The organism is Saccharophagus degradans 2-40 (assembly GCF_000013665.1).
Lineage (GTDB): Bacteria > Pseudomonadota > Gammaproteobacteria > Pseudomonadales > Cellvibrionaceae > Saccharophagus > Saccharophagus degradans.
In genome coordinates, this window is record NC_007912.1 from 2,854,288 (window position 1) to 3,212,500 (window position 358,213).

Below are 358,213 nucleotides of genomic sequence, written 5' to 3' on the forward strand. Positions count from 1 at the left end.
TGAATAAACCTGTCGGCTAGAGTGGATTTACCATGATCAATATGGGCAATGATGGAAAAGTTTCGAATATGACTTAAATCTGTCACTTAAACGCGCAACTCTTTGAAAAATAAGGTTAAAAATGCACTGTTTAGAAAAACACGCATCGGTTAGTGGCGCAAGTCTACAGTATTTGGAAGGCGCACGCTATGCGCGCCCTCCAGAGGTGATAAGCAAGTGTTATTCAGCTATTTTGATTGTTCTAAATACGGGGCGGCCATCGCTAAAGAATCGAATGGGCAACAACTTACCTTTGGGTAACTCTTTGGCGACTTTTTGAAGAGATTTTACACTTTTAACCTCGATGAAATTCACTTCAGAAATTACATCGCCAGCCTTAATGCCCGCGTTGCTTGCTGGGCTATTTGGCGCTACAGCCTGCACAAGCACGCCGCCATCCAGCTTCAACTGCTCCAGTAAATCCTTAGGTGCATCAGTTACTTGCACACCAAGCACCCCGCCTTTAGCCGCCCCAGGTCCTCCACCTAGCGTGGCAACAGCATCAGCCCCAGGCAGAGCGCCAACTTCCACTTTTAGCTTTTTGGTTTTGCCTTTGCGCACAACCTCAACATCTACTTTGGACTCGGGCTGAGTTGCTCCAACAAGGTGAGGTAAATCACTAGAAGTGAGAATTTCACCACCATCGAAAGACACAATGACATCACCGGGCTGCAAACCGCCTTTTTCTGCGGGCGAATCTTCCAACACTTCGCTCACTAAAGCACCGCGCGGTCTATCTAAACCGAAAGATGCGGCCAAGTCTCCGTCTACCTCTTGAATAACCACACCTAACCAACCGCGTGAAACTGTGCCTTTTTCTTTCAACTGCTTAACAACGTTATTAACTACACTTGATGGGATGGCGAACGACAAACCGATAGAGCCGCCGGACTGGGAATAGATTTGCGAGTTAACGCCGACAACCTCCCCTTTAAGGTTAAACAGTGGGCCACCCGAATTGCCGGGGTTTATAGCTACATCCGTTTGCACAAAGGGCACGTAATCTTCACCAGACTGATTGCGTATGCTACGCCCTATTGCACTTACAATACCGGCACTCGCCGAAAACTTAAGCCCAAATGGCGAACCAATGGCCACTACCCACTCACCCACTTTTAAGGGCGAACCTTCAGCAACCTTCAGGAATGGAAGATTGTCTTCGTCTATTTTTAATAACGCCAAATCGGACCGTGGGTCCACCCCAACGACGGTGGCTGGGTATTCTCTTCGATCGACAAGCTCAACGGTTATTTCATCGGCATTATCAATAACGTGGTGATTGGTAATTACATAACCATCGGCAGAAATAAAAAAACCGGACCCCATCGATTGAACACGTTGGTTTGGCCTAATTCCTTGCCGCCCTGGGTCTAAGAAGTGTTTAAACCACTCTGGCACTTGCTGCCCTTGTGGCAACTGTAATCGCCCCTGAGCCACATTTGCAGACGTATTAATTTTTACTACAGCGGGTGACGACCGCTCTATTAGATCACTAAAATCTGGCAGATTAGCGTTGGCCACGCCCGTGAAAGTAAGCACACAAAAAACCAACAGCCAAGATGAGATGCGAACCATTATTTAACCTCTAACATTATCAATTAAGTAAAAGCTTCGAAGAAAAAAACAGTAAAAAGTTCAGATAAAAATAGACTTAATAGCATGAGCGGCAAATATGGCCGTCAACAGATAGGTGGGGATAAAACCAAAAAAAATCAAGAGAAAAATTAATCTAGCGACGCCGCTTTTGCCATAACAACAGCTTGGTAACACGACTCGCCGCCGCTATTTATAGTGCTTAATTGGCGCTTGCCGTGAAGGTGCACAATTAAACCACCTAGCAACACCCCTGCCAGCGCCACCAAGGCGAGAACTGGATCGGACAAACCAACAAAAGAGCCTGCCACAACAGCTGCAACCATAAATAGTAGCGGTAATACATAGGCCATAAACGCGCCGTTAATTAACGCGCGCTCTTCAATACCTATAACAACGTTATCGCCCACAGTCCAAATTTCGGAAGGTGAGGCAGCATTAAAAATTGCCTTAACTAACGTAGCGTTAGATGGGCCACCCGCAAGCAACTTTTGACCGCAACCATTTTTAGCTCGGCATTGGTTACACGCAGATTGCTGATGGGTTTCCACCCAAAGCCCATCGGACTCTACAGCAACAACTTTTGCGGTTTCTGATAACATTTTATTTAGCTACTTATTTAACTGCTTGGTTAACTGCTTGGTTAACTATTTATTTAACTTTACTTAACTCTGCTTAACTCTATTTAACTACAGGCACGCGCAACGACTGCGTAACGCGGTGCGCGGTAACCGCAGGCACCTCACCCACAACAGTAATTGTTACGAATTGGTTATCGCTGGGCACACTGGTTAATAAGCTAACTGTTGCCCCATTTCGAACAACTGCCTGAGAAGGCTTATCGGTAACACGACCAATAAAGATAGAAAATACTGAAAGGCCGTCGGTATAGGTTTCCATATGCCCGTCTTCATCAGAATAAGAGTAGTCGGACAACACAAAACCATTGGGCACCCATGCAGGTTGGAGCGGTGCTTTAGATGCTGCGGGCTGACGGCAATCTTGATCAGCGTCATTCGCCGGCGGCTCTGCACTAGCACTCGCTTCGCTCGAATTATCAATCATACTTCCTTCTGGGGAAGCCGGTACTTCGGTGGTCACGGAGCCATCTACCACGGAGCCGTCCACCATGGAGGACTCAACCAAAGGCGCCAAACTGGATTTGCCCGTAGCGAGGTCAGGGTAAATAGCTTCTATCCCCATATCGTCGTCTAAGCTCAACGAAACAAACTGAATACGCTCCCATACCTTTTTCTGCCCCTCGGTAATAACGGCCTTGGTCAACAAGCCCGTTTGCTTATCTACACCTAGTACCATGCCGTATCGATAAGGGTCTTTGGGGAGCAATTGCAGTATTAACGCCTCTCGACCTGCAATACGCTCTTCGCCTCGCATATGGAATTGATAGTTCTGATCAATACTCACCATACGCCCGCTGGATAACGTAAGCCTTCGACCGCGTAAAAGATGATTACCTGCCGTAACACAGTCAATACTCTGCCCTTCACGCATAAAGGACTTTTCTGGCCCATTAAGGTGGTAAATACGCTCGTACTCAACGCCATCAATTACAGCGTGTACAACACGCAACATATCGATGGTGCCATCGTGTTCGTACGTGAATTCACCGCGGTAATTTTGGGATTTGGTGGAATTGCCGAGCTGATTGAGAATTTCGGCTACAGAGGAGGTTTTGTCTAGAGCACTGACTGCAGGGGACACCCCCACTACAGCCAGCACAATCGCTAGCGATAAAGCGATTTTCATTACAGGATTATTCCCCTTCTACGGAAGACGCTCGGGCTAAGGGCACCATTTTAATACCATTTTCAGCCGCTGCTTTTTGGGCGTGCTTCTCTAACATTCTGTTTAAGTACGCTTCCAGCTCTGGATCACTAGACAAGCGCGAGATATTTACAGATGGTAACTCAGAGCCACGAGGATAAGAAGCATAAGCTGCGGGCGCGGAATGAGTTTCCCCTGCTCCACTTACTGTGCGAGCACTTAAAGGCTGACTTTGAAACCAATCTGGCACATTAGCATTAACCGCTGCAGGTACTGCTGCATCGCTACCCGCCATAAGCTCTTCGCCTGTTTGCTCACTGGGCAACTGTTGCACACCAACAAGCACCCCCACCGCAACGGCGGCAGCAATACTCGCTTTACCCATTCCCTCGAGCCAAGTTTTAACTTTACTAGTGCTAGCCACACTGGGGGCTGGCTCATCAGCGATAGCTGCCATTACACCGGCAGAAATATCAATGGAAGGCGCAACATCTTTATCGTTACGCATTACCGCACCTATTAACTGGTAGCGACGCCAAGTTTCTCTTAACTCATCGTCGGCTGCGCTTTGCTTTAGCACTCTACGCAAATCCAACTCATTGCTTTCGCCATCAACTAATGCTGATAGGGACTCGTTGAGGCTATGTTTTTGGCTTTCAGTCATACACTCGCTACCTGTATAAGCGCTGTGCTAATAGTTTAGCTGTAATTATGTTTTCAGAGACTACCAAGCACGAATAAGTATTTGTGCTTTTGGCAATGCCTGCCTGCTAAGTAAGACAACCCAGTTCACACTGTAGTTCCCTAGAAGTGACAATTTTCACAAAAAAATCACATTTCGCCGCCAGCGACACAATACAAGCGTCACAGCAATGGTGCAATTTCTTTATCAATGGCTTCCCGAGCGCGAAAAATACGCGACCGAACCGTACCCACAGGGCAACTCATTACTTCGGCAATTTCTTCGTAACTTAGCCCTTCCATCTCCCTCAGAGTCACTGCAGTACGCAAATCCTCTGGCAGAGCTTTGATAGCATTATTTACTACTGTCTCCAGCTGATCGCGCATTGCATGGTTTTCTGGAGTATCCACATCTTTAAGGCTGTCGCTGCCCGAATAAAACTCGGCATCTTCTACATCTACATCACTCGATGGCGGCCTCCGCCCGCGAGATACTAAATAGTTTTTTGCTGTATTAATAGCAATGCGGTAGATCCACGTATAAAACGCGCTATCGCCACGGAAATTGCCAATAGCACGATAAGCCTTAATAAAAGCTTCCTGTGCAACATCGTGGATCTCAGCGTTATCTTTAATGTAACGGCTAATAATCGATAAAATCTTGTGCTGATATTTAATAACAAGCATGTCAAAAGCGCGTTTATCGCCCTTCTGCACACGCAACACAAGTTGATGATCTGAATCCTGCGCAGTTTGCGCTGTCATTTACTACTCCCCAATTATTCGCCAATTTATGGCGACAATAGCGATACGGCGAATAGCCCAATATCGTTTTACCCTATTCTCACAGCCCATGCCCTATAGCTGTGAGATATTTGTATTAGTACTCATTGCAAAAGTTAGTTTGGCGTATTGTGCCTTTACATTAATGGCCACACTGGGCGCAGTTTAATTAGCTGCTTAAAAAAGTGCAGTAATGTACCCGTTTTCTGTTATTTGTAACACAAAAGACTCGGCATGGCGCAAAAAGTTCAATCTAAAAGCGCGTATAGTATACCCAATTACTTGCTCCAGACGCCGCAAAATCAACAACTTAGCGCGGGTACCTACGACGCGATATAAGGAATTACTTTAATAAGTATCATTATTTGTTCATAATTCCGGCAAACGCCCTAACCACATGAAGTATCAGGACCGTAAGTGAAAAAAGCCAAACCCTCTCGCAAAACGCTCGCCCACCCCTCCCAAACACACAATGTCGATGTACTTGTTATAGGTAGCGGTGCTGCAGGCTTAACCCTTGCACTCAATCTTGCTGGGCATTGTAAAGTTGCCGTACTCAGTAAAGGCAACCTGCGTGCAGGCTCAACCTGGTACGCACAAGGCGGTATTGCTGCAGTTTTAGATAATAACGACAGTGTTGAATCTCATGTTAAAGACACACTCGTTGCGGGCGCAGGCCTTTGTCATGAAGACGCCGTAGACTTTACCGTTAGAAACAGCAAAAGCGCGATTGAATGGCTAATCAACCTCGGCGTTAACTTTACCCGTAATGAAGATTCCGAAAACTACCACCTAACCCGTGAGGGTGGCCACAGCCACAGACGAATCATTCACAGTGCTGATGCAACAGGTAAAGCCGTGCACACTACCCTGCTCGAGTCTGCGCAGGTTGCCAAAGGTGTGGAGCTATTTGAAAACTACATTGCACTGGACCTCATTCGACAACCAGACCCAAACAGCAAACGCTTGCGCTGCACGGGGGCCTATGTATTTAACCGCCACCAAGACCGAGTGGAACTGTTTAATGCAAAAGCCGTGGTCTTGGCCACAGGTGGTGCAAGTAAGGTGTACCTCTATACCAGTAACCCAGACAGCGCTACCGGCGACGGAATAGCCATGGCGTGGCGTGCAGGCTGCCGAGTGGCCAATATGGAATTTAATCAGTTCCACCCCACTTGCCTTTACCACCCCAAGGCCAAAACCTTCCTTATTACCGAAGCATTGCGCGGCGAAGGGGCTAAATTGAGATTGCCCGACGGGTCGCAGTTTATGCACAACTTCCATTCGCTGGGCGAATTAGCACCTAGGGATGTCGTAGCTCGCGCAATTGACCATGAGATGAAACGCCTAGGTAGCGATTGCCTGTATTTGGATATTAGCCATCGCACACCAGAGTTTATCGAATCTCACTTCCCTACCGTGCGAGAAAAGTGCTTAGAATTTGGGATAGATATCACCAAGGAGCCAATACCTGTTGTACCAGCCGCGCACTATACCTGCGGTGGCGTTGTGGTGAACAACAAAGGCCAAACCGATTTACTTAACCTTTACGCAATAGGTGAAACCTCATTCACAGGCCTGCACGGCGCTAATCGCATGGCGAGCAATTCGCTACTAGAGTGCATTGTATACGCCCGCTCTGCATCCGAATCGATACTCGCCACTTTAAATAACATTGCCCCACCGCAGGCTTCACCACAATGGGATGAATCGCGGGTAACCAACTCCGATGAAGACGTTGTGATTTCGCACAACTGGGATGAATTGCGCCGCTTTATGTGGGATTACGTGGGCATTGTTCGCACCCACAAACGCTTAGAGCGCGCAACTCATCGCATTAAGCTTTTGCAAAAAGAAATTAACGATTACTACTCTAACTACAAAGTAAGTAACGATTTAATCGAACTGCGCAACCTCGCCGTCGCTGCCGAGCTGATTATTCGCTCAGCCATTCAACGCAGAGAAAGCCGAGGACTACATTATTCCTTGGATTACCCCGAACTATCCCCCATCGCTCAAGATACCATCCTCGTACCCATGAACTACGCGGCACAAAACATTATTGTTCACGCCCCTACACAATAAACAGGTAACCCTAGTATTCGCTCAACTGGAAGTAATTTTTTTACTCGGTTGGGCGATGCACTTCTGCAAGCGCCCTGTTGTTATAGCTACAAATAATGGTCGCAATGGTGACTCGCCTGCCATTTTATTAGCAACAATCGAATCGGGTAATACAATGAGATGTAGCTTCTCTGCCCATAAGCTACCTAAGCCAGAACGTGTGTTTGAAAGCGTACAACTAAGAATAACCAGCCAGCGCGACACATAAGCAATTTCAAGAGAATCGACACCCTCTTTACCTGCGCCACGCCAAACCCAGAAACCTGTCAAGTCTAAACGTAATTGCTGCACTTGTGATAACCGCTTTAAGCGCACACATACAACAAACACGCTATAAGCGAACAAACCGCCCACAAGGCAGCTGAGCGTTAGGGGTAAATCAACAGAAACCCACAAAATAAGCAGGGTTAAACCGCAAAACAAATAAGCAATAAGGAGGATGCGAGAGAGGCGTAAGGGCAAGTCAAAATAGACTGATATTTTCATTATCGTCCCTGATAATGCTATTGGTTTACCGAACTAACTTATGATTGATTAGTCCTGCAAGCCCGTATTATTTAGAATAATCGATACAATTCGTTTTAAGTCTGGCGCTTCTGGTTCGCTTTTACGCATAAACCATTGGAATAAATCTTGATCTTGCTCTTCAAGCAATTTGTGAAATAGCGCCTGATCATCGGCCCCAAGTGTAGAATAAACATTATCCAAAAAAGGGTTTAACACTAAATCTAGCTCTAACATGCCTCTGCGTGAAGCCCAACGTAATTTGTTAATATCCATTCTGTACTCTTAAACAGCGAAATAACAGTTTAGTAAATAGCAGCCAGTGCTAAGCGCTATTAACCTTAGCCAACAATATTGGGCGCAGTATAACTTACGCGCGCCAGTAGCCAAAGAAGAAGTACACGCTGCTAGCGCCCATTGATTTATGACTAAATAGCCGCATATAGGTAAACATGCCATGCAACATACCGCTTTTTCAACCATAAACATGGAACGCTTTAATGTTTGATTGGACCCAATTAAATACTGCCGCAACCACCACGCCAACCTCTGCTAAAAGCTGGCAGTGCGCCATTCCACTCCTCGACCACGTGCTAATAGAAGTGAAAGGCCCAGATGCGGAAAAATTTCTTCAAGGCCAATGCACGTGTGATTTTAAGAGCATTGCCAACGGTAAGTTTTCGCTCGGCGCCCACTGCAACGTTAAGGGGCGCATGGTAAGCAGCTTTACAGCCGCAAAACTGGGGCCAGAGCACTTTGGCTTACGCACCCATAAAAGCAATGCCGAAAAAGCACTAGCCACACTTAAAAAGTATGCGGTATTTTCTAAGGTTAGCCTCGAAATATCTTCATCACTGGCTGCGGTAGCAGTGTTTAATACTCAGGCAAATGAAGTACCGTTTTTTAATGCTACAGCCGAAGTGGGCTGTAGCACAGCGTTAGAGCAAGGTGCGTGTTTAGCCCATACCAACAGTATGCAAGAGCTATGGCTAGCGCGCGAAAACATACAACAATTACTTGAACAATTACCAGTAGCTGCACCGCACTATTGGACGGCCTACAACATTGCTCAAGGCGTTGCCGAAGTAACTGCCGACTCGACTGAGCAATTAATCCCCCAAGAAATCAACTTACAATTGCTTGGCGGCGTCTCGTTTAATAAAGGGTGCTATACCGGCCAAGAAATTGTCGCGCGCATGCACTACAAAGCCACCCTCAAAAAACACATGTATCGCGCCCAACTCGCGCCGTCAACTAGCGCCCCAGCCACTGGCACAGCGCTTATAAACGAAGAAGGGAAAAACGTGGGGCAAGTTGTACAAAGTGTAACCACTGATGCTGGAGCGCAAATTTTAGCCCTAACGCTAGATACCGCTGCACATAGCAAAAATGTGCACTGTGAGGCAAACCCGCAACAAAAACTTCAATGGCTGGCGCTACCATATGCTATACCTTTAACTGAGAATTAAATAATTACCAGTTAAGCAAGGGGCATAGCCTATGGACGCGCTCACCGCCAAAGTTGAGCAAGAAATCATCAAGGCGATTGACCAAGATCGCCTCGTATTACCCACATTGCCAGAAATAGCACTAAAAGTACGCGAAGTTGCCGACGACCCAGATGCCAGCATCCAAACGCTTACCGCGGTTATTTCTAACGACGCAGCACTTACAGCACGCATAATTAAAGTTGCCAATAGCCCCATATTTCGCGCACCGCGAGAAATAGAAGATTTAAATATGGCACTAAGCAGGCTGGGTATGCAGTACACCTGCAACTTGGCTACAGGCTTGGCCATGGAGCAAATGTTCCAAGCCACATCAGACTTAGTGGATAAACGCTTAAGAGAGGTATGGTCGCGCTCGAGTGAGATTGCAGGTATTTGCCATGTATTGTGCAAACACTTCACCAAGCTAAGGCCCGACCAAGCCGCGCTCGCAGGCCTAGTTCATCAAATAGGTATATTACCTATTCTGTCGTTTGCCGAAGAGCACACAGCGCTATTGCGCGACAGCATGACACTAGACAAGATAATTGCCGACATTCACCCGAACTTGGGTATTAAAATACTCGAAGCGTGGGAGTTTCCAACGGAGCTAAGGGTTATTCCGCGCGACCATTTAGACTTTAGCCGTCAGGTACCCCAAGCAGACTACGCCGACTTGGTAACCGTAGCCATGCTACAAAGCTATGCTGGCAGCGATAAAAACCTAGCTAAAGTGGACTACACAACCGTAACAGCCTTCGAGCGACTCGGTTTAGACCCCAACATTGAATCTGCAGAGGCAGAGGATTTAAGCGCAGATATGGAAGCGGCAATGGCCATGCTGCAATAGACTATACATCGCAAGGTGCTACTCAAAAGCGACTCAGGTGCTATCCAATTTGCACCTTGCGATTTAATCTAACCTTTAAGTTTTATTATAAATAAGCGTTACTACAAACCGCCCATCAACATATATTTAGTTTCTAGGTAATCATCCAGCCCCATCTGCGAACCTTCGCGCCCAAAACCAGATTCTTTTACGCCGCCAAATGGTGCCATTTCGTTGGATATGGCTGTATCGTTCACACCTACCATACCCACCTCAAGCGCACTTGCTACACGCCATACTCGGCCTATATCTCTACTGTAAAAATACCCTGCTAAACCAAATGGGGTGTTGTTTGCTAAAGCTATAGCTTCTTCTTCGCTACTAAAGCTATATACAACCGCTACAGGTCCAAATATTTCTTCGTTAAATACATCCATTTGCGTGGTCGCTTCGGTTACCACTGTGGGCGGATAAAACAATGCGCCGTTAAGATGGGTGTGGCCTTCTGCCACAATTGCTTTCGCCCCCTTATTACACGCATCTATAACTAGCTCCGATACTTTTTTAAATGCGGCAGCATTAATTAGCGGGCCAATAGCAACGCCCTCTTCTATACCGTCACCTACTTTTAATTTAGCAACTGCTTCAACTAGCTTTTTGGTGAAAGCCGCTTTAACTTTGTCGTGCACAAATATGCGGTTTACACATACGCAGGTTTGGCCCGCATTCCTAAATTTTGCCGCAATACACCCCGCTACTGCCGCGTCTATATCTGCATCGTCAAACACAATAAACGGCGCATTGCCGCCCAGCTCCATGGAGCATTTTTTAATTGTGGCTGCAGATTGCTCCAACAATGTTTTACCTACTGCAGTAGAGCCAGTGAAGGTTAATTTTTTAACTGATGGGTGCTGAGTAAATACCCCACCTATTGCAGAAGAGTCTTGCCCTGTAACTAGGTTGATTACACCCGGCGGTATCCCCGCCTCTTGCGCCAAATAAGCCATCGCCAGTGCAGATAAGGGCGTTTCTTTTGCGGGCTTTGCAACGACAGTGCAGCCGGCTGCAAGCGCTGGGGCAATTTTTCTGGCAAGCATAGCCATAGGGAAATTCCACGGTGTAATTGCTGCCACAACCCCCACCGGCTGCTTTACGGTTACTATGCGCTGATTGCTCGCCGGCGCGGGAATTACTGCACCCTCTATACGTTTCGCTTGCTCGGCAAACCACTCTATATAGCTTGCACCGTATAAAATTTCAGCTTTTGCCTCCGCTAAGGGCTTACCTTGCTCGGTGGTAAGCAGTACAGCTAAATCATTTGCATTGCTTACCACTAGTTCATACCACGCCTTTAATAAGGTGCTGCGTTTTTTGGCGCTAAACTCTCGCCACTGCACACCCGCGCGTTCGGCCGCTAGCACCGCCGCTTCGGCCTCTGCTGCACCTGCATTTGCAACAGTTGCTACAACCTGCCCAGTTGCGGGGTTTTCTACAACGAATTCATCGCTAGACTGCAACCAAGCACCATCAATTACGCTGCCTTGTCGCTGAAGCTTTGAGTTAGTCAAAGTGAGGCTCATAGCTGCTCCTTGCAGAAAACTAAAAATTTAAGGCGCTAAGCGGTTAATCGCCCAGCTATTGCCTTCTCGCTCATACACAAAGCGATCGTGCAAACGCGCGCCGCCGCCTTGCCAAAATTCCATTCGCTGTGGCACAACGCGATAACCACCCCAAAAATCGGGCAGCGGCACTTCGCCGTTGGCGAACTTGGTTTTAATGGCATTAAATTGCTGTAAGAGTAATTGGCGCGAGCTAATAGGCTTGCTCTGTGCAGAGGCCCACGCGGCAATTTGGCTATCTTTGGGTCGACTTACAAAATATTTTAGCGTTTCCGCATAGGATATTTTACTTGCCACACCGCCAACACTCACCTGCCGCTCCATCATGTGCCACGGAAAATGCAAACTCACGTGCGACTGCTCCGCAATTTCTTGCGCCTTACGACTGCCGTAATTAGTAAAAAAAACAAAACCTTGTTCGTCTAACTTTTTAAGTAACACAATACGCTGTGATGGAAACCCGTCTTTATTAGCCGTGGCTAACACCATAGCTGTCGGGTCTGGTATTTGGCTCTCTATAGCCTGCGCCATCCAAGTCTCAAATTGAGCTATTGGGCTCGCATCCAGCTGGTCTAGGTCCAATCCGCCTAACAAATAATCGCGACGAATGTCTTCTAGTGATATCAAGGTGCATCTCCATCGATGTAAAGGGGTAGTATAATTACAATATTTCGGTGCATTATCGCACAGCCATTGCAATGCGTAATTAAGGTTAAGCCATGCCAGATAATCCAGTGCCCCACCAGCCAATCCTAGCCATTATTGCAGGCGGTGAAGGCAGGCGTATGGGCGGTACAACTAAATGTTTGCTTAAACTGGGCAATACCACCATTTTAGAGCGCAATATAAAACGACTATCTCCTCAGGCCGGCGGCATCATTATTAACAGTAATAACCACAGCGAAGAGCTTTGCCTGCTAAGCGAGCAATGGCAGGCACGGCTGATTAGCGATTCGGCTAAATATTCCCACTGCGGCCCTCTCGCCGGCTTAGCATCGGCGTTAAGCACCCTTGCTAAACAGCAGCAAGCCGGTGCGCAAATACCAACAGGGTTAGTTACTGTGCCAAGCGATTGCCCTTTTTTACCAGAGGACTTAATTAATAGGTTGGGCACTATTGCCAATAAACAACCCCATAAAGTTGTTTGCGCGAGCAGCCTTGGCCAAACACACTATATGACAGCCTATTGGCCCTTAAGTGTATACCCGCAATTAGAGGCATTTTTGCAACGCGGAGAAAGAGCGGTAAGGTTTTTTCTTAAGCAAGCCGAATATGAAACAGTGGATTTCGCAGCCCAGCGTGTAAATGGCATAGAGTACGATCCCTTTTTCAATATAAACACCCCCGAAGATTACACCTTGGCCCAATCAATAATAGACGTGAGCTAAGCAAGCAATAACAGTAATTCCACCACAATAACAAAAGGCAAACAAATGAAGCATCGCGCAATATTCAAACACGCCCTGCACCCTGCGCTTTACTTGCTTGGCGCTGGCTGCGGCGTTGCTTTTAGCTGTACTGCCATGGCTTGTGAAGTAAAGGACAAAACAGAACTAGAAGAAATTTATTGCACGCTTAAATCTAAAAACAGGGTAAGCACCCTGCCAGATTTCAATCAATTTAGAAAAAATTCAGACGATGTGCAGTGGTTGCTATTAAAAGGGCCAGCAAGAAAAGCAGGTATTACGCTGCCACCCAAAAGCTCACTCAAACCGAAAACAAATACCGCTCCATTGGCCGACAGGAAAACTGACAATAAGGCCGCCGACAATCAAGTAAATACATCTGCGCAGTCTAACCCATTAGCTACGCAAACTACGCGTACCGCTACCTCAAGCAACTCCAGCCTTGCTAACTGCAGCTTAAAGCCTACACAAATACAGTGCAGCTACGCCACTTTCACGCTGCAATACAATTTGCCTAACAGCAAGCTGGCACCAGCTGCACTAAAAGCGAGTAATCAACTCACGCTCCCTGCATACAATAGTAAATTTCACGCGAGCGAGCGGGATTACTTAGCAAGATGCTACCCGGTGTACGTAAATAAAATATTAGAGCTGGGTTTAGCAGAGGCGGTAATGTCTTACACCAAATTTGTAAGCCAATACGAAGAGGTTGTTCAACACGGTGGTAATTTTGCCAACAGAATGCAAAAAATGTATGAGATTTTAAAGCAAGAAAAAAGAAGCCGCCCTATTCAGGCGAGCTACCAGCACACACGGCCACAATCGATTGAGCAATGCATGCTGGTAAGCAATAGTGTAATTGTGTGCGATAACATCGCACACACCTGGGTATTTACTCTACCTCAACCAAAGTCAAACGCTGATTAGTTGTAAAGATAGCTGGGCAAGCCACCACATAAGAGTCTACCTCTAAGCTGACTGTGCCAGAGGTAATAGCAAAACCAGTATTCTCTTTGTTTAGCAAGTAAAGGTTATTCGCGCGGAAACTTGGCAACCAACGCTGTAAAAAGCCTTCAGTAGTCACACCACCATACACAAAGCTATCCACAGCTGTGCTGCAACGGCTAGTAAAGCCCCTCACAGGTCGAGCAAACAACTCGGGCATGCCCACGTTTTGAATACGCACAAACCCTTCAGCATCCCTTACAAAGTTCCAACGCTGGGTGGCACTGCTATCGCAGGCAAGTATTTTCACGTACTGAACGGTTTCGAACTCTTCGAAACCTAAACACTGGTCTGCCACATCTGCAGTGCGAATTTCAAATACTGGGCTTGCAAGGCTTGAGGTATTGATTGCATCACCTACATAAGCCACGGGTAATTCACCGTCGCGAGTGTTGTTTGCAACAAATACTGTAATTTCTGCACCTGCAGTTACTGCAGGAACATCCAAACCATTTAGCAACAGAATATTATCGTTTACCTTAGTATTCACACCCCAGCTGTCGGTATGCCAATCGGCGCTTGCATCCTGCACTTCTATTACTGATGCCAAGTTGGCATCTGCGGTATGGGTGAAGGTATTAAACCGCACAACTGAGTCGTTACCTTGCACAAGCACCAAGCTATCGGCACTGGCTTCACCACTCAAACTGCCCGAATTAAAGAAGTTATATTCAATCAACGTGCCTTCAGCACCTTCGTTCACTTCTACAGATTCAGCCGCAACAGTAGAAGAAAAGGTGTTGCTGCGAATAGTATTGTTTAAATCCGCTTCGCTATACACACCCGCACCACCAGGTGCCGACAGCCACTGCTCGCTATCCGAGCCAACCACAATGGCTTCACCGCCAGTAGTAGCAAAACGCGAACTCTGAATAAAGTTATTGGAGCTACCATTGCGCAACACTACGCCCTGCCCGCCAATGGCTTTAACATCCAAACCAAACAGCTCGTTATTGGAAGCTGCATCCAAAACAATACCGGTCTGGGCGTTAGTGATAGCAATGTTAGATACAAACCAATAATCGCCTTCGAGCTGTAGCACACTGTTTAACGCAGTATCTGCCCCCGACAAAATAGAGCCTGAACCTTGCCCTACCAAGCGGATAAGATTGTCTGCTGTGCCCGATTGAGCAGAATAGAAATGTGCGCTTAAGTTACCGCTGGCCGCCTCAGACACCACACCGGTGTATGTGCCAGCCGCCACGCGAATCTCATCGCGCGGAGCTGCATTTTTTAATGCTTCTTGTAACTCTTCAGCAGTACTTACATTCACTATATTACGGCTAATACGATTAATACTTAGGTTGTACTCAACTGTTTCGGTACCGTCGGTCGACGTTGTTTCTAAAACGTAGCTATTAATCCCCTCTTCTAGGGTCAACTCAATTGGGCTATTAAGTGGCTGATCATCGCCATCTGGGGTAGTGCCATCTTCGGCCACCTTGGCTAACGTCATGGTAATGCCATCTATTTCTGGCACTGCAGTAAGCGTAACAACTTGATTGTCATAGCTCACCACAGCCCCATAGGAAAAAGTGCCACACTCAAAATTGATGGTTGAGTCAGATAGCTGCAGGTCGATTAAGCGCGCGTTAGCAGCCCTTGTTTCGTCACTCATTGTTGCCCGAGTAAAGGTAAAGCTGTAGTTCTCTGTGTTGGCGCCATCTTCGGAAGTAACTGCAATTTCTACAGTGTTATCGCCTTCTACAATAGCAAAGTCACGCGATTCTAAATGTCCAATAGCTTCGCCATTAATAGTGGCAGTAGAAAGACGCTGATTGGTAAGTAATCGAGTACGCAACGAACACGCAGTTGAATTAACACTCGCAGTATATTCTTTAGTGGCACTATTAAAGGTAGGGGTATAGGGCTGTATAAAACTAGTAGTAGAGAGAGAGGCATCGAACTTATTATAAAAAACAATACCATTTAGCTTCGCTTCGCTACTCACGCGGTGAAAAGTAACAGTGTAAGTTACCGCAACGGTCGTCTCACTAGAACGAACACGAATGGAGAGGACATTGTCGCCCTCATCTAAATTAATTGTAGTGGCCTCGCCCGAAACAAGTTCGGTACCGGCAAAAGTGCCAGTAGGATTCGCTACCGATCGCAATGTATAGGTTAAGGTAGCACCCTCTTGGGCTGTAGCGGTGAACACTGCGGTTTCTACTGGTTGATCTACGTTTACCGTGTAACCTGCGCGTTTATCCGACTCAAAAGCAATATCGTGCCCTTCTATAGTTAAAGCCGTTAGCTTCAAATCTGGCACTGTTGTTTCGCCAGTTGCATTACTGCCACCACCACAAGCACTTAAAATACATGCAGATAATAAGGCTAGACAGATAAGAACAAGGCTCCTGCCTTGAATTGACTTTATTCGGGACATTATATTTTTATACCTAACGTAAGATTCACGATTAATTGCAGGTTAAGGCCAACAAGCCTTAGCCACAGCAGAGCATTTTTTGACCACTTCCAGAGCCATTTTCAGCCCCCGCCATCGGGCGACCAAGGTACTAGCATTCGCGGGTGTAGTAAAGGGAAAAGCCCTCGTTATAGGCCGCCATACACGGGCAAAAGTACACGTTAAAACGCCATTTTTAGCCAACATCTATGGTAACGGTAAACTGCGTGCAGCATTACAAACACCCTCTGAATGCCCAGCGTCTGAATAGGCAGTATTAGCACTACAGAGCACTTCCTCTACCAATACACTATAAACGCATACAACCACACAGAGTAACACCAACGTAAAGCGCTAGCTGTAATCCAGACACCAGTCTTTTTCTTTATTAAATTCAATAACTTACAGCTGCCACATTTCGCCACAATTGGGCACTATTGATCACCGCTAAAGCGTGATCCACGTCGCCCGTCCCTACCCCCGCATTGATACAGTAATTACACGTAACGCAATTCACGGCTAAGTATTAGCCCGCTGCGTAACTAAAAGACGCCTACGACAAGTATCAGCTAACAGCATCAACCGGCAATAACCAAGGCGTCGCTTTACTACAAACTTTTACACTTAGGGTGATAAATATGAACAGCTTCGCCAACTTAGTTAGCTCCCTCTCACCACTCACCTTATTCATTGTGGTGATAGGCGCTATTGTTGTACTTTTTCTCGCACGCGAAAGCGCCCACGCTGCTATTAACAGCCTTTTTCGGGCTGTGTACCGCTCACTTAGGCTGGCGGCAACAAGTCTTCGACAAGCAGCCAATCAATTACGTTCCCGCAACCGCGATGTTTTGTTACACCATGGTCGGCTGCAAGTGGAGCACGACCTAGCCAAAGAGTTTGCTGAAATATCCAGTTTTGTGCAGCGCGATCTTGGCGGGTACCCGCACATACAAAATCAAATTCAACAGCAAATCACGTTAATACAAGACGACTACGAACGCAGCGGACAGGTGGCTGCCCCCCTACCAGAGTGGGTAGAAGCCGTAGAGGCCGTTGCAAAATTACGTAAACAGGGCACCACCACTAACATCAACACATCCATTTTGGAACAAATACACAATGCCGCCGAGCTCCAGCATAAGGAAAACTTAAAGCAGGTAAGAGAACTCTCTACTGAACGCCACAAAATTTTACGTGGCATGACAGCATCTTGGCGCAAGCTAGTGGGCAGCGTAGATAGCACTGGGGCGAGCCTCAAAGAAATTGTACGCAGAAGTGAACGAATCGATTCACACATGCAACGCTTTAACGCCATAGTGGATGCCACCCCCGCTGCCGAACGCGCTTTATTCAACTCGGCACTATGCCAATTTGCCATTGCCGCACTGGTAACCGCTATCGCAATTGGCGGTGCGTTTTTTAACTTTCACCTTATAGCCTTGCCCATGTCAGAAATGGTGGGTTCGCTTCACCGTGTAGCGGGTATACGCGTAGCCGACATAGCAGCATTGGTGATTATTTGCCTTGAAGTAACAGCCGGTATCTTTCTATTAGAAAGCCTGCGCATAACTCGCCTCTTTCCCCTTATTGGGTCGATGGACAACCGCATGCGCCGACTCATTATGGCTGGCGCCGCCGCCACACTAATTATTCTTGCGGGTACCGAGGCGGCGCTGGCATTTATGCGAGATCAAATAGCGGGCGATATGGCCTCGTTACGCGCTTCGCTAGCTGGAGGAGAAACCTTAGCCGCACAAGAAGGTATAAACAGTTGGATACCCCTCGGCGCAAATATGATATTGGGCTTTATATTACCCTTGGCGCTCACCATGGCTGCAATCCCGCTGGAGTACTTATTACAAACTGGGCGCAGTGTGTTTGGTTCGCTTTTAGAGTGGGGTTTACGCTCGCTGGCTACGGTTATACGTATGCTTGCAGGAATAAGCATGCAAATAAGCAAACTGATTACTGCGCTTTACGACCTCGTTATAGCACTACCTATATGGATAGAAGCCAACATTAAAAAAATGCATTTCTCTCCCAAACAAAACACGGATGCCGAATGGCACACGCACGATACAACACCAGCCAATCCACTAAGCGCAAAGGAGTAACACCATGAAAACGCTATTAATCCCCCTGTTATTTTGCCTTAGCTTGTTAGGCTGTAGCCAAGAAACGCCCCAAAACTATAGCAAAGGAGTTTACCTGCTATTGGATACATCGGGCACCTATACGCAAGAGCTTCAAAAGGCTCGCCAATTAATTAACATCATTTTGGCAGACTTAGAACCCGGCGACACCTTTGCAGTAGCAAGAATAGACAGCGGAAGTTTTAGCGAAAAAGACATAGTAGCTAAAATAGTCGTAGATGGGCGCCCTTCTATGGCCACCAAACAAAAACGTGAGTTTGCCAAAAACATAGAGACATTTGTAAACACCATTACTAGCAGCGCCTACACCGATATTTCTGGCGGCTTATTGCAAGCGGTGGAATATTTAAATGAGGCCAATGTAGGTAAAAAAACCATCATGATCTATTCCGATTTAAAAGAAGAGCTACCCAAGGGCTTTGTGCGCAATTTTGATATTCAAATGGACGGCTTTAACGTAATTGCTCTCAACGTGACTAAGCTGCGTGCAGATAACCAAAACCCACAGGAGTATCTAGACCGGTTAGCCACATGGAACGATAAAATAGCCGGTGGCGGCGGTCATTGGGCTGTAGTGAACGACTTAGACAAACCTGAAGCCATATCACTATAACTCACCCTTTAATTAACTCTCCTAGCGGCAGGCTTACCCTACCTGCCGTTGCCCTGTTCCTGTCATCCTCCCATCCGCTGCCGATTGCTTTCCCATCACCTACTTATCGCCCCCGTCCACCAACTTAATAAAACCAAAGCCGCTCAACTACGCGCACCAATAAAACGCTTTTAAATATTTATGGGGGTTAAATAGGCGCATACAAATTTCAATAATAAAACAAAAACACGCGAAGTAATTTTTTGGTGCACCAAATGATATTAATAGTGCACCAAAGCTATACACCAAAATGGATCAAATTTGCATCCTATTACACCCCACTTTAGCTCATCACTCCCTAGATGAGTGCACGGCGCATTTTTCCACTCCACCCCAGCAAGGCGCCAAATACCGCTGCAACCACCTGATTTATATGGGTTTTATTTTATTTATTACTTATTTTCAAAAACTGGCAAGCCTTTTGCGATACCCATAGCAACACTAATCGTGTCTCGCTGCGCAGCGAAATAAAAACTTTTTACCATCACCATTTTGGAGCGAACTTATGTTTAAAACTTTGCAACACGCAAGTCGAAAATTAAGCCCCACATTTTCGAGCGTAAAAAAACTAGCTGCGCCATTTGCACTACTTATGGCATCCAGTGCCTACGCAGAAATGTTAGACGTAGAAAAAGATGAATTAACATTTGGCTTTATTAAACTAACCGATATGGCACCACTGGCCATTGCAGCGGAAAAAGGCTTTTTTGAAGACGAAGGCTTATTCGTTAAATTAGAAGCGCAAGCAAACTGGAAAGTATTATTAGACGGCGTTATTGACGGCAAACTCGATGGCGCGCACATGCTAGCAGGACAACCACTAGGTGCAACTATCGGCTACGGTACCTCAGCACATATCGTTACCGCCTTTAGTATGGATTTAAATGGCAATGGCATTACAGTTTCCAACGAAATTTGGGAACAAATGAAAGGCAATATCCCTCACGAAAACGGCAAACCTGTTCACCCAATTAGCGCGAGTGCATTAAAACCCGTTATCGAAAAATATCGCAACGAAGGCAAACCCTTCAACATGGGCATGGTGTTTCCTGTATCTACCCATAACTACGAATTGCGCTACTGGCTAGCAGCAGGCGGCATAAACCCGGGCTACTACGGCCCAGGTGCATCAGGTAATGTTGGTCAAATTGCAGGCGACACGCTGCTTTCTGTAACTCCTCCACCGCAAATGCCAGCCACAATGGAAGCCGGCACCATTTATGGCTACTGCGTAGGCGAACCTTGGAACCAACAGGCTGTATTTAAAGGTATTGGCGTACCGGTAATTACCGATTACGAAATTTGGAAAAACAATCCAGAAAAAGTATTTGGGGTTAACTCAAAATGGGCAGAAGAAAATCCACAAACTCACCTAGCTGTTGTTAAAGCACTTATTCGCGCAGCGATTTGGTTGGATGAGAACAACAACGCCAACCGCAAAGAAGCCGTAAAAATTCTTTCTAACCCTAACTACGTAGGTGCAGACTACGAAGTTATTGCCAACTCTATGACCGGTACTTTCGAGTACGAAAAAGGCGATAAACGCGAAGTGCCAGACTTCAACGTATTCTTCCGCTACTTCGCAAACTACCCCTACTACTCAGATGCTATTTGGTACCTCACTCAAATGCGTCGCTGGGGCCAAATTGCTGAAGATAAACCAGATTCTTGGTACCACGAAACCGCCAAAAAAGTATACAAGCCAGACGTATACCTAGAAGCAGCCAAACTTTTAGTTGCTGAAGGTAAAGCCAAAAAAGAGGACTTCCCTTTCGATACCGACGGCTACCGCGCACCACAAGCTGAATTTATCGACAACATTACCTTCGACGGTCGCGAGCCAAATGCTTACTTAGCCAAACTACCCATTGGCTTAAAAGCAGGCGAAAAAGTAACAAGCGCTGGTGTAACCAAATAAATCATTACCGCTAATTAACGGGCAAGGTTCCCCCTTGCCCTTAACCAAACCTTTTTAACGAATATTGATACATTTTTCCAAATAGGACAAAGCAATGAACAAAGTAATCAATTTTCTACAGCTATCTGGATTAACCTGGTTCGTGCCCATGGTTCGTATTGCAGCTGGAGAAAACCCAAAAACACAAGCCAAAGAATTATGGATGGTAATGGGTATACCTATTGTTGCCTTTGTCATCTTTTTATTACTGTGGGGCCAATTATCTAGCAAAGTTGTTACTAGCCTTGGCACCGTGCCCGGCCCATCACAAGTTTACACTCAAGCGGTTGCCCTGTGGGATGACCACAAAGCACAACGTGAAAAAGCAGCGGCTTTTTACGAGCGCCAAGAAAAGCGCAATGCAAAATTAGTAGAAGCGGGTAAACAAGACCGTGTTAAATGGCGCGATTACACTGGTGCCCCCACCTACTTAGATCAAATTGTTACCAGTATTAAAACCGTATTTATGGGTTTCTTGTTGGCAACCATTGTCGCGGTACCCCTCGGTATTTTCTGCGGCCTAAGCCCAACCGTTAGCTCTGCATTTAACCCAATTATTCAGCTATTTAAGCCGGTATCACCGCTTGCTTGGCTCCCCATTGTTACCATGATTGTAAGTGCTACTTATGTTACTTCCGACGATTCATGGTTTACCAAATCATTTTTAAACTCGGCTATTACCGTAACCCTATGCTCACTCTGGCCAACGCTTATTAACACTGCGTTAGGTGTGGCGTCTATCGACAAAGACCTAATGAACGTGGGTAAAGTACTGCAACTTGGCTGGTTTACTAAAATCACCAAACTCGTTCTACCCTCTTCGCTACCACTTATATTTACCGGTTTGCGCTTGTCTCTTGGTGTGGGCTGGATGGTACTCATCGCCGCAGAAATGCTTTCGCAAAACCCAGGCTTAGGAAAGTTTGTGTGGGATGAATTCCAAAACGGTTCTTCTAACTCACTTAGCAAAATTATGGTGGCGGTACTTACCATTGGCGTAATTGGCTTCTTATTAGACCGCGTTATGTTCACCTTACAAAACCTATTTACCTTTGGCGAAAAGCGCTAAGTAAAGGACGGAATTAATCATGGCTTTCTGCGAAATAAAAAATCTGTGTAAAAGCTACGGTGAAGGTAGCAACAAGACTGCTGTTCTAAACGACATAAACCTTTCGATAGAAGAAGGCGAGTTTGTTGCCATTGTAGGGTTTTCGGGCAGCGGTAAAACCACCTTGGTCTCAGCCTTAGCAGGGCTACTCGAAGGCGATAGCGGCGAAATACTCTTTAAAGGCAAGCCCGTAACAGGCCCCTCGCCAGAGCGTGGCATTGTATTTCAAAGCTACTCGCTTATGCCTTGGCTTACCGTATTCGACAACATTGCACTTGCAGTGGATCAAGTGTTTTGTTCTTGGCCTAAATCAAAGCGCAAGGCCCATGTGCAGAAGTATATTGACATGGTGAGCTTGTCGCACGCTACAGATCGCCGCCCAGCAGAGCTATCTGGCGGCATGCGTCAAAGGGTATCGGTTGCTCGCGCGCTAGCCATGCAACCAGAAATGCTCCTGCTCGATGAACCGCTTTCTGCACTAGACGCCCTAACCCGCGCCAACCTGCAAGATGAGCTAAATATTATTTCGCAGAAAGAAAAGAAAACGATTTTGCTAATTACCAACGATGTGGACGAAGCGATTCTTCTTGCGGACAGGGTTATACCTTTAAACCCCGGCCCCAAAGCATCGCTTGGCCCAGAGTTTGTAATTAACATACCACGCCCGCGCGATCGCACAGCGATGAACCACGATGAAGAATTTAAGTTCCTCCGCAAAGAAATCACCTCCTACCTAATGAAAGTAGGCATGGAGGCAGCAGGCAACGACGACTCGAAAACCCTGCCAGACTTACAACCCAATACGTCGTTTCCACCTAATGATGCAGCTAAACAAGCGGCGCTCGCTACATCGCCGGCGTTAAATAAATACGTGGAATTTTCGCAAGTTACAAAAATTTACCCTACTCCCAAAGGGCCATTAACAGTAGTCGATGAGTTCGACCTGAAAATGAAAAAAGGCGAGTTTATATCCCTAATTGATCACTCTGGCTGCGGTAAGTCCACGGTACTTTCTATGGTTGCCGGCCTTAATGATATTAGCGGCGGCGGTATCATTTTAGATGGCAAGGAAGTTACTGGCGCTGGCCCCGATCGCGGCGTTGTGTTCCAAGCCCCGAGTTTATTCCCTTGGCTAACGGCAAAAGAAAACGTAAAACTTGGTGTAGAGCGTGTTTATCCGCACGGCACCAAAAAAGAACGCGACGAAATAGTTGAATATTACTTATCCCGCGTAGGGCTTGCAGACTCTATGGATAAGAAAGCCGCCGAGCTTTCTAACGGTATGAAGCAACGCGTAGGTATTGCCCGCGCATTTGCGCTCTCGCCCAAGCTCCTACTGCTTGACGAACCCTTCGGTATGCTAGATTCACTCACGCGTTGGGAGCTACAAGAAGTGTTAATGGAGGTATGGAAACGCACTCAAGTTACCGCAATATGCGTAACTCACGATGTCGACGAAGCCATACTGCTAGCTGACCGAGTAGTAATGATGACTAACGGGCCAAACGCAAAAGTGGGCAAAATTTTAGAGGTAGATTTACCTCGCCCACGCACCCGTAAGCAGTTGCTAGAACACCCTGATTACTATCGATTACGCGAAGAACTATTAACTTTCTTAGCCGATTGCGACAAAGAACACGACGATTCAGATACACCAGAACCACAGGAGAAGGAAATTTCACAAGAAACAGATTCCGCACCTACAGCACAGAGCCAAGAAGACCGCCTTGCTGTAAACGCATAACGATTTAGCTTTTACTTTAATTCTATTTTTTATTTTACAACTTAATTAATTTTATTATTTCCATTAGGGGAACCAGTATGAAAAACCAATACAAAAACCTACTCGCTGTTGCTGTAAGCTCTTCTGTTTTAGCTACACCTGTTTTTGCAGAAGAAAGCAAATCTTTTGTAGACGCCATGAAAGACGGCAAAACAACACTGGATTTTCGCTTTCGTATAGAAGATGTATCAGAAGATAGCAAGGACAGCGCTACAGCTACCACTTTACGTACTCGTCTAAATCACGCTACCGGCAGCTACAATGGCTTTAGTGGGTTTGTAGAGTTCGACCAAGTATCCGAACTTCTAGAAGTAGATTACAACACCGGCCCAGGTGGAACACCAGTACCAAACGCGGTAGTCATTGCCGACCCTGAAGGGACCGACCTTAACCAAGCCTATATTCAGTACAAAACTGAAAGCACCACATACAAATACGGTCGTCAGCGCATACTACTAGACAACCAACGCTTTGTAGGCGGTGTAGGCTGGAGACAAAACGAACAGACTTACGACGGTTTCTCTGTAACCAATAGCTCTATCGAAAACGTAAAACTCTTCGGTGCTTACGTAAGTAATGTGAACCGTATATTTGGTGATGATCGCTCGCCTGCCGGTGATAACGCGGGTACAAACTTTTTATTTAATGCCAATGTTAAACTAGCCGATATAGGCACAGTGTCTGGTTACGCCTACCTACTAGATAACGAAACGCTAACCAAGTTTTCTACCAATACTTACGGTTTACGTTTAGCTGGCGCAAATTCAGGCTTTGGTTACAGTGCAGAATACGCTATGCAGTCTGACGCTGCCGATAACGCCGCAGATTACTCTGCAAGCTTCACCGCACTTGAAGGCTCATACAGTTTTGACCCTGTAAAAGTAACACTTGGCTACGAAGTATTGGGAGCAGATGGCGCTGATGGCTACTTTATTACACCACTTGCAACCCTTCACGCTTTCCAAGGCTGGTCCGATATATTCTTAAACGGCGGCGCAGGTAACATTGCCGGCGGTATCGAAGATTTCTACGGCTCTATTGGTGGTAAAGTTGGCCCAGTAGCACTGTCTGCGGTTTACCACAGCTACTCATCTAACGATGTAGATGCAAGCACCCTTGCTTCTGAAGATTTGGGTACAGAGTTTGGACTTGTAGCGAAAGGCAAAGCAGGCCCTGTTGGTTTATTGTTTAAATATTCCGACTACAGCGCCGACGCCTTTGGCAACGACACCAAGAAAATTTGGCTAATGGCTAACATTACTTTCTAATAATATTGGTTAACCAACATTCACATCTACTACTGTAAATACTCATCGCTACTTTTGGCCTCCCATTAGTAGCGCATCTCTCGGGAGGACGCCAGTCCTCTCGTTTCTAATTGCCTTTCCATACCCCCTGTTTGCACAGCATCTGCAATTAAGGAAACAATCGTCAATACATTGTATGTAAACCACTTAGGTTTAGAATATGCTGCTCTTACGATTAAACTTACCGCAAACACTCTCCTATTAAAGCTCTACGCTAGTTAGGTAACATTGCAAATGGAGTTATGGTTTTGAACGATAAACCCCTCATTATTAAACTGCTTCCCCTTATTGGTCTTCTCGGTGTTATTGCAATAGTCATTGCCGCGTTACTGCTAACCAGACCGAAAGCTGACCGGTCCTTCACCCCGCCCGAAACACAGGTGGCTATTGCAGTTAATACACTCGAGGCCAAACCTTATACCGTTCAAATCCAGTCTTACGGGTTGGTGCAACCTCGCATTCAAACCCAGCTCACAGCCCAAGTGGGCGGTAAAGTAGATTTTGTGGCCGAATCGTTTCGCGACGGGGGATTTTTTGAAGCCGGCGAAACACTCATCGCTATAGAACAAGCCGATTATTTGATAGCGGTAACTGCGGCCGAGGCCAGCTATCTGGAAGCCGAGCAAGCATTAATAGAAGAGCAAGCCCGCGCAGAACAAGCGCGTTTAGACTGGTCGCGCTCTGGCAGCAACCACAATCCTGCGCCCTTAGTGCTAAGAGAACCTCAAGTCGCAGCAGCCAAAGCGCGCTTAAAAGCTGCAGAAGCAAACTTGGCAGGCGCAAAGCTCGATTTAGCGCGCACAAAAATTAAAGCCCCCTATAGCGGCAGAGTACTTACCAAACACGTAGATATTGGCAACGTTATAAGCACTAACAGTGCACTGGCAGACATTTACGCTACCGATGCAGTCGAGGTTAAACTCCCCATTAGGAACAACGAAATTAACCTGCTGCAACTGCCAGAAACCTATCGCGTAGCCACTCAAGCACCCTCGCAATTACCGCGCGTTACGCTTGTCTCTGACCTCGTCGAAAAAAGCGAATGGGAAGGCTCAATTGTGCGTACATCTGGCGCGATAGAAACCGACAGCAGACAAATCTATGTGGTCGCTCGAGTAGAAGACCCCTTCGGCGAAAAAGCGTTAAACAAAACACCGTTAAAAATTCGCCAATACGTAACGGCCAATATTGAAGGCAAAACCCTCCCCAATGCGATTGTTATTCCTAACAAAACCATCTACCAAGGCTCGTATGTATATTTATACCGCGATGGGCAAGTGCATAGGCAACCTATAAAAGTACTATGGCAAAATGAAACGGATGCAATTATTGCAGAAGGCTTAACCAACGGTGATCAACTAGTTGTTACCCCGCTTGGGCAAGTAGCATCTGGCACGCGAGTAAAAATAAGCGGCGCACCAAGCAGTAATGGTGGAGAAAAACGCAAAGGCGAATGGAAGAAAGACGGCCCACGCGAAAATAGAAAGCAACGTGAAGAAGGAGCCGCTAAATGATCGAGTGGTTTTGTAAAAATCATGTAGCTGCAAACCTATTACTGCTTGCGGTGGTGCTTGCGGGTTTATTTTCGCTAACTAGCCGCATCCCGTTAGAGATTTTCCCTACCGTCGAATCCAACGTTGTGCAGGTAAACATTACCCTGCGAGGCGCCACACCTGAAGACGCTGAGCTGGCTATTGCTACACGTATAGAAGAAGCGGTACAAGATTTAGAAGGCATAGAAGAAATTGTTAGTCGCTCTACCGAAGGTGGTGCAAGCATTGCGATAGAGGTGGAATCGAGCTACGACCCTCGCATTTTACTCGACGAAGTGAAAAGCAGAGTGGATTCCATTAACACCCTACCCAGTGACGCCGAACGCCCCATTATTTCCCTCGCGGTGCGAAAGCGCGACGTAATGATGGTGACGGTATCTGGTGACGTAAGTGAACGAGAAATTCGCGAGCAAGTAGAGCAAGTACGCAACGAGCTTTTGCTACTACCCAATGTGAGCCAGGTAGACCTTAATGGCGTGCGCGACTACGAAATAGCCATAGAATTAAGCCAAGATAGCTTGCGCGAATATGGCTTAACCTTAAGCCAAGTATCGAATGCCATTACTCAAAGCTCGCTAGATTTATCTGCCGGTAACATTCGTACCGACGGTGGCGATATCCTTATTCGCTCGAAGGGCCAAGCCTACAACAAGCACGAATTCGACCAAATAGTTTTAAAAACCCATAGAGACGGCACCCTTCTTAAGCTTGGCGATATAGCCACCGTAACAGACGGCTTTGAGGAAACAGCCATACGCACTCGCTTTAACGGCAAACTCGCTGCAGGCTTGCGCGTATATCGAATTGGCAAACAAAGCGCCATTCAAGTCGCCAAGGAAGTGCGCGAATACATTGAGCAAAAACAAACCACCATGCCCGAAGGCATGGAAATAAGCTACTGGGATGACGATTCCCAAATTGTAAAAAGCCGCATCAAAACACTCACTACCAACGCTGTTCAGGGCGGTATTTTAGTTTTATTGCTGCTTAGCTTGTTCTTGCGTCCGGCGGTGGCTTTTTGGGTGTTTATTGGTATTCCTGTAAGTTTTCTGGGCGCCTTTTTTGTTATGCCCTTTATTGGCGTAACCCTAAACCTTATTAGCCTGTTCGCATTTATTGTGGTGCTGGGGATTGTGGTCGACGATGCAATTGTAACCGGTGAAAATATATACACCCACTTGCGATCCTCCGAGTCGGGCCTTGCAGCCGCCATAAATGGCACCAAAGAAGTCGCGGTGCCCGTTACCTTTGGTGTGCTCACCACCGTAGCGGCGTTTGTGCCATTATTTTTTATGGGCGGCGACCGCGGCCCGGTGTTTGCGCAAATTCCGGCAATTGTGATTCCTGTATTATTGTTTTCGCTTATTGAATCGAAGCTGGTTTTACCGGCGCATTTAAAATACCTAAAAATCAAAAAAGACCATCAACCCAACAAACTTGAAAGAATTCAGCAGAATATTGCCAACGGCTTTGAGCGAGCCATCTTAAAATACTACCAACCAGCCCTTAAGGTTTGTACAAATAACAGGCTAATCACCGTAACCTGCTTTGTAGGCATTCTAGCGTGTATCAGTACTGCAGTTTACGTTGGACACTCCAAATTTACTTTCTTCCCTCGTATACCCAGCGAGACAGTGCGCGTTAACCTCACCCTGCCCACAGGCACGCCTTTTGAGGTTACCGACCAGTATGTACAAACAATCACGGGCCATGCCCGCAGCCTTAAAGAGAAGTACGTTGACGAAAACGGTCAAAGTATCATTCTTAACATTCTATCTATGACAGGTGGACGCGGTGGCGCCTCCCACCAAGGTGAGGTGCGATTTGAGATTTCACCACCAGAAAGCAGAAAGTCCACCATTACCAGCCGAGAGCTTTCGCGAGAGTGGCGAGAGCTAATAGGTGAGATTCCAGGCGCAGAAGCCCTTACCTTCCGCGCAGAAATTGGCCGCACCAGCGACCCCATCGATATACAGCTGCGATCCAACAACTTTCAAGAGCTAGAAATCGTATCTGACAAAATCAAAGAAAGGCTCACCACCTACGCCCCAGTGTTTGATATCAACGACAGTTTGGCAGACGGTAAAGAAGAACTGCGTATAGAGCTAAAACCAGAGGCTTATTTACTTGGAGTAAACAGAGCCGAAGTTGTACAGCAGGTGCGGCAAGCATTCTTTGGTGTGCAAGCGCAACGCATCCAACGTGGGCGTGATGATGTACGAGTGATGGTGCGCTTCCCTCGAGAAGAGCGCGAGTCGATTGCACACTTAAACAACATGCTAATTCGCACACCTAGCGGCCAACAGGTGCCCTTTAGCCATATTGCTGAATACACGCCATCGCAAAGCCCTACCGCTATTTATCGCATAGACGGCTACAGAACTGTCAACGTGCGGGCTGATGTAGATAAACAAGCCGCTAATATGACTGTTTTACAGTCAGACTTAGAAAAGTACGTTGCCAGTCTCGTGGCTCAATACCCAGGCATGAGCTACAAAATGGGCGGCGAAAGCGAAGAGCAGCGCGAATCATTCACCTCGCTCTACTGGGGTATAGGTGCCGTAATATTGGTTATCTATGCCCTACTCGCCATTCCATTTGGCTCGTACTCTCAGCCGCTTATCGTTATGTCCATCATCCCTTTCGGCCTTATAGGGGCTATCGTGGGCCACTGGATAATGCGTATGGATTTAACCATTATGAGCATGCTCGGTATGCTTGCGCTTATTGGCATAATCGTGAACGACTCATTAGTACTGGTAGATTACATTAATAAGATGCGTGCACGGGGCATGGCACTACGTGAAGCCGTGCTTACGGCTGGCGCTGCTCGCTTTAGGCCCGTAATGCTTACATCGCTCACAACCTTTATTGGGTTAATGCCATTACTGTTTGAAAAAGCAACACAAGCACAGTTCTTGATCCCCATGGCTGTATCGCTAGGCTTCGGTATTATATTCGCTACGTTTATTACCTTGATTCTCGTACCCGTGAATTATTTACTTATGGAGAGTGCCGGACGCTATTTCGCATGGCTAAAAGAGACGCTGCGCTCAAAATTAGCACTAAAGAGGTAATAGTCGAGCATTCAGCTCAACACAAAGAAGAGATAGGCGCCACTCGCGCCTAGTACAAAATCATTAATTAGCGTGATATACAAAAAGTGTGCACAAGCAAACAGTTTTTGGCGCGTAAAATCGACAAAAAAATGATAAATCGCGACGAAAGGGAGAATTCGATGCTTTAAATTACCAAACATTCATCTTTTTTGTGATATTATTCCTACCGTAAGCCGCTCAGAAATGAAGTTTCCTCATTGACGGGTGTCTTCGCAAACATGATTTTGGGGGAGCTATGCTCCCCTTTTTTATGCCTGAACAAAAATCACCCGCTCCGCTACCCTCTTCCTCGCAATATTTACTCTGATTTAAAGATCAAATACACGCATTTTTGTACCCCATAAGTACGAACTTAGGCTATTCATTGTCATAGTTAAAGCCAAAACTGTCGCATGAAATTTTTTAGAATATAAATTAGTCTTTTTACTTCTTTTTGAAATATAAATATCGTTTTTTTAACTACCCCTAAATGATGCACGCTACCATTTAAGTTAATCTGGTATATTTCAAAACAGAAATAAATACACAAACATCTGATTTTATTGGATTTTAAAGCACAGGCCATACGATGTTAGCACAAACATTATCATTTTGACGCCACATAAAACACAACGTAATAGGAGCCACAAAATGGTAATTTTACGGGTACTCAAACGTACAAATACACGCAGTTACTACTGAAAGGACGAAATTAAACCTAAGATTAAACTATTCTAACCATCCGCTAACGAAAAACAGTTTGCGGGCTCGCTGTAATATCTTTATCTATAGCGACACACAAGATTTAAGAGCGGTTTAGCTGCCAGTGGCAATCTAAATATTTGGTAAATTTAAATCTTGGACAGGAACACCGAATACGTTTAGATACCTTTTTGGCGTATTACGAAGTGTTACCAATAAAAATAATAATTAAATTCAGTTCGGCGTAACCCGGCCCACTGAAACATGATGCGAGGATACCCAATGATAAACATATACAGACTCCCCTACCGTTAGCTGAATAGTGATAAAAGCGTTTAAAGTTTTTAACACATTAAGCGCAATGCTCTTTAGAACCTTCATGCAGACTGCATATTACTTGTTAAAGAGTGATTTACTTAACAAATAACGCACCGGCGTATGCATATAACAAAATATGTGGATGCATTAACAGATCCAAACAAACGGATAGTTAATAATATTTAACATATTTATGAAGTCAGAATTCTTAATAAAGCGCCCCTAAAAATAAAAGCGCTAAGAATAAATGGAAATTACCCGTACTAAATGGATTTCATGGAAGAAAAACAACAAAACGGATAATAAAAAATATAGAAATCATGTTTGCAAGACACAGCACGCGGGCCCAATAGGGCCCGCGCATGCTATATGGAGTACACAACTAGCAAGTGCTAGCTGTTAATCACCGAACTTAATGAAGGAATGCATTGGGGTTTCAAGGTAACAGTACCGTTGCCGCACAATGACAATATAAACCACGTAAAAAACCTATCGCGACTCCCCTTCGCACTCTCAGTTTGAATTGTACGTTGCCTTTGCCTCCTTCCGCCCAGCGCACTAGGAAACTCAGTGCATACGATACGATTGGCAAACAAACGGAAAACTATGAGCATGCGCCCCCAGCACAACACTAAGTATTCTTTTACACACCTCACTGTTACTACACTAGGTTACTGCACAATTTTTTTTATAGCAGTGCTGCTGCTCGACGCTGCGCGCAAAGAACCTGCGAATCATGGCGCCAATAGCAGTGCGCCAGCCACCATAATTCACCCACAAAATAGCATTTCGACGCTGAAAGCATTAAAGTTTGTCTGGATTACTCGTCAACAATAATAAATCCAAACTACAACTAGAAGCAGTGAGACAGCAATGGCTTTAAACAATAAGAATACGGCTACAAATGATGTGATAGCCACAGCCACAAAGGGAGATAAATGGGTAACAGATTACGCATGGATTAGCGGCTTAGCGGGGGCTTTAACAGTAGTAGCACTAGCCGCTTGGTACAATGCAGGTCATATTTTGAGCAAAGGCGTTTCGGTGGCCGGCTGGCAATTAACCCACACCCGCTTAGACAGCATTTTATTTGCCCTAGGCGTTATTACCTTTGTTATGCTCACAATTGAGCTTGTACGCATCTATTTATGGGATGACCGATTCAAATTTACTGTTGCCCCCAAAGTAAAACAGGGGCACTACTTTTCATTTCTGATTGAATCGGTAATCAATTACCTATTTTATCTTGCTCTGCTCTCTTTAGTATTGTGGTTTTACCATAGTGCCGGTGAGTATGGTTACCTAAGAAACAACGCCTACTATCAAAGCTGGTTTCGCTTTTTAGATATTGTGTGGAACGGTTATTTATGGGTGGGCCTGCCCTATGTATTAATTACTCGTGCAATTAAACACAGTGCAGAAGCAGACGCACGCGACTACGGCTACTACTTCCAGCGCGTAGTCGCCTATCCCTTTTCATTTATTAACCTAGGTGATAAGCAAAAGCAAAATACACCGTACTTTTCTGATATAGACAAAAAAATCACCCGCGGACTATTAGTGAAATTATTTTTCACGCCACTAATGACGGTGTTCTTTGTCGATCAGTTCCCACACTTAGTGGGGAATATCGGTTATATTTTTGACGGCTTACCAAAAGCCCTTTCAAGCGGATCATTTACCCACCGCAGCCTAAATAACGACTTTTTCAATATTTCGATCTCGTTTATTTTTTCTATCGACGTGGCTTTGGCGTGGGTAGGCTATGTTATTTCTTCGCGCTGGGTAGATAACCAAACCAGCAGCGCAGAGCCTACGATGCTTGGCTGGGTGGTGTGCTTAGCATGTTATCCACCCTTCCAGTTCGTACTAGGCTTGTATTACGGCGCGCCGGGAGAGAGAGATTCGATTAACCTTTACGACAACCAAACGCTAGTTACCATTTTTATGACCATGATGCTGGCTAGCTACTTTGTTTATATGTCTGCCACACTTTGGTTTGGTACTCGATTCTCAAACCTTACTAACCGCGGCATTATTCGTAGGGGGCCTTTCGCTTATATTCGCCACCCTGCCTACGCTTCAAAAAATTTCGCCTGGTGGTGCATTATGTTTCCGGCCGTAATTTATAACGCAACGCATAGTGGTGTTGAGCTGGCAATTATCCAAATTATCGGGTTAGTACTGCTTACCTACGTATACTACTGCAGAGCTATTACAGAAGAGCGGCACCTTAGCGCAGACCCTTGCTACCGAGAATATTGCGAACAAGTTAAGTATCGATTTATACCTAAAGTATTTTAATTAAAAAAATAATAGCGCCACCCCTATGAGGGCGGCGCACACTAATTGCTAGTTTTATTCATTGAATAAGCTGCAATAGCCTAGGCGCCATACATAACCACAACAGGCACTGGGCGAAACGGACGCTAATCTAAAGTTAACGTCCAATCATGTATGTGAAACACCCAACTGCCAATTTCACTTTTATTACTAAAGGTGACTTTGGTTAATTCAATCCAGAGGAAAAAATCATGTTGGCTTCTAATAAAAATAGTAAGCTGGCAAACTCTGAGCAACACCGCCCTTATAAAACCCGCACAGCGCGCTGGTTAACCGGGTCTGGGGTTATTGCTTCAAGTTTGCTTTTTTCTGCGCAGAGTTTTGCGGCGCAATGTGAATACATCATTAGCAATGAATGGAACAGCGGCTTTACTGGCGCAGTTCGCATTACTAATAATGGCACTACTCCCATCAATGGCTGGGATGTTAGCTGGCAGTATGCCGGCGATGCAGTCACCAGCAGCTGGAACGCGAATGTTTCTGGCTCGAACCCCGTTTCTGCTACACCATTAAGCTGGAATGCCAACATTCAACCCGGTCAAAGCGTTGAGTTTGGTTTTCAGGGCAGCAAAGCCGGCTCCAATGCAGAAATTCCAACCGTTACCGGCGCGGTATGTGATAGCGGCTCTAGCTCTTCCAGCTCCAGCTCATCATCTAGTTCATCAAGCTCTTCTAGTAGCTCAAGCAGCACTAGCAGCTCCTCGTCCAGCTCTTCAAGCACCTCTTCGTCTAGCTCATCATCTGGCTCCAGTGGCACAGGTGGTATTGCGTGTACTGTAGGCAATGCGAATATTTGGGGCTCGGGCTACCAGCTGGACATGCAAGTTGTTAACAACGGCACCGCTGCAGTAAGCAGTTGGGACGTAACCATGGCATTCGGCGAGGCACCACAGCGCACCGGTGGCTGGAACGCAAACTTTGTAGAGTCAGGCAATACCATTGTTGCGAGCAACATTAGCTGGAACGGCAACCTCGCACCGGGGCAATCAGCTTCGTTTGGTATTCAAGGGAACCACGACGGCTCTTTTGGCGGCGTAACCTGTAACGGCGCTTCAAGCTCTGGCTCGTCTAGTTCTGGCTCTAGCACCAGCTCATCAAGTAGCTCATCCAGTTCGTCTGGCTCTAGCACTTCTAGCTCTAGCTCAAGCTCCTCTACTGGTTCTACCTCTAGCTCTAGTAGCTCTTCAACTTCTAGCACTTCTTCAAGTTCTAGCTCTAGCACCAGCTCCACGAGTTCTAGCTCCAGTTCTAGCTCGAGTACATCGTCTAGTTCCAGCTCATCTTCCTCAAGCTCTAGCTCTTCTACTTCAGGCAGTGGCGCAGGTTTTGACAACCCGTTCATTGGCGGCAAGTGGTATGTAGACCCAGTATGGTCAGCAAAAGCTGCAGCAGAGCCAAACGGTTCACTTATTGCCAACTACAACACGGCAGTTTGGATGGATCGCATTGGTGCGATTGAAGGCCCAGAAGATGGCGATGGTATGGGCTTAGAAGAACACTTAGATGAAGCTTTAGCACAAGGTGCAGACATCTTTATGTTCGTGGTATACGACCTACCAAACCGCGACTGTGCAGCTTTGGCCTCAAGTGGCGAACTACTCATTGCCGAGAACGGTTTTGAGCGCTATCAAAATGAGTACATTGGCCCAATCGTAGATATACTCAGCAAGCCCGCGTATTCTAGCTTGCGTATTATCGCGATTATTGAAGTGGATTCTCTACCCAACCTCGTTACCAACCTCAACATTCAAAAATGTGTTGAAGCGAATGGCCCGGGTGGGTACGTAGACGGTATCCAACATGCACTTAACGAGCTAAACACGCTTGATAATGTGTACCCATACGTCGATATTGCTCACTCAGGCTGGCTAGGCTGGAGCGACAACTTCGCCGGCGCCACCAAGCTTATTGGTGATGCAATTAAAGGCACAAACAAAGGTGTAAACAGTATTGCAGGCTTTGTAAGTAACTCTTCTAACTACACACCTGTGACTGAACCATACCTACCTAACCCTACCTTGCAAATTGGTAGCAACCAAGTTCGATCTGCGGATTTCTACGAGTGGACCATGTACTTCGAAGAACTTAGCTTTGTACAAGATTGGCGCCAAGCCATGATTCAGCAAGGCTTCCCAGAATCAATTGGTATGCTTATTGATACCGCACGTAATGGCTGGGGTGGACCTGACCGTCCAACTGGTGAGTCTACATCTACCGACCTCAACACCTATGTGAATGAATCGCGTATAGACCGCCGTCAGCATCGCGGAAACTGGTGTAACCAGCCCGGTGGTGTTGGCTTCCGTCCGCAAGCGGCACCAGAACCAGGTGTAGACGCTTACGTTTGGGTTAAGCCACAAGGTGAGTCGGATGGTATTAGTGATCCTAACTTCCCTATCGACCCTAACGACCCAGCTAAACAGCACGACCCAATGTGTGATCCAAACGCACCTAACCGCGATAACAATGCGGTTGGCACAGGCGCGCTAGATAACGCTCCACATGCTGGTCGCTGGTTCCCAGAAGCATTCCAAATACTTATAGAAAACGCCTACCCACCGCTATAGGTTAGTAGGTAGCTACGCCACAGAGCCATCGCTTTGTGGCGTACTTTATTTCCCATTTTAAGCGGGGTACTAGATAAACAATCTACTACCCCGCTTCTAGTTAATCGATCAAGAGTGTGAAATATGCTTAGTACTCGACACCTTTTTCACAACATTAAAAAAACACTCCATATACGACAGCTAGGCGTTATGGCAGGTTTTACGAGCTGTTTATTTCTGAGTACCCACGGGTATGCAGATATCTACTTCTCTGCAAAAACAGTGGGGCCTTCAAGCAGTATTTATAGTAAAAGCTCTGAAACTAGCGCACCCATAAAGCAGATAACAAACGATAACCGCTGGCGAGATTTAGCCTTTGATGTAGGAAAAAATAAAATTGTTTTTATGTCTAACAGGCATACAAATACAGGGATAGATTTACGTAAGCAGTCGGAGCAATTTAATATTTACCTTACCTCCACGGCTGGGGGCGAACCCCAAGTACTCGCCAACACCAATCTGGATGAAACTTACCCCAAATTAAACTCTAGCGAAACTATTGTTGCTTATACGCTTAAAGAACAACCCCAAGAACAATTGGTATTGCTAGATATAGAAACCCGAAAACCAATCACTACAATTAATGCAGCGGCTATTATTGACTATTCTTGGCACCCACAAAATAATCAAATTGCAATTATTACCGATAACGCAGACAACACCAATATAGCCATATACGATGTAAAAAAACAAAAAAGCAGCCAAATATTTAGCCTGAGTAAAAAAGACAACTCTACACTTTCCTATATTAGCTGGGCACCCAATGGTAAGAACCTAGCTTTTATTGTTAACCCCGGTAAGCCAACAGCAAAACGACAACTCAAGTTGTTAAATTTAGCTACCAATAAAGTAAGCCCAATATCCCAACCCGATCAAGAAGTACAATCTCCAGTAAGCTGGGCGCCAGACAGCAAGAGCCTCACCTATTCCGCGCTGCTTAACTATAAATACTATTTCGACGAAACCACCTATAAAAAAGTATACGAAGGCGAAATGCATATTTTTGTAGCCGATACGGAAGGAGCCTTACGACAAGTAACCACAGGCAAGCATTTGCATAACAAACCTGAGTTTTCACCAGATGGCAAACAAATAGCATTTCTATTCGCAGAAGATTTAAGTCAACACACAGCTGCGTTGCGAATAGTGGACCTAAATGGAAAAGTGCTAAACGAGCTTTTCAAGCCCGTTCACGGCAATTCAGAAATAGTGTGGAAATAAAAAACTATAGACGAACTACGCAGGTTCTTTTGCCTGCGTATTTTTTTTGCGGTATTCGCGCGGTGTCATACCCTCGTGCTTCTTAAAAAAGCTATTAAATGTCGCCTTACTGTTAAAGCCCACCTCATACATTATATCGAGCATTGTCGCCCCGCTTCTGGCTGGGTCAACCATGCGCTTTTTAGCGTCTTCTATTCGAAAATCGTTAATAAACTCGAAGAAGTTACAGCCGTAATGCCTATTTATAACCGTTGATAACGTGCGCGGTGAAATAGATAACTTACCAGCCAGCACCTCTAAGGTAAGCGACGATTCCAAATAGAGTTTATCTTCATGCATAAGCTTTTCTAGCTGCTCAACATACTCTAAATTAATAGTAACGCCTGCATGCTGCTTGGGCGGACTTGAGCTCACAGGCTCTAAGTTTTCGACTACTCGCGCCTTGCGCCCTACCACTACCACTAAACCACATAGAATACCGCAGGTAACGTAGTTGGCCATTATTCCCATAGTGCCCACAGGTAAATGCCAAAAAAACTGAACGTTGCAAATCAGCATGGCCACTACCAGTACACTCCACCCCCAAACCCCGAGAAAGCCGTATACCACTATACGCAGCCAGAGCACATCACTGGTGTCGGCAACAATGTGCTTTTGCGAGGTAACTTTTAAATAATTTTTTAATTCGAGCAAACACAGTACCCCAAAATACACGCGCAATAGTTCGCGCATTAGGGTTATGTAGTAAATAGAAAACGATTCGGTATGCAATTTAAAGCTTTGCTGAATAGATATTTTTTCGTCGGTAGAAAGAATATGGTAGCCAATTACTTGATGCAGCAGAAAGAGCACGAACGGCACAAAATAAAAGGCATCGCTCAGTGGTACGCGAATAGTTTTATACAATACAGAGCGAAGATACCAAAGCAAGAAAGGCCCTTGCAGCCAGTAGCCGAATTCGAACACAAAAAACCAATTAGGTAGGTGATCAATTGCCCAAGGCCTAAAGGCGGTGCCAAAATGTATTAGTAACTCGAAGGGAATAACAGCATTAGACAACAAGAATGCGAGAAGAAACACATTACTAACTGCACGTTCTTTTTGTGGTTTATACAAAATAAACGCTAAAACAATGCATTGTAAAAACGTGAATAGAAGAACTACGTCATGTGTATTAAATAATACAACATCCACAGACAATCACCTTGCTTCACCGTATATATAACGACTGATGTATATTACGGTGTTGTTATATTTTATTATTAGAGACTAAGTGAATCTCATGCTTATCAGCACTGCATTCTATCTCTTATTACAGGTAATCTGCCATTTTTTTTGGGGTTTTCTCTATTTTTTTTGACCCAGTAGCCACCACATCTGCCCGCTTCAACCAAAGGCCCATAATATAGTGCTAAACCAGCAATTGGCTGCTCTAGTACTTTATTTATAGTTTCTCTAAAGCCCGCTCCACATCCACGCCCATCACCAGCAAACCAATAAACACACCTGCTTCATCCAGAATTGGGGCGCTTATTTGGGTTTGGAATTTCTGCGTAGAGGCATCGTATTGCATTGGCCCAAAATAGGTTTTATAGCCAGAATTCACAACTGAGCGAAACTTAATTTCATCCCCTTGCCAATAATCAGTAGTGGGCTGACTTACCGCCACATTTGCACCAAACCTATCTGTAACAATTAGCTCTGAAATACTACCGCACTGCAGCTCTACTTCTTGGCGAAGTAGTAGCGATAAAGGGCTTTCTACTACCTGTTTTATTAAATTGTAGTCACCACTCTTTAGCTCCGCACGCCAGCGATCATCGAGGTCTGCTAACACCTCACTAGCCGGTTGACTAGCCGCCGCTTGCAAAGCCCCTTTCAAAACCGAATTACTGCCCAAGTTAACACGCACAGGCTCAAAGATAGTTGTTTTGATAAGCTCTACTTCAACATCGCTAAGCGCCACCCATTCTGGGCTACATTTTTCTATTTCGCGGTTAAACCTGCGCATAAAGTCAGGAAACCGCTTAAGCGATTGCTCAGCCACATAGAGCCCCAAAGCAGCATAGCGCTCAAAGTGAAACTTAATACTCCCACTGGCACCAAATTGTTCACCATAGGCGTCTAGTGCCCACTGCAACTCAAAAAAGACAGCATCTACACGACCTAAATCAAGCAGCCGGCTAAGCTGACTGGTCGATTCCACCTCCATCACATTAATGTAACCATTGCGCGCTAGCCACAACGCATGATTACTGCCTCGCAAGGTAGCTATAGCAAGGGATTTGTCGCGCACAAGGGTGGTAATAGGCGTGTCACTTTTGCTAAACCAATACCATTTTTCCAGCCCGAATGGCGCTGAACGCTTGGCCACCTCCTCCAATTGGGGCTGATTAATCATGGGGAGAATACCGTCGGCTCGCCCCGTAACCAACTGCATATGCGCCCGCAGCCAAGGGAGCTGAGTAAGCTCGTAGCTCACCCCAAGGTTGTTGAATATACAATCTGCCACCACAGAGGTAGCCGACCCTACAACAGAAGAAGAAGGTGGAGCAGTAGAATAGCTTGTAACAAGGCGAAATGGCTCACTAGGCGCATCAGCCTTAGAGGCGTGTACGCCGCTGCAACTCAATGCACACAATAGAGTGGCTAACAATTTCATTGGCACACCCCCTCCCGTCATTCGAGCGCAGTTCAGAATTTAATCACTGCGATTAGATTTAAGCTTTGCACTGTAGCTATTTAACGCAACTGCAGTACCGGTAAAAATAAATACTATTAATATAGTCCATGCTAGCCCTATCCAACCAAATAAATGAGGCGCAAACATCATGGTAGACATGAGGGAGTCTTGATAATAGAAGAACCATTGGTGATCGTCAGGGAATACCCATATATGCAATTGATTAAAGACTCGCTCTGGCCCTACTATCAATAACGCCGCACCAATGACTCCTATCAAACCAGCCAAAGTAAGCACCTGGCCTTTAAGCTTGGGCACCCAGCCGCGCTTAATGGCGAGCATTGCTAACGGCGGCCACGCTAGAAGCACATACACTAAAGGGTAAAAGAAAAAATCGATAAGATTAGCCACATCTTGTAGATGCACCACTTCTGGTTCACGTAATAATCTCTGCGGACCGCCGCTTGTGGCAGTTTCATAATAAATATCTTCTAACCCTTCACCACCATTATGAATAGCGAGATTAATTTGGCTAAACATGGCTAGGCGCTGTTCTTTTGTTGTTTGCTCAAAGCCTTTTTTGTAGTGATTTTGGGGAGCGTATTTAGCAATAGCTTCTTTTATACCCGTGTGATCGTGCCAAACGCCATAGCCAAACTGCACACTCGCCAATAAGCACCAGCCAAGAGCAATAGCAAAAAGCAAAGAATGAACCGCAAATATAACGGCAAAAACCGATTTAAAATTTAGATTACCCACGCCTGACTCTCATTTAGAACTTGATTCTATTCTGCCAGATTGCAGTGTACCTAGCCAAAGTAGTTTACGCCTTCATTTGGTTCACCTATTAGCTTAACGCCATATTGTTAAGCAGCACTTAAATTCACTCGCTATAAACGCAGGCACCATAAAAGCCCAAAGCAATCCAATTCAGCATCAAGATAATGCGCGAAACAAGCTTCGCCCTCTCCAAACACGCACAAAAAACCTATTTAAGCGCTTTTTAATGAACATTTTTAGTGCTGGCACACTAGTTGCTAAACCTAGGTATCTATAAATTTTTATTGAATTTTAAATTTTCATTTCCCTTAAAGGATGACAGTAATGAGCTCCGGTAAATTAAATCTTTTAGATTTTACGAAAGAGAACATAAGAACACTCCACCTTACGTGGTTTGCGTTCTTTTTAACTTTTGTTGTGTGGTTTTCGCACGCACCACTTAAGCCACTTATTATGCAAGCGTTTGATATGTCGCTTGCACAATGGAAAGCGCTACTTATATTAAACGTGGCACTCACCATTCCCGCCCGTATTGTTATTGGTATTTTGGTTGATAAATTTGGGCCTCGAATTGTATACAGCGCGCTGCTCGTCACGTCTGGCTTTTTGTGTGTTGCGTTTGCCTCTTCACAATCATACGAACAACTAGCACTACTGCGTTTTGCCATGGGTTTTGTTGGCGCAGGCTTTGTAATTGGTATTCGCATGGTTGGTGAATGGTTCCCTGCCCGCCAAGTAGGCTTAGCAGAGGGCGTTTACGGCGGCTGGGGCAACTTTGGTTCTGCAGCAGCAGCCTTTACCCTACCTACTCTCGCGCTTATATTTGGTGGCGATGACGGCTGGAGATACGCTATAGGCATTACCGGTGTAATAGCAGGCTTCTACGGTATTTTCTTCTACTGGCGTGCACGCAATACACCTAAAGGCTCTACTTACTTCAAACCTAAAAAGTCTGGCGGCTTAGAAGTAACAAGCAAGCGCGATTTCTGGTTCTACATCGCAATGAATGTACCTATGTACTTAATTCTTGCTGTACTAGCTTGGAAACTATCGCCTTCAGGTGTAAACCTACTAACCCAAACAGCCGTTAACGTTTTGTACGTTGGCTTGGTTGCTCTGTTTATTTTCCAGTTCACGCAAATCTACAAAGTGAACAAAGATATGCTTAAAAACGGCGCACCAGAGCACGACAAATACCCATTTAAACAGGTTGCCGTATTAGATTGGGCTTACTTTGTAACCTTCGGCTCTGAGTTGGCTGTAGTTTCTATGCTACCTGCCTTCTTCTTAGAAACCTTCACCGACCTTTCCTTAGCTCAAGCGGGTATGCTCGGCGCGGCATTTGCCTTTATGAATCTTATCGCCCGCCCAGGTGGTGGCTACATCAGCGACAGATTTGGTCGCCGTAAATCACTATCTATATTCATTGCCGGTTTAGCAGTGGGTTACTTTGTACTGTCTCAAGTAGGTGCAAGCTGGCCTGTAGCGGCTGCAGTATTGGCTGTAATGTGCTGCTCTTTCTTTGTGCAAGCGGGTGAAGGTGCTGTATTTGCCATGGTACCGCTCATTAAGCGTCGTATGACTGGCCAAATAGCCGGTATGGCGGGCGCCTACGGTAACGTGGGAGCGGTAACCTTCCTAACCGTATATAGCTTTGTAGATGCGAGCACCTTCTTTATGATTATTGGTGCCTCTGCAGCTGTAGTGTTCGGTATTGTACAATTTATCGAGGAACCACAAGGTCACACCACCGAAGTAATGGAAGACGGTACCGTACAAAAGATTGAAGTAAGTTAATATGCGCGGGGGGCGATTAAGGTCGCCCTTCTCTTCTCTTCTCTTCTCTGCCCCACAGAGCCAGAAGCCCCACAAAACCAGAAACTAAGAGCGCACACACCAAATTAGATCCACAACAGGGCACCCCTTTAAATTTTTGCCTTTTTGTAGCGCACCTCAACTCAGCCATCACGCACAATATTTCACCAAAATCTTATCTATCCCCACAAATAGCGCACCAACTTAGTACTGGCTCGCTTATTGCATCTGTGCCTTTCTCGCGCCGCACTGTATTGAATCATTAGAGTGCATTTGCCCGTTTAACACAGAGAGTAGCCATGAGCACCGCCAATTTTAACGTTTTACATTTTAGCGACCCCAAAGTGCGCACCTTGCATTTGGCTTGGATTGCCTTTTTCATCACCTTCTTTATGTGGTTTTGCCATGTACCCTTAATGCCACTTATTAAGGATACCTTTGGCTTGAGCATGGCAGAGGCAAAAGCACTGCTATTTCTAAACGTTGCCCTTACTATTCCTGCCCGCACCATTGTGGGCTCGCTGGTAGATAAATACGGCCCACGGGTAATGTACTCTGCGCTACTCGCTATTTCTGGCTGTATTTGCTTTATGTTTGCTTGGGCGCAAGATTACACCCAACTAGCCGCTGCCCGCTTTTTGCTCGGTTTTGCTGGTGCCGGCTTTGTAATTGGCATTCGTTTGGTTACCGACTGGTTCCCAGCTAAAACCGCTGGTGCGGCACAAGGCATATACGGTGGCTGGGGTAATTTTGGGGCAGCTATCGCTAACTGGGCACTCCCTGCCATGTCATCGATTCTAATTGGTTATGTTGGCGTGGCCTATAGCTGGCGCGTAGCGATTACTATCGCGGGCGTAGTTGCCATAGGTTACTCATTTATTTTTTACATTATGGTGCGCAACACCCCTAAAGGCGCCACCTATTTCGCCCCCAAAAAAGTGGGCGCTATGGAAGTATCCAACAAAGCCGACTTTGTGCTGTATATGATAATGCTCTCGCCCATATTCTTGGCTATGGGCGTAATATGCTGGCGCTTATCACCGGCGCAGGTTGGCCTACTTTCCGAATTCGTTACCTACGCTATTTGGGCCGGGCTATTGCTTTGGTTTTGCTGGCAAGCCTTCGGGGCCTACAAACTAAATGCTGAAGCTATCCACGAAGGTGTTGTTGGCATTCACAAATACAAATTCAAGCAAGTTGCCCTTTTGGATCTTTCCTACGCCGTTACTTTCGGCTCTGAAGTAGCAGTGGTATCTATGATGCCGTTGATGTTCTCTAACGAAGACACCTATGCATTTAGCTTGGCCAAAGCCTCGGTTATGGCTGGCTGCTTTATGGCAATGAACCTTATTGCCCGCCCAGGCGGTGGTTGGTTAAGCGATAAGCTAGGCCGCAAAAAAACCTTAATGTTAACGGTAGCTGGCTCTGCAATTGGTTATGCGGGGCTATCTATGATGACGCCAGATTGGTCGCTACTCGCCATTGGTGCTGTAGTTGTTTTCTGTTCTTTCTTTGTACAGGCTGGCGCCGGTGCCACCTTTGGCGTTGTGCCCACCATTAAACGCCGCCTAACTGGCCAAATAGCCGGCATGACCGGTGCCTACGGCAACGTAGGTGCAGCATTGTTTTTACTTGTAAATTCATTTTACGCACCTAATGTTTTCTTTGGTGTGATTACAGGGGCCTGTATTGTTGTATTGGGCTTACTGTTTTTATTTATGGAAGAGCCCAAAGGCCAAATTGCCGAAGTACTTCCAGATGGCACCGTTGAAATGATTGATGTAGGCTAACTGCAGTATTACGAAGGTGCCCTAGCGGCACCTTCTTTTTTTACTATCGCCAAAACTAAAAACAATACCCCTAACAACGGTAGTAACTTATTAAGCGAACACTATGAACCATTTAAGCTCCAGCCTTAGCATCCGCTTCGCCCAACACAGCGACCAAGGCAGAAAACCAGAAAACCAAGACACCGTAGGAGCAATGATTCCCGAGGGTTCGCAGCTAAGCCTAAAGGGAATTGCTATAGCCATAGCCGATGGCGTAAGCAGCAGCGACTCGGCAAAACAGGCAAGCCAATCCGCTATTTGCGGGTTTTTAACAGATTACTACGCCACGCCCGATACATGGCGCACACAGCAATCAGCCATTCGTGTTATTCAATCGCTAAACCGCTACTTGTGGGGCCAAAGCCAAAACAGCGTAATGGGCGAAGGTTACCTCACCACATTTACCTCCCTTATTTTTAAAGGCGATAAATACTTTATTTTTCATGTTGGAGACACGCGTGTATACCGCATGCGCGACAACGTACTCGAACTGTTAACACGCGATCATACCCAAAAAATAGACAGCAAAACCACCTACCTTAGCCGTGCACTCGGCGCCGACTCCGCGTTAGAAATAGATATGCACTCCGAAGAGCTGCGAGTAGATGACGTATTTATATTAACTACCGACGGTATTCACGACTCGCTGAACGCCCACGATTTTGAATGCACCGTTCGCAAACATTTAAACGACCCAGAAGCGCTAATAAAAGCGTTGGAAGCAGAAGCACTCGATGCCGGCAGTAAAGATAACATCAGCGTACAGGTAGCCGTTATCGACAGTCTTGGCACGCCTTCGCAAGCCGATGCCATAACCGTACTCTCGCAATTGCCGTTTCCCCCTATTCTATCTGTTGGCAATAAATTAGATGGCCTGCAGGTCGAAAAAATATTGCACGAATCTGAGCGCAGCCAGGTTTACTTAGTAAAAGATGAAAACGGAACGCCCTATGTAATGAAAACGCCGTCGATAAATTACGACGACGACCCCGCCTACATAGAGCGCTTTGTCATGGAAAGCTGGATAGGCACGCGCATTCAAAACCAACACGTGGTTAGAATTGCAACACCGCCGGAATCGCGCTCTACGCTTTACTACCTAACAGAACATATTGCTGGCCCCACGCTTGGGCAACTAATACGCGAACGCGCGCCCATGGATATAACCGATGCGGTAGAACTAGTAGAGCAACTCGCCAAGGGCGTGCGAGCTTTTCATCGCCGCGATACACTGCACCAAGATATTAAGCCAGACAACGTTATTGTTGGCCGCAACGGTGCAGTAATTATCGATTTTGGTTCGTGTTATGTGGCAGGCGTACACGAAGTGGCTTCATCGTTTGAACGCGATAAAATATTAGGCACCCTCACCTACTCCGCACCAGAGTATCGCTGCGGAGGTAACGTGGGCATGCACTCAGATCAATACTCTATTGCCGTTATTCTTTATGAAATGCTTACGGGTAAATTGCCATTTGGTGAAGCCTACAGCGAAGCCAGCTCACTTAAAGACTTTCAAAAGCTTAAATACCACCCAGCACGTATTCACAACCCATTAGTACCGGTATGGCTAGATAAAGCCCTCGAAAAAGCCTTAAGCCTGCAAACCAGCGCTCGCTACCCCGCGTTATCTGAATGGCTAAAAGACATAAAACGCCCAAATCCACTGTGGCGCACTCAACAGGAAATCCCCCTTGCAGAGCGCAACCCACTACTCATGTGGAAAAGCATCGCTGCGGTGGGCTGGCTAACAGTACTTGGGCTTTTATTACTTAACTTCCGCGGCTAGCTTGCTCTAGTCTCTCTACGCTTTCGACACCCTCAACACTTTCTAGCCCATCTTTCGGCAGGGGCAATCCCCTGCCATCCCTCATTAAATCTCACTTATCGCACCTTTGCGTTGAATTTACCCTGCTGTGGTAATGTATACGCAACTGTTAACCAATTATGTAGTCTGTATAGTGTTATAACGTGAAGCTCACGAGCAATTAACTACACTTAGCATTCCATAACCAATAAGACCGATAGATGCTTACACTCAAAGACATTCATAAATCCTATGGCGCGGGCAGCCAAAAGCTACATGTTTTAAAAGGCATAGATCTACACATAGGCGCCGGTGAGATGGTCTCAATTATGGGCTCATCTGGCTCGGGTAAATCCACATTACTTAACATAATGGGCATTCTAGATTCCCATGACCAAGGGCAATACACCCTAGCCGATTGTGCAATTGGCCATCACCTAAGCGAGCGGCAAGCAGCGTTTTTACGCAACCAACACCTTGGCTTTGTATTCCAGTCTTTTAACTTATTGCCCTTTAAAAATGCCCTAGAAAACATTGCACTACCGCTTTACTACCGCGGCATTAACCGTAAAAAACGCAACAAACTCGCTGAGGAATATATAGAACGCGTAGGCCTTGCCGACCGTAAACTGCATATGCCAGGCGAACTCTCGGGCGGGCAAAAACAGCGTATCGCCATCGCTCGTGCGCTCATCTCAAACCCGCAAGTAATATTAGCCGATGAGCCCACCGGTGCATTGGATAGCCAAACCACCGAAGAGGTTATGCAAATATTTAAAGAAGTAAATGCCGAAGGCAAAACCATTGTTATAGTTACCCACGAAAACGACATAGCCCAACAAACCCAAAGGCAAATTGTTTTTAAAGATGGCAATATCTTAAGCGATAGCGCGCCAGCCACCCCTGCGGCGACAGCGAGCTAACCCAATGTTCGATTTCGATAAATGGCAGGAAATATATTTCTCGGTTAAGCAAAACAAAATGCGCACTATACTTACCGCGTTTGGTGTTTTTTGGGGAATATTAATGCTTATGCTGCTGCTGGGTGCCGGTAAAGGTTTACAAAATGGCTCTAATCGCAACTTTGGCTCAGACGATCGCAGCAGTATTTGGATATGGACCAGCACCACATCGGTATCGCATGCGGGCATACCTAAAGGGCGTTACATACAGTTTTCTGAAGACGATATGCACGCAATCCGGCAAGCCATACCCGACACCAAGCATATTTCCGCAGAAATTATGGCTGGCCAGCGCTGGCGTAGAACTATAAATGTTACCCATCAAAATCGCACCGGCGCCTTTAGCGTTTATGGCGTAGGCGACGAATACTTTAAAATAAAAGTGTTTATCGATTTACGCGCTGGTCGCACCTTAAGCGCACTGGATGAACAAGAGTCGCGCAAGGTTGTAATGATAGGCACACGCGTTGCCGAAAAACTATTCCCCAACGGCGAATCAGCCATAGACAAATACGTTTACTTCCACGGCATTGCTTTAAAAGTTGTTGGTGTATTTCACGACGACGCCCAACAAGGCAGAATGTCTGAACGCATTTATATGCCGCTTAGCACCTTCCAATTAACCTTCGGCCAAGCTAAAAGAATAAATGAAATTGTAGTTACACCCAAGCAAGGGGTAGACCCGTTTTTATTCGAATCGCAGGTGCTTGGCTTTTTAAAAACGCGTCACAAAGTGGCAATGGAAGATAACCAAGCCATTAACGCCTATAACTACGCTCGCCAAGCACAATCGGTTAACCAACTATTTACTGCCATTAATTTTTTTGTGTGGTTTGTAGGTTTGGGCACACTTGCAGCGGGCATAGTGGGCGTTAGCAACATAATGATAATTACTGTGAAAGATCGCACCCGCGAAATAGGTGTACGTAAAGCGTTGGGCGCAACCCCAGGCTCTATAGTTAGCATGATATTGTCGGAATCTGTACTTATAACCGCCTTGGCCGGCTATATAGGCTTGGTGTTGGGCATTGCCCTACTCGAAGGTGCCAACGCGCTAATTGTAGCCACAGGCAGTAACCTTGCGTACTTTGATCGACCAGAAGTCGATTTAAACACAGCCTTTATTGCCCTAGGCATTTTAGTGGGTGCTGGCGCGCTCGCGGGGTTAGCACCAGCTCTGCACGCTTCGCGCATAATGCCCATTGAAGCCATGCGAGAAGAATAAAATGCTGCAATTATTTGATACCGACGTTTGGCAAGAAATTTTCGACGTACTCAAACGCCATAAACTGCGCACCGCCCTCACCGCTTTTGGTGTGTTTTGGGGTATTTTTATGCTGGTGGTTTTAATGGGCGCAGGCAATGGTTTACAAAACGGAGCAGAAAGTAATTTTACTGGCGCTAAAAACTCTGTGTTTATCTGGTCTGGCCGCCCCACTAGCATTCCTTACAAAGGCTTATCGCGCGGACGCTATATTCGCCTTAACGATACCGACATGGAAGCGCTGTACAGCCGCATTCCAGAAATACAACATATAGCGCCCAGCAACGGCATGGGCGACAGGCCCGTAAATCATGCAGACAAAACCGAAACCTACAGCTTATCGGGTATTCAGCCCATCGAAATTACTGCGCAAGGTTATCGCTTAGAGCAAGGGCGATTTTTAAACGAGCTAGATATAGAGCAAAAAAGAAAAGTGGTGGTGATTGGCACCCACGTACGCGACGTTTTATTTAACGGTGAAAATCCTGTTGGCAAAACCATAAAAACACTGGGCGTACGTTTTCTAGTTGTAGGGGTTATTGCACCTGCTTCTCTCGCCGACTGGGCACAACGCGACACACGCCGCGTTTATTTCCCCAACACCACATTGCGCAGCACGTTTAACCAGCGCGATGTCATTCACCGTATGCTTATTGCACCCAAAGACGGTGTAGATGCAGCCTGGCTGGAGCAGCAAGTACAAACCGTACTCAAAGAGCGCCACAAAATACACCCCGATGACCACGGCGTAATAGGTAGCTATAACGCCCAAAAAGATTACACTCGCGTGCAATCGCTGTTTACCGGCATACGCCTATTTAGTTGGTTTGTTGCAATAGGCACCATAATTGCCGGCGTTGTGGGCGTGGGCAATATTATGCTTATTTCAGTTAAAGAGCGAACCAAAGAAATAGGCATTCGCAAAGCCTTGGGGGCAACCCCACGCGCAATTATTGCCACCATATTGCAAGAATCGATTGTGCTTACTTTTATTTCGGGTTACTTCGGCTTAGTCGCAGGGGTGTTTGTTATTGAGCTCGCAAGTAAATTAATGCCCCCAGCTACAACCGGCAGCAACTTTTTTAGCAACCCAGAAATAGATTTCACCACCGCACTCACAGCCATATCGGTATTGTTAATTGCAGGCGCTATTGCATCGGTTATGCCTGCTCAACGAGCCGCTGGCGTTAACCCTGTGGTGGCACTGCAAGATGAATAGCACCGACGAATAAGCACTACCCCTGTTAGAAAAAATTCATTTAATACATTAATAAAGCGCGTTACCAAAAGAGCCAAACTATGAAAAAAGCATTTCTTATTTCGCTAGGCCTACTATTCTTAGTTGCATTTGTAGGTACAGGTGTATTTCTATATAAAAAATCGCAGCAAAAGCCAGTAATTTTTAAAACCGCGCAAGCTGAAACGCGAGATATTATTAGAAAAACAATCGCCACCGGTAAAATTGTGCCGCGCAAAGAAGTGGAGATTAAATCTCAGGTTTCAGGGGTGGTAGATCAAGTATATGTAGAAGCTGGCGAGTATATTGAAAAAAATGCGCTTATCGCCAAAATACAAATAATACCGAATGTTGAACGGCTAAACGCAGCAGAATCACGCTTGCAATCTGCCACCATTAGCTTTGAAGACGCAGCCCGCGAACTGCAACGTCAAAAACAACTGTTCGAAGACCAGCTTATATCCGAAGCGGAATACCGAAAATACCTACTTGAATTTAATTTAAAGCAAGAAGCGGTGTCGTCTGCAGAAAGTAACCTCGCCATTATTCGTGAAGGCGCATCTAAAAAAGCTGGGCAAGTCTCTAACCTTGTGCACGCTACGCTATCGGGCACCATACTCGATATACCCGTAAAAGAAGGTCATTTTATAACGGAAACTAACACTTTTAACGCCGGCACCACTATTGCCACCATTGCCAATATGCAGGATCTAATTTTCGAAGGTACTGTGGACGAATCGGAAGTGGGTAAAATCGCTGAAGGTATGGAGCTGGTATTGAACATTGGCGCCTTAGAAACAGAACAATTTACCGCCGAACTTGAGTATATATCCCCTAAAGGCGTGGATGACCAAGGCACCATTAAATTTGAAATACGCGCTGCAGTAAAATTAAAAGACGATAGATTTTTACGTGCAGGCTACAGCGCAAATGCCGATATAGTGCTAGACCGTCGCGAGCAGGTACTGGCCCTAAACGAACGCTTCTTACAATTCGACGATAAAACACCCTATGTCGAAGTAGAAACCGCCCCACAAACCTTCGAGAGGCGCGACATAGAAACAGGCTTATCGGACGGTATATTTATAGAAATACTATCGGGGCTAAGCCTAACAGACAAAATAAAAGAACCCATTATCGGGCAATAAAATTCAGCGGCTAATTGCTAATCGCTAGCAGCTAGCAGCTAGCAGCTAGTAATTAGCGGCTAGCAATTAGCAAACTGACCTATTTTCTGCGCTCGGCTAATTCTGCGTGTACTTCGTCCATCACATTTTCGGTTAGCTTATACTGCAACATAAAACCCGCAGACATGGCCGCGCCAATTGCGGGGAATACACTAACCATTAAGCGCAAGCCCTGTTTAGTTTCTTCGCTTTGTAATTGGTTAGCTTCGTAACCGTAAAATGCAAGTAACCAACCGGTAACGGCACCACCAAACGTCCACCCCATTTTTTGCGCAAAAGAAGACGACGAGAAAATTAACCCTGTCGCACGGCGCCCGGATGAGTGCTCGGCAAAGTCGGCAATATCTGCATACATAGACCACATAAGTGGGAAAATAATACCTGCACAGGCGCTGATACAACACTGCAATATAATAATATTAAGCAACTGACTTTCGTCTAAGAAATAAAATAAGCCACTTAATACAGTAGCTAATAACATTGCGCAAATAAACGTAGACCGCTTGCCAATACGATCTGAAATGGGCTGAGCCAACATAACACCCACAATATTGGCCACCTGCCCCGCTACCAAATAGGTGGTAATAAGGCTTAGCGACATACCGAATAACGCTATATCTTGATTTTCAAAGGTGTACTTAAAATAAAACACAGCAGCGCCATCGCGCAGGCTGTTAAACACTAAGGTACATAACGCTGCACCCAACAACACAAACCAAGGTACATTTTTTAGCAAACTTTTTGCATCTTCGCCCAGGTTATCTTCTTGATTTTTAGGTGGCGCAATTCGCTCTTTGGTCCAAGCGAAGGTCATATAAAACAAGACTGCTGCAATAACGCCATATACGGCTATGGTTAACGTCCAGCCTACTTTGGCATTTTCTTCGCCGCCCATATTGCTGAATATATCGAGCAATGGCTCAATTAAAATAAACGCAAAAATACTGCCCGCAAACGCAAATACCATACGGTATGAAGCCAATGCGGTACGATCTGAGCTGTTACTAGACATTACTCCAAGCAGTGAAGCGTAAGGCACGTTAACCGCCGTATAGGCCATCATCATCATGGTATAAGTTACATACGCATAAATAAGCTTATTGCTTTGCGAAATATCTGGTGTGGTAAAAGTGAGAATACCGATAAGCGCGAAAGGTATTGCCCCCCACATAAGGTAAGGCCTAAATTTCCCCCACTTGGTTTCGGTGCGGTCGGCAATAATACCCATAATAGGGTCGTTAACAGAGTCCCACAGACGAGTAACCACAAACATGGTGCCCACTGCAGCGGCAGAAATACCGAATACATCGGTATAAAAAATCATTAAATAAACGCTAAAAAGCTTCCAGAACATGGATGATGCAAAGTCACCAAACCCATACCCTATTTTTTCTTTTACGCTAACTTGACTGTTTGGAGAGACCATAAACACATCTTTTATTGTTGTTGATTGTTAGTTTGCACCACATTGCAGGTGACATTTTTACAGTTTAGAACATGGCAACACCCAATGTAAACGGTTACACTTGCATTTAGCATATCATGCTCGCGCCGACACACGCACCAGCTTTAACTACCTATATTCTATATAGCATGGGGTATTTACTGGGTACTAGCTCGGTATTAGCTCGATATTAACTTTGAAAAAAGCGAAAAATAGCGTGAAAAACACTAAAAATAACGCTTTTTACTGCTAAATAGGCGTAATTGAGTAAAAAAGATAACTAACAATCAGTTTAAGCAATAACAGGAACTAGTCTATGCCCTACTTTCAAGTGCCAAAGCCTTCACTACCACTAGCTTGCGTTTTGCTGGTTATGCTCGTTAGCCTCGGCGCCTGCTCTGGCGCTATACAAAGCAACCACGGTGCAGAAGCAGCCCTTAAAACACCACAAGGGCATGTAGTGATTAAGGGTAAACCCGTATATTTAAGCGGCTTTAACGTGGCTTGGTTCGATTTTGCCCGCGACTTTGGCAAAGGCGTAGACGAAAAGGCACTGCGCAAGGCGTTACAGCAAGTAAAAGATTCTGGTGGTAACTCTCTGCGCTGGTGGATGCACACAGACGGCTCACAAACCCCTGAATGGCGCACTGTGAAGGGTGTACGCTTGGTTGCGGGCCCAGGCGGGTCGCTTATACAAGACTTAAAAACCGCGTTAGATATTGCCGCAGAATACGATGTGTACATTGTGCCCTCTATCTGGTCGTTCGATATGCTTAAAGACAACGACTACCGCAAACCGCCCACGCAAGATAACTACCGCTTACTCACCGAAGATAAAGTGCTAAACAGCTATATAAACAATGCCTTAGTACCCATGGTGCAAGCACTCAATTACCACCCGCAATTAGCCGCGTGGGAGTTATTCAACGAACCCGAAAACATGACCGAAAGCTGGTTTCCGCAGCAACAAGGCTTTTACGGCGGCAAAGTGCCTAGCCTAAAACAATTGCAAAAAGTGCAAGCACTTATGACCGCAGCTATCCACCAAGCAGCTTTAGATATTAACCAAGTTGCACTGGTTACTACTGGCTCAAAATCGATGGGCAAATACAATTCAGATATTGCAGGGGGCATTAACCTTTATCGCGACGACCGTATGATTGCAGCCGCGGGCGGCAACCCTCTAGCCACTCTCGATTTTTACGCCCCCCACTATTACAACAACGAATCAAAACACGGTGCTTGGTCGCCCTTTCATCACCATGTTGATTACTGGCAAGTAACTAAACCTGTGGTAATTGGTGAGTTCCACGCAAACGAAACGCTGGACGTATTAAACGACCCAGTAAAAGCTGAAGACTTGTGTAGTAGGTTAATTGATAACGGCTATGCAGGTGGCTGGTCTTGGCAATGGAACGAGCATGTGGAGCATTTAATGCACTGCCAAGAGCGGGCTGCTATTCGCTGATATAAAAAAGCCGCTCAATATTTTTGAGCGGCTATTTTATTCCGGTTAACGTTTTTATTTGCACTCTTCTGCAACGAAAATGAAATGTGTCGAAGGCGTTTACACCTTAAAACAAGTTCACCGCAACACTAAACCCTTTTGTCGAATCTGTATTGTCTCTTAGTGTACCTAAACGTAGTGTCCGCTGGTTGAAAATAAACCACCACGCAACCCACAAGGACACGCCATGCGAAATCTTTTAAAACAAGCAGGATCAAAAATAATTGCATCAACAGCCATACTAGGACTATCACTCTCTGCACACGCAGGGTTGTTTGAGTATTCCTACAGTTTTGGGAATGGCAATAGCGTAAGCGGCACACTTACAGGCGATGTTAACGGCGCCTATGTTCAAAACGTAGAAGCCGTAACACTTACTATTAATACCCAGGAATTAAATCAAACGTTTTACGATGTAGGCTTAACGAATGGCAGCTGGAGTGGCGACGCGATAGTTTCATTTGATGCAAGCCTAAATAACTTTTTGTTTAGCGATGTAAATTACCCATCGCAAACAAATTACTCGGTGTTTTTCCAAATGATAAACTACGGGTCTACGCACAACGCTAAAATATACAACAAAAACCCAAGCGTATACTCTTCCGACCGCCCCATTAACGCGAGCGCATGGTCGCTTACCGAAGTAGCAAGCGTACCCGAACCCGCATCGCTAATACTTTTTGGGCTAGGCCTTATAGGCGTTGCAGCTAGTCGCCGCAAAAATATGAAAATTAGTAACTAATTAAAAATCGCTAATCGCTAGTAACTAAATATTAGCGATTAGCTACTAGCTTTTAACAATCAATTTACAAATAACTAAACCCAACAGAAATACGATTATTTTTCGCGGCAATGGCATTCCACTGCCCAGCTGTTACTGTTTCTATAGGCTCAGGGTAAGCCATTTTAGGTTGCGCTAAACCGCTCACACCTAAACTAACACTAATTCTACCCTCTTTAATTGGCTGAGCATTTTGCTCATACCCCAAAAACGGCATACTTAAATAATCGCCTACTTGGTATTCTCTGTTTAAATCCGACACTAATACGCAGTTTTGAACCAACGTTTCGGGCGCGGCTAACACCCAATCGCCTGCGCTATTCATTTGTACACAAAAGTTACCAAAGTGAATATCTAGCTCTACCAACCCGGTAAAACCTGCCGCAGCTAATTGGTACGTTAGGGCATTAAGTTTAACAATTTGCTCTTCACCTAAAGGCTGTGCGCCGTAGTCAAAGTGCATATTATTCTCTAACGCCCAACTCACTACATCCATTACGGCTGGGTCTACGCCATCTAAACCGTGCTCGGTTTCCTGTGCAGAAAGGTATTCCGTTAAGCTGGATATTAAAGCTTGATTATCGGTATTCAGCTTCATTAATTGCGAATACTGCTGCTTGATAAATTGATTATCGCGCTTACTGTCGTATAGCTCCCACGCGATTAACCCTAAGCCAATAAAAATTAAAAACAGCAACGAGCTAGATATAAACTGCCCGCGCCTATTTTCTGCAGTTAATTCGGCATTTAACACAGAAACCGGCACATCATCGATGGTAGGTTCCGTTTTCTGGTTTTTTTCAAGCTCACCACTTAACCTGCGAACAATAAAACGCGAATTATCGGCAATTTGCTGGCGCACATCGGCAATGTGCATTTCAAATAGTTTGGCAACTTGCGTTTGCACCTTCACTAACACGGGGTCTTCATCGTTAGCTGGTGGCAAATCTACATGGGTTTTTTCGGCGGGCATACTTACGGGGTCTATAACCGTATTCACCGGTTTAGTTGCTACCGCAGCATCTTCGGCTTCGCCTTTAGGTACAATATGCAGGCACGCTAACACCCGCTCTAAACTCGAGGGCTTAATGATTTCTTTAGAAAGAATATCTAATGCGCCTAACGCACGCGCCTGACCAACGTACACATCCCCTTTTTGCGATGTGTACATAATGACCGGAATAGTGGCAGTATTGGGGTTGGCTTTAATAATTTTTAACGCTTCAAAACCATCCATACCCTCCATGTGGTGATCCATAAACACCACGGCAGGCATACGGTAACTTAAATACCCTAACGCCTCTTCTGCACTTGATACTATATCTACCGCTAAATCGTAGCGGGATAACATTTTACGCAGTCTAACCTGAGCGGTTTTGGAGTCGTCTACTATCAACGCCCTTTGCATACCCACTCTCTCCTTAACATCTTATTGTTATTTGAACACCGCCGACAATTTAACCAATCAAATTGATATAAAACCAGTTAAAAAACAACGTTCTGTGAGGCATATGTGGTTTTTACGGCACAAGTTTTGTGTTTTGAGGCCACCTACACATATTCGGGGCCCTTACCCAACCACGCAGCCTATTAATCGCCCAATAAAACCCCCTTCGGCATACCAAATATCAATTAGCGCCACAATGAGGCCTCTAACGCTATTGATTGTATTAATGTATTACAATACTATTTAACTGCTCACCAAGAGTTACTTACAACAATAATCAAAGCCCTACAGCGCAACACCCCACCCAATAAGGGGCGCTTAGATTTTTAACAGGAGAGAAGCTTAATGTATAAACGCTCAGCACTAAGCAGCAGCATTGCAATTGCCGTTGCCCTAACTAGCCAATACAGCCTTGCACAAAACGAGGCCGACGCTAGCTTAGAAGAAGTGATAGTTACTGGTATTCGCGGCAGCTTAACCAAAGCACTGGATATGAAACGCGAAAACACCCAAATAGTGGATTCTATTGTTGCGGAAGATATTGGTAAGTTTCCAGACAATAACGTTGTAGAAGCCTTGCAGCGCGTATCCGGCGTACAAGTTACAGATCGCGGCGCAGGTGAAGTAAACACGGTGTCTATTCGCGGTTTAACAGACGTAACCACCACCGTAAATGGCCGTCAAATATTCACCTCTACCGGCCGCTCTGTAGCGCTTGCAGACATCCCTGCCAGCTTGGTTGCGGGTGTAGATGTGTACAAAACACGCTCAGCCTCGCAAATTGAAAGTGGTATTGCAGGCCAAGTCGATATAAAAACACAGCGCCCATTCAATTTTGATGGCAGCAAAGTGGTAATAGCCGCTCGCGGTACCTACCAAGAGCAAGCAGAAAAAACCGACCCCAATTTAAGTGCGCTATTCAGCAACCGCTGGGAAACCTCCGCCGGTGAGTTTGGTGCACTGCTAAACGTATCGTTTGCGCAAACAAATTACCGTGACCAAAGCGTTACGCCCGGTGCGCAAGTGCCCTTTATGACCGCCAATGCAGCTGATGGCTGGGTGCCTTTTGAACGCATCTTTCCTACAGACGGCCGAGTAACAGAAAGCCCCATTTGGGAAGGCGGCCTAGAAGAAGGCTTACCCGCTACCGAAGGCTCTACCTTGACCATGAATGGCGAAGAAATAGAGTACCTACTTTCACGCGATGCCATTTTCGCCAGCGACTTTACCGGTAAGCGCGAGCGCCCCGCTTATAACGTAGCGTTCCAATTTGCACCCAACGAAACATCCGAGTACCTATTTGAAGCCTTCTACAACGGCTACCGCAACGAGTCATTTAACTCTTTGTTATTTTCCTTTGCCGATTGGTGGGGCTCTTTAGACCCAGCCGATGAAGTAGTCACCTACCCGGGCACAAACATTGTTAAAGAACGCACTGTTTACAATCCCTACGGCTTTAACAGCGGTGATTTAACTGTAAGCCAAACAGATAGTTATGTGTACGCTTTAGGCGGCAACTGGGATATCGGCGATAACCTAACATTAGAATCTGAAATAGTTCACCAAACCAGCGAATACTCATCGGACTTCTTCGCGATGCGAACCGATAGAGTGGCACACGGTATAGATGTCGATTTCAATTCATCTGGCGGTTTACCTGCTTGGGCATTTATCGATAATCCCGAAACGGCAGACGTTAACGAAGCAGACCTCACCGATTCAGCCCAATGGAATGTGGCCGAACTATACGACAATGGTGTAGAAGACAAAGGTACATCCACCACCTTCACTGTTGACGGTTCATACTCGTTATTTAATAGCTTTTTTACCAATATAGATTTTGGTGCTAGCTACGATGTGCGTACAGCACAAAGCGCTAACCGAGATATAAATGGCTTTTTAGGTCAGCCTCTTTCTTCGTTAGATGCGGGTGCTTCCTACGTTACTGAAGATTTCTATGATGGACGTGCAGATATTCCAACCACGTGGGTAGTGCCCAATGGCCATTATATTTATAGCCACCGCGACGAGTTCCGCGATTTATACGGGTTTACCTCTGAAGAAAACATCGAGAAGTTATCGTTAAAAACTAATTTTGATATCGAAGAAACCACAACCGCGGTTTACGTTCAAACCGATTTCGAAACAGAACTAGGCAATGGTACATTGGGTGGCCAGTTTGGTGTGCGCTATGTGGGTTCAAGTGCGGATATGAGCTTCTTCGACAACGAAGACTCAAGTACAGCAGACCGCAGCGACTCGGCCTTATTACCAAGCCTTGTTTTAAAATACGAATTTGCTAACGACTTTATGGCGCGTTTTGCTTACACAGAAACATTGCGTCGCCCTGCATTTGGCCAGTTAAACTCGTTTATTTACTATAACGAGTCTGTTACCAATACTGACGGCACTGCCACCGGTGGTAACCCAGACCTTAAACCCGTTGAATCGGTTAACTTGGATTTATCGCTAGAGTGGTATTTTGCCGAGGGCAGCGCCCTATACGGCACCTTGTTCCAACGCAATATAGAAGGCTTTGTATTCGATTCTCGCCAACGTGTAAGTTACCAAGGGCCAGACGATACCGAAGCATCTGATTACATTTTAAGCCTGCCAGATAACGCATCTAACGGTGAGCTAAACGGGTTAGAATTGGGCTTGGTTTATTTCCCCGATAATTTACCCAATGCATTAGATGGCTTAGGCGTACAAGCAAGTTACACCATGCTAGATTCCTCGCAAGATGTACCCGTGTTTGGCGCAGATGGCGAGCTAGAAAAATACTTAACTCGCTCTATGTTTGGTGTTTCAGATAATTCTTATAGTGTTGTGGTTGCGTACGAAAAAGAGAAATTTAGCGCGCGCTTATCGTTTCTTGCCCGCGATAATTTCTTAAATAATTACGAAGCCGCCGTATTCGCCAACCCACTAGGCGTATACCGCAAGCCAGAAAAGAGCATGGATTTGCAGTTGAGTTACGACGTAACCGACGATTTAATGCTAACGTTTGATGCAACCAACTTAACCGATGAGGTTTTCCAAAGCTATTACGAAAACCCACAAACCAACAACTTAGGCAACGCTATCTACAGCCGCACCTTCTCGTTGGGCTTGCGCTACACCTACTAAGCATTAATTAGTTAAATATAAAAAAGCGAACCTAGAAATAGGTTCGCTTTTTATTGTGCTTCAAAAACTAGCTGCTAGTTATTTACCAATTAGCAACTCTGTGTACCGCCCCACTAAAAACGGTAATTAATACCCGCTGAGTAAAAGCCGCCATTAAAACCAAACGGCGCACTTCTGCGTGAATAGCGGAATACCGTATCGCTTGCCATGTCTTCTGCACCCGGCGCAGATTCAAACAAACCTCCGCGCGTGCCAGTGTTGGTGGTTTCCTCTGGCGTTACATCAAATAAATTATTGGCCATAAAATAAATGTCCATATTATCTGAAATAGCATAGCCAATGCGTACATCGGTTAACCATTCCGAACCATAAGTTTGCGAGGTAGTATCTAGCACGGTGTATTCGCCGTAGCGATTAAAGGCAAGGTTTACCGAGATATCGCCAATCATATAATCACCGCTTAAAATGATTCTATCTTTTGGCTGCCACTCTTCAACTATAGATATATCTTGCGCACTAAACACTACACTTGGGTTTACTGCAGCCAGTGCACCGGAGCTAGGCACATAAATACTGGTTACTTCCGTTTCGGTAAAGTTGGCTGCAAAGGTTATATCTAGGTTACCGCTTAAAAAGTCGATTCCGCTATATGTAGATACAATATCCACACCCGTCGTTTCTGTATTAGCCCCGTTTAAAAAGAATTGTGCCGCTGCCGCACCGGATTCTTCTAACGCTGCAGTCAGTGCGCCGTCACCAGGGTCGTTTTCTGCAGAAAGCTGGTTACTTATAGCAATTCGGTCGTCGATTTTAATCGAGTAGAAATCTGCCGTAATATTCCACTCGGGTGTAATACTGGCAATAAAGCCAATACTCATATTGGTGGACTCCTCCTCTTTTAGTTCTGGTACACCTAGGGCGCGCACCGCAGGGCTATCATTGCGGAAGGTACCAACGGTTACGGCGCCTGCGTCACGTATTTGGGTGCTAATGTTGTTAAAGTACAACTGCTGCATGGAGGGGGCCCTAAAGCCAGTGCTTAACGAACCGCGTACGGTAAAGCTATCGGTTAAAGTGTATTTACTTGCAAGCTTGTAGTTTATGGTATTGCCGAAGCCATCGTACTCATCAAAACGCATGGCGGCACTTACTATCCAGTCGTCAGTCGCCTCGTATTCACCATCTACATACAGTGACATAACATTGCGCGACTCACTCACCTCAGATTCGGGCGAAATACCGTTAAAACCTTGAATACTGCCACCGGCATCTTGCGCATATAACGCATCACCGGTATCTGGGTCTGTATCGTAATCGCGGTAAGAATACTCGTCACCGGCTTTAATTTTAAATTCGTCTGTGCGCACCTCTGCCCCTGCGGCAAGGTTAAAACGCGAAAATTGTTTGGTAAAGTTAAGGTTTATAGTTTCTAGCGAAAGCTCCAAACCATAAGCGTACGCTTCTCTTGGTATTTGCGAGCGAATTTCCGAATCGGATAAGCCTTCATCAAACTGCAAGTAATTTGCATATGAGTAGTTAGCACTGTTTTTGGTTGTGTAATCTATTTGGTTTGCACCGCGCGTGTAAGATAAATCTAGCGATGCATCGTTATCAAACTCTAGCGTATAACCTATATTGAACGAAAGGTCGCCAATTTCAGAATAAATAAGTGGTAAAAAACCGTCGGTATCGGCAGGGTTTAAACCATCGGTTAAGAGTGCGTTATCTACACCATTTGAACCGGTGGGGTTTCGATAAAAAGCACCAGATTCATTCTCCCTTTGCGAGTAAGTAATAAAACCATAAAGCTCACCGGCTCCTAGCTCCATACCCGCATTTAACACCAACGCGACCTGCTGAGAATCTGCATCGCCAATACGAAAGCCATTACGTGCTGGCCCACTTACCTCCAGCGCTTCGTTACCAGGTGCAGGCTCTAAATAACCGTTATCGTCGGTATCTTCACAGCCGCCATACAAACACCCTGCTTGAGGCGCCGCGCGGTTTGTGTTGCCTCTATCGCGAAAATTACCCGTTATATTTAAATAACCAGTATCACCCAAATTAAACCCTTTGTTAGCATTTAAATTTAGTGTTTGCCCATCACCTTCGTAATATTGGCCATAGGACGCCGACACAGAACCCGCCTCATTATCGTCTTTAAGCACTATATTAATAATGCCCGCAATGGCATCTGAACCGTACTGAGCAGCGGCACCATCGCGCAGCACTTCAATACGCTGAATAGATGCCGCAGGAATAGCATTTAAGTCGGTACCTGCCGTACCGCGACCAACAGAGGTATTAATATGAATAAGCGATGCTTGGTGGCGACGCTTGCCGTTAATGAGCACAAGGGTTTGATCTGGCCCTAAACCACGCAAGGTGGCTGGGCGCAATGCATCGGTGCCATCACTCACAGAAGAGCTAGAAAAATTAAACGAAGGGGCTGTCATTTGTAGCATGCGCCCTACTTCCGTCTGACCTGTTTTTTCTAGGCTATCTGCACTTAGTACGTCTACGGGCACCGGCAAATCCTCTGCGGTGCGGCCCAGCGCGCGACTGCCTACAATGTAAACTTCTTCTATTGGCCCTGCAGGCTTTTCTTGCGCGGCAGCTATATCGCTAACTAACAGCGAGCCACACACTAGCCCAACAATAGTAGATATTTTTTTGCGATGAAAACTTTTTAGGCGAGGTGTTTTTTGATTATTCAACGTCTTCATAACTTTCTCCTTGTACCCTTTGAACGACGAATAGCTGCAGCTGTACGATTTAAGTAACGGCTTCAGCCATCAATGCATACGTGCGCAATCAACGTACCTAGCAGCGCAAAGTGTGTCAAGTTTACTACTGTGCTTTCGTGAATTTTCACAGATTATTGTGGCCCGCAAGCAAAAACATCAGCCTCATAAATGATTACGGCGCCACACAACTATTTTTAAATCTATTTCTGAAAAAATTAATCACAAAAAAAGCCGATAAATTTCTTTATCGGCTTTCAATAAGGTACTAACAACACTAAGTAGTAATAACGTTAAGGAACCTCTGATTAACCCCAATGGCTTTTTGCGAGAACCAAAACGATCAGCCGCAAGGCGTTCTTCCCAGCTAATGGCCTTAGCCCTTAGTCCTTAGTCCTTAGCAACAAGAACAACGAAGCGATTGGGGTTATTCAGAGGTTTCTTAAGTTTTAGCAGGCCGTTTAACATTCGTAAGCCACATAAATACGATTAACCCTGCAAACGCCCCCACCCCATAACCAACGGCAGGCCAACTTGTTTGGCCGTTACCATTTGCGCTGGGTTTTAATATATTCAATACCTTTTGCGAGTAGCCAGCTTCTTGCATTACGGCACCTATTTCTAGCAACAAGCCATTTGCTTTTGTCATCGCGAAGTAAAATTCGCGAAAGCTAATTAAGTAAAAAGCTAATAACGCTAGCCCCATTAATGCCGAAGCAGAGCTAAACTGAAAACCAAGCCACACTCTTTTTTTGCCTATATCGCGCAAAGGCATAGCAGCAGCAAAGCCAAAAGAAGCAAACAGCACGGTTAGAAACATATTAAATATTTCTGTTGCTTGCCCTGCGTAAGCTTCAGTTAACGTGATAAGAATATTTACATCCATAAAGTATTTTCACCGTATTAAACATAATTAAAGGCATTAAGCAGGTTAACTACATATCAACTAAACCTCACCCACACCTCAATTAAACATCAACCCAAGTGCCCGTTTCAGCCGCTTTAAACACTGCATCAATAACTTTAATGTTGCCTAACGCATCGCTTAAGGGGGTGGGTGCTGGCAAGCTCTCATTAATTGCTGTGCAAAAAGCATCTACTTGCTGCACATAATGGTTGTAATGCCCAACTACAATTTCTTTATCGGTATCGCCATTGCGCAACAATAACCGTGATGGCATATCGCGGCGATAGAATGGGTTTTCTACGATTAAACTACCCTTCTCACCCGATATTTTTACCCACTGCGACGAATCACTTTGTGTAGAGCAGTAAAACGTTGCCATGCCCGGGCCAAAATCAAGCAAACCTGTTGCATGCCGGTCTACACCAAACTGCGGGTCTATATCTAACATGCCTGTTACACGTTTTGGCTCGCGCCCAAATATAAAACGCGCAGCGGAAATACAGTAACAGCCTATATCTAACAAGCCTCCGCCACCTATGCCCGGCTTATTGCGCACATTATTTTCATCGCGATTAAAATAAGTAAAATCGGCTTCTACGGCGTTTATTTGCCCTAAGTCACCACGTTCTATTATTTCCCGCACTTTTACCCATTGCGGGTGAAAACGGTACATAAAGGCTTCCATAACCACTAACTGCGGGTTGGCAGCGGCAAGCTCTAGTAGCGGCTGTATGTTGGCTGCATCCATACCAAGCGGCTTTTCGCACAACACGTGCTTACCCGCCTTTATAGCTTGCATACTCACCGGTACATGCTGGTCGTTTGGTAAGGGGTTATAAATAGCATCCACATTTGGGTCTGCTAATAGTGATTCGTAGCTACCGTAAGCTTTAGGAATACCCGCTTTTTCGGCAAAGGCCTCTGCCTTGGCTAAATCGCGCGAAGCCACTGCTACCACCTCGGCGTGCTGCGAAGCATGTAGCGCGGGTATTAACCATTCGCGGGCAATTTTAGCAGTACTTACTATGCCCCAACGTATTTTCTTCATATTGCTCCTCACAAGTATTGGTATGTGGCCACAGTATACCTGCCACATGCTAAACCATACGTGAGTAATATGCCTTAAAACCATTACTGCTTAATTTTATATAACCACAAAAACTAGTTTAGCACTTGCTAATTTAGAACTCACTAATATATAGTGACCACATAGACAGAGGAAGCCGCTAATGAAGCAAATAGAGCAACTTGCCGAGCACGCAGCCAATGCCGCAAAGCTACTTAAAGAATTAGCAAATGAAAACCGGCTAATGATTTGTTGCTGTTTAGGCGATCAAGAGCTAAGCGTAAGCGAATTAAATGCACAAATACCCTTAAGCCAATCGGCATTATCACAACACTTAGCGCGATTGCGATCGGCCGATATTGTAGCTACACGCAAAGAAGGTCTAACCGTGTTTTATAAATTAAACGGTGATAACGCACTTAAGATTATTCTTACTCTTAAGTCTATTTATTGCCCAGAGTAATTACATTAGAGGTACACCATGAAAAACGTAACACGTATTAGTGCAGCAGATTTTGTTAATAAATTTAACAACAATAGCAACCTTACCATTGTAGATGTGCGCACCCACGCAGAGATAGAAAGCGAGAAATTACAACCTTGTCACCCACTGCCCTTACAAGAATTAAACGGCAGCAGTTTCGACGCATTGTTAAATACACTTAATCAAAACAATCAGCCCTGCGACCACATTTACTTAATGTGCCAAAGCGGCAAGCGCGCAGAAATGGCTGTAGAAAAATTAGCAGATACGGCCAACTGCCAGTTCGTTATTATTGAAGGCGGAATGAACGCTGTTAAAAGTGCCGGCGCAAAAGTGCATAGAGGCTCACGCAATGTTATTTCACTCGAGCGGCAAGTACGGATTGCCGCCGGCATACTTGTAATGACCGGCGTGGCACTGGGTAGCTTAGTTAACGCCTACTTTTATTATTTGTCGGGTTTTGTAGGAGCTGGGCTAACTTTTGCAGGCGTAACAGATACCTGCGGTATGGCAATGATTCTTGCACGCTTACCGTGGAATAAAGCCAGCAGCTGCTCGAGCGCGGCGTAAGCATGATAGAAGTAGTTGTTGGCTTAATCATTGGCTTAGTTTTAGGTTTAACAGGGGCTGGCGGGTCTATATTTGCCGTACCACTTTTGCTCTTAGCCACACCAATGAACCCAAGCGATGCTATGGGCATGGCACTTGGCGCCGTTGCTGTAACAGCGTTGTATGCCACAGCCTCGCAAAGTATTAACCGCAAAAATAGCGGCATCCTGTGGACACCCGCGATTATATTGGCCGCGTCGGGTGCGTTAACCGCGCCGCTTGGCAAATGGGCTTCTACGCTATTTACGCCGCACGTTTTACTAGCAGGCTTTACTTGTGTTGCAGTGCTTATTGCCGTACGCATGTGGATACAAGCCAACCGTCGCCCAGAAGAAACAACAAGCGTAAGGGCCAACGATGGTGATAGCGATTTAACAACCCCGGCGACTATGGCTTGCAAATTAAGCCCTACCGGCCAGTTTCTATTGCGGCCTAAATGTATTTCTGGGTTAGGGGTTGGTGGTTTAGCTATAGGCTTTGCTTCAGGTTTGTTTGGCGTGGGTGGTGGTTTTTTAATTATCCCTCTACTGCTGTTTTTAAGCCAAATAGCAATGCGTAATGCGGTGGCCACTTCGTTAGCAATAATTGCCGCGGTAAGCTCTAGCGGTTTTGCAAGCCATTTAGTGTTGGAATACAGCAACAATCAAACATTTGACTGGCTTAATTTTATAAAACTAAGTGGTGCAAGTTTAACCGCTATGTTTATTAGCCAACGTATTAGTCGCGCCATTGCAGGCCCGCTTTTACAAAAAATATTTTCGGTAGCTTTAGTGCTTGTTTCGGTTATTTCAATACTAAAGTAACCCCTATTACATTTATTACTGTGGGAGTCTTATTATGATTTTTCGCCAGCTTTTTGACAAAGAATCGTCCACTTACACCTATTTAATAGCCGACTCAAAAACAGGCGAAGCGGCTATTATCGACCCAGTACTTGAAAACACCGATGCCTACCTACAACTTATAAACGAGCTTGGGCTTACGCTTAAATTAGCACTGGATACCCATACCCACGCAGACCACATAACTGCACTAGGTAAATTGCGAGAGCAAACCCAATGCCACACGATGCTTGGCGAACAATCTCACTCAGAATGCGCATCAAGCCGTTTTAGCGATAAACAAATTTTACGCGTAGGCGAAATAGCAATAGAAGCGCTCTACACACCAGGCCACACAGATGACTCCTACAGTTTTTTGGTAGATCACGACGGCCATAAAATGCTATTTACAGGCGACACACTATTGATTCGCGGCACAGGCAGAACAGATTTTCAGAACGGCAATGCCAAAGAGCAATTTAATAGCTTGAATAGACTGCTAGCATTGGGCGACAACACTTACGTTTACCCCGGGCACGATTACAAAGGCTGGACAATTTCTACCATAAACGAAGAGAAATTATTTAACCCACGCTTAAAACCCCAAACAGCCGAAGCCTACGCAGAACTTATGGCAAAACTTAATTTGCCCGATCCAAAACTTATGGATATAGCCGTACCGGCTAACCAAGCCTGCGGCAATATTGCCACTAAATAGCAGCCAACCCCCGCTCTATCCCTCTTAGCGCCCCCTCTATTAGGGGGTTTTCTCGCATGTAAAATACGCTAAACTAAAGGCAAATAACGTAAACACAAAGTCAACAGTGTCAGCGCCGCTGATATATACTGTCTGCCCATTATTTAGCCCGTAAACTATGATGCTAATTCTGCTTGTTGAAGATAACCGAGACCTCGCCGCAACAGTACTCGACTACTTAGAGCTGCAAGGCTTTGACTGCGATTACGCGCACCGTGGCGACCATGCCTTTCAGTTACTGCAAGACAATACCTACGACGCAATGGTGTTGGATATTATGATGCCAGGTTTAGACGGTATTACCCTTTGCGAAAAAATTCGCGCACAGGGCAACAACGCCCCCATTATTATGCTCACTGCCCGCGACACCCTAGAAGACAAGCTCTCGGGCTTTGAAGCAGGCGCAGATGATTACCTTGTTAAACCTTTCGATTTGCCCGAACTTGCTGCCCGCCTAAAGGCGTTAAGCAAACGCAAATCGCATAGCAGTACAACGCTTACTGTTGCAGATTTAGAAGCCCACTTAGAAAACCATCAGGTTTGCCGCGCGGGCCAACAAATAGACCTCTCCCCCGCTTGCTGGAAACTACTCATCGCGCTTATGCAAGCTAGCCCACGGGTTATGTCTCGCCAAGAGCTAGAAAACGTATTGTGGAAAGATAGCCCACCCGATTCTGAAGCACTCAAGTCGCATATGTATACATTGCGTAAATTAGTAGACAAACCATTTGATAAAGCGCTCATTCATACGTTGCGTGGAGTAGGTGTAGCACTGCGCGATGAATAGTCTGGGTGAGCAGTCGTTAAAGGTTCGCGTAGGCAAAATTATCGCAATCTTTTCCATTCTAATGGTGTCCTTTTATACATCACTACTGGCCGAGCTTTATCGGTCTGGGCTTACCGAAGCTACGCACTCTATTCTTAGACAAGAATCGAGTAACTTCGTAAAAGCCCACGCAGAAAACCCTAACACCCCTGTACCCCGCTCCCACTCGCTAAATGGTTACGTGGGCGCAGAAAACGTGCCCGAAGAAGTTAAAAATGTATTTCCGGAAGATAAATGGGATATATGGCCGCGCTCTTCCGACAATATTATGTATCGCTACATGAAACACACCGATACAGAGTCGCATTACCATTTAATTATTGAAGACTTAGTAAATACCGACCAAAAACTGTACATGACCTACACCATTACGGTGTCTGATGAGCAGGCAGGCGGCGTATGGCGACGCTTAACCATTCTTTCTATAGTAGGCGGTGTAGGCGTAATTGTACTGCTGCTATTCTTTAGGCAAATTATGCTGCACGCTATTTCGCCACTAAGCAGCCTGTCTAACTGGATTGAAAAGCTAGATCAAGACCAACCCCCTAGCGACTTACCCACCGATTTACGCGAAGACGAAATTGGCCAAGTAGCGCAAAGCCTGTACGACGCCTTGCAACGTATTCATGAGCACAACAAACGTGAATCGCAATTTCTGCGCAACGCGAGCCACGAATTGCGTACCCCCATTGCCATTATTCGCAATGCGATGGATGTAATTGAATACAAACGCAAAATAAACGACAACAAACTAGACCCCCTGCTACAACGCATTCGCCGCGCAGGCGATAGCATGAAGTCCGTCACAGAGGCTATTCTTTGGCTAGCGGTTGATCGCTACACAGCGCCCGAAAAGGCACCAACGGATATAAACAAATTAATAAAAGAATTAATTGCCGATAACAAAAGTATTATCACTTCAAAAAATATAGATGTGCAGCTAGAACTTAAACCCAGCGAGCCCATTACCATTGAAACCGTACTTGTGCACATTTCGCTCGACAATATTATTCGCAACGCATTCCAACACTGCGACGACGGTAAAATTAAAATAGCTACCAACGATAACTGTATAGAAATAACCAATCACAACCCCGCCTTCGGCCACGGCTCCGAAAACGGCAACATTAGAAACACAATGCAAACCGGCGGCTTCGGCCTAGGCCTCGCCCTAGTAGACCGAATTGCAAACAAACAAGGCTGGATGTTCGAATTCGAACTAGCAGGCGAAAACGCCATCTCCCGCCTAACCCTACACACCTGCGGCATAAACGCCAGAAGCGAACTGATCTAAAATTGCCGCTGTTGGAACACTCAAATTCCATCAGCGGCTCGTACTTACACTAGTAGTTAGCTCCTAGCGATTAGCAACTCACAATTAGCTAGCTCGATTTACCCCCCCCACCATCGCCCTAACCGCCGCAACAACAATATTCTTATGACGCCCAACCCCAAACACTGGCCGCCCATTACCCACCTTTAACTCCACATAACACACTGCTTCACCATCGGCCCCCTCCCTAACTGCATGCTCGTGATAATCCACAACGCTCACTCCAGCAGGTACAACTTTATTTATAGCCGTTACTGCGGCATCAATAGGGCCGCTGCCTTCACCTACAACCGTAAACGCTTCACCTTGTTTAACTAACTCCACCTCAACCTGCATGCCTTCTGCAATAGTTTTGCTGTCTGATACGTGGCACGCAACATATTCAAACCCTTGCGTAGCTCCAAAATATTCTTGCTGAAACACATCCACAATTTGCGCGGCGGTCATTTCTTTACCGGTTTCATCATTAATTTTTTGCACTATGCCACTAAATTCTATTTGTAAGCGGCGCGGCAATTCCAAACCAGCCTTTTGTTGAAGTAAAAAGCTCACGCCACCTTTACCAGACTGGCTGTTTACACGCACCACGGCATCATAATCGCGATTTAAATCTTTAGGGTCTATTGGCAAGTAAGGTACTTCCCAAATTTCGCCGTCTTTTCGTTGCGCAAACCCTTTCTTAATCGCATCTTGATGCGAACCAGAAAACGCCGTAAATACAAGTTCACCGGCGTATGGGTGGCGCGGATGCACAGGTATTTGGTTACAGGTTTCTACAAGTTTGCGCACTTTATCTATATCAGAAAAATCTAACCCTGGGTGCACACCCTGCGTATAAAGGTTAAGCGCAAGGGTAACCAAATCCACATTACCGGTGCGCTCGCCATTACCAAACAAACACCCCTCTACCCTATCTGCGCCCGCCATTACCGCTAATTCGGCAGCCGCAACGGCTGTACCCCTATCGTTATGCGGGTGAACACTTAACACTATAGAATCGCGCCGCTCTATATAACGGTGCATCCACTCAATTTGATCCGCGTAGGTATTGGGCGTACCCATTTCTACGGTTGCGGGTAAATTAATAATCATTTTATTTTCTGGCGTTGGTTGCCATGTTGCACTTACAGCATCCACCACTTCTTTGGAAAATTCTATTTCTGTGCCAGAAAAAACCTCTGGCGAATATTGGTATACCCACTCCACCTCAGGCGCCTTGGCTGTGGCTTCCATCACCCACTTGGTGCCTTGCACCGCAATATTTTTAACACCGGCTTTATCGGTTTTATACACAATAGAGCGAAAGCTAGGCGCAGTGGGGTTGTACATATGAATAATCACCCGCTTTGCACCGCGCACACTTTCTACGGTGCGCTCTATTAATTCTTTACGCGCTTGTACAAGCACCTCTATGGTCACATCTTCAGGAATGTGCCCTTCGTCAATAAGCCTGCGCGTAAACTGAAAATCGGTATCGGATGCAGAAGGAAACCCAATTTCGATCTCCTTAAAATTCATAGCGACAATTTCTTTAAAAAACGTAAGCTTGGTTTCCACCGACATGGGGTCGATAAGCGCCTGATTACCATCACGCAAATCCGTGCTCATCCAAATGGGCGGTTTTTCTATAGTGCGGTTTGGCCATTGACGATCGGCTAACTGTGCACCTTTAAATGGACGGTATTTTTGCGCTGGCTGAGCAAGCATGGGAAAGGCTCCAAATAAGAATTAACTAACTACAAAGTAAGGATGCAAAGCGGTGGCACAATCACAGGCTCTGTTTAAGCCTTAAATTTGCTTGCCCTTGTGAGGCGAGTGCTTGTGTAGCGTGCTTGCTACTAAGGGATGGGTAACCCCTGTGTTGCAGCCCCTTGTAAGGGCTTAAGTAGGTAGGCTTTCACCTCACCTTGGTTTGCAACACCGCGTGCATCAACATGGAATTAGTATACGTAAGAAGGCGCAGCAGATTATTGCCAAAAAACCACAAATACATTTATTTGTGCTATTTTATGCCCAATATAGAACTATTATTGAAATATTATTGCCATTAGGTGCCATATGACCACAGAACTCGATAAGTACGACCGAATGATACTCGACATACTGCAAAAAGATGGCAGGCTATCCAATCAAGAATTAGCCGATAGAATTAACCTCTCCCCATCCCCCTGTTTACGCCGTGTACGCCACTTAGAGGAGCTAGGCCTAATAGCAGGCTACCGAGCCCACCTAAACGCGCGCAAACTCGGCCTAACGCTTATTGCGTTTATTCAGGTAGGTATGGATAAACACACCCCCGAGCGGTTTGAAAACTTCGAACGCAAAATAGCCCTGCACCCAGAAGTATTGGAATGCCACCTGATAGCGGGCCAATCTGCGGATTATTTAATGAAGGTAATAGTGAAAGATATGGATGCCTACCAGCATTTTTTACTGCATACACTCACAACCATCGAAGGCGTTAGCGGAGTGCACTCATCGTTTGTATTAAAAACCCCCGTGAATACAGGGGTGCTGCCCATAGGGTAATTGGGGCTATTAAGCTGAGGGCACCTCTTCGCTGTGGTGCTTATATAAACCTAAAATTGTGCGAACAAAACCTACCCCCAATAACTTAGCTATTACCGTTTTGCAGCCATCAAATCATATAAAAATTCGTGCATATCTTATGCAACATACCCCAACACGCTAAGGCCTAGCCCAAGGTATAAGCCTCTGATAAGCTGCAGCGCACTTTGTAAATACTATATGAGCCTAGCGGCATAACAGGAAGGGCCAGCTAATGAAGCAAATTTTTATACTTACGGCACTAAGCCTATTAACGGCATGCAGTCATATGTCTACACCAAGCCACAATACTTTTAGCTCGATTGAAGAAACAAAGGTTTCGTGTTACGACTTTCCATTCTCCAAAGACCCAGCCCCTACCGACCCGAATAAGCTAACAAAGCTAACCAAAATACAAGCTAAGTTTGAATGCCAATGGTTTACCTACAATGTAGACGGGCACGCCGTGCGTGGAGTGTACCTTTACAGTAAAACGGCAGACACAACCAAACGGCCAGTCATTATTGTAAACCGTGGCGGTAATGCCTTAAGTGGTGTGGTGCCCTTTAAATTTATCGTATCGCAGTTTTTACCTCTAGCAAATGCAGGCTATATTGTAATTGCATCGCAGTACCGTGGCGCACGAGAAGGTAAAAAGCCACAAGAAAATTATTTAGCAGATGAGTTTGGAGGGAAGGATGTTAACGACGTATTAGCCTTGCTGCCTATTATCGACTCCATGCCACAAGCCGATAGTAGCCGCATAGGCATGCTAGGCGGTAGCCGCGGCGCCATGATGGGTTACTTGGCAGCCACACACACAAATCGCATCCGCGCATTGGTTACAATTGGCGGCCCAACCGACTTATTCAAAGAAATCCCCTATCGCCCAATTATGGAGGACAATGTACTTTCTAGGTGGATACCCAACTACTATCAAAATCGCGAAGCAGAACTCACTCACAGATCAGCTCAAAAATGGCCAGAGAAATTGCCTAAGCATATGGCTGTTTTACTCATGCACGGCGAAGAGGATAACAAGGTACAGCCAGAGAACTCTATCAATATGGCAGAAAAATTGAAGCAGGAAGGCATTCCCCATAAACTTATGCTCTTCCCCAATGCGGGCCACAGCATAAAAAATAAAGAGAACAAGAAAGAATTTCATCAAGCAATATTACAGTGGTTCGATCAACACGTTAAAAACGGCTCGAACTAAGAAGTAAAATCACTGGCTGGTTGTTCGTACCGCCAGTGATTCAATAACACAGAGAAGCCTGTAACGTGCGAACTGCTTCTACATCTTTAAAATATACGACTAAAAAATGAACTACCTTTTTATTAATGCTCTTTTGCATTAATAGGTAATCTTAACAACCACATCATCCCACCAATGAGATTTGGCTGGCCGCTCTTGCATGCGATAACTATCAGAACTTTCTAGCGCATCAATGTCATCTACTAAGCCAACTGTTCCCAATCCTGCTACGTAGGTTAATTCTTGCTGATTTAATTCGAAATTTTCCATGATTAACTCCTTTAAATATCTAGTTGGAATGCCGACCAGATTTGCCTAGTCGGCGTATTCAGGCTTATAAACCGTACTGATTGCGAAGCTCTGCCGCCCACGTATGATCCGCCATATTTGGCCAGTTATCTTTATCGAAACCTTTTGCGTTTTTTAAACGTTCTTTCGGAATGTTAAGCACCATACATTTCTCTGCCAAATTCACTTCCATTGCACTCCAAGGAATCGCAAAGTACTTATCCCCCAAGCCTAAAAAACCACCGAAAGAAAGCACAGCGTATTCAATACGACCGGTGTCAACATCGAACATAAGCTCTTCAATTTTACCTAGATCATCACCATTTACATTCATCACTTTGTCACCAACAAGACTGCCAGCAGAAAGAACGGGTTGATAGCTTTTGTTTAAAATTGTCATATTACAATCCTCAATAAATATTTAGTGAACGGCAATTGTTATTTAGCAACGGCTGTGCCAACTTAAAAACAGGGAGAAACACGACAATTAGTGTAAAAAATGCGCTAAAACATAGGTGCAGCGCACAAAATTACCGAATTATTTACAAAGTTCTTTGTAAATTTCACACAGAACGTTATTGAAGACAAAGCGGACGGTTAAACATGTCGAGAAAGGAAGTGCCAACACTTAGAAACCACTTCTAGTCAGGAGTAGACAGCAGTAGTTTCGACAAGCAGTGTACGCGCTTTACAAGCGCCTAAATTTACCGCGCGGTAATTGATTTTTTTGGAGGCCTAGCGGTAGATTACTTTTATGTGAACTTATAACGGCATAGCATAAGTTTACCCACCAACAGAAAAAGGTAATAGTTCGACCGGTCGAATAGAAATTGAGATTACTTACCCCAAACATCCTGCCGATGCATTTTAATAAATACTAAAGCGTCTTGAATACTAGCCAGCACATCTTCGGGCTTATTTTCGTCGAACTTTCCAGCACCAAATATTTCTAAACTACCATCAGGAGCTTTCATAGATTGCGAAAGCGTTAGGTTATAGCGGGAGGTATTGGGCACCATGAAAGGTAAAATAAAAATATTAAAGCCTTCTAGCTCAATATCGTAGTTAGCCAACATGTCACTTGGCCAATTAATATGATCTATAAATATAGGCTCTATAGCTTGATTTGGGACAAAAGCGGCAGCCGCGCCATTAAATACTTCATCTAGCAGCTCAGGTTGTTTCATAGTAACTAGGGCATACATTGCTAACCAAGGTGTAGTACCTTTCTGATTAAGCATATATTTAGGGTTGATAAGTGCACCAGTACTCACTGATGCTGTAGCGCCCACCATTCCTATTAACGCTTGTACCATATTTTGATTTAACCCTACCTCACTTAACGGAGATTTAGTTAAACCATAAAAATAAAGATGATCCCAACTTGTTGCAGAGAGCTGTGTAGTTACATCATTCATTAGACTTACCCGCCCTACCTAACATCAAATACTTGGCGATTTACCTTTCCCCAGTATGTATCGTCATATTCACACTCAGAATATAAAATCCCTTCAGAAGTAAGGGCGCTGCGCCAAAAGTTTACCGCATAATCTGCGCCTTGTATTTGTTTTACTTCCCAGCTGCCAGGATGAGACTTCCAAATACTGGCTATAAATTTCGAGCCTAGCTTTCTTTTTCTTGCAGCAGGAACAACGTAAAACTCGCATATTTCGTATGTATTTTCACTTTGGTATATATTCGCGAAAGCTATAGGGTTATCACCTTCAAACGCCAAATACCCGATATGAACCTCATCTAAAAGCGTATCAAGGGAGTACGCCCCATCCTTACCTGGTAGCTTGCCAGTAAGTAATGAGAATTCTGCTTCGTAGGCTTGCGCCAAATTCATGTATGTTTTTACTAAATCACCAACAACTTGATGAAGCTCCACGCCCTACCCCTCTGATATAGAATATCTTTTATACCAAATTTGCCACTATCCAGTTTCAACAAAACTATACAAATTTTAGATCTGCCTTTAAAGGTAAAAGCGCTCGTGCCTCAAAAACCGCGCTTCAATATATTTCGAACTCTAGCCTTAACCGATGCGGCTTCATCCTTCATCGCCATGTCTAAAAACTTTTTCACTTCGGTTTTATACGCTGGGTATTGAAGTGCAAGCTCATAAAAACCGTTATACGCCCAAGCTCGGACAAACTTATTATCGCTAATTAGGCAGTTTCGTAAAAACACTTCAACCCCCTGCTTCTCCTTCTCACCAACAGGCATGTAAGCCATACTTTGCAATATGTGCAGCTTTGCCTCCCAGCCATTTAAATTAGAAACTAGTTGGTAAATAGTCGCTATTTGAGCCGTACTTAAGCGATGATTTCGTTCAAGATGTTTTTTCAATAGCCAGGTAGCGCCCTTCTGTAAATCTTTAGGTTTACAAAAATCTACGAGAGTTATAGTAAAATCACTATCGCAACTGTAGTGGCTGTAAATTTCGCTTATGTCAGCCGAAGATTTACCATCCCAATTGAGTATTTCCTGTTCAAGACTCATAACTTACATTACACCTATCAGAAGTTGTGGGCACCTAATCCGCTCGGCGCTGCTTAGCCTCAATTAACATACCGTATAGCCGATGCATTTCCGAACGAAAAGCACCCACATCTGTATGTATAAAATACACCACATTCCCATCCCGAAAGGCTTTTCGAATATCACACATCTTGGATTGTTTCGAGTTTCTATTTTTGGGGTTATTGATTGCCATTACACGCCGCTCGGCATCAGTAACTGTGGCAAACACCTCTCTACCGAGCGTATACCTATAATAAGCATCCCCTATTTCTACACTCGTGTTCTTTGAGCGGATACTTTGGTATCGCCAGTCAACAGGCTCTTTAGACCCTATACAGTAACTGTCCAAGTAATTGGTATTATGAACTGTTTCATACCCCCAACTGTCTACCAATTGCGTTGATAAAACCTGCGAGGACGCCGAAGCTGATATAAAGAGAAAAATAAGCAGAATAATCTTAATCATTTAACTAACCCCTATGCGGTAAGTAAAAAGCCTCTATAAAAATTATTGCAATCGACAATAAAGGACACTATTCCACAAAAACTTAAAGCGTAATTGCGAGTAAAACAAACCCAATATAAGGCCCTATTTCAAACACAAAATTTCCATAATCCGTACACTCTCAGTAGCACAATGGTCCGTTTCTAGCCTTGCATGTAAGAGCATCTATTTATTACATCATGCCACTACACAGGTTTGGTATTTTTCTCAATAACTCAGTATCAAACTGCAACATACCATCCCCCTGCGTAGAGCCTGCTTCAGCGGTTTCTTTGTTATTGACGTTATGTATTGGGTAGCCTCCAACCTCGCTCTGGCTATCAATAATTCGTCCTTCGCCAGCCAAAAGTTGTGTTTTTATTCTAATATCAATCGGGTCGGGGTCCCACGGGCGGGCACCTGCGTTGCTTAGGGTTTGGCAAAAGTCGTTTTGTGTACCTGTATCGGTTAAATTTATGCCTACTTGCTGTAGCGGCGGCGCAGTCAATGAAATACTTTTACCATCAGTTATCGGCCTGCTCTCCCCCTGCACCAAGTTTCCACTCGAATAAATTTTTCCATAGTTGCTTATCAAACTAAGGTTGGGGGAAGTATTAGCTGCTGGAATAAACAAATTCCCTGTAATTGACAGTGTTGGCAGGCTAGCATCAGCACGGCCCGAAGACATATGAATAGCACGTTTCCCTGGGTTATAAATTATATTGCCAATTACAATTCCCGTTGTACCCGCCTTAAAATAAGGGTTTCTTCGCCTATTGTGAGCCAACAAATTGTTAACCAAGCTTACATGCTGCACATTGTTGTGTATGAGTATGCCCTTAGAATGCTCCCCCTCTGGGTGGGATGCATTGCTTAGCGCTTCGGCAATAATTGAATTGCGAATAAGAACCTTACCCGCGGTAGCCTCTGCCCCCTTATCTGCTGGGCCAGATACTGCGATATTTTCGTCGACAGCCCATGTAACCGAGCAATGATCAATAACAACATGCCTCGCTTTGCTGCCATATATAGTTATGCCGTCGGGTTTCCAACCTTGACCTTTGGAGTACCCTGCGTCACCAGGCCTAATCATAAGGTGCGAAACTTTGACATTGTGGGTTTCTATTCTTAGTCCGCCCTTGATAAGGGTGATACCCGGTGATGGGGCCGTCTCTCCAGCGATTGTCACATGGGCTTCACGAATCTTGAGCGATTTTTCTTCTAGATCTATCACCCCCCCTACATCGAAAATTATTTTTCTAGCACCTGTCTGCGCCAACGCCCAGCGCAAAGAGCCAACCCCCTGATTATTTAAATTCACAACGCGTAGCAGGCGACCATCATCTCCGCCCCGCTCATTAATCTCGTAGAATTCAGTCTCTACTTGCTGCGTAGCTCTCTTGCTGCAGGCTGCTAAGCTAACCACTACGCCAGCCACCAAGGCCACAACATATAGCGCATACTTAAACATTTTTTACTCCATACATAGTTATAAACCAAGCCAAATAATCCTTATTTTGCTCGTTAACAAAAGTGCTTAGGTGCTAACTAAATTAAATAAAATTAATACAACTAAACCAATGCATCACTTGCTCTCGTACCTTTTCTAAACTTCTCGAATTTTTTGGTTATTGGCTAAAAACATTAGTTTTAAAAAACCACTTTCCATTCCTTTAGAAAATTATTTTTAGTAACTTGTTTTTAGCAGATTATTTTTAATAACTTACTTTTAATAACCACATGCAGTATGAGCTTATAAACCAATCTAGTTACACTCTCCCTCTGGTTGAAAAAGTCGCTAGTTGAATACTTAAGGAATAAAACGAAATTTTCAAATATATTAGCTAGTCTAAACCGCTGCCAATATTCGCCCCTAGAATATTGCGCGAAAATAAGATGCAGGCTATACAAGCTATGTAACACCAAACTAGATGCCCCCTTTCGCGAGCAACAATTTTTTGGCGCCTCTAATTCCCACTAATTCAGTTTCATTATATGGCTTTCAAATTATTTGGCAGTGTGGTTGCCGCACAAGTTGTTAGAGTCATACCTGCCGCCAATTTTCATCCCATCAAATTCCTGGGGACTACGCACTAACCAATATAAGCTCGCTCGTCCTGTAACACCTTATGAAATAATCAGGCAACCAACCCTACTCTATTATAATAATACAATAAGTGAGATCTCCCGCCACACTTGCTCGACTCCCACACAAGAAGGTTTTTTCGCAATCGAATTTAGCTAAACATAGGTGCTCCAGCATATAGATTACTAGCAAGTAAGAAAAAATATTAACCGTAAATTACCGCTCTATTTTCACGCTCACGCCAGCCTAACCGCACAAAAGATCACCTGCACGGTGAACTACTCTACTTCTTGAAACTTTAATAGCGATAATCGACAAAAATAACAAAAAGGTATAACCAATACCTTGAAGTGATTTGCCACAAATCCAATAATCTGCCTGTCCAATCTTTAGCTTAACAACGGTTATTGATCATTACTTTGGTCATACCCATTTTGCGAGAATTGACACCTTACTACAACTACACAAATAACATATAGGTAAATATCATGTTGCGAATCCCCAAGGCTTGGCTGGCACTTCCACTTGTACTGGGAAGTACCAATCTATACGCTCAAGTAACTTGCAGTATCTCTAACACCAATGTTTGGAATAACGGATACACCGTTAATGTTAATGTAACCAACACAGGCTCTTCACAGGTTGGTTCTTGGCAGGTTCCTATTAATTTTTCTGAGCCACCTCAAGTAAGCAGCGGCTGGAATGCAATATTAAGCACAAACGGAAACACCGTAACTGCCGGCAATATTGGTTGGAATGGTAATTTAAATCCCGGCCAAAGCGCCTCCTTTGGTTTTCAAGGTGGCCACGATGGCAGCTTTGTGGAGCCCACCTGCTCGGGCGGAGGCTCTAGCACTAGCTCAAGCAGCTCTAGTAGTTCTAGCTCAACAAGTTCTACCAGTTCTTCATCCACAAGTTCAAGTAGCTCTTCTAGCTCCGGCGGCTCTGAACTTTTAATCCAAGAAAATGCATCCGGCTTCTGCCGTGTGGACGGATCGATAGATAACAATAACTCAGGCTATACCGGTAGTGGCTTTGCCAACACCGAGAACCAAAACGGTTCCGCAGTTGAATACGCACTTAACGTTCCCTCTAATGGGAATTATCTCCTCGACGCTCGATATGCAAGCGCTACTACACGATCGGCTAGCGTGGTAGTTAATGGATCTTCAGTAGGCAGCTTTAGTTTTCCATCTACGGGTTCGTGGACAAGCTGGACAGTTGACTCCGCCAACGTTCCGTTAAAAGGCGGGAATAATATTGTTCGAATTGTTGCAACTAACAGCAGCGGATTACCTAATATTGATTCATTAAAGGTAATAGGCACCAACCCGTCAGCCGGCAGTTGTTCAAGCAACTCGTCATCCACTAGTTCATCGTCTAGCTCAAGTTCATCAAGCAGTAACTCCGGTGGCAAAGGCTCTAGCTGCCGTTCTACAGGCAGTCAATCTGTTTCCTCTACTATTAAAGTTACTAGCGGGACTTTCGATGGGAACTGTAAAACGTATAACCCTACAAGTGCCCTTGGCGATGGCAGTCAATCAGAAAGCCAGAAACCGGCATTCCGAGTGGAGAACGGCGCAACACTCAAAAACGTGATTCTAGGCAACAATGGCGTAGACGGTATTCATGTTTATAACGGCGGCACCTTGGATAACATCCGCTGGACCAATGTGGGTGAAGATGCAATGACCGTTAAATCTGAAGGAAACGTTACCGTTTCAAATATTGAGGGTTATGACGGTTCAGATAAATTTATACAAGTAAACGCAGTTACCAACCTAAAGGTTTCTAATTGCATTGTAGATAAAATGGGTAAATTTTTACGTCAGAATGGCGGTAAAACTTTCGCTATGTCTGTAACCGTAGATAATTGTGATATCTCAAATATGGGTGAAGGTGTTTTCCGCTCAGACAGCCCAAATGCAACAGCGAGAATCACAAATAGCCGATTAAAAAATGCAGGCGACATTTGTATTGGTAAGTGGAAAAGCTGCACATCTTCCAACATTACCAGCTTCTAAGTACTGTTTTTATTACACAAGAGGCCGGCGGTTGCCGGTCTCGTTTTAACCTTTAAAGTAACAAGCTAGCTGTTTTTAGTATTGCCAGGTGGATGCTCTTCAAACCATGAAACGATTTTTGGCATATTCGATTCGAAGCTCCCTGGAACAGAAAAATTAAGTATTCCCGCACGAGTATCTCCCCTATTTTCAAAGTCATGAGTAATACCGCCGGGCACCAACACGAAGCTACCTTTTTGCGCTTCTTTCCAGAGATCATCAATTAAAAAGTGCACAACCCCTTCTATAACAAAGAAGATGTCGTCTTCATTATGACTATGGGCACCAGGCCCCTTAGAGTAAGGTTCTAACCACCACTCAGATATTGAATAGTTACCCCCTGTTTCTTCACCGTCCGCCTTAAACAACGCAGAAATAGAGCCCATAGCATAGGGTCGGCCTTCACTTGGTTGTAAAAATATCGGTTTCCTATGTTTGTTTTTCATAGTTTGCTCCACTTCGTAATTTAAATTTAGTCGAATGTTACAAGTCTGGTTTTTCCAACTAACTAGGAAACTGGTCCCGCACCAAGCCAAGCTCTACGCCGTGTTCTAGCCAAGCTTTTAACCCCGCAAGCACCATTGTATACCCTCCCTTCGTATCCACTGCTTGAAGCAATAATTCCTCACTGTTGCCAGAAAAACCCCAAGTAGAAATTGTAATTAACGTCGCGCTCCCGTTCCAGTCTTCAAAACACCATTCTACAAATATGGCGTCACTCTCCCATTCGATGAGTATGCGTTTATTTTCTTTTAACTCCGTAACGGTAAGAAAGTCACCCACCCCAAACATCTCCCAATCCCAGCGTACTTTTTTGCCCTCTTCAAGCCGACCACTACTTTTAGTAAACCAAAATTTAGTAGTAACTTCAGGGTTAACGAATGCCTCACAACATTCTGCCACCGGCCGATGGATTTGCATTTGAGATTTAATAATTAGGTTACTAGGGTTCATTTTTACACTCTATCTTGAAATTTTTATACTAAGCGAATGTATCGCATGCCTTGAAAAGCAAAAACAGTTAACTACCTGTTAAAAATACCGCCCCACTATTTTCTACACTTGCCATAATTGATACAGCGGTTGCTATTATTCTTATGGATAACTAAAACCCACTTTCCACACCCACGCAAACTAAGTGCGTCTATTAGATTTTAATGTCGCCCATAACAACTGCGCCAGAAATTTGTATTATTTTAAGAACATTAAGAAATTTAAATACTGTGACGTAATCAATGAAAAACCCAAAGATATATTCCATTTGACTTAAAGATGCCTGATACAATTAGTTCACCAGTAAAACACCAATTCTTATAGCCTCTTTAACCCTTAAGAGAATTGGGTATTAAAAATCTCGTATTCTCTGTCGTAGCTACTCTCATCATTTATTAAACATGTTTATCTTTTTAATCACAGGCTAGCCCTGTAATCAAATGAGATATGTCGTGGGTGGGCAACAGCATTGAGATAGGCTTTTTTTTCACTGTGTATTCTAGTTATTAAATAGATTTGCTTTTTTATAACTTGAAGCAGGAGAAGTAACAAATGGACATGATCCAAGCAGTTACTAAAAATCTTACATAATGAGAGATATCACGATGAAGAATAATAAATTCAGGTCGTCTTTTACATTAAAAAAACTCACACCGTTTTTTGTTGCGGGCACCATGCTTGGCGGTTCCAACGCCTGGGCTGGCTGCGACTATACGGTCACTAATCAGTGGGGCTCAGGCTTTACTGGCAACGTTCGTATAACTAATAGCGGTAACACGCCAACAAATGGTTGGGCTGTTAACTGGCAGTACGCTGGCGATAATCGTATTAGTAATAGCTGGGGAGCACAGCTTTCAGGGTCGAACCCATACTCTGCCACGGCAGAAAGCTGGAATGCTGTTATTCAGCCTAGTCAGTCCATAGAAATTGGGTTTCAAGGTACCGGCGACGGAAATGAAATACCAACTATAAATGGCGATGTTTGCCAGACTAGCAGCGGAAGTACTTCATCCAGCTCATCTTCAAGTACGTCTTCTAGCAGCTCTTCAAGCTCGTCCACTAGCAGCTCTTCAAACAGCTCTTCTAGCTCTAGCTCGTCCAGCTCGTCTAGCTCCTCCTCTGGCTCTACAACTGGATATATTCATATAGAAGAGAATGAACTTGGTTTTTGTTATGTACAAGGTTCCATTGACTCCAACAACGGTGGCTTTACCGGCACAGGCTTTGCCAATACCGATAACGTTAATGGCTCACAGATTAACTGGAAAGTAAATGTCGACTTTGATGGATATTATGCGCTCGAATGGCGCTATGCGAATGGCTCCGGCACCGCGCGCACTGCAAGCGTTAGCGCTAATGGAGCACAAAGCGAAATTTCCTTCCCTACAACAGGTTCGTGGGATAGCTGGTTATTAGACAGCACTACCCTATTTTTAAAAGCTGGCGTAAACGACGTAATATTGAGCGCAAATACAAGCAGTGGCCTAGCGAACATAGATTCACTTACAGTGCACGGTGATGGCGTAGCTGCGGCAGACTGTAATACTGATGGAAGCTCAAGCAGCAGCTCTAGTTCAAGCTCTAGTTCCAGCTCAACTTCTAGTAGCTCCTCAAGTTCCAGCTCGTCTAGCACGTCCAGCTCTTCTGGTGGCCCGCAAATATTAAAAGCATTCCCCACCGCAGAAGGCTACGGAAAAATAACCGCAGGTGGTCGTGGTGGCGATGTCTATATAGTTACAAACCTGAATGACTCAGGCGCGGGTAGTTTGCGTCAGGCCGTAGAGGCATCTGGCCCTAGAACCGTTGTGTTCGAAGTGTCTGGAACCATCACTCTAAATAAACCACTCACAATCAAAAATAATAACATCACAATAGCAGGACAAACTGCACCAGGCGATGGCATTACACTTAGAAAGCACAACTTTTCTATCCAAGCTGATGATGTCATCGTACGTTACATACGTGTTCGCTTTGGTGATGAAACCCTAACCGATTCTGATGCGATTTCCATGAGGTACCAAAAAAATATTATTTTGGATCATGTGAGTGCTAGCTGGGGAGATGATGAAACCTTATCTCTTTATCACGGCGAAAATATCACTGTGCAATGGAGCATGATTACAGAGACCCTCAATCGTGGCGGCGAACATGCATTCGCAGCTATATGGGGTTCGCCTTTTAGTACCTTCCACCACAATTTAATTGCTCACAATGTTGCGAGAAACGTTCGCTTTGCGTCGGGTTCCGGTTATACGGATTATCGTAACAATGTCGTATATAACTGGGGCTATAGCAGCACACACGGAGGCGAAGCTCAACAAGTTGGCAACGCTAATTTTAATTTCACCACCGTCAATATGGTCGGCAACTATTACAAACCTGGGCCGAGAACTGAATCTGGCGTTCGTAGTCGACTACTTACACCTAACACGCGTAACGGCGATGCGGACTTAGGTAGTTTTTACGTTTCTGGTAACCACATGGTTGGCAGCCCAAATGTAACTGCAGACAACTCGATTGGCGTATCGAATAAAAATGCCTTAATAAGTAGCCCTTGGAATTCAATGAAAATAGAAGGCGAACAAACAGCTGAGCAAGCATATGAGTCAGTTCTTGCTTACGCAGGTGCATCTAAAGTACGCGACTCGGTAGATACTCGTATTATTGAAGAAGTACGTACAGGCACAGCTACTTATGGTGGAAACGGCATAATTGAATCGCAGAATGAAGTGGGTGGTTGGCCACAACTTAGAAGTGAAACGCCCCCGCAAGACAGTGATCGCGACGGAATGCCAGATGACTGGGAACGCGCGAACAACCTAAATCCATTCAACGCAGCCGATAGAAACACTAAAGACAGTATTGGCTACACAATGTTAGAGCGATATATTAACGGGCTTGTTGATTAAAATATAAAAGGCAAGGCAGAGATTTTTCTGCCTTGCCTTATTTGTATTATTAGCTATTAACTAATAGCTAATAGCACTAGCAATATTTATTTTTTACCAAAAATATAATGGTAAATTATCAAGCATCTAAATAGGACAGGCGTCGGCTTATTTTTGTATTTATGGAAATACTTTGTGTAAGGTGAGCATCTACCCCCCCTGCTCTAACGCGAAGCCTAAGTTAGATAGATAACAACCCGTTGGGGAAAAATCTACTTAGTTATACACCGAATTTAAAAACAGGTAAGAGCAAAGGCTACAAACCATTTATTAACCGTTGACAGAACAAACAAAACTCAAACCGTTAAGGTTAATAGAGTTCGATCCTGACGAAAATTCATTTCCTTCGTAATTTAAAACACCATTATCACATTGCACCAAACCTGGGGTTAACCCAAATAGATCCGCATCAGCTTGAGTCAAATTACACGAGCCACCGTGAGCCAAATTAATAGTACTCATCATAATTTGGCACTCTTGAATAGAGACACTTCCCTCCTCGCTATCCGAGCCACTGCTTGACTTTTGTCCACCGCCTCCGCCGCAAGACATTAAAGTACCCGACAATGCTAACAATACTACAACTCCTAGTTTCATGATTTCCTCAATTTGTTTCATTGTGTACAAAATTTTAACCGACGGTTAACCGCTGTGCCATACAGAACCAACAAAGGGTAGACCTACAAGGCGCTCACGCCCCTAGGGCATCTTTATTGGCTTACCGATATAAGGCGAATTGAAATAAAGAAACCCTTCACATAGTGGCTCCTAGTCTATAGGGCCGGCAGACCAAATAAGAATAGACCTGAAAAGGGAAGGTGCCAATAACCGTAGGCACCTAAACCATAACCACCGAACGAGATTCGAGCGGGAATTTAGCAAGTATAAGAGTTAATGGCAAACCTTAAACGGCCTAACACTTAAATTAATATAAGAACAGATTTAAACGAGAATTTTCTTGACGTTTATATCTATTAAAAGAGTGTTCCTTCTTAACCAGTAACGACCTAAGAAAGTAAATCGCCTAAAAATCAGACGACCATTAAACGTAAAGTGGTATGCGTTCTACCACCACTCCATTCAGGTATTACACCAATACAGATAGCTTCAAAAAGTAGATTAATGCTTATTTAGGCATGAACACTAATAATCCACCTATTTTTCACACTCAGATGAGTGTATTTAAACTAATAATTTCTTTAAATTTTAAATTAAATTCACAAAATATTTTTTTCTTAAAGTATTTTCATCTAAATCATTTTCACGGTTTAAGTTAGTAAGTCATTCCCTATTATGCACACTCCAATACCAATCTATTTTTGGTTTTATAAACTCATAAAGAGGAATCGCCGTGAACAAAATGTCATATTTCGTTAAGGTTTTTATGTTGCTTGGTTTACTAGTTAACTCTAATTTAAGTTGGAGTAGCTCAAACACTAAATTAGACAACGCTGGCTTTGGTAGCGTTGTAATTTTTAGCGGCGTATTTGGAGACACCGGAAACTACGCTTCTTTGCATGGCGATTTGCCACCTGTATTTTGGCAAAACAGATTTGCTAATGGGCCGGTAGTGGCAGATTATTTTGCAGAGAATTTAGGGTTTGATGCAGAGCCGTCTTTACACTGGACAGGCGAGGAAGGTGGCTACAATTACTCCACCCGAAATTCATGGGCTGCACTGGGCGGTGAAAACGGTGTAAACGAAATGGTAAGTGCGTATCTAACTCGAGTTGATAATGCGATACCGCCAGATGCACTTATCTTTTTTTGGTCTGGTGGTCACGATGTAATCGAAGCGATTTCTACCCCAGGTGAAGTGCCCTACTACATGATTGATGATGCCGTAGACGGCTTAGAGTTACAGTTACGTCGGCTAATTGAAGCCGGTGCACAACATATATTTGCACCAACCTATGCCGACACAAGCTTTTCACCCGCATACCAACGCAGAGGAATTGCCAATCGCGTTAGCCACGTAACCAGCGTATACAACTACAAATTCCGCAGAATGCTGAACAAAGTAGAACGTCAAACAGGGCAAAGAATTTATCGCTTCGACTTTGATAAATATGTGGATACACTTATTCAAACTCACAAATATTATGGGCTAGCCAATACTGTAGACCCATGCTGGGAGAAGCAAGCAGAAGGCGCATGTAACCCAGATACCTTTATGTTTTTAAGTGAAGTATTAATCACCAGTAAAACACATCAATTAATTGCCGATGCATTCTCACAAGATTTACTTCAACAAATTAATAGCTGCGACAAAGGTAATTGGCACCCACGCGCCAAACGCTCGGTATGTGGCTTACACCGCAAACATGATGACAAACACGATAGAGACGATCACGATTTTGATTGGTTTCACTGGTTTAATTAGTTACCAACTTCTATAAAGTTAGCTAAAGCAGTTACAACAGCCACCGCCACCTTGCTATATAGGTAGGCGTGTGGCGACCAAGTTACCCAGCGACCCTCCTTGGCTCGCACGCTTTCCGCATTGCATTAATTTAAACCGAATTAAAAAAATAAAAAGACAAAAAAGTGGAAAATAAAAGGCAGACAGGAAAAAAGACAGCCACCCGCCCTACTCCTAGCACTTACTTACATCCGACGCTCTCGAACCAACTACATCGCCAAAGGCCACGCAAACAAATACAATAAAGGAAAGAACAATGGCGCACTACCTGCTTTAATGTGAGTGCATAGCTAATGCTTAACCAGCTGATAAACACCGATAGGCGTTTCAACACTCAACACATCTTGTTGCTGTGAAAGTATTGACCAAACAACCTTATCGGCTCCAGAAGTAAGAACAAGGACATTATCTTCCCTACTATAGCTATAACGCCTTTTTCCATACCCCTTAATGGACTCCATAATATCGGTACTGGTGAATTCCACCCTATTACCGCTCTCCATCTGTCGAAATTCACCATCCGAATAGGTTATCGCTTTCAAACGCCACTCACCTATAAGGGCTGCGCTATCTGTCGGTACTTTTTGCGTGCAGCCCAATAATATAAGCGCAAAAAAAAATGGAAAAATAATTAATTACCTTATACATAAATGCAACTCGGATTCTCATAAGGTGCGCTGGGAATAACTCGAAAGAAAGGCTGACGCTCAACCTTTCTAAATAAACACCTAAGGCTTTCTGGCATCAGGCTTAGCTGAATTAACCAGCTCATCAATGGGCACACGAGTAACTACAATATTTTCTTTGCTTTCGGCATAGGCTACATATATGGCGTTGTTCCACACAATGCTTTTAGGGTAGCTATAACCCACGCGTTTGTAACGCCCTTCAAACGCTACCGCAGGCATATCTTCGTCGCCGGCACGCAGTAACCAAGCTTCATCAAACCATTTACCATCATTACTCACACTTAAAACCAATGGGAAACGGGCCTTTACTCCACTTGGGTTATTCACAATATAGGCGCGGCCATCCGGTAAATTACCCGCACTTTGCTTGGCGCGTGAATCGGGCATATTAGTTTCCATGGGCAAGCTCCAACTCTCGCCCCTATCGCGACTAACCGAGGCTAACACTTTGTAACTGCCACCCTGATCGCGAAAAGTCATCACAGCCTCGCCCTGAGCGTTTAAAAACCAGCTGGGTTCCAGCTCTCGGCTTATACCGGGTTTGTGCGGCAAATTAGTCATATGGCCTTCACGCCAGCCGCTTATAGCCAACGGGTCATCGGTAAAATAAGGTTTAGCAATTAAGCCAGGCTGGGTATGCACGGCGGTAAGCACACGGCCGCTGGGCAAGGCTTTTAAGTCCTGCTCCATTACACCATTCACATATCCACCACCCTGCATTTTCACGCGCTTTGGTTGACTCCAGTGGCGACCATCTGTGCTGGTTATGTAGCTTACATAGCCAGCTTTAGGGTCCAGGTGCTTAGGCCAAATATTTAGATAAGCTACCAGCGTTTCACCGTCTGTCCACCAACCGCCGTTGGTAATAAGTTCGCCGGCAGTGGATTTGGCCAGCGTTTGAGGCTCGCTCCAGTTTAAGTGGTTACTGGTTTTACTGAACCTTACTTCAGTATCATCCGCGTCTTCGTCGCGCGCTGAGCTTTGCCACTGCACATACAACTCACCTTTAAACGGCAACAACACAGCGCCGTGGTTATACGTATTACTTCCTGCTCGCGCAGTAAACACAGTTGAAGTGTAAGCGCCCGATACAGACTGCAAACCCAAGGTGGCAGGCTGGGCCGAGTCGAACACATTGGGCGCCAGCGCAAATGGCGGCTGGACTAGGTGCACACAGCCGCCACATACCAAAATAGCGGCTAGTAACATCATTTTCATCAATTGTGCTCCTTTAGTGCTTGGAACTCGTGTAGTCGCCTTAATTACAAGTCAAGCTTATTTTTCACACAGAATCAGGGTTATTGTAAATCCAACAGGTAAATCACTACTTACATTACTCTTTATTTGTTATTGGTATTGCAGCATGGGAGGTATCTCATTGTTTTTATTGTATAAAATATCAAACTCAAGTCTCCATTCTTGGCTAAACCATTTAACAGCTTTCGCACTACTGCTAACCCTAAAAAAGGAAATAAACGCCAAATCGCTGTAAATATTTGCATATTATGCTACAAATTAATAACACAAAAACTATAACCTAGAGTGAGTGTGGCGACAAAGTTTCGCACCTACCTTTAATTCAGGCGGCAATTCATGATGTTATTTCGACGTGTAAGCATTAAAGTGAGACTGTGGCTGTTATTGGCCTTAGTATTGGTAGGGCTTATAGCCTTAGTTACAACCACCATGGGGCAGCTACGGTCGTCGTTACATTCACTTAAATCCAATGATACTCGCTTAATAGTGGAGCTTGCTCACAGCACACTCGACTACTATTACCAAAAGCAAATAACTGGGGAGCTCCCGAAGGTTGAAGCACAAGCTCAAGCAATAGCCGCCCTAAAAAGCCTTCGCTACGACAACGATAACTATTTTTGGGTGCATGACAGCCACCCCAACATGATTATGCACGCCCTGAAACCATCGCTGGATGGTACTGATGTTTCCCATGTAAAAGACCCTAATGGCAGAAGCCTGTTTGTAGAAATGGCGAAAGTGGCAAAGACCAAGGGAGAAGGTGAAGTAGCTTATATGTGGCCACTACCTGGGCAGACAGAACCAACGAACAAACTTTCTTATGTGAAAAGCTTTAAACCCTGGGGATGGATTGTAGGTTCCGGCGTGTATCTAGTGGATGTGCAAGCTACGTTTCTAAGTGCCTCGGTGCTGCCCACCACCATAAGCCTTATCGTTTTAATTCTTGTCGGCGTACTTACATATTTAATTGCTCGGTCAATTATTCAACCGCTAGCCGAAACCAATTCAGCAATGAATGATATTGCCGCAGGGGACGGCGACCTTACTCAAAGACTGTATGTAGACTCAAGACATCAAGATGAAATATCGGTTATGTCGGGCAGTTTTAACGTTTTTGTAAGCAAAATAGAGCAAATCATTTTACAGGTAAGCCAAGCCACCGAGCGCTTGACTGTAGCATCCGGCCAGTTGCGCGAAATTACGCAAAATAATGCACGTTCGATGGACCAGCAACAGGCGGAATCCCATGCCGTTGCTTCAGCTATTACCGAGATGGCTTGCACAGCAACAGAAATAGCCAAAAATTCAGAAGGTGCTGCAAGTTCAGCCACTCAGGCAAATGACGAAGCCAGCAGTGGCCAGAACATCGTAACAGAAGCAATTAATTCGGTTAAGGCGCTTGCAGAAGAAGTGAAGCAAGCCTCCGCTGCCATAGATACCGTAAACACAGACAGCCAAGCCATATCGAGCGTTCTCGACGTAATTCGCAGCATCGCCGAACAAACTAATCTACTGGCCTTGAATGCAGCCATTGAAGCAGCACGCGCAGGCGAGCAAGGACGTGGATTTGCAGTTGTAGCTGATGAAGTTCGAACACTAGCAGCGCGCACACAAGCATCCACAGAAGAAATACGCGGAATGATAGAATCGTTGCAACAAGGCACCGCGAAAGCAGTCCAAACAATGAAAAGCGGCGATAAAGCCACGGAACTTACGGTTTCAAAAGCGGAAGAAGCAGGACATTCACTCGAAAATATTGTTACAGCAATTAATTCCATTACCGACATGAATATACAAATTGCGAGCTCCGCCGAAGAGCAATCTGCCGTGGCCCAAGAAATAGACCAAAGCATTAATCGCATGGCTCAGCTTTTATCACAATCACACACTGAAATAGAAAAAACCACACAATTTAGCAGTGAGCTCGAAGAGCTAAGTAACTCGCTCTCCGATTTAGTGGGCCACTTCAAAACTCACAAATAATTCCGTAACGTGAATACTCGTACAGCAAAACGAGGTGAGTTCCATTTAGGAACCTTGACTAACTTCAAACGCTTTTGGAGTTAGTCAAAAAATCTTGAATAATAGCAAAAATTACGTCAAAGCGTAAATTACTACCGGTCTCACTTTGTACTACCCGCCTTACTTTTTTACTATTGATAAAAACCCTATGAATATCTTCTGACATTTCAAATATGTCCCCATCAAATCGATCCCCCGCAATAAAATAATAAATATTCGAAGATAGGCGGCTCCGTGCATCAGCACTAAATATTCGTACATACTGAATCGATTTATCTTGCGTAGAAAGCTTTCCTAGCATTTCCAACTTAAATATAGCTGCTGCAGTAAACTACTTGGCAATTGAACCAACATTAGTCATTGTTTTACTGGAAAAAGATACTCCTCTATCAACATCGGCCTTCCCCACGCCAATATTAGAAACAACCTCGCCATCAATCGCAACCAATACCACGCCGGAACAGTTGACATATTCAGCCTTACTTAAAATTATTTTTATACTATCTTCTATTGGTGGAATTGAACTCATATTTTGCGCAAGGCAAACTGGCGCAAATATGACAAGCACAGAAACAATATATTTTCTAAATTGAATAATTAAATTACTGCCTGCCAACCCGGCTGTTAATGTTTGCAACCACTACACATTCGAACTTGTCTCCCTTTCAACAGTATTTAAGAAGACATCTTTAATTGATAGCGCCGCCCACGAGGGCCCTAGTGGAGGTGTTTATTATTCGCTAGCTTAGCGACAATCGCAAAGCAGTGGCCCAACCCGTTTGCGGACGAACCTGAGGGGCTTGTTATATTTTATAGCCAACCTCACAGTATGAAACATGAAAAGCAGCCTCTTTATACTGCGTACGATATAAAGTGACGAGTTCTAAAGATTCCGTGCGTTTTGCATTTACCGTAAAATAGATGCTCGGCCTAACGGAGAGTAATTCATCTTTAATTGGAACTCTAAGTACCTCTTCACCTTCGGTACTATACACCAAATACGTAAAATGAAACGGCAGGCCTTCAAAAGCCTCAGGGAACGAAACCTCAACCCCAATAGTTCCACCACTCTGGCTTGATTTACTAATAGATATTTCAGAAATCAGCTTTTCCCTCATATTTTTATTGGCGCAGCGGTTATTATTTTCAATTGAAAAGGAATAACTGGAAACAAGTAGCAGTAAAACGATGAGTTTATTCATAGGTAAAAACATAAAGCCTTTGTTTAATTGCGAAGCGATTCACCCTGCCAGCTGAAAAGATTTGTTATGTGGATTTCTTAATATTCCACGGTAACCTAACCCATTTTAATTTTTTATCGGTAGAAGCTGAATACTTAGGGTTAGCTATAGGATTATCTAAAAAACAGCCTGCTGCTATGCCAACCATACCAGCTTGAGTTGAAACTTCCCAATACACGGTTGTGCCACAGCGACAACAAAAAACCGCTTTTGATGAGAAACATCTGCTGGATTAGTAAGCTCGTAGCAAAAGGAATTACCTTCTATGTTCAGGATAGAGCTTCGCTTAAAGTAAGCCCACATTCCAAAGGAACTACCCGTACGTTTTTTACAATTTTTACAATTTTTACAGTAGCAGATACCGTTTAAAGCCGGCTCACCAGAAACCTCAACCTTAAAGTCGCCGCATGCACATGTTGCAACCTTACTCAAAACTTAAATTCCAACAAGTCACATAACACCGGCCATAAGCGGGGAGCAACTTATTACAATCCCCTACTGCGTTCGCAGCAGCTTGGCTTGATGGCTTCATTAGCATCATGGAATTAGCTCCATTGGTTGAAAGGATACGCCATCTTTAGCTCCTAGAGGCCCAGACTCGGTAAATCCAAACGTCTTATAAACAGGCACAGCGTAAATAGAGGACCTTAACGTGAAAAAGTCATATTCTACGCTTTGCTGAACATGCTCCCATAGGGTTCTGGCAATACCATTGCCTTGAAACTGCTCAGATACGAACAAATGATAAAGGTGATTTGGCTCTTTAAGAGATATGTACCCAACAATGCGGCCACTTATCTCATAAATATAGTTTAAAAAGCCTCCCTCACTTATTCTTTTTAAAAATGCCTTTTCCGTTAAAGTTTCAGCCAACCAATCAGGAAGTTCTTTTTTGGGGTCATCTAGGTAAAAATGAGCCAGAGACTTAACCATACTTGATATCGCCAGTGTGTCACTTGCCCTTGCTATCCGAATGCTCATATTTTTCTTTCCATACTAACGGATGTTATGTGCTCCACCACCCAAACGGCATCGCAGAGTGCCAAAGCGAAGTACGCCAACAAACTCTTAACAGCAGCAGGAGTCGAGATAAATATTACATTACTGAGTATTGATTTGGCGAAAGCCCATTTCAGTGTTTAGGTATAAACCAAGCGGAGAAAATCGTACTACGTACAACGGTTAATCGCGACAAGCCTCTTGCTTTCATTACCAAATGCCCTCGCTGCCTGATTGGTATGAAAGCCGGAAGTGGCGCCCATTATTAGCACCGAGAACGCCGGAATCTCGGCCAGGCATTATCGCCGCCAAATTCGCTGCCCCCTATCGCAAAGAGGGCACTAAGGCAGGCAGACACCTTACTCCGCCTGTCGCCTTACCAATAAATCTTAAACCAAGTGAGGGAGAACTAAAAAATAGGCAATCGCACAAATTTTTAGTTAATGTCTCGATTCACCGTGAAAACAGGGTGTAGATTTTACCTGTGATGTAAATCAAATAACCAATGTCAACCAAGAGAACCTAACGTTTCAAGTTTTATAAAACCATACACCAAAGCCCGTCTTGAATTACACTTTGAATTACAATTTGATTTACATTACACCACTTAACTTTTGCAGGAGCAAAAAAGTGTCAGATACCAACATCGAACTTACTTCAACTATTAGCGAAGACAACAAACTGGAACTGGCCCTGCGCGAGATCGAGATCCCGCAGCCAGGCGAAAACCAAGTCGTCATCCGCATCGAAGCTGCCCCTATCAACCCGTCTGACCTGGGCGTGATGTTCAGCGCGGCCGATATGACGACTGCCAGCCAATCCGGTAGCGCCGATCGCCCAGTCATCAGTGCCGATGTCCCAGCCAAGTACATGAGCGCTGTTAAAAAGCGGGTTGGCAAGCCAATACCCGTCGGCAACGAAGGCGCCGGTACAGTCGTTGCTGCAGGCTCATCAGCCGCTGCGCAAAGCCTGTTGGGCAAAACCGTTGCGGTCATTGGCGGTGGTAGCTACCGCAAATATCTCTGTACCAATGTTCAAAGCTGTCTCGAACTGGAGCCGGGTACGACTGCGGCCGAAGGCGCTTCAAGCTTTGTTAATCCACTGACTGCATTAACCATGGTAGAAACCATGCGAGCTGAAGGTCACAAAGCTATCGTTCACGCTGCCGCCGCCTCCAACCTCGGACAAATGCTGAACCGCATTTGTATCGCAGACGGCATCGACCTAGTCAATATCGTCCGTAAGCCGGAACAAGAAACTTTGCTGCGCGATATGGGTGCCAAATACGTGGTCAACTCCAGTAGCGACAGCTTTATGGCAGACCTGACCGAAGCCCTTATTGAAACCGGCGCTACCATCGCCTTCGACCCTATCGGTGGCGGTAAATTGACTAGCGATATTCTCACCTGCATGGAAGTCGCGGTCTCTCGCAACATGACTGAATACAGCGTGTATGGATCTGACATCTATAAGCAGGTGTATATCTATGGCGGCCTTGATCGTGGCCCAATCACACTGAACCGCAATTTTGGTTTTGCCTGGGGTGTGAACGGCTTTTTATTGTTTAATGCATTAGGAAAACTGGGCAAGGAAACCAGCAACGCCATGCGCAAACGTATAGCCGCCGAAATAAAGACCACGTTCGCCAGTCACTACAATCACGAAGTATCCCTAGTCGGTGCATTACAATTGGATGCAATCTCGGTTTACGGTAAACAGGCGACCGGAAAGAAGTTCCTGATTAAACCACAGAGCTAACGCTTGAAATATGGCTGCAGGGCCACTCTAGGGACTTGGAGTCAGGTAGGTTCTTCTCGATAAAGGCAAGAATCATTGCCGATTTTTCGCGAAGAACCGCTGCGCCGTTGTTATGCCCCATACACCACCGGTACAGCGTCGCCGGGTGATTCGCCATATATAGCCTTGCTATGTTTTAGCATGAAATAATTTACACGCATCCACGAAAACTTTATCAACCACTGTATACTCAACAGGAGGTTAAATATGCCCAAGCCCAAAAAAATGCAGGTTTCTTTAGACGCCACGCCATAATATCACTGCACCTCACGCTGCGTGCGCCGTGCATTTCGTGTGGTTACGATGCCCTCACAAAAGCAGATCTCGCTCGCCTTAAATTTGATAAAAAACAAAAATGCCATTATTTTTGGATATTGAACACTTCACTTTTCAACAAAAATAAAACTAATAGGAGTAAAAAAACAGGCAGTAGTGGACATTTCTTTAACTATCGCCTGTCTTGAATTTGCCCCTTCAGTGTAACCGCCTGCTTAAATATAAGTGGCTTACTAGTGATGCCTAATATAAATAAGTAGCTCTAATCGATAAGTAGCTGGTCAAGTATTGCTTGACGAAACGGGAGCGTTCATCTGTGTCTCGACTTGATCTTTATTCGCACTCCTCGGCTCTAAGCGTCAGCACCTCGTAGCCATCAGAGGTAACGGCAATTGTATGCTCCCACTGAGCAGATAATTTCTTATCACTAGTGACAACGGTCCACCCATCTTTCTTCAACTTAACCTTAGCCTTTCCCTGATTAATCATAGGCTCGATGGTAAACACCATACCCTCTTGAAGAACCAACCCCTTACCAGCCTGTCCATAATGAAGCACCTGTGGCTCCTCATGCATTTCTCGCCCTATTCCATGCCCACAATATTCGCGAACAACAGAATAGCCATGTTTCTGCGCATGGCTCTGTATGGCATGACCTATATCCCCAAGGGACGCACCCGGTCTCACTTTCCGTATCCCTTCCCACATGGCCTCATAAGTTTTATTCACTAAACACCTAGCCGCGGGCGTCACATCACCAACCATGTACATTTTACTGGAGTCAGCGATAAACCCACCCTGCTCCAGCGTGATATCAATATTGACAATATCACCTGACTTCAACTTCTGAGTGTCTGAAGGTACTCCGTGGCATACAACACGATTTAAGGAACTATTCAGAGCATACTGATACCCATACTGGCCTTTACTGGCTGGGCGAGCATGCAACTTGTCAGTGATATACTTTTCCGCTAAGTCATTGATCTCCATGGTTGAAACCCCAACCTCGATGAAGCCATCAAGGTAATCAAAAACAGTAGCCAGAAGCCGACCAGACTCCCGCATTACACTTAGCTCTTCGGCATTTTTCAGCGATAACCTAGCCACTTACAACCTTCCTAATATCAACTTCGGCCAGCGCCATTTGGTCGCGCATGATGTCAGAAAAAGACATTCCAGGGTTCGCTTCTGCGAGCATTCCCACCTTTATCCAATACTCCGCTTGAGCATTTATAGAGCGAACCATAACAGAGCTCGCCTTTCTAATTTCCCCGTGTAGTTCGTCATCAATCTTAACAATTCCCATAACAAGCCCTCGATATACAATTTATATACAAATCATATATTACCAGCTGCAAACTAACAATACACTCAGTAAGAGATGTAGCACTCGCAACAACAGCGTCCATATACATCGCAATTGCTGAACTACGGACGTTGCTGGCTGTCCTTTTGTTATATGCATTTCAATTGCTCTTCAATTCCCCTTGGTTATTCGTCTGGGTTCATATACTTTTCACGAAATAACGAGGATTGCCCTGCTGGCCCTTCCTATATGAAAATCTGCCTCTAGAAGAATAATATTCAATTAGCTTAGAATTGCTCGCATTCATAATTCTAAGCTTCCCGTCAGCCTCATACGCAAGAAACGACAAAACAAGCGCATATACTTTCTTCTTAGTTGAACTATTCAACAAGGCGCTCTTTAATTATTGGCACCCCGCAGAAACCAAATAATCTGGACCTAGATTCTCAACGGCGCAAGCCCCGTTTTCGAAACCTTTCGCTACACTTTTCATCATTTCACGCTGATAGCTTTTTATCTGCGCTTCTTCATCTGGTGAGCGCCATCCAGCCTCAGTCATTACCAGTGTTCGCTGCACATGTTCACTTACCTTCTCTTCAGCGGACCCTGTTTTTAATTTGATAACTTCACGCACTAATAGCGCGCCGCCTTGGCCGCTATAATAGATAACACCCTCTAGATCAAAACTGCAATTGAATTGGCGACCGCCGCCGTGGCATACAACATTAGAGATATCATCAATGCGAGACACTATATGGCCACCAAAATACGGGCTAGCATACCGACTTGCTCCGTACTGTATGTCTGCATTGAAATTAAAGGCCACTTCGCGTAACAGCATCATTAAAATGTCGCCTTCCTTGGGCGGCTGTAGATTGTCAGGCAATGCTATCTTGCCGTTATCCTGCATAAGACTGGCTTCATAGGCGCTATATTTCTCCATATAATTGCTGCGGCTCCAGTACGCCTTTATATCAGTTGCACTGGTCTCGGTAACTGTATAGTACGCTGGTGAACGAAATTCGTTATCTTCTAAATACACAGATTGGAGTTGCTTAGACGGCACCTTTTCTGGCAACCAGCTGCCAGATTGGTTGACGAATATAGTTTGCCCAATACGCCAATCCATATTCGATATAGCCCCAAACTAAGACCAAAGCCCCAAACTAAGACAGCCACCGAAATAATTGACACGCATCCAGCACACTTGCATAAACCACTGTATATCCAACAGGAGGTTAGATATGCCCAAGCCCAGAAAAATGCAGGTTTCTTTAGATGCCACACCATATTATCACTGCACTTCACGCTGCGTGCGCCGTGCATTTTTATGTGGTTACGACGCCTTCACAAACACAGATTACGAACACCGCCGCCAATGGGTGGAAGATAGAATTCACCTACTAGCGAAAGTCTTTTGTATAGATGTTTGTGCCTATGCGGTAATGTCTAATCACTTGCACCTTGTACTTCATATCAACCAACAAAAAGCGCTAGCACTTACCGCTAAAGAAGTATGCGCCAGATGGCACCGCATATATAAAGGCACACTACTTACCCAAAAGTACGAAAGAAATGAAAATTTAACTGACGTAGAGCTAGACGCAGTAGCCATAAAAACTGAGCTGTGGCGCGAACAGCTATTTGATATTAGCTGGTTTATGCGCGCCCTAAATGAACCCATTGCCCGCATGGCAAACGCAGAAGATAATTGCACTGGCAGTTTTTGGGAATCACGCTTTAGCTCGCAAGCACTGTTAGATGAAAAAGCACTTGCCGCGTGCATGGCATACGTAGACTTAAATCCAGTGCGAGCCAAAATGGCCGATACGCCAGAAAAGTCCATACACACTTCATTAAACTTCGAGTAGACCAATTAGGTTCGAACCAAAACCAACCCAAAACCCTCTACCCCTTTGTGGGCAACCCACGCCAACCAATGCCAGACGGCCTACCTTTTAAACTAGACGATTATTTAGAACTAGTAGATTGGACTGGGCGTGCGGTACGCTCGGATAAACGCGGTAGCATTAGCCGGCACCTACCGCCGATACTTACACGGCTAGGTATAGCGCCTGCTGAATGGTTAATTTTAACTACGCAATTTGAAAAACGGGTTTCGACTTTTGCAGGTTCTGAGAATGCTATTCGGTTAGCTGCTGAAAACCTTGGCTATAAAAAGCCACCGGGGATCAGCTTAGCTAGAAGCTTGTTTTTATAATCCAACCCTAACACTACAGCAACACTTCAAGAGTTTCGCTCGCCTTAAATTTGTGAAAACGATATAAAATGCCAATATTTAGGCGTATTGGACATTTCATTTTCCAACAAAAATAAAAATCAAACTAATAGGAATAAAAAATAAGGCAGTAGTTAAGATTTCTTTAATTACTGCCTGTCTTGATTATTTCCAGATCCTCATAGGTTGAACTAACGAACACTTGATACTTTTTTTCCATAAATATGAACCTGACCTTTAATGGCTAACGCCGCCCACAGGGGCCGCAGTGGAGGTGAATGTTTTGCGGTAGCGTAGCGTAAACCGCAAAACAAGCACCGCAACGGAGGTCCAAGCCGCTACGCGGCTGAGCCTGGTGGGCCTTGTTATGAGTTTTTCTCAAGTTCTGCAATGAACTTTTTAGCATTATCTCCTGCCTTAGATAGTACTTCTTTATGCGTGCCTTTATTCATACAATGCTCAACACCCACAATTGGATAAATAGGCTTACCAACCAAATTAGGGTGGACTTCTTGAAAAGGAATTTTCCACTTCGGTTCGCTGTAGTCGTTGAACCAGTGAGCTAGCTCGTACATTTTTGGTTTTGGTGTAGTTCGTTCAATCTTAGCCGATGGCGCATTGCAAACCAATTTATATAGCTCATGAGTAAACACCAAACCCTCAAAATCTCTTCCTTTAAATAGGACTTCGCCATCGGCCCATTCTCCGTCTGAAGACTGAACACGTATATTAGTCTCGGGTTTACCAAAAACGTAGAGAGACAATGCGTTGAAGGCAATAAACCCTACACTCAAAAGTCCCAAGATACCGTAAACTACTCGTTTCATGGCTTACTCATAACGCCGCCAGAAGCGGCGAGCAATTTATTGCGAGTCCGGCTTGCTGGCATTGTTATAACTTTGCATGCCTGCTGACGATGTAACTAGTGTATTGATAAGAGCGTTTGCTTGAGCTTCGTTAATAGACTTGTTCGCAGCGATTTGGCAAATGTAGAACATACCAATATTTAAAAAAGCAGTGCGCTCGGTGGTTGTAGTAAGCATGCTCGCAGCTTCTTGAATCGTTGTGGTTACCTTAGCGAGATCTCCTGCACTTGCGGGGGCTTGACCATCTGTTGCAGCTTGAGCTGCGATACTTGAAGCGGTTTCTGATAAATTTAGGATTGCATCTGACAGCTTTGCTTCAGCCTGTATATTTGCAGTTTTAATGGCTAGAGCTGTTTGCATACAAGCTTCGCCGTCTTCAAATAACACTGCAGCAGATGCATCGGCCTCCCATACAAAGAGCGTTCCCACAGTTTTATCATTGGCGTCTTTAATGGACACGTATGATCTTTTGAATCTTGTACCCCCAAGCTGCGTACAAGCTGAAATCGTGAACAGAACTATAAGAATAATGATAAGTTTGGTTTTCATAAATCTGACTCCTTGATGGATTGATAGCTATAACGCCTTTGTAACAGGCATTTTTTGTGTAGTGGAGTTTTGCGGTAAAGTGGCGAAGCCACAGCAAAACGGAGCGTAGCAAAAAATGTCCTGTTGACAAACTTGTTATAGCTCATTCAAATTAGCTAAATAATTTAGACAACAGCCCTTTTTTATTTTTTCCTAACTTAGCCTCTAGTTCGGCACAACGCTCTGAAAGCAATTTATTCTGATCGATAATGTCGAATATTGATGTAATTGCTGATTCATGACGGCAACGCATAAATTCATTGCCATTTAATGTGACGATATAGTAGATGCGTGTTTCCTCGTTCTCCGGTGCATACTCGGAGGTAACATGGAAGTCGCCGTGAGACCACTGATACTCTTTAAACAAGCTTTTGGTGCTTTCATCCATCTCCGCGCCATTAAGCTCAAAGTGCGCCTGTGCGTAATCGGCAGGTGAAAACATTCCTTCATCGTTCTCAGTCATGTCTAATTCTCCTGATGGTATTTTCTGAGAGCCCGGCAGAGCTATAACGCCTAAAGCAGCGGCGCCGCTTGCGGCGTCCTGCTGGCTTTTTTTGTTAGGCTGTGAGCCTGCAAAAACCGTAGAACTACGATACTAACGATCTGTGGGCTAACCACAACCAAGGATAAAGCGATAAGCTCAAGATCTATTGGTCTTATAAAGCTTAGCACTTGATCAGTTTCTGTTGAAAAGAACGAATAAGTATACAAAACGAGATAATTGCATAAATTATTAGCGCTCTGAAGCCAGATATACGACCCAACCGTGCCACAAGCGAACCAAAATAAGTAAGGGTAACGAGAAGGTGCGATTAACACTAACAAGGCATAAATAATTGTGACGCTGGGAATAACAACACCAAATACTAGACCGGCTTTAGTGTGTGTTAAAAGCATTGCCAGCATGCAGCATAGAAGTAAGATCCCTCTATTTTTTAGTTTCAATTTGTAACATGCTACAAATAGGCACCCAAGGATTATTGCCCCAATACCATACATTTGCACGTACCATCGGGGCACCCCTCCCCAGACTAGTAGAAATAGAAACGGTGCGTAGACTAAATTTATAATTATTAAAATTATTGGCAATGTCTTCTGTACCATAGTGAAGCCTAACGCATAGCTAAACGGCGCACAAAGTGGAGCTGCTTTTGTGCGAAAATTTGCGAAGCAAATGCACAAAAGAAGCGGAGCTTTGGGCGTCCAGTGGAGGCCACAGGCCGGAACGGTGTTTTAGCGTTTTGTTATGAGAGACCACGAACCATACCTACAACACCTTAAATATTTTATTACCAACTAAATTGATTAGTAACCCATACATGCTTTTGATTTTACTTATAGCCGCGTTGCCTTTACACCAAAGCAGTAGCACCAACCTTCTGCGCTTTAAGTAGGAATTGCAAAAAAGCGAAGAAAATACTCGCTAAAATTGCGTTTAGCCTAGTACTTTTTCAGATGGAATGGAAGTGAAAAACCGAGGAAAAAGCCATCCCATAGCGCATACAAATTAACCTAAATTTAAACCTTAAAACCGACCTTGGCGATACCTAGCTGGTAGCTCATAACGCCGTTCCTCAGCGGCAAAAGCATGGTGGCGTGACTTTTGCGCAAGCAAAAGACATGACGCTATGATTTTGTCCGGCTGTAGGACTTTGTTAGGCGATCTCACTTAATCTCAATCCCCGCCGAGCGTGCAAACGCGACAAAATCAAGAGCCGTATTCTGGTCATGCACGATGCGCCAATTACCGTCCTCCAACTGAAAAACGTAGAGAAGCCAAGTGCTGAATGGCTCGTCCTCTGCCTTTGCGCGGTACTGGTACTTAATTAGTGCAATGGCCATATCTTCGCCGACGACTTTATGAGCAACTTCTCCTTCCCATATCCAGTTTGGATCTTTAAACCATTGCTCATGAATGTCTATCAGCTCAGTTGGTGTTGTGAATGCATGCCCGTTTTGAACAATCGTATACAGCGTGTCGTTGCGGGTCAGATTTGCCTTGAAGGCGTCAATATCTCGATTAGTAATGCTATCTAAATGGGCTTGAACAGCCTTATCAAAGTCTGGCTTCATAGTTGCTCCTTGGTTACAGGAAGTAAGTAAAAAAGGCAAAAAAATCAAGAGGGAAACTACACTGGCCATTTTACTCAGAGCAACTCGTTGGCTCCCTCTTGGTGTGTAGTCCTTATTCGTTCTGTATCTATACATAAAAACTTCCTCAGCTTACGTCGTGTCAGGAGCCAAAATGGCTCACTTGTAGTCGATTGAGAACTTCTTAAATCGACATGCAAAATCTGAATTCGACGATTCGACGATTCGACGATTCGACGCCTAACGCATAGCTAAACGGCGCACAAAGTGGAGCTGGTTTGTGCAACAATTTGCGAAGCAAATGCACAAACAAGCGGAGCTTTGGGCGTCCAGTGGAGGCCGCAGGCCGAAACGGTGTTTTAGCGTATTGTTAGGCATTTTATTTACCCCGCCGAACAGTTATTACAGCCCAAGCATGAGGTATTAATAACGCGATTATAAATGTAATACCAACACCTACTGCCAATATTGCAAACCGTTGACCAATACCAAAGTATAAAACTGAACTAGTAATGATAAGCACGAGTGGTGCTAGATGTAATTGCCGATAAGTTCTAAAAATTAGACCAAGCGCTATTGATGGAATAACTGCTCCAAATACCCAAAACGTAACCGCTAGCCATAGATAGCGAACAATATCAAAATGATAATATGCATTACAGAGATATGAGCCTAAAACTCCAAGGAATGCAGCAATGCATGAAATGATATAAAACTGTTTACTTGGACTCATATTCTTGTGCTGCCTAACGCCAAGTTAACCTGCCGAAGCGGAGTTGATTGTTTTTACGGTAGCGTAGCGTGAAACCGTAAAAACAAGCGACGCAGCGGAGGTCAGGTTGAACTTTTTGTTATGCGTTTTTATTTTTGACACTTAAAATTAACCTGCCATGAGCCGCCCTGATCTAGGCATGAATCTATGTGAATTTGCTCACGGGCCTTTGGGTAGACAACGCAAACAACAATAATTGCCACTGGCGCCCAATATAACTTTTGCCGTTTAAAATCACTTAACCTAATACCGACGAGAGCAATAGCGCTAAAACATGCTATCGCAAAGCTTAGTCTAGTGACCCCAATATGCTCAAAGTATTCTGGCGTATCTGTTGGCGGACCAGACGCTGCCCAAAACCCAAAAACAGCACCGTTTAGCAAGTATAAACCAAATAGTATTAAAACCACTCTCGCAAATATTTTCAGAATTTTAATTTCGTCAATTCCCTGTAAACGCATAACGCCTAGCTCACCTGCAACCTTTGCGGAGAGCATTTTGTGTAAAATGGAGCTACGCGACATACACAAAATGAGCGTAGCAAAGGTTGTCAGCGTGCAGCTACTTGTTAGGCATTTTCTTGCAGCTCTAAAAGGAGCGTATTTAGATACTCTTGCTCGACCTCAAATGAACCAGTGAACCCAAATTCACTATTGGTTGTACCGCAATATGCACTGCCTATGTTATACGTTAATATTACCGGACTACCGACACACTTAAACTCTAGATAAGAATCATAGGTTCCTTCTAGCTTTGGCACCAATGTTCTATCCAAAATAAAACGATCAAATTTACTGATGAATTCCGGCAAATTCAATAGATGTACATCATTGTTTTTTGCCTCAAATTTACTATGACCGAGATCTGCATAGCCATAAATTGAAAATGCACTATAACCGTACTCATCCTCAACCTTTACCAATTCAACCCAAAACTTATTATCGCTAGATACTATCTTCATGCCGATGCCTAACGCCTTTATAACGGGCCGGAGCAGCGCAGCTGCGGAGGTCCGGCGCGCTTTTCAGCGCCTTTCGTTGATAAACTTGTTAGATTTTAATGCCACTTTTTACCGCACCTTTTACACATAAACGTATCATTTCTAAGCCAAACATTTTCAGATTTGCACTTTATACAGTTTTTTGCGCCTTGTTTTACTGCGCCACATTTTTTACAGCTACCATGGTGTTTGTAAGTGTTATTCACCCACTGTTTAGGTATATGGTCTAGGCAAAAAACACACCTATTAGCAATCGAAAACCTTTTAAATACCTTTCGCTTTTTATGCTTGGAGTCGCATCCATCAATATCTAAACTCCGGAGTCGTGAATTACCCAACTGCTTAAGATATGGTCTTGGGTGCTTTCCCCATTCTCCTGAAGAGTTTCTTTTATGCTTATTCGTAATTCGATTCATGCGTAAATCTAACGCCGTTGTAAATTGCAGTTTTGTAGGAGCCCGTTTGTGCTATCAAGCACAAAAAGGAGCGACGGAAAAACTGTCAATTTGACAACTTTGTTAGATTCCCATGAATTCAATTGCAAACTCCCCTTGTTTACGGCTTGCTCTATAAAATTCGATTTGTTCATTTGAGAAGATATTTTTTACTGTTTTGATACTGTCATCGCTAGAGCGAAGACCAAAGTATATGGCTGTAATTGGTGCTGGTAGAGGTAGGGTAGTATTTCCTTGTTTAGTCACAAGCCTCCATTCAGATTCGTACTTCCAGCCGTCAGCTTTAGTAAATAAATTAACATCCAGTAAATCTATGATCCGATGTAGGTTCGGATACTCAACAGTATATTCAACCTTTCTACACATAAAATGGCTTAGAAAATTACTCTTAACATCCTTTCTCTCAAATTCGATACAAAAGCCAGTATGATTGTTCGCATAGTGCGACCACATAAGTATGTCATCATTTTTTTCACTTAACGAGAATACGCCCGATTCTCTCGCCTCAAGCATATGTTTTTCGATGGATTTATCTTCCACTTCCTCGACGGGTTTAAGATGATTCCTCTCAACAATCTCTCTAATTTGCTTCTCGGCTTCTTCAGGCTCATAAAGCTCTCTAATAAGATTACTCAACTGATGCAGTTGATCAGCAGTGGTCTTCGGATTTCCAGGGGTTAAGGCGCAATCAAAAGGGTCATTGAAGCTTGCTGGTTTCGCAACCCACATTTCTCGATTTACAAGCATTCTCAATGAGAATTCGTTGAACGCACGATACTTATAAAGTTTCTTAACTTCGGGATGTTCCATAAAAATCTAACGCCGCCAACAGCGGCCGAGCGTAGCGAGGTCCAGCCCCGAAGGGGCGATGCTGCTTGGCCTTGTTAAATTTATTGCTTGGCACTGCCTTTGACATTGAAGTTTTGTGTTAGCTTACGCTCATTTGGGATATTGAGATTCTCTGCATAATAATTTTGATCAATAGTTAGAACCCAAACTTCACCACCAAGATTAACCGTTGCCTCTAATGGGAAGGTAGCTGAAAACCGTGTAAGGATAGCCTTAGACTCATCACCATTTTGTGGCAATGCACCCGTTAATAATTCGGGCTCGCCTATACATTGTAACTTCAATAGTTGCGACCCAGGCTGCTGTTTATATAGCTCGCCTTCAACATCAGAAACCACAAATTTACGGTAATCTTTACCAAGACCTAGCCATTCGATCATGTGCACACTTTTTTCGGCACAATCAAAGCCCGATATTTCAATGGATTTTCCTTTGCTTATTGACTCCATTGACTCGGCCATAGCCTGAACTCCTGATAGCAAAATTATTATTGATGTAAGAATTCGTGGCACGATATTTCCAAGAATTTAACGCCTTGCTCTGCTGCATTTTTGGAGTGGATACTTTTGTGCTATTAAGCACAAAAGGAGCAACGGAAAAAATGTCAGCAGAAGCAACTTGTTAAGTGATTTACCCGACATTTGCTGCATCCTTTATACATGAGAATACAACGTCTTTAGATGTTTCTGAGCATGTAATTTTATACTTAGAAATATAGCCAATTTGATGAATACTGGTTTTACCATTACTTTTGATGCTGTACGTCACTTTATTCGCTGCCAATAGATTATCCAGTAATTTTAAGCATTTCTCAGTATCCGCACTCCAATACTCGAGAGTTAAAACTACAGTAGGCTCCTCAACCTCATATTCCTCCACTGCACTCTTGACGAAACTACGCCATTTAGAACCCTTAGTACTCACCGGAATTTTTCTCTCGATTTTTGACTCTATTTGCACTGTACACGATTTGGAGCTTCACTTAACGCCGCCATAAACGGCGCGAGCTTGCGAGCGTCCGGCGACCGTAGGGAGCGAATTTGATGGCCTTGTTATGCGCTTTTTAAAAAACATCGTGGTGCTCGAAAACCCAAGATCTAAAGTCGTGAGTTTTTGTTACGCTATTTAGCACACCGGAGTCGATTATCTGGCGATAAGCCTCCTCTCCTGCGCTTTGAAATAGTGCACTAAACTCCTCCTGTGCTGCATCCCACTCCGAATCAGTGAGGTTACGCATATGCTCTTTGTATTTATTGAGCTTCTCTAGCGTAGATTTCCATTTTTCTTGCCAAATCATGCAGTCGTAATTTAGATCAAAATACTGCCACTCTTGGTTATTCCAGCGAATACCTTCTCCCATTATCTCCTCCATTGATTCTCCGGACTTAGAATATGAATCAATAGTTGATTGGAAGGATTCCTCGGAGCTAGCACCTACATGAAAGTAGCCTTCCTCCGCAAGTATCTCTACCGCGAGACCAAAGAACCTTTCGCCAGCATGTTCCTTGAAAAAGTTTTCAACACTTGGAATTGCAGCACTTACTAGTGCTTCTACCAATTCATCCTTTTTAATTGGTTCCATGTTATTTTCTACTCCTAGGGCGCATAACGCCGTGCTAATTTGCCGGAACGTAGGTGATTGTTTTGCGGTAGCGTAGCGTAAAACCGCAAAACAAGCGCCGCAGTGGAGGTCAAATTGAGCACCTTGTTAGCTGCTGGTCTCGGCAACAGCTACGGATTTACATATTACAAAGCAAGTGTCAAACACCAATGCCTTGCACCCTCCCTCAGGATTATACGAGGGAACATAGTTAGTTTTAATGTGGCTACCTATCGCATTTTGATAGAGCTCCATGAGAGGCTTAGGCCCCTGAGCTAGTTGCCCATTGGAACCTATACAGAACTCTATGAACTGCCCCGCGTGATATGTATTGGCAAAATCAGTAAGGGGACGCCAACCACCAAATAACTTTTCATGAGCTTCCCAAACACGACCCAATATTTCGTATCTATTTTCTGGCTCAGAGGAATAATAAAGATACCCATGAGGTTCATTGTGATTCCATAGTAATTGGTGAGACTCAGTAAACTCAACTTCACCCGATACTGACGGCTGCACATCACTTTCTTTTACTCCGTGACACGTAATCTTAAAAAATCGGGTAGTGTCATAGTCCTGCCAGTCATCACACTGAAAATCGATTACCAAATCATCCGAAAAATCAACGGCAGTGATTCGACCATTTAGATCTTCGTATAACTTTTCTGATAATTCTTCGATGTTCATATTTACGTACAGCTAACGCCGCGCACAAGGGCCGGAACGTAGTTGGTTGTTTTGTGGTAGCGTAAGCGTTAAACCACAAAACAAGCGACGTAGTGGAGGTCCAGCCACGAAGGGGCGTGCTTGATGCGCCTTGTTATGTTTTTGGACCATTTTGGACACCAACCCTTACTTCTGATTCTTGCTCTTCACCCGATCCCATTTCTCTTGCACTTCCTTTTCCCTTTTTTCACGAAGCGTTTTTTGTATCTCCGCCAACCGACTATCATGGGCTTTGGTTGACTTTATCATCTGCCTGATGAATATGTATAACGGTACGGCAAAGACAAGCAAAATAATCCAAGTTAACATCGTTCACCACCAACCTAGCCAATAGCGCAATTTTTCGTATGCCTCATCACCTTTGTAGACAGCGAAGAATGCAAATAAGACACCGAGAATTAAGCAAAAAGTAAAATGTACAACTTCATAGCCTAAGAATATAAAAAATGAAATAACCGAACTCACAGCAAACATTACCAGCAAGCCGAAGACGAATCTTAATTTTTTCTCTAAACTATCGGGTTCGCTCATGATCACACATAACGCCTTTGTCAGTTGCGTTTTGGTTGTAGTGGATTTTTGTGCAATAATTTGCGAAGCAAATGCACAAAAAGGAGCGTAGACCAAAACGTCAACTGGACAAACTTGTTAGGCATTTTTGTACTCATTAACCATATCGAAAAATCTAGTTACAGACGCTTTATGCTGTAGTTCAGTAGCCCCATCTGCATACCCAACCCATTTAATGTTTTTCGGTGAGTACTCCATTTCGATTGCCAAAATCATATTTTGCCAACCAGCTGTAGATTCGTAGAACCCTAGTCTTTTTGCTACCCAATCATGAAAGCCGGGAAAATCAGAAAGAAATTCTAAGGATTCTGCCTTATTTTTTATGCTAAATGTATACCCGTCAATAAATGATCGAATATTGGAGAGTTTGTGCTCTCCAGTATACATTGCAGTTCTTGTGCTTATGGTTTCTATTAAGTCATAAATATTATTCATGGCCATCGATCCAAATGGTGCCTAACGCAGAGCTAAACGGCGCACAAAGTGGAGCTGGTTTGTGCAACAATTTGCGAAGAAAATGCACAAACAAGCGGAGCTTTGGGCGTCCAGTGGAGGCCGAAGGCCGGAACGGTGTTTTAGCGTTTTGTTATGAGAGACCACCAATAACACCTGCTTTACCTTAAATATTTATTACCAACCAAATAGATTAGTAACCCATACATGCTTTTGATTTTACTTATAGCCGCGTTGCATTAAAGCCACAGCTGTAGCACCAACCTTCTGCGCTTTAAGTATAAATTACAAAACAGCTAAGCCACTACTCGCCAAAATTGCGCTTAGCCTAGTACTTTTATAAATGGAATGGAAGTGAAAAAAAACAGAGGAAAATAGCCATTCCATAGCAAATACAAACATACAAAATTTAGGCCTTAAAGTTAACCTTGGCGATACCTAACTGGTAGCTCATAACGCCTTGCTAACCGGCAGACAAAGTGACGAAGCTTTTGTGCAACAATGAGCGTAGCGAATGCACAAAAGAAGCGGCGCTTTGGCTGTCCAGCGGAGCCGTAGGCGGAGCGACGGTTGAGCAACTTGTTAGTACTATTTAGCACAAGGTTTTTTACCTAATAAAGACATCTGCCATTTTTCATAATTGGTTTTACCCCAAAGGCTTCGATCTTCCTTAATTTCATGATTTGGATTAGTTATAAGATTTTCAACTAACTCTTCATACTCTGGCTTAGACACAGAAAAAGGTTTCCATCTCGCTCCGCCGTCCATTCCCGCATCATCACATCCCGACTCTAAGACTTCATTCAGAACATGAAGAGGAGGAATAATTCCAAAATACTTTAATGCGTAAACAAACCCGAGGGTAGACAATATAAACTCATCCAAGGGAGCGCATTCCCATGGACCTTCACCAGCCCCCATAGCAGGCATTCTTTTAAATCGCACGTCATTCATTTAGAGTACTAACGCCTGTAGCACCTGCACGAATTGCGGAGTGCCTTTTTGTGTAAAATTGAGCGTAGCGAAACACAAAAAGGCGCGTAGCAATTTGTGTCAGGTGACTACACTTGTTAGGTGACTTTAATTAACCGGCACATCTGATGAGATTAGTTTAGTGATTTTACCACTGCCGACTAAGTTGCCACCCTCTTGAATTCGCCAAATGAGGCCTGGAAACAAGTCTACTACATACCCGTCAGGCATTATAAAATGGATTTTCACTGGCTTAGATTCTCCAGGCGTAATCCACTCATTGTTTTGCACTGTGATCTGGCCCATTCTCATTTCGACATTCTCCGGCCCTCCAAAGTTATGATTGGGTCGGTAGCCTGATGTAATTCCATTTACTCGACCAGATTCGCTAGCTGGCAACAATGAAACTATAGCTTCAACTTTTATCGAATACCATTTATCTTCCACTGGCATTACGCGCACCTAACGCAGAGCTAAACGGCGCACAAAGTGGAGCTAATTTTGTGCAACAATTTGCGAAGCAAATGCACAAAAGAAGCGGAGCTTTGGGCGTCCAGTGGAGGCCAACGGCCGGAACGGTGTTTTAGCGTTTTGTTAGGCTTATGGCAGTGACTTTGATAGAAACACACGATCACATCCGACACAAACTGACTTTATTGAATACCTATAGTTTACAAAAAGGCTGATGTATTTAGCTACATGCCGCCCAGCAAATACGAAGATCCCAAAAAACACCACTGTCATTACGAGAGTACGAAGTGGTCCAGCCATCGAGTCTAGGCTTGAATCAGTTGAAACAAGGACGATAGATGCTATCCAAGAAACAAATGCCACGGGGAGTGCTGTAACAAGGAGTAGGAATGACGCCCCGACCGCATCAACTAGATTAATATTAATTTCTTGAGTGAGCTTGCTCCGCTTTCCACAATTATCACAGATATGTAGCATTCTATTCCTCGAAAAGCCTAACGCAGAGCTAAACGGCGCACAAAGTGGAGCTGCTTTTGTGCAATAATTTGCGAAGCAAATGCACAAAAGAAGCGGAGCTTTGGGCGTCCAGTGGAGGCCAAAGGCCGGAACGGTGTTTTAGCGTTTTGTTATATTTTTCCATGCGCTTTGCATACAAAATCTAGGAACTCTTCACCGTTTCTAAAAACAGTAGTTTTACGATCGTTTTATGGATCCCACCCTTGCGACAGCGCAAACCGTATAAACTTTTCCGCAACGTTAGGTTCGTACGCATTAGTAGTGCCCTCAAAATGTATGTACACGCCAATTATTCTTGGATTTTGAGCTCCATTGAACTCCACTACGAATGGCGAAGTTTTAAATCCATCCAAATAACCACGAAAGGATACTAGTTCGTTTCGCGCTTCATGATCAAAACCCTTCTTTATCCCGTAAAGATAAGCTTGATCATCAATTTTAATTTTTCTCAGTTTACTCATCGGTTAGCTATGAAATATAACGCCCAATTCAAGCGCCGCCGAAGGCGGTCGGTTGGAATTGATTGTTATGAGCTTTTACTCTCGATAGCTAGTACGCGCTTTTCTAACTTTTTTATTTCTGCGAAATTTACCTTCATTTGCTCTACATCCTGATTGTCTTCGCTGCTTTCAGGACTGTAAAAATCGACTTCGCCACCTTTTTCTACAAACTCTATTAGATTTTTAACTGATTTCTCTAGAACTTTGAATTTTTCACCATCACCGTTTTGATTAATGTTCAAATTTACTGAAATTTCTTTCGTAATAGATTCAAGTCCTTCCTTTTTTTCCTTATCAGCTTCCTTTGATAATTCGGCTTCTAATTTCTGATTTCCGAGTTTAAGCGCCTTGATTTCTTCGGCTTTCTTTCTGATAGTTAGCACTCTGTCAGCTACTTTAAGTGCCGAGAGTATGATCGTGCTTGTTGTTGTGGCAATTGCTGCAATTACAGCAAGTTCAATAATGATTGATCCTTTTTGAGCACCAACAACCTTAACATCTTCAGGCGCATATCCATGAGCCATGGCGATTCCACGGCCAATTTCCCACCAAGTATTACCCATTTTTTTAAAATCAGTAAGATTATTAAGAGAAACATCATTCTGAAAATGGACACGCATAACAACCTGCTCATCTTCATCAGAATCTTCGTCATCGACATCGATTAGTGAGGCGAGATTAGATTTTAATTGATCAGACTTCTGAATTGCTTGAGTGAGCTTGCCGTGGATCGAATTTACTTCGGCTGTCGCAGTTGCGATATCTAATGAGTTCCTAAAAAGCAGATCTTCTAAATTCGTAACACCCTCTGAACCAATGTAATGAGATATTTCTAGTTTCGAGAGCATTCTCTCTTGCTCATTAGTAAGACCTGAAAGCGATATCTTCTCGATAGCATCGATTAAAGCATCTTTTTGAGTTTCGAAAGGCTGCATTGGTTGATTGTTACGAGCATTAACATTCTGCTGCATAGCTTTATGAAGCTGCTGATATTTTTGGACTACTTGCAATTTCTTTACATTTTCATCAATCCAATAAGAAAGACTTAACAGTTCTTTAATTTGCACAATTCCTCCTTCAGCTCATAACGCAGAGCTAAACGGCGCACAAAGTGGAGCTGCTTTTGTGCGAAAATTTGCGAAGCAAATGCACAAAAGAAGCGGAGCTTTGGGCGTCCAGTGGAGGCCGCAGGCCGGAACGGTGTTTTAGCGTTTTGTTATGAGAGACCACTAACCATACCTACAACACCTTAAATATTTTATTACCAACTAAATTGATTAGTAACCCATACATGCTTTTGATTTTACTTATAGCCGCGTTGCCTTTACGCCAAAGCAGTAGCACCAACTTTCTGCGCTTTAAGTAGGAATTGCAAAAAAGCGAAGAAAATACTCGCTAAAATTGCGTTTAGCCTAGTACTTTTTCAGATGGAATGGAAGTAAAAAACCGAGGAAAAAGCCATTCCATAGCGCATACAAATTAACCTAAATTAAAACCTTAAAACCGACCTTGGCGATACCTAGCTGGTAGCTCATAACGCATAGCTAAACGGCGCACAAAGTGGAGCTGGTTTGTGCAATAATTTGCGAAGCAAATGCACAAACGAGCGGAGCTTTGGGCGTCCAGTGGAGGCCAAAGGCCGGAACGATGTTTGAGCGAATTGTTAGAATTTCACTCTTCGACTGCATATTTTTCTATAACCGTATATATACAATTATTGGCATTTACTTTATTGCCACACTCTACGCTAACATCGTATACCATTTCTCTTTCGAGGCCGAATAAGCTGCAACAACAAGATTCTTACCACTTTCACTCTTTAATTCCATTTCACTGCGTTCAAAGGTCTCCATGGAAACATAGAAGTCTTTTTGTGTATTTCCAAAACTCAATACAGCCATTACAGCTCTTCTAGCATCAATAGCTTCAACTCCTTCTGCTCTCTCTATTTCCACAGAAAACCTGAGAATTGAATTGTTACTGCATGCGCTTAGTATAAAACCAGCAAAAATTAGTACAATTCGCATTTATTTACTCGTTGAATTCTAACGCCCAGCTAAGCCGCCGGAACGGAGTTGATTGTTTTGTGCGAGCGTAGCGGAAAAGCACAAAACGAGCAACGCAGTGGAGGTCGGCTTGAGCTGTTTGTTAACTGTAATACGGACCGGACCATACGTAGCCTTGTTTTTTTGTTTTAAAGCCATCTTCGATTAGTTGAGTGCCACCACCTTTCATTGAGCTACCCCACATAAATATTTTGTCGCTGAACATATCTTTAAGGTATTCAGAGACTTCTGTGACTATTTCTTTGACCTCATCGGGACTGTCAGTTTTTTCATTGAAATAGCCACAATGCCAATGAGTGAAATTGCCAACAAAAACTGTTAGCTCATCATAGTCATCTTGTATATCGATGCTACCGACTTCATTACAAACTGGAGGAATAGAAATAAGCTTTTTCTCATCATCGGTGCTAAATTGCAGCGACGGAAATTGCGACTCTATTTCCTTTTTCATTGCTTCGTAGAGCATGACCCCTCTTTTACAGTTAACGCCTTTGTAACAGGCATTTTTTGTGTAGTGGAGTTTTGCGGTAAAATGGCGAAGCCACCGCAAAACGGAGCGTAGCAAAAAATGTCCTGTTGACAAACTTGTTATGTGCCTTTGATTCTACACCGTTTACTTAAAGTACTACCATCCATCAGAACAACAATATTTTCGTTGAAATCTGGATCAGGTTCACCACCACGGAATTTTACGAAACTAATATTATAAAGCCACTGATTAGTTTTAAAGCCTTCAGCACGATACGAGCTTAAACTATAACGAACAATTTCTTCTGACACCTTCCCTTGATATTCGTTCGCAACCCAATCACTTACTATCTTTTTGGCTTCACTAATTTTTATTGGTGGGTCACCATTGCCATCCCAATGTGTACTCAACCGAAGCTCATGTGACGAATCAAAAGTTATTGAGCACTCAAGCCCATTACTCATAGTCCAGCGCTCTACATAAGATTCATTCGCTAACAAATCAACCGAGGAGAATATAACCAGAATAAAAAATATAATTTTCATTTTTAACGTGAACTCTTTAGGCACATAACGCCTTGCTAAGGGGCGTTTCTGGAGTTGATTGTTTTGTGCTACTAAAGCACAAAACAAGCGACGGAAGAAACGTCCCTCTTGAGCAACTTGTTAGCTATAGCACTAGGAACCGCTATACAGCTCTCCCAGATGCTCTTTTGTTTTAGCAATGCACATTGCATCCAATTTTCCAAAATAGAATTTCCTTCCATCTTTGAAAGAAACTTGTAGCACTGAATTATTTCCGATATAAAATGACTTTGCTTCATCAAGTTTCGATGCCCATTTCATATCCTTCCCCGTAGTACCCTTAAAGGTCATTAAATTTGCTGATGGATTCAATGAAACTCTTCTCTTGACATCATCACTGGAAAATTGAATAAGTAACACGCCATTATCTAGACTTTCGCAACGAGTCTGCTTGAATTCGGTGCCAGCAATACATTTAAGGTTGACGGAAAGTACCACAAATACTAGATATTTTTTCATATTCCCCGATATAGCTTTACAGCTAACGCCGGCAGCAAAGGCTGCCGAAGGCAGTCCAGTGGAGCATAGCGGAACGATTTTGCCTGCCCTTGTTATAACGCGAGGCGGTTATCCAATAGCTCATATTCATCCAATGCTCCGCGCAATATTTGGAAAAGCTCTACTATTTTCCCATCAATTTCAATGTAATACATCTCTCGTGATTTGTTTTGATTAAGCGTGATACGACCAAAATAATCTGTTTGCTTTGCATTGGATCGAGGCTTGTAATCTAACCCGCCATGTTTGATGGAATTAGCTAGGTCGGCGATTACCTTTAGGTGCTTTGATTGATTAATAAACTCCTCTATTTCCTTTCCTCTACCCGGATAACGCTTTTTCATCCAGTCTTTTTCGTTCCATAGACTTGTAATAAGTGGCTTAAGATATTGCTTTAATTGATGATTAGACAACTCATAATGGCTCCAATTAGCTACTTTATTCCAGTGAGCCAGCACTGTGAACCAATTTTCTCTTGAGTTTTCAGGGTTAACGATTTTCATGATTTAGAGTGTTATAACGCCCAAAGCAGCGGCGCGCGTTAGCGCGTCCAGCCCGTAGGGCGATGCTGCCTTTGATTGTTAGGTGATGCCTGCTTAGTACGCATTTTCTTTCTCAATGGTAAACTTAGTCAAGCTCAGTAAGTAAAGGCATATATCTACATAAGTATCGGCTGCTTCCTCGCCACTAGGACTCCAAAGATTCCACGACTGGTAGCTATTGCCGTTGGCTTTTTCAAAGATCCATTGAGCGCCATCCATGCCGATGGTTTCCTCATCAGGCTTATATTCCCATTTGTCGATCTGCTCGGCGAGGAACCTTAGTTTATTTGATTCCTCGCTCGTTAATTCTCGCTCATCTTTTATTTGAATATGGCCCGGAGAATAACCACCTGCTCCTGATAATTGCTTAGCGTTTAAAGTACACCTTGCTTCACAATCAACTCTCACGACTATTGGAGCATGAAAGCTTCGTAGCCAAGTAAACCTATACACTTCGCTGTACAATGGTAGTTTTATTGGCTTTTCGCGAGCTGCACGCAAATGCGCAGAAAACCATTCTCTTTCAAAGGAGTCTAACTCCTTCCACTCTGGAAAGTAGTCTGTCTTTATTGCTGCACATGCAACAAGAAAAAAACTTATAAAAACTACTATGCTCGACTTCACGCATTCACCTAACGCCGCCATAAATTGCCGCTTGAAGCGCAGCGTAAAGCGGTCAATTTGATGGCCTTGTTATGAGCCATTTGCTAATTGATGGCACAGAGTACCGGATACTTTTTAACACTTTTGTACCTTTACATAAGTAGTCAATAAACACACCCATTTCATGCGATTTATTAGTGTAGTAACCGATAGCTTCTGGCTTTGAATTGGACACTGGCAACTCGGTTATATATACAAATAATTCCTCACCATTTGAGCCAAGAAGGAATGACCCGCTTCTTTTGGCAGGACAACCAGATGGGCTTTCCAGTGGCCCCTGCATTTCGATCATGGTTGCAACGCCTTCAGGATTTACCTTAATAGCAAACCCCAAAGTCTCTGCCAACTCAGGAGTTAATGTTACTTCTTTAGGCCCACCACTCGCGAACGAAAAAGAAGAAAACATAATTAGTATTATTCCAATGAATCTCATCGCTAGTAGCTCATAACGCCGTTGTAAATTGCAGTTTTGGAGGAGCCCGTTTGTGCTATTTAGCACAAAAAGGAGCGACGGAAAAACTGTCAATTTGACAACCTTGATACTTATGATGACCTCCTCCTCCGGAGACCAATGGAAACCTTCTAAACTTAAATCACCACAACAAAAGTTAATTAAAGAAGGAGATCATCATATGAGATTTTATACCATTTCCCACAAACATTACTGTGGAATAGATTTGCATACCAAAATGATGTACGTCTGCATACTTGATTCTGATGCTAACATACTGATTCATAAGAATATACCTACTAATGGTAAGGCGTTTTTAAAGCTCATAGCCCCCTATCGCGAAGACATTGTCGTAGGCGTTGAGTGCATGTTTTCTTGGTATTGGCTGGCTGATTTGTGCGCCAAAGAAGGCATCGAATTTATCTTAGGCCATGCACTTTACATGAGGTGTATTCACGGCGGAAAGGCCAAAAACGATAGAGTTGACTCGGAAAAAATCGCACGCATTATGAGAGGCGGCGATTTCCCTCTCGCCTATGCCTATCCTGCCGAGCTTCGGCCTGTTCGCGACCTCATGCGTAGACGAAGCCATTTGGTTCGCATTAAGAGTGAGATTCAAAGCCATATTAGTATTACCAACTACCAATATAATCTTGAGCCGTTCGACAAAAACATCGTTCACAAAGGTAATCGCGAAGGTATAGCAGATCACTTCGATAACGCTTCTGTACGACTTAATGTTGAAACCGATATTGCCGTTATGGACAGCCTTCACGATCAGATACGGAACCTCGAAAACTACATTATCAGGCATGCGAAAGACTACGATGGCCGAATGTTGTACCGATTAAAAACAGTTCCTGGGATTGGCGATATTTTGGCTTTAACAATCATGTATGAAATTCTATCGATCGATCGCTTTCCAACGGTTCAAAAGTTTTGTTCATACTCCCGTTTAGTTAAATGTGCGAATGAGTCGGCTGGCAAAAAAATGGGGACATCAGGCTCAAAAATAGGTAACGCTCATCTAAAATGGGCCTTTTCTGAAGCGGCTATTCTATTCATACGTGGAAATGATAAAGCTCAGAAATATGTTACTAAATTAAGCAAGAAGTTTGGCAAAGGTAAAGCGCTGTCCATACTATCCCACAAATTGGGACGCGCTATTTATTTTATGATGAAAAGGAACGATGTCTTTGATATGAATTACTTTTTTCGAAATAGTTAAATGTTTAGGGTAGCGTGTTTGAGCTAGCAGGTATAACTAGGGTGCCGAGCATAAAGATCCTAAGCTGAGTTATCCGTTTAAGCTTCGAGCTTACTCTTAGCCTGATGAAAAAATGCCAACTCTCTCGCTTTGAATAGACAGAACACGCTACCCGCCCTACGCTTTTTTGACGTGTGACTGCCCCTTGACTGAGTGATCTATAACTGGATACAAAACACCGTAAGCCCGATTCTTTGAAGCGCCAGATCCAAGGGTAACCGATAAATTTCTAGTAGCGCCTTAGTAAAGCTAAGGCATCCAGATTACTTCAGCGAATGAAAGCGTCGAACGTTAATTTGGACTGACTCTCAATAGGTGTTTGGTACAGTTACCACTAAGCCTTCCATGAAATTATCGTCAGTAGAAACATTCAAAATTGCTTTTTTATTAACTCTAGGCATTAAACCAAGGGTTTTGGTGAGTTATTGTTCTTTGACAGGTCCGGTCATATAGGTGTTATACGATTTTGAGTGCTTCATTTTGAACCGTAAGTTTGCAACCGACCTCTGTAGGTAAGATATTTGATTTGTCCGGCCAAAACATGACCATCATACGGAAAGGCTTATTATAAAAACTTGTGGCTATTCCCGCGTACTCTGGTAAAAACTCTTCATTTACTGACTTAAAAATGACTTCAAATTCCCCGGACAAGACATTACCAGTTCTGACGCCCTCTTCAAATTTGCGACCTTCCTTTATGTCAGAGGCAATACCGGAAAGAATTGAGTGCATCGTTTCGCGTTTTAGCCCAAAAATCATGATTTCTGGATGATCAAATGATTCTTCAAAACCGATACTATATGAAAAATCCTCTTTTTCCCCATTAGCATCGAATACGTACTGACATTGCCATCCGTGCTTCTTAATATTCTCTATTAGTGATTCGTTGCTCATCTATACCTTCGTATAACGCTGAGCTAAACGGCGCACAAAGTGGAGCTGGTTTGTGCAATTATTTGCGAAGCAAATGCACAAACAAGCGGAGCTTTGGGCGTCCAGTGGAGGCCGCAGGCCGGAACGGTGTTTTAGCGTTTTGTTATGAGAGACCACGAACCGCACCTGCAACACCTTTAAATTTATATTACCAACCAAATAGACTAGTAACCCATACATGCCTTTGATTTTACTTATAGCCGCGTTGCCTTAAAGCCAAAGCAGCAGTACCAACCTTCTGCGCTTTAAGTAGGAATTGCAAAAAAAGACAAGAAAATACTCGCTAAAATTGCGTTTAGCCTAGTACTTTTTCAAATGGAATGGAAGTGAAAAACCGAGGAAAAAGCCATTCCATAGCACATTCAAATTAACCTAAACTTAAACCTTAAAACCGACCTTGGCGATACCTAGCTGGTAGCTCATAACGCATAGCTAAACGGCGCACAAAGTGGAGCTGCTTTTGTGCGATAATTTGCGAAGCAAATGCACAAAAGAAGCGGAGCTTTGGGCGTCCAGTGGAGGCCGAAGGCCGGAACGGTATTTTAGCGTTTTGTTATGAGAGACCACTAACCCCACCTGCAACACCTTATTTTTTAATACCAACCAAATAGATTAGTAACCCAAATATGCTTTTGACCTTACTTATACAGCGTTGCCCAAAAGCCAATAAAATAATACGAACCTGAAGACTATTTACCAAACAGGCACAAGCTTGATGACTAGCACCAACGAGGTTTAGCTAATTTGTGTGTTTTTACAATTTAGTTAAACCGGATTAAAACTGCCAACCAAAGGCTACGAAAGCACGTTGTAATTGGCTTTAGCCTATTACTTTTACAAATGGAATGGAAGTGAAAATCAAAGGAAGATAGCCATTCCATAGCACATTCAAATTAACCTATATTTAAACTTTAAAACCGACCTTGGCGATACCTAGCTGGTAGCTCATAACGCCGCCCACAGGGGCCGCAGTGGAGGTGATTGTTTTGTGCAAGCGTAGCGAAAAGCACAAAACAAGCGCCGGAACGAAGGTCCAAGCCGCGATGCGGCTGAGCCTGGTGGGCCTTGTTAGAGTTTTTGGCCATTAATTAAATACCGCCCCAAAGCAGCACCAAGAATTAGTGATATAGGCAATACAAATACAGCACCCATTAAACCACCGATTGTACCGGCCATAATCGCTTCTAAAATTGGTATAGAGCCTGAACTAATTGCCATTGCGCCCATATATAGTAACCCTGATGTGAGCGCTGACGGAAAACTTATAATTACCGTTGCAACATAGGGCTCGTATTGAAAGCGCTCGCCAGGAATAAGCTTATACCATCCCGAGAAAAACCAGCCAAATATAGATGCCGTTATAAACGCGATACCGGTAAGAACAACCATTGCATTCTCTAAGTTTTCAAGAATCGTAAAAGAAAGAGATAGAACACCAACAGCTGCTAGTAAAGCGTTTAAAACTGAACTCTTTACCTTTAAATTGAAATCGCTCATGACTATGATGCTCGCAACTCTAACGCCGCGCACAAGGGCCGGAACGTAGTTGATTGTTTTGTGGTAGCGTTAGCGTTAAGCCACAAAACAAGCGACGCAGTGGAGGTCCAGCCACGAAGTGGCGAGCTTGGTGCGCCTTGTTATGTGCCCGTTGCACTATATTTGTTAACTTAGGTACCATCTATAACCCTAGTTAAAAATTCGATGCCGCCCACCTTATTTTTTTGAATCACATCTATAACAACATCACCTTCTGGAGTATCTTCAATTGTAATACTTTCTTGAAACTGCCATTCAGAGCCGGGCTTGTTCGGTTTTTTTTCGTTCACGAAATAGATGTAATAATCACTTCTTATTTTTGCTCTATTACATGCTATCAGTGCATCACGAAGCCAGGTATATTCTGAAAATCGATACTCCGCGGACTTGACTAGCCAAGTGGGATCGTATTCTTTCCATCGACTAAATATCATTTATCTCTCTAAGCACATAACGCAGAGCTAAACGGCGCACAAAGTGGAGCTACTTTTGTGCGAAAATTTGCGAAGCAAATGCACAAAAGAAGCGGAGCTTTGGGCGTCCAGTGGAGGCCATAGGCCGGAACGGTGTTTTAGCGTTTTGTTATGGTTTTTGTGCTTAGAAGCCAATAGTTTACCCGCCCAATATGCTGATCATTGTAATGGCTAATACAGACAAAAAAACCGACAGATAAAACAATTTTGCTATTGATAAATCATCAGATTGATCTTTAAAGAATATGTAACTAATTGCATGCTTGGCTCTCGAAGTAGATTGCCTAGTAGAAAACAGAAATACTCCATATCTGATTGCAGCCGCTAACAATAGGACAATGGCGAATACAAAACCTATCAATGCCATAAATGAAATCGCTAACCCTACCAACATCGTCAATCGTCCATTTTCCTACAAACCATAACGCCTTGCTCACCGGCACATACTGCGGAGAGCGTTTTTGTGTAAAATGGAGCGCAGCGACACACAAAAACGAGCGTAGCAGTATGTGTCCGCGTGCAGCAACTTGTTAGCTTTTTTTGGCATTCACAAACTCCATTAGCTCGCTATACCCATTAAGCATGTTTGAGCACCAGATTCTACCAATACCGTCAACGACGATATAATCAGCCTGAACTAGCCATGAATATCCAACTTTGGAAAGCTTGCTCCATTGTACAGTTCGATTACCGCATAGCGGACTTCGGTAGTAAATGCACTCGTTATCGTACTTAAACGAAACCAAAAATGCTTGATATGGGAAAAATATTGAGGCGGCTAAAAATCCGCCTCCAACAAGCCCCGCAGCCACTTCCTGCCCCTCATAAGACTGACTCATTGCGTAAAGGATAAATACAGTAAATGGAATTAACGCAGCCGAGAATATTTTGAATGGCATAGAATACGCTACAGTTCTTACCTCACCCGCTACTTCTGCGGAAGGTTTAGTATATCTGACAATAAAATAGACGGCTAAGCCACCAATTAGACCACTTAGCAACGGCCTTGCCCAATTTAATATTTCTTCCATAACTCCTCGAGAAAGCTAACGCCAAGCTCACCTGCAGTTTTTGCGGAGAGCAATTGTGTAAAATGGAGCTACGCGACATACACAATTGAGCGTAGCAAAAAATGTCAGGTGCAGCTTTTTGTTAGGTGAATTAACCAGCATTAAACAAGGGCCCATCTGAAGTTATTAAATAGTAGATTAAAGACCAAATAGATACAATATGGAAACTTACACACAAAATACTGGCTATAAATGGGACTCTATAAATCCTATTTGCTTTTATTCCGTCATATGAGTTGACCGCTATCAACACCATCAGTATGGGCGCGATGAACATACAGAAAAGAAGATACAATCCAAAAGTAGGACCAGTTAAAAGTTCCGATCCGAATCCGAATCCGTAACCAAAAATTACGTATAGACCTAAGTATGGACATAACGTAAAAATGGTATAGAAAACTAATTTAAACTTCTCTCTCGGAACCAAGACTCTCACCTAACAGCTAAGTATGTGTCCCAAGAACACATATTTCAAAATAGAACACCGTAAGACTGGTATGTAAAGCAGCACTCACAATATCCATCCATTCAATTTTAGCCACAAAATTGGCCAATTAACGCTAACAACGGCCGCTCGCCCTAAAACCACAAAATTAAAGCACACTAAACAAATAATATATACCGTACATTTACAACTATTTTTTCTCACAGTACCAACCAAAGGCTTTACAAGCTATTGATTTAAAAGAGGAAACCTTAGAGACAAAAAAAACACATAAATAGTGCGTCGGGTAGCCGGTATGTTACTACCCTCTATTCTTGATAAATTTCGCAGGGTTTCCACCCACCACCACGCCAGCAGCCACATCCTTGGTTACTACACTTTGCATGCCTACAATCGCACCTTTATGGATTGTTACACCATCCACAATACCCACATGCGCCCCTAGCCATACATCGTCTTGCAGCACTATGCCTTTGGATGTAACTGGCTGTTCGTAAACATTTCGCTCGGCGGCTATGCCGTGGTTAAACGCGTAGAAGTGACAATATGCAGCTATGCGGCAGTTGTTGCCTATGGTGATGCCTTTACTGCCCCCATCCATTGTTACGTGGTGATTTATGCCTACGTTTTTACCAATGGTAATTGGGCCGTGCAGTACTGCATGAGCACCTATAAAACTACCCTGCTCGATAATTATTGGCCTGCCGCGCTCGGCAAATAGTTTGGCATCTGGCGATATAAAACAGTCGCCTTTTACCTCTATTGTTTCCATTTGCTGCAGGTAATGTTGCCATTGCTGTTGCCATGCTTGCGCCCACTCTCGCTGCTTGGGCTTAAGTGTCCAATACAACCAAGGCATGTAACTTAAACGCTGTTTGTGTTGCTCGCGGTATTTTAGGGTTGGGTCTGTCATAGGGTTGCTTGTGTTAACGGTGCTCTATAGTAATTGCTTATTTTGGCTGGCGTTTGCTGCGGGCGAAAAAGCATTAAGTTTGCAGGTAACAATAACAGCAAGCAAGCCCACCCAGCTAGCACGGCCGCCTTACTGCCCCACCGCCAATTCCCCGCGTAATAGCTGCATACACATGGTAGCAATTTGCCCTCCGGCCCTTTAAACTCGGCCACACCAATATATATTATAATACGACCTTAGATGTAGGAGAAAACCATGAAACCTCTGCTAGCCATTGCCCTGCTTGCACTTACCACCACTGCTTGGGCTTCGAACACACGCCTGCCCGCAAACTCCCCTTTGCATCACATAAAAGCAAAATTCTTCGATGAGGTTGCCGCTACGCCAAAATGGAGCCCAAAAGGTAAATCGCTATATATTCAAGTTGCAGGTGTGCACTTTAATGAATATTGGCGCGAAGACGTAAGCAAAGATTTAGCCCCAGGCTTTGAACAAGCCATTGAGAATAATTTTTCTATTATTTTTAAACGGGTACTTACCGAGCAGTACACCAAAGCAGGCTATCAAATTGAAAACAGTGCCATAAATGCGGACGTTATTTTATTAGCCAGCGTAGAGGATTTACGCGTGTATGTTACTCAAGCTAAACATTTTGTGGAAAGCAAAACCGCAAATACAGGCTCGGCAAATTTACTGATTGAGTTTATTGAGAAAGGCGAATTAAAGATGTTTTTTTCTAACGCGAAAGAAACACGCCAAAGAGGCAATGAACTACGCAACAGTGTAGAGAAAGATTTTGAGCGAATGATGAAAGCCTTTACCAAAGAAAGCTTAAAAGTGATTAAAAAACGCTAGCTAGCAAACGCTAATTGCTAGTAGATAAAAGCTAGTGACTAGTTTTAGTGTTGCACCCAACTATTAAACACAAAAACACACAAAATAAACCAAAAAAAGGCGGCCATATGGCCGCCAAACTGGTGCAAATTGGAGGAGACGCAAAATGAATTGCGACTTCATTAATCCGTTAAAAATCTGTACGCACTAAACTCAACATTCAATACGCCAAATCAACGGGGCTTCCCTGCCCCGCCCTTGCCTGGCAAACCAAGCAAATAAGTTCAATCGGTAATTACTAGTACCTAGCCGCTAGTAGCAAGACTTGAACAAACCACTACCGGTTCGCTGTCCACAGCTAGCCGTACCCTCTAGTGAGTATGCATCGCCACACCTACCGCAGGGTTGGCCGCTAGGCCTATTTCGCGGGCGTGATCTTCGAAGCCTTTGTTCTTCCAGAAGAAGGCGCCAGGCATAGTGGTTGGCACTACTAGTACATAGAACAGTGCGCGGCCAATTAATGCGCTTACAACTAGCGATAGCGCCAAACCAGACCACAGCATTAAACCTAACCAACCATCTAAGCCCGATACCGCAAGGGCAACCGCTGCCAATGCGTTTAGAGGTATTAAACAGTTACGCAAAATATACGACTTACCAAAGGTGGTGCATTGTATATAGTGCGATACAGTGCCTTCGTGCTCTGCGTCGGTCATGCCTTTGGCGTGGCCTATTAAGCCTATGCCTTCTAATACCAAGCCCGCTACCAATGCTGGCGCAAGTGCCTGTAGCACTGCTACGTAATCGCCACCGGTAATGGCAAAGTAAGGTACGGTTAAGACTGCCGCGACTAAGCTACCAAGGGTTAATGCCATACCTACAAAGCTTGTGCCGGTTTGCCAGTGGTTCCAGTACGGACGCGCTTTAATGCGGTAGCAACGGTACATGTAATACAAGCCGCCCAAACTACCCACTACGCCCAATACGCCCGTTACTTTGGCAAAGGTTGCCAAGCCGGGTATGGCTAGCTCACCAATAATGGATTGCACAATGGCGTTTTCTGGCATTTTGGCAAGCATGTGTAAACCTGCAAAGGTCATAAACACCACTACACCTAACCCTTCGCGGCTAACAGGCGAATGACGCCAGTTGTTAAACCCACGATAAAAACGCAACGGTTTGCCCAAGTGGGTGGTAGACATAAACAAGCCTAGCGCAGCCAAACCTAAGGCCACTATTACCAACGGCACATACATTACCGAGTTGGCAATATTGGTGAAGGCTTCTATACCAAACAAACTACCTAAGAAATTAACACCAAACAAACCTATTGCCGCTTGGGTAACCAAGGTAAAAATAACCAGTGGATTTTCGCGCGACGACAAGCGACCAACGTTCCACGATTTTTCTACGCCGTTTTTCTGATCCACAATAGGTTTGTACTTACCGTCCACGTTGCTCTTGTGATATTTCACTGGCATGGAGTCGGTACGGGTAACTTCGCGCGGCATTGTTTTCACTTGCTGGAAGCGAATATTGGGGCGCGTAATAGATGGATCTGGAAAGCCCGGTATTTGTGTTTCTATTTGTTCGCGATTTTCTGGGGTGTTTTCTACCACACCAAAGTTAAGCGCGTTACCCACACATGCAGATACGCACGCTGGCTTCAAGCCAACTTCTAGGCGGTCTACACACATGTTACATTTTTCTACTTGCCCTGCTACTGGGTCTAATTGCGGGGCGTTGTATGGGCATACCCAAGTACAATAGCCACAACCAAAGCATATATCTGGGTCTTGAATTACTGCACCGTATTCTGGGTGCTTGGTGTAGGCGCGCGTTGGGCAGCCTTTTAAACACACCGGCTCTTCACAGTGGTTACACGCCATAGATATATTCATGCGCGTAAAGTTGGGGTAACTCCCCCCTTCTACATAACCTACCGAGCGGAAGCTTAAATGCGGTGGCAAATCGTTTTTCTCGCTACATGCTGCTTCACATGCGTGACAACCAATACAGTTATCTGCAGTAAAGTGAAACGCGTGTTGCTTGGTGCGGTTAGGGTTGTCGCCAATGCCGCAATCGCCATTTACTCGTAAACTTACGCCGTTATCGCCAACGGGCGTAAGTTTAATTGGCGTACCGTAACGGCTTGTTTCGGCCGTTACTGGGTCTTTTAATTTTGCGTATTCGGGTTCGTCAGCTCTTGTTGGAATCATTTTTCTCTCTTCCCGTTAGAATGCACGCATTTCTACGTTTAGTTTGGCCGCTTCTTTTTGGTCTACATGCTCAATGCGAACAGTGCACTGCTTAAACGCTGGCTGACGCGAGTATGGGTCTAGCAAGCCAAGAGACAAACGGTTTACACAATCGTGGAAGTGGAATGGAATAAACACTGCGTTGAATGCTACGCGATGAGTTAATTGCACCATTACCACGGCATCACCACGACGCGATACCAAACGCACATAACTCATATGCTTTATGCCCAACTCTTCGGCAGCATCTGGGTTCATTTCCATATATGGGGTTGGGCTAAATTTATTACAGTTGCCCACCTTGCCCGTTTTAGTTCGGGTATGGAAATGCTCAACCACGCGACCACTGTTCATCCAAAATGGATAATCTTCGTCGGGTACTTCGTTGTTATCCACCCAAGGCATGGCCATTAATTTTGCTTTGCCGTCTGGGTAACAGAATTTGCCGTCGGCGTATAAGCGCTGTGTACCTTCGCTATCGCCTTCGCGCATTGGCCATTGAATACCGCGCTTTTGCTCGATTAGTTCGTGGCTCATACCAGATATATCCAATATGCGATGATCACCCTTGGATAACTGTTTCATTTCATCAAACACATCGGCAGTGTCTAGCGGGAAGCTCATTTTCGCGCCCTGCTCCCAACGTTTTGCCATTTGCGAGAATATCCACACATCTGGCTTGGAGTTACCGTACGGCGCCATTACCGGTGTAGTAATGTTTACGCGGCGCTCGGTGTTAGTAAAACAGCCTTTTTTCTCTGCCCATACCGAGCCGGGTAAATACACGTGCGCGTATTGCGCGGTTTCTACGTCTTCGTAGGAATCTTGCACTACGCAAAACTCTAGTTTCTCCATGGTTTTACGAATACGCGCAGAGTTAGGCATAGAGGTCATTGGGTTTGTTGCAACCACCCATAACGCTTTAATTTGACCGGTTTCGATAGCGGGAAAAATATCCGTTTGGAACAAGCCGCGCTTTTTAGGGAAGAACTCTGGGTCTACGCCCCAAAACTTGCCTATTTCTTCGCGGTGCTCGGCATTTTCTAGCGCGCGGTAACCAGGCAAGCCAGAGCACGAAGACCACTCACGCGTGCCCATCGCGTTACACTGACCAGTAATAGATAAACTAGTACCGCCGGGCTTGCCTATATTGCCGGTAATTAAGTTAAGGTTATTAATACCGCACACACCGTCGGAACCGTGGGTAGATTGGTTGATACCCATTGTCCATATAGACATAGCCGCGCCAGCTTTTGCATATAAGCGCGCAACGTGACGAATGGTGTCTTCATCAATACCACAAATTTTTGCGGCCGATGTTGGATCAAACTTTTCTACTTCTGCAGCAAAGTCTTCGTAACCGCTACAGCAACGCTCTATATATTCTTGGTCTGCTAGGCCCTCTTTTAATATTACATGTGCCAAGCTGTTTAATAGCACCAAGTCTGTACCTGGTGTAATTGGCAAATGAATATCGGCAAATTGCGCAAACATGGTTACGCGCGGGTCGACAACAATTACTGGGAATTTACGTTTTTCTAGCGCTTCTTTTAAACGCCAGTAAATAATGGGGTGCTGCTCACACAGGTTCGAACCAAACGCTAACAAGCAATCGGTGTGCTCGAAATCTTCGTAACAACCTGGAGGGCCGTCGGACCCAAATGAACGCTTGTAGCCCGATACCGCAGACGCCATACACAATGTGGTGTTGCCATCGTAATTGTTGGTACCAATAACACCACGCACTAATTTACCTAGAGTGTAAAACTCTTCGGTCATTATTTGGCCGGTAGAAATAACAGCTACAGAATCGCGCCCGTATTTTTCTTGGATACGTTTGAATTCTGCTGCGGTTTTATCCAGCGCTGTATCCCAATCGGTTATTTGCCAATCTTCGAATGTTTTATTTCGAATTTTTGGCTCTGCCCCACGGCCAGCCGCTTGGAATATTTGCGCTTCGGTAAGCCCTTTAATGCAGAGCTTACCTCGGTTTACATCTGCCCCACCCACACCGCGGGTAGTAACAGGTGTACCCTCTTTATTTACGCCAATTTCTATAGAGCAACCTACAGAGCAGTAACCGCAAGTGGCATATTTCCACTCGGTTACGCCCTTATCTCTAATGACGATTGGATTCTTTTTTCTACGACCAAATAGCATGACGCCCCCAGTATCCTTGTGACTTATTTCAACGCTAGTTGAATTTTTCCGTCATTTTCACGGATTGCGTACGTTTTAATGCTTACTGTTTCGTCTTCTAAGCAGCTACCGGTTTCTAAATTAAAGTGCTGCTTTAGCAGTGGCGAGGCCACGACTATTTGATTTTTTAGCGAACCAACAATACCGCGCGCTAGCACTGCCGCATTGGTAAAGGGGTCGATAGCGTTTACCGCAAACAACTTGTCTTTAATACGAAACATTGCAACTTGATCTTTACCTAGCAATGCGCGCGCACCAATTTCTGGCAGCAGGTCACTGGCATCACAAACTGTTTCCCAATTTAAATCTGACATTTTTATTCTCCAAAATTCTCTTAAGCTATTTCAGCCACTTCTTCGGCATTTACAAAACGTACGCGCTCTTCTTCTGTTGCCGGGCGAATTTGCTCGCGCTCTTCAACAAATACAACGGTGTTATCTTTCTCATCGCTGTTAACAAAGGTACGGAAACGCTTAAGTTTCTCTGGGTCTTCAATTGTTGTTTTCCACTCACACTGGTAGGTATCTATTACCAATGCCATTTCGCTTTCTAGCTCTGCGTTTACATTTAACTTATCGTCAATAACTACAGATTTTAGGTAGTCTAAACCGCCTTCTAGGTTATCCATCCATACAGACGTACGTTGCAAGCGGTCTGCGGTGCGCACGTAAAACATCAAGAAGCGATCGATATATTTAATTAAGGTTTCGTCGTCTAGGCCGGTTGCAAACAAGTCTGCGTGGCGAGGCTTCATACCGCCGTTACCGCACAGGTATAGGCTCCAACCGGTTTCGGTAGCAATTACACCCACATCTTTACTTTGCGCTTCGGCACACTCACGGGTGCAACCAGAAACAGCAAATTTAATTTTGTGTGGTGAACGCAAACCTTTGTAGCGGTCTTCCAAACGTATAGCCATGCCAACGCTATCTAGCATGCCGTAACGACACCAAGTAGAACCAACACACGATTTAACCGTACGTAAAGATTTACCGTAAGCGTGGCCCGTTTCAAAACCTGCATCTACTAACTCTTTCCAAATTAATGGCAGCTCGTGCTGTTGCGCGCCGAACAAGTCGATACGCTGACCGCCAGTAATTTTGGTATACAACTTATATTTTTGAGCAACTTGACCTAACACAATCAATTTTTCTGGGGTAATTTCACCACCCGCTACACGCGGCACAATGGAGTAAGTACCGTTCTTTTGCATGTTTGCCATAAAGTGATCGTTAGTGTCTTGCAAACCTGCGTGCTGGTTTTCTAATACATATTCGTTCCAAACACTTGCAAAAATAGAGGCCGCAGTAGGCTTACATATGTCACAACCTAAACCTGTACCGTGCTTTTCAATAAGCTCGCCAAAGGTTTTAATTTTTTCTACGCGCACAATGTGGTGTAGCTCTTGGCGAGTGTGGGCAAAGTGCTCACACAAGTCAGTAATTACTTCTACACCAAGCTTGGTTAATTCAGAGTTCATTACTTGGGTAGCCAAGGCCACACAACCACCACAGCTAGTACCCGCTTTGGTGTTAGCTTTTATATCGCCAATAGTTACAGAGCCATCTTGTACTGCGCAGCAAATCTGGCCTTTAGTAACATCATTACAGCTACAAATAATGGCGCCTTCGGGTAATGCATCTACCCCCATGCCCGCAGAAGCAGCGCTGCCATCAATAGACGGCAGAATCATGGCCTCGGGCATTTCTGGCAAATCCATTTCGTTTACGTACATTTGCTGCAATGTACCGTAGGCTTCTACATCGCCTACCAATACCGCGCCCAACAGGCGGGTTTTTTCTGCGTTTACAATAATGCGCTTGTATACGTCGGCTACACCATCTTGGTATACATAGCTTAAGCAACCTGGCGTGCGACCTTGTGCATCACCTACGCTCGCCACATCTACGCCAAGCAACTTAAGTTTGGTGCTCATATCTGCGCCGGTGAACTGATCTTCGCCGCCAGTGATGTGCGAAATAGCCACTTTAGACATTTGGTAACCAGGCGCCACAAGACCGAATATTTTTCCGTCCCACAATGCACATTCACCAATGGCATAAATGTTTTCAATGTTTGTTTGGCAGTTGTTGTTAATCACAATACCGCCGCGCTCACCAATTTCTAACACGTCGTTATTGCGAGCAAGTTCATCTTGCGGGCGAATACCCGCAGAGAACAAAATCATATCGGTTTCTAGGTGCGAGCCATCCGCAAAGTTCATACGGTAGCGACAGGTTTCACCGGCTACAATTTCTTGAGTATTTTTTTCGGTGTGTACATTTACACCCAATGCTTCAATCTTTTTACGCAGTAAGTTACCGCCGCCTTCGTCTAACTGCACAGCCATTAAGCGTGGCGCGAATTCAACAACGTGAACTTCTAAACCAAGGTTTTGCAGGGCATTACCGGCTTCTAAACCTAGCAAACCACCACCTACTACTACACCAACCTTACTTTCTTTTGCAGATGCAGTAATGGCTTCCAAATCTTCAATGGTGCGATACACCAAGCAGTGCGGCTGATCTTTACCAGGAATAGGTGGAACAAACGGGAAAGAACCAGTAGCAAGTATTAATTTGTCGTAAGCGATTTCTTTACCGCTTGCTACTACAACTTTGTTTTCGTCGTGCTTAACAGCGGTTACTTTTTCGTTTAAAACGTAGTTAACGCCATTTTCTTTGTAGAAATCTTCCGATGTAAGCATTAAATCTTCGGCGGTAGAGCCAGAGAAGTATTTGCTTAGCTGTACGCGGTCGTAGGCTAGACGTGGCTCTTCAGAAAACGCAACAATTTCATAATCGTCTGCTTTTTCGTGTGCCAAAAGGTTTTCAATAAATTTGTGACCTACCATGCCGTTGCCAACAACGACTATTCTTTGCTTACTCATATCAAATCCTCTATTCAGCCTTAGGCCACGTGTTGATTCAGTGTTTCGGCTGACACAGCAGCTCTTAATTCGGGGTTTAAATCATTTGCAAGAGAAACAACCTCACCTACTACAATGAGAGCAGGCGATTGAACGTTGTTGTTTGCTACCAGCGATACCAAATCTTTTATTTGGCCGATTACTTCGCGCTGGTTTTCACGACAGCCATTTTCGATAATGGCCACTGGCGTTGCGGCACTTAAGCCGGCTTTTAATAGGTTGCTGGCGATCATTTCTGCGCGACTCACACCCATGTAAAAAACAAGCGTATGATTAATTTGCGCTAGCGCGTTCCAGTCTACGGATAACTCTGTTTCTGCATGTGCTGTTACAAAAGTGCAGCCTTGCGCCAAACCGCGATGAGTAAGCGGTATACCTGCAGCGGTTGTGCAACCAGAAGCAGATGTAATACCAGGTACAACCTCGGCATCTACTCCGGCTTTAATAAGGGTAAGTAACTCTTCGCCGCCACGACCAAACACGAAGGGGTCGCCGCCTTTAATGCGCACAACATTCAAACCCTTGGCCGCTTTTTTAACGAGCAAGCTGTTTAAATCTTTTTGTGCGATGCTGTGATTATCTTTGCACTTACCTACATAAAAGGCCGGCACAGATTTAGGGAATAAAGCTCGAATTTCTTGGCTTACGAGGTTATCGAATAACACAAGGTCTGCATTCTGTATAACTCGAAGCGCTTTTACAGTTAGTAAATCTGGGTCACCGGGGCCGGCGCCTACTAACCATACTTTGCCAGGTTTTGAATTAGACATCTTATTACTACCAATTTTGTTTGCACCAAACTAGCGAGCCAGCTTCTATGGCCAGCTTCACTTTCTCTCACTTGATTTAGCAAATTGGGTGCCAAACATCTAACAAAACCAAACAAAAAATATTTTATTGTTACTAATCAATAAGTTAAATAACATTCTCACATTTTTGGCGCTTAAAGCGCCCCAAATTAAAACAGACTGAAAATAAACAAATGCACTACACAAGAACATTTACGCACCACATAGAACCACTTTTGCATTGCAAACAACTTTTGATAATGATATTCAGTTGCATTAACTGTTATTTTTGCACTGTTTTAGTGCTGCGCACTTTTTTATTTTTCTACTGCCCTTTAATTGCGCAGCCACTTCAGCTGTAAAATTGGATGCTTTTTAAACACAGAATTACTTAAAATTGGCCCTCCGCGAATTTAATTTCAAATTTTGTACTCCAATTGACTTAGGACAATAGCGCTACACCAGCGAATTAATGATAATGGCCCTATGCAAAATTCAACTCTTATAGATTCATTTGGCCGGCAGGTAACATACGTTCGCCTTTCGGTAACCGATCGCTGTGATTTCCGCTGCATTTATTGCATGGCAGAAGACATGACTTTTTTGCCGCGCAAAGATGTGCTCAGCCTTGAGGAATTTGCACTATTGGGGCGCGCTTTCGCTGAGCTTGGCGTGACCAAAATACGCGTATCCGGTGGTGAGCCATTAATTAGAAAAGACGTGATTCAATTATTTGAATCTTTGGGTGCCATAAATAGCATTAACGATTTATGCCTAACCTCTAATGGCTCGAAACTTACAGAGCTTGCCAAACCACTTGTTGACGCTGGCGTTCACCGTATAAATGTAAGCCTAGATACCCTTAACGAGCAGCGCTTTAAAGAACTTACCCGCTTTGGCGATTTAAACACCGTACTTAAAGGCATAGATGCAGCCCTTAACGCCGGCTTTAAAAAAATTAAACTCAACAGTGTTGTAATGAAAAACTACAACCTGCAAGAGGCCGCCGACTTAGCCACCTACGCGCTAGAGCGCGGCATGGATATAAGCTTTATTGAAGAAATGCCGCTGGGCGAAATTCATAGCCATTCTCGCGATGTGGAATTTATTAGCAGTGACGAATTGCGCAACCAGTTAAGCAACTCATTCGAGCTTACCGCCACCAACGAACATACCGGCGGCCCCTCTCGCTATTGGAAAGCTAGGGACTATAACGCCAAAATTGGCTTTATATCCCCGCATAGCCACAACTTTTGCGATACCTGTAATCGCGTGCGCGTAACCGCTTCGGGTAGGCTGTTACTTTGTTTAGGCAATGAACACAGCGTAGACCTACGCGCAATTTTGCGGGCACACCCAGGTGAAATTGAGCCTATAAAAGAAGCGCTAATTAACGCCATGGCCATAAAGCCAGAAAAGCACGAATTTAATTTGGAAGAAGAACCGCAAATATTGCGCTTTATGAATATGACCGGCGGGTAATCAAGCGTTAAGCATAGATGGCTATTCGCTAATAAACGTTAATTTTCAACTGTAGTAAATTGTGAGTAACGGCATGTCTCAAAAGATTAAAGAATTTGTACCGCTAAATATATGCGTATTAACCGTATCGGACACGCGCAACGAAGAGCAAGATACCTCAGGCCAAAAACTCGTTGAACTGTTGCAAGCAGACGGCCATAAACTCTACGAAAAAACGCTTATAAAAGACGACGTTTACCATATACGCGCCGTTGTTTCGCAGTGGATATTCGATAGCAATGTGCAGGCCATAGTAATAACAGGCGGCACCGGTTTTGCGGGGCGTGATAATACACCGCAAGCGGTTGTACCTTTATTCGATCATTCTGTAGATGGTTTTGGTGAGCTTTTCCGTCAACTTTCATACGAAGAAATAGGCACTTCCACTATTCAATCACGCGCTGTTGCAGGGCTTGCTAACAAAACCGTTATTTTTTGCTTGCCCGGCTCTACGGGTGCTTGCGTAACCGGCTGGCAAGGTATTATTGGCTCACAGCTAAACGCCACTCATCGCCCCTGCAATTTTGTTGGGCAACTTGTATAAATAGCTTTTGCACCCCCCTTAGTATTTAAGGAAAGCCCGTGAAAACCATTAGCGAAGCGCGCGCCGACATATTGGCCCGTGCAACCCCTCTAGCCAAAACAGAACACGTTAACCTTTTTGATGGCGTAGGCAGAATACTAGCCGAAGATTGTATTGCAGCTATAGACGTGCCGCCGCAAGCAAACAGTGCAATGGACGGCTTTGCGTTAGAGCTCGCCTCTGTAGAGAGCGAACAGCTAGCAGGCAAAACAGACATAAAACTTAACGTTAGCCAGCGCATCCCTGCTGGCACTGCCCCGCAACCATTACATGCTGGCACCGCCGCAAGAATATTCACCGGTGCGGTTGTACCTTCGAATAGTAATTTGGTTGTTATGCAAGAAAACTGCACCTACAACCAACAAGCGCAAACAGTCACTATTCACTTAGATAAATTTACCCCATCGTTAAATGCCAATATTCGCCCGCAAGGGCAAGATATTGCCAAAGGTAAAGTACTCTACAACAAAGGGCATATTTTACGCCCACAGGATTTAGGTATTCTCGCCTCAGTGGGCGTTGGCAAAGTAAACGTGGTAGCCAAGCCCAAAGTTGCATTAATTAGCACCGGCGACGAACTAGTAGACCCAGCCTCTGGCACCCCTCTGCAAGCGGGGCAAATATACAATTCCAACAAACCTATGCTGCAAGCGCTGCTTAACCAATTAGGTTGCGAGGTTGTAGATTTAGGCACAATAGAAGACACACCAGAAGATGTAGCACGGGCATTAAGCCAAGCGGCCGATGTAGCCGACTTTATTGTGAGTACAGGTGGCGTATCTGTTGGCGAAGAAGACCACATAAAAGGTGTTGTGGAAGCCTTAGGTGAACTACAGCTTTGGAAGATTAAAATAAAACCCGGCAAGCCCCTCGCCTTTGGCCATGTAAAAAACACTCTGTTTATGGGGCTGCCTGGCAACCCAGTTTCGGCATTTGTTACATTTTTATTATTTGGCGCACCTTTAATTCGCAAGCAACTGGGGGTAGCCCAGCTATTCCCTTCTGCGGCGTATATACCCGCCAATTTCACAATCGATAAGCCCCGCCAGCGACCGGAATTTGCGCGCGCTAAAGTTATTAATGGCAAAGTTGAGCTATACCAAAATCAAAGCTCTGGCGTACTGGCATCGGTAGCCTGGGCCGATACCTTAGTGAAAATACCGGAAGACACAACCATTAGCGTAGGTACCCCCCTAGAAGCCTACTCTATTGCTGCGCTAACCCAGCTATAGCATTGACGCTACTGCGGCTAATCACATACGCCAAACACTTCACCTTGGCCCGCGCCACCCTGCGGCCGCTCGCAGTGCATGCAAAGAAAGCTCGCAAACCTATTAACTACACACCACACTTAAGGCTGCCTACATTTGCCTTACAAAGTGAGGGAAAGGTGAATCAATACGCACCTATATTGATATAGTATTTATATTACTTTTATAGTTAGGTAGCTAATATAATGCACAATAACAGCCAGCAAATACCCCAAAGAACCGCCCATTTACCACCCGTAACGCCCAAATGGCGTAGCGCGCTCCGCTTACCAGTTATTGCGCTCGCCCTCTGCAGCCTTAGCACTATTAGCGCCAACGCACTGGCGAAAACATTCGAGCTAACCTCGCCAAACGAACAGCTTAAAATAGAAGTACACACAGGTAAGCAAACAACGTTTGAAGTACACCTAAACAACAAGCAGGTATTAGCACCAAGTAGTATTGACTTAATGTTAATGTCTGGCGAAAAGCTTGCCTCTAACATTACCGTCAAACAAGAAAAGCGCTACGCCGTTAGCAATACACTCACCCCCGCGGTTAGTCATAAATCCAGTAAAATTGCAGAAAATTACAACGCATTAAACTTAGCATTTAGCAACAATTTCGGTATAGATTTTCGCGCCTATAACGATGGCTTTGCCTACCGCTTTACCGGTGAACGCGCTGGCGAAATTATTATTAAAAATGAACATTTAGCGCTTAACTTTACCCAAAATGCAACCACCCTCTTCCCCGAAGAAGAAACGTTTATTTCGCATTTTGAGCGGTTATACCTGCCCGAAACCGTGGCAAACATTTCGCCCAAACGCTTCGCTTCTTTACCCACTTATATAAAAAGCAACGACGTTAACGTGGTTGTGACAGAGGCAGACCTATACGACTACCCAGGCCTGTTTTTATTCGGCACCAATAAAAATGGCTTTACGGCTGGGTTCCCTAACGCGGTTGCCAAAACCACCCCCAAAGCGGGGTCGGAAGACCGCAACCAAGAATTTGAATACGAGAACTACATTGCCAAAACATCTGGCACACGGACCTTCCCGTGGCGAGTGGCAATAATAACGAAAGAGGACACAGATTTAGTTGCCAGCCAACTCGTATACCTACTTTCTAGTGAAAACAAAATTGGCGATACCAGCTGGATTAAACCAGGCCGCATTGCTTGGGATTGGTACAACGCCAACAACCTATTCGATGTAGATTTTAAAGCGGGGCTAAACACCCAAACCTACAAATACTATATAGATTTTGCAGAAAAATACGGCTTGGAATATGTGATTTTGGATGAAGGCTGGACTAAAACCACCACCAACACCAAAGAATCCAACCCCGATATTGATGTAAAAGAACTTATTGCCTACGGCAAAAAGAAAAATGTAGCCATTATTTTATGGACCCTATGGGAACCACTCGATAAAGATTACGAAAACATTTTGGCTCTTTATGCTCAATGGGGCGCGGCGGGCATTAAAGTAGACTTTATGCAACGCGCCGACCAATACATGGTGAATTATTACGAAAAAATTGCCAAAGCAGCGGCAAAAAATAAATTACTTGTAGATTACCACGGCGGCTTTAAACCCGCTGGCTTACGCCGCGCTTACCCCAACGTAATGACCTACGAAGGCGTAAAAGGCAACGAAAATAATAAGTGGAGCGCAGACATAACCCCAGAGCACAACGTAACCCTACCCTACATTCGCATGGTTGCAGGGCCTATGGATTACACCCCAGGCGCGCTGCGCAATAAACAATTAGCCAACCATAACGTTAATCATTTTAGGCCCGAGGCCATTGGCACCCGTGCACACCAATTAGCAATGTACGCCGTATTCGAAAGCGCTTTACAAATGCTATGTGAGTCGCCATCGACCTATTTGCGCGAACCACTTATTACTGAATATATTGCGAAGTTCCCTTCGGTGTGGGATGAAACACGAGTACTCAAAGGTGAGGTAGCAAACTACATTTTACTCGCCCGCCGCAAAGGCGACACATGGTACATAGGCGCTATGACAGATATGACAGCGCGTACCCTTACTTTAAACCTTAGCTTTTTAGACGGTGGAAAATACTCCCTACACGGCGTTGCAGATGGGCTTAACGTAGAGCAATATGCAGAGGATTATCAATTTATACATCAAACCGTTACAGCAAAAGATTCATTGCAACTTAATTTGGCAGCCGGCGGCGGCTGGTCTGCGGTTATCACCCCAGCTAAGTAATAACCGATGCTAAGCGCTGTACAACCCTAGCTATTTGGTAGGGTTGTACAGTTTTGCTAAACCTAACTCATATTCATTTTACAAGTGCTCGCTTAACTCGGCCCACTAACAGCTTAACCATACGGCACAAACATTTTATGCACGCCAAAAGCCTTACATACCCTGTGGCTTTAAGCTGCGAACCTGTGCCCCCCCTAAACCACACTAACCATTAGTAATCAATTAACGGCAAAGCCTGCCTAACAGTTATAACAACTGTGTATAGATGAACTAAACTTAAGTTAAATACCATAAATTCAACTGGCCTGCTGCGGCGCCCAGGTATGTATGCGTAATACGAGAACACTAACATTACTCCCGCTTTTACTGGCACTGTGCATTTGCGGCGGAGCTATGGCGGCAGAGTTAAAAGTAAACAAAGTGAATGGCGCCAAAGAAGAGCTTATCTACTCTATTCTTGAGCTTGCCTTAGCTAAGGTAGACCCCGAAACGAAACCTAAGCAATTAAAAGATGAACTCCCCCTTGGCAGGCTCGCCAAAGCGGTGGAAAACAACACTATAGATATAATGTGGGCCGGCTCTTCGGCAGATTACGATAACCGGCTACTCGCCATTCGCATCCCCCTACTAAAAGGCTTACTCGGCCACCGAGTGTTTATTATAAAGCCCGAAAACCAACCTAAGTTTGATTCCGTTAAAACACTAGAAGACCTCGCCAAACTACAAGCAGGCCTAAACTCGCGCTGGGGCTCTACACGGGTACTTAAAAACGCAGGGTTAGATGTGGTTGAATCGACTAGCTATGAGAATTTATTTCATATGCTTGATAGCGGCAGGTTCGACTTTTACCCACGCGCGGTGCACGAGCCCTGGGTAGAACTACAGGATCGCCCAGAGCTAAATTTAGCCATAGAAAAAAACATTCTTATTATTTACCCCTACGCTATGCACTTTTACGTTAAAAAGAACAATAGGCCCCTTAAAGACTTTATTGAAAAAGGCCTAGAAATGGCCATTGCAGATGGCAGTTTTGACGAACTATTTTTTAACAACCCAATGATAAAAAAAGCCATTGAAGATACTGGCTTTCAGCGTAGAACTATTATTCGCATCCCCAACCCTTTTCTGCACCCAGATACACCGCTCCAACGAAAAGAACTTTGGCTAGATGTAGAAAAGCTGTAACACGCCACAAATATTGCCCCGCTGATTAAACGATGCCCGCGCCACAATAAACCACTCGTAAAACACACAATAGCACGGCAAAATAAGCGCACACTCTTAGCCTGTAGAACATATTATGACTGCCAAATTAGTCATACCAGCTCCGCCTTTAGAAATTCAACTAAAGCTCGACACCTACCCCGCTGCAGCTCGCAAAATGCTGCTTGCGCTACGTGCTCAAATATTTACATGCGCACACAACTTAACCATTACAGATTTAGTAGAAAGCCAAAAATGGGGCGAAGCGGCGTATAGCTGTAAAAGTGGCAGTACCTTGCGCATTGACTACAAAGCCTCAAACCCCGATTATTGCGCCGTATATTTTCACTGCCAAAGCAAATTAGTAGCAACGTTTAAAGCCCTTTACGGCGATACGTTTAAATATGAAGGTAAACGAGCCATTCTTTTACCCATAGCCCACGCTATACCAGAGCAGTTAAACCACTGCATTCGCTTGGCTTTACAGTATCACCAAGTAAAACACTTGCCCCTACTAGGCGCATAAGGACCCACTATGTCAGACACTAAAACAGAAATAGAAGCCGCAACGTTTCGTCGATTATTAGCCCATTTAGACAACAATAAAGACGTACAAAATATAGACCTTATGATATTGGCTAATTTTTGTCGCAACTGTCTGGCAAAATGGTACAGCGCAGAAGCTAGCGAGCGCGGTGAACAAGTGGATTACGAACAGGCACGCGAAATAATCTACGGTATGCCCTACAGCGAATGGAAAGAAAAATACCAATTAGAAGCCACACCAGAGCAAATGGAAAAATTTAACGCCCGTAACAAATAAGGATAAAGCATGACTAAGCTCACGGTTGCTGCACTGATACATTACCCGGTTAAATCCCTTGCCGGTATTGCACTTACAAGCGCAGAAATAACCAGCAAAGGCATAAAAGGTGATAGAGAATGGATGGTGGTAAAGCAAAACGGCAAAATGCTTACCCAGCGCCAAGCGCCTAAAATGGTAACCATTCAACCAAAGCTAAGTGACCGTGGCTTAGAACTGCATGCCAATGGGCTAGACCCCATATTGGTAGAAGAACCCACCCATGAGGATGCACTTAGCGTAAGCATTCACGGCGACAAATGTGAGGGCTACCCAGCAAGCGCCGCAGTAAATGAGTGGTTAACCCAAGCCATTGGCTGGGAGACGCCACTAACCCTGGTGAAATACACTAAACAAACTGCGCGTACACCCGGCTCGCCAGAGCGCTTTGGTCACGATGCCACCTACTTTGCCGACGCAGCCCCCTTTCTAATTGCCAATACTGCCTCTTTGGCGGCCTTAAATAGCTCGCTGAGTGAGCAACAATTACCCAATGTAGATATGCGCCACTTTAGGCCCAACATTGTGCTGCAAGGCTTACCCGCGTTTGCAGAGCACGAACTACCTGCGCTAAGCATTGGCGACAAAACCTTTAAACTGGTGGACCACTGCCAACGCTGTGTGATGATTACCGTAAACCCAGATACGGGTGAAAACCTCGCCAAAGCCATACCGTTTAAGCAGCTAGCAGAGCTAAACCCCATGCCCAATAACGCTAAAGCGCCCGCTTTCGGGGTAAATGCCATACTTCACAGCGAAATTTCTGCATTTACAATTCAAGTAGGCGACATTGTAGCCGTATAAACAGCTAATCATCCGTTATGCGCCTGTTTGTGGGGCTATTCACAAACAGGCTTTTGTCGCTGTATTCTTCCACTTGTTATCTGTACCCTTCACTAACCCGAACGAAAACAGTTTTTGGTAAACAACACGTATTCATAAAAACAAAGCGAGCCACAGTGTCTGCCATTATTCGTTTATTCAAATCTAAGCCCAGCGCCAAAGATCGCTTTCAGGCTTTATTGCGCCCCCACATCGAACTGATGTATCGCATGGCGTACCGCCTCACCCAGTCGCAATCGGAAGCAGAAGACCTAGTACAAGATGTACTTACCCGACTAGCAAAACGCGTAGATGAAATGGAACAGGTGGAATCACTGCGCCCTTGGGTACTGCGCATACTCCAAAACAGATTTGTCGACCTATACCGCCGCGAGCAAAACTCCCCAGTGGACTACCAAAGCGCGCAAGAAGACGACAGCGGTGAAGACGACCGCTCTGGCGCCAATGTACTTACCACCGCCAGCGATAGCACCAACGATATAAAACGCCTAGAACTGCAGCAAGTATTACAAGTTGCCCTAAACAAACTGGACGACGTCCACAGAGACGTTGTGATGCTGCACGATATGGAAGGCTACACCGCATTAGAGGTGGCAGACATATTAGGCATAAACGTTGGCACAGTTAAATCGCGCTTACATAGGGCCAGAGACAAGTTAAAAAAATGGCTAGAAGACTCATAGGCAACAAAAAACAAAAGCATAACCTATTGATATATAAAGACTTTTAAATAAACCGCAAAAAATATTAACTTTTTTGAAAATAATTGGAACCTTTTGTTTGTCCCAATCGTGTTAGAGGGCAAAGGAGACAAAATCATGAACTGTAGCGAAGTCCAACAACGGCTAAACACCGCCCAAGCAAGTGACAAGCTCGCCGAAGATAAAGCGATGCTTAACCACTTACAGGGTTGTGAAAGCTGTAAAGACTACGCAGAGGAGCTAAGGCTAACTCGCTTACTAGCAAGCATGCCAGTGCCCCCCGCCAGTGAAGGTTTTGCCGACCGCGCCCTAGCGCAAGCATGGGAAACCGCCCACGGTAAAGAACAACGCAAACAGCCAAACCGCATGCCCGCATGGGCTGGTTTAGCCGCAAGCGCACTGCTCGCCGCCGTACTGGTTACCCAGTGGATGAGCCCTACAAACACCAATGGCCCTGCCAATACCGGCAATGCCGGTTTCGAGCAAACCTTGGTTCAAGTAGCGCCCAACACCACACGCCCTGTGCAAGTTCGCATGGTCAGCAAGGAAGCGCTGCCTAATGCCACCATAACCGTACGTTTAAGCGGCGATGTGCAATTAGACGGCTACCCAGGCCAGCAAAGCTTAACCTGGCAAGCGCCCATAGAAGTTGGCAACAACCAAATGGCCCTGCCAGTAAGACTAAACAGCAACAACAGCGGCACCATTGTTATTGAAGTAAGCGCCGGCGGCGCCAAAAAACAAATGCAGTTGTCTGTTCAGTCTGAAATAGCCGCGCAAGAGTCTGGGTATAGAACAACCATCTAACCTAAAACTTTTGGAGAAACACCATGAACAACGCTACTTCTAACAAACTACGTACCGCAATTGCAGCTTTAATTTTATCTTCTACTTCTGGCCTAGCTATGGCAGCAGACGTTAACGTAGAAGCAAACAGCAACATCTCTGTAACCGCGCAAACTCGCAGCTACTCAGAGTCACAAACACAAACGTCTTCAACGACTGAAGCCAACCAAGAGCAACAAGCAGAAGCTAACTCTACGGCTAGCTCTAGCAGCAATACAGAAACAAACAGCCAAGCCAGCAACCAAACATCTGGCAGCGCTAGCGCATCAACTAACGAGCAAGCAGCTGTAGAAAACGGCCAACAAAATACTGAGAACAGCGCACAGGCAAGCAGCACTTTTTTAGAAGAAGGCAGCGCACGTATTGGCCAATCTGGTGAGGCAATTGTTAATTCTGCTAACAGCATCACGGCCAGTGCAGATGTTGAGGGCAATATGGACTTTGCGGTAGAAACAATCGACGGCATAGTAATAGATATGACTGCCGACGCAGCACAAAATGTAGAAACGTCCATTACCGGTACTGTTGAATCTGGTTTGGATGAATCTTTAGACCTTGCCGGCTCGCTCAGCGGCTCGGCAGAAGGCACTGTTGGCACTATTTTGGATAACACATTATCTACCTCTGAAGGTGCTGCAGACGCTGCTACTTTCGATGCAGATGCAACCAGCCAAACAGATGCAATGACATCCACCGCTAATGACGCAAGCTTCGAAGCACCAGAGGCCAACGACATGGGCGGCGATTACAGCAGCGACATGGAATCTAGCATCACCCAAAACAACGCAGGCAGCCTAAGCGGAGGCCTACTATAATCACCTCCAGCTTAACCCCAGCCCCGTGCGCAGTAGCACAATTACTGCGCGCTGCGGGCCTGAAGGAGAAACACCATGAACTATAAAAGTATTACTACCGCTACATTACTTTGCGCCGCTATATCTAGCGGTGCAGTTGCGCAAGAATCTGCGCAAGCAACAGCAAACCATAGCAGTGAAGCAGAATTAGATTTACTTATGATGGTAGTAGACGAAAGCGATACACCAACAACGGTTGTAAATCGTATTCCACTGCCCCCCGCTATAGTTGAAGAAATTGCATTGCCAGACGTAGAGCTAGAAGAACCCGCGCTAGACAATGTACAAGAAACCGTAGACAGCATAGCGAGTGAAACCACCACTGCAGTAACAGAAGCAGTAAACGATATTATTTCGTCTGGCAGTTTAGGTAGCCTGCCCGATGACATAACCGACGCAATACCCGCAGAAGACATTGGCGATGCAGTAGGCGAAGCCATCGAGGGTATTGAAGATGTTATCGATTTAGACGAATCAGTTAACATCGACACAGAAATAAACAGTGCTATCGACGATTTAGAGTCATCACTTGACGCCGCCGAACTAGACAGCGCAATAGATAACCTAGAAAACGACGTTACCCTAGAAAGTTTAGAGGGCAGCATTGAAACTGAACTAGAAAGCGATTTAGAAACAGAATTAAACACTGAAACCGACGAGTCCAATACCGTTCTTGATGGCGTAGACCTTGGGCTGTAATGCAGCCCAACCAAGAACCCATTGCAGGGAGACAAACGTGAAAGCCACAACAAAAAAATGGGCGGCTACCCTACTACTCGCGGCAGCAGCCAATACAGCCTTCGCAGCTAGCGGCCATTTCGAACAAGGTCGCGAAGCCTTTAAAGCCGGCGACTACGAACTTGCACTAAAAAACTTTAACTTAGCTTGGGGTGAAGGTAACAACACCGCCACCTTGGCTTACAATCGCGCGGTAACCTACTACAAACTTGGCCAGTTAGAGCCGGCGAAAACGGCTTTTTCTTCTCTACTGGTAAATACCCAGTGGGTACATTTGGCACGCTACAACCTTGGCCGCATTGCCGAACAAGAAGGCAACATGCAAAAAGCCTACTTGTGGTATATAAAAGTTGATGAGCGAGCCAACAACACGCGCTTACAACGCTTGGCGCAATCCCGCGCAGACGCACTAAAAGATTACGCACCGGCATCGTCTAAACCCGCGCCCCCCGCCCCAAAAACCAGTGCAGTTTTATTGAGCTTGGGTTACGCACTAGACGATAACGCAACGAGCCTTGCAGAGGAGTTATCGTCACAGGCAAGCGATGCCAGCGACACCTACTTTCGCATGTTTGGTTACGGCCACCACTATTTAACCGGCGAAAAAAATAACGGCGTTAAACTGTATGCCCTAGCGCAAATGCGCCGTTTTCAAACGTTTAATAGTTACGACACAACCGTACTTGGCGTAGGCGCCACTTACGAAACTAAAGCCGACGATGTGGATTTAGATTTTGGCACCCGCTTAACTAACATAGCCACCTCTGCAGGCCCCCTAGCCAACCAAATTAGCTTTATAACCAACGCAGCAAAACCAATAGGCCCTGGCCGTTTACAAGCAGACTACCAAGCAAGCTATTACTCCACCGATGAAGGCTACGCACACTTGGATGGCTGGCAGCACCAAGCAAAGCTCACTTGGCAGCAAAAATTTGGCCGTGTAGTTGTGGCCCCTGGTTTTCGTTGGGAAACAAACTTCCGCGCAAATAAGCAGCTAGAAGCCACCGACGACCGCGGTGAAAGGTTTTACAGCTATTCGCCCACAAGCGTAGGCCTGTATGCAAATATTCGCTGGGAGCTAAACGCAAAATGGCGCCTGTACTCCAAATTTAATTGGGCGAACATTACCCATTCGGAAGAAAACATACACAAAGATATAGGCGGCGAAGAAAAACAACAAACCCGCGAAACAACCCGCACAGATTACCTACTAGGCGCACGCTACAAACTGCGTGACAACTGGGCAGTAAAAACCGAATACAGCCACACAGGCGCAAGCGATGTATTCGATTTATACAGCTACGATAAAAACGTATTCGCACTAAAACTTGAATACAGCTGGGAGTAGGTGAATCGCTAATTGCTAGGCGCTAATTTCTAGTTAAACCGCTAGAGGTTAGCGCCTTTCTCTAAGTGTTTAAAAACTAGCGATTAGCGATTCCTGCCTACCATTTCATTTTTTTCTTAATAAATTTAGTTAACTTATCTGCATTCGCATTGTGTTGCGCTACGCGCGGGTGTTGGCCGTAGCCGATGTATTCAAAGAAAATAGTATCGATTTTATTATCGCCATTATCTTGCATATTTTTTACAGCTTCGCGCACGTAGTTTGGCCATTTTTCGTTTGCGGTTGCATCCATACTGCCCAGTGCGCATATTATTTGCGCCTTGGGGTATTCGGCACGAATGCTTTGCACAAACGCTTGATAATGGGCTATGCGTTGTGCATCTGCAGGAATTGGCGTAAGGCGCTTTTCTCTATCTATTAGCCAGCTATCGTTTTGCATTAGGTTTATTACAACTACATGGGGCGTCCATTGTTTAAAGTCCCATATGGAATCATTATTACCAACAGCACTTAGCTGGTTGTAAAACTGCGGCATAATAAACGGAAACCAACTTACCATTACCCCAATACCGCTTTGCGAAATGGTATGTAGCTCGGCGTTTAAATTGCGTGCGGTAATAGCCCCATAGGCAAGGTAATTATTTTTTTCGGAGCCCAAATGGTCGGCGCCGTTATCTGCGCCTTCGTTACCCATACCGCTTGTAATTGAGTCACCATAAATTTCTATTCTGCGTTTTGGGCGTTTAGGGGGTTTTAATAAATAACTATCATCGGCTAACCAAAGCCCTTTAAATAGCGTTGCGCCCTCTTCGCCTTCTGTACGTTTATAAATTTCTACGCTGTGCTTGCCCTTGCTTAGCGCAGAAGAAATTAAATATCGATGCTCACCTTGTTTAGCTTCTAGCACATAAGGAAATCGATCGTTACCGTCGATAATCACATTAAAAAAATTCTTACCGTTTTGATCGTCTAACACTACCTCTAAATGTTCGCCGGTAAAGTTGGCTTTTATACTTGTGCCGGGCCAGCTTAGCGAGGGTGCTTTTATATCGCTAAAATCTATACGGCCGGTATAAAGGTATTGGTCGTTATCTGCGGGTACGTAGGTTTCACTATGGGCAGTAGTTGCGCAAATACACAACCAAACAAACACCCAGCACCGGTTTATTTTTAGGCACATACTCTTACTTCCCCTTTTTAATTGTTAAGCCCATGTGTACACATTAGTGTAACGCTGCAAATCACAATTGTAATACTATTTGAGGTAAAGCTCGGTCATTACCGCCAATCAAATAGACTAGTTACTCGCCAGCAACCCTTTTACACACTAGGTAAATCTGTTTACTGCAGCCCAGCAATGGTAAAATGCTGGCCACTTTTCCTACTGGCGACGCGGTTAATACGATTTATTCGCAACAACACCGCATTTCAACCCCTAAGGCAGCCTAGTTACCGTGTCTATGATCCCTAATTTGCAGCATACATCTCCGGTTCAAGCCCACTACTTGGACTTTTTAAACACCCTATCGCGCCGCGGTTTTAAGGGTGATATAAGCCCGGATTACGCCAACCGCACGGTTTTGGCTACAGATAACTCCATTTACCAAGTTCTGCCACAGGGCGTTGTTTACCCTAAGCACACAGGCGACCTAATTCTTATTACCCAGCTTGCCAACGAAGCGTTGTACCGCGATATAGTGCTTTCACCTCGCGGTGGCGGTACGGGTACTAATGGTCAATCGTTAACCGATGGCGTAGTGGTGGATATATCCCGCCATATGAACCAAATACTAGAAATAAACGTTGAAGAGCGCTGGGTAAAGGTGCAAACAGGTGTAGTTAAAGATCAGCTGAATGCCTTTTTAAAGCCACACGGCCTATTTTTTGCCCCCGAGCTTTCTACCAGCAACCGCGCCACTATTGGCGGTATGATTAATACCGATGCCTCGGGCCAAGGGTCTTGCTTGTACGGTAAAACCCGCAATCACGTGCTAGAGCTGCAAACGGTTTTACTCGATGGCTCTGTGTTAAACAGCCAAACTTTGGATGCACAAGCCTACGAGGCGCTTGCCGAACAGCAGGATCGCACTGGGCTAATCCACCGTGTGGTAGATAGTATTTACAAAGAGCACAAAACCAAAATCGACGAAGTGTTCCCCCCGCTAAACCGCTGCCTTACCGGTTACGATTTAGCTCACATTCGCGACGAAAACGGCCAGTTTAACCTCAACAACATTTTGTGCGGCAGCGAAGGTACTCTAGGTTTTATTACCGAGGCCAAGCTCAACCTGTTAACTATTCCCAAACATTCTGCTCTTGTGGTTGTTAAGTACGGCGATTTTGAGAAATCGCTACGCGACGCAACCGAGCTAATGAAAGCCAAACCAACATCAATAGAAACCATCGACTCTAAAGTACTTAATTTAGCGATGAACGATTTTGTGTGGCATCAGGTGGAAGAGTTTTTCCCCGACGATACCGCCGAGCCGGTGCAAGGTATTAACTTTGTAGAATACACCGCCGACGATGAAGCCGAGCTAGACCAAAAAGTTCAAACGCTATTAGATAACTTAAAAGCTTCGGTGGCCGACCCTAACAGCCCGCGCATAGGTTACGCCTTGGCAAAAGGCAGCGCTGCGGTTAACCGCATATGGGGCATGCGCAAACGCGCAGTGGGATTACTAGGCAACAAAGAAGGTGAAGCTCGCCCAGTACCCTTTGTGGAAGATACGGCCGTGCCACCCGAGCACCTAGCCGATTTTATTATGGAGTTCCGAGAAATACTGGATGCCTACAGATTAGAATACGGAATGTTTGGCCACGTAGATGCAGGCGTTTTGCACGTGCGCCCCGCCCTAGATATGAAAGACCCAGAACAAGCCAAAATCGCTTGGGAAATATCCGACCGTGTGGCCGACCTTACCCATCAATACCACGGTTTATTGTGGGGCGAGCACGGTAAAGGCGTGCGCTCTGAATATGCGCCCCAATTTTTTGGCGAGCTGTACCCGCAACTCCAACGTATTAAAGCGACTTTCGACCCATACAATCAATTAAACCCGGGCAAAATTGCTACCCCTTCGGATGAGCACAACTTACTAAAAATTAATGAAGTAACTACCCGTGGCGAGTTAGATCGCGTAATTAGCAAACAAAGCTGGACCCAGTTTGAAGAAGCGGTTTACTGCAACGGCAACGGCGCTTGCTTTAACTGGAACACGGCCGACCAGATGTGCCCTTCCTATAAGGTAACCCGCCAACGGGTAAATTCACCGAAGGGTCGCGCATCACTTGTTCGTGAATGGTTAAAATTATTATCGGAAAACAATTTCGATACAGTGGCAGCTGCCAAGCGCAAAAGTGCGCTAACAGCGATAGCAGGTTTGCCCAAACGCCTATTTAGCAGCTTGCGTAAAAAGTTAGGTGTTTACGACTTTTCGCACGAGGTGTACGACTCGATGGCTGCCTGTTTGGCATGTAAATCGTGTACAGGCCAATGCCCCATTAAAGTGGATGTACCAGAATTTAGAAGTAAATTTTTATCCCTGTACCACACCCGCTATATGCGCCCACTAAAAGATTACCTCGTAGGCGCGCTGGAATTTATGCTACCGGTATGCGCTAAATTCCCGAGTGTATACAACTTTTTCATGAAGCTACGCTTTGTGCAATTGCTGCTAGAAAAATGGGTAGGCTTTGTGGATGGCCCACTGCTTACCGGTACGCGTTTAGCCGGTTACAAACTTACGGTGGATGCAAACGGCACACAGGCAGAAATAGAGCTGGCATCGCCCGATAAACTTGCAAATTTAACCCAAGAGCAACGCGAGAAAACCGTTGTAATAGTACAGGATGCGTTTACCAGTTACTTTGAAACCCAGCTGGTAATCGATACGATTCAATTGCTTAAACAGCTAGGCTTTAACGCCCTACTGGCCCCATACAAGGCCAATGGTAAACCGCTACACGTACACGGCTTTTTAGGCAGCTTTGCCGATACCGCAGAAAAGAACGCAAAAATGCTTAACAGTATTAGCGCTTGCGGTGTTGCACTAGTAGGTATCGACCCCTCCATGACCTTAACCTACCGCAGCGAATATAAAAAATATTTAAGTAAGCAAGCAATGCCCAAGGTAGAGTTACTGCAGGAATTTTTAGATGCGCGCCTCTTGGCAGCAGATACGAATGCAGAACAAAGCATAGAATTTAAGCTTATGCCCCACTGCACAGAAACATCAAATGCTGTGGGCACCATTAAAATGTGGCAATCGGTGTTTACAAAACTTGGCCACAGCTTAACTATTTTGAACGCGGGTTGTTGCGGCATGTCTGGTACTTACGGCCACGAGGCGCGCAACAAGGAGTCGTCTCAAGCCCTTTACCAAATGAGCTGGCAAAAACCTGTAGAGCAACACGCACCAAGTGGTACGCTGCTTGCCACGGGTTATTCCTGTCGCAGCCAAGTTAAGCGCGAAGCGGGCGAAACTATTCTGCACCCTGTACAAGCGCTGCTGGCTAATATAACCGTAAGCTAATCACAATTCCCCTGTAAGCGCAGCATAGGCGCTTACAGGGCATACCACATTATTCAACTTTCATACCGGCCAAAACGTCTTTTAACGCAGCCACTAAATAGTGAATATCTTCTACTGGCCTTGCCGCTATACGAAAGTATTGTTTTGACGCCCCCAACTTGTTACCGCAGTTACGAATTAAACAAGCATGGTCTTGTAGCATTCTATTGCGCAGTTCTTCACCATCAAACTCATCGCTTAACTTTACGAAAATAAAGTTAGAATGCGTTGGAAATACTGTAAACTCACGAATTTGCTCTACGCATTCAGAAAGGTAAATAGCATCGTTAATATTCTTTAGCCTACTTTCGTCGTAGGCTTTTTGCTCGGTTTTAATTAACGATAGCAGCATTTCTGTTATGCCATTTACATTCCAGTACGGCAAATGCTTTTTCATGCGTTGAATATTTGCCTCACAACTAATTGCATACCCCATGCGCACACCGTGCAAGCCTAGGTTTTTGCCCAAGCTTTTTAACACCCACACGTTATTAAAGTTGGCCACGTCGTTTTTTACCGATGGCGGGTTCTCCGCAGAAAAATCAATAAACGACTCATCAATAATGATGTTATCTAAGTGTGTAAGTCGCTCGAGTATCCACAGTATTTCTTCGCGAGAAAACAAGGTGCCCGTTGGATTGTTGGGGTTACAAATAACTGCATTTCTAGCCTTACTGGCCAGCACTTCTGCCACGTAAGATTCCGCGGTGATTTTTTGCAGCATGTCGTCGCTATGCGGCATGGTTTTAACGTCCACACCTAGCCCCATGGGCTCTTCTACCCAGCGCCCAAATGAAGGCACAGGCACAAAAATACTCTCTTTTATAAAAATCGAGTTCAGCCAAGATATAATTTCGGTAGAGCCATTACCCGCCACTATCCAATTTGGGTTAGTTACCCCAGAAAAAAGCGCGATATTATCGGCGATAGATTCATTAGAACTTGGGTAGTATTTCAATGCATATGGTAAGCGCCTAAATAGCTCATCCATAATATGTGCAGGCGGAAAATACGAATTTACCGGAATACAGTAATCTTTTAGGCCATTGGTAGTGCGAAAATGATTAGTCAAACTGGCAAACGACGGGTTATGGGTGGTTTTTTCAAATAGTTTTATATCAAACGATTTTTCTTCAGTTTCTGCAAACATGCTATTCACTCGGATTAGTTAATTATTTTTATTGGCATCACCGGCTTAGCTTTCTAGATTGCCTAGACGTTCTAGACTTTGATAAAAACGCGCAACCGCATATTGAGAACATAACGTAAAAAAGTGAAAAACTATATATCGCTAAACACTCAGCGGCATAGCGTAGCACGCCGTAAAAATACATTGCGGTAAAACAGAACGCAAAGCAGGCTTAAGCAAAGCCCGCTTGTAATGACAGTAAAGGTTATTGTTATTGATTTTGTTATTTAAGCGCGCAAGGCGCTGAAACACCTTCTATATTGGATGACACCGCGCAGGATTATAGGCACGGCAAGGTAGAATTAAAGTTAGAGACTTCACAATCAACCAGTCGAATATGCCAAGTAGTTCAAAACCCTGCACTAAAACTAGCATTTCACCAACATTGTGCAACGCGAGGCAAAGCCACCAATTTAACAGGTTAAGCGCTGCAATAAGGCGCCTGCTGAATGCTAACTACCCTTTTAGCTACCCTTTTTAGTTACCTGCCTCAACGCCAGCAAACATGCACTACCAAGTACCAGTAACACATGCGTACTCGCCACAAACTTAGATTCCAATGCTAATTGGGAGCTTGTATCTACAAACATAAACGCCAACAGGCCCGCAATAACAAACAAAATTAAGGGGAAAAAAGAAACGCCTACACTGGGTAGGCGAGAATATAAAGCGCGATAAAGATTGACCATTGCATTACCTCGTAGCCCTGATCTAGAACTTTGCGATGCCATTTATACGTGCCAAATATTAAATCTATGTGTCAGCCCCACTATTTTTTTCGCGTGCTTAGCTACCATTTGGTAATTTGCTTAAATAACGCCGCCAGACCAAGGCCCGCCAATATCTGGAGCACCCACTAAGCGTGCAATATCACCAAATAATTGGTGACTGCCCCACACCCTGTGACCATCGTTATTGCCATCACCACAGTAAATAACGCGCCCCATTTCTAAATCGCCGGCAGCACCGCCAGCAAGGGTTACCGAACCTGCAGCCCCACCGTGCTTAGCACCTTCGCCAACTTCCGAAAACAACACTACAAGGGTATCGTCTAATAAACCGCGAGCCTGCAGCTGCTGCAGGGTATAGGCCAACAATGAGTGATACCAACGCACTTGCGCCGTGTGTGGCACAGCCCCCGGCCTATGGGATGCGCTGTGGCTGGCGTGCTCGTTGTACCAGCGGGTCATTTCGCTTACAGGGCCAGAGTTTGCATCGGGTTTAATACCTTGTGCTACTGCATCCTGGGCCATTTGCCAGCATTCATCGAAAGAGTAATTCACTAAGTTGCCGTTCTCATCGCCTTTGGAAAGCTGCAAGGTGGCTACCTTATGCAAACCGCAAGCGAAGGCGCCAACAATATTATCTACCTGCGCCCTAGCCAAGTGCGGGAACATTTGCCACTCGGTAGAGGTTAAGCTTTGGGTTGTTTCATAATAGGGGTCGGTCATCACGTTACTATTAAAACCACACTCCCCCACTTTAGTACCGGCTTGATCGCGCAGGCGAATTAACGCATTGCTATGAAAATCTAATTTGGTTTGCCGCGTATTAGTTAGGGTTGCATCGGCTAGGTCATCAAAGTCTGACAATATAGCTTCGTACATAGCCTTTTTGTTATCGGATAAACCGTCTGATGGACCAATACGCAGCGCCAATTTACTTGCGACATCGCGCGGGTCGTTATTCGGTATTGGGCGGCTATCGGTTTTATAACCGCGCGGTTTAGAGATCATAATGTCTTTTTTAGGCCCAGTACGCACACCCAAACTTAATACGCCCTCGTCGCCCAAGCGCTCTGCAATTAAGTGATCGATACTCGCGCCGTCGACGCCTATTTGGTTATCGCCGGTTAAAATACCGCGCATATCGTTGTAGTGCGCCCCAGCACCTTGGCCTACGTCTAGGTTTAAATTTTTAAACACAATCATTTTATTGTGCCAATCTTTTAACGGCCCCAAACCAAAGCTTAGCTCGTTGGTAGTGGTAATAGCGCCACTATCTTGCTGCGGCCGCCAGTTATAGGGCACAACGCCATTAGGGTAATACATAAATAAAACCCGCTGCGCACCAGTACCTGCAGCCAATGCTTTTTGCCCTAACATTTGCCCTGCAAACGGTAGCAGCATGCCAGTTTTAGCTAACCCCATGAGGAACTTACGTCGAGATGGTTGTGATAATTTGCTCATTTTTATTTCCCCGTGCAATTAGTGGCGAGCGCCAAACGCTGCTGAAGTTGTTAGATCGATTAACATGTCGAACATGCCACCACCATTGCGCAAGTCTGCGCTGTATTCGCGAATAAATATTTCGTCGCCTTCACTCTCTTCGTTTCTACCCACGGTATAACGATAAAACTGACGAGAGAAACACGCTTCCCCTTGCCCGCTTTCGGCAATTAACCCTGCAAGCTCAGGCACAGAAAAATACGCAACGCTTTCGCTATCTGGGTCGAGCACTGTTTCTGGTGAGGTCAAACTTTTAATCGAGCCGGAATCGTCAATTTCTTGAATAACGCCATTGCCGAGTGTTTCCAGTGCACGGTACAAACCGTCGCTGCCAAATCGCTCGAAACCAAACCCCACACCGTCGATATATTGGTGACAGGTTGCACAAGCAGCATCCGACGTATGTCGCGAAGTTGCATCGCGGTTGCTGTCTGAAGGTTCAAACGATATATCGAAGTTTGCCGCTGCGGGGGGTGGAAACTCTTGACACATAATGGCTTCGCGCACATATACCCCACGTTTAATAGGCGCTGGGTTAACTGTACTGGTGCGTGATGCCAAGAAGCTGCCGTGCCCAAGTAAACCTGCGCCCGCACGCGGGTCGTCTGCAGGGAAAAACATTTTCGCCCAATTGCTTGTAGCCCCTAACCCGTAATGCTGAGCCAGCTCGTTATTGGCATAGGTATAATTTGCCGTTAATAAACTGTTAAATGGCGCATTGCTGCGAATACCTTCCATAACTAGGTGAATAGTTTCTTCTTTAAACGCATCCACTAAGCTTGCGCTGTTTATAGCAGGGAATGGGTACTGACTATTGATAAGCCAACCGGAAGCAAAACGACGCAACCCCCGCTCTGCTCGCGCATCGGTAAGCAAGCGTTCGGCCTGCTCTTCTACGTTTAAAGTACCGGCATCTGCTGCTGCCAGCAGTGCTTCATCGGGTGTGGTTACCCAAAAGGTGTAGGCCAATAAGGTTGCCAACTCGTGATCGGTTAATTCGTACAGGCCTGTTTGCGCATTTAGCACACCCATTTCTGAGCGATACATAAAGTGCGGCGACATGAGTAAGCCCTGCACAAGCGTTAAACCGTCTTCGCTCGCATCGTATAACGCTAGGTAGCGTTGTACTTCGTCCGCTGCTAATGGACGGCGGAATAGCTTTCTACCCAATTGCTCAACAACACATTGGCTATTACTACAACCGCTAGCCAAGCCATTAAAAGTGAACGTATTAATTGCAGTGGTTGCTACTTCTTCCGCGACCATTTGAAAACCTAAGGTGCGATCGGTATCTGCCACCAAAGACGAAGCAGTAGTAAAGTTTCTGAAGGTGCCGTCTGCAGGCACCGAAGCCATAATGCTTTCGTCAAATTGAATACCGAAAATATCACGCACACTGTTTAAGTATTCCTGTTTCGTTAGCAGGCGTAAATTACGTGCATCTAAACTGTTGCCATCGCATTCTGGCCCATCGCACGCCAACCACTTATTGTTCAAAATCATTTTTGCAATATCGTATGCGCAGTCGCCAGGGTTTGTGCCCGAGCATGAACTCGTATTACCAGATGGCATAAACTCAGCAATATAATTGCTTAAAGTTGCTTGCGTATAACGATTAGATTCATGCAACTGATTTAACGCAACAGCAATACCACCACTGCCACCATCGCCATGACACCCCGCACAACCACCGTCAAATAGCACACGTGCGGTTTCATAATCGGTAGCGTCTTCTCCAAATTTAGCTTGTAACGCAATACCGTGGTTAGGAATAAGTACCTGCACGGTTGGCAAGGTTGGGTCGCTAATAATATAAGCCACACCATCGCCACTCCAACCACTAAACTCTGTGCCTACGGTTGCCGTATTTGCCGTTACGGTAATAACGGTTCCTATTTCAAAATCCATTGCTTGGTTAGGCGTTGCACCAGCAATAACGGAAATTCGAGATACACCGGCAGAAGGTGTTAGCGGTGTCCAAATACCGTTGTTATACAGCGAGGCTTGTGCAACATCTAATTGATTAGGCGTTTGAGCACCATTGTTATTATTGTTAAATATAACATTGGTTTTACCATCGACTAGATTCGCTGGGTTGACAGTATATTGCCATATACCATTTTCGTCTGGCCCTGCCATGCGTACACCTGGCCACGGCGCTACTTCTACTGCTTGCCCTTCTGGCCCTGTCCATAAATACACATATACCTCAGCCCAATTACTGGTGGTATTGTTGTATTGCAGCACAAAGTCTTGCTGGGCATTGGTTATCTGTGAAGCTGCAATTAAGTCGGCGTAACTGGCCGTTACGGTTGCCTCACCTTCTGCCGCGCGCGTTAATAAACCCGTGCTATCCACAGCTACATTACTTGCACCGGCACTTACCGACCAGGTAACTTCGCCATACAAATTCACACGCGAGCCATCGGCACGTAAACCATAGGCAACTAATTGCTGGCTTTGTGCTAACGCTATGTCGGCCGGGAATATTTCTAAGCCAACAATTGAGGCATCGGAATCTGTGACGGTAATTGAAATCTGATCAGAATAAGCGCCAGCTTGCACGGTTACGGTTGCGGTGCCCACAGTGTTTAATGCAAGCGTTTGGGTATTTTCGTCGGTGTTTGCCACACTAACAACGGCATTATTACTGCTACCCCATATAACTGGGTCGAGGTTGTCGAGCGGAAATTCGTTATCGTAAAGTGCTTTTACATCTAACCGTACACTATCTCCCACCGCAAAGCGTGTACCGCTGCTAAACAGTTCAACGCCTACTTGAGTAGCATCCTCTGCGTTAATCCATTGCTCAAATACGGTCTGCGCCAATGGATTGGTATAGCGTGAGCCTTTTGGCATTCGGTTGCCATCGGAGGTTTGATAAATGTATACCAAGCTGTTGGCGTGATCGAAAGGACGCAAACGCACTTTGTCGCTAGTGGTTTGCACATCAAGTAAACGCGTTTCCATTAAAGGCGTGTCAAACTGCAAATCCATAAAACTGCTGGAATGACAGTGTGAACAGTTGGTATCCATATAGGATCGTGCACGCAAAGATGTAGATGAAGTTTCGTCATCTATTGCGGCAAATACATTGTAATCACTGCCGCTATTGATGGTTTGATCGAACAAGCCCACATAATTAAAGGCATCGAGCTGGTTATCTAGCACGCCGCTGTAATCAAATACTTTATTTAATTGGCGCGTGTGCAAGGCGAGCGGATCTTTACTGCCACTACCCGTGTGACACGAACCACAGTCCCCCGCGGATTGCACCGCGCGCGTACGAGGCTCTATTCCATTATCTGTAACATTAATGGTTTGTGTAACCAGGGTGGCTTCGGTGCCAGCTTCATTCCAATGGTAGTTCGCCGCCTGCCAGTTACCACTTTGCTGTTTAAACAATACCGATGTAGTAAAAGGTATTTGGCTATTATTTTCGCCCATTACACTTAAGTGTTTTACCAGCACCGCCCCTACAGGTAATTGCCAGTTTTCTACAGAGTTAAACGCAATAGTTGTATCGTTGGGTATAGAAATAAAATGCCGCGCAATGGCGCCATCAAACCAGCCATCGGTATTTACATCGTATTCAATTACACCAGAAACAGGCGTAAGCGTGGTTAAATCGGCAAATAAGCCAGTAGCAGAAAGTGTTTGTGGAATTACGGCGGCTTCTGCGTCGTCATCTACAACTTTGTAAATGGTGGAGTTACCGCCGTACTCTACCCCATAGGTAGATACGAATAATTCCTCACCACTTAGATCGGTACCAAACGATACAATATTTTCTGGAAATGCATCGCTAACCAATTGCTTAGCGTCGCCATCCACTATCGACCAAATTTTCTTAGTAACGTAATCGCCAAATATAAAGTGACCTGTAAGATTGGGCAATTTATTACCGCGATACACTATGCCGCCAATAATCGAAAAGCCTTCTGGCTGAAAATAACCTTCGCGTGGCGGTTCGAAATCTGTTGCACAACTTTTACTGGCATCACCACCTAAGGCGCCGCGATTAGTTAAGCCTTCACAAATAGGCCAACCGTAATTTTTACCCTTTTGAATTAGGTTTACTTCTTCGAAGCCCGCTTGGCCTACTTCGGTTTGCCAAATGGTGTAAGGCGCTTCTGTGTCGAATGCCCAACGCCATGGGTTGCGATGGCCGTAGCTCCATATTTCTGGGCGGTAGTTGCCCATGCCTACAAACGGGTTATCGCTGGGTACCGCATAGTATTTGCCATCGACTGGAAACTCTAGCGGTTGAATTCGAATCATACTCCCGCGCAAGTTGGTAGTATCTTGCGCGCTGTTATTTGTGCGCGGGTCTTCAGGGAAGGATTCAATCGCACTGTGGCCATAGGCGCCGTCGCCAATACTTAAATACAAATAGCCCTCTTCCGCATGAAACTGCATCATGCCGCCTTTGTGATCTGGCCCCGGCTGTGGTACACGAAGTACCTCCACGTTAGACCCAGCCACTACCGATGTAGGGTTTAGTGGGTCATTAATGGTGTAGCGTTCAAGTATTGCATCGCCATATTGGCCATCTGGCGCTCGTTCGTTGTCGTCTTCGCCATGAATATAATAAATATAAATAAACCCATTCGACGCGTAGTTCGGGTCGAATGCCATGCTCAGCAAACCCTGCTCGTGGTAGTTGCGTACGCTATTTTTTATATCCAGTATTTCATGTACTTGATTAGGGGCAACATTTTCATCGTTAGGGAAAACAAAGATTGACCCGGGCTTATCTACTACAAAAATTAAATCGTTAATACCATCGGGTAAAATCATTACCGGCGATAAAAACTGACCCTCTAAATTAGGGAAAGCCTTTTCGAAACGGTAGGCACCGGCAGATACATTGCCAGAAACAGGAAACGCCAGTGGCTCACTCAGCAGGGGGCGTTCGGTCATGCCGTGGGTTGTTGGCCTTGCGGTTACCGTTAGGGTGAAGGTGTCTTGCGCGGTGGTTTCACCATTGGCAATCGTTAAGGTTACTGTGTGCTCGCCCACTACCGCTAAATTAGGTGTAACCGCTGGTGAACCATTTATTTCCCCTGCCCAAGCGCTACTTTGCCATACAGCCGTTTCAAACTGGCCCTGAGAGCCGGCGGCAGAAAGTACAGTATTGGAACCTGCTTGTACGGTTTGATTTTCACCCGCTTCGGCAATCAGTACAGGTTTGGGTTCAAAACCGCACGCTGCCATGCTTTGCCATGTACTGGCGGCGTAGCACGCATTGCCATCGAACAATAAATCTTCAGTTTGATTATTGCCGCTATTGCTAAATATTACATTTAACGCACTGGGCATTGCAGCGCCGCTAACTATTATGTCGGTGAAGTCATAGCAAACATAATTACCCACTACCGCCATGGCATGGCCTGGCCAATTGGGTAGCGCATTTAACGAACCAGCCGGCGTTGCATTCCAAAAATAAATTGTAGGCTGTGCGAAATTTTGAATGTTATCAAAACAAATATTATTACTAGTATTAACTTCAGGCTTTGCTGTAACAGTAAGGGTAAACGAATCGCTGCTGGTTAAGGCTTGTCCCTCTAACGTTAAAGTTACAGTGTATACACCAGGTTCATTTAATAACGGCGTGGTTACCTCTGCACCTGTTAACGAGCCCTGCCATGCATCGCTCTGCCAAATAGCATTGGTGTAATTGCCTTCAGATGCCGCCGCACTTAGCGTTAATGTATTACCTTCTTCTATTTCTCTATCGTTACCGGCATTGGCTATTAGTAGTTCTTCTACCGGAACAATCTCTATTCCGCAGGCGGTTAAGCTCTGCCACATATTATTTTTAAAGCAATAGCCGTTATCAGTGAATAAATCGTTGGTTTGATTCGCCCCAGCGTTGCTAAAAATAACACTTAGCGAATTCGGCATTGTTTGGCCAGTTAAGTAGTCCGTCAAGGTATAGCAATAATATGCACCCGCCTCGTATTGTACCGCTGCCATTGTTTCGCCCGGCCAGGCTGGCGCCCCTGTTAAGCTGTTAGCCGGCGCCGCGTTCCAAAAATATACGTTCGGTGTAGCAAAATTTGAGGTGTTAGCAAAGCAAATGGAATTCTCACTTATTGGCGCAGAATAAGTTACTACCTTAGTCGCGGTAATGGCTTTGGTTGCATCGTTGAATAAAATATCGTAATCGCCAGCGCCGTGTGTAATTAAAAAGTCGTTCGCAGGGTAAGACTCATCCCAATTATTATTTTTAGTTATTTTAAAACGGGGGTTGTCTGCACCAAATGTTTGCCTTGTGTACCAAGCGCCCTTCTCTGCATTAAAGGTCATAGCGCTAGCATTCCAATCGTTTGGTGTACCCCTAAAATAGGCACTCTCCCACAGATTAGATTGCCCGCAGCTAGCTTGCGGCAATGCAGCCGCAATAAAAACTAACATCCAACTTATTCGCCGCCCAAGCGGGCAACGCATTGCACACATCAACTTGGTAACAACACTTACAAACGAAACAAACATGGCGTTTTCCTTTTTTGAAAAACACTCGGGCAGGCAAGCACACTCGCAGCGCTCTACGCCAGAGAAACTAGAATTTAATTAGAAGATAAAACTAACGCTTACCGTGCTTAGCTAAGTTTTAAGTGAGAGATAATCTTTGGCTGAATTTTTCATAGTATGTTCTTTATTCTTTATAGTTATTAGCCGCGAATACATACTACTAACACCCTTCCCAAAGCATTAATGTAAAACACAAACTTATTCGGCATTAAAGGACAGAATCGCACAGCGATTATTGGAGTGAAGCCAGCAAGCAAATAAAACCATACCGTTATTTTTATAATAGGTAATTACTTTTACTTGTTTAATCACTCTGCGAAAAATCGATCCAATTGGATCAAATTTTTAATACGCACAATTGAGGTTAAAATATGGACGAATTGTGTCACTGCTGCAATATGAATACGTATTCAACAAAAACTCAATTACAGTAAAAATAACAACTTGACATGAAAAAACTGAAACACCACAGATATGAGCGCCATACAAATCGTTAGTTATATGCGCGAAAGAGACATCTAGAAAAAAGAAAGTAGCTAGCGATACAAACTAAAACTAAAACTAAAACTAAAACTAAAAGCGCAGACCAAACTACGCTTTTAGCTTTTAGCTGTGAACTGTGAACTGTGAACTGTGAACTGTGAACTGTGATCTGTGATCTGTGATCTGTGATCTGTGATCTGTGAACTATCCCTTACCTTAACGATTAAACACAACCGTCTTCTTGCCATTGAGTAACACTCGCCGCTCCGCATGCCAACGCACTGCGCGTTGCAGTACCACCGCTTCGCTATCTCGCCCTATTTCAACCAATTCCTCTGGGGTATTGGCGTGGCTTACGCGCTCTACGGCTTGCTCAATAATTGGGCCTTCATCTAGTTCGGCCGTAACGTAGTGGGCGGTTGCACCTATAAGCTTTACACCGCGCTCGTAAGCTTGGTGATACGGCCTGGCACCTTTGAACCCAGGCAAAAACGAGTGGTGAATATTAATTGCGCGGCCTTCTAATTTTTTACATAGGTCATCACTAAGAATTTGCATATAGCGAGCCAGTACTAAAAGATCGGCTTCGGAGCTATCCATTACATCTAAAATTTGCTGCTCTTGCTGTGGTTTGGTGTCTGCCGTTACGGGTAAGTAATGAAAAGGTACGCCGTACCACTCGCACAAAGGCTTCATTACTTCGTGGTTGGATACCACACCTACTATATCCACCGGCAAGTAACCGCGCTTCCAGCCATTGAGTAGGTTATCTAAGCAGTGGCCCCATTGTGATACTGCGATAAGTACTTTGGTTTTTTCGGCTGCGTCGGTTAGCTCCCACGTCATTTTGTAGCGGTCTGCCACAGATTGGAAAGCAGACATCACATCGGCAAGGCTTTTAGGGCCTTCTACCGACTCAAGTAACGTACGCATAAAAAAGCGACGTGTACTTACATCTTCAAACTGCGAAGATTCGCGAATGTTAAAACCTTGGAGGGAAAACAGACTAGCGACAGAGGCCACAATACCGGGCTGATCATCACAACTGAACTTTAGAATTAACTCACTAACCTTATTAGAACTTGAACCCGCCGACATGCCGTACTCCGTAGAAATTTTCGAACTGGGGCTATTCTACACAATCAAACCAATGTGCATAGCCGATAAACACTAACATGGGGCCTAAAGCAAGGGGAAAACGGGTAGAAGCAGCCAATTGCATGGCTTTTAGCTAGTCAGGGTAAGCGGCAGGCTGCTAACCCACCGCGCATACCACCCGTTTTTTGGTATTTACGCCAATATTAGGCGTGAAATGAGGCACGACCACACAATAGCGGCGCAACCATACAGGCGTACTATTGCCAAGCTATTACATGTTTTTAAGCTGTTTGAGCATTTGCACCAACGTTTGGCTAAGGCCAGATGCGCCCGCCAGCGACCAACCGCCATCAACAGGAATAATTGCGCCACTCACATAGGCGGCCTGCTCCGACGCCAAATACATGCACATATTGCCTATATCTTCTGGTTTACCTAGGCGCTGTAAAGGCACAGATTGTTTTGCTAGCTCCATAAGCTCGGGCGTTGGCGCCAGGCGTTTCATGCCTTCTGTGCCTTCAATAGGGCCGGGCACTAGCGAGTTAACGCGAATACCGTGCTCCCCCCACTCCAAGGCCAAGCAGCGGGTAACCATATCTACACCCGCTTTGGCCGCACATACGTGAGTTTGCGCCTGCATGGGTAAAAATGCCTGCGGGGCGGAAATATTCACAATAGACGCCCCTGGCTTGGTTAGGTGTGGGAAAGCCGCCTTCATTACATGAAAGGTGCCAAGCAGATCTATATCGATTACCGATTTAAAACCATTTGCAGATAAATCTTCTGCCAGCGCAGGGAAATTACCCGCAGCACCAGACACCAGTACATCAATGCTACCCATTACAGTGGCGATGCCTTGTAAACCTGCGGCAATTGCATCTACGTCGCGCACATCAGCTGCAAACCCCATAGCTTGCTCTGCACCGGCTTGCTGCAAGGCTGCAACGGTTTCGTCCACCTTTTCTTGGCTGCGGCTGGCTACAGCTACCTTTGCACCTGCGCGGGCAAAGCATTCTGCAACGCCGCGATTAATACCACTTGTACCGCCCACTACAACAACGGTGCGACCACTAAAATCAAATACTTGGCTCATTTTGGGTTCCCTTTTTAATTATTCAAAGTGAGAGAAATCGGGTTTGCGTTTCTCAAAGAAGGCCCCAACCGCTTCTGCAAATTCGGGTTGGCTTAACGCCTTAGCAAATAGTGCAATTTCGGTATCGATTACCCGTTGCACGTTATCGGAGGTAGTTTGTTTAAGTAGGGCTTTAGATTGTCTAACGGCGGCTGGCGGCAACAACGCAAGCTTATCGCACGCCGCGCGGGCTTTAGCGAGGGGTGCAGCCTCTACGCTATTAATTAAATTGCCTTCTTTCGCCTCTTGCGCACTAAACTCTTCGCCTAACAGCAGCCATTCGCTGGCTTTGGCAGCCCCAGCAATACGGGGTATAAGGTAAGAAGATGCATACTCTGGGCACAGGCCTAATTTTACAAACGGCAATGCGAAACGCGCATCTGTGTGGCCATAGGCAAGATCACAATGTAGCAGTAGCGTAGTACCAATACCCACAGCCACGCCCTCTACCGCAACCACCACAGGCTTTGGAAAGCTAAGCAACGCCTGCATAAAGATAACAATGGGGTTATTCTCATCTTGCAGGTTAGAGGCGTTGGCAAAATCGTTAAGGTCGTTGCCAGAGGTAAAAATGCCTCCCTGCCCGTAAATAAGTACACTGCGAGTGGTCGCATCTTGCTTCGCTCGCAATAACGCGGCCGTTAAACTGCGGTACATAGCTAAATTAATGGCGTTTTTACGATCTGGGCGGTTAAAACTTACCTCTAGCGTGGCGCCACGCTGCTCCACCAATACTTCTGGGCTAGGCTCCATTAATGTCACTCCTTTCAAAAGTTATACGTGCAGGTTATTTTGTTCTCATCAGAGTTTAGCAGCCACAGCAGCAGCAACCAGAGCGAGACTATTCATAATCGCTAACCTTTTCGCTCATATGCCTAAAAGTTGCCCTTACAAGCCCTTCACACCTTGCATCTACCCCTGCAGCCGCTACAATCCCGCATCACATATTTTAGCTGCCTGCCCTACCTCGCAGGCCCATTAGATAAGCCCAAAGCGCCCGGTTGAAACCCATGAATATACGTAACCTACTAAACGATCGCGTTAAAAGCGCCATGAACGATGCGGGTATACCCGCCGACTACAGCCCCCACTTGGCGGTAAGCAAAAAAGCGGGCTTTGGCGACTACCAAGCCAACGGCGCCATGGGTGCGGCCAAAGCGCTAAAAACCAACCCGCGCGAAGTGGCGCAAAAGATTATTGATAACTTGGATTTAAACGGCATAGCCAGCAAAGTTGAAATTGCCGGCCCCGGCTTTATTAATATCCACTTAGACCCAAAGTGGTTGGCGCAACAAACTGTTGCTGTAACCAATAGCACCAACTTGGGTATTCTCCCTAAAAACAACCCAGAAACGGTTGTTATAGATTACTCCTCACCCAACCTCGCTAAAGAAATGCACGTTGGCCATTTGCGCTCTACCATTATTGGTGATGCCATTGCGCGCGTTTTGGAATTTACGGGCGACAAAGTTATTCGCCAAAACCACGTGGGCGACTGGGGCACCCAATTCGGTATGCTAATTGCCGAATTAGAAGATCAACTTGGCAGCGGCGAGCGCCCCGAGTTAGCACTACAAGATTTAGAAGGCTTCTATCAACAAGCCAAAAAACACTTTGATGACGACCCAGCTTTTGCCGATCGCGCCCGCGACTACGTAGTAAAGCTGCAATCTGGCGACGCTCAAGTAAATAAACTATGGCAAGAGTTTCGCCGAGTTTCACTACTACACGCAGAAGAAATTTACCGCAAACTTAACGTAACCCTAGGCGAAGCCGATGTACGCGGCGAAAGCGCTTATAACGACGACCTTGCACCGGTAGTAGCAGAGCTAGAAGCACAGGGCTTAGCAGTAGAAGACCAAGGTGCAAAAGTGGTATTTTTACACGAATTAGCCGATAAAAATGGCGACCCCAGCGTTGCGATTATTCAGAAAAAAGATGGTGGCTATTTGTACTCCACATCCGATCTCGCTGCACTGCGTTACCGTGTAGGCACACTTAAAGCTAACCGCATTTTATATTTTATTGATGCGCGCCAATCGCTGCACATGCAGCAGGTATTTACCCTTGCCCGCAAAGCAGGCTTCGCCGATGAATGGCTTTCTACCGAGCACCACGCCTTTGGCACCATGCTAGGCAGCGACGGTAAACCCTTTAAAACACGCAGTGGCGGCACAGTAAAACTCGCCCAATTGTTAGACGAGGCCGTAGAGCGTGCAGCAAAAGAAGTGCGCACCAAAAACCCAGACCTTACCGAAGAAGAAATGGCCGAGGTAGCTAGCAAAGTGGGCATTGGTGCAGTTAAGTACGCAGACTTATGTAAAACACGCACCAACGACTACGTGTTTAACTGGGAAAGCATGCTCGCATTTGAAGGCAACACAGGCCCTTACATGCAATATGCTTATACCCGAATTCGCAGCATATTCCGCCGCGCAAACGAAAACATGGATACCTTCGAAAGCGAAGTTAACCTAACCGAGCCGCAAGAAGTGCAGTTGGCAATTAAGCTTTTACAGCTCCCAGAAATTGTTGAGCAAATAGCCGCCGACGCTTACCCACACGTAATGTGTAATTACCTTTACGATTTGGCCAGCTTGTTTATGACATTCTACGAAGCCTGCCCTATTCTTAAAGAAGGCGTCGAGCCCGCAGTAAAAACCAGCCGCCTGCAATTAAGCAAAGGCGTTGCACGCACCTTAGCGCAAGGGTTGGATTTACTGGGTATTGAAGTGATGGAAAAAATGTAAGTTATTACATTCTGTATATTTGTAAAAAGTAATACGGGAGCCTAAGCTCCCGTTTTTTATAATAACTCCCGTCTACCCCTAACACTTCACCAGCAGCAAGCCTGAATCAAAAAACTTAATTAGAAATTAGTGCGTCTATTTGCTCTAGCGTGTGAACAATTTCTGCTCGTGCATTGACACCAGTAAATACGTCACCGTCGCTTACCATTGGCGCCACATTGCACAGCAAAGGTAGTGGCTGGCCGGTTTCTGCTAAAACGCGTAAACGGGGAATAAACACAAACTGCAACCACTGCTGAAACTCTAGCGTATCCACACAGAATGGCTGGGTGCTAGCAAGTGCTGCCTGCGAAGGTAATTGTGCCTGCCATAAGCTTGCCGAGCGCAAATGCATTTCCAAATCCATCAGTAAACTCAGCAGCTGGTTAGCGCGTAAATCCATTAGCCCAGCTCGCGCTTAAATGGTGGCAAAGAGTTTAATAGCGCTTGCCCGTAGCGCTTGGTTATTAGGCGCTTATCCATAATGGTTACTACGCCCTTGTCCGACTCTGTACGCAACAGCCGACCACAAGCCTGAACTAAACGCATGGCTGCATCGGGTACGGTTATTTGCATAAACGAGTTGCCGCCTCTGCTTTCTACCCATTCGGCAAGTGACGCTTCCAACGGGTCATCGGGCACAGCAAAAGGAATTTTGGCAATAATCACATGGGTGCAATATTTACCGGGTAAATCCACACCTTCGGCAAAACTGGCTAAACCAAAAATAATACTGCCACTGCCCTCGTCGATACGTTTTTTATGATCGCTCACCAACACCTGCTTGGACTGGCTACCCTGCATTAAAATTAGCATTCTAAAATCGGCAGGTAACTGATCAAACACTTCCAGCATTTGCTTTCTAGATGAAAACAACACCAGTGTGCCCGCTTTTTTATCGATAATTTCAGGCAAGTACTCAATCATGCTATCGGTATGGTCCGCTGCAAAATTTGCTTCAACGGCGAACGACGGTATACGCAAAACTGCGCGATTGGGGTAATCGAATGGGCTGGGCACTACCGAGTAATGGGAATCGTCGTAGGTGCCAGACCGGATTTTAAATCGATCAAATGAATTTAACGCGGTGAGTGTAGCCGAGGTAACAACCGCGCCACAGCAGCGCGACCACAAATCTTTTTCTAACGCTTTTGAGGCTAAAATGGGGCTGGATACTATTTCGTAATCCATTACGTCGTTAAATGTCGTTACGGTTATCCAGCGCGCTATAGGCCAGTTTTCTATCACTTTGGTGTCTGCGTAACTCTTCCATAGGCTTAGGTTACCATCTGCGCGTGCAAGCCATGTACCAACGGCACCGTGTACGGTTTCTATATCTACCCTCGGCACCAGTGGGTAATCATCTTCTATCAGTGTTTCTAATTCTTTATGAAGCTTACCTAAGTGCATACTTAAATCTAAAAAGGCATCCACTAATTCGCGAGCGAGATACTCCATAGCTGCGGGCACTACACCTTGTTCAAAGCGTAATTGCCTGCTGCTTTCCTGCCTGTCATCCCTGCGAAAACGATCGTTATCTTTTTCGTTACTCGCTTCTAGCGCATACACCCACTCTTGCATGTGCGGCAGATGCGCCTCCATTAACGAGCGAACATTTTTGAAAACTGCTTCTGTGGGGGCCGCAATTTGGGTGAAGTACGAGGCATCTGTTAGTGGTTCAATTAAATTAGACCACTGCCCTTCGCTTTGGCCAAGCCAGCGAATAGTGCTTTTATAACGGGTGTGACTGGCGAAATGATTAAGGGCTTTATCGGGTAAGTGGTGGCCCTCATCGAAAATATAAATAGTTTCTTCTGGTGCGGGTAAAATAGCACCTCCACCTAGCGCTAGATCCGCCAGTACTAAATCGTGGTTGGCGACGATGCAATCTGCCTCATCGAGTAGTTCTCGCGCATTAAAAAACGCACACTGGCGAACAAACTTACAGTTTCTACCAGTGCATTGGCGATGATCCGTGGTTACGCGCTGCCACACGGGTTGATCAATTTCATCATGCCAATTATCTCTATCGCCATCCCATTTACCTTCGCCTAGTTTCTCCATCATAGAGGTATAAAGCTTGGTATCGAATTCACTTATTTCGCTGTGCTCGTCTTCGTAAAGCGGGATAAACTGGGTATCGTCCGACGAGGTTAATATTTTGTCTAACTTGCTTAGGCACATGTAACGGCCACGTCCCTTGGCTAAGCAAAAGTTAAACTTTAAATCGGCGTAGCGAATAAGGTCGGGTAAATCTTTTAAAACCACCTGCTCTTGCAAGGCCACGGTAGCCGTTGCGAGCACAACTTTTTTGCCTAACGCTTTGGCCACAGGTAAAGCAGCCAATAAATACGATACGGTTTTACCGGTACCCGTGCCGGCCTCTATTACACAAAGGTGCCCTTCTGTTTGGCGTTCACCATCTGCATTAAGCTGAATGCTGCCTAGCGTTTTCGCAATTTCGGCAATCATCAATTTTTGGCCATAGCGCGGTTTTAGCTCCCGCGCTTCTAAGAATTTACTGTAGGCCTGTTGAATTTCTTTTTTTACATCTTTATTCAGCATTCGCGGTCAAGCTCAATTTGCGGTAGACCGGATTTGCATAGCCTTTTAGCAGTGTATTTAGGTATTGCGGATCGCAGGTTGCAATACGATCGGCAAATATTTTGCGCTCGGCTTGCCAATCGGCAGTATCGAACGCAATTTGCTTTTCACCCACCAATACTTTGGGGCTGCGTTTTTCTAGCATTTCGTACGCAATACAGTTACTGGGGTGCAACACATAATTAGAAATAATTTCTTTATCTAAATGCAGCTTTACCTGCTCTGCATTTTCAAAGTTTTGGGTGAGTGGCTCACCAAAATGTACATGTACACACCCTTTAAACCCGGTAATACCAGTGGCGATACTTTTTACATCTTCGTGCTCGCCTTTTTTATAGGTACCCTCTGTTTCCTTTTGATAAATTTCTTTCGCTTTAGCGGTATCGCACGGGTCGTATTCGTAAGATAGCGTCACCGGCACAATGCGTGCCTCGCGTATAAACTCTTCAAAAGGCTGCGTTTTGGGTTTGCTTAGTGCAAACATACTAATAATTGCTTGGTTACTTACGTCTATGCCATCTTTAGCGCGGCCTTCGCGCTGAGCGATCCATACGTTTTCGTTATCTGTAAGTACCGAGTGGTGAATATATTTAGACAACAATTTCGCCGCTTTTAGTTTTTCACGCGGAGCGGTTGCCGAGCGGTTAACAATAAAGCTTTTATTTAACCGCATTAAATCGGATGCGAATGGCTTGGTAAGTAAGTTATCCCCAATGGCTATGCGCAAGGTGGTAAACCCATTTTTATATAGCGACCAGTTAACAAGTGCAGGGTCCATAACTATATCGCGATGATTACTAACGAATAAGCTGGCCTTAGCGCGGTCGAAATTATCAAGGCCGGATATAGACAAATGGGTAATAGTGCGATTTATCTCGCGGCCTAAGTAAAACTCTATCTTCGCTTGTAAATCGGCAACGGTTTGAATGCTGGCTGTTTCTTTTTGCAGGCGGCCTCGAATTAACCCGCGCACTAGCGGAGCAATATATTTACCCGCTCTTGGCAAGCCAAGCTTGGCGACCGTATCGAGAAACTCCTTGTCCTCCAGCAAACGCTGTAACGTGGGCACGACTTCACTGTCGTTATAGGGACGAATTTCATCAAACTCAGACATTAACACTCTCTCTTGCGTTGGGCACGCCAGCACGACTTGGCGCACTGGAAATTTCTGCAGTTAGCATCCATTCACAAAGGATTCTCACCTTTGAGAAGCTTGTACTAAACTTATTATTCAGTTCGCTTATAGTAACCAGCATAGTCACCTAAGCAGCGGTTGCACTTTTGTATGCGTAAGGAATCACTTTTGAGGGTTACCCCGTGAACGTTTTTTGCACAAAAGCGCGATTTATTTGTGATTTAACAACCGTTAAGCCGCGCATTATACCGTTTAGCGACTGGTGCTGCGACGTGGATTTCACGCAGTTTGATTATGGTACACTCAGCACCAATATTGCGGTTAAGTACATATAAGAATGAAAATATTGCTTGTTGAAGATAGCGCCACCCTGCGACACGCCATGAGCCATTTTGTGCGCACAGCTGGGCACGAGCCTGTTATTGCCAAAAGTGGTGAAGAAGCACTGCAAATTATTGAACAAACCGCGGTGGACCTCATCATTATGGATGTGGAGATGCCAGGGCTAGATGGCTTCGAAACAACTCGCCTTATTCGCGAATGGCTTGGCGATCACTGGATACCGATCATTTTCGTGACCGGCATGAGCGAAGATGAAAGCCTTGAAGAAGGCATAGATGCCGGTGGTGATGACTACCTTGTAAAACCTGTAAGCCAAATGATTATATCGGCAAAAATACGGGCCATGGAGCGCATAACCGATATGCGCAACCAACTAGCAACCCTTAATCGCGAGCTTAAGGTGCTCAGTCAGCGAGATGGGCTTACCCACCTTTATAATCGCCGCACATTTGAAGAGCTAGCCGAAAAGCAGTGGAAAATAGCCACCCGCAACAAGGCCCCACTGGCCGTATTGCTATTAGATATCGACCATTTTAAGCAATATAACGATTACTACGGCCACCAACAGGGTGATCGCTGCATTCAAACTATTTCTAGCGTATTGGCCAAATGCGTCACCCGTCCCGACGATTTAATCGGTCGCTATGGCGGTGAAGAATTCATTATTTTATTACCCAACACCCCAGAAAACGGTGCACACTATATAGCAGAGCAAATTCGCAAGTCGGTTGAGCGCTTGCAAATTAAACATCGCGCTTCGCCGTCCAATACCTACGTTACCGTTAGCATTGGTGGAGCCGCCCTTAATTACACTACTGGCACTACCTGGGCACACCAAGTGGGGCTTGCAGATAAGGCCCTTTATACCGCTAAAGCCAGCGGCAGAAATACCAGCACAATTCAATCCGCCGACCCCAACGGCTTAATACTTGTTGTAGATGACGATGACGCAAGTTTGTCTCTTATTAGCGACATATTAAAAGGCCATTGCTCCATCATTACAGCCAAAACTAGTGAAGAATGCATGGAGCTGGCCCAAGAGCTTCAACCAGACCTTATTTTGATGGATGCCTACCTACCCGGTGTAAACGGCTACGAAACCTGCAAGAGCTTAACCTCGAACATCGATACCGAAGAGATACCTATTATTCTTACCTGCCAAGCAGATAGCCTAAGCGAGGTGGAAGAGTTTGCGGCAAAAGCGGGAGCGAAAACAGCCCTACTTAAACCGCTAGATAAGCACAAGCTTATAGATAAGATCGGCCGCTTTATTAGCCCCAACAGCCTCTCTTTGCCGTAACTAATTCTCTAACAATCGCCCATAAAAAAGCCCCGCAAATGCAGGGCTTTTTTATGCTTAATAATTTTCGCTTCGTATCTATTTAATGGAAGACCTAACACAAAACCAAAGCAAGCAACTGGTATCGTCTTCAGCTTTTACTGGCGCAGGTTTTTCTTTTGCAGCCTTCACCTTAGACATGTCTATTTCTGATGTGGTGATATTGCCATCACCATTTTGATCAAAGCGGTCGAAACTGCCTAAGTAAGAGCAGTACTCGCTGGAGCTCAGTTTGCCATCTTGATCTAAGTCTAATTTATTAAAGCGCGCTTTTAACAGCATTTGGCGCTTTACACCGTCGACATATTCATATTCACCAAACGTTACACCACCGTCGGCATCTAAATCCATCGCCGCGTATAGCTTTTGACGTTTTTCACTAATTTCGTCAACAGAGATAACGTTATCACCGTTAACATCGTATTTTGCGAGCAACCATTGCTCATTTTTACTCGTTCCCTCGTCTGCGAATACGCTGGCAGCGGTTACGCTTACCAACATGCACAGTAGCTGTGCAACGCGAATAGACATTGGGTAAACCTCGTAGTTAATTGGCGAAATGCCTTATTTCGTTCTTATAAAGTCTAGCCCTTAGAATGTACCACTAATTAGAATCACTTCACAATTTCTGGCACACATATATACCAAATCGGTTTAAGTTTTACACACTCGATAAGTAATAGCTATAACAGTATGGAACTACGCGGTTTTTCATTCAGAAGAAAAGGGTATAAAAGTAACAATTGAGCTATAACCACACATATTGGCTATAGCTCAAAACTCAGAATGGGTGTTTTTTATACAGATCTAGAATGGGCGACTAAAATGTGCGGCTGTGGTACCAGTTTACTGGTCGCGAGAATTTATCTACTTGATCAGCAACATCCAAAATTAATGCAAACAGCGCCATTCGCACCAAAATACCGTTATCGGTTTGGCGGAAAATTGCCAGGTTGGGGTTTTGGTTTAAGTCGTTATCTAACTCATTCGCATCGGAGCGAGAATCGCGTGGCAGCGGGTGCATAATTACCGTGTTTGGCTCGCAAAACTGGGTGTAAATAGCTTGGTTTAAGCGGAATCGACCACGGTACAAGTCGGCCTCCTCTTTCGAGCCGAAGCGCTCCTCTTGGATACGAGTAGAATACACAATATCAACATGGCCAATACTGTTGGCCAAATCGGACGATACATCCACTCTGTGCCCCAAGCCGCGCAGCAATTCTACGTACTCTTCTGGCATGGCGAGCTCTTCTGGGCTAACTAACACTACCTGCAAATTTGCAAACAACCCCAATAAGCGCATTAAAGAGTGAACGGTACGACCGTGCTTCAAGTCGCCAATCATGGCGATACGCAAACCATCTAAACTGCGGCCTTTATCGCGCAGCTCTTTTTGAATGGTGTATAGGTCGAGCAGCGCTTGGCTTGGGTGCTCATTGGCACCATCGCCACCGTTAATTACAGGCACCCTACTCGCTTGGGCAAATTCAGCTACAGACCCTTCTTGCGGGTGACGCATGCAAATTACATCGGAGTAACCAGACAGTACACGCGCGGTATCGTAAAGCGACTCGCCTTTTGCTATGGCAGAACTTTTAAAACCTGTGGTCTCTCTTACCTCCCCGCCCAACAGGTTGAAAGCACAACCAAAACTTACCCGGGTACGCGTAGAGGGCTCGAAAAACATATTGCCCAAAATGGCACCCTCTAACACGCGGGTAACCTTTTGACGCAGGGCATAAGGCTCCATGGAATCAGCAACGGCAAAAATACGCTCTATATCTGCGCGTTCGAATTGCTCTACCGATAAGATGTGAGAACCAGAAAATTTCATAACAGCGCCCCATATATTTGCCTGTGGTGAACCCAAATTTTGGCGCTATTCTACTCTGGGAAAAGCAAATAACAACTGCTTTGTTAAAGCTATTTTGGCACTGGCATCGCGCGCTGCCGCTATAGCGGCTAGGGTGTAACTTTTAGCGTAAAACCTTAGGATAGCAGCCCCAATGATTACTCCCCCTTCCAAAGAGTATCTGTGACGAACCAAAGCTCCTTGCGAGCTAAAGGTGTTTGCGGGGTAAGATTTGGATTGGTTAAATATATGTGCTTACGGCCCTCCAGTATAGCTGGGTCGAGTTTAAATTCTGCGTGTAGGTGATGGGTAAAATAACGGTCGAATGAGCCGCTCGCCAACGATTTCTCCAACCCCAACTCAACCAATTTGGCCAGTACAAGATTGTCCTTTTTTACAAAGAAATAAAATGGCATGGGGTAAACCAATACAAGGCTATCTTCTACCTTTAGGCTGGGTAAATCTCTTGCGGCCAGTTCCCCCCAAGGCTCCATAATACCGCGAGGGAATGCATCAAAACGGCGGGCTACTAACATATCGAATAAGCTAGGGTAATTGCTCGATGTGACCACCTCAAAACCATTGGCTTTTAATACGCCTGTGTCTGCCCAATCCAGCGCTTGCCCCATACTGAACGCTTTTAAATCATCTAATGTAGCCACTTCATTAAAACGCTGCTGATCTCCTGCATGAATGATTAACACCCTGTAGCCAAGCAACCCTTTTAGCATGGGAATACGAATTGGCAGCATATCGGCCTCATCTACTGGGGTAGAGGCAGCCCACATAATGTCATACTTACCCTTCATTACCTCTAGTTTTAAGCGCCCTTGCGTGGCCGAACGCTTAGCTATATTCAGTTCGATAGGCATGTCAATTTCAGAAAATGCTAGCTCCATCAGCCCCACTGCATATTCATCCAAAGGGTGCCCCCCAAAAGATATACGCACAGCTTCTGTTGCCGCCACCCCAGCAGGCACATAGCCGCCAAGCACCAACCCTATTACCGCCGCAACCTTCAATAAGTGTTTACATGCCATAAGCACAACTAATTAGCCCCATTTATTAATTTAAGGATAGACCAGCAAATAAAAAGCGGCGCCAGTTTTTGCTGTACACCACAAAACAAATAGCTGCGCTAAATAGTTATGCAAAATATTTATGAAATACTAGGCGCGCAAAAAATGAGTTACGCAAAATAGACTGGAGATTAAGGGCTGGCAGGTCGCAGCAATGATACAAGCAGATTGGTACGCGCTAGAGTTGCGTGTAATTCGGGCACAACCACAGTAGTCGCCGTAATCCAATAGCTCGACTTAGAAGCATCTAACAAATAATAAATCTGTATTTTCCGAGTGCCAGCTTGCGTGTAATCCACAACTTTATACTCAATATCAAAAACATGCTCCGAGGCAACAGTGCCCTCTCGCAACAAGGTGTAGCGTTTTTGATCGCTATTGCGCTTAAGCTCTGCACTCAAACGCTGCCACAACACATTTTTACGCGCAGACTGATCAATAGGTACCGCAGAAACAAAATAAGCCAATCGGCCGTCTACTCGGCCCACAAGCGTCTCCAATCCACCAAAGGTATCCACTTTTTCCATTTTAATAGTGAGCTTATGCTTCTGGGCTACTTCTGCGTCCAGCATTAAACCATCAGCCAGAGCGATTGGCTCCCCCCAACACAGTGGAGAGAAAGCGATAAAAATGCATAATCCAAGTAAACGCAACATAGCGGGTTTCAGCGATCCAATCGTCTAATTATTATCGGCTCATTCTATGGCTTACGGCGCCAAAAACAAACGTTTAGTTAAAAATACCTATTTTTAACTGGCGGATTTTTAGAGGCTGGTCGTCTGTAGTAATTAGCGAATAATAATTATACAGTAGCCCGACACTATGACCGATGAATCAAACGTGCAGTCTATCTATTTGTCTATACAAAAAGCGCTATCACGAGCGGTATCCCGCATAGTACCGCCGCACGACGTGGAAGATATAGTCCAAGAGACTTATGTACGCGTATGTCAAGTTAAGCAACCGAGCACCATTACGCACCCGCGCTCTTTTATGCTGAAAACCGCGCGCAACCTCGCGCTAGATTATATAAAGCGGGCAGACAACAAACTAACAGACAGTTTAGATGAAGACACACAAGATAATTTAGCAAGCTACAAAGACGACCCATACCGCCGCGCGGCAGGCGAGCAAGACTTTGCCCTATTTTGCGAAGCTGTGAGGCAGCTACCGGTGCAATGTAGAAAGGTATTTGTACTTAAAAAGGTTTACGGTTACTCGCAACAAGAAATAGCCAAAGAACTGGGTATTAGCCAAAGCACCGTAGAAAAACACATAGCGCAAGGCCTAAAACGCTGCGCCAATTTTTTAGATAACAAACAAGATAAATCGACAATGCAAGTAGTTAGATCATCCCATTCCAAAGGGGCAAGTTTATGAGCAAAATATACAAACTCGCCCCAGCGGACGAAATAAACGACCAAGCCTGCCTTTGGATAGCTCGCCTAGATAGAGGCTTAAGCACGGATGAGCAGCAAGCTCTTAAAAAATGGGTTAACGAATCTCACGCTCACGCGAGTGCCCTTTATCGCGCCGCAGAGCTATGGGATAAAATGGATGACCTTTCTCGCTTGGCAGACCTGTTTGAAGCGCCAAAAGAAACGCGCTTCCCCTACGGCATAGCGGCATCGTTAATTGCTGGCTTGGTCGCCTTAGGCTTATTTTTTAGTACCGCTCCATTTACCACCCCACAAACGGATACACTCATAGCCAACCACCAAGCAAGTGCCATATACGAAACGGCAATTGGTGAGCAATCGGTTGTTACGCTTTCAGATAGCAGCGAGCTAACCCTCAACACCAATACCAAGGTTGCGGTCAATTACACTGAACAAGCCCGCATACTTACCTTGCTGCGCGGTGAATTACACATTAAAGTTGCTCACAATAAAAGCCGCCCCCTCAGCGTTGTAGCCCAGGATAAACTCGTTCAGGCAGTAGGCACGGCTTTTAATGTGCAAATAATGGATACGCAAGAAGTTGAATTGATCGTTACCGACGGCAAAGTACTTATTGCTGAGAACGTGAAAGACATCTCGGTTGCGCAAAAGCCCCTCTCAACGCAAAACGCGTCAATAGCTAAAGGGCAAAAAGTTATACTGGGTGCGCCCAATGCCAATGTAACTGCCCTTGATGAAAATGAGATTTCTGCAAAGCTTTCTTGGCAGCATGGCAATATAATATTTAAAGGCGAAACCCTTGCACAGGCGCTAATAGAAATAGAGCGCTACACCTCAACACGATTCGAAATAGAAGATAAAAGCATTGCTAACATTCGCATTGCAGGCATGTTTAAAGCTGGCGATATAGATGGGCTAACACTTGCTTTAAAACAAAATTTTAATATAGATGCAGCTGGCACCAATGGAGAAAAAATTATTCTTACGCGCGGCGCAACATTATAAACAACACAACTGTGCCGCCGCGCCACCTGCTGTATTTATTTTCCACGCATTCATTAACACCTTAACAGAAAAATCTACACGCCCCGTGATACTTGCAACACCTATTCACGCACAACAAAATTAGCGCCTAGAAAACGCAAATAATAACGACAAAGCACCAACCAGTAGAGAAAAATAAAAATATGTCGCACCCCAACTGGCGGAAAAATAATGTTCGGTCGTCTATACAACAAGCCTGTATACCGCAGGCTGCTGAGAGAAACGGACGGACAATAATTACTGCAGTAACCTTGGGTGCTCTCATTTCTTTTTCTGCTTTGGCGCAAGCCGAAACAGACACCCTAGAAAAAGTCGTACGTTTCGATATTCCTCAGCAACGAGCAGACATATCGCTTACTGAATTTGCTAAGCAAGCTAACATTACTCTCATCTTTCCATTCGATGACGTAAAACAATTGCAAACAAATTCTTTACAAGGCGAATACTCCATAACTGATGCTGTAGCACTTTTACTGAGAGATACTCAGCTATTTGTGAATATTGGTGCGGATGGTCAGCTCACCATTCTTATGGAACATGACCTAGGGGAAATCGACTCCATGCATAAAAAGAAATTGTTATCTAGCGCGGTTATCGCCGCATTATCTTCACTCACCGGTGCAAATGCTATTGCACAACAAACCTCCGCACCCGCTGGCCAAGTTGAGGAAGTTTTGGTTACAGGTATTCGCGCAAGCTTACAGCGCGCGATGGATGTAAAACGCGAAAGCGGCGGCGTAGTTGATGCTATTTCATCAGAAGACATTGGTAAATTCCCAGACACCAACCTTGCAGAATCGCTGCAACGTATTACGGGTGTATCCATTGACCGCTCAGGCGGTGAAGGTCAACAAATTACTGTTCGCGGTTTTGGTCCACAATTTAATACTGTACTTGTTAATGGTCGCCAAATAGCCTCAGAAGATACATCGCGCGCCTTTAACTTTGACACGGTTGCTTCAGAATTAGTTAAACGTTTAGATGTTTATAAAACATCCTCGGCTACTCTCCAGTCTGGCGGTATTGGCTCAACGGTTAACATTACAACTGCGCGCCCATTAGATATTGGCGAGTTTAAAGTTGCTGGTAGTGCCAAAGCACTTATGGATGGCAACAGCGAAGAAACCTCACCACAAATATCTGGCATGATTAGCAACACCTTTGCCGACGATACTTTTGGTGTGCTATTTGCGCTTTCACATCAAGAGCGCAGCACCCGCTTAAACCAAGCGCAAATGGATGGCTGGTTAGAAAACGTTGGCGTGCCCAACCCCATGACAGAAAGCGGTGCCGACTGGGATGGCAACGTATTCTCGCCACGTAACTACGACCATAAAGTCACGTTTGAAGATCGCAAACGCACTAATGCAAATTTAGTATTGCAATACGCGCCCTCCGACGATTTAACTATTACCGGTGATTTGCTTTATACCGATTTCGACATAAACACAGATACCACATCGTACGGCCACTGGTTTACCGCGCCAAACATTCAAGGCGTAGGTGACGACGGCTCATTGTTCGATACCGACGGCGAGCGCCGCCGCCCAATCGTTGACGAGAACGGCACGCTTATCGATTTATACCAAGAAGTAGGTTTAGCAACCGACATGCACGCTAAAACCTTCGACCGCTTAACCGAAACAACCGCTATTGGTTTAAACGCAGAATGGCAAGCTAACGATAACCTACAGTTAGTGTTCGATCTTTCGCACTCTACTTCTGAGCGCGAAGCGAACAATGGTGGCGGCGACCAACTCTCACTTATTGGCTACGCCAACCGAGTACGCTTTCAGGTAGATAACAATATACTGCCGCTGGCCTCTATGTTTGCCGAAGCAAACCCCAATATTTATAGCGGCCAACAGGAAATAGACGGCGCAATTATTGATGATAGCGATGGATTTGCCGGTTACGACCCAGCCATTACCCCTGCTGGCGTTAACGACCACCTAAACAAAGACAATAGCCGAGCTCACGTTATGTTGCGCCGAGGTTGGGCGGTGGAAGATGCCGTTACCCAATTTCGCATGGACGGCCTGTGGGATGAAGGTAACGACACTGGTTTAACCAAAGCAAAATTTGGCTTTCAGCACTCTACCGAAACCAAAGCACTTGAGCGCTGGGATAACGAAGGCGTTGGTATTCACTGCACCTACTGCGGCTACCCAGATGCCCCAACAATACCCGCCGATGCGCAATATATTTTTGATGCAGGCAGCGACTTTTTAGGCGATGTAAGTGGCAGCGGACGTATGCCAACCCAATGGCTAGCGCACGACGGCGAAGCCAACTTTGCATTCCTAGAAAGTTATTACGCAAGTACCAATACAGATACAATTAGTTTTGACGCAGTAAAACGCAACAATTCTTATGAAATAACAGAGGCAACTACCGCCGCATATTTAGAATTAGAATTTGCTGGCGAAATTGCTGATATGCGTATAGAAATGACTTCTGGTGTACGCTTAGAAGAAACCACTACAGATGTAGACGGCACTACTGCGCCAGTTTCTGGGCTAACCATTTTAGATGAAACCGAGATGTTGGCACAGTACGGCGCCGCGGATAGCATTAGCTTAAGCACAGACTACTCTTCTATATTACCTAACATGAGCATCAAGTTAGATATTTCAGATAACTTAGTCGCCCGCGCCGCCGCGTCCAAAACCATCACTCGACCAACCCTAAACAGTATGTCGCCGGTCACAGTTATCACCACAACACGTCAAGGTGGCGATTTAACATCTGCAAGTGGTAACCCAGCACTAGAACCCTTTGAATCCGACAACTTGGATTTAAGTTTAGAGTGGTACTACGACGACACGAGTTATGTGTCTGCCGGTTACTTCAAAAAAGACGTAGCCAACTTTATCGTAAATGCGCAAGAAAGCAGAACCTTTACACTCCCTGATGGTTCGTTACTCACCGATCCGTCAACCGGTTCCGATTCTGGTGCAGCAGATGCAGGCGATGACGTTGCTGTATTCACAAACACGTTACCCAATAACGGTGAAAACGCTACAGTGGATGGCGTAGAGCTAGCGTTGCAACATGCGTTTGGCGAAACAGGCTTCGGTATTATTGCCAACGCGACCATAGTAACAAGCGATGCGGAGCTAGACCCAGACGATTTAAGCCAAGTATTTGCGCTGCCAGGCTTAAGTGACTCGTTTAACTTAGTTGGCTACTACGAACAAGGCCCCTTCCAAGCACGACTCGCGTGGAACTGGCGTGACGAGTTTTTACAATCGCTTACCCAAGGCCAAGGGGACGGCCCAACTATTGTTGAGGCGTATCAACAATGGGACCTAAGTGGTAGCTTCGATATTAACGATAACGTGAGCATATTCGTAGAAGGTATTAACCTAACCGAAGAATACGTACACAAACGTGGCCGCTACGCCAACCAACTGCTTCTAATTGAGGACAGTGGACGTCGCTTGGCACTGGGTGTGCGCGCAAGCTTCTAAAAAGCCTCTCCTAAACCATAGGCTTTGACCCTTGACCGCCGTACTGCGGCGGTCTTTTTTAAGCCAAATATAAACGCATTGCGAAGAGACAACACCATGCAAACAAGACCAGCCGATCAAACTGCTCCGCTAAAAAATATTGTTATAGTGGGTGGCGGTACCGCAGGCTGGCTAACCGCAGGGCGACTGGCAGCACAATTTAATACAGGCGCAGATGCAGTTAAAAATACGAACAATATTCGCGTTACACTTATTGAATCGCCCAACATACCTACCGTTGGTGTAGGTGAAGGTACTTGGCCCACAATGCGATCAACCTTAATTAAAATGGGCATTCGCGAAACAGATTTTTTAACCCAATGCGACGCAACCTTTAAACAAGGCGCAAAATTTGCGCGCTGGACAACAGGCAAGCAAGACGATTTTTACTACCACCCGCTTATGCTGCCGCAAGGTTTTGGCAAAACAGACCTCGCACAACACTGGCAAACCGTTAAACAAGTAACCGGCCAATCTTTTTCAGAAGCAGTTTGCATTCAACAAGCTATTTGTGAAAAGGGACTCGCCCCCAAAACCATTCGCGCCCCCGAATTTAACGGTGCGGCCAATTACGCCTACCACCTCAACGCGGGTAAATTTGCCACCTTTTTACAAAAACACTGCACACAAAACTTAGGCGTTAATCATATTCTGGATGACGTAAGCGGTGTTAACATCGCAGACAACGGCGATATAGCCAGTGTAATAACCAAAGCAAACGGCAATATTGAAGGCGATTTATTTGTAGACTGCACTGGTTTTAACGCGCTGCTAGTAGGCAAGCACTACCAAGTACCGTTTAAAGACTGTAGCGATGTACTTTTCATAGACAGTGCTTTAGCCGTACAACTCCCCTACTCCAAAGCAGACTCCCCCATTGCCTCGCACACTATTTCTACCGCACAAGATGCCGGCTGGATATGGGATATAGGTCTTACCCACAGACGCGGTATTGGCCACGTGTATTCAAGCAGGCACACTAGCGAAAGCGATGCGCTACAAGCGCTGGCAACTTACACTCAAACAGATTGCGACAAGCTAGATGTAAGAAAAATACCCATTAAATCGGGCCACCGCGAAAAGTTCTGGGTAAATAATTGCGTTGCAGTGGGCTTAGCTGCGGGGTTTCTCGAGCCACTAGAAGCCTCTGCACTTGTGCTGGTTGAGCTTTCAGCACAAATGATAGCCGAGCAACTACCGGCTAACAGAGCAACCATGAATATAGTGGCAAAACGTTTTAACGAAACCTTTCTTTACCGCTGGGATAAAATTATCGACTTTTTAAAATTGCACTATTGCATTAGCCAGCGCACAGACACCGCCTTTTGGCGCGACAACTGCGACCCAGCAACCATTCCACAAAGCTTGCAAGATTTACTAGCGCTTTGGCAACATCGCGCCCCAAGCGACCTAGACTTTACCAGTAACAACGAAGTATTCCCTGCTGCTAGCTACCAATATGTCCTGTACGGCATGGGGTTTAATACCCAATTTAGCAATACAGGCTTATATAACGCAGCAGTGGCAGACGCGCACTTTATGCGCAAGCAATTGAACGAGGACGAAGCCCTTAAGGCATTGCCAAGCAACCGAGAACTATTAGAAAAAATTGCCCAATTCGGCTTACAGCCGGTATAAAAAACACGAACAACATCGACACACTAAAAATAATAAAGCGATACAAGCAGGAGAAAACACAATGCACACAACTAAGTTTGTTACCTTAAGCCAAACCGAACACAAGCATTTAAAAATACAGCCCAGCAAAGTTGAAGCATTAGGTGCGCAACAAACCATGGTACCGGTAGTAATAAACGAGTTTAAAAAGCTGTGCGTGCAATACCCAATTGTATTAACTAAAAATGGTGATACGGGTCAATTTATTTGCGTGGCGCTACTCGGTTTTGAGAAAGGCGAAAATTTGTTTTGGCAAGATGAGCAATGGCAAGGTATTTACACCCCCATCAATATTAGCCGGCAACCGTTTTTTATCGGCCAAGAAAGCTCAGATGCGCAACCCCTGCTATGCATAGACACCAACAGCCCATGCCTAAGTGAAAATACTGGCGAACCACTCTTTAACGAGCAAGGCGAAGCAACTGCATTTTTAAATAACATAAAAACTCTGCTTTCACAGCTAATTGCTGGGCAAACTCACACGCAAAATTTTATTGATGCGCTTATCAAACACAGCTTAATTTCGCCGCTTACCCTTGATATCACCCTTGCAAACAAGCAGAATCAAAAGGTAAATGGCTTATACTCCATAGATGAAGCCAAGCTCGATGCGCTAAGTAACGAAGCGCTTATTGAGCTTAAGCAAAGCGGGCATTTACACGCCATTTACACCATGATGGACACTCTCGGCCATATTTATGGTTTAATTCAGCGTAAAAATGAAAGGTTAAAAAAGCTAAGTGACTAGGCAAACTCAGCAGACAACACAAGCACCACAGCCAAGCCAACAGCCGCACGCAACTAAACAGCACCCCACTGCTGGCTCGCCCTCACCGCACATTGAGGTAATTGAGTACGGCAATGAAAAAAATCGTATTTTAATAATCGACAATGCATTTGCCCATTGCGACCAACTTCGCAATGCAGGGCTTTCCAAATACTTCGTTGGTGACGACACCAACTTTTATCCAGGTATACGCGCGCCCGCGCCAGAAGATTATAAAAAGCAACTTAATGCACTGCTGCACCAACCAATAATAGACACCTTTAGCCTGTCCTCTGCTACTGAGCTAGAACTCGGGGTAAGCGCCTATTCACTGCCCGCACAACCACAGGAAACCCTCAGACCCATTCAGTGTATCCCACATATCGATGCACCAGATGCCAATCAATTTGCAGTGGTGCATTACATCGCAACGCAACCTTTTGGTGGCACTGGGTTTTATCGGCATATAGAATCTGGCTTAGAGAGCATCAACCCAACCAACGTGAAACAATATTTCGCCGAGGTTAAGCAACAGGCAATACAGGAAGGGAAAAAACTCATTCGCTATATGAATGGCAGCAACACGCTATTTGAGCGCATTGCCAGCATAGAATTTAAATTTAACAGGCTAGTTGTTTATCGCGGCAATTACTTACACGCGGGTAATTTAGATGCACGCCGCGATATTAACGCCAACCCAGAAATGGGCCGCCTTACTTTAAACAGCCTTATTAAAGCTAAAGGCTAACCCCTACCTTATTATTAATTGGCTTTGTTTACTTACGTATTGCTCCAGCGCTTTAATAATATCTAATTTTTTAGCTATTTGCTCTGGGCTTTGGTCTTGCTGCTGCTCTAGCTCTGCTCGTATATTTACAAGCTTGTCGTTTAGCTCGCTTAACGATAACACCCCATCGCCACCGTCTTTTAACCGCTGGCTTACAAACTCTCGCCACTCGGCCCGCTCGCTATCGGTTAAATCGTCAGGAAAATTACGCGCCTTATAACGCAGCAACATATCGTTTAACCGCTTATCACTAAATACAAAATTGTGTTTCGATAGTTCCGCGCCATTCGCCTTGCGCACATCTGCCATTACGTATTTATCTGTGTCACCCACAAAGCCGTCGTACAGCATACGCTCTGGGTCTAAGCTACCTTCAAACTCGTTTGTGGCAAATACCTGCTGCAGCTTTTCTGTTATATCCATACGCTGCAACTGCGACCAATGCTTTTCGCACTGTGCCTTATCTATACCCAATCGCGCCTGCGCCTGTTCGTCTAGTATTTTAGGCGTTAGAAGTATGGGGCATTTATTTAAATGAATTAACTTAACCGGCAAGCGTTCTACGCCTTCGGGTAAATCTTTGGTTGCGGTAAATATACGCGCTCTAATCTCATCTGCAGACAAATCAAAAAGTGGTTTCGGGTCGGCATTTAAATTAATAACTATTACTGCATTTTTGTTAACGGGATGATAAGCCAAAGGCGCTATCAAACCGGCACAGCCATTTTCGGATGAAAACTTTGATGAGATATGTAGCATTGGCTTTTTACTTGCCACATCCAACAACTTAGTTGCCTCACGCTTACCGCGATTATTGACAACATGCTCATACAAAGCAGGCTGCTTTTCACGAACCAAACGCGCCAGTTTAATGGTAGCCTCAACATCGGAATACGCATCGTGCGCCGACGCATGCACAATGCCATTTACTTTAGTTAAGTTTTCTAATCTAAAACTTGGCTTGCCGTCCACAACCGGCCATTCTATGCCTTCTGGCCGCAATGCATAGCATAGGCGCACCATATCAATAATATCCCAGCGCGAATTACCGTTGCGCCACTCGCGCTCGTAGGGGTCAAAATAATTGCGGTACAACGTATAACGGGTAACTTCATCATCAAAACGAATAGAATTATAGCCCACACCACAGGTGCCCGGTTTGGCCAATTCGCGATGTATTTGTTTAATAAATTCGCGCTCAGTTACGCCTTTAGCGAGGGTTTCTTGCGGTGTAAGCCCTGTCACTAAACAGGCTTCGGGGTTAGGCCAAATATCCTCTGGTGGCTTGCAATATATTACCAGTGGCTCGCCAATAATATTTAGATCCATATCGGTGCGCACGCCAGCAAATTGGCTAGGCCGATCTACAGCAGGGTTTGCGCCCCATGTTTCGTAGTCGTGCCAATAAAATGTTTTTTGCATGCTCCGCTTCCTGTTTTTTTTGCGTTATACTTGCGCGCCAGTACGACAATGCAATGGCGAACCGCGCACCGTTGGTGTGCATAATAGAGTTGAGGCACTATGAACGATTTAGATAATCTTTTCCAGAGCAACAAAGATTGGGCAGAAGCAATTAAGGCCGAAGACCCGCACTTTTTCGAAAAACTTTCTGCACAACAGTTCCCTGAGTACTTGTGGATTGGCTGCTCTGATAGCCGCGTACCCGCCAACCAAATTGTTGGCTTAATGCCAGGTGAAATGTTTGTACATCGCAACATTGCTAACTGTGTGGTACACACCGACCTAAACTGCCTTTCTGTAATTCACTATGCGGTATCGGTTCTTAAAGTTAAGCACATTATTGTAACTGGCCACTACGGCTGTGGCGGTGTGGCAGCCGCGCTCACCAATCAACAATTTGGCTTGGTAGACCACTGGATTCGCAATATCCGCGATGTGTACCAAAAACAAAAAGCCGAGCTAGAAAACATTACCGACGAGAAAGAGCGCTTGAACCGGTTATGTGAGCTAAACGTTAAGCAACAGGCGCTAAATGTAACTGCGCTACCCGCTGTGCAAAACGCATGGAAAGAAGGCCGAGAGCTTACTGTACACGGCTGGATTTACTCACTTGAAGATGGCCTACTGAAGAAGCTTACCGACAGTATCGGCAGCATTGAGCAGGTTGCAGAGCAGTTCCGCGTTATCTAAGCTGCGTCGCAAAAACAAACGCCCTCTTCTACCTGTAGAAACAGAGCACACAAAAAAGCCCGCAAATTTAGCGGGCTTTTTATATTAGGCTTACTTTAGCAGTGTCTACATTGGTGCGAAGCGAATTAGATCGCTGCTAGATGTTATGTACTAGGTGCGTGGCAATGTCACCCCGCGCTGACCTTGATATTTGCCACCGCGATCACCGTAGGATGTTTCACACACTTCATCACTCTCAAAAAACAACATTTGAGCAACACCTTCATTCGCATAAATTTTTGCAGGCAGAGGTGTAGTGTTAGAAAACTCAAGTGTTACGTGACCTTCCCACTCTGGCTCTAGCGGCGTTACGTTTACAATAATACCGCAGCGCGCATAGGTAGACTTACCCAAACACACAGTAAGCACGCTTCGTGGAATACGGAAATATTCTACTGTTCGCGCCAATGCAAATGAATTGGGAGGGATAATACACACATCGCTCTTCACATCTACAAAGCTGTCATCCGAAAAGTTTTTCGGATCTACAATAGCAGAGTGCACATTGGTAAATATCTTAAACTCATCCGCACAGCGCACATCATAGCCATAGCTAGAGGTACCATACGAAATCAAACGCTGCTCATCAGCGTTATAACGAACCTGGCCCGGCTCAAAAGGATCGATCATCCCTTCGTTTTCTGCCATACGGCGAATCCACTTATCGGATTTAATACTCATAATTTCCCCCGAGAGAATATAGCGGGCGATAGTATATGAAGCGCCCCCTAAGGGGCAAGCTGTAAGAGTTCATATAACCGAATGGTTTTAATCGTCAGAAAAGCTAATTTCTGGTGCAGCGGGGGCCGCCAAGCCTTGGCGCCATAGATTTACCGTCATTTGGGTTGCAATCTCACGGTATATCAAGCTCACATCAGATTCGGGGTTGGTTGCCACCGGCGGCTTGCCTTGGTCGGTCTGCTCGCGAATATCCAGCTGTAAAGGCAAGCGACCAAGTACATTCACATCGTATTGCTTAGCGAGCTTATTACCGCCCTCTTCGCCAAATATTGCTTCTTGGTGGCCGCAATTGCTGCAGGTGTGAACCGACATATTCTCAACTACGCCCAATACAGGAATATTCACCTTGCGGAACATTTCTATGCCTTTAACAGCATCTAGCAAGGCAATATCCTGCGGCGTGGTAACAATAACCGAACCAGATACCGGTACAGCCTGCGAAAGCGTAAGCTGAATATCACCTGTGCCGGGCGGCATATCAATGATCAAATAATCGACATCTACCCAGTGTGTATTTTGCAGCAACTGCTGTAAAGCACCACTCACCATGGGGCCGCGCCAAATCATGGGGGTATCTTCGGTTACCAAGTTACCCATAGAAATTAAGCTTAAGCCGTGGGCTTTAATAGGCTCAATCATATTGGGGCCATACATTTCTGGGCGCTTACCCGCTACACCTAGCATTTGGTGTTGGCTAGGGCCGTAAATATCCGCGTCGAGCAGCCCCACTTTGGCCCCCATATGCGCTAAAGCCAACGCGATATTCACAGAAGTTGTGGATTTACCCACGCCACCTTTACCCGAGCCAATAGCAATAATATTTTTAACGCCACCAATGCTACTGCTTGTATTCTTAGGCACGATAGCTGGAATATCTTGCACTACCTCAACGCCGCCTACCTGTATACCATTGCTGGCTAATGTGCTTTCAACGTTGCTCGCCAACGCCTGCTTAATTCCCTCACACGGAAACCCAAGGCTAATGCGAACCAAAACTTTGTCGCCCTCCACGGCCATTTCTGCTACATCGGCACAGCTAAAACCGGCCACATGGGGAATAGAAATTGATTCAAGTAAAGCAGATACCTGCTGGCGCAATGCGTCAGACATAGAAAACTCCAAAGTAGTAAAAATAGTGGGCAAAGCCCGCGCTAGCCTTCAATTTGAGGGCATATAAGCCGATTACAAGCGAAAACTGGGCCATTGCGACCTAACAACCTGATTTTAAGAGAAAAACCCTAGTAAAAATGCTATAGTTGCGCGCCGAAAATGGGGGTACAGCCACTATTTTGAGCATTTTTGGAGCAAAATCACATCAAAAATGCCAATGGCCAGCAAAAAATGCTCAAGAAACTGCGCGGCAACGCAACAAACCGTGGCACAAAATGCCACTTGCGCACCATCTTGCAGCACAAACTACATCTTTATTCGAAAAACCGATATTGAAGAGCTGAAATTTCACTATGACCAATAAGCGCCAGATCCTCGTAACCAGCGCCCTCCCATATGCTAATGGTGCCATCCACCTTGGCCATATGGTAGAAACCATCCAAACCGATATTTGGGTGCGTTTCCAAAAAATGCAGGGCCACGACTGTACCTACGTTTGTGCCGATGATGCACACGGTACTGCGATCATGTTACGTGCAGAGCAACTTGGCGTTACCGCAGAAGAACAAATTGCCAAAGTGAAAGCCGACCACGAAGCGGATTTTAAAGATTTTCTAATCGGCTTTGACAACTACCACTCTACCCATTCAGAAGAGAACAAAGCGCTTTCGCATTTAATTTACGAGCGTGTAAAAGCCAACGGCCACATAGCCGAGCGCTCCATTACGCAAGCGTTTGACCCAGAGAAAAACCTGTTCTTAGCAGACCGCTACATTAAGGGCACCTGCCCCAAGTGCGGTGCAGAAGACCAATACGGTGATAACTGCGAAAACTGCAGTGCCACCTACAGCCCTATGGAGCTGAAAAACCCACGCTCTGTAATCTCTGGCGCGACACCCGTAGCCAAAGAATCCGTTCACTACTTCTTCACGTTGCCAGAGTTCACGGGCTATCTAAAAGAGTGGACACGTGCCGGCCACCTGCAAGACGAAGTTGCCAACAAGCTTGCGGAATGGCTAGATGCCGGCCTACAAGAGTGGGATATATCACGAGACGCACCCTACTTTGGCTTTGAGATACCAGGCGCGCCTGGCAAATACTTCTATGTATGGCTAGACGCTCCTATTGGCTACATGGCCAGCTTTAAGCAACTGTGTGATCGCACCGGTAAAGATTTCGATGAGTACTGGAAAGCCGACTCCAACTGCGAGCTTTATCATTTTATCGGCAAAGATATTGTTAACTTCCATGCGCTATTCTGGCCAGCCCTACTTAGCGACGCAGGCTTTCGCACACCGACAAAAGTATGTGTGCATGGCTTTTTAACCGTAGACGGCAAAAAAATGTCTAAGTCGCGCGGCACATTTATTAATGCCCGCACTTACTTAGATCACTTGCAGCCAGAATATCTGCGCTACTACTACGCCGCCAAACTAACTGGTAGCGTGGACGATATAGATTTAAACCTAGAAGACTTTGTACAACGGGTTAACTCCGACCTTGTAGGTAAAGTAGTAAATATTGCCAGCCGCACCGCTAAGTTTGTGCAAAAAGCAGGCGGCGCGCTTTCTGCAAACATTATTAATGAAGAGCTGTGGCAATCTTTCGTCAAAGCTGGCGATGTAATTGCGGCCCATTACGAGAACCGCGATTACAGCAAAGCCATGCGCGAAATTATGGCGCTGGCTGATTTAGCCAACGAGTTTATTGCAGAGCAAGCGCCGTGGGCCTTAGCCAAGCAAGAAGGCAACGAGCAAAAGGTATTGGACGTGTGCAGTTTAGGTATAAACTGCTTCCGCGCCATTATGACTTACCTAAAACCTGTACTACCTCAAACCGCTGTTGCCGCAGAAGAATTTTTGGGCACCGAATTAACCTGGACTGGCCCACTTAGCTTTTTGGGCGAGCACACCATAAACAAGTTCAAGCCATTAATGACCCGCATTGAAGGCGAAAAAATAGAAGCCATGATTAACGACTCGAAAGAAGCGACCGCCGCTATGGCAAAAACTATTGCCGAACCAGCAGCCGATAGCCCACTCGCTAAAGAACCTATTGCAGATGAAATAGAATTTGCCGATTTCGCTAAAGTGGATCTACGCGTTGCATTAATCGCCAATGCAGAACATGTTGAAGGTGCAGACAAACTACTGCGCTTGACACTCGACCTAGGTGGCGAAACCCGCAACGTATTTGCCGGTATAAAAAGCGCATACCTACCTGAAGATTTAATTGGCAAGCACACCATTATGGTTGCCAACCTAAAGCCGCGAAAAATGAAATTTGGCATGTCTGAAGGCATGGTATTAGCAGCGGGCCCTGGCGGCAAAGAGCTATATATACTCGAGCCACACGAAGGCGCCCTACCCGGCATGCGTGTAATGTAATTACCCGCTTTATTAAAGTGTCGCCACACCTTTACGTGCGGCGACTAAAACACATTTAAAAGTACTAACCCGAGCAACCTAATAATGACCGAATTTGCCGTCATATTATTAAGCACTGTATTGGTAAACAACTTCGTGCTTGTGCAATTTCTTGGCCTGTGCCCATTTATGGGGGTTTCCAACAAACTGGAAACAGCCATAGGCATGAGCACGGCCACCACCTTCGTGTTAACTCTGGCGTCTATTTGTAGCTTTATGGTTCACAGTTGGGTGCTAGAGCCGCTCGGGCTTACCTACTTAAAAACCATTTCGTTTATTTTGGTTATTGCCGCTGTAGTGCAATTTGCCAAAATGTTTATTGAAAAAACCAGCCCTCTACTCAATCGAGTGCTGGGCGTGTTTCTACCCCTTATTACCACCAACTGTGCGGTACTCGGCGTAGCATTACAAAACACCAATCGCGCCCACAACTTTTTAGAATCCACACTCTATGGGTTTGGTGCCGCACTGGGTTTCTCACTTGTTCTTATTCTATTTTCAGCCATGCGCGAACGCCTTGCCGTTGCCGATGTGCCCACCCCATTTAAAGGGGCAGCAATCGGAATGATAACCGCTGGGTTAATGTCACTCGCATTTATGGGCTTCGCAGGACTCGTTTAATACGCCATGTTTGAATTCATATCTTTGTACCCAATTATTAGTGCCCTGCTTGCACTTGGCCTATTAGCTGCCGCCTTTGGTGCGGTACTTGGTTTCGCTGCCATTAAATTTAAAGTTGAAGGCGACCCACTAGTAGAACAAATTGATGAGCTATTACCACAAACACAGTGTGGCCAATGTGGCCACCCCGGCTGCCGCCCCTACGCGCAAGCCATTGCAGACGGCGAAGCCATTAACAAATGCCCCCCTGGTGGCCAAAGCACCATCAATAACCTTGCTGATTTACTTGGCATGGAAGCGCCCACGCTCGATGAAGAACACGGCGAAGAATCTGAAGTACCCAAAGTAGCCTACATTCGCGAAGACGAATGTATTGGCTGTACTAAGTGTATTCAAGCTTGCCCTGTAGACGCCATTTTGGGTGCGGCCAAGCAAATGCACACAGTAATTGTTTCTGAGTGCACGGGCTGCGACTTGTGCGTTGAGCCATGCCCAGTAGATTGTATAGACATGCTGCCAGTAGGCACTGGTATTAGCGGTTGGAAATGGGAATTACCCAAACCGGAACTAGCAACCAACATTATTGCCAGTGACCGCGACACCGCCGAGCAGGAGAACGCAGCATGAGAAAAATTTGGGACATTCACGGCGGTATTCACCCCGAAGAAAACAAACACCAGTCCACTGGTACAGCCATTGGCTCTATTCCGCTACCGCCAGAAATAATTCTGCCGTTAAACCAACATATTGGTGCGCCGGCAGAAGCTTGCGTAAGTGTTGGCGACAAAGTACTTAAAGGGCAATTAGTGGCAAAAGCGCAAGGCCTATTTAGCGCCGGTATTCACGCCTCTACATCTGGTGAAGTCATTGCCATTGAAGACCGCGTAGTAACCCACCCTTCGGGCATGAGCGCGCAGTGCATAATTATTAAACCCGACGGCGAAGACCGCTGGACCCAACTTGATGCCTGTGAAGACTACGCCCAACTCGATCACGACCGTCTCGTACAAAAAATACGCGCAGCGGGTATTGTAGGTATGGGGGGCGCCGGCTTTCCAACGGCTATCAAAGTAAACCCTAAATCGAATAAGCACGTTAAAACACTTATATTTAACGGCACAGAATGTGAACCCTATATAACCGCCGACGACATGCTAATGCGCGAGCGCGCAGACGATATAGTAAAAGGCGTGCAACTTATTGCTCGCTTTATGGGAGAAGTAGAAGAAACCCTTATCGGCATAGAAGACAATAAACCTGAAGCCATTGCAGCAATGCAAAAAGCCGCTGAAGGTACAGATATAGAAGTGGTTGTATTCCCCACTAAATATCCATCGGGCGGCGAAAAACAACTCATTCAAATACTTACTGGTAAAGAAGTGCCCTCTGGCGGCTTACCCGCAGATATTGGTATTGTGGTGCAAAACGTTGGTACAGCCTTAGCTGCGTATCGCGCTGTGCGTTTTGGCGAGCCATTAATTAGCCGTGTAACCACGGTGGTGGGTGAAACCCTCACAACCCAACGCAACATCGACGTGCTAATAGGCACCCCACTCTCTTTTGTACTAGAGCAGCACGGGTTTAAAGCAGAAAAGAAACAGCGCCTTATTATTGGTGGCCCAATGATGGGGTTTGCGGCTAACGATTTTGATGTGCCGGTAGTAAAAACCACTAACTGTATTCTTGCCCCAACACAAAAAGAGCTCCCCCTGGCGCCACCGGCGCAAGCGTGTATTCGCTGCGGTATGTGTGCAGAGGCCTGCCCCGCAAGTTTGCTTCCGCAACAGTTATTTTGGTATTCGCAAGCGGAAGATCACGACCGCTTAAAAGCGCACAACTTATTTGACTGCATTGAGTGCGGCGCATGCTCTTATGTATGCCCTTCTAATATTCCACTTGTACAATATTACCGTGCCTCTAAGGGCGCTATAAAAATTGCCAATGCCGAAAGAGAAAAATCCGATAAGGCGCGCGTGCGCTTCGAATTCCGCCAAGAGCGTATAGCCAAAGCAGAAGCCGAAAAAGAAGCCAAACGCTTAGCACGTAAAAAAGCCGCCGAAGAAGCCAAAAAACTACTGGCAGAAAAAGCAGATTCCCCCGCAGCAGCGAATGAAAAAACAACAAGCAAACCTGGTGCCGCTGCAGCTAAGCCACAAGCGGCAGACCCTGCAACACAAAAGGCAAAATTAGAGCGAGCGCTCTCGAGCGCGCAAAGCCGCGTAGAACGAGCACAAAAAGCACTGAATGATGAGCAGGAAGAAGCAGATGAAGCGCGCTTAGATTCACTAAGAGCACGCTTAAAACAAGCAGAACTAAAAGCATCTGAAGCGCAAGCTAAGCTTGATGAATTTGGCAAAGCCCCCGAAGTCACTGTGGGTGGCGAACAAGCCATTAAAGATAAAATGGCCATGTCGCCCCGCGACAAATTAGAAAAGAATTTAGCATCCTTAAACAAACGTCTAAGTACGGCGCAAGAGCGACTAGCCGAAGCACAAGCAAATGGCGCAGCCACGGTTGATGCACTGAAAATGGGCGTAGAGAAACTGCAGCAAAAAGTTAACGACGCCGAGCAAGAACTTGCCCAACTAGGCCCAGACTCAGCCGCACAAGGTGCAGCCGAAACGGCACCTGCCCTAAGCGCTGCAGAGCAAGCAATAGAAAAAGCCAAAGCAAAAGCGGCCGCGCAGGCTAGTATGAGCGAAGAAGAAAAAGCGGCGGCTAAACTGGAAGCCCTTAAAGCGCGCTTAGAAAAAGCCCGCGCACGCCTTACAAAGGCCGAAGAAGAGCAAGACGAGAATATCGACGCCTTCCGCGCTGGGGTAGAGAAACTGGAACAAAAATTGACAGAACTTTCAAACTAGAGACCCAATTAACCACTCAGGTAAATAGCCTAGTAAACAAAAGTTGTAACACCACAATCACGTTCAGCACCAACAATAGCGAAACTGCACTCAAGCATTACGGCTTGGGGCAATTTTCATTCCACATGTCGAGGAAGACAATATGAAAGATAAAATTATCGCTTTTTTTGAAAGCGGCGACTGGCTTACCACCCTTGAGCCTATTGCCATCAATTTTGCCGTTGCCTTAGCCATATTTATCATTGGTGGCTGGGTAGTAAGCCAGATAATGCGCGTTATCGATAAGATGATGAACCTGCGCAAAATCGACGAAGCCCTGCAAGGCTTTTTACAGGCGATAATTCGCACTGTATTTAAGTTTGTTGTACTGCTTATTGCCGTTGAGCAATTAGGTATAGACACCACCTCACTACTCGCTTTACTCGGTGCGGCAGGTCTAGCTGTTGGCTTGGCTCTTAAAGATTCGCTCTCGAGCTTTGCTGCCGGCGTAATGCTTATTATGTTTAAGCCTTTCACCATTGGTAACTTTGTAGAAGCTGGCGGTGTTGCGGGTGTTGTAGAGCGCATAACCGTGTTTAACACTATTTTCCGTACTGGCGACAACAAAGAAATTATTGTGCCTAACGCCCAAATATACGGTGGCACAATTATTAATTATTCCGCTAAACCAACCCGCCGCATTGATTTAATAATGGGTATTGGTTATGGCGACGACATGAAGAAAGCCCGCGAAGTTATTCTGCAAGTAATTGCCAACGAAGAGCGCGTATTAAAAGACCCAGAACCAGTAGTAGCTGTACACGAGTTGGGCGAAAGCAGCGTGAACTTTGTGGTGCGCCCCTGGGTTAACACGGCAGATTACTGGCCTGTGTACTGGGCACTCACCGAAAACATTAAAGCTGCATTCGACGAAAACAATATCTCTATTCCGTTCCCGCAACGCGATGTGCATATTTTCCAAGAAAGTGTTCAAGAGAAGTAATTACAGCTCGGGGTGCCAGCCACCCCGCTTTACCACCCAATTTTAATTTGCAACGATAAAACCCATGGCACTATTTAAAATAACCTCTCCACACGCAACCAAAGCTGGCGACACTGGCACTGTAATGCGTTGCGTTTTATTGGCTACCCTGCCAGGGCTAGTTGCATTAACCGCATTCTTTGGTATTGGCTCTATTATTAACGTAATACTTGCCTGTACCTTTGCCGTTGCCTTTGAAAGCGCCGCGCTGGCACTGCGCAATCGCCCCATTGCATTTTACCTTAAAGATTTTAGTGCAATTGTAACCGCTGTACTGCTAGCGCTTGCACTTCCACCCTACGCGCCGTGGTGGCTGGTAGCGGTTGGCGTATTCTTCGCAATTGTTGTAGCTAAACATTTATACGGTGGCTTGGGTTATAACCCGTTCAACCCCGCTATGGTTGGCTATGTTGTACTGCTTATCTCGTTCCCCTTAGAAATGACCATGTGGGCAGCCCCCGTTTCTGCGCTAGGCGACGGCGGTCATTTACCTTCGCTGGGTGACGCGCTTGCAAAAGTATTTATGGGCGTTGAATTTGTTAGCGGTGAGCTAGATGGCTATACCGCCGCCACCCCGTTAGATGTTCTGCGCCAAAACAGCAGTTTATTACTGCCCGATTTATACACGCAAAGCCCGGCCTTTGCCCAAGCCAAGTGGGCTGGTGCCGGCTGGGAATGGGTAAACCTAATGTTTTTAGCCGGCGGCGCTTACTTGCTGTACATGCGTGTTTTTACATGGCACGCACCGGTAAGCATGTTGGCTACCCTAGGCATATTAGCGGCTCTTTTCTACGATGGCGGCAGCTCTGCAAGCTTGGGTTCCCCGCTTTTTCACTGGTTATCTGGCGCCACTATGCTGGGTGCGTTTTTTATTGTTACCGATCCGGTAACGTCTGCGGTAAGTACACGTGGCCGAATTATTTACGGTGCACTTATTGGTTTAGTTGTGTTTGTGATTCGCAGCTGGGGCAACTACCCCGATGGCGTAGCCTTCGCAGTACTACTTATGAATTTTGCCGCGCCCTTTATTGATTACTACACTCAACCCCGCACCTATGGCCATAAGAAGCCAACGGTTGCCACTAAAAAAGCCGAGTAAGCCGTGTTAGGAAAGTCTATAACTAAAAACAGTGTGATTTTAGGCGGGTTCGCCTTGGTTACCGCAGCGATTTTGGCCTTTACCTTCCAAGCAACTGCAGAAAAAATTGCAGAGCAAGAGAAGCGAGCAGCAGAAAAAGCCCTACTACAAATAGTGCCGCGCGAGCGTCACGATAACGATATGCTGTCAGATACATTAACCTTCTCGGCTGAGCAATCTGCTGTATTAGGTGTAAAAGGCCCTGTGGATGTCCACCTTGCTAAACTCGATGGCGAATTGGTTGCTGCAATCATTCCAGCGATCGCGCCAGATGGTTACAGTGGAGAAATTAAACTTATTGTTGGTGTAAATGCCGATGGGTCGGTTGCCGGTGTACGCGTACTCGCCCACAAAGAAACCCCTGGGCTAGGCGACAAAGTAGACCTAAACAAAAGCGACTGGGTATTAAGCTTTACCGGTAAATCACTACTTAACCCAACAGCCAACAAGTGGAAAGTAAAGAAAGATGGCGGTGAATTTGATCAATTTACCGGCGCAACCATTACACCGCGCGCAGTAGTAAAACGCGTTCAACACGTTTTGGAATTTTTCGAAGCCAACAAAGCTGCTCTCACCCAAAACACACCCGCTGCACCTGCAGCTATAAACTAAATAGCGTTAATTGATTATGGCAACTTACAGCGAAATCACCTCTAACGGCTTGTGGAAAAACAACCCCGCGCTGGTACAACTTTTGGGTTTATGCCCACTTCTAGCGGTAACTGGCTCGGTAGTAAATGCTCTTGGTTTAGGCTTGGCAACCCTGCTTGTACTCATTGGGTCTAACGTTGCGGTTTCGTTAATTCGCAATGCAGTTAGCGATGCTGTGCGCTTACCGGCCTTTGTGATGATTATTGCTGCCTTTACCACCTGCACCGAATTAGTGATGCAGGCATTTACTTTCGAGCTTTATCAAATACTAGGTATTTTTATTCCGCTTATTGTTACCAACTGCTCTATTCTCGGCCGCGCCGATGCCTTTGCCAGTAAAAACAAAGTACTGCCTTCAGCAGTAGACGGTTTTATGATGGGTATGGGCTTTTTACTAGTGTTACTGGTAATTGGCGCAGTACGCGAAATTATTGGCAACGGCACACTTTTCGAAAACATGCATTTGTTGTTTGGTGAAGCGGCGCGCAACTGGCGACTGGATTTATTTGGTGAAGGCTATAAAGGCTTTTTGGTGGCGGTATTACCACCCGGCGCATTCTTAGTTACAGGCCTATTAATTGCCGTTAAAAATATGGTGGATGCAGAATTAAAACGCCGCGAAGATGCGCGTAAAGCCAAACCGGTAAAAGGCTCTAAACGCGTGCGTACTACAGGCCAAATCGCTTAAGCATCATCTTTTGGCACTGCTTTCTTATAGGCCCCCGCTTTCTTTTGTGCCCCACTTTTTAAGGCCCTAGCTAACTAGGGCCTTACTTCTACCAGCTACAATTACCTACTAGTAATAAATAACTAAATAATATCTAACATTTTTGCAGCCCATAAAACGGCGCCCACGCACAATGCCGCTGCGTATAGCACTGCCCCCGTCACTAAGCTGGCAACATCAACTTGATAAACCCACGCCATCACATTATGTGCAATATCCAACATTGGCATTTGTGCGATCAATACACACATCACTACAGCAATTAGCGCATATAACACCAAGAATGGCGATTTAAACCGACGAGGTTTGCTTACTTTCAACCCAGCAGTGACCGAATCGGTAAAGCCGTCGTCAGGTATATAAGGGCTCGCCCCTCGCAATTGCCGAGCAAGCATTTTTTCAAAATCATCACTCTCGTTCATAATTACCTACCCAGGTTCTCAATCAAACCTTTTGCAATCACTAATTTCTAACATGCTAGCTGCTAACTGTAAGCTGTCCACTATTCGCTAAACCACCCTATCCCTGCTCCCAACTCGCCAACGATACTTTAAGCTTAGCTTTAGCCCGATTAACATGGGTCTTTAAGGTCCCCAAAGGTACGCCCATAACTTGCGCGGCTTCGTCGTGGGAAAAGCCCTCTTCAAAACACAGCTGCACGGCTATGCGCTGCGGCTCAGTTAATACCTGCATTGCGCGCGTTATATCTTCGCTAGCAGCAAATTGATGCAACTCGCACGCCTCGGCGGCGATGTCGGGTTGCTCATCTATATTGCACCAATCTAGTTTTTTCTTTCGCCATTTAGACGCAGCCACATTAAACACAATGCGATACAGCCACACAGAAAATTTAGCATCACCGCGAAATGCGGCAAGTGCCATATAGGCTTTGATAAACGCCTCTTGAGCAAGGTCGTCGGCTAAGTGTTCGTCGCCGTTACACAATCTCCGCGCCCAACTGCGCACCTGCGACTGATGCTTTCTCACAAGTTGCGAGAAAGCATGCTGGTCGCCATTGGCTTGCACTCGGGCAATGAGGGTTTGATCGGAGATTGTCACAGCTCGGTTACCCTTGCTTGGCCGATAATTTCCAAATAGCTAGCTGAGCTAAACCAATACCTATAGGAATAAAACCTATTGTGGCTACACTGAAACCCGCAATAAACAGCAAAAATAACCCAAGCCCAAAGCCCAAGCCTACATTTTTAAAGCCGCGGCGCATATATCGTACGGGGTCGGCCTCTTCGCCTTGAAACAACTCTAGCGGCACTTCTTGGCCCGCTTCCACCACCTTAGCAATAGCCTCGCGCTGGATAGATGCCACACGCACCTTGGCTCGGTAATGGCAAATAATAAGTACCACCAGCAATACCAACGGGCTGAGTATACCCAGCACCACAGCAACCAAGCCTATGGTTAAACCAAACCGCTCTGCAGCACCTAAGTTTTCTTGATTTGCGTGATCCCAAGGAGCGCGAAAATCCATGCTGGGTGCGCTAGGTGCAGCGGGAATATTCTCCCCTTCGGTTAAGTAATGGCTTAAATCTTTCGTGTCTGACGACTGGGAGCCATATACTAGCTGCGCTTTAGGGGCTTGCGCAGGCGCAGGAGGCTCTTCGCCCTGCTGCGCTTGTACTGGCACCCATATTAAGCAACAGCCTACCAGCGCCGCCATAAGCGGCTTTAACACGATACGTTTAACACGTTGTAGTATTGCATCTTTCATTTCAAACCCTCGTAGTAACTGAACTCACCTACTAAGATGCTGCTCGCAGCGATATTAGATTCAACTTTTATAATTATTTTGCACCTACGCCTTAGGGCATTATCGAAACAAATTAGCTATGCAGGTTTTAACCATGCGAAGTAGAGCTAAAGAGTAGAGAAAGGCCAGTGTAGCAGCCGAAGCGCTATGGCTAAGTAATGCCACTTGCGTATTCACTAGGAGTAACACCAACCATGGTTTTAAACACGCGATTAAAATGTGCCTGATCGTAATAGCCCATGCGATTGGCCAAGTGAACAAGCTGCTCCTGCGGTTGTTTATCTAGCTCTGCCAGCACTTCAAACAAGCGATACCGACAAATCGTCCACTTAGCGCTAACCCCTATATAGTCGGCAAATAACCGCTGTAATTTTCTAACAGAAATAGAAAACTGCTCAGCCAGCTGCTCCACTTGCACAATGGCTCGATTGGCTTCAATCGCCTCCACTAATTTGCCCGCCAGTAACGCATCACTGCTTAATGGCTGCGCCACGGCCAACACCGCTTGCTCTATATCTTGAATGGCCTGACTCAAATTATCTTCACGTACTCGTTCATCTAAGGCAGATTGGGTAAGCGGCAAAATACGCTCAACGGGCGAATACACATCGTTCAACAGCTTGGGCTTTACACTCAATAAATGTGCGAGCGCGCCGAAATTAAATCGACAACCCAACACCTGCCCCTTGCCATGTAACTTATACTCAAACCGGCGTGTATGAACCCCCATAATGCCGCTATTAAGAAATGGATTCACAATTAAATGTTGCGCAGGGTGAGGTAGGTTTTGCTGGGTGTATGCGGGCTGATTGGCTAAATCCCAGCGAACTTCCCAAAAATAAGCAATCCACTGGGTTAATGCGGGGCTTGGTGGGTGGTGATACAGTTGAAAATGCTGGGTGCTAAGCGCGGGCTGAATAAGGCCCTTGGCCGGCGCTGTAACTGAGCTATTGTTAAGCATGTTGTTATTGATATTGCTATTAATAGTGTGATGAATGTGGTTGGGCATAGCGTGTCGTGTTTTTACAAGGTTTAAGCTAGCCTAACCTGTATGATTACAAATATAAACCTCGCACACCTACCGCCAAAAGCACATTTGAATAAGGGAGTACCATGCAAATAAAAGGCACATTTAACGTAAGCCAATGGCAAGAAACTACACACGTAGAAGCCCCGCGAAAAATGAGTAGCGCTAAAGTTCAATATCAACTTGCAGGCGACATAGAGGGCGTAACCGATATTGTTTACGCCATGTGCTACCTCAGTGAAAGCCAAGCCGTTTTTCAGGGGGTGCACCAAGTAAGCGCCATAATAAACGGTAAAAAAGGCACATTTGCCATGCTAGAAAACGGCGAATTTATCGCCCCTGCCACAAGTGGCACTTGGCAAATAGTAAAAGGGTCGGGTACCGAAGAATTAACGAATATTGCCGGTGAAGGAACGTTTAAAGCCGAGCATGGCGGCGAAATGAAATACGAGCTAAATATTAGGGTTTAATTGCTAACAGATAATCGCTAATTACTAGCTACTAGCGTTTAGAGATTATCAATTAACGATTTTCAACCCCACTGCGACCGATTTGAAAGCAGGTGTTTTACTACGAGCGTCTTGTTCTAAACCTATTAAACAATTCGCTTCAGGGTAGTATGCCAATACATTGCCGCGCGGCAAATCAAACGCAAATACTTTTACCCCTTTCATTTCGCCATATTCAGATACAATATTTACACGCGCACCTACCTCGCTACCCAACTCCAATATATCGGTACGATTCATAAGTACTGCCCAGCGAGTATCGGTTGCGCGGTAGCTGTCACTTTGCTCGTAAATAATAGAGTTAAATTGACCTTCGCTGCGTATGCTTGCCAGTGTAAATGGGTAGGTTGTATTTTTGTTCGGTACAGGTACTTGGGTTGCGCTTACTAAAAACTGCGCTTTGTTAGACGGCGTATTAAATTGTGGGGTATGTAATACACGAGCGGGAATGGAAAATTCTTTTTTAGTTGCGCCAATATTCGCCAACTGCTGCATATCGGGTACACTCGCTGCAATTGCCGCGCGAATGCTTTCGTGCTGCTTGAATTCGGTGAAGTTTATCGCACTGTTAGGCAACAATTGCGCCCCCAATTCACACAATATATCTGATTCGGCTTTTACATTGTTTAAGCGTGTTACTCCGCCGTCGCTTAAGCGCACATAATTAAACATAGATTCCTGAGTTGTAGATTGCGCCTCTTCATCGCGCGCAGCCACCGGCAAAATTAACGCTTGGCTATTCGCCATGCCTTTTACGTGGCCTCTATTTAGCGTAGTGGTGAGGTACACTTTAAAATCGATATTATCTAATGCCTGCTCTGCCCAACTTGAATGGGGTGTGGCTTCGTACAAATTGCCCCCCATAATAAGTGCAGCATCTATGTGACCTGCATGGGCTGCTCTTAAGCAATCTAACGTATCTAGACCGTTGTCGCGCGGCAGGGTTACACCTAAATTGGCTTCTAGCTGCGCGAGCACATCGGCAGCCAAAACAGGTTTTACTCCAATAGTTCCAATACCCTGCACATTGCTATGGCCGCGCAAAGGTAGTAAACCTGCGCCCGGCTTACCAATCATGCCGGTTAATAATGCTAAGTTGGCAATGGCCTCTACGCTTTCAACCCCATGGGAATGATGGGTAATACCCATACCCCAAGCAAACACACAGGCATTAGACGCAATTAAATGGTATGCCAACGCGCGCATTTCTGTTTGGCTTACGCCGCTTGCTACTTCCAGCGTTTGCCAATTTAATTCATCTAAGCTTTGTACGTAGCTTTCAAAACCTTGCGTATAATTTTTAATAAACGCTGTATCGCCACCTCTGCTTTCCAATACTGCTTTGGCAATGCCGTTTAACAGCGCTAAGTCGCCACCTATTTTGGGTTGGATATATTCCGATGCTATCCACGTACCGCCAGTTAATAGCGATTTGGGGCTTTTAGGCACCGCAAAGCGCACCAAGCCAGGCTCTTTTGCGGGGTTAATAACAATTACCTTCCCCCCTCTATCGCGGCAATTTTTTAGCTGATGTACAAACCGCGGGTGATTAGACGCTGGGTTTGCACCTATAACAAATATACAGTCGCTTTTACTTAAATCTTCTAGCTCTATTGTGGCAGTACCAGAGCCAATCGCGTTGGTTAGCCCCACCCCAGTTGCTTGGTGGCAGTAGTAAGAGCAATTATTTACATTATTGGTACCGTACAACCTCGCCAATAACTGCAAAACAAAACCCGCTTCGTTAGAAGAGCGGCCAGATGAATAAAAAAAGCTACGCTGTGGCTGAGTTTTTAAAAACTGCTGCGCCATTAATGCAATTGCATCATCCCACACTATAGGGGTGTACTTGTCACTCTTAGCCGCTTTATACAAAGGCGTGTTTAATCTGCCTAAATGCTCTAGCTCGTAGGCACTAAGCTTATTGAATTCAGATAAAGGATGGTCGAAAACCTCAACAGGAATAGGCGCTTGTATATCGGTAGATTGGGCTTGAATACTCTTGTTACATACCGAAGGGAACTCGTCCATCTCGTTAGTCATACCCCCGCGCTGGCCACCCATACCTAAGCCACAGGCCTTGCAGGTATTGCGACTATTTAATGCCTTGGCCGAATTAAGCAAACCAATACGCCCCACCGTTTTTAGAGTGTAGAGTATTTTTTTACCGCCGCCCCCAACAATTACGGGCTCTGGCGCCTTGTTTTTAGTCATAATGGCCGCGCTCAAACAATAGAGAAGAAGTAGATTATAGGGCAATAACAAACCCGTAACAGTACGTTATATTACCTATGGCTACTGCTATTTAATGGCCTAAAAGTAACAGAGTTCTGCTATGTGGTCACACCAAGTAATAGCACTACAGGCTCACTATAAGCTTTAGCGAATAAAAAATGTATTCGGGGTAGATAAAGGAATAAAAGCTGCTCGACATACAGAGCAGCGTTTAGGGGGAAGTAACACTCTTACAGCAAGCGGTAGTGGTTACCTAGGTTCTTGCCTTCCAACTCAATAACGCCCCGGTTAGTCACTTCGTCGCGATCCACGCTTTGTAGCACTTGTGATAGGTCATCCAGTATTACATCATGGTAGCGGTACGAGCTGTGTATAGAAACCTGATCGCCGCTGCGCTCTTTGTAGCCTTCCATCGCTTCCTTGTTGGCGTATTTTCTAGCATCTACCAATACCACATTATTCGGTAAGTTGGTGTAATCCAGCGCGCCGTGACGCCCTAAACGCGGGCTACCAAAACGTTTAATACTGGCTGCTCGCAGCACGGTATCGTGCTTGGAATAATACACATGTACGCGACGAGAAAAATTAGTAATGTATTCGGCTTTACCACCTATCTGAATATTCTTTGCGCTTATGTCACCACCAAGCAATACGGTTTCGTCAAATAGCTTTCGCCCTTGAGGTGCACCAAGATAATCCGACAAATATTCCATGCCTTTTCTTAAGGTATACACTCCCATTGAGTGGGCAAAACAAAACACAGAGGAAAAACAATCGTGCTGATTTCTATCAACCAACGCGTTCAAGTCGAGCAAAATACGGGTAAAGGCCCCAACGCTATCGCGCGACTTTTCTCTATCGCTTAAATAGGTGTACAAACTACCTGCAGATGGCCAAGAAAACCCAACAATAACCGGCGCATAACCGAAGCGAACTTTTAACTTTGCTTCTAGGTCGTATATCTCGTCTATCGATTCACGATAGGTATTGTTAAACCCGTGGATATAAAAACCAACTTTAGGCTGAGCAATGCCCTCTTCTGTGCGCAGCCGCTCTAATTCTTGCATAAGCTGCACTTCAAAGCCTTTTTTACCCACAGAATTAAAACCATCTTCATTAATGGATTTATTATTGTAGTTGTAGAGGTAATCGTATTTATGATTGGGCTTGGCATCGTCGCCATACCTGCCCTTAGTGCCACTTCGGTTAGTTACCATTAATAACATGTTTATTATCCGTCTTATGAGTAAAAATAGTTTGATAATTTGTTAACAAACTACGTTTTACACGATGTAACAATGGTTTTACAGGGCTTTATAGGTCTTTTTGCATTCTTATTTAAGCGAGGCTAAGTAAATAAAATCGCTAAAAAGTAGTAAAAGGCGAGATCTAGCACTGCGTGAGTGCTAGATGATATGAAAAACTGAGATTGAATTTATTGCAAAAGTAAAAGTACGAGCAGCCTACTTACTCACACCCAATTAGCTCTATTTTATATCCATCGGGGTCTTCTACGAATGCAATAACTGTTGTGCCATGCATCATAGGCCCAGCCTCTCGTACAATTTTACCCCCTGCTGCTCGTATAGTTTCGCAGGTAGCGTATACATCGTTTACCCCTAAAGCGATATGGCCATAACCATTGCCCAACTCATACGATGAGGTTTCCCAGTTATGCGTTAGTTCTATTACAGCAGTATCGCTTTCTTCGCCGTAACCTACAAACGCAAGTGTAAATTTGCCGGTTGGGAAATCTTGTTTGCGCAGTAATTTCATCCCCAATACTTGGGTATAAAAATGTAGCGACGCATCGAGGTCGCCAACCCTTAGCATGGTGTGTAAAAGTCTCATTATTTTGTCCTCTTAATAAAATTAATGGTGATGTGAATGGTGCGGTGGGTGCTGAGGATTTTCCTGAGAATTATTATGGGTGTTATCGTCATTATTTAATTGCCCTTCCTCTGGGGCATATTGGCTATCCGTTTTTTCTGCATGCACATGATTATGCTCTGCATGCTCGCCCGTTGTGTGATGCGAGTGGCCTGCATGCTGTATGGCTATATACACAGTCCAAACGCCAAAAACGATATAACACAACGCGAACCCTATGCGTACGTTGCGCAATTTAAACAATGCTAAAATCTTTTCTGCAGCAAGCCCACCAGTAAACACGGCAGGCAACGTGCCTAAGCCAAAGGCCAGCATAATACTCGCACCATAAAGCGCATTTGAGTTTGACGAAGCCAGCGCGAAACCAAGTGCGGAGTATATTAAGCCGCACGGCAACCAGCCCCAAATCAAACCTAATAGCGCCGCCTGCGGTACTGTTTTAACCGGTAGCAGCCGATTGCCAATGGGTTGTATTTTTGCCCACAAGCCCGCACCACTTTTCTCCAATAGCCCCAGTAACCGCCACCAATCAGCTAGGTATAAGCCCAGCAAAATAAGCAGCACACCGGCAAATATACGCAGGTAAACCGCCCCCGTAACTTGCCCTAACCACCAACCTACAAGCCCAGCCATCAAGCCTATAAAGGTATAGCTAGCAATGCGACCAGCGTTATAAGCGGTTAAAAATACTAATTTTTGAGGGGTTTTATTAGCGGGTAATGCAAAAGAAAGCGCTGCAGCTATACCACCGCACATACCTAAACAATGGCCAGCACCAAGTAAACCTAAAAAGAATGCTGCGACTAATGTTTCCCAAATCACTGCGTTTTGTTCTCGCTATTTGCTGTTTTATCGCTAATATCTGCTTTGTTTTTAACCGCAGGCTTATCGTTATCAAACAGTATTCTGCGGGCCTCTGTATTTAGGTCGTCGTATTGACCATTTTTTACCGCCCAAAAGAATATACCAATAGCCACAACTAAAAAGACCAGAGCAATGGGAATAAGAAGGTAGATTGCTTCCATGGGGAGCCTGCACTCGTTATGTTTGCGATAAAAGTACGCAAAAAGAGGGATTTTAGCGGTTTTATAGCTAAGTAAAAAGCCGCGCTAAGCTAATTAGCTGTCACCTGCGTACTGCAATATAAGCACCGTAAATTAAGTGCGTGCCACGCGCAATGAGTTAACTACAACGACAAGGCTACTTAAACTCATACCCGCCGCCGCAAGGTACGGTGGAATTAAACCCATAGCCGCCGCAGGAAGTGCCAGCACATTGTATAACAAGGCCCAAGCAAGGTTTTGTCGAATAACCGCCTGTACAGTCTTTGCGGTGGCAAGCGCCTGCAATAGCGTGTGTAAATTGTCGTGTAGCAATACCGCATCCGATTTTATCTGCGCCAGCTCCGTCGCCTTAGGCATGGCAACAGAAACGTCTGCCCCCGATAGCACTGGCGCATCATTAATACCATCGCCTACCATCATTATGGTATCGCCGGCTTGCTGATGTTCGTTTACGTAAGCGAGCTTGCCCTGCGGCAATATGTCACCTGCTTGGTGAGCAAGCGCAAGGTTTAACGCAAATTTATCCACATTGGCCTGCCTATCACCGCTAAGTAGCGATGTGCGCAACCCTTGCGCCTGCAACCCATTCAACACTTCTGCTGTTTCTGGCCGCACTGTATCGCTAAGGCACAGCCACGCAACCACGCCGTTGCTATCCGCTAAGCATTGCCACAGCCCTGTGCTGTTGCTAGAAATTGCAGGCGGGAAATCTACATGCTCGGCTGCCAACTCTTTTTTGCCAAACTTGTAGCGCGCGCCCATCCAATCGCCCTCTATACCTAGGCCTGGAATAACAGATACCTGCGAAGCGGGCTCGATAAAAGGAATGTGTTTAAATGCAGAAGCAATGGGATGGCGGCTGTGCGCCTCGAGCGCCGCCACGAGGGTAAGTACGCTGCCTTCGTCAAATGATTCACGCACGCAAACTACTTGCTCGATGGAGAACTGCCCCGCGGTAAGCGTGCCTGTTTTATCAAATACCACGTGATTAATTTTTGCGAGCGTTTCTAAAACATGCTTACTGCGCACCAAAAAGCCCTGCTCGCGCAACTTAGTTGTACCAGCGGTAAGCGCTGCCGGTGTTGCAAGGGAAAGCGCACAGGGGCATGTAATAACCAAAACCGAGAGCACCACCCACAGCGCGCGCGAGGAATCTTGCCACAGCCAATACCCTCCCACCACGCAAGAAACTACCAACACCGCAGCCACAAATTTGCCCGCTATTTTATCGGCAAAAGCTACCTGTGCAGGTTTTTGCTGCTGCGCTTCATCAACTAGGTTTTCAATCACCGAGAGTGCGGTGTTGTCGCCCACTGCAGTTACGCAGATAGTAACGGCCGTATCGCCGTTCACAGAGCCTGCAATAACACTGCAGCCCTTTGTTTTATTAACAGGAGTGGATTCGCCAGTTAAAAGAGATTCATCTGCAGTAGTGGAACCAGCTATAACCGTACCATCGGCAGGAAAAACAGCCCCAGCTTCAATATGCAGCGTATCGCCAACTTTTACGCTTTTTAGCGGTACCGTTATATATTGTGAGTCTTGTACTTTTTGCGCGGTAAGAGGCAATAAATTTAGGTTATGCTGGCTTTTATTTTGATTGCTATGGCGCGCGCGCATTTCCAAATAGCGCCCCAACAATAAGAAAAAGGTAAACATAGATACCGAGTCAAAATACACTTCGCCAGTATTGGTTAGCGTTGCGTAAATACTGGCGCCGTAAGCAAGCACTAAAGCTATGCATACAGGCACATCCATGTTCAAACTTTTTAACTTAAGTGCGCGCCAAGCACTGTAAAAAAAAGGCTGCGCGCTATAAAGCATAACCGGTGTGGCAAATACAAAACTTACCCAGCGCAAAAAACCTTGCCAGCCACTTTCTATGCCTTGAATACCGCCGGCATACAATGCCACCGCGACCATACCCACTTGCATCATCCCTATGCCCGCAACACCTAAACGCATTAAGTGGCTACGCTGTATATTGCGCGCGCTTTCGGCAGCGGCTTGGCTAGATGCTGGGCGCGGGCTGTAACCAATTAACTCCAATTTATGCATTAGGCTGCTAAGCGGCAACTTGGATTTATCCCACTCGATAGTGCAAATTTGCGTGGTTGCATTCACGCTCACACGACTTATTGCCTCTGTTTGGCCCAAATAATTTTCAATTAGCCATGCGCATGCAGCACAGGAAATGCTTTCGAGATAAAACCTAACTCGAAAAGTAGATTGGGACACGCGGGAGATAATATCGGCTTGAACTTCATGTAGGTCAAACTCCAAGTATGCCTGGCTCACTTCTTTTACTTTTGGGTTAGTGCTTTCTCTGTACTGATAAAAATCTCCTAGGCCGCCTTCTACAATTGCCATAGCAACAGCTTGACAGCCCACACAACAAAAGTTGCGGAGTTCGCCATCTACCGTTGCGCTGTATTGTTCGTGCGCAGGCAACCCACAGTGAAAGCAGCTATGCGCCATAATTTACGGTGTTAAAGTAACAGTAGCATTAGCAGACACATCGAGCTCACCCACTACCCGCCACGCTTCTACTTTGGGGTCTGGGTCTTCTTCGGTGCGCATAGCTTTAGGCGCATCCACATAATAGGACAACTGCAAGTAATGCCGCCCCTTTATAGGTGCTTCAGTTGCGGCGGTATACACGGCAGTTTCATTGCTACCGGGCTGACGCACTAGTTTATATTTTTTGTCCAACCCCGATTCCATTGGGTGAGAAAATATAAGTGTAATCTCGGGAGCAAACACCGGGCTGGTTGCGTTTAAGCTAACCGTAATATTTTCTGCTGTCGCATCAATCGCAACCATTGCCGTCAAGCCTAAGTCTTGCGCTGCACGCGTTGCGGCAAAGGTATTATTAATCATGCGCCCTTTTTTATAGTAATCATCGGTAACCACATCATCTTTTAATGAATAGGCTACCGTTAGCAGTACACTACATACACATGCAATAAATATTAACGGGGCAAAAACAAACCAGCCCCAAAATTCTTTATACCAAGGTTTCCCTTCGGTTTGTGCGTTATTCATATTACTCATTGTTTACTTTCACTTTAATTAGCTAGGCGTATTGGGTAACGCACAATTATTTACTTTTAACCGCAGGCCCAATAAATGGGCTTTCTTCTGTAGCGGTTAATAGAGGGTCTGTTTTTGAGGTAATCTTAAACGTTAAATCTGTTTTCTCTACATCAAGTTGCGCACGCTCAACAGAAACCCGCAATGGAATGGTAAACACTTCACCAGCTTCCAGTTCAACTTCCATATAGTGGTGCAACCTGAACGGGTAATCGCCACTTACTTGAATATCGTACTCATGCGCCTCTTGGCTCATGTTATTAATTTTGACCGTGTACACATTTTGCACTTGATCATTGCTAATACGATAGAGCCTTGCCCCGCGGTCGCGTGCCACATCCACCGACAGTGGTGTACGAATAATAATTGCGCCTATAAATGCACCGATCATTAATACTACGCCGAGCGCATAGCCGAATAGACGCGGGCGGAAAAACTTGGTTTTACCGTTTTCTAGTTCATCCTCCGAAGCGAAGCGAATCAAGCCGCGTGGGTATTCCATTTTATCCATAACGGCATTGCATGCATCGACGCAAAGCCCACAGTTAATGCATTCAAATTGCAACCCGTCGCGAATATCAATATCTACTGGGCAAACCTGAACACACCAAGAGCAATCGATACAATCGCCCAAACCTTTTTGCTTGGGATCTTCTTTCATTTTACGCGGGCCACGTGTTTCACCACGACTAGCATCGTAATGTACCGCCAAAGTATCTTTGTCGTACATAACCGACTGGAAACGCGCATAAGGGCACATATATTTGCACACTTGCTCGCGCAACCAACCCGCATTTAAGTAGGTCATGCCGGTAAAAAAGATCGTCCAAAAAATTGCGGCTGGGTGCGCATCAACAACAAGCATACCGGTTGTTGCGTTCTGGTGTGGAATAAGCCCGCTAATTAGCTCGCGGATAGGCACGAAATAACCAACAAATGTAAGCCCCGTTATTAAGGCGATTAACACCCAAACAGTATGCTTACCGCCTTTGCGGAGTATTTTCTCTAGGCTCCAACCCTGCTTATCGAGCTTAATTTGCTTGTTGCGGTCGCCTTCAAAAAAATGCTCCACTGAGATAAACATTAAAGTCCACACGGTTTGCGGGCAGGTAAACCCGCACCACACGCGACCAAACATGACCGTTACCGTGAACAAGCTAAACGCAGAAATAATGAGTAGCCAAGCCAACAACATAAAATCTTGCGGCCAAAAAGTTAGCCACAAAATATGGAACTTGCGCTCAGGGAGATCAAATAAAACTGCTGGGTGCCCTTCGATCATCAACCAGGGTAACAGCAAGTAACCCGCAATAAGAGGGAGCCCCGTATAACGGCGAATAGCTTGATAAAAGCCAGTTATTTTGCGGGTGTAGATTTTGTTTTCAGCCTCGTACAAATCAACATATTTGATTTTCGCTTTTTCTTCAGCGGACGAATCTGAATTAGAAGGTGTTTCGGCCATGGATACTCCACAACTAACCGTTGATTGAAGTGCTTTGCTTACGGGTTGATCCCGAGGCCTTTTTTGAATTGGTCCCCTTCCCTAGGGCGGGCGATGCAGTATTTACTGCACCGCAATGTCTAGCTTATTCGTCGATAGACAAAGAAAGGAGATAAGCCGTTAACACGTGAATTTTTTCTTCACGCAAACGATCTTTTTGAGCTGGCATTTGGTTGGATCGGCCATTGTTAATGGTTTGAGCAATCTCTTCTAAACTGCCACCATACAACCAGATGTCATCGGTTAAGTTTGGCGCACCAACAGCTTGTACACCCTTACCTTTGGCGCCGTGACAAGCTGCGCAATTTTGAGCGAATAAAGGTTTACCTTGCGCCGCTTTTTCTGCGTTGTGCTCTGCACCTGAAAGACTTAACACGTAGTTAGCAACTAACTGGGTTTTCTCATCACCCAAAATGTTGCCCCAAGCCGGCATACTACCCTGACGACCGTGAGTAATACTCTCTTTAATCTTCTCTGGGGTGCCGCCGTATAACCAGTCTTTATCGGTTAAGTTAGGGAAACCAAAGTTACCACCAGCATCTGCACCGTGACAAACCGCGCAGTTGTTTGCGAATAAACGCACACCCATTTTCATGGCTGCGCCATCGTGCATTAACTCGGTTACTGGCGTATTGGCGTAAAGTTCAAAAGTTTCGGCAACTTCTTCGTAGCCTTTCTCTTGATCGTGTTTAAGCTCGCCTACAGACGTCCAGTTTAAAATACCTTTATATGAACCCAACCCAGGGTAAATAATAAGGTAGATCGCACCGAAAATCATGGTGCCAATAAATAATTTAAACCACCACAATGGTAACGGGTTATCGTACTCTTCAATGCCATCGTAAACGTGGCCAGTGGTACGGTTCTCGGCCTCTTCATCGTCAGATACCGCAACTTTGCGGTTAGCCATAAGCACCCAAAATACAAGCGCTAGGCACGCGAGGGTTAACCCTATAATCCAAAAATTCCAAAAAATGCTCATTGTTGTTCGTCTCGCTTCTCTTCATTCTCGGCGTTAGCAGAATGAAGTTGGTTATCTTTTTTCTGCGCGTCAGATTTGTTTTCATCTTCGCCGTCGGCAAACGGTAAGTTCGCGTCTTCTTCAAAGCGTTTTTTACGGCTGGGGGCAAATGCCCACCAGCACACGCCCGCAAAAGCGATGAACATAAAAACAACAGATAAACCGCGCAAATTACTAATTTCCATAGGAATTACCGCTTATGGGTGAATAGCAAACCAAGTTGTTGCAAATACGCAACTAGCGCATCAATTTCAGTAACGCCTTTAACAGCTTCCTGAGCACCAGCTATATCTTCATCGGTGTATGGCACACCAACTTTGCGTAACGCTTCCATCTTTTTAGCGGTGTATTTGCCATCTAGCTTGGCATCAAACAACCATGGGAAAGCTGGCATATTGGATTCTGGCACTACGTTGCGCGGGTTGTACAAATGCGCTTTGTGCCAAGTATCGCTGTAGCGTTGACCTACACGAGCCAAATCCGGGCCTGTGCGCTTAGAGCCCCATAAAAATGGATGCTCATAAACAGATTCACCGGCTACCGAGTAATGACCGTAACGCTCAACTTCAGCGCGCAATGGACGCACCATTTGGGTGTGACACACGTGGCAGCCTTCGCGAATGTATATGTCGCGACCTTCAAGTTCTACGGCTGCCAACGGCTTTAGGTTCTCTACTGGCTCGGAAGTTTGCGGCAAAAAGAATTGCGGCACAATTTCCACCAAGCTACCAAAACTAATAGCAACAATTACCAGTACAACCATTAAACCGATGTTCTTTTCAACTATGTCATGATTCTTCATTGTCGGTCTCCTTAGGCTTGCGCTGGTTCTGCAACGGTTTCTTCTTCTGCATCGTTCATAGTGCGGTAGGCGTTATACGCCATTAAGCACATACCAACTAAGAAAAACGCACCGCCAAGAAAACGAACAAAGTAACCTGGGTAGCTCGCTTCAACAGAGTCAACAAAGCTGTAAGTCAAGCTGCCATCGGCGTTGTATGCACGCCACATAATGCCCTGCATCAAACCGTTTACCCACATAGAGCAGATGTATAAAACAGTACCCACGGTAGCTAACCAGAAGTGCGTGTTAATAAGCTTCACACTCCACATAGTGGCTTTGCGAGATAAGATTGGAATCATGTGGTACAAGGCACCAAAGCTAATCATTGCAACCCAACCTAATGCACCTGCGTGTACGTGACCAATAGTCCAATCGGTATCGTGCGATAAGGCGTTTACAGTCTTAATAGACATCATTGGGCCTTCAAAGGTAGACATACCGTAGAACGACAATGAAACCACTAAGAAACGCAATGTTGGGTCGGTGCGCAATTTGTGCCACGCGCCAGAAAGAGTCATTACACCGTTAATCATGCCACCCCAAGAAGGCGCTAGCAGAATCAAAGACATCACCATACCTAAAGACTGTGCCCAGTCGGGTAACGCAGAATAATGCAAATGGTGAGCACCAGCCCAAATATAGATAGAAATTAGAGCCCAGAAGTGAACAATAGAAAGCTGGTAGGAATAAACCGGACGATCCGCTTGCTTAGGCACAAAGTAATACATCATGCCCAAGAAGCCCGCTGTTAAGAAGAAGCCCACAGCGTTGTGGCCATACCACCATTGGATCATCGCATCCATGGCGCCAGCATAGGCAGAGTAAGACTTAGTAAGCGATACGGGAACAGCCGCACTGTTAACGATATGCAAAATAGCAACAGTTACGATGAATGCACCGAAGAACCAGTTAGCTACGTAAATATGCGAGGTCTTACGCTTAACAATGGTGCCAAAAAACACAATAGCGTAAGAGACCCACACTAACGCAATAAGAATATCAATTGGCCACTCTAGTTCGGCATATTCTTTGGTAGTAGTTAACCCCATTGGCAAAGTAATAGCAGCAGAAACAATAACTAACTGCCAACCCCAAAAGGTAAACGGCACTAAAAAGCCACCAAACAGTTTTGCCTGACAGGTGCGCTGCACCACATAGTACGAGGTTGCAAACAACGCACAGCCACCAAATGCAAAAATTACCGAGTTGGTATGCAATGGGCGAAGTCGTCCAAAGTGACTGTATGGTTGGAAAAAGTCGTTGAGTTCTGGCCACATTAGCTGGGCGGCGATAAGCACCCCCATACCCATGCCAAACACACCCCAAACAATTGCCATGGCGCTGAACTGCCGCACCACCTGGTAATTATATTTATCGTCCAACGCAGGAGTCGCTCCCGCGCTAGATTCAAGCCCCGAATGGGAAGCCTGATCGCTGGTCATAGTCACACCTTCTCTTTAAATTTAAAAACAAATTCTGTATGTACCAACACATAGTTATTTGACGGGGCCAAGCATAGTATTGGCGCACTGTTACACTAATTAGCGCCGCCCTAACTTTCTAACGGACACGACTTCGCACCATAGGCTCGAACCCATAAGTATAGGGAGCCGTATCGCTGTGCGATTGATGTAGGTCAAATAACATAGTTTTCTCCACTCACTTACCGCATTTAGCAAGTAATACGACGAGTAAAGATTAGTTTTTGTTCTTATTAGCCTATTTTGTATTTGTTAGGTAAAACAGATACGAAAATAGCTAAGGGAAGTTTACCAACACCAGTGAAGCGCTTTTGGCTGCATCAGTAAGGTTAGCAAACCCCTCGGATTATGCGTAAAAAACTGTGTTACAGCAGTTTACGTCCCTTCTGAGCTGCAATACGCATTCTCAGAGCATTGAGTTTAATAAAGCCTTCGGCATCTTTCTGGTTGTAAGCACCAGCATCGTCTTCGAATGTTGCTATTTTTTCGTCAAATAGGCTGTCGTTAGAACGACGACCCACAACGGTTACGCTACCTTTATACAATTTAACCCGCACATCGCCATTTACTGGGCCTTGCGAGTTATCGATAGCGGTTTGTAACATTTGACGCTCTGGGCTCCACCAGTAACCGTTATAAATCATTTCGGCGTACTTGGGCATTAATGAATCTTTAAGGTGAGCCACTTCGCGATCGAGAGTAATAGATTCGATTGCTCTGTGAGCGCGCAATATAATGGTGCCCCCTGGGGTTTCGTAACAACCGCGAGACTTCATGCCTACATAGCGGTTTTCTACGATATCTAAACGACCCACGCCGTGTGCACCACCGCGCTTGTTCAAGGTTTCGAGTACAGTGGCAGGAGACATTTCTACGCCGTCGATGGCAACAATATCACCGTGCTTGAAGGTAAGCTCAAGGTATTCAGGCTGATCTGGCGCAGCTTCTGGGCTAACACTCCAGCGCCACATGTCTTCTTCTGCTTCTGCCCATGGATCTTCCAAAATACCGCCTTCATAAGAAATGTGCAGTAAGTTAGCATCCATAGAGTAAGGCGATTTCTTCTTCGCTTTGGTGTAATCAACAGGAATATTGTGCTTAGCGCAGTAGTCCATAAGGGTTTCGCGGGAAGTTAAATCCCAATCGCGCCATGGGGCAATAACATGAATGCCAGGCTTAAGGGCGTATGCACCCAGCTCAAAACGCACCTGATCGTTACCTTTACCAGTCGCACCATGAGAAATGGCATCAGCACCAGTTTCGTTGGCAATTTCAATTAAGCGCTTAGCAATAAGTGGGCGTGCAATAGAGGTACCTAGAAGGTATTCACCTTCATAGATAGTATTCGCGCGGAACATTGGGAATACGTAATCGCGTACGAACTCTTCGCGCAAGTCATCAATGTAAATTTCTTTCACACCCAACGCTTCGGCTTTAGCACGCGCGGGCTCCACTTCTTCACCTTGGCCAATATCAGCGGTAAAGGTCACTACTTCACAGTTGTAGGTCTCTTGTAACCATTTAACAATTACAGAAGTATCCAAGCCGCCAGAATAGGCTAGAACAACTTTTTTGATCGAACTGTTTGTAGACATACGAACTCCGCTACAGACGGCCAGCTAAATGGCGCAGAAAAAGAAAAAAGGGATTGATGAACAAGGTTCCAGCACTAAAGCACTTGGCCCTAATTCTGGGGGCGCAATTGTATACGCTACACGCGCCAAATAACAGTATTGCGCTCCATAATTGAGCGCAATTGATCAACCAATTAGCCTAAAAACGCCATTAGAGGTATTTAGCTTCCATTTTCCCATAGGTATTTGCGCAAAAGCCCTAACAAAGAAGCACGTACCGAATGCCCTGACCGATTTGTTTATGATACATTTAGTTGGTACCCGCACCACTATTCGAACGAACACACGCGGTTTACATAATATGGAAACAAGCCCCAGCAATTGAGTGCTAGGCCCAGATATAATGACACGATTGGATTGATACATGACCTTTTTACCCCCGCGCAGCTTTTCATCACCTTTGCACCTTGCCACCCTTTTTATCCTCTGCTTTTTTTGCGGTATCGCACATACAGAGCCCAAACCCATGCAGGAGCCACCGGTAAAAGCTAGCCTCGCGCCGTCGCTGCAAGCACAAGCCCAAATACCCGCCACTGCGCACGAAGCGGAGGTGCTGCACGCAATCAATACCAGCAGCGTCAAGGCCAGCGGCCACTGGGAGCAGCAAAATTACTACTCCATACGTATCAATACACTCGAAGCCGCGCGCGATTACGGCCGCCTAGCCATTCAATACAACCATTACTATTCGAATACAAGCCTCGACTTCGCTCGCGTGCGCTCTGCAACCGGTAAAATCAACAACCTCGCCAGCGATGCCGTGCAGGTGCGAGTAACGGGAGGCGGGCAAGATTTCTATTCCGACAGCAGTGAATTGGTTTTTTCTCTGCCCGATGTTTCTCCTGGCTCAATTATCGAGTTTCAGTATTCGCAAACCAGTAACGAGCTAGCCTTTCCCGAGCTTTTCACCGAAAGAGCCATGCCCTACTGGTTTCAAGCCAAAGTGGGCAATGACGGCTGGCGAGGCGACTATGTTCATAACTACAGCCTCACTCTCAATGCGCCTAGCGATCTTACCCTCCACACCAAAGCGTTCATGGGGTTCCCCGCCAAAGCAAAAACCAAAAAAGCGAATGGCATCACTACCCGCACCTGGAGCATTAATAAGGTTGCCCCACTCTACCCAGAAAGCTGGAGCGAAGACCTGCACAAGCTTGCCCCCATGCTACGTATATCCACGCTCAATAACTGGAGCGCTGTGGATGCATGGACTTGGAGCAACGTGAAGGACAAGATCCAGCCAACCGACGAACTTAAAGCCATTGTTTCAAGCTTCAACCTAGCCGAAAACGCGACGAGAGAAGAAAAGATTCGAGCGGTATACAGCTACTTACAATCCAATATTCGGTATGTGTTCGCCCACTTGGGCCGCGGTGGCTATGAACCCCACTTCGCCAATGAAATTGTTGCCAATAATTACGGCGACTGTAAGGATCAAACCGTTGTAGGCGTAGCGCTTTTGCGCATGCTAGGTGTACACGCTCTTCCCGCGCTGGTAGAAACAGCTTCGGCTGGCCGCAGCGATACAACGCTGGTCAATCTCATCTTCGACCACATGATAATTTACATACCAGCCAGTGGAAACTACGCCCCCATCTGGATGGATACCACTGGCGATCGCAGCTTATACCCAGGTATGTCTAACTACGCCAAAGGTCAAACGGCTTTAATCGTCGATGGCACTGGCGGCAAGCTCACCACCATCAACGAAGGCTTTGTAGATGACTACGCACACGTAAAGCTAGATTATCACCGTCCACACAATGGCGAAATGCAAGTTGATGTACGCATAGAACTATCAGGCTTTTTCGAGCAAAACATTCGCAACTGGTGGATTCACAACAACGATAGAGAAACCGATATTTCAAACTTTCTCTCTTCGCTATTTAGCAATTCGCTCGACTTTAGTGTTGTAGGCAACGTTAAAAACAGCGAGAAACTTTGGCAACCAGCATATATAGAAGGCACGTTAACGTTTAAAAATAGTGAAGATAACTTTGAAACTTTAGGCGCGAGTTTTGGCCAAGCAAATAATTTGTTTGGCAATTACTCCAGCATGCAAATTCCAGATACAAGAAAGAATGCGTACTGGGACGTAACTGAATGGAAGCTCTATTCCACCTCTACTTTTCGTGGTACCGATCACACCATCCCCACGTTGTTAGGTGCCAGTGACGATATGACCACCCCATACTTCACCTTAAAACAAAAAGGCGAAGTAAAAGGTAACGATTATGTGGTAACCATGGAATTCACCAAACCCATGCACCATTTAAGCGTTAAAGAATATCAAGATTACTACGCTCAGCTAACAAAGCTAAACCAAATAGGCTCGTGGATGGTAAGCCAGCGGGCCGCACCTGCAGACTCGGGTCTGGCAGAGCTAGAAAATATAAAAAGTAAAAATGGCGAGAAAAGTTTCTCCTATCAACTAGCGCTAGCACGCCACCGCATTGAGCTAGGCAACTTCGAAAAGGCGCTGGAGCCCGCGAAAAAAGCAGTGGCGCTAAACAAAAAGAGTGGCGAGGCATGGCACGTACTCGGCATGGTTCAGGGCTTCAATTCATTAATTGAAGATTCAATGGCATCGTTTGAAAAAGCAGAGAGCCTGGGTTACTTGCCCTAACCCATAACGCTTAAAAATAACGACACCAAGGACCATGGACTACAACAATGAAAAACAAATATACCAATACCCTAAGCCGTGCAGTGACAATTGCGGCGACTGTGCTCGCTTTAAGCAGCTGCGGGACCAATGCCCCCAAACAAGACACCCCCGCCTTTAAAAAGCCTCTTACCGCCTTCGATTATTTCGACATGGGCGCAGAGCAATACAATCGCTGGGAGCAAACCGAGCAGCTTATGCCGCTGCTATTAGCCGAAAAGCTATTTGCTAAATCGCTGGCCATGCAACCAGACAACATTAACATCCAACAAGCTCATTACGACACGCTAATGTGGGCCAGCTTTTGGAAAAATGATTATTCCGAGCAAGAAGTAGAAGCCGCGTTTAACGCGCTAAACCCGTTTATACGGCAAGATGTGAGCTCGCCGGCCAAAATCAGTTATGCTCGCTTGAGCGGCGACGCAAGCGCAGACACTCTTATTCCTATTTTATTTCGCGCCATCCAACAGCAGCCGCGCAATGCGCACACTTGGAAAGAGCTAAGCGAACAATACGCTGAAAAGGAACACGACTGGATGGCCGTAGCCGCTGCTGAGCATGCGGTAAAATACGCACCAGACGACCCAGAAAACAACCAACGTTTAGCCTACGCAATAAATGGAGTGATTGAATCTCGCGCATGTAACTTCGAACAAAAACCACTTCTTAAGCGCTCAGCCTACTACGGTGCAAAAGCCGCAGCGGCAGACAAAGAAAACGCTGACACCGCGGGCCTAGTAGGCTTGCAATACCTACGACTAGGCTTACACCCTTTAGCGCATAAATTTGCAGCGCAAGCCTATTCCTTAGAGCAAGACGCTTGGAACGGCTCGCTGCTAATAGATACCTATATAAACTTAAATAAATACCAAGAAGCCGCCGAACTTGCGCAAACTTTATTAAGCAATGGCTTAAAGTACGCCGAGCCCTACCGCGACTTTGCGCTCTACAAAGCCAGCACTGGCCACTGGGATGAAGCTTCGCTTGAATACCGTAAGCTTGTAAAAAAAGACCCAGAGAATATTTATTACAATTTAATCGCAAACTGGCTGCAGTCTATTTCGAACAACACCCCACTGCCACTTATGCTAGAAAACGTGCAACTTAATAACGACTGGGAAAAGATACTCTACAATTACCTAACTGCAGAAAAAGCGCCAGCGACAACGCCAGTAGATCAAGCCAAAGATGTATGTGAACTGGCCGATGCACACTTTTATACCGCGATGCGCTTTTGGCGCGACGGCGATAGTGCCAAAACCCAACAGCACTTAAAGCTTGCTCGCAAACAGGGGGCCACTTGGTTTCAAGAACATTTCTGGGCGGGTGTACTACTAAAAGAATTACCTATGTAACCTAACAAAGTAACAGCAATAAAGTAACACCCGAAAAAACACAACCTTCCGACAACATGGTTAGCTAACCGCGGTTATGCTAACCAAATAACAACAAACGGACACAGGCGCATAGCAATGAAGTTATCACTTAACGAAACCCGCGTTATTGGCGTATTAATTGAAAAGGAAGTTACCACCCCCGACCAATACCCAATGTCACTTAACGCCTTAACCAATGCATGCAACCAAAAAACAAATCGAGAACCGGTTTTAAACCTCTCCGAAACCGAAGTGCAAGAGAGTTTAGATGCATTGGCAAAGCAAGGGTTAGTGGTCGAGTCTAGAGTCGGCAATCGCATACCCAAGTACAAACATAGGTTTTGCAATAGCGAATTTGGCGAGCTGCAATTCACCAAGCAAGAGCTAGCAATTGTATGCACGCTTTTTTTGCGCGGCGCTCAAACACCCGGGGAGCTGCGCACTCGCACAAATAGACTGTGTACATTTGCCGATGTGCAGGAAACAGAAAAGGTACTTCAGGGCCTCATTGACCATAGCCGCGGTAGCTATGTGGTAAAACTGGAGCGCGAGCCAGGCAAGCGCGAATCGCGTTACGCCCATCTTTTTAGTGGCGATGCAGCCACAACAGTTGCGCAAATACCGGCAACCACCAATACTTCAACCCCAGCGCAAAGCAATAGTCCACAAAACAATGCAGAACTGCTTGAACGAGTAGAAATGCTTGAATTAACAGTAGAAGAGTTACAGAACCAAATAAATAAATTAGTCGAACAACTTGGCGGCTAACTAACCGGGGCCACTAAATTTTTAACTGCTAGCAATTAGTAGTTTATTACTAGCCATTAGCGGCCCTTCTATTGTTCGTTCGCATCGCCGGCATGGGCGCGCTGACCATCCCCCACTGCGGCAGCAGTGTCGCTTTTACCCCCTAGAGGCAAAACATCTATTTCTTCAATGCGCTCTAAGCGCACTGTTACGCGTCGGTTGCGCGCCCTGCCGTTTACCGTGGCATTACTAGCTACTGGGTAGCGCTCGCCATGCCAACGAATCACAATCCAATCTTCGGGTATACCACGGCGCTTCAAATAAGTAGAAACAAGTTCGGCCCGCGTTTTCGACAGTTCTAAATTCTCGGCCCTATCGCCATTACTGTCGGTGTGACCGTCGATATAAAACATCCTCAACTTATTGTCGTGTTTCACCAACGCAAGAATTTTATCTAATTGCCGCTGCAATCCGGGGCTGAGCACATCGGTTTCACCTGGCTCAAAATACAAAGCCGTGCGCTTTAGCTGATCAAAATTGGCGGGCAGTAAACCTGCCAAGCAATCCAAATAACGGCGATAGGCTTTCTTAAAGCCAATACTAGACAGCGCCAGCTCAGCCTCTTCGGCCTCGCTGTTAAACCAAACTTTTTGCTTTATGGCTACCTCGTTGCCCTCACTTAACTCGGCCATCATGCGCTCGGCCCAAGTAGTATCTAACCACAGCGGCCACTTACCCTGTTTAATGGGCGCCGCCCCCATAAGACTTTCGCGCTCTTCTTCATTGGGGTTAAACCACACAGGTATTCGCGTCGTTAGCTTGGCCTCGCCCGCCTTAAAACGAGAGGCCTTAGCACTTAGGAAAAAGCCAGACCGTTCACCCGCACGGGTACGAAATACCGCTTTGCCGTAGTAAGGCACCGTGTGTTCAAGCCTACATTCAAACACCGAGCTGCGCGCCTCCCACTCACTGGTATTAATATGGTTGGAATAGGTAACCGCCTGCGCCGGCAACGACACAAGTAAGCACACCCAAAACCCAACCCAAATATCACGCATAACTGGCGTCCCAATAGACATTAAACGGCACTACGCACCCTCTCCTATAGGATTTCGGCAGCGCGAGGGGAAACTTTAGAACGATGCAATAAAAGTGGAATTAAGGTAGCATGCAAGCCACACACAAAACGCCGACTCGCAACATGCGCAGAAATCGGCAACAACGCTAACCGCCTGTGGCCACAGGCTTGAATGCCAATAAGCAGCAAGAACTCATGTCTGAAAAAATTACTCTTACCGCCCCCGATGACTGGCACATTCACCTGCGCGACGGCGATGCCCTCGCATACACCGTATCCGATGCCGCCCGCAACTTTCGCCGCGCCATTATTATGCCTAACCTTGTGCCCCCCGTACTAAACGCCAAGCAGGCACTAGATTACAAAGCACGCATTCTTGCCCACGCACCGGAAGACGCCGACTTTACCCCGCTAATGGTGTTATACCTTACCGAAAAAACCAGCCCCGCAGACATAGCAGAGGCAGCGGCCAAAGGCATAGTGGCCTGTAAGCTCTACCCCGCCGGCGCCACAACCAATTCAGACTCAGGCGTTACCGACATAAAAAACTGTTACGACGCCCTTGCTGCCATGCAAGAGCACAATATTAAGCTTTTGGTACACGGCGAAGTTACCGATGCAGATATCGATATTTTTGACCGCGAAGCAACCTTTCTAAGCCGCACAATGGAGCAGCTTGTTAAGGACTTCCCAACGCTAAAAATCGTTTTAGAGCACATTACTACCGAAGATGCGGTCAAGTTTGTACTTAAATCAGGCCCCAACGTAGCGGCAACCATTACTGCGCACCACCTTTTGTACAACCGCAACCACATGCTCGCAGGCGGTATACGCCCACACTATTACTGTTTGCCTATTTTAAAGCGCAGCTCGCACCAGCAAGCTCTAATTAGTGCTGCAATCAGTGGTAACCCAAAGTTCTTTTTAGGCACCGACTCTGCCCCCCACGCAAAAAGTAAAAAAGAAGCTGCTTGTGGCTGTGCAGGTAGCTACACCGCTTTTGCCGCGCTACCACTTTATGCTGAGGCATTCGAAGAAGCCGGCGCACTCGACAAACTAGAAGATTTTGCCAGCCATTTTGGCCCCGACTTTTACGGCCTACCGCGCAACACAACAAAAGTGACCCTCACCAAGCAAGCATGGACAGTACCGTCCAACCTGCCCTTCGGAAGTGATACGCTAGTGCCAGTTAAAGCTGGCGAAACGTTGAATTGGACTCTGACACCAGCGGAATAAGCAGAATTATTGTGACAATTGAAAACGAAAAATTAGATGAGAACGGTAAAACACCTTTTGCAGCTCGATTTCGCGGTTTTTTGCCCGTAATTGTTGACGTTGAAACAGGCGGCTTTAACAGCCACACCGATGCTCTATTAGAAATTGCTGCAGTTACCCTAAGAATGGATGAAGACGGGGTTCTGCATCGCCACGAAACCTTCGACTTCCATGTAGACCCATTCGAAGGTGCGAACATAGAGCAAAGCGCACTGGACTTTACCGGCATAGACCTAGACAGCGACGACCGCTGCGCCGTGCCGGAAGATATAGCCATTAACGAAATTTTCCGCTCTGTACGCAAAGCGGTAAAAGAGAACGGCTGCAACCGCGCAGTGATGGTTGCACATAACGCGCACTTCGATTTGGGCTTTGTTAACGCCGCCAGCAACCGCTGCGATGTTAAGCGCAACCCCTTTCACCCATTCTCGTGCTTCGATACAGCCACACTATCGGGCTTAGCCTTTGGCCACACCGTTTTAGCACGAGCATGCCAGCTAGCGAAAATTGAGTTTAGCAACCGCGAAGCCCACTCTGCAGCTTACGATGCAGAAAAAACAGCCGACCTGTTTTGTACAATTGTAAATCGCTGGAAGGATCTAGGTGGCTGGCCACTACCAGTAGGCGACAATCTAGCCATGGATGAAACCAGCCTAGAAGAAGAGTAAACTTTTCGTTTTACTACACATAAAAAAGCCGCTATGGATTGCTCCACAGCGGCTTTTTTACTTTAAACGCTTAACCTTATAGGTTTGAAGCGTTCTCAGACAAGTAAGCAGCAACACCTTCTGGTGATGCAGTCATACCTTTGTCACCGTCTTTCCAGCCAGCAGGACATACTTCGCCGTGCTCTTGGTGGAATGCAAGTGCATCAACCATACGCAACATTTCATCTACGTTACGACCTAATGGAAGATCGTTGACCACTTGGTGACGCACTAAACCATCTTCGTCGATTAAGAAAGAACCACGGAAAGCAACACCGCCTTCTGATTCAACATCATAAGCCTTACAGATAGCGTGAGTCATATCTGCAACCAAGGTGTATTTAACTGGGCCAATACCACCTTCGTTTACAGGAGTGTTACGCCAGGCGTTGTGAGAGAAGTGAGAATCGATAGAAACACCGATCACTTCTACGCCGCGCTTTTCAAATTCCGCAATGCGGTGGTCGAAAGCCAACAACTCAGAAGGACATACAAAGGTAAAGTCTAGTGGGTAAAAGAATACTACAGCTTTTTTGCCTTTAGTTGCTTCAGCAAAGTTATAGCTGTCTACAATCTCACCGCTGCCTAGTACAGCTGGTGCGGTAAAGTCTGGTGCTTGTTTTCCAACGAGTACGCCCATGGTAGTTCTCCCTTGAGAATGTGAGTTTTATTTTACGCCTAGCAGGCACAGCGTATGTGCCCGCCTATATAACAGGTGGGGCTATCATACACCCCCACCCTCAACCCCTTGATTAAAAATCTATATAGGGTTGATAGGTTTTGCCTAAGTTGATTAAGCACTAGCCAGTGCCAACAAACCTTGTACAAGTTCCACAAACTGGGGGCAGCCAATACAAATTACAAGTGTCCGCCCAAACCTACCTGCTTATTGTTAAAGAATAATTAAATTACGAACATCCATATCTAAACGTTATTGACAATCGTTCTTGTTTGCATTAAATTTACCACAAGTTTGATTAATTGAGATTTCCACCATGTATGTTTGTCTTTGCAAGGGCATAACCGATTCGCAAATCCGCACTGCGGTTAACAATGGCGCAGAAAGCATGCGCGCTGTACGCGATCAACTAGGCGTGGCATCTCAATGCGGCAAATGCTCTTCTTTTTGCAGAGAAATCGTTCGCGAAACCTTAGAGAACACCGCCGATCTTGGCGCAGGAAGCTTCTATCAGGTAGCTTAAACACTCTTTGGCGCCATACCTGCTCGTGTAAGGCAAATCAAAATACTTCTCATCATTTTTAGCGCTTATTTTCCCCTGCAAAATCAAGCAGTTAGCTTGACACACCCCTCCTACAGGCGCACACTTCGGGCACGTACCAGCACCAAACAAGGAGCCCGCCATGAAAGGTGACCCCAAAGTAATTGAATTTTTAAATAAAGCTCTCGGCAACGAGCTAGTTGCTATTAACCAATACTTTTTACATTCACGCATGTACAAAGATTGGGGCCTAAAGGAACTTGCGGATCACGAGTACGAAGAATCTATCGATGAAATGAAGCATGCGGACCAGCTTATCGAGCGCATATTATTCCTTGAAGGTCTTCCAAACCTACAAAGCCTTGGCAAATTGCTTATTGGCGAAAACACCAAAGAAATGCTCGAATGCGACCTAAAGCTAGAGATGAAGGCAATACCAGACCTGAGAGATGGTATTGAGTATGCCGAATCTGTGCGCGATTACATTAGCCGCGACCTGCTTCAAAGCATTTTAGACTCAGAAGAAGAGCACGTAGATTGGCTGGAAACCCAATTGGGCTTAATCGAGAAAATTGGAATTGAGAACTACATGCAAGCCAAAATGATCAAGGCCTAACACCTTCTGGCCTAGAATCATCATCTATTCAGCGAAGGCTAACACCCAGCCTTCGCTGAAAATCTTTACGTTACCCCACTACTTTAAAATTGCAAACACACCTAAAGAATAGGCGCGCTTCTCTTTGGCATTTTTTAAGGAAGATGGCGAGATAGCAGTCCCCAGCTGTAGTGATTTACTAGACAACGCCGTAGCCCCCGTACCCTTATCGAAGGTTACATTCACATTGCCGTTAAAATCGTACGCAATAACATCGCCTTGCTGAATTCCCACACTAACGCCAAACTCTACGCGCTGCTCGCCAGCACCGGCCACCGTTAAAGTATTACTACCCCATATAACCACATACCTATCATCTACCGGCCTAAGCACATACACTTTTAGCGAAGTTGGGCCTGTAAAAAAGCCAGCTACCCCACTTAAATTACCAGCACGTGGCACGCGGTTGCCTAAGTCTACCAATACCCCCGGCCCCTCATGTGCGCTGGAACGCTGCACCAACTCACCGCCAACATAGTCTAACAAATCGCTAGCGACCATGAATGCCTTAAGGGAATCGACCTGCGCCTGCACAAATTGACGCACCTCTGTGCGTAGAGACAAAGACTCTTCTACGCGCGAGCTCTTTTCGGTATCCAGTACTCCCATTACCCGCTTCAACTCAGATATTTCGCCCATTAGTTGCTTTTTATCTGTTTGCAGCCCCACTATTTCTTGCTGAGCCTTAGTGAGCTGGTTTTGCAGGTTGCTGTTTTTCACCTCTAGCTCTTTCACATTGGCAGGTGACTGACATGCAGCTACTAGCACCGAAGTTGCCGCTATAATGGATAATTTATGGGATAACATACTATTTCTCTTGTAGGCGTTAAAAACACACAACAGGTCAAACGGGTTAATTTTGAACACGGAAAAGTGTTTTACTTAGTACCTTGCCGTCTAAACGCATGAACACAGTGTAGCTGCCATTCGGAAAGCCCTCCACCGCTCGATTGATACTAAACTCAGATAACCCTTCACTACCCGTAACTATTACTGGTACCTGCGCGATCTGTAGCGTTTCAGTACCGTCGGTCAGCTCCGCCTGAATAACGGCAGTGTCGCTTTGAAAATTTTCAAATTGAAACGCTATATGAATAGACCTGTCCGCAACAATAGTATTAGCTTGCTCACTAGGCGGCCCGCCAACGGGCTGCCCTGACACCACTAACCGTGTAATACGGGGGGTTTTTGCGTATTCAAGCTCAGCAATGCGCTCATTCACACTCAGCGCTAATTGTTCTAATACGGCAAGCCCTGGGGAATCTTGCTGAGCTTTATCCACCAAGGATCTCGCCGTATCGAACTGCTCTGCTTCCACCAAATCAAACACGCGCAGCGTAAATAATTTTTGCGCTTGGGCAAGGCCATCCTTTGCGGTAGCGTTGTTCGCATCTACATTTAACGCCCGCTGAAAAAACGTATAAGCATTGCGATTTGCTGGCGAAAAATAGTCACCATTGGCGAGCGCCTGCTTACCTTCTGCCAACGCTTTTTCAAGTTTCGCCGTGTTTGCTCTACCTTCAACAATCTGTTTTTTAAGCTGCGCAGCACTGTTGGAATCTGGCGTTATTGCAAGCGCTTTATCTACATAGGTTGCAGCTTGCGACCACTGCTCACTCGCGACGTGTTTGCGCGCATACCCTATTAGTTTATTGGCAACATCATCTAATCTGGCAGCAGCAATACTATTTTGAGGGTCTAACGCGATAACCTGCTGGTACACATCCAGCGCGTTTTCACCTGCTGGTCGCGTCAATGCATTCGCTTGATAATAACTATCCGCTTTAGCCAACAGCCCATTAATATTTATTTGCCGCTCAACACTCGCTTCAATATCTAAAATTTCCTGCTGGCTTACATCAGTAAAAATTGCTTTGTATTGATCTAACCCCTTTTGTGCAGCTTCGAGTTTATCTTCGGCCACTAGCGCAATAATTTTATCTGCCTCTTGCTGCTGTAAAGTTTCGAACTCTGTTTGTAGCAGTTGATTCTCTGGCTGCAACACGAGCAGTACGCCGTAGGCTTCCACCAATTGCGCCAGTACGGCTGGCTCGGTTTGAAAGTGCGTTTTGAGCGTGTCTAAATTTTGTTTAGCTGCAACAATTTCGGGGGCCTCTGCGGGCGAAACTTCAACAGGGCTTTCTGCATGGTCTAGTTCAGATGCATTATCACCCTGCTCGCCAGATACCACCGCAGGTGTCTCTTGCTGCTGAGCAGAGTCTGCCGAGGCCGGTGCTGCAACTGGCTCACTGTTCGCAGGTAAATCGGTTGCGCCGCTTGGCAGAGATGAAACAGGTTCCGGTCTAGATACTGCGGGGGCTTCGGAGTCGCTTTCGAACAGCAGCCCCTCTGCGGCGGCTGCTACTTGATCGATATAGGCAATACCTTCATCTATCCACACGCTAGCGGTTTCTGGCTTTTGCTGATAAAACACGCCGCCAGCCACGGCACACAGCACGAGCGCGCCAGCAACCCAAGGAAACCAACTGCCTTTATGCGCGTCGTCATCGTCTTCGTAAACGACTTCATAATCTTCTTCAGTGGTAGTACTGGCCGCTGTATTGCGCTGCCTTTTGGCTGCAGATTTTAAATCTCCCACCTCGCGTTGAATGGTAGGTGCAGTGATCGTATCCCCTATCGTGTCCTCTATAGTTATCGCTGAGGCGAGTCTCGTGGGGGCATCTGGGTCACCCGGCTCTGCACGCAAAGCGATTGCATCCGCCGCCATACGCTCAGCATGCTCAAGCACAGGTAAATCTAAATCATCTAAGGCATCTATCAGCTCTTTGGCGCTTTGAAAGCGATCTTCTACCTTTTTGGCCATTAACTTATCAATTAACGGCTGCAGCTGATTATATTCGGCAGGTAACAACGGAATTGCTTGAGTAATATGTTTTATACCTATTGCCACAGCCGATTCAGCATCGAACGGCAACCTATTTGCGAGCAGCAAATAAAACACCACGCCTAAGCTGTACAGGTCTGCTCGGTGATCTACCGCTAGGCCTTTAGCCTGCTCTGGGCTCATATAGTGGGGCGTACCGATGGCGGTGCCGGTTTGCGTCATCGTTAGGTCTGATTCAGCTGCGCGCGCAATGCCAAAATCGGTAAGCACTGCCCTGCCATCGGACGTATGGAAAAGAATGTTTTCTGGCTTAATGTCACGGTGTACATAGCCCTTACTGCCAGCGTAATCCAGCGCTTTAGCAATATCGCGAATAGCCGTTACTTTTTGTCGCAAAGAAAGGGAGCGTCGAGACTGCTTAAGATCTAAGCCATCTATCACCTGCATAGACAGGTAGTAATACCCCTCATGCACACCTACATCGTGTACTGTCACTATATTTGGGTGTACCAGCTGACTAACAATTTTAGCCTCGCGCATAAATCGCTGACCAAAACTTGGGTCTTCGGCGAGGGATTTTGACATGACTTTAAGCGCAACTTCGCGCTCGAAGATTTCCTGCTCGGCCAAATACACGGTGGCCATACCACCCTTGCCCAGCGTGCGAAGAATTTTGTAACCAGGTAAATTAATAGTCATGTAATTGCGTATTTAGTAAGCACCTATTGCAAGTGTTTGTGGCTAACGGTTATTTTTTGCGCTTGAGACGATGTAAGTTCACGCGATTATTCTATGCCGGCAACCATATCGACACTATGTTAGCCTGCCCTTGCGGTGGTTGATAGAGAAAAGAGCCAAAAGACTTAAATAGCGCTGTTTAATGAACGCATTAAACGGGCCCTATTCTTTTAACTTACGCCTGCCCTTTTCTCTTCGTTGCCCAGAACGCTTGTTTTTTTGCATCCACAATATAATGCCCGTAACCGCTAACACAATAAATAGTAGCGCCACCGCATCCATAAACAACGGCCCTATCGCCCCCAAGAACCTTCCAGCGTGCAAATCCATTACCACTCGCTCCCAGGTAATCTCTCCACCATGGCGATTGCTTTGTACTTGCGCCAGCACATGCAGTGGCGGTTCGGTTAGCTCAACCCACTGCAATACTCTTCCAACGGGGTACTGCACTTGCGCCCACGTCATTTCATCGGCATTTAATTGATAGCTTTGGACGCCGTCGGAAACACACAGGCTGTTATAGCATTTACCAACTTGCACAATGGGTTGAGGCAAACCGTACATCGGGCCTGCTCGCTCCACTAGCTGATTCGCATAGGTATACAGCTGTATTTCCAAACCACACACGGCTATCCAGTATTCCGGTAGCGAGACAGCGCCTAAAAACTCGCCTTTGCATTCGGCAAACTCATCATAGCCAAAGTATAAAACCCCCTCTTGATGAGATAACCAGTTATGAGCAAGTTCGACGGCCGTAACCTCTGGCAACTCCACCCCATAGATTTCTAACAAAAAAGGGGCGTTTACGTCGTTTGAATCTAGCTTTAAGTCGTGCGCATGATTAAGCAATACGCCCGTTATAGAGAGGAAAATAAGAAAGGCGGCGCTGAAGATTCCCAGCTTTTTATGCCATGTAGTGAAGAGTTTTCTTGTTTCTGCTTTAGCCATTTAGTGCGTACGGTGTTTGCTGATGTAGAAAAAGCGCCAGTGTAGCGACTTTTTTAACTGCACGCACCGAAAGAGTAGCACCAGTGATTCCATCTATAGACTCACTTAGCTCATAACGTTTGGTATTTTTAACTAGGTTAGCTTTCAAAAACTGCTTAGTAAAAAAGTCGTACTGCACCTCGGCGCCGCGGCTCTCGCGGTAAACAAGAATGGAAACATTACTAATTTCGTCGCCATTTACCACTACCCCCATGGTAATTGGGCGCTCTTTACCAATCTCTTCTAGTATCCAAGCCGTGCGACTACCAGCAGCCCAATAGCGAACACGCAACTGATCAAGATCGTAACCAATATACTGGCGCACCTCTTCTCGCAGCGCATCATTTACCCAAAGCACCTTTCTGGCTGGTGCGGCATCAACAAACGCCTCTGCAAGAAACGTTTCTACATCTTTCAATGTTTGTTCTTCGCTACCATGCACTGCTGCACATGCGATTAAGAAAGATACAACTATAGGGTAAACAATTTTTTTAAACATTTGGCTCTCGATAGCATTAAATGGCAAAAGGGGCCCGCAGGCCCCTAATTCACGTTAGCTGTAAGCTTAGAAAGACCAGCCAACACCCAAGTTCAGGCTGTTGTTATCATCGCCATTATCTAATTCTTGGTCTTGGTAGTCTGCTTTAAATACCACAGTATCGGTTAACCAGAAATTAACACCTATATCAAACGCTGCATCGGCATCCGCGCCAGCAAGGCCAGCTTCGTTATCCCACTCAGAATGACGAACGAATACGCCTAGGTTATCAAGGATTTTATATGAAGGCTCGATGTACCAACCGCTTTGCGAATCGCGCCCGCTCGCGTCAAATACTTCCCCGTCTAAATTCCAATCTGCGTATAAACCACGAACAGAAAAGTCACCAACGCTGTAGACTGCATGCGCTTCAAGCAAACTTGCAGACGCATCACCCTCAGCTACACCTTGAGTAATATTAGTTTGTAATTGGTAGGTTGCGGCCAACTCTAAGCCAGCCACAGCGGTGTATTTAATACGTGCGGTGTAAGCGAAATCGTTGGCAACCGCGTTGGCTGACTTTTGACGACCTTTTCTGATAAGCCCTACATTGTCGTTACCGGCATCAGCCACCACTTCTAGCCCGCTGTGAATAGCTAAGTCATACCCGAGTCCAGGAGCCAACTCACCAGTAAACATCACACCAGTTTCCCACCAAGTAACAGGTATGATGTTTTTCTCAATAATGTTGCGCTCTACACCGTAGAAAGTATCTGGCTCATGAGTTTCGTTCAAAATACCTACTGGAACCAAAAACTGACCAGCAACTAAACTGTGGCCTTGTGCGTAATCCCACTCAATAAAGGCTTGCTCAAGCTCTACTTCGCCAGGGCCATCCTCTGTCACAAGACCGTGCTCTAATTCAAACTCAGAGAAAAAACGCACTGAATCGCTAAAAGTGTGGCCGATATATAGTACAAAGCGGTGTGCATCTATTTTGTCATTACCGTTTTGGAAGTTGTTGTAATGGTGCTCACCGTAACCACCGATTTGGGTTTTAGATGCCCAAGAAGCGCTTTTGTTGCTAGCACCAGAACCACTTTCAACAGCGTCAGCCGTTGCTTCAATTTTTGCGTCTGCTTCACTTACTTCTTTTTTCAGCAGGTCTATTTCCTGTTGCTGCTTTTTAACAAGCTCATGCAGCTCTTCAACTGTTGGGGAGGCATTGGCAAAAACGGGGGCGACAAGCAGGGAAATAACAGCTGTTAACGCAGACTTTCTCATGATTTACTCCATTTAAAATAAAAAGCTGACACCAGCGTATCGAGCCATATTACGCTGGCAAAGTAATTAGGCGGCGAATAGTAATGAAAATGATAAGAGTTATCAATGAGCAAATGATTGTAGCTTAGGGCGGGAAGCTATTTAGATTGTAAATAAGTGAGGGAATATTAGAACAAAGGGGCAAACAGGAGGAGCTGTGCGACAAGGAAGGCTTGCCGCACAGAAGAACAAATTACTCGCTAGCTTCTTCTTTCGGTGCTGCAGCGTCGATAATTGGCTTCAATTCACCGCTTTCATGCATTTGCACAATAATATCGCAGCCCCCTACCAGCTCCCCATTCACCCAAAGCTGTGGGAATGTAGGCCAGTTGGCGTACTTAGGCAAGTTAGCGCGAATATCGGGGTTAGATAGAATATCCACGTACGCAAAACGCTGACCACAAGCCATTACGGCTTGCGAAGCTTTAGCGGAAAAGCCGCATTGAGGCGCGTTCGGGGAGCCCTTCATGTACAAAATAATACTGTTTTCTTCAATTTGCTTCTTAATGGTTTCGATAATATCCACGACGACACTAACCTCTTTATAGAACGGTGATAATTACTACTTTAAATCTGAGTTATTTACTCGGGTATTTCGCTATTGTATAGCAGATAGCCACCCGAATGCACTACGTCAGCTAGCCTTTGCGCGCCAACAAGCCAAGGCACCAACCTCACAGGGTGCTTTTTTGCTTCGCCACCCAGTTTACGTGCGCAGATATCGCCGCATCATTTTTGAGCAAGTCCAGCGAGTTAAATTGCTTAGCCAGAGTCATTTCATCGTATAGCTTATGAATACCCGAATGGCATTTACGACAAACATGTACACCCGCATTTAAATCTTCTCGAGCATAATGCTTTTTAAAAAAGTTACGGCCGTGCACCTTTCTTGGAATAAGGTGATGAAAGGTTAAAGGCACTTTACGCAAACAAAGCGCACACTCCATAGGTGATTTTTTGCTATTAATGGGTGCACCCTCTCTAGAAATTCAATATCGGACCATAAATTATCACACAGAGTATTCTATTTATTCACTGCATGCTTTATTGTTAGGGTATGTAATGGCTTGATCGAACATGATCGCCTACAAAAATTTACAAACCCTATATTTGTTTATAGAATGATCACTTGTTCAGGCAGCCTTCGCTGCCTGTTTTGTTTTTGGGAGTATAAAAATGTCGGTGTCGGCGCTAATGAATACATACGGTGAAAGAAAAACCACGTTAACCAAGGGTGATGGACCTTATCTTTGGGATAGCGAAGGCCGCCGTTATTTAGACGCTTTATCTGGCATCGCTGTATGCGGGCTTGGCTACAACTACCCAAGCGTAACCCAAGCTATTAGCGAGCAAGCCAAAACGCTTATTCATTGCTCCAACTTATTTCTGATAGAGCCGCAGCAGGAACTTGGCAAACTATTGGTGCAAGCTTCCGGTATGGATAAAGTATTTTTTAGCAACTCTGGCGCAGAAGCTAACGAGGCAGCTATTAAACTTGCGCGAAAGTACGCACAAGATAAAGGCATTACTGCACCTCACATTATCACCTGCGACAAAAGCTTTCATGGTCGTACTATGGCCACCCTATCTGCTACGGGCAACCCCAAAGTTAAAGCGGGCTTTTTCCCAATGGTCGAAGGGTTTAGCCATGTACCTTACAACGATATCGAAGCAATCAAACAAGCGGCCACCGAAAATACCATCGCCATAATGGTAGAACCTATTCAAGGTGAAGGCGGTGTTAACGTGCCGGCCGACGATTATTTAACGAACTTACGCGCCTTGTGTGATGAAAACGGCTGGCTTTTAATACTCGATGAAATTCAAACGGGTAACGGCCGCACCGGCGCTTACTTCGCTTACCAGCACACAAATATCCACCCGGATGTAGTTACCACGGCCAAAGGCTTGGGTAACGGTGTACCTATTGGCGCTTGTTTGGCCAAAGGCAAAGCAGCAGAGGTGTTTCAACCAGGTAACCACGGGTCTACCTTTGGCGGTAATCCACTAGCCTGCAGCGCTGCTGTTGCTACATTTAAAGCCTTAGTGAATGACGGCATTATGAAAAGCGGTGCCGCTACGGGCAACAGCATGATCGCCAAGTTTAAAGAACGCTTTGCCAATAACCCTAAAGTGGTAGAGGTAAAAGGCCAAGGCATGATGATGGGTATACAACTTAGTCAAGACTGCCCTACTTTAGTTGAACGCGCGAAAGAGAAAAACCTGCTGTTAAACGTAACAGCCGGCAATACTATTCGCCTGCTACCGCCATTAATTTTGACTGAAGAGCAAGCCCAAACGGTGGTGGATACTGTAGTACAACTTGTAGAAGAAATTGAGTAAAACGCGATGACTAAACCAAGACACTTTTTAACACTAGAAGACCTTTCTGCAAAAGAATTAGAAGAGGTTATTCAGCGCGCTATTGATTTAAAAGCCCAACACAAAGCGGGCACCACTGATGAGCCCTTCAAAAACCAAGTACTGGGGATGATATTTGAAAAATCATCCACGCGTACGCGAGTGAGCTTTGAAGCAGGTATGGCTCAACTAGGTGGCAGCGCAATATTTTTAAGCTCTCGCGATACACAGCTTGGCCGCGGTGAACCTATTGAAGACTCCGCGCGTGTACTATCACGCATGGTAGACATTGTTATGATCCGCACTTTCGAGCACTCGATTGTAGAACGATTTGCGGAATATTCGCGCGTACCGGTTATGAATGCGTTAACAGACGACTACCACCCCTGCCAATTGCTAGCCGACATTCAAACGTTTGTTGAACACAGAGGCAGCCCCAAGGGTAAAACAGTAGCTTGGGTTGGTGATGGTAACAACATGTGCCATTCATACATTAACGCCGCAAAGCTTTGCGACTTTAAACTACAAATTGCCTGCCCCGAAGGCTTCGATCCAGCCCCTCAGCTTATTGCAGAAAACAGTGACCGCGTAACCGTTACCCGCATTCCTGAAGAAGCTGTAAAAAATGCCGATTGGGTAGCCACAGATGTGTGGGCAAGCATGGGCCAAGAAGACGAGAAAAAGAAACGCTTAGCCGCTTTTGCTGGCTACGAAGTGAATCATAAGCTTATGAGTCACGCCAAAAAAGACGCAATATTCATGCACTGCTTACCTGCCCACAGAGGCGAGGAAGTTAGCGCAGAATTATTAGAAGACGAAAACATATCGGTAGTATGGGATGAAGCCGAAAATAGACTACACGCACAAAAAGCCCTTATGCTATTTTTAATGGGTAAATAAATTACAGGAAACTCTGATTAATCCCAAGTGCTTTTTGCGAGAGCCAAAACGTTCAGCTGCTAGGCGTTCTTCGCAGCTAATGGCCTTAGTCCTTAGCAAGAAGAACAACGAAGTAGATGGACGTTTTGGCCACGCCCTACGGGGCTTTCAGGCATTCTCGTCCTCGTCGTTATTTTATTTCAACAGACAACCAATATGCCTCAATAAAATGCCTAGAGGACAAAAATGCCTGAAAGCCAAAAAGCGTTTAATCAGAGGTTCCTATAAATGGTCAAAAAGAAGCCCGCTATTAACGCGGGCTTTTTTTATGCCCACACTAAAACCTCACCTAAGAAATATTTGGAGTACTTACAGCCATGGCTAAACACATGATGATAACCGGCGCCACCTCGGGCATAGGGCGAGAAATTGCCATAATGGCGGCAGACCAAGGCTATAACCTTAGCCTTTGCGGACGCGATAAAGTACGCCTAGAACAAACTTGGGAACTGTTGCCAGAAAAAACCAAAACGCACAATCACATCTTTTGCGCCAGCGAAACCGCAGCCATTCAACTGTTTGCCAAAGAAGCGCAAGAAGAATTAGGCGCGGTGGACGTACTGGTAAACTGCGCAGGCCTAAACAATGTACGCGCGCTAGGCCATGAAGTATCAATAGATGACTTACATTGGTTAATGAAAATTAACTGCTACGCCCCTATTGCTTTTATGCAAGCGGTCATCCCAAATATGAAGGCGAATAAAAACGGCGCTATCGTAAATATACTTTCTACCGTCTGTCAGTTCTCCAATCCTGGTATCGCAGCCTATACTGCATCCAAAGCGGCATTAGACAGCTACACGAAAGTGATGAGAAAAGAGTTACGCGAAGACAAAATTAAGATGCTATCACTTTACCCTGGTGGCGTAGACACAGCTTTTCGCGCAACCGACCGACCAGAATACCTAACGCCGCAAAGCGTCGCCAAAGCTGCAATGCAAATGCTAGATTACGACGAAGACACTCACATTCACGACTTAATTATTCGCCCTACTAGCGAACAGAACTTCTAAAAAAATACCGAGTTAAACTTTAACTCGGTATTCAATAAAAAACGGCGATAAATTCGGGGGGCAAGAGGTAACCTACGAGCATTAAATACTTGCACTTAGCTGCAATAAAACCTCTATTACCAACTTGACGTAGGCGCGCCCGCAAGTATTGTGTTAACTCTTATTTATCGCCCTTACAGCCTAAAATTCACTTCCATATGACTAGTGGAGCAAATATTAATATGTGTCCCCATGCTATTGGGATTATTTATTACTAATCTAATTCTTTACGTAAAACTTCGCCAGCTTCGGTTAGCACCAATTCGTAGGCTTCGCCTTCAAACTCCAATTCGTACTCCCATACCCACTGCCCGTCTTCCTTTTCACGCTCTATTTCTAGAATTTTTGCGCCAGGAAACTCTTCTAGCAAAACCTTTTTGTGCTGCTCCAACATATCGGTTTCACCTGCTACAACCGCAACAGATACCAACCCTAGTGCCAATATAAGCAAAGGAAAAATACGCATACCCATCTCCATATAAGAAAAACTGAGTCATTACTATACGGCTAAAGGAGTGAATTTTTTGCAAAATAGGCGTAAACAACCATTCAATAAAGTACGTTATTTTAATCAACTTGCTTTCATTTTTGCATCGAACACTACTGTCACTACCGTTCCCTTCGATTGGTCGCTAGATATAGTAAATTCCCAATCCAGTTTTTCTACAATACGCTGCACAATACTCAAGCCCAGACCAATACCTTCAGGTTGCAATTTATTATAGGGCTGACTAATTCGATCTAATTGATCAAATGGAATACCGCAGCCAGTATCAACAATTTTTATACATGAACTATCGGCCTGAATAAGCACGCTGCCAGTTTGAGTGTATTGAAATGCGTTGCGAATTAAGTTTGATACAACTGTTTCAAAAAGGTAATCGCAAATAGTAATAGTAAGTGATGGATCGACCTGAATATCTACATTCACGGACTTACCTTGTAATACATGCCTATGCTTTTCTACTAATGCATCGCAAAAAGTATACAAAGTAATAGATCTTACATCGTCGTAATCCAATGTATCTCGCCCCAATAAAAGAAAGGTTTGAATAAGATGCGACATTTCATTGTTGGCCCGCTCTATTCTATCTACCAAACGCCTCTGCTGGGGTGAAAGAGACATGGATTCCAACAATTCGAGCGATACATGAATACTGGTTACCGGCGTTCTTAATTCGTGGCTAACCTCCCTAGAGAAGCGGCGCTCATGCTCTACGTATGTTTCGATGCGTACCATTAGCGATTCGATTGTGCGAGCAACCGTGCCAACTTCATCTGGGAAGAACTGAGCAGAAAGCTCTTTCGGTATGTGCTCTGGGTCGGTATCGCCAACGGTTTTTGCCAATCGAATAAGTGGCTTCATCACCCGATGCGACATAATGGCGCCTATAAGCAACCCCATAGCGGTAATAAAAATAGTAAGCGGTAATATCAACCATTTAGTATTTTTATCACTTATAAAGCTATCTTCGCTAAGTACGTTGGTAAAATCAGATATATCGTAGATAACATACTGGAATTTATCGTCTCGAGGCACCTTAACAACCTGAAGCCCCTTATTCAGAAAGGTAAACTCGTAAAGTCTTTCGCCGTTACCCAAATTATCAGTATTGGCTAAGGCTTCCATCCCCTTAAAGCCCTCACCAGTAAAAGGTTCATTCATCCCAAATTTTTCAGATATCAAGTTATAGGCGTCTATATCGTTACCTTCAACAAAGTATCTAAGTCGATCACTCTCTGGCCGCAGGTCTTGCTCCACAATTTCGCGCGCATTCTCTAACGCATACCAATTAAACAATTGGTCGTTAACAACTTTAGATATGAAATCTGAAGCAACCCCATACGCAATGGCGCAAATGAATGAAAGCAATGTAAAAGCGACTAAAATACGTAAACGAAGGCTATTCCAAACACGTATGGCTGGTTTACGATCCATGTTATTCCTTAATTTAAGTGACAAGCAAACCACTACAGAAGGTTTCTTCCGTTTTCTATAGTGGCTTAGTAAAAACTACCGGAGGGTAACTAGAATACAAATCGATATATGGGGTTAGCCACACAGGCGGGCCTAGCTGAATGCTCTACCTCAACAATAACTTCCTCTTCAACCATTAAACCGCGCTTAACCACATCTACGCTTACGACTTTTTTTATAGCTCGCACGCGGTTACCACTTTTAAGCGGTGCAGGAAAACGCACCTTGTTCAACCCTAAATTGATAACCATGCGACAATCAGGGTACGGGGAAGCATCGCTATCAACCACGCCAGTAAGCTTAGGAAGCAGTGATAGCGTTAACAAACCATGAGCAATCGTCGACTTAAATGTTGATTCAGCCTGCGCTCGCTCTACATCTGTATGTATCCACTGATTATCTTCCGTAACTGCTGCAAAACCATCGATTTTGCTTTGGTCTACAACCAGCCATTCGCCAACGTATGAAACCTCGCCAATTTTTGCAACTAAACTTTGGCGCAAGGCCTCGGCGCTTGGGTTATCACACACATTAGCGATTACATCTTCGGGGTCTAGCTCTGTATCGTTAGCCGGCTGATTAACTACCGACTCCATCCCCCATTTAAGCCAATGGTTATTTTTAGCGTTTAACCAAAACTCATTCCAATAATCTCGCAATTGCGGAAATACGAGATCGTTAAGCTCTACTTTCCGCTCAACTATTTTTTCTTTCTTTTCCTTAATTATTTCTAATACGTTCATATCCACACCCCTGCGTGTAATAACGATTAGCGGCTTCCTTGGCTATAGTAAAACACCCTGCTTTTTAGCTTACTATTCTAGCAGGGTATTTCCCTAAAAATGCAAAACCACCTATATATTGGTAGAGTGCAATTTTGAGCTAGCGGCAACCAAACATCAATCGCCAGCACCTTAAAAACCAATAAAAACACATAATATTGGCGCCATAATAATTCATTTAACGGGCGACACACAACTACTATGCCAATCAGTACTCCCACGCAATTAGAACTATCATCTAGCCAATAATAGTTGTAATAAATATGAAACTGATATTTCTGTTTTTAATCAAATCACAAACCACAAAAAACCACTTAAACAACCTTGTCCAATCAACATTTTTATTAGAAATAGCCAGTAAATTAAAATAGAATCCCTATTAGGCAGTTTATCTGTGACAATGAACTAAATTGATATTACTCATTACAGTTAAAATTAACCGAACGGATTATTCTCATGCGCATTCTTATACTGGAAGACAACAGAGACATTGCAGAGAGCGTAGGCGAGTTTTTTGAGCTTAACGGCCATCATATCGACTATGCTATGGATGGCCTAACCGCCATGCACTTGGCGGTTACTAATGAATACGACATTTACCTATTCGACATAGGGGTACCAGGCACTGATGGCATAAGCCTAACCAAGCGCCTAAGAATTGACGGCAACGACCAAACACCCATTATTTTTCTAACTGCGAGAGAAACATTAGAAGATAAAATAAAGGGCTTCGAGAGCGGCTGTGACGACTACGTAGTTAAACCTTTTCAACTAAAAGAACTGTTAGTTAGGGTAAACGCCATTTACAAACGTTCTCAACCACAGATCTCTAACGTAATAGATATAGCTGGTTTGAGAATCGATAAAAACAAGCATGAAGTAACACGAGACAATGTAAACATTACCATCACTCCCGTTTGCTATAAAATACTTCTCACCTTAGCAGAGTCTTCACCAAACGTGGTTAGCCGCGAAAAAATAGAAAGTATTATTTGGAAAGATATCGCCCCATCTAGCGATTCACTTAAAAGCCACCTTTACAGCCTGCGCCAAAAAGTAGACAAGCCCTTCGATTTCCCTTTAATACACACCGTATCGAAACAAGGCTTTAGGCTGTATAAAGCGTCCTAAAACAAAACTAAGCCAACCCATCACAACGTAAAAAAGCCCGCAAGCGGGCTTTTTAATTATTTATCACTTATACTTCTTTCGGCTGTATACCACTCGTAAACTCTTCCTGCTGCTCATGTACTTTATTGCGATCAAGCAACAACAACATGGCAGGAAATATAATTAGTGTTATAGCGGTAGCCACTAGCAAACCGACCCCCAACGAAATGGCTATTGGGACCAACCACAAGGCTTCTGGGTCGCCTTCCCACATTAAAGGCATAAGCCCTGCAAGCGTGGTAATGGACGTTAATACAATTGGGCGGAATCGGCGTACACATGCCTGCTTTATTGCTTCGGTTATATCTTGTCCTAGCCTTATGTTTTCTCGATATTGATCCACCAAGAGTAACCCGTTATTAATCAATACCCCTGCCAATGCAATCACACCAAAAATCGACATTAAACTAAAGGTTAGGCCATAGGCAATATGCCCCCACACTGCGCCGATCATACCAAAAGGTATTAAACATAAAATTAACGCAGGGTAGCGGAATGACCCGAGTGGCAACGCCATAAGCGCGAACAAAATAAAACCGGCTAACCCAGCAGACGATAAAATACTAGATAAAGATTTATTAGCCTCTTTTGCCTCGCCCTCAATGCTAAACCCCACACCAGGGTAGGCTTTAACCATTTCTGGCAAAACGCTCTCACCCATCTCTTCTGCTACATCTTCAGGCGACCGTGTATTCATTTTGGTATTGGCATATACCGTTATTGTGCGCTGCTTATTAATACGTCGTATTTCAGAAGGCACAACATTTTGTTCTATTTCAACCAATTGCGACAAAGGAATATACTGTTTGCTGCCGTCTGCTGACTGTATAGGTAACAACATGGCATTTAAGCCAGTTAGCGAATGCCGATATTCGTCTTCTAAGCGCACCATAACTCTTGCTTCGCGCTCACCTACAGTAATACGCTGAGCCTCTTGCCCATAGAAAGCGGCACGAACCTGCGTAATAATTTCTGCGTCACTTATATTTAAGCTTTTAGCTAAATCTGTAGGTTTGAATCTGTATTCAATCATATTGGCCAGTTCAGAATCGCGAATATCAACCACGTCATCTTGGCTGGCTAAATGCTCACGTAATTCTTTAGATAGCGCTCTTAGCGATTCAATGTTTTCTCCGCTTAGCTCTATAGCAATTTTTTCACTACTGCCAGACCCTGCATCAATACTTAACGAAGAAATACCCGGCGTATAGGGCAAGCTATCTCGCCACATTTGTTGAATATCATAAGCATCGTAGGGGGCGTTAAAGGCTTCTTCTAGCTCTACATCCACCACAAGCTCGCTGCCGCTATAATGCTGGCTAATATGCTTTACCGGTTGATAATCAAGATTATATTTCTGTTTTACTTCTTCGCTTACCGCACGTAACTGCTCGGTTGCTTTATCGCCAATAGTTTCACGTATAGACGGCGCAACAGAAGGATGAAACTGAAAAGATGCCTGTAATGCGAAATCGGCAATATTGGGAATAATGGCCATTTTTAATAAGCCGAGAGGTATCATCGCCAGCGAAATAACCAACACCCCGACTACAGCAGAAATGGTGCGAACAGGGCGTACAACAACCCAATCTAAAGCGGGCTTATAATAACGCTCAACAAACCCATCCATTTTTTTAGTGGCGCCGGTCGATAGCGCATTCAATTTATTGAACGCAGGTTTTTGCAATATTTTTGAAGGTTTGCGCAAGTGGCTGGGCAATACAAACTTAGACTCCACCAGCGAAACAATTAAGCAGCAAATCACAACCATTCCAACGCCGCCTAATTTGCTGCCCATATCCCCTTCCGTTAAAGTAAGCGGAAAAAACGCAGCAATTGTTGTAAGCACACCAAACGTTGCAGGAATAGCAACGCGGTTTACACCGGTCACCACCGAGTGCATAGAATGCCCATTTTGGGCGGTTTCATACTGAATGCTCTCCCCAATTACCAAGGCATCATCCACAATCATGCCCAACGCAATAATAAAACCAAGCAATGTAACCGCGTTTAGCGATAAATCTAAGCCTGCAAAATGCATCAACCCCATCGCGCCTAGAATTGAGATGGGAATACCTATCGCTGTCCAAATGGCTATTTGAGGGTTTACAAAAATACCCATCAACAGGCAAATAATAATAAAGCCGCCCACGCCGTTTTTAACTAATAACGAAATACGGGTTGTAAACTCTCGCGATTCATCCTGCCAAGCTATCAATTCAATAGCTGGGCTAAGGGCAGCGCGCTTGGCGTCAAGCAGTGCATTAATCGATTCACTGGCCGTGCTAAACGGCACCTTTGGGTCGCGATACACAGAAAGCATTAAGCTGGGTTTGCCGTTAAATTTTCCGGCTACATAATCGTCGTGAGGCGCTAACTGAATTTCTGCAATGTCCCCTAATCTTACAACTACACCACTCGCCGCAGATACAATGGGAATATCGATAAAATCACTCGCCATATTACCCAGCGTATTCGCGCGTAACTGATAGCGGTTGCCGAGCGTTTGTATGGTACCGCCAGCAACGTTTACCGAGTAGCGCGCAACGGTATCTGCAACGTCGGTTAAACTTAATTGATATTGCTGTAGTTTATCGGGGTTAATATCTATATATAACGGGAGCTCTGGTTCGTTTTCAATTACCGCGTACGATATGCCCTCCAGGCGGGATAGCTCACTTTTAAATTTTACCGCCTGCCCTAGCAATGCAGGTAAAGGTACATCGCCGGTAATATTAATAAACTGTACCGGGCCTACAGGCTCGGGCAAGCTAAATACAGGTGGCTCGGAAGAAATAGGTAAACCACTAATACCATCTACCCGCGATTTAATTAAACTAAGCAGGCTTTGCTGGTCTGCACCGTTAACTAGCTCTACAGAAATACGCGCGCCGTTATCGGTGCTGTTCGCCACTATGCGCTCAATGCCTGCCAAACCTTCTAACGATTCTTCTACCTTTTTCACCACAAGCTCTTCTACATCACTTGCGGTACCCCCTCTTACGGGAATATCAATATCGACACGACTAGGCGCAAATGGCGGAAACACTTCTTGCGGCAAAGAGTTTACGCCCACAAATCCGGCCAGCATAATGACCATAAGTAAAATTTTTGCCGCATTTGGATGCATTACAAACCAGCCGGACAAACCGCCAGAAGAATCACCCTGTTGATATTGTTTGTTTTCCATTATCTAAACCTAAAATATTGAATATTTAAGCTCACTTGTAAGAGAGAGCTTAATAACGGCAAATTAAAACATTGAGATATTAACGGGGTTAACCGCAGCGCCAGCCCAGTACAAGTCAGGCGTTTCGGTGATTACTTCAATGGAATCTATATCGCCGAGCAGGCAATATTTTTTACCCTTATATTGATAAACCACCTCAGGAAATTTCTCGGCAATCACCCCTCCTTTTACAGAGAGAATTGAATTTCGCTGAGTGAATACTTCTTCGGGTATAGCAAATAACTTTTCACTGCTAGGAATACTAATTTTGGCTACCACATATTGGTTTACAAATAACTTGCTTTCGCCGGAGTTTGTTAAAGGCACCTTCACACGCAAGCGCGCTTGTTGCTCCTGCTTGTTTAAATCTGCAGACAATGACACAGGATACGCATCTACGCTTTGCGAGATACTATCGCCGCCATTAACGGATTTAAGCTCGACGCGCAAAAAATCTATATTCTTAATAAGGGGCAACTCTTCCAACCGGATAGGCAACTCTAATGCCGCGACATCAGCTTGAATAAAGCTGCCCGCCACGGCCCCAGGCATAAGCAAATCTCCCAAGCTAATTTCTCGGGTTTTAACTACACCATCGTAGGGCGCGCGCACAACAGTTAGCGACAAATCTCGCTTTGCCTGCTGTAAACGGGATTCGGCTGCCTCGAGTGCAGCCTGCGCAGCATCAACATATAAATCCCTACCCGCCAATTCATTGGGTTCGGTAGACTGAGTCATGCGCCAATCTTTTTTCGCTCTATCTGCGCGTACTTTTTCGTCTTCAAGCGCTAAGCGCGCTTCCAGCATACGCTGTTTTGCTTCGGCAACTTGGGCTAAATAGTTGGTATTATCAATCGAAAACAGAATCTCCCCTTTTGCCACACTCATGCCTGGCTCAAAGTGGTTTGAAATATGATTGACATCACCCGTTACTTGCGCAGCTAGTGTTGTTTGTTGAAACGGCACAATAAAACCTTGCGATTTTATAGTTATGTCATGATGCTGCGAGACGATCTCACCGGTTACTACATCTAATTCTGCCATGGCGCTCTTTGAAAAAACGCCAACTGCAAGCAGTAAGCAGATTATTGTTAATCTGTTCATGTTCAAACCTGTGTATCAATAATTAAATTCAAAGACGTTTTGCGTTTGCCAAACTTACACTTAAAACCAACTCGATGGGTTACCCCTTAGGAGTAACCGCGGAACTACTAGCAGCTATATTTTTTACATCTTCATAGAATACAGGGTTCGCCATATCCAACTGAATATCAACCCAGTTATTCAGCGCAGCAGTGCGAGCTTTTACAATACTTTTCTTCAGTGCAAGATACTCCCGCTGCAGTTGCAACCAAGCTTGCACGTCAGCCACGCCCGAGTAGTAATCTTGCTGAGCAGATTCTTGCGCTAACAATGCTGCTTGTAACGCATTCTCTTGCGCAACTAATTGACCAACCAAACTTTGCTGCCCATCAACTTTTGCCAGTATGCTTTCGCTGGCATCTAATAATGTTTGCACGTAGCGCCAATATTCTTGTTGCGCGGCTAACTGTGCTTTTTTCGACTCTAGCTTTAGGTTGCCTCTAGAGAAAATTGGCTGCAACACGGCAAGCGAACTATTAAATGTGTTTGCCGTGCTATCTGCACTGGTAAGCTGGCCGCTTACAAGCGCGGGCACCAAGCTCAATCTAAATTGAGGGTACAACGCGTAATATGCAGCAGACGCTCGCGCATCCGAGGCCTTAAGTGCTGCCATCGCTGCCTTTACATCTGGGCGCTGCTCGATTGACGCCAGCGGCACTTGCTGCACATCAAAATCGGGGATAGACGGAAGCACCACCTGCGATGGAGTTGCTTCACGCACAGGAAGCTCGCCCGCCAACACGCTCAATTTGCGTTCTACATTTGCGCTTTGTAAACGCATCTGCTTTACCTGTGCGTCCGCTAATGCCAGTTGTGCATCAACTTGATGCAGTGCTGTCGCCGAGCTCTCACCACCGCGGTACCTACGCTGCAATACATCTTTCGATAACTGCCAGCTTTTTAGTTCTTGTTCACCCAGTGCCAAAAGTTGCAAAGCTTCTGCGCGCTCGAACCATACTTTGGCACCTTGCGCTGCCAGCGACAGTTGTGCGTAATGCAACGCTTCTTTTTCACTTTGGTATTGCAACAATGCTGCACGTTTTGAAGCGCGTAAACGTCCCCACAAATCAAACTCCCAATCTACAGTGAGTGATAACTGGGCATTTTTACTCGCCTCCAAACCAGGTAATGCTCCGCGCATTACTTGCTGCCTATTGCCTGCAAGCTCCAACTCTACACTTGGGTAAATATCTTTTTGCGCGCCCTTGTACTGCAGTAGAAACAACTCGGCTTTGGCTTGCAATGCCTGATAATTTGCATTGCCGGCCAACACGCTGCGAATATATTGCTCTAACTGAGAATCGGCGAGCTGCGAAGCCCACCCACTTTGCACTCGCGTCAAACTCGATGAAGCTACCGCCCACTCAGGCGGTAACTCAAACGGAAGCGGCTCGGCAGCCATTTGCTTAGGTGCACGAGCGCAACCTGAGATTGCGCCAATAAAAGCGGTAATGACGAGTAACTTAGAACTCATAACCTAAACCAATTGCAATAGAGAACTGCTGATCCTCTTTCGCAAGGGGGCTATCAATAATGGCGCTATCGTATTTATCAAACGCTAATCGTCCTAAAACTCTTACGTCACCTACACGCCACATACTGCGCACAGATGCTTCGAAATTAGTGCCGCTGCCTACTTCAAACATAGGCCTGAATTCGCTCGCGTTTTCTGCACTCACACCATAGTAATATTGGTTATATTCTTCAGAGGTCCAACTAATAGACACTTCAGGCATTACAACCAAACGGCGGTTAAATAAGAGGAAATCTTCTTCGATTGAAAACTCAGCAATATCGCCTTTGTGCGCATCGGAAATATCTGTGCGGTAACTAAAGCCCAGCTCTACCATGCCAGCCTCAACTTCAAATTCCACACCAGCTTCGATAGCGCCCGATGCATCTTCTAGGCCTTCGTATAAGCGACTACCAGCTTCTACTGAGCTAAGCTCATAACCTGCCCCCATATTGATACTCATAAAAGGGGATACAGAGAAACGCTCGTTTTCGTAGGCGATAACGCCTATATCCGTGCCGCGGAACCACATACGCTTATAGGAACCCCAAAGAACGGGGATAGGCGATGTTTCGGATTTTATATCTTGATATGCCTCTGTTTGAGACATAACAGCCAAGCCTAAAACTAGGGGTTGTTTTTCTAGGTCGGCATGCGCAGCACAAGTTGTTGTAGCGCAAATTAGACCTGTTAATAAGTGTTTACGGTTCATTACTTTCTCTCCTGAAAGAATTTAGCGCATAGCCTAAGGTAAGGGCTGTCAGTAAGCTGTCACTAGGAAGTGAAAAACTCGTCAATTTGCACTTTTTTTGTGGTTTCCAGTGCGTTTTTGCTGCTATATATCTGGCTGTAAAAAGCGTGTTCTGGGTCATTCACAAAAAAGTGATCACCCTCTAGCAAATGCAACTTAAAGCCTTTTTTCGTTAGCTCGCCCCAGCGTTCAGACTCTTTAATGCTAATGGCAATATCGCCATCTGCTGCTACGAATTCTATTGGACACGCCACCAAACCGTCACACTCTGCGTAGGCTTGCTCATTTAGCGTTAGGTCGCTGCGCACCAACTTCATAAAACGCGCAAGCACGTATTTATCGGCCGCAACGCTGGGACTTATGCCCCCTAATGTATTCAAGTAACGAAACAGTGTTGTATCACTTTGTTGGGACAGCTCCACCGTATAAGGCAAATGCACAGGGCGGCGCGCCGCCACGACAATTCTAGAAGGCGCCTGCTTTGCCCTTAGCCTTTGGGCAACCAATACTGCTTGCGCAGCGCCAAAACTATGCCCGTAAAATTCATAATCCCCTTGCGCCAGCTCACCTATGTCTTCCACAAATGCTCCAACCAGCGCTTTTAAAAAGGTAGGCATAGCCTGCTCGCTTTTAAACTCCCTTCCCGGAAGCTGCGCCGCCCAAATTTCTACATCGTCGGGCACTCGCTGGTGCCATTTAGAATAAAACGACGCTCCCACCCCAGCAGGAGGAAAGCAAATTACCTTTTTACGCACTGTTTTACGGGGCCTAAAGCAAATAAAATATTTGTTTTCTGTCGTTTTAATCATGGCTACATCAACCCACTCTCTATTGAATACTGTCTAAAACGTTATATCGCCGCATCGTTTACAGCCGGTGAGACATCCACCGAACGCTGTTTGCTCGCTAGCTTCAATCGCCGCTCAATAAACCAAATAGCCACCGGAATAAGCACTAAGCTTGCAATCGCAATTAACCCCAACTGTTTAAGGTTCATTAAGTTGCCTTCAGCATCGGCATGAATAACAAAAAATGAAGCCGACGCGGCGAGCCCTGTTGCCAGATATTGGAAGAACGATTGCAGCGCACTAAAACCTGCTCGTTGGTTAGCCGCGGGGATTTTGCTGGCTAAAGACGCAGATGGAATCATTAACGCGGTAAAACTCACAAAGAATATTAAATGCAGTATTACCACCGGCCACGACACAGCAAAGATCATCCATAACGTAATATCTGCGGCCAACACTACTGCCCAGAAAGACCCCACCGTAAGTGCCGAATACTTGTCCGCTAACCTGCCCGTTATTAACACAAAAATAAGATTAATAATTCCGGTAGCTAAATACAGGTAAGATAAATCTGCCCGAGGAAAACCATAGTTAAATTGATTAATGGTTGACACATGAGGCACAATTAAAAATGCTGGAAATACACATATTCCAACAAGCAAAATACCTATGCCCATCTCTGGTCGTCGAATAAGCTCTCGCAAATCAAACAACCCTTGATTCGCTTCGCGGTGCCCCACGAGTTTTGGCAACTGCCAAACAATGGTGAGTAGCACTACAAAAATAAATGCAGCTAATAGGTAAAATGCACTTTGCCAACTGGTTTGATCAGAAATATAAAGTGCGAGCGGAATACCTAAAATAGCCGATAACGGAAAGCCCGCCATCACCATACCCAAGGCTTTACCACGCTGCTCTTGCGGCACCACATCGGCAACAATAGATACACCAATAGAGATCGCCATACCTCCAAACCCGCCAGCCAACACACGGGACAACAGCAAGCTAGTAAGGTCTGTAGATAGCCCGCCCATCGCAGTCGATAACAGCATACCGATAAGCGAGAACACTAGTACTTTTTTGCGATCGAATTTATCTAAATGCATAACAGATAAAAGCGATACCACGGCAGCAGATATGGTGTAACTACTCGCAACCCAAGAGATATGCTCCAATCCAAACCCCAGCCCAAGGGCCAAATCTGGGCCCATGGGCATGACTAATACAAAGTCTAATGCATTAATGAACTGCACCAGCACAACTAAAAAAACAATATGTTTATTTTGCATAATGCAACTCGTTATGTGGCTTGGCTAGTAGGCACAGGGCTTTCGATTGTTTCTTGCCAACTGGCAAGCACCTTTAATGTTTTTTGCTGGTACGCTTGTTTGCATGCCCTGCGCTGAATTTTTCCGCTAGTGGTGCGCGGAATAGAAGCGGGCATTAGCAACTGAATATCGTGCACTTTTACACCATACTGAGCAGAAACAGATCGGCGAATAGCATTGAAAATTTCAGGCGCATCTATATGCTTTAAGTGTGAACGCCTAACGCTTTGAACAACAATGAGCCTTTCGTCGCCATCCACATCCAAACTAAATGCAGCACCGGCACTGGGTGATAAGGCCGGGTGACAGTTCTCGACAATTTCTTCAATATCTTGCGGGTAACAATTGCGACCGCGTACAATAATTAGATCTTTTAATCGACCGGCAATGTACAACTCATTATTGTAGAAAAAGCCCAAGTCGCCCGTACGCATGTATGGGCCATCGACGGTTTCGTTAATATAGGCGTTAAATATTTCGCGGGTATCTTCCTCTTTGCGATAATACCCCATCGCATTTGTTGGCCCTTTTACCCATATTTCGCCAATACTATCGGGCGCACATACTTCACTAGATACAGGGTTAACTATTTTCACTTCGGTCTGCTGAACAGTTACACCACTACTTACAAATACTTGCCCCTCTTCGCCTGCTAACAAGGGTAAAACTTTGTTGCTCGCAAGCGCTTTTGCATCCACCGTTAAGTGGTTAGGGTATTCGCCAAGCTTTGTTGCAGTAACTTTTAATGTTGCCTCAGCCAAGCCGTAACACGGTGTGTGCATCTCCGCTTTAAAACCGCACTCGGCAAATGCTTGGGTAAAGCTTTGCAAAGTAGATTCGCGCACAGGTTCAGACCCGTTAAACATCACTCTTAGCGAGCTTAGGTCTAAATCTTTTTTCTGTTCATCAAGCACTTTTTCTACGCACATAATATACGCTGAGTTAGGCCCACCAGAATGCGTAGCTCGATAATCACTTATTGCTTTTAACCACGTGTAAGGCCGCTGCGCAAATGCATTGGGGCTAAATAACACGGTGTGAAAACCGTTATACACACCCTGCATAAAGCCATAAATAAGGCCCATATCGTGAAAGATAGGCAGCCAAGAAACAAGCACAGTATCTTCTGAGTGATCCCAACTGGCGTCGATATCAGAAACGTTATAGATAACATTTCCGTGCGATACCATTACGCCCTTTGGAGTACCAGTTGAACCCGATGTGTATTGATAATAAGCAACCGTATCGCGCTCTTGAGCAACGAGCTTCCAATCGTTAGCTAAGCTTGCTTCCAATTCGTCTGAGATCAGCCACTGCAAACTCGCTACTTCTGGCATTCTGTCGAAGCGCTTTTCCAAGCGGTCGTAACTTTCTCTGTCGCACAATACATATTGCGCTCCAGAGTCCTGCTGAATAGATTTTACTCGCTTGTATACTCGGTCATTTTGCGGAACAAATAATGGTACTGCGCGCACGCCAGCATACATACAACCCCACAGCGCACACATGTGCTCTATACCCTGAGGATAAAGTAATAACGCAGTCGGGTTTGGTGTATTTTCCTGTTGCAAGCGAGCCGCTATTTGGCGCGCACGCTCATCCAGTTCACGAAAAGTAATTTGATCTGTTTCATCTACGCCATCTTTTAAAAAGGTAAACGCAACTTTATTTGGCATTTTTTGAGCACGCCATTGCAATAAATCAACTAGCGTTTCAAATTCGTTAGGTAGCTTATCCATATAGCAACTCTCCTGTAGCCATAAATGAGGGATAGATTTTCTCCATATAGTCGAAACAGTGATTGAAACCTGTTTCCCTATAGCCTACATAGCGGTCTGGTCGACACAAATAAATGGCGGGCTTAGTTACACCAAACACCTGATGCAATACGCCGCTCTGATCACTTAACATTGATAACGGGCTGGGCTTTGCCTCGCTGGCGTTGCCGTACTGTACGATATGCGCCGTTACTAGCCCTTGATAGTTCTCATGCACTTTCGCCGCGACTTCATATGCCGCAGCCTTTTCTTCTGCTGAAGGCGAACGGCCAATAAAAATTAAGGCATTCCACTTGTTGCCTTTTATGAGTTCAAATAGGCGTTTACCACTAGACTCATCAACAATAGGGTCTGGAATGCGATGACCAGCCATAACACCCTTAGAGCCGCTCCACTTATCTTTAACTAACGGGCTTTCGCTGCCAACATAGTTAACAGAAAGCTGCATAACTTTTGAAACCAGCTTACGTCGGCCTGGGGTAACTTTAAGGATACGACTTAAGACAAAACCGCGCGCGTACTGAATAAAACGCGAAGGTGTGATAACAAGTTTTGTTACTTTATCTACAAAATTTACTATTTCTGTATCTGAAAATTCTCTTTCCTGCTTATAGGTATCGAGCAGTTTAGGCGAGCTATCGCCACGGCAAACGGCTACCAATTTCCAAGCAAGATTGGCGGCATCTTGAATACCCATATTCATGCCCTGCCCTAGCACGGGGCTGTGCACGTGAGCAGCGTCCCCCACTAAAAAGCAATTGCCTTTTGCAAGGGTTGTTGCCATTCGGCAATGAACTTGGAACCACTGCTGCGGTTCAGCAGGTGTAGATTTAACTTTGGCGGAGGGGTAAAGCTTTTTAAAGAAAGCCACGCACTCTTCTTTTCCAAATCGACCACCGCGAATTGGCTGAGCGTGTTCGTAATGATCTTTTTTCTCCTCTTCGGTAAGCGGCATACCCATGGTTACCCGGAAGCGCCCTTCGCCACCGCCAGCCAATGGCAGCGCAATAGCGTAGGCATTCTTTATTCCCAAAAATGTTATATCGTCGTGCGGAATATCCCATTCAATATCGAGATCACACACTACCCATTTAACAGGGTAAACTTTGCCAGGAAAATCAATACCCAGCCCTTTACGAACAGCACTGTGGCAACCATCACACCCCACTAAATATTTGGCATTGATGGTTTCTAACTCGCCGGTAATATCATTCTTAATAATTGCGGTAATACCCGCATCGGTTTCTTTAAACTCAACAAGTGAAGTATTCCATTCCACTTTATGATCGAGTTTCTTACTAAGATGGGTGTGTAAAACATCAATGGTATTTCCCTGAGTTACCATAAAGTTCCAGTTATATTTAACATGACTGGTATCGCAACCCGATGGATAATCTACACGGTATGTAAGCTTGGAGTTGTAATAATTACTCGCCGTATGGGCGATCTTACCGCGCTCTAGCAATGAAGGGGTTACCCCTACATCCTCCAGCACCTCTAGCGTGCGAGCATGCACACCAATTGCCCGAGAAATACTTGAAATTAATTTCTCACCAGGCTCATCGGTTTTATCTATTACTCGAAACTGAGTAAAGCCCTGTGACTTAAGCTGAATTGCCAGCGAAAGCCCAATCGGGCCAGCACCGACTACCAATACATCCGTATAGCTAATGTTAGACACACCACCACCTCACTTGTACAGGTTAGAGATTGAATCAACTAACTCGTTTATGCTGCCAAGCTCTTCCGACATGGAAGCTGGAAAACGAATGCCAAGCCAATCTTCCATTTGCCCTAAGAGTGAAAGCGTCTCCTGTGAATCCATGCCCAACTCAGTAAGATGTGCACTGCAATCTATATCGTCGTACGACATAATTAACATTCGACCAATGTTTTCTACCAACCACTGCTTTAACTCTTGTTTCGACACTTCAGCTACAACATCCATTATTCAAACCTCCTAATCGAGTTTTATCTACAGCCTTAAACAGCCTGAGCTTCGTTCGCATTTTCCACCACATAGGCAACAAGCTTTTCGATGGTTCCGTGCTCGTCAACAACTTTCGTTTTAAATTGCGTACCGAGTTTCTCGTTTAAATCGGCAATAATTGCCATGTGATCTTGAGAATCTAACCCCAGTTCAAAAAAGTTTGCCTGCGTTGAAATATCTTCTTCAGAAATCATTAGCAACTGGGAAACTTGGCTTACTACCCAACTGGTTAACTCTTGTTTTTGATCGCTCATAAATATACCCACCAATATAATATCGACGTATAGAAGTATTTAATTAAAAGAAAAACTTACACCGCAATTAAGCGGTGTAGCGTTTTAATACAGTAGTAATGTAAGGACCACAGAAACCAGAGGCATTTTTAATAACGTAATCGATGTCCGCATTGCGGTATTCATCGCGTACGTAATCTAAATCTGCGCACTCGGGATCAACTTCTTTTAAGCCTACGGTGGGAGGAACAACACCTTCTTGCAAAGAAATACATGCAGAAATTAACTCATGAGCAGAAGCGGCTTCTTGCGCATGACCAGTTGTACCTTTAATAGAGTTAACCAAGAATTTTTTGGAGGAATCGCCAAACACTTCGGCTATTGCATGGCTCTCTAAAACATCATTTTTGCGAGTGGACGTACCATGTGTATTCATATACACAGTGCTAGAGGCTAAAACCTCATCGGTCAAACCAGCATTTTCTTTCGCCAAACGCATTGCGCGAATGTAACCAGGCTTGCTAACATCAGCCAAATGGGTAGCAGTATCGGTACTGTGACCAAAACCTACAACTTCTGCATAGATATTGGCGCCGCGAGCTTTTGCATGCTCTAAGTCTTCAAGAATTAAAGCACCTGCACCTTCACCCAAAATAAAACCACCTCGGTCTTTATCGAAAGGTTTCATTGGGCGCTCTAAATCATTCTGCTGCGACATAGGGCCTTGTGCTGGCTCATCACAACATTCAAAAAAGCCAGACCAAGCAAGACCAGCAGAACATGCACCGGTAATGACCACATCTTGCGCACCACTCATAATTTCCAAATACGCAGAACGCATGCTAATACTTGCACTTGCACACGCACCAGCGGAGGGAATACCCGTACCTTCAATTCCGTATTCGTATGCAATAGTGCCCGAAAGACCACCTAGCGCACCATACTGGGTCAGCTCAAACACAGGTTTTGAACCGCGAATAAGTTGTGCGTCCCCGCTTGCAGCCGCATAGGTTACACCTACACGCTCCATATTTTCTTTTGATAAATCTAAACCAGAATCTTCCATAGCCAACTTTGCTGAAGCAATAGCGTAATAGATTGACCAGCCACCACGCTCAACACCAAAGTTTTCTATTTTGCGGAAAGTTTTAGGGTTAACAAATTTACTCACATCCAAGCCTTTAAAGCCTTCTGGAGCTTTGGTTAACTTCCCATCTACCAATTCAGGAACAAACACATCCATTTCGGCTGCGATTTTGGTTTTAAATTTATCAACCGGGTACCGCGTTACTTCTCTAAAATTAGTAACACCATGTTTTATAGACTCCCAGAAATCATGCTTACCAATTCCCACAGGAGAAATAGGCCCGATACCTGTAATTACTACGCGACGATTAACTGTATTTCGAATATCCATCTTCTCACCCCAAAGGTAAATAAAACACGAGCACTTAGCCCAAGAAAATAATAGAGCACCATCCCCCAACTCAAGAGGCGCCCTAAAAATAAGACCAGAAAAAAGTATTAGACTTATTAACTTAAATATTTTTTTACTTACAAATAATATTTAAGAAAAATAATTTATCTCTTCGCCGGTATATTTCGCGAAGAGATTCTATGGGTGACACACTCGATTGCAAACTATTTTTTTAATTAATTTTCACTGATACCTAGATTTAATTATTGGCGCGACAAATTAGATTTTAAAATCACTCTGCATTCACTATTTTTTCACCGGTAAAAAAATAGAAAAACAAACAGTAAAAAACAAATAACAATAAATATTTATTTTTATAACAAACAAAAAACATCAATAACAAAAAATACCTTAAAAAAACACAACAACAACCCAGTACTTTCTTACTAGAAACCAATCACCCAAACCCAAAAACACAAGCACCCAAAACACACATAAAAATAAATATTTGTCGTACCAACACCCACCACGCATACGGCGCCACGGCGGCCATCGACAACAATCAGAAAATATAAATGTAATAAAACACGAGTGGCGCGACAAAATTTAAAAATAAAATGCGACAGAGCCACAACAAAGGAAAGCTGACGAAAAACTTAAGAATAAAACAAGGCAGGAAACAGTAATCATTAAAATGAAGAAAAAGTAAAAACAAGATGAACCGCATAAATACAATATTGAACAACCTTGCCTCAACTGATTAATTACCCCACCCAATATTGCACAAATATTTCACCGCCTGCAGGTCAGTATAGGAGACAACCGAACAATCAAATCTGCACAACGAGCTTCACGCTGAAGCAAGCAAACCCAAAACTGATCACACTTACCATAACGTGAAGGCGAACGGTTAAAGCAGAAAATCAAACGCACCCAATTTGTGCGCTGTAGCGGGTTGCGTTATCAGGAACTGACACTTAGATGAATACAGAAATAGGCAGCGCTACAAATTGAACAAATGACCAGCGCATAACTTTTTTAGCCTTAACCACTACGCTTTACAAGCTACAGGTAATTTAACGATTGAAGCCAACAACTGAAGATCTGATCAAAAAACAATCATCTTCGTTTTAACCACCGAAAGACGCCCCCACCAACATTTATTACAACCTTTTAGCGGAGCTACCCCCTCCCCTTACTAGCACAATAAACTGTCGAATAGATCACCTATCCTACACCGTAAACCTGACCACAGCCTTCATTAAACAAAGAAGCCAGCATGCAGCCTATGAGAAACGGTTTAGCCACCACCAATGCTACTTGCCCGAGCGAAGAGGCTAATTTATATACACTAGATCTAGTAGTTGGCGCGAAAAGTAACGGGGCGCGACTAACGCTATAAACGAGCCCCCACTAAGAAGAAAATATTATAGATTGGCTGCTTTTTTGTGAAACCTGTTACAAGGCGCTAATAGCTGGTGATTGCAGATTAGTAACCACTGACACCACAGTTTACCCACACTTTATCCACAGGCTATGCGCACAAAAAGCTCCTTGCAATCGAGACCAAACCGCATTATCTTGTATCCAAATTCTCAGCCACCCCCATATATGGTGTTTATCGCAAAATAAAACACAGGAAACAGATGGGGTGTTTGGCAGCTAAGTAACGCGAAAGATGGGTGCAACGGATGTATTCAAACCCTAGCGCGGCAAGGCTTAGCGGCAAGATTACAGCCTTTTACTGGCGGTATGACATAAAAATAAAGCGATGCCCATTTAGCTTCTAGTAATTTTAAGCGCCAAATTTGGTTAGTTTTAGTGTTTTTATCAACCACTATATATAGTGGTTTTTAGACGCGCTCAAAACGGCAATTTATTGGCACTTTTTTGCGAAGCTATGCAGCGCTTTTGACGATGTCACTCTTTGATCTTGGCATCATATATACGTAATTATTTAGCACTACCATTTTCTTAACACTATCCACTTAATACGACTGTATTAATAGCGGGCACATATCTATGCAAACAACTGAAACGGAAAACACAGGTAAACCTCAGGGCTCCCCTATAGCAGACAATGCTTCTTCCTCTTCTACCATCAACGCTACAGCACCAGGCCAACTGCGCGTTATTAAACGTAACGGCACCGTTGTACCCTATACAGACGACAAGATCTCTGTAGCTATGACCAAAGCCTTTTTGGCGGTTGAAGGTGGCACCGCTGCTGCTTCACGTCGTATTCACGAAACAGTAGAAGGGTTGACCGCTCAGATTTCCGCGACGTTCAAGCGCCGCATGCCCTCGGGTGGCACCATCCACATTGAAGAAATTCAAGACCAAGTTGAACTTACATTAATGCGTGCGGGCGAACACAAAGTTGCGCGTGACTACGTTATTTACCGTGCTAAACGTGCCGAGCAACGTACCCCTGCCGTTAACGTAGAAGATGTAAACTTTAGCGATTTCCCCGAAATTAATGTTGTAGACCACAACGGCGATCGTCACCCTCTCGATATCGACCGTATTAAAACCGTTGTTGCAGAAGCGTGTGCAGGCCTTAAAGATGTGGATGCAGACGCTATATTAAAAGAAGCCATGCGCAGCCTGTACGACGGCGTATCGCTTACTGATCTGAACACCGCGTTGGTTATTTCTGCGCGTACTCTTGTTGAAAAAGAGCCTAACTACACTTACGCAACATCGCGCCTATTAATGGACAAGTTGCGTGCTGAGGCACTTAGCTTTTTGGGTATAGCTGAAGAAGCAACTCAAGCCGAAATGGAAACCCTGTACGCTAAAACGCTACCAGCTTACATTGAAAAAGGTATAGAGCTAGACCTCATCTCACCTGATCTAGCCTCTTACGACCTTAACATGCTTGGCAATGCACTTATCGCTGAGCGCGACTTGCAGTTCACATACTTGGGTTTACAAACCCTTTACGACCGTTACTTCCTGCACAGCAATGACGTTCGTATAGAATTGCCACAAATATTCTTTATGCGCGTAGCAATGGGCTTAGCGGCTAACGAAGAGAACAAAAACGAGCGCGCGGTAGAATTCTATCGTCTATTAAGCTCCTTCGATTACATGAGCTCTACCCCAACCCTATTTAACGCAGGCACATTGCGTCCTCAGCTATCATCTTGTTACTTAACCACAGTACCCGATGACCTACACGGCATTTACGGTGCGATGCAAGATAACGCCATGCTCTCTAAATGGGCTGGTGGTTTAGGTAACGATTGGACACCTGTACGCGGTTTAGGTGCGTACATTAAAGGCACCAACGGTAAATCTCAGGGTGTTGTGCCTTTTCTTAAGGTAGCCAACGACACAGCGGTAGCGGTAAACCAAGGTGGCAAGCGTAAAGGTGCAGTATGTGCGTACTTAGAAACGTGGCACATGGATATAGAAGAGTTCTTAGAGCTGCGTAAAAACACCGGTGATGACCGTCGCCGTACCCACGATATGAACACCGCTAACTGGGTACCCGATCTATTCATGAAGCGCGTATTTGAAGAGAAAGAATGGACCCTTTTCTCGCCAAACGACGTACCCGACTTGCACGACCTATTTGGTAGAGCATTCGAAGACCGTTACGAAGAATACGAGCGTCAAGCAGCAGCGGGTAAAATTCGTGTACACAAAAAAGTGCGCGCCTTAGACTTATGGCGCAAAATGCTAGGCATGCTGTTCGAAACAGGCCACCCTTGGATTACCTTTAAAGACGCCTGTAACCTGCGCAGCCCACAACAACACGCCGGTGTGGTTCACTCTTCTAATTTGTGTACCGAAATTACTCTCAACACCAAGGCTAACGAAGAAATTGCAGTATGTAACCTAGGCTCTATTAACTTGGCGCAACACATTGTTGACGGCAAGCTGGATGAAGAGAAGCTTGCGCAAACGGTAAAAACTGCAGTGCGCATGCTAGATAACGTAATTGACATTAACTACTACGCAGTGGAAAGTGCGCGCACCTCTAACATGCGCCATCGCCCAGTTGGCTTAGGCCTTATGGGCTTCCAAGACGCGCTATACAAAATGAATATCTCCTATAGCAGCGACGACGCCGTTACCTTCGCCGACCGCTCTATGGAAGCTATCAGCTACCATGCTATTAAAGCGTCTAGCGAATTAGCCAAAGAGCGCGGCAGCTACTCTACTTTTGATGGGTCTTTATGGAGCAAAGGTATTCTGCCTTTAGATTCCCTCGACCTATTAATAGAAAACCGTGGCGAGAAATTCATTAAAGTTGATAAGTCGTCTACCCACGACTGGGATACCCTACGCGAAACTGTTAAAACTCAGGGTATGCGCAACTCTAACGTAATGGCAATTGCACCTACAGCTACCATTGCCAACATTACTGGTGTGTCGCAATCTATCGAACCTACTTACCAAAACCTCTATGTAAAATCGAACCTTTCCGGCGAATTTACAGTGGTTAACCCTTACTTGGTTCACGATCTAAAAGAGCGCGGCCTATGGGATTCGGTAATGGTTAACGACCTAAAATACTACGAAGGGTCTTTGCAAAAAATTGATCGCATACCAGAAGATTTAAAAGCGCTTTACTCAACGGCGTTTGAAGTTGAGCCGCGCTGGATTGTAGAAGCGGCAAGCCGTCGTCAAAAATGGATTGATCAGGCTCAAAGCTTGAACCTTTATATTGCTGGCGCAAACGGTAAAAAGCTCGACATCACCTATCGCATGGCGTGGTACAGCGGCCTTAAAACCACTTACTACTTGCGCGCACTGTCGGCGACAACTACAGAGAAATCCACAGTTACCTCTGGCACACTTAACGCAGTATCATCCGGTGGCGGCGCGAGCCAAAGCGCAGCTGCAGCAGCAGAACCTGCACCTGCAGCGGTTCCACTAGCTTGCTCTTTGGATGACCCAGATTGCGAAGCTTGCCAGTAACGGTCTCGGGGGAGAGCGTCAGTTGTGCGGGGGCTTAGCCCCCGCCACAACACCCCACAGCACTCAATCAGCTTTATTACATTTTGAATTCACCACGTACACCAGGATTGCACCATGCTTAATTGGGACGATTATCAAGAAGAAGACACCACCAGCGCGACAGCGAAAGAAAAAACTGTTGCTCCCGAAGTAGCCAAGGCGAGCCTAGACACCTTAAAGGCTGCCCCAGCGGTTGAAGAGCCCCCTGTAAACTACGAAGCCTCCAAAGAGCCTATCCCTGCAGATGCTGCCGAAGCGATTGCTTTAGCACAAAAAGCGATTGCGGAAATGGACCCCACTCTAGGGCTAGAAGAATTGGAAATTGGCGCAGAGCGTATTGAAGTTGACGATAAACGTATGATCAACTGCCGCGCCGACTTAAACCAACTGGTACCTTTTAAATATGATTGGGCTTGGCAAAAATACCTAGATGGTTGTGCAAACCACTGGATGCCACAAGAAGTAAACATGACCGCAGACGTCGCCACATGGAAAAGCCCCGATGGCCTTTCTGAAGATGAGCGCCGTATTATTATGCGTTCACTGGGCTACTTCTCAACAGCTGACTCGCTTGTTGCAAACAACTTGGTATTAGCCATTTATCGCCACATTACCAACCCTGAAGCGCGTCAGTATTTGTTGCGCCAAGCGTTTGAAGAAGCCATTCACACCCACGCCTACCAATACTGTATTGAATCTTTAGGCATGGACGAAGGTGAAGTATTTAACATGTACCGCGAAGTACCTTCGGTAGCTAAAAAAGCCGCATGGAGCATTGCACACACACAAGGCATGAGCGACCCAACGTTTAAAACAGGTACTCCAGAAGCCGACCAAGAATTGTTGCGCAACCTGATTGGCTTCTACGTAATTACAGAAGGTATCTTTTTCTATTGTGGTTTTACCCAAATTTTATCTATGGGTCGTCGCAATAAAATGACTGGTGTTGCCGAGCAGTTCCAATACATTCTTCGCGACGAATCTATGCACCTTAACTTTGGTATTGATGTAATCAACCAAATTAAATTGGAAAACCCGCACCTTTGGACTGAAGAGTTCCAAGCGGAAACCAAGCAAATGATTCTGGAAGGCACCGAGCTAGAGATCGCTTACGCACGTGACACCATGCCACGCGGTGTACTCGGTATGAACGCTGCCATGATGGAAGAATACCTACACTTTATTGCCAACCGCCGCATGGCGCAATTGGGCCTAGCAGAAGCTTACCCCGGCGCGAAAAATCCATTCCCATGGATGAGCGAGATTATGGATTTACGCAAAGAGAAAAACTTCTTTGAAACTCGCGTAATTGAATACCAAACAGGTGGCGCGCTAAGCTGGGAGTAACCTCCCTACAGTTACTCGCCAACTTCTGTATTATTGCTCCCCTTTCGGGGAGCATTTAATTTACAAACGTGGTAACTAACAATGAAAGATAAGGACACCCAATTAGAGAAAATTACAATACCAACAGATACCAACGAAGAAATAAACAAACAAGATTTAATACAGCTATTTAAAGCGATAGAAAAACTAAATAACAATATCGACGTACTGAATAAAATGATGGCACGTACCAACGCAGCCACTAGGCAATTCCGCGATGAACACCAGCGTCCACCCAAAATTATTCATTGATATTCAAAAACAATAATACGAATTATCAATAAAGGCTTAGTGATGCTTGGATTTAAAAAGCAGTTAGCGTGCACAGACGACAATACGTCAACACGACCAACCGATTCCGAACCGCTCCCCTCTCTTTGTTCCAAAATCGAAAAGCTTAGCGCGTTCAACCAGCTTAACCACGTAGCCCTAGATACCAAGCAACTAATACGCAGCCTGCGCTATGTACGCGACGATTTAAAAATACTTCATCCAAAGCTTAACTTACCGAGTGGCCGCATAATACGCTGCTTAGTGCAAAGCGCCTTACATTCTGGTGCCCCAATAGAAGGCACACGTAACTACAACGAGCAATTAATCGCTTTGTTACAGCATATTTTGCACCGGGGCGAGATTGAATACAGTATTAGACATTGTTTTAAAGACCTAGATGGCGTAATGCCACTGTTTCCTAACAATGAACTCTATGGCCCGCAGCATGTGCGCCATTTTGCCACCAGAGCACTCACTCACTTGGGCGCAATATAAGCATGGAGCCCATTCCTGCAACGCAAACCAAACCTATAGATTGGACTCTTATAACCCGCCTAACCATCGAATTAGGCCACAAGAGCGTGCTGGTTTGCACATCAGAGCAGAGCGAACAACCTCCAGGCGATGAACTGCCAACAATCAAAACCCTGACTGCCGATACCGCACAGCAGCATCAGCACACAGAAGCACTCGTAGTGGTTTACGACTGCATAGATACTCTATCGCCAGCAAACGGCCAAATGCTACTGGGGCACCTTAAAAACCTCATTTCCCCCAATATATTGGTAGTAACCCCCACACAGTCCAACTGGAAGCTCACCGACTTCATTGCCATGGGGTTTAAAGCCATTAGCAGCCCCCTGCTCAAACAAAACGGCTACACTGGTTATTACTACGATCTATGCACTTATAACCACAAACGCACTTGGAATAATCCCAAATTTTGGGCAAACCCTGAAAACTTCAATAAATTTCGATGGTAAGCGTTATTTTTTTGACTACACTCATTAGTAGGTTACAGAATTAATAAGACGCCACCGCATTAAGCTATACATAGGCATAACCCTTACCACCCACAACAGTATCGAAGTAGTGCATGACGAAAATACTTGTCGTAGACGACGTAGAAGACAACATAGTATTGCTCACTTTCGACTTGGAAGACGACGGCTTTGACGTCGAACCTGCTCGCTCCGGGCAGGAGTGCCTAGATAAGGTAGCGGCTGAAAAGCCAGATATGATTCTGTTAGACATTCGCATGCCCGGCCTGAGCGGCTTAGAAACATTAGAGATCCTTAAATCTGACGAAGCCACGCGAATGATCCCAGTAATAATGGTATCCGCAACCACTGGCGACCAAAGCATCATCCGCGCGCTCGATCTAGGCGCCCACGATTTTGTAAGCAAACCTATCGAATACCCTGTGCTCGCCGCGCGCATGCGCAGTGCACTTCGCCTTATACAAGCCAAACGCGACCTGGAAAAAGCAAACAAGGAGCTTGAACGCTTAGCAACTAGGGACCCACTCACAGGCATTAATAACAGGCGCAGCTTTTTTAAACTGGCAGAAGCAGAGCTAACCAAAACAATTCGACATGGTCGCGATATCGCCTTGCTCATGTTAGATGCCGACCATTTCAAGATGATCAATGACACCTACGGCCATGCCGCAGGCGACGAAGCATTGCTCACCATCACCGAAATTTGCCAAAACGCCTGCCGTGAATCCGATATTCTCGCCCGCCTAGGTGGTGAAGAGTTTGCCATTTGCTGCCCCGATACCAATCTAGAGGGGGCATACGCCGTAGCAGAGCGTATTCGTCAACAATGCGAAAATACAGTTATTGAGCACAATTCTGCATCGTTTGGCATCACTCTAAGTATTGGCATAACCACCTTTGTACCCAGTCAAGACAAATCGATAACCGAGATGCTACAACGCGCCGACAACCTTTTGTACCAAGCCAAAGAAATGGGGCGCAACCGCTCTATTGCCTGCTAACCCTAGCCTACAGCTCACCCACGCCTTATACCCGTAGTATTTAAAGCCTTTATCCCACGCACCGTGTAGGAGATCTCCTACAAACTTTTCCTCCTTTTGCGACTATTGCTTACCCCCCTATTCATGGAGAATACTCATCAACAAGGACGTACACACGGAAGTGATTGATGGCCAAGCATGGCCAACGGAAGCGCTAAGCGACTAGCACAACACGGATGTAGACACGGACAGGTGTAAGAGACCAGGGTGGTCAAGGGAAACGCTAACTAGAAGCCATTTGACACGGATGCCAGACAAGGAGTCACTAGGCCAAGCAAGGCCAATGGATGCGCCCTATTTTTTGTAAGAACAGGGCCGTTTTTACTGGATTTTTGAGCAATGGACTGTTCGCAGCAAGGATTTAACACACGGTTGCGTTTTAAGCTGCGTAGCTAAGCACTTACAGTGACTTAGCACCAAACTACAAAGGTTGCGTTAGGGAATAGCAAGAAACCTTTACTTGTGGGATTGGATGCCCAAACAGGTACATATCGTAGATAAAAGCGGTTTAGATGGATCTAAAACTCTCAAGTATGAGAACGCTTCTATCTGCGATATGTACTGTTGTTTTACCGCTGGTACATGCCTCAATCGCCTCACACCTCACACTCCCCCCACCCTCAAATTGAGTTAATTATAATAGCTATACTGTATAACGGCTTTTTGAGTTTTTTCTTTTTCATTCCTAATATTAACCACTCCGCTAAAAAGCACTAATTGCTTGGCACTACTGTATTCCAAATACAACTCACCCGTAATTAAACGCAAAAATGCATTATTTATCTGAATTCCAAAGCAAACCCGCTCGCCATTGGCTTCAGGCACGCACTCTACCCTTTTAACCTGTAACTTAATTGTTTTTAAATGAGGCACGGATAAGAACTCAACAACGAGTGGATCACCCTTTTGCAGGGTATCCCAGTGCAATTTTATAAACTGATTAAAACCAGAATCAACTACGCCCATTTCGCCAAGCTCTACAACCTGAGTTTTTACTCTATCGCGCTTAGACTCCTGATAGGTCATTACCCATTGCCCTTCTGCATTGCGTTGCGCAATACGCTGCTCGCCCGAGCGAAAGTCTTTTTGAATTATCTCTGGCTGCAAAGGGTTTGTGCCGTATACAACTCTTTTACTTGCGATTTCATTATTACGGTCAAAGTAGCGAACGACAAGATTGCGCGCAGCCTGTTCGGAATCACTGTTCTGCAATATATGGTATTCACAGTATAGAAGTGTATTTAATTCGGGATGTAAAGCGGTGCCAACGACCATAGCACCGTGCGTATTAGGGCAGTGTTTTTTCGTTAGCTCATTGGGCTCGCTGGCGAAGGAAGCCACTGCCCACAGGTATAAAATTAAGCTGCTCAGAAAAGCGGTGTTGCTGCTTGTATAAGAAGATGGAACCGCCAAATACTTCATAGCTTACACCCGCGTCAAAATTTAAACACCGTTTATTAAGAATGCCCCTTTACAGCTAGCACACCATCTCTGTTTACATAAGCAAAAACTAAGGGTAAAAACAATGCCCAAACAATTGCCAGTATAAGTACCGAATGCAAAATAGGTTCACCTAATTGCACATCTGGGCGAATAGCAGCCCCGCCGAAATACGCCAAAGCGCCACCTATTGCACCCGACGCAGCTGCCACTAAAGGCAACTTACTTAAAAAGCGCAAACTTAAAAAGAAACAAGGGGCGAACATTACCCAAATACAAACAAGCCATAAGGGAATAACCTGCCTTTGCTCACCAAAATTTAAAATACCGGTGAATGCAATAAAGCTATCCATCGCACAGCCTATAACAACAATACGCACTACATGCTGCCAAACAGTGTTTGGTAATAACCACTTAGCGTGGGCAAATAGATACACTGCAGTAAAGCCTATAGCAGCTTCAATTGGCCCTAGAATGCAAATCCACCAGCCAGCTTGAAACAAGGCTGCGTTCGCGGCACTTTTTAGAAACAACGGGTCAGAAAACCAGCCCTTACCCTTATTGAAAAAACTCATACAAATATAGCCCCTATCCCATTACACTTTTACCAGTGCTTTAAACTAAGCATTCGCTAGTATTTTGAGGCACCCTACCCACAAACGCCAGCGCTAGTTATTCTTCTTTATAGGCATTGTAACGGGTTTATAGATTAAGCGAGCTAGGCTGGGCGAGGTAATGCTCTACACATTGGCTTGGCAAACACAAATTGCGAGGTGTTTATTACTCGCTCTTTAAACCCGCCTTCACAGTAGCACAGGTAAAACTCCCACATTTTTATAAAGTATTCGTCAAATCCCAAATCAACCACGCTGTCTAGCTTTTTGCTAAACGCGCTGCGCCAATCGGCTAACGTTTTAGCATAATCCAAGGTTATATCATGCAGCTGCACCAAGTGCATATCGGTGTCGTTAGCCACATGCTCGGCAATCACGGCATTAGAGGGCAAACAACCACCAGGGAAAATATATTTTCGAATAAAGTCGATATTGTCTTTTTCTCGGTGGTAGCGTTGATCGGTGGTAGTAATAGCCTGTATAAGCATTAAGCCATCTGGCTTTAATAAGCTGCTGCACTTGGCAAAGTATTGTGTGTAAAAATCGTAGCCAACGGCTTCTATCATCTCTATAGAAACTAGTTTATCGAACTGCCCGTCAAGGTCTCGGTAATCCTTTTGCAGCAGGGTAACTTTGTTTTCTAAGCCGGCCTTTTCAATCGCTTGCTTGGCATAGAGGTATTGCTGTTCAGAAATTGTGGTAGTTGTTACTTTGCAACCATAGTGTTTAGCTGCATAAATAGCCATGCCTCCCCAACCCGTACCTATTTCTAACAAATGGTCTGTGGGCTGAAGGTTTAGTTGTTTACATATATGATCGAGCTTGAATTCGGCAGCTTCTTCTAAACTTGTTGATGGCGTTTTATAAATGGCCGATGAATACATCATGGAAGAATCTAAAAACAAACTAAAGAACTCATTACTCAAATCATAGTGCGCGGCAATATTTTTCTTCGAACCCACTTTGGTATTTTTACGCAACCGGTCAACCTTGCTCGCCACATACTTATACGCTGCACTCCATTTCGAATCCATGTTTTGCAGCATGGCTTGGTTCAACACCATTACCCGCACCACCATGGTTAGGTCTGGCGTTGTCCAATGGCCAGCCATGTAAGCCTCTGCAGAGCCAATTGTGCCTGCAAACAATACCTTTCTGTAAACGCTGGCATGCTTAATATTAATATGGGCCACAACGTTTGCTTTAGTTTGCGGCTCGCCAAAACTAAACACTTCACCGCCATCTTCCACCGTTAGGTGGCCAACGCTCATTTGTTTAAGCAAGGTTAAAACTATTTTTTTAGCCAAACCATCGAGCAAAGTCGGCGCAGCCACTTGCACGTTATCTTCTCGCTTTGTTTTACTCATCGTATTCGCTAATTTCATGGTTTATTCTCTAGCGGGTTAATTACTTTACTTTTTGGCTTATTTCACTCTTTAAAGTGGTGTTACCTTGATACATAGCGTTCTTACCAAGAAATGGCACACCCTTAACAAACAATTTTAGTGCCTGCCAATAAATAGCGGTTATTACCTTTACGGTAAAAAAAGGGTACTGGATTAAACACTTGCGCAAATTTCTTGCTGTGGCCTCTTCGCGCGTAAGCATAAGTGATGCTTCAAATACCTGCTGGCCGGCTAATATGTTTTGAATATGAACACTTAATTGCTTGGCAGGTACGCTAGATTGCCACTGATAAGTCATATTTACAGGGTTAAAAGGCGATACAGTAAAGGCTTTTTCAAACTGATGAGCATGCCGCTTGGCTTCATCAGCTGTTGTATCTGCTATTGTTAATGCGCTTTTACGACAATCTAAAACGTAGGGATGTTTTTCATTCCACGGGGTGTTATTTACCTCGGCTACAATCGCTTCCAGATTTTCACCTTGTTTATCAAAGCAGTAGTAAACCACTAGCGGGTTCATGATGTAGCCAAAGTAACGCAAATTAGCGAGCATTCTTACTGGGCCTGCAGGCTTAAAGCCTAATTGTTGTTCCACAGTATGCTTAACTGCACTTTGTAACGATTGCTTTTTATCGCCGTGAAAATCTGACCGTTTAAAACGCGCTAACGCCCAATTTATATGTGACCACCAACGACTTAGCGAAAAAAATTCATCTAATTCATTCAAATCTAAGTACACCATAAAGACGTTGTACTTAAACATGTGCAGTTTGGGGCTAGTACGTTTATGAAAAACGCTACCCGTATATATGGCGCTGTGCAAATCGCGCATTACAAAAACTCACCAAAACGTTCGGCAACGCGCAGAGCGCTAACCACACCATCCTCATGAAACCCGTTGGCCCAATAAGCGCCACAAAACCAAGTATTATTCACCCCGTTTATTTCATCCCAACGCATTTGAGCCTGTATAGCCTTGCGGCTAAACTGCGGATGAGCGTAGTAATAGCGGCCAACAATTTTTTCTTTGGCTATATCTTGCTCGGCATTAAGCGTTACACAAAAGGTTTTTTCCGATTTTATACCTTGCAATATATTCATATTGTAAGTAAGTACGGGCAGCTGCTCAGAATCGCCATCGGTATTGATTGATTCTTTAAGTAAATAATTCCAACTCGACCAAGTGCGCTTGCTTTTAGGCAGCATGGACTCGTCAAAATGTAGCACTACGCTGTTGGTTTGATAGGGAATATCCCCCAGAATTTCTTGTTCTTTGTCGCTCGCATCTGCCAGCAGTGCCAACGCTTGATCGGAATGAGTAGCAAACACCACTTGATCAAAATGCTCTATACGACCATCGTCAAACTGGATATTCACACCATTCGTTAACCGTTTAACTTGCGTAATATGTGCTCGCGTTACAATTTTATCTTCAAAGCTTTTGGTGAGCGGAGCAATATAAGATTTAGAGCCCCCTGTAATTACCCGCCATTGCGGCCGATTTGTAATATCCAACAACCCATGGTTAAAGAAGAACTTAACAAAAAACACCACAGGGAATTGCTTCATTGCCGCAAACGAGGCAGACCAAATTGCAGCCCCCATAGGCACCAAATAATAATGGGCAAATTTATCGGAATATTTATTAATGGCCAAATATTCACCCAGAGTTAAATCAGCGGGAATATTGTCATTCGCATAATCATATTGCGCCTGCTTATTAAAGCGTATTATGTCTTTTAGCATGCACCAAAACGACAAATCGAATAATCGTCTACGTTGCGCAAAAAGTGTATTGAGATTATTGCCTGCGTATTCCAACCCTGTTTTAGGGCAGCTAACACTAAACCCCATTGACGTAGGGCTATAGCTCACCCCCAACTGCCCCAATAGTTTTATAAAATTGGGGTAGGTATTATCATTAAATACAATAAAGCCAGTATCTATAGCGTAGTCTTTACCATCTAAGCTAAAGTCTATGGTTGCAGTATGGCCACCCAACCTGGCCTCTTTTTCAAAAAGGGTTATATCGTGCTGCTTATTTAATAGGTATGCAGCTGTTAAACCAGAAATACCGCTGCCAATAATTGCTACCTTCATTTAAAACGCCTCTTTCTTGGTTAATTTGGGGGCGATGTAATGCAGCCACAAACTAGGGAATAACTTTGCTACACCTAAAAGCATAGCCATTGGCCACGGAAAATGTATAAAGAGCTTATTCTTTTTCAAATTGCGTAATATTCTATTGGCGGCTTCTTCGGGCGCCATCAACCACGGCATATCAAAATCATTTTTTCGTGTTAACGGGGTGTCTACAAAGCCTGGGCGCACAATAGCCACGTCTATTTTCTGGCTTTTTAAATCTACCGCTAACGACTGAATAAAATATTCCAATGCAGCTTTGGAGGCACCATAGGCTTCCGCACGTGGGAAAGCAGCCATGCACGCCATGCTACTTACCGCGACTATTTTAGGTCGTCGCACTTTATTTTTAGTGGCACTTTGCAAAAAAGGTAACGCTAGCCGAACGGTATTTACTGCCCCAAAAAAATTTGTATCCATTACTCGCTTATACATATTTTCATCTAAGGTGGGGCCATCGTCATATTCGCAAGTACCGGCAGACAAAATTGCTATATCTATATGGTCGGTTAATGCTCCTAGGCGCGCCTTCACCATGGCGTGACTACTTGCATCGGCAACATCAAATGGTAACGCGACTATATTGCCTTGGGCGCTAGCGGCTAATGCCGATAGCGATGCTTCGTTGCGACCGCTGATAATAATAAAATTATTAGCCTGTGCTAGCTGATGCACCAATGCTTTGCCAATACCAGAGCTTGCCCCAGTCACCCAGACGGTAGCGTTCGAAATCGTTAAGCCAGATGAAGTTTTCATTACAGCCTCCGTTACTGCACAGCTAAGCGATTTTTAAGCGAACCAACAACACGCCCAAGCACAGGGATATGCTCGTACAACATTGCCCCTAAATCGTAATAGTCACGCTGGTAAATAATTCGCATATCCGCCCCCTGCTCACCGGCTATCTGCACCCGAGAAACGCCATCGAGCGTTAACCTATCGCCACCTTTCAGCTTTGGGTGGCGGTAGTGCATTTGCCACTCAAGGCAAGCATTGGTGCCATCTACAATGGGGCTGCTAAAACTAAAGACACACTCACTGGTGCCTTGCATGGTGGATTTAAAATAGCTCACAAGGTCATCTAGGCCCTTAAGGCGATGAACCGGGTCTACAAAAACAATATTCCGATGATAGATATCGCCAAGAGCGTCAAGGTTGGCATGATCGAACTCGCAATAGAGCTGGATAATGTTGTCAACGAGCTTTTTCATGAGTGTTACCACCTGTTGCTTATATGCTGATTAGTCAGAGTTTCCCTCGTTGGGCATTTGTACGCTGCTGTTTTTTATTTGGATCACTTGATCCAATACTGAAAACCCCACGTATAACTCAGCAAATACATAATCGTGTCCATCTAAAGAGAAACTGGTATGCTCGCATCAACAACTTCTAGGCAAAAAGGCCCCGAAAGACGGATGGATACAGACTACCGTAGAGACGACAATTGGTCAGGTTTGCTTGAGCGAGTAGCAACAAGCCAAGATCAAACGGCATTTGCAGCCCTTTTTGAGCATTTCGCCCCCCTAATAAAGGGCTTTTGCCAAATGCATGCTTCTGGTCTTAGTGGCGAGAATGCAGAAGAGCTTGTACAAGAAGTGATGTTTAAAGTTTGGCAAAAAGCCCCCTCCTTTGATGCGCGTAAATCCGCTGCCAGTACCTGGGTATTTACCATTGTGCGCAACACGCGTATCGACTATTTGCGCAAAAACAGTAAGCACACAACAAATATAGTAGATGGATTAGAAGCCGATGATATTTGGGACGAAAGCCTAGACCACCAACCCTTTGTATATTTACAACAAGCGCGCGATACAGAGAGTGTGCGCGACTTTTTAAGCACGCTCCCCGAAGATCAGTCGCACTGCCTGAAAAAGGTATATATGGAAGGTAAATCACACACAGAAATATCGGAAGAACTAAACCTTCCGCTAGGGACAGTCAAATCCCGAGTTCGATTGGGGCTTAAAAAGCTTCAATCTTGCGTAGGAGGCAAATAACATGGCCAACTTTCACCCAAGTGACAACACATTAATAGAATACTCCGCAGGTAACCTACCTGCCGCACTAGCAATTTGCGTAGCCGCACACCTAGAATATTGCCCCCAATGCAGCCACCGCGCTAGCCAACTCAATTCGCTGGGTGGCACCCTGCTAGAAACCAGCGCAAAAGCTCAAGTGGCCAGTACTAGCTTTACCCAATTAATGGCTCGCATTCAAGCTGCGCCCACTATGGGCGACATCAAAGCGCCTGTGGCTACAGCAACAAAAACAAGTGCTAAGCCAAACTTGCCCAAAGTAATAAATAAGCTTATTCACCCCGCAAGGCCACTAAAATGGAAGCGAGTATCACCCGCGTTAAAAGAAGCCATTGTTACTGTAGGCCAAGATCAATATGAAGTGTGTTTTCACCGCATAAAACGCGGCGGCAAGGTGGCGGAGCACGACCATGGCGGCACAGAAATCACTGTTGTATTGGAAGGAAGTTTTTCTGATGAACTAGGCACCTACACGGTAGGCGACTATATAGAAAAGCAACCGGGAGACATTCACCGCCCCATGGCCACCCAAAATGAAGACTGTTTATGCCTGTCTGTAAGCGAAGCCCCAGTAAAAATAACTGGTTTGCTGGGTAAATTAATTAACCCGTTCATTTCTTTTGCACCGCGCTAACCCTACAGCGCGGCGCATTATCTTTTGGCAAACCTGTATTTTAAATAAATACTTACAAATAATGGTTCACATATGACATTTTTGGTCACCTCCTTTTTTGTCGCAGAATAAAAACTCCCCCTCCTCTCACACAAGAAAATAACACTCGTTAATTAAATCCAAATAAATAACACGTTACTCATCTTGCCGGAATTACAATTTGTGACAATTTACGCCCACCCAAAAGCGTTTTTGTCGAATTGGTTTACAACCCATTGTGCGACTACTTTATCTCACGCAGTGAGCTGACCTCTGCTTTACTGCTCAAAAAACCAACATCACTAGACGAGCATTTTTTGTACACATCAAGCTTGCCCCCTTAGCTTTACTGATAAAAATACAATCAGCCCCATTACGCACACATTAAAAAAAACCATAAAAAAGGTTTTTTAGCCCCGAGTAAAAGCCATACCTAAAACAATCGTGCGTCGAATTTATTAACACTAAAGGACTACAAATTACTCTCAACCACCAGAAAAACGAGAAGCTCATCACACTTTTTGGCACATGCATTGCAATTACCCTTTTGCGAAGCATAACCAATAAGAGGCTATGCCTTTAACTTTAAATCGAGGAACATTTAGTGAGTAAATCAATAAAGCTTTTAGTAGGTGCGCTAGCACTTACCGCTTGGCAATCTGCATCTGCGGTAATTTTAACTGGGGAATTTAGTGGTGTTATCACTAACAGCCAAGGCTATGGGCTAGCAAACGGTGGCGCCAACGGTGAAACGTTAACGGGTACTATTTGGATTGATACCGAAGCGGCCCAATTGCGAGACGAGTGCAGCCAATCGCAATACAATTGCACACGCGATACGGATTACAACGATAAGTGGATAGATATTAGCTATAGCTTCTTAGGCAATACATATAGCCCAGATTCCCCACAGTATACATATTCATACGACGGTGTATGGGCGTACGACCAGTACACTTCAGATAATCGCGACTTTCTTCAAATTCTTGAACAGGATTATGTATACAACTCATCCAATTACGCCAACGACTATGCGTATGTTTACATCTATGACTGGGTAAACGATATTGTGACTAGCGATAATTTAGCGGACATTTCTACATTATCCCTTAACTGGCAAGATTCCACACCAGGAAACTGTAGCGCTAGTGCAGGCCAATGTGGTTACTTCTACGCTTACGACTACGATAATAACACTACAACTAGCTACATAAACGCTAACCTAACTTCATTAACATTGAATGCTGCAAGTGTTCCAGAGCCCAGCACTATGGCGCTGTTTGGTATGGGAATGTTTGGCTTATATTTCTCTCGCAGAAAAATGAAACGTGCCTAATTGCTAACCAGCAATCAATAGCTAAAAAGGCCTTCGAATGAAGGCCTCAGACTGATGACAAACCTGACTTAGGTAGCACAGCGAATAAATTCTTAAGGTGAAAGATCAAAAATGCTCAATTCATGGACGAATTGAGCAAGTTATAGGGACATATTCATACGTTTTTTGAGCTTTCACCCTAAGAATTTGCGGATTTAGAATGATCAAGCTCTTCGCAGAAATAATAGAGGGGTTTATCAATAAACTGAGGCCTTCGAATGAAGGCCTTTTTTATAAAATAACCAATTTTCTGCACGGAATATTAACTCTGCTATTTTAGTTACCTTGCACTGCCAATTTAAGCAAACCCGCCACCGACATTGAATCTGTTATTTCGCCAGTCATTACCATGTTAATGGCTTCTTTTAATGGCAGTTTTTTTACTTCTATATCTTCACTATCTTCCAACGCTTGCTTGCCAGCGTACAATTGCTTTGCTACGTACACCACCCCAATTTCATCGGTAACTGAGTTGCTTTGGTGAATAGTTACTAACTCCTCCCACTGCTGCGCACACAAGCCGGTTTCCTCTTCCAGCTCACGCTGGGCCCCTTCTAGCATATCTTCACCTTCTGGCACGCCGCCTTCGGGAATCTCCCAGGTGTAGCAGTCCAACGCATAGCGGCTTTGTTTTACCAGCCATGTGTTGCCTTCTTCATCTAAAGGAATTACACCAACTGCGCGGTTTCTAAAGTGAATCAAACCGTAAATACCTGCCGTACCCTTGGGTGTGGTTACCTCTTCATGGGTCACACGTATCCATGGATTGCTGTACACCTCTTTACACGTATTTTGTATCCATCCACCTATTTTTTTTATCGCCATTAGAAACTTAACCTATTAACTAATAATGTAAATTTAACTGCTATTCGCCCTGCGCTGTCATCAACTCTGCGTTTGCGCGCTTATGTTCTGGCGTATTGTCGTAATCGGTATATTGCATATTACCGTTGTCGTCCACCCACTTATAAATTTCTACAGGCTTAACCGTGCGGGACGCTTCGGGTTTAATCTCACCCAAACCACCCAAAGGGTTACCCGGCTTTAACTGAGTAAAATCATGACTTTCCATTGCGGAATCTTCCTGCATAATTAAATCAACCAACCGGCTTACTTTGGCATTAAACATAATGTTTAACGGGTTTTTATCCTGCACAAGCTTAATTACTTCTGGGTCGTTAAGTATTTGCTGCACTTCGGGGTTGGTTTTTAAATATTCCATACGGCGCCATACAAATGTCATGTTATGCGCTAGAGTTTCATATATTTCGCTTTGTTGAACCTTAGTTGGGTCGCCATCTTTGCCTGCTAACGCCAACTTAGATATAGATTGCACCCCTTCTTGCTGAGCGATGTTTTTAAATGCTGGCGTTTGCTGTAGCGAGGCGTAATCTTTTCTAGCCATATAATATTGCGCAGTGCCATCATTAAAAAATTGCTCCATTACGCCAGAATCGGAAAGACTGCTAAACCCCTCCACAAATTGCTCTGGGTTAGCCAGTAATGCCCCCATAAGCTGCGAATGAATTTCTTTGGCGCCCACCGCTTTCGAGCCGGCTTGGGCCACGCCGCCAATTAATTTGCCTGCAGCTGTTGCCAATGGCTGGGGCACCGCTAATTGCGCCGGTACGGTATTGCCTGCGCGCGACTGCCAAGCGGCACTTAAAAAGGTGGCGCCCCATACAATGACCAAACCACTAAAACACCCCAGCACTGTGCCTGCTCCTAGGCCCGCTAACCGAGCAATAAATGTTTTTTTATCTAACCATTTTTCTAAAAACAGCTTAGGTAAGGTAGACGCTAATAAATACGCAAGTATAAAAATAACCACGCTCGCTACCATCATGGCAGCCGTGCTACCTAGGCCATAGCCCTGAATAGCCACGCCCGCATCTTTCGCCCATAGCAAACTTGCACCATAGGCAACAGCAAAACCAAACAGGCCCAAAAGCGTCACCCAAATACCCTGCAAATAGCCGCGCAGTGCAAAATAGAGCACCCAGCCGGCGAAAAGAATCCATACAATTGTCATGCTGTGTGTAAATCCTCGTTTTCTACATTATTATCGCGATTAAGGCGCTTATTAAATTGCCCATAGATTAGACAATTGCTAATATTGCCGCCCCTTTTCAAATGGGGCTGGCTTAAGCGTTTAGGCCTCAATCAAAAACGGTAATGCTACCACCGACCTGCCCACTATACAGCGCGGAAATTTATCTATGTCACACGGCACTTCTTTAGACGAACTTTTCAACTCACGCGATTTCATAGGCCGCCATATTGGCCCCAATGCAGATCAAACGCGAGCCATGTTGGATGCCATGGGGCTGGATAGCATAGACCAGCTTATAGACCTTACCGTACCCGCGTCTATTCGCGGTGAAGAAACCCGCGCCCTAGCCGCACCGGTAAACGAGCAGCAAGCCTTAGCCGAGCTAAAAAACATTGCAGGCAACAACCAACGCTTTAAAAGCTATATAGGCATGGGCTACCACCCTACCTATGTACCCCCCGTTATATTGCGCAATGTATTAGAGAATCCAGGCTGGTACACCGCCTATACGCCCTACCAGCCAGAAATTGCACAGGGGCGATTGGAAGGCTTACTTAACTTCCAACAAATGATCATTGAATTAACCGGCATGGATATGGCCAACGCCTCTATGCTAGATGAAGCTACCGCCGCAGCCGAAGCCATGGCAATGGCCAAACGCGTTGCCCGTAAAAACAAAAGCAACACCTTCTTTGCCGATAAACACTGCCATCCACAAACCCTTGCCGTATTGCAAACCCGTGCCAGTCACTTTGGCTTTGAGCTTGTTATTGGCGACATAACCCAAGACCTAAACAAGCAAGAAGTATTTGGCGCCATCACCCAGTACCCCGGCACCTCGGGCGAAGTAAAAGACCTGCGCCCAATAGTTAACCAAGCCCACGAGCAAGATGCGCTATTAATCGTAGCCGCCGACATTCTTAGCTTGGTGTTACTCGAATCCCCCGGTGCGATGGGGGCCGACATAGTAGTGGGCAGCAACCAACGCTTTGGTATTCCTATGGGCTTTGGTGGCCCACACGCTGCGTTTTTTGGGTTTAGAGAAAAGTACAAACGCGCAACCCCTGGCCGCATTATTGGCGTATCGGTAGATACACGCGGCAAACGCGCACTGCGTATGGCCATGCAAACCCGCGAGCAGCACATACGCCGCGAAAAAGCCAACTCCAACATTTGTACATCGCAGGTTTTATTGGCGGTGATGAGCGTGTTTTACGCCATGTACCACGGCAGCGCGGGCGTTACCCGAATAGCGCAACGCGTGCACACCCTAACCAAGATGCTTGCCCAAGGCTTAACAGCACAGGGCCACAAGTTGGCGTTTGATAACTACTTCGACACCTTGTGTGTAATAGTGAACGATCAACAACAAGGCCTGTTTGATCGCGCCCAGCAAGCGGGTGTTAACCTGCGTAAACTCGATAAAAACGCGCTAACTATTAGCTTAAACGAATGCACAAGCCTAGAAGATATCCACCAATTGCTGGATATTTTCTCACTAGGCAAACACTCGCAAGATGTTAAAAGCTTAGAAACCAAAGCCCTAGCCGCAGAAGTGATTCCCGCTAGCTGCCGCCGCGAAGGCCCAGCGCTTAACCACCCAGTGTTTGAGCAATACCACTCAGAAACCGAAATGCTGCGCTACTTAAAGCGTTTAGAGTCGAAAGATATTGCCCTAAACCACGCAATGATTCCCCTCGGCTCTTGCACCATGAAGCTAAACGCTACAGCCGAAATGATTCCCGTAACTTGGCCAGAATTTGGTGAGCTACACCCCTTTGCGCCAATGGAGCAAGCCGCTGGCTACAGCACTTTGTTTACGCAACTGCAAGATATGCTAAAAGCCTGTACCGGCTACGACGCCATTAGCCTGCAACCCAATGCTGGCTCGCAAGGCGAATACGCTGGCCTTGTGGCAATACGTAAATACTTCGAGCACCTAGGTCAAACCGAGCGCAATATTTGTTTAATACCCGCCTCGGCCCACGGCACCAACCCAGCCTCGGCACAAATGGTAGAAATGAAAGTGGTAGTCGTTGCCTGCGATAACCTCGGCAACGTAGACCTGAACGACCTAAAAGCTAAAGTAGCCCAATACGGTGAAACCATTGCCGCATTAATGGTTACCTACCCATCTACCCACGGCGTGTTTGAAGAAGAAATTACCGCCATTTGCGACCTCATCCACTCGGTCGGTGCACAAGTGTATATAGACGGCGCCAATATGAACGCCCTTGTGGGCTTGGCGGCACCAGGTAAATTTGGTGGCGATGTATCGCACTTAAACCTGCACAAAACCTTCTGTATTCCACACGGCGGCGGCGGCCCGGGCATGGGCCCTATTGGTGTAAAATCTCATCTTGCGCCCTTCTTGGCCGGCCATCCAGTACAACCCGTGCCCAACACATTGGTAGAAAACGGCACCATATCTGCTGCGCCGTGGGGCTCGGCAAGTATTTTAACCATTAGCTGGATGTACATTCGCATGATGGGTGCCGAAGGTATGAAGCGCGCAACCGAGTTCGCCATATTAAACGCCAACTACATAGCGCACCGCCTGCAAGACCACTACCCCATTTTGTACAAAGGTAAAAACGGCTACATTGCCCACGAGTGCCTACTAGACTTGCGCCCACTAAAAGAAAGCAGCGGCATAACCGAAGAAGACATAGCCAAACGCTTAATGGATTTCGGCTTCCACGCACCTACCATGTCGTTCCCCGTGGCTGGCACACTTATGATCGAGCCAACCGAATCGGAATCACAAGCAGAGCTAGACCGCTTCTGCGACGCCATGATTAAAATTCGTCAAGAAGCCTCTCTAGTAGAAAGCGGCGAACTACCAAGGGATAACAACCCCCTAGTTAACGCCCCCCACACCCTAGACGACGCCCTAGACGAAACGTGGACACGCCCCTACACCCGCGACGAAGCCACCCGCCCACTACCTTACCTACACGCACACAAGATTTGGCCTACGGTGAATCGTATTGATAATGTGTATGGGGATAGAAATTTAATTTGTAGTTGCCCAAGTATTGAGAGTTATACAGAAGAGTAAAAAATTGAGTACAACTCTAGTTGAATATCGATAATGATGGTGTGGAAGCTAGAAAAAGCGCCACACCTAAATTGTATTCCTTAGGACTAGACCTGACACGTCAACATACGATGACGTGAATGACAGGTTTTGATTGCAGCTCGAATGATAAAACTAAACCAAGGGTAACTCTCAAATGGCCAGTTGATTGCTTCGTAATTAAACACATAACTGGCTTACTAAATACTTTGCATGTAAAGCCAAGTAGCGAGCTTGTAGATGGTGGGCAGTGCCCACGGATGAGATATTTTATTGGCAAATAGTTAAAGTAAATTAACTATTCGCCAAATTACTTGGCTAGATAGAACTCTGGAATTTCTGGGCAATCAAAGGTTCTTTTGTTAATTTAGGAATTTATCGCTGAAGGTGTGGATAAAATTCTTTCGCTGCAAGCGATCCGCCCTCTCCAAATATAATCTTCTGCATTTCTACGCTAACAACTGGTAAACGAAACCCTCTTATTAATGCCTCCGCCTTCGCTGTTGGGCTAAGCGCATTAAGCTCTTCTAACCGCCAAGATTGAATCGAATACAGCTAGTACCCAGTTATACTCGCCAAATGTTTCATGCTGTCACAATGCCATTCTTGGCCAGTAACTTCCTCCGCTGCAATTTTAAATATTTCATATCGCTGGTCTGATTGAGCAGAGCTAACGGCGTCCCAAGCCATCGCCGCATTGGAATTAGGTGTTAACTTATGGATCTGTTTAGTAATAAATTCATTTCTTTCCAAGTTACTCATGCTTTCGTAATTGGCGTTACTATCTAGCATATCGAAAGCAGAGCATACCAAGTCGAAGCTTGAACCCGAGGGAGAACTAGACGAAGAGTCGGCACAACCATATAAAACACTTACGATCACACACACTAGGTAAAGCTTTGCGTTTTTCATCTAGTAACACTCCAAATAAAGCTTATTTATTTTTTCTTAATTAGTAGCCCTAGTTGATAAATTATTTTATGAGACTGCAGCTTAAAATCAGCAGTATGATGATCATTGGAATCAGTTATATTTACTCGGAATCTATTGGGCTGCCCTGCTGCTCTCCCCAGTACCTTCTATTTTTTGGCGTTTATCGCGACTAATAAATAGCTACAGAGATTGAGTATTTTAATGGAAGAACAAAAAATAACGTGAAAGTACTTTAAATGCTAGTTAAGCAGGTTGGCAAGCGATTCAGTTCACAATCTTTACGCACACAAAAAAGCCGCGAATCTTCGCGGCTTTTTTAGGTTTGCATTCAGCTTTTTACACTATTACCCAACTAGTTGTGGGTGGCCTCTAATGCATAGAAAGTTGCTTGCACGTAGTCATCGGGGTCGCCCGAGTTATTTTGGTTGTACACGCCAGCTTTAAAGTACATGTACTGGCCGCCTTCGTCGTAGCCGCTGGCGCTCATGTCTAGCACTTTGGTTACGTCGGGTTTGCCTTCACGCATAATGGTTACAGTGAGCGTGTTGCCGCGTACATCTATTTCGTAGCTGAACGTTTCATCTAGCGCTATACCGTCGGCTGGGTCGCTAGCGTTGTCGCCACGGCTGCCGATCATTTCGTGCCAAGTGTCGTCACCATCTAACAACTCGTGCGCGAAGTAAATTGAGCCTTTGCTATTAGAAGGTAATTTGCGGTAGTACAAGCGAATTGGCTCGTCGTCGTTCGCGTGTATTTGACCAATAATTACGCGGCCAACTTGGTATTCAAAGCCATCGCCGTGCGTGGTGGTTACCTTGTTTACGGCCAATGTGGCTCGCAGGTTGCCGTCTATTCCACCGGCTGCGTTTAAATCGCTTTGCGGTGCAGAACCAAACACCCAGTTGTTACCATTTACACCTTGGGTAGAAATACTGCTGTTCCCTCTGCGTAACATTTCTCTTAGCTCCACGCGCGTATAAGAAGTATTGGTAGAGGTTTTAAAGCCCGCAACTGGGCATTTAAATACCATACCGCCATCTGCAGCTGTGTAAAAAAATTCCGAACTTTCGTAGCCCGCGTTTAGGTCGGACTCTTTAATACTATCTGCAGTGCCGCTGCCATCTGTATCGGTTGGCACACTTAAATACCAAGGCCATAAATCGAAGTTACTCGATGGCGCGGCATCTGGGTCTAACGCGTCAGTTACGAGCGGCGGATTTGGCGTGGTTGCTGGCATGTCACCATCTGTTGGCGCTGGCGGCTCTGGTGGCTCTACTACAACAGGATCTTCGGTAGGCGTACCTGTTTCACCACAATCGTAAATATCTACTTCTATCAAGCTGTTCCATGTGTTGTCGGTGTTGCCGCGGCCAACCACGCGAATGTAACGCGCATCGGTGCTGTCTAACGTTACCGCCTCTAGGCTTGTAGTACCTTGTGACTGAAGGTTAGTTTGCAAGGTGCTCCAAGATACCGCATCTAGCGAACTTTCTATGTCGTAAAAACTAGTGCGAGTATCACCTTTATACCAAGCACTGTGTATTTCTCTTACGTCTTTTGCGATAGCAAGATCAAACACTATCCACTTGCCATCGCCAAACGAAGACCAACGCGACTCATCGGTTAGGTCGTCATCTATTGTATTTGCCGGTACATAGCCATCGTTACTGCCATCGTCGAAGGCAGAGCTTATAGTGCTTAACGCTGGCGTACACTCTACCGGTGTAGGTGTTGGTGTTGGTGTTGGCGTTGGCGTTGGCGTCGGCGTTGGCGTTGGTGTCGGCGTTGGTGTCGGCGTTGGTGTCGGCGTTGGCGTCGGCGTTGGTGTCGGCGTGGTTTCAGGGGACTTACTATCGCCACCACCACACGCACTAATAATTAAACCAGACAGGGTTACAACAAAGGCTTTGATAACTACTTTTAACATAACAAACCCAAACAATTATTTTTAAAATAACCTAGCTACCTAGGTGTACCGTTAAACGCCACGCCATTACATTATTTTTCAGCTAGCAAGACAAAAGCAGAAAAACAATGCCAAGCTGTGGACGCAATAAATAGCTTTTAGTGTTGCCACTCTTTTTGCAGTACTTCTGCTTTACCAGCTTCTACTTTCACTTCTTTGCGAGATTCTTTGCCATCGGCGTCCACGCTGTAAAACTCATAAACTGTAATGTTTTGACCGTGCTGCACGCTTTCTATAATGCGCTTTGCTTTAAATTTTGGGGAGTCTGCCACTAGTGCGTCGCGAACATTTTGGGGGGTTGCTTCCCACATTAAGTCACGCTGCACTTCAACAACCTGCCAAGTATTACCGGTTTGCAATAGGTCAAACTCTATTTCTTGGCCATTGGGCAAGGTGCCTTCTACATCTATATAGACGTTACCGTGTTTCCACTCTTTCTCTGCTTGGGCAATTGCAAGGTCGGGCGCTAATGGCTTAATTGCAGCCAGCACATTAGCCGGTATCTCACTAATGGGCAGGGCTTGTTTTTTGTTTAGTGTGGCGCCTACTTTATGGTTCTCTGCCATAGTCTGCAGGCTTATACATAGTGCGCCCATAGAAACGAGCAATGTTAACGTTTTCATATTTCCCTCCGGTTTAGGGGTTGCTCTTTTGAGCTAGCCATATATTGGCGACAATTGTAATGACAAATTGGTTAACAATCCGCTAAAAAACACGCTCCAGCCAGCTTTTATGGCATAAGAAATGTAAAGTAGTAAGCAATTTTATTAATTTGACTGGTTCCGGAGAGAATTGGTTAACCAATTCCATCTTGCCTTGAACTCTGGCTGCCTGCACTTACAAGCCCCCAGATTGGTGACGCTGGTGTATACTGCTCATATAGTTACACCTAAAATAAGCACCATTCCAAGCTTAGAAACATCGGCTCCACCTTTCGAATAGAAGAAGTACCTTAATGACCGAATACCGCTCAGTTAAATCGTCTCAAATTGTCCTTAAAGAATTAATGATTCCCTCCTACTCCAACTTTGGCGGCAAGGTGCACGGTGGCATTATCTTGTCGTTAATGGATAAAATTGCCTATACCGCTGCTGCTAGTCACTCGCGCAGCTATTGCGTTACGGCTTCGGTAGACTCGGTTAACTTTTTGAACCCCGTTGAAGTGGGCGAATTAGTTACCCTCTTGGCCTCGGTAAACTATGTGGGCCGGTCATCCATGGAAGTGGGCATAAAGGTTTTTTCAGAAGACTTTAAAAAAGGTGTTAACAAACACACCAACACTTCGTATTTCACCATGGTGGCAGTAGACGAACACACGCGTAAGCCTGCCCCAGTGCCAGGCTTAATATTGGAAGAAGAGATAGAAGTTAAACGCTTTATTTGGGGGAAGTTTCGCAAAAAATATAGAGGTGAATACAAAGAGCAGTTCAAAACACTGCGCAGAAATTTAGATATAGCCTGCGAAACGGCATTGTTGCACGAAGAAAATTGTAAAATTGCCACAGGTAAATAATTACACTGCAGCCAAAAGCCTTACCCATTCTATTTAAAACTTGCGGTTAGCATGCACAAACGTGCTAGCCGCCACTCACCCTAGAGCATATATAATTGTTCGACTCTAACCTATTAATACTTGGCCAAGCTTTAGGCTTTGTAAGCTATGCCCTTGGCATACTGTGTTTTTATCAAAAAGATGATAAAAAGCTAAAGCTTATAATGCTTACTATGAATGTAAATAACTCCATTCACTTTGCATTACTAGGCGCGGCAACGGCAAGTTTAGGCTCTATTCTATCGGTGTTTCGAACCGGTTTAGCCCTGCGCACGTCTTCTAGAGCTGTAGCGTTTGTATTTATTGCTATAACACTTGCAAGTGGTTACTGGCTAGCAGAAACATGGCGCGATGCCTTCCCAATTATTGGCACATGCATTGGCACATATGCTTTATTTTGTTTGCGTGGCATAAAAATGCGTATTGCATTTTTGTGCGGTGCACTATGCTGGCTAACGAACAATATTATTGTTGGCTCCATTGGCGGTACTTTACTTGAAATAACGCTACTTATTGTTAACGGCAACACCATTCGCAAACTGTATTTTAATCGCGAGCAATAATCCCTTTAAAGTAATACCCCTTCTGGGGAGGTAACGCCCCTAGCTAATACAACCACAAGGTAAGCTATGTCTAACTTGCTGCAACAATGTTTGGGTAATGACTACGCGCTACTGTGCCCCATAGTAAAAGCTGCACACACTGGTGAGTCTCAACTTAAGGGTACAGTTTGGGTTAGGCAAGGTAATATTTTTGCTCGCGCTTTGTGCAAAATAATGGCTATGCCACCGCAAACGAATAGCGTTGAGCTTACCGTGCATGGCAAACACGACAACAACAATATGCACTGGGATAGAAAGTTCGGCAACTTTAAAATGAATTCTCATTTTGCCAAAAGCGGCAACCAACTTGTCGAAAAGCTTGGCCCGCTCAACATGCATCTAGCACTTTCCGTGAACAACGGCACGCTTGAATACCGCCTACAAAAAACCTACTTTTGGGGCATTCCCGTTCCGCACTTTCTGGCCCCAAAGGTAGAAGCCAATGAAGGGGAGCACGCAGGCTTATACCGCTTTAGCGTATATGTGTTTTTACCCGTTATTGGCTTAGTTGTAAGCTACGGCGGCGATATGCAGCTCTGCTCCTAACTCGACTCTTAGCCCCTTTCTTTGCAGCGCTGTTAGCTGTTAGCTGTTAGCTGTTAGCTGTTAGCTGTTAGCTGTTAGCTGTTAGCTGTTAGCTGTTAGCTGTTAGCCATCATTTGACCCATATCAATACCTCTACTCGGTCCAGATTATATATTTAGCGTGACGCCATTACCTTTTCACACGCTATGTTATTTATTTAACAACCAGCTAATACGCCTTTCGCAAGTAGAGCACAGTTATGACTTGGCCAACTGCCCAAATCCACCCGCTTACCCCTTTTAACGTAGATATACTGGCCAAGCCAGCCACCCTTAAAAAATATGATTTGGCCGGGCCTAGGTACACGTCGTACCCAACTGCGCCACAATTTACTAACAACTTCACTCAACAACATTGGCAGGCAGCGGTAAGTAAGGGTAACAAAGCACAAAAGCCACTGTCGCTTTATTTCCACATTCCCTTTTGCGATACGGTTTGTTATTACTGCGGCTGTAATAAAATTATTACTGCCAACAAAGCTAAATCTACCCCCTATTTAACCGCCATTATTAAAGAAATGGATTTGGTTGCCGCGCAAGTGGATACCACTCGACCTGTGCAGCAATTACATTTTGGTGGCGGCACACCTACTTTTTTAAGTGACGAACAGCTAACAACACTAATGAACGCTGTAAAGGCACGCTTTAATGTAGCCGATAGCGCGTTTCGAGATTTTTCTATAGAAGTTCACCCAGCAGGAGTTACGCCACAACGCATTAAACATTTACGCACTATTGGGTTTAATCGTGTAAGTATGGGCATACAAGATTTCTCGCCCGATGTACAAAAGGCTGTAAACCGTTTTAACAGCCCGCAACAGGTTGGCGAACTGGTAACAGCAGTGCGGGAAAATAATTTTGCATCGTTAAGTATGGATTTAATATACGGTTTACCTAAGCAGACGGCGGAATCGTTTGCTGAAACCCTGCAAAAAATAATTGCGTTGTCGCCGGATAGAATCGCGCTATTTAACTATGCACACCTGCCCCACTTGTTTAAAACGCAAAAACAAATTAACGCCCGCGAGCTACCAGAGCCACAAGAAAAATTAATTATTTTGCAGCAGAGCATTCAAAGTCTGTGCAATGCTGGCTATCAGTTTATTGGTATGGATCACTTCGCCAAAGTGGACGACTCTCTCGCGGTTGCCCAACGCGAAGGTGAACTGCACAGAAACTTTCAAGGGTATAGCACACACGGCGACTGCGATTTATTGGCGTTTGGTGTTTCGTCTATTAGCTCTATTGGCAATACATACAGCCAAAACAGTAAAAATTTAACCGAATATTACGCTGCAATAAATACAAACCAGCTGCCCATAATTAAAGGCTTAACATTAACAGATGATGACTTACTTAGGCGCGAAGTTATTAGCCAAATAATTTGTAACTTTGAGCTAGATTATCAAAAAATTAATCGCCAATTTGGAATTGATGTAGCACAGTACTTTGCCGACGCGCTTACCGAACTAAAGGTGTTTGAAGAGGATGGCCTAATTGAATTTACACAAGCGAAGCTAAACGTAAAACCCTGCGGCAGGCTTCTGGTAAGACGAATTTGCATGGCTTTTGACAGCTATGTAAGCAGCCAGGTAAGCAGTTATGCGAGCCAGCAACAAAGTGCAAATACACCGCAGTATTCTCGCATTTTATAATTAATATATGGCTAACTTACATGTGACAGCGCCTTACGCTGCCACATGCACAAGCCATTACTTATCGGCAAACGGCACTAAAGAAATATTATTCACTCGCGCTTGTTGTGCTGCATCAGCCACTAGCACATAGGTTTCTGCAGATGAAAGCTCATGGGCGCGAATTACCAACCCCGCTTCGGGCAACTCGGCATGCTTTTGGGCAATTAATGCGCGCACAGCAGAAGCATCTACCCTGCGATTGTTTATATAAATATCGTTGTTAGCAGAAACCTCTACCAACAAGCTAGGGGTTGGGCTTATTGGCTGTACAGGGGCGTTCTCTGGCAGGTTTAGCCCTATTACCCTCTCGGTTACAAACGAAGCGGTAACAATAAAGAAGATAAGCATAATAAAAACAACATCCAACATGGGGGTTAAATCCACATCGGCTTTATCATCTGCAGTTATAGCTCTGGCTTTACGGTTCATAGATTTGGTCCTTTTTTGTTATTAGCGTTATTAGTGCTAGTACCCAGATATACTCAGGCAGGTCAACCTTGCTGCCTCACCCTTACCTCAAGCTTAGTTCAGCCCAAATAATCACGCAACAACCGGCGCCAAACGGGTGTTTGAAAAGCCACGAGGTAAGCCGTAAATTGCAGGCATAAAAAAAGCAGCCATTGGCTGCTTTTTGGGGTAGCTTTTAACTAAACCTTATTTAGATTTATCGTCAAAAGGTACAAGTGATACGTTATAAATTTTTGCTTCGCGCGCGGCATCAGCAATGGCAACGTAGGTTTGCGCAGTAGACAGTTCGTGTGCGCGTACAACTACTGGTGCCTCTGGAATCTCTGCGTGCTTCTGAGCAATTACAGAACGCACAGAACGTACATCTACGCGGCGCTGATCGATGTAGATCTCGTCACTAGACGTTACCTGAATAAGAATACTTTTGTTGTCAGGGTTGGGTGGTGGTGGATTGTCTAAATCCTCCGGCACGTTCAAGCCTAACGATTTTTCTTTAACGAACGATGCCGTTACGATAAAGAAGATAAGCATAATAAACACAACGTCCAGCATGGGCGTTAAGTCGATTTCTGAATTATCATCCGATTGTTGTTTTTTCTTTCTGCGACTCACCGTAAAATCTCCACATAAATGTGCGAATGTAGGCTTTTGGCCCTCGCCAAACTCTTATTAGGCTGTACGAAGGTTAGCTCAAAGCTGAATTTGCTGCCACTCTCTTAGACGTAATCACCTAGGTAATAACGCCCCCTCTCTCGGCAACAAACCCACAAGACAGGCATTCTACAATAAGTTTTGCCCGCATGCTCGAATCTAGCCGTTTAAAGCGAAAAATGTCCGTTTTTAGGTTGCTTATTAATCAGTTTGACCGATTTTACAACGTATACGGTAGGTATTTACCAGCCAAAACCACTAAATAAGCGATAAAAATGGCTGCTTTTAGCTATCTGCTACCACCTGTTGGGTTTGCTCACCAAGCCCTTGGATGCCCAAATGCATCACATCACCCGCCTTCAGGTACCTAGGTGGGCGGAACCCCATCCCCACTCCAGGTGGGGTACCTGTAGAGATAATATCCCCTGGCTGCAGGCTCATAAACTGGCTGATGTAGTGCACCAAAAAAGGGATTTTATATACCATGGTGCGAGAGTTTCCGGTCTGCATACGCTCGCCGTTTACATCTAACCACATATCTAGGTTATTGAAATCGCCTAGCTCATCGGGGGTGACCAAATAAGGGCCAAATGGGCCGAAGGTATCGCAACCCTTGCCTTTACACCACTGGCCTGCCTTCTCTAGCTGAAATTCCCGCTCAGACAGGTCATTTACGATTGTAAAGCCTGCCACGTATGTCATGGCGTCGGCTTCACTGACGTATTTGGCATGTTTACCTATAACAAATGCTAGCTCTACTTCCCAATCGGTTTTGGTCGAGTTGCGAGGGATAACCACATTATCGTTAGGCCCAGTTATAGACGAGGTTGCCTTGGTAAACAAAACCGGCTCTGGGGGCACTTCCTTCCCCGATTCCGCAGCGTGATCGGCGTAATTTAGGCCCACACATATAAATTTACCTACGCCTTTTACTGGCTCGGCGTAGCGCTGTACATTGTCTATTACTGGCAGCGTCGAAAGGTCTGTTTTTTTTAGCGCATTCAAGCTGGCGCCTGCAAGAAAATCACCATTTATATCTGCAGTGAATGACGCAATACAACGCACCACGCCTTGACTATCTACCACTGCTGGGCGCTCTTGGCCTTTGTTGCCTACACGCACTAATTTCATCTAAAACCTCTCAACAAGATTATCTCGCCTGCTAAAGCGCACAAAAACGTAGCAATAATCGAACCCGCCAGCGGGCTCGATATAGGAATAAATACAGAAAGGCTGGAACTAAAAGCGACCGTAATGAGTTAAAAACCGCCGTAGCTTTGCGCTAGGGCCGATATTTCGCTGGCCGACTCTTTTAGGGCTTCTAGCGTTTCGTCTGGGGTAACCCCTGTGTTAATGCCACACAAATAAGGAATGGTTAGGCCCGCCACTACATGGTCGTAATCGCCTACATAAATAGGGCAAGACATGTCTTCAATACCGGCCACTACAGCGCTTTGCATACGCAAACACTTGTGCTCTCTAATCGCAGCTAAACGTGGCTCTAGCTCGGCGCGATTAAATGTTTCGCTATTGGCTTCAAAGTATTGAAATAGTTTTTCCCGCTTCTGCTGCTCCATCCACGCCATAAGCACAAAACCAGAGCTGCTTTCAAATAGGTTAAGGCTGTGGCCAACTCTTACCGAGAGCCCCAAGCTAGAGGGGCTTTCTACTCGAGCAATGACCACCATACGGTGACCACTTCCAATGGCCAAGTGGCAAGGCTGATGAGTGAAATCGGCAAGGCGATGCATGATGGGGAAGGCGGCCTCAACCAAGGTGCCAACAGGCGGCACACTCATGCCTAAGTCGAACAGCCTATTGGTAATATAAAAATGATCAGACCCCTCTTCTCTTGCTAAATAGCCCTTGGTTTCTAGCACGGCTAGCATGCGGTATAACTCGCTTTTAGAGCGGTTAAGTTTTGCGGCAATTTGGACCAGCGTGAGTGGTTCTTTGACATCCGCGAGGAGCTCCAGAATTTCAAGCCCCTTTTCTAACGCAGGTGCCGTATAGGTGCGCGGCTTAGCTGTAGTCATATGGTTACTCTTAGTACTTAATTACACTTAGGAATTTTACTTTTGTATTTTTTATGCGGGTAAACGACAACTTAATAATAATGTATTGCACTGTTATTCTATTTACCCAATGCCAACGTTCTAATTAAAACACGACGTATATAGGCATCCTTGGCATTATGGAGGTTAAACCAAGCAGGATGCTAGCAATTCGGAATTATACGCTAATATTACCTGCTAAATGCCAATCAAAGCGCGTCGCAGAATCGCACTTTACATACAGACTGTCAATTTAAATAGTAACCCACATTTTCTCTTAGGTTTTACCGTTTAAACCTCGCTGCTAGCAGGCGGAAGCCAGCTGAAAAGCTCGGAGATTTGTAGGGCTATTTTTGTGGGGCTATTAAAGTTAGGCACACTTATTTTCAAGCGTAAGATGAGGGGAGTTTCTGAGCGAGATAATTAGACAGCTAGATTGTAAAAATACAAAAGTTAATACGCTAACCACCATCGGTGGATTAAAAGTATTTTCTGAATAATAACCCGCTAACGCATTGAGCTAATGTCATTAACTTAGCCATCAGCTGAGCCCAGCTATTTAATACCGCGATTTAACTCAACTGTTTAATTCGACTATTTGATTCGCCTCGTCAAACATCGCTTCTATCAGTTGTTGTAATTTGTTTATATACTCTGCACTTGCAGCGCCATCCGCATCGATTTGAGCCTCTACTTGTTTACAATATTCATGAACCTTGCCCATTGATATATTGCCACTTGAGCCTTTCATGGCATGCACTAGGTGGCGCACTTGCTCTGTATCGTTATTTGCAAAAGCCTCGTTTAACGACGTATTAAACGAGGCGTGAGCATTGAGAAGCGTTGTAAGAATTTTAACGTATCGCTCTGGCTTATTCTTAAACATGGGCTGCAACATTGCTGGGGTGTGAATAACCAGCCCTTTTGGTAATTTAAGTAAGCCTAAGTCCACCTTTACCACTTGCGGTTCAACCGGATTTTCTTCTGCAGGTGGCGATTTTTTTTCTAATATATCTGGGGTGTCCGGGGTCTCTGGGTTATTTTCTATAGCCGCCTCATCTGTTCTTAGTTCTGCAGGCAACCAGCTTACAAGCGCCAACCTCACCTCATCAGCATCTACCGGCTTTGCAACATAATCATTCATGCCAGCTCGCAAACATTTGTCCCTATCACCTTGCATAGCGTTTGCAGTTAACGCAACGATAGGCACAATTTTGCATTCTTCGCCTGCCGCCCCTTCGCGAATTTGTTTGGTAGCGTTATACCCGTCAAGCACCGGCATTTGGCAATCCATAAATACAAAGTGGTAGCGCAAGTCACCAGTATTTTCTTTTAGCGCGGAAATAGCTTGCTGACCATCGTCAACCAAGGTGAATGCCAAACCAAAGTCTTCTAATATGCCAGCTATTACTTGCTGATTCACTAAATTATCTTCCACCACTAAAATTCGAACATTATCGCCCCAAACAATATTGGGGTTAGCAGTTGATTCCGTTGTAGCATGCACAGACTCAAGCAATGCAGGTGTAATAAACTGTTGCTTATTCGACTTTTTAATTTGAATAAAATATTGTATCGCTTGATGAAGGTAAGGTGCGGAAACGGGCTTCATTAAGCAGCCGACCACACCGACCTCTTGCATATGGAATCGCGAGGCCATATCTGCGCTAGAACTTAAAATAATTACACTATTCGGCTTAATACAAGGTGAACCCTGAATTCTTTCCGCTAAATCTATGCCATTTATATTTGGCATATGGCAATCCATAAGCACAAGGTCAAATACCGTATCTTGTACTTCTGCAACAAGTACCAACGCCTGCTCAGGCCCGGCCACCTTAGTCACATGTATTCCCCAGCTAATTAACTGCCCAGAAATTACATCTAAATTAGTAAGATTGTCGTCTACTAGCAATACGTTCAAACCTGTTACATCACTTTCGGCATTATCTACCGGCAGGCAACTGCCTGTTTCTACATGCACAACAAAATCAAACCTTGTACCTTTACCTACTTCGCTTACAACAAAAATATCTCCGCCCATTATTCGGGTTAGCATTTTACAAATAGAAAGCCCTAAACCTGTGCCACCGTAACGCCGTGTTGTAGAGCTATCTACTTGTGTAAATGAATCGAATAAACCACTTATTTTATCGCTGGGAATACCTATACCTGTATCCGTCACACTGCACCGCAACTGATTTAGCCCATTTATTTCTGAATCTAGTTTTGCACGTACAATAATTTCGCCCTGCGAAGTAAACTTGAGTGCGTTACTCAATAAGTTATTTATTATTTGGCGCAAGCGGCTCGGGTCACCACGCAACACTTTGCCCCCTAAGCCAATATCATCTAACACCAGCTCTATACCTTTTTCTTGCGCGGAATAGTTAAATGATTGAACTACATCCGAGAGTAATCGGTGTGGATCAAAATCTAAATGCTCTAGTTCGAGCTTGCCCGCTTCAACTTTGGAATAATCCAAAATATCGTTAATCACGCTTAATAACGATTGTCCACTAGACTGGGCCAGAAGCAGTTTGCGCTCCTGCTCGGGCGTTAGAGATGAATTAAGCACCAACCCAAGCATGCCTAACACCCCATTCATAGGGGTACGTATTTCATGACTCATACAGGCTAAAAATTCAGATTTTGCTCTACTGGAACTTTCCGCTTCGTTTTTAGCGGCGAGCAACTCTAGCTCGTAATATTTACGCGATTGAATAAGCTCATTAAAACTATTGGCCAGCAGCCCAAACTCATTGGATTCCTGCACCTGCACTCGCTGAGAAAAATCGCCTTTAACCAATTTATTAGCCACAATGGTAATGGCTTTAATAGGGTTGGTAATACGTATCGACAGAAAAAAGGCTAACACGGAAAGCAACATGGCCGTGAACCACACAGATAGCAACATCACTCCCGCCAACCAATTTGACGAAGCGAGTGCATCTGCTTCTTTGACTTCACTCACCAACAACCAATCCAGATTTCGCAGCGTAAGGTTTTGGTGCATCCCCAAATACACAGTACCGTCAGCTTCGGAATATTTTATTAGTTTGGGCTTATCGCTATGCTTGGCAGTCTCATTCGCTTCTAGCCAGCGTTTAACAGGTGCAGTGTTTATTTGTGTAATTAGAAGCTGTTCGCTTTGTCGGCGCTGCGTGCGCAGTGTGCCATCTGGCCCCACTAAGTAATGCCTATACATAGATGCACTATTTAATTTTAAATGGTTTATTATACGATCTATACGAAATTGCATCGCATACGCGCCTATGCGTTGGCCTTCACTATTTACCAGAGGCGATACGACAAACCCTGCAATTATTCCCGCTGATGGTTCGTAATGTTCGAAATCGGCAAACAGCGTTTGCCCAGTTGCCAAGGTTTTGCGCACAGTACCACCAAATTTCGTATTAGCATACTTACCGTGGACTAAATTAGTGCCTAAATCAGATTCTTTCGCGACGGTAAATAATATATTACCGTCAACATCTATTAAAAAAACGTCGTAGATGTAATCGTAGTTGCGCGATATATCAACCAAACCACCTTGTCGACTGGCCGTGATTTCTGCCCATTTTATACTTTTATGAAATGATTCAATTGATAGCTCAGTTTGTACGGCAGCCTCATGTAATTCCTGTAAAAACTTAATGTTATTTTCGTCCTGCGCGCCGCTTAAACTATCCATTAATCGGTATTCAAACCAATTATTTAAAAAGTTCATCGTGTTGCGCGCATCGCTTTCTAGGTGATCTTGTGCCGAGGCGACCAAACTATTGCGCGCAACTTGGTACCCTATAAACGCAACCAAGAAAAGCGGCACTAAAGAAAGCAGTAAAAACCACTGAATAAGTGTTTTTTGGATACTGTGAGTAAATTTATTTTTATTTTGTTTACTCATCGATGCAACAACCTTGCTGAGTTAAATTTACGTAAAAATTGGGGTCACTAAATGCATCTATATCTATCGGTTCGCTTAATATATTCGCCTGAACAGCCAACCCCATAATATGTGCTAGGCCGGCCTTATCTATATTAAGGTGCTTGTAGTTAATAACTTTTAATTCTGGATCTAGGCTCGCAACAATAGCCTCGCGACTGTGAGAAGGAATATGTTTGCGCACAATTTTCACAATATCTTCCAGTGCCTCTCCACCTCGCTCTCGCGCAGCTTCTATATCGGCACCAGCTTTATGGATTGCGGTCATCACCTCTCTAAGCGCTTGCTCTTTGGAGGCAATCGCGCGGTCGGTTGCAATAGCTATACATTCCACGTGGCCGTTGGGCCACTTGATGACATCTTTGGAGTACCAGGCAATTTTGCCAAAGCCACTAGTTTCTACAATATCGGCCCAGGGTAGAGATTGCTCGAATGCTGCGGGTGTAGCTCGGTTAGCTTGACCGAGAATATATTTGGGGGCTAGTGGCGGTGCCTGAGGAATAATAAGCACATCTGCGCCACCGTGAGGTAGTTTATCCATGCGCAGCCCATAACTATTCAAATATTTGTGCAGCACCACAGAATGGGTTGAGAGCAGATGCGGCACCCCCACTTTAAGCTGGAGTAGCTGATTGGAATTTAGATTTTTGATGGCGTTCGCTAAATCTTGATTCGGCGTTCGATCTTTTCTGTGTGGGCTAAGCTCGAGCTGCCCTGCAATAATCTCGTTAACTGCAAGTGCATTGCCGTCGCGGTGCATTAACCCTATCCAGCGAAAATCCCCCATCTCTCGGTACATATCCATAGCCAGCGGGCTCATTACAAATGCCAGGTCTGCTCTACCCTCATAGAAGTGGGCGCGCAATAGATCCCAGTTATTCATTTTAGATAACTGAAAATCAGCGTACTGCATATGCGGTGCATAGCGCTCATAGGCCACAAGCGCGGCATAGTGGTCGGCTAAGGGAATATACAATGCCCGAATGGGCTCTTTATTCGCTCCATAAGCGTGTGTAGTTACGATACAAAAGCACAGCCCAATGCGGACCAACTGCTGTATTAAAAAACATTTTAGCGAGCTCTTGGAAAGGTAACTGCGGCACAAGCAAGCATTCAACGGCCTGTCTCCAATTTGATTTATGCCCTTTAAGCATAGACCAAGACTCGCAAATAGCAGGGGCTAGCACGTTATTTTGGAGGCAGTCATTCAAGCCTTGTGGTGAGCCTAGAAAGCAAAGCCCGCAGCGTAAAAACGCCACGAGCCTTAAATTGGGAGTGTGCAATAACGCTATAAACTACGGGTTTGGCGCCACTAATACATCTTTAGCTTCGCGCCAGCTATTTTCACCGCGCTTGTACACCTCAAATGATCCACCGTCGTCCCATACACTTGCGCCAAAGCCGTACTGAATAGCAAATGTGGCATGGGCACCTAAATAAGCCAAACGAGCCTGCTGGTTACATACATTCTGCGGTGCAGTAAAATCGTAATGGGCAGCGCCAAATTCGTTCACCATAACGGGTATGTCGTGCTGCTCAGACCAAGTATTTGCGCGCTTATATATGTTCTCTAGGTCGGTGTAATCTTGCTCTGTACCCCACGATCGTACGCACTGACCGCCAAACTGCCAAGGGTCGTAGGAGTGAAAGTTACCAATAAGGTAATCATCATTAGGGATTGCAGCCGCAAGTAAGGCATCCACAGGGGTATACCCATTACCAGAGAACACTACCAATCGCGTGGGATTGGTTTCGCGAATAATATCGAGAATACGTGGGTTGAGGTCATCCACATCGGCCACTGTCATGCCGTTTGGCTCATTGAGTATCTCAAACATTAAGCGAGCCGACTTATTCTTAAAGCGTTCGGCAATTTGCTGCCAAATTGCATCAAAGCGATCGCGGTATGTTTGATTGCCGTAGTTTTCTTTTAGCCAGTGTTCGTGGTGGGCATTAAGAATTACGAAATAGCCCTGCGCCAAGGCCCAATCTACAATCTGCTCAGTGCGATCCATACGTGCTGCATTTACAGCGTAGGGGGCTGTATCAGCCGTGTGATCATCCCAAGTTGCTGGGATGCGTACATGGCGGAAACCTGCATCCTTGTAGGCTTTAAAATAGTATTCCTGCGCAGCCGGTGCCCAGTCACCTTCGTTGGGGAAGGCATCTAAGGTATTGCCTAGGTTAATACCTATTCCCATACCCAACACGGCGTTTTCTGGGGTGTAAACGGTATTATCGGTGTAATTAAAGGCAATGGAATCTAACCCAATAGCAGCGCCTTCGCCGGCCATGGTTACCCTTATTACTTGCGCGCCATCGCTTATGTACACGCCGTTAAGCGTATATTCGCCAAATGCGGTGCTGTCATTAGCGGCAATATCAACTGTGCCTAACACTGCGCCATCTACACTCAGCGCCAAACCGGCAGTATTAGCTGCGTGCGGCTGTACCGCAAAACTAATGTCAAACAAACCGGAAGTTTGCACTGTTAGTGAATATTCTACGTACTCGCCTGACTGCATATCCGTAATAGCATAGCCGTCCGCAATGGCCACTATATCTACATCGTCAGTTCGCAACTCACCGCCACTGTTACCAGTGGTGTTATCTAATGCCGAAGAAGCACAGGTATCGTAATACTCCGCTTGCACCATGGTAGTATCACTTGCAGATAATAGCGCTGGTGCCATTTCATGCTGGCACGCTAAAGCATCGCCACCAGAGGAGCTAGAGGAACTATTAGACGAAGAGCTGGAACTGGACGAACTAGAGCTTGAAGAGGAGCTTGAGGAACTAGTTGAAGAACTGCTCGAAGAGCTACTAGACGAACTGCTGCTAGACGAGCTAGAGGATGAGCCACTTGCAGCACCGCCATCACTCCCGCCACCACAGGCAGTAAGCCCGGCAAAGCAGCTTATAAGTAGCGCGGATTTCAAAAAGGTAAGCTTTCGTGTACAGCTAAACGCAGTGCGGGTAAAGTCTAAAAGAAACATCAATCACTCCAGAATTTTCTTATTTTGGTTATTTTCTCACTTTCGTTCACGGCGCTGCTAAGTGAGCATACAGCTATTTATAACGGCCCAGTACGCAAACGCCAATAAGCGCAATAATCTACTCAAGCCCGCCTTTGTGTCGCCCAGAGTCCCGTATTTACGTAAGTTCGTACCTCGCACTCACGCTTTTGTGCCGTATTATGCATAAAAATCCGTCGCCAATGGGTGATGCCCCCAGCAAACCACAAATTCGCTTTTACCCTGCTAAGCCACAATATCCGCTATTATTTTAATTGCGCTAACTAAGATCCAGCTATAAACCAAATAGCACCAAAACAATAAAGGCCAATTCAACTTTGAACCAAATAGCTCACGATACACTGCTGTTTAACCTGCACGACCTTATTTTACTGATGGCCGTAGGCCAATACGTATTACTGGCCGTACTGCTATTTTGCACGCGTAAACAAACCGAAAAGAGCAGCTATTTACTGTGTGCCTTTCTACTATTAAACGCGGCACAATCGGTAGACACTCTGATAATTTGGAGCGATCAACTAAGACTATTAACGCTTAACTGGCACCCGAACTTATTCTTTTGGGGGCACATAGGCGTTTGGCTACAGGGGCCATTACTGTATTTATACGTAGCCAGCGTGCTTTATAAAGATTTTCGTTTTAAACCTACAGATGCGTTGCACCTATTACCTGCAATAACGGTAACCGGCTTACTTGTAAATGCTTACTACAGCCTGCCAAAAGCCGAACAAATACAAGGTATGCAAAACTTGCAATTTATGTGGACCCCTCTAATGGGTAACCTCACCACACTGCGGTACCTAAGCGTGGTTGCGTATGGCGCATGGTGTTTGTTTGCGCTTGCCCGTTACCGCAAACAACTTAGGCATCAATATGCCAATTTAGAAGTAAGCGAACGCAGCTGGCTAACATGGGTGGTATTGGGGGTTGTGCTTATAGCTAGCTGGGCACTTGTCGTACACCTCATAGGCAATAATATTGAACATACCCTGTCAAACTTTATGGGTATAGGCGGCAATTATTTTTCTTTTATATTTGTTAACTCGTTGGTGTTTACCAGTATTCGCTACACCCATTTATTTGATGGCTTAAGCAGTACACAACCCGTTAGCGCAGAAGAACCAACCGCAGAGGAAAAAGGCTTTAAGGACGAGCACATACTGCGTATTCAAAACTATATGCAACAACATAAACCCTATTTAGATAACAACATTAACTTAGAGCATCTTGCACAGAAGGTTTCCTTACCGGAACGCACCCTATCGCGCATAGTGAATCAGCACTTTAATAAAAACTTCTTTGAATTTATAAACACTTACCGAATAGACGAAGCTAAAAAACTGCTGAAACAAGATAAAACAAAAGCAATAATTGATGTGCTCGCCGAGGCGGGTTTTAGCAGCAAATCTACATTTAACTCTATATTCAAACAGCAAGTAGGTATGACCCCTTCGCAGTACCGCAAACTAGAGTAACCCCCATGTACCATTTTAAGCAGCGGCAAATAAAAAATGCCTTTACGGCATATATCAATGCGGTAAAGGCACAAGCTCACCTAACACAAAGGAAGGAAACCAATTAGACAAAGTATGCTTTTGTCGCAGCTGCAGTTGGGCTTGGCATCAACCGGCTATAGCGGCTATAGCGGCTAAAAAGCCATACATTGACTTAAATGTCATATTGACTATATGATACTTGCATACAAGCTGTCTACCCCTTTCTATTAAATATCGCTACTAGCGCGGTATGGCCAGAGGCAAACAAATGTTAACCACCTTCAACAGTACAATTAAAATAACGCTGTTAATCCTGCTGCTAAGCTGCATATGCACTACTAGCTATGCAGAAATAACCCTACCTAAATTAATTAGTAACAGCATGGTACTGCAGCGCGAACAGGCCATTACGCTTTGGGGGTGGGGAGCATTAGATGAGCAGGTAGAAGTACAACTTAATGGCAAGCCAGTAGGCACAAGCACTACTGCAGCAGGCAAATGGCAAATACAGTTAGCGCCGCAACCCGCTGGTGGGCCTCATACAATAACAATTGCAGGCACTAACACGATTGCATTAAATGATATATATTTTGGCGATGTGTGGCTCACCTCGGGCCAATCGAATATGGATTTACCCATGCGCAGGGTAAAACACACCTACCCTCTCGACGTTGCCGAGGCTCACCTGCCGCAGGTTAGAGTGTTTACCGTACCCAGCCAATACGACTTTAACCAGGTACATAACGATGTAAGCGGTGGCCAGTGGTTAGCCGTTAACCCAAATAATATAGAGCAATTCTCAGCGGTATCGTATTTTTTTGCCAAAGCATTACACCAAGCCAAACACATTCCCATAGGTATTATTAATAGCTCTATGGGCGGTACTACAGCCGAAGGTTGGCTGAGTGAAGAATCGCTGCAGGCCTTCCCTACTCACTACCAAAAAGCCAAGCAGTATCAAGATAAACATTATTTAGCCCAACTGATTAACAGCGATAAAAAAGCCCAAGCACAGTGGCACAACCAATTAACCCAAAACGATAAAGGCACCGCCGAAGAGTTGCCATGGTACGCACCAGAATACAAGGCGACTAACTGGCACAGCATGCAAGTACCGGGTTACTGGGCCAACCACCCAAGCTTTAAAGATGAAAGCACAATAAACGGCAATGTATGGTTTAGAAAAACCCTCACCTTACCCAATGACGCCGCGAATGAAGCAGGGCAAATATGGCTAGGCACAATTGTGGATGCCGACACCGTGTACATAAACGGCCACAAGATAGGTAATACCGGCTACCAATACCCACCCCGCCTATACCCCATTAATAAAAATATTTTACAGGCCGGTGAAAATACCATTGTGGTAAAAATTACTAGCAACCACGGCAAAGGCGGCTTTGTTTTAGATAAGCCCTATTGGTTAGAAGTAAATAACACACGCTACGATTTAAAAGGCGAATGGCAATTTAAGGTGGGCGCTCTCAGCGCACCACCCCCAAGCTCAAAATTTGTTAGTTACACCGCACCACTTGGCTATTACAACGCCATGCTTGCACCGTTGTTAACTACCCAAATAAAAGGTGTGGTGTGGTACCAAGGTGAATCGAATGTGGGCCGCGCAGAAGAATATAAAAGCCTTATGGCCACATTAATAAAAAGTTGGCGAGCTGGGTTTAATCAGCCCGAATTGCCCTTTATTGTAGTGCAGCTGGCAAACTTTTTAGAAGCACAAGCCGCACCCAGCGAGAGCCACTGGGCCGAATTACGCGAAGCCCAACGGCAAATAGTAAACAGCACCAACAACACCGCATTGGTAGTAACCATTGATGTGGGTGAATGGAACGATATTCACCCAGTGCGCAAAAAAGAAGTAGGCCAGCGCGCTGCAGTTGCCGCACGGCATATTGCTTACAACGAAACAGCCCTAGTGCACACAGGCCCACAAATACGCTGCTTCGAACAGCACAAGCAAAGTATTACCTTACATTTTGAACCGAGCAGCGCTGCGCTTAAAGCACCACACAATGTGGTGCACGGTATACAAATACAAACGGAAGATGCGCCCTTCCACTGGGTATGGGGGCACATTAAAGGCAATACAGTGGTTATTACCGCGCAGCAAGAACATGTGACTGGGCGCGTGAAAACAGTTCGCTACGCATGGGCAGATAACCCCAGCGCAGCCAATTTATTTAACGATGCAGGCCTACCGGCTGCCCCTTTCGAAATAACGAATTATTGCGAACAATAAAATGCCCCACGATCGCAAATACCGCTAAGGACGGCGGTATTGCGGTTGTACAAACTTACTTGTTATGGCTATGCACATTCTCAGCAAACTATAAAGCACAGCAACTATGCCAATCACCTTGCTTGTAAACTCGACCACAACCCCCAACCAAAAATATAAGTAGGGTGTTTGAGTTGCATAAGTTTCTTGCAAATACGCCCCGTAAAAATACAGCCCAAGCGCGCAAACAGCCATAATGGCAATTCTAACCATATCCTTCCCTCTCATACTTACTGCTCCTTCTTTCGCCCAACAACAAGTTACTACTACTTTCAATATAGCTAACAATCCGTTGTTCATCCGTGGAAGAGGCAATCGATCTAGAATTTTTAGTAGTTAAAAATCAAGCAAGTAATTACTCCGGCTAGAGGCCAGTAATGCCTTAAAACTTGATGCATATATAGTCAAAAAACATACAAGCCTGCAGAAATTTCCTCTTGGCGCACGCCAAAGTTCAAGCTTGTTCAAAGGTGCGAAGTCAAACCCACACACTCAACTACCACTTTCTTTTTTCAGGTGTCAGATTACAAAAACCACCTCTAAAAAGAGGGATAAACCAAAAAACCTCAAAAATATTTACTTTTTATTAAAACAACTAACTACTTGATTATAAAGAAATTAACATCACACATGGCGCCATTTTCCACATAATGAACGACCATTTTCCGGTTCTCGTACGTCCCACTTTTTTTTAGGAGTAACCTAAATCCTGCATTCCTAGTAATGCCCTAACAAAACGTCTACTTAATAAATAACTAATAATTCGGAAGACACCCATGATGTACACAAACCTCTTTAATTTAAAAAAGCACCTCTTTCAAACCTCACTTAAACTACTGGCCTGCGCCACATTAATTGGCGGCACCCTAAACGCAGCCGCTGACGTGCCAGCAATGTCCGTACAAGGCAATAAAGTACTGGTGGGCGGTGAAGTTAAAAGCCTTGGAGGTATGAGCTATTTTTGGTCTAACAACGGCTGGGGCGGCGAGAAATACTACAACGCTTCTACCGTTAGTTACTTCAAGCAAGACTGGAAGGCATCCATTGTTCGAGCTGCAATGGGGGTAGAAGATGCCGGCGGCTACTTCGATGACCCGCAGGGCTCTAAGCAAAAAGTTCGTACAATAGTAGATGCCGCCATTGCGAATGATATGTACGTCATTATCGATTGGCACTCACATTACGCCAACACCCACGACTGGGCAGCCGCTGTGCAATTTTTCCAAGAAATGGCACGTGACTATGGCCAATACAATAATGTGATTTATGAGGTATACAACGAACCACTGGATATCCCTTGGGGCCACATAAAAAGCTACGCCGAAACGGTAATTGATGCCATTCGCGCAATTGACCCAGATAACGTGATCGTAGTAGGCACTCCTCGCTGGTCGCAGGGGGTAAAAGAAGCGTCATGGGACCCAATCAACCGCAATAATATTGCCTACACGCTGCACTTCTATTCAGGTAGTCATGGCCAATGGCTGCGCAACGACGCAGCAGAAGCTATGAGTAATGGTATTGCCTTGTTTGTTACTGAATGGGGCAGCGTAAATGCCAATGGCGATGGCGCAGTCAACGAAGGCGAAACCGCAGCGTGGATGAACTTCATGCGCGATAACGGTATCCATCACGCAAACTGGTCTGTAAACGACAAAGCAGAGGGTGCATCTGCACTTAACCCTGGCGCCAGTGCCACAGGTGGTTGGGGCGACGGCGATTTGACTTGGTCTGGCCATGTTGTGCGCGGCTACCTGCGCGACTGGAACCAAATTGGTTCTGGCAATGGTAACGGCAACGGCACAGGCTGCACCGAGGTTAGCCTACCAGGCACGATAGAAGCGGAAGCCTACTGCGCAATGGATGGTATCCAAACCGAAAACACCAACGACACCAACGGCGGCAGTAACGTGGGCTACATAGATGCTGGCGACTGGATGAGCTACAGCGTAAACGTTGCTAACGCAGGCACTTATACCGTGTCTTACCGCGTGGCTAGCCTTGGCGGCGGCGGTGTTCTAAGCATTGAAAATGCCGGCGGCTCGCCCGTTTATGGCACGCTGAATGTACCGCAAACTGGCGGCTGGCAAGAATGGACCACTGTATCTCACGATATTAGCTTGCAAGCCGGCCAACAAAACATTGGCATAGCGGCAATAGAAGGTGGTTTTAACATCAACTGGATAGCCCTAACCCCTGCTGGCACCAACCCCAACCCAGTGCAAAGTATTACCTTACAAGCAGAAGACTACTCCTTTATGAGTGGCGTGCAGGTAGAAAATACTAGCGACAATGGCGGCGGTATGAACGTAGGCTGGTTAGATGCTGGCGACTGGCTTGCCTACCACGGCGTAAACATTCCAACCTCTGGCCAATACACCATAACTTACCGAGTAGCCAGCCAAAGCGGTGGTGGAAGCCTGCAGCTAGAACAAGCAGGTGGCGGCGTTGTTTACGGTAACCTGAACGTACCAAGCACTGGCGGCTGGCAGAACTGGGTAGACGTAAGCCATACCGTTACCCTTAACGCTGGTGTACAAGATTTTGGGTTAGGTATTACTAGTGGTGGCTTCAATATTAACTGGATAAAAGTCGAGGCAATTCACTAAATATGATTAATCACTAATGACTAGTCTCGAATAATTAGTCATTAGCTACCATCAATTAACGATTGATTCAGTGCTGTACGTCTTGCAGCATTCTTGCGCGCGGCTTAGGTTTCTAAGTCGCGTTTTTTGTTTTTGGCTCTTGTTTTTTGGTTGTTTCGGTTTTTTTGGTTATTGCTTAGCGCCTTAACCTTTGCCCTGCTAGTACGCACGTTTTAAATTAATTACTTTCAGCGTGCTGCTTTCTATATTCCGAAGGAGACATATTGGTTACGCGTTTAAAAAAACGATGAAAAGCCGATTTACTGCTAAAGCCCGCCAATGTCATTATTTCTGCGACTGGGGTTTTGGCGTGCTCAGGTTGTGCAAGCAACGCCTTTGCTGCTTCTACCCTATGGGTGTTCACATATTCAAAAAAATTGGTATTAAACTGAACATTAATAACACTAGAAACAGTTTTAACCGGTAAATCTATCCGCTTAGCCAGCGCCTCTATACTTAGGTTAGGCTTTAAATAAACCTTATCGTGCTCCATGGCAAATTTTATTCTATTAGGTGCAGTGTCTTCTATTTCTGCCTCTACTATTGGGGTGGTTGCATCTTGATTTGTTCGCAAAGCACTGTGGGCGTAAATCAAACTGTACACAAATAAGCTATTTACTAATATAAACGTCATGTAGTTGGCAGCTAAACCAAATGCATTGGCAAGCACTAATGGAATAAGCCCCTGCCCCGACAAAAGATGGGTAACAATGCCCCACGCCCAACTAAGTAAAAAACCCGCCGTAAGTAAATATAACCACGCAACAGCACCCATAGAAACAGCAGAAAACTGCTGTTTTAATCGCAATTGATACTGCCGAATATACAGAATTGATAGCACCGCGAAGGCGACCGTGAAATATTTAACAAAGTCCCAAATTACGTTGGCTATTTGTTTTTGCGCCTCTTCCTCTGCCCGCATTGTTAGGTGGTCTGATTGCACCCCAAACCAATAAATGTAACCAATAAAAATAGGAATAGGTAAAAAATAGGCGATGTGCCTACGCGCGATGATTGCGTTTTCTTTGGTTAGGTACTGCACATAAAGAAAGAGTAGCGGCCCACGCGCAAGCAAACTTACAGTTAAAAAATACGGCAACAGGCTATTATCAAAATAGCTACCCAACGAGATAGAATCGTTCCAAAGCAACAATACGCCCACAGAACTTATCGCAATAGATGCCAAAAATGCGCTAAGCAAGGCTTTATCTTTTTTAGTGCCAGATGGTATTGCCAACTGAAAAAGCGCCAGCAGTAGACACTCCATTATGGTAACAATAAGCACAACATCATGAATATTAAAAATGCGACCAAGCATACTTTGGGTCCTGTTGTGTTAGCGTACACTGGCAAAAACAGTTTTTTATTATTGCTACCCCTTAGGCTAGCAATAAGGCACCACTAAATAACTAAGCTTCGTATATTTCTAACGGCAGGTCGTCGGGGTCTTTAAAAAAGGTATATTTTTTACCGGTAAACTCATCAATACGAATAGGCTCCACAACAATTTTATGTTGCTTTAATTTGGCCACACTATGCTCGATGGAATCGACAGCGAACGCTAAATGCCGCAAACCGCAAGCTTCTGGGTGGCTTGGCCTAGGTGGCGGCGTGGGAAAGGAAAACAGCTCTATTTGGCTACCATCTGGCAAGGCTAAGTCTAACTTAAACGAATCGCGCGCATCGCGATAATTCTCGGCAATAATATCTAGCCCCAGAACCTCGGTATAAAATAACTTAGACCGGTTATAGTCTGAACAAATAATAGCAACATGATGAATACCTTTTAACATACGCTTACCCAACTATATTGTTATGTTTTACAAGCTCTGGTTACAACATACCACTACTCGCGCATAAAAAAACCCCGAAATGGGGTTTCGGGGTTTTTATTAGGGTAAATTAACATGCTGCTCTATACAGCCCATGCCAACGAACTATGTGCTAAGTACTATGTACTATTCGCCCAGCATTTTTTTAAGGGTGGGTTCCATCGCTTTCGCCCACAATGCGTACCCCTTTTCATTGGGGTGCAATAGGTCGGGCATTATATCTTTAGGCAATACGCCGTTTTCATCTAAAAACGTTTTATTGATATTCAAATACACCACCTTCTCTCCGTCGGCCATTTTCGCCAAAAGAGTATTGGTTTTGGCATTTAATACCCGCAAAGGGTCTTCACTGGTTTCGCCGCGAGGGAATATACCCAGTAATAATATCTTTGTTTCAGGCAATCGTTTTTGCAATTCAGCAACGACAGCCGCAACACCCTTGGCTGTGTAGTGCGAAGGCTCGTGACGATGGCCGGCATTGTTGGTACCAATCATAACCACTGCCACTTTAGGCTTAATACCGTCTGCTTCGCCGTGCTGTAAGCGCCACAATACGTTTTCGGTTCGGTCGCCACTAAAGCCTAAGTCCACTGCATTGCGGTGCGCGTAATATTGCGCCCACACGTCTTTACCTGCATCTTCCCAGCCGTGGGTAATGGAATCGCCAATCATTAGTAAATCCACATTACCTTGCTGGATACGCGCCAGTTTTTCTTTGTGGCGCGGCATCCACCAATCTATCGCCCAGCTAGCATTCAGCGGCTCTGGCGTTACGGAAACATCTTTAGGCAATACACACGGCACGGTTTGTGTACCGGCGCGCAGTATGCGAATGTTGGCTACAGCAACTTGACCTTTTCCACCGGCAAATAAGTTAAACGGCGCAGTAATATGGGTGAAATCGTCGCCTTCGTGTGCAAAGCACGCTAAGGGCACTGTTAACGACTGCCAGCCTTTGCCTTCCAAGTCGCGTGCGATAGTTGTGATATCTACTTCACGCGTGCAACCTTCACCACAGGCCATTTGTACTTTTAAATCGCCTTTAGCCATATCTATTGAATTGAAGTTAAAGCTTATTACTCCGCCTTCTTTATATTGCGAAGAAAGGTCGTAACCGCGCCCTCCTTCTATTCCCAGAATAGACATCCAGCTACCGCCCCAAGTAAAAGTAAGGGCATCTTCTTGTACCTGCATATCACTGGTACGCACACTGGCATTGCCTAAGTCTGCAAATGGGCCACTTAAACGCTGCGAACTTTCAGGAGTTCGAACAAACACTTCCCACGGCTCTAATGTGCGGCCAACATAAAAATTAATGTCGCCGGTTGAGCCTTTATCTACACCTTCAACATCTTCCGCCAATTGCTCTGGGCCAGTTTCACTCGAGGCATAAGTTAGCCCGTATCCCAATTTAAATAACGGGTCGTAGTTGGGGTGCGTTGGGTTGAGCAAGCCTTGGGTCGGCAGCTTAGGCCAAGAGAACGACAAGGTGCCCTTGAAATCAAAACGAGGCTTGCCGTTGGCGTTGCCTATAAGTACATCTGCTACGCCCTGCCCTTCAGAGCCAGGTAACCACGCGGCAACAAATGCATCAGACGCGTTAATTTCTGGGTTAGCCCACATAGGTCGGCCAGAAATAAATACTGTTACAACGGGTATGCCATCTGCTTTTAATTTTTTTAATAGCTCAAGCGATTTTTTATTCACCGGCTCGAACTCTAAACTATTGCGGTCGCCTTGGCCTTCGGCGTAAGGGTCTTCGCCTATTACCACAATGGCAACATCGGGTTTAGTTTTGTAGCTGCCATCCACAGAAAGCGTAGCTTTACCGCCGCCCTGAGTGACTGCATCGGCAATACCTTTATAAATAGATGTACCACCGGGGAAGGATGCATTGGTGTTACCAGTGCCCTGCCAGCTTACACTCCAACCGCCAGATTGTTTGCCAATATTATCGGCGCCGTCACCTGCAACCAGCACGGTTTTATTGGCAGCAATAGGCAGTACGCTATTTTTATTTTTTAACAATACTAAACTTTCTCGCACCGCCTGCCGCGCTACCTCACGGTGGTTTGCGTGGCCAACCACCTCGTCAATAGTGGCTAGATTAATTCGCTCTGAAGGTTTCGCAGCCCACAAATTAGCGCGAATTTTTACCCGAAGAATACGGCGTACAGCGTCATCTAAACGGCTTGGGGCAATTTCACCCGATTGCACTTGGCTAATTAAGTTTCTGTACAGTTTTTTCCAATCGTAAGGCACCATGTACATATCTAAACCGGCGTTTAGCGATTGAGGGCAAGATTCGTTGGTGCACCCAGGTACCTGCCCGTGGCCATTCCAATCCCCTACTATAAAACCATCAAACCCCATACGCTCTTTAAGTGCTTGGGTAAGTAGGTAGTTGTTACCATGCATTTTTACGCCATTCCACAAAGAGAAACTGGCCATAACCGTTTGCACGCCCGATTCAATGGCAGGCACATAGCCCGCATTATGAATTTGCACCAACTCTTCTTCGCTTATGCGCGCATCACCTTGATCGTTGCCTCCTAAGGTACCGCCGTCAGCTAAAAAGTGCTTTGCTGTGGCAACTACGCGATTAGTGGACAGAAAATCGCTGTCGTCCACTTTGCCCTGCATACCTACCACCATGGCACTGGCGTAGTCGGCCACTATGGCTGGGTCTTCCGAGTAGCTTTCGTAAGTGCGGCCCCATAAATCGTTTTGCGCTACGGCCAAAGTTGGGCCAAATATCCATTCAATGCCGGTTGCGCGTACTTCTTTTGCCGTTATTTCGCCAATTTTTTCGATAAGCGCTGGGTTGCGTGCAGCACCAAGGCCTATGTTATGCGGGAATATGGTTGCGCCAGTTACATTGCCGTGACCGTGTACGGCATCGGTACCCCAAATAATGGGAATTGCGATTCCACCGTCAGAATCGTCCATAGAGGCATCGTAAAAGGCATCGGCCAATTTTACCCATTCAATGGGCGGCGCATTTTCTATGCGGTTAGGCATAGAGCCACCACCATTTAGTACAGAGCCAATGTGGTATTCTTTTACTTCATGCGGCTTAATAGATTGAATTTCTGGCTGTAGGATTTGCCCTACTTTTTGCTCTAGCGTCATTTGTCCTAACAACGCTTCTACCTTGGCTTCCACTTCCGCTTCGTAATCTGGCGACTTTATTACAGGGCTAGACGCCTGCGGCCATAAGGTAATATTGTGCTTTGTCTGAGTAGCTTCCGTTTGCTGTTTAACACCCTGACAGGCCGCAACCAGTAAACTGGATGCCACCAAGCCCGCAAGCAAGGATGTTTTAAAGGATAAAGTATTTTTCATGAAGCCTTCCAAATAGAAGTTTATAAAAAGATAACGTATGAACCACTTAACTACTCACACATTGGCACACAGTAAGAATAGCACCGAAAGCCGAGCAGCGTAGTAGCGCTTGAATTATTAAGATTAGTAATATTTTACGTTAATATTTTGTCGCTTGCGTCAACGCAAGGTGAAAACGGCCATTAGAATTTGCCGTCGGCGAGTGTAGAAAGAAACTCTGCATGACTGGGTGCGTGAGCCACCCCTGCTTGAATAGCTGCACGCATTTTCTCGGCCACAAGCATTAGCTGCTGCACATCTAGATCAGCAACATTACTTGGAGGTATTTGCGGGTAAAGATTAAAACCGTTATACATGGTTTGCCAACTTGCATCTTTAAAAGATTCTTGGCCGTAATCTAAAAATGTTGCATCTTTTAAGTAAGCACTCATTTTATTTTGTAGTGTTGTGGGTATATCCATTTCTCGCACATCACGCCAAAACGCGCTGTCTTCGCGGGCGCTGGCTTTGTAATGCAAAACAATAAAATCGCGTATGCGCTCATATTCTTGCTGATTTAACGAGTTGGTTGAAGCTATCGTATTTTCGCTGTATTCCAACGCTGGCATCGCATCCATTATTTTTTCTACGCCGGTTTGAATAAGTGAAATACTGGTGGATTCTAATGGCTCGATAAACCCACTCGCCAAACCAATAGCCACACAATTTTTATTCCAAAACTTGTTGCGCACGCCGGCGTTAAACCCTATTACTCTTGGCTCGGTAAGCATTTCGCGTTCTACATTACGGGTTAAGGTGGCTATTGCTTCGTCGTCCGATATATAGCGGTCGCAAAACACATAACCATTGCCTATGCGATTCTGTAGGGGAATTGTCCACTGCCACCCAGCGGCTAAAGCAGTAGAGCGCGTATAGGGCGTAGGTGGTTTTTCGTTTATTGTTTGCACTGCTACCGCTTTATTACAGGGTAGCCAATGGCTCCAATCTTGATAACCAGTTTGCAGTGCCTCTTCTATAAGTAGGCCGCGAAAGCCTGAGCAATCAAAAAATAAATCGCCCGCAATTTTTTCGCCACTTGCCAGCTCCACGCATTCTATATTGCCATCTGCCTGTAAGTACGTTTGTGTAATTAAGCCTTCGGTACGCTGCACTCCGCGTTGCTCTGCGTAGGCACGCAAAAACTTTGCATAAAGCGTTGCATCAAAGTGATACGCGTAGCCAAACATTGCCAATTGATTGGTGGCGTTATCGTCGGGTTGTACAAATTTATTTGCCTTTGCCAAGGCAATAGATAAAGAAAACTCATCTAATTTTGCCGTATACCCCGCTTGTTTTAAGCGCAGCCAGCAATCAAAAAATGCCTGCCCCGCAATAGGCGCGCCGTATTTTGCAAAGGGGTGAAAAAAGGTAGCCCCCAACTGGCTCCAATTTTTAAACTCTATACCAAGCTTAAAGGTTGCATTGGTTGCGCTTACAAACTCACTTTCTTTAATACCAAGGTGCTGATGCAGCTGGATTATCCCCGGTACCGTAGCCTCACCCACTCCAACAGTAGCAATTGCATCAGACTCTACAAGCTGTATAGCTAAATCTTCTCGCGAGTAGCGACAAGCAAGCATGGCGGCTGCCATCCACCCTGCTGTACCACCACCTACGATTACTATCTTCTTAACTTGCTTACTGTGCATTGCCTTCTCTGTGGTTATTTTGGCTCTTTAAACACCATCACAAAGCCACCGAATGGCTGAACAGTGATAGACATTTTTTTACCCTTGGGAATGGTAAGTTTTAGGGAGAAATATTTTTCCTCTTCCGAGTCGGTATATAATCTTGCTTCTGTGCCTCTGTTTATCAATTTAGAAAAATCCACCTTCCATTCTTTCGCTTCGTTTTCGCCATTAATACCAGCCACGTACCATTTTTTACCTTTACGACGCGCAATAATAACTTCTTCGCCTGGGGCGCCGGCTAAAAATTTAGTTTCGTCCCAACTGGTTGGTAACTTCCAAAAGTAATCTTTATACACCTCGGGCATTTTTAAGAAAGCGTCGGGGGTGTCTGCAAGGTGCTGAATACCAGATTCAAAAATAATAGGCAGCGCAGTTTCGTGGGCAAAGGTTGTGTAACGCTTCGATTGCCTGTGGGTATACGCAACTGGGGTGTAATCCATAGAGCCAACCACATTGCGTGTAAATGGCAGTATGGTATTTTGCTTAGGCGCATATAAACCGTAGGGAATATCTTCAGAGAAGGTATAAAACTCGCCGCCTCGCACCGCTTCCATTGTCATTAGGTTTGGCCAAGTTCGCTCCCAACCGCGCGGTATTGTGCAACCATGAAACACCACCAACAATTTAAATTCTGCTGCGTCTTCTAATATTGAAAGATACTGCTCAATAACGAACTGTTTATCGCTTTGAAAAAAGTCGACTTTTATACCTTTAACACCCAATGCACTAATACGCTTAAACTCTTTGCGGCGACTTTGCCTATCGTGCAAAATATTGCGCGGCTGCTCTGGTATAAAGTTATTCGGCCCACCGGAGTTATACCAAAAAAGTAAACCCACTTTACGCTCTTTGGCATAGGCAACTAGGTCTTGCATTGCTGTTTCGCTTGCATCTGGCCAATTGGCATCAACCAGCGAATAGGGCCAACCCATTTTATCGGCTAGAACGATAAACGCTTTTAGACTTTTTATATCCGTCGACGACGTATGGTCAGACCACCAGCTCCAACTCGCCGCACCGGGTTTTATCCATTTCACATCGTCTATTTTGCTTGGTTCAGCCAAGTCGTAAACCAAGTTACTTTCTACTATATCGCCAATATCGTTGCTAACCGCAAAGCTGCGCCACGGCATTTTCCACTCGCCCGCGCCGGCTGGGTAAATAGACCCGTTACCGAGTGCTTCTTCAGCTAATGGCCCTGCAATTTTATACACGCCATTTGGCGCGTCTGGCTGTAGGTGCGAACCATGAAACTGTTTACCTAAGCCGGATTCATGTAATAACACCCACAAGCCATTGGTATTAAACAGCGAAGGGAAGCCCCACCCTGTGCCCAGTTTTTCTGGGGTTGAAGTACCAGCAGGAACATTTACATATTCTGTTTCGTATGATGGGTGGTACATGGTAATAAAATCGTAGGGTTGCCCCCAGTGTTGGGCGTTAGTGCCAATATTAAATTCGGTAATTTCTGCGCGCAGCTGATGATGCAATACACCGTTGTTTGGCAATACATAACGAAAGGCCGCACCGGTATCTAATGCACGAAAATCTACACGCAGTATTTGATTGGTTATATCGTGTTTAAAATTTAAGGAACGCTGATAATACGCCACTTCGTTTTCTTTGCGCTTACCCGTCACCATTGAATAGGTTTGCTTGCCTCTAATTCGCTTACCTCTAAAGTAGGTAAGGTCTTTCGAAAAATCGGTATCTATTGGTATTAGCTGCTGTTCATTCACATCGTAGTAGCGGCTGGTAATGCCCATTTTAGACCAGTCTACAGCGACTTTTTCTTGCTCGTTATGCCAGTGAACAATTTGATATTCAAGCCCTAGCGCCTTGTTGCCACGCACTCTTATTTCAATTTTGCCATTGGGCGATTTAACTTGCCATTGCCGCTCGTCTAACGTTTTGGCGTTGGCGAGCAAGCTTAAGGCCGCCATGGCAATAAAAATTGTGATATGGGTAAGCCGCAATAAGCTTGGTTTATTCATCATGATCTAATCACACTATCAATTATTTGGCATATTGCCGTATGGAGCCGGTGTTAAGCCCCCATAAAGAATAAACGTTGCGTAAGCTTTTTTGCGTATAAAGCCCACAAACTACAACGCCACGGTAGTAAGCCTACCGTGGCGTTAGTTTATAGTAGGCCCGTACCACAGGCCACAGCTAGTTGGATTGCGCCTTTTGCCGCCCCATTAGCGCTTAATGGTTATTGCCTTACCCGTATAGGTAACGGCTTTGGCCACACCTGTATCGAAATTGGCGGCATCGTCTCGCTTGGCAGATATCCAGCGCACGCGGAATTCGCGCTCTTTGGTCATTCCCTCAAAGCTACCTACGCGATCGCCAATGGTTAGCTCACCGGTTTTATCGTTGTACGAAACGGGAATGCGCGCCCAAGCCCCTTGCTCGTAAGCGTAGGTTTTGCCGTCATCTTCATAAATTTCGAAGCTGCCATTCGCACCGGTATACACGTTAAGGGTGTAAGGAGCATCGGGCTTATCGTACACATGCTGGATTTCTACACCTGTTGGAATAATAGAGCCGGCCTTAACAAAAATAGGCATTTTGGCAAGCGGTGCATCGGCCTTAATGGTTTTACCACCTGTGTGCTTCACACCTGTATAGAAATCGTACCAATCTGCGCCCGCAGGTAGATACACATCCCGTGAACGCGCTTTAAATTCCGACACAGGGTTTACGAGTAGCGCGGGGCCAAACATATACTGGTCGTTAATATCGCGCACATTAAGGTCGCTAGGGAAATCCATCACCAGAGCGCGCATAAAGGTGCCGTCTTTGTGGTGAGCATCGCCAACTAACGAATAAATATAAGGCATTAAGCGATAGCGAGTTTTGGTGTACCACACCATGCTGTCGTATACCTCGGTGCCTTTATCGGCGATGTTATATATTTCGCGATATGGGTTTTGGCCGTGGGACCTAAACAGCGGCACAAAGGTACCAAATTGGAACCAACGCAGATTGATTTCTTGCCATTCAGGCACTTCCGATTCGTTCATCATAGAGAAATGACCAACAGAACCTTTGGCGCTATAACGGTAGCGATCTTCTGGAGTAAAGCCACCGATATCGAACGTCCAATACGGCATACCAGAAATGCCCACGCCCACACCTGCTGCAATTTGTTCTTTTAAGTCGGACCAGCGCGATACCACATCGCCACTCCAAATAGCCGAACCGGTGCGCTGAATACCGGCAAACCCAGAACGCGTTAGAATAAATGCGCGCTTGTCACCGTCATCTCTACGCTCGCCTTGGTAAACAGTTTCTGCGTGCGGCAAAGCGTAAGCGTTAAACACTTCGGCACCGGTGCCGAGTGCATTGGGTGTCATTAAATCTTTGCGGTGCTCAAAAGAAAGGTTGGAATGGATATCTGGCTCTACCGCATCTAACCACCAAGCATCGAAACCGTGCACATTGATCTTATCGCGAATTTGCGCCCAAAACATTTCACGGCACTCTGGGTTATAGGCATCGTAAAAGCCATTTAGGTAACCCTCGCCAATCCAATCGAGGTTTTTCTGCTCGATGTTTTTATTAAACATACAACCTTTAGCGTTTAGCGCTTTGTAGTTGTCGGTTGTAGGGTAAAACTTAGGCCATACGGAAATCATAATATTGCCGTTTAGCTCGTGTACTTTATCTACTAGTGCAGATGGGTCGGGGAAAAATTGCTCGTCGAAATCATGACTACCCCATGCATCCTGAGGCCAATAACTCCAATCTAATACAATGTTATCGATAGGAATTTTACGATCGCGGTATTCTTGCAAGGCGTCGATAATTTCATCTTGTGTTTTATAGCGCTCGCGGCTTTGCCAAAAACCAAACACCCACTTAGGTAGCATCACTGCTTTACCTGTGAGCGTACGGTAGCCAGACACCAACTCATCCTTGTTATCGCCAACTACAAAGTAGTAATCAATGGCTTTCGCGGTATCGGAAGCAATAGACAAACGTCCCTGCTCTGCTACCGGCAGTGGTTTATGCTGTTTTATGCGCATATAACCACCATCTACTTGCCAATCTAACTTTAATGCAACTTTTTTACCGGCCTGCATTTCTAACTTGGTGTTGTGATACCAAGGGTTCCAGTTCATACGCCAGCGATCTAACACTAACTCGCCATTCAAATACAATTTAGCGTAGCCACTGGAATACATTTTTAACTCGTGCACACCGTTGGTATCGGATTCGATACTACCTTCCCATTCAATACGCAGATTTTTTGCATCAGCGGTTTCATCAGGCATGGGCGTAGTGCGATTACTACCTTGCGCTAAAAATTGATAATCTAAATCGGCCTCTACACGCTCGAGCAGTAATTTATCGCCATCAAAATAACGTGCGGTTAGCCCGCCGGGGTTACCATTAGCGTCAAAGAGTTTAAAGCCCTCTTTTAGTGGCTCGGGTGGATTGGGGTCGCCCAAACGAGAAATTGAGGTATTGTTCCATAGCAGCGCGTAATCTTTGCTTGATACAACATAAGGTATAGAAATTTCTAAGTTGTAAGTTGTTAACTCTACGTTATCGCCAGCGTAGTTTACTTCGCCATCCTGCTGCTGACCTAAACCGTAGTAGCCTTCATTTTCGTCGCTTGTAAACTGTTGGCGAATAGCAAATGAATCGGCGTCCACCACACCTGGGTCGCGGGTTACCGCCCCAAAATTGCCGCGATCAACTTCTGTTGTAAGCACCTTGCCGTGCTCATCTTTAAAACTTACAACACCAGTTACTAATGACACTTCGGCAGATAGATCTGCCGTTGATAACACAACAGATGCATCGTTTTGTTTAACTTCAAACGCCGTTTGCTCGGGCTTGGCCACCACCATAAGCGTATTTGGCAGGTTGTTGAAATCCTGCTGTGGCGTAGCGGTAACACGTACTATCCGATCGTTAATGACTTGCAAGCGCACTTTTTTTGCTTCGCTATCTTGCAAGCTTACAACGACGCCGTCGCTTGTTTTATGCCAATTAACCGTTGCAGGCTCTACGTTTTTTTCCTGTGAGCCACATGCATATAGCACGGGAATAATGGCCGCGCCGGTGAGCAATTGCCCCAGTCGCTTTTTGTTTAAATAATAATTCACTTGTTTCAGCCCTCTTCAATATTCTTTATTGCCTGATTAGCTTGTACTTTAAATTAAATATAGTGGTTACCGCTCACCCGCCACATAGGTAGCAAGTTTTACTTTTAATACGTGCTTATTTGAAGTGAAATTCAACCCCCAATCGGTTTGGTCACCGTTCCATACTCGCTCAAAAACCCACTTTCCGTTGTTATCAAAGTGACCTTCTTCAACCCGCACAATCATATGTTTACTATTTTTAATTTCCTGCGAAGGATTAAAGGTAACCCTAGCGCGATAACCAGTTACTAAAAACTCATCTTCACCTAGCTGCGCTATAACCGCACCGCCAGATGCTGGATTATTGCCAACCGGCGGCTCTATCCAAAACATGGGGCGACCGTAAGTTATTTCAGCATCCCACTTGCCTAAATCTAAGGTTTGGGTATAGCTCTCGCCTATCGCTTGTTTTGCTTCGTCTGGCGTTGAAGCTTCGGCATTCCATATTTTGGCGTTGGCCGCTTGACTGTCTACAGGTTCCGATACGCCCCACACTTTATGCTCAAAACTTATTTTGGCCCACGCCTTTGTCATAGGCTTAAATAACCCGTATAGCTCGCCGAAATGAGCGATGGTTTCATCACTCATATTCTGTGCACCTAATGGGTAGTTGTAGTAATCGGTATAGTCCATTCCAAATGGCGCAAAGCCAATTCCGTTACGGCCTAGGGTATCCCAAAAAAAACGAGCAAAAGGTTGGTCGTTGCCAATTTCTGCCACATATAAGGCGTTATCTTCACGCGCGTATAAATCCAACACTTTAGTTACGGTTTTGTGATCGCGGAAATAAATATCTGGTGCGATTAGATCGATACTCTCACCGGCCGACTTCCAAATATCGAGTACGTTGTCGGTGGGGCCGCCGCTGGAATATTGCCCGGGTTTACCAGGGTTGAACGGGTTGCGCAGTGCAACATTGACGTACAACGGCAGGTTGTATGTTTTTTTACCTGCTTCGGCAATTTCATTTACATATGCCGCTATATGGTAGGCATGAAAAAACTCATCGGCATCGCTACCAAACACCTCAGGCCATGTACCTGCTGGCACATTCAAGTCGTTTACCAGCTTGGCTGGAACCGGAGCATTAAACACTTTTTGCGCAGCCTTAGAATAATCGCGGGCAGCGCCATAGGTACCTACCTCGTTTTCTACCTGCACCATAATTACGGTGCGCTGCTTATCTACCTTTTTAAGGTGAGCCATTAATTTTGTGAACGCCTTTTTATCGGCCTCTAAGGTAGAGCGGTGTATAGGCGAAAGCGAGTTTAGTGTATCGCCATCCTGCTTTATTACTCGCGGAAAGCGTTTATCATCCAACTTCACCCACGCTGGCGCATAGTGCGGCGCGTTGTTTTTCCATGTTGCAAACCATAGCAACACTAATCGCGCATCGTTCTTACGCGACTGTTTTAGTAATTCGTCGACGAATGAAAAGTCGAATTCGCCCTCTTGCGGCTCTACTTGCTCCCATGCGACTGGAATAACAAGCGTATTTGCGTTCATTTTTTCGTATACCGGCCACACGTCTTTTAGCGCCGCTACATAGTTTGCCGAGTTATTAGTTTGTGCACCTAATATTAGAAAAGGCTCGCCATCTACCATTAAGGCAAAGCGCCCATTTTTATTCACCAACTCTGGCATTGCCCCTTTCGCAGCCCACACAGAACTCGCACCTAACAGCGAGACGAGAGAGATTGAAAAGATTGCTAATTTTATTAACCGATTAATTACCATAGAAACGCCAACTGCTTAATTGCTTTTAGAATGTCTTGACTCAAAACCATAACAAATACCGTTTTATATGCAAAACCAAGAATAACCCTACAAACGTAAAGCTTAGGTAAACTAACGAGTATTGCCACCTGATAAAAATAGCGCCCAGCATTCGTGATAATACGAGTGTGGGCGCCACAATATTTGCCCAATCCTTGGGCTGCTAGTCAACCATATAGCGTTGCACTTCAAGCCATGTAGCTTTAAGTAAAACACTAGAGGAATACCTAAGCCGCTAAACAACAGCAAACTTAGATATACCTGCGGTAACGAACTAAATCGCTAAGTAATATGCTGCCCCGCAGGCAAAGCAAACATTACAAATTAGTCCAAATTAAAAAGTTACGCGCAAAGCTAGGCCATACCGTACATCCTGCGAATAAACGTAAGCAGTGTGATCGCCAGCGCCGTTTTGTCGCATTACACCCTCGGTATTTGCTTTACCAATGTTTGAAGCTTCAAAATTAACAGAAATATTATCGTTAAAGTTGTACCCCAAACTTAAGTCAAGCTGGCCGTAATCTTTGTTGTAAATAGGCAAGCCCCAGGTAATACCGTTGTCGGTGCCATTCCATCCATTCGGCGCAACCGCTACTAAGTATTCACTGCGCCAGTTGTATGCCAAGCGGCTATAGAACCCTTCGATGTCGTACATCAACACAAAGTTGTAGGAGTTTTCTGATAACCCCGCCAGCGGAATGTCATTAAATGCTGAGCCGTCGGTATCGACACTTCCCAAACCTTCAGCTATATCTTCTTGGCTATCGATATAGGTGTAGTTTGCGGCTAAACCAAGACCATCGAACGGCTTGGGCAATTCATCAAAGAATTTGGTTACGCCAACTTCAGCCCCTTTAATTTTGCCCGAGCCGATATTAGCTGCACCCGAGGTTGCAATGTTTGTGTAACCGCCAAAGCTTGGAATATTGCCATCTGGCACATCGCGGAAGTAATTACTAATATTTTTGCGGAACAAATTAAGGTGAGCCATTCCGCCGTTTTCATCAAAATACCATTCAAGGCTAAGATCATTTTGGTTTGATTCCATTGGCACCAAGTTGGGGTTGCCGTCGGCCGACAAACTAAAACGCACAAGAGATGGATCAAATTCGTCTGCCAATACTTCCGACTGGCCTTGAGCCCAGTCTGCACTCAAATTCATTACCGCTTTTAAGCGATTAAACTCTGGCCGCCAAATGGTTTTTGCTGCAGCGAAACGCAAAATAACTTCATCGGTAAGCTTCCAGCGCACATTCAAATTAGGAAGCACATGGGTATAGTCATTTTTTGCATCGTAGGGAAGATCATCAGCCGCAAATGGGGTAATTGTTACATCGTTGCCCTCACCATCCACTTCGCCGGTTTTTACTTCAAACGAATTAGGGAAGCGAATATAACCATCGGCCACGTTTTCGGTTTTAACAACACGCACACCTATGTTGCCGTCAACCACATCGTCGAAGTTGAAATTAGCCATGGCATAAATAGCCGATGTTTTTTCATTTTGCGTGTTGCTGTTATCTACATTGGTAAAATCAAACACACTAAAATCGTTAGAGCAGCAACCGTTTGGCGTAATTGCATCTATGGCTGCGGTTGTGGCTTCCATGTCTTGCAATAAGGAGTGATCAATTAAGTAAGCTGAACTGGGCACTGCAGTACCACCGCGTTGAAAATTATCAAACTCGATGTATTTAACAAAGTTTTCGTTCTGTAAACGCGGAAAATCATCTGTGTGGTTAAATGGACGCCAATCTTCGGAGCCTATTTGCCAAGGCTGGTAACGCGCTGACCAGTTGTAATCGCCACCGGCGTTGTAGGCAGATTTATCCGTAAAGCGCACACCCGCTTTAACAGAACTAACGATTGAATCTTCAAAGTCGTATTCCGCATCAATACGCAACGCCTTAGATTTAGCTTCGTTTTTCTTGCGCATAACCATAGATTGACCATGCGAATAATTATTCAAGTTATCTAAAAAGCCGCCCGCTGTTATTGAGGGAGTGCCATTCAAACCACTCACCGTAATTTCATCTGGGAAGGTAATTAAGCCTAATGTGTTGTCATCAACGTCGGCCGTTGAATCAACCATTTGCAAGCTTGAAGATATTTTTAATCGGTCTGATACCTGCCACATAGCCGCCAAAGAGTGATCTGTGGTGGTTGCATCACTTGCGGAATAACGGCTACTGGTACCAAAAGGTACACCAAATGTATTATCGGTAGTGAAATCTGTGCTACCGAAATTATTGTGCGCAGTGGTGATGGTGCCGCTTACTAACGAACCACCATCATCAAACACCCACGGCTGCGCGCCTTCGGATGTTGACTGTGATGTTAAGAACAAGTTTGAATCTGCACCCGAGTCAATAAAAAAGGCGTTTTCGTCCCACCGACTTTTATGCGTGCTTGTAAACCCGGTATAGGTAAATTCTACATCGGCATTTGGCGCCCACTGAACAGCCACATATGCACCGGTGCGTTTTCTTTCGTAGTCGTTTCTACGCCAATCCACACCTTTAGGTACGTACACTGTATCAAAGCCATCCACGTCTAAGTCTGTTCGCGGCAAAAATGCTCTGGTGTAAATATTGTCTGCGCGGCTCGCCAACTTGGAGGAAGATACGTCCACCAAAAAACCTATTTCACCAGCATCGGTATCCCAGCGGTTACTATACAAAGCAGAATATTCGGGGTTCGCTTCGTCGATTAAATCGCCGTAGTTACCTTTTAATGTGGCACTAATAAGTTGACCATCTGAATCGAAAGGCAAGCGTGTACGCAAATTCACTACACCACCTAAGCCGCCTTCAATCATATCTGCCGATGGGCTTTTATATACATCCACACCACTCATTAACTCTGCGGGAACATCATCAAAACTAAGACCCCGACCACCATCAGCAGAGAATATTTCTCTGCCGTTTAATTCACCGCGAACCTGCGACATACCGCGCACTAAGACACCAGAGCCTTCGCCAGCAAAATGCTCTGGGTCACCAAGGTCTTCGTAACGGGAAACACTAATGCCCGGTATACGCGCCAGTGCTTCGGTTACACTGCGATCTGGTAGCTTGCCTATATCTTCCGCTACGATTGAATCTACAACTACATTCGAATCGCGTTTAATTTGTTGCGCACTCAAAATACTTTGGCGCATACCGGTAACAATTACCTCTTCTAACTCTTTTGTTTCTTGTTCTTGCGCATGAACAGGGTTAACCACCCCCATTACACACATAGCTAGTAACGATGCAGATGTTGTGATGCGGCCAGATAAGGCCAATATACTTTTTTTATTTTCCACTGTGGTGTTCCTCTATTTATTATTGATTGTGTTGTTATTGTAAGTAGTACCTACCAGCTCCCCCGCTGGCTGCGTCCATGATTTAGAGCATCCTCTAGCACCCGTGCTCTACGAGAAAAATTTATTTATTCGAGCAAGTTACGCGATACAGCTGGCCACGCGTTGCGGAAAACACCACCGCTGTGTTGGCTATACTCACCGTCACTTTATTTTTATTGCTACCTTGCGGCTTAACTGTCGGGCTAGTGCACGAATTTGGTAGAGCTAAATTTATAGGCTGTGACTTACCCGCTACAAGAGTGGCATCAATAAGTTTGCTATTGGCCCAGCGCATACTTACCTGTACATCGCCTCGCGCTCGCAGGCCGGTAACAGCACCCGTTTGCCATTGCTTTGGCAAAGCAGGTAAAAGTGTTATTTGACCGGTGTGGGATTGAATTAACATTTCTGCCATGCCGGCCGTAGCGCCGAAGTTGCCATCAATTTGAAACGGCGGATGGGTGTCCCATAAATTTGGTAAGGTGCTGCCCATAAGCTGGCCGGCAAGTAATTTATGTGCGCGGTCGCCATCAAGTAAGCGCGCCCAAAAATTCACTTTCCACGCTCGACTCCAACCCGTACCTTCATCGCCACGGGCGTTCAAACTTACTTTGGCGGCTTCAGCAAAAGCCGGGGTAGCTTGCACAGAAATTTGATCGCCAGGGTGCAGTGCAAAAAGATGGGATATATGACGATGTTTATTGGTTTTATCGTCTATGTCTTGCTGCCATTCCTGCAATTGCCCCCACGAACCAATGCGCGTACCTGGGTCCAATTTAGCTAGTTTTGCTTGTATAAGTTTTTTGAATTCCGCATCGCCAACAAGGTTCGCCGCCTCGACAACATTGGTAAACAAATCAAACACTATTTGTTGCGACATAGCCGCACCACTTACAAACGGCCCCTGCTCTGGGCTAAAGCTTGGCGACACCACAAGCAAGCCTGTATTGGGGTCGGCCACAAGTACATCTACCCAAAACAACGCTGCCTCTTTCATTACTGGGTATGCGCGCTCTTTTAAAAATGTGTTGTCTTGGTAAAACTGGTAATGCTCAAAATAGTGTTGCGCCAACCATGCAGCCGCTTCGGGTTGCCAAAATGCGGTGGGCCATTCGATTAAGCCGGTATAACCAAAAATATTGGTATTAAGGAACAGCGTCCAACCGCGTGCGCCAAACACTTTTTGCGCACTTTGCTTGCCGGGCTCTACGAGTGAATCTATAAAGTCGAAAAACGGCAGCGCTGTCTCGCCCAAGTTGGTTACTTGCGCGGGCCAGTAGTTCATTTGTAAGTTGATATTGACGTGATAGTCGGCATTCCAAGGAGGAGTTGCGGAGTTATTCCATACGCCCTGCAAATTTGCAGGTAGAGACCCATTACGTGAAGATGCAATTAGCAAATAGCGACCAAATTGAAAGTACAACTGCTCTAATGCGCGTTCAGGCGCACTGCCCTCACCTTTATATTGCTTAAGTAACTCGGGAGTGGGCTTTGCCAGTAAATAGGATTCCGCGTTTTCAATTAATGATAGCTCTACACGCCCAAACAGCGCTGTGTAATCAGTAAGATGCTCTGCCAACAGGGCGCTGTACTCGGACGCTTTAATTTTTTCTAAGTTTTTATCTAGTGTTTTTACAGGAAGCCTCCCCCGATAATGCGGGTAGGCTTGGGCATAATTAGTGCCAGCCACAATAGAAATAACTGCACTGTTGGCGCGGCTTACTTGTATACGGCCAGTTTTTTCATTTTCTGTTAGCTCCCCACCATCAACAACTATTTGCACCTTGCCAATATATTGCAGGTTGTTATCAAATAGCTTGCCGCTAAAAGTGAGCACGCCCCTTTTAACTTGAGTTTCTATTGTGCGATTTGGGTGTACGCGCACTCCTAAGTCAAAGCTAATACTTTGTTTATTAGATGCAGAAAGTTTTACTATTGCAGCTTGCTGAGGATAACTAACAAAATATTCACGCTTGTAGTGCGTATTGTTGCGTGTGTAGGCAACCGTTGCGACGCCTTGGGTTAAATCTAAACTGCGTACGTAATTAGAAACCGCCCCAGTTTGATCGTTGTATTGAATATCTAGCTCACCAAAACTTTGGTAGTGGCCATAGCCATGCATGTTTTGGCCTAGCTTATCCGCAGCGGTTTGCGGGTCTATTCCATTATGCAAGGTAATTTGCTGCCTTACATGCGCTACATCTTGCTTTATAGAATCGGTAGGCAAACCAAAATTGTAACCTTTCGCGCCTGGGCCACCTGTCCATAAGGTTTTTTCGTTTAATTGCAATGTTTCGCGCGCAACCTCCCCCGTTACAACAATGCCCATTGCACCATTGCCCATTGGTAGGCCTTCGCTTTCCCAATCTAAAGCAGGCGCACCAAACCAAATAGGCAAGCTTTTAGCCGCAACAGTACTAGCGCATACAACGGCAGTAAGCACTGCAGCTGCAAAAGTGAAAGCGGTTTTTAGTACTCCACAACGCTTATACATGACGCTTAGTCCATATTATTAGTTTTGTTGCTTGGAATGCCTTTTAGCCATGCTAACACAGGCGTTTTATATTCTAAACACCGATTCAAAAAGAAGGGTAGAGCCTCTCTCACCCCCTTATTGTCATATAAACCATATAAATCAATTATGGCACACATTTATTTATAGATAAACCACTGCGCCACATATAAAACCACGCTTACACTATATTTTTCTCGTCTAAAAAACGCCATGCATATAGCGCAAACAGTTAGTTCATAAACGAATTCAAACCGGAGAGATAACTAGCAGTATGTAACGCGAGCGACGAGCGGCTGTTGTGCATTTCGAAGAGAAGTTAGGGGGGGAGGAACCAAAGAAGTCATCGCCCATAAAAAAAGCCCCTTTAAAAGGGGCTTAAGCACGGACTAACAATAAAAATAAACTTAACGAATATATTGGTTAATAATGTTCTCGTAGTACTCCTGCTTACCACTGGTTAATGCAGGCTCACCAATCGCGTTACCTATTTCGGCTAGGGCAGCTAAATCTAGAGCGCCCGTTTCAAATTGTTTACCAGCGCCGCTATCAAAAGAAGCATAACGTTCTTTGCGCATACTTTCGATTTTGCTTTCACTAATAATTCTGTCTGCAATAATTAGTGCGCGCGCGAAAGTATCCATACCGCCTATATGGCCGTGGAAGGTATCCTCTAGGTCGGTAGAATTACGACGGCGCTTAGCATCAAAGTTTACTCCACCACCTTGGAACCCTCCTGCACGCAGCACTACCATCATCATTTCAACGGTTTCGTTAATGTTGTAAGGGAACTGGTCGGTATCCCAAGCATTTTGATAATCACCGCGGTTTGCATCAATGCTACCTAGCATGCCCGCATTAGCCGCTACGGTCATTTCGTGATCCATAGTATGGTTAGCAAGTGTGGCGTGGTTTGTTTCTATATTTAATTTAAAGTCTTTATCCAAACCGTGATGACGCAAGAAACCAATTACGGTTTCACTGTCAAAATCGTACTGATGCTTGGAAGGCTCCATTGGTTTAGGCTCGATAAAGAAATTACCGGTAAAACCTTGGCCACGAGCGTAATCTCTGGCCATAGTTAAAAAGCGAGCCAAATGCTCTTGCTCTCTGCCCATATCGGTATTTAAAAGGCTCATGTAGCCTTCACGGCCACCCCAAAAAACATAGTTCTCACCATCTAGCGCAATGGTTGCATCAAGTGCATCTTTTAACTGCGCGCCAGCATAAGCAACAACGTTAAAATCTGGGTTTGTAGATGCACCATTCATATAACGTGGGTTGGAAAATAAGTTAGCGGTGCCCCAAAGCAACTTAACGCCAGAAGCCGCTTGCTTCTCTTTTGCGTATTCAACAATCGTTTGTACACGGCGTTGAGTTTCTTGGCGACTCGCGCCCTCTTCAACTAAATCGATATCGTGGAAACAGTAATAAGGCGCGCCCAACTTGGTGATAAATTCAAATGCCGCATCCATTTTTAAACGCGCGCGCGCGTCTGCGGTGTCGGCCTTGTTCCACGGGAATTGCAATGGGCCAGGGCCAAATGGATCAGCACCTGTGCCGCAGAACGTGTGCCAGTAACATACAGAGAACTTAAAGTGCTCTTTTAATGTTTTGCCGGCAACTACACGGTTCTCATCGTAATATTTAAATGCAAATGGGTTGTCGGAATCTGGGCCTTCAAATTCAATTTTGCCCACACCGGGGAAGTATTCTTTATCGCCAAGTACTACGCTCATCGCTTGTATCCTCGTTATTGTATTGCCTAAGTTCTGTTAGTAATCGCCCTTACTAAAGGGCTAATTTGTTCTTCCAAGACGTGTATGCATCTTGATATTGCTGCGCAGTAGTTTGATCTGGCTCTATTACGCTTAATTTTTCTAAACAGCTAAATGCTTCTTCGCGCGAGGTGTAATACCCACTCGCCCAACCTGCACCGCGGGCCGCACCCTCTGCGCCATTGGTGTCGTATAGCTCTACGGGTGTACCCGTTGCATTCACAAATGCAGCACTAAATACGGGGCTTAAAAACATGTTAGCCTTGCCTGCGCGAATAACATGCGCGGCCACCCCCATGTTGTTAATCATTTCTGTGCCCATTGCCATGGCAAAGGCCACACCTTCTTGCACGCCGCGTGAAATGTGCGACAAACCGTGACGATTTAAGTCTAAGCCTGATATTTCCGCCTGCAGCAATTTATTACCAAACATTCGCTCGCCACCATTACCAAACGGATGCACTACTAAGCCTTCGCTACCGATGGGAGCTTTGTTTGCCACATCACTCATACTTGCGTAACTAATATCGCTGCCGGCTTCTACAAACAAATTGCGCAACCAGCTATTCATGCGCCCCGCACCATTTATACATGCCAGTAAGCCAACTGTAGGTGATTGCGGCTGATGGTTTACGTGTAAAAAACTATTAATACGTTGCTGCCTATCAGAAATGTTTTTATCTGTAACCGCATAAACCACACCCGAGGTACCCGCAGTGGTGGCAAATTCGCCGCTCTCAAGCACATTTAAACTGAAAGCATTGTTGGGCTGGTCGCCGGCGCGATAGGTAAGTTTTGCTGCGGGGTTAATACCCAAGGCGTTAGCCACCTCACTCGATACCTGCCCTGCCTCGCCGAAATTAGGTTTAATAGCAGGAATAAGGTTAGGGTTTACACCTAAACGGTCAAATACATCTACCGCCGCAGATTGATTTTGGAAGTTCCACATTACACCTTCAGATAAACCACTAGGTGTTGTTGTGGCTTCGCCTGTTAAACGCATTGCGATGTAATCGCCAGGCAACATAATTTTATCAATTTTCGCGAAAACCTCTGGGCGGTTTTCAGCCAGCCACTTTAATTTGGCAAAGGTGAAATTACCGGGCGAGTTAAGCAGGTTGCTCATGCACCACTGTTCACCCAATTCGGCATATGCAGCAGCACCAGTTTGCGCGGCGCGACTATCGCACCAAATAATAGAAGGGTGTAAAACCTCGCCTTGCTTATCTACAACCACCAAGCCGTGCATTTGGTATGAAATACCTATGGCACTTATACGCTCACCGGCACCTGGGTTTTGCGCAATAAGCTGTTTGATACCGGCGACGGTAGCATCCCACCACATGGTAGGCGCTTGTTCTGCCCAACCTGTCTGAGGCGCATCGATTTTAAATTCCTGCTCTGGCTGTTGAACTGCGCCTAAACAGCGGCCAGTTTCACCATCGAGCAGTGCAACTTTTACCGAAGAACTACCTATATCGAGCCCTAAAAATATCATTTACCCTGCTCCAATTCGTGTTTAGCTAGGTTTTTGGCCGCGCTTAGCGCTGTGTAACAAACTAACTCTAGCTGACTATGGCTCATAGTATACTCTTATTGTATGTTTGACCACAAGCCACAGAAAGCTATTTTTTATGCACTTATTAACCTGCCTATAACCCTGTTTAACACGCACTATTACGGCCAAAACAAGCCCCGCACTAGCGTTGACGCGGATTGCGAAGGTATACTCGCAGCCTTTGGCGCATTAAGAGGTGTGTGGTACTTCTGCTGCATTTATTAATAGGTGTAGCTATACCTCCAACCCATCGCCCGTTTTCTATTAAAAAAACAAAGAAGGCTTCCAGTCAATGAGTGAAAACCTAGATAAAGCACCCAGCAAAGAAAGCTATTACCAACCCTCATGCAGCTCTAGCAATGTTATTAAAGAAGTGTCCATCGACTGTGTGGTTTTTGGCTTGAATAATGGCGAGTTAGAGGTGTTGGTTGTTCGCCACGGCGAAGGTATTAGCAAAGGTGGCTGGGCACTGCCGGGTGGGTTTATTTTAGTCGATGAAGACCTAGATGCAGCGGCATCTCGCCTCCTTAAAGATTTAACCGGCTTAGATAATATTTACCTAGAGCAACTGCAAGCCTTTGGTGGTGTAGACCGCTTCCCCGGGGAGCGCGTGGTTACTATCGCCTACTATGCATTGGTGCGTGCAGAAGATTACAATTTGATTGCCGGTTTTACCGCATCGCACGTTGAATGGCAGAAAGTTAGCCAGCGCGAACACCTTATATACGACCATGACGAAATTTTAGAATTTGGCTTGGGCCGCTTAAAACATAAAGTTCAACACGAGCCTATAGGTTTTAACCTTTTACCAGAAAAATTTACTCTTCTACAACTGCAAGAATTGTACGAAGCCATATTGGACGTAAAACTCGATAAACCCAACTTCCGCAGAAAAATGACCAAAATGGGCTTATTAGTACCCTGTAATGAAAAACAAAAAGATGTACCGCACCGAGCCGCCGCACTGTACCGTTTTGATAAAGAAATATACGAGCAACTCACTAAACAAGGCTTTTCTTTCGAAGTGTAGGCCGTAACTAATACTATTTAGCATTTAGGGCGTTTGGCCTAATACTCAAACGCCCTACTCACCTCTCCCGTCTTTTCGATCTTACCGCCTGTGTTAAAAGGCTTCTAGCTACAAGTTATACAGAAAACCGACGGACACCCCATGTCACGAAAAATCATTCACTGCGATGCCGATTGTTTTTTTGCTGCGATAGAAATGCGCGACGACCCGAGTTTAATGGGTCGCCCAATAGCGGTGGGTGGCCGCAGCGACCGCCGTGGAGTAATTTCGACCTGTAATTACGAAGCCAGAGAATATGGCGTGCGCTCTGCGATGGCATCTGCACATGCGTTAAGACTGTGCCCCGATTTAATTATATTGCCGCACAATATGGAGAAGTACCGCCTTGCCTCAATGCAAATGCGTGAAATATTTTATGACTATACCGATTTAGTCGAGCCTTTATCCCTTGACGAAGCCTTCTTAGATGTTTCTGGCTGCAGTAAACACTATGGCAGCGCAACACTAATAGCGAAAGAAATAAAACAGCGTATTCATAAAGACGTAGGCATAACGGTATCTGCTGGCGCGGCAAACTGTAAGTTTTTAGCCAAAATAGCAAGCGATATAAATAAACCCAATGGCCTAACCGTTATTCCGCCCGAAAAAACCGAAGAATTTGTACTCACGCTACCGGTAAGTAAAATATTTGGCGTTGGCAAGGTAACCCAACAAAAAATGGCCAAACTGGGGCTATACACCTGTAGAGATCTAAAAAATAAAAGCCAAATAGAGCTTAGCGAGCATTTTGGAAGCTTTGGTCAACGGTTATTTGAGCTGTGCCGAGGGATAGATAAACGCGAGGTAAAGCCTTCGCGGTCACGAAAATCCCTAAGTGTTGAACACACCTTCCCAAACGACCTAGAAAATATTGAGCAATGCATTGAAAGCCTACCCCCGCTATTTGTTGAACTTAAAAGCAGGCTAAATAAGCTAAGCGACCGCTACAAAGTGGTAAAAGCCTTCACAAAAATCAAATTTAATGACTTTTCTACCACCACAATAGAACGAGTAGGCACGAGCGCGCGTATTTCTGATTATACGCAACTGTTAAAAGAAGGATTTGAACGAGGGAAAAAACCTGTTCGACTGATAGGAATGGGCGTTCGTATTTTAGATTTAAATGACGAAGAAGGAGCGTTACAACTAGACTTATTTAAACATCCGGCCGACCAATAAGTAACTTAAAACCTTTCACAAACAATAATTAGAAGAATAAACAGCACTTAAAAATACAACTATCACTTCTCGTAACGGGGCTATTTTTAGGTAAAAACACAATCCAACCTCTTACTTTTTAATTTTAAAACCTAAAAACTACAGCCAAATAAAAGCCGTTAACACCTTTAACTTTGCCCACAACCATTAAAAACGAATAAAAAAGCGTTTATTTTCATATATTTTCACAAATTTTCTGGTATATGCTTGAAATTTTTCCTACATTTCGTATGGTACCGTCGTTTTGAATAGTTCAACCAATAACTCCTTGAGGCAATAATCATGGCAGCTAAAAAAGCAAAAGCAACAGACCCAGTAGCAGCATTGGAATCTCAACTAGCGCAGCTAACCGATCAACTTACCAAAGCTCGTGCAGCGAAAAATAAAAGTTTAGAGGCCGAGCTCGCAAAGGCCACTAAAGCGGCAGCCGCTGCTGCTAAAAAAGCAGCTTCTGCAAAAGCTAAATTAAATGCAGTTCGCGCCAAGAAGAAAACTCCAGCACAAGCTAAGCAAGTGCAAGCCGCTAAAAAAGCTGCAGATACTGAAGCCGCAGCTCTAAAGGCAGCTAAAACTGTATTAGCCGACGCAAAAGCAGCAGTAACAGCAGCTAAGGCAGAAGCCAAACGTGCAGCAGCCGTAGCCAAGGTTATAGCTAAAGAAGAAGCAGCATTAGCCAAAGCAGAAGCCAAAAAAGCAAAAGCTGCAGCAGCTAAAGAAAAAGCAGCAGCGAAAAAAGCCGCCGCGAAAGAGAAATTGGCAGCTAAAAAGGCAGGAGCGAAAGCTAAAGTAGCAGCCAAAAAGGCCGCAGCTAAAGAAAAAGCAGCAGCTAAAAAGGCAGCAGCGAAAGCCAAACTGGCAGCAAAAAAAGCGGCGGCAAAGCAAAAAGCAGCAGCGAAAAAAGCTACCGCCAAAAAGCCTGCAGTTAAAAAAGTAGCTAAACCTGCCGCTGCTAAAAAAGCACCTGTAAAGAAAGCAGCAGCCAAGAAAGCACCGGCAAAGAAGGCAGCACCAGCTAAGCGTCGTGGTCGCCCAGCCAAAAAAGCTTAATTAGTAGAAGCTAGATATGGCGGTGCCTTTGCACCGCTAATCGCCCTGCCAGTCGGCCAAAAGATTAGTCTTTAGCTGTATTCGCGGGGCGTTTTTTTATCCGTAATTTTGGGGGGGCAATACCATCTGCAGAGCAGTAAGCCCTGTATTGAAGAGGTTTACCATCGGGATTAGTAGCGTCAAAGTCTAGCGCGAATAACGCCACATCATCTTCAACGCTCTCGGGTTCTATAAAGCCTTCGTAATACCAGTGTAGGCCTGTCATAAACTCTGCGTCCGCCTTTAGCGCTTGGTCGCACAGTTTAAATAAACGTTTTTTATTCGCTTCGCGCTCTTCGACGAGTCGTTTTTCTTCTGCTATACGCTGCTGCTCAAGCTCTTCGGGCGTAAGCACGACCTCTACAGGTATAATGGTTGTGAGCGTTTCCATTGTCAGCCCATCTACCATTTCGTTATAGGTAAGCCCTGAATCTTGCTTACATAAAATTCTAAATATAGGGTGGTCAGGTTTACTTTGCTCACGATCTATTGTGCCCTGCAGCACTTTAGTACACCTATCTAAAGATTCAGCAGCTTGTGCGGCTCGCTTTAATGGCAAATACAGGCCTTGGTATTTCACAGGCAGCCACAACCTATTTTCTTCCACAGCCCAACTGCTTGGCGAAATAAAAGCCATTAGTAGAGCGCTGGAAGTAATATAACTAACGAACGGTTTGCGATTTACCATAAGCGATTGCACTAAAAATAAACCCAAAAAGTACGATTAACTTTTCTTCGTCTTCTTCATGAAACTCCACGCCATAGGTAACCACTTCACCGGTAATTTCTGGTTTAGAGCGGATAATTGCTTCTACATTTACTTTGCGTCGAATTTCGCCAACTTCAAACTTACCTTTTAACTCAATGAGCTCGCCGGCCTCTCCCACATCATCAAACACATTAATGCGAGCACCAGTGGTACTAATATCCGTTATTTTGCCCACCACACCTCGCACGCCTTGGCGAGATTTATTGGACACCAAAATGGGTAAGGCAACATCCACTCGCGTGGCATTGCGAACAAGCTTAAATTGAATAGCTTTGGGGAAGTCGAGGTACACCATAAAAACAGGTACATCGCCCACGAATAAAACTGTAGTTGGAAACAATGCAACCCCATTGGATGACATCACCCGAATTGCAACTTTTTGCCCCTCTTTCACAATAGGAAACTCCCCCGAAGGTGGAGCTGTAATCATAACGGCTTCACCGGGCAGGCACCCTACAAGCATGCAGTCAAACCGCTCCTTTGAGTTGGGACTAGGATGAATTTGAATTATCTGCCCAATACTAAGGTTAAGGTCTTCGAAATTGAGACTACTTTGGTTAGTCATAGAACCCTATTTGTTTTTTAATCTTTAATGGTGCGGGTTCTGAGAATAAAGCGGACACTTGCTAAACCAGATCTCGCAATCTCTTTTTAGCATAGCAAACAATGTGATTATTAGTAGGAGATAGGCGGCCGGTAGAGCCGCCAAAAGACCGAGCCTTACCCTAAAGCGGCCAGAGAACTGTAGTCGAGCGACACAGAAGGCTTAATGGCCAAACGATCAAACTCTGTATTCCAATTAACCAGCAAGCGCGCCAGTGCACGCGCCTGCTGATCTAAAGCTTCGAGCTCATCCATGCAGTCCTTTTGCCCCATATACAGCTTTACTTTGCGATGGCTTGTAGAAAACGGCTGGTCGGGGTAAGACATGCGGTACACCTCTAACTTCCAACGCAGGTTGTGCACCATGTTGCGGAAGTATTCTAGCTTAGTTGCCAGCGATACCTTGCGCGTGTCCTTCAGCTCGCCGAACACCTGAAAATCTGTGCCAAACACTAGCACTCGCTTACTATTTGTATCGGCAACCACCGTTGCTGTACGCTCGTAATCCATAAGTGCTGCTAAGTCGCCAAACACCTCGCCAGGCGTTATATAGTTCACCACTTTGGCTGTTTCATTAGGCTTGCCAACCAACACTGCCAATTGGCCCTTTAATAAAAAGTAAAGCCACTGGTCTTTATGGCCCTGCTCTAACAATACCTCCCCTGGGCGGTACTCTATAATTTTCGAGTAATTCATCAGTAAATCGTACTGCCACTGATCACGCTGTTTTATGGCCTTATAAAACGGTACTGCTGAGAGCAGTGTGTCGAGTGATTCCCGCGGATAACGATTTAAAGGGTGGATCTCCATAGGACTAAAACCTTATTAGAATGTGTAATACGTTTGCCATTAAGCAACGAGTCTTTTGACTATGGGTTGTGTGCACTTTTAATAGTCATGCTGAGTTTGCTTGCAATCACTCAACATGCACCTTTGCTAAAGCCCTACTCGTATATTTATCCACGACCTTAGGCAGCTATCACAAGTGAAATCATAGCCCATATTCCAACCCTAAAACCTTTTTCTAGCCTAGCTTTAACCTCTTTCCCCAAAACTGGTACAGGCGTCACGCAACAAGCATGATCCACTTCATATGGCGCCGTATTCATTATTTATTTTGAGCTCCACTTTCATCCCTTATACTCTCTTGTTACAAAAAACGGGAAGTTGATACTTTTCTTTATCTGTACGTTCCAAGTGTTTGGAAAATAAGGTAGAGTTAGGTCACAGGATAGCTATTTGATGGTTGAAAAATGCTAAGAATTCCATCAGCAGCTAATATTATTCTGGGTTGGACTGCCCAATCGCATTAAGCCTAAGTTTCTATTTATTATTTAGGCTTCAGAAAGACCATCGTTTCCTCTATTTTGTAAGGAACAACAGAAACTTACGAGACTCTCATGCAGAAACTGAAAATCATCATTTCGGCACTAGTTGTAACTATAACTTATACCCTGTTAACCCCTGCTAGCTTTGCTGCACCGTTATTAAATGGTGTTGCCACTCAATCAGAGCTAGGTAAAGAGCAGTTTATAGCCGGCCTTTTTACGTCAACCCTGGCCTCAGAAGCAAAAGATGTTTTGGTAGCGCAAGAAGACAAGCGCATGCAAATTCGCGTAACTGCAGACCGTCTTTCCACACGACGTTTTAAGCGTTTATGGATTGAAGGTATGGCAATTAACGCAAGCTCTTCGGAGTTGCAAAAGCATGCACAGCATATGGCTGATTTTAGTAACATGCTTAAAATTAAGCTCATGGCAGGTGATATTTTCACCATCGATCGCACTGGCAGTACCGTTTTAATTTCATTAAATGGCGCGCAGCTTGGTCAAATTCCAGATCCAGCATTCTTTGACTTGCTGTTGCGTACTTGGATAGGCCCAGTCCCATTATCTTCCGACTTCAAACAAAACATGCTTGTGGCCGGTAACGTAAACTCTGGCTTGATTACCCGCTTCGAAAGCACGCGTCCTAGCGATGAACGCATTGCAGCAGTAGAAGACGCTGTTAAAGCACGAGCAAAACAAGCAGAAGCCCAAGAAGACGATTCAACACCGAAAGTGGCAGTTGCTAAAACAGATATTAAACCCAAAATTGAAGCCCCTGTGGCAATTGCCCCACCGCCCAAAATTGCCGCCCCTTCTGGCGCTCTAGGCGAAAGCAAAACGGTTTCAACCCCTAAACCAGAGCCAGCTAAACCTAAGCCACAAGAGCCTGAGCCGGCCCCTAAAGTGGAAGAAAAGCCTAAGATTGCTGCTATTACACCTCCACCACCAGAAACTCTGCTGGATGAAGAAAGCCTTGAGGACGAAGAAGACGATTTAGATTTCACCGCGGAAAGCTTACTTAGCCAACAGCTATACATTGCAAAGCTAAAGCGCTGGTCTTCATCTAAGCTTAAATACCCATCGCGCGCAGCTAGCCGTGGCCACGAAGGCAACGTGCGCTTAAGCATCGTAATCGATCGCTCTGGTAAGGTTAAAAAAGTAGAAGTGATTGAAGCCGCCGAATACAGCAGCTTGACGAAAGAAGCGCAAAACGCAGTAGAGCGCGCTAACCCTTTCCCACCAATGCCCGAAGATGTAAAAGGTGATACTTTCTTATTCACCTTACCCGTAGTTTTCCAACTACAGTAAAAAACATTCTTCATAAAAAAGGGCCTATATTTAGGCCCTTTTTAGTTTTAAACAACGCAGTTTATTTATTGGCGAGCGGCGAGCTCTTTTAGTCGGTCTAAAATAACTCTTTGAATATCCGCTACTTCCATTGCGGATAAACGCGGCAAATAAGACAGCTGCAACATATGTAAGTGTAAGCAGGGTGTATCTTGATTTAGCTCGCGCAAATCTCCTTTCATGAGTACCGGTAGAAACGGTTTATCTGCTGGACGTTTTTGGTTAATCAGCCGCAGCCCAACTTCTAATGGCACTCTTCTATATTTAGATGATTCTCCCCGCAGAGGTAGCACCATATTTAAGCGCCCCAACTGATCTTTTGGATCGGCGGGTACAATAAACAGGCCTGTGGGCCTTACAGCATCTTCATATATACCGTGAAACGTGTCGTGATGGGCGTAGGGGTTGGGAAGGATAACAAGTTTACGATCTTCCTCCTTTGGGAAAAAAATATTGTAATTGGTATACAACTGCTCAACAGAACCAGAAAAAACACAGAGTTTATTCTCGAACCCCATGACGAACTTCTGTGCTTGTTTACGCTTGTTGAACTTATCTAAGTCCCAAACGAGATCTTTATTGTCCATATTCGATCGGACACCCCATAGCTCTTTGCTGTAATATTACGTCGTAATATAGATATTAAACCAATTTTAGGCGCCGCGTTGGCTCCATTACACTTTCTTCTCGATTTTCTGCCTCAATAGTGCCCTAAAACCTATGCTAGAACATCTAAAATTCGATAACTCCTTCGATAAACTAGGCTCAGATTTCGCTACCCGCGTTAACCCAAGGCCATTGGTTAACCCTAAGCTTGTTTGTGTAGACTCAAAAACCTGCGAACTATTGGGTATAAGCAAAGACAGCGTCAGCAGCGAAAACGGGGTTAATATGTTTTCGGGCAATAGGGTTCCCCCACAATTCGCTCCGCTGGCGATGGTTTATGCCGGCCATCAATTTGGTGGGTATTCCTCGCAACTTGGGGATGGTAGGGGCTTATTACTTGGTGAACTAAATACCCATTCAGGTAAGTATGACCTTCACCTAAAAGGAGCCGGCAAAACCCCGTATTCTCGCTTTGGTGATGGCTATGCCGTGCTGCGCTCGTGTATTCGCGAATACCTCGCTGGTATCGCTATGCGTGGCCTAGGCATTCCAACTAGCCATGCGTTATGTGTCGTACGCGGCGACAACGCCGTTACCCGCGAGACTATCGAACCCGCAGCTACACTTACCCGAGTAGCACGCAGCCATATTAGGTTTGGCTCGTTCGAGTACTTCTATTACACACAACAGCATACGCAATTAGAACAACTAGCAGACTATGCTGTTGAGCAATATATCCCCGAATACGTTGATAAAGATGGCCGTTTTAACGCCCTGTTGCATTACACCACCGAGCAAACAGCAAAATTGATAGCCGCGTGGCAAGCGGTGGGCTTTTGCCATGGCGTGATGAACACCGACAACATGTCTATCATTGGGGAAACCTTAGATTACGGCCCCTATGGCTTTATGGAAGCGTATAACCCAACTCACATCTGTAACCATTCCGACACCTATGGGCGCTACGCTTACGATCAACAACCAAGTATTGGTTTATGGAATTTAAATGCTCTTGCGGCCGCACTAAGCCCACTTATAGATCGAGATCAAGCGCGCGCGAGCTTAGAATCTTACGAAGGAATACTAACCAAAGAATACAACAGCCGAATGACCAAGAAACTGGGGTTTTTATCTGCGAAGCAAGGCGACGCCAAGCTAATCAACACTATGTTTATCCAGCTAGAGCAACTCCAATTAGATTACACTTTATTCTTTAGGCTGCTAGCCCTAGCCAAAGCGGATGACCTTCAATCTTCGTTTATACAACCGCTACTTGGTTGCGACAACATAGCGAAAGGCGAACAGTTGGCTGCGTGGGCGGCTGAATATTTAACTCGGCGGCAGCTGGAGGATGTGCCTCAAGCAACTATCACCGCAGACATGAACCACCACAACCCGATTTACTGCTTACGCAATTATTTTGCGCAACAGGCTATTGATGAAGCTTATCAACAGGGTACCTACAGCACGTTAGAAAAGCTCGCAGCGGTGTTAGCCGCCCCTTTTACCTCTCACCCCAACGCTAGCGAGTTTGAAACCCCTCCTCCAAGTGAGCTAGCAAATATAGCCGTAAGTTGCTCATCATAAACACACCCAACTAGTGCCATTGCGGCCCTATAGAATACGCCCTCGCACCCACCTTTCAAGCGCTGTCGTTAATGGCTTGGGAGGCATCACTGTCACTAAAAACGCCAGCCAACGCACAAATCCATAGCAAATACCGCCAGTAAGTCGCGAATCTCACAGCACGTGCTAAATTTAATGTAGGAGAGGCTTAACGTGTGCCCACTCCACAGTCTCTTTGGCTATCACTAAAAAATGAATGTTGGTGTAGCTTTATGCCGTACCAACAATGAGTATGCTGACTATGATTCCACAGCAAAAACTGTCTGACGCCCTCCCACCTGTTGCCCGCGAGTTAGGGGAACAGGTGAAGAAAGGAGAGGTGGTAGTACCGCTGCTTCCCAAAGTAGCCAACCGCGTTATCTCGCTAACACAAACAGAAGATTCAAATGCAGCTGAATTGGCATCGTTAATTCAAAGCGACCAAACCCTTGCCGGCCACGTAATTCGAGTAGCCAACTCGGCAGCATACAGCCCCGTTAGCAGCATTGTTTCACTGCAACAGGCTATCACCCGCTTAGGTATGGCAACCATTGCAGAAATCGCCCTCGCAGCCACCGTAAACGCATCGTTATTCAATGCCCCAGGTTTTGAAGCCTTAATTCAGCAGCGCCTCCGTCACTCACTGGCATCGGGGCTATGGGCCAAAGAAGTAGCCCGAGCCTGTCGCAGAAACGTAGAAGCCGCCTTTTTAGGCGGGCTACTACAAGATATAGGGCGACCGGTAACTATTCAGGCGGCCTCCGAAATAGCCGCAAAGCTAGGGAGTTTTATTCCACCAGAAGGCATGGCCCTGCTAGAAAAAACATTCTGTCGCAGAATGAGCATTACCGTGGTTAACAAATGGGAAATGCCAGATTCTGTACAGCAAGTGGTTAAGTATTTTGACGATTACCAGCCTCCGCACTCGGCAAAAAATCAAACTGTGGTAGCCGTTGGCGGTGTAGTAATTGCCAATTATTTTCAGGAAAACCAAAGCGGGAGCGCCAATCTTGATACCTTGGTAGCGCACCCTATATTCAGCGAGCTTAATTTATATAGAGATGAAATTGAGCAAGTGGTAGCCCGTGCAGACAAAGTAAATGCCACCCTCGAGGCAATGCAACTATGATAGAAAGCCAATATGATTTGGTGGTTATAGGCAGCGGGCCTGCGGGCCAAAAAGCAGCTATACAAGCAGCCAAGGCCGGCAAAAGCGTGGCATTAATAGAACAAACCCGAGAACTCGGCGGTTCGTGCGTACACAGGGGGACCATCCCCTCCAAAACCCTAAAAGAAAATGCGCTGCGCGTAAAAAACATGCGCTCCAATGCAGAATTATCACACTTTCAATTACGCGAAGACGTAGAGCTTGCCACGTTAATTGACAGGCTTAACGAGGTACTCGCCGAGCACGACAGCTATATGCGCAGGCAGCTCGAACGCAATGAGATAACGCTCATTCACGGTCGCGCTAAATTTCTATCTCCCAACCAATTGGAAGTGACGAAACTACAACAAGAAGCAGAATGCATAAGCGCTGCCAACATTATTATTGCCAGTGGTTCACACCCTCGCCAACCACCTAACATACATATTGATCACGAATACATTTTCGATAGCGACTCTATTCTAAGCATGATGTACTTACCCAAAAGCTTAACGGTATTAGGCGGCGGTGTTATTGCGAGTGAATATGCATCTATATTTCAAGCGCTTGGCGTAAAAGTAACAATGATAGATCGCTACCCCCGCCCTCTCGGCTTTTTAGACGATGATCTCACGGATGTTTTTATTCAAGCGTTCGAGCAAATGGGCGGTACTTGGGTAGGCAACACCGTGGTTGAAGAGTGTCACTGGAATAACGTAGACAGCGTAGAAACTGTTTGCGCTGACGGAAACATTTATAAAAGCGAGAAACTTCTGTGCGCTGCTGGCCGTTTAGCAAATGTTAAAGATTTACACATTGAACAAGCAGGTTTAGCGCTAAACGACGCAGGTTTAATTAGCGTAGATGGTCAATTGCGCACGAGTGTGCCGCATATTTTTGCTGCTGGCGATGTGATTGGCCCCCCTTCTCTCGCATCGGCCTCTATGGAACAAGGGCGCAGAGCAAGCTGTAACGCACTAGATATATCCGTTGGCAAAATGCATTCGATGATTCCAACCGGCATATATTCCATACCAGAGCTTTCATCGGTAGGCCTAAGTGAAACTCAAGCCAGAAAAACACACGGCGATGTGCTGGTAGGCAAAGCCAAGTTTGACGAAATTGCCCGCGGACAAATCTCCGGCGTACAAAACGGCATGCTAAAAATTGTGTGCGATGCACAAGGCGAAAAAGTGTTAGGGGTAATGATTGTTGGCGAAGGCGCTACAGAGCTTGTTCACGTAGGGCAAATGGCACTGCTGCACGAAGCAGACGTAGACTTATTTGTAGATTGTATATTTAACTTCCCAACCCTAGCGGAAGCCTATCGCGTTGCAGCGCTTCAAATTATTGGTCAGCGTAACGCCAAACGTTAAAACCTAAAATACGCCACCGAATAATCTACGTTAGTTTAACTTCGGTGGCATGCTCATTATTTATCCTTTGAAAACCCAATTGGCAATATAGATTCTCCATCGTCTACCACCCTATCGGATAAACCACTGCCCGAACCTAACATCACACCCAACCAACGAGTATCTTCAAAGCTTTCTAAGGCAATTTTAACGGTCATGGTTAACGGTATTGAAAGCAACATGCCAATTGGCCCAAGCACCCATCCCCAAAACACTAACGATAAAAATACTACCAGCGCAGATAAATCTAACCCCTTACCCATCACTCGCGGCTCTATTACATTACCTACAACAAAATTCACAGCAAGGTAAGCTGCGCCCACTAACAACGCATCACCTACCCCAAGCTGTACAAGTGCAAGTAGCACAGCGGGTACAGCGGCCAAAATGGAGCCAAACGTAGGCACGTAATTAAGTAAAAATGCCAGCAAGCCCCACAACACGAAATATTCTAATTTCATAAACCACAACCAGCACATAATAATAAGGCCGGTTAGCGCACTCATGGTGGTTTTAATTGCTACGTATTGGTTAACACCCGAGGTGAATTTCTCTATAGCGGCAAGTGTTTTTTCTGGCGTTTTAAACGAGTATTTTATTTTGTCTCTAAACCCCACTTCTTCTGCGAGAATAAAAACCACAAGCAACAAAATTAAAAACGCGTTGGTCATCATATTGCCAAACTGCGCCAAGGTGTTGCCAGCTAGCGATAACGCCGCCGATGGGTTAAAGCTTTCTCGCAAATGGCCAAGCTCTACATCTATACCCAAAGCTTGTAGCTGTACAAAAAAGTCTGCCGTGAGCACGGTTAAGCGTTGTTGATAACCAGGTAAATCTTGACGGAAATCAGCAATCGAGGCACCAACAATTACCCCAATAAGAATGCCGCCAATCACAATACTGCAAATAACCAACAGCATAGCAATACTCGACGGCACGCCTTTGCGCTGCATCCAAATAAGCGGCGGGGTTGCTATTACGGCAATAAATAAAGATAAAAGAAACGGGACAAGTATAGATTCTGCAGCGCGCATACCGGCAACAACAATAACAAACGTAGCCGCCACGAGTAAAAACCGAGCGATTGGTGATTGAACTTCCATTTATTCCCCCAATTAGCTAACAGTAGCTAATATTTCAAAAATTGATTTAAGCTCAAATTAAGTAACAACAATACTGCGTTTTTTATTGTTTTTCTGGGTGCCTAGCAACAAAACGCGCATTAATCATATCGCGCATCGCATCTGCGTCGGCTGCGTGATCGCCCGTAGTTTGCCAGCAGGGTAACATTTGTAACGTTTTGCTTGGGTAATCCCATGCTACAACAAATACAGGAATCTCTGCCTTTTCTGCTATTCTCAAAAAACCCGTTTTCCACTTATCCACTTTTTTACGTGTCCCCTCAGGTGTTAACACCACCCAACACTGTTCATGTGTGGAATACCAGTCGGCTATTTGATCGACCGTATTGCTAGCAGCTTTTCTATCAATAGGTATACCACCCAGCCAGAGAAAGAAACCTTTAAACGGCCAAAAGAACGCTTCTTTTTTCATGAGGTAAGATATACGTATACCTAACGACATGATGGTGCCCATGGCGATGATAAAATCCCAATTGGAAGTATGAGGCGCAGCCGCAATAATTAATTTAGGCTCATCGGGCAGCGCACCACGCAACTTCCAACCAATACTGCGCAATAAGCAGCGTCCTAGCCAGCGCGAAAGGCGGTTTCCCCCACGCGGCATGCTAGGGGGAATATCAAAGTCAATTACTGGCTCAGAAAAATTCAAACTAAATACCTACTTTAGTTTTTATTAATGTTCACGCGTAGAGCGGAACAACACGTCCGGGTAACGCTCCTGTGACAAGGAAAGATTCACTCGAGTAGGTGCTAAATAGGTTAAGTGACCACCGCCATCAATCGCCAAGTTATCTTCACACTTGCGTTTAAACTCAGCCATTTTCTTGTCGTCTTCACAGTCTACCCAGCGAGCAGTTGCAACACTTACCGGCTCGTAAATAGCTTCTACTTTGTATTCATCTTTTAATCTATACGCTACCACTTCAAATTGTAGTACACCTACAGCGCCTACAATGATGTCGTTATTGCGCAATGGAAAGAAAACCTGTGTAGAGCCTTCTTCAGACAGCTGCTGCAGCCCTTTTTGCAGCTGTTTTACTTTAAGTGGGTCTTTTAAGCGAATACGACGAAACAATTCTGGGGCAAAGTGAGGAATACCCGTGAATTTTAAATCTTCGCCTTCGGTAAAGGTATCGCCAATTTGAATAGTGCCGTGGTTGTGTAAACCAATAATATCGCCAGATATGGCCTCTTCTACTTGGCTGCGATCACCGGCTAAAAATGTAACGGCATCACTTATTTTTACATCTTTCCCTAAACGCACATGGCGCATTTTCATGCCGCGCGTGTAAGTACCACTACACACCCGCATAAATGCAATTCTATCTCGGTGTTTTGGGTCCATATTCGCTTGGATTTTAAAAACGAAGCCCGAAAATTTATCTTCAACGGCAGATACAACGCGCGTGTTCGCCTCGCGATCTAGTGGCGGTGGTGCCCACTCCACAAAACCGTCTAACATTTCTCGCACACCGAAATTCCCCAGTGCAGTACCAAAAAATACGGGCGTGAGCTTTCCGGCCAAGTAAGCATCTAAATCGAATTTGTGGGTTGCGCCCTTAACGAGTTCTATTTCATCGCGAATATCGGCAGCATAGGCACCAAGTAATGCATCGGCTTCTGGGCTATTTAGCCCTTTAATTTGGGTATCGTCTGGAATACGGCTACCTTGGCCATGGTGAAATACATGAATAATATCGGTGTAGAGGTTGTATACGCCTTTAAATTCTTTCCCCATGCCAATCGGCCAATTAATGGGGGCCGCTTCAATATTCAATACGGTTTCGATTTCGTCCATCACATCAATAGGGTCGCGAATATCACGGTCCATTTTGTTTATGAACGATAGAATGGGTGTATCCCGCAATCGGCACACTTCCATTAATTTAATAGTGCGATCTTCCACACCTTTCGCGCCGTCTATCACCATCAACACCGAGTCGACCGCGGTTAAGGTACGGTAGGTATCCTCCGAGAAATCTTCGTGCCCAGGGGTATCGAGTAAGTTTACTGTGCGCTCTTTATAGGGGAACTGCATAACAGAAGAGGTTACCGAAATACCGCGCTCCTGCTCCATGCTCATCCAGTCAGATTTAGCGTGGGGGCCTTTTTTACCTTTTACAGAACCACCCACCTGAATAGCATTTCCAAACAATAATAGCTTTTCAGTGATGGTGGTTTTACCGGCATCCGGGTGGGAAATAATGGCGAAGGTGCGTCGCTTGGCGGTACCTACTGCTGTGGAATGTGCGGACATAACAATTTATTTCTACTTGAATTAAACGCGCGATTATACCTAAGGCACAGCCCTACGTCGTTAGGTGTACTCGTATTAAGTGAGAAAGGATTTTACCCACAGCCGAAATTACACATTAAGTCGGTAATATTTACACTTTATGATTGTATAATATGCCGAAAATTACCTAACCCATTGTTTTTATTAGCCTTATTAAACATGGATCATTTCTTGCTTAGAGTCTAGCGCTATAAGCACCTAATCAGATGTACGTTTTATTTATAAGGAATAAACATGTTTAGCCGTATATTGACCAAAGCTACCGCAGGATTTGTAGGCTTAGTGTTGAGCGCAACCGTATTCGCGTCCCCCTTGAGCGAGTACAACCTCATATTGCTTGAGGATTACAACTTTCAAGGTGGCGATGTTGAAGGCCGCACATTTATTGGTGGCGACCTAAACGCAGCCGGCATGGGCGCCGATTTCGCATCGCGCGTGCCCACACTTAATATTGTTGACTCTGTAAACGTGGTTGGCGACGTAACCGCTGCCAATATTAACGTACAGCACGGCAACTTTGTGCACGGCGGCAACCTTAACGCCAACGTTAACCTGAATGGCGCTGGCAGCGTTATCCACAACCCCAGCCTTAGCATTTCTTCTATTGCAGACGAACTGTTTGCTCAGTCACTTACCTACAGCGGCCTTGCAGCAAACGGAACGTTTAACAACGTGCCGAATAATTCAAGCTTCGACTACCTAGGCACAGACCCTCTAGCCGTTTTTAGTGTGGATGCTGCCGATGTTTTCGCGCAAAACAATAGCTTGCGCCTGAATTCTGGCAATGCCGAAACAGTGGTAATTAATGTTGCAGGCACCGATATTACCGTGAACGGCGGCGTGAACTTAGTAGATGGGTTTCGTCAGAGCGATATCGGCTTTGGCAATATTATTTGGAACTTTTTCGAAGCAGAAACCATTAACTTCGGCAACTTAGCAATGGCCGGCTCTGTGTTAGCGCCATTTGCAGATATTACTGGCGGCGCAGTATTTGAAGGCTCTGTAGCTGCAGAATCCTACACTGGCGGTCGCGAGTTCCATCGTTTTTTGTTTAACACCCCGAATGTATCTGTTCCAGAACCCGGCCCACTTTCTTTGTTGATGCTGGGTATTGGCTTTATTGCTCTTTCTAGAGCGCGGGCTAAACAAGCGTAACGCACTGATTTAAACGCATTGATTTAAACGCATTGAATTAAAAGCAATGCGTTAAAATAACACCATGAGCCCGCACCTAGCGGGCTTTTTTATAGCTGTAATTCCAAACCATAAATAAGCGCATCCTCCCTGCCCTTTCCCGATGGGTAATAGTTTTTACGCTCGCCCATACAGTTAAAGCCCAACTCTTCATATAGAGCAATTGCGGGGTCATTCGACGCGCGCACCTCTAAAAAAAGCCGCTCGGCTGCAACCAGATACTTATCGATAACAACGTCCAGCAACGCCCTCGCTATGCCTCGCCTTTGCGCTTTAGGGTGCACAGCAAGAATAAGCACTTCAGCATCCACTACCTTGTGCTGCACTACCACAACCGCTACCCACTCACCCGCCAACTTTACCCCTAAACACAAATGCTGCAAGGCCAGCGAATCCTCGAAGTTTTTTAAGCTCCAAGGGTGAACACTAGCCGCTTGCTCGATAGCAAAAATTGCTGGTAAATCGACAGAGGAAAACGGGGCCACCTCAACGGAGGTACCGCTTGATAAAACTTTGGTATGGCTGGTCAAATCAAACCTCGAAGAGATTAAGGCTGGGAAGGAAAGGCTTCTAGCAATAAATGCCACACAGGGCGTTTTAATAACGGTTGTAGCAGTATTTCCCCTAAGCTAGGCATGCAGTAGGCTTCGCAAGCAAAGGCATCTGCGGGCCTGTGGAAACACTGTTGCGGTGCCTTAGGTTGCTCTGCATCACCGCCCAATACAGCGCGGATAGCATCATCACCGAATAGAAGAATATGCTTCACTGGGTTTGAGAGTAGGCGCCCCTCTAAAAATGACTGCACCATTTCTTGCGCTGCGGTCCAGCTGTGATCCTTCGTGGCATCATCAACCATTGGCCACTGCAGCTTTTCTGCACGCGGTAGGCTTTGCGGCAGCTGGCCGCAGGCTTTTAATATATTGGTTAACAGTGTATCGGTAGGTAACGCTTGCCCGGGCTTGCGTGAATCAACCACCAACAAATCGGCGTGCACTCGCCACAACTGAAGAAAGAATTTAGCCGAGGGCTTAACTACCGTTTTGGCTTGGAGATCAGCAAGAATACTGCTAACCGTGGAAGATGCGGACTTTTGTGGTTTGGACTTTTCTGGCTCAGAGACTAAGCCCAATGGAGCACGCGAGGTGCGCTCTTGCGCGGGTTCGTTAGCCGCTGCCGTACTGCCTACCGAACCACCTATCGCACCACCTATGTCATCACCAATTCCATCGAGCACGCTGGCGACGCCTTTTGCCACCGCGGGCGCGGCAGCTTGTTTCGCTACCGGTAATTCGCATTGACTAGATAGCGCTGCTCCGGCCAAAACAAAACGCGGCACAAACATATCAATGCCCATGGCATCCAGATACTGCATTCGCCGCTGTTCATTCATGCGCGTTACTCGCTAAGCCAAACAGTGATAATCATACCCCTTCACGCTGAGGGTGCGCGCGGGATTTATTAGATTCGAGCAGGTTCAAGGCATCCAAATAGGATTTAATAGAAGCTGTCACAATATCGGTATCGGCACCTATGCCATTTACAATATTGCCATTGCGCTCCAACCGCACCGTCACCTCACCCTGAGAGTCTGTGCCCTGAGTGATATTATTCACCGAGTAAAGTAAAAGGTCTGTATGGCTATTTACCACGCTTTCAATGGCCTTATAGGCCGCATCTACCGGGCCACCACCTTCGGAGCTTGCCTCTACCAACTCACCGCCAATACTTAACGTAAGTTGCGCATGGGGGTTCTGACCGGTTTTACACACTACCTCTAAAGCCACTAGCTTGTACTTTTCTTCACGGCTAGCATTATCTGCTTCAGACACTAACGCCTGTAAGTCTTGGTCAAAAATTTCGTGTTTTTTATCAGCGAGCGCCTTAAAGCGTGCAAACGCTTCGCTTAACGCCTCTGGGGTATCAAATGTAATACCTAAATCTTCAAATCGCGCTTTTACAGCAGCGCGGCCAGAGTGCTTACCTAATACAATTTTATTGGTATTCCAGCCCACATCTTCCGCGCGCATAATTTCATAGGTTTCCCGATGCTTAAGTACACCATCCTGATGTATACCAGACTCATGCGCAAACGCATTAGCGCCAACAATGGCTTTGTTGGGCTGAACAGGAAAACCGGTAATTGTGGATACCAAGCGCGAGGTAGGCACTATGTGCTCTGTAACAATATTGGTTTCTACTGGGAATAGGTCTTTGCGTGTGCGCACGGCCATTACAACCTCTTCTAACGCGGCGTTACCTGCACGCTCCCCCAAACCATTAATGGTACATTCGATTTGGCGCACGCCGTTCATTACAGCAGACAAAGAATTAGCCACAGCCAAGCCCAAGTCGTTGTGACAATGGGTAGAGAAAATGGCCAAATCAGAATTTGGAACCGCTTCAATTAAGCGCTTGAACATTGCGCCGTACTCACCCGGCTCACCGTAGCCAACTGTATCGGGCACATTGATAGTACGTGCACCGGCAGCAATTGCCGCTTCGGTTATACGACACATAAAATCAAACTCAGAGCGACTGCCGTCCTCTAACGAGAACTCCACATCATCGGTATAGCTTCGTGCGCGCTTTACGGCGTGAATAGCTTGCGCCAACACCGCATCGGGCTCCATCTTCAGCTTATGCTTCATATGAATAGGCGATGTGGCAATAAAAGTGTGGATACGCGATGCATTCGCGCCCTTCAATGCCTCTGCCGCTCTGTCTATATCGCCATCTAAAGCGCGTGCCAAGCTGCATACGCGTGAATCTTTTACCGCTTCTGCCACGGCTTTTACTGCTGCAAAATCACCTGGGCTTGCGATCGCAAAGCCTGCTTCAATGACGTCTACACGCATTTTTTCCAACATTTTGGCAATGCGAATTTTTTCTTCCTGCGTCATGGAAGCGCCGGGGCTTTGTTCGCCATCCCGCAATGTTGTATCGAAAATAACAAGCTTATCTTTTTGCATGAAGTTCTCGCGAAATATCCTATTTATATTTTGGCTGCAGCGTACGCAGTGTGGTTACCTATACAGTTTAGGCTTTCTTTTTAAAATCCAACATACGGCCTAGAGGTATTAGCGCTTTTTTTGCCAACTCTGGGTCAACAAATATTTCGTTATCCGGTTGGTCGAACACTGTAGCCAAGTTTTCTAATTCGTTCATTCCCATCCACGGGCAATTTGCGCAACTTCTGCAAGTAGCACCACTACCAGCTGTAGGCGCAATCACAAGTGTTTTACCTGGGCAGGCCTGCTGCATTTTATAGAAGATACCTTGGTCGGTAGCCACAATAAATGTGTCGTTTGGTAAGGTTTTGGTCGCGTTGATTAACTGCGAGGTAGAACCCACTGCATCCGCAAGCTCCACAACTGACTCAGGCGATTCTGGGTGCACTAAGACGGCGGCATCGGGGTATTGCGCTTTAATATCTAATATACCCTGCGCTTTAAACTCTTCGTGCACAATACATGCGCCATCCCATAACAATACATCTGCACCGGTCTTTCTAGCCACATAACTACCTAGATGCTTATCCGGCGCCCAAAGGATTTTTTTGCCTTGCTTATCTAGGTAGTCCACCACATCCAATGCAATGCTAGAAGTAACAACCCAATCGGCACGCGCTTTAACCGCCGCAGAGGTGTTTGCATAAACTACCACGGTACGATCTGAGTGCTCATCGCAAAATGCAGAGAATTCATCTATAGGACAGCCAATATCTAGCGAGCAGGTTGCCTCTAAGGTAGGCATAAGCACACGCTTTTCAGGCGAGAGAATTTTGGCTGTTTCGCCCATAAACTTCACCCCAGCCACAATTAACGTAGAGCCTTCACACTGTGAGCCAAAACGCGCCATTTCTAGGGAGTCGGATACACAGCCGCCAGTTTCTTCGGCCAACGATTGTATTTCTGGCGAGGTGTAGTAATGCGCAACCAGCTTAGCGTTGTACTTTTTGAGCAGACCTTTAATGGTTTCACGCAGCGCTTCTGTATTTTGCGGCGCGTGCGAAGCTCGGGCGTCTAGCGCTGTGTCCAAATAGGCTTTAACAACGTCTCGTGGTGACGGCTTAATGGAGGGAGTGATGGGATCGTCTATTGAGCTCATACCTTAACCTTCTCGACAAAGTGCTCGCCGAACGGGCCGTGGCGAGATCCCGTAGGATAGGCCCAACTGCGCAAATAAAAAAGGGGACCACTATGTGTCCCCTTTAGAAATTCCCCAACAAAGGGACAATAATGGTGGGTCGTACTGGATGATACGGCGCTTTGCGCCTCGTCGCTCTTGCTAGCGACGCTGTCTCGCTTCGCTCGGCTCGAACCGGTTCTCACCCAGATAACCGTTTTTAATCTTCTGCGAAGATTAGTAATAATGGTGGGTCGTACTGGATTCGAACCAGTGACCAATTGGTTAAAAGCCAACTGCTCTACCAACTGAGCTAACGACCCTAATTGGTGACTTTTGTTTTAGCGCGGAGTCCTGCCGCGGTTGCTATGGGCAACATAAGATGCCAAAGCAGTATAATGCTGGGCTGTACTGGATGATACGGCGCTTTGCGCCTCGTCGCTCTTGCTAGCGACGCTGTCTCGCTTCGCTCGAACCGGTTCTCATCCAGATAACCGCTTTTTAATCTTCTGCGAAGATTAGTAATAATGGTGGGTCGTACTGGATTCGAACCAGTGACCAATTGGTTAAAAGCCAACTGCTCTACCAACTGAGCTAACGACCCTAATTCTGTTTGCATCTCTGCGGCAATTGCCGACTTACAGAGGGGGCTTGAGTGAGTTACTGCCCACAGCAAAGAGGCGCATATCTTAATGATTTAACAACAAAACTCAAGCAATTTTTGCGCTTTTAATACGTTAAAAATCGCGCCAATGGTATTTTTGCAATATTTGATCAATTTGAGATCAATTTGCATACCGAGTAGGGTCCTCCATTTGCGCATCTTCAAACCCTTTGCGGCGCAATCTGCAACTATCGCAGCGGCCACACGCTTCACCATCTACGTTCGCTTGATAACAGGATACCGTCGCACTGTAATCTACCCCCAAGCGCATGCCCAGCTGCACAATCTCAGCCTTGGTCATATCAATAAGTGGCGTTTTTATTTGCAGAGGCTTACCTTCAACCCCCACTTTGGTGGCCAGCATCGCCAACTTTTGAAAAGCCGCAATATATTCGGGTCTACAGTCGGGGTAACCCGAGTAATCGACAGCATTAACCCCTATAAATATCGCCTCGGCGTTAAGCACTTCGGCCCAACCCAGCGCAATAGATAAAAACACGGTGTTTCTTGCTGGTACATAGGTAACCGGAATACCTTCGGGGCCATCTTCAGGCACAGCAATATCATCATCTGTTAGCGCTGAGCCACCAATGGATTTTAAATCGAGCTGCACGACTTTATGTTGCGCAACGTGCATTTTATCGGATACTCGCTGAGCAGCCTCCAGCTCTACACGGTGGCGCTGCCCATAGTCGAAACTTAAGGTGTAGCACTCATAGCCCTCAGACTGGGCAATTGCTAACGCGGTAGTCGAATCCAACCCGCCAGACACCAATATTACTGCTTTCTTGTTACTCATAATAAATTCTAAAGCCTACAACTTTTTACTAAACGCCGGGCGTGTCACCCCAAAGCTGTTTATGTAATTGCATTTGAAATCTTACCGGCAACCTATCGTCGAGTATCCATTCTGCGAGCTGCTTTGGTGCCAGCTGCTCAAAAGAGGGAGAAAACAATACATCCCCTACCTTAGACACCAGCTGCAATTGATCGAGCTGGAACCTAGCCCAGTCATAATCTCCACGATCACAAATAACGAATTTAACTTGGTCTTTTAGTTTTAACAGCGGGATGTTGGTATACAGGTTTTTATCTTGCTCGCCAGAAGCCGGCGTTTTAAGGTCGAGCACAATGCTTACTCGATGATCCACCTTGGAGACATCCATCGCACCGCTGGTTTCGAGTGAAACGTTGTAACCTAGATCGCATAAGCGGCTCAGTAGGTCGATACACCCCGGCTGGGCTAGCGGCTCACCGCCTGTAACGCACACATATTTGGCACCGAAACCCGCAACTTGCTCGAGGATTTGCTCGAAAGACAAGCGCTCGCCACCGTGAAAGGCGTATTCTGAATCGCAATAATGACAGCGCAGCGGGCAACCGGTAAGCCGCACAAACACCGTAGGCAAGCCTACTGTTCGGGCTTCCCCCTGCAGGGAATGGAATATTTCTGTAATTCTAAGGCCTGAATCCGCCATGTAAACTGCTTACCAAACGATCAATGAGGCGCGCATTCTACACGGCGTAGCGTATTTCTCAAGCAAAGAGAGCGCGAGAAGCTTATTCAGTAAAGTGCGTATCGAGGTAGTCTCGCGCCAAATTAGATGCCGACGTTTTAGATGCAACCACTTCCTGCAACATCTTTTTGGCCGTAGCCTTATCGCCCATCATGTCGTATACACGCCCTAACTTATATTTAGCATCAGGTACTTTGGTGTGATTGGGGAACTCACCTAACAGGCGTGAGAACCACTGCCGCGACTGCTCTAACTCGTTATCTTTAAGATAAAGCTCGCCCAGCCAGTATTGTGCGTTGGCGGCATAGCGGCCTTTGGGGTAATTATCTAGGTGCTGCTTTAGCGCGATAACTGCGTTTTTGTAATCCTGTTTGCGCAATACCAAGTCAATGGCATCTTTGTATTCCTGCAATTCCTGCTCAGGTGCACCTGCACTTGCGGCTGCGGCAGATTCAGCGGTAGAGCGAATATCGGTAAGTGTGGTTTTAGTGCCGGTGAAATCACCTTGGCCAACCTTACTTAAACGGCGGTCTAAATCCAGGTAATCATCAAGGCGCTGCTGCTTTAAACGCTTCAATTCGTGAGCCTGCTCTTCCACCATACCACGCAGTTGTAGTACTTCTTGCTGCAGCAATTGCAGTTGATAGTAGATTTCCGACTGGCTCTGCGGCGACGGAGCGACCTCTTCTGGCATTTTTTGCGGTTTTGCGGCCATGCCAGGCTGTGGTTGCGGGTCGACCACATGCGCCTGACTGAAAACTTGGGAAGCGAACAAGAACGCCACAGAGGTGATGGTTAATTTGCTAATCATTTCTACCTAATCTTCTTCAAATTCGTGAAAAATGCGTGCAGGAGTGTACCACAATATGTGAACTGGTTTGCCATAGAGCTAAGACAACAAGATTATGCGGCAATTCCCGCCAATACAGGCCAAAACCTGATTCCACAAACAAAAAACCCGCAGTTTTACGCTGCGGGTTTTTATAAGTTTCACTTAGCAGCCCGCAAAGGCTGCAAGCTTTAACTTAGTATTTGATTTCTACACGACGGTTTTTAGACCATGCGCTTTCGTTGCTGCCAACTTGTGCTGCACGCTCTTCACCGTAGCTAACAGTTTCGATTGAGTAGCTTGGCACACCTTGAAGTACTAAGAAGTCACGAACTGCATTAGCACGACGCTCGCCAAGAGCCATGTTGTACTCGCGTGAACCACGCTCATCAGCATGACCTTCCAAACGGATAGAAGCGTTAGTTTCTTTGATCACTTTAGCGTGAATCAACAAAGCAGCGCGCGCTTCGGAACGCAACATTGCTTGGTCGAAGTCAAAGTAGAATACAGTGTCTACGCCAATAAGCGCGTCACGTGGATCAGCTACTTCAACTACAGTTTCTACTTGCTCTTCCACTGTGTTGTTCATATCAGTGTCAGCTTCGCCTTTAGTTTTACCGGTACTGCTACAACCAGAAACAAAAGCAAATACTGCTACTAACGACAATAAGGTTTTAATGTTACTCATTTTTTTATCACTCCCAAGTTATAAAGATTTTTCGGTACCCACTAACTATTTCGCGTAAGGCGACCAAGCTGGCTCTCTTACGCTACCCTGTTTAGAAGGCAGACGAAATTTTACCCCTGCGTCAATTGAAACCGCGGCCAATACACCTTTGTTGTTATGCTGTGTTGCGTACAATAGCATAGCGCCGTTCGGAGCAATACTGGGCGATTCATCTAACCACGTTTCAGTCAGGATACGCATGTCACCTGACTGAATGTCCTGCCAAGCAATATGGAATACTCCATCTTCCCTGTGAACCATAACCAAACTTTTACCATCCGGCGTGACCCGTGGTCTGGCATTATAATCACCCTCGAAGGTTAAGCGTTCCACCCGTCCCGTTGCAAGACCCACTTGATAAATTTGTGGGTTTCCACCGCGATTTGACGTAAAAATTATCCCTTTTCCGTCCGCGGTCCAGTTTGGTTCGGTATCTATCACCGCCGAGTGGGTTTTTGTGACTCGCTGGAGCGCTCTTGTAGCAATGTCCAAAATGTAAATTTCTGGGTTGCCATCCTTCGATAACACGAGAGCTAATTTAGAATCATCAGGCGACCATGCTGGCGCGCCATTCAACCCCTTGAAGTTTGTAAGTTGCTCTCGCTTACCGGTAATTAAGTTATGTCTAAATATTGCTGGTCGCGATGTTTCAAAAGATACATACGCTACCTGTGTCAAATCATTAGACCAAGCGGGTGATAGCAAAGGCTCACTCGACTTAAAAATCAACTGCTCCCTTGCGCCATCAGCATCAGCCTTAATTAAGCGATATCTTTCTTTAACGCTAGGCCCCATATCTTCGATATAGAGAATCTTGGTAGAGAAAGCGCCTCGAATGCCTGTTAACGCTTGATACACATCATCACTAATTTTGTGCGCCATATCACGCAAACCCGTTGGGCCTACAGATAGCACTTTACCTAACATTTTTTTCTGCTGAAGCACGTCGTACAAACCGTACTCAGCTACGTAGCCGCTTTCGCTTCGCTGAATATCACCTATCACTAAATAATCGGTGCCTAATATACGCCAATCGCGATAAAAAATATCTGCTTGTTTCGATGGAAACGACAACATATTTTCAGGGCTTTTAGATTCAAATAAACCACTGCGATCTAAATCGGCAGATATGATACGAGATACATTTTCACTCAAGCCACCATTGCCACCAAAAGGCACTACGGCAATTGGGGTGGGGTTGTCCGCCCCTTGAGTAATCTCAATCACCAGCTCTGCACGGGCCATGCCTGCAGCCAATATAAGCATTAAGCTCAGCGCCCATTGGCTTGAACCTGCCAACCATTTACTGCCTGCCTTAGCCAAATGCTTTCTCCCCAAAATCATTGTCGTAAATCCTCTGGCTGAAACACCATTTTGAAGTTTCTAAATTCTCTTTCGAATAAGCCAATTGGCATATCCTGCAATTCGGGAAACGCTTCTATTTTTTTCACAGCCTTAAGTGCTGCCCTATCGAATGCAGCATCGCCACTAGAGCGAGAAATCTGCACATCAATTACGCGCCCACTTGGTACCAGCTGTATAGACAACTCACAACGCATTCCGTTTCGCGCCGATGGCGGCCTACTCCAGCTTCGCTCTACTCGCTGCCTTATAAGTGCTGCATAACTTTGAGCCTGTGTTGCGTAGCTATCTTCTAGTAATTGCCCCTGCTCTTCAAGTAACGCTTTCTCAAATTCCTGCTGTATTCTTAATTGTCGCTGCTGCTCTTCTTTACGTTGCCGCTCCTTCTTTTTTGCTTCAGCAGCAGCTTGCTCTTTCTTCTTTTTAGCTTCTGCTGCTTTTTTAGCCTCTAATTCTTGCCGCTTTTTAACTTCGGCTTCTCGCTTTAACTTTTCTGCGCGTTGCTGCTCTTCTAGCATGCGCTGCTTTTTAGTTAAATCTACCTTTTTAGGCTTTTCTTCCTGCTTTGCCTGCTTAGCCTTTGGTTTTAATTCAACCAATTTAGCTTCTATGTGGCGCGGCGGCTTTACGAGCTTGTGCTCTATTTTAGGCTGCCAGTCAGAAAATAACGCCGCAATCACCACCACATGGATCGCCAAGGTGGCTCCACAGGGTATGGCAATATTGCGAAGAATATTCATAGGTTAATCACCCAACCGCTAAGAGCGTGGAGGCTCGGTAACTAAGCCTACAGAGGGAGCACCGGCGCCCTGAAGATCGCTCATCAAACTCACAACTGCACCGTACTCTACCTTGGCGTCGCCCCATACTAGTATTGGCGTATTGGGTTTTTCTCTAAGCACTTTCGCAACGATGGTGGTTATGTCTTTCAGCTCGCGGCGAGTTTCTTGATCGCCTCCCAAATTAATGTAGTAGGTACCATCTTTTTTGATAGAAACAATAATAGGCTCTTCGTCTTTTTGATCGATCGGTGCAGACGGAGACTGCGGTAAATCTACCTTCACCCCTTGCATGAGCAGTGGAGCCGTCACCATAAACACAACCAATAACACCAACATCACATCGATGTAGGGAACGACGTTGATTTCCGCTAACGGTTTTCTTTTGCCTTTACCTTTTGCAGCCATGATTAATTACTCGGCGCTTTTAGAGTGAACTTGGCGGTGCAAAATAGCAGAGAACTCTTCGGCAAAAGTTTCGTAACGACTAATAAGCGATTCAGCATTCGACGAAAAACGGTTGTAAGCCAGTACCGCAGGAATTGCTGCGAATAAGCCCATTGCCGTCGCCACAAGCGCTTCGGAAATACCAGGAGCAACCAACGCCAACGTAGCTTGAGACTCTGTAGCCAAGCCGCGAAACGAGTTCATAATGCCCCAAACCGTACCAAACAGACCAATATAAGGGCTCACTGACGCTACGCTGGCTAAAAAAGGCAAAAACACTTCTAGTTTTTCTTCCTCTCGAGCCATAGCTACGCGCATTGTGCGTTGTGTGCCTTCCATAATTGCATCGGGGTCTGTGCTGCCCTGCTGCCGCAAACGAGTAAACTCTTTGAAACCAGCGCGGAATATATTCTCTACACCATCGGTTGCACTTCGGTTGGCCTTGCTATTGCCCTGCCTATACAGCTGGGTTAAATCCACACCGGACCAAAACTGCCGCTCGAAGTCTTTGTAAGCTACCTTAGCGTGGTATTGGTATAAACCGCGTTGAACAATCAACCCCCAAGAAACTACCGATAGCAAAAATAGAATCGCCATCACTATTTGTACAAGCACGCTCGCCTGAACAATTAAGCTCCAGATAGACAGTGAGTTTTCAGTCATGAAAGGCTAGCCCCCAAATGAGTAGCAATATAGTCTTAAATTAGAATGTTATTTGGAATATTGACCCTGATTCACCCTTTGGGTAACTCAAGGCAGCTTTGAGCAACTGCATTCGGTAATTATCCGCCGCGTTTAAGATATGCAAAATCATACGGATCAATTGTTGCGCAGTTTACGCACTCTTCATCCAATTTTGTTGCGCATAATATACGATCTGTAGAAAAATGCGCTATGACATAGACACGTATACGTAAAATAAATTCAGTGTTTAGCCTTCAAAGCTTATATGCCAGGAAGCGAATCTTGCTTTAGCGCTGCAGGCACATTCAAACCGAAATGTTGATATGCCAATTGAGTAGCCATTCGACCACGCGGAGTACGCATAATAAACCCCTGCTGAATAAGATACGGCTCAAGCACGTCTTCTATCGTGTCGCGCTCTTCACTAATTGCTGCTGCCAGGCTATCGACACCCACCGGTCCGCCACCAAATTTTTCTATAAGCGTGAGCAATAGCCTGCGATCCATATGATCAAAGCCGTGCTCGTCAACGTTGAGCATATTAAGAGCAAGATCTGCAATTTGCGCTGTTACCGTACCATCTGATTTAACTTCAGCATAATCTCGTACGCGACGCAGTAAACGATTGGCAATGCGCGGTGTTCCACGAGACCGTTTAGCAACCTCCCTTGCACCGGGAGTATCCATAGCAACCCCCATCAAGGACGCAGAACGCTCAACAATATGAGTGAGATCTTCAATATTGTAAAACTCTAAACGCTGAACAATTCCGAATCGATCCCTCAAAGGGGAAGTAAGCAACCCTGCACGCGTAGTTGCCCCGACAAGCGTAAACGGCGGTAATTCAAGCTTAATAGAGCGCGCGGCTGGCCCCTCACCAATCATGATATCCAACTGAAAGTCTTCCATCGCGGGGTATAATATTTCTTCTACCACCGGACTTAATCGATGTATTTCATCAATAAATAAAACGTCGCCCGGCTCTAAGTTTGTCATTAGAGCAGCTAGGTCGCCAGCTTTCTCGAGTACGGGCCCAGATGTGGACTTTAGATCCGCCCCCATTTCTGCGGCGATAATATTCGCCAGCGTTGTTTTACCCAGCCCAGGCGGCCCAAATACAAGCGTATGATCCAAACTATCACCGCGCGCTTGCGCGGCGCCGATAAATATTTCCATCTGCTCGCGCACAACCGGCTGACCAATATATTCTTTCAAGCTCTTCGGGCGTACAGCTCGGTCTATCTGCTCTTCGCGGCTTTTGGCGTTAGCATCAATAATTCGGTCTTGCTCAATCATAAATTATGGGCCAGTTAACTAAGTTAAATCATACCTTTTAAAGCTGCACGGATAAGGTCTTCGCTTGTGGTAATAGTATCGTTATACGCAGCAGATACCGCTTTGGCAGCTTCAGTAGGCTTGTACCCTAGGCCAATTAACGCGCTTTCAGCGTCCGCTATAATTACATTGGTGTTTATTACAGGATCGACACGGACAATACCTGCCCCCTCCCCTGTAGGCGAATGCTCGCTAGGTGTGGTATCTAAGGCCTTAACTCGATCGCGCATATCGACCAACAAGCGCTCTGCAGTTTTTTTGCCTACGCCAGGTAGCTTTACAAGTGCGGTTAAGTTGCCATCGAGTACACATTTAGCAAAATCAGATGACTCCATGGACATAATGCCCACTGCAAGCTTAGGGCCTACCCCATTCACCTTAATCAACATACGGAACAGCTCTCTGTCTTGCTGGCTACTAAAGCCAAACAATTGCTGCGATGTTTCGCTAACTGAAAAATGAGTGTGTAATACGGCTTTTTCGCCCAGTGCGGGGAGGCGATAAAATGTCGTCATAGGCGCAATCACGTCATACCCAACACCGCCAATATCTATAAGTAAATGCGGCGCTTTTTTTTCCGCCAAGATTCCTGTTAATCGACCTATCATAATGTCATTCTTAATATTAAATTAAACCAAACGGCCACGCCTAAACTGACGCGAACCCGCCAATCTAATTAGGCTTGCTTGAGTATTGATATGGCACAATGCAATCGCCAATGCGTCCGCGGCGTCCTCTTGTGGGGTAGCAGTAAGATGTAAAAGTGTGCGTACCATATGCTGAACCTGCGATTTATCCGCCGCTCCCGACCCAACAACCGATTGCTTGACCTTTCGCGCTTCGTATTCCCCCACAGGCAAACCGTTAGTTACGGCAGCAACTATCGCTGCACCGCGCGCTTGCCCCAGCTTGAGTGCTGAGCCCGCACTTTTTGCCATAAATACTTTCTCTATCGCAAATTCAGATGGCTGATAGCATTCAATGATTTCTACTAGCGATTCAAATATCGTTTTTAGGCGCTCAGGGAGCTCATCGCTAGATTTCATACGGATCACACCACTAGCGATATATTCACACCGCCCAGATACGTGATTTACTAACCCAAAGCCCGTTTTCAATGAGCCTGGGTCAACGCCTAGCACTATCGCCATTAAACATTCACACTAACAAAGACAAGTAAACAACTAGCGCCACATATAGCCCTGCACTAAGTTCCGATAACCGCCAATTGTGAACCAACGCGAGACTAGATACCACCGCTTTATAAAGCCACCCTGAAAGCGCGAGCATTAGAGTATTTGCGCTATACTTTGTCCTTAATCAGTAGGGAATATACATGTACCGCCAATTAGTACCCGCAACTAACGCAATTGTGCTTTATACACTTTGCTCTTTGACTTTCGCTGATCAGATAGCGCCCTTCACTTCTGATGGATGCAGTGCCTTCCCTGATGGAAATACCGAAGAACAAACACTTTGGCTAAATTGCTGTGTATCTCACGACCTTTCGTACTGGAAGGGAGGAACCTACGAAGAACGGATTAAAGCAGATGCAGAGCTGGAGTCTTGCGTTGCGAAACTAGGTGAAACCGAGATTGGAAAACTTATGTATGCAGGGGTACGTGTTGGAGGTTCTCCCTACCTCCCCATGCCGTATCGCTGGGGTTATGGCTGGCCATTCCCCCGAGGTTATCAAGCGCTGACCAATGAAGAAAAACAGCAAGCCAAACAACAATTGCGCCAATTCATAAAAATGCTAGAAAGCGCTGAAGCCGAACTAAAGTAAGCAGGCGCTAAGAATCCTCGATTGACACCCGATTCTTACCTAAACGTTTAGCACGATACAAAGCCAAGCCCGCCTCTTTTATAGTGGCATCTAAACCGCGCTCAACTTCGTATTCTGCCAAGCCAAAACTAGCAGTGATGGAAACTATATTGTTATCCACAGAAAATTCCATGCCTTCGATGGTTTTTCGCAATGCCTCCGCTCGCAATGCGGCATCAGTTAAGGTGGCGTCGTTCATCAAAAACAATAATTCTTCTCCCCCCCAACGAGCAAGAACCTCCTTCGTATCGAGCATTGCACTTAAACGCTTACAAAGCGAAAGCAACACTTCGTCCCCAACTCCATTACCGTAACAATCATTAATATTTTTAAAATCATCAATATCCATTAAAGTTACGACAAACGGCTTAGGGTGTACTTTGTAATCTATGCATACACTTCTTAAAATATTGGTCATTTCCCGACGATTGATAAGCGTTGTCAAGTAATCAGTTCTAGCCAAGTCACGCAATTGCTCCATCATTTGTTTGCGCGCTTTCACTTCAATCATTAAGTTTCGGTTTGCTTTATTAACCTCTTCAGTGCGCTCAGTCACCTTAGCTTCGAGTATTTCTTGATTCTTTTGGAACGACTCTAGCATTACACTAAACACATCACTTAAATCGTCAATCTCATCCCCTTTAACGCTTACGTCTTTTGGATCTGCATGAATAAGGTCTCCGCATTGATCATGTAAGCGGCGGATGCGATAGACAAAATTACGAGATAAGTAATAACAGCAGGCATAAGCTAGGATTAGCGACATTAATAACGAAAGTAAACCCTTTGTTTTTAGATCCTGCAATTTATTGCTAACGTCGTCGGCTTTCATATCTAAACCGATTAAATACTGGGCTGCCCCGCCACCAATAGGCGCGTAACCAGACATAAAACTACCCCAGCGATCGGTAGTGATGGATGAATCCACACTAACACTCGCAAAGCCTTCAATTAACTCAGGAATATTTTGTTTATATATTTCGCCAGGTCTGGCAGGGTTAACTTGATCGGAATCTAGTACAAACTCAACCAGCCCGTCTCGCAAACGCATAATATAGATAAAAGCTATATCATCATTTGAAGAAGCATAGCTGATAATTAACTGCAAATTTTTCTCATACTCTGGTAACGACTTATTTTGCTCGTTTTGTATGAGATCTAACTCTTTCGTATCAAAGCTTTTTGAAAGCAATGCTGCACTATTACGCAGCCTAGACTTTAAGCTGTTCTCTAAATTTTCGATTGCGCTCCCATAGAAGTAGGAACCAATACTCCCCGAAACGAACATTATGGCGAAAAAATGACTAAGAAATAGCTTTGCTCTAATTGTTAATTTCATAGTTTGACTGGATTTCACAGCTTACGAACAACCGTTATATTGATTTTGTAGTAGATATTATTTTCTTAAAAGAAAACTACAAATTTGATCCGCTAGGCTAACTTATTTTTTAAGAGTTCGCACCTTTTACCGCTTGAATATGGCTAAATGCAGTATCTGGGAACGCCGATCACAAAAAAGCCCGCTTAGGGTAACCTAAGCGGGCTTTTGATATTAGAAGCCTGACGATGACCTACTCTCACATGGGAACCCCCACACTACCATCGGCGATGCATCGTTTCACTGCTGAGTTCGGGATGGGATCAGGTGGTTCCAATGCTCTATTGTCGTCAGGCAAAGCTGTATGTACTTTGTGTCTTTTTCGGCGACCTTCTACCGTAGCACTCGTTAACTAGCTAATGCCGTTAACTATTGAGGCTTTTAATTGGGGATTATTGACAGTAATCCCAGTACAAATAAGGTGTGGATCAGAAGTTGTTTGCGTTATTCATTAAGTAAGGTTGAGGTACTCACCCGTCGCCTTGCGTCGGTGTACTTATCCTTTTGCAATCATGCTAGTGCTATATAGATACACTAAACGTTAATTGTCTTTGCACTTACTAGGTGCTGACTATTCACTTACTTTTCGTAAGCTTTCGTCATCAGTCTTACTTCTTGTGCTTGTACAACACGATTACTTGATTATTAACCAGCAATCTCTGTTATATGGTCAAGCCTCACGGGCAATTAGTATCGGTTAGCTCAACGCCTCACAGCGCTTCCACACCCGACCTATCAACGTCGTAGTCTTCAACGGCCCTTTAGGGGGTCAAGCCCCAGGGAAAGCTAATCTTGAAGGAGGCTTCCCGCTTAGATGCTTTCAGCGGTTATCCCGTCCGAACATAGCTACCGGGCAATGCCATTGGCATGACAACCCGAACACCAGTGGTTCGTTCACTCCGGTCCTCTCGTACTAGGAGCAACTCTTCTCAACTTTCCAACGCCCACGGCAGATAGGGACCGAACTGTCTCACGACGTTCTAAACCCAGCTCGCGTACCACTTTAAATGGCGAACAGCCATACCCTTGGGACCGGCTTCAGCCCCAGGATGTGATGAGCCGACATCGAGGTGCCAAACACCGCCGTCGATGTGAACTCTTGGGCGGTATCAGCCTGTTATCCCCGGAGTACCTTTTATCCGTTGAGCGATGGCCCTTCCATACAGAACCACCGGATCACTATGACCTACTTTCGTACCTGCTCGACGTGTCAGTCTCGCAGTCAAGCGCGCTTTTGCCATTATACTCAATGCATGATTTCCGACCATGCTGAGCGCACCTTCGTACTCCTCCGTTACTCTTTGGGAGGAGACCGCCCCAGTCAAACTACCCACCATACACTGTCCCCAACCCCGATAAGGGGTCTAGGTTAGAACCTCAAACATACCAGGCTGGTATTTCAAGATTGGCTCCACTCAAACTAGCGTCTAAGTTTCAAAGCCTCCCAGCTATCCTACACAAGTAGGCTCAAAGTTCAGTGCAAAGCTGTAGTAAAGGTTCACGGGGTCTTTCCGTCTAGCCGCGGGTACACAGCATCTTAACTGCGATTTCAATTTCACTGAGTCTCGGGTGGAGACAGCGTGGCCATCGTTACGCCATTCGTGCAGGTCGGAACTTACCCGACAAGGAATTTCGCTACCTTAGGACCGTTATAGTTACGGCCGCCGTTTACCGGGGCTTCGATCAAGAGCTTCGCCGAAGCTAACCCCATCAATTAACCTTCCGGCACCGGGCAGGCGTCACACCCTATACGTCCACTTTCGTGTTTGCAGAGTGCTATGTTTTTAATAAACAGTCGCAGCCACCTGGTCACTTCGACCAGTCTCAGCTTAGGGAGCAAGTCCCATCACCAAAACCGGCGTACCTTCTCCCGAAGTTACGGTACTATTTTGCCTAGTTCCTTCACCCGAGTTCTCTCAAGCGCCTTGGTATTCTCTACCTGATCACCTGTGTCGGTTTACAGTACGGTCAACTGTTACCTGAAGCTTAGAAGATTTTCTTGGAAGCATGGCATCAACGACTTCGTCCAAAAGAGGACTCGTCATCACCTCTCAGCCTTAGCGACCCGGATTTACCTAAGTCACCAGCCTACAAGCTTAAACACGGACAACCAACGCCGTGCTCGCCTAGCCTACTCCGTCCCTCCATCGCAGCAACAGTCGGTGCACGAATATTAACGCGCTTCCCATCGACTACGCATTTCTGCCTCGCCTTAGGGGCCGACTAACCCTGTCCCGATTAGCGTTGGACAGGAAACCTTGATCTTCCGGCGGGGAAGTTTTTCACTCCCCTTATCGTTACTCATGTCAGCATTCGCACTTCTGATACCTCCAGCAAACTTCTCAGTTCACCTTCACAGGCTTACAGAACGCTCCCCTACCATACTCGAAAGTATCCGCAGCTTCGGTTATCAGTTTGAGCCCCGTTAAATCTTCCGCGCAGGCCGACTCGACTAGTGAGCTATTACGCTTTCTTTAAAGGGTGGCTGCTTCTAAGCCAACCTCCTAGCTGTCTAAGCCTTCCCACATCGTTTCCCACTTAACTGATATTTGGGACCTTAGCTGGCGGTCTGGGTTGTTGCCCTCTTGACTACGGACGTTAGCACCCGCAGTCTGTCTGCCATGATTGCACTCCACGGTATTCGGAGTTTGCATGGGGTTGGTAAGTCGGGATGACCCCCTAGCCCAAACAGTGCTCTACCCCCGTGGGTGAGACATGACGCACTACCTAAATAGTTTTCGGGGAGAACCAGCTATCTCCCGGCTTGATTAGCCTTTCACTCCGATCCACAGGTCATCCCCTAACTTTTCAACGTTAGTGGGTTCGGTCCTCCAGTCAGTGTTACCTAACCTTCAACCTGCCCATGGATAGATCGCCGGGTTTCGGGTCTATTGCATGCGACTGGACGCCCTATTAAGACTCGGTTTCCCTACGGCTCCCCTAAGCGGTTAACCTGGCCACATACAATAAGTCGCTGACCCATTATACAAAAGGTACGCTGTCACTCCGAAGAGCTCCAACTGCTTGTACGCACACGGTTTCAGGATCTATTTCACTCCCCTCTCCGGGGTTCTTTTCGCCTTTCCCTCACGGTACTGGTTCACTATCGGTCAGTTAGGAGTATTTAGCCTTGGAGGATGGTCCCCCCATCTTCAGACAAGATAACACGTGTCCCGTCCTACTTAATATGTGACTTAAGAGATTTCGTGTACGGGGCTATCACCCTGTATCGCCAGACTTTCCAGACTGTTCCACTACCTCTTAAATCATCGGCTGCTCCCCTTTCGCTCGCCGCTACTTAGGGAATCTCGGTTGATTTCTTTTCCTCCGGGTACTTAGATGTTTCAGTTCCCCGGGTT

General features: G+C 45.4%; 292 protein-coding genes, 2 tRNA genes, 2 rRNA genes and 2 pseudogenes (2 of these 298 running past the window's edge). 111 read left to right on the forward strand and 187 right to left on the reverse strand.

Translation table 11 applies throughout. From position 1 onward, the window contains the following. The 6 genes from lepA to rpoE form a co-directional block, all read right to left on the reverse strand. Positions 1 to 86 carry the 5' end (the start) of a translation elongation factor 4 gene (lepA, locus tag SDE_RS11755; protein WP_011468724.1) on the reverse strand. It extends 1,714 nt beyond the left edge of the window, so 86 of the gene's 1,800 nt are visible here — the first part of the coding sequence; its start codon is at positions 84 to 86; its stop codon lies beyond the left edge, outside the window. A gap of 133 nt (positions 87 to 219) precedes the next feature. After that, positions 220 to 1,614, reverse strand: a complete 1,395-nt coding sequence (locus SDE_RS11760) for a DegQ family serine endoprotease (RefSeq protein ID WP_011468725.1) — start codon at positions 1,612 to 1,614, stop codon at positions 220 to 222. Between the two features lie 149 nt (positions 1,615 to 1,763). Further along, a complete protein-coding gene (locus tag SDE_RS11765; RefSeq protein ID WP_011468726.1) occupies positions 1,764 to 2,234 on the reverse strand; it encodes a SoxR reducing system RseC family protein in 471 nt (156 codons plus the stop codon). Between the two features lie 79 nt (positions 2,235 to 2,313). Next, positions 2,314 to 3,399, reverse strand: coding sequence for a MucB/RseB C-terminal domain-containing protein (locus SDE_RS11770; RefSeq protein ID WP_011468727.1), 1,086 nt, complete (start codon positions 3,397 to 3,399; stop codon positions 2,314 to 2,316). Positions 3,400 to 3,406: 7 nt separating this feature from the next. Next, positions 3,407 to 4,081: a sigma-E factor negative regulatory protein gene (locus SDE_RS11775; RefSeq protein ID WP_011468728.1), complete on the reverse strand. Its 675-nt coding sequence runs from the start codon at positions 4,079 to 4,081 to the stop codon at positions 3,407 to 3,409. A gap of 200 nt (positions 4,082 to 4,281) precedes the next feature. Next, positions 4,282 to 4,863 (reverse strand): RNA polymerase sigma factor RpoE, encoded by a 582-nt coding sequence (gene rpoE / locus SDE_RS11780; RefSeq protein ID WP_011468729.1) that lies wholly within the window; start codon positions 4,861 to 4,863, stop codon positions 4,282 to 4,284. A gap of 435 nt (positions 4,864 to 5,298) precedes the next feature. Here rpoE and nadB point away from each other — a divergent pair, with 435 nt between their 5' ends. After that, on the forward strand, positions 5,299 to 6,966 hold the full coding sequence (gene nadB, locus SDE_RS11785) for an L-aspartate oxidase (RefSeq protein WP_011468730.1): 1,668 nt from the start codon (positions 5,299 to 5,301) through the stop codon (positions 6,964 to 6,966). Positions 6,967 to 6,987: 21 nt separating this feature from the next. On the opposite strand, the gene SDE_RS11790 is transcribed toward nadB, so the two are convergent. Both SDE_RS11790 and SDE_RS11795 read right to left on the reverse strand, forming a co-directional pair. Continuing rightward, the gene (locus tag SDE_RS11790) at positions 6,988 to 7,491 is read right to left on the reverse strand and encodes a hypothetical protein (RefSeq protein WP_011468731.1); all 504 of its coding nucleotides are present in this window, start codon (positions 7,489 to 7,491) and stop codon (positions 6,988 to 6,990) included. A 48-nt stretch (positions 7,492 to 7,539) separates the two neighbouring features. Further along, on the reverse strand, positions 7,540 to 7,785 hold the full coding sequence (locus SDE_RS11795) for a succinate dehydrogenase assembly factor 2 (RefSeq protein WP_011468732.1): 246 nt from the start codon (positions 7,783 to 7,785) through the stop codon (positions 7,540 to 7,542). 224 nt (positions 7,786 to 8,009) lie between these two features. On the opposite strand from SDE_RS11795, the gene SDE_RS11800 reads away from it, so the two are divergent. Next, positions 8,010 to 8,978, forward strand: coding sequence for a YgfZ/GcvT domain-containing protein (locus tag SDE_RS11800; RefSeq protein WP_011468733.1), 969 nt, complete (start codon positions 8,010 to 8,012; stop codon positions 8,976 to 8,978). Positions 8,979 to 9,009: 31 nt separating this feature from the next. Beyond that, a complete protein-coding gene (locus SDE_RS11805) occupies positions 9,010 to 9,846 on the forward strand; it encodes an HDOD domain-containing protein (protein ID WP_011468734.1) in 837 nt (278 codons plus the stop codon). 101 nt (positions 9,847 to 9,947) lie between these two features. On the opposite strand, the gene SDE_RS11810 is transcribed toward SDE_RS11805, so the two are convergent. Continuing rightward, the gene (locus SDE_RS11810) at positions 9,948 to 11,405 is read right to left on the reverse strand and encodes an NAD-dependent succinate-semialdehyde dehydrogenase (RefSeq protein ID WP_011468735.1); all 1,458 of its coding nucleotides are present in this window, start codon (positions 11,403 to 11,405) and stop codon (positions 9,948 to 9,950) included. 27 nt (positions 11,406 to 11,432) lie between these two features. Next, positions 11,433 to 12,068, reverse strand: coding sequence for a pyridoxamine 5'-phosphate oxidase (pdxH, locus tag SDE_RS11815; protein WP_041325702.1), 636 nt, complete (start codon positions 12,066 to 12,068; stop codon positions 11,433 to 11,435). 95 nt (positions 12,069 to 12,163) lie between these two features. On the opposite strand from pdxH, the gene mobA reads away from it, so the two are divergent. Continuing rightward, positions 12,164 to 12,832, forward strand: a complete 669-nt coding sequence (mobA, locus tag SDE_RS11820) for a molybdenum cofactor guanylyltransferase MobA (RefSeq protein WP_011468737.1) — start codon at positions 12,164 to 12,166, stop codon at positions 12,830 to 12,832. A 45-nt stretch (positions 12,833 to 12,877) separates the two neighbouring features. After that, positions 12,878 to 13,777 (forward strand): hypothetical protein, encoded by a 900-nt coding sequence (locus tag SDE_RS11825; RefSeq protein WP_011468738.1) that lies wholly within the window; start codon positions 12,878 to 12,880, stop codon positions 13,775 to 13,777. Here the strand turns inward: SDE_RS11825 and SDE_RS11830 are convergent. Beyond that, a complete protein-coding gene (locus SDE_RS11830; RefSeq protein WP_011468739.1) occupies positions 13,743 to 16,241 on the reverse strand; it encodes a cadherin-like beta sandwich domain-containing protein in 2,499 nt (832 codons plus the stop codon). The genes SDE_RS11825 and SDE_RS11830 overlap by 35 nt on opposite strands. Before the next feature lie 656 nt (positions 16,242 to 16,897). On the opposite strand from SDE_RS11830, the gene SDE_RS11835 reads away from it, so the two are divergent. The 11 genes from SDE_RS11835 to SDE_RS11890 all read left to right on the forward strand — a co-directional run bounded on the left by SDE_RS11835 (position 16,898) and on the right by SDE_RS11890 (position 37,060). After that, positions 16,898 to 18,373 carry a hypothetical protein gene (locus SDE_RS11835; RefSeq protein WP_011468740.1) on the forward strand — a complete coding sequence of 492 codons (1,476 nt, stop codon included), beginning with the start codon at positions 16,898 to 16,900 and terminating at the stop codon, positions 18,371 to 18,373. Between the two features lie 4 nt (positions 18,374 to 18,377). Next, entirely contained in the window at positions 18,378 to 19,025 is a 648-nt protein-coding gene (locus tag SDE_RS11840) for a vWA domain-containing protein (protein WP_011468741.1), read from the forward strand. Between the two features lie 544 nt (positions 19,026 to 19,569). Then, positions 19,570 to 20,982, forward strand: a complete 1,413-nt coding sequence (locus SDE_RS11845; RefSeq protein ID WP_011468742.1) for a CmpA/NrtA family ABC transporter substrate-binding protein — start codon at positions 19,570 to 19,572, stop codon at positions 20,980 to 20,982. A gap of 94 nt (positions 20,983 to 21,076) precedes the next feature. After that, a complete protein-coding gene (locus SDE_RS11850) occupies positions 21,077 to 22,090 on the forward strand; it encodes an ABC transporter permease (protein WP_011468743.1) in 1,014 nt (337 codons plus the stop codon). Between the two features lie 19 nt (positions 22,091 to 22,109). Continuing rightward, positions 22,110 to 23,873 carry an ABC transporter ATP-binding protein gene (locus SDE_RS11855; RefSeq protein ID WP_011468744.1) on the forward strand — a complete coding sequence of 588 codons (1,764 nt, stop codon included), beginning with the start codon at positions 22,110 to 22,112 and terminating at the stop codon, positions 23,871 to 23,873. Positions 23,874 to 23,950: 77 nt separating this feature from the next. Beyond that, positions 23,951 to 25,180, forward strand: coding sequence for an alginate export family protein (locus SDE_RS11860; RefSeq protein WP_011468745.1), 1,230 nt, complete (start codon positions 23,951 to 23,953; stop codon positions 25,178 to 25,180). A gap of 281 nt (positions 25,181 to 25,461) precedes the next feature. Next, complete coding sequence (locus SDE_RS11865; RefSeq protein ID WP_011468746.1) at positions 25,462 to 26,733, forward strand: efflux RND transporter periplasmic adaptor subunit; 1,272 nt, start codon at positions 25,462 to 25,464, stop codon at positions 26,731 to 26,733. Then, entirely contained in the window at positions 26,730 to 29,849 is a 3,120-nt protein-coding gene (locus SDE_RS11870; RefSeq protein ID WP_011468747.1) for an efflux RND transporter permease subunit, read from the forward strand. The genes SDE_RS11865 and SDE_RS11870 overlap by 4 nt, the downstream gene beginning before the upstream one ends. A gap of 1,914 nt (positions 29,850 to 31,763) precedes the next feature. Then, positions 31,764 to 33,194, forward strand: coding sequence for a methyltransferase family protein (locus SDE_RS11880; protein WP_011468749.1), 1,431 nt, complete (start codon positions 31,764 to 31,766; stop codon positions 33,192 to 33,194). Between the two features lie 230 nt (positions 33,195 to 33,424). Beyond that, a complete protein-coding gene (locus tag SDE_RS21930; RefSeq protein ID WP_011468750.1) occupies positions 33,425 to 35,800 on the forward strand; it encodes a glycoside hydrolase family 6 protein in 2,376 nt (791 codons plus the stop codon). 189 nt (positions 35,801 to 35,989) lie between these two features. Continuing rightward, on the forward strand, positions 35,990 to 37,060 hold the full coding sequence (locus SDE_RS11890; protein WP_158303877.1) for an eIF2A-related protein: 1,071 nt from the start codon (positions 35,990 to 35,992) through the stop codon (positions 37,058 to 37,060). Positions 37,061 to 37,075: 15 nt separating this feature from the next. On the opposite strand, the gene SDE_RS11895 is transcribed toward SDE_RS11890, so the two are convergent. From SDE_RS11895 to SDE_RS11905, 3 genes are all read right to left on the reverse strand, one after another. Continuing rightward, positions 37,076 to 38,254 carry a helix-turn-helix domain-containing protein gene (locus SDE_RS11895; RefSeq protein ID WP_011468752.1) on the reverse strand — a complete coding sequence of 393 codons (1,179 nt, stop codon included), beginning with the start codon at positions 38,252 to 38,254 and terminating at the stop codon, positions 37,076 to 37,078. A gap of 250 nt (positions 38,255 to 38,504) precedes the next feature. Continuing rightward, positions 38,505 to 39,722, reverse strand: coding sequence for a transporter substrate-binding domain-containing protein (locus SDE_RS11900; RefSeq protein ID WP_011468753.1), 1,218 nt, complete (start codon positions 39,720 to 39,722; stop codon positions 38,505 to 38,507). A gap of 39 nt (positions 39,723 to 39,761) precedes the next feature. Then, entirely contained in the window at positions 39,762 to 40,502 is a 741-nt protein-coding gene (locus SDE_RS11905; RefSeq protein WP_011468754.1) for a DUF1461 domain-containing protein, read from the reverse strand. 345 nt (positions 40,503 to 40,847) lie between these two features. Here SDE_RS11905 and SDE_RS11910 point away from each other — a divergent pair, with 345 nt between their 5' ends. The 7 genes from SDE_RS11910 (at position 40,848) to SDE_RS11940 (ending at position 50,585) form a co-directional block, all read left to right on the forward strand. After that, positions 40,848 to 42,320 carry an MFS transporter gene (locus tag SDE_RS11910; RefSeq protein ID WP_011468755.1) on the forward strand — a complete coding sequence of 491 codons (1,473 nt, stop codon included), beginning with the start codon at positions 40,848 to 40,850 and terminating at the stop codon, positions 42,318 to 42,320. Positions 42,321 to 42,637: 317 nt separating this feature from the next. Beyond that, a complete protein-coding gene (locus SDE_RS11915) occupies positions 42,638 to 44,128 on the forward strand; it encodes an MFS transporter (protein ID WP_011468756.1) in 1,491 nt (496 codons plus the stop codon). Positions 44,129 to 44,231: 103 nt separating this feature from the next. Continuing rightward, positions 44,232 to 45,956, forward strand: coding sequence for a bifunctional protein-serine/threonine kinase/phosphatase (locus SDE_RS11920; protein WP_011468757.1), 1,725 nt, complete (start codon positions 44,232 to 44,234; stop codon positions 45,954 to 45,956). Positions 45,957 to 46,195: 239 nt separating this feature from the next. Continuing rightward, on the forward strand, positions 46,196 to 46,897 hold the full coding sequence (locus SDE_RS11925; RefSeq protein ID WP_011468758.1) for an ABC transporter ATP-binding protein: 702 nt from the start codon (positions 46,196 to 46,198) through the stop codon (positions 46,895 to 46,897). Between the two features lie 4 nt (positions 46,898 to 46,901). Further along, on the forward strand, positions 46,902 to 48,161 hold the full coding sequence (locus tag SDE_RS11930) for an ABC transporter permease (protein ID WP_011468759.1): 1,260 nt from the start codon (positions 46,902 to 46,904) through the stop codon (positions 48,159 to 48,161). A gap of 1 nt (position 48,162) precedes the next feature. Then, the gene (locus SDE_RS11935) at positions 48,163 to 49,419 is read left to right on the forward strand and encodes an ABC transporter permease (protein ID WP_011468760.1); all 1,257 of its coding nucleotides are present in this window, start codon (positions 48,163 to 48,165) and stop codon (positions 49,417 to 49,419) included. A gap of 80 nt (positions 49,420 to 49,499) precedes the next feature. Then, the gene (locus SDE_RS11940) at positions 49,500 to 50,585 is read left to right on the forward strand and encodes an efflux RND transporter periplasmic adaptor subunit (RefSeq protein ID WP_011468761.1); all 1,086 of its coding nucleotides are present in this window, start codon (positions 49,500 to 49,502) and stop codon (positions 50,583 to 50,585) included. Positions 50,586 to 50,664: 79 nt separating this feature from the next. Here the strand turns inward: SDE_RS11940 and SDE_RS11945 are convergent, their stop codons facing one another. Further along, the gene (locus SDE_RS11945; protein ID WP_011468762.1) at positions 50,665 to 52,050 is read right to left on the reverse strand and encodes an MFS transporter; all 1,386 of its coding nucleotides are present in this window, start codon (positions 52,048 to 52,050) and stop codon (positions 50,665 to 50,667) included. Between the two features lie 334 nt (positions 52,051 to 52,384). Between SDE_RS11945 and SDE_RS11950 the strand changes: the two genes are divergently transcribed. Continuing rightward, positions 52,385 to 53,536: a cellulase family glycosylhydrolase gene (locus SDE_RS11950; protein WP_011468763.1), complete on the forward strand. Its 1,152-nt coding sequence runs from the start codon at positions 52,385 to 52,387 to the stop codon at positions 53,534 to 53,536. A 226-nt stretch (positions 53,537 to 53,762) separates the two neighbouring features. Continuing rightward, positions 53,763 to 54,317 carry a PEP-CTERM sorting domain-containing protein gene (locus SDE_RS11955; protein ID WP_011468764.1) on the forward strand — a complete coding sequence of 185 codons (555 nt, stop codon included), beginning with the start codon at positions 53,763 to 53,765 and terminating at the stop codon, positions 54,315 to 54,317. Between the two features lie 64 nt (positions 54,318 to 54,381). Here SDE_RS11955 and SDE_RS11960 read toward each other — a convergent pair whose 3' ends face one another. Then, positions 54,382 to 55,764 (reverse strand): response regulator, encoded by a 1,383-nt coding sequence (locus SDE_RS11960; RefSeq protein ID WP_011468765.1) that lies wholly within the window; start codon positions 55,762 to 55,764, stop codon positions 54,382 to 54,384. Between the two features lie 384 nt (positions 55,765 to 56,148). Here SDE_RS11960 and SDE_RS11965 point away from each other — a divergent pair, with 384 nt between their 5' ends. Beyond that, the gene (locus SDE_RS11965; protein ID WP_011468766.1) at positions 56,149 to 58,932 is read left to right on the forward strand and encodes a TonB-dependent receptor; all 2,784 of its coding nucleotides are present in this window, start codon (positions 56,149 to 56,151) and stop codon (positions 58,930 to 58,932) included. Between the two features lie 113 nt (positions 58,933 to 59,045). Here SDE_RS11965 and SDE_RS11970 read toward each other — a convergent pair whose 3' ends face one another. From SDE_RS11970 to SDE_RS11980, 3 genes are all read right to left on the reverse strand, one after another. Continuing rightward, complete coding sequence (locus SDE_RS11970; RefSeq protein WP_011468767.1) at positions 59,046 to 61,658, reverse strand: TonB-dependent receptor plug domain-containing protein; 2,613 nt, start codon at positions 61,656 to 61,658, stop codon at positions 59,046 to 59,048. A gap of 460 nt (positions 61,659 to 62,118) precedes the next feature. Further along, on the reverse strand, positions 62,119 to 62,562 hold the full coding sequence (locus SDE_RS11975) for a hypothetical protein (RefSeq protein ID WP_011468768.1): 444 nt from the start codon (positions 62,560 to 62,562) through the stop codon (positions 62,119 to 62,121). Positions 62,563 to 62,644: 82 nt separating this feature from the next. After that, entirely contained in the window at positions 62,645 to 63,631 is a 987-nt protein-coding gene (locus SDE_RS11980; RefSeq protein ID WP_011468769.1) for a Gfo/Idh/MocA family protein, read from the reverse strand. Positions 63,632 to 63,812: 181 nt separating this feature from the next. Between SDE_RS11980 and SDE_RS11985 the strand changes: the two genes are divergently transcribed. The 6 genes from SDE_RS11985 to SDE_RS12010 all read left to right on the forward strand — a co-directional run bounded on the left by SDE_RS11985 (position 63,813) and on the right by SDE_RS12010 (position 68,440). Then, complete coding sequence (locus SDE_RS11985; RefSeq protein ID WP_011468770.1) at positions 63,813 to 64,112, forward strand: ArsR/SmtB family transcription factor; 300 nt, start codon at positions 63,813 to 63,815, stop codon at positions 64,110 to 64,112. Between the two features lie 18 nt (positions 64,113 to 64,130). Continuing rightward, a complete protein-coding gene (locus SDE_RS11990; RefSeq protein WP_011468771.1) occupies positions 64,131 to 64,703 on the forward strand; it encodes a rhodanese-like domain-containing protein in 573 nt (190 codons plus the stop codon). 2 nt (positions 64,704 to 64,705) lie between these two features. Further along, positions 64,706 to 65,545 carry a sulfite exporter TauE/SafE family protein gene (locus SDE_RS11995; protein ID WP_011468772.1) on the forward strand — a complete coding sequence of 280 codons (840 nt, stop codon included), beginning with the start codon at positions 64,706 to 64,708 and terminating at the stop codon, positions 65,543 to 65,545. Between the two features lie 34 nt (positions 65,546 to 65,579). Further along, positions 65,580 to 66,281 (forward strand): MBL fold metallo-hydrolase, encoded by a 702-nt coding sequence (locus SDE_RS12000; protein WP_011468773.1) that lies wholly within the window; start codon positions 65,580 to 65,582, stop codon positions 66,279 to 66,281. 160 nt (positions 66,282 to 66,441) lie between these two features. Continuing rightward, on the forward strand, positions 66,442 to 67,107 hold the full coding sequence (locus SDE_RS12005) for a response regulator transcription factor (RefSeq protein ID WP_041325711.1): 666 nt from the start codon (positions 66,442 to 66,444) through the stop codon (positions 67,105 to 67,107). Next, a complete protein-coding gene (locus SDE_RS12010) occupies positions 67,100 to 68,440 on the forward strand; it encodes a sensor histidine kinase (protein WP_011468775.1) in 1,341 nt (446 codons plus the stop codon). Before SDE_RS12005 ends, SDE_RS12010 begins: the two co-directional genes overlap by 8 nt. 84 nt (positions 68,441 to 68,524) lie before the next feature. Here SDE_RS12010 and leuA read toward each other — a convergent pair whose 3' ends face one another. Continuing rightward, positions 68,525 to 70,186, reverse strand: coding sequence for a 2-isopropylmalate synthase (leuA, locus tag SDE_RS12015; protein WP_011468776.1), 1,662 nt, complete (start codon positions 70,184 to 70,186; stop codon positions 68,525 to 68,527). 351 nt (positions 70,187 to 70,537) lie between these two features. Here leuA and SDE_RS12020 point away from each other — a divergent pair, with 351 nt between their 5' ends. Together SDE_RS12020 and SDE_RS12025 are read left to right on the forward strand one after the other, a co-directional pair. Next, positions 70,538 to 71,008 (forward strand): Lrp/AsnC family transcriptional regulator, encoded by a 471-nt coding sequence (locus SDE_RS12020; protein WP_011468777.1) that lies wholly within the window; start codon positions 70,538 to 70,540, stop codon positions 71,006 to 71,008. 253 nt (positions 71,009 to 71,261) lie between these two features. After that, complete coding sequence (locus SDE_RS12025) at positions 71,262 to 72,245, forward strand: alpha/beta hydrolase family protein (RefSeq protein ID WP_011468778.1); 984 nt, start codon at positions 71,262 to 71,264, stop codon at positions 72,243 to 72,245. 138 nt (positions 72,246 to 72,383) lie between these two features. On the opposite strand, the gene SDE_RS22865 is transcribed toward SDE_RS12025, so the two are convergent. The 7 genes from SDE_RS22865 to SDE_RS12055 all read right to left on the reverse strand — a co-directional run bounded on the left by SDE_RS22865 (position 72,384) and on the right by SDE_RS12055 (position 77,053). Continuing rightward, positions 72,384 to 72,554: a hypothetical protein gene (locus SDE_RS22865; RefSeq protein ID WP_011468779.1), complete on the reverse strand. Its 171-nt coding sequence runs from the start codon at positions 72,552 to 72,554 to the stop codon at positions 72,384 to 72,386. A gap of 64 nt (positions 72,555 to 72,618) precedes the next feature. Further along, positions 72,619 to 72,972 (reverse strand): PRC-barrel domain-containing protein, encoded by a 354-nt coding sequence (locus SDE_RS12030; RefSeq protein ID WP_011468780.1) that lies wholly within the window; start codon positions 72,970 to 72,972, stop codon positions 72,619 to 72,621. 436 nt (positions 72,973 to 73,408) lie between these two features. Next, positions 73,409 to 73,990, reverse strand: a complete 582-nt coding sequence (locus SDE_RS12035) for a hypothetical protein (protein WP_011468781.1) — start codon at positions 73,988 to 73,990, stop codon at positions 73,409 to 73,411. A gap of 14 nt (positions 73,991 to 74,004) precedes the next feature. After that, positions 74,005 to 74,463, reverse strand: a complete 459-nt coding sequence (locus SDE_RS12040; protein WP_011468782.1) for a GNAT family N-acetyltransferase — start codon at positions 74,461 to 74,463, stop codon at positions 74,005 to 74,007. A 110-nt stretch (positions 74,464 to 74,573) separates the two neighbouring features. After that, a complete protein-coding gene (locus tag SDE_RS12045) occupies positions 74,574 to 75,077 on the reverse strand; it encodes a hypothetical protein (protein WP_011468783.1) in 504 nt (167 codons plus the stop codon). 34 nt (positions 75,078 to 75,111) lie between these two features. Continuing rightward, the gene (locus tag SDE_RS12050) at positions 75,112 to 75,564 is read right to left on the reverse strand and encodes a hypothetical protein (RefSeq protein ID WP_011468784.1); all 453 of its coding nucleotides are present in this window, start codon (positions 75,562 to 75,564) and stop codon (positions 75,112 to 75,114) included. Positions 75,565 to 75,775: 211 nt separating this feature from the next. Next, positions 75,776 to 77,053 carry a pectate lyase gene (locus SDE_RS12055; protein ID WP_011468785.1) on the reverse strand — a complete coding sequence of 426 codons (1,278 nt, stop codon included), beginning with the start codon at positions 77,051 to 77,053 and terminating at the stop codon, positions 75,776 to 75,778. A gap of 1,103 nt (positions 77,054 to 78,156) precedes the next feature. On the opposite strand from SDE_RS12055, the gene SDE_RS21325 reads away from it, so the two are divergent. Continuing rightward, positions 78,157 to 79,692, forward strand: a complete 1,536-nt coding sequence (locus tag SDE_RS21325) for a pectate lyase (protein WP_011468786.1) — start codon at positions 78,157 to 78,159, stop codon at positions 79,690 to 79,692. A 65-nt stretch (positions 79,693 to 79,757) separates the two neighbouring features. On the opposite strand, the gene SDE_RS12065 is transcribed toward SDE_RS21325, so the two are convergent. Both SDE_RS12065 and SDE_RS12070 read right to left on the reverse strand, forming a co-directional pair. Then, on the reverse strand, positions 79,758 to 80,177 hold the full coding sequence (locus tag SDE_RS12065; RefSeq protein WP_011468787.1) for a cupin domain-containing protein: 420 nt from the start codon (positions 80,175 to 80,177) through the stop codon (positions 79,758 to 79,760). 58 nt (positions 80,178 to 80,235) lie between these two features. Then, positions 80,236 to 80,685, reverse strand: coding sequence for an SRPBCC family protein (locus tag SDE_RS12070; RefSeq protein ID WP_011468788.1), 450 nt, complete (start codon positions 80,683 to 80,685; stop codon positions 80,236 to 80,238). Between the two features lie 644 nt (positions 80,686 to 81,329). Between SDE_RS12070 and SDE_RS21935 the strand changes: the two genes are divergently transcribed. Further along, positions 81,330 to 83,633: a cellulose binding domain-containing protein gene (locus tag SDE_RS21935; protein WP_158303878.1), complete on the forward strand. Its 2,304-nt coding sequence runs from the start codon at positions 81,330 to 81,332 to the stop codon at positions 83,631 to 83,633. A 309-nt stretch (positions 83,634 to 83,942) separates the two neighbouring features. Here SDE_RS21935 and SDE_RS12080 read toward each other — a convergent pair whose 3' ends face one another. Next, positions 83,943 to 84,269 (reverse strand): hypothetical protein, encoded by a 327-nt coding sequence (locus SDE_RS12080; protein ID WP_011468790.1) that lies wholly within the window; start codon positions 84,267 to 84,269, stop codon positions 83,943 to 83,945. 763 nt (positions 84,270 to 85,032) lie between these two features. On the opposite strand from SDE_RS12080, the gene SDE_RS12085 reads away from it, so the two are divergent. Then, entirely contained in the window at positions 85,033 to 86,055 is a 1,023-nt protein-coding gene (locus SDE_RS12085; protein ID WP_011468791.1) for an SGNH/GDSL hydrolase family protein, read from the forward strand. A 329-nt stretch (positions 86,056 to 86,384) separates the two neighbouring features. On the opposite strand, the gene SDE_RS12090 is transcribed toward SDE_RS12085, so the two are convergent. After that, on the reverse strand, positions 86,385 to 86,636 hold the full coding sequence (locus tag SDE_RS12090; RefSeq protein ID WP_143710886.1) for a hypothetical protein: 252 nt from the start codon (positions 86,634 to 86,636) through the stop codon (positions 86,385 to 86,387). 186 nt (positions 86,637 to 86,822) lie between these two features. Beyond that, on the reverse strand, positions 86,823 to 88,001 hold the full coding sequence (locus tag SDE_RS12095; protein WP_011468793.1) for a sialidase family protein: 1,179 nt from the start codon (positions 87,999 to 88,001) through the stop codon (positions 86,823 to 86,825). 375 nt (positions 88,002 to 88,376) lie between these two features. Here SDE_RS12095 and SDE_RS12100 point away from each other — a divergent pair, with 375 nt between their 5' ends. Then, positions 88,377 to 90,023, forward strand: a complete 1,647-nt coding sequence (locus tag SDE_RS12100) for a methyl-accepting chemotaxis protein (RefSeq protein WP_011468794.1) — start codon at positions 88,377 to 88,379, stop codon at positions 90,021 to 90,023. A gap of 370 nt (positions 90,024 to 90,393) precedes the next feature. On the opposite strand, the gene SDE_RS12110 is transcribed toward SDE_RS12100, so the two are convergent. The 4 genes and pseudogenes from SDE_RS12110 to SDE_RS12120 form a co-directional block, all read right to left on the reverse strand. After that, on the reverse strand, positions 90,394 to 90,699 hold the full coding sequence (locus SDE_RS12110) for a hypothetical protein (RefSeq protein ID WP_011468795.1): 306 nt from the start codon (positions 90,697 to 90,699) through the stop codon (positions 90,394 to 90,396). A gap of 166 nt (positions 90,700 to 90,865) precedes the next feature. Continuing rightward, positions 90,866 to 91,264, reverse strand: coding sequence for a hypothetical protein (locus SDE_RS12115; protein WP_143710887.1), 399 nt, complete (start codon positions 91,262 to 91,264; stop codon positions 90,866 to 90,868). Between the two features lie 64 nt (positions 91,265 to 91,328). Then, a pseudogene (locus tag SDE_RS23240) lies at positions 91,329 to 91,502 on the reverse strand (hypothetical protein); the annotation flags it as partial. A 338-nt stretch (positions 91,503 to 91,840) separates the two neighbouring features. Continuing rightward, positions 91,841 to 92,284: a GNAT family N-acetyltransferase gene (locus SDE_RS12120; protein WP_011468797.1), complete on the reverse strand. Its 444-nt coding sequence runs from the start codon at positions 92,282 to 92,284 to the stop codon at positions 91,841 to 91,843. Positions 92,285 to 92,932: 648 nt separating this feature from the next. On the opposite strand from SDE_RS12120, the gene SDE_RS12125 reads away from it, so the two are divergent. Further along, complete coding sequence (locus SDE_RS12125; RefSeq protein WP_011468798.1) at positions 92,933 to 94,060, forward strand: zinc-binding dehydrogenase; 1,128 nt, start codon at positions 92,933 to 92,935, stop codon at positions 94,058 to 94,060. Between the two features lie 648 nt (positions 94,061 to 94,708). Here the strand turns inward: SDE_RS12125 and map are convergent. From map to SDE_RS12140, 3 genes are all read right to left on the reverse strand, one after another. Beyond that, a complete protein-coding gene (gene map / locus SDE_RS12130; RefSeq protein WP_011468799.1) occupies positions 94,709 to 95,482 on the reverse strand; it encodes a type I methionyl aminopeptidase in 774 nt (257 codons plus the stop codon). Continuing rightward, complete coding sequence (locus tag SDE_RS12135; protein WP_011468800.1) at positions 95,475 to 95,681, reverse strand: ParD-like family protein; 207 nt, start codon at positions 95,679 to 95,681, stop codon at positions 95,475 to 95,477. Before SDE_RS12135 ends, map begins: the two co-directional genes overlap by 8 nt. A 403-nt stretch (positions 95,682 to 96,084) precedes the next feature. Continuing rightward, positions 96,085 to 96,810, reverse strand: a complete 726-nt coding sequence (locus SDE_RS12140; protein ID WP_011468801.1) for a hypothetical protein — start codon at positions 96,808 to 96,810, stop codon at positions 96,085 to 96,087. Positions 96,811 to 96,925: 115 nt separating this feature from the next. On the opposite strand from SDE_RS12140, the pseudogene SDE_RS12145 reads away from it, so the two are divergent. Continuing rightward, positions 96,926 to 97,902 (forward strand): annotated as a pseudogene (locus SDE_RS12145) (transposase). A gap of 383 nt (positions 97,903 to 98,285) precedes the next feature. Here the strand turns inward: SDE_RS12145 and SDE_RS12150 are convergent. The 22 genes from SDE_RS12150 to SDE_RS12280 all read right to left on the reverse strand — a co-directional run bounded on the left by SDE_RS12150 (position 98,286) and on the right by SDE_RS12280 (position 115,577). Continuing rightward, the gene (locus SDE_RS12150; RefSeq protein ID WP_011468804.1) at positions 98,286 to 98,747 is read right to left on the reverse strand and encodes a hypothetical protein; all 462 of its coding nucleotides are present in this window, start codon (positions 98,745 to 98,747) and stop codon (positions 98,286 to 98,288) included. Positions 98,748 to 98,783: 36 nt separating this feature from the next. After that, positions 98,784 to 99,335 carry a hypothetical protein gene (locus SDE_RS12155; protein WP_011468805.1) on the reverse strand — a complete coding sequence of 184 codons (552 nt, stop codon included), beginning with the start codon at positions 99,333 to 99,335 and terminating at the stop codon, positions 98,784 to 98,786. 151 nt (positions 99,336 to 99,486) lie between these two features. Further along, complete coding sequence (locus tag SDE_RS12160; protein ID WP_011468806.1) at positions 99,487 to 99,837, reverse strand: hypothetical protein; 351 nt, start codon at positions 99,835 to 99,837, stop codon at positions 99,487 to 99,489. A gap of 1,202 nt (positions 99,838 to 101,039) precedes the next feature. Next, positions 101,040 to 101,447 (reverse strand): DUF4440 domain-containing protein, encoded by a 408-nt coding sequence (locus tag SDE_RS12170; protein ID WP_011468808.1) that lies wholly within the window; start codon positions 101,445 to 101,447, stop codon positions 101,040 to 101,042. Between the two features lie 397 nt (positions 101,448 to 101,844). Then, positions 101,845 to 102,198: a hypothetical protein gene (locus SDE_RS12175; protein ID WP_041324648.1), complete on the reverse strand. Its 354-nt coding sequence runs from the start codon at positions 102,196 to 102,198 to the stop codon at positions 101,845 to 101,847. A gap of 607 nt (positions 102,199 to 102,805) precedes the next feature. Beyond that, positions 102,806 to 103,198: a hypothetical protein gene (locus SDE_RS12185; protein ID WP_011468810.1), complete on the reverse strand. Its 393-nt coding sequence runs from the start codon at positions 103,196 to 103,198 to the stop codon at positions 102,806 to 102,808. A 557-nt stretch (positions 103,199 to 103,755) separates the two neighbouring features. Further along, on the reverse strand, positions 103,756 to 104,502 hold the full coding sequence (locus SDE_RS12190; RefSeq protein WP_011468811.1) for a DUF2971 domain-containing protein: 747 nt from the start codon (positions 104,500 to 104,502) through the stop codon (positions 103,756 to 103,758). An 80-nt stretch (positions 104,503 to 104,582) separates the two neighbouring features. Further along, positions 104,583 to 105,002: a hypothetical protein gene (locus SDE_RS12195; RefSeq protein ID WP_011468812.1), complete on the reverse strand. Its 420-nt coding sequence runs from the start codon at positions 105,000 to 105,002 to the stop codon at positions 104,583 to 104,585. Positions 105,003 to 105,604: 602 nt separating this feature from the next. Then, entirely contained in the window at positions 105,605 to 106,123 is a 519-nt protein-coding gene (locus SDE_RS21330; RefSeq protein WP_011468813.1) for a DUF4303 domain-containing protein, read from the reverse strand. A 126-nt stretch (positions 106,124 to 106,249) separates the two neighbouring features. Next, positions 106,250 to 106,828 carry a hypothetical protein gene (locus SDE_RS12210; RefSeq protein WP_011468814.1) on the reverse strand — a complete coding sequence of 193 codons (579 nt, stop codon included), beginning with the start codon at positions 106,826 to 106,828 and terminating at the stop codon, positions 106,250 to 106,252. A gap of 351 nt (positions 106,829 to 107,179) precedes the next feature. After that, positions 107,180 to 107,398, reverse strand: a complete 219-nt coding sequence (locus SDE_RS12220; protein WP_041324655.1) for a hypothetical protein — start codon at positions 107,396 to 107,398, stop codon at positions 107,180 to 107,182. Positions 107,399 to 107,515: 117 nt separating this feature from the next. Next, positions 107,516 to 107,872 carry a hypothetical protein gene (locus SDE_RS12225; RefSeq protein ID WP_143710890.1) on the reverse strand — a complete coding sequence of 119 codons (357 nt, stop codon included), beginning with the start codon at positions 107,870 to 107,872 and terminating at the stop codon, positions 107,516 to 107,518. Positions 107,873 to 108,478: 606 nt separating this feature from the next. Further along, entirely contained in the window at positions 108,479 to 108,844 is a 366-nt protein-coding gene (locus SDE_RS12230) for a hypothetical protein (RefSeq protein WP_041324657.1), read from the reverse strand. A gap of 126 nt (positions 108,845 to 108,970) precedes the next feature. Then, the gene (locus tag SDE_RS12235) at positions 108,971 to 109,315 is read right to left on the reverse strand and encodes a hypothetical protein (protein ID WP_011468817.1); all 345 of its coding nucleotides are present in this window, start codon (positions 109,313 to 109,315) and stop codon (positions 108,971 to 108,973) included. A 1,060-nt stretch (positions 109,316 to 110,375) separates the two neighbouring features. Next, entirely contained in the window at positions 110,376 to 111,416 is a 1,041-nt protein-coding gene (locus SDE_RS12245) for a hypothetical protein (RefSeq protein WP_011468818.1), read from the reverse strand. A 675-nt stretch (positions 111,417 to 112,091) separates the two neighbouring features. Beyond that, complete coding sequence (locus tag SDE_RS12250; RefSeq protein ID WP_041324660.1) at positions 112,092 to 112,376, reverse strand: hypothetical protein; 285 nt, start codon at positions 112,374 to 112,376, stop codon at positions 112,092 to 112,094. Positions 112,377 to 112,497: 121 nt separating this feature from the next. After that, positions 112,498 to 112,881, reverse strand: coding sequence for a hypothetical protein (locus SDE_RS12255; protein WP_011468819.1), 384 nt, complete (start codon positions 112,879 to 112,881; stop codon positions 112,498 to 112,500). A 122-nt stretch (positions 112,882 to 113,003) separates the two neighbouring features. Further along, a complete protein-coding gene (locus SDE_RS12260) occupies positions 113,004 to 113,429 on the reverse strand; it encodes a hypothetical protein (RefSeq protein ID WP_041324067.1) in 426 nt (141 codons plus the stop codon). 132 nt (positions 113,430 to 113,561) lie between these two features. Next, positions 113,562 to 113,927: a hypothetical protein gene (locus SDE_RS12265; RefSeq protein WP_041324662.1), complete on the reverse strand. Its 366-nt coding sequence runs from the start codon at positions 113,925 to 113,927 to the stop codon at positions 113,562 to 113,564. Positions 113,928 to 114,019: 92 nt separating this feature from the next. Beyond that, positions 114,020 to 114,469 carry a hypothetical protein gene (locus SDE_RS12270; RefSeq protein ID WP_011468821.1) on the reverse strand — a complete coding sequence of 150 codons (450 nt, stop codon included), beginning with the start codon at positions 114,467 to 114,469 and terminating at the stop codon, positions 114,020 to 114,022. A gap of 93 nt (positions 114,470 to 114,562) precedes the next feature. Beyond that, entirely contained in the window at positions 114,563 to 115,153 is a 591-nt protein-coding gene (locus SDE_RS12275) for a hypothetical protein (RefSeq protein ID WP_041324664.1), read from the reverse strand. A gap of 31 nt (positions 115,154 to 115,184) precedes the next feature. Continuing rightward, on the reverse strand, positions 115,185 to 115,577 hold the full coding sequence (locus tag SDE_RS12280) for a hypothetical protein (RefSeq protein WP_011468823.1): 393 nt from the start codon (positions 115,575 to 115,577) through the stop codon (positions 115,185 to 115,187). Positions 115,578 to 115,803: 226 nt separating this feature from the next. Here SDE_RS12280 and SDE_RS12285 point away from each other — a divergent pair, with 226 nt between their 5' ends. Further along, the gene (locus SDE_RS12285; protein ID WP_041324801.1) at positions 115,804 to 116,850 is read left to right on the forward strand and encodes an IS110 family transposase; all 1,047 of its coding nucleotides are present in this window, start codon (positions 115,804 to 115,806) and stop codon (positions 116,848 to 116,850) included. Between the two features lie 495 nt (positions 116,851 to 117,345). On the opposite strand, the gene SDE_RS12290 is transcribed toward SDE_RS12285, so the two are convergent. The 5 genes from SDE_RS12290 to SDE_RS12310 all read right to left on the reverse strand — a co-directional run bounded on the left by SDE_RS12290 (position 117,346) and on the right by SDE_RS12310 (position 122,259). Then, complete coding sequence (locus tag SDE_RS12290) at positions 117,346 to 117,783, reverse strand: DUF4262 domain-containing protein (RefSeq protein ID WP_011468825.1); 438 nt, start codon at positions 117,781 to 117,783, stop codon at positions 117,346 to 117,348. Positions 117,784 to 118,890: 1,107 nt separating this feature from the next. After that, a complete protein-coding gene (locus SDE_RS12295; protein WP_226986422.1) occupies positions 118,891 to 119,211 on the reverse strand; it encodes a glutaredoxin in 321 nt (106 codons plus the stop codon). A 278-nt stretch (positions 119,212 to 119,489) separates the two neighbouring features. Further along, the gene (locus tag SDE_RS22670; RefSeq protein ID WP_143710891.1) at positions 119,490 to 119,792 is read right to left on the reverse strand and encodes a hypothetical protein; all 303 of its coding nucleotides are present in this window, start codon (positions 119,790 to 119,792) and stop codon (positions 119,490 to 119,492) included. Positions 119,793 to 120,361: 569 nt separating this feature from the next. Then, a complete protein-coding gene (locus tag SDE_RS12305; RefSeq protein ID WP_011468826.1) occupies positions 120,362 to 120,862 on the reverse strand; it encodes a hypothetical protein in 501 nt (166 codons plus the stop codon). A gap of 785 nt (positions 120,863 to 121,647) precedes the next feature. Further along, positions 121,648 to 122,259 (reverse strand): acyltransferase, encoded by a 612-nt coding sequence (locus tag SDE_RS12310; protein ID WP_011468827.1) that lies wholly within the window; start codon positions 122,257 to 122,259, stop codon positions 121,648 to 121,650. Between the two features lie 255 nt (positions 122,260 to 122,514). On the opposite strand from SDE_RS12310, the gene SDE_RS12320 reads away from it, so the two are divergent. After that, positions 122,515 to 123,114: a hypothetical protein gene (locus tag SDE_RS12320; protein ID WP_011468828.1), complete on the forward strand. Its 600-nt coding sequence runs from the start codon at positions 122,515 to 122,517 to the stop codon at positions 123,112 to 123,114. A gap of 350 nt (positions 123,115 to 123,464) precedes the next feature. On the opposite strand, the gene SDE_RS12325 is transcribed toward SDE_RS12320, so the two are convergent. The 5 genes from SDE_RS12325 to cobA are packed head-to-tail and all read right to left on the reverse strand — an operon-like array spanning position 123,465 to position 131,249. Then, a complete protein-coding gene (locus SDE_RS12325) occupies positions 123,465 to 125,312 on the reverse strand; it encodes a DmsC/YnfH family molybdoenzyme membrane anchor subunit (RefSeq protein ID WP_011468829.1) in 1,848 nt (615 codons plus the stop codon). A gap of 15 nt (positions 125,313 to 125,327) precedes the next feature. Next, positions 125,328 to 127,511, reverse strand: coding sequence for a molybdopterin oxidoreductase family protein (locus tag SDE_RS12330; RefSeq protein ID WP_011468830.1), 2,184 nt, complete (start codon positions 127,509 to 127,511; stop codon positions 125,328 to 125,330). Positions 127,512 to 127,534: 23 nt separating this feature from the next. Beyond that, on the reverse strand, positions 127,535 to 127,864 hold the full coding sequence (gene nirD / locus SDE_RS12335) for a nitrite reductase small subunit NirD (RefSeq protein ID WP_011468831.1): 330 nt from the start codon (positions 127,862 to 127,864) through the stop codon (positions 127,535 to 127,537). Positions 127,865 to 127,884: 20 nt separating this feature from the next. Next, positions 127,885 to 130,440: a nitrite reductase large subunit NirB gene (gene nirB, locus SDE_RS12340; RefSeq protein ID WP_011468832.1), complete on the reverse strand. Its 2,556-nt coding sequence runs from the start codon at positions 130,438 to 130,440 to the stop codon at positions 127,885 to 127,887. Between the two features lie 20 nt (positions 130,441 to 130,460). Further along, on the reverse strand, positions 130,461 to 131,249 hold the full coding sequence (gene cobA, locus SDE_RS12345; protein WP_011468833.1) for a uroporphyrinogen-III C-methyltransferase: 789 nt from the start codon (positions 131,247 to 131,249) through the stop codon (positions 130,461 to 130,463). A 504-nt stretch (positions 131,250 to 131,753) separates the two neighbouring features. On the opposite strand from cobA, the gene moaA reads away from it, so the two are divergent. The 13 genes from moaA to SDE_RS12410 all read left to right on the forward strand — a co-directional run bounded on the left by moaA (position 131,754) and on the right by SDE_RS12410 (position 144,262). Next, positions 131,754 to 132,749, forward strand: coding sequence for a GTP 3',8-cyclase MoaA (moaA, locus tag SDE_RS12350; protein WP_011468834.1), 996 nt, complete (start codon positions 131,754 to 131,756; stop codon positions 132,747 to 132,749). Between the two features lie 73 nt (positions 132,750 to 132,822). Further along, positions 132,823 to 133,332, forward strand: coding sequence for a molybdenum cofactor biosynthesis protein B (gene moaB / locus SDE_RS12355; protein ID WP_011468835.1), 510 nt, complete (start codon positions 132,823 to 132,825; stop codon positions 133,330 to 133,332). A gap of 38 nt (positions 133,333 to 133,370) precedes the next feature. After that, positions 133,371 to 134,603 (forward strand): molybdopterin molybdotransferase MoeA, encoded by a 1,233-nt coding sequence (gene glp, locus SDE_RS12360; RefSeq protein ID WP_011468836.1) that lies wholly within the window; start codon positions 133,371 to 133,373, stop codon positions 134,601 to 134,603. A 224-nt stretch (positions 134,604 to 134,827) separates the two neighbouring features. Further along, on the forward strand, positions 134,828 to 136,867 hold the full coding sequence (locus tag SDE_RS12365; protein WP_011468837.1) for a glycoside hydrolase family 97 protein: 2,040 nt from the start codon (positions 134,828 to 134,830) through the stop codon (positions 136,865 to 136,867). Positions 136,868 to 137,260: 393 nt separating this feature from the next. Next, complete coding sequence (locus SDE_RS12370) at positions 137,261 to 138,052, forward strand: substrate-binding periplasmic protein (protein WP_226986423.1); 792 nt, start codon at positions 137,261 to 137,263, stop codon at positions 138,050 to 138,052. 115 nt (positions 138,053 to 138,167) lie between these two features. Continuing rightward, on the forward strand, positions 138,168 to 138,596 hold the full coding sequence (locus tag SDE_RS12375) for a DUF1801 domain-containing protein (RefSeq protein WP_011468839.1): 429 nt from the start codon (positions 138,168 to 138,170) through the stop codon (positions 138,594 to 138,596). Positions 138,597 to 138,605: 9 nt separating this feature from the next. Further along, a complete protein-coding gene (locus tag SDE_RS12380; RefSeq protein ID WP_011468840.1) occupies positions 138,606 to 138,893 on the forward strand; it encodes a DUF1244 domain-containing protein in 288 nt (95 codons plus the stop codon). A gap of 9 nt (positions 138,894 to 138,902) precedes the next feature. Continuing rightward, positions 138,903 to 139,736, forward strand: a complete 834-nt coding sequence (locus tag SDE_RS12385) for an MOSC domain-containing protein (protein WP_011468841.1) — start codon at positions 138,903 to 138,905, stop codon at positions 139,734 to 139,736. 155 nt (positions 139,737 to 139,891) lie between these two features. After that, complete coding sequence (locus tag SDE_RS12390) at positions 139,892 to 140,458, forward strand: RNA polymerase sigma factor (protein WP_011468842.1); 567 nt, start codon at positions 139,892 to 139,894, stop codon at positions 140,456 to 140,458. A gap of 135 nt (positions 140,459 to 140,593) precedes the next feature. Then, on the forward strand, positions 140,594 to 141,283 hold the full coding sequence (locus SDE_RS12395) for an anti-sigma factor family protein (protein ID WP_011468843.1): 690 nt from the start codon (positions 140,594 to 140,596) through the stop codon (positions 141,281 to 141,283). Between the two features lie 23 nt (positions 141,284 to 141,306). Beyond that, complete coding sequence (locus tag SDE_RS12400; protein ID WP_011468844.1) at positions 141,307 to 142,137, forward strand: hypothetical protein; 831 nt, start codon at positions 141,307 to 141,309, stop codon at positions 142,135 to 142,137. Positions 142,138 to 142,212: 75 nt separating this feature from the next. After that, on the forward strand, positions 142,213 to 142,875 hold the full coding sequence (locus SDE_RS12405) for a hypothetical protein (protein ID WP_011468845.1): 663 nt from the start codon (positions 142,213 to 142,215) through the stop codon (positions 142,873 to 142,875). Between the two features lie 37 nt (positions 142,876 to 142,912). Continuing rightward, entirely contained in the window at positions 142,913 to 144,262 is a 1,350-nt protein-coding gene (locus SDE_RS12410) for an outer membrane beta-barrel protein (RefSeq protein ID WP_011468846.1), read from the forward strand. Positions 144,263 to 144,359: 97 nt separating this feature from the next. Here the strand turns inward: SDE_RS12410 and SDE_RS12415 are convergent, their stop codons facing one another. Continuing rightward, positions 144,360 to 145,442 carry a GDSL-type esterase/lipase family protein gene (locus SDE_RS12415; protein WP_011468847.1) on the reverse strand — a complete coding sequence of 361 codons (1,083 nt, stop codon included), beginning with the start codon at positions 145,440 to 145,442 and terminating at the stop codon, positions 144,360 to 144,362. Positions 145,443 to 145,722: 280 nt separating this feature from the next. On the opposite strand from SDE_RS12415, the gene SDE_RS12420 reads away from it, so the two are divergent. Then, entirely contained in the window at positions 145,723 to 148,797 is a 3,075-nt protein-coding gene (locus tag SDE_RS12420; protein WP_011468848.1) for a D-2-hydroxyglutarate dehydrogenase YdiJ, read from the forward strand. 49 nt (positions 148,798 to 148,846) lie between these two features. Here the strand turns inward: SDE_RS12420 and SDE_RS12425 are convergent, their stop codons facing one another. The 7 genes from SDE_RS12425 to SDE_RS12455 all read right to left on the reverse strand — a co-directional run bounded on the left by SDE_RS12425 (position 148,847) and on the right by SDE_RS12455 (position 162,256). After that, positions 148,847 to 149,986 carry a pyridoxal phosphate-dependent aminotransferase gene (locus tag SDE_RS12425; protein WP_011468849.1) on the reverse strand — a complete coding sequence of 380 codons (1,140 nt, stop codon included), beginning with the start codon at positions 149,984 to 149,986 and terminating at the stop codon, positions 148,847 to 148,849. A 503-nt stretch (positions 149,987 to 150,489) separates the two neighbouring features. Beyond that, positions 150,490 to 150,714 carry a hypothetical protein gene (locus SDE_RS12430; protein ID WP_143710893.1) on the reverse strand — a complete coding sequence of 75 codons (225 nt, stop codon included), beginning with the start codon at positions 150,712 to 150,714 and terminating at the stop codon, positions 150,490 to 150,492. Positions 150,715 to 150,834: 120 nt separating this feature from the next. Beyond that, a complete protein-coding gene (locus tag SDE_RS12435; RefSeq protein WP_011468851.1) occupies positions 150,835 to 152,214 on the reverse strand; it encodes a DUF1552 domain-containing protein in 1,380 nt (459 codons plus the stop codon). Positions 152,215 to 152,232: 18 nt separating this feature from the next. Next, on the reverse strand, positions 152,233 to 158,751 hold the full coding sequence (locus SDE_RS12440) for a starch-binding protein (RefSeq protein WP_011468852.1): 6,519 nt from the start codon (positions 158,749 to 158,751) through the stop codon (positions 152,233 to 152,235). A gap of 738 nt (positions 158,752 to 159,489) precedes the next feature. Then, positions 159,490 to 160,371, reverse strand: coding sequence for a formyltetrahydrofolate deformylase (gene purU, locus SDE_RS12445; protein WP_011468853.1), 882 nt, complete (start codon positions 160,369 to 160,371; stop codon positions 159,490 to 159,492). 271 nt (positions 160,372 to 160,642) lie between these two features. Further along, positions 160,643 to 161,464 (reverse strand): SDR family oxidoreductase, encoded by an 822-nt coding sequence (locus tag SDE_RS12450; protein ID WP_011468854.1) that lies wholly within the window; start codon positions 161,462 to 161,464, stop codon positions 160,643 to 160,645. A gap of 18 nt (positions 161,465 to 161,482) precedes the next feature. Then, positions 161,483 to 162,256, reverse strand: coding sequence for an enoyl-CoA hydratase-related protein (locus SDE_RS12455; RefSeq protein WP_011468855.1), 774 nt, complete (start codon positions 162,254 to 162,256; stop codon positions 161,483 to 161,485). 257 nt (positions 162,257 to 162,513) lie between these two features. On the opposite strand from SDE_RS12455, the gene argS reads away from it, so the two are divergent. After that, entirely contained in the window at positions 162,514 to 164,253 is a 1,740-nt protein-coding gene (gene argS / locus SDE_RS12460) for an arginine--tRNA ligase (RefSeq protein ID WP_011468856.1), read from the forward strand. Positions 164,254 to 164,368: 115 nt separating this feature from the next. Here the strand turns inward: argS and SDE_RS12465 are convergent, their stop codons facing one another. The 3 genes from SDE_RS12465 to SDE_RS12475 are packed head-to-tail and all read right to left on the reverse strand — an operon-like array spanning position 164,369 to position 168,010. Further along, a complete protein-coding gene (locus SDE_RS12465; protein WP_011468857.1) occupies positions 164,369 to 164,695 on the reverse strand; it encodes a YqcC family protein in 327 nt (108 codons plus the stop codon). Then, entirely contained in the window at positions 164,695 to 166,857 is a 2,163-nt protein-coding gene (gene dinG / locus SDE_RS12470) for an ATP-dependent DNA helicase DinG (protein ID WP_011468858.1), read from the reverse strand. Before dinG ends, SDE_RS12465 begins: the two co-directional genes overlap by 1 nt. Then, entirely contained in the window at positions 166,847 to 168,010 is a 1,164-nt protein-coding gene (locus tag SDE_RS12475; RefSeq protein ID WP_011468859.1) for a 1-acyl-sn-glycerol-3-phosphate acyltransferase, read from the reverse strand. The genes dinG and SDE_RS12475 overlap by 11 nt, the downstream gene beginning before the upstream one ends. 358 nt (positions 168,011 to 168,368) lie before the next feature. On the opposite strand from SDE_RS12475, the gene SDE_RS12480 reads away from it, so the two are divergent. Next, positions 168,369 to 169,673 carry a diguanylate cyclase domain-containing protein gene (locus tag SDE_RS12480; protein ID WP_011468860.1) on the forward strand — a complete coding sequence of 435 codons (1,305 nt, stop codon included), beginning with the start codon at positions 168,369 to 168,371 and terminating at the stop codon, positions 169,671 to 169,673. 78 nt (positions 169,674 to 169,751) lie between these two features. Here SDE_RS12480 and SDE_RS12485 read toward each other — a convergent pair whose 3' ends face one another. The 4 genes from SDE_RS12485 to SDE_RS12500 form a co-directional block, all read right to left on the reverse strand. Continuing rightward, entirely contained in the window at positions 169,752 to 170,243 is a 492-nt protein-coding gene (locus SDE_RS12485; RefSeq protein WP_011468861.1) for an EF-hand domain-containing protein, read from the reverse strand. Positions 170,244 to 170,532: 289 nt separating this feature from the next. Continuing rightward, positions 170,533 to 171,546 (reverse strand): aspartate carbamoyltransferase, encoded by a 1,014-nt coding sequence (locus tag SDE_RS12490; protein WP_011468862.1) that lies wholly within the window; start codon positions 171,544 to 171,546, stop codon positions 170,533 to 170,535. A 176-nt stretch (positions 171,547 to 171,722) separates the two neighbouring features. Further along, on the reverse strand, positions 171,723 to 172,604 hold the full coding sequence (locus tag SDE_RS12495) for a hypothetical protein (RefSeq protein ID WP_049762634.1): 882 nt from the start codon (positions 172,602 to 172,604) through the stop codon (positions 171,723 to 171,725). A gap of 170 nt (positions 172,605 to 172,774) precedes the next feature. After that, positions 172,775 to 173,299 (reverse strand): hypothetical protein, encoded by a 525-nt coding sequence (locus SDE_RS12500; RefSeq protein ID WP_011468864.1) that lies wholly within the window; start codon positions 173,297 to 173,299, stop codon positions 172,775 to 172,777. A gap of 166 nt (positions 173,300 to 173,465) precedes the next feature. Between SDE_RS12500 and SDE_RS12505 the strand changes: the two genes are divergently transcribed. The 6 genes from SDE_RS12505 (at position 173,466) to SDE_RS12530 (ending at position 181,790) form a co-directional block, all read left to right on the forward strand. Then, the gene (locus SDE_RS12505) at positions 173,466 to 174,023 is read left to right on the forward strand and encodes an RNA polymerase sigma factor (RefSeq protein WP_011468865.1); all 558 of its coding nucleotides are present in this window, start codon (positions 173,466 to 173,468) and stop codon (positions 174,021 to 174,023) included. Next, complete coding sequence (locus tag SDE_RS12510; RefSeq protein WP_011468866.1) at positions 174,020 to 175,048, forward strand: FecR family protein; 1,029 nt, start codon at positions 174,020 to 174,022, stop codon at positions 175,046 to 175,048. Before SDE_RS12505 ends, SDE_RS12510 begins: the two co-directional genes overlap by 4 nt. Positions 175,049 to 175,230: 182 nt before the next feature. Further along, positions 175,231 to 178,560: a TonB-dependent receptor gene (locus SDE_RS12515; RefSeq protein WP_011468867.1), complete on the forward strand. Its 3,330-nt coding sequence runs from the start codon at positions 175,231 to 175,233 to the stop codon at positions 178,558 to 178,560. Positions 178,561 to 178,656: 96 nt separating this feature from the next. Beyond that, complete coding sequence (locus tag SDE_RS12520; RefSeq protein ID WP_011468868.1) at positions 178,657 to 180,237, forward strand: tryptophan halogenase family protein; 1,581 nt, start codon at positions 178,657 to 178,659, stop codon at positions 180,235 to 180,237. A gap of 61 nt (positions 180,238 to 180,298) precedes the next feature. Continuing rightward, the gene (locus SDE_RS12525; protein WP_011468869.1) at positions 180,299 to 181,024 is read left to right on the forward strand and encodes a SapC family protein; all 726 of its coding nucleotides are present in this window, start codon (positions 180,299 to 180,301) and stop codon (positions 181,022 to 181,024) included. Then, positions 181,017 to 181,790 carry a DUF6445 family protein gene (locus SDE_RS12530; RefSeq protein WP_011468870.1) on the forward strand — a complete coding sequence of 258 codons (774 nt, stop codon included), beginning with the start codon at positions 181,017 to 181,019 and terminating at the stop codon, positions 181,788 to 181,790. The genes SDE_RS12525 and SDE_RS12530 overlap by 8 nt, the downstream gene beginning before the upstream one ends. Positions 181,791 to 181,793: 3 nt before the next feature. Here SDE_RS12530 and sbcB read toward each other — a convergent pair whose 3' ends face one another. Beyond that, the gene (gene sbcB, locus SDE_RS12535) at positions 181,794 to 183,251 is read right to left on the reverse strand and encodes an exodeoxyribonuclease I (RefSeq protein ID WP_011468871.1); all 1,458 of its coding nucleotides are present in this window, start codon (positions 183,249 to 183,251) and stop codon (positions 181,794 to 181,796) included. Between the two features lie 99 nt (positions 183,252 to 183,350). Here sbcB and can point away from each other — a divergent pair, with 99 nt between their 5' ends. Beyond that, positions 183,351 to 183,980, forward strand: a complete 630-nt coding sequence (can, locus tag SDE_RS12540) for a carbonate dehydratase (protein ID WP_011468872.1) — start codon at positions 183,351 to 183,353, stop codon at positions 183,978 to 183,980. 150 nt (positions 183,981 to 184,130) lie between these two features. On the opposite strand, the gene dcd is transcribed toward can, so the two are convergent. Next, a complete protein-coding gene (dcd, locus tag SDE_RS12545) occupies positions 184,131 to 184,700 on the reverse strand; it encodes a dCTP deaminase (RefSeq protein ID WP_011468873.1) in 570 nt (189 codons plus the stop codon). 87 nt (positions 184,701 to 184,787) lie between these two features. Next, entirely contained in the window at positions 184,788 to 185,870 is a 1,083-nt protein-coding gene (gene apbC / locus SDE_RS12550; RefSeq protein WP_011468874.1) for an iron-sulfur cluster carrier protein ApbC, read from the reverse strand. Between the two features lie 353 nt (positions 185,871 to 186,223). Here apbC and metG point away from each other — a divergent pair, with 353 nt between their 5' ends. The 8 genes from metG to SDE_RS12590 all read left to right on the forward strand — a co-directional run bounded on the left by metG (position 186,224) and on the right by SDE_RS12590 (position 195,276). Beyond that, complete coding sequence (gene metG / locus SDE_RS12555) at positions 186,224 to 188,257, forward strand: methionine--tRNA ligase (protein ID WP_011468875.1); 2,034 nt, start codon at positions 186,224 to 186,226, stop codon at positions 188,255 to 188,257. An 84-nt stretch (positions 188,258 to 188,341) separates the two neighbouring features. Further along, a complete protein-coding gene (rsxA, locus tag SDE_RS12560; protein WP_011468876.1) occupies positions 188,342 to 188,917 on the forward strand; it encodes an electron transport complex subunit RsxA in 576 nt (191 codons plus the stop codon). 6 nt (positions 188,918 to 188,923) lie between these two features. Beyond that, complete coding sequence (gene rsxB / locus SDE_RS12565; RefSeq protein WP_011468877.1) at positions 188,924 to 189,544, forward strand: electron transport complex subunit RsxB; 621 nt, start codon at positions 188,924 to 188,926, stop codon at positions 189,542 to 189,544. After that, positions 189,541 to 191,778 carry an electron transport complex subunit RsxC gene (gene rsxC, locus SDE_RS12570; RefSeq protein WP_011468878.1) on the forward strand — a complete coding sequence of 746 codons (2,238 nt, stop codon included), beginning with the start codon at positions 189,541 to 189,543 and terminating at the stop codon, positions 191,776 to 191,778. Before rsxB ends, rsxC begins: the two co-directional genes overlap by 4 nt. Positions 191,779 to 191,920: 142 nt before the next feature. Continuing rightward, entirely contained in the window at positions 191,921 to 192,760 is an 840-nt protein-coding gene (locus SDE_RS12575; RefSeq protein ID WP_011468879.1) for a mechanosensitive ion channel family protein, read from the forward strand. 64 nt (positions 192,761 to 192,824) lie between these two features. Next, positions 192,825 to 193,898 carry an electron transport complex subunit RsxD gene (rsxD, locus tag SDE_RS12580; RefSeq protein ID WP_011468880.1) on the forward strand — a complete coding sequence of 358 codons (1,074 nt, stop codon included), beginning with the start codon at positions 192,825 to 192,827 and terminating at the stop codon, positions 193,896 to 193,898. Positions 193,899 to 193,901: 3 nt separating this feature from the next. Then, positions 193,902 to 194,549 (forward strand): electron transport complex subunit RsxG, encoded by a 648-nt coding sequence (gene rsxG / locus SDE_RS12585; protein ID WP_011468881.1) that lies wholly within the window; start codon positions 193,902 to 193,904, stop codon positions 194,547 to 194,549. A gap of 16 nt (positions 194,550 to 194,565) precedes the next feature. Beyond that, positions 194,566 to 195,276: an electron transport complex subunit E gene (locus SDE_RS12590; protein WP_011468882.1), complete on the forward strand. Its 711-nt coding sequence runs from the start codon at positions 194,566 to 194,568 to the stop codon at positions 195,274 to 195,276. A gap of 122 nt (positions 195,277 to 195,398) precedes the next feature. Here the strand turns inward: SDE_RS12590 and SDE_RS12595 are convergent, their stop codons facing one another. From SDE_RS12595 to SDE_RS21340, 4 genes are all read right to left on the reverse strand, one after another. Further along, positions 195,399 to 195,737 carry a hypothetical protein gene (locus SDE_RS12595; protein WP_011468883.1) on the reverse strand — a complete coding sequence of 113 codons (339 nt, stop codon included), beginning with the start codon at positions 195,735 to 195,737 and terminating at the stop codon, positions 195,399 to 195,401. A gap of 97 nt (positions 195,738 to 195,834) precedes the next feature. Continuing rightward, complete coding sequence (locus SDE_RS12600; RefSeq protein WP_011468884.1) at positions 195,835 to 196,374, reverse strand: RNA polymerase sigma factor; 540 nt, start codon at positions 196,372 to 196,374, stop codon at positions 195,835 to 195,837. Positions 196,375 to 196,381: 7 nt separating this feature from the next. Then, positions 196,382 to 197,041: a DUF6249 domain-containing protein gene (locus SDE_RS21335; protein WP_011468885.1), complete on the reverse strand. Its 660-nt coding sequence runs from the start codon at positions 197,039 to 197,041 to the stop codon at positions 196,382 to 196,384. Positions 197,042 to 197,231: 190 nt separating this feature from the next. Continuing rightward, entirely contained in the window at positions 197,232 to 198,089 is an 858-nt protein-coding gene (locus tag SDE_RS21340; RefSeq protein WP_011468886.1) for an AraC family transcriptional regulator, read from the reverse strand. A 104-nt stretch (positions 198,090 to 198,193) separates the two neighbouring features. Between SDE_RS21340 and SDE_RS12615 the strand changes: the two genes are divergently transcribed. Beyond that, positions 198,194 to 198,577, forward strand: coding sequence for a DUF3224 domain-containing protein (locus SDE_RS12615; RefSeq protein WP_011468887.1), 384 nt, complete (start codon positions 198,194 to 198,196; stop codon positions 198,575 to 198,577). A gap of 48 nt (positions 198,578 to 198,625) precedes the next feature. On the opposite strand, the gene SDE_RS12620 is transcribed toward SDE_RS12615, so the two are convergent. From SDE_RS12620 to SDE_RS12680, 13 genes are all read right to left on the reverse strand, one after another. Next, positions 198,626 to 200,830 carry an FdhF/YdeP family oxidoreductase gene (locus SDE_RS12620; RefSeq protein ID WP_011468888.1) on the reverse strand — a complete coding sequence of 735 codons (2,205 nt, stop codon included), beginning with the start codon at positions 200,828 to 200,830 and terminating at the stop codon, positions 198,626 to 198,628. Between the two features lie 251 nt (positions 200,831 to 201,081). Beyond that, positions 201,082 to 202,077 (reverse strand): alpha/beta hydrolase, encoded by a 996-nt coding sequence (locus tag SDE_RS12625; protein ID WP_011468889.1) that lies wholly within the window; start codon positions 202,075 to 202,077, stop codon positions 201,082 to 201,084. Between the two features lie 241 nt (positions 202,078 to 202,318). After that, positions 202,319 to 202,702, reverse strand: coding sequence for a lactoylglutathione lyase (gloA, locus tag SDE_RS12630; RefSeq protein ID WP_011468890.1), 384 nt, complete (start codon positions 202,700 to 202,702; stop codon positions 202,319 to 202,321). Between the two features lie 21 nt (positions 202,703 to 202,723). Beyond that, positions 202,724 to 203,563, reverse strand: a complete 840-nt coding sequence (locus SDE_RS12635) for a sulfite exporter TauE/SafE family protein (protein ID WP_011468891.1) — start codon at positions 203,561 to 203,563, stop codon at positions 202,724 to 202,726. Next, positions 203,560 to 203,766: a cbb3-type cytochrome oxidase assembly protein CcoS gene (ccoS, locus tag SDE_RS12640; RefSeq protein WP_011468892.1), complete on the reverse strand. Its 207-nt coding sequence runs from the start codon at positions 203,764 to 203,766 to the stop codon at positions 203,560 to 203,562. Before ccoS ends, SDE_RS12635 begins: the two co-directional genes overlap by 4 nt. Positions 203,767 to 203,898: 132 nt before the next feature. Further along, entirely contained in the window at positions 203,899 to 206,283 is a 2,385-nt protein-coding gene (locus SDE_RS12645) for a heavy metal translocating P-type ATPase (protein ID WP_011468893.1), read from the reverse strand. 3 nt (positions 206,284 to 206,286) lie between these two features. Continuing rightward, positions 206,287 to 206,859: a FixH family protein gene (locus SDE_RS21345; RefSeq protein ID WP_011468894.1), complete on the reverse strand. Its 573-nt coding sequence runs from the start codon at positions 206,857 to 206,859 to the stop codon at positions 206,287 to 206,289. Between the two features lie 46 nt (positions 206,860 to 206,905). After that, positions 206,906 to 208,360 (reverse strand): cytochrome c oxidase accessory protein CcoG, encoded by a 1,455-nt coding sequence (gene ccoG / locus SDE_RS12655; RefSeq protein ID WP_011468895.1) that lies wholly within the window; start codon positions 208,358 to 208,360, stop codon positions 206,906 to 206,908. A gap of 124 nt (positions 208,361 to 208,484) precedes the next feature. Further along, positions 208,485 to 209,381 (reverse strand): cytochrome-c oxidase, cbb3-type subunit III, encoded by an 897-nt coding sequence (gene ccoP / locus SDE_RS12660; RefSeq protein WP_011468896.1) that lies wholly within the window; start codon positions 209,379 to 209,381, stop codon positions 208,485 to 208,487. After that, complete coding sequence (locus tag SDE_RS12665; RefSeq protein WP_011468897.1) at positions 209,378 to 209,605, reverse strand: CcoQ/FixQ family Cbb3-type cytochrome c oxidase assembly chaperone; 228 nt, start codon at positions 209,603 to 209,605, stop codon at positions 209,378 to 209,380. The genes ccoP and SDE_RS12665 overlap by 4 nt, the downstream gene beginning before the upstream one ends. Before the next feature lie 5 nt (positions 209,606 to 209,610). Then, the gene (gene ccoO / locus SDE_RS12670) at positions 209,611 to 210,222 is read right to left on the reverse strand and encodes a cytochrome-c oxidase, cbb3-type subunit II (RefSeq protein ID WP_011468898.1); all 612 of its coding nucleotides are present in this window, start codon (positions 210,220 to 210,222) and stop codon (positions 209,611 to 209,613) included. 11 nt (positions 210,223 to 210,233) lie between these two features. Beyond that, positions 210,234 to 211,706, reverse strand: a complete 1,473-nt coding sequence (ccoN, locus tag SDE_RS12675; RefSeq protein WP_011468899.1) for a cytochrome-c oxidase, cbb3-type subunit I — start codon at positions 211,704 to 211,706, stop codon at positions 210,234 to 210,236. A gap of 404 nt (positions 211,707 to 212,110) precedes the next feature. After that, on the reverse strand, positions 212,111 to 213,340 hold the full coding sequence (locus SDE_RS12680) for an argininosuccinate synthase (RefSeq protein WP_011468900.1): 1,230 nt from the start codon (positions 213,338 to 213,340) through the stop codon (positions 212,111 to 212,113). Positions 213,341 to 213,743: 403 nt separating this feature from the next. Here SDE_RS12680 and SDE_RS12690 point away from each other — a divergent pair, with 403 nt between their 5' ends. From SDE_RS12690 to SDE_RS12700, 3 genes are all read left to right on the forward strand, one after another. Next, positions 213,744 to 216,005 carry a DUF3857 and transglutaminase domain-containing protein gene (locus SDE_RS12690; RefSeq protein ID WP_011468901.1) on the forward strand — a complete coding sequence of 754 codons (2,262 nt, stop codon included), beginning with the start codon at positions 213,744 to 213,746 and terminating at the stop codon, positions 216,003 to 216,005. A 47-nt stretch (positions 216,006 to 216,052) separates the two neighbouring features. Next, positions 216,053 to 217,399 carry a hypothetical protein gene (locus tag SDE_RS12695; RefSeq protein ID WP_011468902.1) on the forward strand — a complete coding sequence of 449 codons (1,347 nt, stop codon included), beginning with the start codon at positions 216,053 to 216,055 and terminating at the stop codon, positions 217,397 to 217,399. A gap of 117 nt (positions 217,400 to 217,516) precedes the next feature. Further along, a complete protein-coding gene (locus SDE_RS12700; protein WP_011468903.1) occupies positions 217,517 to 218,188 on the forward strand; it encodes a YceH family protein in 672 nt (223 codons plus the stop codon). A gap of 68 nt (positions 218,189 to 218,256) precedes the next feature. On the opposite strand, the gene SDE_RS12705 is transcribed toward SDE_RS12700, so the two are convergent. Continuing rightward, entirely contained in the window at positions 218,257 to 219,225 is a 969-nt protein-coding gene (locus SDE_RS12705) for an OmpA family protein (protein ID WP_011468904.1), read from the reverse strand. A 215-nt stretch (positions 219,226 to 219,440) separates the two neighbouring features. Here SDE_RS12705 and pyrC point away from each other — a divergent pair, with 215 nt between their 5' ends. Both pyrC and rnt read left to right on the forward strand, forming a co-directional pair. After that, a complete protein-coding gene (gene pyrC, locus SDE_RS12710; protein ID WP_041325735.1) occupies positions 219,441 to 220,481 on the forward strand; it encodes a dihydroorotase in 1,041 nt (346 codons plus the stop codon). An 11-nt stretch (positions 220,482 to 220,492) separates the two neighbouring features. Further along, positions 220,493 to 221,188 (forward strand): ribonuclease T, encoded by a 696-nt coding sequence (gene rnt, locus SDE_RS12715; protein ID WP_011468906.1) that lies wholly within the window; start codon positions 220,493 to 220,495, stop codon positions 221,186 to 221,188. Positions 221,189 to 221,264: 76 nt separating this feature from the next. Here the strand turns inward: rnt and SDE_RS12720 are convergent, their stop codons facing one another. Continuing rightward, the gene (locus SDE_RS12720) at positions 221,265 to 221,867 is read right to left on the reverse strand and encodes a peroxiredoxin (protein ID WP_011468907.1); all 603 of its coding nucleotides are present in this window, start codon (positions 221,865 to 221,867) and stop codon (positions 221,265 to 221,267) included. Between the two features lie 355 nt (positions 221,868 to 222,222). Between SDE_RS12720 and SDE_RS12725 the strand changes: the two genes are divergently transcribed. Together SDE_RS12725 and bfr are read left to right on the forward strand one after the other, a co-directional pair. Beyond that, positions 222,223 to 222,429, forward strand: a complete 207-nt coding sequence (locus SDE_RS12725; RefSeq protein ID WP_011468908.1) for a bacterioferritin-associated ferredoxin — start codon at positions 222,223 to 222,225, stop codon at positions 222,427 to 222,429. A 160-nt stretch (positions 222,430 to 222,589) separates the two neighbouring features. Then, on the forward strand, positions 222,590 to 223,063 hold the full coding sequence (gene bfr / locus SDE_RS12730; protein WP_011468909.1) for a bacterioferritin: 474 nt from the start codon (positions 222,590 to 222,592) through the stop codon (positions 223,061 to 223,063). Between the two features lie 78 nt (positions 223,064 to 223,141). Here bfr and SDE_RS12735 read toward each other — a convergent pair whose 3' ends face one another. From SDE_RS12735 to SDE_RS12765, 7 genes are all read right to left on the reverse strand, one after another. Further along, entirely contained in the window at positions 223,142 to 223,909 is a 768-nt protein-coding gene (locus SDE_RS12735; RefSeq protein WP_011468910.1) for a hypothetical protein, read from the reverse strand. A 46-nt stretch (positions 223,910 to 223,955) separates the two neighbouring features. Beyond that, positions 223,956 to 226,646 carry a serine/threonine-protein kinase gene (locus SDE_RS12740; RefSeq protein ID WP_011468911.1) on the reverse strand — a complete coding sequence of 897 codons (2,691 nt, stop codon included), beginning with the start codon at positions 226,644 to 226,646 and terminating at the stop codon, positions 223,956 to 223,958. 201 nt (positions 226,647 to 226,847) lie between these two features. Continuing rightward, positions 226,848 to 227,633, reverse strand: a complete 786-nt coding sequence (locus SDE_RS12745) for a PepSY-associated TM helix domain-containing protein (RefSeq protein WP_011468912.1) — start codon at positions 227,631 to 227,633, stop codon at positions 226,848 to 226,850. Beyond that, a complete protein-coding gene (locus tag SDE_RS12750; protein WP_011468913.1) occupies positions 227,626 to 228,171 on the reverse strand; it encodes an FMN-binding protein in 546 nt (181 codons plus the stop codon). The genes SDE_RS12745 and SDE_RS12750 overlap by 8 nt, the downstream gene beginning before the upstream one ends. 66 nt (positions 228,172 to 228,237) lie before the next feature. Beyond that, a complete protein-coding gene (locus tag SDE_RS12755) occupies positions 228,238 to 229,434 on the reverse strand; it encodes a hypothetical protein (protein ID WP_011468914.1) in 1,197 nt (398 codons plus the stop codon). 232 nt (positions 229,435 to 229,666) lie between these two features. Continuing rightward, positions 229,667 to 229,999: a Grx4 family monothiol glutaredoxin gene (gene grxD / locus SDE_RS12760; protein WP_011468915.1), complete on the reverse strand. Its 333-nt coding sequence runs from the start codon at positions 229,997 to 229,999 to the stop codon at positions 229,667 to 229,669. Positions 230,000 to 230,147: 148 nt separating this feature from the next. Then, positions 230,148 to 230,393, reverse strand: coding sequence for a hypothetical protein (locus SDE_RS12765; protein WP_226986507.1), 246 nt, complete (start codon positions 230,391 to 230,393; stop codon positions 230,148 to 230,150). A 256-nt stretch (positions 230,394 to 230,649) separates the two neighbouring features. Between SDE_RS12765 and SDE_RS12770 the strand changes: the two genes are divergently transcribed. The 3 genes from SDE_RS12770 (at position 230,650) to SDE_RS12780 (ending at position 233,786) form a co-directional block, all read left to right on the forward strand. After that, complete coding sequence (locus SDE_RS12770; protein WP_011468917.1) at positions 230,650 to 231,816, forward strand: aspartate aminotransferase family protein; 1,167 nt, start codon at positions 230,650 to 230,652, stop codon at positions 231,814 to 231,816. A gap of 6 nt (positions 231,817 to 231,822) precedes the next feature. After that, positions 231,823 to 232,734, forward strand: coding sequence for an ornithine carbamoyltransferase (gene argF / locus SDE_RS12775; RefSeq protein WP_011468918.1), 912 nt, complete (start codon positions 231,823 to 231,825; stop codon positions 232,732 to 232,734). A 356-nt stretch (positions 232,735 to 233,090) separates the two neighbouring features. Then, positions 233,091 to 233,786, forward strand: a complete 696-nt coding sequence (locus SDE_RS12780; RefSeq protein WP_011468919.1) for an SDR family NAD(P)-dependent oxidoreductase — start codon at positions 233,091 to 233,093, stop codon at positions 233,784 to 233,786. 253 nt (positions 233,787 to 234,039) lie between these two features. Here SDE_RS12780 and SDE_RS12785 read toward each other — a convergent pair whose 3' ends face one another. From SDE_RS12785 to SDE_RS12795, 3 genes are all read right to left on the reverse strand, one after another. Then, positions 234,040 to 234,291: a PepSY domain-containing protein gene (locus SDE_RS12785; protein ID WP_011468920.1), complete on the reverse strand. Its 252-nt coding sequence runs from the start codon at positions 234,289 to 234,291 to the stop codon at positions 234,040 to 234,042. Between the two features lie 105 nt (positions 234,292 to 234,396). After that, complete coding sequence (locus tag SDE_RS12790; RefSeq protein ID WP_011468921.1) at positions 234,397 to 235,764, reverse strand: sensor histidine kinase; 1,368 nt, start codon at positions 235,762 to 235,764, stop codon at positions 234,397 to 234,399. Positions 235,765 to 235,853: 89 nt separating this feature from the next. Then, complete coding sequence (locus SDE_RS12795) at positions 235,854 to 236,546, reverse strand: MaoC/PaaZ C-terminal domain-containing protein (protein ID WP_011468922.1); 693 nt, start codon at positions 236,544 to 236,546, stop codon at positions 235,854 to 235,856. A 495-nt stretch (positions 236,547 to 237,041) separates the two neighbouring features. On the opposite strand from SDE_RS12795, the gene SDE_RS12800 reads away from it, so the two are divergent. After that, entirely contained in the window at positions 237,042 to 237,716 is a 675-nt protein-coding gene (locus tag SDE_RS12800) for a response regulator transcription factor (protein WP_011468923.1), read from the forward strand. A gap of 67 nt (positions 237,717 to 237,783) precedes the next feature. On the opposite strand, the gene SDE_RS12805 is transcribed toward SDE_RS12800, so the two are convergent. The 11 genes from SDE_RS12805 to SDE_RS12855 form a co-directional block, all read right to left on the reverse strand. After that, complete coding sequence (locus SDE_RS12805; RefSeq protein ID WP_011468924.1) at positions 237,784 to 240,945, reverse strand: efflux RND transporter permease subunit; 3,162 nt, start codon at positions 240,943 to 240,945, stop codon at positions 237,784 to 237,786. A 63-nt stretch (positions 240,946 to 241,008) separates the two neighbouring features. Then, complete coding sequence (locus SDE_RS12810) at positions 241,009 to 242,028, reverse strand: efflux RND transporter periplasmic adaptor subunit (RefSeq protein ID WP_041324679.1); 1,020 nt, start codon at positions 242,026 to 242,028, stop codon at positions 241,009 to 241,011. 139 nt (positions 242,029 to 242,167) lie between these two features. Beyond that, on the reverse strand, positions 242,168 to 243,601 hold the full coding sequence (locus SDE_RS12815) for a TolC family protein (protein WP_011468926.1): 1,434 nt from the start codon (positions 243,599 to 243,601) through the stop codon (positions 242,168 to 242,170). Further along, complete coding sequence (locus SDE_RS12820) at positions 243,591 to 244,352, reverse strand: MipA/OmpV family protein (protein WP_011468927.1); 762 nt, start codon at positions 244,350 to 244,352, stop codon at positions 243,591 to 243,593. Before SDE_RS12820 ends, SDE_RS12815 begins: the two co-directional genes overlap by 11 nt. A gap of 62 nt (positions 244,353 to 244,414) precedes the next feature. Beyond that, on the reverse strand, positions 244,415 to 245,200 hold the full coding sequence (locus SDE_RS12825; RefSeq protein WP_011468928.1) for a thioesterase II family protein: 786 nt from the start codon (positions 245,198 to 245,200) through the stop codon (positions 244,415 to 244,417). 41 nt (positions 245,201 to 245,241) lie between these two features. Further along, a complete protein-coding gene (locus SDE_RS12830) occupies positions 245,242 to 246,468 on the reverse strand; it encodes an MFS transporter (RefSeq protein ID WP_011468929.1) in 1,227 nt (408 codons plus the stop codon). 11 nt (positions 246,469 to 246,479) lie between these two features. Then, the gene (locus SDE_RS12835; protein WP_011468930.1) at positions 246,480 to 248,246 is read right to left on the reverse strand and encodes a fatty acyl-AMP ligase; all 1,767 of its coding nucleotides are present in this window, start codon (positions 248,244 to 248,246) and stop codon (positions 246,480 to 246,482) included. Further along, complete coding sequence (locus SDE_RS12840) at positions 248,239 to 249,966, reverse strand: FAD-dependent monooxygenase (protein WP_011468931.1); 1,728 nt, start codon at positions 249,964 to 249,966, stop codon at positions 248,239 to 248,241. Before SDE_RS12840 ends, SDE_RS12835 begins: the two co-directional genes overlap by 8 nt. Before the next feature lie 9 nt (positions 249,967 to 249,975). Further along, positions 249,976 to 250,233 carry an acyl carrier protein gene (locus SDE_RS12845; RefSeq protein WP_011468932.1) on the reverse strand — a complete coding sequence of 86 codons (258 nt, stop codon included), beginning with the start codon at positions 250,231 to 250,233 and terminating at the stop codon, positions 249,976 to 249,978. A gap of 35 nt (positions 250,234 to 250,268) precedes the next feature. Beyond that, on the reverse strand, positions 250,269 to 250,529 hold the full coding sequence (locus tag SDE_RS12850) for an acyl carrier protein (RefSeq protein ID WP_011468933.1): 261 nt from the start codon (positions 250,527 to 250,529) through the stop codon (positions 250,269 to 250,271). Positions 250,530 to 250,596: 67 nt separating this feature from the next. Beyond that, complete coding sequence (locus SDE_RS12855) at positions 250,597 to 251,925, reverse strand: beta-ketoacyl-[acyl-carrier-protein] synthase family protein (RefSeq protein ID WP_011468934.1); 1,329 nt, start codon at positions 251,923 to 251,925, stop codon at positions 250,597 to 250,599. Positions 251,926 to 253,947: 2,022 nt separating this feature from the next. Here SDE_RS12855 and SDE_RS12860 point away from each other — a divergent pair. From SDE_RS12860 to SDE_RS12885, 6 genes are all read left to right on the forward strand, one after another. Continuing rightward, complete coding sequence (locus SDE_RS12860) at positions 253,948 to 256,857, forward strand: ribonucleoside-diphosphate reductase subunit alpha (RefSeq protein ID WP_011468935.1); 2,910 nt, start codon at positions 253,948 to 253,950, stop codon at positions 256,855 to 256,857. 114 nt (positions 256,858 to 256,971) lie between these two features. Beyond that, positions 256,972 to 258,243 carry a ribonucleotide-diphosphate reductase subunit beta gene (locus tag SDE_RS12865; RefSeq protein ID WP_011468936.1) on the forward strand — a complete coding sequence of 424 codons (1,272 nt, stop codon included), beginning with the start codon at positions 256,972 to 256,974 and terminating at the stop codon, positions 258,241 to 258,243. Positions 258,244 to 258,324: 81 nt separating this feature from the next. Then, positions 258,325 to 258,534 carry a hypothetical protein gene (locus tag SDE_RS12870; RefSeq protein ID WP_011468937.1) on the forward strand — a complete coding sequence of 70 codons (210 nt, stop codon included), beginning with the start codon at positions 258,325 to 258,327 and terminating at the stop codon, positions 258,532 to 258,534. A 42-nt stretch (positions 258,535 to 258,576) separates the two neighbouring features. Next, positions 258,577 to 259,050 (forward strand): hypothetical protein, encoded by a 474-nt coding sequence (locus SDE_RS12875; RefSeq protein ID WP_011468938.1) that lies wholly within the window; start codon positions 258,577 to 258,579, stop codon positions 259,048 to 259,050. A 2-nt stretch (positions 259,051 to 259,052) separates the two neighbouring features. After that, complete coding sequence (locus tag SDE_RS21350) at positions 259,053 to 259,538, forward strand: DUF6231 family protein (protein WP_011468939.1); 486 nt, start codon at positions 259,053 to 259,055, stop codon at positions 259,536 to 259,538. A gap of 113 nt (positions 259,539 to 259,651) precedes the next feature. Beyond that, entirely contained in the window at positions 259,652 to 260,557 is a 906-nt protein-coding gene (locus SDE_RS12885; protein ID WP_011468940.1) for a GGDEF domain-containing response regulator, read from the forward strand. A gap of 669 nt (positions 260,558 to 261,226) precedes the next feature. Here the strand turns inward: SDE_RS12885 and SDE_RS12890 are convergent. The 7 genes from SDE_RS12890 to SDE_RS12920 all read right to left on the reverse strand — a co-directional run bounded on the left by SDE_RS12890 (position 261,227) and on the right by SDE_RS12920 (position 267,409). Beyond that, positions 261,227 to 262,018, reverse strand: coding sequence for a hypothetical protein (locus tag SDE_RS12890; RefSeq protein ID WP_011468941.1), 792 nt, complete (start codon positions 262,016 to 262,018; stop codon positions 261,227 to 261,229). A gap of 35 nt (positions 262,019 to 262,053) precedes the next feature. After that, on the reverse strand, positions 262,054 to 262,611 hold the full coding sequence (locus tag SDE_RS12895) for a DUF2878 domain-containing protein (RefSeq protein ID WP_011468942.1): 558 nt from the start codon (positions 262,609 to 262,611) through the stop codon (positions 262,054 to 262,056). A gap of 143 nt (positions 262,612 to 262,754) precedes the next feature. After that, positions 262,755 to 264,017 (reverse strand): SAM-dependent methyltransferase, encoded by a 1,263-nt coding sequence (locus tag SDE_RS12900; RefSeq protein ID WP_049762637.1) that lies wholly within the window; start codon positions 264,015 to 264,017, stop codon positions 262,755 to 262,757. Between the two features lie 40 nt (positions 264,018 to 264,057). Continuing rightward, on the reverse strand, positions 264,058 to 264,888 hold the full coding sequence (locus tag SDE_RS12905) for a DUF1365 domain-containing protein (RefSeq protein ID WP_011468944.1): 831 nt from the start codon (positions 264,886 to 264,888) through the stop codon (positions 264,058 to 264,060). Continuing rightward, complete coding sequence (locus SDE_RS12910; protein WP_011468945.1) at positions 264,888 to 266,156, reverse strand: NAD(P)/FAD-dependent oxidoreductase; 1,269 nt, start codon at positions 266,154 to 266,156, stop codon at positions 264,888 to 264,890. Before SDE_RS12910 ends, SDE_RS12905 begins: the two co-directional genes overlap by 1 nt. Next, positions 266,157 to 266,954 carry an SDR family NAD(P)-dependent oxidoreductase gene (locus SDE_RS12915; RefSeq protein WP_011468946.1) on the reverse strand — a complete coding sequence of 266 codons (798 nt, stop codon included), beginning with the start codon at positions 266,952 to 266,954 and terminating at the stop codon, positions 266,157 to 266,159. A gap of 11 nt (positions 266,955 to 266,965) precedes the next feature. Continuing rightward, positions 266,966 to 267,409 carry a nuclear transport factor 2 family protein gene (locus SDE_RS12920; RefSeq protein ID WP_011468947.1) on the reverse strand — a complete coding sequence of 148 codons (444 nt, stop codon included), beginning with the start codon at positions 267,407 to 267,409 and terminating at the stop codon, positions 266,966 to 266,968. Positions 267,410 to 267,568: 159 nt separating this feature from the next. Between SDE_RS12920 and SDE_RS12925 the strand changes: the two genes are divergently transcribed. From SDE_RS12925 to SDE_RS12935, 3 genes are all read left to right on the forward strand, one after another. After that, positions 267,569 to 268,195, forward strand: coding sequence for a sigma-70 family RNA polymerase sigma factor (locus tag SDE_RS12925; protein ID WP_011468948.1), 627 nt, complete (start codon positions 267,569 to 267,571; stop codon positions 268,193 to 268,195). Position 268,196: 1 nt separating this feature from the next. Next, positions 268,197 to 268,868 (forward strand): ChrR family anti-sigma-E factor, encoded by a 672-nt coding sequence (locus tag SDE_RS12930; RefSeq protein ID WP_011468949.1) that lies wholly within the window; start codon positions 268,197 to 268,199, stop codon positions 268,866 to 268,868. A gap of 622 nt (positions 268,869 to 269,490) precedes the next feature. Then, on the forward strand, positions 269,491 to 270,222 hold the full coding sequence (locus SDE_RS12935; protein ID WP_011468950.1) for a PEP-CTERM sorting domain-containing protein: 732 nt from the start codon (positions 269,491 to 269,493) through the stop codon (positions 270,220 to 270,222). A gap of 315 nt (positions 270,223 to 270,537) precedes the next feature. On the opposite strand, the gene SDE_RS12940 is transcribed toward SDE_RS12935, so the two are convergent. Together SDE_RS12940 and SDE_RS12945 are read right to left on the reverse strand one after the other, a co-directional pair. After that, positions 270,538 to 271,086, reverse strand: a complete 549-nt coding sequence (locus SDE_RS12940) for an NUDIX domain-containing protein (protein WP_011468951.1) — start codon at positions 271,084 to 271,086, stop codon at positions 270,538 to 270,540. 40 nt (positions 271,087 to 271,126) lie between these two features. Beyond that, positions 271,127 to 272,293 (reverse strand): CvpA family protein, encoded by a 1,167-nt coding sequence (locus SDE_RS12945; protein WP_011468952.1) that lies wholly within the window; start codon positions 272,291 to 272,293, stop codon positions 271,127 to 271,129. 187 nt (positions 272,294 to 272,480) lie between these two features. On the opposite strand from SDE_RS12945, the gene gcvP reads away from it, so the two are divergent. After that, positions 272,481 to 275,375 carry an aminomethyl-transferring glycine dehydrogenase gene (gcvP, locus tag SDE_RS12950; protein ID WP_011468953.1) on the forward strand — a complete coding sequence of 965 codons (2,895 nt, stop codon included), beginning with the start codon at positions 272,481 to 272,483 and terminating at the stop codon, positions 275,373 to 275,375. Between the two features lie 573 nt (positions 275,376 to 275,948). Here the strand turns inward: gcvP and SDE_RS12955 are convergent. The 3 genes from SDE_RS12955 to SDE_RS12965 all read right to left on the reverse strand — a co-directional run bounded on the left by SDE_RS12955 (position 275,949) and on the right by SDE_RS12965 (position 278,915). Next, complete coding sequence (locus SDE_RS12955; protein WP_011468954.1) at positions 275,949 to 276,305, reverse strand: hypothetical protein; 357 nt, start codon at positions 276,303 to 276,305, stop codon at positions 275,949 to 275,951. Positions 276,306 to 276,678: 373 nt separating this feature from the next. Continuing rightward, positions 276,679 to 278,253, reverse strand: coding sequence for a polysaccharide lyase family 7 protein (locus tag SDE_RS12960; protein WP_011468955.1), 1,575 nt, complete (start codon positions 278,251 to 278,253; stop codon positions 276,679 to 276,681). Between the two features lie 137 nt (positions 278,254 to 278,390). Further along, the gene (locus tag SDE_RS12965; RefSeq protein WP_011468956.1) at positions 278,391 to 278,915 is read right to left on the reverse strand and encodes a TonB-like protein; all 525 of its coding nucleotides are present in this window, start codon (positions 278,913 to 278,915) and stop codon (positions 278,391 to 278,393) included. A gap of 332 nt (positions 278,916 to 279,247) precedes the next feature. Here SDE_RS12965 and SDE_RS12970 point away from each other — a divergent pair, with 332 nt between their 5' ends. The 4 genes from SDE_RS12970 (at position 279,248) to hemN (ending at position 282,685) form a co-directional block, all read left to right on the forward strand. Beyond that, positions 279,248 to 279,805 (forward strand): acyl-CoA thioesterase, encoded by a 558-nt coding sequence (locus SDE_RS12970; RefSeq protein ID WP_011468957.1) that lies wholly within the window; start codon positions 279,248 to 279,250, stop codon positions 279,803 to 279,805. A 95-nt stretch (positions 279,806 to 279,900) separates the two neighbouring features. Continuing rightward, entirely contained in the window at positions 279,901 to 280,407 is a 507-nt protein-coding gene (locus SDE_RS12975; RefSeq protein WP_011468958.1) for a YgjV family protein, read from the forward strand. Between the two features lie 66 nt (positions 280,408 to 280,473). Next, positions 280,474 to 280,992, forward strand: a complete 519-nt coding sequence (locus tag SDE_RS12980; RefSeq protein ID WP_011468959.1) for a DUF4166 domain-containing protein — start codon at positions 280,474 to 280,476, stop codon at positions 280,990 to 280,992. A 238-nt stretch (positions 280,993 to 281,230) separates the two neighbouring features. Further along, the gene (hemN, locus tag SDE_RS12985; RefSeq protein ID WP_011468960.1) at positions 281,231 to 282,685 is read left to right on the forward strand and encodes an oxygen-independent coproporphyrinogen III oxidase; all 1,455 of its coding nucleotides are present in this window, start codon (positions 281,231 to 281,233) and stop codon (positions 282,683 to 282,685) included. A 57-nt stretch (positions 282,686 to 282,742) separates the two neighbouring features. Here the strand turns inward: hemN and SDE_RS12990 are convergent, their stop codons facing one another. From SDE_RS12990 to SDE_RS23085, 7 genes are all read right to left on the reverse strand, one after another. Continuing rightward, a complete protein-coding gene (locus SDE_RS12990; protein ID WP_011468961.1) occupies positions 282,743 to 283,156 on the reverse strand; it encodes an ExbD/TolR family protein in 414 nt (137 codons plus the stop codon). A gap of 225 nt (positions 283,157 to 283,381) precedes the next feature. Further along, positions 283,382 to 283,807, reverse strand: a complete 426-nt coding sequence (locus tag SDE_RS12995; protein ID WP_011468962.1) for an ExbD/TolR family protein — start codon at positions 283,805 to 283,807, stop codon at positions 283,382 to 283,384. A 324-nt stretch (positions 283,808 to 284,131) separates the two neighbouring features. Beyond that, a complete protein-coding gene (locus tag SDE_RS13000) occupies positions 284,132 to 284,977 on the reverse strand; it encodes a fumarylacetoacetate hydrolase family protein (RefSeq protein ID WP_011468963.1) in 846 nt (281 codons plus the stop codon). A 128-nt stretch (positions 284,978 to 285,105) separates the two neighbouring features. Beyond that, positions 285,106 to 285,882, reverse strand: a complete 777-nt coding sequence (locus SDE_RS13005) for an IclR family transcriptional regulator (protein WP_011468964.1) — start codon at positions 285,880 to 285,882, stop codon at positions 285,106 to 285,108. 595 nt (positions 285,883 to 286,477) lie between these two features. Then, entirely contained in the window at positions 286,478 to 289,807 is a 3,330-nt protein-coding gene (locus SDE_RS21355) for a response regulator (protein ID WP_011468965.1), read from the reverse strand. After that, positions 289,800 to 290,963 (reverse strand): ABC transporter substrate-binding protein, encoded by a 1,164-nt coding sequence (locus tag SDE_RS13015; protein ID WP_011468966.1) that lies wholly within the window; start codon positions 290,961 to 290,963, stop codon positions 289,800 to 289,802. The genes SDE_RS21355 and SDE_RS13015 overlap by 8 nt, the downstream gene beginning before the upstream one ends. Positions 290,964 to 291,141: 178 nt before the next feature. Next, positions 291,142 to 292,842 carry a cellulase family glycosylhydrolase gene (locus SDE_RS23085; RefSeq protein ID WP_011468967.1) on the reverse strand — a complete coding sequence of 567 codons (1,701 nt, stop codon included), beginning with the start codon at positions 292,840 to 292,842 and terminating at the stop codon, positions 291,142 to 291,144. A 356-nt stretch (positions 292,843 to 293,198) separates the two neighbouring features. Here SDE_RS23085 and SDE_RS13030 point away from each other — a divergent pair, with 356 nt between their 5' ends. Together SDE_RS13030 and SDE_RS13035 are read left to right on the forward strand one after the other, a co-directional pair. Then, on the forward strand, positions 293,199 to 294,356 hold the full coding sequence (locus SDE_RS13030) for an AraC family transcriptional regulator (protein WP_011468968.1): 1,158 nt from the start codon (positions 293,199 to 293,201) through the stop codon (positions 294,354 to 294,356). Between the two features lie 289 nt (positions 294,357 to 294,645). Next, positions 294,646 to 296,631, forward strand: coding sequence for a sialate O-acetylesterase (locus SDE_RS13035; protein ID WP_011468969.1), 1,986 nt, complete (start codon positions 294,646 to 294,648; stop codon positions 296,629 to 296,631). A 24-nt stretch (positions 296,632 to 296,655) separates the two neighbouring features. Here SDE_RS13035 and SDE_RS13040 read toward each other — a convergent pair whose 3' ends face one another. Then, on the reverse strand, positions 296,656 to 296,898 hold the full coding sequence (locus SDE_RS13040) for a hypothetical protein (protein ID WP_143710894.1): 243 nt from the start codon (positions 296,896 to 296,898) through the stop codon (positions 296,656 to 296,658). Positions 296,899 to 297,446: 548 nt separating this feature from the next. Between SDE_RS13040 and SDE_RS13045 the strand changes: the two genes are divergently transcribed. Further along, positions 297,447 to 299,279, forward strand: a complete 1,833-nt coding sequence (locus SDE_RS13045) for a carbohydrate-binding protein (RefSeq protein WP_011468971.1) — start codon at positions 297,447 to 297,449, stop codon at positions 299,277 to 299,279. A gap of 217 nt (positions 299,280 to 299,496) precedes the next feature. Here SDE_RS13045 and SDE_RS13050 read toward each other — a convergent pair whose 3' ends face one another. The 11 genes from SDE_RS13050 to SDE_RS13105 all read right to left on the reverse strand — a co-directional run bounded on the left by SDE_RS13050 (position 299,497) and on the right by SDE_RS13105 (position 322,297). Beyond that, the gene (locus tag SDE_RS13050; protein ID WP_011468972.1) at positions 299,497 to 300,636 is read right to left on the reverse strand and encodes a helix-turn-helix domain-containing protein; all 1,140 of its coding nucleotides are present in this window, start codon (positions 300,634 to 300,636) and stop codon (positions 299,497 to 299,499) included. A gap of 91 nt (positions 300,637 to 300,727) precedes the next feature. Next, positions 300,728 to 301,111, reverse strand: coding sequence for an SMU1112c/YaeR family gloxylase I-like metalloprotein (locus SDE_RS13055; protein WP_011468973.1), 384 nt, complete (start codon positions 301,109 to 301,111; stop codon positions 300,728 to 300,730). Between the two features lie 165 nt (positions 301,112 to 301,276). Then, positions 301,277 to 304,495 (reverse strand): glycoside hydrolase family 3 N-terminal domain-containing protein, encoded by a 3,219-nt coding sequence (locus SDE_RS13060; RefSeq protein ID WP_011468974.1) that lies wholly within the window; start codon positions 304,493 to 304,495, stop codon positions 301,277 to 301,279. A 182-nt stretch (positions 304,496 to 304,677) separates the two neighbouring features. Beyond that, complete coding sequence (locus tag SDE_RS13065; protein WP_011468975.1) at positions 304,678 to 306,183, reverse strand: tryptophan halogenase family protein; 1,506 nt, start codon at positions 306,181 to 306,183, stop codon at positions 304,678 to 304,680. 14 nt (positions 306,184 to 306,197) lie between these two features. Next, positions 306,198 to 308,222 carry a glycoside hydrolase family 97 protein gene (locus SDE_RS13070; protein ID WP_011468976.1) on the reverse strand — a complete coding sequence of 675 codons (2,025 nt, stop codon included), beginning with the start codon at positions 308,220 to 308,222 and terminating at the stop codon, positions 306,198 to 306,200. Positions 308,223 to 308,426: 204 nt separating this feature from the next. Further along, positions 308,427 to 311,348: a TIM-barrel domain-containing protein gene (locus SDE_RS13075; RefSeq protein WP_011468977.1), complete on the reverse strand. Its 2,922-nt coding sequence runs from the start codon at positions 311,346 to 311,348 to the stop codon at positions 308,427 to 308,429. 66 nt (positions 311,349 to 311,414) lie between these two features. Then, positions 311,415 to 313,052: a DUF5597 domain-containing protein gene (locus SDE_RS13080; RefSeq protein ID WP_226986425.1), complete on the reverse strand. Its 1,638-nt coding sequence runs from the start codon at positions 313,050 to 313,052 to the stop codon at positions 311,415 to 311,417. A 445-nt stretch (positions 313,053 to 313,497) separates the two neighbouring features. Beyond that, positions 313,498 to 316,470: a TonB-dependent receptor gene (locus tag SDE_RS13090; protein ID WP_049762643.1), complete on the reverse strand. Its 2,973-nt coding sequence runs from the start codon at positions 316,468 to 316,470 to the stop codon at positions 313,498 to 313,500. Between the two features lie 121 nt (positions 316,471 to 316,591). Next, the gene (locus SDE_RS13095; RefSeq protein ID WP_011468980.1) at positions 316,592 to 319,003 is read right to left on the reverse strand and encodes a glycoside hydrolase family 95 protein; all 2,412 of its coding nucleotides are present in this window, start codon (positions 319,001 to 319,003) and stop codon (positions 316,592 to 316,594) included. 425 nt (positions 319,004 to 319,428) lie between these two features. After that, the gene (gene xylA / locus SDE_RS13100; RefSeq protein WP_011468981.1) at positions 319,429 to 320,760 is read right to left on the reverse strand and encodes a xylose isomerase; all 1,332 of its coding nucleotides are present in this window, start codon (positions 320,758 to 320,760) and stop codon (positions 319,429 to 319,431) included. Between the two features lie 52 nt (positions 320,761 to 320,812). After that, positions 320,813 to 322,297, reverse strand: a complete 1,485-nt coding sequence (locus SDE_RS13105) for a xylulokinase (protein WP_011468982.1) — start codon at positions 322,295 to 322,297, stop codon at positions 320,813 to 320,815. Between the two features lie 352 nt (positions 322,298 to 322,649). On the opposite strand from SDE_RS13105, the gene SDE_RS13115 reads away from it, so the two are divergent. From SDE_RS13115 to SDE_RS13125, 3 genes are all read left to right on the forward strand, one after another. Further along, the gene (locus SDE_RS13115) at positions 322,650 to 323,387 is read left to right on the forward strand and encodes an NUDIX hydrolase (protein WP_011468983.1); all 738 of its coding nucleotides are present in this window, start codon (positions 322,650 to 322,652) and stop codon (positions 323,385 to 323,387) included. 141 nt (positions 323,388 to 323,528) lie between these two features. Further along, positions 323,529 to 324,605, forward strand: coding sequence for a DNA polymerase IV (gene dinB, locus SDE_RS13120; protein ID WP_011468984.1), 1,077 nt, complete (start codon positions 323,529 to 323,531; stop codon positions 324,603 to 324,605). Positions 324,606 to 324,926: 321 nt separating this feature from the next. Further along, positions 324,927 to 325,691 (forward strand): hypothetical protein, encoded by a 765-nt coding sequence (locus SDE_RS13125; RefSeq protein WP_011468985.1) that lies wholly within the window; start codon positions 324,927 to 324,929, stop codon positions 325,689 to 325,691. 64 nt (positions 325,692 to 325,755) lie between these two features. Here the strand turns inward: SDE_RS13125 and SDE_RS13130 are convergent, their stop codons facing one another. The 3 genes from SDE_RS13130 to SDE_RS13140 form a co-directional block, all read right to left on the reverse strand. After that, the gene (locus SDE_RS13130; RefSeq protein WP_041324689.1) at positions 325,756 to 326,418 is read right to left on the reverse strand and encodes a hypothetical protein; all 663 of its coding nucleotides are present in this window, start codon (positions 326,416 to 326,418) and stop codon (positions 325,756 to 325,758) included. Next, a complete protein-coding gene (locus SDE_RS13135; RefSeq protein ID WP_011468987.1) occupies positions 326,393 to 327,064 on the reverse strand; it encodes a flagellar brake protein in 672 nt (223 codons plus the stop codon). Before SDE_RS13135 ends, SDE_RS13130 begins: the two co-directional genes overlap by 26 nt. A gap of 155 nt (positions 327,065 to 327,219) precedes the next feature. Beyond that, entirely contained in the window at positions 327,220 to 327,912 is a 693-nt protein-coding gene (locus SDE_RS13140) for a cyclic nucleotide-binding domain-containing protein (protein WP_011468988.1), read from the reverse strand. A 590-nt stretch (positions 327,913 to 328,502) separates the two neighbouring features. On the opposite strand from SDE_RS13140, the gene SDE_RS13145 reads away from it, so the two are divergent. Further along, positions 328,503 to 329,738: a TonB family protein gene (locus tag SDE_RS13145; RefSeq protein WP_011468989.1), complete on the forward strand. Its 1,236-nt coding sequence runs from the start codon at positions 328,503 to 328,505 to the stop codon at positions 329,736 to 329,738. Positions 329,739 to 329,803: 65 nt separating this feature from the next. On the opposite strand, the gene SDE_RS13150 is transcribed toward SDE_RS13145, so the two are convergent. Beyond that, the gene (locus SDE_RS13150; protein ID WP_011468990.1) at positions 329,804 to 330,364 is read right to left on the reverse strand and encodes a hypothetical protein; all 561 of its coding nucleotides are present in this window, start codon (positions 330,362 to 330,364) and stop codon (positions 329,804 to 329,806) included. Positions 330,365 to 330,497: 133 nt separating this feature from the next. On the opposite strand from SDE_RS13150, the gene SDE_RS13155 reads away from it, so the two are divergent. The 3 genes from SDE_RS13155 to sthA all read left to right on the forward strand — a co-directional run bounded on the left by SDE_RS13155 (position 330,498) and on the right by sthA (position 334,511). Next, on the forward strand, positions 330,498 to 331,970 hold the full coding sequence (locus SDE_RS13155) for a protein adenylyltransferase SelO (RefSeq protein WP_011468991.1): 1,473 nt from the start codon (positions 330,498 to 330,500) through the stop codon (positions 331,968 to 331,970). Positions 331,971 to 332,235: 265 nt separating this feature from the next. Beyond that, a complete protein-coding gene (locus SDE_RS13160) occupies positions 332,236 to 333,117 on the forward strand; it encodes an HDOD domain-containing protein (protein WP_011468992.1) in 882 nt (293 codons plus the stop codon). After that, positions 333,114 to 334,511 carry a Si-specific NAD(P)(+) transhydrogenase gene (gene sthA / locus SDE_RS13165; RefSeq protein ID WP_011468993.1) on the forward strand — a complete coding sequence of 466 codons (1,398 nt, stop codon included), beginning with the start codon at positions 333,114 to 333,116 and terminating at the stop codon, positions 334,509 to 334,511. The genes SDE_RS13160 and sthA overlap by 4 nt, the downstream gene beginning before the upstream one ends. 56 nt (positions 334,512 to 334,567) lie before the next feature. Here sthA and SDE_RS13170 read toward each other — a convergent pair whose 3' ends face one another. The 3 genes from SDE_RS13170 to SDE_RS13180 form a co-directional block, all read right to left on the reverse strand. Next, complete coding sequence (locus SDE_RS13170) at positions 334,568 to 335,653, reverse strand: AI-2E family transporter (protein ID WP_011468994.1); 1,086 nt, start codon at positions 335,651 to 335,653, stop codon at positions 334,568 to 334,570. 82 nt (positions 335,654 to 335,735) lie between these two features. Further along, complete coding sequence (locus SDE_RS13175; RefSeq protein WP_011468995.1) at positions 335,736 to 336,341, reverse strand: lysophospholipid acyltransferase family protein; 606 nt, start codon at positions 336,339 to 336,341, stop codon at positions 335,736 to 335,738. A 24-nt stretch (positions 336,342 to 336,365) separates the two neighbouring features. Next, on the reverse strand, positions 336,366 to 337,949 hold the full coding sequence (locus tag SDE_RS13180) for a peptide chain release factor 3 (RefSeq protein WP_011468996.1): 1,584 nt from the start codon (positions 337,947 to 337,949) through the stop codon (positions 336,366 to 336,368). Positions 337,950 to 338,222: 273 nt separating this feature from the next. Between SDE_RS13180 and SDE_RS13185 the strand changes: the two genes are divergently transcribed. After that, on the forward strand, positions 338,223 to 339,143 hold the full coding sequence (locus SDE_RS13185) for a choice-of-anchor A family protein (RefSeq protein WP_011468997.1): 921 nt from the start codon (positions 338,223 to 338,225) through the stop codon (positions 339,141 to 339,143). Positions 339,144 to 339,232: 89 nt separating this feature from the next. Here SDE_RS13185 and rimI read toward each other — a convergent pair whose 3' ends face one another. The 17 genes from rimI to ruvC all read right to left on the reverse strand — a co-directional run bounded on the left by rimI (position 339,233) and on the right by ruvC (position 352,802). Next, the gene (rimI, locus tag SDE_RS13190) at positions 339,233 to 339,712 is read right to left on the reverse strand and encodes a ribosomal protein S18-alanine N-acetyltransferase (RefSeq protein ID WP_011468998.1); all 480 of its coding nucleotides are present in this window, start codon (positions 339,710 to 339,712) and stop codon (positions 339,233 to 339,235) included. Positions 339,713 to 339,729: 17 nt separating this feature from the next. Beyond that, the gene (locus SDE_RS13195) at positions 339,730 to 340,572 is read right to left on the reverse strand and encodes a hypothetical protein (protein ID WP_011468999.1); all 843 of its coding nucleotides are present in this window, start codon (positions 340,570 to 340,572) and stop codon (positions 339,730 to 339,732) included. Positions 340,573 to 340,603: 31 nt separating this feature from the next. Continuing rightward, positions 340,604 to 342,151, reverse strand: coding sequence for a 2-isopropylmalate synthase (locus SDE_RS13200; RefSeq protein WP_011469000.1), 1,548 nt, complete (start codon positions 342,149 to 342,151; stop codon positions 340,604 to 340,606). Positions 342,152 to 342,218: 67 nt separating this feature from the next. Beyond that, positions 342,219 to 343,289 carry a quinolinate synthase NadA gene (nadA, locus tag SDE_RS13205; RefSeq protein ID WP_011469001.1) on the reverse strand — a complete coding sequence of 357 codons (1,071 nt, stop codon included), beginning with the start codon at positions 343,287 to 343,289 and terminating at the stop codon, positions 342,219 to 342,221. 265 nt (positions 343,290 to 343,554) lie between these two features. Beyond that, positions 343,555 to 343,630: transfer RNA gene (locus SDE_RS13210), tRNA-Lys, on the reverse strand. Positions 343,631 to 343,835: 205 nt separating this feature from the next. Then, positions 343,836 to 343,911 (reverse strand) — tRNA-Lys (locus SDE_RS13215). 181 nt (positions 343,912 to 344,092) lie between these two features. Continuing rightward, on the reverse strand, positions 344,093 to 344,770 hold the full coding sequence (queC, locus tag SDE_RS13220) for a 7-cyano-7-deazaguanine synthase QueC (RefSeq protein ID WP_011469002.1): 678 nt from the start codon (positions 344,768 to 344,770) through the stop codon (positions 344,093 to 344,095). A 28-nt stretch (positions 344,771 to 344,798) separates the two neighbouring features. Then, positions 344,799 to 345,449 carry a 7-carboxy-7-deazaguanine synthase QueE gene (gene queE / locus SDE_RS13225; RefSeq protein ID WP_011469003.1) on the reverse strand — a complete coding sequence of 217 codons (651 nt, stop codon included), beginning with the start codon at positions 345,447 to 345,449 and terminating at the stop codon, positions 344,799 to 344,801. A gap of 82 nt (positions 345,450 to 345,531) precedes the next feature. Next, positions 345,532 to 346,299 (reverse strand): tol-pal system protein YbgF, encoded by a 768-nt coding sequence (ybgF, locus tag SDE_RS13230; RefSeq protein ID WP_011469004.1) that lies wholly within the window; start codon positions 346,297 to 346,299, stop codon positions 345,532 to 345,534. A gap of 214 nt (positions 346,300 to 346,513) precedes the next feature. Then, complete coding sequence (gene pal / locus SDE_RS13235) at positions 346,514 to 347,005, reverse strand: peptidoglycan-associated lipoprotein Pal (protein ID WP_011469005.1); 492 nt, start codon at positions 347,003 to 347,005, stop codon at positions 346,514 to 346,516. Positions 347,006 to 347,050: 45 nt separating this feature from the next. After that, positions 347,051 to 348,310: a Tol-Pal system beta propeller repeat protein TolB gene (tolB, locus tag SDE_RS13240; protein WP_041325759.1), complete on the reverse strand. Its 1,260-nt coding sequence runs from the start codon at positions 348,308 to 348,310 to the stop codon at positions 347,051 to 347,053. A 74-nt stretch (positions 348,311 to 348,384) separates the two neighbouring features. Next, positions 348,385 to 349,146 carry a cell envelope integrity protein TolA gene (gene tolA, locus SDE_RS13245; RefSeq protein WP_011469007.1) on the reverse strand — a complete coding sequence of 254 codons (762 nt, stop codon included), beginning with the start codon at positions 349,144 to 349,146 and terminating at the stop codon, positions 348,385 to 348,387. An 18-nt stretch (positions 349,147 to 349,164) separates the two neighbouring features. Further along, the gene (gene tolR, locus SDE_RS13250; RefSeq protein WP_011469008.1) at positions 349,165 to 349,593 is read right to left on the reverse strand and encodes a protein TolR; all 429 of its coding nucleotides are present in this window, start codon (positions 349,591 to 349,593) and stop codon (positions 349,165 to 349,167) included. A 6-nt stretch (positions 349,594 to 349,599) separates the two neighbouring features. Then, positions 349,600 to 350,295 carry a protein TolQ gene (gene tolQ, locus SDE_RS13255; RefSeq protein ID WP_011469009.1) on the reverse strand — a complete coding sequence of 232 codons (696 nt, stop codon included), beginning with the start codon at positions 350,293 to 350,295 and terminating at the stop codon, positions 349,600 to 349,602. A gap of 282 nt (positions 350,296 to 350,577) precedes the next feature. Next, entirely contained in the window at positions 350,578 to 351,612 is a 1,035-nt protein-coding gene (gene ruvB, locus SDE_RS13260) for a Holliday junction branch migration DNA helicase RuvB (RefSeq protein ID WP_011469010.1), read from the reverse strand. A 23-nt stretch (positions 351,613 to 351,635) separates the two neighbouring features. Continuing rightward, the gene (gene ruvA / locus SDE_RS13265) at positions 351,636 to 352,259 is read right to left on the reverse strand and encodes a Holliday junction branch migration protein RuvA (RefSeq protein ID WP_011469011.1); all 624 of its coding nucleotides are present in this window, start codon (positions 352,257 to 352,259) and stop codon (positions 351,636 to 351,638) included. Positions 352,260 to 352,280: 21 nt separating this feature from the next. After that, positions 352,281 to 352,802: a crossover junction endodeoxyribonuclease RuvC gene (ruvC, locus tag SDE_RS13270; protein ID WP_011469012.1), complete on the reverse strand. Its 522-nt coding sequence runs from the start codon at positions 352,800 to 352,802 to the stop codon at positions 352,281 to 352,283. 185 nt (positions 352,803 to 352,987) lie between these two features. On the opposite strand from ruvC, the gene SDE_RS13275 reads away from it, so the two are divergent. Continuing rightward, on the forward strand, positions 352,988 to 353,437 hold the full coding sequence (locus SDE_RS13275) for a hypothetical protein (RefSeq protein WP_011469013.1): 450 nt from the start codon (positions 352,988 to 352,990) through the stop codon (positions 353,435 to 353,437). Between the two features lie 7 nt (positions 353,438 to 353,444). Here the strand turns inward: SDE_RS13275 and SDE_RS21365 are convergent, their stop codons facing one another. The 3 genes from SDE_RS21365 to SDE_RS13290 all read right to left on the reverse strand — a co-directional run. Next, positions 353,445 to 354,815 carry a GGDEF domain-containing protein gene (locus tag SDE_RS21365; protein ID WP_011469014.1) on the reverse strand — a complete coding sequence of 457 codons (1,371 nt, stop codon included), beginning with the start codon at positions 354,813 to 354,815 and terminating at the stop codon, positions 353,445 to 353,447. A 219-nt stretch (positions 354,816 to 355,034) separates the two neighbouring features. Then, positions 355,035 to 355,149 (reverse strand): 5S ribosomal RNA (gene rrf, locus SDE_RS13285). A 371-nt stretch (positions 355,150 to 355,520) separates the two neighbouring features. Then, positions 355,521 to 358,213 (reverse strand): 23S ribosomal RNA (locus SDE_RS13290) (it continues 178 nt past the right edge of the window).

What these genes read in the sequence shown, in the direction of transcription:
- SDE_RS11760 (WP_011468725.1), bottom strand. Translation starts at nt 1,614, where the DNA reads ATGGTTCGCATCTCATCTTGGCTGTTGGTTTTTTGTGTGCTTACTTTC.
- SDE_RS11765 (WP_011468726.1), bottom strand. Translation starts at nt 2,234, where the DNA reads ATGTTATCAGAAACCGCAAAAGTTGTTGCTGTAGAGTCCGATGGGCTT.
- SDE_RS11770 (WP_011468727.1), bottom strand. Translation starts at nt 3,399, where the DNA reads ATGAAAATCGCTTTATCGCTAGCGATTGTGCTGGCTGTAGTGGGGGTG.
- SDE_RS11775 (WP_011468728.1), bottom strand. Translation starts at nt 4,081, where the DNA reads ATGACTGAAAGCCAAAAACATAGCCTCAACGAGTCCCTATCAGCATTA.
- rpoE (WP_011468729.1), bottom strand. Translation starts at nt 4,863, where the DNA reads ATGACAGCGCAAACTGCGCAGGATTCAGATCATCAACTTGTGTTGCGT.
- SDE_RS11790 (WP_011468731.1), bottom strand. Translation starts at nt 7,491, where the DNA reads ATGAAAATATCAGTCTATTTTGACTTGCCCTTACGCCTCTCTCGCATC.
- SDE_RS11795 (WP_011468732.1), bottom strand. Translation starts at nt 7,785, where the DNA reads ATGGATATTAACAAATTACGTTGGGCTTCACGCAGAGGCATGTTAGAG.
- SDE_RS11800 (WP_011468733.1), top strand. Translation starts at nt 8,010, where the DNA reads ATGTTTGATTGGACCCAATTAAATACTGCCGCAACCACCACGCCAACC.
- SDE_RS11805 (WP_011468734.1), top strand. Translation starts at nt 9,010, where the DNA reads ATGGACGCGCTCACCGCCAAAGTTGAGCAAGAAATCATCAAGGCGATT.
- SDE_RS11810 (WP_011468735.1), bottom strand. Translation starts at nt 11,405, where the DNA reads ATGAGCCTCACTTTGACTAACTCAAAGCTTCAGCGACAAGGCAGCGTA.
- mobA (WP_011468737.1), top strand. Translation starts at nt 12,164, where the DNA reads ATGCCAGATAATCCAGTGCCCCACCAGCCAATCCTAGCCATTATTGCA.
- SDE_RS11825 (WP_011468738.1), top strand. Translation starts at nt 12,878, where the DNA reads ATGAAGCATCGCGCAATATTCAAACACGCCCTGCACCCTGCGCTTTAC.
- SDE_RS11830 (WP_011468739.1), bottom strand. Translation starts at nt 16,241, where the DNA reads ATGTCCCGAATAAAGTCAATTCAAGGCAGGAGCCTTGTTCTTATCTGT.
- SDE_RS11835 (WP_011468740.1), top strand. Translation starts at nt 16,898, where the DNA reads ATGAACAGCTTCGCCAACTTAGTTAGCTCCCTCTCACCACTCACCTTA.
- SDE_RS11840 (WP_011468741.1), top strand. Translation starts at nt 18,378, where the DNA reads ATGAAAACGCTATTAATCCCCCTGTTATTTTGCCTTAGCTTGTTAGGC.
- SDE_RS11845 (WP_011468742.1), top strand. Translation starts at nt 19,570, where the DNA reads ATGTTTAAAACTTTGCAACACGCAAGTCGAAAATTAAGCCCCACATTT.
- SDE_RS11850 (WP_011468743.1), top strand. Translation starts at nt 21,077, where the DNA reads ATGAACAAAGTAATCAATTTTCTACAGCTATCTGGATTAACCTGGTTC.
- SDE_RS11855 (WP_011468744.1), top strand. Translation starts at nt 22,110, where the DNA reads ATGGCTTTCTGCGAAATAAAAAATCTGTGTAAAAGCTACGGTGAAGGT.
- SDE_RS11860 (WP_011468745.1), top strand. Translation starts at nt 23,951, where the DNA reads ATGAAAAACCAATACAAAAACCTACTCGCTGTTGCTGTAAGCTCTTCT.
- SDE_RS11865 (WP_011468746.1), top strand. Translation starts at nt 25,462, where the DNA reads ATGGTTTTGAACGATAAACCCCTCATTATTAAACTGCTTCCCCTTATT.
- SDE_RS11870 (WP_011468747.1), top strand. Translation starts at nt 26,730, where the DNA reads ATGATCGAGTGGTTTTGTAAAAATCATGTAGCTGCAAACCTATTACTG.
- SDE_RS11880 (WP_011468749.1), top strand. Translation starts at nt 31,764, where the DNA reads ATGGCTTTAAACAATAAGAATACGGCTACAAATGATGTGATAGCCACA.
- SDE_RS21930 (WP_011468750.1), top strand. Translation starts at nt 33,425, where the DNA reads ATGTTGGCTTCTAATAAAAATAGTAAGCTGGCAAACTCTGAGCAACAC.
- SDE_RS11890 (WP_158303877.1), top strand. Translation starts at nt 35,990, where the DNA reads ATGGCAGGTTTTACGAGCTGTTTATTTCTGAGTACCCACGGGTATGCA.
- SDE_RS11900 (WP_011468753.1), bottom strand. Translation starts at nt 39,722, where the DNA reads ATGAAATTGTTAGCCACTCTATTGTGTGCATTGAGTTGCAGCGGCGTA.
- SDE_RS11910 (WP_011468755.1), top strand. Translation starts at nt 40,848, where the DNA reads ATGAGCTCCGGTAAATTAAATCTTTTAGATTTTACGAAAGAGAACATA.
- SDE_RS11915 (WP_011468756.1), top strand. Translation starts at nt 42,638, where the DNA reads ATGAGCACCGCCAATTTTAACGTTTTACATTTTAGCGACCCCAAAGTG.
- SDE_RS11920 (WP_011468757.1), top strand. Translation starts at nt 44,232, where the DNA reads ATGAACCATTTAAGCTCCAGCCTTAGCATCCGCTTCGCCCAACACAGC.
- SDE_RS11925 (WP_011468758.1), top strand. Translation starts at nt 46,196, where the DNA reads ATGCTTACACTCAAAGACATTCATAAATCCTATGGCGCGGGCAGCCAA.
- SDE_RS11930 (WP_011468759.1), top strand. Translation starts at nt 46,902, where the DNA reads ATGTTCGATTTCGATAAATGGCAGGAAATATATTTCTCGGTTAAGCAA.
- SDE_RS11935 (WP_011468760.1), top strand. Translation starts at nt 48,163, where the DNA reads ATGCTGCAATTATTTGATACCGACGTTTGGCAAGAAATTTTCGACGTA.
- SDE_RS11940 (WP_011468761.1), top strand. Translation starts at nt 49,500, where the DNA reads ATGAAAAAAGCATTTCTTATTTCGCTAGGCCTACTATTCTTAGTTGCA.
- SDE_RS11945 (WP_011468762.1), bottom strand. Translation starts at nt 52,050, where the DNA reads ATGGTCTCTCCAAACAGTCAAGTTAGCGTAAAAGAAAAAATAGGGTAT.
- SDE_RS11950 (WP_011468763.1), top strand. Translation starts at nt 52,385, where the DNA reads ATGCCCTACTTTCAAGTGCCAAAGCCTTCACTACCACTAGCTTGCGTT.
- SDE_RS11955 (WP_011468764.1), top strand. Translation starts at nt 53,763, where the DNA reads ATGCGAAATCTTTTAAAACAAGCAGGATCAAAAATAATTGCATCAACA.
- SDE_RS11960 (WP_011468765.1), bottom strand. Translation starts at nt 55,764, where the DNA reads ATGCAAAGGGCGTTGATAGTAGACGACTCCAAAACCGCTCAGGTTAGA.
- SDE_RS11965 (WP_011468766.1), top strand. Translation starts at nt 56,149, where the DNA reads ATGTATAAACGCTCAGCACTAAGCAGCAGCATTGCAATTGCCGTTGCC.
- SDE_RS11970 (WP_011468767.1), bottom strand. Translation starts at nt 61,658, where the DNA reads ATGAAGACGTTGAATAATCAAAAAACACCTCGCCTAAAAAGTTTTCAT.
- SDE_RS11975 (WP_011468768.1), bottom strand. Translation starts at nt 62,562, where the DNA reads ATGGATGTAAATATTCTTATCACGTTAACTGAAGCTTACGCAGGGCAA.
- SDE_RS11980 (WP_011468769.1), bottom strand. Translation starts at nt 63,631, where the DNA reads ATGAAGAAAATACGTTGGGGCATAGTAAGTACTGCTAAAATTGCCCGC.
- SDE_RS11985 (WP_011468770.1), top strand. Translation starts at nt 63,813, where the DNA reads ATGAAGCAAATAGAGCAACTTGCCGAGCACGCAGCCAATGCCGCAAAG.
- SDE_RS11990 (WP_011468771.1), top strand. Translation starts at nt 64,131, where the DNA reads ATGAAAAACGTAACACGTATTAGTGCAGCAGATTTTGTTAATAAATTT.
- SDE_RS11995 (WP_011468772.1), top strand. Translation starts at nt 64,706, where the DNA reads ATGATAGAAGTAGTTGTTGGCTTAATCATTGGCTTAGTTTTAGGTTTA.
- SDE_RS12000 (WP_011468773.1), top strand. Translation starts at nt 65,580, where the DNA reads ATGATTTTTCGCCAGCTTTTTGACAAAGAATCGTCCACTTACACCTAT.
- SDE_RS12005 (WP_041325711.1), top strand. Translation starts at nt 66,442, where the DNA reads ATGCTAATTCTGCTTGTTGAAGATAACCGAGACCTCGCCGCAACAGTA.
- SDE_RS12010 (WP_011468775.1), top strand. Translation starts at nt 67,100, where the DNA reads ATGAATAGTCTGGGTGAGCAGTCGTTAAAGGTTCGCGTAGGCAAAATT.
- leuA (WP_011468776.1), bottom strand. Translation starts at nt 70,186, where the DNA reads ATGCTTGCTCAGCCAGCGCAAAAATACCGTCCATTTAAAGGTGCACAG.
- SDE_RS12020 (WP_011468777.1), top strand. Translation starts at nt 70,538, where the DNA reads ATGACCACAGAACTCGATAAGTACGACCGAATGATACTCGACATACTG.
- SDE_RS12025 (WP_011468778.1), top strand. Translation starts at nt 71,262, where the DNA reads ATGAAGCAAATTTTTATACTTACGGCACTAAGCCTATTAACGGCATGC.
- SDE_RS22865 (WP_011468779.1), bottom strand. Translation starts at nt 72,554, where the DNA reads ATGGAAAATTTCGAATTAAATCAGCAAGAATTAACCTACGTAGCAGGA.
- SDE_RS12030 (WP_011468780.1), bottom strand. Translation starts at nt 72,972, where the DNA reads ATGACAATTTTAAACAAAAGCTATCAACCCGTTCTTTCTGCTGGCAGT.
- SDE_RS12035 (WP_011468781.1), bottom strand. Translation starts at nt 73,990, where the DNA reads ATGAATGATGTAACTACACAGCTCTCTGCAACAAGTTGGGATCATCTT.
- SDE_RS12045 (WP_011468783.1), bottom strand. Translation starts at nt 75,077, where the DNA reads ATGAGTCTTGAACAGGAAATACTCAATTGGGATGGTAAATCTTCGGCT.
- SDE_RS12050 (WP_011468784.1), bottom strand. Translation starts at nt 75,564, where the DNA reads ATGATTAAGATTATTCTGCTTATTTTTCTCTTTATATCAGCTTCGGCG.
- SDE_RS12055 (WP_011468785.1), bottom strand. Translation starts at nt 77,053, where the DNA reads ATGTTTAAGTATGCGCTATATGTTGTGGCCTTGGTGGCTGGCGTAGTG.
- SDE_RS21325 (WP_011468786.1), top strand. Translation starts at nt 78,157, where the DNA reads ATGTTGCGAATCCCCAAGGCTTGGCTGGCACTTCCACTTGTACTGGGA.
- SDE_RS12065 (WP_011468787.1), bottom strand. Translation starts at nt 80,177, where the DNA reads ATGAAAAACAAACATAGGAAACCGATATTTTTACAACCAAGTGAAGGC.
- SDE_RS12070 (WP_011468788.1), bottom strand. Translation starts at nt 80,685, where the DNA reads ATGAACCCTAGTAACCTAATTATTAAATCTCAAATGCAAATCCATCGG.
- SDE_RS21935 (WP_158303878.1), top strand. Translation starts at nt 81,330, where the DNA reads ATGAAGAATAATAAATTCAGGTCGTCTTTTACATTAAAAAAACTCACA.
- SDE_RS12080 (WP_011468790.1), bottom strand. Translation starts at nt 84,269, where the DNA reads ATGAAACTAGGAGTTGTAGTATTGTTAGCATTGTCGGGTACTTTAATG.
- SDE_RS12085 (WP_011468791.1), top strand. Translation starts at nt 85,033, where the DNA reads ATGTCATATTTCGTTAAGGTTTTTATGTTGCTTGGTTTACTAGTTAAC.
- SDE_RS12095 (WP_011468793.1), bottom strand. Translation starts at nt 88,001, where the DNA reads ATGAAAATGATGTTACTAGCCGCTATTTTGGTATGTGGCGGCTGTGTG.
- SDE_RS12100 (WP_011468794.1), top strand. Translation starts at nt 88,377, where the DNA reads ATGATGTTATTTCGACGTGTAAGCATTAAAGTGAGACTGTGGCTGTTA.
- SDE_RS12115 (WP_143710887.1), bottom strand. Translation starts at nt 91,264, where the DNA reads ATGAATAAACTCATCGTTTTACTGCTACTTGTTTCCAGTTATTCCTTT.
- SDE_RS12120 (WP_011468797.1), bottom strand. Translation starts at nt 92,284, where the DNA reads ATGAGCATTCGGATAGCAAGGGCAAGTGACACACTGGCGATATCAAGT.
- SDE_RS12135 (WP_011468800.1), bottom strand. Translation starts at nt 95,681, where the DNA reads ATGGGAATTGTTAAGATTGATGACGAACTACACGGGGAAATTAGAAAG.
- SDE_RS12140 (WP_011468801.1), bottom strand. Translation starts at nt 96,810, where the DNA reads ATGGATTGGCGTATTGGGCAAACTATATTCGTCAACCAATCTGGCAGC.
- SDE_RS12150 (WP_011468804.1), bottom strand. Translation starts at nt 98,747, where the DNA reads ATGAAACGAGTAGTTTACGGTATCTTGGGACTTTTGAGTGTAGGGTTT.
- SDE_RS12155 (WP_011468805.1), bottom strand. Translation starts at nt 99,335, where the DNA reads ATGAAAACCAAACTTATCATTATTCTTATAGTTCTGTTCACGATTTCA.
- SDE_RS12160 (WP_011468806.1), bottom strand. Translation starts at nt 99,837, where the DNA reads ATGACTGAGAACGATGAAGGAATGTTTTCACCTGCCGATTACGCACAG.
- SDE_RS12170 (WP_011468808.1), bottom strand. Translation starts at nt 101,447, where the DNA reads ATGAAGCCAGACTTTGATAAGGCTGTTCAAGCCCATTTAGATAGCATT.
- SDE_RS12175 (WP_041324648.1), bottom strand. Translation starts at nt 102,198, where the DNA reads ATGAGTCCAAGTAAACAGTTTTATATCATTTCATGCATTGCTGCATTC.
- SDE_RS12185 (WP_011468810.1), bottom strand. Translation starts at nt 103,198, where the DNA reads ATGAAGATAGTATCTAGCGATAATAAGTTTTGGGTTGAATTGGTAAAG.
- SDE_RS12190 (WP_011468811.1), bottom strand. Translation starts at nt 104,502, where the DNA reads ATGGAACATCCCGAAGTTAAGAAACTTTATAAGTATCGTGCGTTCAAC.
- SDE_RS12195 (WP_011468812.1), bottom strand. Translation starts at nt 105,002, where the DNA reads ATGGCCGAGTCAATGGAGTCAATAAGCAAAGGAAAATCCATTGAAATA.
- SDE_RS21330 (WP_011468813.1), bottom strand. Translation starts at nt 106,123, where the DNA reads ATGGAACCAATTAAAAAGGATGAATTGGTAGAAGCACTAGTAAGTGCT.
- SDE_RS12210 (WP_011468814.1), bottom strand. Translation starts at nt 106,828, where the DNA reads ATGAACATCGAAGAATTATCAGAAAAGTTATACGAAGATCTAAATGGT.
- SDE_RS12220 (WP_041324655.1), bottom strand. Translation starts at nt 107,398, where the DNA reads ATGAGCGAACCCGATAGTTTAGAGAAAAAATTAAGATTCGTCTTCGGC.
- SDE_RS12225 (WP_143710890.1), bottom strand. Translation starts at nt 107,872, where the DNA reads ATGAATAATATTTATGACTTAATAGAAACCATAAGCACAAGAACTGCA.
- SDE_RS12230 (WP_041324657.1), bottom strand. Translation starts at nt 108,844, where the DNA reads ATGAATGACGTGCGATTTAAAAGAATGCCTGCTATGGGGGCTGGTGAA.
- SDE_RS12235 (WP_011468817.1), bottom strand. Translation starts at nt 109,315, where the DNA reads ATGCCAGTGGAAGATAAATGGTATTCGATAAAAGTTGAAGCTATAGTT.
- SDE_RS12250 (WP_041324660.1), bottom strand. Translation starts at nt 112,376, where the DNA reads ATGCGAATTGTACTAATTTTTGCTGGTTTTATACTAAGCGCATGCAGT.
- SDE_RS12255 (WP_011468819.1), bottom strand. Translation starts at nt 112,881, where the DNA reads ATGCTCTACGAAGCAATGAAAAAGGAAATAGAGTCGCAATTTCCGTCG.
- SDE_RS12260 (WP_041324067.1), bottom strand. Translation starts at nt 113,429, where the DNA reads ATGAAAATTATATTTTTTATTCTGGTTATATTCTCCTCGGTTGATTTG.
- SDE_RS12265 (WP_041324662.1), bottom strand. Translation starts at nt 113,927, where the DNA reads ATGAAAAAATATCTAGTATTTGTGGTACTTTCCGTCAACCTTAAATGT.
- SDE_RS12270 (WP_011468821.1), bottom strand. Translation starts at nt 114,469, where the DNA reads ATGAAAATCGTTAACCCTGAAAACTCAAGAGAAAATTGGTTCACAGTG.
- SDE_RS12275 (WP_041324664.1), bottom strand. Translation starts at nt 115,153, where the DNA reads ATGGCGGCGTTAGGTGAATGCGTGAAGTCGAGCATAGTAGTTTTTATA.
- SDE_RS12280 (WP_011468823.1), bottom strand. Translation starts at nt 115,577, where the DNA reads ATGTTTTCTTCTTTTTCGTTCGCGAGTGGTGGGCCTAAAGAAGTAACA.
- SDE_RS12285 (WP_041324801.1), top strand. Translation starts at nt 115,804, where the DNA reads ATGAGATTTTATACCATTTCCCACAAACATTACTGTGGAATAGATTTG.
- SDE_RS12290 (WP_011468825.1), bottom strand. Translation starts at nt 117,783, where the DNA reads ATGAGCAACGAATCACTAATAGAGAATATTAAGAAGCACGGATGGCAA.
- SDE_RS12295 (WP_226986422.1), bottom strand. Translation starts at nt 119,211, where the DNA reads ATGGTTGTTCTTACCGGTATCGCGTTTATAACGGCATCTATATTTGGC.
- SDE_RS22670 (WP_143710891.1), bottom strand. Translation starts at nt 119,792, where the DNA reads ATGATATTTAGTCGATGGAAAGAATACGATCCCACTTGGCTAGTCAAG.
- SDE_RS12305 (WP_011468826.1), bottom strand. Translation starts at nt 120,862, where the DNA reads ATGGAAGAAATATTAAATTGGGCAAGGCCGTTGCTAAGTGGTCTAATT.
- SDE_RS12310 (WP_011468827.1), bottom strand. Translation starts at nt 122,259, where the DNA reads ATGACAGACCCAACCCTAAAATACCGCGAGCAACACAAACAGCGTTTA.
- SDE_RS12320 (WP_011468828.1), top strand. Translation starts at nt 122,515, where the DNA reads ATGAAACCTCTGCTAGCCATTGCCCTGCTTGCACTTACCACCACTGCT.
- SDE_RS12325 (WP_011468829.1), bottom strand. Translation starts at nt 125,312, where the DNA reads ATGATTCCAACAAGAGCTGACGAACCCGAATACGCAAAATTAAAAGAC.
- SDE_RS12330 (WP_011468830.1), bottom strand. Translation starts at nt 127,511, where the DNA reads ATGCTATTTGGTCGTAGAAAAAAGAATCCAATCGTCATTAGAGATAAG.
- nirD (WP_011468831.1), bottom strand. Translation starts at nt 127,864, where the DNA reads ATGTCAGATTTAAATTGGGAAACAGTTTGTGATGCCAGTGACCTGCTG.
- nirB (WP_011468832.1), bottom strand. Translation starts at nt 130,440, where the DNA reads ATGAGTAAGCAAAGAATAGTCGTTGTTGGCAACGGCATGGTAGGTCAC.
- cobA (WP_011468833.1), bottom strand. Translation starts at nt 131,249, where the DNA reads ATGTCTAATTCAAAACCTGGCAAAGTATGGTTAGTAGGCGCCGGCCCC.
- moaA (WP_011468834.1), top strand. Translation starts at nt 131,754, where the DNA reads ATGCAAAATTCAACTCTTATAGATTCATTTGGCCGGCAGGTAACATAC.
- moaB (WP_011468835.1), top strand. Translation starts at nt 132,823, where the DNA reads ATGTCTCAAAAGATTAAAGAATTTGTACCGCTAAATATATGCGTATTA.
- SDE_RS12365 (WP_011468837.1), top strand. Translation starts at nt 134,828, where the DNA reads ATGCACAATAACAGCCAGCAAATACCCCAAAGAACCGCCCATTTACCA.
- SDE_RS12370 (WP_226986423.1), top strand. Translation starts at nt 137,261, where the DNA reads ATGGCGGCAGAGTTAAAAGTAAACAAAGTGAATGGCGCCAAAGAAGAG.
- SDE_RS12375 (WP_011468839.1), top strand. Translation starts at nt 138,168, where the DNA reads ATGACTGCCAAATTAGTCATACCAGCTCCGCCTTTAGAAATTCAACTA.
- SDE_RS12380 (WP_011468840.1), top strand. Translation starts at nt 138,606, where the DNA reads ATGTCAGACACTAAAACAGAAATAGAAGCCGCAACGTTTCGTCGATTA.
- SDE_RS12385 (WP_011468841.1), top strand. Translation starts at nt 138,903, where the DNA reads ATGACTAAGCTCACGGTTGCTGCACTGATACATTACCCGGTTAAATCC.
- SDE_RS12395 (WP_011468843.1), top strand. Translation starts at nt 140,594, where the DNA reads ATGAACTGTAGCGAAGTCCAACAACGGCTAAACACCGCCCAAGCAAGT.
- SDE_RS12400 (WP_011468844.1), top strand. Translation starts at nt 141,307, where the DNA reads ATGAACAACGCTACTTCTAACAAACTACGTACCGCAATTGCAGCTTTA.
- SDE_RS12405 (WP_011468845.1), top strand. Translation starts at nt 142,213, where the DNA reads ATGAACTATAAAAGTATTACTACCGCTACATTACTTTGCGCCGCTATA.
- SDE_RS12415 (WP_011468847.1), bottom strand. Translation starts at nt 145,442, where the DNA reads ATGTGCCTAAAAATAAACCGGTGCTGGGTGTTTGTTTGGTTGTGTATT.
- SDE_RS12420 (WP_011468848.1), top strand. Translation starts at nt 145,723, where the DNA reads ATGATCCCTAATTTGCAGCATACATCTCCGGTTCAAGCCCACTACTTG.
- SDE_RS12425 (WP_011468849.1), bottom strand. Translation starts at nt 149,986, where the DNA reads ATGTTTGCAGAAACTGAAGAAAAATCGTTTGATATAAAACTATTTGAA.
- SDE_RS12430 (WP_143710893.1), bottom strand. Translation starts at nt 150,714, where the DNA reads ATGGTCAATCTTTATCGCGCTTTATATTCTCGCCTACCCAGTGTAGGC.
- SDE_RS12435 (WP_011468851.1), bottom strand. Translation starts at nt 152,214, where the DNA reads ATGAGCAAATTATCACAACCATCTCGACGTAAGTTCCTCATGGGGTTA.
- SDE_RS12440 (WP_011468852.1), bottom strand. Translation starts at nt 158,751, where the DNA reads ATGTTTGTTTCGTTTGTAAGTGTTGTTACCAAGTTGATGTGTGCAATG.
- purU (WP_011468853.1), bottom strand. Translation starts at nt 160,371, where the DNA reads ATGTCGGCGGGTTCAAGTTCTAATAAGGTTAGTGAGTTAATTCTAAAG.
- SDE_RS12450 (WP_011468854.1), bottom strand. Translation starts at nt 161,464, where the DNA reads ATGAGCCAAGTATTTGATTTTAGTGGTCGCACCGTTGTTGTAGTGGGC.
- SDE_RS12455 (WP_011468855.1), bottom strand. Translation starts at nt 162,256, where the DNA reads ATGGAGCCTAGCCCAGAAGTATTGGTGGAGCAGCGTGGCGCCACGCTA.
- argS (WP_011468856.1), top strand. Translation starts at nt 162,514, where the DNA reads ATGAATATACGTAACCTACTAAACGATCGCGTTAAAAGCGCCATGAAC.
- SDE_RS12465 (WP_011468857.1), bottom strand. Translation starts at nt 164,695, where the DNA reads ATGGATTTACGCGCTAACCAGCTGCTGAGTTTACTGATGGATTTGGAA.
- dinG (WP_011468858.1), bottom strand. Translation starts at nt 166,857, where the DNA reads ATGCTGAATAAAGATGTAAAAAAAGAAATTCAACAGGCCTACAGTAAA.
- SDE_RS12475 (WP_011468859.1), bottom strand. Translation starts at nt 168,010, where the DNA reads ATGTCTGAGTTTGATGAAATTCGTCCCTATAACGACAGTGAAGTCGTG.
- SDE_RS12480 (WP_011468860.1), top strand. Translation starts at nt 168,369, where the DNA reads ATGAAAATATTGCTTGTTGAAGATAGCGCCACCCTGCGACACGCCATG.
- SDE_RS12485 (WP_011468861.1), bottom strand. Translation starts at nt 170,243, where the DNA reads ATGTCTATTCGCGTTGCACAGCTACTGTGCATGTTGGTAAGCGTAACC.
- SDE_RS12490 (WP_011468862.1), bottom strand. Translation starts at nt 171,546, where the DNA reads ATGAAATTTTCTGGTTCTCACATCTTATCGGTAGAGCAATTCGAACGC.
- SDE_RS12495 (WP_049762634.1), bottom strand. Translation starts at nt 172,604, where the DNA reads ATGGCATGTAAACACTTATTGAAGGTTGCGGCGGTAATAGGGTTGGTG.
- SDE_RS12500 (WP_011468864.1), bottom strand. Translation starts at nt 173,299, where the DNA reads ATGTTGCGTTTACTTGGATTATGCATTTTTATCGCTTTCTCTCCACTG.
- SDE_RS12505 (WP_011468865.1), top strand. Translation starts at nt 173,466, where the DNA reads ATGACCGATGAATCAAACGTGCAGTCTATCTATTTGTCTATACAAAAA.
- SDE_RS12510 (WP_011468866.1), top strand. Translation starts at nt 174,020, where the DNA reads ATGAGCAAAATATACAAACTCGCCCCAGCGGACGAAATAAACGACCAA.
- SDE_RS12515 (WP_011468867.1), top strand. Translation starts at nt 175,231, where the DNA reads ATGTCGCACCCCAACTGGCGGAAAAATAATGTTCGGTCGTCTATACAA.
- SDE_RS12520 (WP_011468868.1), top strand. Translation starts at nt 178,657, where the DNA reads ATGCAAACAAGACCAGCCGATCAAACTGCTCCGCTAAAAAATATTGTT.
- SDE_RS12525 (WP_011468869.1), top strand. Translation starts at nt 180,299, where the DNA reads ATGCACACAACTAAGTTTGTTACCTTAAGCCAAACCGAACACAAGCAT.
- sbcB (WP_011468871.1), bottom strand. Translation starts at nt 183,251, where the DNA reads ATGCAAAAAACATTTTATTGGCACGACTACGAAACATGGGGCGCAAAC.
- can (WP_011468872.1), top strand. Translation starts at nt 183,351, where the DNA reads ATGAACGATTTAGATAATCTTTTCCAGAGCAACAAAGATTGGGCAGAA.
- dcd (WP_011468873.1), bottom strand. Translation starts at nt 184,700, where the DNA reads ATGAGTATTAAATCCGATAAGTGGATTCGCCGTATGGCAGAAAACGAA.
- apbC (WP_011468874.1), bottom strand. Translation starts at nt 185,870, where the DNA reads ATGTCTGACGCATTGCGCCAGCAGGTATCTGCTTTACTTGAATCAATT.
- metG (WP_011468875.1), top strand. Translation starts at nt 186,224, where the DNA reads ATGACCAATAAGCGCCAGATCCTCGTAACCAGCGCCCTCCCATATGCT.
- rsxA (WP_011468876.1), top strand. Translation starts at nt 188,342, where the DNA reads ATGACCGAATTTGCCGTCATATTATTAAGCACTGTATTGGTAAACAAC.
- rsxB (WP_011468877.1), top strand. Translation starts at nt 188,924, where the DNA reads ATGTTTGAATTCATATCTTTGTACCCAATTATTAGTGCCCTGCTTGCA.
- rsxC (WP_011468878.1), top strand. Translation starts at nt 189,541, where the DNA reads ATGAGAAAAATTTGGGACATTCACGGCGGTATTCACCCCGAAGAAAAC.
- SDE_RS12575 (WP_011468879.1), top strand. Translation starts at nt 191,921, where the DNA reads ATGAAAGATAAAATTATCGCTTTTTTTGAAAGCGGCGACTGGCTTACC.
- rsxD (WP_011468880.1), top strand. Translation starts at nt 192,825, where the DNA reads ATGGCACTATTTAAAATAACCTCTCCACACGCAACCAAAGCTGGCGAC.
- SDE_RS12590 (WP_011468882.1), top strand. Translation starts at nt 194,566, where the DNA reads ATGGCAACTTACAGCGAAATCACCTCTAACGGCTTGTGGAAAAACAAC.
- SDE_RS12595 (WP_011468883.1), bottom strand. Translation starts at nt 195,737, where the DNA reads ATGAACGAGAGTGATGATTTTGAAAAAATGCTTGCTCGGCAATTGCGA.
- SDE_RS21335 (WP_011468885.1), bottom strand. Translation starts at nt 197,041, where the DNA reads ATGAAAGATGCAATACTACAACGTGTTAAACGTATCGTGTTAAAGCCG.
- SDE_RS21340 (WP_011468886.1), bottom strand. Translation starts at nt 198,089, where the DNA reads ATGCCCAACCACATTCATCACACTATTAATAGCAATATCAATAACAAC.
- SDE_RS12615 (WP_011468887.1), top strand. Translation starts at nt 198,194, where the DNA reads ATGCAAATAAAAGGCACATTTAACGTAAGCCAATGGCAAGAAACTACA.
- SDE_RS12620 (WP_011468888.1), bottom strand. Translation starts at nt 200,830, where the DNA reads ATGACTAAAAACAAGGCGCCAGAGCCCGTAATTGTTGGGGGCGGCGGT.
- SDE_RS12625 (WP_011468889.1), bottom strand. Translation starts at nt 202,077, where the DNA reads ATGTTATTAATGGTAACTAACCGAAGTGGCACTAAGGGCAGGTATGGC.
- gloA (WP_011468890.1), bottom strand. Translation starts at nt 202,702, where the DNA reads ATGAGACTTTTACACACCATGCTAAGGGTTGGCGACCTCGATGCGTCG.
- ccoS (WP_011468892.1), bottom strand. Translation starts at nt 203,766, where the DNA reads ATGGAAGCAATCTACCTTCTTATTCCCATTGCTCTGGTCTTTTTAGTT.
- SDE_RS12645 (WP_011468893.1), bottom strand. Translation starts at nt 206,283, where the DNA reads ATGGCGCATAGCTGCTTTCACTGTGGGTTGCCTGCGCACGAACAATAC.
- SDE_RS21345 (WP_011468894.1), bottom strand. Translation starts at nt 206,859, where the DNA reads ATGAGTAATATGAATAACGCACAAACCGAAGGGAAACCTTGGTATAAA.
- ccoG (WP_011468895.1), bottom strand. Translation starts at nt 208,360, where the DNA reads ATGGCCGAAACACCTTCTAATTCAGATTCGTCCGCTGAAGAAAAAGCG.
- ccoP (WP_011468896.1), bottom strand. Translation starts at nt 209,381, where the DNA reads ATGAGCATTTTTTGGAATTTTTGGATTATAGGGTTAACCCTCGCGTGC.
- SDE_RS12665 (WP_011468897.1), bottom strand. Translation starts at nt 209,605, where the DNA reads ATGGAAATTAGTAATTTGCGCGGTTTATCTGTTGTTTTTATGTTCATC.
- ccoO (WP_011468898.1), bottom strand. Translation starts at nt 210,222, where the DNA reads ATGAAGAATCATGACATAGTTGAAAAGAACATCGGTTTAATGGTTGTA.
- ccoN (WP_011468899.1), bottom strand. Translation starts at nt 211,706, where the DNA reads ATGACCAGCGATCAGGCTTCCCATTCGGGGCTTGAATCTAGCGCGGGA.
- SDE_RS12680 (WP_011468900.1), bottom strand. Translation starts at nt 213,340, where the DNA reads ATGTCTACAAACAGTTCGATCAAAAAAGTTGTTCTAGCCTATTCTGGC.
- SDE_RS12690 (WP_011468901.1), top strand. Translation starts at nt 213,744, where the DNA reads ATGACCTTTTTACCCCCGCGCAGCTTTTCATCACCTTTGCACCTTGCC.
- SDE_RS12695 (WP_011468902.1), top strand. Translation starts at nt 216,053, where the DNA reads ATGAAAAACAAATATACCAATACCCTAAGCCGTGCAGTGACAATTGCG.
- SDE_RS12700 (WP_011468903.1), top strand. Translation starts at nt 217,517, where the DNA reads ATGAAGTTATCACTTAACGAAACCCGCGTTATTGGCGTATTAATTGAA.
- SDE_RS12705 (WP_011468904.1), bottom strand. Translation starts at nt 219,225, where the DNA reads ATGCGTGATATTTGGGTTGGGTTTTGGGTGTGCTTACTTGTGTCGTTG.
- pyrC (WP_041325735.1), top strand. Translation starts at nt 219,441, where the DNA reads ATGTCTGAAAAAATTACTCTTACCGCCCCCGATGACTGGCACATTCAC.
- SDE_RS12720 (WP_011468907.1), bottom strand. Translation starts at nt 221,867, where the DNA reads ATGGGCGTACTCGTTGGAAAACAAGCACCAGACTTTACCGCACCAGCT.
- SDE_RS12725 (WP_011468908.1), top strand. Translation starts at nt 222,223, where the DNA reads ATGTATGTTTGTCTTTGCAAGGGCATAACCGATTCGCAAATCCGCACT.
- bfr (WP_011468909.1), top strand. Translation starts at nt 222,590, where the DNA reads ATGAAAGGTGACCCCAAAGTAATTGAATTTTTAAATAAAGCTCTCGGC.
- SDE_RS12735 (WP_011468910.1), bottom strand. Translation starts at nt 223,909, where the DNA reads ATGTTATCCCATAAATTATCCATTATAGCGGCAACTTCGGTGCTAGTA.
- SDE_RS12740 (WP_011468911.1), bottom strand. Translation starts at nt 226,646, where the DNA reads ATGACTATTAATTTACCTGGTTACAAAATTCTTCGCACGCTGGGCAAG.
- SDE_RS12745 (WP_011468912.1), bottom strand. Translation starts at nt 227,633, where the DNA reads ATGGCTAAAGCAGAAACAAGAAAACTCTTCACTACATGGCATAAAAAG.
- SDE_RS12750 (WP_011468913.1), bottom strand. Translation starts at nt 228,171, where the DNA reads ATGTTTAAAAAAATTGTTTACCCTATAGTTGTATCTTTCTTAATCGCA.
- SDE_RS12755 (WP_011468914.1), bottom strand. Translation starts at nt 229,434, where the DNA reads ATGAGAAAGTCTGCGTTAACAGCTGTTATTTCCCTGCTTGTCGCCCCC.
- SDE_RS12770 (WP_011468917.1), top strand. Translation starts at nt 230,650, where the DNA reads ATGTCGGTGTCGGCGCTAATGAATACATACGGTGAAAGAAAAACCACG.
- argF (WP_011468918.1), top strand. Translation starts at nt 231,823, where the DNA reads ATGACTAAACCAAGACACTTTTTAACACTAGAAGACCTTTCTGCAAAA.
- SDE_RS12780 (WP_011468919.1), top strand. Translation starts at nt 233,091, where the DNA reads ATGGCTAAACACATGATGATAACCGGCGCCACCTCGGGCATAGGGCGA.
- SDE_RS12785 (WP_011468920.1), bottom strand. Translation starts at nt 234,291, where the DNA reads ATGCGTATTTTTCCTTTGCTTATATTGGCACTAGGGTTGGTATCTGTT.
- SDE_RS12790 (WP_011468921.1), bottom strand. Translation starts at nt 235,764, where the DNA reads ATGGATCGTAAACCAGCCATACGTGTTTGGAATAGCCTTCGTTTACGT.
- SDE_RS12795 (WP_011468922.1), bottom strand. Translation starts at nt 236,546, where the DNA reads ATGAACGTATTAGAAATAATTAAGGAAAAGAAAGAAAAAATAGTTGAG.
- SDE_RS12800 (WP_011468923.1), top strand. Translation starts at nt 237,042, where the DNA reads ATGCGCATTCTTATACTGGAAGACAACAGAGACATTGCAGAGAGCGTA.
- SDE_RS12805 (WP_011468924.1), bottom strand. Translation starts at nt 240,945, where the DNA reads ATGGAAAACAAACAATATCAACAGGGTGATTCTTCTGGCGGTTTGTCC.
- SDE_RS12810 (WP_041324679.1), bottom strand. Translation starts at nt 242,028, where the DNA reads ATGGCAGAATTAGATGTAGTAACCGGTGAGATCGTCTCGCAGCATCAT.
- SDE_RS12815 (WP_011468926.1), bottom strand. Translation starts at nt 243,601, where the DNA reads ATGAGTTCTAAGTTACTCGTCATTACCGCTTTTATTGGCGCAATCTCA.
- SDE_RS12820 (WP_011468927.1), bottom strand. Translation starts at nt 244,352, where the DNA reads ATGAACCGTAAACACTTATTAACAGGTCTAATTTGCGCTACAACAACT.
- SDE_RS12825 (WP_011468928.1), bottom strand. Translation starts at nt 245,200, where the DNA reads ATGATTAAAACGACAGAAAACAAATATTTTATTTGCTTTAGGCCCCGT.
- SDE_RS12830 (WP_011468929.1), bottom strand. Translation starts at nt 246,468, where the DNA reads ATGCAAAATAAACATATTGTTTTTTTAGTTGTGCTGGTGCAGTTCATT.
- SDE_RS12835 (WP_011468930.1), bottom strand. Translation starts at nt 248,246, where the DNA reads ATGGATAAGCTACCTAACGAATTTGAAACGCTAGTTGATTTATTGCAA.
- SDE_RS12845 (WP_011468932.1), bottom strand. Translation starts at nt 250,233, where the DNA reads ATGGATGTTGTAGCTGAAGTGTCGAAACAAGAGTTAAAGCAGTGGTTG.
- SDE_RS12850 (WP_011468933.1), bottom strand. Translation starts at nt 250,529, where the DNA reads ATGAGCGATCAAAAACAAGAGTTAACCAGTTGGGTAGTAAGCCAAGTT.
- SDE_RS12855 (WP_011468934.1), bottom strand. Translation starts at nt 251,925, where the DNA reads ATGGATATTCGAAATACAGTTAATCGTCGCGTAGTAATTACAGGTATC.
- SDE_RS12860 (WP_011468935.1), top strand. Translation starts at nt 253,948, where the DNA reads ATGCAAACAACTGAAACGGAAAACACAGGTAAACCTCAGGGCTCCCCT.
- SDE_RS12865 (WP_011468936.1), top strand. Translation starts at nt 256,972, where the DNA reads ATGCTTAATTGGGACGATTATCAAGAAGAAGACACCACCAGCGCGACA.
- SDE_RS12870 (WP_011468937.1), top strand. Translation starts at nt 258,325, where the DNA reads ATGAAAGATAAGGACACCCAATTAGAGAAAATTACAATACCAACAGAT.
- SDE_RS12875 (WP_011468938.1), top strand. Translation starts at nt 258,577, where the DNA reads ATGCTTGGATTTAAAAAGCAGTTAGCGTGCACAGACGACAATACGTCA.
- SDE_RS21350 (WP_011468939.1), top strand. Translation starts at nt 259,053, where the DNA reads ATGGAGCCCATTCCTGCAACGCAAACCAAACCTATAGATTGGACTCTT.
- SDE_RS12885 (WP_011468940.1), top strand. Translation starts at nt 259,652, where the DNA reads ATGACGAAAATACTTGTCGTAGACGACGTAGAAGACAACATAGTATTG.
- SDE_RS12890 (WP_011468941.1), bottom strand. Translation starts at nt 262,018, where the DNA reads ATGAAGTATTTGGCGGTTCCATCTTCTTATACAAGCAGCAACACCGCT.
- SDE_RS12895 (WP_011468942.1), bottom strand. Translation starts at nt 262,611, where the DNA reads ATGAGTTTTTTCAATAAGGGTAAGGGCTGGTTTTCTGACCCGTTGTTT.
- SDE_RS12900 (WP_049762637.1), bottom strand. Translation starts at nt 264,017, where the DNA reads ATGAGTAAAACAAAGCGAGAAGATAACGTGCAAGTGGCTGCGCCGACT.
- SDE_RS12905 (WP_011468944.1), bottom strand. Translation starts at nt 264,888, where the DNA reads ATGCGCGATTTGCACAGCGCCATATATACGGGTAGCGTTTTTCATAAA.
- SDE_RS12910 (WP_011468945.1), bottom strand. Translation starts at nt 266,156, where the DNA reads ATGAAGGTAGCAATTATTGGCAGCGGTATTTCTGGTTTAACAGCTGCA.
- SDE_RS12915 (WP_011468946.1), bottom strand. Translation starts at nt 266,954, where the DNA reads ATGAAAACTTCATCTGGCTTAACGATTTCGAACGCTACCGTCTGGGTG.
- SDE_RS12920 (WP_011468947.1), bottom strand. Translation starts at nt 267,409, where the DNA reads ATGAAAAAGCTCGTTGACAACATTATCCAGCTCTATTGCGAGTTCGAT.
- SDE_RS12925 (WP_011468948.1), top strand. Translation starts at nt 267,569, where the DNA reads ATGCTCGCATCAACAACTTCTAGGCAAAAAGGCCCCGAAAGACGGATG.
- SDE_RS12930 (WP_011468949.1), top strand. Translation starts at nt 268,197, where the DNA reads ATGGCCAACTTTCACCCAAGTGACAACACATTAATAGAATACTCCGCA.
- SDE_RS12940 (WP_011468951.1), bottom strand. Translation starts at nt 271,086, where the DNA reads ATGGCGATAAAAAAAATAGGTGGATGGATACAAAATACGTGTAAAGAG.
- SDE_RS12945 (WP_011468952.1), bottom strand. Translation starts at nt 272,293, where the DNA reads ATGACAATTGTATGGATTCTTTTCGCCGGCTGGGTGCTCTATTTTGCA.
- gcvP (WP_011468953.1), top strand. Translation starts at nt 272,481, where the DNA reads ATGTCACACGGCACTTCTTTAGACGAACTTTTCAACTCACGCGATTTC.
- SDE_RS12955 (WP_011468954.1), bottom strand. Translation starts at nt 276,305, where the DNA reads ATGAAAAACGCAAAGCTTTACCTAGTGTGTGTGATCGTAAGTGTTTTA.
- SDE_RS12960 (WP_011468955.1), bottom strand. Translation starts at nt 278,253, where the DNA reads ATGTTAAAAGTAGTTATCAAAGCCTTTGTTGTAACCCTGTCTGGTTTA.
- SDE_RS12965 (WP_011468956.1), bottom strand. Translation starts at nt 278,915, where the DNA reads ATGAAAACGTTAACATTGCTCGTTTCTATGGGCGCACTATGTATAAGC.
- SDE_RS12970 (WP_011468957.1), top strand. Translation starts at nt 279,248, where the DNA reads ATGACCGAATACCGCTCAGTTAAATCGTCTCAAATTGTCCTTAAAGAA.
- SDE_RS12980 (WP_011468959.1), top strand. Translation starts at nt 280,474, where the DNA reads ATGTCTAACTTGCTGCAACAATGTTTGGGTAATGACTACGCGCTACTG.
- hemN (WP_011468960.1), top strand. Translation starts at nt 281,231, where the DNA reads ATGACTTGGCCAACTGCCCAAATCCACCCGCTTACCCCTTTTAACGTA.
- SDE_RS12990 (WP_011468961.1), bottom strand. Translation starts at nt 283,156, where the DNA reads ATGAACCGTAAAGCCAGAGCTATAACTGCAGATGATAAAGCCGATGTG.
- SDE_RS13000 (WP_011468963.1), bottom strand. Translation starts at nt 284,977, where the DNA reads ATGAAATTAGTGCGTGTAGGCAACAAAGGCCAAGAGCGCCCAGCAGTG.
- SDE_RS13005 (WP_011468964.1), bottom strand. Translation starts at nt 285,882, where the DNA reads ATGACTACAGCTAAGCCGCGCACCTATACGGCACCTGCGTTAGAAAAG.
- SDE_RS21355 (WP_011468965.1), bottom strand. Translation starts at nt 289,807, where the DNA reads ATGAGTAAACAAAATAAAAATAAATTTACTCACAGTATCCAAAAAACA.
- SDE_RS23085 (WP_011468967.1), bottom strand. Translation starts at nt 292,842, where the DNA reads ATGTTTCTTTTAGACTTTACCCGCACTGCGTTTAGCTGTACACGAAAG.
- SDE_RS13035 (WP_011468969.1), top strand. Translation starts at nt 294,646, where the DNA reads ATGTTAACCACCTTCAACAGTACAATTAAAATAACGCTGTTAATCCTG.
- SDE_RS13040 (WP_143710894.1), bottom strand. Translation starts at nt 296,898, where the DNA reads ATGAGAGGGAAGGATATGGTTAGAATTGCCATTATGGCTGTTTGCGCG.
- SDE_RS13045 (WP_011468971.1), top strand. Translation starts at nt 297,447, where the DNA reads ATGATGTACACAAACCTCTTTAATTTAAAAAAGCACCTCTTTCAAACC.
- SDE_RS13050 (WP_011468972.1), bottom strand. Translation starts at nt 300,636, where the DNA reads ATGCTTGGTCGCATTTTTAATATTCATGATGTTGTGCTTATTGTTACC.
- SDE_RS13055 (WP_011468973.1), bottom strand. Translation starts at nt 301,111, where the DNA reads ATGTTAAAAGGTATTCATCATGTTGCTATTATTTGTTCAGACTATAAC.
- SDE_RS13060 (WP_011468974.1), bottom strand. Translation starts at nt 304,495, where the DNA reads ATGAAAAATACTTTATCCTTTAAAACATCCTTGCTTGCGGGCTTGGTG.
- SDE_RS13065 (WP_011468975.1), bottom strand. Translation starts at nt 306,183, where the DNA reads ATGCACAGTAAGCAAGTTAAGAAGATAGTAATCGTAGGTGGTGGTACA.
- SDE_RS13070 (WP_011468976.1), bottom strand. Translation starts at nt 308,222, where the DNA reads ATGATGAATAAACCAAGCTTATTGCGGCTTACCCATATCACAATTTTT.
- SDE_RS13095 (WP_011468980.1), bottom strand. Translation starts at nt 319,003, where the DNA reads ATGTATAAGCGTTGTGGAGTACTAAAAACCGCTTTCACTTTTGCAGCT.
- xylA (WP_011468981.1), bottom strand. Translation starts at nt 320,760, where the DNA reads ATGAGCGTAGTACTTGGCGATAAAGAATACTTCCCCGGTGTGGGCAAA.
- SDE_RS13105 (WP_011468982.1), bottom strand. Translation starts at nt 322,297, where the DNA reads ATGATATTTTTAGGGCTCGATATAGGTAGTTCTTCGGTAAAAGTTGCA.
- SDE_RS13115 (WP_011468983.1), top strand. Translation starts at nt 322,650, where the DNA reads ATGAGTGAAAACCTAGATAAAGCACCCAGCAAAGAAAGCTATTACCAA.
- dinB (WP_011468984.1), top strand. Translation starts at nt 323,529, where the DNA reads ATGTCACGAAAAATCATTCACTGCGATGCCGATTGTTTTTTTGCTGCG.
- SDE_RS13125 (WP_011468985.1), top strand. Translation starts at nt 324,927, where the DNA reads ATGGCAGCTAAAAAAGCAAAAGCAACAGACCCAGTAGCAGCATTGGAA.
- SDE_RS13130 (WP_041324689.1), bottom strand. Translation starts at nt 326,418, where the DNA reads ATGGTAAATCGCAAACCGTTCGTTAGTTATATTACTTCCAGCGCTCTA.
- SDE_RS13135 (WP_011468987.1), bottom strand. Translation starts at nt 327,064, where the DNA reads ATGACTAACCAAAGTAGTCTCAATTTCGAAGACCTTAACCTTAGTATT.
- SDE_RS13140 (WP_011468988.1), bottom strand. Translation starts at nt 327,912, where the DNA reads ATGGAGATCCACCCTTTAAATCGTTATCCGCGGGAATCACTCGACACA.
- SDE_RS13145 (WP_011468989.1), top strand. Translation starts at nt 328,503, where the DNA reads ATGCAGAAACTGAAAATCATCATTTCGGCACTAGTTGTAACTATAACT.
- SDE_RS13150 (WP_011468990.1), bottom strand. Translation starts at nt 330,364, where the DNA reads ATGGACAATAAAGATCTCGTTTGGGACTTAGATAAGTTCAACAAGCGT.
- SDE_RS13155 (WP_011468991.1), top strand. Translation starts at nt 330,498, where the DNA reads ATGCTAGAACATCTAAAATTCGATAACTCCTTCGATAAACTAGGCTCA.
- SDE_RS13160 (WP_011468992.1), top strand. Translation starts at nt 332,236, where the DNA reads ATGAGTATGCTGACTATGATTCCACAGCAAAAACTGTCTGACGCCCTC.
- sthA (WP_011468993.1), top strand. Translation starts at nt 333,114, where the DNA reads ATGATAGAAAGCCAATATGATTTGGTGGTTATAGGCAGCGGGCCTGCG.
- SDE_RS13170 (WP_011468994.1), bottom strand. Translation starts at nt 335,653, where the DNA reads ATGGAAGTTCAATCACCAATCGCTCGGTTTTTACTCGTGGCGGCTACG.
- SDE_RS13180 (WP_011468996.1), bottom strand. Translation starts at nt 337,949, where the DNA reads ATGTCCGCACATTCCACAGCAGTAGGTACCGCCAAGCGACGCACCTTC.
- SDE_RS13185 (WP_011468997.1), top strand. Translation starts at nt 338,223, where the DNA reads ATGTTTAGCCGTATATTGACCAAAGCTACCGCAGGATTTGTAGGCTTA.
- SDE_RS13195 (WP_011468999.1), bottom strand. Translation starts at nt 340,572, where the DNA reads ATGAATGAACAGCGGCGAATGCAGTATCTGGATGCCATGGGCATTGAT.
- SDE_RS13200 (WP_011469000.1), bottom strand. Translation starts at nt 342,151, where the DNA reads ATGCAAAAAGATAAGCTTGTTATTTTCGATACAACATTGCGGGATGGC.
- nadA (WP_011469001.1), bottom strand. Translation starts at nt 343,289, where the DNA reads ATGAGCTCAATAGACGATCCCATCACTCCCTCCATTAAGCCGTCACCA.
- queC (WP_011469002.1), bottom strand. Translation starts at nt 344,770, where the DNA reads ATGAGTAACAAGAAAGCAGTAATATTGGTGTCTGGCGGGTTGGATTCG.
- queE (WP_011469003.1), bottom strand. Translation starts at nt 345,449, where the DNA reads ATGGCGGATTCAGGCCTTAGAATTACAGAAATATTCCATTCCCTGCAG.
- ybgF (WP_011469004.1), bottom strand. Translation starts at nt 346,299, where the DNA reads ATGATTAGCAAATTAACCATCACCTCTGTGGCGTTCTTGTTCGCTTCC.
- pal (WP_011469005.1), bottom strand. Translation starts at nt 347,005, where the DNA reads ATGAGTAACATTAAAACCTTATTGTCGTTAGTAGCAGTATTTGCTTTT.
- tolB (WP_041325759.1), bottom strand. Translation starts at nt 348,310, where the DNA reads ATGCTTATATTGGCTGCAGGCATGGCCCGTGCAGAGCTGGTGATTGAG.
- tolA (WP_011469007.1), bottom strand. Translation starts at nt 349,146, where the DNA reads ATGAATATTCTTCGCAATATTGCCATACCCTGTGGAGCCACCTTGGCG.
- tolR (WP_011469008.1), bottom strand. Translation starts at nt 349,593, where the DNA reads ATGGCTGCAAAAGGTAAAGGCAAAAGAAAACCGTTAGCGGAAATCAAC.
- tolQ (WP_011469009.1), bottom strand. Translation starts at nt 350,295, where the DNA reads ATGACTGAAAACTCACTGTCTATCTGGAGCTTAATTGTTCAGGCGAGC.
- ruvB (WP_011469010.1), bottom strand. Translation starts at nt 351,612, where the DNA reads ATGATTGAGCAAGACCGAATTATTGATGCTAACGCCAAAAGCCGCGAA.
- ruvA (WP_011469011.1), bottom strand. Translation starts at nt 352,259, where the DNA reads ATGATAGGTCGATTAACAGGAATCTTGGCGGAAAAAAAAGCGCCGCAT.
- ruvC (WP_011469012.1), bottom strand. Translation starts at nt 352,802, where the DNA reads ATGGCGATAGTGCTAGGCGTTGACCCAGGCTCATTGAAAACGGGCTTT.
- SDE_RS13275 (WP_011469013.1), top strand. Translation starts at nt 352,988, where the DNA reads ATGTACCGCCAATTAGTACCCGCAACTAACGCAATTGTGCTTTATACA.
- SDE_RS21365 (WP_011469014.1), bottom strand. Translation starts at nt 354,815, where the DNA reads ATGAAATTAACAATTAGAGCAAAGCTATTTCTTAGTCATTTTTTCGCC.